The organism is Vibrio olivae, assembly GCF_042428525.1.
Lineage (GTDB): Bacteria > Pseudomonadota > Gammaproteobacteria > Enterobacterales > Vibrionaceae > Vibrio > Vibrio olivae.
The window spans coordinates 573520-1034892 of sequence record NZ_JBHMEP010000001.1 but is presented as its reverse complement, the minus strand read 5'-3'; the positions used below and the strand labels follow the sequence as shown (position 1 = coordinate 1034892).

General features: G+C 45.0%; 411 protein-coding genes, 6 tRNA genes, 1 pseudogene, 1 riboswitch and 1 other annotated feature (2 of these 420 cut by a window edge). Of the genes and pseudogenes, 214 read left to right on the top strand and 204 right to left on the bottom strand.

What is annotated here, in order from left to right; genetic code table 11:
- The 3 genes from ACFFUV_RS04790 to btuD all read left to right on the top strand — a co-directional run.
- On the top strand, window positions 1-1173 hold the 3' portion of the coding sequence (locus ACFFUV_RS04790; RefSeq protein ID WP_390190120.1) for a pectate lyase family protein. The gene continues 357 nt to the left of window position 1, outside the view; 1173 of the gene's 1530 nt are visible here — the last part of the coding sequence; the start codon falls outside the window, past its left edge; its stop codon occupies window positions 1171-1173.
- A 451-nt stretch (window positions 1174-1624) separates the two neighbouring features.
- Window positions 1625-3169 (top strand): pectate lyase family protein, encoded by a 1545-nt coding sequence (locus tag ACFFUV_RS04785; RefSeq protein ID WP_390190118.1) that lies wholly within the window; start codon window positions 1625-1627, stop codon window positions 3167-3169.
- Window positions 3170-3297: 128 nt separating this feature from the next.
- Window positions 3298-4053, top strand: coding sequence for a vitamin B12 ABC transporter ATP-binding protein BtuD (btuD, locus tag ACFFUV_RS04780; protein WP_390190116.1), 756 nt, complete (start codon window positions 3298-3300; stop codon window positions 4051-4053).
- A gap of 271 nt (window positions 4054-4324) precedes the next feature.
- Here btuD and ACFFUV_RS04775 read toward each other — a convergent pair whose 3' ends face one another.
- From ACFFUV_RS04775 to ACFFUV_RS04765, 3 genes are all read right to left on the bottom strand, one after another.
- A complete protein-coding gene (locus ACFFUV_RS04775) occupies window positions 4325-4900 on the bottom strand; it encodes a nucleoside triphosphate pyrophosphohydrolase family protein (protein ID WP_390190115.1) in 576 nt (191 codons plus the stop codon).
- 125 nt (window positions 4901-5025) lie between these two features.
- Window positions 5026-5610, bottom strand: coding sequence for a DUF1415 domain-containing protein (locus tag ACFFUV_RS04770; protein ID WP_390190113.1), 585 nt, complete (start codon window positions 5608-5610; stop codon window positions 5026-5028).
- A gap of 58 nt (window positions 5611-5668) precedes the next feature.
- Entirely contained in the window at window positions 5669-6877 is a 1209-nt protein-coding gene (locus ACFFUV_RS04765) for an MFS transporter (protein WP_390190111.1), read from the bottom strand.
- Between the two features lie 124 nt (window positions 6878-7001).
- Between ACFFUV_RS04765 and ACFFUV_RS04760 the strand changes: the two genes are divergently transcribed.
- On the top strand, window positions 7002-7871 hold the full coding sequence (locus ACFFUV_RS04760; RefSeq protein WP_390190110.1) for a LysR family transcriptional regulator: 870 nt from the start codon (window positions 7002-7004) through the stop codon (window positions 7869-7871).
- A gap of 5 nt (window positions 7872-7876) precedes the next feature.
- Here the strand turns inward: ACFFUV_RS04760 and ACFFUV_RS04755 are convergent, their stop codons facing one another.
- From ACFFUV_RS04755 to ACFFUV_RS04740, 4 genes are all read right to left on the bottom strand, one after another.
- The gene (locus ACFFUV_RS04755; protein WP_390190108.1) at window positions 7877-8113 is read right to left on the bottom strand and encodes a glutaredoxin family protein; all 237 of its coding nucleotides are present in this window, start codon (window positions 8111-8113) and stop codon (window positions 7877-7879) included.
- 122 nt (window positions 8114-8235) lie between these two features.
- Window positions 8236-9264 (bottom strand): phage integrase, encoded by a 1029-nt coding sequence (locus ACFFUV_RS04750; RefSeq protein WP_390190107.1) that lies wholly within the window; start codon window positions 9262-9264, stop codon window positions 8236-8238.
- 431 nt (window positions 9265-9695) lie between these two features.
- Complete coding sequence (locus ACFFUV_RS04745; RefSeq protein ID WP_390190106.1) at window positions 9696-10388, bottom strand: glycosyltransferase family 25 protein; 693 nt, start codon at window positions 10386-10388, stop codon at window positions 9696-9698.
- A gap of 444 nt (window positions 10389-10832) precedes the next feature.
- Window positions 10833-11495 carry a helix-turn-helix domain-containing protein gene (locus ACFFUV_RS04740; protein WP_390190105.1) on the bottom strand — a complete coding sequence of 221 codons (663 nt, stop codon included), beginning with the start codon at window positions 11493-11495 and terminating at the stop codon, window positions 10833-10835.
- Between the two features lie 153 nt (window positions 11496-11648).
- Here ACFFUV_RS04740 and ACFFUV_RS04735 point away from each other — a divergent pair, with 153 nt between their 5' ends.
- From ACFFUV_RS04735 to ACFFUV_RS04705, 7 genes are all read left to right on the top strand, one after another.
- Window positions 11649-11861 carry a hypothetical protein gene (locus ACFFUV_RS04735; RefSeq protein ID WP_390190103.1) on the top strand — a complete coding sequence of 71 codons (213 nt, stop codon included), beginning with the start codon at window positions 11649-11651 and terminating at the stop codon, window positions 11859-11861.
- Window positions 11862-11972: 111 nt separating this feature from the next.
- Complete coding sequence (locus tag ACFFUV_RS04730) at window positions 11973-12512, top strand: phage regulatory CII family protein (protein ID WP_390190100.1); 540 nt, start codon at window positions 11973-11975, stop codon at window positions 12510-12512.
- A gap of 9 nt (window positions 12513-12521) precedes the next feature.
- Window positions 12522-12851, top strand: coding sequence for a hypothetical protein (locus tag ACFFUV_RS04725; protein WP_390190098.1), 330 nt, complete (start codon window positions 12522-12524; stop codon window positions 12849-12851).
- A gap of 63 nt (window positions 12852-12914) precedes the next feature.
- Window positions 12915-13199: a hypothetical protein gene (locus tag ACFFUV_RS04720; protein ID WP_390190097.1), complete on the top strand. Its 285-nt coding sequence runs from the start codon at window positions 12915-12917 to the stop codon at window positions 13197-13199.
- A complete protein-coding gene (locus tag ACFFUV_RS04715; protein ID WP_390191848.1) occupies window positions 13199-13435 on the top strand; it encodes a hypothetical protein in 237 nt (78 codons plus the stop codon). Before ACFFUV_RS04720 ends, ACFFUV_RS04715 begins: the two co-directional genes overlap by 1 nt.
- Window positions 13432-16011 (top strand): replication endonuclease, encoded by a 2580-nt coding sequence (locus ACFFUV_RS04710; RefSeq protein WP_390190095.1) that lies wholly within the window; start codon window positions 13432-13434, stop codon window positions 16009-16011. Before ACFFUV_RS04715 ends, ACFFUV_RS04710 begins: the two co-directional genes overlap by 4 nt.
- 120 nt (window positions 16012-16131) lie before the next feature.
- The gene (locus ACFFUV_RS04705; RefSeq protein WP_390190094.1) at window positions 16132-16350 is read left to right on the top strand and encodes a hypothetical protein; all 219 of its coding nucleotides are present in this window, start codon (window positions 16132-16134) and stop codon (window positions 16348-16350) included.
- On the opposite strand, the gene ACFFUV_RS04700 is transcribed toward ACFFUV_RS04705, so the two are convergent.
- Window positions 16345-16596 carry an Ogr/Delta-like zinc finger protein gene (locus ACFFUV_RS04700; protein WP_390190093.1) on the bottom strand — a complete coding sequence of 84 codons (252 nt, stop codon included), beginning with the start codon at window positions 16594-16596 and terminating at the stop codon, window positions 16345-16347. The two genes, ACFFUV_RS04705 and ACFFUV_RS04700, sit on opposite strands and share 6 nt — an antisense overlap.
- Before the next feature lie 116 nt (window positions 16597-16712).
- On the opposite strand from ACFFUV_RS04700, the gene ACFFUV_RS04695 reads away from it, so the two are divergent.
- Genes ACFFUV_RS04695 through ACFFUV_RS04685 form a run of 3 tightly spaced genes read left to right on the top strand, consistent with a single transcriptional unit; the run spans window position 16713 to window position 17981 of the window.
- Window positions 16713-17111: a hypothetical protein gene (locus ACFFUV_RS04695; RefSeq protein ID WP_390190091.1), complete on the top strand. Its 399-nt coding sequence runs from the start codon at window positions 16713-16715 to the stop codon at window positions 17109-17111.
- A complete protein-coding gene (locus ACFFUV_RS04690) occupies window positions 17098-17535 on the top strand; it encodes a hypothetical protein (RefSeq protein WP_390190090.1) in 438 nt (145 codons plus the stop codon). Before ACFFUV_RS04695 ends, ACFFUV_RS04690 begins: the two co-directional genes overlap by 14 nt.
- A 56-nt stretch (window positions 17536-17591) precedes the next feature.
- A complete protein-coding gene (locus ACFFUV_RS04685) occupies window positions 17592-17981 on the top strand; it encodes a hypothetical protein (RefSeq protein ID WP_390190088.1) in 390 nt (129 codons plus the stop codon).
- Between the two features lie 30 nt (window positions 17982-18011).
- Here the strand turns inward: ACFFUV_RS04685 and ACFFUV_RS04680 are convergent, their stop codons facing one another.
- Both ACFFUV_RS04680 and ACFFUV_RS04675 read right to left on the bottom strand, forming a co-directional pair.
- Window positions 18012-19040: a phage portal protein gene (locus ACFFUV_RS04680; protein WP_390190086.1), complete on the bottom strand. Its 1029-nt coding sequence runs from the start codon at window positions 19038-19040 to the stop codon at window positions 18012-18014.
- Window positions 19037-20824 (bottom strand): terminase large subunit domain-containing protein, encoded by a 1788-nt coding sequence (locus ACFFUV_RS04675; protein WP_390190084.1) that lies wholly within the window; start codon window positions 20822-20824, stop codon window positions 19037-19039. The genes ACFFUV_RS04680 and ACFFUV_RS04675 overlap by 4 nt, the downstream gene beginning before the upstream one ends.
- A 176-nt stretch (window positions 20825-21000) precedes the next feature.
- Here ACFFUV_RS04675 and ACFFUV_RS04670 point away from each other — a divergent pair, with 176 nt between their 5' ends.
- The 37 genes from ACFFUV_RS04670 (at window position 21001) to rlmF (ending at window position 47091) form a co-directional block, all read left to right on the top strand.
- The gene (locus ACFFUV_RS04670; RefSeq protein WP_390190082.1) at window positions 21001-21876 is read left to right on the top strand and encodes a GPO family capsid scaffolding protein; all 876 of its coding nucleotides are present in this window, start codon (window positions 21001-21003) and stop codon (window positions 21874-21876) included.
- Complete coding sequence (locus ACFFUV_RS04665; RefSeq protein ID WP_390190080.1) at window positions 21877-22890, top strand: phage major capsid protein, P2 family; 1014 nt, start codon at window positions 21877-21879, stop codon at window positions 22888-22890.
- Window positions 22891-22900: 10 nt separating this feature from the next.
- Window positions 22901-23617: a phage terminase small subunit gene (gpM, locus tag ACFFUV_RS04660; RefSeq protein ID WP_390190078.1), complete on the top strand. Its 717-nt coding sequence runs from the start codon at window positions 22901-22903 to the stop codon at window positions 23615-23617.
- A 114-nt stretch (window positions 23618-23731) separates the two neighbouring features.
- Window positions 23732-24196, top strand: a complete 465-nt coding sequence (locus ACFFUV_RS04655; protein WP_390190076.1) for a head completion/stabilization protein — start codon at window positions 23732-23734, stop codon at window positions 24194-24196.
- Complete coding sequence (locus tag ACFFUV_RS04650; RefSeq protein ID WP_390190075.1) at window positions 24193-24681, top strand: phage tail protein; 489 nt, start codon at window positions 24193-24195, stop codon at window positions 24679-24681. The genes ACFFUV_RS04655 and ACFFUV_RS04650 overlap by 4 nt, the downstream gene beginning before the upstream one ends.
- Entirely contained in the window at window positions 24674-25333 is a 660-nt protein-coding gene (locus tag ACFFUV_RS04645; RefSeq protein ID WP_390190073.1) for a phage virion morphogenesis protein, read from the top strand. The genes ACFFUV_RS04650 and ACFFUV_RS04645 overlap by 8 nt, the downstream gene beginning before the upstream one ends.
- 2 nt (window positions 25334-25335) lie before the next feature.
- Window positions 25336-26451 carry a DUF2586 domain-containing protein gene (locus ACFFUV_RS04640; protein ID WP_390190072.1) on the top strand — a complete coding sequence of 372 codons (1116 nt, stop codon included), beginning with the start codon at window positions 25336-25338 and terminating at the stop codon, window positions 26449-26451.
- Window positions 26452-26466: 15 nt separating this feature from the next.
- Window positions 26467-26919, top strand: a complete 453-nt coding sequence (locus ACFFUV_RS04635; protein WP_390190070.1) for a phage protein — start codon at window positions 26467-26469, stop codon at window positions 26917-26919.
- Between the two features lie 26 nt (window positions 26920-26945).
- A complete protein-coding gene (locus ACFFUV_RS04630) occupies window positions 26946-27152 on the top strand; it encodes a TraR/DksA C4-type zinc finger protein (protein ID WP_390190069.1) in 207 nt (68 codons plus the stop codon).
- Between the two features lie 4 nt (window positions 27153-27156).
- A complete protein-coding gene (locus ACFFUV_RS04625; protein ID WP_390190068.1) occupies window positions 27157-27366 on the top strand; it encodes an HP1 family phage holin in 210 nt (69 codons plus the stop codon).
- Window positions 27353-27934 carry a lysozyme gene (locus ACFFUV_RS04620; protein ID WP_390190067.1) on the top strand — a complete coding sequence of 194 codons (582 nt, stop codon included), beginning with the start codon at window positions 27353-27355 and terminating at the stop codon, window positions 27932-27934. The genes ACFFUV_RS04625 and ACFFUV_RS04620 overlap by 14 nt, the downstream gene beginning before the upstream one ends.
- The gene (locus ACFFUV_RS04615; RefSeq protein ID WP_390190066.1) at window positions 27912-28277 is read left to right on the top strand and encodes a DUF2570 family protein; all 366 of its coding nucleotides are present in this window, start codon (window positions 27912-27914) and stop codon (window positions 28275-28277) included. Before ACFFUV_RS04620 ends, ACFFUV_RS04615 begins: the two co-directional genes overlap by 23 nt.
- Window positions 28264-28482, top strand: coding sequence for an Rz1-like lysis system protein LysC (gene lysC, locus ACFFUV_RS04610; protein WP_390190064.1), 219 nt, complete (start codon window positions 28264-28266; stop codon window positions 28480-28482). The genes ACFFUV_RS04615 and lysC overlap by 14 nt, the downstream gene beginning before the upstream one ends.
- Window positions 28475-28756 carry a putative phage tail assembly chaperone gene (locus ACFFUV_RS04605; protein ID WP_390190063.1) on the top strand — a complete coding sequence of 94 codons (282 nt, stop codon included), beginning with the start codon at window positions 28475-28477 and terminating at the stop codon, window positions 28754-28756. Before lysC ends, ACFFUV_RS04605 begins: the two co-directional genes overlap by 8 nt.
- On the top strand, window positions 28753-28941 hold the full coding sequence (locus ACFFUV_RS04600) for a DUF6890 family protein (RefSeq protein WP_390191846.1): 189 nt from the start codon (window positions 28753-28755) through the stop codon (window positions 28939-28941). Before ACFFUV_RS04605 ends, ACFFUV_RS04600 begins: the two co-directional genes overlap by 4 nt.
- A 7-nt stretch (window positions 28942-28948) precedes the next feature.
- Window positions 28949-30763 carry a phage tail tape measure protein gene (locus ACFFUV_RS04595; protein WP_390190062.1) on the top strand — a complete coding sequence of 605 codons (1815 nt, stop codon included), beginning with the start codon at window positions 28949-28951 and terminating at the stop codon, window positions 30761-30763.
- Window positions 30753-31076, top strand: a complete 324-nt coding sequence (locus ACFFUV_RS04590) for a DUF2590 family protein (RefSeq protein WP_390191844.1) — start codon at window positions 30753-30755, stop codon at window positions 31074-31076. The genes ACFFUV_RS04595 and ACFFUV_RS04590 overlap by 11 nt, the downstream gene beginning before the upstream one ends.
- Window positions 31077-31086: 10 nt before the next feature.
- Entirely contained in the window at window positions 31087-32292 is a 1206-nt protein-coding gene (locus ACFFUV_RS04585) for a baseplate J/gp47 family protein (protein ID WP_390190061.1), read from the top strand.
- Window positions 32285-32926 carry a phage tail protein gene (locus ACFFUV_RS04580; protein WP_390190060.1) on the top strand — a complete coding sequence of 214 codons (642 nt, stop codon included), beginning with the start codon at window positions 32285-32287 and terminating at the stop codon, window positions 32924-32926. The genes ACFFUV_RS04585 and ACFFUV_RS04580 overlap by 8 nt, the downstream gene beginning before the upstream one ends.
- An 18-nt stretch (window positions 32927-32944) precedes the next feature.
- Complete coding sequence (locus ACFFUV_RS04575) at window positions 32945-34492, top strand: phage tail-collar fiber domain-containing protein (protein ID WP_390190058.1); 1548 nt, start codon at window positions 32945-32947, stop codon at window positions 34490-34492.
- On the top strand, window positions 34489-35037 hold the full coding sequence (locus tag ACFFUV_RS04570; RefSeq protein WP_390190056.1) for a hypothetical protein: 549 nt from the start codon (window positions 34489-34491) through the stop codon (window positions 35035-35037). Before ACFFUV_RS04575 ends, ACFFUV_RS04570 begins: the two co-directional genes overlap by 4 nt.
- A 1-nt stretch (window position 35038) precedes the next feature.
- Window positions 35039-35929 carry a hypothetical protein gene (locus tag ACFFUV_RS04565; protein WP_390190054.1) on the top strand — a complete coding sequence of 297 codons (891 nt, stop codon included), beginning with the start codon at window positions 35039-35041 and terminating at the stop codon, window positions 35927-35929.
- A gap of 2 nt (window positions 35930-35931) precedes the next feature.
- Complete coding sequence (locus ACFFUV_RS04560) at window positions 35932-36405, top strand: baseplate complex protein (RefSeq protein ID WP_390190053.1); 474 nt, start codon at window positions 35932-35934, stop codon at window positions 36403-36405.
- Window positions 36402-38042 (top strand): hypothetical protein, encoded by a 1641-nt coding sequence (locus tag ACFFUV_RS04555; protein ID WP_390190051.1) that lies wholly within the window; start codon window positions 36402-36404, stop codon window positions 38040-38042. The genes ACFFUV_RS04560 and ACFFUV_RS04555 overlap by 4 nt, the downstream gene beginning before the upstream one ends.
- A 291-nt stretch (window positions 38043-38333) precedes the next feature.
- Window positions 38334-39533, top strand: coding sequence for a hypothetical protein (locus ACFFUV_RS04550; RefSeq protein ID WP_390190049.1), 1200 nt, complete (start codon window positions 38334-38336; stop codon window positions 39531-39533).
- A gap of 141 nt (window positions 39534-39674) precedes the next feature.
- A complete protein-coding gene (locus tag ACFFUV_RS04545) occupies window positions 39675-40019 on the top strand; it encodes a hypothetical protein (RefSeq protein WP_390190047.1) in 345 nt (114 codons plus the stop codon).
- 107 nt (window positions 40020-40126) lie between these two features.
- A complete protein-coding gene (locus ACFFUV_RS04540) occupies window positions 40127-40534 on the top strand; it encodes a hypothetical protein (protein WP_053340390.1) in 408 nt (135 codons plus the stop codon).
- The gene (locus ACFFUV_RS04535) at window positions 40534-40767 is read left to right on the top strand and encodes a hypothetical protein (protein ID WP_016784599.1); all 234 of its coding nucleotides are present in this window, start codon (window positions 40534-40536) and stop codon (window positions 40765-40767) included. The genes ACFFUV_RS04540 and ACFFUV_RS04535 overlap by 1 nt, the downstream gene beginning before the upstream one ends.
- Before the next feature lie 152 nt (window positions 40768-40919).
- Entirely contained in the window at window positions 40920-41360 is a 441-nt protein-coding gene (locus ACFFUV_RS04530) for a hypothetical protein (RefSeq protein ID WP_390190045.1), read from the top strand.
- 137 nt (window positions 41361-41497) lie between these two features.
- Window positions 41498-42709, top strand: a complete 1212-nt coding sequence (locus ACFFUV_RS04525) for a hypothetical protein (RefSeq protein WP_390190043.1) — start codon at window positions 41498-41500, stop codon at window positions 42707-42709.
- A 176-nt stretch (window positions 42710-42885) separates the two neighbouring features.
- Entirely contained in the window at window positions 42886-43068 is a 183-nt protein-coding gene (locus ACFFUV_RS04520) for a YodC family protein (protein WP_390190042.1), read from the top strand.
- A 7-nt stretch (window positions 43069-43075) separates the two neighbouring features.
- Window positions 43076-43342 carry a DUF6953 family protein gene (locus ACFFUV_RS04515; RefSeq protein ID WP_390190040.1) on the top strand — a complete coding sequence of 89 codons (267 nt, stop codon included), beginning with the start codon at window positions 43076-43078 and terminating at the stop codon, window positions 43340-43342.
- A 145-nt stretch (window positions 43343-43487) separates the two neighbouring features.
- A complete protein-coding gene (locus ACFFUV_RS04510; protein ID WP_390190039.1) occupies window positions 43488-43784 on the top strand; it encodes a hypothetical protein in 297 nt (98 codons plus the stop codon).
- Between the two features lie 200 nt (window positions 43785-43984).
- Window positions 43985-44398 (top strand): DUF1090 domain-containing protein, encoded by a 414-nt coding sequence (locus ACFFUV_RS04505; RefSeq protein WP_390190038.1) that lies wholly within the window; start codon window positions 43985-43987, stop codon window positions 44396-44398.
- Between the two features lie 702 nt (window positions 44399-45100).
- Complete coding sequence (locus ACFFUV_RS04500; protein WP_390190037.1) at window positions 45101-45346, top strand: hypothetical protein; 246 nt, start codon at window positions 45101-45103, stop codon at window positions 45344-45346.
- Window positions 45347-45562: 216 nt separating this feature from the next.
- Window positions 45563-46069, top strand: coding sequence for a M48 metallopeptidase family protein (locus ACFFUV_RS04495; RefSeq protein WP_390190036.1), 507 nt, complete (start codon window positions 45563-45565; stop codon window positions 46067-46069).
- Window positions 46066-47091 (top strand): 23S rRNA (adenine(1618)-N(6))-methyltransferase RlmF, encoded by a 1026-nt coding sequence (rlmF, locus tag ACFFUV_RS04490; RefSeq protein ID WP_390190035.1) that lies wholly within the window; start codon window positions 46066-46068, stop codon window positions 47089-47091. Before ACFFUV_RS04495 ends, rlmF begins: the two co-directional genes overlap by 4 nt.
- Window positions 47092-47234: 143 nt before the next feature.
- On the opposite strand, the gene pilW is transcribed toward rlmF, so the two are convergent.
- On the bottom strand, window positions 47235-47954 hold the full coding sequence (gene pilW, locus ACFFUV_RS04485) for a type IV pilus biogenesis/stability protein PilW (protein WP_390190034.1): 720 nt from the start codon (window positions 47952-47954) through the stop codon (window positions 47235-47237).
- A gap of 159 nt (window positions 47955-48113) precedes the next feature.
- Entirely contained in the window at window positions 48114-49055 is a 942-nt protein-coding gene (gene metA, locus ACFFUV_RS04480) for a homoserine O-acetyltransferase MetA (protein WP_390190033.1), read from the bottom strand.
- A 126-nt stretch (window positions 49056-49181) separates the two neighbouring features.
- Here metA and ACFFUV_RS04475 point away from each other — a divergent pair, with 126 nt between their 5' ends.
- Together ACFFUV_RS04475 and ACFFUV_RS04470 are read left to right on the top strand one after the other, a co-directional pair.
- The gene (locus ACFFUV_RS04475) at window positions 49182-49577 is read left to right on the top strand and encodes an AAA family ATPase (protein WP_390190032.1); all 396 of its coding nucleotides are present in this window, start codon (window positions 49182-49184) and stop codon (window positions 49575-49577) included.
- A complete protein-coding gene (locus ACFFUV_RS04470) occupies window positions 49553-49975 on the top strand; it encodes a DUF3859 domain-containing protein (protein WP_390190030.1) in 423 nt (140 codons plus the stop codon). Before ACFFUV_RS04475 ends, ACFFUV_RS04470 begins: the two co-directional genes overlap by 25 nt.
- 13 nt (window positions 49976-49988) lie before the next feature.
- Here the strand turns inward: ACFFUV_RS04470 and ACFFUV_RS04465 are convergent, their stop codons facing one another.
- The 5 genes from ACFFUV_RS04465 to ACFFUV_RS04445 all read right to left on the bottom strand — a co-directional run bounded on the left by ACFFUV_RS04465 (window position 49989) and on the right by ACFFUV_RS04445 (window position 56318).
- The gene (locus ACFFUV_RS04465) at window positions 49989-51518 is read right to left on the bottom strand and encodes an EAL domain-containing protein (RefSeq protein ID WP_390190028.1); all 1530 of its coding nucleotides are present in this window, start codon (window positions 51516-51518) and stop codon (window positions 49989-49991) included.
- Window positions 51519-51638: 120 nt separating this feature from the next.
- Window positions 51639-52775, bottom strand: coding sequence for an ABC transporter permease (locus ACFFUV_RS04460; protein WP_390190026.1), 1137 nt, complete (start codon window positions 52773-52775; stop codon window positions 51639-51641).
- The gene (locus tag ACFFUV_RS04455) at window positions 52772-53917 is read right to left on the bottom strand and encodes an ABC transporter permease (protein WP_390190024.1); all 1146 of its coding nucleotides are present in this window, start codon (window positions 53915-53917) and stop codon (window positions 52772-52774) included. Before ACFFUV_RS04455 ends, ACFFUV_RS04460 begins: the two co-directional genes overlap by 4 nt.
- 1 nt (window position 53918) lies before the next feature.
- A complete protein-coding gene (locus tag ACFFUV_RS04450) occupies window positions 53919-54893 on the bottom strand; it encodes an HlyD family secretion protein (protein ID WP_390190022.1) in 975 nt (324 codons plus the stop codon).
- Window positions 54894-54902: 9 nt separating this feature from the next.
- The gene (locus ACFFUV_RS04445) at window positions 54903-56318 is read right to left on the bottom strand and encodes a TolC family protein (protein WP_390190020.1); all 1416 of its coding nucleotides are present in this window, start codon (window positions 56316-56318) and stop codon (window positions 54903-54905) included.
- A gap of 434 nt (window positions 56319-56752) precedes the next feature.
- Here ACFFUV_RS04445 and ACFFUV_RS04440 point away from each other — a divergent pair, with 434 nt between their 5' ends.
- The 7 genes from ACFFUV_RS04440 to ACFFUV_RS04410 all read left to right on the top strand — a co-directional run bounded on the left by ACFFUV_RS04440 (window position 56753) and on the right by ACFFUV_RS04410 (window position 65084).
- Complete coding sequence (locus tag ACFFUV_RS04440; protein WP_390190019.1) at window positions 56753-57448, top strand: GntR family transcriptional regulator; 696 nt, start codon at window positions 56753-56755, stop codon at window positions 57446-57448.
- Window positions 57449-57486: 38 nt separating this feature from the next.
- Window positions 57487-58377, top strand: coding sequence for a methylisocitrate lyase (gene prpB, locus ACFFUV_RS04435; protein ID WP_390190017.1), 891 nt, complete (start codon window positions 57487-57489; stop codon window positions 58375-58377).
- A gap of 116 nt (window positions 58378-58493) precedes the next feature.
- On the top strand, window positions 58494-59621 hold the full coding sequence (prpC, locus tag ACFFUV_RS04430) for a bifunctional 2-methylcitrate synthase/citrate synthase (RefSeq protein ID WP_390190015.1): 1128 nt from the start codon (window positions 58494-58496) through the stop codon (window positions 59619-59621).
- A 36-nt stretch (window positions 59622-59657) separates the two neighbouring features.
- A complete protein-coding gene (locus ACFFUV_RS04425) occupies window positions 59658-61109 on the top strand; it encodes a bifunctional 2-methylcitrate dehydratase/aconitate hydratase (RefSeq protein ID WP_390190013.1) in 1452 nt (483 codons plus the stop codon).
- 59 nt (window positions 61110-61168) lie between these two features.
- Window positions 61169-63049, top strand: a complete 1881-nt coding sequence (locus ACFFUV_RS04420; RefSeq protein WP_390190011.1) for a propionyl-CoA synthetase — start codon at window positions 61169-61171, stop codon at window positions 63047-63049.
- A 95-nt stretch (window positions 63050-63144) separates the two neighbouring features.
- Window positions 63145-63621 (top strand): GNAT family N-acetyltransferase, encoded by a 477-nt coding sequence (locus ACFFUV_RS04415; RefSeq protein ID WP_390190009.1) that lies wholly within the window; start codon window positions 63145-63147, stop codon window positions 63619-63621.
- 29 nt (window positions 63622-63650) lie between these two features.
- Window positions 63651-65084, top strand: a complete 1434-nt coding sequence (locus tag ACFFUV_RS04410; RefSeq protein WP_390190008.1) for a bifunctional NUDIX hydrolase/phosphatase PAP2 family protein — start codon at window positions 63651-63653, stop codon at window positions 65082-65084.
- A 44-nt stretch (window positions 65085-65128) separates the two neighbouring features.
- On the opposite strand, the gene ACFFUV_RS04405 is transcribed toward ACFFUV_RS04410, so the two are convergent.
- Window positions 65129-65941 (bottom strand): Cof-type HAD-IIB family hydrolase, encoded by an 813-nt coding sequence (locus ACFFUV_RS04405; RefSeq protein ID WP_390190006.1) that lies wholly within the window; start codon window positions 65939-65941, stop codon window positions 65129-65131.
- Window positions 65942-66103: 162 nt separating this feature from the next.
- Between ACFFUV_RS04405 and queE the strand changes: the two genes are divergently transcribed.
- Window positions 66104-66754: a 7-carboxy-7-deazaguanine synthase QueE gene (queE, locus tag ACFFUV_RS04400; protein WP_390190004.1), complete on the top strand. Its 651-nt coding sequence runs from the start codon at window positions 66104-66106 to the stop codon at window positions 66752-66754.
- Between the two features lie 12 nt (window positions 66755-66766).
- Window positions 66767-67444: a 7-cyano-7-deazaguanine synthase QueC gene (queC, locus tag ACFFUV_RS04395; RefSeq protein WP_390190002.1), complete on the top strand. Its 678-nt coding sequence runs from the start codon at window positions 66767-66769 to the stop codon at window positions 67442-67444.
- Between the two features lie 74 nt (window positions 67445-67518).
- Here the strand turns inward: queC and ACFFUV_RS04390 are convergent, their stop codons facing one another.
- Window positions 67519-67872: a DUF2750 domain-containing protein gene (locus tag ACFFUV_RS04390; protein WP_390190000.1), complete on the bottom strand. Its 354-nt coding sequence runs from the start codon at window positions 67870-67872 to the stop codon at window positions 67519-67521.
- A 40-nt stretch (window positions 67873-67912) separates the two neighbouring features.
- Window positions 67913-69106 carry a class I SAM-dependent methyltransferase gene (locus ACFFUV_RS04385; RefSeq protein ID WP_390189998.1) on the bottom strand — a complete coding sequence of 398 codons (1194 nt, stop codon included), beginning with the start codon at window positions 69104-69106 and terminating at the stop codon, window positions 67913-67915.
- 157 nt (window positions 69107-69263) lie between these two features.
- On the opposite strand from ACFFUV_RS04385, the gene yccX reads away from it, so the two are divergent.
- Window positions 69264-69536 (top strand): acylphosphatase, encoded by a 273-nt coding sequence (yccX, locus tag ACFFUV_RS04380; protein ID WP_390189997.1) that lies wholly within the window; start codon window positions 69264-69266, stop codon window positions 69534-69536.
- Between the two features lie 9 nt (window positions 69537-69545).
- Here yccX and ACFFUV_RS04375 read toward each other — a convergent pair whose 3' ends face one another.
- The 6 genes from ACFFUV_RS04375 to ACFFUV_RS04350 form a co-directional block, all read right to left on the bottom strand.
- Window positions 69546-69875 carry a TusE/DsrC/DsvC family sulfur relay protein gene (locus tag ACFFUV_RS04375; protein WP_390189995.1) on the bottom strand — a complete coding sequence of 110 codons (330 nt, stop codon included), beginning with the start codon at window positions 69873-69875 and terminating at the stop codon, window positions 69546-69548.
- A 145-nt stretch (window positions 69876-70020) separates the two neighbouring features.
- Complete coding sequence (locus tag ACFFUV_RS04370) at window positions 70021-70683, bottom strand: Bax inhibitor-1/YccA family protein (protein WP_390189993.1); 663 nt, start codon at window positions 70681-70683, stop codon at window positions 70021-70023.
- A gap of 199 nt (window positions 70684-70882) precedes the next feature.
- Complete coding sequence (locus ACFFUV_RS04365; protein ID WP_390189991.1) at window positions 70883-71632, bottom strand: amino acid ABC transporter ATP-binding protein; 750 nt, start codon at window positions 71630-71632, stop codon at window positions 70883-70885.
- A gap of 23 nt (window positions 71633-71655) precedes the next feature.
- Window positions 71656-72750: an amino acid ABC transporter permease gene (locus tag ACFFUV_RS04360; RefSeq protein WP_390189989.1), complete on the bottom strand. Its 1095-nt coding sequence runs from the start codon at window positions 72748-72750 to the stop codon at window positions 71656-71658.
- Window position 72751: 1 nt separating this feature from the next.
- The gene (locus ACFFUV_RS04355) at window positions 72752-73963 is read right to left on the bottom strand and encodes an amino acid ABC transporter permease (RefSeq protein ID WP_390189987.1); all 1212 of its coding nucleotides are present in this window, start codon (window positions 73961-73963) and stop codon (window positions 72752-72754) included.
- 86 nt (window positions 73964-74049) lie between these two features.
- Window positions 74050-75078 carry an amino acid ABC transporter substrate-binding protein gene (locus tag ACFFUV_RS04350; RefSeq protein WP_390189985.1) on the bottom strand — a complete coding sequence of 343 codons (1029 nt, stop codon included), beginning with the start codon at window positions 75076-75078 and terminating at the stop codon, window positions 74050-74052.
- 464 nt (window positions 75079-75542) lie between these two features.
- Here ACFFUV_RS04350 and ACFFUV_RS04345 point away from each other — a divergent pair, with 464 nt between their 5' ends.
- On the top strand, window positions 75543-76478 hold the full coding sequence (locus ACFFUV_RS04345; RefSeq protein ID WP_390189984.1) for a precorrin-2 dehydrogenase/sirohydrochlorin ferrochelatase family protein: 936 nt from the start codon (window positions 75543-75545) through the stop codon (window positions 76476-76478).
- A 33-nt stretch (window positions 76479-76511) separates the two neighbouring features.
- Here ACFFUV_RS04345 and ACFFUV_RS04340 read toward each other — a convergent pair whose 3' ends face one another.
- Both ACFFUV_RS04340 and ACFFUV_RS04335 read right to left on the bottom strand, forming a co-directional pair.
- Window positions 76512-76997 (bottom strand): YajQ family cyclic di-GMP-binding protein, encoded by a 486-nt coding sequence (locus ACFFUV_RS04340; protein ID WP_390189983.1) that lies wholly within the window; start codon window positions 76995-76997, stop codon window positions 76512-76514.
- Window positions 76998-77006: 9 nt separating this feature from the next.
- Window positions 77007-78068, bottom strand: coding sequence for a 3-deoxy-7-phosphoheptulonate synthase (locus ACFFUV_RS04335; protein WP_390189981.1), 1062 nt, complete (start codon window positions 78066-78068; stop codon window positions 77007-77009).
- A 209-nt stretch (window positions 78069-78277) separates the two neighbouring features.
- On the opposite strand from ACFFUV_RS04335, the gene ACFFUV_RS04330 reads away from it, so the two are divergent.
- A complete protein-coding gene (locus ACFFUV_RS04330) occupies window positions 78278-79165 on the top strand; it encodes a putative PEP-binding protein (RefSeq protein ID WP_390189979.1) in 888 nt (295 codons plus the stop codon).
- A 98-nt stretch (window positions 79166-79263) separates the two neighbouring features.
- Window positions 79264-79752 (top strand): DUF4442 domain-containing protein, encoded by a 489-nt coding sequence (locus ACFFUV_RS04325; RefSeq protein ID WP_390189977.1) that lies wholly within the window; start codon window positions 79264-79266, stop codon window positions 79750-79752.
- On the opposite strand, the gene ACFFUV_RS04320 is transcribed toward ACFFUV_RS04325, so the two are convergent.
- Window positions 79712-81103, bottom strand: coding sequence for a hypothetical protein (locus ACFFUV_RS04320; RefSeq protein ID WP_390189974.1), 1392 nt, complete (start codon window positions 81101-81103; stop codon window positions 79712-79714). The genes ACFFUV_RS04325 and ACFFUV_RS04320 overlap by 41 nt on opposite strands.
- Before the next feature lie 93 nt (window positions 81104-81196).
- Between ACFFUV_RS04320 and ACFFUV_RS04315 the strand changes: the two genes are divergently transcribed.
- The gene (locus tag ACFFUV_RS04315; protein WP_390189971.1) at window positions 81197-82048 is read left to right on the top strand and encodes a CvfB family protein; all 852 of its coding nucleotides are present in this window, start codon (window positions 81197-81199) and stop codon (window positions 82046-82048) included.
- Between the two features lie 187 nt (window positions 82049-82235).
- Here the strand turns inward: ACFFUV_RS04315 and rsmF are convergent, their stop codons facing one another.
- The 4 genes from rsmF to ACFFUV_RS04295 all read right to left on the bottom strand — a co-directional run bounded on the left by rsmF (window position 82236) and on the right by ACFFUV_RS04295 (window position 89450).
- Window positions 82236-83660: a 16S rRNA (cytosine(1407)-C(5))-methyltransferase RsmF gene (gene rsmF / locus ACFFUV_RS04310; RefSeq protein WP_390189969.1), complete on the bottom strand. Its 1425-nt coding sequence runs from the start codon at window positions 83658-83660 to the stop codon at window positions 82236-82238.
- Window positions 83661-83742: 82 nt separating this feature from the next.
- The gene (locus ACFFUV_RS04305) at window positions 83743-86379 is read right to left on the bottom strand and encodes a PqiB family protein (RefSeq protein ID WP_390189967.1); all 2637 of its coding nucleotides are present in this window, start codon (window positions 86377-86379) and stop codon (window positions 83743-83745) included.
- Window positions 86372-87679, bottom strand: coding sequence for a PqiA/YebS family transporter subunit (locus ACFFUV_RS04300; RefSeq protein ID WP_390189965.1), 1308 nt, complete (start codon window positions 87677-87679; stop codon window positions 86372-86374). Before ACFFUV_RS04300 ends, ACFFUV_RS04305 begins: the two co-directional genes overlap by 8 nt.
- Window positions 87654-89450, bottom strand: coding sequence for an ABC transporter ATP-binding protein (locus ACFFUV_RS04295; RefSeq protein ID WP_390189963.1), 1797 nt, complete (start codon window positions 89448-89450; stop codon window positions 87654-87656). The genes ACFFUV_RS04300 and ACFFUV_RS04295 overlap by 26 nt, the downstream gene beginning before the upstream one ends.
- A 92-nt stretch (window positions 89451-89542) precedes the next feature.
- Here ACFFUV_RS04295 and msrC point away from each other — a divergent pair, with 92 nt between their 5' ends.
- From msrC to rmf, 14 genes are all read left to right on the top strand, one after another.
- Complete coding sequence (msrC, locus tag ACFFUV_RS04290) at window positions 89543-90016, top strand: free L-methionine (R)-S-oxide reductase MsrC (RefSeq protein ID WP_390189961.1); 474 nt, start codon at window positions 89543-89545, stop codon at window positions 90014-90016.
- Window positions 90017-90115: 99 nt separating this feature from the next.
- On the top strand, window positions 90116-90742 hold the full coding sequence (gene proQ, locus ACFFUV_RS04285) for an RNA chaperone ProQ (protein WP_390189960.1): 627 nt from the start codon (window positions 90116-90118) through the stop codon (window positions 90740-90742).
- A gap of 17 nt (window positions 90743-90759) precedes the next feature.
- Entirely contained in the window at window positions 90760-92775 is a 2016-nt protein-coding gene (gene prc, locus ACFFUV_RS04280; protein ID WP_390189959.1) for a carboxy terminal-processing peptidase, read from the top strand.
- Window positions 92776-92908: 133 nt separating this feature from the next.
- Window positions 92909-93571, top strand: a complete 663-nt coding sequence (locus ACFFUV_RS04275) for a hypothetical protein (protein ID WP_390189958.1) — start codon at window positions 92909-92911, stop codon at window positions 93569-93571.
- Window positions 93572-93720: 149 nt separating this feature from the next.
- On the top strand, window positions 93721-96327 hold the full coding sequence (gene pepN / locus ACFFUV_RS04270) for an aminopeptidase N (protein WP_390189957.1): 2607 nt from the start codon (window positions 93721-93723) through the stop codon (window positions 96325-96327).
- Between the two features lie 50 nt (window positions 96328-96377).
- Entirely contained in the window at window positions 96378-96596 is a 219-nt protein-coding gene (locus ACFFUV_RS04265) for a DUF2835 domain-containing protein (RefSeq protein ID WP_390189956.1), read from the top strand.
- Window positions 96597-96783: 187 nt separating this feature from the next.
- Window positions 96784-101619: an NAD-glutamate dehydrogenase gene (locus ACFFUV_RS04260; protein WP_390189955.1), complete on the top strand. Its 4836-nt coding sequence runs from the start codon at window positions 96784-96786 to the stop codon at window positions 101617-101619.
- A 45-nt stretch (window positions 101620-101664) separates the two neighbouring features.
- Window positions 101665-102675 carry a quinone-dependent dihydroorotate dehydrogenase gene (gene pyrD / locus ACFFUV_RS04255; protein ID WP_390189954.1) on the top strand — a complete coding sequence of 337 codons (1011 nt, stop codon included), beginning with the start codon at window positions 101665-101667 and terminating at the stop codon, window positions 102673-102675.
- A 180-nt stretch (window positions 102676-102855) separates the two neighbouring features.
- The gene (locus tag ACFFUV_RS04250) at window positions 102856-103401 is read left to right on the top strand and encodes a cell division protein ZapC (protein WP_390189953.1); all 546 of its coding nucleotides are present in this window, start codon (window positions 102856-102858) and stop codon (window positions 103399-103401) included.
- Between the two features lie 553 nt (window positions 103402-103954).
- On the top strand, window positions 103955-106090 hold the full coding sequence (gene rlmKL / locus ACFFUV_RS04245) for a bifunctional 23S rRNA (guanine(2069)-N(7))-methyltransferase RlmK/23S rRNA (guanine(2445)-N(2))-methyltransferase RlmL (protein WP_390189952.1): 2136 nt from the start codon (window positions 103955-103957) through the stop codon (window positions 106088-106090).
- Window positions 106087-106329, top strand: coding sequence for a glutaredoxin family protein (locus ACFFUV_RS04240; protein WP_390189951.1), 243 nt, complete (start codon window positions 106087-106089; stop codon window positions 106327-106329). Before rlmKL ends, ACFFUV_RS04240 begins: the two co-directional genes overlap by 4 nt.
- Window positions 106307-108226, top strand: a complete 1920-nt coding sequence (locus tag ACFFUV_RS04235) for an ABC transporter ATP-binding protein (protein WP_390189950.1) — start codon at window positions 106307-106309, stop codon at window positions 108224-108226. The genes ACFFUV_RS04240 and ACFFUV_RS04235 overlap by 23 nt, the downstream gene beginning before the upstream one ends.
- Window positions 108227-108237: 11 nt before the next feature.
- A complete protein-coding gene (locus ACFFUV_RS04230) occupies window positions 108238-109845 on the top strand; it encodes a DUF3466 family protein (RefSeq protein ID WP_390189949.1) in 1608 nt (535 codons plus the stop codon).
- A gap of 166 nt (window positions 109846-110011) precedes the next feature.
- Window positions 110012-110185: a ribosome modulation factor gene (gene rmf, locus ACFFUV_RS04225; protein ID WP_390191843.1), complete on the top strand. Its 174-nt coding sequence runs from the start codon at window positions 110012-110014 to the stop codon at window positions 110183-110185.
- Between the two features lie 125 nt (window positions 110186-110310).
- Here rmf and fabA read toward each other — a convergent pair whose 3' ends face one another.
- Both fabA and ACFFUV_RS04215 read right to left on the bottom strand, forming a co-directional pair.
- Window positions 110311-110829, bottom strand: a complete 519-nt coding sequence (gene fabA, locus ACFFUV_RS04220) for a bifunctional 3-hydroxydecanoyl-ACP dehydratase/trans-2-decenoyl-ACP isomerase (RefSeq protein WP_390189948.1) — start codon at window positions 110827-110829, stop codon at window positions 110311-110313.
- A 64-nt stretch (window positions 110830-110893) separates the two neighbouring features.
- Window positions 110894-112543, bottom strand: coding sequence for a S16 family serine protease (locus ACFFUV_RS04215; RefSeq protein WP_390189947.1), 1650 nt, complete (start codon window positions 112541-112543; stop codon window positions 110894-110896).
- Between the two features lie 155 nt (window positions 112544-112698).
- Here ACFFUV_RS04215 and matP point away from each other — a divergent pair, with 155 nt between their 5' ends.
- Window positions 112699-113148, top strand: coding sequence for a macrodomain Ter protein MatP (matP, locus tag ACFFUV_RS04210; RefSeq protein WP_390189946.1), 450 nt, complete (start codon window positions 112699-112701; stop codon window positions 113146-113148).
- 20 nt (window positions 113149-113168) lie between these two features.
- Window positions 113169-113483, top strand: coding sequence for a DUF3634 family protein (locus tag ACFFUV_RS04205; RefSeq protein ID WP_390189944.1), 315 nt, complete (start codon window positions 113169-113171; stop codon window positions 113481-113483).
- Window positions 113484-113786: 303 nt separating this feature from the next.
- Here the strand turns inward: ACFFUV_RS04205 and ACFFUV_RS04200 are convergent, their stop codons facing one another.
- The gene (locus tag ACFFUV_RS04200; RefSeq protein WP_390189943.1) at window positions 113787-114158 is read right to left on the bottom strand and encodes a hypothetical protein; all 372 of its coding nucleotides are present in this window, start codon (window positions 114156-114158) and stop codon (window positions 113787-113789) included.
- Between the two features lie 259 nt (window positions 114159-114417).
- Here ACFFUV_RS04200 and ccoN point away from each other — a divergent pair, with 259 nt between their 5' ends.
- The 11 genes from ccoN to ttcA all read left to right on the top strand — a co-directional run bounded on the left by ccoN (window position 114418) and on the right by ttcA (window position 124425).
- Window positions 114418-115845: a cytochrome-c oxidase, cbb3-type subunit I gene (gene ccoN / locus ACFFUV_RS04195; protein WP_390189941.1), complete on the top strand. Its 1428-nt coding sequence runs from the start codon at window positions 114418-114420 to the stop codon at window positions 115843-115845.
- Between the two features lie 14 nt (window positions 115846-115859).
- Entirely contained in the window at window positions 115860-116480 is a 621-nt protein-coding gene (gene ccoO, locus ACFFUV_RS04190) for a cytochrome-c oxidase, cbb3-type subunit II (RefSeq protein ID WP_390189939.1), read from the top strand.
- 9 nt (window positions 116481-116489) lie between these two features.
- Window positions 116490-116663, top strand: coding sequence for a cbb3-type cytochrome oxidase subunit 3 (locus ACFFUV_RS04185; protein ID WP_390189935.1), 174 nt, complete (start codon window positions 116490-116492; stop codon window positions 116661-116663).
- Window positions 116663-117649: a cytochrome-c oxidase, cbb3-type subunit III gene (gene ccoP, locus ACFFUV_RS04180; RefSeq protein ID WP_390189934.1), complete on the top strand. Its 987-nt coding sequence runs from the start codon at window positions 116663-116665 to the stop codon at window positions 117647-117649. Before ACFFUV_RS04185 ends, ccoP begins: the two co-directional genes overlap by 1 nt.
- Window positions 117650-117717: 68 nt before the next feature.
- Window positions 117718-118197 carry a FixH family protein gene (locus ACFFUV_RS04175; RefSeq protein ID WP_390189932.1) on the top strand — a complete coding sequence of 160 codons (480 nt, stop codon included), beginning with the start codon at window positions 117718-117720 and terminating at the stop codon, window positions 118195-118197.
- A gap of 6 nt (window positions 118198-118203) precedes the next feature.
- Window positions 118204-120579, top strand: coding sequence for a heavy metal translocating P-type ATPase (locus ACFFUV_RS04170; RefSeq protein ID WP_390189931.1), 2376 nt, complete (start codon window positions 118204-118206; stop codon window positions 120577-120579).
- A complete protein-coding gene (gene ccoS / locus ACFFUV_RS04165) occupies window positions 120579-120743 on the top strand; it encodes a cbb3-type cytochrome oxidase assembly protein CcoS (protein WP_390189930.1) in 165 nt (54 codons plus the stop codon). The genes ACFFUV_RS04170 and ccoS overlap by 1 nt, the downstream gene beginning before the upstream one ends.
- Window positions 120743-121408 (top strand): sulfite exporter TauE/SafE family protein, encoded by a 666-nt coding sequence (locus tag ACFFUV_RS04160; RefSeq protein ID WP_390191840.1) that lies wholly within the window; start codon window positions 120743-120745, stop codon window positions 121406-121408. The genes ccoS and ACFFUV_RS04160 overlap by 1 nt, the downstream gene beginning before the upstream one ends.
- A 98-nt stretch (window positions 121409-121506) precedes the next feature.
- Window positions 121507-122256, top strand: a complete 750-nt coding sequence (fnr, locus tag ACFFUV_RS04155; protein WP_390189929.1) for a fumarate/nitrate reduction transcriptional regulator Fnr — start codon at window positions 121507-121509, stop codon at window positions 122254-122256.
- Window positions 122257-122388: 132 nt separating this feature from the next.
- Window positions 122389-123336, top strand: coding sequence for a universal stress protein UspE (gene uspE, locus ACFFUV_RS04150; RefSeq protein WP_390189927.1), 948 nt, complete (start codon window positions 122389-122391; stop codon window positions 123334-123336).
- A gap of 156 nt (window positions 123337-123492) precedes the next feature.
- Window positions 123493-124425 carry a tRNA 2-thiocytidine(32) synthetase TtcA gene (ttcA, locus tag ACFFUV_RS04145; protein ID WP_390189926.1) on the top strand — a complete coding sequence of 311 codons (933 nt, stop codon included), beginning with the start codon at window positions 123493-123495 and terminating at the stop codon, window positions 124423-124425.
- Window positions 124426-124494: 69 nt separating this feature from the next.
- Here ttcA and ACFFUV_RS04140 read toward each other — a convergent pair whose 3' ends face one another.
- From ACFFUV_RS04140 to ACFFUV_RS04130, 3 genes are read right to left on the bottom strand one after another with little or no spacing between them, the layout of a single operon-like run.
- Window positions 124495-125151: a DUF2987 domain-containing protein gene (locus ACFFUV_RS04140; RefSeq protein WP_390189925.1), complete on the bottom strand. Its 657-nt coding sequence runs from the start codon at window positions 125149-125151 to the stop codon at window positions 124495-124497.
- Window positions 125152-125162: 11 nt separating this feature from the next.
- A complete protein-coding gene (locus ACFFUV_RS04135) occupies window positions 125163-125978 on the bottom strand; it encodes a glucosaminidase domain-containing protein (protein WP_390189924.1) in 816 nt (271 codons plus the stop codon).
- The gene (locus ACFFUV_RS04130) at window positions 125971-126780 is read right to left on the bottom strand and encodes a DUF2189 domain-containing protein (protein WP_390189922.1); all 810 of its coding nucleotides are present in this window, start codon (window positions 126778-126780) and stop codon (window positions 125971-125973) included. Before ACFFUV_RS04130 ends, ACFFUV_RS04135 begins: the two co-directional genes overlap by 8 nt.
- A gap of 317 nt (window positions 126781-127097) precedes the next feature.
- Here ACFFUV_RS04130 and potA point away from each other — a divergent pair, with 317 nt between their 5' ends.
- The 4 genes from potA to ACFFUV_RS04110 all read left to right on the top strand — a co-directional run bounded on the left by potA (window position 127098) and on the right by ACFFUV_RS04110 (window position 131130).
- The gene (gene potA / locus ACFFUV_RS04125) at window positions 127098-128231 is read left to right on the top strand and encodes a spermidine/putrescine ABC transporter ATP-binding protein PotA (protein ID WP_390191839.1); all 1134 of its coding nucleotides are present in this window, start codon (window positions 127098-127100) and stop codon (window positions 128229-128231) included.
- The gene (gene potB / locus ACFFUV_RS04120; protein ID WP_390189921.1) at window positions 128215-129072 is read left to right on the top strand and encodes a spermidine/putrescine ABC transporter permease PotB; all 858 of its coding nucleotides are present in this window, start codon (window positions 128215-128217) and stop codon (window positions 129070-129072) included. The genes potA and potB overlap by 17 nt, the downstream gene beginning before the upstream one ends.
- Complete coding sequence (gene potC / locus ACFFUV_RS04115; protein ID WP_390189919.1) at window positions 129072-129848, top strand: spermidine/putrescine ABC transporter permease PotC; 777 nt, start codon at window positions 129072-129074, stop codon at window positions 129846-129848. Before potB ends, potC begins: the two co-directional genes overlap by 1 nt.
- Window positions 129849-130092: 244 nt before the next feature.
- Window positions 130093-131130: an extracellular solute-binding protein gene (locus ACFFUV_RS04110; RefSeq protein ID WP_390189917.1), complete on the top strand. Its 1038-nt coding sequence runs from the start codon at window positions 130093-130095 to the stop codon at window positions 131128-131130.
- Between the two features lie 65 nt (window positions 131131-131195).
- Here ACFFUV_RS04110 and cobB read toward each other — a convergent pair whose 3' ends face one another.
- Entirely contained in the window at window positions 131196-131912 is a 717-nt protein-coding gene (cobB, locus tag ACFFUV_RS04105) for a Sir2 family NAD+-dependent deacetylase (protein ID WP_390189914.1), read from the bottom strand.
- Between the two features lie 111 nt (window positions 131913-132023).
- The gene (locus ACFFUV_RS04100; protein WP_390189911.1) at window positions 132024-132419 is read right to left on the bottom strand and encodes a DUF3305 domain-containing protein; all 396 of its coding nucleotides are present in this window, start codon (window positions 132417-132419) and stop codon (window positions 132024-132026) included.
- Between the two features lie 345 nt (window positions 132420-132764).
- Here ACFFUV_RS04100 and ACFFUV_RS04095 point away from each other — a divergent pair, with 345 nt between their 5' ends.
- From ACFFUV_RS04095 to ACFFUV_RS04075, 5 genes are all read left to right on the top strand, one after another.
- Window positions 132765-135107, top strand: coding sequence for an ATP-binding protein (locus ACFFUV_RS04095; RefSeq protein WP_390191834.1), 2343 nt, complete (start codon window positions 132765-132767; stop codon window positions 135105-135107).
- 2 nt (window positions 135108-135109) lie between these two features.
- Window positions 135110-136000: a mechanosensitive ion channel family protein gene (locus ACFFUV_RS04090; RefSeq protein ID WP_390189908.1), complete on the top strand. Its 891-nt coding sequence runs from the start codon at window positions 135110-135112 to the stop codon at window positions 135998-136000.
- A 105-nt stretch (window positions 136001-136105) separates the two neighbouring features.
- Window positions 136106-136696 (top strand): molybdenum cofactor guanylyltransferase MobA, encoded by a 591-nt coding sequence (gene mobA / locus ACFFUV_RS04085; RefSeq protein WP_390189905.1) that lies wholly within the window; start codon window positions 136106-136108, stop codon window positions 136694-136696.
- Window positions 136689-138449: a bifunctional molybdopterin-guanine dinucleotide biosynthesis adaptor protein MobB/molybdopterin molybdotransferase MoeA gene (locus ACFFUV_RS04080; protein ID WP_390189903.1), complete on the top strand. Its 1761-nt coding sequence runs from the start codon at window positions 136689-136691 to the stop codon at window positions 138447-138449. Before mobA ends, ACFFUV_RS04080 begins: the two co-directional genes overlap by 8 nt.
- A gap of 52 nt (window positions 138450-138501) precedes the next feature.
- A complete protein-coding gene (locus tag ACFFUV_RS04075) occupies window positions 138502-138768 on the top strand; it encodes a DUF2960 domain-containing protein (protein WP_390189900.1) in 267 nt (88 codons plus the stop codon).
- A 66-nt stretch (window positions 138769-138834) separates the two neighbouring features.
- Here ACFFUV_RS04075 and nagK read toward each other — a convergent pair whose 3' ends face one another.
- Both nagK and ACFFUV_RS04065 read right to left on the bottom strand, forming a co-directional pair.
- Window positions 138835-139755, bottom strand: coding sequence for an N-acetylglucosamine kinase (gene nagK / locus ACFFUV_RS04070; RefSeq protein ID WP_390189898.1), 921 nt, complete (start codon window positions 139753-139755; stop codon window positions 138835-138837).
- Between the two features lie 174 nt (window positions 139756-139929).
- Entirely contained in the window at window positions 139930-140667 is a 738-nt protein-coding gene (locus ACFFUV_RS04065; protein WP_390189897.1) for a tRNA-uridine aminocarboxypropyltransferase, read from the bottom strand.
- A 109-nt stretch (window positions 140668-140776) separates the two neighbouring features.
- On the opposite strand from ACFFUV_RS04065, the gene ACFFUV_RS04060 reads away from it, so the two are divergent.
- A complete protein-coding gene (locus tag ACFFUV_RS04060; protein WP_390191831.1) occupies window positions 140777-141541 on the top strand; it encodes a sterol desaturase family protein in 765 nt (254 codons plus the stop codon).
- Window positions 141542-141543: 2 nt separating this feature from the next.
- Here ACFFUV_RS04060 and ACFFUV_RS04055 read toward each other — a convergent pair whose 3' ends face one another.
- Window positions 141544-143577, bottom strand: coding sequence for a methyl-accepting chemotaxis protein (locus ACFFUV_RS04055; RefSeq protein ID WP_390189895.1), 2034 nt, complete (start codon window positions 143575-143577; stop codon window positions 141544-141546).
- Window positions 143578-143640: 63 nt separating this feature from the next.
- Here ACFFUV_RS04055 and ACFFUV_RS04050 point away from each other — a divergent pair, with 63 nt between their 5' ends.
- Entirely contained in the window at window positions 143641-144186 is a 546-nt protein-coding gene (locus ACFFUV_RS04050; RefSeq protein ID WP_390191828.1) for an NlpC/P60 family protein, read from the top strand.
- 4 nt (window positions 144187-144190) lie between these two features.
- Here the strand turns inward: ACFFUV_RS04050 and ACFFUV_RS04045 are convergent, their stop codons facing one another.
- Window positions 144191-144535 carry a DUF3802 family protein gene (locus ACFFUV_RS04045; protein WP_390189893.1) on the bottom strand — a complete coding sequence of 115 codons (345 nt, stop codon included), beginning with the start codon at window positions 144533-144535 and terminating at the stop codon, window positions 144191-144193.
- A 294-nt stretch (window positions 144536-144829) separates the two neighbouring features.
- Between ACFFUV_RS04045 and ACFFUV_RS04040 the strand changes: the two genes are divergently transcribed.
- Both ACFFUV_RS04040 and ACFFUV_RS04035 read left to right on the top strand, forming a co-directional pair.
- Window positions 144830-145696: a fructosamine kinase family protein gene (locus tag ACFFUV_RS04040; RefSeq protein WP_390189890.1), complete on the top strand. Its 867-nt coding sequence runs from the start codon at window positions 144830-144832 to the stop codon at window positions 145694-145696.
- 112 nt (window positions 145697-145808) lie between these two features.
- Complete coding sequence (locus tag ACFFUV_RS04035) at window positions 145809-146012, top strand: CPXCG motif-containing cysteine-rich protein (protein ID WP_390189888.1); 204 nt, start codon at window positions 145809-145811, stop codon at window positions 146010-146012.
- Between the two features lie 11 nt (window positions 146013-146023).
- On the opposite strand, the gene ACFFUV_RS04030 is transcribed toward ACFFUV_RS04035, so the two are convergent.
- Window positions 146024-146635 (bottom strand): riboflavin synthase subunit alpha, encoded by a 612-nt coding sequence (locus ACFFUV_RS04030; protein WP_390189887.1) that lies wholly within the window; start codon window positions 146633-146635, stop codon window positions 146024-146026.
- Between the two features lie 121 nt (window positions 146636-146756).
- Between ACFFUV_RS04030 and ACFFUV_RS04025 the strand changes: the two genes are divergently transcribed.
- Together ACFFUV_RS04025 and ACFFUV_RS04020 are read left to right on the top strand one after the other, a co-directional pair.
- Window positions 146757-148127: an MATE family efflux transporter gene (locus ACFFUV_RS04025; RefSeq protein WP_390189885.1), complete on the top strand. Its 1371-nt coding sequence runs from the start codon at window positions 146757-146759 to the stop codon at window positions 148125-148127.
- Window positions 148128-148235: 108 nt separating this feature from the next.
- Window positions 148236-149195 (top strand): DUF3080 family protein, encoded by a 960-nt coding sequence (locus ACFFUV_RS04020; protein WP_390189883.1) that lies wholly within the window; start codon window positions 148236-148238, stop codon window positions 149193-149195.
- A gap of 4 nt (window positions 149196-149199) precedes the next feature.
- On the opposite strand, the gene ACFFUV_RS04015 is transcribed toward ACFFUV_RS04020, so the two are convergent.
- Window positions 149200-150045 (bottom strand): DNA ligase, encoded by an 846-nt coding sequence (locus tag ACFFUV_RS04015; protein ID WP_446697911.1) that lies wholly within the window; start codon window positions 150043-150045, stop codon window positions 149200-149202.
- A 605-nt stretch (window positions 150046-150650) separates the two neighbouring features.
- Here ACFFUV_RS04015 and ACFFUV_RS04010 point away from each other — a divergent pair.
- Window positions 150651-152297, top strand: a complete 1647-nt coding sequence (locus ACFFUV_RS04010; protein WP_390189880.1) for a pectate lyase family protein — start codon at window positions 150651-150653, stop codon at window positions 152295-152297.
- A 191-nt stretch (window positions 152298-152488) separates the two neighbouring features.
- Window positions 152489-154999, top strand: a complete 2511-nt coding sequence (locus tag ACFFUV_RS04005) for a pectinesterase family protein (RefSeq protein WP_390189878.1) — start codon at window positions 152489-152491, stop codon at window positions 154997-154999.
- Window positions 155000-155050: 51 nt separating this feature from the next.
- On the opposite strand, the gene ACFFUV_RS04000 is transcribed toward ACFFUV_RS04005, so the two are convergent.
- From ACFFUV_RS04000 to ACFFUV_RS03990, 3 genes are all read right to left on the bottom strand, one after another.
- On the bottom strand, window positions 155051-157078 hold the full coding sequence (locus tag ACFFUV_RS04000; protein WP_390189876.1) for a PhoX family protein: 2028 nt from the start codon (window positions 157076-157078) through the stop codon (window positions 155051-155053).
- A 182-nt stretch (window positions 157079-157260) separates the two neighbouring features.
- A complete protein-coding gene (cbiB, locus tag ACFFUV_RS03995; protein ID WP_390189874.1) occupies window positions 157261-158208 on the bottom strand; it encodes an adenosylcobinamide-phosphate synthase CbiB in 948 nt (315 codons plus the stop codon).
- A complete protein-coding gene (locus ACFFUV_RS03990) occupies window positions 158205-159566 on the bottom strand; it encodes a cobyrinic acid a,c-diamide synthase CobB (protein ID WP_390189871.1) in 1362 nt (453 codons plus the stop codon). Before ACFFUV_RS03990 ends, cbiB begins: the two co-directional genes overlap by 4 nt.
- A 326-nt stretch (window positions 159567-159892) precedes the next feature.
- Between ACFFUV_RS03990 and cobD the strand changes: the two genes are divergently transcribed.
- Window positions 159893-160966: a threonine-phosphate decarboxylase CobD gene (gene cobD, locus ACFFUV_RS03985; protein WP_390189868.1), complete on the top strand. Its 1074-nt coding sequence runs from the start codon at window positions 159893-159895 to the stop codon at window positions 160964-160966.
- Window positions 160959-161819 carry a GHMP family kinase ATP-binding protein gene (locus ACFFUV_RS03980; RefSeq protein WP_390189866.1) on the top strand — a complete coding sequence of 287 codons (861 nt, stop codon included), beginning with the start codon at window positions 160959-160961 and terminating at the stop codon, window positions 161817-161819. Before cobD ends, ACFFUV_RS03980 begins: the two co-directional genes overlap by 8 nt.
- A gap of 5 nt (window positions 161820-161824) precedes the next feature.
- On the opposite strand, the gene ACFFUV_RS03975 is transcribed toward ACFFUV_RS03980, so the two are convergent.
- Together ACFFUV_RS03975 and cobU are read right to left on the bottom strand one after the other, a co-directional pair.
- Window positions 161825-162436, bottom strand: a complete 612-nt coding sequence (locus tag ACFFUV_RS03975; protein ID WP_390189864.1) for a histidine phosphatase family protein — start codon at window positions 162434-162436, stop codon at window positions 161825-161827.
- Window positions 162433-162984, bottom strand: a complete 552-nt coding sequence (gene cobU, locus ACFFUV_RS03970; RefSeq protein WP_390189862.1) for a bifunctional adenosylcobinamide kinase/adenosylcobinamide-phosphate guanylyltransferase — start codon at window positions 162982-162984, stop codon at window positions 162433-162435. Before cobU ends, ACFFUV_RS03975 begins: the two co-directional genes overlap by 4 nt.
- A 290-nt stretch (window positions 162985-163274) precedes the next feature.
- On the opposite strand from cobU, the gene ACFFUV_RS03965 reads away from it, so the two are divergent.
- The 8 genes from ACFFUV_RS03965 (at window position 163275) to ACFFUV_RS03930 (ending at window position 173592) form a co-directional block, all read left to right on the top strand.
- Window positions 163275-165089 carry a sensor domain-containing diguanylate cyclase gene (locus ACFFUV_RS03965; RefSeq protein WP_390189861.1) on the top strand — a complete coding sequence of 605 codons (1815 nt, stop codon included), beginning with the start codon at window positions 163275-163277 and terminating at the stop codon, window positions 165087-165089.
- Between the two features lie 156 nt (window positions 165090-165245).
- A complete protein-coding gene (gene solA / locus ACFFUV_RS03960) occupies window positions 165246-166370 on the top strand; it encodes an N-methyl-L-tryptophan oxidase (protein ID WP_390189860.1) in 1125 nt (374 codons plus the stop codon).
- Window positions 166371-166718: 348 nt separating this feature from the next.
- On the top strand, window positions 166719-168251 hold the full coding sequence (gene pelA, locus ACFFUV_RS03955; protein WP_390189859.1) for a pectate lyase: 1533 nt from the start codon (window positions 166719-166721) through the stop codon (window positions 168249-168251).
- A gap of 408 nt (window positions 168252-168659) precedes the next feature.
- Window positions 168660-171077, top strand: coding sequence for a DMSO/selenate family reductase complex A subunit (locus tag ACFFUV_RS03950; protein WP_390189858.1), 2418 nt, complete (start codon window positions 168660-168662; stop codon window positions 171075-171077).
- Between the two features lie 4 nt (window positions 171078-171081).
- On the top strand, window positions 171082-171708 hold the full coding sequence (locus ACFFUV_RS03945) for a DMSO/selenate family reductase complex B subunit (protein WP_390189857.1): 627 nt from the start codon (window positions 171082-171084) through the stop codon (window positions 171706-171708).
- Window positions 171701-172477: a dimethyl sulfoxide reductase anchor subunit family protein gene (locus tag ACFFUV_RS03940; RefSeq protein WP_390189856.1), complete on the top strand. Its 777-nt coding sequence runs from the start codon at window positions 171701-171703 to the stop codon at window positions 172475-172477. Before ACFFUV_RS03945 ends, ACFFUV_RS03940 begins: the two co-directional genes overlap by 8 nt.
- A 41-nt stretch (window positions 172478-172518) precedes the next feature.
- Window positions 172519-173109 (top strand): molecular chaperone TorD family protein, encoded by a 591-nt coding sequence (locus tag ACFFUV_RS03935; RefSeq protein ID WP_390189855.1) that lies wholly within the window; start codon window positions 172519-172521, stop codon window positions 173107-173109.
- A 3-nt stretch (window positions 173110-173112) separates the two neighbouring features.
- On the top strand, window positions 173113-173592 hold the full coding sequence (locus tag ACFFUV_RS03930; protein WP_390189854.1) for a 4Fe-4S binding protein: 480 nt from the start codon (window positions 173113-173115) through the stop codon (window positions 173590-173592).
- Between the two features lie 127 nt (window positions 173593-173719).
- Here ACFFUV_RS03930 and ACFFUV_RS03925 read toward each other — a convergent pair whose 3' ends face one another.
- The 9 genes from ACFFUV_RS03925 to ACFFUV_RS03885 all read right to left on the bottom strand — a co-directional run bounded on the left by ACFFUV_RS03925 (window position 173720) and on the right by ACFFUV_RS03885 (window position 183641).
- Window positions 173720-174412: a hypothetical protein gene (locus ACFFUV_RS03925; protein ID WP_390189853.1), complete on the bottom strand. Its 693-nt coding sequence runs from the start codon at window positions 174410-174412 to the stop codon at window positions 173720-173722.
- A gap of 176 nt (window positions 174413-174588) precedes the next feature.
- Complete coding sequence (locus ACFFUV_RS03920) at window positions 174589-175092, bottom strand: hypothetical protein (RefSeq protein ID WP_390189852.1); 504 nt, start codon at window positions 175090-175092, stop codon at window positions 174589-174591.
- A complete protein-coding gene (locus ACFFUV_RS03915; RefSeq protein ID WP_390189851.1) occupies window positions 175079-177286 on the bottom strand; it encodes a glycoside hydrolase family 19 protein in 2208 nt (735 codons plus the stop codon). The genes ACFFUV_RS03920 and ACFFUV_RS03915 overlap by 14 nt, the downstream gene beginning before the upstream one ends.
- A gap of 11 nt (window positions 177287-177297) precedes the next feature.
- Entirely contained in the window at window positions 177298-178755 is a 1458-nt protein-coding gene (locus tag ACFFUV_RS03910) for a DUF4150 domain-containing protein (RefSeq protein ID WP_390189849.1), read from the bottom strand.
- Between the two features lie 165 nt (window positions 178756-178920).
- Window positions 178921-179712 carry a type IVB secretion system protein IcmH/DotU gene (gene icmH, locus ACFFUV_RS03905; RefSeq protein WP_390189848.1) on the bottom strand — a complete coding sequence of 264 codons (792 nt, stop codon included), beginning with the start codon at window positions 179710-179712 and terminating at the stop codon, window positions 178921-178923.
- Complete coding sequence (gene tssK, locus ACFFUV_RS03900; protein WP_390189847.1) at window positions 179709-181034, bottom strand: type VI secretion system baseplate subunit TssK; 1326 nt, start codon at window positions 181032-181034, stop codon at window positions 179709-179711. Before tssK ends, icmH begins: the two co-directional genes overlap by 4 nt.
- Before the next feature lie 11 nt (window positions 181035-181045).
- Window positions 181046-181546, bottom strand: a complete 501-nt coding sequence (tssJ, locus tag ACFFUV_RS03895) for a type VI secretion system lipoprotein TssJ (RefSeq protein ID WP_390191827.1) — start codon at window positions 181544-181546, stop codon at window positions 181046-181048.
- Complete coding sequence (gene tagH / locus ACFFUV_RS03890) at window positions 181539-183029, bottom strand: type VI secretion system-associated FHA domain protein TagH (RefSeq protein ID WP_390189845.1); 1491 nt, start codon at window positions 183027-183029, stop codon at window positions 181539-181541. Before tagH ends, tssJ begins: the two co-directional genes overlap by 8 nt.
- 9 nt (window positions 183030-183038) lie before the next feature.
- Complete coding sequence (locus ACFFUV_RS03885) at window positions 183039-183641, bottom strand: hypothetical protein (RefSeq protein ID WP_390189843.1); 603 nt, start codon at window positions 183639-183641, stop codon at window positions 183039-183041.
- A gap of 639 nt (window positions 183642-184280) precedes the next feature.
- Between ACFFUV_RS03885 and ACFFUV_RS03880 the strand changes: the two genes are divergently transcribed.
- From ACFFUV_RS03880 to ACFFUV_RS03870, 3 genes are read left to right on the top strand one after another with little or no spacing between them, the layout of a single operon-like run.
- Window positions 184281-185567 carry a type VI secretion system ImpA family N-terminal domain-containing protein gene (locus ACFFUV_RS03880; RefSeq protein ID WP_390189841.1) on the top strand — a complete coding sequence of 429 codons (1287 nt, stop codon included), beginning with the start codon at window positions 184281-184283 and terminating at the stop codon, window positions 185565-185567.
- A gap of 25 nt (window positions 185568-185592) precedes the next feature.
- Window positions 185593-188991 (top strand): type VI secretion system membrane subunit TssM, encoded by a 3399-nt coding sequence (tssM, locus tag ACFFUV_RS03875; protein WP_390189839.1) that lies wholly within the window; start codon window positions 185593-185595, stop codon window positions 188989-188991.
- A 35-nt stretch (window positions 188992-189026) separates the two neighbouring features.
- Complete coding sequence (locus ACFFUV_RS03870) at window positions 189027-189479, top strand: Lrp/AsnC family transcriptional regulator (RefSeq protein WP_390189836.1); 453 nt, start codon at window positions 189027-189029, stop codon at window positions 189477-189479.
- A 74-nt stretch (window positions 189480-189553) separates the two neighbouring features.
- Here the strand turns inward: ACFFUV_RS03870 and tssG are convergent, their stop codons facing one another.
- The 13 genes from tssG to ACFFUV_RS03805 form a co-directional block, all read right to left on the bottom strand.
- Entirely contained in the window at window positions 189554-190552 is a 999-nt protein-coding gene (tssG, locus tag ACFFUV_RS03865) for a type VI secretion system baseplate subunit TssG (protein ID WP_390191825.1), read from the bottom strand.
- A complete protein-coding gene (gene tssF, locus ACFFUV_RS03860; RefSeq protein WP_390189833.1) occupies window positions 190549-192297 on the bottom strand; it encodes a type VI secretion system baseplate subunit TssF in 1749 nt (582 codons plus the stop codon). The genes tssG and tssF overlap by 4 nt, the downstream gene beginning before the upstream one ends.
- Window positions 192298-192308: 11 nt before the next feature.
- On the bottom strand, window positions 192309-192719 hold the full coding sequence (gene tssE / locus ACFFUV_RS03855) for a type VI secretion system baseplate subunit TssE (RefSeq protein WP_390189832.1): 411 nt from the start codon (window positions 192717-192719) through the stop codon (window positions 192309-192311).
- Between the two features lie 93 nt (window positions 192720-192812).
- A complete protein-coding gene (gene tssC / locus ACFFUV_RS03850; protein WP_390189830.1) occupies window positions 192813-194291 on the bottom strand; it encodes a type VI secretion system contractile sheath large subunit in 1479 nt (492 codons plus the stop codon).
- An 8-nt stretch (window positions 194292-194299) separates the two neighbouring features.
- The gene (tssB, locus tag ACFFUV_RS03845) at window positions 194300-194806 is read right to left on the bottom strand and encodes a type VI secretion system contractile sheath small subunit (protein WP_390189828.1); all 507 of its coding nucleotides are present in this window, start codon (window positions 194804-194806) and stop codon (window positions 194300-194302) included.
- Window positions 194807-194832: 26 nt separating this feature from the next.
- The gene (gene tssA / locus ACFFUV_RS03840; protein ID WP_390189826.1) at window positions 194833-196374 is read right to left on the bottom strand and encodes a type VI secretion system protein TssA; all 1542 of its coding nucleotides are present in this window, start codon (window positions 196372-196374) and stop codon (window positions 194833-194835) included.
- A 3-nt stretch (window positions 196375-196377) separates the two neighbouring features.
- The gene (locus ACFFUV_RS03835) at window positions 196378-198369 is read right to left on the bottom strand and encodes a serine/threonine protein kinase (RefSeq protein ID WP_390189824.1); all 1992 of its coding nucleotides are present in this window, start codon (window positions 198367-198369) and stop codon (window positions 196378-196380) included.
- A gap of 225 nt (window positions 198370-198594) precedes the next feature.
- Window positions 198595-199542 (bottom strand): hypothetical protein, encoded by a 948-nt coding sequence (locus tag ACFFUV_RS03830; protein WP_390189823.1) that lies wholly within the window; start codon window positions 199540-199542, stop codon window positions 198595-198597.
- Window positions 199543-199553: 11 nt separating this feature from the next.
- On the bottom strand, window positions 199554-200528 hold the full coding sequence (locus ACFFUV_RS03825; RefSeq protein WP_390189821.1) for a DUF2169 family type VI secretion system accessory protein: 975 nt from the start codon (window positions 200526-200528) through the stop codon (window positions 199554-199556).
- The gene (locus ACFFUV_RS03820) at window positions 200509-201828 is read right to left on the bottom strand and encodes a hypothetical protein (RefSeq protein ID WP_390189819.1); all 1320 of its coding nucleotides are present in this window, start codon (window positions 201826-201828) and stop codon (window positions 200509-200511) included. The genes ACFFUV_RS03825 and ACFFUV_RS03820 overlap by 20 nt, the downstream gene beginning before the upstream one ends.
- 25 nt (window positions 201829-201853) lie before the next feature.
- Window positions 201854-202339 (bottom strand): hypothetical protein, encoded by a 486-nt coding sequence (locus tag ACFFUV_RS03815; protein WP_390189818.1) that lies wholly within the window; start codon window positions 202337-202339, stop codon window positions 201854-201856.
- Between the two features lie 2 nt (window positions 202340-202341).
- Window positions 202342-204420, bottom strand: coding sequence for a type VI secretion system tip protein TssI/VgrG (locus tag ACFFUV_RS03810; RefSeq protein WP_390189816.1), 2079 nt, complete (start codon window positions 204418-204420; stop codon window positions 202342-202344).
- Window positions 204421-204490: 70 nt separating this feature from the next.
- Window positions 204491-205009 carry an Hcp family type VI secretion system effector gene (locus ACFFUV_RS03805; RefSeq protein ID WP_390189815.1) on the bottom strand — a complete coding sequence of 173 codons (519 nt, stop codon included), beginning with the start codon at window positions 205007-205009 and terminating at the stop codon, window positions 204491-204493.
- Window positions 205010-205481: 472 nt separating this feature from the next.
- On the opposite strand from ACFFUV_RS03805, the gene tssH reads away from it, so the two are divergent.
- The gene (gene tssH / locus ACFFUV_RS03800) at window positions 205482-208142 is read left to right on the top strand and encodes a type VI secretion system ATPase TssH (RefSeq protein WP_390189814.1); all 2661 of its coding nucleotides are present in this window, start codon (window positions 205482-205484) and stop codon (window positions 208140-208142) included.
- A complete protein-coding gene (locus ACFFUV_RS03795) occupies window positions 208129-209784 on the top strand; it encodes a sigma-54-dependent Fis family transcriptional regulator (RefSeq protein ID WP_390189812.1) in 1656 nt (551 codons plus the stop codon). Before tssH ends, ACFFUV_RS03795 begins: the two co-directional genes overlap by 14 nt.
- Window positions 209785-209848: 64 nt before the next feature.
- Here the strand turns inward: ACFFUV_RS03795 and ACFFUV_RS03790 are convergent, their stop codons facing one another.
- From ACFFUV_RS03790 to ACFFUV_RS03775, 4 genes are all read right to left on the bottom strand, one after another.
- Window positions 209849-214357: an OmpA family protein gene (locus ACFFUV_RS03790; protein WP_390189810.1), complete on the bottom strand. Its 4509-nt coding sequence runs from the start codon at window positions 214355-214357 to the stop codon at window positions 209849-209851.
- Window positions 214358-214637: 280 nt separating this feature from the next.
- Window positions 214638-215891 carry a hypothetical protein gene (locus tag ACFFUV_RS03785; protein WP_390189808.1) on the bottom strand — a complete coding sequence of 418 codons (1254 nt, stop codon included), beginning with the start codon at window positions 215889-215891 and terminating at the stop codon, window positions 214638-214640.
- A gap of 21 nt (window positions 215892-215912) precedes the next feature.
- Window positions 215913-217568 carry a hypothetical protein gene (locus tag ACFFUV_RS03780; protein ID WP_390189806.1) on the bottom strand — a complete coding sequence of 552 codons (1656 nt, stop codon included), beginning with the start codon at window positions 217566-217568 and terminating at the stop codon, window positions 215913-215915.
- Window positions 217569-218156: 588 nt separating this feature from the next.
- Window positions 218157-229352: a tandem large repeat gene (locus tag ACFFUV_RS03775; protein WP_390189804.1), complete on the bottom strand. Its 11196-nt coding sequence runs from the start codon at window positions 229350-229352 to the stop codon at window positions 218157-218159.
- A 266-nt stretch (window positions 229353-229618) separates the two neighbouring features.
- Between ACFFUV_RS03775 and ACFFUV_RS03770 the strand changes: the two genes are divergently transcribed.
- On the top strand, window positions 229619-230554 hold the full coding sequence (locus ACFFUV_RS03770; protein WP_390189802.1) for a peptidoglycan DD-metalloendopeptidase family protein: 936 nt from the start codon (window positions 229619-229621) through the stop codon (window positions 230552-230554).
- Between the two features lie 51 nt (window positions 230555-230605).
- Here the strand turns inward: ACFFUV_RS03770 and ACFFUV_RS03765 are convergent, their stop codons facing one another.
- Both ACFFUV_RS03765 and ACFFUV_RS03760 read right to left on the bottom strand, forming a co-directional pair.
- Window positions 230606-231055, bottom strand: coding sequence for a hypothetical protein (locus tag ACFFUV_RS03765; RefSeq protein WP_390189800.1), 450 nt, complete (start codon window positions 231053-231055; stop codon window positions 230606-230608).
- 10 nt (window positions 231056-231065) lie between these two features.
- Complete coding sequence (locus ACFFUV_RS03760) at window positions 231066-233030, bottom strand: alkyl/aryl-sulfatase (protein WP_390189799.1); 1965 nt, start codon at window positions 233028-233030, stop codon at window positions 231066-231068.
- Between the two features lie 832 nt (window positions 233031-233862).
- Between ACFFUV_RS03760 and mqo the strand changes: the two genes are divergently transcribed.
- Complete coding sequence (gene mqo, locus ACFFUV_RS03755; protein ID WP_390189797.1) at window positions 233863-235461, top strand: malate dehydrogenase (quinone); 1599 nt, start codon at window positions 233863-233865, stop codon at window positions 235459-235461.
- A gap of 357 nt (window positions 235462-235818) precedes the next feature.
- On the opposite strand, the gene ACFFUV_RS03750 is transcribed toward mqo, so the two are convergent.
- Together ACFFUV_RS03750 and ACFFUV_RS03745 are read right to left on the bottom strand one after the other, a co-directional pair.
- A tRNA-Val gene (locus ACFFUV_RS03750) sits at window positions 235819-235895 on the bottom strand.
- A 38-nt stretch (window positions 235896-235933) separates the two neighbouring features.
- Window positions 235934-236010, bottom strand: a tRNA-Val gene (locus ACFFUV_RS03745).
- Window positions 236011-236368: 358 nt separating this feature from the next.
- Here ACFFUV_RS03745 and ACFFUV_RS03740 point away from each other — a divergent pair.
- Window positions 236369-237418 (top strand): GGDEF domain-containing protein, encoded by a 1050-nt coding sequence (locus ACFFUV_RS03740; RefSeq protein WP_390189796.1) that lies wholly within the window; start codon window positions 236369-236371, stop codon window positions 237416-237418.
- A 16-nt stretch (window positions 237419-237434) separates the two neighbouring features.
- Here the strand turns inward: ACFFUV_RS03740 and ACFFUV_RS03735 are convergent, their stop codons facing one another.
- Window positions 237435-238100 (bottom strand): DUF2726 domain-containing protein, encoded by a 666-nt coding sequence (locus tag ACFFUV_RS03735; RefSeq protein WP_390189794.1) that lies wholly within the window; start codon window positions 238098-238100, stop codon window positions 237435-237437.
- A gap of 182 nt (window positions 238101-238282) precedes the next feature.
- Window positions 238283-239260 carry a chemotaxis protein gene (locus ACFFUV_RS03730; RefSeq protein WP_390189793.1) on the bottom strand — a complete coding sequence of 326 codons (978 nt, stop codon included), beginning with the start codon at window positions 239258-239260 and terminating at the stop codon, window positions 238283-238285.
- A gap of 425 nt (window positions 239261-239685) precedes the next feature.
- Here ACFFUV_RS03730 and ACFFUV_RS03725 point away from each other — a divergent pair, with 425 nt between their 5' ends.
- Window positions 239686-239907 (top strand): hypothetical protein, encoded by a 222-nt coding sequence (locus ACFFUV_RS03725; protein ID WP_390189792.1) that lies wholly within the window; start codon window positions 239686-239688, stop codon window positions 239905-239907.
- Window positions 239908-240180: 273 nt separating this feature from the next.
- Window positions 240181-240738, top strand: a complete 558-nt coding sequence (locus ACFFUV_RS03720) for an outer membrane beta-barrel protein (RefSeq protein WP_390189790.1) — start codon at window positions 240181-240183, stop codon at window positions 240736-240738.
- A 71-nt stretch (window positions 240739-240809) separates the two neighbouring features.
- On the opposite strand, the gene ACFFUV_RS03715 is transcribed toward ACFFUV_RS03720, so the two are convergent.
- The 11 genes from ACFFUV_RS03715 to nirB form a co-directional block, all read right to left on the bottom strand.
- Window positions 240810-241991, bottom strand: a complete 1182-nt coding sequence (locus tag ACFFUV_RS03715; RefSeq protein ID WP_390189789.1) for a tetratricopeptide repeat protein — start codon at window positions 241989-241991, stop codon at window positions 240810-240812.
- Window positions 241988-242608, bottom strand: a complete 621-nt coding sequence (locus tag ACFFUV_RS03710) for an energy transducer TonB (RefSeq protein WP_390189787.1) — start codon at window positions 242606-242608, stop codon at window positions 241988-241990. Before ACFFUV_RS03710 ends, ACFFUV_RS03715 begins: the two co-directional genes overlap by 4 nt.
- Complete coding sequence (locus tag ACFFUV_RS03705) at window positions 242608-243012, bottom strand: ExbD/TolR family protein (protein WP_390189785.1); 405 nt, start codon at window positions 243010-243012, stop codon at window positions 242608-242610. The genes ACFFUV_RS03710 and ACFFUV_RS03705 overlap by 1 nt, the downstream gene beginning before the upstream one ends.
- Window positions 243009-243512 carry a MotA/TolQ/ExbB proton channel family protein gene (locus tag ACFFUV_RS03700; RefSeq protein WP_390191824.1) on the bottom strand — a complete coding sequence of 168 codons (504 nt, stop codon included), beginning with the start codon at window positions 243510-243512 and terminating at the stop codon, window positions 243009-243011. The genes ACFFUV_RS03705 and ACFFUV_RS03700 overlap by 4 nt, the downstream gene beginning before the upstream one ends.
- Window positions 243513-243571: 59 nt before the next feature.
- Window positions 243572-244933 carry a MotA/TolQ/ExbB proton channel family protein gene (locus ACFFUV_RS03695; protein WP_390189784.1) on the bottom strand — a complete coding sequence of 454 codons (1362 nt, stop codon included), beginning with the start codon at window positions 244931-244933 and terminating at the stop codon, window positions 243572-243574.
- Between the two features lies 1 nt (window position 244934).
- A complete protein-coding gene (locus ACFFUV_RS03690) occupies window positions 244935-245717 on the bottom strand; it encodes a DUF3450 domain-containing protein (protein ID WP_390189782.1) in 783 nt (260 codons plus the stop codon).
- Between the two features lie 160 nt (window positions 245718-245877).
- Window positions 245878-246624: a siderophore ferric iron reductase gene (locus ACFFUV_RS03685; RefSeq protein ID WP_390189781.1), complete on the bottom strand. Its 747-nt coding sequence runs from the start codon at window positions 246622-246624 to the stop codon at window positions 245878-245880.
- A gap of 91 nt (window positions 246625-246715) precedes the next feature.
- On the bottom strand, window positions 246716-247474 hold the full coding sequence (gene cobA, locus ACFFUV_RS03680) for a uroporphyrinogen-III C-methyltransferase (RefSeq protein WP_390189779.1): 759 nt from the start codon (window positions 247472-247474) through the stop codon (window positions 246716-246718).
- Window positions 247475-247610: 136 nt separating this feature from the next.
- Window positions 247611-248459 (bottom strand): formate/nitrite transporter family protein, encoded by an 849-nt coding sequence (locus ACFFUV_RS03675; RefSeq protein WP_390189776.1) that lies wholly within the window; start codon window positions 248457-248459, stop codon window positions 247611-247613.
- Window positions 248460-248584: 125 nt separating this feature from the next.
- Window positions 248585-248908 carry a nitrite reductase small subunit NirD gene (nirD, locus tag ACFFUV_RS03670; RefSeq protein ID WP_390189774.1) on the bottom strand — a complete coding sequence of 108 codons (324 nt, stop codon included), beginning with the start codon at window positions 248906-248908 and terminating at the stop codon, window positions 248585-248587.
- 13 nt (window positions 248909-248921) lie between these two features.
- Window positions 248922-251483: a nitrite reductase large subunit NirB gene (nirB, locus tag ACFFUV_RS03665; protein WP_390189772.1), complete on the bottom strand. Its 2562-nt coding sequence runs from the start codon at window positions 251481-251483 to the stop codon at window positions 248922-248924.
- Window positions 251484-251746: 263 nt separating this feature from the next.
- Here nirB and ACFFUV_RS03660 point away from each other — a divergent pair, with 263 nt between their 5' ends.
- From ACFFUV_RS03660 to ACFFUV_RS03645, 4 genes are all read left to right on the top strand, one after another.
- Window positions 251747-252283 carry a lipocalin family protein gene (locus ACFFUV_RS03660; RefSeq protein WP_390189771.1) on the top strand — a complete coding sequence of 179 codons (537 nt, stop codon included), beginning with the start codon at window positions 251747-251749 and terminating at the stop codon, window positions 252281-252283.
- Between the two features lie 211 nt (window positions 252284-252494).
- On the top strand, window positions 252495-254321 hold the full coding sequence (locus ACFFUV_RS03655) for an ABC transporter ATP-binding protein (RefSeq protein WP_390189769.1): 1827 nt from the start codon (window positions 252495-252497) through the stop codon (window positions 254319-254321).
- 306 nt (window positions 254322-254627) lie between these two features.
- On the top strand, window positions 254628-255803 hold the full coding sequence (locus tag ACFFUV_RS03650) for a dienelactone hydrolase family protein (RefSeq protein WP_390189768.1): 1176 nt from the start codon (window positions 254628-254630) through the stop codon (window positions 255801-255803).
- A gap of 173 nt (window positions 255804-255976) precedes the next feature.
- Complete coding sequence (locus ACFFUV_RS03645; protein ID WP_390189767.1) at window positions 255977-257560, top strand: methyl-accepting chemotaxis protein; 1584 nt, start codon at window positions 255977-255979, stop codon at window positions 257558-257560.
- 460 nt (window positions 257561-258020) lie between these two features.
- Here the strand turns inward: ACFFUV_RS03645 and ACFFUV_RS03640 are convergent, their stop codons facing one another.
- The 9 genes from ACFFUV_RS03640 to ACFFUV_RS03600 all read right to left on the bottom strand — a co-directional run bounded on the left by ACFFUV_RS03640 (window position 258021) and on the right by ACFFUV_RS03600 (window position 268823).
- Window positions 258021-258581: a hypothetical protein gene (locus ACFFUV_RS03640; protein WP_390189766.1), complete on the bottom strand. Its 561-nt coding sequence runs from the start codon at window positions 258579-258581 to the stop codon at window positions 258021-258023.
- Window positions 258582-259310: 729 nt separating this feature from the next.
- On the bottom strand, window positions 259311-260363 hold the full coding sequence (locus tag ACFFUV_RS03635; RefSeq protein WP_390189764.1) for a GGDEF domain-containing protein: 1053 nt from the start codon (window positions 260361-260363) through the stop codon (window positions 259311-259313).
- 271 nt (window positions 260364-260634) lie between these two features.
- On the bottom strand, window positions 260635-261402 hold the full coding sequence (fecE, locus tag ACFFUV_RS03630) for a Fe(3+) dicitrate ABC transporter ATP-binding protein FecE (RefSeq protein WP_390189763.1): 768 nt from the start codon (window positions 261400-261402) through the stop codon (window positions 260635-260637).
- Window positions 261403-261405: 3 nt separating this feature from the next.
- The gene (fecD, locus tag ACFFUV_RS03625) at window positions 261406-262368 is read right to left on the bottom strand and encodes a Fe(3+) dicitrate ABC transporter permease subunit FecD (RefSeq protein ID WP_390189761.1); all 963 of its coding nucleotides are present in this window, start codon (window positions 262366-262368) and stop codon (window positions 261406-261408) included.
- Window positions 262365-263366: an iron chelate uptake ABC transporter family permease subunit gene (locus ACFFUV_RS03620; RefSeq protein WP_390189759.1), complete on the bottom strand. Its 1002-nt coding sequence runs from the start codon at window positions 263364-263366 to the stop codon at window positions 262365-262367. The genes fecD and ACFFUV_RS03620 overlap by 4 nt, the downstream gene beginning before the upstream one ends.
- Window positions 263366-264262, bottom strand: coding sequence for a Fe(3+) dicitrate ABC transporter substrate-binding protein (locus ACFFUV_RS03615; protein WP_390189757.1), 897 nt, complete (start codon window positions 264260-264262; stop codon window positions 263366-263368). The genes ACFFUV_RS03620 and ACFFUV_RS03615 overlap by 1 nt, the downstream gene beginning before the upstream one ends.
- 177 nt (window positions 264263-264439) lie before the next feature.
- Window positions 264440-266575: a TonB-dependent siderophore receptor gene (locus ACFFUV_RS03610; RefSeq protein ID WP_390189756.1), complete on the bottom strand. Its 2136-nt coding sequence runs from the start codon at window positions 266573-266575 to the stop codon at window positions 264440-264442.
- 217 nt (window positions 266576-266792) lie between these two features.
- Window positions 266793-267746: a lactate/malate family dehydrogenase gene (locus ACFFUV_RS03605; protein WP_390189754.1), complete on the bottom strand. Its 954-nt coding sequence runs from the start codon at window positions 267744-267746 to the stop codon at window positions 266793-266795.
- Window positions 267747-267947: 201 nt separating this feature from the next.
- On the bottom strand, window positions 267948-268823 hold the full coding sequence (locus ACFFUV_RS03600) for a DMT family transporter (RefSeq protein ID WP_390191822.1): 876 nt from the start codon (window positions 268821-268823) through the stop codon (window positions 267948-267950).
- 330 nt (window positions 268824-269153) lie between these two features.
- On the opposite strand from ACFFUV_RS03600, the gene ugpB reads away from it, so the two are divergent.
- The 6 genes from ugpB to ACFFUV_RS03570 all read left to right on the top strand — a co-directional run bounded on the left by ugpB (window position 269154) and on the right by ACFFUV_RS03570 (window position 274929).
- Window positions 269154-270446 (top strand): sn-glycerol-3-phosphate ABC transporter substrate-binding protein UgpB, encoded by a 1293-nt coding sequence (gene ugpB / locus ACFFUV_RS03595; RefSeq protein WP_390189752.1) that lies wholly within the window; start codon window positions 269154-269156, stop codon window positions 270444-270446.
- A 57-nt stretch (window positions 270447-270503) separates the two neighbouring features.
- Window positions 270504-271385 (top strand): ABC transporter permease subunit, encoded by an 882-nt coding sequence (locus ACFFUV_RS03590; protein ID WP_390189751.1) that lies wholly within the window; start codon window positions 270504-270506, stop codon window positions 271383-271385.
- A 40-nt stretch (window positions 271386-271425) separates the two neighbouring features.
- Entirely contained in the window at window positions 271426-272268 is an 843-nt protein-coding gene (gene ugpE, locus ACFFUV_RS03585) for a sn-glycerol-3-phosphate ABC transporter permease UgpE (RefSeq protein WP_390189750.1), read from the top strand.
- 67 nt (window positions 272269-272335) lie between these two features.
- A complete protein-coding gene (gene ugpC / locus ACFFUV_RS03580; RefSeq protein WP_390189748.1) occupies window positions 272336-273433 on the top strand; it encodes a sn-glycerol-3-phosphate ABC transporter ATP-binding protein UgpC in 1098 nt (365 codons plus the stop codon).
- A 9-nt stretch (window positions 273434-273442) separates the two neighbouring features.
- On the top strand, window positions 273443-274222 hold the full coding sequence (locus ACFFUV_RS03575) for a DeoR/GlpR family DNA-binding transcription regulator (protein ID WP_390189746.1): 780 nt from the start codon (window positions 273443-273445) through the stop codon (window positions 274220-274222).
- Complete coding sequence (locus tag ACFFUV_RS03570) at window positions 274219-274929, top strand: glycerophosphodiester phosphodiesterase family protein (RefSeq protein WP_390189744.1); 711 nt, start codon at window positions 274219-274221, stop codon at window positions 274927-274929. The genes ACFFUV_RS03575 and ACFFUV_RS03570 overlap by 4 nt, the downstream gene beginning before the upstream one ends.
- Window position 274930: 1 nt before the next feature.
- Here ACFFUV_RS03570 and ACFFUV_RS03565 read toward each other — a convergent pair whose 3' ends face one another.
- Window positions 274931-275899: an ABC transporter substrate-binding protein gene (locus ACFFUV_RS03565; protein WP_390189743.1), complete on the bottom strand. Its 969-nt coding sequence runs from the start codon at window positions 275897-275899 to the stop codon at window positions 274931-274933.
- Window positions 275900-276047: 148 nt separating this feature from the next.
- On the opposite strand from ACFFUV_RS03565, the gene ACFFUV_RS03560 reads away from it, so the two are divergent.
- Window positions 276048-277988 (top strand): PAS domain-containing sensor histidine kinase, encoded by a 1941-nt coding sequence (locus tag ACFFUV_RS03560; RefSeq protein WP_390189742.1) that lies wholly within the window; start codon window positions 276048-276050, stop codon window positions 277986-277988.
- 60 nt (window positions 277989-278048) lie between these two features.
- Here ACFFUV_RS03560 and ACFFUV_RS03555 read toward each other — a convergent pair whose 3' ends face one another.
- The 5 genes from ACFFUV_RS03555 to hppD all read right to left on the bottom strand — a co-directional run bounded on the left by ACFFUV_RS03555 (window position 278049) and on the right by hppD (window position 283563).
- On the bottom strand, window positions 278049-279596 hold the full coding sequence (locus ACFFUV_RS03555; RefSeq protein WP_390189740.1) for a DUF3369 domain-containing protein: 1548 nt from the start codon (window positions 279594-279596) through the stop codon (window positions 278049-278051).
- Window positions 279597-279701: 105 nt separating this feature from the next.
- Complete coding sequence (maiA, locus tag ACFFUV_RS03550) at window positions 279702-280343, bottom strand: maleylacetoacetate isomerase (RefSeq protein WP_390189739.1); 642 nt, start codon at window positions 280341-280343, stop codon at window positions 279702-279704.
- Window positions 280336-281352: a fumarylacetoacetate hydrolase family protein gene (locus ACFFUV_RS03545; protein WP_390189738.1), complete on the bottom strand. Its 1017-nt coding sequence runs from the start codon at window positions 281350-281352 to the stop codon at window positions 280336-280338. The genes maiA and ACFFUV_RS03545 overlap by 8 nt, the downstream gene beginning before the upstream one ends.
- Window positions 281353-281375: 23 nt before the next feature.
- Window positions 281376-282497 (bottom strand): homogentisate 1,2-dioxygenase, encoded by a 1122-nt coding sequence (locus ACFFUV_RS03540; RefSeq protein WP_390191820.1) that lies wholly within the window; start codon window positions 282495-282497, stop codon window positions 281376-281378.
- A complete protein-coding gene (gene hppD / locus ACFFUV_RS03535; protein ID WP_390189737.1) occupies window positions 282490-283563 on the bottom strand; it encodes a 4-hydroxyphenylpyruvate dioxygenase in 1074 nt (357 codons plus the stop codon). The genes ACFFUV_RS03540 and hppD overlap by 8 nt, the downstream gene beginning before the upstream one ends.
- A gap of 443 nt (window positions 283564-284006) precedes the next feature.
- Here hppD and ACFFUV_RS03530 point away from each other — a divergent pair, with 443 nt between their 5' ends.
- Together ACFFUV_RS03530 and ACFFUV_RS03525 are read left to right on the top strand one after the other, a co-directional pair.
- Window positions 284007-285197: a type III PLP-dependent enzyme gene (locus tag ACFFUV_RS03530; RefSeq protein WP_390189736.1), complete on the top strand. Its 1191-nt coding sequence runs from the start codon at window positions 284007-284009 to the stop codon at window positions 285195-285197.
- Between the two features lie 203 nt (window positions 285198-285400).
- Window positions 285401-285958: an isochorismatase family protein gene (locus tag ACFFUV_RS03525; protein ID WP_390189734.1), complete on the top strand. Its 558-nt coding sequence runs from the start codon at window positions 285401-285403 to the stop codon at window positions 285956-285958.
- A gap of 25 nt (window positions 285959-285983) precedes the next feature.
- Here ACFFUV_RS03525 and ACFFUV_RS03520 read toward each other — a convergent pair whose 3' ends face one another.
- The 3 genes from ACFFUV_RS03520 to ACFFUV_RS03510 all read right to left on the bottom strand — a co-directional run bounded on the left by ACFFUV_RS03520 (window position 285984) and on the right by ACFFUV_RS03510 (window position 288840).
- Complete coding sequence (locus tag ACFFUV_RS03520) at window positions 285984-287759, bottom strand: putative bifunctional diguanylate cyclase/phosphodiesterase (RefSeq protein ID WP_390189731.1); 1776 nt, start codon at window positions 287757-287759, stop codon at window positions 285984-285986.
- Window positions 287760-287926: 167 nt separating this feature from the next.
- Window positions 287927-288664: a chromosome partitioning protein ParA gene (locus ACFFUV_RS03515; protein ID WP_390189730.1), complete on the bottom strand. Its 738-nt coding sequence runs from the start codon at window positions 288662-288664 to the stop codon at window positions 287927-287929.
- Window positions 288665-288681: 17 nt separating this feature from the next.
- Window positions 288682-288840: a hypothetical protein gene (locus ACFFUV_RS03510; RefSeq protein WP_390189728.1), complete on the bottom strand. Its 159-nt coding sequence runs from the start codon at window positions 288838-288840 to the stop codon at window positions 288682-288684.
- Window positions 288841-289202: 362 nt separating this feature from the next.
- Window positions 289203-289297: riboswitch (glycine riboswitch) on the top strand.
- A 121-nt stretch (window positions 289298-289418) separates the two neighbouring features.
- Here ACFFUV_RS03510 and ACFFUV_RS03505 point away from each other — a divergent pair.
- Entirely contained in the window at window positions 289419-290792 is a 1374-nt protein-coding gene (locus tag ACFFUV_RS03505; RefSeq protein ID WP_390189725.1) for an alanine/glycine:cation symporter family protein, read from the top strand.
- A 97-nt stretch (window positions 290793-290889) separates the two neighbouring features.
- Here the strand turns inward: ACFFUV_RS03505 and ACFFUV_RS03500 are convergent, their stop codons facing one another.
- Together ACFFUV_RS03500 and ACFFUV_RS03495 are read right to left on the bottom strand one after the other, a co-directional pair.
- A complete protein-coding gene (locus tag ACFFUV_RS03500; protein WP_390189723.1) occupies window positions 290890-291066 on the bottom strand; it encodes a hypothetical protein in 177 nt (58 codons plus the stop codon).
- A 282-nt stretch (window positions 291067-291348) separates the two neighbouring features.
- Entirely contained in the window at window positions 291349-291978 is a 630-nt protein-coding gene (locus tag ACFFUV_RS03495) for a LysE family translocator (RefSeq protein WP_390189722.1), read from the bottom strand.
- A 161-nt stretch (window positions 291979-292139) separates the two neighbouring features.
- Here ACFFUV_RS03495 and ACFFUV_RS03490 point away from each other — a divergent pair, with 161 nt between their 5' ends.
- Entirely contained in the window at window positions 292140-293621 is a 1482-nt protein-coding gene (locus tag ACFFUV_RS03490) for a carboxypeptidase M32 (RefSeq protein WP_390189720.1), read from the top strand.
- A gap of 69 nt (window positions 293622-293690) precedes the next feature.
- Here ACFFUV_RS03490 and yghU read toward each other — a convergent pair whose 3' ends face one another.
- Window positions 293691-294530 (bottom strand): glutathione-dependent disulfide-bond oxidoreductase, encoded by an 840-nt coding sequence (yghU, locus tag ACFFUV_RS03485; RefSeq protein WP_390189718.1) that lies wholly within the window; start codon window positions 294528-294530, stop codon window positions 293691-293693.
- A 259-nt stretch (window positions 294531-294789) separates the two neighbouring features.
- Between yghU and ACFFUV_RS03480 the strand changes: the two genes are divergently transcribed.
- On the top strand, window positions 294790-295497 hold the full coding sequence (locus tag ACFFUV_RS03480) for a glutamine amidotransferase (RefSeq protein ID WP_390189715.1): 708 nt from the start codon (window positions 294790-294792) through the stop codon (window positions 295495-295497).
- A 70-nt stretch (window positions 295498-295567) separates the two neighbouring features.
- On the opposite strand, the gene ACFFUV_RS03475 is transcribed toward ACFFUV_RS03480, so the two are convergent.
- The 6 genes from ACFFUV_RS03475 to ACFFUV_RS03450 all read right to left on the bottom strand — a co-directional run bounded on the left by ACFFUV_RS03475 (window position 295568) and on the right by ACFFUV_RS03450 (window position 301897).
- On the bottom strand, window positions 295568-296611 hold the full coding sequence (locus ACFFUV_RS03475; protein ID WP_390189712.1) for a methyl-accepting chemotaxis protein: 1044 nt from the start codon (window positions 296609-296611) through the stop codon (window positions 295568-295570).
- 349 nt (window positions 296612-296960) lie between these two features.
- A complete protein-coding gene (locus ACFFUV_RS03470) occupies window positions 296961-297542 on the bottom strand; it encodes a DUF938 domain-containing protein (RefSeq protein WP_390189710.1) in 582 nt (193 codons plus the stop codon).
- A gap of 12 nt (window positions 297543-297554) precedes the next feature.
- Window positions 297555-298175: a suppressor of fused domain protein gene (locus ACFFUV_RS03465; RefSeq protein WP_390189707.1), complete on the bottom strand. Its 621-nt coding sequence runs from the start codon at window positions 298173-298175 to the stop codon at window positions 297555-297557.
- Between the two features lie 157 nt (window positions 298176-298332).
- A complete protein-coding gene (locus ACFFUV_RS03460; RefSeq protein ID WP_390189706.1) occupies window positions 298333-299715 on the bottom strand; it encodes a c-type cytochrome in 1383 nt (460 codons plus the stop codon).
- Window positions 299716-299726: 11 nt separating this feature from the next.
- Window positions 299727-301316 (bottom strand): GMC family oxidoreductase, encoded by a 1590-nt coding sequence (locus tag ACFFUV_RS03455; protein ID WP_390189705.1) that lies wholly within the window; start codon window positions 301314-301316, stop codon window positions 299727-299729.
- A gap of 26 nt (window positions 301317-301342) precedes the next feature.
- Window positions 301343-301897, bottom strand: a complete 555-nt coding sequence (locus tag ACFFUV_RS03450) for a sugar dehydrogenase complex small subunit (RefSeq protein WP_390189704.1) — start codon at window positions 301895-301897, stop codon at window positions 301343-301345.
- Between the two features lie 1042 nt (window positions 301898-302939).
- On the opposite strand from ACFFUV_RS03450, the gene ACFFUV_RS03445 reads away from it, so the two are divergent.
- Window positions 302940-303704 carry a DNA/RNA non-specific endonuclease gene (locus ACFFUV_RS03445; protein WP_390189702.1) on the top strand — a complete coding sequence of 255 codons (765 nt, stop codon included), beginning with the start codon at window positions 302940-302942 and terminating at the stop codon, window positions 303702-303704.
- A gap of 55 nt (window positions 303705-303759) precedes the next feature.
- Here ACFFUV_RS03445 and ACFFUV_RS03440 read toward each other — a convergent pair whose 3' ends face one another.
- Entirely contained in the window at window positions 303760-304407 is a 648-nt protein-coding gene (locus ACFFUV_RS03440; RefSeq protein WP_390189700.1) for a glutathione S-transferase family protein, read from the bottom strand.
- A gap of 185 nt (window positions 304408-304592) precedes the next feature.
- Here ACFFUV_RS03440 and ACFFUV_RS03435 point away from each other — a divergent pair, with 185 nt between their 5' ends.
- The 4 genes from ACFFUV_RS03435 to ACFFUV_RS03420 all read left to right on the top strand — a co-directional run bounded on the left by ACFFUV_RS03435 (window position 304593) and on the right by ACFFUV_RS03420 (window position 308429).
- The gene (locus tag ACFFUV_RS03435; RefSeq protein ID WP_390191819.1) at window positions 304593-305438 is read left to right on the top strand and encodes a LysR family transcriptional regulator; all 846 of its coding nucleotides are present in this window, start codon (window positions 304593-304595) and stop codon (window positions 305436-305438) included.
- 21 nt (window positions 305439-305459) lie between these two features.
- The gene (locus ACFFUV_RS03430; protein WP_390189698.1) at window positions 305460-306335 is read left to right on the top strand and encodes a DMT family transporter; all 876 of its coding nucleotides are present in this window, start codon (window positions 305460-305462) and stop codon (window positions 306333-306335) included.
- A gap of 149 nt (window positions 306336-306484) precedes the next feature.
- Window positions 306485-307420 carry a bile acid:sodium symporter family protein gene (locus ACFFUV_RS03425; RefSeq protein WP_390189695.1) on the top strand — a complete coding sequence of 312 codons (936 nt, stop codon included), beginning with the start codon at window positions 306485-306487 and terminating at the stop codon, window positions 307418-307420.
- A gap of 205 nt (window positions 307421-307625) precedes the next feature.
- Window positions 307626-308429 carry a Cof-type HAD-IIB family hydrolase gene (locus ACFFUV_RS03420; protein WP_390189692.1) on the top strand — a complete coding sequence of 268 codons (804 nt, stop codon included), beginning with the start codon at window positions 307626-307628 and terminating at the stop codon, window positions 308427-308429.
- A gap of 121 nt (window positions 308430-308550) precedes the next feature.
- Here ACFFUV_RS03420 and ACFFUV_RS03415 read toward each other — a convergent pair whose 3' ends face one another.
- Both ACFFUV_RS03415 and ACFFUV_RS03410 read right to left on the bottom strand, forming a co-directional pair.
- The gene (locus ACFFUV_RS03415) at window positions 308551-308976 is read right to left on the bottom strand and encodes a P-loop nucleotide/nucleoside kinase family protein (protein ID WP_390189690.1); all 426 of its coding nucleotides are present in this window, start codon (window positions 308974-308976) and stop codon (window positions 308551-308553) included.
- A 21-nt stretch (window positions 308977-308997) separates the two neighbouring features.
- A complete protein-coding gene (locus ACFFUV_RS03410; protein ID WP_390189689.1) occupies window positions 308998-309444 on the bottom strand; it encodes an HPP family protein in 447 nt (148 codons plus the stop codon).
- Window positions 309445-309539: 95 nt separating this feature from the next.
- Between ACFFUV_RS03410 and ACFFUV_RS03405 the strand changes: the two genes are divergently transcribed.
- On the top strand, window positions 309540-310094 hold the full coding sequence (locus ACFFUV_RS03405) for a TetR/AcrR family transcriptional regulator (protein ID WP_390189687.1): 555 nt from the start codon (window positions 309540-309542) through the stop codon (window positions 310092-310094).
- 47 nt (window positions 310095-310141) lie between these two features.
- Here ACFFUV_RS03405 and ACFFUV_RS03400 read toward each other — a convergent pair whose 3' ends face one another.
- Both ACFFUV_RS03400 and ACFFUV_RS03395 read right to left on the bottom strand, forming a co-directional pair.
- Window positions 310142-310435: a putative quinol monooxygenase gene (locus tag ACFFUV_RS03400; RefSeq protein ID WP_390189685.1), complete on the bottom strand. Its 294-nt coding sequence runs from the start codon at window positions 310433-310435 to the stop codon at window positions 310142-310144.
- Window positions 310436-310558: 123 nt separating this feature from the next.
- Window positions 310559-311416, bottom strand: a complete 858-nt coding sequence (locus tag ACFFUV_RS03395; RefSeq protein ID WP_390189683.1) for a patatin-like phospholipase family protein — start codon at window positions 311414-311416, stop codon at window positions 310559-310561.
- A 125-nt stretch (window positions 311417-311541) separates the two neighbouring features.
- Between ACFFUV_RS03395 and ACFFUV_RS03390 the strand changes: the two genes are divergently transcribed.
- Window positions 311542-312018 carry a hypothetical protein gene (locus ACFFUV_RS03390; protein WP_390189681.1) on the top strand — a complete coding sequence of 159 codons (477 nt, stop codon included), beginning with the start codon at window positions 311542-311544 and terminating at the stop codon, window positions 312016-312018.
- Window positions 312019-312156: 138 nt separating this feature from the next.
- Window positions 312157-313080 (top strand): fructokinase, encoded by a 924-nt coding sequence (cscK, locus tag ACFFUV_RS03385; RefSeq protein ID WP_390189678.1) that lies wholly within the window; start codon window positions 312157-312159, stop codon window positions 313078-313080.
- A gap of 56 nt (window positions 313081-313136) precedes the next feature.
- On the opposite strand, the gene ACFFUV_RS03380 is transcribed toward cscK, so the two are convergent.
- The 3 genes from ACFFUV_RS03380 to ACFFUV_RS03370 all read right to left on the bottom strand — a co-directional run bounded on the left by ACFFUV_RS03380 (window position 313137) and on the right by ACFFUV_RS03370 (window position 317702).
- Window positions 313137-314768 (bottom strand): glycoside hydrolase family 32 protein, encoded by a 1632-nt coding sequence (locus tag ACFFUV_RS03380; RefSeq protein WP_390189676.1) that lies wholly within the window; start codon window positions 314766-314768, stop codon window positions 313137-313139.
- Window positions 314769-315031: 263 nt separating this feature from the next.
- Window positions 315032-316375, bottom strand: coding sequence for a carbohydrate porin (locus ACFFUV_RS03375; protein ID WP_390191818.1), 1344 nt, complete (start codon window positions 316373-316375; stop codon window positions 315032-315034).
- A gap of 337 nt (window positions 316376-316712) precedes the next feature.
- Window positions 316713-317702 carry a LacI family DNA-binding transcriptional regulator gene (locus ACFFUV_RS03370; RefSeq protein ID WP_390189674.1) on the bottom strand — a complete coding sequence of 330 codons (990 nt, stop codon included), beginning with the start codon at window positions 317700-317702 and terminating at the stop codon, window positions 316713-316715.
- A gap of 235 nt (window positions 317703-317937) precedes the next feature.
- Between ACFFUV_RS03370 and ACFFUV_RS03365 the strand changes: the two genes are divergently transcribed.
- Entirely contained in the window at window positions 317938-319380 is a 1443-nt protein-coding gene (locus ACFFUV_RS03365; RefSeq protein WP_390189673.1) for a sucrose-specific PTS transporter subunit IIBC, read from the top strand.
- 339 nt (window positions 319381-319719) lie between these two features.
- Here the strand turns inward: ACFFUV_RS03365 and ACFFUV_RS03360 are convergent, their stop codons facing one another.
- Window positions 319720-320115, bottom strand: coding sequence for a nitrous oxide-stimulated promoter family protein (locus ACFFUV_RS03360; protein WP_390189671.1), 396 nt, complete (start codon window positions 320113-320115; stop codon window positions 319720-319722).
- 74 nt (window positions 320116-320189) lie between these two features.
- The gene (locus tag ACFFUV_RS03355; protein WP_390189670.1) at window positions 320190-321392 is read right to left on the bottom strand and encodes an NnrS family protein; all 1203 of its coding nucleotides are present in this window, start codon (window positions 321390-321392) and stop codon (window positions 320190-320192) included.
- Between the two features lie 161 nt (window positions 321393-321553).
- On the opposite strand from ACFFUV_RS03355, the gene norR reads away from it, so the two are divergent.
- From norR to ACFFUV_RS03340, 3 genes are all read left to right on the top strand, one after another.
- A complete protein-coding gene (gene norR / locus ACFFUV_RS03350) occupies window positions 321554-323134 on the top strand; it encodes a nitric oxide reductase transcriptional regulator NorR (RefSeq protein ID WP_390189668.1) in 1581 nt (526 codons plus the stop codon).
- Between the two features lie 199 nt (window positions 323135-323333).
- On the top strand, window positions 323334-325007 hold the full coding sequence (gene hcp / locus ACFFUV_RS03345; RefSeq protein WP_390189667.1) for a hydroxylamine reductase: 1674 nt from the start codon (window positions 323334-323336) through the stop codon (window positions 325005-325007).
- A 56-nt stretch (window positions 325008-325063) separates the two neighbouring features.
- Window positions 325064-326119, top strand: coding sequence for an FAD-binding oxidoreductase (locus tag ACFFUV_RS03340; RefSeq protein ID WP_390189665.1), 1056 nt, complete (start codon window positions 325064-325066; stop codon window positions 326117-326119).
- A 215-nt stretch (window positions 326120-326334) separates the two neighbouring features.
- Here ACFFUV_RS03340 and ACFFUV_RS03335 read toward each other — a convergent pair whose 3' ends face one another.
- Window positions 326335-327237: a LysR family transcriptional regulator gene (locus tag ACFFUV_RS03335; RefSeq protein ID WP_390189663.1), complete on the bottom strand. Its 903-nt coding sequence runs from the start codon at window positions 327235-327237 to the stop codon at window positions 326335-326337.
- Between the two features lie 146 nt (window positions 327238-327383).
- Here ACFFUV_RS03335 and ACFFUV_RS03330 point away from each other — a divergent pair, with 146 nt between their 5' ends.
- The 4 genes from ACFFUV_RS03330 to ACFFUV_RS03315 all read left to right on the top strand — a co-directional run bounded on the left by ACFFUV_RS03330 (window position 327384) and on the right by ACFFUV_RS03315 (window position 330609).
- Complete coding sequence (locus ACFFUV_RS03330; RefSeq protein WP_390189662.1) at window positions 327384-328256, top strand: MBL fold metallo-hydrolase; 873 nt, start codon at window positions 327384-327386, stop codon at window positions 328254-328256.
- 66 nt (window positions 328257-328322) lie between these two features.
- Window positions 328323-328652: a MoaF-related domain-containing protein gene (locus ACFFUV_RS03325; RefSeq protein WP_390189660.1), complete on the top strand. Its 330-nt coding sequence runs from the start codon at window positions 328323-328325 to the stop codon at window positions 328650-328652.
- A gap of 24 nt (window positions 328653-328676) precedes the next feature.
- Entirely contained in the window at window positions 328677-329294 is a 618-nt protein-coding gene (locus tag ACFFUV_RS03320; RefSeq protein ID WP_390189659.1) for a GNAT family N-acetyltransferase, read from the top strand.
- 82 nt (window positions 329295-329376) lie between these two features.
- Entirely contained in the window at window positions 329377-330609 is a 1233-nt protein-coding gene (locus ACFFUV_RS03315; RefSeq protein ID WP_390189657.1) for a multidrug effflux MFS transporter, read from the top strand.
- 391 nt (window positions 330610-331000) lie between these two features.
- On the opposite strand, the gene ACFFUV_RS03310 is transcribed toward ACFFUV_RS03315, so the two are convergent.
- From ACFFUV_RS03310 to ACFFUV_RS03300, 3 genes are read right to left on the bottom strand one after another with little or no spacing between them, the layout of a single operon-like run.
- Window positions 331001-331192 (bottom strand): DUF1289 domain-containing protein, encoded by a 192-nt coding sequence (locus ACFFUV_RS03310; protein WP_390189656.1) that lies wholly within the window; start codon window positions 331190-331192, stop codon window positions 331001-331003.
- 38 nt (window positions 331193-331230) lie between these two features.
- Window positions 331231-331668 carry a hypothetical protein gene (locus tag ACFFUV_RS03305; RefSeq protein ID WP_390189654.1) on the bottom strand — a complete coding sequence of 146 codons (438 nt, stop codon included), beginning with the start codon at window positions 331666-331668 and terminating at the stop codon, window positions 331231-331233.
- 4 nt (window positions 331669-331672) lie between these two features.
- Window positions 331673-332665 carry a FecCD family ABC transporter permease gene (locus tag ACFFUV_RS03300; RefSeq protein WP_390189652.1) on the bottom strand — a complete coding sequence of 331 codons (993 nt, stop codon included), beginning with the start codon at window positions 332663-332665 and terminating at the stop codon, window positions 331673-331675.
- Window positions 332666-332684: 19 nt separating this feature from the next.
- Here ACFFUV_RS03300 and ACFFUV_RS03295 point away from each other — a divergent pair, with 19 nt between their 5' ends.
- Window positions 332685-334331 carry a BCCT family transporter gene (locus ACFFUV_RS03295; protein WP_390189651.1) on the top strand — a complete coding sequence of 549 codons (1647 nt, stop codon included), beginning with the start codon at window positions 332685-332687 and terminating at the stop codon, window positions 334329-334331.
- A gap of 666 nt (window positions 334332-334997) precedes the next feature.
- Here the strand turns inward: ACFFUV_RS03295 and ACFFUV_RS03290 are convergent.
- Window positions 334998-335456 carry a GNAT family N-acetyltransferase gene (locus ACFFUV_RS03290; protein WP_390189650.1) on the bottom strand — a complete coding sequence of 153 codons (459 nt, stop codon included), beginning with the start codon at window positions 335454-335456 and terminating at the stop codon, window positions 334998-335000.
- A gap of 387 nt (window positions 335457-335843) precedes the next feature.
- On the opposite strand from ACFFUV_RS03290, the gene ACFFUV_RS03285 reads away from it, so the two are divergent.
- The gene (locus tag ACFFUV_RS03285) at window positions 335844-336746 is read left to right on the top strand and encodes a LysR substrate-binding domain-containing protein (protein WP_390189648.1); all 903 of its coding nucleotides are present in this window, start codon (window positions 335844-335846) and stop codon (window positions 336744-336746) included.
- Window positions 336747-336996: 250 nt separating this feature from the next.
- On the opposite strand, the gene ACFFUV_RS03280 is transcribed toward ACFFUV_RS03285, so the two are convergent.
- Window positions 336997-337314, bottom strand: a complete 318-nt coding sequence (locus tag ACFFUV_RS03280) for a Fis family transcriptional regulator (protein ID WP_390189645.1) — start codon at window positions 337312-337314, stop codon at window positions 336997-336999.
- A gap of 247 nt (window positions 337315-337561) precedes the next feature.
- Window positions 337562-338005 carry a GNAT family N-acetyltransferase gene (locus ACFFUV_RS03275; RefSeq protein ID WP_390189644.1) on the bottom strand — a complete coding sequence of 148 codons (444 nt, stop codon included), beginning with the start codon at window positions 338003-338005 and terminating at the stop codon, window positions 337562-337564.
- A 214-nt stretch (window positions 338006-338219) separates the two neighbouring features.
- Between ACFFUV_RS03275 and ACFFUV_RS03270 the strand changes: the two genes are divergently transcribed.
- The gene (locus tag ACFFUV_RS03270; protein WP_390189642.1) at window positions 338220-338558 is read left to right on the top strand and encodes a cytosolic protein; all 339 of its coding nucleotides are present in this window, start codon (window positions 338220-338222) and stop codon (window positions 338556-338558) included.
- 135 nt (window positions 338559-338693) lie between these two features.
- Here ACFFUV_RS03270 and ACFFUV_RS03265 read toward each other — a convergent pair whose 3' ends face one another.
- The 3 genes from ACFFUV_RS03265 to pheS all read right to left on the bottom strand — a co-directional run bounded on the left by ACFFUV_RS03265 (window position 338694) and on the right by pheS (window position 342443).
- On the bottom strand, window positions 338694-338939 hold the full coding sequence (locus ACFFUV_RS03265) for a hypothetical protein (RefSeq protein ID WP_390189641.1): 246 nt from the start codon (window positions 338937-338939) through the stop codon (window positions 338694-338696).
- A 114-nt stretch (window positions 338940-339053) separates the two neighbouring features.
- A complete protein-coding gene (gene pheT, locus ACFFUV_RS03260; RefSeq protein ID WP_390189640.1) occupies window positions 339054-341441 on the bottom strand; it encodes a phenylalanine--tRNA ligase subunit beta in 2388 nt (795 codons plus the stop codon).
- Window positions 341442-341459: 18 nt separating this feature from the next.
- Complete coding sequence (gene pheS, locus ACFFUV_RS03255; RefSeq protein WP_390189638.1) at window positions 341460-342443, bottom strand: phenylalanine--tRNA ligase subunit alpha; 984 nt, start codon at window positions 342441-342443, stop codon at window positions 341460-341462.
- A 312-nt stretch (window positions 342444-342755) separates the two neighbouring features.
- Between pheS and ACFFUV_RS03250 the strand changes: the two genes are divergently transcribed.
- Both ACFFUV_RS03250 and ACFFUV_RS03245 read left to right on the top strand, forming a co-directional pair.
- Window positions 342756-343247: a GNAT family N-acetyltransferase gene (locus ACFFUV_RS03250; protein ID WP_390189637.1), complete on the top strand. Its 492-nt coding sequence runs from the start codon at window positions 342756-342758 to the stop codon at window positions 343245-343247.
- 95 nt (window positions 343248-343342) lie between these two features.
- Entirely contained in the window at window positions 343343-344413 is a 1071-nt protein-coding gene (locus ACFFUV_RS03245) for a PQQ-dependent sugar dehydrogenase (RefSeq protein WP_390189636.1), read from the top strand.
- Here ACFFUV_RS03245 and ACFFUV_RS03240 read toward each other — a convergent pair.
- The 8 genes from ACFFUV_RS03240 to uvrY all read right to left on the bottom strand — a co-directional run bounded on the left by ACFFUV_RS03240 (window position 344403) and on the right by uvrY (window position 350237).
- Entirely contained in the window at window positions 344403-345731 is a 1329-nt protein-coding gene (locus ACFFUV_RS03240) for a sensor domain-containing diguanylate cyclase (RefSeq protein WP_390189635.1), read from the bottom strand. The two genes, ACFFUV_RS03245 and ACFFUV_RS03240, sit on opposite strands and share 11 nt — an antisense overlap.
- Before the next feature lie 671 nt (window positions 345732-346402).
- Window positions 346403-346478: transfer RNA gene (locus ACFFUV_RS03235), tRNA-Gly, on the bottom strand.
- Window positions 346479-346505: 27 nt separating this feature from the next.
- A tRNA-Leu gene (locus ACFFUV_RS03230) sits at window positions 346506-346592 on the bottom strand.
- Window positions 346593-346685: 93 nt separating this feature from the next.
- Window positions 346686-346761 (bottom strand) — tRNA-Gly (locus tag ACFFUV_RS03225).
- A 20-nt stretch (window positions 346762-346781) separates the two neighbouring features.
- Window positions 346782-346855 (bottom strand) — tRNA-Cys (locus tag ACFFUV_RS03220).
- Window positions 346856-347125: 270 nt separating this feature from the next.
- Complete coding sequence (gene pgsA / locus ACFFUV_RS03215; protein WP_390189634.1) at window positions 347126-347683, bottom strand: CDP-diacylglycerol--glycerol-3-phosphate 3-phosphatidyltransferase; 558 nt, start codon at window positions 347681-347683, stop codon at window positions 347126-347128.
- Window positions 347684-347760: 77 nt separating this feature from the next.
- Window positions 347761-349593 (bottom strand): excinuclease ABC subunit UvrC, encoded by a 1833-nt coding sequence (gene uvrC, locus ACFFUV_RS03210; RefSeq protein WP_390189633.1) that lies wholly within the window; start codon window positions 349591-349593, stop codon window positions 347761-347763.
- Window positions 349593-350237 carry a UvrY/SirA/GacA family response regulator transcription factor gene (uvrY, locus tag ACFFUV_RS03205; protein WP_390189632.1) on the bottom strand — a complete coding sequence of 215 codons (645 nt, stop codon included), beginning with the start codon at window positions 350235-350237 and terminating at the stop codon, window positions 349593-349595. The genes uvrC and uvrY overlap by 1 nt, the downstream gene beginning before the upstream one ends.
- Before the next feature lie 358 nt (window positions 350238-350595).
- Between uvrY and ACFFUV_RS03200 the strand changes: the two genes are divergently transcribed.
- The 3 genes from ACFFUV_RS03200 to ACFFUV_RS03190 all read left to right on the top strand — a co-directional run bounded on the left by ACFFUV_RS03200 (window position 350596) and on the right by ACFFUV_RS03190 (window position 355486).
- On the top strand, window positions 350596-351078 hold the full coding sequence (locus tag ACFFUV_RS03200; protein WP_390189631.1) for a DUF3015 domain-containing protein: 483 nt from the start codon (window positions 350596-350598) through the stop codon (window positions 351076-351078).
- Window positions 351079-351190: 112 nt separating this feature from the next.
- Entirely contained in the window at window positions 351191-353041 is a 1851-nt protein-coding gene (locus ACFFUV_RS03195; RefSeq protein ID WP_390189630.1) for an Lnb N-terminal periplasmic domain-containing protein, read from the top strand.
- Between the two features lie 63 nt (window positions 353042-353104).
- Window positions 353105-355486 (top strand): DNA polymerase II, encoded by a 2382-nt coding sequence (locus ACFFUV_RS03190; RefSeq protein WP_390189628.1) that lies wholly within the window; start codon window positions 353105-353107, stop codon window positions 355484-355486.
- Here the strand turns inward: ACFFUV_RS03190 and ACFFUV_RS03185 are convergent.
- Window positions 355483-356253: a nucleotidyltransferase domain-containing protein gene (locus ACFFUV_RS03185; protein ID WP_390189626.1), complete on the bottom strand. Its 771-nt coding sequence runs from the start codon at window positions 356251-356253 to the stop codon at window positions 355483-355485. The two genes, ACFFUV_RS03190 and ACFFUV_RS03185, sit on opposite strands and share 4 nt — an antisense overlap.
- A 136-nt stretch (window positions 356254-356389) precedes the next feature.
- On the opposite strand from ACFFUV_RS03185, the gene yeiP reads away from it, so the two are divergent.
- Window positions 356390-356956, top strand: a complete 567-nt coding sequence (yeiP, locus tag ACFFUV_RS03180; RefSeq protein ID WP_390189625.1) for an elongation factor P-like protein YeiP — start codon at window positions 356390-356392, stop codon at window positions 356954-356956.
- Window positions 356957-356958: 2 nt separating this feature from the next.
- Window positions 356959-357279: an HI1450 family dsDNA-mimic protein gene (locus tag ACFFUV_RS03175; RefSeq protein WP_390189623.1), complete on the top strand. Its 321-nt coding sequence runs from the start codon at window positions 356959-356961 to the stop codon at window positions 357277-357279.
- An 83-nt stretch (window positions 357280-357362) separates the two neighbouring features.
- Here ACFFUV_RS03175 and ihfA read toward each other — a convergent pair whose 3' ends face one another.
- From ihfA to ACFFUV_RS03150, 5 genes are all read right to left on the bottom strand, one after another.
- Window positions 357363-357659, bottom strand: a complete 297-nt coding sequence (gene ihfA, locus ACFFUV_RS03170; protein ID WP_093272440.1) for an integration host factor subunit alpha — start codon at window positions 357657-357659, stop codon at window positions 357363-357365.
- Window positions 357660-358125: 466 nt separating this feature from the next.
- Window positions 358126-358626: an outer membrane beta-barrel protein gene (locus tag ACFFUV_RS03165; protein ID WP_390189621.1), complete on the bottom strand. Its 501-nt coding sequence runs from the start codon at window positions 358624-358626 to the stop codon at window positions 358126-358128.
- Window positions 358627-358727: 101 nt separating this feature from the next.
- Complete coding sequence (gene hrpA, locus ACFFUV_RS03160; protein WP_390189620.1) at window positions 358728-362651, bottom strand: ATP-dependent RNA helicase HrpA; 3924 nt, start codon at window positions 362649-362651, stop codon at window positions 358728-358730.
- A 250-nt stretch (window positions 362652-362901) separates the two neighbouring features.
- On the bottom strand, window positions 362902-363519 hold the full coding sequence (locus tag ACFFUV_RS03155; RefSeq protein WP_390189618.1) for a molecular chaperone TorD family protein: 618 nt from the start codon (window positions 363517-363519) through the stop codon (window positions 362902-362904).
- Window positions 363520-363728: 209 nt separating this feature from the next.
- Window positions 363729-363986 (bottom strand): DmsC/YnfH family molybdoenzyme membrane anchor subunit, encoded by a 258-nt coding sequence (locus ACFFUV_RS03150; protein ID WP_390189616.1) that lies wholly within the window; start codon window positions 363984-363986, stop codon window positions 363729-363731.
- A 431-nt stretch (window positions 363987-364417) separates the two neighbouring features.
- On the opposite strand from ACFFUV_RS03150, the gene ACFFUV_RS03145 reads away from it, so the two are divergent.
- Complete coding sequence (locus ACFFUV_RS03145) at window positions 364418-364792, top strand: VC1380 family protein (RefSeq protein WP_390189614.1); 375 nt, start codon at window positions 364418-364420, stop codon at window positions 364790-364792.
- Between the two features lie 116 nt (window positions 364793-364908).
- Window positions 364909-365358 carry a tellurite resistance TerB family protein gene (locus ACFFUV_RS03140; RefSeq protein WP_390189612.1) on the top strand — a complete coding sequence of 150 codons (450 nt, stop codon included), beginning with the start codon at window positions 364909-364911 and terminating at the stop codon, window positions 365356-365358.
- Between the two features lie 4 nt (window positions 365359-365362).
- On the opposite strand, the gene ACFFUV_RS03135 is transcribed toward ACFFUV_RS03140, so the two are convergent.
- Window positions 365363-365893 carry a 3'-5' exonuclease gene (locus ACFFUV_RS03135; protein ID WP_390189611.1) on the bottom strand — a complete coding sequence of 177 codons (531 nt, stop codon included), beginning with the start codon at window positions 365891-365893 and terminating at the stop codon, window positions 365363-365365.
- Window positions 365894-366141: 248 nt separating this feature from the next.
- Between ACFFUV_RS03135 and ACFFUV_RS03130 the strand changes: the two genes are divergently transcribed.
- Genes ACFFUV_RS03130 through ACFFUV_RS03115 form a run of 4 tightly spaced genes read left to right on the top strand, consistent with a single transcriptional unit; the run spans window position 366142 to window position 372259 of the window.
- Window positions 366142-366774, top strand: a complete 633-nt coding sequence (locus ACFFUV_RS03130; RefSeq protein ID WP_390189610.1) for a DUF2760 domain-containing protein — start codon at window positions 366142-366144, stop codon at window positions 366772-366774.
- A gap of 11 nt (window positions 366775-366785) precedes the next feature.
- Window positions 366786-368690, top strand: coding sequence for an Hsp70 family protein (locus tag ACFFUV_RS03125; protein WP_390189608.1), 1905 nt, complete (start codon window positions 366786-366788; stop codon window positions 368688-368690).
- Between the two features lie 58 nt (window positions 368691-368748).
- Window positions 368749-371547, top strand: coding sequence for an Hsp70 family protein (locus ACFFUV_RS03120; protein WP_390189606.1), 2799 nt, complete (start codon window positions 368749-368751; stop codon window positions 371545-371547).
- A 25-nt stretch (window positions 371548-371572) separates the two neighbouring features.
- Entirely contained in the window at window positions 371573-372259 is a 687-nt protein-coding gene (locus tag ACFFUV_RS03115; protein WP_390189604.1) for a DNA-3-methyladenine glycosylase I, read from the top strand.
- Here ACFFUV_RS03115 and ACFFUV_RS03110 read toward each other — a convergent pair whose 3' ends face one another.
- From ACFFUV_RS03110 to ACFFUV_RS03090, 5 genes are all read right to left on the bottom strand, one after another.
- The gene (locus ACFFUV_RS03110) at window positions 372260-373576 is read right to left on the bottom strand and encodes a diguanylate cyclase domain-containing protein (protein ID WP_390189602.1); all 1317 of its coding nucleotides are present in this window, start codon (window positions 373574-373576) and stop codon (window positions 372260-372262) included.
- Window positions 373573-374577: an ABC transporter substrate-binding protein gene (locus tag ACFFUV_RS03105; RefSeq protein WP_390189600.1), complete on the bottom strand. Its 1005-nt coding sequence runs from the start codon at window positions 374575-374577 to the stop codon at window positions 373573-373575. Before ACFFUV_RS03105 ends, ACFFUV_RS03110 begins: the two co-directional genes overlap by 4 nt.
- 229 nt (window positions 374578-374806) lie before the next feature.
- A complete protein-coding gene (locus ACFFUV_RS03100; RefSeq protein ID WP_390189599.1) occupies window positions 374807-375028 on the bottom strand; it encodes a hypothetical protein in 222 nt (73 codons plus the stop codon).
- A 97-nt stretch (window positions 375029-375125) separates the two neighbouring features.
- The gene (locus ACFFUV_RS03095) at window positions 375126-375602 is read right to left on the bottom strand and encodes a Dps family protein (protein WP_390189597.1); all 477 of its coding nucleotides are present in this window, start codon (window positions 375600-375602) and stop codon (window positions 375126-375128) included.
- A gap of 216 nt (window positions 375603-375818) precedes the next feature.
- Complete coding sequence (locus tag ACFFUV_RS03090; RefSeq protein WP_390189596.1) at window positions 375819-376955, bottom strand: HD domain-containing phosphohydrolase; 1137 nt, start codon at window positions 376953-376955, stop codon at window positions 375819-375821.
- A 220-nt stretch (window positions 376956-377175) separates the two neighbouring features.
- On the opposite strand from ACFFUV_RS03090, the gene ACFFUV_RS03085 reads away from it, so the two are divergent.
- Window positions 377176-378042 (top strand): patatin-like phospholipase family protein, encoded by an 867-nt coding sequence (locus ACFFUV_RS03085; RefSeq protein ID WP_390189595.1) that lies wholly within the window; start codon window positions 377176-377178, stop codon window positions 378040-378042.
- Between the two features lie 39 nt (window positions 378043-378081).
- Here the strand turns inward: ACFFUV_RS03085 and ACFFUV_RS03080 are convergent, their stop codons facing one another.
- From ACFFUV_RS03080 to ACFFUV_RS03045, 8 genes are all read right to left on the bottom strand, one after another.
- Window positions 378082-378702, bottom strand: coding sequence for a 2OG-Fe(II) oxygenase (locus tag ACFFUV_RS03080; RefSeq protein ID WP_390189593.1), 621 nt, complete (start codon window positions 378700-378702; stop codon window positions 378082-378084).
- Window positions 378703-378805: 103 nt separating this feature from the next.
- A complete protein-coding gene (locus ACFFUV_RS03075; protein ID WP_390189591.1) occupies window positions 378806-379144 on the bottom strand; it encodes a DOPA 4,5-dioxygenase family protein in 339 nt (112 codons plus the stop codon).
- Window positions 379145-379154: 10 nt separating this feature from the next.
- Complete coding sequence (locus tag ACFFUV_RS03070; protein WP_390189589.1) at window positions 379155-379793, bottom strand: response regulator; 639 nt, start codon at window positions 379791-379793, stop codon at window positions 379155-379157.
- Window positions 379759-381141: a cache domain-containing protein gene (locus ACFFUV_RS03065; protein WP_390189587.1), complete on the bottom strand. Its 1383-nt coding sequence runs from the start codon at window positions 381139-381141 to the stop codon at window positions 379759-379761. The genes ACFFUV_RS03070 and ACFFUV_RS03065 overlap by 35 nt, the downstream gene beginning before the upstream one ends.
- An 83-nt stretch (window positions 381142-381224) precedes the next feature.
- Window positions 381225-382508, bottom strand: a complete 1284-nt coding sequence (locus ACFFUV_RS03060; protein WP_390189585.1) for a TRAP transporter large permease — start codon at window positions 382506-382508, stop codon at window positions 381225-381227.
- A gap of 12 nt (window positions 382509-382520) precedes the next feature.
- Entirely contained in the window at window positions 382521-383057 is a 537-nt protein-coding gene (locus ACFFUV_RS03055; RefSeq protein ID WP_390189583.1) for a TRAP transporter small permease subunit, read from the bottom strand.
- Between the two features lie 68 nt (window positions 383058-383125).
- Window positions 383126-384214, bottom strand: coding sequence for a TRAP transporter substrate-binding protein (locus ACFFUV_RS03050; RefSeq protein WP_390189582.1), 1089 nt, complete (start codon window positions 384212-384214; stop codon window positions 383126-383128).
- 372 nt (window positions 384215-384586) lie between these two features.
- Window positions 384587-384967: a MarR family transcriptional regulator gene (locus ACFFUV_RS03045; protein ID WP_390189581.1), complete on the bottom strand. Its 381-nt coding sequence runs from the start codon at window positions 384965-384967 to the stop codon at window positions 384587-384589.
- Between the two features lie 239 nt (window positions 384968-385206).
- On the opposite strand from ACFFUV_RS03045, the gene ACFFUV_RS03040 reads away from it, so the two are divergent.
- The gene (locus tag ACFFUV_RS03040) at window positions 385207-385881 is read left to right on the top strand and encodes a DUF2982 domain-containing protein (protein WP_390189580.1); all 675 of its coding nucleotides are present in this window, start codon (window positions 385207-385209) and stop codon (window positions 385879-385881) included.
- On the opposite strand, the gene ACFFUV_RS03035 is transcribed toward ACFFUV_RS03040, so the two are convergent.
- The 17 genes from ACFFUV_RS03035 to ACFFUV_RS02955 all read right to left on the bottom strand — a co-directional run bounded on the left by ACFFUV_RS03035 (window position 385878) and on the right by ACFFUV_RS02955 (window position 403102).
- Entirely contained in the window at window positions 385878-386534 is a 657-nt protein-coding gene (locus ACFFUV_RS03035) for an MBL fold metallo-hydrolase (protein WP_390189578.1), read from the bottom strand. The two genes, ACFFUV_RS03040 and ACFFUV_RS03035, sit on opposite strands and share 4 nt — an antisense overlap.
- Window positions 386535-386597: 63 nt before the next feature.
- Window positions 386598-387137, bottom strand: coding sequence for a peptidoglycan L,D-endopeptidase MepK (gene mepK, locus ACFFUV_RS03030; RefSeq protein WP_390189577.1), 540 nt, complete (start codon window positions 387135-387137; stop codon window positions 386598-386600).
- Window positions 387138-387320: 183 nt separating this feature from the next.
- The gene (locus tag ACFFUV_RS03025; protein WP_390189575.1) at window positions 387321-388877 is read right to left on the bottom strand and encodes a L,D-transpeptidase family protein; all 1557 of its coding nucleotides are present in this window, start codon (window positions 388875-388877) and stop codon (window positions 387321-387323) included.
- A gap of 77 nt (window positions 388878-388954) precedes the next feature.
- Window positions 388955-390043: a DUF1513 domain-containing protein gene (locus tag ACFFUV_RS03020; RefSeq protein ID WP_390189573.1), complete on the bottom strand. Its 1089-nt coding sequence runs from the start codon at window positions 390041-390043 to the stop codon at window positions 388955-388957.
- Window positions 390024-391061, bottom strand: coding sequence for an imelysin family protein (locus tag ACFFUV_RS03015; RefSeq protein WP_390189571.1), 1038 nt, complete (start codon window positions 391059-391061; stop codon window positions 390024-390026). The genes ACFFUV_RS03020 and ACFFUV_RS03015 overlap by 20 nt, the downstream gene beginning before the upstream one ends.
- 9 nt (window positions 391062-391070) lie before the next feature.
- The gene (locus tag ACFFUV_RS03010; protein ID WP_390189569.1) at window positions 391071-392462 is read right to left on the bottom strand and encodes a di-heme oxidoreductase family protein; all 1392 of its coding nucleotides are present in this window, start codon (window positions 392460-392462) and stop codon (window positions 391071-391073) included.
- Window positions 392463-392557: 95 nt separating this feature from the next.
- Window positions 392558-393820 (bottom strand): imelysin family protein, encoded by a 1263-nt coding sequence (locus tag ACFFUV_RS03005; protein WP_390189567.1) that lies wholly within the window; start codon window positions 393818-393820, stop codon window positions 392558-392560.
- Between the two features lie 155 nt (window positions 393821-393975).
- The gene (locus tag ACFFUV_RS03000) at window positions 393976-394572 is read right to left on the bottom strand and encodes a GTP cyclohydrolase II (RefSeq protein ID WP_390189565.1); all 597 of its coding nucleotides are present in this window, start codon (window positions 394570-394572) and stop codon (window positions 393976-393978) included.
- A gap of 230 nt (window positions 394573-394802) precedes the next feature.
- Entirely contained in the window at window positions 394803-394985 is a 183-nt protein-coding gene (locus tag ACFFUV_RS02995) for a hypothetical protein (RefSeq protein ID WP_390189564.1), read from the bottom strand.
- A gap of 417 nt (window positions 394986-395402) precedes the next feature.
- Window positions 395403-395876: a DUF2947 domain-containing protein gene (locus ACFFUV_RS02990; RefSeq protein WP_390189562.1), complete on the bottom strand. Its 474-nt coding sequence runs from the start codon at window positions 395874-395876 to the stop codon at window positions 395403-395405.
- Between the two features lie 9 nt (window positions 395877-395885).
- Window positions 395886-396476 (bottom strand): HD domain-containing protein, encoded by a 591-nt coding sequence (locus ACFFUV_RS02985; protein WP_390189559.1) that lies wholly within the window; start codon window positions 396474-396476, stop codon window positions 395886-395888.
- Between the two features lie 2 nt (window positions 396477-396478).
- Window positions 396479-397060 carry a ribosomal protein S5-alanine N-acetyltransferase gene (rimJ, locus tag ACFFUV_RS02980; RefSeq protein ID WP_390189557.1) on the bottom strand — a complete coding sequence of 194 codons (582 nt, stop codon included), beginning with the start codon at window positions 397058-397060 and terminating at the stop codon, window positions 396479-396481.
- On the bottom strand, window positions 397060-398604 hold the full coding sequence (gene tyrR / locus ACFFUV_RS02975) for a transcriptional regulator TyrR (RefSeq protein WP_390189556.1): 1545 nt from the start codon (window positions 398602-398604) through the stop codon (window positions 397060-397062). The genes rimJ and tyrR overlap by 1 nt, the downstream gene beginning before the upstream one ends.
- A 102-nt stretch (window positions 398605-398706) precedes the next feature.
- Window positions 398707-399735: a YcjF family protein gene (locus ACFFUV_RS02970; RefSeq protein WP_390189554.1), complete on the bottom strand. Its 1029-nt coding sequence runs from the start codon at window positions 399733-399735 to the stop codon at window positions 398707-398709.
- Entirely contained in the window at window positions 399732-401105 is a 1374-nt protein-coding gene (locus ACFFUV_RS02965) for a YcjX family GTP-binding protein (protein WP_390189553.1), read from the bottom strand. Before ACFFUV_RS02965 ends, ACFFUV_RS02970 begins: the two co-directional genes overlap by 4 nt.
- 154 nt (window positions 401106-401259) lie before the next feature.
- On the bottom strand, window positions 401260-401445 hold the full coding sequence (locus tag ACFFUV_RS02960) for a hypothetical protein (protein WP_390189552.1): 186 nt from the start codon (window positions 401443-401445) through the stop codon (window positions 401260-401262).
- Window positions 401446-401584: 139 nt separating this feature from the next.
- On the bottom strand, window positions 401585-403102 hold the full coding sequence (locus ACFFUV_RS02955; RefSeq protein WP_390189551.1) for a fumarate hydratase: 1518 nt from the start codon (window positions 403100-403102) through the stop codon (window positions 401585-401587).
- 180 nt (window positions 403103-403282) lie between these two features.
- Here ACFFUV_RS02955 and pabB point away from each other — a divergent pair, with 180 nt between their 5' ends.
- From pabB to ACFFUV_RS02930, 5 genes are all read left to right on the top strand, one after another.
- A complete protein-coding gene (gene pabB, locus ACFFUV_RS02950) occupies window positions 403283-404659 on the top strand; it encodes an aminodeoxychorismate synthase component 1 (protein ID WP_390189550.1) in 1377 nt (458 codons plus the stop codon).
- A 191-nt stretch (window positions 404660-404850) separates the two neighbouring features.
- Entirely contained in the window at window positions 404851-405438 is a 588-nt protein-coding gene (locus tag ACFFUV_RS02945; RefSeq protein WP_390189549.1) for a CoA pyrophosphatase, read from the top strand.
- Between the two features lie 258 nt (window positions 405439-405696).
- Entirely contained in the window at window positions 405697-406860 is a 1164-nt protein-coding gene (locus ACFFUV_RS02940; RefSeq protein WP_390189548.1) for an efflux RND transporter periplasmic adaptor subunit, read from the top strand.
- Window positions 406861-406863: 3 nt separating this feature from the next.
- Entirely contained in the window at window positions 406864-408819 is a 1956-nt protein-coding gene (locus ACFFUV_RS02935) for a MacB family efflux pump subunit (protein WP_390189547.1), read from the top strand.
- Window positions 408820-408836: 17 nt separating this feature from the next.
- Window positions 408837-410228 (top strand): efflux transporter outer membrane subunit, encoded by a 1392-nt coding sequence (locus ACFFUV_RS02930; RefSeq protein ID WP_390189546.1) that lies wholly within the window; start codon window positions 408837-408839, stop codon window positions 410226-410228.
- Between the two features lie 44 nt (window positions 410229-410272).
- Here ACFFUV_RS02930 and queD read toward each other — a convergent pair whose 3' ends face one another.
- The gene (queD, locus tag ACFFUV_RS02925) at window positions 410273-410635 is read right to left on the bottom strand and encodes a 6-carboxytetrahydropterin synthase QueD (protein WP_390189545.1); all 363 of its coding nucleotides are present in this window, start codon (window positions 410633-410635) and stop codon (window positions 410273-410275) included.
- Between the two features lie 373 nt (window positions 410636-411008).
- On the opposite strand from queD, the gene asnS reads away from it, so the two are divergent.
- Together asnS and ACFFUV_RS02915 are read left to right on the top strand one after the other, a co-directional pair.
- Window positions 411009-412409: an asparagine--tRNA ligase gene (gene asnS, locus ACFFUV_RS02920; protein WP_390189544.1), complete on the top strand. Its 1401-nt coding sequence runs from the start codon at window positions 411009-411011 to the stop codon at window positions 412407-412409.
- A 372-nt stretch (window positions 412410-412781) separates the two neighbouring features.
- Window positions 412782-413972, top strand: coding sequence for an amino acid aminotransferase (locus tag ACFFUV_RS02915; RefSeq protein ID WP_390189543.1), 1191 nt, complete (start codon window positions 412782-412784; stop codon window positions 413970-413972).
- Window positions 413973-414051: 79 nt separating this feature from the next.
- On the opposite strand, the gene ACFFUV_RS02910 is transcribed toward ACFFUV_RS02915, so the two are convergent.
- The 3 genes from ACFFUV_RS02910 to ACFFUV_RS02900 all read right to left on the bottom strand — a co-directional run bounded on the left by ACFFUV_RS02910 (window position 414052) and on the right by ACFFUV_RS02900 (window position 417730).
- Window positions 414052-414687: an outer membrane beta-barrel protein gene (locus ACFFUV_RS02910; protein WP_390189542.1), complete on the bottom strand. Its 636-nt coding sequence runs from the start codon at window positions 414685-414687 to the stop codon at window positions 414052-414054.
- A gap of 118 nt (window positions 414688-414805) precedes the next feature.
- The gene (locus ACFFUV_RS02905) at window positions 414806-415183 is read right to left on the bottom strand and encodes a transporter (protein WP_390189540.1); all 378 of its coding nucleotides are present in this window, start codon (window positions 415181-415183) and stop codon (window positions 414806-414808) included.
- A 201-nt stretch (window positions 415184-415384) separates the two neighbouring features.
- A complete protein-coding gene (locus ACFFUV_RS02900) occupies window positions 415385-417730 on the bottom strand; it encodes a helicase-related protein (protein WP_390189539.1) in 2346 nt (781 codons plus the stop codon).
- Window positions 417731-417876: 146 nt separating this feature from the next.
- Between ACFFUV_RS02900 and ACFFUV_RS02895 the strand changes: the two genes are divergently transcribed.
- The 4 genes from ACFFUV_RS02895 (at window position 417877) to ACFFUV_RS02880 (ending at window position 421656) form a co-directional block, all read left to right on the top strand.
- On the top strand, window positions 417877-419565 hold the full coding sequence (locus ACFFUV_RS02895; protein ID WP_390189538.1) for an NAD-dependent malic enzyme: 1689 nt from the start codon (window positions 417877-417879) through the stop codon (window positions 419563-419565).
- 56 nt (window positions 419566-419621) lie between these two features.
- A complete protein-coding gene (locus ACFFUV_RS02890) occupies window positions 419622-419945 on the top strand; it encodes a DUF3392 domain-containing protein (protein WP_390189537.1) in 324 nt (107 codons plus the stop codon).
- On the top strand, window positions 419918-420706 hold the full coding sequence (locus ACFFUV_RS02885) for a SanA/YdcF family protein (protein ID WP_390189536.1): 789 nt from the start codon (window positions 419918-419920) through the stop codon (window positions 420704-420706). The genes ACFFUV_RS02890 and ACFFUV_RS02885 overlap by 28 nt, the downstream gene beginning before the upstream one ends.
- A 119-nt stretch (window positions 420707-420825) precedes the next feature.
- Window positions 420826-421656 (top strand): DUF2797 domain-containing protein, encoded by an 831-nt coding sequence (locus tag ACFFUV_RS02880; protein ID WP_390189535.1) that lies wholly within the window; start codon window positions 420826-420828, stop codon window positions 421654-421656.
- 52 nt (window positions 421657-421708) lie between these two features.
- On the opposite strand, the gene ACFFUV_RS02875 is transcribed toward ACFFUV_RS02880, so the two are convergent.
- The 3 genes from ACFFUV_RS02875 to ACFFUV_RS02865 all read right to left on the bottom strand — a co-directional run bounded on the left by ACFFUV_RS02875 (window position 421709) and on the right by ACFFUV_RS02865 (window position 425597).
- Window positions 421709-423475: a SulP family inorganic anion transporter gene (locus ACFFUV_RS02875; RefSeq protein ID WP_390189534.1), complete on the bottom strand. Its 1767-nt coding sequence runs from the start codon at window positions 423473-423475 to the stop codon at window positions 421709-421711.
- Window positions 423476-423724: 249 nt separating this feature from the next.
- Entirely contained in the window at window positions 423725-424957 is a 1233-nt protein-coding gene (locus ACFFUV_RS02870; protein ID WP_390189533.1) for a cysteine desulfurase-like protein, read from the bottom strand.
- On the bottom strand, window positions 424941-425597 hold the full coding sequence (locus tag ACFFUV_RS02865; RefSeq protein WP_390189531.1) for a 2OG-Fe dioxygenase family protein: 657 nt from the start codon (window positions 425595-425597) through the stop codon (window positions 424941-424943). Before ACFFUV_RS02865 ends, ACFFUV_RS02870 begins: the two co-directional genes overlap by 17 nt.
- A 400-nt stretch (window positions 425598-425997) precedes the next feature.
- On the opposite strand from ACFFUV_RS02865, the gene trxB reads away from it, so the two are divergent.
- The 3 genes from trxB to cydC all read left to right on the top strand — a co-directional run bounded on the left by trxB (window position 425998) and on the right by cydC (window position 430570).
- Window positions 425998-426957, top strand: a complete 960-nt coding sequence (gene trxB, locus ACFFUV_RS02860; protein WP_390189530.1) for a thioredoxin-disulfide reductase — start codon at window positions 425998-426000, stop codon at window positions 426955-426957.
- 114 nt (window positions 426958-427071) lie between these two features.
- A complete protein-coding gene (gene cydD / locus ACFFUV_RS02855; protein WP_390189529.1) occupies window positions 427072-428853 on the top strand; it encodes a heme ABC transporter permease/ATP-binding protein CydD in 1782 nt (593 codons plus the stop codon).
- Entirely contained in the window at window positions 428846-430570 is a 1725-nt protein-coding gene (gene cydC / locus ACFFUV_RS02850) for a heme ABC transporter ATP-binding protein/permease CydC (protein ID WP_390189527.1), read from the top strand. Before cydD ends, cydC begins: the two co-directional genes overlap by 8 nt.
- A gap of 49 nt (window positions 430571-430619) precedes the next feature.
- Here cydC and rluB read toward each other — a convergent pair whose 3' ends face one another.
- The 3 genes from rluB to rnm all read right to left on the bottom strand — a co-directional run bounded on the left by rluB (window position 430620) and on the right by rnm (window position 433157).
- Window positions 430620-431513, bottom strand: a complete 894-nt coding sequence (gene rluB, locus ACFFUV_RS02845) for a 23S rRNA pseudouridine(2605) synthase RluB (RefSeq protein ID WP_390189526.1) — start codon at window positions 431511-431513, stop codon at window positions 430620-430622.
- Between the two features lie 130 nt (window positions 431514-431643).
- Window positions 431644-432264, bottom strand: a complete 621-nt coding sequence (locus ACFFUV_RS02840) for an L-threonylcarbamoyladenylate synthase (RefSeq protein ID WP_390189525.1) — start codon at window positions 432262-432264, stop codon at window positions 431644-431646.
- A gap of 35 nt (window positions 432265-432299) precedes the next feature.
- On the bottom strand, window positions 432300-433157 hold the full coding sequence (gene rnm, locus ACFFUV_RS02835; RefSeq protein ID WP_390189524.1) for an RNase RNM: 858 nt from the start codon (window positions 433155-433157) through the stop codon (window positions 432300-432302).
- A gap of 85 nt (window positions 433158-433242) precedes the next feature.
- On the opposite strand from rnm, the gene trpL2 reads away from it, so the two are divergent.
- The 15 genes from trpL2 (at window position 433243) to ACFFUV_RS02760 (ending at window position 447972) form a co-directional block, all read left to right on the top strand.
- Window positions 433243-433353, top strand: a complete 111-nt coding sequence (gene trpL2, locus ACFFUV_RS02830) for a tryptophan operon leader peptide (RefSeq protein WP_390189523.1) — start codon at window positions 433243-433245, stop codon at window positions 433351-433353.
- Window positions 433300-433402 (top strand) — a sequence feature (Trp leader region). It overlaps the preceding gene by 54 nt.
- A gap of 105 nt (window positions 433403-433507) precedes the next feature.
- Window positions 433508-435073: an anthranilate synthase component 1 gene (locus tag ACFFUV_RS02825; protein WP_390189521.1), complete on the top strand. Its 1566-nt coding sequence runs from the start codon at window positions 433508-433510 to the stop codon at window positions 435071-435073.
- An 11-nt stretch (window positions 435074-435084) separates the two neighbouring features.
- Entirely contained in the window at window positions 435085-435675 is a 591-nt protein-coding gene (locus ACFFUV_RS02820) for an aminodeoxychorismate/anthranilate synthase component II (protein WP_390189520.1), read from the top strand.
- A 23-nt stretch (window positions 435676-435698) separates the two neighbouring features.
- The gene (gene trpD, locus ACFFUV_RS02815) at window positions 435699-436697 is read left to right on the top strand and encodes an anthranilate phosphoribosyltransferase (RefSeq protein WP_390189518.1); all 999 of its coding nucleotides are present in this window, start codon (window positions 435699-435701) and stop codon (window positions 436695-436697) included.
- A 3-nt stretch (window positions 436698-436700) separates the two neighbouring features.
- Window positions 436701-438116, top strand: coding sequence for a bifunctional indole-3-glycerol-phosphate synthase TrpC/phosphoribosylanthranilate isomerase TrpF (gene trpCF / locus ACFFUV_RS02810; RefSeq protein ID WP_390189517.1), 1416 nt, complete (start codon window positions 436701-436703; stop codon window positions 438114-438116).
- 46 nt (window positions 438117-438162) lie between these two features.
- The gene (trpB, locus tag ACFFUV_RS02805) at window positions 438163-439353 is read left to right on the top strand and encodes a tryptophan synthase subunit beta (protein ID WP_390189516.1); all 1191 of its coding nucleotides are present in this window, start codon (window positions 438163-438165) and stop codon (window positions 439351-439353) included.
- Window positions 439353-440159 carry a tryptophan synthase subunit alpha gene (gene trpA, locus ACFFUV_RS02800; RefSeq protein ID WP_390189515.1) on the top strand — a complete coding sequence of 269 codons (807 nt, stop codon included), beginning with the start codon at window positions 439353-439355 and terminating at the stop codon, window positions 440157-440159. The genes trpB and trpA overlap by 1 nt, the downstream gene beginning before the upstream one ends.
- A 295-nt stretch (window positions 440160-440454) precedes the next feature.
- Complete coding sequence (locus tag ACFFUV_RS02795; protein WP_390189514.1) at window positions 440455-441768, top strand: dicarboxylate/amino acid:cation symporter; 1314 nt, start codon at window positions 440455-440457, stop codon at window positions 441766-441768.
- Window positions 441769-441948: 180 nt separating this feature from the next.
- The gene (locus ACFFUV_RS02790) at window positions 441949-443154 is read left to right on the top strand and encodes an acyl-homoserine-lactone synthase (protein WP_390189513.1); all 1206 of its coding nucleotides are present in this window, start codon (window positions 441949-441951) and stop codon (window positions 443152-443154) included.
- Window positions 443147-445690, top strand: a complete 2544-nt coding sequence (locus ACFFUV_RS02785; RefSeq protein ID WP_390189511.1) for a response regulator — start codon at window positions 443147-443149, stop codon at window positions 445688-445690. The genes ACFFUV_RS02790 and ACFFUV_RS02785 overlap by 8 nt, the downstream gene beginning before the upstream one ends.
- A 143-nt stretch (window positions 445691-445833) precedes the next feature.
- The gene (locus tag ACFFUV_RS02780; protein ID WP_390191815.1) at window positions 445834-446040 is read left to right on the top strand and encodes a hypothetical protein; all 207 of its coding nucleotides are present in this window, start codon (window positions 445834-445836) and stop codon (window positions 446038-446040) included.
- A gap of 95 nt (window positions 446041-446135) precedes the next feature.
- A complete protein-coding gene (locus ACFFUV_RS02775) occupies window positions 446136-446675 on the top strand; it encodes a septation protein A (protein ID WP_390189509.1) in 540 nt (179 codons plus the stop codon).
- A gap of 87 nt (window positions 446676-446762) precedes the next feature.
- Window positions 446763-447164, top strand: a complete 402-nt coding sequence (yciA, locus tag ACFFUV_RS02770) for an acyl-CoA thioester hydrolase YciA (protein ID WP_390189508.1) — start codon at window positions 446763-446765, stop codon at window positions 447162-447164.
- 105 nt (window positions 447165-447269) lie between these two features.
- The gene (locus tag ACFFUV_RS02765) at window positions 447270-447566 is read left to right on the top strand and encodes a YciI family protein (protein ID WP_390189507.1); all 297 of its coding nucleotides are present in this window, start codon (window positions 447270-447272) and stop codon (window positions 447564-447566) included.
- Window position 447567: 1 nt separating this feature from the next.
- Window positions 447568-447972, top strand: a complete 405-nt coding sequence (locus tag ACFFUV_RS02760; RefSeq protein WP_390189505.1) for a GspS/AspS pilotin family protein — start codon at window positions 447568-447570, stop codon at window positions 447970-447972.
- Window positions 447973-448009: 37 nt separating this feature from the next.
- Here the strand turns inward: ACFFUV_RS02760 and metE are convergent, their stop codons facing one another.
- A complete protein-coding gene (gene metE / locus ACFFUV_RS02755) occupies window positions 448010-450295 on the bottom strand; it encodes a 5-methyltetrahydropteroyltriglutamate--homocysteine S-methyltransferase (RefSeq protein ID WP_390189504.1) in 2286 nt (761 codons plus the stop codon).
- A 265-nt stretch (window positions 450296-450560) separates the two neighbouring features.
- Here metE and metR point away from each other — a divergent pair, with 265 nt between their 5' ends.
- The gene (gene metR, locus ACFFUV_RS02750) at window positions 450561-451472 is read left to right on the top strand and encodes an HTH-type transcriptional regulator MetR (RefSeq protein ID WP_390189502.1); all 912 of its coding nucleotides are present in this window, start codon (window positions 450561-450563) and stop codon (window positions 451470-451472) included.
- A gap of 27 nt (window positions 451473-451499) precedes the next feature.
- Here the strand turns inward: metR and ACFFUV_RS02745 are convergent, their stop codons facing one another.
- Together ACFFUV_RS02745 and ACFFUV_RS02740 are read right to left on the bottom strand one after the other, a co-directional pair.
- Window positions 451500-451700, bottom strand: coding sequence for a DUF4250 domain-containing protein (locus tag ACFFUV_RS02745; protein ID WP_390189501.1), 201 nt, complete (start codon window positions 451698-451700; stop codon window positions 451500-451502).
- Between the two features lie 71 nt (window positions 451701-451771).
- Window positions 451772-452452, bottom strand: coding sequence for an HI_1241 family integral membrane domain (locus tag ACFFUV_RS02740; RefSeq protein ID WP_390189499.1), 681 nt, complete (start codon window positions 452450-452452; stop codon window positions 451772-451774).
- A 199-nt stretch (window positions 452453-452651) separates the two neighbouring features.
- On the opposite strand from ACFFUV_RS02740, the pseudogene ACFFUV_RS02735 reads away from it, so the two are divergent.
- A pseudogene (locus tag ACFFUV_RS02735) lies at window positions 452652-454880 on the top strand (YgiQ family radical SAM protein); the annotation flags it as partial.
- Between the two features lie 69 nt (window positions 454881-454949).
- Here ACFFUV_RS02735 and ACFFUV_RS02730 read toward each other — a convergent pair.
- From ACFFUV_RS02730 to ACFFUV_RS02720, 3 genes are all read right to left on the bottom strand, one after another.
- Window positions 454950-456023 carry an ABC transporter substrate-binding protein gene (locus ACFFUV_RS02730; protein WP_390191813.1) on the bottom strand — a complete coding sequence of 358 codons (1074 nt, stop codon included), beginning with the start codon at window positions 456021-456023 and terminating at the stop codon, window positions 454950-454952.
- 158 nt (window positions 456024-456181) lie between these two features.
- On the bottom strand, window positions 456182-457276 hold the full coding sequence (gene serC, locus ACFFUV_RS02725) for a 3-phosphoserine/phosphohydroxythreonine transaminase (protein ID WP_390189497.1): 1095 nt from the start codon (window positions 457274-457276) through the stop codon (window positions 456182-456184).
- A 127-nt stretch (window positions 457277-457403) separates the two neighbouring features.
- Window positions 457404-458669: a DUF945 family protein gene (locus ACFFUV_RS02720; RefSeq protein ID WP_390189495.1), complete on the bottom strand. Its 1266-nt coding sequence runs from the start codon at window positions 458667-458669 to the stop codon at window positions 457404-457406.
- Between the two features lie 541 nt (window positions 458670-459210).
- Between ACFFUV_RS02720 and ACFFUV_RS02715 the strand changes: the two genes are divergently transcribed.
- Window positions 459211-459753, top strand: coding sequence for a hypothetical protein (locus tag ACFFUV_RS02715; RefSeq protein WP_390189494.1), 543 nt, complete (start codon window positions 459211-459213; stop codon window positions 459751-459753).
- Window positions 459754-459821: 68 nt separating this feature from the next.
- Here ACFFUV_RS02715 and ACFFUV_RS02710 read toward each other — a convergent pair whose 3' ends face one another.
- Window positions 459822-460409 carry a TfoX/Sxy family DNA transformation protein gene (locus tag ACFFUV_RS02710; RefSeq protein WP_390189493.1) on the bottom strand — a complete coding sequence of 196 codons (588 nt, stop codon included), beginning with the start codon at window positions 460407-460409 and terminating at the stop codon, window positions 459822-459824.
- 363 nt (window positions 460410-460772) lie between these two features.
- On the opposite strand from ACFFUV_RS02710, the gene ACFFUV_RS02705 reads away from it, so the two are divergent.
- On the top strand, window positions 460773-461373 hold the 5' portion of the coding sequence (locus ACFFUV_RS02705) for an HDOD domain-containing protein (RefSeq protein WP_390189491.1). 320 nt of this gene lie beyond the right edge of the window; only the first 601 of its 921 coding nucleotides appear in the window; its start codon is at window positions 460773-460775; its stop codon lies off the right edge, out of view.

The window sequence follows — 461373 nt, the reverse complement described above, 5'->3', positions numbered from 1 at the left end:
CGTTCATCATCAAACATTATTATTCAAAACGTTCATGTCCGTAACGTGAAGAAGTCAGGTTCGCCGACTTCAAACGGGGGGGATGCGATTGGTTTAGAAAGTGATGTGTACAATGTGTGGGTTGACCACGTTACTCTTGAAGCAAGTGGCGGTGAATCAGATGGTTATGATGCGCTGTTTGACATGAAAAATGATTCAAAGTACGTCACACTTTCTTATAGTATCTTGCGTAATTCTGGACGTGGCGGCCTAGTTGGTTCTAGTGACAGCGATGATAACAATGGCCCAGTAACATTCCATCACAACTATTATGAAAACATCAATTCGCGTACGCCATTGCTCCGTCACGCGACCGCACATGCTTATAACAACTACTACAATGGATTGATTTCCTCTGGGATGAACCCGCGTATTGGTGGGCAGATTAAAGCGGAAAACAACTACTTTAAAAACTCCCAAGATCCTATTGGTACATTCTATACCAACGACATGGGCTACTGGGATGTTAGCGGTAATACGTTTGACAACGTTGATTGGTCAAGCGAACAGTCCAAACGTCATCCCGCGGGGCCTGATCCGATTTCAACAACATCAATCAGCATTCCATATGATTATGCATTAGATGATGCTTCGTGTGTTCCAGACATCATTCTAGCGACTGCTGGTGCGAATACAGGATTGGCCGTTTCTGATGGTTCATGTGAGGTGTCTGCGCCTGAGCAGCCGACACCAACGGATCCAACGGATCCAACTGATGGCAACGACGGTAGCGACAATGATGGCAATGATGGCAATACAGGCGATCTTGGCAGTAACCTTGCTCTCAGTGCTGATGCTGATGGCAGCGACAAGTACAGTGGCACGAGCTACGGAAAAGTGATCGATGCAGATACATCGACATACTGGTCTCCGAAGCAGACCACCGGCACCATCAATATTAAAAAGCTGAATAGTGTTTACAATACGGTGCGAATTATTGAGCTTGCAGGTACAGAGGGAACCGTGACGTCTTGGTCATTGGTTAATCACGATACTGGTGTGACGCTAGCACAAGGTACGACAATTCCATCAGTGATTAGCTTTGATGCTGTCCGCGCATCTAAGCTGAGTTTTGTTATCCACTCAGCAAGTGACAGACCTCAAATTTCTGAGTTCGAAATTTACAATCAATAATTATTCACTGATTGGTTGAATATTTACAATGAAAGTCATTAGTATTTTTACACTAATGACTTTTTATTTTTCCAGAAAGCCTTTAATTATAAGGAAATAATTAAATTTGGTGATGAAAATAAATGTTCGATTCACTTCATTCCATGTATGGATGCTGTGGTTGTTTATATTAATAAAAGACAACTGATGTGATCTGTCTCTCTCTATAAGTTGATTAGGAAATTTATTGTTGATTTGGATTGAATTATGTTTACTTCACATATTTAAGAAAACCGATTTAATTGGGATTGATCAAAATAAAACCACGGTTCATATTGTTAGGTATTGAGTTTTATATGTAATTCTGTGCTGAAAATAAAGGAGGGCTAGGTCACACAGTTATTTTATAAACGCTCCATTAAACACGAAAAGTGGAGTGAACTCGATAATCCAATATACGATGGAATAAAACATGATTATTACAAAAGCAAAGAAGCACTTAACTCTGTCTACGTTATCCGTGTGTATCGCTCTTGCTGCACAACCTGTTATCGCTAGTGGGTTTGATACCCAAAACGGCGGCACAACGGGTGGTGAAGGAGGGCAAGTTGTTTATGCGACCACAGGTACTGAAATTCATCAAGCTCTGTGTAATCGAGCAAGCAGCGACACGCCGATTATTATTCACGTCGAGGGCACGATTAATCACGGCAATACAAGCAAAGTATCAGGCGATAGCTGTAACACCGCTGAAGATAAAATTGAAATTAAGGAAGTGAGTAATATCTCTCTGATTGGTGTGGGCAACGGTGCTCTTTTTGATGAACTGGGTATTCATCTGCGCTCTGCGTCAAACATCATCATTCAGAACGTTCACGTACGGAATGTGAAAAAATCGGGCTCGCCAACCTCAAACGGAGGTGATGCGATCGGAATGGAAAGCAACGTCTCGAACGTCTGGGTTGACCATGTCACTTTGGAAGCCAGTGGTGGTGAGAGCGAAGGCTATGACGCACTATTTGATATGAAGGCCAACACAAAATATGTGACGCTTTCCTACAGCATTCTACGTAATTCGGGGCGTGGCGGGCTTGTCGGCTCAAGTGACAGTGATAACAACAACGGCCCTGTGACCTTCCACCACAACTATTATGAAAATATTAACTCGCGCACACCGTTATTACGTCATGCCACGGCGCACGCTTACAACAATTACTACAACGGTTTGATTTCCTCTGGGATGAACCCACGTATTGGTGGCCAAATGCGGGCAGAAAATAACTACTTCAAAGACTCCAAAGACCCTCTAGGCACTTTCTATACTGACGACATGGGATTTTGGCAAGTTAGCGGTAATATTTGGGATAATATTGATTGGTCAGAAGACGCCTCTAAACTCCATCCTGCAGGGCCAGATCCAGTATCGACCACGAGTATTGCTATCCCTTATAGCTATCAGTTGGATGATGCGACCTGCGTACCAAGTATTGTTCTTGCTTCGGCAGGTGCGAACACAGGTCTGGCTGTCTCTGACGGCAGTTGTAGTACCACTGAACCAGGTGATGGTGGTGATACCGGAAGTGGTGGAGACGGCGGTGATACAGGTGGCGGTGACACCGGTGGCGGCGATACTGGCGGCACGGGGGAACTCGGGACGAATTTAGCGTTGTCAGGTGATGCCGATGGTAGCTCTAAAGCCAGTGGCACCAGTTATGGCAATGTTATTGACGGTGATACTTCGACTTACTGGTCACCAAGTGGCACAACAGGAACCGTGAGTGTCAAACGCTTAACTTCAACATTTAACACAGTTCGAATCATTGAGCTCAGCGGAACAGAAGGCACAGTGACGTCTTGGACTCTGGTGAATCATGATTCAGGTGCAACCCTAACGTCGGGCAGCAGTCTCAATGACGTGATTACGGTCGGCGATATTAATCCAGCGAAGATCAGTCTGGTGATTAATTCCGCGAGTGATGTGCCGAAAATTGCCGAATTTGAAGTTTACAACCAATAACCGTTTTATGGTTTATTGTACTAAGCCCACTCCTTGTGGGCTTTTTTCGTTAATACGACGTGTTAGCGTTTTCTCCGTATCGCGAATCGGGTAAGGTTAGGGCAGTTAACTGTTTGCGCGATATCTTTATGCTCACTATCCAAAGTCTTTGTGTTAATACCCGTTTATTGCCTCTATCAATTGAGGCGCAGCGTGGCGACGTAATTCATATCCTGGGTCCCAATGGTAGCGGAAAAAGCACGTTTTTATCGGCGGTCGCCGGTGTAATTGATTTTGAAGGAGACGTCTGGCTTGATGAAGAGCATCTCAATGCGTTGTCGATTGAAGCATTAGCGGGCAGACGAGCCTATTTGACACAAAGTGGTAAACCGCCGTTTGACATCGGTGTGGCGCAATATCTATCGCTGTCGATGCCTGCGGGGGTAAACGCGCAAGATAAACACGTTGCAGAGATTGTGGCTGAACTGTGTTCTCTACTCGAATTGGATGACAAATTGCATCGTTCGATTGCACAGCTGTCGGGTGGAGAGTGGCAACGCGTGCGATTAGCGGGTATCTGTCTCCAAGTTTGGCCCTCACTCAACCCTTACGCCAAAATGCTTTTACTTGATGAACCTGCGGCGCCTCTCGATATCGGTCAAGAATCCTTACTTTATCAATTAATCCAGCGTATGGCGGATATGGGGCTGGTGATTCTGATGGCCAATCATGATTTAAATCGATCTTTGCGTTATGCCGATAAAGTTGTGCTTATTCGTGAGGGCGTCATGTTGGAATTTGGTGAAACGAAAACGGTTATGACATCAGAAAAGTTATCGACGCTGTTTGCTACTGATGTGCAACGTGTTGAGTTTAATGGGAAAAATGTCTTAGTGTTTGATTAATTCGGTGCACGATGCACTGTAATGGATCGCTGATTTTTTACGGCTTTTTAGGTGAAAATGCCAAACCCTTAAAAATCAGTAAGTTAAGTTTTTTAAAAAGTTGGCATGAGGTTAGCATTATAGAAAGTGATACATTCTCGTTCTTGTTAGGCTTTATGTCATTTCTTGACTATGACATTTACGCGCCACCCCGGTCTCCCTGAGGTGGCGCTTTTTTTATGCTTTTTCAATAGGTTACTATTTTGTTTTACGATGGGTTCCACTCAAATTGTTATTGAGTTAAAGCCACTAAATCAGCAGGGCGATAGTAAACCGATTTTAGCACTTTGCCTTGACGGATTGTTTTCCCCTCAGCGACAAAATCTTGTGCACATTTCGCAATAATGTAATCGCCTTTTTGTACCGCCATCAGAGTGATGCCTTGTTGAGCGTAAAAGGCTTCTGTTTCCGCATACTCTTGTTCGCTGCGGCATACTTTACTCATATTACTTGAGTGTACTTCATCCCAGCATGGCACGAAGTCGATCCCGCGGTTGACTGCAACGTTGAGCAACAGATCAATCAGGTAACTGATCGCAAGATTATCTTCAACCTGACTTTGGCCCAAATGGACTAAACGACCCATTAGGACATACACGGTATCGACAATCGCATCAGCCTGCTCAACCTTAGAATCGGCCTCAGCTAATTCAGTTAACTCTTCGATAGCGAGCGAGGTATGCAACGTATCGCCTTTTTGATCGAGCGTACTTGGCGCTGCGACAGGGAGGTCAAAGGTAGAGCGAAACTCCGTGATGTCTTGATACAGATGGTCGTATAGTTCTTGAGTCAATTTTGATAGGTGCATTCGCTTAAATCCGAATTAGTAACAATGATCGCGTCATACTAGCAAAGCCAGCAAGCAGGCGCTATTCATCGACAGCAATTTCTGCGCTGTCAACCAGCAAGCTATTCCTCTCGCACTATTGATGGCTATGATTTGAATAGATAGGGGAACAGCGCTTTACGCTGGGCTTCGCTCAGTGACGACACACGTTCAATATTATTTTCGGGTATGGCTTCTGGGTCTGGGTAATGGCTCAACACTTTTTCCATACTGGCTTCGCGAATCAAATGGAAAATAGGATACGGCGAGCGGTTAGTCAGACTCTCGGGGTCATCGGGTTGGCATCCTGCAAAACAGTAATCTGGATGAAAAGTCGCGACTTGATAAGTCCCTTCCCAGCCTTGCTGACGAATAATCGCTTCTACCCAGTCAATAAAAAGATTGTACTCGTAAAAATCGCTCAGCATATTTGGAACCACAACCAATGTGGTATCCAGCTTATCACTGGGTATGTTATCGAGGTCAATGAACTGGGTGAGGATGTCTTCTAGCAGGCCTTCATCTGTGGCCGCGTCGCTAACGAAGATACGAATCTGCTGGTTACGTTGCGGCTTAGCCGCAAATGGGCATAAATTTAGGCCAATCACCACGTCTTCAAGCCAAGTATTTACCTTATCGGCGATGTTTTGATTTGAAGCACAATGCGTAACAGGTTGTTGATGCTGAGTCATAAATAAGCAGTTTTTAATGGATAGTTATAAAATGGTGACTGGCGTGCAGCATACCAAATTAAACCGTCTCTAGCTTGGCTTTTGTGCGCTGTTTACTTTCCATACTTTTAAGTCGTAAGCAAAATGTAAACACTAAGGCGTACAGTACTAAACCTCCGCCGATCACACCGGACCAGCGCTGAACTTGCCAGCAGTAGATAAGAAAGAAACCGCCTAAGCTTCCACCGATGTAATAATGAACCAAATACAGTGCAGTGGCGGTGGCTTTAGCGTGCGTTGCCTTTTGGCTGACCCAAGCGTAAGCCAAGGTGTGAGTAAAAAAAGCGCCAAAGCTAATGAGCATGAGTCCAAGTAACATAGTCGGCAGACACTCAAAATAAGCGATAAGCATACCACTAAGGCTGATACAAGCCCCAAGTAACATACCATTGAGCTGCGAATGACGCAGGCTCCAGCGCCCCGATAATTTTGAGCTCACTGTCCCACCCAAATAACATAAGAAAATTAAAGACGCTAAGCCGACGGGTAAATTATGGGGTTCCGCTACCAAGCGAAATCCCATCACAGAGTAGAGATTAACGAAGAGCGCGAAGTTGGCACCACCGATTAACATTGCCACCACGATCACCGGATTTTTCATGTGAGTGATCAGTGATCGATTGTGCGAACGCAGCATACCACGCTGAGGCGTGAAGTGACGCTGCGCAGGTAGAAGCCAAAACACCACAAGAATACCGACTAACGTAATCCCCATCATCATCATCACAGCAAAGTGCCAACCGAATGCATCGGTTAAGTTACCTCCCATGATTCGCCCGGTGATGCCGCCTAATGAGTTAGCTGCAATATAATTACCAATTGCTTGGCTAAAAGCTTTTGGTTCTAACTCTTCAGCCATATAAGCCACGGCAACAGAAGCAAAAGCGGCGATCGCAATCCCCATTAATGCGCGGCAAACCACGATGATCCAGAATTGATTGGTAAGCAGCATTAACCCGCCAATCATTGGCATCGCAAAAAGCCCAATCAGCATGACTCTTCTGCGCCCGAAGGATTCAGAGCTCACCGCCCAAGGCACTAAGCTGACTGAGAGCGCCAACGTGGCCGCTGCGAATACCCAGTTAACCTGAGTTTCTGATAACGAAAAATGTGCCGCCATCGTCGGCAGCATCGGCTGAAAAAGGTAGAGGTTACAGAACACGAGAAATGAGCCGAGCGCTAAACTTAAGGTCACTTTGTGATATTCGCTACTGCCTAATGAAATCATACGGAGTCTCGGGGAAATAGGGGTTAAATTGTCTTTCTGTGAGCAAACTATCAATGTTCTCTGGATATATAAAATATATTAAAATTATTAGTTCGATATATTTTATATATAAGGTGTAAATTCATTGGAAAGTCGTCAACTTCGTCACTTTGTCGCGGTGGCAGAACATGGCAGCTTTACTGCCGCTGCAAAAGCACTACATATTGCTCAGCCGGCATTGAGCATTTCGATTAAAAAGTTCGAACAGCAGTTGGAGGTTGAACTGTTTCGTCGAGAGGAGCGTCAAATTGCGTTGACCAATGAAGGGGTGACCTTATTTGAACATGCTAAACGAATTCTGCAGCAGTTAGACGATGCGCAACTTGCGGTGGACGAGCTTAAAGGACTGGAAAAAGGAGAGGTTAAATTAGGTGCACCCAGTATGATGGGATCTTATTTTTTTCCCGAAGTTCTGATGGCATTTAAGAGCCATTACCCAAACCTCAAGTTGACGCTCATTGATGCGGGAACACGTTCTATTCGGCAAATGCTGCTCGATGGTGAGCTTGATCTCGGGGTCATCGTCAGTGAAGATGTGATCGATGAACTTGAAACCGACCATCTACTCGAGGCCGAAATGGTGGCGGTAGTTGGGAAGCAGCACTCCCTTGCGGAGAAAAGCGTGATGGATTTTCAAACCTTTTTCGAACAAGAACTTGTTATGTTTAAGCCTGGCTATTTTCACCGTGAGTTCATTGAATCAAAAGCGAAAAAACACGGCTATAAAATGGATTTCTCATTTGAAACCAACTTGTTACCTATGATTCTAAGCATTGTTAAGCACGAATTTGCGATTACCTCGTTATTAACCTTGGTCACCGATAACGAACCGGAAGTGAAAGGCATCTCATTTGAACAACCCGTCACGTTCAATTTGGTATTAGCGTGGCGCAAAGATGGTTACTTATCAAAGGCAGACCAGACGTTTATCGAGTTTGTAAAACGCTATGTTTAAGATGTCTATTTTCCTCGATAAAGCTTATCGAAACTGGCAGGATTCCACCCAATCATAATTCGGTCACCGACTTTTAACACTGGCAGCGATCGTGCGCCAATCGCATCGAGCTCTTTACGACCACGCTGCATTTTGGCGTTACATAAACGATACTGAATCCCTTTACTGTCGAGATAGCGCTGCGCATCTTTACAATGAGCACACTTGTCTTTGATGTATAAAACCACGCGTTTCTTCTGCATTACGTTTAATTTTTCCTATATTATTGATTTATATTGATTTTATGGTTTCTTGCTTTTAGTCTAATACCGTTTAAAACCGACTAAAACCGAGGGTTTCTGATGAGTGTCGCCACTTTGTCGCCTCAATTTTCAAGAGGATTTAGCTCTATAGCCTGGACTAAATGTTCGGGGGCGAAGTGGGCATAAGTCATGGTTTGTTCAATGTTTTGGTGGCCAAGAATTCGCTGCAGAACCAATATGTCTCCACCATTCATCATAAAATGGCTTGCGAACGTATGGCGAAGTATGTGGGTCGCTTGTCCACTGGGTATCGACTTTGGTAACGCCCGTTTCACACATTCCCACGCTGTATAGTATCGAACATTAAATACGATATGCTCAGAGACTGCGTTTTCGATAATCTCACGATGTAGATTCTTCGATATCGGTATACTGCGGTTCTTTTTACCTTTGGTATCGGTAAAGGTCAATTTACAATTTGATATTTGGCTGTGCTTAAGTGCCAAAGCTTCACCAATACGTGCCCCCGTTGCTAAGCAAATCTTGCAGGCTATCAAAATCTGAGCTGATTTTGGACTAATATCGGTTCGAACAGCATCTAAGAACGGTGGTATAGCCTCTTTGCGCAAAAAGGCCATTTCTCGCTCTGATGTTTTTATCAACTCAATATCTTTGACAGGGTTTTCTTGTTTCCATTCACCAATTTTGATCAACCTGTTGAACAGGGACTTAAAAGTTTTAAGTTCAATATTATGAGTCGTCGCTGAGACTGCGATATCTTGTCTCGTTGGTTGAAGGCGAACGCGATTAGCGCGGTAGTTCAAATAATCTGAAGCAGTCAGTTGGCTAGCGATAGGGTTTCCAAGCATCTGGATGGTTTTGTTAAGTACACGGTAACTTCGATGCCCAGTTTTCACAGTTTTCCCGTGCATGAGCCACCAAGTGTCAAGGAGGTCGCTTAAACGGCGATGATCGGTTTTTTCACCAAGCCAAGGTTTATCGTGAACCTCTCGCATGATGAATTGCTCATATGCCGTCGCTTCACCTTTGGTCGCAAAGCGTTTACGAACGCGTTTACCTCTTCGGCCCTGAGGGTAACACTCACAAAGCCATGGCTTTTTACTGCTGTCTTTAAGATTGCGGATACTCATAAATACGCATGAATACTGTTTTTATATACAGTATTTGTGTGGGAGAGATTTTGCAATGTTTAAATCTGTTGCAAACGAACAAAGATGATTGCGGCTTTCTTTTGACAAATAGAAGAGCATCGTTTCGGTAAGCCCCAAGACTCTCTTTTTTGGAGAGGAGATACTACATTATAAATAGCAGGACACCTTCTCCAGATGATGTTTGTTTGGATGGAGCGAAGCAGAAGATATTCTACAAACGTACTGAGCGGCTTTCGCTTAAAGAGGCACTTGCCATTTATAAGCAGAGATATTGTATAGCTGAGATATTATGATTGGTGTGATGTGTGGAGAAGGCCGAACGCCTTCATCGGTTAGCGGAAGGCGATTAGGCGGCAATTCACTTTTCAACTATTTTTTAAGTTTATTTAAAAATTTCAGGTAACAACAAACTAGTACTTATATTTAATTTTATTTATCCTCCGGTAAAGCAAGTTCAAAGGATTAAATGAGGTTTTTCCTCGCTTTACATTTGCGATACTTTGTACTCCATTTCGTCTAACGGCAATACCTAAATCACTTAAAAAGCCAGATACTCCAGATAACTTATAAATTGAAATCCACTTATCCACTGGCTGAACCATACCGGATACTCTTAAGTTGTTTAGTAAAGTATTGGCCGTTTCAGGTGTAATCCCATAGCAACGAATTGGAAATGCCTTATTTGCTTTAAGTTCATTGAATAAAACTGGCTTGTTAATAGATTTGCCTAACTCTTTTTCATAATTAGTAAATGAAATCAATCCACTGCTAACGATTTGGTTGTAAACGTCCTCGCTTAAAAGTATTGATGGGTCTTCTACAAAGTCAGCACTATCTTCAATAACAATACTTATTTCTTTAGATTTGGATATGCGCTCCCAAGCTCTAGAATGAGTACTAAAGGCACCAAACTCCCCAAGCATCAATGCCTTTTTTCTAAATCTTAAAGAGTCTTTCGAAAATTTATCTTCAAGCTCTTTGAGTTCATCTACACCTAAAGAATCGATGAACTCAAACTCGATATCATTAAGAAGGGACTCCAAATGCTGGACTCGTTCTTCATTACGAGTTGTAAGCACATATACCTTGACTTTCTTTTCCATAAAAACATTACTTAATAATAATAAAAAACAGCACATCATAGATTTAGACGTGCTAGCAATATTGTGAGTTATTCCTAATTATAGGGACTGTTTAGTCTTCGAAATACAAAGAACCTGACATAAATATTATAAGCTTGCCAAGGCTTGATGTTAAGAAAAGATATGAATTTATTCACACAATAATGCCGTGGTTTATGTCTATGTCACTAAAAAGGTGAATATTTTCAAAGTCTTAGGTTAGAGTTGGTTAGCTCCTACTAAAGCTTTCGCATGGTTGATTTCGCTCAGTTACTTTTATTCATGATACAAATTATTTTCGCCGAAATCATTGAAGCGCATGAAAAGTAAATTTTTCAGATGCTAAATCGTACGCGAAATATATCGCTTAAGTTAATTTTAATATTTTTTGGGTTTTACTTTACTTACATTATAATTGATATGAATTTATTGTTTACTCAAAATTACAGCTACTCGACCAATCACTTTTATATCCTCATCCAGAACTTCGACTGTTGAACTTCCGAAAACTACTGCAAGTTTTTTTGGCAATCGTTGAACGTAATTTATGGATAAACGTCCATTCATATCAATCAAATATTCACCACTCATTGCATCATTGAATCGTTTATCTATCAGAAAGCGTCCTTCGTTTGTTTCTATTTCAACAGTTTTATTCGCTTCCAGTTCCCATGATTTAAACATGCGCTGTGCATATGGCATTTCCCCTGTTGGTAAAAGCTGGCCATTCGTCAAGCAAAAACTCTTAATCGCTACAATGGCTAACTGCGGATTCTCTTTCTCAGGGGCTGCTGGAGCATTATCTACCCTAGATGTTTGCTTATCACTCCAAAAAGAATGATGTAATTCGGCTTCTGGATAGTCGCTAGGGAGAATTAGCTCTTTAACTGGTATGCCTGTACGTAAATGAGTTCGAACAACTAGTTCGTGAGAGTTCCTGTTGTGTGAGTTCCAAGTACTAAACGTCGTTTTAGGCACGCCATAGATTTGTGCTAGATCGCCAAGAGAGTTTACTCCGTTGATCTCTTTTAGTTTATCAGTGAATGCCTCGCCTTTGATGTAATCAAAAATAGCCAATTTTGCACTCATAATCGTTCACCATAATGTGATTGATTTCAATTTTGTACGAAAATACGTTGACCGTACGAAAAATCGGATCAATACTAAACTTGTTTTCGGATGTTACGCCGACCAAAGCAATAGACAGCCGATGAAGATAGATATAAATGCAAGGATATCACCATGTTAACTTACAAGATACCACCTCTAAGTCCCTATGTGACCTACGAAGAATACTCACGCCTTACTGGCCTACCGATGGGCACCATCAAACAGTACGTTACTGAAGGTCGCGTCATCATCAAACCTAAAGACAAGCGTCGAGATAAGCCATTGATAAACATGGTTGCGATGCACGAACTAGCGGCACGTGAAGCTATCGCTGTCTTGGGGTAGTTCATGTGTTTTGTTTCTCTCATACCGACTAAAACTTACTGCCCACTTTGGCTTCATGTATTTGCCTGGGCAGTCATTTGCGTTCCTCCGTTGCTTTAAGGATTCTCAAACATGGATGAAAACAATGCCATGTACAGTTTACGTGAGCTCAAACAAAACGCGTTTGACGAAGCTTGCTGTGCATTTGCAACTAATCACAACATGTCTGAAGTCGCTCGAAAGATGGAAATGGGCGAGGCGATGCTACGTAACAAACTAAACCCAGCTCAGCCGCACAAGTTGTATGCCATTGAGCTGGCATGGCTTTGTTATCACTCTGGTGACTACTCGATTCACAACGTTCTTTATAAGGACTTAGGAACGGTCACCGTTGCGCTACCGGAAAGCTCAGAAGAGAAGAACTTTATAGAGCGCACGTTAATGAACAGCGCGCTCGGTGGTGAGCTCTCTGGCGATGCAATGCAAATGTGCAGCGCAGAACGCTTACCTCGTTCAGTCAAAAATAAAACGTTAGCCAAGGCCCATGCCGCTCTGGGCAACCTCGTTTTAATGATTTCCGACCTTGAAAACCGCACCACCGGCGTGACCCCCATGCTTTCTATGGGAATGGACTTTGTCGTCAATGGTGCGCCGATGCCTGGCTTAGCTTAAGGAGTCACCATGAATAATCTAGTCACAGTTCAACCAGAAACCTTGCCGACAGCTCAAGAAAGCATTGCGGCTTGTAAATCGCTTTTCAATGGACGACATACTCGCGCCACGTTGAAGGGGATGTGGAACAAAATGCCACCACGTTTTCGCGGAATGATTCTAATCGCTGGCGACCTTAAAGCGGCGGAACACGTTCGAGAGTTTGATAGCTTCACCGACTTAGAGCTCACCAAAATTCGTCGTGGTATGCAGCTAATAAAGGAAATGTCCGTCGAGTTTGATAGCAAGCTGGGCGACGTTCGCCGCCTCAAGCATTACCAATTCAGTAATACCCATTAAACCTTGCCAACCTTTGCCCCTGTAACCGGGGGCTTTTTTTCGCCTTGATGTAGGAGTCTAAAAGTGAATAACACGATTACTGATATCGCATACAAAAGAGCGATCCTTGCCACACTGAGTAGCCTGACCGCGTTGGCTTTCGATAGCGCTGATATTGTGACCATTCGAATTGAGTACTCGTCAAGCCTGCACTTAGTCAATGTGATCGTTTTCTCTCAGTTCACAACACATCGAATCAACCATGCCGTCATGCTCGAAGCAGACAAAGCCCTAGAGGATTTGCTGAAAATAGAAGATGACCTAATCGACCTCATTGCTCAATACCGTGATCAAAAGGAGGAAGCGTGATGCAATACGCCGCGATAACCCTTTGTCCCGATGGCGGAATCGTTCGTCATGAAGAAACACAAGAAGTCGCCAATGTCCTTATTGGTGAATTCGATTCGCTGCAAGACGCCGTCAATCAAGCCTGTATTGTTCTGAATTGCAGTGTCCTAAATCCAGCTGACCGCGGGATCATCAGTAAAGGTCGCGGTAAAGGCGGGTTTATGTTGATGACTACGCAAGAACTTATATCAGCATGATCCCCAGAGCTGAATCGACCGAAATCGAACTCTTTGACTTCCCATGGCAAGCCCCTTTAACACCTGTTGAAGCGGGCTGCTTGGCGTCTCGGTTTTCCTCTTACCAACCCGAGCCCGAAGACCTTTCTGTCATCGAACGCCAAATGTTCGAAGTAAACCCCCGTGATCATGAATGGCGCAAAAAGTTCTTTCAGGATGTGCCGATGTACTTAGCCAAGTATTTTGCCAAACGGTACATTGAGCTCTGTAAAAAGGCCGGCGCGAAAGTCGCAAATACATTTCTACGTCAAAAAATGGCACCGGCGACTGAGCGTGTCCGTTTAGTCATGCAGAAATACAAAGCACTACCAACGACACACAAAGTGGCTTTATTGTCTAAAGAGCACGGTGAGGACGTAGACTCATTTCACCCCGTGTTTTTTACAGAGTATGGCCATCCTGAAGATATTGAGCGCAAGCAAACTTCATTTGATTTTGAGCAAGCCGAAAAGAACCATAAGAGTGTAAGAAACCGGGTCCTTGCGGAGCTTGAGCAAGATGAACTGCGAGAAATGGCGTTCAAAATCTCAGAGATAATGAACTCTCGCTTTCAAGTAATCAGTCGAAAAATTTCAAAGCTAGACGTTGAAGCCATCAACAAAACCTTGCCAATCCGTGAACACTATATACCGGAGGTCGACGGGTATGAGCAACTGGCTCAATTTGTCGAAGAATTCGGCATTAAAGCGCCTCGCAAATACAAAAAGCAAAATGAACTCTCAGCGCTGAATGATATTTCACGCATGATCAGCGACAAATGGTGGTTCGATAGGCTCGTGAAATCTCGCAAAATTATGCGCGAGCATCTCGCCATTGCAATGGGCCAAGTATCTTCAAAAGCCTCACCGTATGCTTCTTGGGACTGCGTTCGTGAGCACCAGGATCAACAAAAGCGCAACTGGGCTTATATCAAGCAGCGTGAGCTCTTTGATGAAGAGACCGGTGAGCAAGCTGATCTTGCTGAGATGGTGCTAAAGAGCGTATCGAATCCCGCTATCCGCCGGCACGAACTCATGGTGCGTTGCCGTGGTTGTGAGGACATTGGTAACGAACTGGGTCTGCAAGGTTTGTTTCTCACTCTCACTACGCCGTCCAAATATCACAATTCCTACAAAAAGGGTGGATTCATTGACCACTGGAGCGGAGCCAGCCCACGTGACGCTCAGTTATACCTCAATAAGGTTTGGCAGCGTATCCGTGCCAAGTTAGGTCGTGACGAAATCCGTTGGTTTGGTGTTCGTGTCGCAGAGCCTCATCATGATGGTACGCCACATTGGCACCTGTTGATTTGGGTTAAGCCGCAAGAGGTTACCCGAGTGCGTGACATCTTCATTTCCTACGCCACGCTCGAAGACCGCCACGAACTCCATCCAGAGCTTGAAAAAGAAAAGAAAAAGCCATTTCGAAAAGGGGCATACGTTGGCCCAATGGATTATCGACCACGTTGCGACTTTGGCTTGATTGACCCAGAGAAAGGCACAGCCACAGGCTACATCGCCAAATACATTTCTAAGAATATTGACGGTTTCGCGATGGATGACGACGTTTCGGACGAGACCGGCAAATCAGTCAAAGACATGGCGAAAAACGTCAGTGCCTGGAAAAGTCGCTGGCGCATTCGCCAATTTCAATTCTTTGGTGGGGCGCCAGTGACAACCTATCGAGAGCTGCGCCGTTTTGCCAACCACAACAAAAAAGCCTTTATGGACTACCTCTTTATGCAAGAGCGCGTCGACTTACTCACGCTGTATTCGATGCTGCAACGTGAATTGGTGGGACCCATCAAGCCAAGTCGTTTAATTAGTAATAGAGAGCTGATTGAGGTGATTGGCCATCGCTATCAGGCTCGAGTTAAAAGCGGTGATGCCAGCGTAATCGACACGCTAAAAGCGGCCGATGAGGGCAACTGGCAAGGCTACATCATGGGGCAGGGCGGACCATTCGTAAAACGCGATGATTTACTGATCGTGAACTCGTATGAAGTGTTGCCATTTGCCTCTCCTCACGGTGAAGAGGTCCGCAAAATTGAAGGGTTCAAAACACCAGAAACCACCATTAAAACTCGCCTTAAAGTCTGGACGATTCAAAAGAAAGATGAAGCTGAAGCGTTTTCCAAAGGGAGCGAAGCGACCGCAATTGGCGGCTCTGCCGCCTCTCGGAGTTCTGTCAATAACTGTACGGAGCACCGCGAAGGTCAAGTCTGCGATCAGCTTAATCGGTTACTCAGTCCAAACCAAAAACTGGGTAAATCTCCACCTGTTTATGATGAGCCGGCTATTTCTGCGTTACTCAAAGGCAGCAGTTTAAAAATCGATGAAGAGAAAAGTATTCAAATCCGCCCAGTGGAGGTAGATGAGTACGGTAATCGAAGACCCGCTCAGTTAGTCGAAGTTCGGAGAGAGGTTACCGATAGCCAAAATTGGACACACTTTGAAGGGTGGGATAAGGCTTTAGAAAATGTCGAAAGGAGTGAATACAGGCAGCCGAACTTATCCATATTTCCAGAGTTAGACACTGATTGGCCAATGACGGAGTAACGTATTTACCCACATCATTTTTATATCGCCATTTTCTAATGTAAAAGGACTAATTAATTCATGGTAGAAACCTGTATATATATACAGTATATTACTGATGAGGTTGGTAAGGATATTGATATGTCAGACAAAAATGAATTATTCAAACAAGCACTAGAACTGGTGATCGATGGCGTTGCGTTAAGTGAAAGTGGTGCAGGAAGGTACATTGCAGGGCGCTATATACTCACTTTATTGATAGCTGATAACCCTGGACTCGTTGACGCAGAAAAAATAAAAGCCATTCAATCGATAATTGCAATGGCTGATGAGCAGGAAAGTCCAGCGTTTAAACTATAGCATCGATAGCTGGTGTTGAAGCTCTTTGCGTTGTTCTGGGGGTAAGGCTTGAACCATATTAAAGGCAAGTTGTGATGTCGTTTTCGCACTTGGGCTTAAAGTGTGACTATAAGTTAGGTTCATAACAAAGCTATGACCACATTCAGGTTCGCTACAAGAACAATATAAATCGGTATATTTAGAACTGATTCGGTTCGACTTTTGAATGCAACTTTTCGCGCCACACTCAGGGCAAAATACTCTCATTGGGCTACCTAATGCTTGCTGATTGACTGTTTGATATTACGTCATTTAACTGTGTTTTTGTACAGTTTTCTGAGACAAAAAACGTCATTTTACCTACAATATCAGTGATTTTTTAAATGAAACCTAGTGTATATTTTATGGTTTGTTTTTATACAATAATGGACAAATTCATGGCTTCACTAGGTTATTGCGATATCAGTAATTTTAAGTTGACTCCAAAAAGCAAACACGCGGTGGCAGAAATACAAGGTATCATGGATGCTGGTAACCTCATGGCTGGCGTGTTAGCGGCGACGCCGTTTTATTATATTTTTGGTTCGCCGGGCATCACGAATAGCCCTTTTGAAAAAATGATAACAATCAGAGAGTATGACTGGGAGCAACTTGGTCAATCTATGGCTTCTGTACCCAAGATTGTTAAAGGTCGTATTTATAAGGTTGCCGAGCCTATGACTTGGTCAACTAACGGACAAGAACGTAAGTTTTGGGAGTGTGTTTCAAATGCGTCATTATAAAGTACTTATCCTTCTAGCTTTATTAACGGGCTGCAGTAGCGAAGTGGATACTGAAAAACGCATCACCAATTGGGTCCAGAAAAGTGATCAGTGTGTCGCGGATGCTCGAGCGAGTGAATTCAGTTTTCCTAGTGATGAATGGTTTGATGCGCTTCCTTTAGAGCAAAAACGTAATGTTGTTGTTTATATTTACCAAGAAAGATTAACTAATTGTTTTGGGCCGGAAGCTCAGTCTTTGAAAACGGCGCTTGAGAAACATGACAACCAAACCTTGCTGGAGTTTTTCGATGGTTACGGAGCGTTTGAGGAGCCCGATGAAAGCCGTTTAGAAGGGGTGAACAAAGAAAAAGTAGCGATTTTTTCTAAGAACATTCCACTCTTTAACTTGGGGAAAGTAGGTCAGGAAATTCCTCTCCATGATTGATATAGAGGCGGTTAATAAATAGAAGATACTGATATAAATTAGACGGATAAATTCGAATGAATAAATTCATTTACTTCTTTATGTTTTTTTTATCATTTAAAGCATGGGCCTATCCTATGCAAGAACTATATGAAAAACTAGATATTACATCATTTAATAGTTCTTTAATGCCCATGATAGATTCTAAGTATGAATATAAAAATTTTAAAGATATCAATCAATTAGCTACTTCCATAACGGAAGATGAGATAATTATCGATAGTGAGTATTGGAAGTACTCTTTAAAAGTGATCAAGGTTAAAGGTTCTGATTTTTATGTTTGCTTCTCTGACAAAGCAAAAATGGGTTCCTATGATGCTCAATCACCTATGGTGCTCCGTAAATATAACGATATCTATATGGCTACGGCACGTAGAACAGCAGTTTGTGAAGAGTATGCTCGGTAAAAATATCACCGTGACTGGTAAAAGAGGCGGTTATTCCGCCTCTTTTGTTATTGTATCAAATTGAAGCTGCAGTGGTGGGTTACGCATGATTTCGGGGTCGCTGTTTACCTCATCCATAATGAGCTGGCACACCGGAATGATTTCATCTTTTGCGTACTCACTACCAATTTTCGTCGGGTCACCTAAGCTGGTTGTCCCTTGTGGAATAATGCCGGCTTTACCCACAGGGAAGCGGTGGCCCACTAAAATATCCTGGGCGGTAATGTTCTTAATTCGCTCAAACTCATCTTTCGTGGCGATGTCGCCAACGGGGATTAACTGAATGCCTTTTTCTCCGCCGTTTGGAATATTCACAAACATACTACGAAAATTCCCCACGCCTTTTGAACTCGCAATCTTCTCTTTGAGCATTTGCTCGTCGTCATCGCTGAGGTTGGGGTCCGTGGCGTAAAAGATAAAGCCCATGTGCGCGCCGTTCTTGTAGTAGCGGCGACGAAATAGCGTGGCGTCTTTGTTCAGTAAGCTGCTTTGCAAACTGCCTAAGTAATCAGGCAAGCCATAAATCTGCTGCTGCAAATCTTCTTGAGGTAAGAAAATGATGTCTTTGGCTTTATAGGTGCGCTGAGTAAAGTCACGTTCTAAAAGCGCAAAATCCCCATTTTTGCGGCGGCGTAGGTACATACTCGGCAGCGGGAACAGGCGAACCACACGGCCAAACCCATCACGAATCTTAAGAAACGCCGCATCCCCAAAGGTAAAGTAGTTATTACAAAAGGCTTGCACGTGCCGGCGCTTGGCGCCGCCTTTCACAAAACGCGCTGCGACGTAATTGGCGCGCGCCTTTAATAGCGAACCATGATAGGCATTCGCGCGCGAGGTTTCGGCGAGGCCTAGGCGAGAAATCGGTGGCTCCCAATAATCCTCGCCTTCGTTGTAATAGAGCTCAGAGTACGAGGTCATCCAACTGTTGGCGTCGACGGCTTCCGATGACGAATCGATATGATAAGCCGACGTTGAGGCGTCGCTAGGTTGGTATTGCGTAGTCAGTGTGTCGGTCATGCTGCAGTGGCCCAGGTTGATTTTGTTGGTTTGGCGTGGTCTAACGGCTCATTAATGATCGCGTGGGAAATCGCCCAGAACGCGTCGGCGTGCCCGGTGGTTTCGCTGCGCTCGGCTTTAAAGGTCATGGCGTTGCCACTTTGGGTCGGTACCCGTTTGATGGCCATGAACGCCATTGCGATGTCTTTGTGCTCGGCATCGAATTGCAGACGCTTGGCCTCAACAATGTCGATCATCTTCATCACCAAACGGTTTTTGTTTTCGTTGCTGTAGTGAATAGCGTGCGCTTCACGGGGATGGCGTTTACTGATGAGATCCCACACGCCGCCGCCAATGCCGGTGGTATCGATGCCGATGTACGAGACTTTGTAGCGCTCAAACACTTTATCGATTTCCGCGACGTGGTATTGAAAGTTGAGTCCTTTCCAATAATGCTTTTCGAGAACTCTGAACTTTTCGCCCGGTACCACGGGCGGTGCTATCACCACCAGACACGCGTTGTCTCGAGTGCGGCTGGGGTCGTAACCCAGCCATACTTCGCGCCGCGCAAAGGGCGATTTGGTTTTGGGTTTAAAGTCCTGCCATTGGGCCGAATCCACCATGCCTTTTTCCAGGTCGGAGAAACGGAAGACGGAGAGGGCGCCATCGACAAAAATACACATAAAGAGGTTATCGAAATCGTCTTTACTGTATTCGTCCTGCAGCTCTTCAATATCAAATAAATCACAGCCGCCGGCTGCCGCATCCTCGATAGTGACGACGTAACGCCACTGTTTGTCGGGGCAGAGCACGCCGCCTTTTCGGTATTCATCAAAAGTCGGAAATTCAATGTTGGCGCGCGAGTCTTTGCCTTTTCGCCATTGGTCACCGGTCCAAAACGGATACGCCTGGTGCATTTTCGATGACGGCGTTGAGAAATAAGTTTTGCGCCATTTCTTGTGAGTGGCCATCGCCGAGGCCAGTTTGTTCAACTCATCAAATTTTGGGATCCAAAAGTACTCATCGACGTAGACGTGGCCATGATAACTTTGCGCGGTTTTGCTGTTGGTCGATAGAAAGCGCAGCTCGGCGCCATTGGATAGAATAATCGGGTTCCCACTGAGTTCGATGTCTAAGAACTCTTTGGCGATGGCGATGATGTAGCTGCGAAACACTTCGGCCTGGGCGCGCGAGGCGGATAAGAATATCTGGTTATCGCCGGTTAAAATCGCATCTTCTAACGCTTCACCACTGAAGTAATAGGTGGCGCCAATTTGGCGTGACTTGAGAATATTGCGAATTCGCTGCGTAATGTTGTCGCGCATGATGTGTTGATATTCAAACAGCGAATCATGCCAGGTCGCAAAGTCTTCGATCGCCAGCTCACTAATGTCATTTTTCTTGCGCGCCTTTTTCTTCTTATTTGTATCTGTTTCGCTCTTTTGACGAGGGCGTTGGCGTTCTTGATGCTTTCGATGTTGCTCTTTGCTTTGACGCGACGGCTCATCTTGCTGCTTTTCAAGGGCGCGCTGTTTTTTCAGTGCGGCGTGATGTTTGATCAGCCGATCTAACATATCAAGCTGGTTCTTGCTCGGCTCGGGCAGCTCGAGCAACGTCTGAATGCGATTGGAAATCGCCTCATCGATGGTTTGTTCACGCAGCATATCGCGCCAACCAAATTTATCGGCCCAGTAATAGAGAATGCGCTCATTACCCAGCTTTAATTCGGTGGCGATTTCGCGTGGCGTCCAAGCTTTTAAGTAAAGCGCTCGGGCGGCTTGTCGTACTTCGGGAGAATAGGCCATACGCGCATCATACGCTGTGAAATGTGCCAAATGACGGACTCAAATTCGGCGTGCTTCGGATACGGCTTGTATCCGAATTGACCCGAACACAATCGGCTGAAAGCCGGCATTCAAAGGCGTATTGTTGGCCGTATTCGATAGGCATTTGACGCAATTGAGCTAGGCAAATTACGACAATGAGCAAAACCAGTGATTGGAAAATTGTTGCCACTGAGGGCGCGACCGTCGATGGTCGCCAAATCAGCGCAGCGCAAATTAAAGAGATGGGCGAGTCCTACTCGCAAGATGTGTATCCCGCTTTAATTTGGCCAGAGCATTCGCGCTCACATTGGAATGTGTTTGCTGGCAATAACTGGGGGGAAGTGCCCGAAGTCAAAGCCGAAAAGCGCGGCGGCAAAATGCGCCTGCTCGCCAAAATTACCCCAAACGACTATCTACTCTCGGCCAATAAGAAAGGTCAAAAGCTTTACTCATCGATTGAATTGCATCCCGATTTTCAAGGCACCGGGCGCGCGTACCTCGTCGGTCTTGCTGTGACTGACTCTCCTGCATCCACGGGGACGACGCGCCTGACCTTCTCACGCCAAGAAGGCGAAACGCATGAAATTGAAACCGACTCGCTCGAGGTGATTGAGCTCAGTGAATTTTACACCTCAAGCCGTTTAGCGGCCGCGTTCGCCACACTTGCAAGCCACTTCCAATCTGGCGGTGAGCTGCCCGCGCTGACTCCCGCCGAGCCTGAACCAGAGGACACCACCGTGACCGAAGAAGAACTTAAGGCCGCACTGAAAGAGAACTTTAGTGCGTTCAAACAAGAGCTGAAAGACGAACTCAAGCAAGAATTCGCGCAGCCAAGCCCAGAGCCTGAGCCTGAACCGTCTAATGATATGGCGGCGCAGTTCGCGGCCACGCTGGATGACAAACTCAATCCACTGCTTGAAAAAGTCGAGGGATTGGAAAACAAATTCGCCGAGCTTGCCAATGAAGTGCCTGGGCAAGAGCCACAGGGTACCGGCGTTGATGACAAGTTCTCTACCGCGGAGATTTTCTAAATGTTGAATGCGATTTCGACCAAATACCTTCAAGAATACACCGCGGCGACGCTGTCGGCCGCCGGCGCTGATGCCGGCGTTGGCATGTTTAATCTCACGCCGCCAATGGAAACCAAACTGCGCCAGGCGATTATGCTCTCGGACGCGTTCCTTGGCATGATTTCGTTGCTGCCCGTGCAGCAAATCAAAGGCCAAGTGGTCGATGTTGGTAACGACGGTCTCTCAACTGGTCGCGGTGATGGCGAGCGTTTTAGTGTCGAAGTGGGCCAAAGTGGCAACACCTACGAGCTGGTGAAAACCGATTCCGGTGCCCACATTCTATGGGAAACCATGACCCAATGGGCGAACTCGGGCTCGAAAGGTCAATGGCTTAAGATGATGCAAAGCGCGATTGCTCGCCGCTTCGCGCTCGATATGCTGCGCATCGGGTTTAACGGCACCTCGGTGGCCGCGGTCACCAAGCCCAAAGACAACCCACTCGGTGAAGACGTCAACAAAGGTTGGCTGACCATCGTCAAAGAGAAAAAGGGGACGCAGGTCCTTGCGAAAGCCAATCTCGATGCGACGGGAAAATCCGCGGATTCTTATAAGAACTTGGACTCTCTGGTGCAAGACTTGATCAATACCACGATTGCCCCTGAGCATCGCCAAGACCCGGATTTGGTGGTGTTAGTGGGCTCCGAATTGGTCGCCGCGGAGCAGCACCGCTTACTGGAATCGGCCGAAACACCGACCGAGCACAAAGCGGCGCAGAGCCTCGCCAAGACCATCGCAGGCAAAACCGCCTACACGCCGCCGTTCTTCAAGCCTACCAGTATTTGGGTGACCAACGTGAAGAACCTGCAAATCCTAACCCAAGAAGGCACGCAGTGGCGCCGCCAGAAAAACGACGAAGACACGCTTCGCTATAAGCAAAACCATATTCGCATGGAAGGCTACGCCGTGGGCAACTTGAATAAGTTTGCTGCGATTGAAAACGTCACGGTCGTCGAGCCAGCAGAAGCGGCCGCTTAAGGGGAAAACCATGGTTAGCCCATTAGCCCGTCAACGTCGTCAGCTTCTTGATTCGCACGCTAACCAGGTGGCATCGGAGCGCGTCTCCGCTGCCAATACCCAAAGCCTGCACATTAAGCTCATCGACTTTGAAGAAGATCGCAAGTACCTGCGCCGGCTCAATGCCATTGCCCAGCGTGTTGAGCACAAACGCAGCGTCCTGGTCCCGAAATACAAAGCGTATGTCGAAAATTATCTCGCCAGTGGTGAGGTGTTTGAAAACCCGATTTTCACCAACATGGTGATTTGGCTGTTTGATGTCGCCGACATTGAGACCGCCATCGATTGGTGCTTAAAAGCGATTGAACTGGATTTACCCACGCCTGAGAACTTTCGCCGCGACTGGCCAACGGTGTGCGCCGATGAAGTCTTAGCCTGGGCGGAAAAAGAATCCGAGCGTGGTCACTCGATTGAGCCGTACTTTACCACCGTGTTTGAGAAGATTCAGCACGATTGGCAGCTTCACGAAGAAGTCGAGGCCAAGTGGTACCGCTTTGCTGGCTTGCACCTGATCCGAAACGAAGACGGGCAGCCGCAAGCCACCAGTATTGGCCGGATTGAAACGCTTGAAAAAGCGCGTGACTTGTTAGAGCTGGCCCACGACAAGTACGACAAAATCGGGGTGAAAACCCAAATCAAGAAAATTGAGCAGCGCCTACGTGCGCTCAAAGAAAATACGAATCTTTAAGACTCCTACGCCGCCGCGCTCGGCTGGCGAGGTACGAGTAGCAACAGCTCACTCAATGCCGTCGACCCAGTGGCTAGAGCGCCTTTATTAATTCATTAGCGAAAAGGCTTTGTGATGTTTGCAGGTTCAACCGGCGCCAATTATCAAGACACCACCATCACCAACGATGGGTTTTGGCCCGACATTAACGCTGGTGCTTTTGAGCAGCGCCGCGGCATTCCCGCCGCGCAAGATGGCCAGCGCATTGCGATTGCGTTGGTCAATGCGATGGCGGAAGTGAACCAACAAGTTGCCTCTTTGAAGCAGAGCTATTTGAACAAGGGATATGAGAGTGCGGCCAAGGTGCCGGCGTTTCCCAAATTAAATGACAAAAACCGCGTGGAATACCAGTACGAGTCGGCGGTGTTTGCCAGGGCCAAAGCCGATTTACTGCCCGACATTGCCACGGTGCACACCAAAGACAAGGGTGACCATTTAGCGGAGCGTAGCGAACAAACACGAAGCGAGTTACTTGCGGAAAGCCAGCGCATCATTCGCAATATGAAAGGGCTCAATCGCTCTTCGGTGGATTTGTTATGAGCACACAATATCAAGCCGGTTATAAGCTGCGCGACCTCAAAGCGTTCTTGGCTTCCGTGGTGGGTGAGAAAATCGCCAAGCGCATGGAGTGTGAAATGGGCCGGGTCGAACTCAAGCTGCAAAGCAAGAACATGGGCCACGGGTTTGATCTGTTGTATCAGCGTTACGAGGCGGATTTCTATTTCGATAAGTTTCCGTTTACCCACTATGACCCCGCGGTGCTGTTCGCCAACGTTGGCGCCTGGCTAATCGATAACGACGCGTCGCGCTTTGACCATGATGACTTAGACGACCCCGAAGTTGATGTGGTGATGGAAGATGACAAGAGCGCCGAGGTGCTGATTTCGGTGACGTTTGAAGAGCCGGTGAAAGTCATTCAAGACGACAACGGTCCCATCACTTGGCGAGGCCAGAGCTGGCGCATTGAAGAGTATGACATTTGGCAGGCCGAGCGGGTGACCGATGTGGTGAGCCGCCGTGCTTGAGGTTCGCGCCGATAAGCGCAGCTTTCTGCGAATGAAGGAGCAGCTCGCGCTTTTAAGGCTCGATAAAAAGGCGCGAACTCGGGTGCTTAAAACGCTGGGTAAATACATTACCAAAACCACCAAAAAGAACATTCGTGCCCAGCGCGACCCTGAGGGGAACTCGTGGCCCAAACGCAAGCGGGGACGGCGCAAAATGCTGAGTGGCTTTACCAAAAAGCTCAAGCATTTTCAAAAGAGTGACCATCGCGTGTTGGTGGTCGGTTGGCCCTCAAGGCGCGGCACCATTGCATTGGCTCACCATAGTGGCGAAGCGCAAAAAAGCGGACTACAGCAGCGTTTTAACCAGGCAAAGAAAGCCAACGAGCCCAAGAAAACCGACCCCGCGACACGTGAGCAAGCCAAAGCGCTACGTGACTTAGATTTTAGGTTGCCAGCAACAGGCCGCCAGAACCGGGGCAAGAAACCGACGCTCAAGTTCATCATGCAAAACATGACGGTGGCAGAGGCCGCCAAAGTCATCAGTGATTTAGAGAACAAACACCCCGCTCGCAAGTGGGACATCGACCGCCCCGAGCGCCGCTTAATTGGCATCAGCGCCAGACGCGCCGCGATGGTCATCAAGCGGGAATTAAACCGAAACAGGAGTAATTAGACATGGCATGGCCTACCGTCATTATCAAAATTTTAAACCTGATGAACGGCCCCATTGCCGGGGTGGAGCATCACTTTCTCTTTGTCGGGTTCGGCGCGGTTCAAGGCGCTGAGCGAAACCTCATCATGGTCGACGCCACAACCGATTTGGATGACGCGTTAGCTCAGGCGAATGCCTCGCTATTGGCCACCGTGACCGCCGCGCAGCTCAATGGCAAAAGCGAGTGGACCGCAGGCGTGATGATCATCGATGAAAAAGACAACTGGCAAGACGCGGTGTTTAAAGCCAATGAGACCTCAAGCTTTGAAGCGTTTGTGCTCGACTTTCCCGCGGCCGATAAAGCGCTGCTTGAAAGCGCGGTGGCACTGCGCACCGAGCTCAAAAGCAAGCTTGCCCGTGAAACCTTTGCGATTTGCTGTTTGCCCGAGATTGACCGCAGTGAAGACGGGCAATCGTGGGCGCAGTGGTTAGCGAAAATCGTCGCCATTCCCAAAGATATCGCCAGCGAATACATCACCGTGGTGCCGCGCGTTCACGCCGATGGCTCAACACTCGGTAAATATTGCGGCCGCCTCGCCAACCAAGAAGTGTCGATTGCTGATTCACCGGCGCGGGTGAAAACCGGCAGCGTGCTCGGCAGCACCGATTTACTGACGGATAAAGACGATAAAGCGCTTGAGCTTTCTGTGCTTCGCACACTCGAAGAAAATCGCATTGCGGTGCCAATGTGGTACCCCGATTATCCAGGGCAATATTGGACGACAGGCCGAACCCTCGATGCGCCTGGTGGTGACTATCAAGACATTCGCCATATCCGCGTGGCCATGAAAGCCGCGCGCAAAGTCCGTGTTCGCGCCATCGCACGCATTGCCGATCGTGAATTCAACTCCACGCCAGCGAGCGAAGCGAGCGCCAAACTCTATTTCACCCAAGATTTACGCCAAATGGCGGTGGTCACCAAAATTGGCGATTACGAGTTTCCAGGCGAAATCAAACCGCCAGAAGACGGAGACATCACCATTACCTGGGCAAGCAACGAAGAAGTGGAAATCTTGCTTGCGGTTCAGCCTTATGAGTGCCCCGTGAAAATCACGATTGGCATCATGATCAAGCAATAATCAGGAGCCTAATCGATGAATGCTCGTTATACCGGTCGAAGCTTCGACGTCAATATTCTCGGTGTGTTGGTGCACGTCGAGTCGGCCTCGGCCACCATTAATGATGAATCCGCCGTGGACAAAGAGCGCGGTATTCCGACCGGCTTTACCCATGGCGCGGTGAGCTGTGAAGTCGAGTATGAGCTCGACCTCAACAACTTTCGCAAGCTGCAGCAAAAAGCGCGTGAAGCAGGGAGTTGGCGCGCCGTGCCGGCTCATGACTGCATGTTCTATGCGAACACGGGGGATGAGGAAGACAAAATTGAGCTGTTTGGCGTCAAGCTGCAAATCTCAGATTTGCTGAGTGTGGACCCCAACAGCAGCGACAAAAGCAAACGCAAGCTCACCGGCTTTGTCACCAGTCCCCATTTTGTGCGCATCAATGGGATTTCCTACCTGAGTGCGGATGATACCCGCGGCTTGATGTAAGCCATTACCAAAGAGAGAGCGTTTCAATGCCGGATTTTATCGATCATGCCAGTACCCAGGAAACGAAATTCACCGAGATGGCGATTGCCCATCAACTCAAACAGCGCGTGCAAACCACGGCGCAGGAAAGCGCGAAACAATGCGTGGAATGCGGCGATGACATTCCCGAAGGGCGCCGAGTGGCAATCATGGGCTGCCGCTATTGCGCGACCTGCCAAGCCGAATTGGAGTAACGCCATGAGAGATTGGTACGACAAAGTCACCACCGGAACGGCTTATTTGATGTCACTGCTTGGCATGACGTTCAGCAAACTGACGTTCGAGCAGTGGTATTTCATCCTGTCGTTGGTGATCGGTCTTGCCGCTTTGGGGCTTAATTACTGGCACAAACGCGCAATGCAACGCATCGCCCGAGAAAAGGGGATTGCGCTTAATGAAGCTGACTAAACGCCTTATTTGCTCGGTGGCCGCGGTGATCGGGTTGGTCACCGGTGGCGTCGCCTTGAACAATACCGCACATCCGGTGGGCGCCGTCACCATAGAAGGCATAGAACTAGGCACCTTAAGGATCAGTGCGGTGGGACTGGCGTTGATTGGTAATGCCGAAGGGTGTCGACAAGATCCTTATACGTGTCCGTCGGGATTGGTGACGAATGGCATTGGCAATACGCACGATGTTAGCGGCGAGACGGTTTCGCTCGAGCAAATCGCGGCCGATTGGGTGGCGAACTTAAGCGATGCCGAGCGCTGTATTACCCAGGCCGAAGCCCTATCGGGCGAGAGGATGTCACAAGGTGAGTTTGATGCCTTTACCTCGTTCAGTTTTAACACCGGGTGCGAGCGGTTCAAACGTAACCGAGACGGCAGTGAAACCGAGATTTATCGGCGCATTAAACAAGGCCAATTTGCGAAAGCGTGTGATGAACTTCAGCGCTGGGTGTATGGCGGTGGGGTCAAGCTCAAAGGTTTAATCAACCGACGGGAGCAGGAATATGCTCGCTGCATTGCCATTTAAACGCCTTAAGTGGGCCAAGTGGTTTGGGTTGGTTGTGGCTGGAGTGATCATGGTGTCGATGTGGTTAATGTTAAAAGCCAGTCGCGCGGAGCAGATGGCCTTAAGGGCGCGGCTCGAGACGGCGCTGGCGACTAACCAAGTGAGTCAAACGACGATTGAGGCGCTCACAAAACAAAGCGAAGCGGCCAATCGGCTCTTGGTTGAGCGGGCCAGAGCGCAAAACGAGAAAGAGGCAAAGCTCAATGATGATATTCAAGAACTCCGTGACAGGCTCAACGATGAGCCCTGTTATCAAAAGCTTTGGCCTCGCGATGTTACTGAGCGGCTGCGTGAGCCGTACTGAGGTCGTGATGCGCCCGATGTTGCCGCCGGCCGGGCTTATCGTGCCTTGCACTAAACCGATACTCAAAGCCACGACGCCAAGTGTCACCGCGAGTGACGATGTCCCGAGATTAAAAGCGGCGCTGAGCCAATGCGCTCAGCAAGCTGAAGATTATTTGAACTGGCGCAAGCAGCGCGAAAAGACAAAGAGGAACACCCATGACTAAACCTGCTTTTACCTCCAAACCGGTGATTGTGTCTGTTGGCCCAACGGATTTTGAATTCACGCCCACAGTGCAAGATGCCAACAACTACACCAATGACATGATGCCCAACAACAAGGTCGCGCCGGCTTATGCGTATTTAACGCGCACGGTAAAACCCGAGCAAAAAGACGAGTTAACGGGGCTGCTAGACAGTGTGCCTGGGCTGACCATTGAGCTTTACGCGACGGTGAGCAGCGCGTCGAAAGGCGGGATTGAAATCTCGCTAAAAAAATAACCGAAAGGGCAAAGCGCATTGAGGATAACCCCATCGAACAAGCCTTTGCCCTGCGCCGTCATTTTCTGCCAAGTGAGCCCGATGACGAGCAGAGTTTAAGCCGAGCGATTTGGCTTGATAAACACCAGTTCGAGCGAGAAGAGCGAGCCGTCATGAGCGCCATTAGCCGTTTGTTCAAAAAGTAAGGTGAATATGGACAAGCTATTAATGCACGTGGCCCTGGTCGACCAAGTGACCAAGCCACTGCAAGGCATTACCAAACAAGTGCAGTCTTCCATGAATGTGGGTCGCCAAGGTCTGCAAAACATGGCGTCCGGCGGCGCGGGTTTGGTGGCGACCGGCTTTGCGATTCAAAACGCGCTGATGCCGGCGATTGAAATGGACCGCAAACTGGGCGAGGTGAAATCACTGGGCGTGGCCGATGATGCGTTAAAGCAGCTTCAAGCCACGGCGCTCAATTTCTCGGCCGACTATGGCAAATCGGCGACCGATTTCGTCGCGGCTTCTTATGATATTCAGTCAGCCATTTCGGGCTTAAATGGCGATGAGTTGTCGCAGTTTACTCGCGCCTCGGGTGTGTTGGCCGCGGCGACCAAAGCGGATACCGCCACCATCACCAGTTACATGGGCACCATGTACGGGATATTTAAAAACCAAGCGGCCGAGATGGGTAAAGCCGAATGGGTGGATGACGTCGCCGGTAAAACTGCCATGGCCGTGCAAATGTTCAAAACCACCGGCTCAGAAATGAGCCGCGCGTTCACCAGTGTCGGCGCCAATGCGACCTCGGCAGGCGTGGCGATGTCTGAGCAAATGGCGATTTTGGGGACCTTGCAAGCGACCATGAGTGGCAGCGAAGCGGGGACCAAGTATCGAACGTTCTTAGCCGGTGTCGCTAATGCCCAGGACCGATTGAATCTGTCGTTTACCGACAGCCAGGGCCAAATTCTGCCCATGCTCGATATCCTCGACAAACTCAAAGGCAAGTATGGTGATACGTTAAGCGTAGCCGAGTCGGCCGACCTGAAAAAGGCGTTTGGCTCGGAAGAAGCGGTCAGCATGATTAAGCTGTTGATGGCTGACACCGATGGCTTGGCAAGCAGCATTGAGCAACTTGGTAACGTGCAAGGGATGTCCAAAGCTGAACAGATGGCCGGTGCGATGACCGACCAATGGGAGCGATTGGAATCGGCCTGGTTTGCGGTGCGCGCGGCGGTGTTTGGCGCGATTCTGCCGTCAATTAATAGCCTGGTTGGCTCGATAGCGGATGGTTTGACCGTCGTGACCGGCTGGACGGATGAATTCCCGTTTTTGACCCAACTCTTTGCATACGCGGCGGTTGGCGCTTTGGCCCTTGGCGGCGTAGTCGCGTCACTGTCTCTCATCATGGGGATTGGCCAAATGATGTCCGGTGGATGGGCGGTGACCATGGGCGCGCTCAATGGGGTGATGAAGCTGTTTCGCATTAGCACCATTGCGACCACGGCCGCCGCTTGGCTGTTCAATGCAGCGCTTTGGGCCAACCCTATTACTTGGGTGGTTGCCGGCATCGCGCTTTTGATTGCGGGCGTAGGCGCGGTGATTTATTGGTGGGACGACTTAACCGCCGCGTTTAAAGACACCGCGTGGTTTAAAGTCATTTCTGGCGCGATTGAAGGGATTGTCGATTTACTCAACTTGATCCCCGGTGTGGACATTGAATTTGGCAGTGATGTCGATACGCCAGAAGTGAGTACGGCGGTTGAAGCCGAGCGTAACGCGCCAAAAGCGATTGAGCCGGTGGCCTTTGAGGCGCCCGAGATGCCAAGCTCGATGACAGGCAGCATTGCCGATTATAAGCAGCCCAATACTACGCCGACGCTGCCGCCCAGCATGGTCCAAAACGTCACCACAACCACACAAAAGCAGGGCGCCAAAACCACCTCGTATGGCGATGTGTATATCACCGCGCCCAACGGCATCACGCCCGACCAACTCGCAGAATGGGACGAACTCAATGCCGGATAAACGTTACATCGATATCAAAGTCATTGATGGGGGATGGCAAATGGACGCAGGCCAACAACCGACTGAGTGCAGCGATTTGTACTGCATCGCCCAGGACATCAAACACGCCATCATGGAATCGGGGCTGGCCCGTTTGCTGGTTGCCGAGCGAAACCCAGCCCTGCGCGCTGACGTTCTGGTGCAAGTCGAACAACTCGCGGAGCTGGACACCAGATTAATCCCTGGCACCGCGACGGCTACGGAATCCGCGGTTGGCCACATTGATTTAACCGCCACCGCCTATGACTACGGCGACCTGACCATTTCAGTCTAAGAGAGGGGCTATGAGTAAACGACCAACGGCCGACTTTATCGATATCCTGAGTGAATCCGGCGTGCCGGTGACCGAAGCGGACTTTGAACAAACACTGAAAAACGATGTGGTGAGCGCCGGCAGCAAAGTCTCCAACGACTCGGAAATGTCGCCGTTCTGGCGCTGGGTTCGCGCCGCCGTGGTGACGCCGAGTGTGTGGCTGATCCGCACCTTATTGGCGGGGCACATTATGCCCAATATGTACGTCGGGACCGCTGAGCGTTGGGCGCTCAAACTCAAAGCCTGGGAGCATAACATTGAGCCTAAAGAGGCTGAGAAAACCCAAGGCTACATCACCTTAACCAAGGCGAGCGCTACGGATGCGGTGACGGTCGAAGCCGGTAAACTAATCCAAACCCTGCCCATTGAGGGCGCGGTGTACCAAGTGGAAATTCTGGAAAACACCGTCATTGAAGCGGGGCAGTTGACCGGAAAAGTTCTAACTTGCGCCATTGAGCCCGGCTCGGCTTACAACCTACCTGCTGGCTATTTCAATATCATCCCCGAAGAGTTACCCGGCATTGTTGATGCGGTGAATGAATCGGATTGGATAACCCAGCTTGGCGCCGAAGAAGAGAGCGATGAAGAGCTCGCGCTTCGCATCCAAAATGCGTTCACCAGTTCGGGCGAATGGCACATCGATGATGTTTATCGCTCGATTATTGCCAGTGTCGCCGGTATTCGTAGCGACAATATCTATTTCAATAACACGGGCCATATTACGCCAGGCAGCGCCGAGGCATTGATTTTGATGGAAGTGGGCGCGACGCCGAAGCCGGTACTTGACCAACTGAATCAATACATCATGGAACAAGGCCACCATGGCCATGGCGATGTGCTGACCTGTAAAGCCATTCCCGACACCCCTCAAACCATGGTGGCAGAGGTGGTGTTCGCGGCCAACTTAACCGATTTACAAATCGTCAACGAGCTTGAAGAAGTGGAAGGGCGCATTCGCGCGGCGTTTCGTGAAACGGCGGCCTACCCAGAGATGACGCGCGCCAAGCCACTGAGCCGCTTTAGTTTGTCGCGGCTGGGCAGTGAAATTCACACTCACATGGCTTTGGTGAGCTCAGTAAGGTTCACCGTAGGCGGAAAAATCCAAGAAGACATCGTGAGCGGTCTTGAGCAGCCCCGTCTGCAATCGCTGATTGTAAGAGAGCTTGAAGATGGCTGAGCACAACGCGCCCAAACTGCCGAAAACCATCATTCCTTGGTGGCAAGATGGCAGCACGACCAGTGACGAGCTGAAAGAGCCTTACTTTTTATCCAAAGGTGTATTTGGTTACTTCCAAAGGATTCGTGCTTGGTTGCTGTTTCCGCTCAATCAAATGGACGCCCTGACCTGCAGTGAGCGCACGCTCAAACTCATCGCTTGGGACAGAGACATTACGCGCTTTGAAGGTGAGCCGCTTGGCCTGTTTCGAAAGCGCGTGAAATACGCGGCGATTAACGCCAAAGATGCGGGCAGCGTGAGCGGCTTTAAACGCATTTTTGAGCGGCTCGGCATTGGTATCGTGGCGTTTAAAGAGCGCGAAGACCCAGAGCAGTGGGACGTGTGCACGATTGAACTGAGCGATGGGGATATCTCAAGCAATGCCCGGTTGGCTCAGACGCTCATTGAGCAGTATGGCCGCACGTGTCGCCGCTACCGTTTTGAGGTCATGTTTAATGTGTCGGTTTCCATGGGCAGCGCTGCGCTGTCTCACTCTCGTCATGTGTATGTGGCCAAAGAAACCCACGGCCTAAACATCGAGTTCAAACCGCAGCCTATTCAAAACCGTCAACAGGGCTTTATCGCCCGTTTATGACAAAAGGAAATTCATGGTATGAGTCAAACCGTCATTCCACTTCAATTTGAGCAGTATTTGCAAAACCAAATCAGTGCGGGTAAAGCGCCGGACATGAATGAAATGGTGTTTGCGTATATTCCAGGGCTCGACCCGAGCGCGCCCATTGACCGCGCGAACGGTCTGCCGGACAAAAGCCTATGGGTTCACTCTCAGCGTATAGACCAAGTGGGCAAAATGGGCGAGAACGCGCTCGCGTATTCGGTGGTTATTCCCAGCAATCAACCGCAGTTTATTTTTAACGCGATTTACCTTCACGATAATAAAGTGGCCAACTCGTGCGGCATGGTGGTGCACAAGGCTGATGAGACCAAAGAGCTTGGCATGGCCATCACCAAATCGCTGGTTCAAGCCTATGATGGGGCCGCTAAGGTCGCAGGCATCGATGTTGATGCGGCGACTTGGCAGATTGATTACCAGGCGCGGCTCTTTGGTATCGAGGAAGAAATGCGCCTGACCAACCTTGATACCTATGGCCACACGGCGTTTGTTGGTGGGTTTGAGGTCGCGCAAACCGAGGATGATTCCCAATATACAGTTTCTGCTGGTGATGTGTATGTCGGCGGTCTGCGCGCCATCTTAGATGAAACCCTAACACAACTCGTGGACACCAAGCCGTGCACGTTTTATGTCGATGTCGTTCGCCAGGGCTCGGAGCTCTCGGTGTGGAAAAACGTGCCGACGATTTTAGTCTCTGAAGATAACTTAACGGATTATGTGGACACCCAAGGCCACGCCCATTATCTGGCGAAACTGGCGAGCATTGATGCCAATGGCTCAGTGACCGACCTGCGCGTCAAAGGCGGCCTCGCCAAGCATGAGCAAGAAGACAACCCGCACAAGCAATATCCGCTGATGACCGAAACGCAGTGTTTGGAATTTAACCCTGAGCGCGCATACCGATTAGGTGAGCTGTGCTTTACAAAGGACCCAAACACTGGCGCAGTGCGTTATTGGCAGTGGTATTCCAATGTTGAATCGCTGGCCGGAATTGACCCCACAAACTCAGACAACCGCCGCCCTGGGTGGGAAGACAGTACCAAGCCGTGGTACTGGAATCCGTATGTGCCGAAACTCCCTGGTGAAACGATCGGTTGGGACTCCGATGATATTCCCGAAACCATGGTGCTGGCCATTGGCCAGCAATTACCGGTTGCTGTGTATCACCGTTTGGCTAAGGCCAAACCGCATTGGATTGATGACACCGATAATAGCCTGATTAACGTGCCCGACCGCCAAGGGCGCTTTACCCGCGCCGCGAATGGTTCAAGTTGGCTCGTTGGTGATACGCACGATCATGCGATGCAGGTGATCAAAGGCAGCTTTGGTTATTTGTGTGCAACGCGCGGCGATGCTACCGCGTTTGGTAGTGGGCCGTTTAGCCGAGGCTCGTCGGCTGGTTCGGGGCGAGGTACGGGGGATAGCACTGCGTTTCGCATCGAGTTCGATACCTCAAGGTCAACCGCCAACACCGGCGATGAAACGCAGCCGCTTGGATACATTGAATGGGTAGGGTACGCATTATGAAAATGAAGTTTTGGACCTTTGATGAAGACACGCTGGAAGTTAACCCAGTGGCGGTCGAGCTCATTCGTCAATCGAAAATGGATGAATACCCCAAACGCGCTTTACTCACTGAGCCGCTACCAAAGGTTGAAGGTAAAGCGGTGATTGTCAGCAAATTTGAGCATGGGCGCCCGACAACAACAAAATACGTCACCGACCTACGGGGTGAAACATTGTATTCCATCGAAGACTGCAGCGTGACCCAAACCATGGAAACGCTTGGCGACGTGCCAAAAGGGTGGACGGCTGAGGAACCGAGCTCGCAATACTGTACGTGGCAGGATGGCCAATGGACTGTGGATACCAGTGCGAAGCACATTGCCGAGTTTAACCAGGTGGATGAGGCTCGCCGCGACCACTACGCCCAAATGGTAGACCCACTGATTGCCGAAGCGGTGATTAAACGCTTGCAAGGCGATGAAGATGGCGCCAAAGCGCTCGAGCAACAAGCGCTCGGTGCACGCGCCAAAATCCAAGCGGAAAACCCATGGCCGGAGGCGCTTTAGTATGTGGCATGAATCAAAACTCAGCTGGCCAAGCCGCGCACAGGCGATTCAAACACAAGCGGAGTCGGTCACAGACCAAGTGGGTAGCACCATGAATGAGGCGCTCGGCCGGCTATCCAGTCTTCAAAGTGACGCCCAGTTTGGGCGTCATGCTTTAAGTAGTGACGCCGAGGCGTTGCTTGGTTTACGTGCTGAGCTAGAGGCTTTGTTATCGACCGGAACGGTGCTCACCGTCTCGCCGTATCAATTCAATGTTGGGACAAAACTTGAATCGGGAAGCTACCTCAACCCGCAAACCGCGGTGAAGGTGTTATCGGCAAAATTACGGGATTTCGCGGATAAATATCGGCCCACTGGAAACGTCCACTGCATAGCGGTGATGGTCACGGCCTCTCAGCTTAATCCGTTCGCAAGTAAATTGACTCAACTGACGCAAGTGCTCCCTTTGCCGGATTGGTGCCAGGTCGCCCGACAAGCCCAGGCGCTCACCACCAATGAGGTGGATAAATTTCATCAACCGGCAGGCATTCGTCAGCCACGCTTTAAGCCGGCGGCATATCTTAACGCCAATCCGCTTCGTAGCGTGCTCGCAGTGCAAGGCGCGCAACTCGCGATACTCGAGTCATTGGCTGATGATGCCACCGATGTAATTGGTAAATTGCAGGCGTTAGCCGCTAAGCGCGAAACAAAATTGAGCGTCATCAAAGCGCAAATCGACGCGCTTAAAAATGTCCAGGGCAGCGTGTATTCGTTCTCGATGTCGGGCAATGCCGAAAGCTTAGCCACGCAACTGAGCCAATCTGGCGCCCCGAATAACCATTCTTTGACGGTGGCGAGCCTGTTACTCAGCGCTGAGCCGATGCCGTTTTTTGACGCGCTGCTAGGAGGATAACGATGTTAGCACTTGATGGGATGCCGGTGAATTTGGACTCGATGAAAGTTGAAATGTCGATGGAGCTTAAAGACCAGGACATGAGTGGCCAATCGTCTGGGACCGAAACGGCCGAGCAGGGTGACAAAGGCAAAAAGCTCACCTTTAGTGGGCGGGTATCATTTGTGAATGTGGGTACCTTAACCCAGCTTTATACACTCGCATCAGCCAAGAACGACGCAAACGAGCGCAAGGTGTATCGCATTGGTAACGATATTGCGCTGGCGCTCAAAATTCGCAACGTTAAATTCACAGGCCGGATTAACGCCAGCGAGCACGATACGCTGCAAGCCTGGAATGTGTCGTTTGAGCTGCGTGAATTTAACAGCGTGGCGGAGCAGAAAGAGCAGCGAGCGAAAGCCCAAAGCCAGCCTGAGCAGCGCGACAATACCCGCCTAAAACAAGCGCTCATTAACGCGGAGGAAGCAACGCAATGAAGCTAGACAAACGCCTGTTTATTGATAATGAAGAAGTGACTTTGGCCTGTCATATGGTGAGCTTAAAGCTCTCGCTTGGCAGCGTGGCCATCTTCAAAATCAAAGCTGAAAGCGCGCCTAAGCGCCTTGATCTGGTTCGCTTTGATATTGGCTATGAAAACAAACTTGCGCCTTGGTTCGAAGGATTTATCGAGAAAGTGCACAGCGCTGAAAATGGGTACTACAAAGTCACGGTCAAAGAGCTTGCTGGCATTTTAGGTAAGCGCTGGCCGATGAGTATCGAGCACCCGACAGCCCAAGAAATAATTGAAAAACTCTCCACCCTCACAGGGCTTGAGTTTAATCTACCCGAGGCCGATTACATGACGACGCGCATTCCCAATTTTGTGTGTCATGGCTCGGGATATCAATGTTTAGAACAAGTGTCTCGGGCGTTTTCGGTGCCGGATTGCATTTGGTATCAAGATACTGACCAGATGATTTATTTTGGTTCGTACGAACACAGCCATTTTGCAAACAAACCGATGCCACTGCCCAAAGAGTTTACGAGCCGGCAAAGCGGGAACAGTGTCACCTTTGTGCCGTTTCCGATGTTGCGGCCGGGTCGGGTGATGAATGACAAACGTGTCACGCGTTTGGATTTGATAGACGATGAAATGACGGCCTATTGGAAAGACAGTCAAATCGATTTCTTGGCCAAAAAACGCGAAACTCTGCAGCAGTTCCCCGAGCTCGCGGCTGGGCACCACTTACCTAAGTTTGGCCGAGTGGAAGCGGTGCGCGATGTGGCAAAATCCGGTCAACTCTCAGACCCATTTCGCCCACGTTATGCCGTCGATGTTCAGTTGCTCGATGAACACCTGCATCCTGATTTGAGTGTGCCGGTCTATCACTCCATTCCTCTGCCGGTCCACATGAGTGGCCACGAATCAGGATTGCTGTCGTACCCACTCGAAGGGAGTGTCGTTGACATCGCGTTTGCGTATGGCCGTAATGATAGGCCAATCATACGTGGCATTTATGGGCGTGATTATGCGCTGCCATCGATTGAGCCTGGCGAACAACTTCAGCAACTACGAGATGAAGTCAGCACCCGAATCGATGCGGCAGGCAATACCATTAACCAAACAGACCAAACTCAAACCTCAATCGCTTTTGAGAAAATCGACCAAGCCGACCGCTTCCAGGGAAAGTATGGCCAGCACCATATTGACGTTGGCGAGCACAGCACCGAAGAGGTGACAGGCAAGAAGCTGATTGAAGCGCTCGGTGCGATTAACTTGCTTGCGGGTGACGATATTGTTTTGGGCAGTTTAGGGAACATGCAAACCGCCACGGCAGGGGACTTGGTGGAAATTATTGGACAAGTTCGTCGAAGCATTGCGGTAGAGCATCAATGGCTTCAAGCGCCTAAGACATGGATAGGCTCTAAAGAGGAAAACGTTTTAGTGCTCTTATCAGAGTTCATGCAAGTCGTGAAAGAACTCGCCGACACCTTAGCCACTCATACCCACAATGGTATTGTGCCAGGAAACGCAATGACACAGCCACCCATTCAAGCAAGCGCTATAACCAATCACGGTACCCAAAGTTCCGAGCTTAAGACCCGCCTAGATCCCATTTCTCAATCGAACTAACTATGCGATGCAGTCAATTGGCTGCATTTGTCTTACCGATCACTGACGTTAGCACTAAAGTTATGCATTCTGGTTCTTATTGTTCTGGGTGGAGTCGTTAATCTTCTCGATGTATACAGAAAATACACACCTACGAATTAAGTTACTTTATGCAATCTAATATCCTTCAAAGAGATACAACTCGTTGATTACGCTTAATGATGGGTTTTGAAAGGTTGCGCTGCCATGGAACAAAAAAGTGACTAAGTGCTGTCTAATTAGCGTTATATTTTATTGTTAAGTTGGGTGCATATGAAACATTATTTCTTTAGTGATATCGTAGATATAAAAAATAAAATTAATAAGCTATCGTTAAATCCGAATGATATTGAGACTTTGACGGAAATACAGCGAGACTTGTTGGACTGGCATTTTTGGCTTGAAGAGACTACCAGATTTAGGAAAAAGCGTTTAAAGAATTTAAAGAGACTTAAGCGTCTCAGACATAACTCAAAAGAAAAATCGAGAACAATTAAAAGCTCCATAAATATAGTAGAAAATCAATTACTAAAATTAAAGGAACTAAAATTATGGGCAAGACATATTGGCAACTCAATACCTCATATTTACTATGACAAGAATGACCTTCGTGCATACGCTTACTCAACGGATAAAGTTGAACTCAAAGAGTTATCAGGGGATATTCACGGTAAAGAAGGACAAGATTTAGAGAATCAATCTTTTGAACATGCATCTTCACTGGGAATAAAAGTTCTTCTTAACGATCTCACTAGTATTATGAGGCATGGAGATATTACTCTTATGAATTCCCCAACTCCATTCTTAATGGAACTGAAGCAAAGTGAAGCTTGTGCTAAAAAAGCTGAGAAGCAGTTGCAAAGCATGACTGCTATTCAAAAATATCTCCTTACTGATGAGAGCCAATCAATAAGAGGTGGTAAGTACATATCAAAGAGAGTCTCGTCAACTAGTGAAGAAAAGAACTGGATAAACGAACTCAATGATAACCTTGAAGTATGTTTAGAAAAAGGCTGTAATATTTCAAAAATTGATGAATATGTATATTGTTATAGTTCTTTGAGCGGAAGGTTACCTGAGGCAAGTGAGTTATCATTTATAGAAACATTAAAGAAGCCAATGTTTGTGTCAGTGAACAAGTTAAAAAATGATATGGACTTATCTTTGTTTTATCCTTTTTCACTTTCTATTAAAGACTCGAATGCATTTAGTTTATTTGTTTGTGGCTATCTTTCTATATACCTCATTATTGATTGGGGTGCTCTTACTGATATCGCTATAACCCACGATATAACTATGGAACTTATTAGTGAAGACTACTGCCTAGAACTTAAAAGTAAAGACGGTCCTGCCGCATTGTCTTACACTCTAACAAAAGCCCTTATCGAGTTTACATCTTTGAATTGGGCAATCGAACAAGCATGTAAACTACATCAAGAGGCAATGGTAATGTACGAAAATTTAGATAAATAAAATATAACAAACGCTTTAAGACGGATTCGCAACGTTCGGCGGTTTTGGTTTGATTTGGCTTTAGTGTTTACGGCGTAATAGTTAAGTATTGTGGTAGCGTTGCTCACCACTTAAGCGGGCGTTATAAACGAGGAGAAATAAGTGATCCACCCTGACGAAGAAGAGCATTTAGCAGAAGCTTACTTTACATATGTAAACGATGTGATTGGACTATTTGCAATCGCTTTAGCCGCTACATCATTACAATTTGAACAACCAGCCCCATTTGCAAGATTGTTTTTGATAATAATTACATTACACATTGTGTCAAAGCAAAAAATGTTCAGGATATACGCAGCTCGTTACTTCTCTAGGCACAAGGGATTCTGGGGCAGTCTTTACCTAATGTGGAAGCAAAAAATTTATGTATTTGGTTTCGTCAGCTTAGCATTAATTGCGTTAGGAGAAATAACAAAGCACGACATATACCGCTGGCTAAGTTTATAACAAAGCGTTTAAGAGCGATTCCGCAACGCGTGCCAGTTTCGCTTCGCTCACAGTATGGCACGCATTACGTCACGTCTTAACGCGGCGTGATGTTTATCGGAGGAAAAATGCCTGAGTATGCGTTACTAAATAATGTTATCGACTATATGGAAGAGCACGGTCGCACCTACAAATCCGTTAATCTCGATATAGATGAACAACTGGTACAAGAGATTAATGTGGCGAACAAAACCACTTTTACTCTTGAGCAACTCGAAAAAGCAGCAGACAAGTGTTTAGCACATGAGTGGCTCAATCATGCGTATTTGGGAGGTGGCAATTACAAAGGATTGCAAATAACTCCTAAAGGAATTGGCGTTGCTCGTTCAAAAAAACGTTCAGATGAGCTAAAAGCAAACAGAACGTTTCTGAAAAAAACTTCTGATTACATTGAGGAGCACAAGGGGCTTTTTCTTGTTTTAGGTTTTCTTTTAGCCCTAGCAACACTTGGTCTGAAACTTACGGGGTATTATTAATGGAAGATGGCAACTTTACTGTAGAGCTTAAATGTTTGTTTTGTGATTGTCCTTTAGAGGGAGAGCCTGATCAGGAGTTTTCCTCTGGGGACTTGATAAAATGCCAAAATTGTAATGAATTAAATGATTACGATTCGTTGTTAGACGTTGCGGCTGAAGAGGGGCTAACAATAGTTCAAGCTCACCTAGACGATCATTTAAAAAAGACGTTCGGTAAGCTCTTCAAAAAATAAACATAACAAACTGTTTAAGAGTGATTCGCAACGCGTGGCAGTTTTGGTTTGCAGTGAGTTTTGTGTTTGAGGCGCAATGCGGTAGCTTTTGTATTGCGTTGCTCACTACTTAATTGGGCGTTATATGCTTTTGTCGTTCAAAGTAGAGGAAAATGATGGCAAGTGAAATTATTGAACTAGCTAAGAAAGTTCGGTCTATCTATGAAAAAGGCTCACAAGACCGTTTTTCACTATTTATGGGGTCGTCTCAGTTTCCTAAAAATAGCTGTGAGGGAGCCTCAAGAGTTTTTGCTCATATAGTGAAGAGCACTTATCCAAAGTGCGAAGTACAAGTCGTAGAAGGCTACGATTACCCAAACGATGAAAGGCATTATTGGACAGTAGTCGATGGATTGATTTACGATTTAACAAGTGATCAGTTTGATGGTTTTTTTGCTCCTCTTTTGGGTGTTAGCCATACGCCTCTTTCTGAGAAATTTAGTGATTTAGAGTTCTTTGGCAATGAGCAAATTTTTCAGAACTGGTTCCCTGGTGGTAGGTATGACAAGCTTCAAACTTTAGATTACGTAGAGCACCATTTAGCACGCATATAACAAACTGTTCAAGAGGGATTCGCAACGCATGGTCGTTTTGGTTTGTAGTGAGTATTGTGTTTAAGGCGCAATGAGGTGGCTTTTGTGTTGCGTTGCTCACTACTTAATTGGACGTTATGTATATTGGAAGGATGATAATGGAACGTGGTTGGAACGATTTTATAAGTCTTTACGGAAATATTGAAGGTGCTAGATCGGCATTTGAAAAAGTATGTGGCTCATTGCTACGAGCAGAATATCCATCTCAAGCTTTTGAAGTAAAGGCATATCGAGGAGATGATGGTATTGACATATTTGTTGGGAGTGATATTAAAAGTGAAAGTTTGGAGGTATTTCAGTGTAAGTTTTTCGTTAATGATTTCTCTTATTCGCAACATAGTCAGATAAATAAGTCTTTTGATAAGATTATGAGCAATGAATCCTATAATTGTAGAAAATGGCACCTACTCTTGCCTAGAACATTAACAACAGATGAACATAAATGGTATTCTGATTGGAAAGCTAAAAAAATAAAACAATATAAATTAGATCCTGAAAATGTTGTTCTTTGGGATGGCGATAAAATTATTGATCACCTAAAAAATTGTGAGTTATATAATCGTTGGTTTAAGATTGAAGACTCCCTGAAAATAGAGGCGATTCATAGTGCGATTATGGGTGATAGCGGAGGACTAGATGTTCCAGGGGAAAAAGAAATAAGAGAACTAGATAATTATCTTTATAAAACTTCAAGTTTTATTCCATCAGAAATGAGGATGGATTTTGCAAAAATATTAGCAGAACTAGCTCAAAATGCACATCAACACGGTGATTCACAGTCTGTTTCAGTTTGCTCAAATGGAAGTGTTGTGAAATTTAAGTATGATGGCCGAGAGTTTAATCCATTGGAGTTTGACGTTAAGCCTTATCATGGTATGGGTATTAGAAGTACTAAGGGGTTTCTTGATATCTATTCTGATTCTGTGAGTTGTAAATATTCATTGGACGAATATGGAGTTAATATTGTTTCATTTGTATTTTCAAGTGGACTTAATCCTCACCAGACTGAGAACCCTTGCTATATATTTGCATCTCATTCAATTTCTTCTTCATCGTTGTATCCCGATATCAATCGAGCAATAGATTTTAACTGCAATATCGTAGAAATAGACCTTGTACGTACAATTATGCATTTTAGCAACTTAAGCATTCTGATTAATGAATGCGTAAAGAGAACACGAGCATATGGTACAAAGTTTAAATTTATAGTTTCTGGGAGCAGTTTGACAAAAAGGATGATTTCTAGCTTGCATATGCGACAGGCTTTTTCGCAAGAGGATCTGGAGCGAATTGAATGGGAGTATAAATAATATACATAACAAACTGTTCAAGAGGGATTCGCAACGCGTGGCATTTTTACTATGCGTTGGTTTTAGTGTTTAAGATGGTATGCGGCGACTTTGGTATGGCGTTTGGCAACTACTTGAAAAATATAATTTCAATACCATATATAGTATGCAGTCAATTGTAATAAAAGGAGATGATTATGCCTAATGAATCGTTATACAAAATTGGTGAAATAGTAAAGTTAAAGTCTGGTGGTCCAGATATGACAATCAAGCAAGTTTACACTAGTGATCAGGATTATCGCTGCCAATGGTTTGCAGGTAAAAAACTTGATAATGGTATTTTCCCACATGATTCATTAATAAAAGTTGAGCAAGAGTGAGAAGCGTATGAACGCTCAGCAAGCCGCTGATTGGATGCAGTCAGAACTTGAAGGTCAAGGATGCTTGTACCAAGATGATGCTGTCGATTTTCTTGTGAAGTCTGGTGCAGAGGACTTATTGAGGGAAAATGCAGATGGAAATCTTGTTCTTGGTCGCTCGATATTGGCTGCTTTTAAAAAATTAAATGCGTCTACGGTGGTTTGGGTAAAACCAGGTAAGTACTGGAGATTTCGTGTTGCGGAAGACGAAGATGGTCGTGACGCAAGAGGTTGAATTTGCCTAACAAACTGTTTAAGAATGATTCGCAACGCGTGGCATTTTTGCTATGCGTTGCGTTTATTGTTTAAGGTGGTTTGCGGTAGCTTAGGTAATGCGTTGCTCATACCTTAATAGGGCGTTATAGCCCTCTCAGGTAAGTATGATGATGGATAAGATATTAGCGATACCAGTTATGGCTTTTGTTATTGTATTAGCTAGCGCTGTTTTATACGGAGCTGCTCCACTTATCTCAACGATAGGTGGTATTGCAGGAGCGATCTACTGTATGGAGTATGCGAAAGGAAAACTGGCATATCCCACATTTTTTCTATTCCCATTACTAGTTATCGCATTTGGTTTCTTAATTATGGTTGTATTATGTATTCCAGCTGCTCTTATTTGGGGTGAGCCGATTATGGGGTATCACTTCCCAAATCTAAAAGATGCAATCAATTAAAGTGTATAGTTCAGAGGTGTCGCACTTCCTACTTGAATCCAAGAGCTATAACAAACCAATTCAACAGCGATTCGCAACTCTTGGCGCTTTCACTTCGGGTTGAATTTAGTGTTTACGGCGCAGCGCTTAAGTTCAGTGTTTGCGCTGCTCACACGTTAATTGGGCGTTAGCTTCATACATCAAACAACAGGATATACAGCATGAAAAATGTATTTACTAGAATATCTTTGGTACTGTCAGGTTTTCTAGCTGGAAGTATACAACTAGCTGCTGCATCTACACTTGAATGTGGGAAATATGTCGGTTGTGAAAGGAAGTTCTGCGAAATAGAACAGCAAATTGTTATTGCTGACAATAAAGGTAACCAAGCTAAAGTGGAAGGGCTTAAAATCGCTTTGAATCAGTCGAAGTTAACCTGTACGAATGAATTACTTATTGAAGACTTAACTTCTGAAATGTCCGAAATTAAAGATGAAATAAGTGAATATGAATCTGATTTACTTAAGGCTAAAAACGATAATAAGCCAGATAAAGTTAAGAAGTATGTAGATAAGATCGCGGAAGAAAAGCGAAAACTTAGTCAGCTAACAGAAGAGCTGAACACGTTAAAATAAAGCATACAAGAAACTCAAGAATGGTTTGGCCGGATTGATGAGGTCAATATGATGAAAAGAATTGTAGTCATAGGTTCTGACGGTTCAGGGAAATCTATATTTTCGACGTTATTATGCAAAGAGTTGATTTTACCTGTCCATCGTCTCGATCAACTTCACTCTTAGTTATAGTCTCTTTCGTTATTTCGGTCTGTCGCACCATGCCATGGAATGACATGCCAACGTCACGAAATTCGCACTCACCTCACCCGCCTGCGAGGTTTTTCGATCACTTTTTTTTCAGTTTTGTTGTTACGAAAAATCTGTCTATTTGTATAGCGCTCTTAATCCGCTAAGAGCCCTATATTACAGGGCTGTAGAGTAGGGGCCCCATCTCAATTTACCCTCTAGATAGCGTTATACAAAATTTCAATCATTTCAGTTTTTTTCAGTAAATTGAAAAAATGAAGATCTCTAAAGATCTGCTTTTCTTTTCTAACTATATGAAAAGTAAGAGTTACGTAATTTTTCGTGGGTTTTTGAACGATCTTTAAGGTAGTGTGAACGATCTCGATGAGGTGATGAGAGCCTTGTAACGGCAAGGGATGAAGAAGAGTTTGAGTCCAAAATCATTTTTTCAAAACGTTTCTCATGATAAATCATCGAAAAGTGGTCTAGGATAGAAAACCAAGAGGCGCGAAAAATGGGATTTTGTGTGTTTAGATGAAAACTAGTAAGCCAATACAAGCCGAAATCGTCGAGTTTAAATGTGAAGAGTGCAATCAAGGTGTTTATCGAGTCGATAACTCTATGGACCCACTACCAAACCGTTGGGGACATAAATGCACTAACTGTGGACAACAAGGGTATTTCCCTTTTGCATACCCTTACATCAAATATAAGAACCAACAGTTCGTGCTAGAGAAGCACATTGTAAAAGTGAATCCTAAGCCGCCATATTTTATCTAATTTATATCTGTCGCCATTTTATCGCCATTATTATTTAATATTAATGTAACGTAATGATTTTATTGAGTTTAATTGTCGACCGATAAATCCACGCGTTTCATTTTAATCCTCAGGAATTTTGAAGAGTCAGAGTCTATCCGAAAGGCGATGAATGGCAAGTGAGAATAAGGTACACTTGGCGCCGTTTTTTGTGGTGAACCTGTTTAGGCGAACGTTATGCACCCATCCTTAAAGTATATTCAAGGCTATCCCCCAACAATTATCGAGCAGGTTAGTCGTTTAATTGAAAGTGACCAACTGAGTGTCTGGTTTGAGCGTAAATATCCAGAGACACACCAAATTCAAAGTGAAAAAGCGTTATTTGAATACACTATGGCGATTAAAAATCGTTACATGAGAAAGAGCTCGCCGCTTAGTAAAGCGATTTATGATAGTAAAATTCACTTAATTCATAATGCGCTAGGGCTACATACCTATGCGACGAAAGTACACGGCAATAAAATTAAAACTAAGAATGAAATCCGTATTGCGAGTGTATTTAAAAAAGCACCTGAACCGTTATTGCGGATGCTGGTGGTCCATGAACTAGCCCATATTAAAGAGAAACAGCACGATAAAGCCTTTTATCAACTGTGTTGCCATATGCTGCCTGACTATCATCAGCTTGAGCTTGATGCTCGGTTATTTTTGATTTGTCAGGAATTGAATGAGGAAAGATCATGACTCAACGTTCACCGCAAGCTACTTCTCAAAGCGCTTCCGCGCCGCTGAAATGGACGGTGATCAAGTCAAAGCCGGGCCTTCATGCACGTAATCTTCATCAAGGGCGCTATGACTTCTCCGTTTTGGTCAAAGAGCTTCCTGAACTTAAAGCACACATCGTCACCACACCGAAAGGGGAGTCAAGTATTGATTTTGCAAATCCCCAATCGGTAATTTTGCTGAATAATGCACTACTCAAACATTATTATGGTGTTACAGAGTGGCAAATTCCTTCAGGTTTTTTGTGTCCGCCTATCCCTGGGCGCGCCGATTATATTCACCGACTGGCTGACGTTTTAACTTCGGAGTGTAAAGGGCTCAAGCACGGTTTAATTAACGCGTTGGATATTGGTGTTGGTGCTAATTGTATCTATCCCATCGTTGGTGTTCGTGCTTATGGTTGGCGCTATGTGGGCAGCGATATTGACCCTATATCGGTCGAAAACGCGCAGCGAATCGTTGAGCGAAACTCACGGCTTAAGGGACAGATTGAATGCCGGTTGCAAAGTGACCGCACTTCGATGTTTGCCAATGTTATTCGCCCTGGGGAGTTTTATGATGTTACGACCTGTAACCCTCCTTTTCACCGCTCAGAACAGGAAGCGGCACAAGGCAGTGAACGTAAACAACGTAATTTGGCGGCGAATAAAGTCAAACGGCGAGGAACATCTGCAACAGAGGCAAAAAATACGACTCTGAATTTCGGAGGCCAAAAAGCAGAGCTATGGTGTCCGGGCGGAGAAACCTCTTTTGTTAAGCAGATGGCGACAGAGAGCCGATTGTACGCTCAGCAAGTCGCATGGTTTTCAACACTTCTATCAAAAAAGGAGAACGTTCGCTGGTTGAAAAAACAGTTACAATCGGTAGGGGCTGTTGAAGCGAAAGTCGTTGAAATGCAACAGGGGCAAAAAGTCAGTCGCTTCGTGGCATGGACGTTTAAAACGCCTGAGCAGCGTCATCAATGGTTCAAGTATAAGTGCTAAACTTATTGATGATATTTAGTTCCATTGAGGAGGGCGTATGGAATTTGAAATCTATATGCCTTGTGAGCCCGATTGGATCTGCTCAAGCTTTCTATGGTTGTTCGCTGGGTTATTCATACTAGGCTTATTTGCCTTCATACGAATTATATTTTTAGAGTATCGCTCGATCCAACGTCGACATCGTGTTCGTCGTCGGCGACAAACTCATTATTCAAAGCGGCGTTAACCAAGAGCATCATCGCTGTGTAGTGTTTATCGGCGCCATGATACGTAAGATATGTTTTGAGTTGCTGCTCGGCCTGCGAAATGCGTTGATGTTGAATCAGTAAAGCAATCCAGTGTTGCCAAGCGCGAATGTGCCTTGGATCATGTTTCACGCTTTGCGCGAAGTAGGTCATGGCATTTGTGTCGTGATGTGCTTTTAATGCACAAAGCCCCATATTTTCATAACTGGTCGCAACGGATACGTAGTCACGCTGCTTGATCGCTTTTAACAACCAGCGCTCTGCGTGTTGATAATCCTTTTTGTGACATAAAAACGTACCATAGTTATTCATCACATCACCGTTATTTGGGTGATCCTTGAGCGTCTGTAAATAAAGGCTTTCTGCACGTTCTAATTCATTGACTTGGGTATAATAATGAGCAAGAGCTAACTGAGTATGTAGGTAGCGAGGAGCATGATTTTGGGCGACAAGTAAATTTTGCCAAGCTTTGGTGTGATCGCCCTGTTTTAAATAGGCAAGTCCTAGTGCGATACGCGCGTTTGCTTTGTTTTCTCGCTCTGCGTTTTCAGCGCTCGACACATTTGCGCAGCCAGTATTCAGCAGCATAGTCATGATAAACAGCCCTATGTGGCGCATAGACACTCCTCATTTCAAACCGCTTTATCTTAACTGGTGCTTAGCTGCTCACGATCAGCAATATGCATTTTTGCGAGTCAACGTGACGGTATACTCTGCAAAATAAAAGGCCGCAGTTTGCGACCTTTGGAGTGACAACACAGTTTTATCTCAAACTTCTTAATCGTCTTTTGTGAAATTCGATTCGCTGAAATGTTCGAGATCGTATGGCGTTTGCTGATAAACGCAGTAGTTAAGCCAGTTGGCAAATAGCAAATGCCCATGGCTACGCCAAGTCGCACTTGGTGGGTTATCCGGGTTGTCATTTTGGTAGTAATTGACCGGAATGTTTGGCTCCATGCCTTCACCAAGATCGCGAACATATTCGTTATGCAGTGTATTGGCATCATATTCTGGATGGCCTGTCACAAACACATTACGTTTATCTTTGGTTGCGGCTAGGTATACGCCAGCGACATCTGAGGTAGCAAGAATATCTAAGTCCGTATTCTCCGCCAGAAACTCAGGTGAGAAATCCGCGTAGCGCGAGTGTGGGGCTAAAAAGGTGTCGTCAAAGCCGCGCAAAATAGGATGAAATTGATGCTGGATTTGATGATGATATACACCAGATAACTTTTCTTTTAGTGTGCGTTTGGGCAAGTTATACAGGAGCTTTAAGCCTGCTTGAGCAGCCCAACAAACATACAGCGTCGAGGTGACGTGGTCTTTCGCCCAATTCATAATGGTTTTGAGGTGATCCCAATAGAGGACGTCTTCAAATTGAACTAAGCCAAGCGGTGCTCCCGTAATGATCAAGCCATCGAAATTGCGATGCTCGATAGTTTGAAACTGGCGGTAGAAGGTGTTGAGGTGCTCTTCGGGCGTATTTTTACTTGGACGATCATCGATTCGTAACAACTCGATATCCAGTTGAAGTGGCGAGTTCGACAATAAGCGTAAAAACTGCGTTTCCGTCTCAATTTTCTTTGGCATTAGATTCAAGATCAAAATCTTCAAAGGACGGATGCCCTGAGTCAAAGCGCGAGACTCTGACATCACAAAGATATTTTCTTGGCGCAGCACATCGGTGGCTGGCAATTGATCAGGAATTTTAATCGGCACAACTTGCTCCCTAAGTAGTCTAGACGTCTATACCTCCAAACTTAGCGTAAAGTTCAAAGGATGTCGATAGCTTATCGCGGTCTTTTTACGTTATTATGCACGTCCTTAAAGCAATATAAGTGCGCTATGAGATTAACGCTAACATTGATTCGCGGCTTGCCGGGCTCGGGTAAAAGTACATTAGCTCGCTCTATGGGTATCCCACACTATGAAGCGGATATGTACTTTATTGATAACCAAGGGTGTTATCATTTTCGCCCAGATAAGCTTGAGCAAGCACATCATTGGTGCCGACAGCAAACTCAGCAAAGCCTGGCGCGTGGAGAAAGTGTCGTGGTCGCTAATACGTTTGTGCGTCGCTGGGAAATCGCACCCTATGCCAAACTCGCTAAGCGTTTCGGTGCACAATTAGACGTTATCGAATGCCATGAACAGTACCCTAATATTCATGGCGTTAGTGACAAAACCATTCAATCAATGAAAAAACGGTGGCAATCATGGCCAAACGCTCGCCAGTCATAGAAATGACGTCATATGGTATTTACACCCAATGGGACTCGAATTCAAAACATCTTCCGAAAATTCAAGATTTTACGACCGATGTGACGGCTGATATCGACATCGAGTTTGGCTTCGTGGTGAACATAAAAAAAGCCAAGGGTGTTGTGATTGAATACTGCATTGAACATCCCGGTATTTTGAGCAAGCGCGGGGAGTTGCTCGAACCATTTACCGGTGAGATTCATGTTGGAAGTAACGATTGGGATTTCTATCTTGGTGATACCATCTGGGAACCGATTGAGGATAAACTTGGGAAGTGGCGCATGTCGTTGACCATGAACGGACGCGTGATTGCAGAAAAAGTCTTCCATGTTTGCGCGCGCGACGAAAGCCAATTTTGGAAACGCCGCGGGTTTTAGCCAACATGGCTGCCTAGGCGGGATTCGGCTCTACGCTTAACAAGTGTTTTAACGTCGAAATATCAATGGGGTGGCTAAACAGATACCCTTGTAACAGTGGGACGTTTACCTGTTTCAAATACTCAGCTTGCAGGTTTTGTTCAACACCTTCAGCGATGATTTTTACTCCTAAACGGTGGCCCAAATCGACAATGGTATTGAGAACCGGTGTGTTGACGGTGTCTAGGCCGATGCTATCAATAAAGCATTTATCAATTTTCAAATAATCAAACTGGGTTTGTTGAATCACGGAGAGTGAGGTATGCCCAGTCCCAAAATCATCAATGGCTATTGCTACGCCATGATTTCGCAACACTTTAAGGGTTTCTCTGCCCGTATGGTCGAGTACTTGACGCTCTGTAATCTCAACCGTCAGGGTAAAGCCCAAGGTTTCAAAAGCGTTGGCGTACTCAACCAATTTATCGATGTTATTTGGGTGGTGAAGATATTGTGGCGCGACATTGACCCCAAGGTGCAACGCAGGCTGCGCACTCAATGCTGTGCGGTCAATTTGTTTTAAGTTCTGTAAACTCTCTTCAAGTACAAGATCGGTAATTTTATTTACTAAGTTTTGCTGCTCTGCCAGAGGGACAAAAATATCCGGACGGACCAAGTTCATATCCGGGTGCTTCCATCTCACTAAGGCTTCGATTCCTTCAATCTCGTTGTTGTCACTGTTCACGATGGGTTGATACATGACAAACAACTCACGGCGTTGAATACCTTTACGTAAGTCATAAGCCAAACTGTGACGTTGATGATAGCGATGGTTAGCGATGAGCAAAGCAAACGAAATCATCAGCGAAACGAGAATGCAAAAGAAGGCGGCGTATGAGGCGCGGCGAAATACATAGTTACTGTTGGCGTTGAGCAGCACCGAGTAGTTGTAGCGCTCAGAGTGTTCTAGTTGCGAAAATGTCGCCTCATGATATGGATTTTCCTTCGGAAAGGTTTTGTCACCCAGTTTAAAAGTGACGTAACTCACTTGATCGCTAGCGATGGGGCCGAGGCGGTCAATCAGATAGTTTTTGTCTACCACGGCAAGTGCGCCAGTCCCTTTAGGGCTGTGGTCCATGACGACCAAGGTTCTTTGGTGTGGGTCGTCATTATTATCATAGAAAAATATGGATGATTGAGCTTGAGCTTGCTGGTCGAGAATAGGGCTGATATTGGAAATGACCATACCGCGTTTCGAGGAGCATACCGCCATATCATCGCTTAGTAAGATAAGTTCTCGTAGTGGGCTCGCATCTAACATGCTTTCTCGAATTGTCATGCAGTCGTCGTTATTTTCAATCGCTTGCTGGTTTTCTTCATGCAATTGAGTAATAACGTCATCCATACGGTTTAGGTAGGTCTGCGCTTTCGATTGAAGGTTATGAGTGACACTATCATAAGTTATGTATAGAGATGCAGGCATCACAATGACTAGAGGTATCAATAAAAAAGCCAAAAGTGACTTGGTACCCGTGCCAAGCGATGCAAACAGAGATTGAGAAACCATTGTTTTCGCTCGTTGCCTATGTATACAAAACGGAACACATATTTGTGAGCGATAGATGTTAACGAAAACTGACGATAAATGAATGGATGTCAGAAGGTTATGACAAAAATTTAACCGCAATCAGTGCACAGAGCGAAATTGCCGCTTTAGTCGTAAATATGCCAATATTCCCCAAAAAATCACCAAAGTCCAAAGAATGATATAAGGTAATGCAATTTGTCTCCACTCTGATCCCATTTGATTGAGGCGCAGTAATCCAGTAATCGCCGAGGTACTAGGGAAAAATTGGGAAGCGATCACGATAAAGTTAGGGATGGATTCAACAGGCCAAATAAATCCTGCGCTAAAAATTAATGGCATCGAACTCACTAATACAACCACCGTAACCAACTCACGCCTTGGTGTGAGTGCCCCCAACCAAATACCTATAAAGCTTGATGCGAGAAAAAATGGAAAAATGAAGGTAATAAGTTCGGAAATACTAGCCAGCCGATTAACGTCAAGCGCTGCAAAGCGTGACCCAAAATAAAACATCGCCAGCACATAATAAATACACACGAAGACGAAGCTGCGAACTGCCATCAACCTGATGGGAGAGGTGTTTCGCCAGTAACCATCATTATTTCGTTGTGTGCCCACCATCAGCCCGGTCGCCATCACTAAAGTCTGCTGTAAAATCAGAACAAAAACCGCAGGAACAACATAGTCTAAGTACCCCATTTGTGGATTAAAGGTTGGCTTTAAGTTTAGCGTTGTCGGGGTGTACTGCTGACTGGCCCTTTCAAGCGGGACTCCATCATTCAGTAGGCGAGTGACTTTAGCCTGAGCCGCTAGTGTCCCGCCTGCTTTGGCTAATCCTTCAACCACGGTTCCATAGACTAAAAAGTACGACGCATCACCAGCATAAGATAGGGTTGGGCTACTCCCTAGCATCAAGTGTTTATAAAAGTCTTTGGGAATAACAAGTAAGCCACTGATCTCCCCATCTAAGAATGATTGCTTTGCACGCGCAATCGAGTGCATTCGTTTGATAACCTGCACTTGTGGCGTGGCATCAACCATACGCTCAAGACGATAGCTCGTCGCGGTTTGATCCAAATTGACGATCGCTATTTTTTGTTGTTGAGGCGTTTGCTGCTGATAGGGCAGAGGATAGAGCAAAGAGTAAAACACAACACCGCCGAACACGGTTAATACCACGACAGGGTTTGCAAATATCGCTTTGAATTCCAACTTAATTAATGTCCAGAAGCTCATCGTGCTTTTTCCTGCTTAGTCCGTTGCCAAGTAATCAGTAGTGATATCAATAATAACGGGAGGCTATACCCCAGCATGGGAATCAACGTGTGCAAAGTCGATATTAAATCTGCGCCATAACTGCTTTGCGCGACCTGCACCTGAATATAATGACTGACGGGTAACAAGCTTCGCCAAAATTGAGCAAGTGGCCCCATGTCGGTAACGGGAAATGTGATACCCATAAATGCAAAACTGGGCGCAGTAAAAGCACCAGCAAAACTCATGGCTCTCGCGGTATCAAGCGTTAAAAAGTAGAAAAAAGCCCCCATGATCATACACGCTATGGCTGTGAACCACTGCGCCAAAATGACCAAAGCGAATTGGCCATGAAATGGCCAATGTTCAACACCGTAAAACCAAGCCAGAAATAATGCGCCATGTAACGCATATATAGGGAAGTAGGGCGCTAGAGTTGTGACAACGTGACGCAATGGTTTTGGCCCCAACCATCGTTCTAGTGATTGATGTTGATGGTTGGCCGCCAGAATCATAATGGTCACCACCACCACCATGATCTGCCACAGTGCTGGTACGATGGCAGTGACCAAAAACTGCGCATAGTTGGAATTGAGGTTAAACAGAGGGGTAATTTGAGTCTGAATGGGTACCGCGTGTGCCATGGCACCTGATAGAGTTTGGCTTCCTTGTGATAGGCCACTCAATGTTTCAATTTGTGCGTTAAAGGTCGCATGCGCTTGCGTGAGGGCCGAGTTTATCAGTTTTCCCACCAATACATATTGACTGTTGTAAAACGCAGACACTTGCGGAGATAGGCCTTTTACCGTGTCTTTTTCAAAATCGACAGGAATAACCAGATAGGCATAAATATCACCTTCGATAAGCGCTTGTTTGGCAGACGAAACATCATTCGGCATCTGAGTAACGTTCATCGTAGGACTGGCATTCACGTTGCGCACCAATTGTTGAGATAGGCGACTGTGATTTAAGTCAACGACCCCAACTGGCAAATTACGTGCAATGCCCGCACTGAATATTGCCCAGATTGATAGAGACAACATCACTGGTAACCAAGTTAAGCAGGCCAATAGCCATTTATCGTGGCGGACAATGTGCCACTGCCGAGTGAAACTTGCAGTCATGTTACAGTTCAACCGCCACGCTCATACCCATACGCAAAGCTTGTTGATCCTGGGTTGGACGCGCTTCGACTTCGAATGTGCGTAAATCAAAGCCTTGGGACGAATCGGTAGAGCGCCAAGTGGCAAAATCGCCCATTGGCGCAATATGCGTCACTTTGAATTCAATGTTTTTGTCAAGTGCAGGAACAAACGCTTGAAAAGTATGGCCTTTTTTAAACTGCATTAAATGATCTTCACGGACATTGAATACTGCCCATGAATCCTCACGATCAACAACGGTGACCACAGGAAAACCTTGCGGCGCTAATTCTCCACTTTGTAACAGCACCTGAGAAACCTCGCCATCAAACCAACTCTCGATTTGTGTATCTTGTGCATACGCTTCGACTTCCGCAACGGCACCCGCTGCCATGCGTTCTTTTTCTGAAGCGGCTTGTTTCTCTTCATCACGTGTCCCTTCTTGCGCCATTTGATACATTTGGTAAGCCGCGCTTTCCGTGTACTTTGCCGCTTCCCACTGGGTTTTCGCTTCATCGCGCTTTTGTTCTGCCACGACCCCATCCTGATAAAGGTTGTTCACCCGCAGGTAGGTTTTCTCTCTAAGGTCGGTGGCCGCTTTCGCTTTAAGCCATTGATCTTTTGCTGCTTGAACTTGTTGCTGGCGGGCTCCTTGTTGTGCTTCTTGAGCGAGCGCCCCAGCGGCGGCTTTATTCGCTTGAGCTTGTTGGAGTTTTGCTTCAATTTCAGGGCTGTGAAGAGTGAAAATGAGTTGTCCCGTTTGGACTTGATCGCCTTTACGTACAAAGACTTTATCAATACGTCCAGCCACTTTTGACGAGATGCTGTATTGCTGGGACTCAATTTGCCCTTGAATTTTTATAGGCTGCGGTTGATAAGCTTGGTAGAAACTCCATCCAATCCAAGCAACCAAGATAAGGCTAAATACACTAAGTAAGGTGACTTTAAGCGATTTCATTGTAATTCCTTAATGTGTAGATGTTGGCTGATAGGCGGTTGAACGGATTTGATATTGAGCGAAGTCGTTCATATTGTTCGAAAGAGCGAGTAATCGTGAAAGTGCCGTCACGTAATGAAACTTTGCGGTTGCTTGCTGTGTTTTGACGCTTGCTAGATTGAGTTCTGCATCAACCACATCGGTGGACGTCGATAACCCTTGCGAAAATGCTTTTTGACGTAACCGTAGGTTCTCTTTGGCTAAGCGCAGGCTAGAGGTGAGACCACTCACTTCTTCTTGTGCTTGTTGTGCTTGGTAGTAGGTTTTTTGTACCAATACGTTGAGGTCTTGTTTCGCTTGAGCACGTTTATGTCGAACTTGAAGTACCGCGCTGTGCGCGGCGGCAAGGTTATCTCCCCGCCCGGAATTATCAATTAGCGGGATACTAACACCGATGCCCACTAGCCAATCTGGCTTAAGTTGACTGGCTAGGGAGTCATCTTCGTACAAGCTGTAATCCCCATACAGGTAGACATTTGGGTAATACTTACCTTTCTCGGCTTTTATAAGACTTTGTGCTTGTTTTTCTTTTGCATCGAGCAAAGCCAGCCCAGGATAGGTGTTTAAAGTTTGGGTCACAAAGGTGTCCATTGCCGGAAGGTGATCATTGGTAAAAAGTGAGTCACCGGGTTCAACCATCACATTTTGATTTAATATTTGAGTGAGCGCATTCTGGGCGATTTTTAGATTATTCCGGGCTTTCTTTTGTTCAATGGTCGCTCGGTCGAGGGCGGATTCAGCTTGCAAGCGTTCAACTCGAGCGATTTGTCCTTGCTGTTCAAGCTTTAATGCATTCTCATAGTGGCGGTTTAAGCCTTTTACCACTAAGTTACGTGTCTGAAGGACATCTTGTGCAAGTAACACACTGAAATAGTATTTGCTCAAATCTTCAAATCGCGCTTGTGTTTCCATCGCCAGTTGGCTTTGTGCTTCTTGCGTTTGACCTGTTGCTGCCGATTGCGCAGCACTAATTCGACCGCCAGTGAAAATTGGCCACATGGCGCGTATTGACGAGCTGAAAATATCCCGCTCTGTGATGGTTGATGTGAGATCGCCAAGCCCGCTGATTACCGCGCCTAAATCGGATGCTGCAACACTCGGTGGCAAGGTGATGTTTGCGCCCGTACTGTTGACAATCTGACGCCCCGACAACGTCACATCCTGATCCAAATAGGTGTAATTGGCGCCCACCGTTATTGATGGCCAGTTACGTGCAGAACTGGCCTCTTGCAGATGTTGATAGCGATCAACGTTAGCGCGTTCAGCAGCTAAGGAGTTATTGTCTTGTTGAACGATTTCCCAAGCTTGGGGAAAGCTAATGGTTGCCGCATTTATGCTAGGCGCTATCGCACCAAAACAACCGATAAGAACCAAAAGTTGTCGCATTAACCTACCTAATGGCTGAAAATTATTAGAGTATATGCTCTAAAAAATACTACCGCAATAGAAGAGCTTAATAGAGTATAGGCATGAAAATAGTCATGAGTTCAAGCGGACTTATTGATTATATTGATGATTTAACAGTTCTGTGACTTGTTAACCTAAGTCGGTAAGCAATAGTCATCATTCACGTGCGTTTAATGGGTACATAATCAGTGATGTTATGTGACTAAAGTCCAATAGCACAACGATGTCCTCCGCCCCTTGTCCTAATACTGCTCTTCCTTTCATCACTAAATCAAAAACCTAGGTAAATCAGCCTGCCATGTCGGCTAAGACATTAGTCTAAATTGTCGACAATATTCTTTTATATTGCCATTTTGTTGGTTATTTTTGGGGTGTTATCTATTTATTGTCGACACATTTTTGAGGCGTTACGAATGAACTCTGTTACATCCATAGACATGACAGCCAAGGAGCTAACGAAGTCGGCTAACCTAACCGAATACCTGATTGAGAGTATTGTTAATGGCAGTGTCCCTAGTGGCGCTAAGATCTCTGAACCTGAATTAGCTAAGCGCTTGCAGGTGAGTCGCGGGCCACTACGGGAAGCGATAATGCGTGTTGAGGGGCTAGGGCTGATTGAACGCATTCCTCATGTCGGCGCTCGGGTCACCACGTTGACGCTAACTAAGCTTGTTGAACTGTACGCAGTGCGTGAAGCGCTCGAGGGGATGGCGGCCCGTCTAGCTGCTCGCCATATTCACCCCAAGGAACTGCAAGCACTAAAAACGGTGTTGGCGGCGCACTCTGAACATATTGAGCAAGTTGAAGGGGCTTCCTATTTTCATCAACAAGGTGACTTTGACTTCCACTATCAAATTATCAAAGCCAGCCGTAATCAGCAATTGACCACATTGTTGTGTGATGAGCTTTACCACTTACTTCGCATGTATCGCTTCCAATCCCCCCGTTCTCACTCTAGGCCAACAGAGGCGCTGCAGGAGCATAAATTTATCCTACAGGCGATTGAACAGGGCGATGAAGAGTTAGCTGAGCTGCTAATGAGACGTCACATTTCTCGCAGTAGAGATTTAATAGAGCAGCAAATTCGGCTGGACGAACACAGCACATAACCACGATTTCATTAGAATTCATTAATAGGAGAGTCACGATGAGCATTTCACCAGGGCGTCATTTTCGACAAGCGTTAGAGCGGAATAAACCGCTGCAAATCGTCGGTACGATTAATCCGTATTGCGCGCTGATGGCCAAGCAAATAGGGCATCAAGCGATTTATCTATCTGGCGGTGGCATCGCTAATGCATCGTACGGGTTACCAGACTTAGGCATCACCACATTGAACGATGTGCTGGTTGATGTAGAGCGTATCACAAATGCAAGTGATTTACCCCTGCTTGTCGATATTGATACGGGGTTTGGCGGCGCGTTTAATATCACGCGAACCATTAAAGCGATGGAGAAAGCGGGAGCTGCGGCGGTGCACATGGAAGACCAAGTGGCACAAAAGCGTTGTGGACACCGGCCGAATAAGGCGATTGTTTCGACTCAGGAAATGGTTGACCGCGTTAAATCAGCGGTAGATGCCCGTTGTGATGAACAATTCGTCATCATGGCAAGAACCGATGCGCTGGCTGTAGAAGGCATGGACAGTGCAATCGAGCGCGCTATTGCTTATGTTGAATCTGGCGCTGATATGATTTTTCCTGAAGCCATGACCGAGCTCAATCAATATCTTCAGTTTTCCAATGCATTGCAGCAAGCAACAGGTAAAAAAGTTCCGATACTTGCCAATATTACGGAGTTTGGTCAGACCCCTCTATATAGCTGTGACCAACTCGCTGAGGTCAGCGTTGACATGGTTCTATACCCATTGAGTGCATTTCGTGCCATGAACCAAGCCGCTGAACGCGTGTATCGACACTTGCTGGCAGAAGGAAATCAGAGCGCGCTACTTGAGCAAATGCAAACACGCAGTGAGCTTTATGATTACCTGAATTACCACGACTACGAGCAAAAATTAGACAGACTATTTTCCCAGTGAGGCGCGGTTACTACACCGATATCTACATCAACCTAATCCAATAACGTGAAACCGGGCTGATTGACTAAAAATTGCTCCAAAGAGAGCCATGCAATCGGTCTGAAAAGGAGTTCAACATGCCACAAAAAGAGTTAGGCGGCGCAGGGCTGCGCGGTCAAAGTGCGGGCACAACATCGTTGTGTACTGTCGGTAAAACAGGGACGGGCTTAACCTACCGAGGTTATGACATCACCGACCTTGCCAATCATGCCCAATTTGAAGAAGTGGCTCATTTACTATTGGTCGGACATTTACCCAACCAACAAGAGCTTGACCAGTATAAGACGAAATTAATTGCCTTGCGTGGTTTGCCTCAAGCGCTCAAGACGGCATTAGAACTGATTCCAGCCGATGCTCACCCAATGGATGTGATGCGCACTGGCTGTTCAATGCTTGGTAACCTTGAGCAAGAGCAAGACTTTAGCCAGCAACTCGCGGCGACTGAACGTATGCTTGCCACCTTTCCTGCCATCATTTGTTATTGGTATCGTTTCAGTCATCACGGTGTGCGCATTGACACCGACGATCAGAGTGAAGATTCAATCGGTGGCTACTTTCTAAAAATGTTAACGGGTAAAACGCCAAGCGAACTGCATAAGCAAGTCATGCATTGTTCATTGATTCTTTATGCTGAGCATGAATTCAATGCATCAACGTTCGCCGCTCGGGTCTGCGCATCGACGTTATCGGATATCCATTCATGTGCTACCGCCGCGATCGGCACATTACGTGGGCCGCTACATGGCGGTGCCAATGAAGCGGCAATGGCGATGATAAAAGATTGGCGAACGCCGGAAGAAGCCGAGCAGCGAATCCTCGAGATGCTCAAAAATAAAGAAAAAATCATGGGATTTGGCCATGCGATTTACCGTGAAAGTGACCCGCGTAACGCACTGATCAAACAGTGGTCTCAAGCCTTGTCGTTTGGCGCGCAAGATGACCATCTTTATGCTGTTTCCGAGCGAGTTGAAGCGGTGATGAAGCGTGAAAAAGACTTATTCTGTAACGCGGATTTTTTCCATGCTTCTGCCTATCACTTTATGGATATTCCAACGCCTTTGTTTACCCCAATTTTCGTGATGAGCAGATTGACCGGTTGGGCTGCTCATGTGTTTGAACAGCGTGAGAACAATCGAATCATTCGCCCGAGCGCCGATTATCAAGGTCCAGAGCATCAAGCATGGCTACCGATTGAACAGCGTTAATCAAAGAAGATTAAAACTTTAAGACAAGGAAAGAACATGAGCCACAATGTAGAACTCAATGAACGCCCTCAACCAGATGAGTTATTAGTTAAGATTGCCAATTACGTCAATGAAACTGAGATTACATCAAGCGAAGCCTATGACACCGCACGTAACTGTTTAATGGACACATTAGGCTGCGGGCTACTTGCGCTGCGCTTTCCCGAGTGCACCAAACACATGGGGCCTCTGGTGCCTGGAACGTCGGTACAAAATGGCGCGCGCGTGCCAGGCACTTCCCATGAACTTGACCCAGTCACTGCCGCATTTAACATCGGGTGCATGATACGCTGGCTGGACTTTAACGACACGTGGTTGGCCGCAGAATGGGGGCACCCCTCTGACAACTTAGGTGGGATCTTGGCGACCGCTGATTACCTAAGTCGAGTTGCCGTGGCGCAAGGAAAGCCGCCGTTAACCATGAAAGATGTGTTAACCGCGATGATCAAAGCGCATGAAATCCAAGGCGTTTTGGCGCTAGAAAACAGCTATAACCGAGTAGGTCTTGACCATGTACTGTTGGTCAGAGTGGCTTCAACAGCGGTGGTGACGAAAATGCTAGGAGGCTCGCTAGAACAGATTATTAATGCCGTGTCTCATGCTTGGGTGGATGGCTGCTCACTAAGGACTTACCGTCATGCTCCAAACGCAGGCTCGCGTAAGTCTTGGGCCGCCGGTGATGCAACTTCACGAGCGGTTAGGCTGGCTTTAATCGCGATGAAAGGTGAAATGGGTATTCCAACGGTACTCAGTGCGCCTAAATGGGGCTATTACGATGTGCTGTTTAACGGTGACTCTTTCAAGGTCAACCAGCCGTTCGCCAGCTATGTAATGGAAAATGTGTTATTTAAAATCTCATTCCCGGCTGAGTTTCATTCACAAACCGCCGTAGAATGTGCAGTTACCCTTCACGACCAAGTTAAACATCGCTTAGATGATATCGAGCGCATTGAAGTGACGACCCACGAGTCGGCGATTCGCATCATTTCCAAGCAAGGCGAGTTGGCCAACCCAGCCGACCGTGACCACTGCTTACAGTACATGATTGCTGTACCGCTCATTTATGGTGATTTAGTTGCCGAGCATTATGAAGATGCGTTTCACCGTTCTGATGAACGAATTGATGCGCTGCGCAACAAAATGGTCATTATTGAAGATAAGCGTTATACCCAAGAATACTTGGAGGCAGACAAACGTTCGATAGCCAATGCGATTCAAATTTTTTATCGCGATGGGTCCCATAGTGACAAAGTCGAAGTCGAATACCCGATTGGTCATCGCCGTCGCCGAGAAGAGGGCATTCCTGTTCTTGAGAATAAGTTTGTCCGCAATTTACAAACGCGTTTCCCTCAAGGTCGCTGTGAGCAGATTTTTGCTTTGTGTAAAGACCAAAAGCAGCTGGAGCAAACGCCTGTTCATGAATTTATGAATCTTTTGGTGATCAACTAGCGACCATGCATGGAGCGCAGCGCGATTTGCGGCGCTCCTTGAATGAAGGAGGAACCTTTATGTCGGCTTACGAGAATGAGTATCGCATGGCGCAATCGTCGCCAGAACAGTATTGGCTGGAACAAGCCAAGCAAATTGATTGGTTTAGCGCTCCGACGCAAGGCATTCGCCTTGATGAAAATGGTATCGAACGCTGGTTTCCTGATGGTGAAATGAACACGGCTTGGCTGGCCCTTGACTATCATTGTCAACAAGGACGGGGAGCCCATCAAGCGCTGATATACGACTCTCCGGTAACGGGTCAAAAGCATGTTTACACGTACCAGCAATTAAAAGATGAAGTAGCCCTCGTCGCGGGTATGTTGACGGATTTAGGCGTTGAAAAGGGTGATCGTGTTGTCATCTATATGCCGATGATTCCTCAGGCGGTAATGGCTATGTTGGCCTGTGCAAGGATAGGTGCCATTCACTCTGTGGTCTTTGGCGGTTTTGCCCCCAATGAGCTTTCGGTTCGCATCGAGGATGCCGAACCGAAAGTATTATTGACGGCGTCTTGCGGTATAGAAATTAATAAAGTGTTGCCTTATAAACCGCTGGTCGACAAAGCCGTGATGGACAGTCGCTGGAAACCAGAGCAAGTGGTGGTATTTCAGCGACCTCAATGCCCCGCTGAACTCGACCAACCGCGTGATGTCGATTGGCAGCAGTTGGTGGCGAAAGCATCCCCGCAAGATTGTGTGCCACTCAACGCTACCGACCCGCTATACATTCTTTATACATCGGGCACTACAGGCAAACCTAAGGGCGTCGTGCGTGATAATGGTGGCCATGCCGTTGCGATGAAGTATTCGATGTCGACTATCTACAATATGCCTCAAAATGGCGTATTTTGGGCAGCGTCAGATGTGGGATGGGTGGTTGGGCACTCCTATATCGTGTATGCGCCATTAATTCATGGTTGTACATCCATATTATTTGAAGGGAAACCCGTGAAAACGCCGGATCCTGGCGCTTTTTGGCGTGTGTGTGAGGAATACAAAGTGAACGTCTTGTTTTCTGCGCCTACCGCTTTTCGTGCGATAAAAAAAGAAGACCCACAAGGATTATGCTTGGATGTGTACGATCTTAGTACGCTCGAAACGATTTTTATGGCGGGTGAACGTCTCGATCCACCGACACTTGAATGGGTACAATCGAATACTCACAAACCGGTCATTGATCACTGGTGGCAGACTGAAACAGGTTGGGCGATTTCTGCCAACCCAATCGGACTTGAGACGTTACCGGTTAAAGCGGGTTCCTCGACCAAACCCGTACCGGGGTACCAGGTTGAAATTTTAACCGAAGCAGGAGAAGTCGCTGCACCTAACCAGCAAGGATTTGTTGCGATAAAGCGCCCGCTACCGCCAAGTTGTTTACCAACCGTGTGGCGTAATCATGACCGCTTCCAAAGTGGATACCTTAGCCAGTTCCCGGGTTATTATGTCTCAGGTGATGGCGGTTATTTGGACCAAGACGGGTACTTATTCATCATGGGCCGAATTGACGATGTCATAAACGTCGCGGGTCACCGGCTATCAACCGGAGAAATGGAAGAGGTGGTTGGCGCGCACCCTGCTGTGGCGGAATGCGCGGTGATTGGTATCCATGATGAACTCAAAGGTCAACTGCCGTTAGGATTGGTGGTGCTCAAAGATGGCGTTGATGTGGAAGCGTTGCAGCTTGAAGGGGAACTGGTCGGTAAGGTTAGGGAAGAAATCGGCGCTGTTGCATGCTTCAAACATGCACTGGTGGTTGACAGGTTACCTAAAACACGCTCAGGAAAAATCCTGCGGCGAGTGATTCGTCAAATTGCCGATGGCGAAGAATATGTCGTTCCCTCGACCATTGATGACCCTAGTAGCTTATCGGAAATTGAAAAAGCACTGCATTCATCCTAACTAATGAATGAAGTTGTAAGAAAAGCCTCAGAATGTGAGGCTTTTTTTATGCAAGTTATATAGAATATCAGTTTATTATATTGGAATTAATAACCATGCCGACTCTCGGTGTTTCTTCTGCTCAAACTGCCGATCTTGAACAGCTCAACGACCTCATGTTTTCGTTGCATGACGAGCATCATCAGCAGTGCCCAGACCACTTTAAAACTGCAGAAGAAATCGAACAGGAAAAAAGCATTAGTCGCTATATTGATGACCCCGAATGTCTCATTTTTGTGGTTAAGCAACAGCGTAAAATACTCGGTTTTGTGACTGGGCATTTTTGTGAGCTGATCTCTACGGTCAGTAAACCCGTCACTATGGGGAGCATTGATGAGCTTTATGTCCTGCCAGAGTATCGTCATCAAGGTGTGGCGAGGTTATTAATGGCCACAATCGAACAACGTCTAGCGGAATATGGCGCCAAGCAGATTTTTGTCGAAGTGTGGCAATTTAATCAAACTGCGGTCAACTTGTACCAGAAGTTGGGTTTTGAGCATCATATTCATTGGTTAAGAAAACCTGTTGAATAAACATTAAATAACTAGAGCAAAAATTAAGAATGCGCGTATTTTTTTCCTGTCTGCTGTTTTTATTGGGAATATTGTCTATTGCGTTGCCTTCATATGCTGATGAGGCTTCGATTACCTCACAGCCTGAAGGGGCGTTATGTATCGTTCGAGCCGATGAAAAGATTGTATTAATTCATGAGTCTCTTACCGACAAAATGTCACTGCCTGGGGGGACAATTTCGGCCGACGAAACACCGGAAGTGACAGCACAACGAGAAACTTGGGAAGAGACCGGTCTCGTAGTGAAAGTAAAACAGTTGTTGGGGCAAACAGAGCAAGCCTATTTCTATGAGTGCGCGTCTGAATCGGATGTCATTGCTTATGAGCTCAACAACATTCTTGATGGTCATGAAATACCTGTCTGGTTTGCGCCCCATTATGGCGTCGAAGTGTCCTCTGCGATGCTGATTGAACCTTCTTCGCTGGATTCAGGGCTCTATCGCTATCCGAAACAGTGGGATACCGTGAAAGCCTTGTTTAACCAAGCAGAAGGTCAGAATGTGACCTATGTGGGTAACTTAATTGCTGCCGCTCCCGTTATTAACCAAGTTGAACTGAATTGGATCCTTGGATTTCAACATGCAATAAAATCACTACCGAATGGTATGGGTTGGCTGTGGGACAGTGCGGTGCTAATGCTTAACCAACTGACTAATCCACTGCTATTCCTTTTGATATTTCCATTACTCTATTGGCAATTTGGTCTTCATTTTGCCTACCGAGTCTTTTATTTGGTTGCTATCACGTCACTATTGTGTTTTGTCGCACGGCAGACGTTCGCTCTGCCAAGGCCGCATGTCTATATTCCGGCTATCGAACTTTCTCATAGTGATGGTTTCAGCATGCCAAGTCTTGCATTAGCGTTATGGTGCAGTGTGGGAATTTTGGTACTCAACGCGTTTGAGCGTTTTTCTCTGAACCGCTATTTCGGGGCTTTTATCTTCTTGCTCATCGCGATCATGACAGCTAAGTTTTATAGCGGCGCTGCGTTTATCGTCGATATGTTGGTGGGAAGTATATTCGGCATTTTGACGGCGTGGCATATCATTCGATTGGAAGATAAACCGGGATTTGATCTTGAAAAGTTGATTTGCTCGCGTACTTCTTGGGCTCTGCTCGCCGCGGTTGCGGCTGTTTTGGCACTTATCTTTCAAATGCCATCATTTACGGTGTTATTGGCAACGTTGTTGACCGCATGCGGCATCATTTGGACAGGTAAAGAGAGTGGGGATTTCATCAGTTTCCGAGAAATGGTGTTTATGGTGCTGCTATTGGTCTTGGTGAATGAAATTATTTCGTTCTCCGCGACGTTGGTATCGTCTAGCAGTCTGCTGTCTCTGGTTGCTGAAATATTACGATTCCCCTTATTACTGTTGGTATTTAATATCAGCGCGCTGCGCAGTCATAAAAGCGAACCGTTGTAACCCGCAAAAAGCCCCAAAGTTGGGGCTTTTTCGTAGCACAGCGGTTAAGCTGGGTTAAGAATATAGTTTTCAATGACTTTTGCGACCCCGTCATCGTCGTTGCTGTCAGTAATTAGGTCAGCAATCTTTTTCGTTTCTTCCATCGCATTCGCCATGGCAACCCCAAGCCCTGCGTATTCCAGCATATGATGATCATTTTCAGCATCGCCCATACAAATGACTTCAGATGCTTCGATGCCAAGTCGTTTAGCAATCGCTTCAATACCCGCACCTTTATTGCTCACTGGGTTTAGGAACTCAAGAAAGAAAGGGGCACTTTGCAAAATGGTAAATTCGTCGTAAAACGCTTGCGGTATTTTGGCTATCCCCGCAGTGAGCGCATCGGGTTCACCAATGATCATGGCTTTAATTATCGGGTGGTCATCGCTGAGTGTATCGAAATCGACAATACTGTAAGACATGTTATTGATGTGCGCTTCATGCTCGGTATAACGGCTGGCTCTCGGTGCGATTAACCCCAGTTCTTCACTGAAGGCGTGACAATCGAGGCCCAGTTGCTCTGCAAGTTTTGCGACACGCTTAGTGGCGGCACCATCGATGATACCACGATGAACGACTTTGTTATCATCGAGCTCACGGATGATTGAGCCATTAAAGCACGCCACAAACTCATTTTTTCCACGGATTTCGAGTTCATCGAGTTTCTCGACGATGCCCTCTAATGGTCTTCCAGAGGCAAGTACGACAGTGACACCTTTGGCGCGCGCATCGGCAATCGCTTTTTTGGTTCGTGGTGAAATAGACTTGTCTGTGGTCAGCAACGTGCCATCCATATCCAGCGCAATTAGTTTGTACATCTCTTACCTTAATTTTGACTATAAAAGAGCAGATTAGATTAGCAGAGATATTTTATCAATTGATGAATAGGTTGATATTATTTCGTCTCTCCATTAAGGTCACGTTCCTGAAATTTTGAGAAGACCAATTTGGCTAAGCTGACGTTGTATAAAGTTAACGAAATGTTTGAGACAATCCAAGGTGAGGGGACGTTTACCGGTGTTCCTTCGGTGTTTGTACGTTTGCAAGTGTGCCCTGTGGGATGCGCATGGTGTGATACCAAACAGACTTGGACTGCCGAGCCAGAAGATGAGCGCAGTTTTGAACAGATCATCGTGAAAACGCAAGACTCGCCAACATGGTGCTCAAGCAGTGCCGAGCAAATTGTTGAGCAATACCAGAAACAGGGCTATACGGCTCGACACATCGTTATTACTGGCGGTGAGCCATGTATTTATGACTTAAGACCATTAACTGCTGCATTTGAAGCCATTGGCTGCCAATGCCAAATTGAAACCAGCGGTACCAGTGATGTGCTGGCGTCTGAGCAGACATGGGTGACAGTGTCACCCAAAGTGGCGATGAAGGGTAAGCTCCCAGTCCTCAGCAACGCACTACGACGAGCCAATGAGATCAAACATCCGGTGGCGACCTTAAAAGATATTGATCAACTGGATGCGTTATTGTTGAACGCGAATATTCCTACCAGTACGATTATCGCACTGCAACCCATTAGCCAGAAGCCGAGAGCGACTCAACTGTGCATCGACACCTGTATTGAACGTAACTGGCGTTTATCGATTCAAACTCACAAATATCTCAGCATCGCTTAGTAAGGAAGACAAATGAAAAAAGCTGTTGTCGTGTTTAGTGGCGGGCAGGACTCAACCACCTGTCTTGTTCAAGCACTTAAAGATTATGATGAAGTCCACGCGATTACCTTTGATTATGGACAGCGTCACAAGCTGGAAATTGAAGTCGCTCAGAAACTGGCAAGCGATCTCGGCGTGAAAGCGCACAAGGTAATGGATGTAGGGCTGCTGAATGAGTTAGCGATCAGCTCACTGACGCGTGACGATATTCCGGTCTCCCATGAGCTTCAAGACAATGGTCTTCCGAATTCTTTTGTTCCTGGACGTAACATCTTATTTTTGACGTTGGCGGGGATTTACGCCTATCAAATTGGAGCGCAAACGGTGATTACCGGTGTCTGTGAAACCGATTTTTCAGGCTACCCAGATTGCCGAAATGACTTTGTTAAAGCGATGAATAATGCGTTAGTTCAAGGTATGGACCGTGATTTAGAGCTCAAAACACCACTAATGTGGCTAAACAAAGCGGAAACCTGGGCGTTAGCTGACCAATATCAAGCATTGGACTTGGTAAGAGAGCAAACTTTAACGTGTTATAACGGTATTATTGGCGATGGGTGTGGTGATTGTCCATCATGTGAACTGCGTAAAGCGGGGCTGGATGAATATCTCAATAATCGTCAAGCTGTGACACAGGCACTTCTTAGATAAGTAGGGTTGTGGTAGTAGCTAACACGAATAAAAAGGGGGCTCACACAGTGTGTGAGCCCCTTTTTTAACCAAGATTAGTCAAGGTACATTTTTGCTAATTCTGAAGGCTCAAGCTCTTTGCCTTGCAGTTCATTATTCCAGTTGGTACCAATCAACACCCCATCTTCATCCAGGGTGATTAACCAATCTTCTGCAAAAATATCGAGAGGAATTTCCACGACTTCAAAATCTGCCCACTCTTCCACATTGTGTAAGGTCGCTTCCTCTTTTGACGACCAAAATGGCATGACTTCGCTATTTTCAAACTCTACAGAGTCGCAGCATAGCCAACCTTCCTCGTTGCGCATTCCCCAAACCAAATTGGTTTCTTTGGTTTGTTTAATAAATAACTCAAGGTTTGCTTGAAGATCGGCAGTTAATTTACTCATCAAAATGATCTCTTTTGTATTAATTAATTAGATTATCACCCTATAAGACTTTACACGCAAAACCTTTTAGATAAAAACCTTCAGGGTAGGCGCTGTCGGTTGGATGATCCGCCGCTTGCTCGAAGCGTTCAATAAATTTCACGCTGCGCTGAGCATCGACTGCCGCATCGGCAATGATTTTTTGAAACAAAACTTGGTCCATTAGCCCAGAGCAAGAGTAAGTCAGCAGCGTACCCCCGGGCTTAAGGATTTGCATCGCAAGCATATTAATGTCTTTGTAGCCTCGACATGCCCCGTTGAGCTGATTTTTAGATTCAGCGAACTTAGGCGGATCCATAATGACAACGTCAAACTTGGTTCCCTGATCGCGGTATTCCCGCAGCAGTTTAAAGACATCTGCGTTTAAGAATACGGCACGCTTTTTCGCGATATCAAATTCATTTAATTGAGCGTTGTATTTGGCAGTGTCTAACGCTGGCTGAGATACGTCCGCGTTAATCACGCGTTTTGCGCCGCCTTTAAGTGCATATAAACCAAAGCCACCCGTGTACGAAAAGCAGTTGAGGACTTCTTTTTGGTTAACGTATTTCATTGACTGCAGGCGGCTATCGCGTTGATCGAGATAGAACCCAGTTTTGTGTCCGCCAACGATATCAACACTGATTTTTACGTCATTTTCTTCAATGACTACAGAAGAGGGAGGCATTTCACCATGAAGAACGCCCACACGCTCTTCAAGACCTTCTTTTTTACGAACCGCAACGTCAGAGCGCTCGTAGATATGGCAATCAGGAAATTGAGACTGTAGCGCTTGGACCAACACGTCTTTCTGATATTCAGCACCTGCACTCAATAATTGGCAGACAAGGAAATTTTGATACTTGTCGATAGTGATACCGGGTAAGCCATCAGATTCGGCAGCAACGAGACGGAAACCAGTGAGCCCGTCACGGGCAATGATATCCTGACGAAGCAATAAGGCTTGAGCGAGACGTTTTTCAAAGAACGTTTGATCAATCGTTTCTTGTTCAAAACTCCAAACACGAGCTCGAATCTGTGAATGGGGAGAATAGGCGGCTTTTGCTAACCATTGACCATTGTGAGCGAACACATCAATCGTTTCACCGAGTTGGGGATCACCTTCAGTACGTTGAATACCGCGAGAGAAAATCCAAGGGTGTTTTCGACGTAAAGACTTTTCACGTCCTTTGACTAAATAAATTGCAGGCGTCATGGCATTGTTTGGTCGATTTTAAAGGAGATGTATTGTCGAGTAATGACTTAGGAAAAGCAAATAAATTAGCGGTGAGTCCTTTAAACTCGAGGCACTTTATCGATATGCTACTGTCTGACTACATAAGAGATTATTGATCACGATAAAGGAGCGAGATATGGATTTGAAAAGTGAAAAGTTCCTCGTTAAAGGGATGGTTCAAGGCGTTGGGTTTCGCTACCAAACTTGTCATCAAGGTCTAAAGTTTGGTTTAACGGGTTACGCGAGAAATCTCAATAACGGCGATGTTGAGGTTGTGGTCAGTGGCGATAAACCGGATGTCGAAAAATTTGCTGAATGGTTAAAAGAGGGGCCAAGAACTGCCTGGGTAGAGCAGGTTAGCCGAGAGTCTCTTGAGCCGACCTCTTTTCAAGGATTTGAAATTCGTTGATGAATGGTCTTAAAGGCATTTTGCGGGTTTAGGTAACCCAGCAAGTTTGGTTGCTTGCTTAGCGGGCCCCTGACGGAAAAGCTTGAACAAGTATTTGCTGTTGCCTTTTTCCGGCCCGTGCGCTTTTTCCATTGCTTTCACAAGCATGCGAATAGCGGGGGATGTATTGAATTCTTCGTAAAAATCTCGAACAAAATGAATAACCTCGAGATGTGCAGGGGTCAGTTCGATGCCTTCTTGTTCAGCCAAAGGCGCAATCATGCCTTCTTCCCATTCGGTATAGTCAAGTAAGTAACCCTGACTATCGGTTTCAATTTGCTTACCGTTGTATTCAAACATAGTGGTGTAAGAGTCATGCCAGTTGTTGAAAGGTCTATAGGGTAGCGAAGTCGGCGCTAGGGTCAATAAATTTTTGTTTGACTCAATAACAAAAAAAGCCCGCAGAGAATGCGGGCTTTTTTTATTTTATGTTGTCAGACTGAGTTTAGTCGTCGTTCATTACGCCAAGAATACTCAGTAAGCTGATGAACAAGTTGTAGATAGAGACATACAACGTGATCGTCGCAGAAATGTAGTTGGTTTCACCGCCACGCACAATTTGCTGCGTTGTTAGCAAAATAGCACCGACAGAGAACAGGATAAAGAGCCCACTCATTGCAAGGTACAGCATTGGCATTTGAAGGAAAATATTCGCAACCATACCGATAAGCAGAACAACAAACCCCGCCATCAAAACGCCACCTAAGAAAGACAGATCACGTTTTGTGGTGAGTGCGTAAGCGGATGCGCCCATAAAGGCGAGGGCGGTACCACCAAGCGCAGTGACAATTACGTCTCCCATTCCGGCACCAACGTACATGTTAAGAATTGGGCCTAGCGTGTAACCAAGGAAACCTGTGAATAGGAAGGTGAAAACCAAGCCTAATCCATTGTTACGGTTTTTCTCGGTCAGGAACAGCAAACCGTAGAAACCCACTAAGGTAATGATCAAACCTGGGTGTGGCAGGTTCAATGCCATAGAAACGCCAGCCACTACCGCTGACCAAACCAAGGTCATAGACAGCAATGCGTAGGTATTGCGGAGTACCTTGTTTGTTTGTAGAGCACTATCTTGTGTCGAAGTGCGGCTATACATAGGACTGTTCATAATCTTCCTCATCGGAGTGTTTTACTTATATGTACATTTATGGGCATGAAAGTTCAAAATTTCAAGCCTAGCAATGTATGAAACTAACGAAAATAATAATAGAAATAAAAACTTAAGTATTGAATAAGATGTAACACAATATAACAAACAAAAAGGGACGTTGAACGTCCCTTTCAAGATTATTTGTACCAAGTTGTCATTAGTGGTGCAGAATTTGTGCAAGGAAGTTTTGCGTACGGTCCGATTGAGGGTTTTCAAAGAAATCTCGAGGATTGTTTTCTTCAATGATTTCACCCGCATCCATGAAAATAACTCGGTCTGCGACCTCTTTCGCAAAGCCCATTTCATGCGTAACACATAGCATTGTCATCCCTTCTTCCGCGAGTTCCACCATCACATCCAGCACTTCTCGAACCATTTCAGGGTCGAGTGCTGAAGTGGGTTCATCAAATAACATCACTTGTGGGTTCATACATAATGAACGAGCAATCGCAACACGCTGTTGTTGCCCACCTGAAAGCTGACCAGGGAATTTATCTGCTTGATCGGGAATCTTTACTCGTTCAAGGTATTTCATTGCCAACGCTTCTGCCTCTTCTTTGGGCATTTTTTTCACCCAAATAGGAGCGAGCGTACAATTTTGCAGAACTGTCAGGTGAGGGAACAGGTTAAAGTGCTGAAAACACATTCCCACTTCTTTACGCACGGCTTCGATGTTTTTCAAATCTTCAGTTAGCTCTGTCCCCGAAACGAGGATTTGCCCTTTTTGATGTTCTTCTAGGCGGTTAATGCAGCGAATCATTGTTGACTTACCTGAGCCTGATGGGCCACAGATAACAATTTTTTCGCCTTTCCTAACGTTCAAGTTAATGTTTTTTAATACGTGGAACTCACCGTACCACTTATTCATATCTTTAATTTCGATCATTGTCTCTTGATGCTGAGTCATAATTACGTCCTTGATCTTTAAAATTATCGTTTGTGACCGGTGTGGAGTTTGTTTTCAAGCCAGATGGAGTATCTCGACATCCCAAAACAGAACACCCAAAACACCAACGCGACAAATACATAACTTTCGATGGCGAAACCGAGCCAATCTGGGTCTGTGTTTGCAGATTGTCCTATACCCAGCACATCAAACATACCGATGATAAGAACTAGACTGGTATCTTTAAATAGGCCGATAAAGGTATTCACGATAGAAGGAATGGTGATTTTCAGTGCCTGAGGCAAAATAATCAGCCCGACTTTCTTCCAGTAGCTAAGACCCAGAGCATCAGCCGCTTCATATTGTCCTTTCGGAATCGCTTGTAACCCACCACGAATGACCTCTGCCATATAGGCTGATGAAAACATGATGACACCAATTAATGCACGAATCAGTTTGTTCGTTTCTGAACCTTCAGAAAGAAACAACGGTAACATCACTGATGCCATGAAGAGTACGGTGATCAACGGAACGCCGCGCCATACCTCGATATACACCGTACATAGGCTACGAATGATCGGCATATCTGAACGACGTCCAAGCGCAAGTACGATACCAATCGGTAGTGACGCAACGATGCCCACTAAGGCGATGATTAATGTGACGAGTAATCCACCCCAGCGGTGAGTTTCGACCACTTCAAGTCCCGCTACGTCTCCGTAGAGTAGGCCAGCCATCAAAAATGGATAGACGACAATTGCGAATAAACCAATCCAGAGGCGTTTTGGTGTTTTTTCATAAGCAAGCAAGGCGATAAGAATAGCCAGCGTTGCATAGAATAAACGGGGACGCCACAGTTCGGCTTCTGGGTAAAAACCATACATGAACTGTTCCCAGCGCACGCTAATAAATACCCAACAGGCACCTTCGCGGCTACAAGCGTCGCGGGTTGTACCGACCCAATCCGCATTAATCAATGCCCAGTTAACGATGCCCCAAATTGCTGAAATCGCCAAGTATGCCAACACTATGGTAATGACGGAGTTAATCAGGCCGTTAAATAGGTTTTTTCGAAGCCACCCTACGAAACCGACGGTATTGGCTGGTGGTGGCAGATCTGGTTGAAATTCATGTTTCATATTATCTCTCCACCAACGCAACTTTACGGTTATAAATATTCATCAATAACGAAGTGAGTAAGCTTAACGTGAGGTAAACGCCCATTGTCATTGCAATAATTTCGATGGCTTGACCGGTTTGGTTGAGGGTCGTTCCTGCAAACACAGAAACCAAATCCGGATAACCAATGGCCATGGCTAACGAGGAGTTTTTAGTTAAGTTAAGGTACTGACTAGTCAGTGGCGGAATGATGATACGCATTGCTTGAGGGATAACCACAAGCTTCAGTGTTTTATTTCTGGGTAAGCCCAATGACATTGCCGCTTCGGTTTGACCGTGACTAACCGCATTGATCCCAGAACGCACGATTTCTGCGATAAATGATGCCGTGTACACACTTAGTGCAAGTAATAATGCCGCTAGTTCAGGAATAATGCTGACGCCACCACGGAAGTTAAAACCTTTTAGCTCTGGGTAATTGGCACTGATTGGACTGCCAGCTAAAAAGTAAACTACCAATGGTAGGACAACGCATAATCCGAGGCCTATACGTCCCATTGGGGTTTGTTGCCCGGTCAGCTTTTGTTTGTTCTTGGCCCAAATGTTGATAACAATTGTTGCGATAACCCCAAGAAGAAACGCGCCGATGACCACACCACTACCAGGCTCAAAATTTGGCGCTGGCAAATAGAGACCGCGAACGTTAAGGAAAATGGCTTCACCTAAACTCATACTCTGACGTGGTGAAGGCAGTGCCTGTAGGACTGCGAAATACCAAAATAGAATCTGCAGTAAGAGAGGAATGTTACGGAATATCTCAATGTAGACGGCTGCTAGGCGACTCACCAACCAGTTGGAGGATAGTCGAGCAATACCGATAAAGAAGCCTAGAATCGTGGCAAAGATAATGCCGAGAAAAGAAACTAGGGCCGTATTTAGGAGACCAACAACGAACGTTCGCCCATAGGAGTATGTTTCGTCGTAATCAATCAGTGTTAGGCCAATCCCAAAGCCTGCCGTTTTATCAAGAAAGCCAAATCCTGTGGCAATGCCTCGTGCATCTAGGTTAGTAAAAGCATTGTTGATAATGGTGTAAAAGAAAAACACCAACGCCGCGACTGTAATAATTTGAAATGCGACGGAACGAAAGGTGGGATTATATAAAAGGCTGGTTTTGGTAGTCCGTGACTTAGCATCAGCGCCTTCTGATGCCGCAGTATTTGTGGGTTTCATACAGCGAATAACCTCAAATCCATTTTATATATAAGGGCGGTGTTACCACACCGCCCATTTTTACTTGTTGTGTATGAATGCGCTGATTAGCGGATTGGTGGCGCGTACATGAAGCCGCCAGCATTCCATAGTGCATTAACACCACGTGAGATTTGAAGAGGAGAACCTTTACCGACGGTACGCTCAAAGCTCTCACCGTAGTTACCAACTTGTTTAATTACTTGGTAACCCCAGTCGTCACGAATGCCTAAACCTTGACCTTTAGGTCCATCAACACCAAGAATACGGCCGATGTTAGGATCTTTCGATTTTAGCATTTCGTCTGCATTTTCTGATGTGATGCCGTATTCTTCAGCGTTAACCATTGCAAACAGAGTCCATTTAGCAATGTTAAACCACTGGTCATCACCTTGGCGTACGACAGGGCCTAGCGGCTCTTTAGAAATGATTTCTGGAAGTACCATTGCTGAATCTGGATCCGCTAGGTTCAGACGAAGCGCATACAGACCAGATTGGTCAGTGGTGAGCACGTCACAACGACCTGCATCAAAGCCTTTTGAGGTTTGCGCTGAAGTATCAAATACAACAGGCTTATATGACATACCGTTATTACGGAAGTAGTCAGCAAGGTTCAGTTCAGTTGTTGTACCTGATTGAACACAAACTGAGGCGCCATCAAGTTCTTTAGCGCTGGTCAAGCCAAGGTCTTTTTTCACCATAAAACCTTGACCGTCATAGTAGTTCACGCCTACAAAGTTAAGACCTAGCGCTGTATCACGATGCAGTGTCCAGGTTGTGTTGCGTGATAGAACGTCGATTTCACCCGATTGAAGCGCAGTAAAGCGCTCTTTTGCAGTGAGAGGAACGTATTTTACTTTTGTCTTATCACCAAGTACTGCTGCTGCAACCGCTTGACAGTACTCAACGTCAATGCCTTCCCATTCACCTTTTGAGTTTGGGTTTGAGAAGCCGGGTAGGCCAGTACTCACGCCGCAACTTAAAAATCCTTGTTTCGTCACTTTGTCTAATGTACTGTCTGCTGCAGATGCCGTGTTTGCAACGAAAGCAGTAGATGCAGCTATGACTGAAGCAATAAGTGTTAGTTTATTTGCCATGTGTATCCTTCCTGTATGATCCATGTTTAAACCAAGTTGAGCTTGGAATTTTGTACTTATTGATGTTGTGTTTTGTTGTTTTTGAGTTGTTTATTTATAGCACTCATCCTGTCTATAAAAATCAACTGTTTATAAGTCTAGATAAGCATTGCCGTTTTCTCAAATGCATCATTTGAAAAGATTTTTCTATTTCGGTGCAACGCCTTTACTGACAAGAATGACGAAATGTAAGGTGAATGTAAATAGTGCAAAAGCTCTCAATATTGGTGCAACAGGATGAATTTAAAAAGTTTATTCAAATAAGCAGCAATTACGATCGATAGTGAAATCTAACTCCGATATAAAATTCTGGATATAGCTAAAAATTCGGTAGTAAATTATAGCTGCATAGGGATTTTATCGTTGTTTTGCACTACTTTTGTTCATTAAATTTTGCTGGTCAATTAACATAATCAAGGAATGAAATGCAGTATTTTCCTCTCTTTCTCGACTTATCTAATAAACCTGTTCTCGTTGTCGGTGGCGGGGAAGTGGCGTGCCGCAAAATCGATAGTTTATTAAGGGCGGGCGCAAAGGTAACTATCTTGTCTCCTAAAATTGAATCATCGTTGCAACAGCTTGTTGATCAAGAGAAGTGCGTATGGATTCAAAACTTCTATTCCGGCGAGCATTTATCTCCTGACTATGTGCAAGTCTGGGCAACGACCAATAACCCAGAGCTGAATCACCAAGTTCATGCAGATGCAAAGAACGCACGAGTATTGGTGAATGTCGTCGATGATCAACCATATTGTGATTTCATTACGCCGTCACTGGTCAACCGTGGAAAAATTCAATTGGCCATTTCAAGTGGTGGTGCTTCACCGGTTTTAGTGCGTAACATACGTCAGCAGCTTGAGTCTTTATTCTCTCAGCGCCTCGGCGATCAGGCTGATTTCGCCGCATCAAAGCGAAGAGACATTAAACGCATCCTGCCTTCTGTTGACGAACGACGTAAGTTCTGGGAGCGATTTTTTGATCATCCCGAGCTTGAACTTTGCAAAAATCGACACGACTTCGAGCAATTGTATCAAGCGCTACTCTATGCAGAAGTAGAGGATAGGGCGTCTATCACTTGGATAGAATATGGCGAGGATGCTGAGCTTTTGCCTTTAAAAGCATTACGTTTGATGCAAAAAGCAGAGATGGTCTTTTTCCACCACTATTGTCCTTTTGATTTTGTGGATTTAGTTCGTCGTGATGCCGAGCGTACAAAATTTGCCAATGACATTGAGTTAGCGAGCCATCTAGAAGAAATCCGTAAACATAATATTCGGACCTGTGTATTTGTTCCTCCAGGCGCTAGCAAATACCACTTGTTACGCGGTGACGATATGCTAATTGAATTGGGGAAAGTATAAAAAATCCCGCTTGTTAAGCGGGATTTAAAACCATCAATCTCGGAAGTTATTGAACTGAAAGGGTTGGCCCAGCTCCGCTTGCCGGATTGAAGCAATCGCCGCTTGTAAATCGTCGCGTTTCTTTCCTGTGACTCGGACCTTATCACCTTGAATTGATGCTTGAACTTTGAGTTTGGCATCTTTTAGGTGCTTGACGATTTTTTTCGCCATAGTGGTCTCTATTCCTTGTTTGAACTGGATGATTTGGTGCCAGTTTTTACCACTCGCTTCAGGATCTCGTGATTCCATTGCATCGGCGTCAACGTTTCGTTTTGCCATATGACCACGCAAAATATCACGCAGCTGTTTTAGCTGAAACTCACCTTCAGCACTAAGTTTCACCGACTCATCTTTTTGCATTTCTATGGCCGCTTCTACGTTGCGAAAATCAAATCTTGTGGTGAGTTCTCGCGCTGAGTTTTCTACTGCATTACGCAGTTCAACGGCATCAATTTCAGAAACAATATCAAATGAAGGCATCATCTTTCCTTAACAGTTTTCGTTGCGTTGTTTTACGGCAGCCGCCAGCATTTCCAACATGGTTTCAGTGTCATCCCAGCTTAAACATGGGTCGGTAATCGATTTTCCATACTCAAGGTTAGTGAGGTCTGCCATAGATTGGTTTCCTTCCTTGATAAAGCTCTCCGCCATGATACCTGCCACCTGGTTTTTACCGCTAATAATTTGCTCACAAATAGTTTTGGCAACATCAAGTTGTTTGCGGTGCTGCTTTTCACAGTTTGCATGACTAAAGTCGACCACTAAACGCTGAGGTAGGTTAAATTCTGCCAATTGTTGGCATGCTTGCTCAACAGATTGTGCATCATAGTTGGGGCCGTTCGAGCCACCACGCAAAATAACATGACCATAAGGATTGCCACTGGTACGGTAAACCGTCATGCGTCCATTTTTATCTGGCGAATAAAAATAGTGTGATGCTTGAGCAGCACGAATTGCATCAATCGCGATTTTGACATTACCATTGGTACCATTTTTAAAGCCCACAGGGCAGGAAAGCGCAGATGCCATTTCACGGTGAATTTGCGATTCTGTAGTACGAGCACCGATTGCGCCCCAAGTGATCAAATCCGCGATGTACTGGCCTGTAATCATGTCCAAAAATTCGGTCGCGGTGGCCAAACCTAGTTTATTGACATCGAGTAGTAATTTACGCGCCTTACTCAGGCCGTTTTCTAGTGCGTATGAGCCATCAAGATTAGGGTCGGTGATTAAACCTTTCCAACCGACAACGGTTCTCGGTTTTTCAAAATAAGTACGCATAACGATGAACAATTCGTCTTTATAACGTGTTTGCAAATTCGCTAATCGTTGTGCGTAGTCTAATGCGGCATCGGTATCGTGCACGGAGCAAGGGCCAACAATGACTAACAAGCGGTTATTGTTGCCAGTCAGTATTTCTTCAACCTGTTGACGAGAGTGAGCAATACGTTCTGCGACATCATCAGTAATCGGATGTGAATTTCCCAGTTCAGCGGGAGTGGGCATAGGCCCAAGGGCTTGGGTTCTGAGTTCATCGGTTTTTTGTGGCATACCAGCGCCTATTAACGTTTTGCGAAGCGCTAAAGATAGCCGAAACCGCGGAGGGAATAAACCACTTATGCTCGTTGTGGTGACAGTTCACCAAATGGTTGACGCCAGCCAAGACGATTTTTTGTTATGAAACCGACTTTTGACCTTGTTTTCAACGCTGGCTGTCGGTATGTTCACACTATCGATTATTATAAATATATGGAGCAACAATGAGTACGGAGAATGCTAACACACTTCCTCCTTCGTTAACTGTGGGCGACGCTCTGCCATCACATAGCCAGAACCCAGATGCGAAGCATCTTTATATCTCCCTTGCCGATATGATTTCTGAGCATATTTTCTACCATCCAGGGTATGAAAATGCAGAAGTTCAATTGACTGAAATGGAGCAAAGCTCAATCGATGCGATCATTGGCGCTCAACCTCTTGCCGAACACTTTGTCTCGACAATGGTCGAAAAGATTACTGAAGCGATACACGCGCAGCACCAAGTCGTTAGGGTGTCGCTGAGCGATTCCGACAGCTATATGTTCCGCTCTTTGCTGGGTGGCAAGTTTGAACCGGAAGAAGTCAATCCGGCTTTAGGGTTACGTGGTGTGTCACGTTTTGCCACTGAAGCTTATTCGCCTGTGTTTGCTTTAGAATGCCAGGTGGTGAAAAGCCTACGCGCTGCAGGAGTTGAAGTGGAGGTGGTCGTACCTTACGTTCGCACCTTATCGGACGCGGCAAAAATCATCGATTTGTTGGCAGAACAAGGGCTTTCACGTGGGCAAAACGGTTTGAAAGTTGCGTATTGTGTTGATGTGCCGTCATCTGCATTACTGGCCGACAAGCTTCTACCTTATTTCGATGGCGTTGTACTTGATATCGAAAACTTAGCTCAAACCACTCTGGGCATCGATCGATATAACAGTACTCTCGAATATCTATTTGATGCCGAAAATGATGCTGTACTCATGTTGGTTAAATCGACGATTAAAGCCGCTGATGAGAGTGGGAAAGCTGCGCTAGTGATGAGCTCAGGCTTAAGAGGTTATCCTAAGCTCCTTGATTTATTAACCGATCATACCAATGTTGATGTTGTTGTAACCGCGTAATGCTTAGTGACTCACTCAACACATTTGTTAATGATTTGTTGCGACAACTAACCCGTTGAGGTTTACTGGCCTGACTTGTTTACTAGTCAGGCTTTTTTATGTTTTCTGCGTTGTACAAAGCCAATCTTTATCTTAATTGGTTTGGCTTTTTTAAAGTTCCTCTCATTTGGAGTTGTCGGCCCAAACTTTTGGCATTAACCGACCAACATGTCGAAATAAAAATTCCACTTAAACATAAAACTAAGAATCATCTAAACAGTATGTATTTCGGTGCGCTGGCTATCGGTGCGGATTTAGCCGGTGGCTTCTTAGCAATGCATAAGGCAAAGTCGAAAGGCGTGCGTGTCTCGTTAGCGTTTAAAGCGGTAGAGGCTCAGTTTCTTAAACGGCCAGAGGCTGATGTCCATTTTGTTTGCGATGAAGGGGATACGATAGAAAAGATGCTGGACGATACGATAAATACTGGCCAGCGAGTGAACAGAGCCGTGAAAATTATCGCCACATGCCCATCGCTGCATGGCGATGAACCTATGGCGGAATTTTCACTTACTCTGTCTTTAAAGTGTCATCCGTCGCCAAATCATTAAGTTGAATTTGTTCAATGGCCACGATTTTGCTGCGATTTAGAATGACTTTCCAGCGATAATAACGGGCGCCGTTTTCTTTATTGTGCTCTTTGATGATCAAGTTGAGCAAGTGGCGCTTTTCAACCGACTCGCGTGTGACCTGGTTACTGCTATTTAGCGTATAGACTTTATTTGAGCCTTTATCCATCAGGCGGGTGATGGCCCGCATATTGATATTAATCGTTTCGCGAGTTTCCTCATAACCACTGAGGAACTTTGAGGTCGACATTTCCGTTTCTGAACGATAGTGCAAAATTTGTTCTTCACGTTGCACAACCCGTTTTTTTCGAATCTTCTGAATGCGATCTGGCAATTTACTGAGTGAGGTATAGTCGAGCCATTCATGCTTTTGGCCAACAGCCTTGTTGGTGGTCGGATCGATATAAATCTTACGCCACTTAGGCTTTCCTTTACGAAATAGGCGCCACAAAATATCACGTAAGTCGTCTTTAAAAATTTCGCGTAGCGCGTAAATAAACGACATAGCGATGATAAAAGAGGCGGTAATTTCTCCCCAATAATCGCGGGCTAGAACGGCGGTTAATGTGACAAATACCATCACCAAGCCCGTCGCAATACCTTTCACCGCGCGCTTCATATTTTTGCCCAGTGACGTATTTTTCTCTTTGAGCACAATAGGGTGCTCGATCAACCTACGTAATAGGCGCATCTTATTGCTCATCCGCGTGACATCGTCACGAACATGTTGTGAGTTATAGTCATTCAGCTTGCGATGGGCTTTTTCTCGTTCTATGAGAGTGATAAGTCGTTCTTTGATGGTGCGATAATCGCCTTCTCGCGGCAAGTGAGATACCAAGGAGAGAAAACGTTGCTCAGTGTACCAAGAGAGGTAGTTATCGATATTGGCGTAGTAACGTTTTAACCCTTCCTCATAAGGAATGCTTCGGCGTAAACGTTTCAAAATATCGAGAGCAAGCTCGATGACTTCATCGACCTCATCAGCAGTGACTTCAGCACGTTTATCATGTTTATTAAGTTGGCTGACTGCTTTGTCGAGAGCAATGACGTATTGATAGGCAAACAGGCTCAAACTGACGCGATATTGCGTTGAAGACAAGCGACCTCGTTTCGCCAAACGGCTGTGCACGAGAGGCAGCAATGTTTTGTCACTGAAATAAGTGCGCTTTTGAGTAATCGAACTGTAGTAAAAGTCACTTTCTTGGGCGATGTCTGGTGTTAAACCAAGTTCGCCAGGAACGAATAGAAATATATCGAGATGAGACTTCTTATTTGAGGCCGTTGAGTGAGATATCTTTAAATTAATGCCGTCTTGTTTATCAACGGTAATCAAGTATTTGCTCCTATGAAAAATAGTTGAAATAGCTAGCGAAAGCATAACAGACTTTAGGTATAATCTCCGCAAATTTAACACGAGATAGCTGAAATGATTAAAGTTGGCCAAATAAACTGCTTGGAAGTCACAAATAAAGCAGAATTCGGAATATTTTTAGATGCCGGAGAGTATGGAACGACTTTGTTACCATACAAGTTTGCGCCACAAGAGGTTGAAGTAGGGCAAAGCATTGATGTATTCCTCTATTTTGATTCAGACAGACAACTCGTTGCGACCACAGAGAAGCCGATTGCCCAAGTTGGTGAATGGGGGTTAATGAAAGTGGAGGGTGTCAATAGCACCGGAGCATTCGTCAACTGGGGAATCAAAGATAAAGATCTTCTTGTACCATTTAGTGAGCAGCGTGGCCGTTTGCGTGAAGGGCAGACAATTCTGGTTTATGTGTACACGGATAAAGCATCAGGGCGCATTGTTGGAACCACTAAATTCAATAAATGGCTCGATAACACCCCAGCCAATTACAAAACCAATCAATCTGTTGATCTCCTTATCGCTGAACGCAGTGAACTCGGGTATAAAGCGATCATTAACGGTCAACATTGGGGAATGATTTTCCCATCTGATATTTTCGGGAAGTTGTTTATCGGAAAAACGTTAAAAGGTTACATCAAGCAAATACGCAGTGACGGCAAGATTGATCTCTCGTTGCAAAAAGTTGGTGTAGCAAAGATGGATGATTTAAGTGCCAAAGTTCTTGAGTTGCTTGAGAAAAAGGGTGGTTTTTTGCCATTGAACGATAAATCTACGCCCGAGGCGATTTTTGCTGCGTTTCGTACCAGCAAGGGGACGTTTAAAAAGACAATTGGCGGTTTATTTAAACAAGGTAAAATTAAAATTGAAAAAGACGGGATCTATCTCGTTGATGACTCTGATATTAAGTAAGCACTGGCGGTGTTTAAGCAGGGTGTTTCGATTTTCATGACCTAAAAAGAGGCCCAAAACTGATCCTGTTTCGGGCCTAGGGGAAGGGCTCTTAAGGAGCCTGCGCTAATTTAATGACTAATTAAATTGTAGTGTATTAGTCTCAGTTAGCGAGGCTCTTTTAGAATTTCATTCTATAGTTTGCCGATTAAAATAAATTTTTATCTCTGACTAATTCCCTAGGCAATCCATTCTTAATTCGATTTCCGACCCATTTTCCTAAGCCAATCACTTGGTTATTAAAGGTGACGAATACTTCGCCTTTCCCGCTTTGGTTGTCAGGGCGTATATCTCGCCCCATGTACCATTCTCTGGCGTCCTCAATACAAAGTTCAACGCAACATGGTTCGTCACCGGTTGCCAACGTCGTCGCAACTTGATGCTGCCAGCGATAACCTTTCTTATGAGTTTGGGCGATTTTGATCCCCATTCGAGAGAAGCGTAGTTCGCCTAGCATTGGCTCCAATGCGTTCGGGAACAACCAAACATCGTCGTCACGTAGCCAAATTTGACAATCGTTAGGCAGTGATATGTGTAATTGTTGCTGCAGTTGCGCTTCAATATCTTGCACTTGTCTTTTAGAGGCTTTGGAAAAAGGAAATTTGCCCAGGCGTTTTTTAACCTCAGGCGCGGCGACGGATCCAGTCTTCTTTAACCGTGCAACAAAAAAGCCTTCACTGTCATAAATTTGTGGAAATACGTGTAGAAAACCTTCTTCGGTTAAGGCTTTCTCTGCATCCGGAAATAATGATCCTAAGCTATCAAACTCGATGTTCTCACCAAATGTTTCTTTTAAGTGGTGACACACTTGCTGATTTTCTTCGACGCTGAGTGTACACGTTGAATAGACCAAATACCCGCCTGGTTTAAGTGCGTGAAAGGCACTTTCAATCAAATCTTTTTGCGTTTCAGCAATGGCTAATGTTGATGCTTTACTCCAGTTTTTCATGGCATCAGCGTCTTTTCGAACCGTACCTTCTCCTGAACAGGGGGCATCGAGCAAAATGGCATCGAACTGTTCAGGTAGCCATCCGCCAAACACTCTGGCATCAAAATTACTTAATGCGCAATTGCGGACTCCACAGCGCTCAATGTTGGCATGAAGTACTTTGACCCGACTTGACGAAAACTCATTAGCCACCAGCACACCACCGTTGTCCATCATTGCAGCGATTTGTGTGGTTTTCGAACCGGGAGCGGCAGCCATGTCCAATACCGATAGAAACGGGGTTTCTTGGTTTGGAAATAACGCAGTCACCGGTAGCATCGATGAAGCTTCTTGAATGTAAAATACACCACACATGTGTTCGGCGGTGTTACCCAGAGGTACCTCCGATTCATCTGCATCAATCCAAAACCCTGTTTCGCACCACGGGATCTGCGTCAACTGCCATCCTTTGCTATTGGCCAGCCGTTTAAACTGGTCGACACTCATTTTCAGGGTATTAACGCGAATGCTTTTGCGTAATGGTTGTTGACACGATTCAATGAAATCAGCCATTGAAAGGTGCGCAGGTAAAATAGCCGACATTTCGTGAAGAAATTCATCAGGAAGATAGACGTTGCTGTGCAAAATATATTACCGATAGTCAATTTGCGGGTAATTATACTCAAATTGAGATTAAACGCAGCGAATCGCTGCGTTTAATTGTTGATTAGGGCTTAGGAATTGCAGTACGCCAACTTTTCCACTCTGGTTTGGCTTCTGGATAAAGGAGAAACGAGGCTCCGGGGTTTGCGGCGGGAAGTAAGGTTTTCTCCTCGGGCGTTGCAAAGGTGATGCCCCCGCGAACAATGCTATCGAGTGTTCCTGCTTTGATATCTGCACCGGATAGCCCGATTGAAATATCGACCCCAGAGGTATTCCAAAATACGGTATTACGACGAATCAGATAGGTGTATTTAGGCTCGATTGAAATAGTGGTATTCACGCGGTCGGCGAAGTCACCCAATTCAACATCAGTGACATGTCCCACTTCGATATCTCGATAGTATATCGGTGTCCCTTTGGTGACGGAGCCGCGACGTTCGCTTTGCAATGTATACGAAACGCCTTGTTGTTTGAAGGCGGAATCGCCTAATGCAAAATCTTGTTGTGCTTGGCCGTCACCGGGCTCAACATGAATCGCTTGGGCAAAAATACCCGAAAGGTTTTTTACCCCTCCACTGAGAGAGACTTGAGGCGGTTGCTGCCAAAAATACGATCCCTTACGAGCGATGGTCTTGGCGTAGTCAGGAAGTATATGCGCTTCAAACAACACCTGGTCATGTTCAAAATCAGGAGTCACTTGTGTCACTTCACCCACTTTGACGCCATTGTATTTAATCGGAGTCCCATTACTGATGTTGGTTTCACCTTGCGCAGTTAACGTTATTTTTTGTCCGAATCGACGCGCGGATTTAAGGTCTGAGTAGAGCTTCCAATATTCACCTTGCTTATTTTCTGTACCAGGCATGCTATCAAAGGCGATTCCACCGCGAATTAAAGTCTTTAGTGGTGACGCTGTCACACTAATGCCACTTAGTGAAGCATCAATTTCGACGCCAGAGCGATTCCAAAATACCGTCTGTGGAGTGATGAGGTGCTGATACTGATTTTCAATGGTTGCAGTAATCAATACACCTTGATTGACCAAACGAAAGTCATCAATCTTTCCGACTTGCAAGTTATGGTAGAGCAGAGGGCTGCCTTTTGAGACGGGGGGAAGCTCTCGTGCAAAAAGGGCGAGCTTATACGACCCCGTTCGGTTGTATTTTGCAAGTTCTGCTAATGATTGATTAGCGTAGAGTGTGTATTCTCGTTTTGTGCTGGGTTCTCCTTCACTGGTGAAACTGATTGAACCTGTGAGAAGTTGTTTTGCTGGTGGCACCGTAACGTTTAGCCCGGATTCGGTTAATTCTGCGCTGGCACTGCCTGTGACAAAGTAGCGATTCTGCGTACGAATTAAGTGGGCATATTTGCTGTCAACCAACACATCAAAGCGTACGCGATCATTGTCTAGTTCAACATGGCTGACAGAGCCAACGGTAATCCCACGATAAAGAACATTAGCACCCGCGTCCAATCCATAGGAATTGTCGGCGGTTAGCTGAACGACGATAGAACGAGCTAGCTGACGGTCGATTTCATTTTTGCGATACGCGGTGAAATAGCGCGAGCGGTCTCCTTTACCCGGTACTAATGTCAGGTAGTTACCGGTGACTAAATTGCTGATGTTTTCTACGCCAGATAATGATACTTTAGCTTCTTGAAGTATAAAGCGGGTACCGCTTGTCAGCATGTCGCTGAATGCCGGCTGTATCGCGGCGGAAGCAATGATATCTTTGCGTGAATCAGAAAGCTGTAAATCTGTAATTTGGCCTATTTCAATTCCCCGATACATCAGCGGCGCGCCAGAACGGCTAATGCCACTGTCATCAGGCAACGTAATTTTGATGGGAATACCGCGCCCAGCCGTTTTTAAATCCGGATACAGTTTGAAGATTGCGTTGTCGCCAACTTGTTCACCACCGTCCGGAGAATCGACGGCAATTGCTCCGCCAATGAGCGAGCTTAAACTATCGACTTTCACATCTACGCCCTGAAAGCCGAGGCTCGCACCTACGCCACTGACATTCCAAAATCGGCTTTCATCGGTGATGAGTCGGCTGTATTCCTGCTGGATGGTAGCCTGGATTAAGACGGCTTTTGCATCACTGTCGAGCTGATAGTTAAAGACTTCGCCGATCGGAATTTTTTTATACACGATTTGAGATCCGATGGTGACACCGCCTAAGTCAGAAGACTTCAGTGTAATATTGAGTCCTTGCTTGGGCATGATATCAGAAGGAGCGCGTTCTAGAGCGGTGAAGACGGTTTCTGGTTCTTCCTCTTTTGCACTCGGCTGGATGGCAATGTAGTTGCCCGTAACCAAGGCATCAAGTCCGGAAATACCGGACAAGCTGGCCTTTGGCTTAACTAACCAAAATCGTGTGCCTTTGGATAATAACTGCGTGGCTTCAGGGTATACATCGGCATCGACGTAAATACTGTCTAAGTCTTCGGATAGGTTAATATCTCGGACCATACCGACCTCCAACCCTTGGTAGCGGATAGGCGTACGTCCTGCGACTAACCCTTGGGCTTCGCGAAAGTGGATTTGAATACTTTGCCCGGCATCATGGATGGCTTTAAATACTAACCAGCCTGCAAGCATCAAGGTCAATATGGGCAGCAGCCACAGAGGGGAAATTCCGCGACTACGCTTGATGTCAGGTGAGTATGACGTTTGAGTGGCTTTATCTTTATTCATTCAATGACTCTTCTTTCGAAGCGGATGAGTAATTATCCCAAATTAGGCGAGGATCTAAGCTTTCCGCCGCTAACATGGTAAACACAACCACCATACCAAATGCAACGGCACCATAACCTGGCGTAAAATCGAGGATCTGACCTCTGTCGACTAAGGTCATCATGATGGAAATAACAAACAGATCCATCATCGACCATTTTCCAATCCATTTAACAACAAAGTAAATCCACATTCTTTGACGATGGAAAACTTGGCGTTTAAATCGTATTGCCAGCAATATATACGAGAGCCCAACAATTTTGGCTATCGGGACCACAATACTGGCCACGAAAATAATGGCCGCAATCCCAGTCATACCGCTACTGACTAAACTTGCGACGCCTGAAAAGATGGTATCTTCCAGCCGTTGACCGTTGGTCATAAGAATAGAAATCGGAATTAAATTGGCAGGGATGATGGCAATCGTAGCGGCAAACAGTAGTGCCCATGTTTTTTGTTCGGATTGCGGAGTGCGGTAATGCAAGGGATGTGCACAGCGCAGACAGCGCTTATTTTCAGGCTGTGAGAGGTGACAGTTATGACAGTGTATCTTTTTGCTGTGGAACAAGTAATGACTCTCGTCGTCCCACTCTTCCCAATAACGGCGAATGCTGACGCGAGTTAACAGTAAAACAGTAAACAACTGTAATAGAACAAGGCCATACAGCGCAGGGCCAATAAATATGTCAGAGTAGTCCTGCAGCTTAAAACAAGAGATTGCAACGCTGATAAGAAACACGTCAATCATTGCCCAATGTTTTAGTTTTTGAAATACGTCTAGGCACAGCTTAAACGGTTTAAAGGCTTTGTAGTGTAAAGCCGCATGCGCGCCAACGACAGATAAACAGACTAAAAAGGGGGCAATACAACTGCAAAACAGCACTAGCACGGACAGGAAATAGAACCCTTCTTCGAACAGGGAAAACATACCTGAAGGGAGTGAGGCGGGAATGTTTACACCGACCAATCGAATGCTGATGAAATTAAAGAAGTACGCAGGAATAAACAAAATCACGCAGGTTAGGGCGATCGACAGATTGCCAGAGAGAGAAGGACTGCCCCCGCGATACAATTGTGTGCCACAGCGAGGACAGTAAGCGTTCTTACCGCGAGGCAAAGAGACGGCATCAACAACCAGTTCGCATCCCTGACAGATGCGAACGCCAGTCACTTGGCTCAAATGTCCCTCAAGGCGCTGAAAGCGTCGAGGTGGATTTTTAGTGACATTGTCACTTTTATCCGTGTTTCTGTATCGCTCCATATAAGGTTTGATATAACCCTTCTTCGTTGACAAGCTCACCGTGGGTACCTGTTTGTGTCACTGTACCTTCTTCAAGGACATAAATCAGGTCTGCTTGTTTCACCGCCGATAGTCGGTGTGCGACGATCAGCGTCGTTCTGTTATTAAGAAATTCAGTTAATGCTTTGTGCAGCGCGGCCTCGGTTGAGGTATCAAGGGCAGAGGTCGCTTCATCCAGAATAACAAACTTAGGGTCGCTTAAAATCATACGCGCGATGGCTAAGCGTTGTCGTTGCCCTCCGGATAGACGAATACCGTTACGACCTACCTGGGTTTCAAGACCATCGTTGAGTTGATTAATGACGTCCTGCATCTGCGCAATTTCCAGTGCTCGCCATAAAGATAAATCATCATAATCAGAACCAAGAGTGAGATTCTGTCTTAGAGTATCGTTAAAAAGTATAGGTTGTTGAAGCACAACCGCTATGTGATTTCGGATAATATCAAAAGTGATATCGCTGGCTGATTCGCCATTAAAGGTAATGTCGCCTGCAGTGGGTTGATAGACTCCGATCAGCAATTGTATTAACGTTGATTTCCCGCCACCACTGGCGCCTACTAACGCAACTTTTTTACCCGCTGGGATGGTTAAACTTAGGTTGCTTAACACTTGGTTTTCATCGTTATAAGCGAAGCTCACATTTTTGACCTGAACTTCCACATCCTGTCCATTGGTGAAGGGATTAACCTTACTTTCTGGGCGATGTTCTTCTTCCACGCCGAGTAGGGCATTAATCCGCCCTAGAGCTGCCTTGGCGCTATACCAAGAAAACTGAATGCCTAACAGTTCTTGAACAGGTGACAGCATAAACCACAAGTAACCAAATACCGCGAATATCTGGCCAATACTTAGGTCGCTAAAAATTACCATAAGCATGGCGATAGCGCGGAACAGTTCAAAACCGATTAAAAACAGTAAAAATGAGAGTCGCCCAGCCGCTTCTGATTGCCAAGCGTAGGTATCGGCGTCTTGGCGAATTTGATTGGCTTGGTGCTTTAACTGGCTAAGAAACTCTCGCTCTTTATTTGCTGCACGTAGTTGATAGATACCATCAAGGGTTTCAACTAGGCGATTTTGGAAACGTTCAAAAGATTGATTTTCCTTTTGCTTTAGATACTTGACCTTGCTCCCAAGTTTTCGAGAAAAATAAATGACCAGCGGATTAACCAGTAGAATAAACAGTCCTAAGCGCCAGTCGAGCCAAAGAAGAACAATGGCGGTACCTATAACAGTTAAAATGCCAATCAGGAACTTGCTGAGTGTCGTGCCGATGAACTGATCAATGGTTTCGATGTCAGTAATTAGGTGAGCGTTAATACCACCGCTGCCACGGGTTTCGTATTGACGTATGCTGATACGGCCCAGTTTATCAATCATCTTACTTCGCATCTGGAAAGTAATGGTTTTGGAAACGAGAGTAAATTGGCGGCTTTGAACAATATTGAGTAATTGACTGATCGTGCGCATTAAAATGACAGCAAACAGGGTACAAAAAATATAACCCGTCGGCGTTTGCCAATTGCTGGGTAGCAGCATATCCATAAACTGGATGCCTTTACCCGGTTGGTCGAGGAGAACTTCATCAACCATTAAAGGCATTAATAAAGGTATGGGTACACTGAACAATGTTGCAGCAATCGCAACAATATTAGCCAACAATAACTTAGACTTATGTTTTTTTACTTGAGTTATCAACCAAGAACGGCTAATAGTGTTGATATTGTGTGTCATTTTATTAATGAGAATGAATGCTATTTATGTTGTGATGCAAAATTGTACGCACAAATGAAATAGAAGTCTCTTATTTTCAGATGGAAGTAGTTATGAAAATAGAACATTATCAGCGCTTGACCAAACAAGCCGTTGCCCTTATTGAATCCGAAACCGATCTTATCGCTAATCTTTCTAATATCAGTGCCTTAATAAATATGGAACTTGACCGCCTTAATTGGGTAGGGTTCTACTTAATGAAAGACGACGAGTTAGTTCTTGGTCCTTTTCAAGGCAACCCAGCTTGTGTGCGTATTCCGGTTGGACGTGGTGTGTGTGGTACTGCTGTCGCAGAAAACAAAGTGCAACGTATTTACGATGTTCATCAATTTGAAGGACACATTGCTTGCGATGCAGCAAGTAACTCTGAAATTGTAATTCCGTTTGAAATTAATGGGAAAGTAGCGGGCGTTCTAGACATTGATAGTCCAGAAATTGGTCGTTTTAGTGAGGTAGATGAGCAGGGTTTAACAATTTTGATGCAAGAAGTCGAAAAGCTGCTTAATTCACACGCTATCGAGGGATAAATTGAGTCGATGGAGTGGTTTTTCCTTTTCAGGTCTCTATAATACCTGAAATATTTATCTTAATGCTCGCGGAAAACCCCGTTATAACCAGGAATCCTCATGGAAAACACTGAAAAGTTAAAAAACAGCAAAGAAGTCATTGCATACGTTGCTGAATGTTTCCCTAAATGCTTTACTCTTGAGGGTGAGGCAAAACCGTTAAAAATTGGTATATTTCAAGACCTTGCGGAGCGTCTAGCGGACGATCCGAAAGTAAGTAAAACTCAGCTTCGTGCGGCGTTAAGACAATACACATCATCATGGCGTTACCTTCACGGTGTTAAGCCGGGCGCTGTACGTGTTGATCTCGATGGTAACGAATGTGGTGAGCTAGAAGCAGAACACGTTGAACATGCACAGACAGCCTTGGCAGAGAGTAAAGCTCGTGTTCAAGCTCGTCGTAAAGAGCAGGCTCAAAAAGCACGTGAAGAAGCGAAGGCAAAACCAGCCGGTAAGAAAAAGCCGCAACAACCTCGTCGTCCACAAGTGAAAAAGCAGAAATCTGAAGCTCCTGTTGAAACACGAGCACTGAATGCTGACGAAGTAACCGTCGGTAATCAAGTGAACGTCAACATGGGCAAAGGAAACATGGCTGCAACAATCGTTGAAATTAATAAGGAAGATGTGCGAGTTCAACTTTCTAATGGCCTACAAATGGTTGTGAAAGCGGAGCATCTGCGCGCTTAAAGGAGATACTCCTAAGCATGAAATGCCGTTCAAAAATCACTCTAATTGCTGCTAGCCTTTGGTTAGCAGCCTCTTCAGTCAATGCTGTAGAACCCACGACCAGTCTTAGTGACCTCACGGATGTTTTGTCCAAGTTAAAGCCCGAAGAGCAACATGCGATTGCCAGTAAAAGGGTGACTTCTCGTCTGACTCGGTCCCACTACAAACATTTCAATCTCAATGATGACTTCTCAAAACATATCTTTGACCGTTATGTGGAGATGCTCGATTACAACAAAAACATCTTTACCCAAGCCGATATCGATAGCTTTGAAAGTAAAGGCTGGACCGTCGCTCTTGATGACCAGTTGAAAGCAGGGAAGAACGCCATTGCCTTTGATGTTTACAAGTTATCGATGCAGCGTCGTTACGAGCGCTTTGATTATGCGCTGTCTTTACTTGATAAAGAGATGAAGTTCGATGCGGATGAGTCGATCGAACTGGACCGTAGTGAAGAAGCGTGGCCGAAAGATGAGGCAGAGTTAAATGAACTTTGGCGTAAACGAGTTAAATATGATGAGTTGAATCTTAAGTTGACTGGGAAAGAGTGGCCTGAAATTCAGGAAACATTGACCAAGCGATACAACAATGCCATCAAGCGTTTAAGCCAAACGCACAGTGAAGATATTTTCCAACTGTATATCAACGCATTTGCGCGTTCTATTGACCCGCATACCAGTTACCTATCACCACGCAGTGCTGACCAGTTCCAAACTGAGATGAATCTGTCGCTTGAGGGAATTGGCGCGGTGTTGCAAATGACCGATGATTATACGGTGATTCGTTCTTTGGTTGCTGGTGGACCGGCATCGAAAAGTAAGCAGTTAGCCGAAGGTGACCGTATTATTGGCGTTGGCCAAGACGGTGAAGCCATTGTTGATGTGATTGGTTGGCGTCTTGACGACGTGGTGCAACTTATCAAAGGTCCGAAAGGCAGCAAAGTCAAACTGCAAGTTTTGCCAGAAGGCAAAGAGGCAAAATCGCAAATCATCACGTTGGTCCGTGATAAAATTCGCCTCGAAGATCGCGCGGTTAAGTCAGAATTGATTGAGAAAGAAGGCAAGAAAATTGGCGTGCTCGAAGTGCCAAGTTTCTACGTCGGCCTCTCTAAAGATACTGATAAACTGATTAGCGATCTTAAGCAGCAAGGTGTGGACGGCATTATTGTCGATCTTCGCAACAATGGTGGTGGCGCATTAACTGAAGCAACCGCTTTGTCAGGGCTATTTATCACTAGTGGGCCAGTAGTCCAAGTTCGCGATAGCTATGGTCGTGTTAATGTCAACAATGATACGGATGGCAAGATTAGTTATGACGGTCCAATGACGGTTCTGATTAATCGTTACAGTGCATCGGCATCAGAGATTTTTGCTGCAGCCATGCAAGATTATGGACGTGCCATTATTTTGGGTGAGAACTCTTATGGTAAGGGTACTGTACAGCAGCACCGTTCTTTAAATCATATCTACGACTTGTTTGATAATGAGTTGGGTTATGTTCAGTACACGATTCAAAAGTTCTATCGTATTAATGGTGGCAGTACACAAAACCGTGGAGTAGCCCCGGATATTGCTTATCCTACGCCAATTTTGCCACAAGATACGGGTGAAAGTGTCGAAGACAATGCGTTGCCTTGGGATAGTATTGATAAAGCGAAGTATCAAGTGTTACAGCGTAATAAAAGCCTAGTGACTAAGCTTGAACAAGAACATCAAGCTCGTGTTGCCAAGGACTTAGAGTTCCGCTTTATTGCTGAAGATATCGATCAGTACAATCAGGAAAAAGATGATAATACACTGTCTTTGAATGAAAAAGTACGTAAAGAGCAAAGTGAAGAAGCGGATGAGCGTAAGTTATCTCGTATCAATGAACGTCAAAAACAACGCGGTGAAGCGCAGTATAAATCGCTCGATGACGTACCTAAAGATTACGAAGAGCCTGATGCTTATTTAGACGAATCGGTGTCTGTCATGGTTGACATGATAAACGGTTGATTATCAAAGCCTATTGAAAAAGCGAGCGTGTTGCTCGCTTTTTTATGCGCCCAATTAATGTGATTTAACTCAAATATTTTCGCTTTTTGTGATCTTCACACCTACGCTTAAAGAAAAGAGCGAGGTAAGTTCCATGCGATGGATATTCATACTCATTGCTTGTTTTAGCGGCCTAGCAAATGCGAGCAGTACCAAAGACAATAGTGATCTCACCCAATTTGACCAGCCGTTTCTATTGGGTGACTGGTATCTAGTGAATCCGAATATGGAAAATCCTCAGGAGGATTTTCGTGCGGTTAAACTGAGCCTCGACTCTTCCTACAACTTTTCTATCGACATTCAGAAACTCGATTACAGCGTGGATCATTGGGAGGGACTGTACACGGCCAATGAAGATACGATTATTTTAGGCGTCAATAGTCAAGACCCACAAGTTTACGAATATAAGAGTAATCATAATTTATTGACTCTTAACGGAATAACTTTCACTAAAGCGCTGCCCAATGCGTTGGCAGGGATTTGGTCGAGTGCTCATTTATCGGGAGAGGATGTCCTTGACAGTCAACTCGATAGCGTTGATTTAATTCTTCAGCCTGATTTTGTATTTATGTTTCGAGCCAGTAATAGTGAAGGCAGCGAAGCTGTGCATCGCGGCGTGTACTATACCGAAGGTGACCATCTTGTTTTACTGTATGAAGGAGGCGAGCATGACACTCGGTACACACTTAACCGAGATACGCTGACTCTCGAGCTTGAAGAAGGCGATGTGTACGCCGTTTTGAATCGAATTAGGTAAACTAGAATATGGGTATTATTTAGTCAGAGTGTTCGAATTCTTGATGATTACTAGCAAAATAACGAGGTATAAGGAGATTATGCCTCGTTTTTTTTTTGCGACAGAGGTAAGCTTACTGTTCAAACCTAAATAGTCAGAAGGATTTAGACATGGCTCAATCTCCTCAAGCCAAATACCGCAAAGATTACCAATCTCCCTCACATACCATTACTGATATCGATTTGACGTTCGATCTTTTCGATTCCGCGACTACAGTAACCGCCATCTCTCAAGTAAAGCAGTTGCTGGATAGCACGACATTGTTTTTAGATGGGGAAGATTTGGTTCTCAAAGCGATTAACGTCGACGGTGAAGCGTGGTCCCAGTACCAAGAAGTCGAAGGTGGTTTAGAGATCCATGGTTTACCACAGCAATTTGAATTAACCGTGGTAACGCAAATTAATCCTGAGGCGAACACGGCCTTAGAAGGTTTATATAAATCGGGCGGCGCATTTTGTACTCAATGTGAAGCCGAAGGTTTCCGCCGCATTACCTATTATCAAGACCGCCCAGACGTGCTGGCAAAATACACCACAACGGTGATTGCCGATAAAGAAAATAACCCATATTTGCTGAGTAATGGTAACCGAATTGATCAAGGCGAACTTGAAGGCGGACGTCATTGGGTTAAATGGCAAGACCCACATCCAAAACCGTCGTATTTGTTTGCTCTTGTTGCTGGAGATTTCGACGTACTGCGCGATAATTTTGTTACTCAATCTGGCCGTGATGTTGCTTTAGAGATTTTCGTCGACAAAGGAAATCTTGATCGCGCAACCCACGCGATGACGTCTCTGATCAATTCGATGAAATGGGATGAGACACGGTTTGGTCTAGAGTACGATCTTGATATCTATATGATCGTTGCGGTTGATTTCTTCAACATGGGCGCCATGGAAAACAAAGGGTTAAATATTTTTAACTCGAAGTACGTTCTCGCAAATGAAAATACGGCAACCGATACTGACTATCTCGGTATTGAAGCGGTAATTGGCCATGAATATTTCCATAACTGGACGGGTAACCGTGTCACTTGTCGCGACTGGTTCCAACTTAGCCTGAAAGAAGGATTAACGGTTTTCCGTGATCAAGAGTTCTCATCGGATCTTGGTTCACGAGCCGTAAATCGAATTAATAACGTTCGCATTATTCGCGGCCCGCAGTTCGCGGAAGACGCAAGTCCAATGTCACATCCGATTCGCCCGGATAAAGTGATTGAAATGAATAACTTCTATACCTTAACGGTTTACGAAAAAGGCAGTGAAGTTATTCGAATGATGCACACATTATTGGGTGAAGAGGGCTTCCAAAAAGGAATGAAGCTTTACTTTGAACGCCATGACGGCACGGCGGCGACTTGCGAAGATTTTGTCGCAGCGATGGAAGACGCATCAGGTGTTGACCTGACTCAATTCCGTTTATGGTACAGCCAGTCTGGTACCCCAAAAGTAACGGTGAGCAGTGAATATAATGCTTCACAAAAAACCTATGCGTTGACGATTGAGCAAGTCACTGAACCGACTAACAATCAAACCGACAAGCAGCCATTGCATATTCCGTTTGATATCGAACTCTACGATAGCAAAGGCGAGGTTATTGATTTGGTGATGGATGGCCAAGCCGTTCACCATGTGCTTGATGTTAAAGCGGCTAAGCAAACTTATGTCTTTGAAAATGTGGCTGAAAAGCCAATTCCATCGCTATTGCGAGAGTTTTCTGCGCCAGTTATTTTGGAATATGACTACCAAGATGAAGAACTGATCTTTTTGATGGTTCATGCTCGTAATGAGTTCGCTTGTTGGGACGCGGGACAAATGCTACTGGCAAAATACATTCGCAGCAACGTTCAAGCAGTACAAAATGGTGACACCGTCACGCTTCCATCTTCTGTGATTGATGCCTTCCGTGGTGTTCTGTTAAGCGAAGAGCTTGAGCCAGCTTTCATTGCTGAAATGCTGGCTCTTCCTTCACATAATGAGGTTTCTGGTTGGTATGCGAGTGTCGATGTTGACGCGATTGCCAACGTGCTTAAGTCACTCAAAGTTCAATTAGCTCAAGAGCTGAATGATGAGTTAAGTGCTATCTATCATAGCCTGAAACAAAAAGAGTACAGCATCGATCACGCTGCTATTGGTAAACGCTCATTACGCAATGCGTGTTTGTCTTATTTGGCGCACACTGAGCAAGGGAACAGTTTGGTGCAATCTCAGTATCAGTCTGCGAACAACATGACAGATACGATGGCTGCAATGAGTGCTGCTAACCAGGCACAGCTTCCATGTCGCGAAACTCTCATGGCTGACTACAGTGAAAAATGGAAACACGATGGTCTAGTGATGGATAAGTGGTTTATGTTGCAAGGGACAAACCCTGCAGATAACGCGCTCGACGTGATTCGTGAAACCATGAATCATGAAGCGTTTAGCTTGAAGAATCCTAACCGAACTCGCAGCTTAATTGGCGCATTCCTGAGTAACAACCCGGTTGGTTTTCACGCGAAAACAGGTGAAGGCTATCAGTTTGCGGGAGAGATACTTCGTGAGTTGAACAGCAGTAATCCGCAAGTTGCTTCACGTTTAATTGATCCATTGTTAAAATTCCGTAAATACGATGTTGAGCGCCAAGCGCTTATCAAACAGCAACTTGAAGCATTGAAATCGATGGACAACCTAGCCAAAGATCTCTATGAAAAAGTGACAACCGCGCTCGATGCGTAAGTAAAAATAGGCCGGTAACGCTTTCGCTTTACCGGCTAGTTGACTTTGTAATGAACCACTACCACTTTAATCTTAATATTTCTTACCAGGTTTTTCTCGCCCATTATTCTGGGGCCGCTAGTGCCGTTGTCGTTACTACAGATCAAGGGCTTAGATTGCAAATTCCCGCTTCTCGACTGCGACCATTCTTGACTCAACTCGGTGTTAAAGGTCGGTTTAGGCTTACGACTAACCAACAAAATAAATTTTTAAAGTTAGAAATGCTATAAAGCGATTTTGCTCTAGCGTTTTAATTAGAACCTCAATCACATTCTCGAACATTTCACCTTAGACTTATCTAAAATCGATAACGATTTATCAATAAAGCTTTTACAATAAATCTGCATTACCGATGTAAAGCACTATGCTTACAATATCCCTAATAAAAACAGATAATTCTAATCTTGGAGTGTGATTATGACCGCTCGTGAAACACTGATGCCGGTACTGCTCGAAAAAGTCTATCACTTGATTGAAGATAAAATCGAGCCAGCTCAACAATCCCTAGTAACTCAACTTGCTCAGCACCTTTTCAGTAATATTGCCCACGACGACCTCATCCAAAGGAATGAATCCGATTTGTACGGCGCCATTTTAAGTTTATGGCACCAAATCAAAGATAAGGAATCGCAAGAAATTTTAGTGCGTGTTTTCAACCCTGCGGTGAGCCGACAAGGGTGGCAATCGACGCATACCATTGTTGAAATTGCATTGCCTGACAGTCCATTTCTCGTAGATTCAATCAAAATGGCGCTCAGTCGTTTGGATTTAGCGTGTCATTTTATGTTGCATGGACCCACGCAAATTAAACGCAGTCGTGAAGGTAACATTGAAGCGATCAATAGCGGTGAAGGTGAACTGCAATCGCTATTTCATATCGAGGTCGATCGCCTAAGTGATGATGCGGCGATGGCATCTTTAAAACAAGAATTACTCAGTATTTTGTCTGACACTCGTTTGGTCGTAAATGACTGGCAAAGTATGTCGGAAAAACTTCAACAGGTAACGAACGAAGTTGAAGCGATGAAAGACAAAATTGAAATCGAAGGAGAGCGAGCCCATGAAACCATTCAGTTTCTTCGTTGGCTCGGCGATCACAACTTCACCTTTATGGGTTATAAAGAGTATGACTTAGTAAATAAAGACGATGATGCCGAATTACGACCAACCAAAGAGCCAGGTCTCGGGTTGTTTTCGGATGTGTCTCGCGTAAAAACCGTCAAATTATCAGAGTTCTCCGAATCGGCGAGATTAGAAGCACGTAAACGTTTTTATCTGATTTTAACTAAGGGAAATTATCAATCACGGATTCATCGCCCTGCTTATACTGACTATATAGGGATTAAGAAGTTTGACAGCAAGGGTAAAGTGGTTGGTGAGCATCGGTTTACAGGTTTATATACATCCGCAGTTTATAACCAGAGTGTTGAAGGCATTCCACTGATTAGGGAAAAAGTGGAACGAATTTTAAATGCGAGTGGTTACCGTCACGGTTCATACTCGTATAAAGCACTGCATAATATTTTAGAAAATTATCCGCGCGACGAATTGCTGCAAGCTCGTGAAGAAGAATTACTTGAAGTCGGGATGGGGGTCGTGCAAATGCAAGACCGCGACCTGATTCGTGTATTTGTTCGTAAAGACCCATTCGGACGCTTCTTTAGTTGCATGGTCTATGTCACTAAAGACAGATACAACACCGAGTTACGCCGTCACACTCAAAGAATTTTGAAGCAAGCATTCGGTTGTGAGCAAGAAGTGGAGTTCACGACGTATTTTTCTGAGAGTCCGTTGGCTCGAACGCATTACATTGTGCGTGTTGAGAACAACAATATTCCTTTCAATGTCAAAACCATAGAGCAAAATTTAATGGAAGCATCGGTAACTTGGGACGACCGTTTGTCGGAAGCAATCATTGCTAATATTGGTGAAAGCAAAGGATTGTCGTTATCGAAAGAATACATGCGAGCGTTTCCAAGATCGTACAAAGAAGATGTCATGCCAGGTTCTGCCGTTGCAGATATCGAACGTTTGGAAGCGTTGAGCGATGACCATAAATTGGGAATGTTATTTTATCGACCTCAAGAATTGGGCAGTGACTCGAAAGCGGTACGTTTCAAGCTTTATCACCGAGACGAACCAATCCATCTTTCTGATGTGATGCCAATGCTCGAAAACTTAGGCTTACGTGTGATCGGTGAATCGCCTTATGAAGTCCGTAAAGCCAATGGACAAGTGTATTGGATCCTCGAGTTTTCCATGTTGCATAAGAGCGATAAAAACGTCGATCTTCGTGAAGCTCGCGATCGCTTCCAGCAAGCCTTCGCCGCCATTTGGAATGGTGAATTAGAGAGTGATGGATTCAACCGTTTGGTATTGGGAGCATCCTTGACTGGGCGAGAGATTTCTATTCTCCGTACCTATGCCAGATATATGCGACAGGTTGGCTTTCCATTTAGTCAGCAATATATAGAGGAAACGCTCAATCATTACCCTGATCTTGCTCGTGGTTTGGTTGATCTATTTAGCGCACGTTTTGATCCAAAATCCAAAGGTCATAAATTAGAAAAACAGATCGTGACTCTTATTACGGAGCAATTAGATCGTGTGGAAAGCCTAGATGACGATCGTATTGTTCGCCGTTACATGGAAATGATCTTAGCGACATTGCGAACTAACTATTATCAAGTTGATGAGCACGGAGAAGCGAAACCTTGGCTATCGATTAAGATGCAACCAAGTGCTATTCCTGAAATTCCGCAGCCTGTCCCTGCGTTTGAAATTTTTGTTTACGCCGCTGACTTCGAAGGTGTTCACCTAAGAGGCGGCAAGGTGGCTCGGGGAGGCTTGCGTTGGTCTGATCGCCAAGAAGATTTCAGGACAGAGATTCTTGGTCTAGTAAAGGCACAACAAGTTAAAAACACCGTTATTGTTCCTGTGGGAGCCAAAGGTGGGTTTGTATGTAAGCGTCAGCCAAGTCTTTCCAATCGAGATGAGATTTTCGCTGAAGGCCAGCGTTGTTATAAGCGTTTTATTCGCGCTTTGCTTGATGTCTCTGACAATATTGTTGAGGGCAGTGTTGTTGCTCCGCAAAATGTGGTTCGTCATGATGAAGATGATCCTTACTTAGTGGTGGCGGCTGATAAAGGCACGGCGACGTTCTCTGACTTGGCTAACTCGGTATCCGCGGAATATAACTTCTGGTTAGGTGACGCATTTGCGTCTGGCGGTTCAAATGGGTATGACCACAAAGCCATGGGGATTACCGCCAAAGGTGGTTGGGAATCTGTAAAACGCCACTTTAGAGAAATGAATATTGACTGCCAAACAACCGATTTTACAGTAGTTGGTATTGGAGATATGGCCGGAGATGTATTCGGTAATGGTATGTTGCTTTCCAAACACATTCGTTTGCAAGCGGCCTTTAACCATATGCATATTTTCCTTGACCCTAACCCAGATGCGGCGACCAGTTGGAAAGAACGCGATCGGCTATTCAAACTGCCTCGTTCAAGTTGGGAAGATTATAACGCTAAACTCATTTCCAAAGGAGGCGGTGTTTTTTCACGTAAAGCAAAATCAATTGTTTTGACGCCAGAAATACAAAAAATGCTGGGGACGAAAAAGGCCGCATTGGCACCAAATGACCTGATCAAGATGATCTTAAAAATGCCAGTGGATCTGCTTTGGAATGGTGGCATTGGCACTTACGTGAAATCTTCAAAAGAAAGTCATACCGATGTGGGTGACCGCGCGAATGATGTATTGCGAGTGGATGGTCGTGAGTTACGCGCCAAAGTTGTTGGTGAAGGCGGTAACTTGGGCATGACTCAGCTTAGCCGTATTGAATTTGCCCTTAATGGTGGGCGTGTTAATACTGACTTTGTCGATAATGTTGGCGGTGTCGACTGTTCGGACAATGAAGTGAACATTAAGATATTTCTTAACGGCTTGGTCGCGAATGGTGATATGACAGTCAAACATCGCAATACCATCTTAAACTCGATGGAAGTCGAAGTCGGGGAGATCGTACTTGAGGATGCTTACCTGCAATCGGAATCTATTTCCGTGACAGAACAACAAGGTGTTTCTCTAGTTAAAGAACAAATTCGTTTTATCCATACTATGGAGAAAAGTGGTCATCTTGATCGTGTACTCGAATACATACCGGATGATGAAACGTTACTAGAACGAGAAAAACTGGGGCAAGGATTAACCCGTCCAGAACTTTCCGTATTAGTGGCTTATGGCAAGATGGTATTGAAAGAACAGTTAGTGGATGACGAGATTGCTAATGACGAATATCACTGCCAGCAACTTGGTCATTATTTCCCAACCGAGTTACGGCGTAACTATTTACAGGGGATGGAGAACCATCCGTTGCGAGCAGAGATTATCGCGACTGCGTTAGCCAATCAGATGGTGAACGAAATGGGCTGTAATTTTGTCACCCGCCTCCAAGAAGAAACCGGAGCGTCAGTGGTTGAAGTCGCAAATGCGTATGCGGCTGCGCGCGAGATCTTTGGATTGGATAAAGTCCTCAATGCAGTGCGTAAACTCGATAACGTGGCGACAGCCTTTGCTCAATACGACGTGATTTATTACGTTCGCCGTACACTGCGCCGTTTATCGCGTTGGTTACTCAGAAATGCGCGTTCCAGCAAACAGAGTGTTCAGCAATTGGTCGAAATGTATCAACCCGATGTGCTTGAAGTTACTGATAAGCTCGATCATATGTTAGTGCCGAGTGAAGTTGAAGAGCACAAACAAATGGCCGAAGGCTGGATAAAGCAGGGGATCGATAAGCAAACCGCCGATTATGTGTCTCGTTTGTCGAGCTTACAGTCTGTACTGGATATATCTACAGTATCCCATGAAAAAGGTAAAACGATAGAGCAAAGCGCAAAACTTTATTTTAATTTGGGTGATCGCCTGTCACTGCATTGGTTCTTAAAACAAATCAACAACCAGGTTGTTGACAATAACTGGCAAGCATTGGCTAGAGCCGCATTTAGAGAGGATCTAGATTGGCAGCAACGCCAATTGACCGCTCAAGTACTCACATGTCATAGCAATGAGAATGATGTACTGGCGGCGTTAGATTCATGGGTTGATAATAATGAGGTTGCATTAAAGCGTTGGGAGAACATCCTAAACGAGTTTAAAGTCGGCTCGGTTCATGAATTTGCTAAATTCTCGGTGGCTCTGCGAGAATTAATGCTTTTAAATTTGAATTGTTCCGCAAATCAGTAAATAATAAGGCCCCGTTTATACGGGGTTTTTTCTTTCGGAGGCACAATGCTTTACCGTTTAGCCAGAGCTGGCTTTTTTCAATTGGATGCCGAAAAGGCACACGATCTTGCCATTCAAAATTTCAAACGTTTTACCGGCACACCACTGGATCTTTTCTATCGTCAACAGCTTCCACATCGCCCTGTCGAATGTATGGGAATCACGTTTCGTAACCCAGTCGGTCTCGCCGCTGGCTTAGACAAAAATGGAGAGTGTATTGAGGCATTTGATGCCATGGGTTTCGGCTTTGTAGAAGTCGGGACTGTGACACCAAGACCTCAACCAGGTAATGAACAGCCTCGCTTATTCCGCTTAGTTGAAGCCGAGGGGATCATCAACCGAATGGGGTTCAATAACCTCGGCGTTGATCATTTGGTTGATAACGTCAAAAAGGCCAAATTCAGTTGTGTACTTGGGATCAATATTGGTAAAAATAAAGACACGCCAATTGAAAAGGGCGCTGAGGATTATCTCATTTGCATGGATAAAGTTTATGAACATGCAGGTTATATCGCGATAAATATCTCATCGCCCAATACGCCAGGGTTAAGAACACTGCAGTATGGTGCAGCGCTTGATGAATTATTGGTCGCTTTAAAAGAAAAGCAGGCACAACTTGCTGAAAAATATAACAAGTATGTACCGCTTGCTTTGAAGATCGCGCCAGATCTTGAGGATCAAGAACTTGAGCAAATCTGTCAATCGTTAATCAAGCATAAGATTGACGGCGTAATCGCAACCAATACCACGTTGGATCGCTCCATTGTTGGCGGCATGAAACACGCCAACGAAGCCGGTGGCCTTAGTGGTCGTCCTCTCCAATCAAGAAGCACACAAGTAATTCGTCAATTGCATGAATTGCTTGATGGTCATTTGCCAATTATCGGGGTAGGCGGTATCGATGATTTCGTCTCCGCGAAAGAAAAGCTGATGGCAGGCTCAACGCTTGTGCAGGTTTATTCTGGTTTTATTTATAAAGGACCTGGGCTTGTCGCTGATATCGTGAAAAATATCTAAAGGGTGACACCGTCACACGCTAATTTCTTTAAATAATTGATTTGACGAAGAGGAGATGAGAAATCATTTCCTCTTTTTTTTCCTTTAAGCGCTTATAAAATTATCAGCACGTTCGGAAAGGTAATTAAGCGTTTTACCTAGCTAGTTTTAAATCAATCACATTTAGAGAGAATTGGAACAATGCTAAAGCCCAATGATAAATGGACTTGGTACTATGATGATGGGGAAGGCTACTTAATGCTGGACCTAGGTCAAGACATGGTATTTAAGACCAACCTTTCTCGAAAACTGATTGTAGATTGTGCCGAAGGCGTCAATGAGTTTTCTGTCGATGATGCATCAGCCTTTCAAACATATAAAGAACAGGTCTCTATGCTGCCTTTAACGCAACCAAGGCAAGCGGAGCTAGTGCTGTATTGCGTTGCGGCCAAGCGTTTCCATAAACCTGTTCAGCCAAAGAGCTGGTTTTTCGATAGTCAAAGTGATGGCAGTTATGTGCCTGAAGAAGGAGACTTAGTCTCGTTGACCAATAGCTATGGCGATAGCCACTTTATCGTTCTAGATGTCGGCGAGAATGCCAGCCTCTGTGCGTCAATAAATTTGGACGAATGTGCGTTAAATGGCAGCAAAACGCTTAAATTTGGAGAAGCGATAAAAGTCATGCATGACCGTATGTTGTGTATTAATCACCAATTTCTTGTTCAACCGATCGCTATGGTTGGTTAATCCCTTTCGTTCCTTTTGTTTCATTTCTCTATCGGCCAAATGGCCGATTTTTTTTACCTTAAATCTGCTGCTCTGGAACCTACGTTCCCATAATCTTTCAAGCAAATGGTCTTGGTTAGTCCTATTTGTCGATTCAATGAATCAAATTTAATAGAGGTAAAAGCTGCTCAAAGACAGGCTTAAATGTGAGATAGGTTAAAAAATTTGTTGATTTATTGAGCTCAATTTTCACTGTTTTACCCTCCAACGTATTCAATGTGCCCCTAATAATTCCTCTATTTTGGCTATTCTGTAACTAAATTACAGTCATTTTGGTAGTTTGGTATAGACCAAAATAACCGTGAATAAGTATTCACTTCGCTTTGAGTCCTGATAGGCTCGTCATCTCGCCGAAAGGATAAAAAGGTGACGTAGGACTGAGTCTTAACTCGAGATAAATGGTGATTAATTGAGCGAACAGCGTGTTAAAGCCAATAAAAGCTAGATAAGGTTTATGTTCTTGGTAAGGAATTGTTTATAATCATGGGTCATTTTCAGAGTTATAAAGAGCACTATGCACCACTATCTCGCGGTTACTTCCAATGGCTTGGAGAATCTACTGGCTGATGAGCTAAAGCAGTTGGGGATCGACAATCCAAAGCCCGTTCAAGCTGGCGTCAAATTTAAAGCGACTAACGAACAGATTTATCGTTGCTGCTTGTGGAGTCGGCTTGCATCTCGCTTTGTTCGAGTGCTATCTGAGTTTAATTGCCAAGACGATATGGACTTGTATCTCTCTGCGTCAGCGATCAATTGGGTGAATCAATTTCATAGCTCAAAGAAGTTTGTTGTTGATTTTAATGGGACCAACCGTGAGATACGTAACAGCCAATACGGTGCAATGAAAGTGAAAGATGCAGTCGTCGATGCTTTCAACAAGCGTAATCTACCAAGACCGACGATCGACAAAGATCAACCCGATCTTCGAATCCACGTTCGACTTCATCGTGATCAGGCATTGCTTGGTATTGATATGGTTGGTGTTGGCTTGCATCAGCGCGGCTATAGACCGGCGTCTGGTAAGGCTCCTTTGCGAGAAACCTTAGCAGTCGCCATCATTTTACGTAGTGGGTGGGAGGCATCTAAAGACCTCTTGGACCCGATGTGTGGCTCTGGTACTTTGCTTATTGAAGCGGCAATGATTGCAGCGAATATGGCACCGGGTGTGAATCGTAAATACTGGTGCTTTGAAGCGTTAGAAGATTTTGACCGTGAGTTGTGGACGCAAATTAAATCTGAAGCGAATGTGCAAGCTAGGCGTGGTGTCAAAAAATATGACGCTAAAATGTTTGGTTTTGACAACGATGAGCAGGTCATAAAAATTGCGCGAGAAAACGCGAAGCGTGCTGGCGTTGACAGCTTAATTGAATTTCATGTCGGTGATGCGGCAAAACTGACGAAACCACAAGAATTCCGTCAAGGGGTTGTCGTGTGTAACCCCCCTTATGGTGAGCGTTTAGGTACTCATCCAGGGCTTATCGCGCTGTATACAGCCTTTGGTGAGCAATTGAAGCAGCATTTTGGAGGCTGTCAGGCATCCATTTTCTCTAGCTCTGATGAATTATTAAGTTGTCTGCGAATGCGAGCAGAAAAACAGTTTAAGTTAAACAATGGTGCGTTACCTTGTCACCAAAAAAACTACTCAATTTCTGAACGTAAAGCGAATGACGATGGCAATAACAGCCAATCATCGCCGATCATCGCCCCAGATTTTACTAATCGATTGAAAAAGAATTTAACCAAGCTTCGTAAATGGGCACGTAAAGAGCAGCTTGATTGTTACCGTATTTATGATGCGGATTTACCGGAATATAACGTTGCGATTGACGTGTATTTAGATCATCTGGTCATTCAAGAGTATTCTGCACCTAAAAATATTCCCGAAGAGACGGCCAAACGCCGTTTAACCGACATCATCCGTGCCGCGATTAATGTGACTGAGGCGGATGCTAATAATGTGATCCTAAAGGTCCGCGAACGCCAAAAGGGCCGCTCGCAGTATCAAAAACTGGCTCAACAATCGCAAACTTTTGACGTTAATGAGTACGGTGTGAAGTTACGCGTTAATCTGTTTGATTACCTTGATACCGGGTTGTTCCTCGACCACAAACTGACTCGTAAGATGCTCGGTGAGATGTCCAGCGGTAAAGATTTTCTTAACCTATTTGCCTATACCGGTTCTGCAACCGTCCATGCAGCAAAAGGCGGAGCTCGTTCGACGACTACGGTTGATATGTCTAAAACCTATTTAGATTGGGCGAAAGACAACATGAAACTCAATGGATTGGTCGGGCGTCAGCATCAGTTTATTCAAGCGGACTGTTTACAGTGGCTTGAAAAATCCAATGAACAATATGATTTGATTTTTATTGATCCACCCACTTTCTCGAATTCAAAACGCATGGAACAATCATTTGATATACAGCGTGATCATGTGCAGTTAATGCGCCATCTTAAGCGATTATTGCGTGCTGAAGGGACAATAGTGTTCTCAAACAATAAGCGGCACTTTAAGATGGATGAGTCGGCATTGAGTGAGTTGGGGCTCAAAGCAAAGAATATTTCTTCGCAGACACTGCCACTGGATTTTTCGCGTAATAAGCACATTCACAACTGTTGGATTGTCACGCATCGTGATGACGAGCAATGATTATCTTATATAGCACCGAAGGATGCCATCTCTGTGAGATGGCATCTGATCTATTCAAGCAACTGAATTTATTGGATGATGTCTCTATCGTTGATATTGCATTTGATGATGCTCTATTTTCTCGTTACGGGGTCACCATTCCAGTGGTCAATATTAGCGGCAATGAACTCAATTGGCCGTTTACTTTGGAACAATTAAAAGAGTGGTTAAATAAAAATGGCGTTACTTACCATTCATAACGGGTTGCTCGCATTTGGCGATCACCCTTTATTAGACAATGCTGATTTCGCATTACAAGAGAATGAACGAGTTTGTCTTGTTGGCCGCAATGGTGCGGGCAAATCGACCCTAATGAAAGTATTGGCAAAAGAGATTCAACTGGATGATGGCAAACTGCAAGTCACGCAAGATGTTGTTGTTTCTCGCTTAGAGCAAGACCCACCACGCAATGAACAGGGAACCGTATTTGATTACGTTTCGGGTGGGTTGGCCGAAGTGGGTGAAAAGCTCAAGATCTATCAGGATCAGTTAGATCTCATAGCCCATGATCCGTCAGAAGCCAATATCAATAAGCTGGCGCGTATCCAGGAGCAATTAGAGCACTCTGGCGCTTGGCGTTTTGAAGATCGCATTAAAAACGTATTGTCAGCGCTAGAACTCGATGCGCAGACCAAGCTGACCGATTTATCGGGAGGGTGGCAGCGTAAAGCGGCGTTAGCGCGTGCGCTAGTTTCAGATCCGGATGTTCTATTGCTTGATGAACCGACGAACCACCTAGATGTGACCACCATTGAGTGGCTTGAGGGATTTTTAAAAGACTTCCGTGGTTCCATCATCTTTATTTCCCATGACCGAGCGTTTATCAAGTCAATGGCGACACGCATCGTCGATTTGGATCGCGGTAAACTTAACTCTTTCCCTGGTGATTACGATAATTATCTGACCGATAAAGAAGAGATGCTACGCGTTGAAGAGATGCAAAACGCCGAGTTTGATAAAAAGCTAGCGCAAGAAGAAGTGTGGATTCGTCAGGGAATCAAAGCGCGAAGAACGCGTAATGAAGGGCGAGTTCGCGCATTGAAAAAGCTTCGCGAAGAGCGTCAAAGCCGCCGTGAAGTACAAGGTAAAGCCAACATTCAAATTGATGATGGAACGCGTTCAGGCAAGATTGTGTTTGAAGCTGAGCATCTGAGTTATCAAATTGATGATAAAACCATTGTCAACGACTTCACTTTCAATATTATGCGAGGCGACCGTATAGCCTTAATTGGTCCCAACGGTTGTGGTAAGAGTACCTTGCTAAAGCTGTTATTGGGTTCACTAACGCCAGATAGCGGTAAGTTACACTGCGGAACCAAGCTGGAAGTGGCGTATTTTGACCAGTATCGAGAGGTTTTGGATCCAGAAAAATCGGTGATCGATAACTTAGCCGATGGTAAACAAGAAGTGATGGTCGGTGGACGTCAACGTCATGCTTTGAGCTATCTACAAGACTTTCTGTTTGCACCGAAACGAGCTCGCACACCAGTGAAAGCATTGTCTGGTGGTGAAAAGAACCGCTTATTGCTGGCTCGAATTTTCCTCAAACCAAATAATTTGTTGGTTCTTGATGAACCCACCAACGATTTGGATATCGAAACTTTGGAACTTTTGGAAGATTTGCTTGCCAATTATCAGGGTACATTGCTTTTGGTCAGTCACGATCGTCAATTTGTCGATAATACAGTGACCACGAGTTGGATTTTTGAGGGCAATGGTGAAATCGAAGAGTTTGTTGGCGGCTATCATGATGCACAGCAGCAACGTGCTCAAGCACAACAAGCGCGTCAAACTTTCGCCCCTTCATCCAAGGCAGAAGCAGACAACACGAAAACCAGTCAAAGTGAAAAAGAGAGTAAACCGAAGGCGAAAAAGCTCTCTTATAAGTTACAGCGTGAACTTGAAGAGTTGCCTGCACGCTTAGAACAACTGGAAAGCGATATTGAGGCACTGCAAGAGCAGGTGAATGACCCTAACTTCTTTGGTCAGGATGTCAGTGCCACACAGCCGGTTTTGGATAAGCTTTCAAAAGCTGAGCAAGATTTAGAAATTGCCTTTGAGCGTTGGGAAGAGCTCGAAGCAATGCAACAGGAATAGTTAATATTAAAATGAGTAGTAAAACATTTAAATTATCAGCCATCGCAGCCACCGTGTTCACGGCATTAAGTGCAAATGCGGCTATTTATAATGTGACACAATATGCACCGGAAGGCACCAACGTTGACACTTATGGCGTGGCCATTCAGCAGTCTGCATCCGGCGAGTCATGTTGGGATAGTGGATCTACATGTCCTACCTCTGATGTTATTGCAGAAACGCAAAAGAACCCACAAGGTTTCAATTACCGTGATGAAGCGCCGTTTTTCTTACGTTATGGGTTTGATTATCTTGATGATGGCCAAGATGGTTTTGAAACCTATTGTTATCGCTTCCTCGGTTACACTGATTCAATTTGTGATGATTGGGCAAGTGAGCAGTGGCAAGGCTATACCTATGAGCGCGCAGGGAATTATGACAACGTGATTGCCTATTCGCAACCGATTGATCCGTCCAATCCATTATTTATCGAAAATACGGCTGTAAACGCCTATAACCAAGACGGTACGATTATCGGTAATGTGCGAGATGGCAGCACAAGTCGTAATCGTGCATTTGTTGGCGGTAGTTTGCTAAATGATGATGTCCACACAGACAGTGATTTTGAAGCTTCTCATGCTTGGGCGCAAGTTTCCGATGGAAGCAAGACTTATACCGTCGGTAGCGTGTCGCGTAATAACAGTACACGTTCAAACACAACGTCATCAAAAGCGACAATTTGGGTGAATAATACGGCGAATGAAATCAATTGGGTGAGTGCTGAAGCCGATGGTTGGGTTATTCCACAAGGCAGCGCGCGCGATATTGTGGTTGATGGCTCTACGATTTATGCGGTGGGTTATAACTCCAACGATGAAGAGCGCCTGATTGCTAGCGTATTTACGTCAACCGACAGTGGCAGTACGTGGTCAAACCGGTTCGTGAGTAACTTCCGCTATGATGTTGAAGATGACTATGCAAACTCAGTTTTAACCTCTGTCAATGAAAATAATGTTGCTATTGGCACTGCAAAAATGAACGAAGCACGCAATGGTGCTTACGCGAACACGTTGTTTTATGTGCCTAACGTCGCTTCACCGCGTTATACCGAATTCTCTGGCAGTATCTTTTTCTCTGGAGCAAATGGCAAAGCGGGGGCTATCAACAATTTTAATGAAGTTGTCGGTACCATTGATTATGAGACTCACCGAGAAATTAACGGTAACCCTCGTGCTCAACGCGGCTTTATTGCACCACTGTCTATCTCAGGAAGTGCAAACAGCCCACGAGACGTCTTTAGTAATACTGCATACTATCTCGATGATCTGACCAATGATGGTTCGGCTTCTTCATCTAATAACCAATATCGCATTTTCGAAGCATCTGATATTAACGATGCTGGCATTATTTCCGGAACTGCTTATTACTGTGCTGGAGGCTACGATACCACCGCGATTGACTCACCTTGTAGTGGCCAAACTGAATCTGTTGTTGCCGTTCAGCTTACACCGATTGCTGATGCAACTAATGCTGATATACAAACCCGCCCTCAAACAGAGGTGACCGTGTCACGTAAGGGTGGTTCACTGAACTGGATGTTATTGACCATCTTAGGGTTTATTCGGTTCCGTAAAAAATAGGTTAAATTTTCATCTAGAGCACAGGTTCACAAAATTGAATCTGTGCTTTTTTTCGCCTTGAGAAAGGGCGAAAATTGATCGATCCTTAATAGTGGAGCCATAAAAGCTCCATGAAGTCGTAACACTATTTTTGTAAGTACAAACCACAGTGTATGAGGATGGTATGATGAAGAGACAGAAGCGTGACCGCCTTGAAAGAGCTCAATCTCAAGGTTATAAAGCTGGCCTCAATGGTCGTTCAGTAGAAGCGTGTCCGTACTCTCAAATGGATGCACGATCATATTGGTTAGGAGGTTGGCGAGACGCTCGAGAGGATAAACAGACAGGCCTCTATAAATAGGTTTCTCCCCATACAATTTTGCCCCTATATTTAGGGGCTTTTAATTACCCCACTAATGCACTATAACTAAATGTCTTGACATTAAAAAAGCGACTCAAGCGAGCCGCTAATAAATTCGCATCCAATTAAAACGCAGAAGTGTCTTGGAACAAACCAACTTTTAAATCTTTAGCAACGTAAATTTCTTTACCATCAACTAAAACACGGCCATCAGCTAGGCCCATAACCAATTTCCGGTTAACGACACGCTTCATATGAATTTCATAAGTCACTTTTTTCGCTGTAGGCAAAATTTGACCGGTAAACTTCACTTCGCCAACACCCAGTGCACGGCCTTTACCTTTACCGCCAACCCAGCCAAGGAAGAAACCAACCAATTGCCACATAGCGTCCAATCCAAGACAGCCAGGCATTACTGGATCGCCAGGGAAGTGGCAGTCAAAGAACCACAAATCAGGCTTAATATCTAACTCTGCTAAAATCAGACCTTTACCAAAATCACCTTCGGTTTCAGACATTTTACTAATGCGATCCATCATCAGCATGTTAGGTGCTGGTAGTTGTGGATAGCCTTCGCCAAAAAGTTCGCCTTGGCTTGAGGCTAGTAGATCGTCACGATTGTATGATTCACGTCTGTTTTGCATTATCACTTACTCCAAGTTTTGATAGCAGCATGTTAGTGAACACGTGTAAGCTAAACAACTCCGATCAGTGTTTAACGAACAAGTTTTTGATACGCTCCACAATAGTAGGCGGATGTTCGTGCTTTTCATAGTTTTCAATGCGTTCTGCTATCTTACTAATGACGCTTGATTCATCTTCGTCTCGAAATGGTTTTCCCATAATTAACGGAATCGCTTCATCAACATTCGACACTGACCAAATATGAAAGTCGCCACTTTTAATACTATTGATCACTTCTTTGTCGAGTGCTAAATGCTTCAAGTTAGCACTCGGTAATATTACACCTTGATGTCCAGTAAACCCTTGGTGTTGGCAAACACGGAAAAAGCCTTCAATTTTTTCATTGAGTCCGCCCACCGCTTGTACACGACCAAATTGGTCCACCGCGCCTGTTACCGCAATCTGCTGATTGATGGGGTACTCAGAAAGGGCACTTACAAAGCTGCATAGCTCCGCTAGTGACGCGCTGTCGCCATCGACTTCGCAGTACGATTGCTCAAATACGACTGAAGCCGAGTAGGGTAAAGGTTCATCGAGCTTTAATGCGCTACTGACGAACGCTTGCATGATCATCATGCCTTTGGCATGTAGGTTGCCGCCAAGCTCAGCTTTGCGTTCAACATCTGAAATATCACCATCGCCGAAGTGGATAACGCAAGAGATACGGGCGGGTTCGCCATAAGACAAAGGATGCCCAGGTACATCAATAACCGTTAAACCGTTCACTTGGCCAACACGTTCACCTTTTGTTTCAATGATGACTTGGCCATCTAGAATGTCGGATAATGCCCGTTCTGGTAGATAATTTTCGCGCTGGCGTTGGTGTTCAAGAGCAAGCTCAATCGATTGTGCGTTAATGCGTGATTGATCAACAAATTCAGCGGCTTGAGAAAGTAGGGTGCGAGTCCATAAAACATCCAAAGGCATATAACCTTGATCTTCAGTATATCTGGCGCCCGCAGCCATCAGTTGATGAAGCCCATCGTGAGTCAACAATGGCAATTGATATTGGTTAATGAGCCAACGAACAAATTCTAAATAAGAGAGAATCGATTGGCTATTCAATGCTATCTCTGTTTCCAACTCTCCAAACATACCGAGGCCGGTCAATAGCTCTGGTTCGATATAGTCAATATCTGCAAGTTGGTTTCGATCGCCGACAACCACGATAGTACACGCACAGTTTTCTATAATCGGTTCTGCTATCAGTGTTTTACCTGAAACATTAAGCGGACTTAATTCTTGTTGCATTAATGCCGCTTTAATAAGACACCAATTGTCACTATTTTTGAGTATCAACGTGGCGGGAATAACCACAATGCCATCTTTTGCTTGTTTCAATAAGCCCGGTTGGTAACGAACCAATTCCCCCGATTGTGAGGTGACATAGCTACCAAGTAACGTTTTAAGATCACAAGATTCAGTCGTAAGTGCCGGTTTATCGCTGATAGCGCGAAGCTTTTCTGCAATAAGGGTGCGATACAACGGGTTATCAGGGGCGTTGACTAAACAAACCTGAGACGCATTGTGCGAACTGGCAAACACCTTTAATGATTGCGCTAATCGTTTTTGGCTGGACCAAAAACTGAATGATGCTAACTCATTAAAGTTATTAATATTTGTGTCATAAATGTCGTAATTAGGTACAAGAGAATGCCAGGTTTCTTGGTTCATTTAAGGTAACTGATTGCTTTATAAGGGGGCAAATTATATAGAAAAAGGGAGATAGGGCATAGAGCTAATGATCTCCATCTTGTTTTATTCAAAAATAATTGTAGTTGACAACGGCTTGGGTTACGCTGTCACTCAAAGGATCAAGGAATACGCTCATGAAATACCAACAGCTCGAAAACCTAGAATGTGGTTGGAAGTGGAACTACCTGATAAAGAAATGGAAAGAAGGCGAAAACATTACTCGTCACATCGATTCCAGTGAAGCTGAAACTGCCATTAAAGCACTGCAAAGCGTTGAGCATGAGCCAACAAAAGTCCTTGAGTGGATCGATAACCACATGTCTTCAGAGCTTGATAATAAATTAAAACAAGCGATTAGAGCCAAACGAAAACGCCACTTTAATGCTGAACAAGTTCACACAAAAAAGAAATCGATTGATTTAGACTACCGAGTTTGGGAGAAACTGTCCCAAAGAGCCAGCGAGCTGGGTTGTACACTTTCAGATGCAATTGAATACTTGTTGTCTGAAGCTTCTCGCAGTGAAAAAGCAAGCAGAACGGTCACCAGCTTAAAAGAAGATCTGAGCAAATTGCTTTCTGAATAATTTACTCTTAAGGAGTTGTTATGTTGTACGTCATTTTGGTGGCTGCTGCCGTCATTTTTTGGTTAGTGGTGATTGATAGACCAATCTTAAAAGTTCGTTTTAAAGACGGGCATATTGTCGGCAACAAAGGTCACTTTCCACCGAAGTTTAAACATAACGTGACAGAGATCGGCGAAACAACACCATTTGATGGTGAGCTAAAAGTCTACCAGCAACGTAGCGGCTTCAAATTGACATTTTCCAACCAAGTCCCAAAGAAGGTTCAGCAGCGAATCCGAAATGTGTTTCCTCACCAAGGATTCAAAAGCACCAGTCACAAAGCCAAGCGTGGTTAGTGCCGCTCAATATGTTTGTCTGGCTCAAAGCCCAATAATGCTCAAATTTTAAAATCTATGGACAATGAGCCTCAAATGTTTCCAGATTTTACGTAGCGTCACCATTATTTCTAATAATTTAACAGTGCGCATTATGTATCTTATGTTAAATTGGTTTTGAGCTAAATTATGTCACTTCCTTTCTTCTATATACTCTCTTCTGATTAGTGGCTTATTTGCGTTAAACATAACTATTTACCATAAAATACCTAATAATCAGTTTGTTAATCTTCGAATCTCATCCTGATTATTAGGTGCTGTGCCTTAGTCTAATGAAATTGTAACTAGGTAATTCGAATTGTTTGAGTTAGTTAGCGTTAAAATAACGTCACTTTGTTGTGGTTGCAGTAATACTTCCCAGTAGTTTACGCGATTCATAACGCTGTTTTTTGCGGAACTCAGGGTCCAATCCATTTCTGGCTTGGCGATTTTAAGGCTATTTTGTCGCGTCTTTTGCACTTCAATTTGCTCTTCACTGATATCAAGCATGCAGCGCCCAGCGCTTATCTGACATTGGATGTCTGTTTCCTGTTTAGGCTCATGAGTAAATGTTCTCCAGAAAAAAGCCACAACTAAAATGGTTAACATGACGATTATTTGTGCGAGCCGCCCCGGTGTCAGTTTTTGTGCTGGCATTGTTTTAAGTTCTCCATGCAACAAAGTTCAAAGTTTTGACATAAAAGCCCATACCCTGAACGTTTGTAAGGGTTACCACCCTGTCATTAAATTGTTAAATGAATTATAGTTATCGCCTGAAAATGCTGCTTTTTTAAAAATCTTTTCAGGAAAATTAAATCGCTGAATAAACGCAACTTTCTGAACGGTTTGGGTGGCATTACGACATGAGTCGTGTTGGAAGTAAAGTGTAGTTAATTAGAAAATTGGAAGCATGCAAATGAGCCAAGAACAGCAGCTTGAACAAAACTACAACTATACGGTCGTTCGCCAATTTACCCTTGTGACTATTTTATGGGGAATTGTCGGTATGGGCGTTGGTGTTTTGATTGCCGCTCAACTAGTTTGGCCACAGCTAAACTTTGATACGCCGTGGTTGACGTACAGTCGTCTTAGACCGCTGCATACGAATGCGGTAATTTTTGCCTTCGGTACAAGTGCCCTGTTTGCAACATCTTATTATGTTGTTCAGAGAACTTGTCAAACTCGTTTATTTGGTGGGCCTTTAGCCGCCTTTACGTTCTGGGGATGGCAAGCCGTCATTCTTTCCGCGGCAATATCTTTGCCATTAGGATACACAACAAGCAAAGAATACGCAGAGCTTGAATGGCCTATCGATATTGCCATTGCAATCGTTTGGGTGGCTTATGCTGTTGTTTTCTTCGGCACAATTGTAAAACGTAAGACCTCACATATATACGTCGCAAACTGGTTCTTTGGCGCGTTCATTATCACAGTTGCCGTTTTACACATCGTCAACAGTATGGCGATTCCTCTGTCGATGATGAAGTCCTATAGTATCTATTCCGGTGCTGTCGATGCCATGGTGCAATGGTGGTATGGGCACAATGCCGTTGGTTTCCTATTAACCGCTGGCTTCCTTGGAATGATGTATTACTTCGTCCCTAAGCAAGCTGAACGTCCTGTTTATTCTTACCGTTTGTCTATCGTTCACTTTTGGGCTTTGATCTCTCTTTATATCTGGGCTGGCCCTCACCACCTACACTACACCGCACTACCTGACTGGACTCAGTCTCTGGGTATGGTTATGTCTTTGGTATTATTTGCGCCATCTTGGGGTGGAATGATCAACGGCATTATGACCTTATCAGGTGCATGGCATAAGTTACGTTATGACCCAATTCTTCGATTTTTGATTGTTTCTCTGTCGTTTTACGGCATGTCGACCTTTGAAGGTCCAATGATGTCAATTAAAACCGTTAATGCCCTATCCCACTATACCGACTGGACGATAGGTCACGTGCACTCTGGTGCTCTAGGTTGGGTTGCGATGGTGTCTATCGGCTCCGTTTATCATTTGATTCCACGTCTGTTTGGCCAGCAACGCATGTACTCCGTCGGCCTGGTTAACGCTCATTTCTGGTTAGCAACAATTGGTACTGTTTTGTATATCGTGGCAATGTGGATCTCTGGTGTCATGCAGGGGTTGATGTGGCGTGCAGTGAATTCAGATGGCACCTTGACGTACAGCTTTGTTGAGTCAGTTCAAGCGTCGTATCCGTTCTATACTGTCCGCTTTATCGGTGGTTTTATTTTCTTAAGTGGCATGTTCTTAATGGCTTACAACACGTATAAGACGATAGCGGCACCAAAAGATAGCCTCAAAGCGATTTCGCAGCCAGCATAAGGAGATGGACAAACATGAGTAGTAATTCGAATAACCGCCATGAGGTCATCGAACGCAATGTTGGTCTATTAGCCATCTGCATTGTGTTTGCGATTAGCTTAGGCGCGCTTGTGGAAATCACGCCGTTGATTTTCCAAAAACAAACCACTGAGCCAGTAGAAAACTTAAAACCCTATACGGCATTGCAGCTGGAAGGTCGTGATATTTATATCCGCGAAGGTTGTAATGTTTGTCACAGCCAAATGATTCGTCCTTTCCGCTCTGAAACAGAACGTTATGGTCATTATTCAGTCGCTGGCGAAAGTGTTTGGGAGCATCCATTCTTGTGGGGCTCTAAACGCACAGGGCCTGATCTTGCGCGAGTGGGTGGACGTTACTCTGATGAGTGGCATCGCGTACACTTGATGGATCCGCGTGAGTTGGTACCAGAGTCAAATATGCCGGGCTTTCCGTGGTTAGCAGAAAATATGCTTGATGGTAAATATACCAAACAAAAAATGGCGTTATTCCGTAATCAGTTTGGAGTGCCATATACGGATGAACAAATTGAAAACGCACCAAAAGAAATCGAAGGTAAATCAGAGATCGATGCTCTAATTGCTTATCTTCAATCTCTTGGTCATGCAATGAAATAAGGGGCGATTATGGATATCGGTACGATACACAGTATTTGGACCATTGTTCTGTTCGTTAGTTTTATTGGCGTCGTATGGTGGGCATTTGGTAAAAGCCGTAAAGCTCGCTTTGAGGAGGACGCGAATATGATTTTTGCTGATGAGCAAGAACGCCCTTCACATGAACAAGGAGTGACTAAGTAATGACGACGTTTTGGAGTCTTTGGATTATCATCATCACCGTTGGTACGTTGCTTGGCTGTGCTGCGCTTTTGTATTGGTGCCTGAAGGATAAAATGGGCGTTGAAGAAGGCAAAGACATGGGCCACGAGTATGATGGTATTCGTGAAATTAACAACCCATTGCCTAAATGGTGGACGTATCTATTTGTTGGTACTTTCATTATTGCTGCGACTTATCTTGCTCTCTATCCTGGTCTGGGTAACTTTAAAGGTTTACTTGGCTGGCAAAGCTCAGATCAAACTGTGCGTTCTTTAGAAGAGTCAAAAGCTTCGATTCAAAATGCACAACAAGAAAAACGTTTGGTCCAATACGCGAAAGAGTTGGATGATGCGGACGCATATTTTGGAGAAGCATTTAGAAAGCTGGCTCATGTTGAAGGTTCTTCCGAGCTCAGGCCTGTACCAGAAATCGCTGCAGATCCGGAAGCGGTCAAAGTAGGACAGCGTTTGTTTTTACAAAACTGCTCTCAGTGTCATGGTTCTGATGCCCGTGGACAAAAGGGTTTTCCTAATTTAACAGATGATGCCTGGCTGTACGGTGGTGAGCCGCAAGCGATCGTAACAACTCTGATGCATGGTCGTGTGGGGCAAATGCCATCATGGAAAGATGCCCTTGGTGAGCAAGGTGTTCAGGAAGTGGTCAGTTATACGCTGAGCTTATCCGGCCGTAAAGTGAATGCACGTGAGGCTGAAGCTGGTCAAAAACGCTTCGTGGTTTGTGCAGCTTGCCATGGCACAGATGGTAAAGGTAACCCTGCAGTTGGCGCTCCGGACTTAACTGACCGAGATTGGCTATTTGGTGGTACTCGAGCTGATGTTACGGAAACCGTGATGAATGGCCGTTCTGGTGTAATGCCTGCGTGGAAGGACATTCTCGGCGAAGACAAAATTCAGCTTGTCGCATCTTATGTTTGGAGCTTAAGTAACTCGGACTCACAAGAGCAATAATTGAAAGCTGTACCGGCTTCATCATGAGGCCGGTCATATTCCCCCCTATTCATGTTGAGATCTTTTTTATGGTAAAGCCTTGGTATAAGCAGTTTTGGCCCTGGTTTCTCATTATTCTACCGTCCATCGTTGTTATCTGGACGATAATTACGGTCATTGTCTTTTCTCAGAATTCTGTCTCTTTGGTCACCGAGGATTACTATAAAAAAGGCAAAGGTATTAATATCGATTTATCGAAAATTGATGCTGCTAAATCTCAGGAGCTGTCAGCGACTATCGCCTCTACGGGGCAACAGATCGTTGTTCACTTTGATAAAGGTCAGCTAACGCATTACCCCGCACTTAACGTTATGTTTGCGCATCGGACTTTACCCGATCGCGACTTTTCTCGAATGCTCAGTGCGGACGCCAATGGGAACTACCGGCTTGATTTGGACAGTGAACTTCAAGGCCCATGGTTTATCGAAGTCACACCTCATGATCAGTCATGGTTAATTCAAGGTCGAGTTCAATTCCCTAGCCCTTCACCTGTTCCTCTTATTAATTGAGGTCGTATGAGCAAAACGTGTTACCACTGTGGTGAAGATGTACCAGTCGGCACGGACTATAGTGTAGAAATATTAAACAAGCCACGCACCATGTGTTGTCCTGGCTGTCAATCTGTCGCACAAACCATCGTTGATAGTGGTTTAGTCTCTTACTACCAGTATCGAACTCAAACGGCCGATAAAGCGGATTTAATTCCAGAGCAGCTCAGTCAACTCGCCTATTATGACAACGAAGATGTCCAATTAGATTTTGTTCACGACATCGATAACGCCAAACAGGTGACACTGTCACTAGAGGGGGTATCTTGCGCGGCTTGTGCATGGCTTATAGAAAAGCAATTGATGCGTCAGTCAGGCGTCATCGAGATTCGCGTCAATACCACAACCCACCGAGCGCACTTAAAATGGTCTCCAGAGCAAACAAGTTTAAGCGAAATTTTAACGGCTATTCAAAAGCTGGGCTATAAAGCCGCGCCGTTTGAGGCTGACGAGCAAGAACGAATCTATCATCAGTCGATGAAACAATATTTATATCGATTAGGCGTAGCGGGTTTGGCCACTATGCAAGTGATGATGCTTGCCGTGGCACTGTATTTTGAAGTATTTGGGGACCTAGACACTTCGTTTCGTAATTACTTTCGCTGGGTAAGTTTCATCTTCGCAACCCCTGTCTTACTTTATTCTGCTTCGCCGTTTTATGTCAGTGCTTGGCGAAGTATCAAAGGACGTACCTTAGGAATGGACGTACCTGTGTCCATTGCTCTACTTTTTGCTTATATAGCCAGCTTTATTGCGACAGTCACAGAGCAAGGTGAGGTCTTTTTCGAATCCATTTCGATGTTCACATTCTTTTTGCTGGTTGGCCGCTTTCTTGAAATGCGCGCAAGGCGCAAAGCTGCGGCAGCCAGTGGCAATTTATTGAAGCTGATTCCCGCCATGGCAACGACTTTAGATGGTGAGACGATTGCTGTACGCTCGCTTAAATCGGGCGATAAAATCCGAGTGCTACCGGGTGAGCATATTCCAGCAGACGGTACGATTATTAGCGGCCAAGTACATATCGATGAATCGATGTTAACGGGTGAATCTGAACAGGTTGCTAAACACGTTGGTGATAAGGTTTATGCAGGCACCTTAAATGGTGCAGAAGCGTTTGAGCTATTGGTTACTGCATCGAAAGCACAATCTCGAATAGCCAGTATCATTCGTCTGCAAGATGAAGCACAGCTTTCCAAGCCTAGAATTGCTGAATTAGCGGATATTGTCGCACGCTATTTTGTTGGAGGGCTGTTATTGACGGCCGCTGCAACCTGGTTCTATTGGCAGCAACATCGCCCAGAAGACGCGTTTTGGATTATGCTGTCGGTCCTTGTGGCGACCTGCCCGTGCGCACTCTCTTTAGCAACTCCAACCGCGATCACCTGCGCTGCATCACGCATGGGTGAGCTTGGTATTATTCTAAGAAAAGCGCATGTCTTTGAAACCTTATGCAAAGTCAACCATCTGATCGTTGATAAAACAGGGACATTAACTCAAGGCGATATTCAACTTCATCATGTTGAAGTCTTCGAAGATTGGCAGCGACAAGATGCGCTAAAGCTTGCTGCTGCGTTAGAGTCTTTCGCTAACCACCCTATCGCCCGCGCTTTTCAGCCATACAAAGATGCGAGTATCGAACTTGATCAAGTAGAAAATAAAATTGGTTTAGGCGTTCAAGCGATTTATAACGGAAATACCATTCGAATCGGTAAAGCCAGTTTCGCGCTAGATTCTGAGTTTACGTCAAACGAAACGGCAATTTATTTATCTCAGAATGCTCAGCTTATCGCCAAGTTTTATTACCACGACCCACTTCGCTCAGATGCAAAAGCATTGATTGATTCGTTTAAAGCGAGTGATATTCAAATCACCTTATTAACGGGCGATAACGCCTCAAATGCACACAATATTGCACAACAAGTTGGTATTGATAACGTTATTTCAGATTCAAGCCCTGAAGATAAATTGGCTTATCTAAATACCCTAAAAAGTGACAGTGTCACCATGATGATCGGTGACGGCATTAACGACGCTCCAACGCTTTCTGGTGCTCATCTTTCCGTTGCTATGGGCGGCGGAACCGACATAGCAAAAGCCTCTGCAGATATGGTTCTGCTTGGGGATAACCTTGGGCAAGTCATGAAAGCTCGAGAACTTGCTCGTTTTACTCGGCGGATCATTCGCCAAAATCTTGCTTGGGCGCTGGGTTATAATGCGCTGATTTTGCCACTTGCCGTAGCCGGTTTTATTGCGCCCTATTTTGCTGTGGTTGGTATGTCTGCGAGCTCAATTATTGTAGTATCTAACTCATTGCGTCTTTTAAAAGAAGCGAGCTCAAAATAATGGAAAGCCTTTATATCCTTATCCCTATCGCGATTTTGTTGGTTTGTTTAGCGGTAGGCATATTTGTGTGGGCCGTAAAAAGTGAACAATTCGAAGATCTCGAACGTCAAGGACACAACATTTTATTTGATGACGATGAAAAATCGGATCGCGACAACCCATGATAAATACTGATTGGTTTGCTGCTTTTTTGATTGGTTTTGTCGGAGCCGGCCATTGTATGGGAATGTGTGGCGGGATAGCGTCACTGTTAAGCTTAGGCCAACCTCACCAATCTAAGTGGACTCCTTTGCTTTATAACTTCGGACGAATTGCAAGTTATATGCTGTTTGGTGCGTTAATCGGCGGCGCATTTGCGACTATAGCGAGTCTCAGTTCGCTTAATCAGGGGTTAGTGTGGCTTAGAATTGTTGCTGCACTGTTTATGATCATGCTGGCTTTATATATTGGTCAATGGTGGCAAGGATTACTGAAAATCGAAGCTCTAGGACAGGCTCTTTGGCGCCAAATCTCTCCATTTGGTCAATCCCTTCTTCCTCTAAAATCTCCGTTACACGCAGTGCCTTTTGGATTTATTTGGGGTTGGCTGCCGTGTGGTCTTGTTTATTCCACATTAACCTGGGCCGCGGTGTCAGGTAGCGCGCTCAACGGATTGATGATCATGCTGTGTTTTGGGCTCGGCACTCTGCCAGCTATGCTATTGGTTGGCTATGGCGCTCCACATTTTAAACAATGGCAGCAGGCTAAATGGTTTCGCTCCCTTGCTGCGACTTTACTATTGATTTACGCTGCCTTCCTACTCATAGAAAGTATCAATATGCTCAACTAAAATTGTTAGTTGATTGAATTTATAGGTATTTTTTAGCTATCCTTTACTTTTAATGGATGCTAAAATGTTGATGTATATCAAATTAGTGCAAGGTTATTATGATTTCAGAGAAACCAGCAACAAAGCGCGTTCAATCTGGTGGCTGTGCAATTCACTGCCAAGACTGCAGTATCAGCCAACTTTGTATTCCTTTTACTCTCAATGAAACCGAGCTGGATCAGCTTGACGAAATTATTGAGCGTAAAAAACCTATTCAGAAAGGACAAGAGCTCTTCAAAGCTGGAGACGAGTTGAAATCCTTGTATGCTATCCGTTCTGGTACCATTAAGAGCTATACCATAACAGAACAAGGTGACGAGCAGATTACAGCCTTTCACCTCGCGGGCGATTTGGTTGGTTTTGATGCGATTACGGAAGACTCTCACCCAAGCTTTGCTCAAGCGTTAGAAACCTCTATGGTTTGTGAGATTCCTTATGAAATTTTGGACGATCTCTCAGGTAAAATGCCAAAGTTACGTCAGCAAATCATGCGTTTGATGAGTAATGAGATCAAAGGCGACCAAGAAATGATTCTGTTGTTATCGAAGAAAAACGCAGAAGAGCGTTTAGCGGCATTCTTGTATAACCTATCCACTCGTTTCTCACAACGTGGCTTTAGCCCTCGTGAATTTCGTTTGACCATGACTCGTGGTGATATCGGTAATTATCTTGGCTTGACGGTGGAAACCATCAGTCGCCTATTGGGGCGTTTCCAAAAATCGGAAATCCTCAGTGTAAAAGGTAAATATATCACCATTCTTAATCATGATGCGTTGATGGAATTGGCTGGCGTATCTAAAGATTCTTAATAAACTTCAATGACGTAGCTCAAAGCTGAGCTGCGTCATACTTCTTCAATCCACTTCTAATTTTTCCTCATCATCTCTGCCAAAACTAAGCTAAAGTAATCATAAGGGTCTCCTCGTTATTAAGGAGTAAATATGAGTATTTACAGTAAGATTTTAGTAGTCGCTGATATCAATCACGATGAACAACCTGCCCTAATTCGTGCTATTCAACTTGCGGAAAAGAGCCGTTCAAGAAGCCGAATTACTTTCTTCCTGTCCATATACGATTTCTCGTATGACATGACATCCATGCTATCGTCTGATGAGCGAGATGCAATGCGGCGAGGAGTTATCCAGCAACGTGAACAGTGGATGAGAACGGTCGCTGAGCCCTACTTAACGGACAACTTTGATTTCGACATTAAGGTAGTGTGGCATAATCGACCTTACGAAGCCATCATTGCAGAAGTATTTTCAGGTCAACACGATATTGTGATAAAAGGAACACGAAAACATGATGTTCTTGAGTCGGTGATTTTTACGCCGACGGATTGGCACTTACTTCGTAAATGTCCATCCCCTGTACTCTTAGTGAAAAATGCCCATTGGCCGAAAGACGCCAGTATCTTGGCCTCGGTTCACGTGGGTTCTGAGATGGAGTCGCACATTGACCTCAATGACAAAATGGTCGAACAACTGCAAAGCCTCTCAGAGCGTTTGGACGCCAAGCCTTATCTGGTGAATGCCTATCCTATCACTCCCGCCAATATTACGATTGAATTGCCAGAGTTTGATCCGACAACCTACACTGATGCAGTGAGAGGTCATCACCTAACCGCAATGAAATCATTACGACAAAAACATGGGTTTGATGAGGAGCAAACGGTCGTAGAACAAGGGTTACCAGAGGAAATTATTCCTCAAACCGCTGAGAAATTAAACGCAGCGATGGTTATTATTGGCACGACAGGACGTACCGGGCTTTCTGCCGTATTCATCGGTAATACAGCAGAACACGTTATTGATAAAATTGATTGCGATATTATGGCGTTGAAACCAACGGGATACGTAAGTCCACTCGATCCCAAAGAGGCGGTTTAACCCTTTTCGGCTTATATGCAATAACAGTGTCTCAGAAATCCTCGCTTTCATCGCGAGGATTTTTTTTGCTTGAGTTCGCATTTATTGTGGAATCTGTAATAGATATCCGTATCATACCCACTCATTTCGTTTTGAAGATTAATGAAGCAGAAATTAATGACTGAACAAAAGCAAGAGCCAAGTAAAGCGCAGCAATACAACTTTAATAAGTTGCAAAAACGTATTCGACGCAACACTGGACAAGCGATCCAAGACTTCAACATGATTGAAGATGGCGATCGTATTATGGTTTGCCTTTCTGGTGGTAAAGACAGTTTCACCATGCTAGACATGCTGATGAGTTTGCAAAAAAGTGCGCCTATTTCATTTTCATTAATTGCTGTTAATTTAGACCAAAAACAACCCGGTTTCCCTGAACATATTCTTCCTGAATACTTAGACAGCCTTGGTGTCGAGTATAAGATTGTTGAAGAAGACACCTACTCTATCGTTCAAGATAAAATTCCGGAAGGTAAAACCACCTGTTCTTTGTGTTCTCGTTTACGTCGAGGTATCTTGTATCGTACAGCGAAAGAATTGGGCGCGACTAAGATAGCGCTTGGTCACCATCGCGACGATATTCTTGAAACGTTGTTTTTGAATATGTTCCATGGCGGAAAAATGAAGGGGATGCCACCTAAGTTAGTATCAGATAATGGTGAACATGTCGTGATTCGTCCCCTTGCCTACTGCCGTGAGAAAGACATCATAAAATATTCTGATATGAAGTCTTATCCTATTATTCCTTGTAACTTATGTGGTTCGCAACCGAATTTGCAACGTCAAGCGATTAAGCAGATGCTCAATGATTGGGATAAACGTTATCCTGGCCGAATCGAGACCATGTTCCGAGCGATGCAAAATGTTGTCCCAAGCCATCTTGCCGATTTTGAACTGTTCGATTTCAAATCGATTGATAAAGATTCAGGGGTGATTAACGGCGGTGATATCGGTTTTGATAAAGAAGATATGCCAGCGTCACCTACTGTTGAAGATGAGTTGGTGAATGAATTTGACCCTAGCCTTCAGCTTGATGTAACCAATATTTAATGCCATTACTATCATTGATAGAAAAAGAGGCGACTTAATGTCGCCTCTTTTTTTCAGCAAAATGGTATGTTAATCGGCATCAGGAAGATAAGGCAATACTCGAGATGTTTCGGCTGGCAACGTTAAATATCCACCTTGAAGCTGACTTAATAGGACTTGTGCCTTGCCGTTGGTTATTGGCACAGAATGCCCTTCAGACAAAACCACTTCACCGCTGCTTATATCTGTAAACTCAAAGGTTAATCCTTTTACTTCTGGAGTAAACCAACTGGCAAACATTCCGCCTAAATCTTCAAGTAAGGTTTGCATTTGTGGAAGGATTCGCGCCATTTCGTTGGCTGTTACACGGCCTTGGAGTGATTGTTTCGTCATTACCACCATAGAAAAGTCACACCGTAACTCTTGAGGCGTATCCACAAAGACTAAAGGGTTTGCCTGGCGTAGGTTACTATCAATCGGTACCAAAAGTTCATGATTTTCAGATACTTTTAGGCGTTCATAGTGTTGTTCTTTCTCCATCCATGCTTTGTTTATTGGGCACAAATTCTTGTTCTGCGCATTCACGAAGAAGAAAGCGATTTTCACGTCATCGTGGCCTTCTGACGCATTAGATTTCATCTGCGAGTACAACTTTGAATAGGTAAACATATACTCATGGGCGGACAGATGAAAAGAGGCGCAGACGGATGCTGCGCCAATGAATAGTGTGCTAAGCGTTTTATGCATATTACGGCTGATTACTCTTGTTCATGTTGCCAGAAGTGCTCATTATGCCGAATCATCGCTTTAAGATCGTTGACGTAGTCGTCACCTCTTTCAGAATATTTCAGCAAACCATCCGCCAGAGCCATAGCCGCATTAACCGAGTGTAACTCTTTTCCCTGCTTTTGACGCTGACGGCGTATTTCACGTAAATCTTCATAAGCACGATTTCGGTTTACGTTCATAAAATAACGATGAATCGACTGTTGAACTGACTTAAACTTCGCCACTTCGTGACTTTTGCCATCGGAACGCTGCATCGGCACCAAGCCACATCCGGAGGAATAACACCATTGCCCAAAAAAGTTGTTACCCTGTTTGGCAAAACGTGACGTTCCCCAAGCAGACTCATTCGCCGCTTGTACCAAGACTAATCCCTCAGGAATGATATTTACGCGCTTGAGAAGACGGTCAAACAACACATTATCAATCCCTTCTTCAACTAACTTGACGTTGTAACGAGCTGCGATCTCTTTGATAAAACGCATATTCTTCGCGTTTAAGGTCATATTCTGAAAGCGTTCGCGCACGTGCTCTAGTTGCACTCGTTCTTCAAGGATGCGTTTATTTTCCCAAGCAATCCCAGGGCGAAGGTAGTCAAAGAAGGTTTGCTTCTTTGTATCCACATCGCGAATTGCGCTGAAGTCGGGTGGCGTGGAGACTTTTTTCGGGATGATCGGCCAGTCGTGAGAGACCGTAAATTGGAGCTGCTGCTTATGTTGGTATGAGATAAAACTATAAGTGGCAACCAAAACAGTTGCCACAAGTGCGAAGAATTCGGATTTACGCATTAAATACCTGTGAGTTGTTATTGTCGTCATCACCACCGCTGCCTTTGTGGGTACCAGTGGAAACTATTTTCAGGCGAATCCCAAACATATTGCGATAAATCACCCCCTTCGCATGGAAGAAAAACGGAAGGACGAAAATTAAACCTATGCCGTAAAACATCGCGGCGATAACAAACATGACTAAAATGACGAAATATACACCAGCCAAAGTCAGCAACTTTTTGTTTGCCGCCCGCAGTGACAACAGCAAAGCTTGCATTGGTGGAATATTCTTCTCGCATATCAACAGAATGGTATTACTGAACGCAAGTGAAAAATACAAGGAAAGGAACGGAAGTAACATACCAGCAAGGATCTGGATCACTAGTCCGATCAGTGTGACGATAATGACAGGTACCGTAAATTGCAGCCCTTTACTGATGTGCTTGAGCTGAGTTTTAAGGCCTGCAGCATGGCTCATCGCCATCAAGCAAATACCAGCATAAATAGGCGCACTGACGACTTCATAACTGAAGTTGGCCATCACAATGGCTTGCACCACATTTTGGTTAAAAGCTTCCGGATCAGAAAGCGAGTCAACAATAATCCCTAAGTCACCAAGTTGCAGTTTCAACGCAATATAAAAAATCAGCGCTTGAAGCACCAAAAGCACAATGATAGCTGGGGAAAAAGAGACAAAATGTTTGATGGTTTGCTGCCAAGCTTCTTTTAATACACTACCGACTTTCAACTCATATTGACCAGAAAGTGCAGTCTCGATCGTACCACCTAAGTTGAAATCAGTTTTTATATCTTTATTCATTACGGATAATCCATAACTCCGTGAAGTCATCTAAAGGAGCTAAGTAGTTGATAAAATATTAGCTTTATTATACCTAAAGCGCGCTTTTACGAAAATCATAACCTCGCTTAAGTCACTTGCTTTATGGTCTGTATGGATAATAATTGACCCGGCTGCACAGTGGAAATAAGTAAAGTAAAAATTCGTTACTTTACGAGTAAAAACTTTTTCTTTTGAGCCCTCATAAATTGCTTTAATTTCACTATATTGAGGATTATCATGCGCGCCTAATTTCGTCGAAAATTTGGGCGTAATATCACATCGCTTTCCCTGACAGAATAGGAGAAAAACAGGCATTGAATGAGCAAACGCAAATGACCCCACCCGTGGTGCGGCTGACTAACGTCTCAAAAAGCTTTGATGATAAGGAAATCATCCGTCAACTTAATCTTGACGTAAACCACGGTGAGTTTCTTACCATTCTCGGCCCTTCTGGCTGCGGAAAAACGACAGTACTTCGCATGATCGCTGGATTTGAATCCGTCGATAACGGAAGCATTGTTTTAGATGGGCAAGATGTTACTCAAATCTCTGCTGAGCATAGACACGTTAATACGGTATTTCAAAGTTATGCCCTATTCCCACATATGACGGTTTATGACAATGTCGCGTTTGGTTTGCGAATGCAAAAAGTGCCTAAATCTGAAATCGAACCGCGAGTGATGGACGTATTGAAAATGGTTCGCCTAGAAACCATGGCTCAGCGTAAACCTCATCAATTGTCTGGTGGCCAACAACAACGAATTGCTATTGCACGTGCCGTGGTCAACAAACCGAAAGTATTGTTGCTGGATGAATCTTTATCGGCATTAGACTACAAGTTACGTAAGCAGATGCAAATTGAGCTCAAGCAGCTTCAACGTCAGCTCGGTATCACTTTTATTTTCGTTACTCACGATCAGGAAGAAGCGTTGTCCATGTCGGATCGCATTATAGTGATGCGTGAAGGCGTAATAGAACAAGACGGCACGCCACGAGAAATTTATGAAGAGCCTAAAAATCTATTCGTAGCGCGTTTTATCGGCGAGATAAATGTGTTTAATGCTGAGATGATAGAACGCCTTGATGAGAAGCGCATCCGTGCCCAAATTGAGGGCGTTGAGTCTGTCGTTTATTACCAACATAACGCCCAAGCCGGTGATAAACTTCAAGTCTTACTGCGTCCTGAAGATTTGCGAATTGAAGAAATTAAAGAAAGCGAACAAAAAGGGATCGTCGGCCATGTGGTCGAACGTACTTACAAGGGGATGACGCTCGATTCCGTTGTCGAACTCGAGTCAGGGGACCGAGTGATGGTCAGCGAGTTCTTTAATGAAGATGATCCTGATGTGGATCACTCACTTGGCCAAAAAGTGGCCATTACTTGGGTTGAAAGCTGGGAAGTGGTACTCAAAGATGACTCGCAAATTTAATCTTCAAACCGCCATTATTACCTTAGTTGTTGGGTGGCTAGGGCTATTTGTACTGCTACCCAATGTGATGATTATCGCCACTAGCTTTTTAACTCGTGACGAAGCGAATCTAATTGACCTGACGTTCACCGTCGACAACTATGCGCGCCTTGCGGATCCTTTATACGCCAAAGTGCTTATGCATTCGTTTTATATGGCGGGTGTTGCTACGGTATTATGCCTAATCATTGGTTATCCGTTTGCTTATATCGTGGCTAAAATGCCAGAGCGCTGGCGCCCTTTTATGCTGTTTTTAGTCATCGTGCCTTTTTGGACCAATTCGTTAATTAGAACTTACGGATTAAAAATTGTATTGGGCACGCAAGGCATTCTCAATAAGTCTTTACTTTATTTGGATATTATCGATAAACCTTTGCGTCTAATGTATACCGAGGTGGCCGTGATGATTGGCTTAGTCTACATCTTGCTACCGTTCATGATTTTACCGTTATATTCTGCCATTGAAAAACTCGACAACACGTACATCGAAGCCGCGAGAGATCTTGGCGCGAACAAACTTCAAACGCTACTCAAAGTCGTTTTACCTTTGACCATGCCGGGAATCGTTGGAGGGTGCCTGCTGGTGATGTTACCCGCACTTGGTATGTTCTATATTTCTGATCTTCTTGGCGGGGCTAAAAATCTGTTGATTGGTAACGTAATTAAGAGTCAGGTACTTAACGCGCGCGACTGGCCTTTTGGGGCCGCAACGAGTATCGCTCTAACCATTGCAATGGCAATCATGCTTTATGCCTACTATCGCGCCGGTAAGCTGCTGAACAAAAAAGTGGAGTTGAACTAATGGGACGCACTATTCGCTTTAGCTTTATGGGGTTGGTTTATGCGTTTCTTTATCTCCCTATCATCGTGCTTATTGCTAACTCATTTAACAGCAACAAGTTTGGCATGCGTTGGGATGGTTTCACTCTGAAGTGGTACGAAACGTTAGTCAACAACGATAGCTTGATGCAAGCCGCGTGGCACTCTATTAACGTCGCGGTATTTTCGGCCACAGCAGCAACGATAATCGGAAGCTTAACGGCAGTAGCTCTATTTCGCTATCAATTTAAAGGTAAAGCTGCCGTAAATGGACTGCTGTTTGTGGTAATGATGTCCCCAGACATCGTGATGGCTATCTCTTTGCTGGCTCTGTTTTTGGTTCTTGGTGCCCATTTGGGGTTCTTTACATTATTGATTGCTCATATCACCTTTTGTCTTCCGTTTGTGGTGGTCACCGTGTACAGCCGACTGAATGGCTTTGACGTTAAAATGCTTGAAGCTGCCAAAGATTTAGGAGCGAGTGAATGGGTCATTTTAAAGCAAATATTGTTGCCATTGGCAAAACCAGCCGTGGCTGCAGGATGGCTACTGAGTTTCACTTTGTCACTTGATGATGTGATTATTAGTTCTTTTGTTACAGGCCCAACCTATGAAATATTGCCTTTGAAAATCTATTCAATGGTGAAAGTGGGTATATCTCCTGAGGTCAATGCACTAGCAACCGTGATGCTGGTAGTCTCTTTGATTCTAGTCATCATTTCTCAGCTGATAGCACGCGAAAAGCACGACTTAAAATAAAATCACAAGCAGCAGATACCCTTTTCTGCTGCTTTTTTGTATCACTTCCAAGATCGCCGAATCATTTGTAAACCCATGACGGTAAAGTTGGCTAATTCCTAAGCTGACGACAGTAAACTTCTTGTTCTAGACTCCCTATTTTGCTTTTCGCTGATATACTTACCCTGTTTGTCACTTTTATCGTCACGATAAATTCATTTTCACCCAGACTACGGCAAGCGTAGCCAAATAAAACGGAACTGAAATGAAACGTAAATTCTTTGCGGGCGCACTTTGCGCGGCGAGTCTCTTCACCTCATCTGCTATGGCCGACGATCAGGAATTGTATTTTTACAACTGGTCTGAGTATATCCCTAATGAAGTGCTAGAGGATTTTACAAAGGAAACGGGTATTAAAGTTATCTATTCGACTTACGAGTCGAATGAAAGTATGTATGCCAAATTGAAGACGCAAGGCTCTGGTTATGATCTTGTTGTCCCTTCCACGTATTTTGTCTCCAAAATGCGTAAAGAAGGCATGCTTCAGAAGATTGATAAGTCCAAACTTAACCACTTTAAAGATTTAGATGCCAACTTTTTAAACAAGCCGTTTGATCCAGATAACAGCTATTCGATACCTTATATTTGGGGAGCGACCGGTATCGGCATTAACTCGGATATGCTTGATAAATCAAGCGTCACTAAGTGGGACGACTTTTGGGACAGTAAATGGGAAGGTCAGCTGATGTTGATGGATGACTCACGTGAAGTTTTCCATATCGCATTAACTAAGCTGGGTTACTCTCCAAATACGACTAACCCTGATGAAATTAAAGCAGCTTATGAAGAGTTAAAGAAATTGATGCCTAATGTTTTGGTTTTCAATTCTGATTTCCCAGCGAACCCTTACCTTGCTGGTGAAGTCTCGCTCGGTATGTTGTGGAACGGCTCAGCGTACATGGCACGCCAAGAAGGCGCATCCATCGATATCGTTTGGCCTGAAAAAGGGGCTATCTTTTGGATGGACAGCCTTGCCATTCCAACAGGCGCTAAAAATATCGATGCGGCTCATAAGATGATCGATTTCTTGCTGCGACCTGAAAACGCTGCCAAAATTGCCCTAGAAATAGGCTATCCAACACCAGTTCAAACCGCCTATGAGCTCCTACCGAGTGATTTTGTGAATGACACTAACGTCTTTCCTCCACAAAATGTGATGGACTCAGGGGTATGGCAAGACGAAGTGGGTGAAGCAAGCGTACTTTATGATGAATACTTCCAAAAACTTAAAGTTGGCAACTAAGTTTCGATGGATAATATAAAAAAGCGGCGTAGAGCCGCTTTTTTATTGGAACAAGATGACAGTAGCTACTGCATTGCTAGCAACTCATCCACCAGCTTAGGTACCTCCTCGCTGGCTTTACCATAACGCTTTTCTTCAAACTCGGTTTCGACGGCGCTTGGCTCTAAGTTGATTTCAATGGTATGGGCACCATGCATTCTCGCATCATGAACAAAGCCGGCAGCCGGATAGACAACACCAGAAGTACCAATTGATACAAACAAATCAGCTTGCTCGATGGCGTGGTAAATTTCGCCCATACGCAGTGGCATCTCGCCAAACCAAACAATGTGTGGACGCATTTGAGCTGGAATTTGGCAACAATGACACAACTCGCCCATATGGATATCGTCATTGTGCTCAATCACTTGGTTCGACTCACTACATCGTGCCTTCAATAATTCACCGTGCATATGAATGATGTTGGTTGTCCCGCCTCGTTCATGCAAATTATCGATGTTTTGAGTAACCACCGTGACCTGCCCTTCAAGCTCCCGCTCTAGGCGACCAAGCGCAATGTGCGCAGGGTTAGGCTGTATTGCCGGATCTTGCAGCTTACGGCGGCGCTGGTTATAAAAATCTTGAACTAATTCAGGGTCGCGAGCAAATCCTTCAGGCGTCGCAACGTCTTCAATACGGTGGTTTTCCCAGAGACCGTCTTGAGCACGAAAGGTTTGAATGCCCGATTCTGCGGAAATGCCCGCGCCCGTTAAGACCACAATATTTCGATAAGGAAATTTCATACGGCTTCCTTGCTAAATCTCAGTTAACAACAGCTTAGCACTCTAGCCTAATGAACAATAGCCTTGAAAAATAAGACCATGGTCGACTATTGAGGCATTTCACACCTAACCTTAATGTTTGCTGCACACAAAGTCGGCCAACCAAGCTTGTACTGGTCCAGGCATTTCGTTGGTTAAAACGAGGTATTCGCTATTCATGTATTCGTTAGCGACCGATTTAGAAGCCGTCAATTGAGTGATCAGAGGAGTAGAAAGATCACTGGATGCCTCGATAATAAGATACAGTTTCGGGGTCAGTGAAAACAAATTGTTTCGATAATCGAATTCTTGTTCACGGGATAAAGCCAAAGTCGCTGTGTGTGAATCAATTTGCTGAGCTTCTAAGTCAAATCCCGTTAGTTGCCACTGTGTCAGCACGCCAACACCCGTCGTTATCTGATGCTCTTTTAGATTGCAGCCCATTAACCAACTACATTGCGTTTTTATTGCTTTCGTTGTACTCACCATGACCTACCTTTACAGTATGATGTATTTATTTAATGACACTTTAGTTTATTTCTCTTAGCCACCAATGAGCATAGGTTTAAAAATTGATCGCGTTCTCCTTTGTTGAGAAAAACTGCAATAAGTGAATCATTTTCAATACATTATTCATCTTCCTCACTGAGTTACGGGGTGAGATTCATTGACTAGGGAAATCTTTTGTTTGGCTACCATCGCGTTTGCCCGTTTCATTGAATGTGACAATCTCAATGATGACACCAAATGTCATTTCCTATTGATTGTTGCGGGTCCAAAATACGCCACCACCTATTCTTAAAAATATAAATCAAAGAGTTATCAGTGGTTCCAATGCGTATGTTGATTCGTCTCATTTTAATTATTTTTCTGCTCCCTTGCGTGTGTTTCGCGAGTTGGCAATCTGAGTTGCAACCGGAGCCTAACATCACTTCTGAGTCTCTAGAAATACAAAGTAAAGTGGCGGCGCTTCCTGATTCCTTGTTCATTGATACTGAAGCTCAACAACATATAAGGCCGCTTTTGATCGCGACACTTAACCAGCAAGTTGAGCAGCATGCCCACTTTCAAGCCAACCTTAATCGTTATCGACATGCCCGCAGTGATAAAAATTGGCGCGCCGCGCAAGCCAATTATCTAACGCTTAATAGCCTAGGGGCGAGCAAAGAACGGTTAATTGAATTGGCTGATACTCATACGCGAGGGAGGCTCACTGGGTTTGGGCCCTATGGCGTCACTCAGTTTAAGCTTGAATGGAATCTCACACTGCTGAATGCGGAGTATCTCCTCTATTTTCAGTTGCGCAGCTTTCAAGCTCTGGTGCGTGATTTGATGATTTCTCCGATACCCGTCATTTGGGCTGGCATAAAGGTGCTACTGATTTACTGTGTCTTGATCTGGTGGCTAACGAACAGCAAACGTTTGATCACGCTTTTTCATCGCACCTATATTGAAAATAAAACACAACCCGCGTTTTGGGTTCGGTGCATTTGGTATTTAAGCCAAGCCAACCGTGCCATTGCTTGGCTCATCGCCATCACTTTGTCACTGCGGGTCCTTTCTACCATTCCAAGCCTCCAACATCTTATTTATTTGGAAATATTAACGTGGTGGGTACTGGGTGGTTCTATCGCCATCAGCTTCCTTCTTGAGTTTGCAGCTCGTAATAGCCGGTCGTCACAGAAAGAAACCTTGGTGCTGCGCCTTAAAACCATTCGGCGTTATGTCTGGAGCATCATTTTTGCTGGGGTTATTTTACAAATATCCATGCGCACCCTTGGTAAAACCACAATTTATTATTGGATCACGAGTGCTCTCTATTTCTGGTTTATTGTCGTCACCATCAGCGCTTTGAATCTATGGCGTAAAAAAACCTTTTGTGAAGTCGAATCTATTAGTGACCGACCTGCCTGGGTTAACTGGGCGGTTCGACACCAAAATACATGGGTTATACGTATTCTCGCTACGGCAATCGCCATTGTATGGTTAATAACACACCGGCTAAAACTACGAGTCATGACGCAATTGTCTAATTATCAGTTCTTTAGCCAGGCATTAGCGTATCTGTTTCGTATCGAAGTCTCCAAAAGTTCTGGAGACAATCATACAGAAAACCACCTCACAGCAATCAAAGGCGATGCAGCCTACGATTATGTCTTACCCGGCAGCGATAGCAGTGAACTTATCGATTACGCGACCCAAGAGATCGAACAACTTGGGCGATATTTGCTATCTGATAGCCCGTCAATGTGTGTGGTTTCAGGGGAAAGAGGTATAGGCTCAACCACGGTAATTAATCAATTACAAAGCCGAGTTAAGAATGCAACCGCAATTTATGTAAACTGCCCATATGATGGCTATTCAGCATTACTCAGATCGCTAAACCAAGCTTTTGGGCTCGCTGACGACACCAGTGAAGTTCAACTTCTCACTCATCTTCGCCAGTCTGAAAATAGTTATTTTATCGCCATTGATAATGCGCAGCGCTTAGTAAAGCCGATGGTGGGTGGGTTAAAACATCTGATCCATCTCACTAACTTACTTCGCCGAACACATGGACATCATCGTGTGCTATTCGCTATTGAAAAAGCCAGTTGGAACTTTATCGACCGCGCGCGTGGTGAGCGACTGTTATTTGATTTCGTTGCTTTTCTTCCGCGGTGGAATGAGAAGCAAATGGCGGAGTTACTGTCTACGCGAATCAATCACCAGGGGCAAAAATCACTGTCGTTTGATGGCTTGACTGTTCCTAAACAATGGGATCAAGACGACATCTCAGAGGAAGAGCGAGCAATGCAGGGCTTTTTTCGGATTCTTTGGCATTACTCCGATGGTAACCCAACGATAGCACTTCGTTTTTTCCGATTATCTCTGCGTATCGATAAGCATCATGAGCAAGCTTATGTGCGGCTATTTAATGCGCCCCAATCTCAGGAACTGGAAAAAATGCCCAAACCGATGTTGGCCGTACTAAGATCCGTCGTCCAACTCGAAGTCTCTTCCCCGGAAGAGGTTTCGCAATGTACTCAACTTAGTATTGCAGAAGTTCTAGGTACCTTACGCTACTTTCAAAGCCGTGGATTTATTGAGTGGAGCGAAGAAAAAGCGCGCATTTCCGACCATTGGTTTCGACACATTACAAATGTATTAGACCGTCAACATTTGCTGGTGAAGTAATTATGTTTCGATTGATTGTTTTGATTTTTTTTACATCTATTTCTTGCAGCGTTGTGGCGGAAGATGATCTCGCTAGCGTGACAAACCTTCAACAAATTGCCAGTTTGATACGTTGGAGCGGCGTGCTGTTTTCGATGTTAATCGTCGCTGGCACCTGGTTACTGCTTAAATTCATTGCTTCTCTTGTCGACAACATCGGCAGTCAATTTGTTCAATACCGAATGTTGCTACAGAAGCTGCAATCGTTTTTGCAGTTTTTTATCTATATGTCAGCCGGGATTCTGGTCTTTATGCTGAGCTTTCGAATTAATGATCAAATACTGGCATTGATTGGCGGTACCCTTGCGGTGTCGGTAGGCTTTGCATTGAAAGATTTAGCAGCCTCATTTATTGCAGGGATGACGGTGATGGTTGACCGCCCTTTTCAGGTTGGTGACCGCGTCACCTTTGAAGGCAACTACGGCGATATTACGGCGATTGGTTTGCGATCGGTGCGCATGCGGACGTTAACTGACGATATTATTACTATTCCAAACAACAAGTTTCTAAATGAAGTTACCGTCAGTGGTAATTATGGCGCCTTGGACATGCAAGTTGTCATTCCGTTTTTCGTCGGTCTTGATGAAGACATCACATTAGCGCGAGACTTAATTCAAGAAGCGGCTTCATCAAGTCGTTACGTGCACCTTCCTAAGCCTGTCACCGTGCTGGTCAAACAAACAATGGCAGATAACTATCTGGCGATACAATTAACGTGTAAAGCATACGTTGTGGATACGGTGTATGAGAAACTGTTTGAAACCGATATAACACTGCGTGTAATGAGTGAGTTTCGAAAACATGACATCAAGCCACCTCGAATTGCGCTCTATCAACAAGGCTCGATTGAGTAAACCTTAGTCAATCGCTCGAAAAAAAGGGGTCAGCGCAAACTCAATTCGCGATTCTCATGATAGTCTGAACAATCATGAGCCATGATAATGCGGTGAGAGCGATAAATGATTGATACACAAACTACGTCTTGGGTCATTTTGGCGGGCGGGCAAGCGACTCGCATGGGTGGACAAGACAAGGGGCTTATAGAGTTTAACGGTAAACCGCTTATCGAGCATGTTATGACACGCCTGTCGTTACAGCATCACGATATCTACATCAATGCCAACCGCCACCAAGAACACTATCAGCATTATGCGCCGGTATTTTGTGATTCACTGGCGAACTATCCAGGTCCTTTAGGGGGGATTCACGCAGCATTGACTCAGCTTAGCAAACAATGGATTGGCTTTGTTCCGTGTGATAGCCCATATCTACCAGAAGATCTTGTGTCTCGATTATGTGCCCGTGTAACAGCGGCTACCGATCTAGTAGCGGCGCACGACGGCCAATATCCACAACCTGTCTTTACACTCATTCATCGCCGTACCTTACCAACCTTAGAGGCATTTTTAGCCAGTGGCGAAAGAAAAATGCAACACTTCCATCAACAAGTAAACACTGAGTACGTCGACTTTAGTGATTCTCCCAATGCGTTTATCAATTTGAATACACCGCAACAATTGACCGAATTAGGACAAAACAAAAATGAATAATTACCCTATCCCCGTATTGGGTTTCGCTGCGTATTCTGGAACGGGTAAAACAACATTGCTCGAAGCGCTGATTCCGTTGTTGACACAACACGGTTTACGGCTTGGTGTACTAAAGCATGCTCACCATGAGTTTGACGTCGACAAACCGGGCAAAGACAGTTACCGACTGCGTAAAGCTGGCGCAACTCAGATGCTCGTTGCATCACATCAGCGCCATGTGATGATGACTGAAACACCAGAGCGCGAAGCGGACTTTGACGATTTACTGAGCCGATTTGATCACCATCAACTCGACCTAATCTTGGTGGAAGGGTGTAAAAATATCGCTTTTGATAAAATTGAACTGCATCGCGACGCCGTCGGCAAACCTTGGCTTCATCCTTATGATGACAATATCATTGCCATCGCCTGCGATCAGAAACCTATTTCAACCACACTTCCGATTCTTGATATTAATGATTTGTCTTCAATCGCACAGTATGTGTTGCGATATGTGAATCAGCTTAATTCCACGCGTAACGCGCAAGAACCAGCCATACAAGGGCTTTCCGTTATCCAAGGGGTAAACACCATTCTTGAGCGCATAACAACAATGAAAGCCACTGAAGTCAGCCAGCTTCATGAAATCGATAATCGAATAATCTCTCGTAATATTAGCTCTCCCATAGCCAGCCCCCACTATACTCAAGCCGCGATTGATGGCTATGCGATTAGTTATCAGAGCGCAGAAAACTCTCAGTTTCGAGTTTTTGAACATCTGTTCGCGGGAAATAAAATGGAACGTACTTTACAGCTTGGTGAAGCGGTTAAAATAATGACCGGTGCACCGATGCCAGATGGCGCGGATTGTGTGATTGCTCTAGAGGACGTGCAAAGCACAGGTGACAGCGTCACAATTAATCTCGACGCTGTTACACCTGGGCAAAACATCCGTTATCGTGGAGAAGAGCTACAATGTGGCCAACTGGTGTATGAATCGGGACAACGGCTAACCTCAACGCACATCGGGCTTCTTGCTTCTTTAGGGATCACAGAGTGTGAAGTCTATCGCTCGCTTCGAGTTGGCGTATTTTCTACAGGTGATGAAGTTCAGTCACCCGGTTTGCCCCTGCGCTCCGCCGCCATTTATGACGCCAATCGCTATGTACTGTTAGACAATTTGCAACGTTTGGGCTGTTTGGTTGATGATTTAGGTGTTTTACCTGACGACCCTACAGAAATTGGAGAGGCATTAACCAGCGCTGCTGTGCAATGCGATGTTCTACTTGGTTCTGGTGGCGTTTCATTCGGTGAAGCCGATTACGTTAAAAGTGCACTGGAGCAGTTAGAAGTCGGCCATATTGATTTTTGGCGAATCAACATGCATCCAGGCCGGCCAATGGCTTTTGGCCATATTGGCGCTCGTCCCTTCTTTGGTCTTCCAGGTAACCCTGTTGCTGCTACTGTTGCTTTTCTCCAATTCGTTGAACCTGCGATTCGAAAGATGCAGGGGGAAGTGGATTGGATACCACTGAAAACCCGTGCATTTACTCTGCAGCGACTTAAATCAAAACTCGGTGTCACTGAATTTGTAGGCGCGGTATATCGGCTAACAAATAACGGCGAACTCGAGATTGAACAGGTGTTATCACAAGACACTCGAGCGCTGTATGCCTTAAGCCAAGCTAACTGCCTGATTGAAATACCAGAGCATATAGAGCAAATCAATCGCGGAGAACACGTGACAATCATCCCTCTACAAGGCAGAATCTAGCCAAATTTTAGTTCGGCGATTTTTATCCGCCTTTTAAACGTAGAGAATAGCCATGGCGCGTACGATTATTTATGAGTACAAAGGTGAAGAAAAAACATTAACCTTCTCATATCAGCAATTTCACTCAATCCATGAAGCGGTGGCTGACGCCGAAGGAATTGATATTTCAAACTATTTGAAGATGGAGCAGCAAATCGAAGCGGTATCTGACACCAAAGCAGTACGGAATTATCGTGACAACCACTTTGCTAAGCTCGGTTTTGGAAAAATCACGCTAAAACCCAAAGACAATATTGGTGTTGGACAAAAGAAGCCGTAACTAACATCGAAAAGGCTCGCATCTAGCGAGCCTTTTCCTTTCTGCATTACGGTAAAATACAGCGGATTAGCCTTGGTGGATATTCAAAAATGCCGCGCCGCGTACACCACCTGAATCGCCATGTTTTGCTTTGACGAATTTTGGTGCTTTCGCAACGGATAATAGGTACTTAGGCAACCTCTTTGGTAGCTCTTCATAAATTAAATCAAAGTTAGACAGCCCACCACCAAGCACAACAACATGTGGGTCGATCGCCGTCAGCATACTGCCCAAACACGTCGCGAGAAGCTCCATGAATTTATCGACAAACTCGATCGCATTATTTTCACCTTGTTGGTAGTCAGCGATGATATCGATGGCTTTTCTGGGTGTTTGATAATAGTGTTGATAAAGCTGTTCAAACCCCCTTCCCGATAAGTAATTATCTAAACACCCCTGTTTATCACAGCCACATGAAAACAAAGGCGCTTGTCCGCTATCCCCCAACAAGAACCAAGCATCAATAGGTAAACGTTGGTGACCTAATTCACCCGCGACGTTGTTACGTCCAGAAAATACTTCACCGCCGATCACCAACCCGCCACCGAAGCCAGTTCCTAGAATCAATCCCAGTACCGATGGTGACGATTGCAGACTTTCATCCCAGGCTTCGGAAAGCGCAAAACAGTTGGCATCATTTTCAATTTTGACGGGGCGATCAATCAAAGCTTCAAGATCAGATTTTAAAGGTTTTCCTTTTGCTGCTGGGACATTTACCGTAAGAACTTTGCCGGTATCTGCATCCTCCATACCGGGTAGACCCAGACCAACGGTGCCTTTTGTCGCAAACTGCTGATCGTATTTTTTTACCAGTTCAGATAAGGTCGTCACTAACTTTTCATAATCTTCGGTTGGCGTAGGAACTCGTTCGGTTGCAACACGCTCTAATTGCGCGTTAAATGCACCAAATTCGATTTTTGTGCCACCTACATCAAAGCCGTAATACATGCATGCTCTCCCAGAAAATCATGTTTCAATAAAAGTAAAAATCAACAAATTGAACGCATTATCTACTAGAGCTACGCCTACATACCGTGACCAAAAGCGAATTTATTTCCTAGTTGATGAGGTTATAAACAGCAATAGGTAACCAATTATGATTTGTTCGACTCATTTCTCGTTTTAGCCTTGCATTTTTACATGCTTTTTATAGCTATCTAAGCAACTATCACGCAGCTCAATATTACTTTTGATTCGAGTTTTACTGAGCATATAGGACTCACGAAATACATCAAACCACAAAGACAGGGTTTTCGACGTAAAATCATCACCTAATTCGCGGATAACAATAGAAGCCACCTCAGCAGTCGACAAATGATTGTCTTTACTTGCTTTGCGCATTAAATACTGAGAGACCACTGTCGGCTCAACAGAAATGACCGGTAAGGAATGTAAATACTCAGAGCGGCGGAAAATGCGCTTCGCTTCGCGCCAACTGCCATCGATAAAAATAAGCAGTGGGGTTTTATTGCTTTTTGTATAGTTTGTCAGAGACAAAAGCCGTTCTGGCTGATCAACGTATTCTTCGGGAAAGACTACCATCGGCTCAAAACGTGGGTCCTCAAGGAGTGCTAACATTTGCGAATTTGGTTCGGTGCGATGCCATTGAAACGCGTAAGTTTCAGAAACAGTATCAGCAATCAGTCGCCCGGTGTTGCTCGGTTTTAGAATTTCGTTATCAGATAAAATCAGCAGTACCGCAAAGTCAGTTTCAATGTCGGGCTGCCATTGACAAATACAGTGTTGCTGTACGATTTGGCAGGCAGAGCAACGCATGACCTTGCCCCCTCGTGCGTTAAAGGGTTTCGTTGATTGAGACAGACGCTGTTGATACAAGCGGTGGAAGTTATGGGTTCTCATCACATTGGCGAATTAGTGGAAATCGCGGACGATTGTACTTACAGTTGGCATAGTTGCAACTGAGGGTTAGGAATAAAGCGTGGCCGAATCAAGTGTTTTGCGGTTGTTCATGTTTGTCGGTGTCTTCATCGTCTGTGCGATGTGGGAGTTTTATGCTCCGCGGCGAGCGCTTTCACTGACGCGCTGGTTACGTTGGACGAATAACTTAGGATTGGTTGGGTTCAATACGCTGAGCGTCATGCTGTTTATGCCTTTGGTTGCCGTGGATGTTGCTATGTTGATTGAGCAATCTAATCTTGGTCTCATGCATTGGCTGGGCTTACCGCTGTGGTTGAATATATTTATTGCTGTGGTGATACTCGACCTCGCGATATATGGACAGCACGTTCTATTTCACTTTGTGCCCTGGTTATGGCGTCTACATCGCGTTCATCATGCCGATCAAGATATCGACGTCACGACTGGCGTACGTTTTCATGTATTGGAAATTGTACTGTCACTTTTTTATAAAATAACCCTCGTGGCAGTATTAGGCGTTTCGGTTTGGGGAGTGATCGTATTTGAAATCCTACTCAATGCCAGCGCGATGTTTAACCACAGTAATGGGCGCTTATCGAATTCATGGGACGCTGCGCTGCGCAGGTATATTGTCACCCCAGATATGCATCGTGTTCATCACTCCACACGACCTCAGGAAACTCACTCTAATTTCGGCTTTTGCTTGTCGATTTGGGATAGGTTTTTTCACACCTATGTCGCCCAGCCAAAATGTGGCCATCAGGATATGCAAATTGGCCTTCCGATATTTCGTGTTCCACGCGAGCAGCGGGTTGATTACATGTTAACGCAACCATTTAGACGTCCAAAAGGATAACATTAACCCAAGCGATACTTATTCAGCATGCTCTGCTGATGGCCAGCGCTACTCGCTACCTGCTGCGCACTTTCTACCATTGCATCAAGTTGCAATTTAGTGTTATCGCTTTGCTCTGATATATGAGTGATAGAACCGCTGACGTCTGCCGTCGCTCTCTCTTGCTGCTCTGTGGCAACAGTAATTTGTTCGACTCGAGCACGAATTTGCTCAACGGATGATCGGATTTGCTCAAACGCCTGTTGCATCGACTCACTGGACTGCTGGACGTAACGCATCTCTTCGCGAGAGCTTTGCACTGATGAGCGTGAACGATGGGCTGAGGCAATCAATTCATTCATACGGGTTCGAATACTATTGGTTTGCTGTGATGTGTCTTGTGCTAATTTTCTCACTTCATCGGCAACGACGGCAAATCCTCGTCCTTGCTCTCCCGCCCTAGCCGCTTCAATGGCGGCGTTTAACGCGAGCAAATTGGTATTTTCGGCAATACCGGAAATCATATCGACCATACCACCAATTTGTTTTACGCGCTCATCCAACTCTGTCATGGCGTGTTCATTGCTATTCATAGACAGTTCTAAGTCACACATGCGTTGGTGGCTATCTTGAACCGCTTGCGCCCCTGATTGGGTGTGACTGACTGCCTGCTGAGCAACGTGATGACAATCATTGGTCACCGATGAGATCTCGCGAATAGACGCTTCTAATTCGGTGACCGTTGATACCATGTTCGCCAGCGATTGATTTTGATTGTCTAATGCGAGGTTGCTACGTTCAGCAGCTTGATGACTGACTTCGGCACTTTGATAAAGACGATTAGAATGGGTAGTAACAATACGTAAAGAGTCGGCGATAGAACGTCCGAGATCGCCCAGTTGCTGAGTAATTAATCGCAACTCTTTTGGCCCAGCGTAATGCGGTTGATGCGTAAAATCATCGCCAACCAAGCTTTGCAGGTAGTCGCGAATGGAGGCCAGTCCATGATTAATCCAGCGGCGTAATAATAACCAAGCGGCGACAATTAAGACAACCAAAACGCCGCCACTTATCATCAGCACACTGCGAATAGTGAGCATGGTGTTTTCAACCACATTTTGGCTTGTCACAATCATTTGGTTCGCTGTGCTTGAAATCTCGCTGAGCGTTTCTATGGTTTGATTGGCAAGTTTAACCGCTTGTTCAAGTTCCGATTTTTGCTGTTGAACTAGAGTTAACTTGGTCATTATCTGCTTTAAGACACCATTTTCAGAAAACCCCGACATTACCATTTCATAGGGCGCCGTTAAGCTAGCGAAATCATTGATATCCGTATGAAGTTGCGCGTAATCATCATACGCCAACTCAATGCCAGACAGACGTGTTTTAAGCTCTTTGTATTGTTGCTCAGCCTTTGCGATATCTGTTTGCATCAACATCATTAAGAAAGTGCTTTCCATCGATGTCGCCCCCGCTGAAAAACGGTTGGCAGCATCGATAGACTGAGGGTCCTCATTGGACAAAAAGGAACTAATACGTGTCATTTCAGGTCCAATCGAACTGATACCGTAGCGAAAACTCTGAACTTGCTCATCGATTGTCGTTTGCATATCCAGCAATCGACTTTGGGCTGACAAAATTGAGTCGGTAATGTTAAAAAGCTGCTGAATCCTGGTTTTTAAAGCTTGTTGCTGCTCATCGGTCACTGTGCCTTGATGAGCGTCTGAGATCTCAAAAACCTGCTGGCTTTGGGCATCAATTCTTTGTTGAAGGTCATCGACACTGGTTTGAATGGATTTCAGTTGCTGCTCGGATGCCACTTGGGAGCCGTAATTTAGCTGCTTAACCAGCTGCAAAACAGTTTGTGTTAAATCAGCATTACGCAGTGCTAGAGGCAAAGCGTTTTTCGATAAAAATGAGAACTCGCCTTCAATACGGCTAACGCTCTTAACGCTCGTTACTGACAACAACGCGACAAATATGGTAATGGTGATAAATAACACACTGATGGTTTGCAGTAGTGATAAATTCCATTTGGTGTGGTTTTTCAAACTCATAACAACAAAAGCTCAATCCAAAGTTTATTGGTTATGAGTTTATGGAGAAACTATTTCAGTAATATGTCATTTCATCGATTGATAAAAGCTGCCGTTTTACCGTTTGTTGGTTTGGCTTTACTGAGCGGATGTGCCAGCCAACCTGAAGTCAGCGACTTTAAACCTGCAGTAAAACAACCTACACGTCCATCAACAACGGAGTCTGCAAGCCAAGGACAGCGTGAACAAATTCTCAACTCATTTCTGCATGTTTTTAATCGCTGGGAAGGGGCGCCGTATCAGTTTGGTGGTACGACAAAAAGTGGCGTCGATTGCTCAGCATTTGTTCAAATCGCGTTTCGTGATGCGACACAAACTCAGTTACCAAGAACCACCTATTCTCAAGTTCAGGTAGGTAAGCAGCTAGGCTTTAGTCAGGCGCAGCCCGGAGATTTGGTCTTTTTTAAACCGTCGAGAAGTTCACGCCACGTTGGCGTGTATCTAGGAAATAAACAGTTTATGCACGCCTCGCAGTCTAAAGGCGTTATTATCTCTCGCCTCGACAACCCCTATTGGGCTTCTACGTTTTGGCAATTTCGACGAGTATTAACACCGCCGAGCACGCATTAAACTGTTAGTCGTAGGTTGCTACTGCAGAATCGAATAAGTTTTTTACTAAGGCGATGTATTCATCAAGAAATAAAATTTGCCCATTTGTTGCAGGTTTACCCCACACGCCAGCTAGGACTTCGCCTAAATCCTCAACAACCATATCTGCTTCTTTCAATAGCTGAAAACGAACACTAGAGTGCAACTCAGGATTTTGTTCAAAAATTGCCATGATGTTACTAGCCACCATGTCGGTTACTACATCTTCTACGCTCTCTTTACCAATATCGCCATCATCAGAAGCAAATATCTCTAAGTTGAACGCTAAGTGTTCGATTAATGCAAGATAACCATCGGTCTCTACAACCACACTTTCTCTCCATCTATTGATAAGGTCGTTTATAATCCTGTTCTAATACTAATTGATTAAAAATAAATTTCATAACATTCGGTGGCTTCTAAGCAATATTTTCTACATTGCCCTCAATTCACCCTGCCAGATAACCTGCGGTAAAATAGTTTCCACTGATGACAGCATAGCGTCTCTCGCATCGAGTTTAACTGAGTTTTTACTAGAAGTTTGAACGGCACTAAACTCTAAACGGTAATTGTTGATAAACTGTTCTACACTCTAACCCAGAAGATATTCTTCGCAGGAGTAACTATGTGGCAAGCGATTTCGCAGCAACTCTCTGAGACACTGCTTTTTGATTATCAAATTATCGAAAAACAGAAAATTCATGGTGGCGATATCAGCGAGTGTTACATGATCAGTGATACTCGTCAGCGCTATTTTATCAAAGTAAACAGCCGAGACTGCCTGCACAACTTTGAACTCGAAGCCGATAACATCGCGCTACTTCGCCAAACCAACACGGTATTTGTCCCTGAACTTGTTCATTTGGGGCACACTAAAGATCACGCCTTTTTAGTGCTTAACTACCTTCCCACAACGCCTTTAGATGATGCCGCTAATAGCTATAAGTTTGGCGAACAATTGGCGAAACTTCATACATGGGGCGATCAAAAAGAGTATGGCCTGGATGACGACAACTATATTGGTGAGATGCTCCAGCCCAATAAGTGGGATAAAAAGTGGTCACGATTCTTTGCCGAACAACGCATCGGTTGGCAGTTGCAGCTCATGCGCGAAAAAGGCATCGAGTTAGTCAATATCGCAGAGTTTACTCAATTAATACAAGATTTACTGAGTAACCACACACCGCGCCCTGCTCTGCTTCATGGTGATTTGTGGCATGGGAATAGTGCCGTATGTGCTGTGGGTCCGATGTGTTATGACCCAGCCTGTTACTGGGGCGATCGCGAGTGTGATATCGCAATGACTGAGCTGTTTGGTGGCTTTCAGCCTGAGTTTTATCAAGGTTATGAAAGTATTGCTCCCCTGCCCAATGATTACCCTCAACGTAAAGACATTTATAACCTTTATCATATTCTCAATCATTACAATCATTTCGGTGGGCATTACTTGGAACAGTGCCAGAAGATGATTGATGACATTCTGGCATATTAAGTGCTTAGCGATCACCTTGTTTGATAAGCATCGATGTCAATTTATGCTCGTCAGTCTCGAATTCGATATACACTAGAAGTGAGCGTTTTGATTGACTAGGAGCCGTAACCACATGGATGATTTAACGGAAAAGTTAGTGAAATGCCCGCATTGTGGGCAATCTATAGCCATCACATTGGATGCCTCGAATGGCAGTCAAGAATATTACGATGACTGCCCGGCATGCTGTAACCCAATTCACTTTCACTTAATGATCAATGAACAACGCGACAGCTTCGATCTGTTCATTGACGCAGACGACGAACAGATTTTTTAGGCTCAACGTGCTTACATCTCTCGAGCTGCGAGCACGCGCTCTACCGTGTTAACAATCGCTTGAGTTTGTGGATCAAATTCAACGTTCACTTTATCGGTGACTTGTTTAGACCCAAATAAAGTACGCTGCATGGTCTCAGGAATCAAATGGACACAGAAACGGTTGTCAGAGACTTGTCCAATCGTCAAAGAGCACCCATCGAGCCCAATATACCCCTTATCTAAAACGTATTTCATTTGCTCGACAGGAAGTTCAAACCAGATAGTTCGATTGTTTGGCGTATCGATAATCTCTACGATCTCTGCGGTTTGAGCAATATGCCCAGACATACTGTGGCCACCAATCTCGTCGCCAAATTTCGCTGCGCGTTCAATATTAACGTCATCACCTGCTTTCAATAATCCCAGATTAGTCGTTGCAAGAGTCGCTTGCATTAAGTCAAAAGAGACTCTGTTCTCATTCACTTGCGTCACGGTTAGACAGCATCCGTTGTGTGCCACTGATGCCCCTATTTCTAAGCCTTCAACCATCGGCTCAGTCATCTCTAAGACATGAGTTTGAAACGATTCTTTTTTGTCGATGGCGATCACTTTCGCCATTCCCATAACGATTCCAGTAAACACAGTGAAATTCTCCAAATTTTACGTAGAGCTTAGGGTTATATTTCTTTATTATGCGTGTCAATGGTAACAGAGATTACCTATCACGTCGCCAATCGGCCGGCGTCTATTTTGGAGTGTATCAGTGCAACTGTATAAAGAAGAAACCTCAACGCTGGTGAAGTTGGCGACACCAGTATTGATCGCGTCCATAGCCCAAACGGGGATGGGATTTGTCGATACTGTCATGGCCGGCGGTGTAAGCGCAACCGACATGGCCGCCGTTTCGGTTGCGAGCAGCGTATGGCTTCCAACCATCTTGTTTGGCATGGGACTGCTGATGGCCTTAGTCCCCATTATTGCCCAACTCAATGGTTCCGGGCGTCAAGGCAAAATCTCATTTGAAATTCAGCAAGGCATTTGGCTTTCAGCCATCGTCACTGTGCCGACGGTATTGATTCTGATGCAAACCCAGACTTTTTTGCGATGGATGGATATCGAAACCTTAATGGCAGATAAAACCATCGGTTATATGCATGCCATGTTGTTTGCAGTTCCTGCTTTTTTACTCTTTCAAACACTGCGCAGTTTCACCGACGGTATGTCTTTAACTAAGCCAGCAATGATCATCGGGTTTGCAGGGCTGTTATTAAACATCCCACTGAACTGGATTTTCGTGTATGGCAAATTTGGGGTACCTGCACTTGGAGGCGTTGGCTGTGGTGTGGCAACGATGATTGTCTATTGGTCAATGTTTCTGATGTTGCTGTTTTACGTTTTAAGCTCTAAGCGTATCGCCCATATTGCGTTGTTTAGCCAATTCCACAAACCCGACGGCAGAGCGTTATTCCGGTTATTTAAACTTGGTTTTCCCGTAGCCGCAGCATTATTTTTTGAAGTCACCTTGTTTGCGGTGATTGCACTGATGATTGCCCCGCTTGGTCCAACGACGGTGGCAGCACATCAAATTGCGATTAACTTCTCGTCATTGATCTTTATGTTACCAATGAGCATCGGCGCCGCAGTGAGTATTCGTGTTGGTCATCGGCTCGGAGAAAACAATACGCATGGTGCGATGGTTTCAACGCACGTCGCGATGGGATTAGGGATTAGTACTGCGGTTGTGACTGCTATTTTTACTGCGGTATTCAGAGAACCCGTTTCACTTATTTACACTGAAAATCGCTCAGTGATTGATCTGGCCATGCAGCTGCTTTTATTATCGGCTATTTATCAGGTCACCGATTCGATTCAAGTAATTGCTGCAGGTGCATTACGCGGCTATAAAGACATGTCCGCGATATTCACACGTACTTTCTTTGCCTATTGGATTCTTGGCGTTCCTTGCGGCTATATTCTGGGTATGACTGATTGGGTCGTCGAACCAATGGGCGCCGTTGGTTTTTGGGTTGGTATTATCGTGGGTCTCTCTTCTGCCGCGCTATTTCTTGGTTTGAGGTTACATTGGCTGCATCGCCAAAGCCATGAAACCTTGTTAACTTTCGCAGCTCGATAAACTCCACTAAAGACCAGCATTCGCTGGTCTTTTTTGTTATGTTTTCGTATAGGTGCTAGTGGTCTCAATTGGGTAACGATAGTGGTGATGCGAATATTGAGCTTAATATTGTTGAGCGCAGCTCTACTTGGCTGTTTCGACTCAACACCTCAACCAGAGCAACAATTTGATCATTACTTAGCAAGGATAGCCAATGTCCAAGAAAGTGCTCAGTTGGCCAGCCCTGAGCGTAGCTATCCAAGTTTACCGAGTAAACGTGAGTTAAAAATCGATATCCCTTCAATCACTTTGGGACTCTTAGAAAGTTATGAGCTTCGACACTGTCAATTGTTCGAGCTCATTGCACAACGCAATTCCTCACTAGGTAAAGTGCAAGATCAATTTCGCAACTACCAGTACCAAAATCAGCTCATTCGCGGGTTGAACCGTTGTCTCGCCCACCCAGAAATTTCGCCATCACTCAAAACCAAACTCAGTGATATTTTGGCTCAAAAGCGGCAGCAACACGTTCTGCATTTAAGTAACCTGTTGTTTATCAGTGACACCATGCGTTCACAACTGGTCAGTTATCAATGGATTGATCAAGGTATGTATGACCATGCTAATCAGGTGATCCAGGCGCTTTCTGTCATTAGTTCAACAGTTACGGGTTCAAACTCAAATGAGCGTTCTATTGTCACGACTCAACAAACGTTAGAAACCGTGCCGTTACTAGGGCGCTTGAGCTATTCGTTAATCAATGCGAGCCAGTGGCTGAAAGTGATTAATCAACAGCTTTATAGTAACGATACGAAAATAACGTGTGGCGCCCAACGCGACACCACCAAGTTAACGTATCTGCGTAATGTATTCGATAAATTCTATGTACGTCAGATTCAGCCTTACCTTGCGCAATTAGACCAGCTCTACTTTAGACTGCAACCCAGTATCCAGATTTTGTCGACGACCCACCCTAACTATCAATATCCGTTAGCACAACAACATCAGCGCTTTCATCGTCAGAGCGAACGGCATGCTAACTATTGGCAACAATTGTTTAAACGTTGCGGGATTCGAATTGGCCAATAGCCCGTTATTCAGCGCGCTCACGAATAAAACGAGCAAACTTGGGGATGCCATTTTGCGTATAGCCATTATAGCGAAATGTCACGCTTTGCCCTAACTGAGGTGGCTGGCGGCGAAGTCGGTCTGAAAACCCACTCCCTAAATAAAACTGAATGCCATTAGGAAGTCGAACTAACAAAGACCCCATCATTCCTTCGTATTTACCTTGACCCGGTTTGTATCCGACGACGATGGCTTCCGTGTCTTGATGCTTTTTTAACTTAATCAAAGTATCGCTGCGTCCGCTTTGATATAGCCTATCGAACCGGCGTAGCATCAACCCTTCTCCATTTTGACTAGCAATACTGTCGAGCTCAGCCATCAGTTGTGACTCTGAACTTATCGATCGCTGCTCAACAGCCTCCAAAAATGAAGAAGAAGTATGACTGACCAGTTGAGTGAGTGCTTTATAGCGTTGCTCAAAGGGTTGTTGTAACTCTGGCAAATCAAACGCCATAAACCGTATTTGTTGCCAAGCGGAGTCCACCGGTTTGGCATCCAACACGGTTTGCTGAACGAGATGAAATTGACCACGACCAGCCCAGAGCTCGCCATCAACTACGGTGTGAGGTAACGATTTTATAAACCATTTAGGAGGATTGAGCGTGCGTCCGCTTCGTGTCCTTAACTGTTGTCCATCCCATAGTACACGAATACCATCGAGTTTTTCACTGAGCCAATATGCACTGATGTCGAGTTCGTTGTGAAATTCACTTGCCTGCATCAACTCTGGGCTACGGTTTAACTCAATATTTTGAGCATGAGCGTCGATACTAACCAGTAACAACGCAACACTAAGAGCGCTTAATTTCAAAATCATTGCTTACCTCAATACTGTCTGTGATAAACAAATAGTGAAAGCAAAAATCAGAGCCGCAAGTTTTACCCAGTGGTTTCTTAATCAATTTTCGTTAATTTAGTAACTAACTCGCTTATCAATTTCACAAAAACCTCGGTTTCATCGATATCGTTAACCGTCATAAAGTTAAAAAATAAATCTAAAATATAAAAACAAGCATATTTTATTTAATTGGTCTCTTTAGGATTTATTTAGAGCATGAAAAATAAAACCCTGCCATTAATTTATAAATAACTTTTTATTGAATTTAATAGAAATACGACATAATTACATTTAATCTAACAGAATAAAATATTGACTCAATGTCACAAAACGATTTTATGTAACTAGATATCAATCGTACCTACAGCACATTTTTAAAATTTAAAAATCGACAAATTCATTCATCACTTCAAATAAACCAAATAATAATCAAAAAGTTTAGATAATAATCTTTGGTGATTAGAAATTTACATAGGTTGTTGTTATTTATATTTATTAGATCAATAACACAGTTTGAAACGTAACCCACAATTAATATGAAACCGCGTTTTAAATACAAACCAGGAAGGTTAAAAACCATGAAAAAAACTTACCTAGCATTACTATTACCTTTATTAATTGTTGGGTGTAATACGACTGATTCTGACGATAATACCGCCAATAATGGCAATGCTAATAATCAGGTAGCGGTGATTCAATCTGCCGATGGATGGGCTGCTGCAAATGGTGTTGTTACTGGAGGAGAAGGCGCAAGCGAGTCTCATATTTACACAGTCACAACACGCGATGAACTGATTGAAGCGCTTTATGGCGATGCTAATGCGTCACTTTCTGATCTGCCGAGCAATGAGCCAAAGATTATTTATATTAGTGGCACAATCGACCTAACTGCTGATGCAAGTGGCGCCTCACGCAGTGAGGAGAGTTTCATGGCTGAATGTGAAACCACGTTTGACGATTACGATACGTTTTACACCGCCTATCAAAATGAATACGACCCCAATGTTTGGAATAATCAAACTCTTGAAAATGGCGATCCACCGGATCCTTATGGTGAACTTGAAGAGCAACGTGACTGTTTCCAACATGCGCAAGCCGATTATATTAAGTTTAGAGTCGGCTCAAATACCTCAATTATTGGCTTAGGTGATGATGCCGAGATTAAATTCGGTACTTTATCACTGGGTCAATCAGGTGGTGAAGCCGTGCAGAACATTATAATTCGTAATATCGCGTTCAACGATGCGTTTGATATGTTCCCCGCTTGGGATCCCGGTGATTCATTTAGTATTGATGATGACGAATTAGGCGTTGGAAATTGTAGTGCCGAATACATTAGTGACGAGCAAAATCCTAATGCCTGCCCTTCTCGTGAAGGTGGCGGCCGCTGGAATTCAGAATACGATCTCATCAGTGTGGATAATGCCCAGCAAGTATGGATAGACCATAACTACTTTAGTGATGGTGAACGTACCGATGATCAATACCCACCGGTCTTCGATGCGCCTTACAACGCAAAAGAGCAGAAAGTTCAACATCATGACGGGTTAATTGATGTTACGAATGGTGCGACACAAGTTACGATCACTTATAACGTGTTTGAAAATCACGATAAAACCAATTTACTCGGTGGTAGTGATAATACCAACGCCGATCGTAACTATGGCCCGGGGTCAATTGACGTTACCTTCCACCATAACTATTGGCATAATACCGGCCAACGTATGCCACGCGTTCGATTTGGTCGGGTGCACGTATACAACAACTATTACAGCTTAAACAATAGCGATGTTCACGCGGAACCTTATTACCCAATGGGTGAAGCGGTTATTTTAGGTGCAGCGGCAAAAATCTTTGCGGAAAATAACGTGTTTGAAATAGCCACAGAGGATACGGAATCCGCTTCCGCTAAAATTGTCTCATATAAATCGAAACAATCGAAAAAAGAGCGCTGTCTTGAATATGGATTTACTGAGCAAGAGTGTTCTACCTATTTCTATTCCAGTGGAAATACGCTAGACGGAAATAACATAGATTTAACACCTATTGCTCAAGAACACGCCGAGTCAAGCAGCAGCAATGCCGAGCTATACATTATCGACCCAGACGCGACAGATAATTATTGGACACCTCAAATGGTTTATGATTATCAATTACAAAGTACAAGCAGTGTGAAACAGTTTGTGATTGATAATGCCGGTACAGGAAAAATAGATATTCAATAATAAAAATATAAATAGGGTTTAATAACATTAAGCCCTATTTAATTTAATCATATTCATTAATTAAAAAATAATTTCTATTTTATCGAGTCCAAATAATTAAATTCATCAATCGGGTATTAGTTCTTATTAATACCGAGTAGCTATTTATGTTTAAAACCCTACAGACCAATATAATGAATGAGGAATAGATAATGAGAACCAAGCTAGGAATTCTGCCGCTAGCCATTATTATCGCACTTGCCGGATGCGATGATGAAACGACGGGAACGACCGACCCACAAACGCCCCCAACCGACTCTTCAAGTGGCACCGTTAGCGAAAATTGTGACGACATGACCAATCTCTATTTTTGCGACGACTTTGATTCTCAAGATTTGTCGACCAATTGGCAGGTGCTTGCAGAAAGCGGCGGCGATCCTGACGGCGTTTTTGATGTCCCCGAAGGGCGTAGTTATCTACGATATACCGCAGGGAGTTCTGGTGGCGAACTGTTGTTAGCACAAAACTCAGTCCTTGATAATCTTCCTAGTGATGGCAATTATTTTGTCGAAGCACGGATTCGACCTCGTCAAAACAGCACAACAGCGAATAAACAGCTGTTTTTAATGGGACGCTGGCAAAGCGAAGGTAATTGGTATGCAGGCGGTCTCAATGTCCAAAACTCGACATCCAGCACCAAAGTCGAAGTCGCCACCAGCATTGAGGGCTCGATAACTCGCCCTGTACAAAGCAGCAAACCAATTGAATTAGGGACTGCAGGGGGGGAAGATGATGGAACTTGGTACACCACCCGCTTTGAAATGATCGATGATAACTTGTCCGTCTATTTAGATGGCGAACCTCTTGGAACAACCCAAGATTCACTGTTTGTCGATCCTGGAAATTTTGGCGTATTCACCAACAACCGATCATTTGAAATAGATTACATTAAAGTCGGCGACCCAAGCATTAAGCCTGTACAGCTGACGCTCGATTATGCGTCATCGGCATGGACCAGTGCGGTTGCGGGCGAGGATCCATTGGTTATCAACGTAACCGCACTGCAGAGTGACGGTGTGACTGAAGATACCTTTAGTGTCGAGTCCAGTGACGAAAATGTGGTCACGGTAGATGTTCAGGGTAGCATTGTGACATTGTCACCAATAGATCAAGGAACCGCTGTTGTCACTTTCTATTCAGGCTCAAACCCAAGTTTAGTAAAAACACTTGATGTCAGTGTTGATCCTCGGTTCATCATGCCAACCGCTGACTATGGCGATATTTCCTCAGCAGTCACCCCCACGGTGAATAGCACGGAGCAGTTTATTGATACAACGCTAAGCATTTCATTTGATAATGAAATTGCCGCAGGTAGCAGTGGTCAAGTACGTGTTTATCGCAGTAGTGACGACACTTTGGTTGATACGCTCAAAATGTCAGAAGAGACAGACTCGATGGGCTATCGAGATCAAGCTAACAAGCGTACCGTCTATTATCGCCCACTCGACTTTACTGGTAATACGCTAAGCATCAAGTTACACAGCGATGTTTTGGACTATGGCGAAACTTACTATGTTGTGATCGGCGATGGTGTGGTCAATGGTGCCGAGCTTAACGGCAATGCCTTTGTTGGCCTTGGCCAAAACAGTAACTGGTCATTTACCACCAAAGCAGCAATGCCAAGTGGCAATAATTTTAGTGTCGGTCATTCCTCTGGTGCAGACTTTGCCACGCTCCAAGGTGTGTTTAATCACATCATGCAATACAACGACAGCAACGACCCTATCACCATCGATATTGAGGATGGTACGTATAACGAACTTCTGTTCCTACGCGATCATAACAACGTGACCATTCGTGGGGCAAGTCGAGAAGGCACGGTACTTCAATACGATAACTTTGAAACCTTTAACTCTGGTACTGGTAAAAGTGAGCCTGTCGGTGGCACACCCTCGGGTGGCAGAGCGGTATTTTTAGCGGAAAATGTCGATTTACTGACCCTTGAAAATTTGACATTGAAAAATACCCATCAACGAGACAATCAATACTCAAATCAAGCAGAAACCCTTTACTTTAATAGTGAAGGTCGTTTCATCGCCAAAGACGCAGACTTTATCAGTGAGCAAGATACGTTGCTGCTTAAGGGGTATAACTGGTTCTATAACACGCTGATTGCAGGGAATGTTGACTTCATTTGGGGGTACAACACCGCCACCGTGTTTGAAAACAGTGAAATTCGCACCCTTGGTGACTCGAAAGCAGGTGTGGGTGTGACCACCAGTGGTGGCTATGTTCTTCAAGCGAGAACCAATACCCTCGACTCCCCAGGATTTGTCTTCATTGGTTGTCAATTCACGAATGGAGAAGGCCCTGTTGGCAATACAGTGGAGACTGGTAGTACCTATTTTGCTCGAAGTGGCGGCAATGCGAACTACTTTGACAATGTTGTCTTAGTTAATAGCCAAGTTGATGACCACATTGCTGACATCGGTTGGGCGGTTGAAGGTATCAATGGTCAACCTGCCCCCAATCCAAGTCAACCGACAGCCACATCAGGCTGGCGTGAATACAACACGATGGATATGAGTGGCACACCAGCCGACACTTCGCAGCGTCAAGGTGTGTATATTCTCAGTGAAGAAGAAGCTGAGCCGTATTCAACTCGTGAGAACGTATTTGCGGGTTATAACGATGGACAAGGTTGGACACCAACTGTCAACTAGTGTACTTAGCGAAGTAAAAAGGCCTGCTTACGCAGGCCTTTTTTGATTGTGCTATACGCCAATTTCCCCACCATCTTCTCGGCGAATTACCACCGTTGCCGCGCGTGGTCGAACGCTCACTCCTTGTGGTGTTTGCTGTGTGGCATCCTCACTGTATGGCCAGTTACCAGGATGCTGAATGTTGACAAATAGCGACGTATAATCAGGACTGATCGTAAACCCGGTGACTTCACAGCCATTTGGGCCAACAAAAAAGCGCCGCAGGTCCGCTTGATTGTTTGCGTTCACCGTCTCTGCGTTACCATCGCTATCGGCCATGGTGGAAGGGACCACTGCCAGCATTTGATCATTGGTATATTGCGTAACTTCATCAGCACCATTATCAGTTTGGATCCATAAAATGCCTCGCTTATCGAAGCTTAGTCCATCTGGGCTGGCAAACTGATTAAGCTCGGTTAGCCCTGAAATATTCACGTTTTGTTCTTCATCAGCCGCAGAACCAAACACAAAAATATCCCAACTGAATTCACTCACTGAATCTCCCTCATCCCAGCGAATGACATGCCCAAACTTGTTATTTAAACGTGGGTTCGCTGCATTGGTGTCTGTTGTGCGTTGAGTATTATTGGTCAAGGTTAAGTAAGCGGTGCCAGTAAACGGGTCAACGCTACACCACTCAGGGCGATCCATCGGCGTTGCTCCCAGTAAATCAGCCGCGCCAGCAGTATTTAAAATAATGTCAGCAAGCGAGGCAAATGTATCCGCCAAAACGCCCCCCTCTATCGTTTGGCTATCTAACGTTAATGGCAACCAGGTTCCGCTATTATCATCGTTAAAACGCGCCACATACAATGTGCCGTTATCTAAATACTTGTCTCCGATAGATAAACGATTCGATGGCTTCTCATCTGCAGCGTCCCAAGGCTGCGCCGAAACAAACTTATATAAATACTCAAAACGCGAGTCATGACCAGAGTAGAAAACCACTGGCTGCCCTTCCACCAAACGGCCAAACGTGCAGCCCTCATGGCGAAAACGTCCCATGGCGGTTCTTTTTACCGCTCGAGAATTTGCCGTATAGGGATCAATTTCTACGATATAGCCAAAACCATTGGCTTCATTACGATAATCTTGGGTCGCGGATGATCCGCTTGGTGTTAGATTAAAGCGCGAAAATTCATCAACCTGTTCTTGTGCACTGCCGGCAAGTGTTTCCCATAGATAACGAGTGGTGGATGTTGAAATGCCGATACGCTGCTGGTCTTCAGTGAGCGTATCCGTATTGACAAAATAGCCAGGCCAATTCTCTTCACAGGTGAGATAGGTCCCCCAAGGCGTATAACCATTCCCGCAGTTATTTAGTGTGCCACGCGTTTGGCTACCATCGGGAGAAAACGGCGTGACTAAGCTCTGCGAATACGCCATTGGCCCTGAAATATCCATCACTGTGCCAGCGGTATAACGGCGATTCAGTGGATCATTATCGACGATGGCCCAAGTCTCCCCCACCAATTGAATACGCACCACAGAGACACCATGTGCGTTGATTTCTTTTCTGACTTCATCGACATCGGTACGCACGCCACCAGAGACCGAAGGACCATTGGGATGCAATGCGTTGGGATCAATATATTCATGGTTGATACACAGCAAGCCATCCGTTGAGCTGTCGTTTATCGGAAAAAAATGCATCCCGTCATGGTGCATACCAAGAGCATTGCGCTGATCGTCACTGGTATTACTGCCATCCTCTTGCCAAGGTGTACCAAGCGCATTGAGCGGCGTTCCCCACGGGACCAAAACTTGAGCGACATACCCTTCAGGGATACTCACCGCGTCCGTCAGTGATCCGGGAATGGAATTAAAGTTGAGAGTCGCCGGCGTAGCCTCACTGCCTGTACCACTGTTTGACCCATCGTTACAGCCTACCAGTCCAAACGCTCCGAACGCCGTCATCGCGCCGACGCCGACCCCACCTTTTAAAATTGAGCGACGTGATAGATTTGCCTCTAGTACTTGTTCAAATGGCGTATTTTTACTGCGGTTAAAACGTCGTGAATCAAAAGTTTCCTTGCTCATTAATTTCGCTTCCTAATGTCATCTGAGTGAATTAAACGCGACTCATACTGACGTTCACTTGTGACAGAAAAAGTGACTTTATGTTAAAATTAGGTTTAACGAGCGTTATTAAAACGATGGTTTACATGAATTTATAATTTTGCCCCGATCTATGGTTTTCATATAGAAATTCAATGGCTTGTTTATATTAGAATCCATAGTGAACAGAATCCAACACTGAGTATGCTGGACACCAACATTAGACGACATGCCAGCGCGATATCGTGTATTTCAATGTCACGCCGCTTGTCACCAATCCATGGTTTATCAACCCACTCACCAAAATATTGGCTTGGTCCACCAAGTTTAACCCCTAACGCACCGGCCACCGCCGCTTCAGACCAAGCACTGTTCGGGCTTTTATGGTTATAACGATCACGCCAGCCAACCTTTAACGCGGCGCGCGCATCTAAGCGAAGAACCACAGCAGACAAGGCCAGCATTAGCCAACCTATGCGAGCAGGAAGAAAATTGGCAATGTCATCCATTTTCGCCGAGACAAAACCCATCTCACGAAAGCGTTCATTTTTATATCCCACCATCGAATCTAAGGTATTAACGGCCTTGTAGGCGACAGCCCAAGGGACGCCTCCCAAAAATAAAAACAACATAGGAGCAATAACGCCATCAATGGTGTTTTCAGCAACCGTTTCCACTGTTGCTCGTGTGATTTGTTGATGGTCGAGCTTTGAAGTATCTCGACCAACGATGTACGAAAGCATCTGACGCGCGTGGGCGATATCGCCAGATTTGAGTGGTATTAACACCGCATAAGCACTCTGTTTTAAACATTTCCCTGCGAGCGTTGTAAAACCAAGCCAAATTTCTATGATCACGCGTAGCATGGGATGAATAGATTCTAATTGCTCCAAGAGCCACCAGCAGCCAACACCACTGATGCCAACCACCACTATCCACAGTAATCCCCCGGCAACATAGCGCGCAAAACCCTGCATTGCGTGACGGCGTAACCTAGTTTCTAACCATGAGATGAGGCAGCCCATCCAGCGTACCGGATGAGGCCAACGAGGAGGATCGCCGAGTAGCCAGTCAAGAATAAACGCGGCCAAGCCGATGAGCAGCGTATTCACAGTTGGCGCGCTCGCTTAAACCAATTAAGTAAAAACTGTGGATTTTGCGCGAAGTGAACATGCAGATAACTCGCCAACGTATTATCGAGTTGGTAGCCACCTTGCCATTTCGACAATATTTCACCATCACGCTCTTTATACAACGAAAAAGCAGGTTCAAGTGCGGTAGTGAATTCAGAATAGTGAAATTCGTGTCCACGAATGATCGAGTCAACATCGCACAACAACGTGTTCTGGGTGGCTTTGGCATAGCAATAACCAAAACGTTTAAGACTTTTGGTCATTTGGCTGGTACCGGGTAACAGTCCGACCATTGAGTGTTGGTGATTATCTTGATCAATCAATCCTTCCCCCAAATACATCAAACCGCCACATTCCGCATAGATAGGAATACGACGTTCATGAGCGCGCTTTAAAGAGGCCAACATTGAGCGGTTTAACGCCAATTGATGCGCATGAAGCTCAGGAAACCCTCCCCCTAAGTAAACCATATCGCAATCTGGAAGTTGCTCATCATTCATTGGGCTAAAGTAGGTAATGCTCGCGCCGCAGCGTTGGAGAAGATCAAGGTTATCTTGGTAATAGAAATTAAACGCTTGATCATAGGCAACAGCCACTGTTAGCCCCTGCCCTGACTGCGCAAATTCAGCAGGCTCCTTCGCGATTACAGGTGTGGTTAATTGCGCGACCTCAAGTAACTTATCGAGGTCAATATGCGCTTCGACGACCTCCGCAAGTCGATCCCAACTGCTATCAAACTGGGTCGATTCTTGTGCTGTTGTTAAGCCAAGATGACGTGATGGCAGTTCGATATCAGGCATTTTAGGCAAACGTCCCAGAACAGGCACACCACAGTAGGTCTCGATAGCGGTTTTTAATAGATCAAAATGACCTTCACTGCTCACATGATTGACGATGACACCAGCGATATTCACTTTGTCAGAGAAGGCTTGGAATCCCATCACAGTGGCTGCCGCCGACGTAGATACCGCTTTTCCATCTACAATCAATATTACGGGGCAATCTAATGTTGCGGCAAGACCTGCACTGCTGCAATAGTAAGGATCATTACCATAGCCATCATACATGCCCATGACCCCCTCGATGATAGAGATATCAGCTTGCTGGGCTTGCTGCGCAAAGGCGTTGAGTAAGGCGTCATCGCCGAGCATAAAACCGTCTAAGTTTCTCGACGTCACGCCAGCAACTTTAGTGTGCCACGCCGTATCAATATAGTCTGGCCCCGCTTTAAACGGTTGAACGTTAAGCTTTCGATTAGCTAAGGCACGCAATAGACCAAGCGTGATGGTGGTTTTTCCGCAGCCACTATTGGTACCTGCGATCACTAATGCTTTCATAATTTTTCACCGCGCGTCCATTACGCTGCGCCCTTCTAGTATCTGACATTGGTGGTTCATAGTGCGGTGCTTACGCCATCACCGCTGCAATTTCCTATCTGTGCTGAACGTTGCCAGCATTTAGCAAAAACATCAATCAATTCATAGGAATAATTATTATTTCACCGTTATACAGGGCACATATTGAATAGAATGTGACCAAGATTTAGAGAAATCTTGCCAACTGCCACTTGTTCGCTTGAATTTCTCAGTAGATAGGGGCAAATTTAGGCGCTTGAATGACGCTGCAAACATTCAGCAATGTCTATCACAATGAGTAGCTTACTATGGCAATTAGTGGACAGCATGGCGGTAACGTGTTGCAGATGGCAGCACAATTTCATGTCGACCCCCAAATGGTGCTCGACTTTAGTGCAAACATCAATCCGATGGGACTTCCGGACTCACTACAAACTGCGATCATCGAACATTTAACCGATGCAGAGCAGTACCCTGATATTGAGTACACCGAGTTACATCAGGCCATCGCCTCTCACATCGGTTGCGATGCCAATTTTGTATTAGCAGGAAATGGCGCCACTGAGTTGATCTTCCTTTGGGTCCACTATTTTCGACCTCGTCGTGCGATGATTATCGAACCAACGTTTGCTGAATATCGCCGCGCACTTGAGCGTTATGAATGTGATATCGAGAGTTACCCTTTACTCGAGCAAGACAACTATCAATTGACAGAAGCCTTCCTCAATAGTTTGAATGCAGGGTTGGATTGTTTGTTTCTCTGTACACCAAATAATCCCACGGGATTGATGCCAGAACCGGCGTTGCTTGAAAAAATTATCATCAAGTGCCAAGCATTGAATATTGCTCTATTTGTTGATGAATCATTTATTGATTTTCTGCCGCATGCGACTAACTGTAGCTCCTTGCTCAGTCAATACTCTCATCTCTATGTACTGCGTTCACTCACTAAGTTTTATGCGATGCCAGGGCTGCGCTTGGGTTACTTACTTTCATCGGATATCTCTCTATTAAATAAAATCAGAGATCAGCGGGAGCCATGGACCATTAACACATTTGCAGCGCTATCTGCCGATATCGTGTTAAATGATGATGATTACAATCAAGCCACCTACACCTGGTTAGCGCAAGAGCAGCGCTACCTCTTTGATGCATTGAATCAATTTCCATCATTGTCCGTTTTAAAGCCCTCAGCAAACTATATTTTCTTTACGGTTGCGGGTGACATCGATTTACAATCTAAACTCATGGGTCATCAGATTCTGATTCGCAGTTGCGCTAATTATCCGCAGTTGAATCAACAGCACTATCGAATCGCAATCAAATCTCACCAAGATAATATGCGGCTTATTGAGGCATTAAACGAGGTGTTCAATGACTGAAGCACGCTGTCCTGCATCGTGCGGTGAGTTGGTTCAAGGTTGGATACAAGGCAGTGAAAAGCTGGTGTCGATGCCGATCAATTGGTTTTCAACCGTGTTTGTCACTTTTGGTCAACCCCAATATCACCAAGAACGGCCAATGATGCGCAAGGCTTTGCAACTTACGCTACAATATTTTCGCGCAGATCCTCAATTAACTCATGGTTTAAAGATTGAGTTTGATTCAACCATTCCGGTCGCTAAAGGCTTTGCAAGCAGCACCGCTGATATAGCCGCCACCATTATGGCGACGGCACGCTGTTTGGAGCAAACAATTGAAGAGCAAGACATTGTCCAGCTGTGCGCGCACCTTGAACCGACGGACAGTACCGCCATACAGCCACTGGCTCTGTTTGATCATCAACAAGGTAAGATCTGTGAACGCCTCCCTGCCGCGATGGACATCGACATTCTTATTTTGGAAAGTCCGATTCATCTAGAAACCTCGCTCTACCACCTCATGAACCGACGACAAACATTGCTCGAGTCCTCAGAGCAAATGACTCGCGCCTATCGCACCTTGCGTTCTGGGCTTTACAATCCATCCCCACAAGCCATTGGTGAAGCGGCGGTAATGAGCGCGATTGAAAATCAGCATATTCTGCGTAAACCCCATTTTCGCTGCTTACTGGATATCGTGGAACATCATCAATTATTTGGTTTAAATGTAGCCCACAGCGGCAGTGCTGTGGGTATGCTGTTTGATGGTCATGCGCATGATATAGAACGGGTTATTAACGATATTCAAGGCATCAGTGCCAATCACTACCCGGATTTTCATTTAACCCAGTTGATTGCAGGTGGTGTTCGTTAAGGTTATTAGGGCAGTGTTACGCCTACCGACTTTACTTGAAAGAACACTTGCTGTTGATGACGCGTCATTTGAATGTGCGTAACACTCTGGTTACCAATACTCAGCGTCGAATACCAGCGCGGATTGCGCCAATCGACTCCGAGAACATCGGCCAAAATAAAACGAATAGTCCCCCCGTGCGCGATGATAAGCGTATCTTTCTCCATACTATGGACAATATGTTGCCAAGCGGTGGCCACCCGAGCAAATCCAAGGTCTAGCGGCTCTGCGCCCGGGAGCGTATTTTGTGCAGGCGCTTTCCAAAATGCTTCGAGCTTTGGCCAATCATCACCGAGAGAATCATAAGCAACGCCATCATAGTGCCCAAAATCAAGCTCTCGCAATGCGTCAATTTCACTGAGCGTTAAATGAGGGTCACGCTCTACCAGCAAATCAGCTAAGGCTTTGCAGCGCGTCAACGGTGAGGTTAACACGTGTTGAAACTGATACGTTGCCATCACGCTATCACGCATCGCATATTGGATTGGAGTGGCAACGCTAACGTCTGTTTTCCCATTCAGTGCCGCAGGCCCAAGCGTTTGCCCGTGGCGAAGCAAGTAGATGTTGATCGGATTCATTGTGCGTCTTGACCTTTTAAACACATAGGCAAGCCTGCTGCCATGAAGGTGACTTGCCGTGCTATCTTCGCTACCGCTTGGTTCATCCAACCTGCATGGTCAACAAACAGCCTTGACACTTCTCCCATAGGAACAATACCTAGCCCGACCTCATTCGAAACACATAAGATGGTAGCCTTGCTCGAATCAAGTGCAGAGACGAGCTCAGTCACTTGCGCGGTGATTTGCGCTTCGGTAATGGGCTCGCCTTGATTGTAAATGACGTTATTTATCCACAATGTCAAACAGTCGACTAACACAATATCGTGTCGATCAAATGTCGCTAATTGATTGGCTAAGCGCAATGGTGTTTCATGATTTTGCCATTCGCTACCACGCCTGTTTTGATGGTGGATGATACGTTGTCTCATTTCATCATCAAAGGGGGTGGCCGTTGCAATATAATGCAGCTGGCAAGCTGAAGATTGTTTTAAATAATGTAACGCGCGCTGCTCTGCAAATGAGGATTTGCCACTACGCGCTCCGCCAAGAAAAAGTTCGACTGCCATAACGTCCTTGAAATCTAACTGGATACATAACATGCACTGAACAAATCAAACATGCCATCGCTGAGTACGCAGTGTACCTAATTGTCTCGCGACTTCTAAGCGAAAGTTTTTGTACAAAAACTCCCCTCTGTACAGTATAAAAGACGGATTAATGAGATCTTAGTTACGCCACCGGCTTTTCTTCATTCATCAGATATCGTCAATATTTCAAATGCTTCCTATACTAACTTTTGAGTGAGTTGACGTACGTTAAAACGTAAACTTATGGAAAAGAACGAAGAGGATAATGAATGGAATGCTACAACATCTTATATTCGAGTGAACTCGATTTACTCCCTTATCGAGATAAGGTGCAAAGCTATCCTTCTGATCAGGTTCTTATTCAAGTATTTACTGGAACAAAAAATCGACATTTGTTGCAAAAAACCATCGACACAATTAATGCGCTGATACCTGATGCCTCAATCATTGGAGCCTCGACTGAGGGTGAAATCTTCGCAAGTGAAATAACAGATCAAAAAATCGTCGTCAGTATTTCACTGTTTGATTCAACGAAAGTCACCGTATTTTGTGTGCATGATGCCGAGGTTCCCAGCGGAATCGAACTTGGAAAACTCATTGCCAGTCACCAGCCAACACTTGCCATTTTGTTTACCACTGGCATTGTTGATGGCAATTTACGTAATAGCGTCGATTATTTGCAGGACATTTCCGAGCAAGCTCCGGGCGTCATGATCGCAGGTGGGCAAGCAGGCATTGGCGAGGCTTTTACTCAAACCTTTGTGTTTGACCGCGAGCAGGTTTTAACCCATGGCACCGCAGTGGCTTTACTCACAGGGCCCGATCTCAATGTCTCTACCTATCGCCGTGACGGATGGACACCCATTGGACGTTATATGACGGTGACCAAATGCAAAGGCAATCGAGTGTATACCATCGATAACCGCAGCGTGCGGGATGTTTATAGTCATTACCTCGGTGTTGACTTTGACTTTTCTCAGTTACATAACCCGACATTAGAATTTCCTCTGACGTATTACATTGACGGTATTATGATGAAAAACGTGCCGATCAAAGAGTATGACGATGGATCTTTTGAATTTTTGAAACCTTTTCGAGCAAACGAAAGTGTCCGTTTCAGTTTTTGTGATATTTCGTTGCTTGAAATGGAAGCCCTCTCGATACAGCGTCAACTGCAAGAAATCGAACCTCAAGCTATCTATATCTACTCATGTGCCTCACGCAAAGAGATATTTGGTAATGAAATCATCATCGATAGCCAAGAACTCAATCAGATTGCCAGTTGCTCTGGATTTTTTACGTCGAGTGAGTTTTATACCTCAGCGAAGGATAACCCTCAGTGCCTAATTCAAAACATGACCTTGCTCGCCTTGTCCGAGAAGCAATCTACCTATGAGCAACCTGATTACGAGCATCACCAAGAGGTTGAAGAATTTGAACTTACGCGTACATTTCGAGTGCTCAAAATACTGACAAACCTCATTACGGTAACCTCAAGAGAGCTCGAAGAGTCCCATCAAAAGTTGGCGAAAATTGTCAATCAAGACAGCATGACTAAGCTCTTTACACGCCGCTATTTTGACACCACCTTCTCACAGTCACTTAAAATCCATAGTAGAGCGTCAACACCGATTTCACTGCTCTTGCTCGATATTGATTTTTTCAAACAATTTAACGATTGCTATGGGCATGTTGCTGGCGACGAGTGTCTTGCGGCTATTGGTAAGGTATTGAAATTAACGCTTAAGCGACCGTCAGATATCGCGTTTCGCTATGGCGGTGAAGAAATGGGATGCTTACTCCCGGCTACCAGCATCGATGGTGCCATGGAAATCGCAGAGCACGTTCGAGAAGCGATAGAATCGCTACATATTGAGCATCAATCTTCAAAGGTTTCCCGTTACGTGACCGCCAGTGTCGGTGTGATTAGCTTGCGGTTTACTGAACATGAATCACTTCCCCCTCATAACAAGCGTGTGATTGATGCGTGTGATGAAATGCTTTATCAAGCCAAAGCACAAGGTCGAAATACCATTTGCGGTCGAGAAGTTCTGTTAGATGACTTACTCACCGATGAGGAGTAAACAATACCTAGCGTGTTTGAAGGCGAACGTTGTCGAAGTCATCAACTCTACCTGAAACGCTGCTTTTATATCATAACGTTCAAATAGATAAGCGCTTTGACAACTGGAATAATGTGTTAGGATTTCGCCCTATTCATTGTATTTAAGGGAGTTATCATGCAGTTTGATGTCGCGATTATTGGTGCCGGTTCAATGGGAATGGCCAGCGGGTACTTTCTCGCCAAACAAGGAAAAAGAGTCTTATTGCTGGATGCTTTTGACCCTCCCCACTCTCACGCAAGCCATCATGGTGAAACACGCATCATTCGCCATGCTTATGGTGAAGGCAAAGAATATGTTCCGCTTGCTTTAGGCGCACAAAAACATTGGGAAGATCTTGAACGATTGTCTGAAAAATCACTGTTTTTGAAAACCGGCGTCTTGAACGTGGGTGAAAAGAGTTCACCATTTATCACTATGCTCATCGCTAGCGCCGAGAAATATCAGTTACCCATCGACATCCTATCTGCTGAGGAAGCCAACCAACGCTTTGAAGGGCTGAACTTACCTGCCGAATACATTGCATGCTTTGAATCGACGTCGGGCGTCTTACGCTGTGAAGAATGTATCCAAGCCTACCGCGATTTGGCGATATCCCATGGAGCGACGCTGCTATCTCACCATAAGGTGACCGATATCGATATTAAGCAGCAAGGGGTTGTGATCACGGCCAATGACCAATCTTTCCAAGCCGATAAAGTCATCGTCTCGGTTGGCGCTTGGTCTAATGATTTACTTAAGATGCTTCAACTTGATTTACCTATTCGCCCTATTCGCAAAACATTCGCTTGGTTTGATGCTCCCGAAACCTTATATAGTGAAGGACATTTCCCCGCATTTTCTTTTGATACCCAAAACGGTATCTATTACGGGTTCCCAAGTATTGATGGCGCAGGGCTAAAAATTGGCCGTCATGACTTAGGCGATGACCAAAATCCAAATCAAGCATTAGCACCTTTTGATGAGCAACAAGATGCCCATGATTTACAGCAGCTTTTAAACAAACATATGCCAAGCGTCGGTGACTTAAAGTTTGGGAAAACCTGCATGTACACCATGACGCCAGATGAGCACTTTGTGATTGATACTCACCCTGAGCACCGTCACGTCGTGATCGCCTGTGGATTTTCCGGTCATGGATTCAAATTTAGCAGTGTGATTGGCGAAGTTGTTGCTGATCTTGCACTCGGTAAAACGCCCAAATATGACTTAAATCTTTTTGCATTGGATCGTTTTCAATAGCGTCACTCGGCAGTTAGGTGCAGCATCCTATTTCTCAATGCTGCACCTAACAAAATGTGACGAATATGTTTTATTCTCGCTCAACCACCAATAACTAACCTTTTAATCAAAATCAGTGATTATGTGTCGAAAATCTCAGATTTTGTGGCTTTCATCGACAATAACTAAGAGCTAGATAACGTTTTACGTTGTCTAATCGCTTGTGACGTGATTTAACTCTTATCTCGCTAAATTGAGACTACTTGTCTTGCTCCGGATGTGTAATATTTCCATTAATTCAAAAAATTGCCAGCTTGAATTTAAATAATAAAACAACAGTTCAGTTTATACACTCCCCGGAGACGTGAAATGAAAATACTAAGAAAAACCTACCTTGCTGCCGCGCTAACCAGTATTTGCTTTGCTGGTACTGTCCACGCTCAAGATGTAACTTGGGAAAATGGAGAAATCCATACAGCCTCTCTCATGATGAGTGAGCCAATGATGAAAGTAGACGGTGGCTATCACGAACTGCTTGACTCCTATTACCTAAAACCGATGATGACCGAAGATAAAGTCGTGATGGCGCCGCTTGACGATATTATCGATGAGCTTAATGGCGACTTTAGTTTTGATGGTGAAAAAGTCACTATTGGTATGAATGGCAAAACAGTCTCTATGACGGCAGGTTCGGCAACAGCGCTAGTCAACGGTAAAGAAACAATTGCTCCTGCAGCAGCAACGCTCGTTGAAGGGGCTTTGTACGTTCCATTTAAGTTTGTCTTTGAAGAGCTTGGTGGTAAATACTCTTGGGATTCAAAACGTAAGCTTGCCAAAGTGACTTTACTTCGTCCTGAAGGCAGTATCTTCAAAGCGAAGAAAGGCAAAATTTCTCTGAAGACCATCGAAAAACAATCTGATGATTGGTACGGCAGCGAAGAAGCAAAAGCTGTCGCTGATGCGATGCTGAAAAACCAAAACCCTGATGGTGGCTGGTTTAAAGTGGGAAGTTCCAATGATCTGTCCCAAGTTTACGATCGTGATACGTTCCCAACCTATCGCCAAAAATCAACCATCGATAACGATGCAACGTATATTCAAATCATGACGTTAGCCAAAGTCTACGAAAAGACCAACAACGAAGCGTACAAAGAAAGCGCGATTCGTGGTATCGAGTACCTACTCGAAGGTCAATATGATAATGGTGGTTGGCGGCAATTCTTCCCGAATTCAGAAGGTTATCATCGTCACATCACGTTTAACGACAACGCCATCGCGAATACACTTAACGTGATGCGTGACGTAGCCAGCCAAAAAGGTGAATTTGCCTTTGTTTCTGATGATCTCGCCTCGCGAGCAAAAGCATCAATGGATAAAGGACTCCGTTTTGTACTTGATAACCAGGTTGTGGTTGACGGTAAGAAAACTGGATGGTGTGCGCAATACAATGTCGACACCCTCGCTTGTGAACGTGGACGTTCATATGAATTAGCGTCTATCAGTGGTGATGAAAGTGTTAAAGTCATCAAATTCTTAATGAGCATCGAGAATCCATCTGCTGAAGTCGTTGAGTCAATCAACAGCGCTGTTGCTTTCTTGAAAGCTGAAGAGATACCAGGTAAGAAGATGATCAAAACGCCGGACGACACCATGGAATTTGGTGTGAACCGTGTGGTCATCGATAAAGAAGGCAGCAGTGTCTGGCCACGCTTTATCAACCTAGAGAATCTAGAACCACTGTACTCAAACCGTCAGGGTGACAAACTCGATAAATTCGAAGATGTGAGTTACGAGCGCCGAGTAAAATACAGCTGGCTCGTCACTTCTCCGGGTAAACTATTTAAAAATGATTATCCTAAGTGGCAAGCACAGTACTCCTCTGATGTAAATGCTCTAAATTAATCAATTTTAGACATTTAAGATAAATAAAAGCGCTGAACACAGCGCTTTTATTTTATACGCAATTCAATGACGAAATACATATTCATATCCCTTCCTAACACTCCCTAAAGATAATAGTTATCAATTAGATTGAACTCCTTGAAATAACAACTAAATACAATTAAATCAAAACCTTACATAGAAACACTTTATTTTTAATTGGCATAAGTCAATATCAGCATTGTTTAACGGTTATTGGAATATATATTCCCATAACGCTGAAAAATTAATCCAACCAAAATAAAAAATTATCGAAATCATTATATTTAATTTCAATAAGTTTAGCCTGAAAGAACACTGTGAAAGATAACACTTCTTTTATTTTCCCAAAATAAAATCATAAAAATTCACGCACTGGAGACAGTCGATATGAGCAAATCTTCCTTGCTTAATGCACAAATAACCAGACGCAAGCTGCTAGAATACACTGGCGAAGTTGGTGTTACCTCAGCGCTGCTCACGACCCTTTCAACGGTCCCCTTTTCCAAAAAAGCTCAAGCGCAAACTCTCCCACAAGGACAAGCCGAATTTAAACACAGCGCTTGCTTAGTCAACTGCGGAAGTCGATGCGCTTTAAAAGTTAAAGTTGAAAATGACCGTATTATTCAAATTGAGCCAGAGCCTGCGGTTAATGAAGCGGAGTTTGGCCAACACCAAATTCGCCCATGCTTACGCGGACGCTCAAACAAATATCGGGTTTACAATCCTGACCGCCTTAAATACCCAATGAAGCGAATTGGTAAACGTGGTGAGGGTAAGTTTGAACGTATCAGCTGGGAAGAAGCGACCCAAATGATCGCAAATGAAATGACTCGTATTCGCCAAGAACACGGGAATGAAGCCGTCTATTATCAATACGGAACCGGCGCCTACTATCATACACAGGGTAGCCCAGCTTGGCATCGTTTGTTAAACCTCACCGGCGGCTATTTAAACTACTTTAACACCTATTCAACTGGGCAGATAAATAAAGCCACACCTTATACTTATGGTAACTATTCCGGTTCCCATTTCACTGAGGTAGAAGACTCAGACCTCGTCGTCTTGTTTGGTCTTAATGTCTCTGAGACTCGGATGTCTGGCGGTGGACAGGTTGAAGAGTTGCGTCGCGCGCTTGAAAAATCTAATGCGCAAGTGGTGATACTGGACCCTCGCTATACCGATTCGGTTATTGCTGAAAATGCGGAATGGCTTCCTATTCGTCCGACCTCTGATGCTGCAGTGGTTGCAGCTCTTGTCCATACAATGATCACCGAGGATCTTATTGATGAAGATAACATCAATAAGTACGCGGTTGGTTTTAGCCGAGAAACCCTACCAGCCTCAGCTCCAGAAAATAGTAGCTACAAAGACTACGTGATGGGCACTGGTGAAGATGGTATCGTCAAAACAGCGCAATGGGCGTCCGATATTTCAGGTATTCCTGCCAAACGCATGCAACAACTTGCCCGTCAAATTGCTAACGCTAAATCGTGCTTTATCTGCCAAGGTTGGGGACCACAACGTCACCACAATGGTGAACAAACCGTACGTTCCATTTTGAACCTGCCGATCATTGCCAATCAGTTTGGCCGCCCAGGAACGAACTCGGGCTTATGGCCTTACGGCAATAAATATGGTGTGCCAAAACTTCCTGCAGGCGAGAATCCGGTGAAAGTGTCAATTCCTGTTTATACATGGACCGACGCCATCGCGCGTCCAGAAACCATCACCTCAAAAACGCACGCATTAAAAGGCGCAGATAAGCTTAATGTCGGTATTAAGATGATTATCAGCCAAGCAAGTAACGTACTTGCCAACCAGCACGGCAATCTCAATGCCACTCGTGAAATTCTACAAGACGAAAGCTTATGTGAGACCATCGTTGTCGTCGACAACCATATGACCGCAACCGCAAAATTTGCGGATATTTTACTTCCAGAAACCACTTATCTAGAAGCGGACGATTTGGTCGACAACTCTTATGCTTCAGGTTCAAACTGCTACATGATTTCCATGGAGAAAACCATCACGCCATTGTGGGAAGTCCGCAGTACCTACGACGTCTGCCGTGATATCGCCAAGCATCTTGGTGTCGAGCAACAATTCTCACAAGGTCGTACTCAGCAACAGTGGATAGAAAAACACTACCAAGATATTCGTAGCCAGCGCACCTATCTGCCTGAGTTCTCTCAAATCAAAGGCAGCGGGATTATTGATCAACACCGCACTCCGAAAAAAGACAGTGTCGCTTATCAAGATTTCTATCAGGATCCTAACGCGCACCCGCTTTCAACCCCATCGGGTAAAATTGAAATCTATTCGGAGCAATTGGTGAACGAGACCTCGGATTGGATCTTACCCGCAGGCGATAAAATTCCGGCTGTTGGGCAATATCTTGAAGTTCCTGATTCACAATCTGATAAAGAAACCCAGAAGAAATTCCCTATTCAGTTAACCGGATTTCATACCAAAGGTCATGCTCACTCAACCTATGCCAGTGTTGGTGTTGTTAAAGAAGCCGTTCCCAACGAAATTTGGATCAATTTCTTAGATGCCGAAAGCAGAGGTATCGCCAATGGCGATATGGTTCGTGTATTTAATGACCGCGGAAGTGTACTCGCAGCAGCTAAGGTGACACACCGAATTCTTCCCGAAGTTGCCGCCCTACCTGAAGGGGTTTGGTCTGTAGTGAAAAACGGCGTCGATATTGGTGGCTGTATCAACTCGCTCACCAGTCACCGTCTATCACCATGGGCAAAAGGTAATCCACAACACACCAACTTGGTCGAGATTGAAAAGGCATAGTTAAATGACACAGTACGGATTTTATATTGATTCTTCTCGCTGCTCTGGCTGTAAAACCTGCCAAGTAAGCTGCAAAGATAAAAACAATATCGATGTAGGTCGCAAGTTTCGCCGCGTTTATGAATACGGCGGCGGTAGCTGGCAAAAAGTGGATAACGCATGGCAACACAACACCATTGCCTACTACGTTTCCATCTCATGTAACCATTGTGATAACCCGGCTTGTGTTGCTGGCTGCCCAACAGGCGCTATGCACAAGCGTGAAGAGGACGGATTGGTATTAGTTGACCAGGATGTATGTATCGGTTGTCGCTACTGTGAAATGCGTTGCCCTTATGGCGCACCACAATATGACCACGAAAAGAAAGTCATGTCGAAGTGTGATGGTTGCCTAGATAGACTTCAACTAGGGCTGAACCCTGTTTGTATGGACTCTTGTCCTCAACGTGCTATCGAGTTTGGTCCCATTGATGAGCTACGAGAAAAATATGGCCGCGACTGCGATATTGCACCACTGCCATCTTCTGAACTGACTCATCCTAACCTCATCATCAAACCGCATGGCAATGCGATTTCCAACCAAGACAGTATGGGCCAATTACAAAACCCTAAGGAAGTGAAACATGCATGAGTTACCTCTGGTCTTTTTTACGGTATTGGCTCAAGCATCTGCAGGGCTATTTATCTTAATGACGTTAAATAAGCTCATCATCAAACAACCAGATGACAAAGCGATGTTTGTTTCCGGTGTGATCAGTTTGGTTATTGTCGGCGTTGCTGGGTTTAGCGCCATACTTCACCTTGGGCAACCATTTCGTGCCATTAATGCCTTATTCGGTACCGGTCGCTCACCAATGAGTAATGAGATCGTTTCTTGTTCTATATATGGCGGGCTGTTGTTTGCTCACTTAGCTGTCAGCTACTTGCGCCCTCAGATGACCAACGCAATTAAAGCAAGTCGAATTGCTACCGCGATCGCTGGCATAGCCTTACTCGTGCTGATCCCGAAAGTGTATACCATTGAAACGATCCCTCAATGGAACACCTCTTACACCATGATCCAAATGTTGCTTGCTGCATTTACGGCGGGTGGCGCATTGGCGATGATTTTGCAGCCAAATCGTATCAACCTCGCCGTGACTGTATTAAGCGTGATGCTCAGTGTGTTTATCCTGCCAAGCTACTTAGCATTTTTAAGCCAAACTGCGCCACATATGCTCGAGCTTGGTATGAGTTTCTGGAACGCTAAATTTGCACTTTATGTTGTTGCGGTTGCACTAGCAGTACTGGCTTATCGCAAAAATTGGATGCCTCTAGCGATTGGCTCTAGCGCTGTACTGATCATCGCCGAACTCTCAGGGCGTATCGCATTTTATGACTTGTGGTCAATTAATATGTAGTCGTTAAGGCGGGTTCGCCCGCCTTACTTTTAAGGAGTTTTATGTCTCAGATCTCTATATTACCGCGCCTTTTGGGTAACCTAATGTTTGAATACCCGAGCAGCGAACGTAATCAAGCCATCCTTAACCAATTAGGTCATATTCCGGTTTTATTTCCATGGGATAACCCTGAACAAATAGCCGCACTCATTTCGACATTAGAAGACACCAAAAACAACCTAAACGACTATGCGTTTTCTGTATTGTTTGAAGGGCAAGGCAAACTCATCGCACCGCCCTGGGGCTCGGTCTATCAACACCGTGAAAATGAAGTTATGGGCGACAGCACCGAAGCGTTTCGTCTATTTCTTGAACACATCGGTATGAATATCGAGATTGGTAGTCAGCCCTGTGATCACTTCGCCATAATGCTTTGGGCGATTGCCTACACACTAGAAAATGAACAGGACGAGGCGTTAGTTGAGCTACTAGAAATTCATTTATTACCTTGGTCAAATCGCTATTTGTCACTACTAAAAAGCAATCAAGACTCAGCGTTTTACGCAGCGGTCTCCGAACTATGTGAACTGTTTTTGAGCCAACTTCAACATCAGCTTCAAGTGACACCACAAGCCAAACAATTATATTGGTGATTTATGCCAGCGTTTAATCCTCAGCGTCGTGCCTTATTTCAAAGGTTAGCCTCTCCAGCTCAATTCGCTCACCAAACCACATTGAGCTTCCCTCGCCCGCCGGGAGCGGTTGAAGAGACGATATTTTTGCAGCGTTGCACACAATGTAAAAGCTGCATAGAGGCTTGCCCAAGTAATGCCATTACGTTAGAACAAGGATACCCAACGCTGCAATCAGCGAATCACTGCACAGGTTGTCATGCCTGTGTGTTAAGTTGCGATACCGGTGCCCTTGAACGTAATGACTTGCTCCTCACCGTGGACCACAACTGTGACCCTGCCGTCGCTGCATACTGCCAAAGCTGTGTAGAAACTTGCCCGCAGCAAGCGATCATGATTAACAGCGGTCAACAACCAACAATAGATACCCAGTTGTGTAACCGCTGTGGGCTATGTGAGAAAGCTTGTGACTTTCAAGCTATTCACTGGCAGCGAACGCAATAACCCATAAATTTAGGCGCGGCTAAGCAATACAATAATGCGATCGGTTGTCCGTTGGAGATTACAAGAAAAAAAGAGAGCAGTTGGATACTGAGTTGAGCTGGCGATGCTTTTACACCGCCACTTTAATCTACTTAATATCAATTTTTTCTTTTATAGTATTATCAGAATCTATAACAAAAGTACTTTTAAGATTATACCCATCTTCAAGTTTATAGTAGACAAAATAAAAATTATTAAACTCTCTAGAAATATTTGATTTTAAGTTTTTGATTAATACGCTAGAAGAACCATCTATATAGTCGTATATTCCATCATACTTGATATACAATTCAAAATTTTTATTTTTATACTTTAAGATTTTTAGTTCGTCAAAAGGTATGACTGAACCATCACTATCTCTCTCTAGTTCATAGTTATATTCAATCTGACTAACACTATCTATAATAGCACTAGATTCATCTATCGCATTAGTGATAGGGATCTCTAATCCACAGACAGCATTTCTATTAACAACACCATTACTTATAATTCGGCTACTATTATAAATACAGGTAATTTTGTCATGTTGATATTTATCGAAAACGAAATACCTTTCAAAACCATTAGTCGAACTATAGAAAAGCGCTTCGCTACCAAAAGCTTTGGTAAGAGAGAAACTAGTGTTAGCGCCTTGATTTAATACATTACTATATATATCACCATCTATAATAATATTATTACCATTTATTTCATATAGATTAAACGCTAAAGTTTTAAACGATATAAAAATCACAATATAATGTAATTTTTTAAAAACAGATTTATTTAATATGTTTATCATAAAAATTTTAAATAATAACCATCAAACAGATATACTTAAAACTTCCGAATTAAGGTATTTACACATTATTGTTAGCTTAGACTTAAAAAACTTTAGGCATAAAACAAGATTTTTAATTCAAAACATATAAAAAGTCAACTCCGTTTGACTTTTTATATAAACAGTAGATTAAATATTTATTCATAATATTGGAAGATATCAACATTCGAGTAAGTTAAATTATCATTGCATTGTGAATAAAAAATTTCGTTACCATTTTTATCCACAGCTAGCCAGCTTTTAGCATCAAATACTTCACTATTACCAACTATATATTTGTAGTTACCTAACGAAAAGTGAACTCTTGTACTATAATATTTATTCTCATCTTCTGTTGCCTCCTGCCTAATCGATTTATATCCAAAGTTAGAATGATTCGCATCATTTGGATAATTTAATTCAATATTGCTTTCGGTACCATACCTATAAACTAAACCTATACTATTTATATTTTTTTCGCTTACTTTTTTTTCATTATTTTTGCTGCATAGAGAAACTATTTTTTTATTATCTAACTGACAACTAAATTGAACATATTCATCTACACTACATAAATTTTTTTTATCGCCCTCCTCCGAATACGTACTAAAAGCGAAAAAATAAGCCATAGAAAATAAAAACAAATTTTTAATTGAAAACATGAATTCTCCATAAATTAGAAAAGTTCTTTCGCCTAGCATCATAAGAACTCGTATGATAGTTAACAACTTCAGTTATCTTATTAACAGTATTTAAATCATGATCGTCTGCGATATCATATAAATACTCACCATCTGAATTTTTCTTGTTTAACCAGAAGAATATCGCAGAGCGTACTGACAATTCGGGATTAGTAGTAATTTCATCTGGATCATTCATAATATTATAATTATTATCCGGCCATTTCTCATCAAGCCAATTTTTAAACTCCTGATAATTAGAACGACCAGTAAGCTGTTTCATTCCTCTACCACGATAATTGTAACCATCGTTAGAATCATAATTACCATTACCGATACGGCCATAGTAATAGCAGTTCATTACGATTTTCCTATCTTCTAATGTGTATAAACTTCCATCAGATTTAATGAACCTTCCCTGAGAATCTTTCCCATTTTGAGCATGTTTATCTATGTAAAGGGTACCATCCTCATATTTTTTTCTCCTAGCACTAATAAAATCTTTAGATGTTTTTAATAGAGTTCGACTATAAGTGGTATACTCGTCTAGTCTCAAATTACTGCCAGTCTCTTGCATGACTTGGGCAAAAAAGTGAGTTCTTCGTTCAGGAGTATCCAGTTTATACATTTTAATATTTTCATTTAAGTCGTCTATTATACCTTGGACAAACTCACGCTTACTATCTACCGTGGTGACACTCCAAACTTGTTGCATCATACTAAGTGTAAACTTAAAGCTATTACTAAATAAAAGAGGCCAGAAATAATAAGGTTTTGGTACAACAGTGATGATATCACTGGCATCTTCCATCCAAGTCAACAGCTTCGCGCGTTCTTGTTGTTGGCTGAAGAACTCTTCATAGATGCTTTCAAGTTTATTGTGCCATTGTGAGTCTTGGTATTCCTGCTTTGAAACAAAGCTGCTTTGCAGTATTTCATCCAATGATTTTTTACCGACGACTTTTATCATATCAAGCAAACTTTCAGCGGACTCATTAAACCACTCACTCTGGTGTTGAACAATGAGGTTCTCAAGTTTATCACGCTTACCGTTCAGCCGAGTAATTAAGTCTTTCGTCGTGGTTGGCGCTTCACTGGTGTCACCTTCTTCCGAAGTGAGTGTGACTAATTGTTCAAATAGCGCATTACCTGGTTGAATAGCTCCGTCACTGCTGGTTCCATCAATGGGTGTGGTATTGATATTTTCAAACTGTTCTAAAAAATAGGCTGGTGGAGTATCAAGCGAGAACATTTCGATATGCACAACATCCTCAACTTGTTTGGTTCCATTAGGATCTTGACTGAATTCATTCAGCGACAAAAATCCTAAAGCCTCACCCGCTTGTACTGAAATGCGAGTATCGACTTGTGGTGAATCAGGCTTTTTCTCAGCCACCACCACACCTCCACGTTGAATAGTTTCGGCCAACATCCATTCAGGCTCAGTTTGTGGTACCGGTTGGATATAACCCGCTTTATCTAAGAATTCAAAACGCGTGCCTTCTTCAAGCCCCGCCCCCGAAGCTATCCATACTTCCTTTCCGACTAAACTTTCATTGCCGCTGGGTACAGACAATACTTTACACCGGATCATCGCATGAGGTACCGAACCTATCGTAAAGCTCTGGTAAGTATCATTATCAACATCCAAGTATTCAAATTCAGTGCCGCTGGGCAGAGCCATTTTTGTTTCTAGTTGGTCGGCATGAGGTTCACCACTACTTGTACGAAACGTTCGAACATTAATGCCGGTAGGCTCTTCCATTTTAAAACGTGAAGGTTTGGCATTCGCACCTATCGCACTGGGTGGCGCTAAATGCATATATAGGGTATAGAACGTAAAGCTCGCAGTGGAACCTTCCGTTGGGTCAGAAAATTCATGTTCAAGCAAAACAAAGTTATTGCTGAGCTTGAACTCTTTTCCTAAATAACTTGTGACAACGTAATCGTCGCTAATTCTGTAAGCAGCAACCTTTCCGGGCAACATTGCTTGCACAGCGCGCAAGTTTTTCCCCCAAGGGAAAGATTGAGAGTTGATATGCACACCGCCGTGCCAACCATGCCCAGCACTTAGCAGATAACGTCCTGAAGTACTCTTATTAAGATCTTGTTTGAACTCGGTAAGTGAAGCATAGTCCGAGCCATCGCGTTTTAAGATTGGAAATACTGCATTCATAAAACGCCCTCTTAATCAGAAAATAGATCTTTGAAAATCACAAATGGTGGTCGATTTGGATTATGCGCCTTGGTATAAACAATGGTGCTAAATTCTCCAGAGTTGGTCGCAAATCCTGATTCCCCCGTACGATTAACAATCGCGCCTTCCGCCATGCTGGCAATATCGGCTAAATTAGACGCAATCTGCTCAAAGATCTGGCCGAAAATATCAGGTAAGAGGTTACCCAATGTTTTTGTGGCATCACGATAGGTTGCGAGTCCCGTTTCGAGAACACTTAAACCACGCGTTTGAGCTTGCATCTGCATATATTCAAGGCGAATATCAAGGTCAGCAATGAGGTCGCTAATAAAACCACAAAGGGTATTATTTACCTCTTCCCAATCGAGATTTTGAATATAGTTAAGTGTGTTTCCGGTACCGAGCAAACGCAGTTTGGCTAATAACTCTGCAGGCGGTTCTGCGCTATCGGCTTGGGCAAGTAAACGAATAATATTGCCTTGAGGGTGCGCCTGCTCAAACAGTTGCTCAAGCAAAGGCTGATATTTTTCCAACGTTTCAGTGTCATCTAACGAATGATTTAATGCCGACACAAACGCAAAAGCGAAATCTTTTGACTGATTACGACTCACAACAAATGGCGCCGTAATTCGGCTTTGTTCATAAACAATATCGCGGAAATCATCATCAGTAAGCTGAGGAGAAATCAAAATCCCCCAATCATTGCTAGCCGCCACACTGATGTCCCAAAAAGGGGTGCGATACCCCGAGACGTAAGTGCAGAATGTTTGGCTATCTTCATAGGTTTCGGTCGGTTGATTGATAGGAAGCGAAGCATTTGCAACGTAGTCATCGCTCGATTCACTGAGCACCAAAATACACTCTGCGGGGGAAAGCCCGCTCACCGAACCTTGGCCGTTGGCATCAAGGGTTCCACTGCCAATCACGCCACCGCTTGCATCGCGCAGTTCAAAAGGTGCATTGGCATAACCAGCGCCATTTGGATAACGACAAATCAGATCAATGGTATAAGTGCCTTCTTGCTCCTCGGTAACCGATACCGATGGATTCTGCACCCCACCTAAACACATCGTATTGGCTTTATTCATGGTCATTTGATCGGATAAGCGGCATACGCCTACCCCTTCAAATTTAACCGTGGCAGAGGCTGAAATAAATTCCGCTTCGGCTTCAATAGTGCCCGACGATTGCCCCATTTTATCGCCTGCTGCGTCACCAGTACTTTTCGCAAACTTGCTACCTTTAATCGCAACACTGTTGCCGCCATCCATTGTAATACTGGTAGTGCCATCAGCGAGATCGGCCGATTTCGCGTTGTTGCCATAGGGGATCGGGACAACAGGTGGCCCACATTGTGTTTTACACACATCCGGTAAAGTTGCATTGGCTTCGCCGCCGGAGCCTTGATGCACGACACTTAAGCCGTTGGCATTCACTGTTACACCCATCGCTGATCCACTTAAAGTTGAGATGATAAAAATAGTAAAAGAGATTGCCGAAACAATCCCTCTTAATCGCTAGTCATAATAACTATTCAGCCTGTCGTTTTATCTAACCTGTTCAAAATTGAGTCAGCCTCAAGAATTTCTGAACCGTTATTGATAAAAGATTAACTACTGGTACGCATTGAGTAAGTCTTGAAATTTCAAATCAATCACCACATACGTTACCGCATACATCGCCGCAAAAATTAACGCGGTTACCCCCAAAGTGAACTTGGGGGAAATCACTTTCTTAAGCGGTTTCTTTAAATACTTGGCTTTAAGATTAACAAGCGACACTTTTTCCTGTTCTGCTAAACGATCATCGCGAACTAATCGATAAATTGTGTTACCGATGTCGGCCAGCTTTTCATTTCCTCGTTCTTCCCGCCCATATTTACCTTGGAAACCGAGTTGTAACAACAGGTACAAAAATTCAATCACATAACGATATTTGCGCGGATCCGCTTTAAGCCGTTCAAGAATAATAAAGAATTTGTCACCACCCGATGTTTCATTGTGAAACTCCGACAATAGACTGTTTTGACTCCAGTTACTGTTCGCCCCCCACTCTTGGCGCAAAACTGACTCATCAATCGCAGCGCATAAGCAGTAACGGATAACCAAAATCGAGGCGCGATCAAGTTCCATTTCGTTCAGTTTGCGCTCACCCTTACGGATTTCATGAGCAACCTGTTCACGAAATGGCATTGGATCATCAAGCCAAGGAATAGAGGACATACAAGACAGGCTAGCGATTAACCAGGTGAATTGGTCAACAAGTGGGTTAACCCCCATTTTGTCGATTTCTAAATCACGGACCGAGATATTACGGGATAAATCAGGCGCCGGCATGACCTCCATCGGTTTGCCGGGCTCAGGTTGGAATAAGACGACAGTGACATCGTTATCGGCGTAACTCATAAGCGTACAGCCCACAACTGTAGTGATAGATTCGCAAAATCACCGGCCACATGAACAGCAATCGCGGCACTATCTTTAAGCGCTGCCCACTCATCACTTGCCTTATCCAATTCAAAGTACGTGTAACCGGCATGATATGGCAAAGCACGTGGTACCACTGGCATCGGTTTAATTTCAATACCTGGCAGCTGCAAGTTAATAAGGTCACGAATGTTATCGATCGAACCAATCTTGGTTTGACTCACAAATTGAGTATGCAGAACATCCAGCGTAACGTCTGCCTTAACAGCAAGGATAAACGTCGTGGACTCCACAACCTTACGGTCAGGAATTGCGGCGGTGCGAATGCCGTAATTTTGATCTTTCAGCGTTAGCGGGATCGCTCGTTGTTCAGACATCACACTCAAGGTCATTTTCGCGCTTTCAAGTGTAGTGGTTAAACAACTTGTAAGGTCACCATGGTTATATTTAGTAAACTCTGTCGGCCTGCGGGACGCGGAACACAGTGTTGATAGTTCGCCCTCGGCTTGCAGCAAAATACGATAGAAAGACTCAGGGTGAACCCCCTCTACGCTCGCAAAATGCCAAAACAAAGGTTCATAACGGTTTAGTGCTTGCAGCAGCATGAAATCAGAAACAGAAGACACACCTTGCTGGTCAACCACCCCTAAACGCTGAACAATCGACTCAGCTCGGTGCTTGAGCATAGAAGCAAATTCAGTGGTGTACTTACTTAGCACGCTTGAAGCATGGATATCTAGACAAGTGGGAATAAAGCTATCATCGAGAATCACGCTACCATCAGGTTTGACTTCCGATATTTTCAAAATAGGAATCGAGGTATACGCACTTTTATCTTCATGATCATAGAGCAGACAAAAATTAAGCTTACCCACTGAAATACTGGCAATGTCTTCACTGTCATAGCAGGAGTCGACAGCTTCTTGCGCTTCAATTTTATAACGTGCACCATCCTTCTGGCTGCCAAATAGCTCAGCGCGTTCAGAGGGAAGCGGACAACATAAATACACCACTTTATCCGTGATAGACGGGTCAACATCGCGAACTTCTGGAAGCTCCGCCAATAAAGGCAACTCAAATGGGGTGCGATCTTGAAGGACACCTTCAGCGCGAGTAATACCAATTTTGCCTAAGGCCAATAATTCTGCGTTGATTTCAATACGCTTAAGTCCCCAATGCAGAGGGGAACTGTTTGCGTTGAGCATGCCCGCCATTTTACCTTGAGAGCGGTCGAGTTGCTGGAAGTGCTGCGGCTTCATGAACATGCCGTCTTGCCAAACAACTGGGTTGTATAAAGACATGTGGTGATCCCTTAAAAATACGTCTGTTCTATGCCGCGACTTTTATCGGAAGATAACTCGCTGCCTTCAACAATTAATCTCAAAAAATATTCGGTTTTTTCATCAACCAGTTCAACTTTGCGCCATGACGAGCCATTAATCTCACGAAACGCCACCGAAAATCCGACGGCACGAGTATCAGGAGATAACTCAATTGTCTGTTCAATGGTATCGCCTGGCTTGAGCTGGAATTCATAACGTTTGATGTACTCATCGCCAAGTGCCGCTTTGTCGTTATCAAACAGAGCAAAGAAATCGAGGCTTCGAAAAAGAACGGGCGATGTTAATTCATGAATGCGTAAAATGACGGGAGAGGATTCCCCGCCCTCACGAACGTTGAGAACATCAGAAGCCTCGATCACTAATTCAATCGAAGATGTTTCAGGCGTGATTCCCGTAGATTCTTTCATTTGATCCCACACTGCGCATCCGCTGAGCGAGGAAACCATTAATGCGATAAGCGCACTACGCATGTTTTTCTTGAACAATTTTTTCATAGTTTTCTTTGATCAATTTCTTTACAGAATGGTCGTTAAATTTAAGGCGGTTTTGATCATAATGAGCGGTATAAGCGCTCCAAAGTTTTGATTTAGATGCAAACTTTTTATTGTTGCTAAAATCATGTTCAAATTTTTTCGGCTCACAGGCATTAATCTGTTCAACCAAGAAATCGCTAATCGCGCGTTCATATAACACGCGGTGATCAGAAAGTTCATCGAGCATCTGCTCAATCAGTTCATGAGGTGCAAGGAGTTTTTGACTGCTTAGAGTTAACATCAGCTCTGTCAAATTGGCTGTCGTGTTTTGGCTTTCGCCATCTTGCTTCAATGTCTCTACGTCATTGAGCTCTTTTTGTAAGCTGTCCATACAGAGACGCAAACACATTCCCATGTGTTTAAAAAACTGCTCATCTTGCTGCACAAGTTCGGGCGCTGAGATTCCTAATCCTTGAAAAAACGCCTCGCTCATACCTAAAGGGCCTGAAGTAGGCGGTGTCTCGGTATGAATCGTTGTCGGCTCGACGTTTACTGATGGCGTAACGCTCGCTTCTGATGACTCCGCTTGATGCTTAGGTTCAAATGGCAAAGTGACTTCTTCCCAGCTCTGAGTTGGGGCTCCAGTTTGAACGGTTTGTTGCGCCGCCGCCTTTACGGTATGTGCGGCCTGGTGAGCCTCAGCGTTAAATGATTGCGCATTGGGCTGTTTTTCTGCATGAGGCGCAGGCTCAACAAACACCTTCTCTTGCGGCGGGTGATTGTCAGTGCGGGGAGGCGCAGACGCTGTTTTCTCGGCACCTAACCAATCTTCAGGAATCAGGTTCGGGATATCAAATTCGGAATCGATACTAAAGCTATCATCAACGATTTGACGACGATTATCGATTGGTTCTGCAGGCTGAGGCTTACGATGCTCTTCATCTTGAATCAAGAAATCATCATCGCGCTGCATGGAAAAATTGAGGTGTGTGATAGGGTCTTGCCCATCAATTTCATCAGGTTTTGTTTCCATAAACAGATCTTCTAGAGACCCGACTTGCTGCTCCTCTTCAACAACAGGCTCGCCTAGATTCACTAACGGGTCACTTGAATCACGTTCAGGGGCAATATCTGCGGCTATATCTTGAGCCAGCGCGATTTGCTCAAACACAACGTGCATTTCATATTGTCCAAGGGTAACAGCATCCCCTTCATAAAGTGACACAGGTTGATTGCGTAGGACTTTATTGCCATTAATTAGAATGCCGTTAGTGCTGACATCACTAATGTAATATGTATCCCCATAGACGCTAATCAAGCAGTGCGTACCCGAAATAAACCGGTTATGGTCAGCAAGTGTTAATGTACAGCTTGGATTGCGCCCAATCGAGCCTCCTTCTTCTGGCATCTCAATATGCTTAGAGCCGGTATACTCTTCCGGACATTTGGCGATGGTTAAAACAAGCTGATTTAATCTCATTGTTGACCTCTAGAATACCAACGAAACAGACAGTTCGACGCCACCCAACCCATCGTTGAACACGGGTGCGATGTAAGAAGCTTGAGGAATAAGTTGAACATGTGCGTTCGGATTACTGCCCAGTTTAATCACCATTCCGGCAGTCACAACCGCACCCACTTCAAACTGAGAAACGTCTTCCAATTGGTCACCATATTTGTAGCCGTCTTGGTCAACAACCCAGCGGTTAGAATATTGAGAATACGCAAGGGATACACCTGCACCGATATAAGGCGTAAACAGTGTCCATGTCCCAATCGCATACTGGGGAACGACACGCAGTTCATAGTTTGTGACTTCCTGATATAAACCATTCATTGGTGCGTCTACTTCACCATTGAGATAATTTAAGCCAAACCACCAACGCCAGCGATTATTGTTTTCGTCTAATGGACGAGTATGAACGAGGCCAAAACGCGTCATATCTTGTTCGCCACTTTCGCCTTCGTCATATTCAATGCTTTCGACACTGAAAAGATTATAAGAAATACCGTATCGTTCGCCTTTCGCGAAACTAACTGTAGAAAAAAGACACATAAGTGATAGCGCGCCAATTTGGCTTGGTTTGAGCATCGTTTCCCTCGAAGAAAAGTCTATTCCGAATAATAAAACGCGAAAGATACCAAGCTATTGGACATTTTCAACATGCTGTAAAGCACATCGAGCAAATACTGCAAAAAGACTACTTAAGACGTGAATATAACTATAACTTTAGTTATATAGCGATAAAACAAACTAATGATAAGAAAGACAATAACAAACGCCGACCTAGTTACACAAATGTAAATAGAACCGATGTTTTATTAACACAACACAAACTATCGCTCTATTTTTTATCCTTTTTAATCTGCCAGAAAACCAGCTTAAAACGCTCATTATTTAAACAAAATAAGCCATTACAGCATTACATCCTTCAGAGAGACCATTTTATGCAAAATATTTAAATAAAAACATAAAAAATGGAATAAACATCAAACTTAACTACCTTTTTAGATAATACCATTCGGTATGTAATGTGATGCATATCACACTTAGTTAAAATACAACAAACGAGGGCAATTTTTTTGTTCAAATTAAACTTTTTAACTATAAAATCCTTCGCAAAATAAATATAAAAGCTAAAACCTTAAATTATAAAACTATAAATTAAGCCTAAAGGTTTAGGCATGCATATCAACCATTACATTGTAACTTTAGTTGGATCTATTCAATATGTTCTTTACTGATTTTGCTAGAAGGCCTATTAGCGATACTAGCCCTTCTGGTGATAACCCTAATAATTTGGAAGAGTTTGACGAAATCAAACGTCAAATAAATAACCTGAGTAAAGTTACCGGGTCTGTCTCTTGGAAAAAAGTTCAAACTCTTTCAAAGAAAATTCTTGTCAGCGACAGTAAAGATTTTCGATGCAGCTGTTATTACACCGTCGCAGCTATGCACAACGATGGTTTAAAAGGTTTTGTCGAAGGCTTACACTCTCTGCTTGATCTGTGTGTCGTATATTGGCACTCCGCCTACCCCGATCCAAGCAAACCCAATGCTCGTATCGGTGCGATGGAGTGGCTAATAGAGCATGCTGATAAGCGGCTGAAAAAAATCAATATTTCAGAAGATCACCTTCCCCTCCTTGAGGCTGGCCACCGTGTCTGCCTAAGTCTGGAGGAAGAGCTTCGTCTCCATTACGGAATTAAGGCGCCTTCATTCGGGGGGATTCGTCGTGAGCTGATGCAACACATCGAGAACCTGAAAGACAAGCAAGCAGAAAAAGAACGTCAGGCGAAGAACAAAGCGGTCAAAGTCGAAATTATGAAGCCGGCAACACCTCAACCTGCGACCCCACCTAAAACAGCCACACCAACAAAAAAAGAACATGAGAGCCGTTCCGCTATTATCACTATATCAGCGATGGTTATTGCGTTATTTGTTATTGTGAGTTCTTATTTTATTTACCAAAACCACCAACTTAAATCACTAAAGACAAATATCGAATCTGGCTCTATACATCAAATCGAAGTAATAACAGATAAGTTATCCGTCGAATACAAAGATTTTAAAGACGATATTAAGCCACTGCTTATTTCTCGTCTTAATAGCTTAATGAATGGTTGGCAACGTTCGCCTTTAAAAGTGACACAAATGGACAGCCTAGGAAATATTCTTGATAACGTAGTAGCGTTATATCCAGACTCGTCTAGTGCGTTAAAACTTAATCAAGAATTTTACCAGCAGCGTCGTAACATCGAAGTGCAATATTCTAATTTGCACAAACAATTTACAAACGCTCGTACGGTATTTGCCAATGTCATTGCAAATAGTGCGGATAATGAAGCTAAAAAAGCCTATCAATATAGCAACACCCTTTTTCCTTTGTTGGGGCGAATTGAGTATTCAGAAAAATCACAAAACCTTGAAGAGCTAAATCGTTCTCTTGAACTATTGAATATTTATCTGCACAAGATAAATCAAGTTCAGCATGCTCTCGAAACTACAAAACAATAATTAGACAAATAAACGCAACAGGCTTATGTTAAAAAATAAACTCTTCCGCAATCCAGTGTTTTTATCAACACTGGTAGCCATTATCTTTGCGTCGATTTTAGCAGCAATATTTATATTTTGGCTGACTGATCTAGACAAACTGTATCTTTGGGCCGGTCTCGGTGTCATTGCTTTATTCTATGTCGTTTTCCAGGTAACTCTGTGGGTTAAAAAACGCAAAGGCAATAAAGCGCTAAAACTTGAGACCGAAGAAGAAGCGCTTTCTATGGTGATAAGCCCCCTGTTAAGTAAGTCTGGGAAAAAACCGATTTATCTACTTTTAGGGAACAAAGGCGCCGGAAAAGTTCAGTTTCTGACTAACTCCAACGCCATCAAACCAATGGACAAAAGCCGTACCGCAAAAAACGACTTCTTTGAATGGTATGAGTCAGATACGGCAATTTACCTTAAGCCTGATCAGCGTCTCGTATATCAAGAAGTATCAAGTGCCGATGCGGCACTTTGGGATACATTGGTTAAAGAGGTGATTCGACACCGCCCAAGAAAACCGTTTGCTGGCAGCTTGTTCTTTATCGACTTTGAGTTTTTGATCGTCAACGAAAATGAACAAGTCGAATACACGCTCACTGCCCTGCTTGACCGTCTTGAATCGATAGGCAAAGAGACTTCTTCCGCTCTGCCTATTTATCTGATCATGTCTAAGTTGGATAAATTGGAAGGGTTTAAAGAGTACGTTCAATTCAGCCCATTAAAAACAAGCATTGAGTTTCTTTCTATCCCACTGAAAGAAGCCAAAGGTGCGGTGACTGACTATTACGAAGACAGCTATCAAAACTTGGTTAGAGTCATGGAAACCAACGCCCTAGACTCTTCGACCAACACAACCAACGTTGATGAAAAACAAGCTATTTTGGCATTTCCAAAGCAATTTGAACTGTGTAAATCGGAAATCGGCTCTTTAGTGGAACGTATCTCGTCAATCAATCGTGGTCACTATTATTTTGATATTCGTGAAGTGTTTTTCTGCTCGAGTATTCAAGGCGGACGCAAATATAATTTGCTCGCGAAAAGCTGCAGCAATTACTTCAATTTGCCAATCATTGCTTCGGAGCATACTCATTTATCAGAAACGCCGTTCTTCACACGTTTTCTGGTCGATTCGCAAATTCTTCCTGAAGCGGATTTTGCAGGCGAAAACAAAGCTTACCTTCGTAAGTTACAGCGTAAGAGCCGTGCAACCATTGTCTTTGCCGCGATGTTTATTGCAGGAAGCGCGTATTTCTTTGTCGATACTCTCGGCAGTAATATACGTGTAATTAACACCTTAGTCGGTGTCGACACGGTTGATAGCGGTGATAGCGCGACCAAATCCTTTAATGAAGAGCTGGAAAGTGCGTCTGTCTCTGTGCAATCGGCTTACGAGGGCTGGCTAAGCGGTAATACCGCATTGGACAACGAAGTTGTCTCTTTAAAAGTCAGTCGATTAGAAGACAGTACGAAAATTGCCTATCGCGCGCTTATCGACCAGTTGTCAAACAAGCTGATGCCTTTGATTGAAAAGGGTTATCGCATCGAATTGGCAAACAACCAAGATAACCTAAGCCGCTCTTTGCCGCTGCTCAAAGGTTACTTGATGCTCAAGGAATCTAAGAAACGTGACGTTAAGTTTTTGCGCAAGCAAACGCTGCAAGTCCTTAACGCCTTGAGCTCAAACCCAGAAACCGTCACCAAAGTGATGGACTACTTGGATGCCTATCTACGCACGTCATTTGATTCGGTTGAAATCAATATGGACATCGTGCGTGCAACACGTCGTTCTCTGCTTGCACATTCGAATGTTGATTTGGTTTACGCACACCTACTTCAACAAGCCAGTGACATCGATTTAGGCACGTTAGATATGCAGCGCGTCGTCGGCTTTGACTTCTTCAATATTTTTGATGACCAAGTCGATAATAACCGCTTAGAAGTCAGTAAAGTGTATACCGCTACCGGATTCAGTACCTTCTATCGTCCTCGAGTTGACCTCATGTCGGAACAAGTGATTGCCGACAACTGGGTTTTGGGCCTATCCAACAATGTGGTACCGACACCGGAAGAGCAAGAAGCGTTTAAGCAGCAAGTTCGTAAAAAATACACCGACGACTACATCACCTATTGGCGTAATGCGCTGAGCGAGTTGAAAGTCAAAAAATACGATACTGTGGGTGATATTACCAATGCGATTGACCTGATTTCAGGCCCATCTTCACCAATGACCACGGTTCTTAAGCAAGTGTTCAGCAACACCCACTTTACACGTGATGAAAGCCAGGACGCCCTGCTTGCGAAGGTCAAACCAAGCTTAACGGATGCCATTGAAGAAGTGACAGACCAAGCTGAAGAAGTGGTTCAACCTGACTACGTGTTAATGCAGCGAGTTGAAAAGGCTTTCCATAACCTCAACCAACTGCAGGTCAGTGAAACATCGGATACCACATCACCTTGGGAAGAAACCGTTACTGCACTGAGCCAAGTCCGAAACTACATGAAAGATATTGCGGACTCGCCAGATCCTCAAATGACGGCGCTCACCGTTGCCCGCCAACGTATTAGCAGCACGGATGCCGACCCATTGATTCGCTTAAAGCAAATAGCCGATCGCTCACCAGAACCGGTTCGTAGCTGGCTGCTTGCTGTCGTCAATCAAAGCTGGTCTGTGATCATCAAAGAGTCTTCTCGCGGCATTCAGACTCAGTGGTACAGCCAAGTCTACAGTAAGTTTAAAGAACTTGGCCTTGGTAAATATCCCTTTGATCTGAAAGCAGAAAAAGAAATTTCTCTAGAAGACTTTGAGTTGCTGTTCGCCTCTGGTGGTATTTTGGATAACTTCATTAAAGAGAACTTTGCTCCGTTCTATGACACCAACCTATGGCGTCCAAAACGTCTAGATGGCGAAACGATGGGACTGTCTCAGGAAGTCTTGGTCCAACTGCGCAACTACAACGTAATTCGTGATGCTCTGATCAATAAGAGCACCAATAAAGTATATATCCCGTTCAGTGCTGAAGTGATGGATATGGACTCAAGTGCAATGCGTGCCAATATTCAAATAGCAGACGCAAGCTTCAATTATTTCCATGGCCCAAGCCGTATTCAAGAACTGCAATGGCCACCCAAAGACGGCAACTTCAAGATCAGTATGACCATTCAGGACGTCACTGATGAAGGTACACAGCATGTCTTAGATAAGAATGGACAATGGGCGATTTACCGCTTGTTTGGTGACTCAACACTCACCAATACGCATAACGGCAGCTTTACCAGTGATATTCGTATTTCTGGCCGAGATTTGCGTTTACGTATTACCCCGCATGCGCAAACCAACCCATTTACATTGGAAGAGTTATATAACTTCACTCTTCCAGAAAAAATCGAACAATAACAACACTATACTAAAAATAACGCAAAGGCAGGACTATGATGTCAAATATGAATCTTCAAGGTTTAGATAAATTGGATCGCAAGATACTTTCTAACTTGCTTTCTAATGGCCGTGAATCTATCGCCAATTTATCTCGTAACATTGGTTTGTCACGAACGGCAGTGGCTGAACGCATCAACAGGCTAGAAAAAACCGGTGTAATCAAAGGTTACACCGCTCAAATCCGAGTCGAAAATGAAGGGCGCAAAGCCGCCAGCTATTTGCTGATCTCTTGTGAGAAAGGCAAAAAAAACGAAGTGAGCAATGCGCTGAAGGAACTGCCTGAAGTGCGTCTTACCAGTATTGTTGGGGGTAACTACGACATTATTTCGTTAATCGAAGCGCCAGATCTTCAATCGATTCACCGCTTATGTAACGAGATTGAATCGTTTAACGGCATCAAATCGATTAATACCACGGTGGTTTTGCATCAACCGATCAATCGTTAACCATTGTTTCGACACGCAAAAAAGCCGCTTCTCCCAGCGGCTTTTTTTATTAATTTTATTCCGCCCTCAAGGCGCTAGATACTACCAATCACTTTGATCTTCGCATCACCCTCTTTGGCTTGTCCTAGCCATAACGTTTGCCCCAGTTTATTGCCCTTGCCCTGTCCTAACTGATTGTGGGGAATCGTATCGAGGTTAACGGTCAGCTTGAGATCCCAAGACATCGGGTCACGCAAAATAAACTGCATCAACCCAGTTAATGTTCGGTGTCCGTCACCTCCGTTTGAAAAGGTCACGAACGTATCGAAATCAATATTATCGATACACACATTAAACTTACCGTTTAAGTCCGCAATACTCTGTCCTAAGTGCAAATTTTGCCCCAAAACGCAGTTGGCACGATTTAGACGATTACGCTGACGCTCATCAATATTAACACGGCGATACACCCACTCTTCGATACGGACACTTGGTAGCGAGAAATAGTGCGCAACGATACCAGAAATCAGCTTAGGAGAGCGTGTTCGCGTCGAGAGCTGACCAACGTAGGATAAAATTTTCGCCCGATCGAGTTCAGAGGCAGACGTTTCCTGAATCACTTCAGACAAGCCCGCTAGGTGGAGAATACGCCCTGAAAAACGATCATTTGCCCCGCTTTGATATTGAATATGATAGCGGTATTTTTTCCACACTCGATACAACAAAGAGATATGTCGATTATGGAAAAAATCGAAGAAGTCTTTTACCGGGTTATCGTCTTCATCACGCCCTGCGAGTTTCTCCGTGTACGACGCCGGTAGTGGTGAACTTGAGCCGTGAAGCCCCAAGAAGTTGGTTTCAACCCGAGTATAACTGCGACCATCGCGTTCCATATGAACGATATAATCCATATCGCTTTTAGGAAACGATAAATTTGGCGACACGCTAAATTCAATGAACTCATGGTGAAAGTATTTATTCTCACCCACGGCGACAAACTGATTATCGGGTTCATACTGGTAGTGCTTCTCCAGCAAGTGCACTGCTTGGAAGAAACTAAACTCATGGGTTTTAGAAGTTAATGCACCAATCATAATACTGTCTGCTGCCCAGTTAAGCTTTCCCACTGGTAAACTTCACCACTGGCTTCATCAAACACTTCTAGCTCAGTAAACGAGTTCACACTCGAGTACAAGCGGATAAACTCATTGAGAACGTTACACATTAAGAACATGTCACCTTCATTGACGAAATAGGTCGAATTGGTGGTGAGCTTGAACTGGTTGCCGCGAATCGAAACCCCGCGAAATACGCGATCAATGGGACTCATTTGCGAATCTCTTATGCCATCTAAGCGATGAATCGATGCTCGGTGCGCTTGACGGTCAACGCGAGAATGAAAATCGTAAGTGGAGAGTAAGACTTTCAATACGTCGATGTTCGCGAGCGATAAATAGTTCAGTGACATATTGGCAATGAGCTGCCATTGCAGTTCACCATTCACTTGAGGGCTCACAGATTGAGTCGGCTTAGTGATATTACTGAAGGTCGCATAGGTCGGGGATTTATGTGTCGTGTACACAATATCACCCACGGATAGGCGCTCAGCAAGGTCAGCGTTGCTGCATTTGAGCTTCATCAATACCGTTTCAGTCCCAAGCTCGGCAACATCGCCATTATGAGTGTGGAAAGAGATATAGCGCTCTAACCCTCGCCCACTGATACGCTCAGCCACTTTGGATTTATAAAACTCACGCTTATCACGTTGGTTAATTTGGTGTTCAAACGACTCAAATTCAATCAATGCTTTTCGGCGCCGCTCATCTTTACTCCAGCTTTCCACTGCATCGATGGAGTACACTTCATAGTGTTCTTGGTTGGTACTTTGTGGGCGGACCTTATATTCATTGCGGCGATGCTCCAAACGGATTGGGTCACCGTCTTTCTCAAATAAGTTCACCGCAGGCGTACAATTAAGACGAAGATGCTTATCTTTGAGCACCACTTCAGAAGGCAAAGCACGATTAAAGCAAAAGGTCATTTTCAAGGTCGAACGTTGCGGAATGCCTTTTAACCACTCAAGCCCTGTGACATCAAAGAACATGAATTTGTCGGGTAATGAGAAAAACTCTTGCAGCAAGCGGTACCCTGAAAACGAATTGGCGCCGTAAGGAAGAATCGCTTCTTTTTCCCCAAAGCCCACCGCTTTCACTGCATCCGGTCTGAGTTGATGAACATAACCGCCACCAACGTCCAACTTAATGTGATCAAGATACTTAAACAGCCACAAATACAGCGAGCGTGTAATATGCAGTTCACCGTGGAGGTGAAAGCGTAAAGAGTCCATACCGATTCGACTAAGCTCAAGGCCGTTTTCCGTCGACAAGGTAACATCGACACTGGAACTTGTCCGACTATTGCTCTGATCGATTTGGTTAATTTGCAGAGGGTAGAGGCTGACATCATAACAGGTTTGGAATAGACACTGTGTGCCTTCGACCTGCTCACTGGCCATCTCTGCCCCGCGTTTAATGACGGTTTTTTCAGTCACACTGCCGGAGTGCGGTTTGAGTTCACTGATGCACATCGACGGGATGGAACGCATGTAGTGAGGCCACAACAGAGTCATCAATGATTGCGTGAGCTCAGGTAGCTCATCGTCTATTTTTTCGCGAATTCGCCCGGTGAGAAAGGCAAACCCTTCAAGCAGACGTTCCACATCCGGATCAAACGTGCCGTCAGACAGGAAATGCGTTAGTTTAGGGTGATATTTAGCAAATTCAGCGCCCGACTCACGAAGATAAGTCAGCTCATCTTGGAAATACTTACTGTTACTCAAACCGTTACCTACTAGACGTTAAATTGACCATCGACACCCATATAGATATCAATCGACATCGAGACCTTGCCCCCGTTATGGAATACTTCAGCCAAAATGCCGAATCCGAGTTGCAACGGGTTATGGTGATCTTCGCGATAATGAACGTCGATATTACGTAATCTCGGCTCATAGCGTTCGATGGTGGTGCGTATATTTTGCTGAATATTTCGCACTAAGTTGGTGTTGTTAGACAACACATCGTTAAAATCAGGTAAGCCGTAATCGCCATCAATCATGGCGTTTCCGGCGTGGGTATTAAGAAGATCGGCGAGATGAATATGAATGGATTCTATGAGATGTTTGTGTGACACCACTTTGTCATAACTGTTTTTGGGTTCACCCAATTCAATACGTTCTAATAGACGATAACCTTTTTCCATACTCGGCTCTTACTCTATGCGATTGCCACCGCAACTTAACCCGAAAAAGCGACCAACTTCGAAAAGACTGGCCGCCTATGTTTTTACTTTGAATTACTGATCCAGTTTACCAACTAGAGACAGATCAAAGCTTGCACCCATGTATTTGAAGTGCGGACGAACAGACATTGATACTTTGTACCAACCTGGATCGCCTTCAACGTCAGACACTTCCACTTTCGCTGCGCGAAGCGGACGACGACCACGAACTTCCGCTGGCGGGTTCTCTTGGTCAGACACGTATTGACGGATCCATTTGTTCAATTCGCTTTCTAGGTCAGAACGCTCTTTCCAAGAACCGATTTGTTCGCGTTGTAGCACTTTAATGTAGTGAGCAAGGCGGTTAATGATGAACATGTAAGGAAGCTGAGTACCCAACTTGTAGTTCATTTCCGCTTGCTTACCTTCAGGCGTATTAGCGAAGACTTTTGGTTTTTGTACTGAGTTTGCAGAGAAGAACGCCGCATTGTCAGAACCTTTACGCATCGTTAGCGCAATGAAACCTTCTTCAGCCAATTCGTACTCACGGCGGTCAGAGACCAAAATCTCTGTTGGGATCTTAGTTTCGATTTGACCCATAGATTCAAAGTTGTAAACCGGAAGGTCAAATACTGCGCCACCACTTTGCGGACCAATGATGTTTGGACACCAGCGATATTTAGCAAATGATTCACTGATTTTTGATGCCATCGCGTACGCCGAGTTACCCCAAAGGTAGTTATCGTGGCTGTCTGTTACCATCTCATCGTAGTCAAACGCTTTGATTGGGTTATCTTCCACAGAGTACGGAGTACGTAGCATAAAGCGTGACGTACACAGACCAACGTAACGTGCATCTTCGTGTTCACGGAAACCACGCCATTTTGTATACTGAGGGCCTTCAAACACTGACTTGAGATCTTTCAAGTTTGGTAAATCTTCGTAGCTGTCTAGGCCAAAGAACTTAGAACCCGCAGATGTAATAAATGGTGCGTGTGACATTGCGCCAACGTTCGCCATGTATTCCATCAATTTAATGTCTGGTGTGGTTGCCGCAAGTTGGTAGTCACAGATAACGGCGCCTACAGGTTTACCACCGAACTGACCGTATTCACGCGTATAGATTTGCTTGTAAAGACCAGATTTCACGACTTCAGGCGCATCTTCAAAGTCATCAAGCACTTCATCTTTTTTCGCTGAGATCAATTCAATCTGAATGTTCTCGCGGAAATCGGTATGGTCAACAAGGTATTTCAGACCACGCCACGTTGACTCAACCGCTTGGACATCTTCGTTATGAAGAATCGCATCAACTTGCTTAGACAGTTTTTGGTCGATTTCAGAAATCATCAGATCAACCAGAGATTGATCAACTTTGCTGTCTGAGCTTGAATTGCTTAGTAGTTCACCAATGAAAGCTTCAACACCACGTTTGGCAACGTCGAAACCTTCATCACTTGGTTTTAAACGGGTTTCATTCAGAATACTATCAAGAAGTGAGCCTGATTCCGCCAGGGCTGCTTCTTGTTCTGCCGCTTGAGCTTCTGCCGACATACTATCCCTTACTCTTCTTTCGCTTCTTGGTCTGCACCAAGGCTTAGTTCATCCAATAATTTCTTACGTGCTTCTTCATCTTGAAGCACTGAAGCAATCTTTTTACGGAACGCAGGTACGTTCCCAAGAGGACCTTTCAACGCAACTAAAGCTTCGCGCAGTTCAAGCAGGCTGTTAAGCTCAGGAACGCTGCGAGCGATAGATTCAGGGCTGAAGTCTTTCATGTTTTTAAACGTTAGATCGACGCCCATTTGTGCGCCTTCTTCGTCTGTAAGACGGTTTTCAACGTTTACTTTTACGTTTGGCGCATAACCTTCAAGTACTTCGTTGAAGTTATCTTTATCGATGTTGATTGGCGTACGCTCTTCAATCGGGGTTTCATCTGCACGCGCAGTGAAATCACCGACAACCATCATACTCAGCGGCAGTTCTACGTCTTCTTGCGCATCACCTGTTGCTGGAACATAACGGATATTAATTCGCTCTTTAGGAGCTACCGAGCCATCACGTGACATAACGAGTTCCTTATCTAATATTGTTACTAGTCATTAATTGTTGTCCAATCTTGATACTTTTCAGGTAGTTGCTCTTTATTGGGGTATAACTCGTTAAGAGTTTTTTGAGTAAGAACATCTAATTGCAAAGACAAGTGTGGTTCCCAGCTAGCGAGATTAATTTCTTCACGTACAAGCCAAATTTTTTCAAGATAAGGAAGACATAAAGTGCATAATCCGACGCTGTGGTAGGCTTTTACTAATTGTAAATACAGCAAAAACTGCCCTCGACCCGAGCGGTCCTGCTCTAGGCGCTGGGCAACATCTGCTGAAAAATCCCCTAAATTCTCAAGGGTCACCTCTTCCACTGGCGGCAATGATTGATCTTCAGCAAACACCACATTGTGCATCGTGGTGGTTCCTGAAGCCTGCGCAACACCAGACGACAACCAATTGAGTGTCGCTTCATCGGCAAATGGAACAGAATTTTTGAACGTGAGTTTTTCAATACCTGAAAACTCATTTACAAAGGACAAGACCTCATCTTTTACAGCCGTCGCTGCGTTATCGAGCCCTAAGTTAGTTAGCATGGAGAAAACGTAATAATGGCCAGTGAGCCAAAACGGCGCATCAGTTAGTGTTCTCTCTAAACGTTTAATTGTATCGACGTCACTCTCTTGTTGAGCTTTGTCTCTATATTCCGTTTGCTGATCTTGCGAAACGGCGAGAATAAGTGGCGTTTGCCCCTCTTGGTTATCTGGTAAGCCATCTACATCATCCCACGTTAAATGGCGGAACAAACGGTAAGCAAGCGGGGCTGCTGGGTTTGCATGCAGCATGGTTTCCGCGACTTTTTTCAACGTCCGCTTTGATGCCGTTGGCGTAGAAAAGTCGGTATCAATATCGACTTCTTTCTGTTTCGGTTTGCTCTTGGTATCAGGCGCTGGCGCTGTTTCAACTTGCGGCTTAGGCGTGGGTGTTGGTACAACACTTTCAGCTTGAATATCAGGCTGAGCCGGTTCTGGCTCAGCAGCAGGTTGCGGCTCAGAGGGCGCCGGTTGCGCACTTGCACGCTGCATTAAGCCGTTAAGCTGAGTACGAATTTCAAACAAATCAGCTTCAGAGTCTTCGTACACTTCATCAAATTTGCCCTGCAGTTTTTCAGTCACTTGCAGGCATTGTGATACCGCTTCCCAACTTGCTTCTTCATACTTTGGTAACGTGAGTTTTAACTGATGGTTCAACCATTCAATTGCGCCATCTCGTCCACGTTTGCGCCTAGGATGCAAATCAGCGCCAAAACGGTCTAAAGCTTGATAAACCAGTTCTAAGCCCTGCTCCACACCGTTTAAACGATCGTCTTCAGCCAATGCGCGCGTCAAATAACAACATGCTTTAAGATCTTTACTGTGCGTGGATAATACTTCTTCAGCCTGAGCTTTCACGACAGCCCAATCCACCGTTTCACCAAACAAAGAGCCAAATTTTTTAACTTCAGCTTCCATCAACTCGTAGCTAAATTCGTATTTCGCATCTTCACCCGTTGGCGCAGTGTCGCTTATCGGCGCTAATAACGTTTCGAGATCCACGGCTTAGCTCCTCGTTGACGTGTTGTAGTCAATCAACGCACGCTGTACAAGCAGTGCACCTTGCGCTGGTCGTGATTTTTGGTGGCTGTTTTGAATCGAATCTGTCGCCATTTGACCAAGCAGTTCAGTGACTTCCGAGAACTTTTTCGGCGCGTTGCGCTCAAGGTCGGCGAGCGAAACATTTAATTTCTGCTTATCGAAAATAAACTGACCCGTTACCGTACTAAACAGCACGTATTCACTGCGGGCCACTTTCAGCTCGCGCATTTTGGTTTGCAGTGCAGCAGTTCGACCAAAGAAGGTCATTGCTGCTTCAATTTCGTCAATGGCTTGCGTGTAATAATGCTTTTGCGCATGCGTTTCGACCGATTGATAAACACTCGCCAACACTTGCTTAGGCAGGACTTTGCTGTAGAAGTAGCCTTGTGACTGGTTCAACAACCAAGCTGATTTCAAGTACTCATCGGCTTGCTTCGATTTCCCATTTAGGATCAGTTTTACTAACTGGTCACGCTGATTGCCTGTCACATCCGTTAATTTGATGGCATTAACCGACGCTTTGTTTAAATGCGACATAGCAAGATCAAGTTGCTGCTCAGTTTTAGGAAACAGCGCACCATCATCACTCAGTTGTTGACGGAGAGTGACTAATTCACTGCGCACTGAATTCAGTGTTCCCGGCAGTCCTGATGACGCATTCTGGTACGCGGAGAGATCCGATTGGTATTGGTTGTACAGGTTATCGAGTTTGACCTGCTGCACTTGATAAGCTTCACGATATGGCGCTGTCGAGACAACATTCGCCTCCATGTCATTCAAGGCGTCTTCAATATCCCATGGTGACTGAGCCAAAAAGGATGCAGTTTGCGCAGGTTTAATTGCCGAAACGACATCGTTATTTTGCTGTTCAGACTTCACAATATTGCGCCATTCTGGCTGGCTCGCATCATAAAGGTAAGCCCCCGTAATCACGACGACACTCGCGACTAGGCTGGCCTCAAGATAGCGAAAACGCTGACTGGGTAAACGGTCAAAGGCTTTACGCGGAGTCAATACTAAATCGGCATTTCGTAAGTTGTTAAAAATTGGAGCGCTGGCATTGGCGTCAAGGTTGTTAACATCAATGCAAGCTAGGCGCTGGGCAAAAGAAATCGGCGTATAACCGTGCTTACGCGGCTTTAGAATGACATCGCGAATCAAGCTCCAGACATGGCCAGGAATCAGTTGTGGGCGCTTACGGTTAGTCAATTGAGTTTGCCAAGCATCACCAAACACATATCCCAAGAATAAGTGTCCAGTTAGAAGCGCCAGTGAATATACATCATCTTGCGGGTATGCAGTTCCGGCTTCTAGATAATCTGGAGACGCGTATTTTAAGCTTGCTTCAGCGTACTGCTCTGCTTCGCCGACATAGCGTGACGCGCCAAAATCAATCAATTTGACGTTGTCATTTTCGCTCACAATGACATTGGAAGGCTTGATATCAAGGTGACAGACACCACGCGTGTGCATGTATTCCAAAGCACCCGCAAGCTGATAGATCAACCACGCAATGTGGTCATGACGAAACCCTTTGCTGGAATAACGCTCCATCTTATCAGCGACAGATTCACCCTGAATCCACTCATACATGAAGTATGGGCGTTCAAACTCGTTACCAAATTTAATAAATTCAGCGACGCTTGGGTGCTGAGAGATTTCTAAACGACTCGCTTCACTTTGCAGTATTTTACGTGCGGCTTCACTTGCATCTTCGTTGACAACCTTGCAACACAACTGCTTTTCGGGAGCGTCTTTCTTAGCTAAGTGATAAATCGTCGTTGTGCCGTTTTTTGAAGGAATCGTTTCAAGCACATCAAATTGAGAAAACAGCACGTATTCCAGCTTTGGCTTATTTTTATTCGCCATATTTTGCTGTTGCTGTTTTTTCTTTTCAATTGCCTTCACAACCAGCTTATCGATATAGCTGTTGGCTATCCCTTTGTTCTCTGACACGATTGACTCTTTAAATGAAGGAAGTGTTATTACGCGCAGATAATAATTAGTCTCCCCCTCCTAATTCAACCGTTTGAATTAAAAAGAACGCTATCCCTACAACTTTAGTTAAAGTAACTGGTTAAGTAGCCAATTTTACTTGTGGTTTCACTAAATAATTTTGTCACTTTTTGAGACTAACTTTGTAATAAAGATCACTGCGTGATGTATTATTATCAGACAGGACTAAAATTGATTATCCAACTGTAAAATGGCACGGTCACCGGTTATTGAAAACATGAGAAGTGAAGACGGTTCACTACTTCGGTTTTCTTGAATTGCGGTTGCAATTAACGCCATCGGAGAGCAATTACCCAACGTTCCCCACAATTCATTAATAAGAAAAGGTTGCTGTGGATTCAGAAAGTACTCAGCACGAGCCCCCAACGCAAAACCATAATCTTCAGTATCATTTCGGGTGTTAGTCATATCACTAAAAACCCAGCCAAATGATTGAATTTTCTTACTTAAACGCTGGACAATGCGCATCATTCCACGCCTGTCACTTACGCCATATTCAGCGTCAAAATGACCGAAACGGGCGACAGGTTGCAGTTTTAAGGTGTCGATAATGTTTTTCCTCGCCAAAACCATACCTGCGCCACCTTCACTAGGAATGATGCCCCACGGGTTATTTGAACCCAGCACTTGGTTACTGGCAATTAAATCTTCAATGCGCTCAACTAAAGAATCAATAGAAATACTGATCAGAGCATCATGGCTATCCAACTTATTAATCGTTTTCTCAATATATTGAGGGCCACTAGAATGTTGGATATCGATATTAGAAATAGCCCGTGAATAATCTTTTTCATCAAACCAACGTTGTAATTCCTCACTGAATATCGGCGATGGAATCGAGATCATCAATGGCACAGGCTTTAAAGAAGTCGGAATTTTATCTAATAGTGAATCTAATAGGATGGAGAGTGTATTGGTGACGCGAGAAAATAAACTTTCTCCACTGATAAAATCAATTTTTGCAAAGTTGTATTTATCGATGCCGTTATCAGCGGGCTTTTGCTCAAACCGTGCGAGATCCGCTTTTGCTATCGCAAGCGATAATTCCAAATTCATGCCCATCGGAGAAACAAGTTCTGTCGCCAACACGTAACGACCGTGGCTATTATTCATTGGTGTTCCTATCAGATTGTCTGAATTTCGGTGTTTTTAAGTAGGTGCTCTTTGTCTTGGCACGCAAATGAGGTGGTGTAAGTCAAAGACAACGTTTGCTGCTCAGTATCGACAAATACGGTATAAAGCTCGAGAGGTTGTTGTAACACCTCGTCATTAAAATGCGCCGAGGCCAAATAACGCTGCTTGGGAAATCGAAAAGAGAGAATATCATCATGATTAAAGCCGCTTAGCATCAAGCGTTCTCCCCCTTGCAGATACCCTTTACACTGTTGATCTTCCGGTGCGCACTGATAATAACGACGATCAAAATCCAACGGTAACAAAGGACGACGGCTCTCCTGCCACTGCTCATCAAAGGTCCCTGCCCATTGATATCGTTGCTGGAAGAAAGGCGGTAGTGGACCAAAACCTGCGACGCGAACCTTTTTGGTATCCGCGCTCCAATCCTCTTTGGGATAAAACACACTCGGAACCGATTGGTTTAGTAAGTCGCGATTGTTACTGGCAACGCCGCCACCAAGGCGGTTACGTGCTTCATCGCCGCCCAACGCAAAGCGGTAATCCATCTCTTGAGTGACAAAATCCTTTGCAAGTGACACCGTCACACTACCTGCATGCTCAATCCAATCTCTGGGTCCATGCACCACTAAGGTTTTGTCAATGTGACCATCCAGTAACACGCGACATTCCATCGATGTTACTGGTCGTTTGGCATAAGTGCGTGCTTTACCCGACACAATCACATCGGTATTTTGGCGATAAATTGGAAACTCATGGTCATGCACCAAGGCAGAAAAACCGGGCTCCCCCGCATAAAGAGGGTCATCGTAGATCTCAATGTCATCAGCCGCAAGCCACTGCTGCTGAGTAAAACTCCACACACGCTTAACACTGACAACCCAAACCTCATGGCCATTTTCATCACGTTGAAAACGCCCCTTAATCGCGAGTGTTGGGTGCTGTTCAATATCCCATAACTGCATGATCATTCCTCAGATTAAAGCGGTCCATCGCAGGCTTGTTCTGCTTTAACTTGTCTAATATCTGTTGCTGCTGTCGAGTCGGCATTGACATGTCCCATGGCACGTAGACTCGAGCACCGAGGCAAATCTGACGCCAAATCCAATCTCGAAAATCAGCACTGATTGCACTATCCGACATCGCCCGTAGCGAAGATTCAAAGCCAAAGGCAAAGCCCAAACGGCTAGGCAGTGAAAGTTGCTCATCCCCGGTTTCGAGCCAAGTTTGTAAATTGGCAACGGCCTCTTCCCACTGATAGTCGATACCAAGTTGCAAATGGTTGAGTGGAAGACGCTCACCGTAAACGACATACAGAGCCTGCAACCAGGTTTCGCCGTCACTTTCATCTACCGTGGCTAAATGCTCAATCACGGATTTTGTCCACTGGGTGTCACCGACTAAGGCATAGTGATAGGCCGCATGTTCACTTTGAATATCAAACCATTCAAACTCTTTCAGCTCGAGAAGTTTGGCATAGGTTGCCACCATCGCAGAGGGTAAAGCCGCTGGTTCAATTCCGAAGTACTGGCGAAACCAAGTGTTTCTGTCCTGCTTAACAAGCAAACGTTCATACAACATTTGCTCGCCACTGGCATGTTCATCGAGCCACTCTATCGCATCGCGATCATTCAATTGAGCCAACGTGGTATTGAGCGCTCGTTCGTCAATACGCTCAAATTTGAGCCAGCGTTTACACAAAGAAGTGGATAAGGTTTGACGCAGTTTAAGCCACTGAAAGCACGGCTCAGCATAAGGAGCCTCCCCTTCTATCAAGCTCACCAGATCCCTATCCAGCGCATCAAGCGAAGATTGCACAACCAGTATATTGGCTTGTATGGGGGTCAATTGACTCAGGTTTTCTAAACCAACCACACGATGCTGCTGAGATTGGCCAAATTCCGGTTGCAGCATCAACCAAACGAAAATCTGCGGTTCACTGTTCTTGAGCTGATAAATCAATCCAGGCGCGAGACGAAACATTGCTACATAGACATCTTTTAACGCACGGTTTTGACGTTCTATTAAGCGCAGGTAGTCAAGTTCATGGCTTGGGAAGCCTCGTTGATGAAGACGTAACCACTGATTGAGAATGAAATTCAGAGACTCGTTGGCGAGCCCTAATTTTTCTTGGCAAAAAGCCAACCAGATAGGATCCAGTTGGCTCAATTGGTTTATCTCCAGTTCAATGCCATCAAGGTAAGATTGTCGAACCTCTGCACTCAATGGCTCTTCAATATGTTCAACACTAATTCTTTGCCGCATTTAACCTTCTCTGCCCATTTCACTGTTAGTTGATAGCAACGGTGCCACCTTGTATTTTCTGGGCTTTTTCTGCTTGTGAAGTGACGTATTTGGCCTTGGTGGTGACTCGATTATCACGCCCACTATAGCGAGTCTCTGTATCACCACTGCGTACCATCACCTCTTGTTCACCTTCGATAACAATTCGTTTCGCTTTGAGGACGAGTTCGTCAGAATCATCCAAAATCGAAAACAAAATATCAGTGACCATCGGTAAACTGATGTCATCATTAATAAACTCAATACGACATTGGAAGCGATTGTCGATCGCCAATTGGAGCTCAGCCTTTTTAAAATTGCGCCCTAGCCTTGCAGAAATAGGTTGCCCAAATGGGTTTCCTTCAAAATCTACTCGAACGCTGTCTAATGATTCATTAATGCCAATAATGGTGCCAAAACGCGAACAGCAAGGAACACGTGGTTCTTGCTGTTCGAAGAGTTGGATTTCATTTAATTCCAAATCTTTTTGCATAATTAGTTAATCGCTACGTTGCCGCCTTTCACCACGACTTTGTCGCTACCTTCAATGGTGATTGCTGAACCGCTTAATTTGATCGTGCCATCACTGCTCATAACCAATGATGACCCACCGGTTTTAAGAACGATTTTGTCGCCGCTGATCACCTGAGTTGCCCCATCTGCTTTATAAGACGTATTGCCTTTGACTGAGACAGTTAGGTTGCCCCCCACGGTTTGGTTATCATCGGCACCGATGTCGGCACTTCGTGATGCGCCGACCGTTAGGTTACTGTTTTCACCCACATCTAGATCGTCATTTTTACCGATGTTGGTGGTGCGGTTATCACCAATTTCTAAGGTGCTGTCGTTTTTAACATTTTGAATTTCGTTGGCGTTATAAGTCACCGTGACGTCTTGCTCGACGGTTTCGGTAAAGGTGCTATTAACCTGTGTGGTTTTGTGCCCTTCAATCGTTTCTTTATGGTCGCCTTTGACTTCATTGGTTTGGTGGCGAGCCACTTTCAAGAACTCGTCTTGACCGATATCGCGATAACGGTTATTCAGCACCTTGGTTGACATGTCTTTTTGGGCGTGAATATAGATTTCTTCTTGGTTGGCTTCGTCTTCAAAACTCAGTTCGTTGTAGCCAGTGCCTTTGTGAGTTTGAGTACGGAATGTAGTCCGCGTTTTGTTTTCTGGCAACGAGTACGGAGGGAAATGCAGCCCGTTATACACAGCGCCAGTGACCAGTGGACGGTCAGGATCCCCTTCTAGGAAGGTCACTACGACTTCATGGCCGATACGTGGTAAATACACGGCGCCCCATGTTGGCGCCGCCATAGACTGGCTGACACGAATCCAACAGCTTGAATGCTCATCTTGGGCGCCGTAACGATCCCAGTGGAATTGAACTTTAATTCGGCCAAGGTTATCGGTGTAAATTTCTTCCCCCGCAGGGCCAACAACAACCGCTGTTTGCGGGCCATCAACCATAGGGGCAGGCAATTTTGGCGCTTTGTATTCGACATCACGTGGAATACACACAAATTGGTTATGGTACGTGGTAGGTAAGCCGCTGGCTTCATCTTCGTGTACTTGCGGATTATGGCCACTGTGGGTCACAGAAATCATCAAGTAATCACGGTTGATTTCCGCACGCGGATGGTCGCCGATATTGAAGCTATAACCGGTCGCCAAGCGCATCACATCACTCGATGCTTCTACTTGTCGGTTTTCCACCACGTGATCAGCCATCCATTCGCCAGAGCGAACTTGCCCATCGGCGGGATCGACATAACGGCCAGGGAAATCAAACAGTGCTAAGTCTTGATCAAGCTCGCCATTAGCGCTCATTTCCTGTGGAATTTTGGGCTGTTCGTAGTTGTAATCGGTGTAGGTAACCATGCCGGTCTTGACGCGGTTTACGAGCTCAAGGTCGGTGATATGTTCACGATCAGCAACGCCGCCTGCATCAGAATGGTAGACAATCGGGCCAAGATAAGAGCCGTTCAAAGGCGTACTGACTAAATCTGCAATCGTATCGTTACTGTCAACGATGACCATGGTGTGCGTGGTGTCATTGTGTTCAAAGTAATACCACATCCCGTGCTCAGCCAACATGCGCTGGACAAAATGGCTATCAGTCTCGCGATATTGCAATACGTATTCTTTGGAAGTGTAGTTACCAGAGAGCTCTAAACGGTAATCAGTAACTGATGCACCATCGAGAACTTCAGAGATGATTTCCGGTGCCGTTTTTTGCTGAAAAATACGCAAGTCTTGACGTTGAGTCAGGAACCAAAGTTGCGGCACAAGGGTAATTTGATAGCGCGAAAAACGACGCCCCGTTCCTAAATAACGGACTTCATTGATCACACCACTAAAATGTCTTGCGGTTCCTACCCCTTGGCCAAATAGCATTAGATGAGCTGGTTTGCGAATCAGCTCATCAAAGGTGATATCAGCATCAAGTGAAAGTAATGATAAACTAACTCGAAATGGTTTTGAGAGTTCTTCTGTTACCTGAAAACTTTCTACTTTGAATTCATGCCCTGAATCAGGAACTTGAAATTTAAATTCTACATCATTAACCATATCTTTTACCTGATACTAATAAAGGAATAAGGGCCAACAAGCATTGGCCCTCATAAATAATGCGTAGCGATTATGCTTCGCGTGGCGCACGCCAGTCGTCGTTACCAGCAGTACCACAAGTTTCGTGAGTCACTTCGATTGCACGGTAAGTGAACTTAAGAACTTCTTCAGTTACGCGGTCAGACGTTGCTGCATCTTGGCAGTGGTTCATGCGAGTTTGCATGTCAACCAATAGCGCATCGATCAATTTGATTGAGTAGTAATGCTCTTGCTTACCTTGTACAGAAGTACGGTAGAAACGGATAACACACTCAGGAAGTTTTTCACCAGAAACAAGTGCGTTAAATAGTAGTGGAGAGCTACGGTCTTGAACTTTAGTCACAACAACAGGTTTGTGAACACGTTGACCAGTAGGTTGACCACTTTGAGGGTCACGTGGAATAGTAAGAACGTGGTCTAGTTCTTGAACTAGGAATTCGTCAACGTGAGCTTCTTGCCATGAGTTACCGACTGAATCTGCAGAGTAAGTGTCTTTAGTGATATCACCTTGAGTTTCACCAGAGATAGACATATATGCTGGAGTTGGCATTGTTATTTCCTTCTTTATTTAAAATCGAAATTTAATTTACTTGAGTTCACCAAATCGCTTATCACCGCGACCTGAAATCATTAAAGCAATCAGCATGCCAACTTTTAATTACCATATTTTTCAACAACTTAATTAAATATGGTCATTATAAACATAATTATCATTTCCAATATTTTGGAAAATTTCACAAGAAATGGTTTCAGCTTCCTAATTTATTGTTATCGACTCACAAAGGCAAAGTAACGGGGTTCCAAAATGTAAAATAAGTTAGATTAACTATAAACAAAGTTACTTTAACTAATAAAAAAAACGTTTCGAAAGAATTCGATTCTATATAGAGATAAATAAAGAAAACAACCTAGATTAAAATACCTAAAATGGCCTAGTAAAAACCACGGCTTAAAAAAAAGCTTTTCTATTGTTTAGTATAATTGCGCTTATTTCATTCACTCACGAACTTACTAAAATAAGCATGATAAATATTAATCTTTCTTCACTGATACAACGTCTTCACCCTATTGCTAAGGTTGCGCTCGAAGATGCAGCGGCGCTGGCAGTATCAGAAATGGCCAATGAAGTTCAAATTGAACACTATCTTTTAAGCTTGCTCGAGCGCCCCAATAGCGATTTCGATGTCCTGCTTGCCCATTTTGACTGTTCAGAAAACCTACTGCGTCAGTCAGTTCGTTCGTCATTAGATGGCACTTCGACAGGTAACGGCGGTAAACCCGTTTTCTCTTCTTTATTGATTGAGTGGCTTCAAGAAAGTTGGATGATGTCCTCACTCGATTTATCACAAACCCATATTCGCACCGGTGCCCTACTGCTGACATTAGTCAGTAACCCTCTACGCTATGGGCAACAAAGCTACTCAACGATTCTTGAAAGCGTCAACCCAGATAGCCTAAAACGTAACTTTGCTGAACTCACGAGCCAATCCATTGAAGCGCAAGTGGCGACATCGGAAAAAACCCAAGCACGTGAAGACGGTTCAGCGCTGAGCAAATTCACCACCGACTTCACAGGCAAGGCGCGCAAAGGCGAGATTGACCCTGTCTTTTGCCGTGACCAAGAGATTCGCCAAATCGTTGATATTCTCGCGCGTCGCCGTAAAAACAACCCGATTGCCGTCGGTGAACCGGGCGTTGGTAAAACTGCCGTGGTTGAGGGCTTAGCGCTGAAAATTGTCCAAGGTGAAGTGCCTGATAACCTCAAAGGTGTTGAACTTTACGGCTTGGATATGGGGCTTTTACAAGCAGGTGCTAGCGTTAAAGGTGAATTTGAAAAACGCCTTAATGCCGTATTGGACGAAGTGAAAAACTCACCAACCCCGATCATTTTATTCATCGATGAAGCGCATACCCTGGTTGGTGGTGGAAACCAAGCCGGTGGCAGCGATGCAGCTAACCTGCTAAAACCGGCCCTTGCGCGCGGCGAAGTCAAAACCATCGCGGCCACCACCTGGTCGGAATACAAGAAATATTTTGAAAAAGATCCAGCCCTTGCCCGCCGTTTCCAACTGGTGAAATTAGATGAGCCATCACCTGATCAAGCCGCGCTGATTATTCGCGGCCTGCGACCAGCGTATGAAAAATCACACAATGTCTATGTTCGCGATGATGCGATTACCGCTGCCGCCGCGTTGTCTGCACGTTATATTTCAGGGCGCCAACTGCCGGACAAAGCGATTGATGTGCTGGATACCGCCTGTGCGCGCGTCAACATCAGCCTTAATGCAGTGCCTTCATCGGTCGAAGCGCTGCAACAAAAATTGGCAGCGCAAAGCCGTGAGCTTGAAGCATTAGAACGCGATGCCCTGCAACAAACTGGTGATAAGCACAGCTTAGCCGGTATTCCGGATCTCAAAGCAGATATGCAAGCAACCCAAGCTGAATTGGACGTCCAAGAGGCGCAGTGGAAACAAGAAAAAGATCAGATCGATCAAATGATCGCTCTACGTCAGCGTCTTAATCAGTTGGTTTCGGGAGAATCCCAACCGGAACCAGAAGACGATGAACAAGAGGTTTCACCATACGCCGAGCTTAACGAGCAACAAGTGCGCGCCGAAATCGCTGCATGCCAAGAGCAGCTTGATGCCATTCGCCAAGGAAATCCACTGGTTCATTTTGAAGTCGGCCCAGATGAAGTCAGCCACGTCATCTCTGACTGGACAGGCATTCCAATGGGCAAAATGCTTGAAGATGAAGCGCAAACCACGCTGAACTTAAAAGATAACCTTATCGCCGCCATCAAAGGCCAAGAATACGCGATTGATGCCCTTGCACAAGGCATTCAAACGGCGAAAACTGGCTTAGGCAACCCAGAAGCGCCGACGGGCGTATTCTTATTAGTGGGTCCAAGTGGTGTTGGTAAAACTGAAACGGCACGTGCCATTGCTGACCAATTGTTTGGCGGTGAGCGCTTTATGACCACCATCAACATGTCGGAGTTTCAAGAGAAGCACACGGTGTCACGTTTAATTGGCTCACCTCCGGGTTACGTTGGTTACGGTGAAGGCGGTATGCTGACTGAAGCGGTTCGCCAGCGCCCTTATTCCGTTGTGTTACTTGATGAAGTTGAAAAAGCCGATCCGGAAGTGATGAACCTTTTCTATCAAGTATTTGATAAAGGTACGCTAAATGACGGTGAAGGCCGCACCATTGATTTCAAAAACACCTTGATTTTGATGACCAGTAATCTCGCCACTCACGAAATTGAATCTTTGGTTCAACAATCAAAAGACATCGAAGCCAGCGTGATTGCCGAAGCGATTCGCCCAACGCTGAATCAATACTTCAAACCTGCGCTCCTTGCACGTATGAATGTATTGCCATATGTCCCGCTTTCTGATGATGCAATGACCAACATTATTCACCACAAGCTTGGTAAAGTGTCTGAGCGTTTGAAAAGCCACCACAAACTTGAGCTTAGCTATGACGATAATTTGGTCGAGTTTGTACTGGGTAACTGCCGCTTAGCGGAGACGGGCGCACGTAACATCGACGCAGTCATTAACCGACAGTTACTGCCTCAGCTATCCACTCAATTGTTGATGAACGATAAAGATGATTCACACACACAAATCACGGTGTCTGTGGATGAGCAAGGAACGCTAGCCTATGCGTTCAGCTAATCAGAATGATCTGAGTAGCGCTCTGCTCGCGATCAGCCAGTCTTTGGCTGATCGCACTCAGCTTGCGCAAACGCTCGATGCGGTGCTCACCGCTGCGCGGCAAATGACGCTGTCTAAACATGGGATAATTTATGTGCTTGACCAAACGGGGCAAGCACTGATTCCCAGCATTGTTCATCACAACGAAAAACCTATGGTTTCACATCCGTGGAAGCCTCTGTCGCTTGATCTAGCAAGCGAAACCGACCCATTTAGCTACGCGATTCATAATGGTGAAGTGGTGCTGATTAACGACTTATATCAGTACAACGGCTACGATTGTGACGCGATTTATCAGATAGAGCTGAACATGAGGCTACGCAGCCAAAACTTGCTGGCGTGGCCACTGGTCGATGACGATCGCAAAACCATTGGCTTGCTGGCGCTGTTTGATCTTAACGTGATTGACAACGAAGACGCCCTCACCTCATTTTGCCATATGGCCGCAAACAGTATTCGCCAAGCCGCTTGGCTTGAGCAATACGGTCAAATGATCAAAAGCCTCAGTGAGGACAATGCCGCCCTCGCCCGAGAGAATCAGCAGCTTAAAAAACGCAAACAAAGCCATTACGATGGCCCGATAGCGGAAAGCGAACAGATGCTCGAAGTCCTGCGCCGTTTAGACAAAGTGCTAGCGCTGCCTGTCGATGTTCTGCTACGTGGTGAAACTGGCGCGGGTAAAGAAGTAATTGCTAAGTACATTCATGAAAATTCTAACCGCTCAAAAGCGCCGCTGATTGTGCAAAACTGCGCGGCTATTCCTGAGCAGTTGTTAGAGTCTGAATTATTTGGTCATAAGAAAGGCTCATTTACGGGCGCAGACAAAGACAAAGTTGGCCTATTTGAAGCCGCTGATGGCGGTACGCTGTTTCTCGATGAAATCGGCGATATGCCACTGTTACTGCAAGCGAAACTGCTGCGAGTACTGCAAGAACGTAAAGTTCGCCCAGTCGGAGCGAGCAAAGAGATTGAAGTTGATGTGCGCGTGGTTGCCGCCACCCACTGCCATTTGATGGAAAAAATCAAAGCCGGAGAGTTTCGTGCGGACTTATTCTATCGTTTGAATGTGTTCCCAATTACCCTGCCGCCACTTCGTGATCGTGATACCGATATTTTGCCTTTAGCGGAACACTTTGTGCAGCAAAGTGCGAAGTCATTAGGGTTACCACAAGCGCCGGGGCTGAGCGCCAACGTACGTAAGCAACTGCTTGAGTACAGCTACCCAGGTAATGTGCGTGAACTGAAAAATATCGTTGAACGCGCCGTTCTGCTCTCCGATTTTGAAACCATTACCCAAGTCGAAATTGGCGAAGGGTTTGAAACGCCAGAGCAAGCTGTCAGTGTGGTCGCGCCACCTGAGCCAGTGCAAGCGCAGATTGACGAGCAAGATGAAGAGTTAGTAAGCACGCGACAAGAAGAAGCCCTGCTCGACGAAGCTACGGTGAGTCTTAAAGAAGCCGTCGGCGAATACGAAAAGACCGTAATTCTTGACTGCCTCAATGCGTGTAATTGGCACACCAAAAAGGCTGCAGAACAACTCTCGCTGCCGCTGAGTACCTTAAACCACAAAATGAAAAAGTACGATATCTCAGCCGCCAGTTAATTCCCTAACCCTGTTAGGGTTTAATACGTCAGTCAATAAAAAACCGCCCGAAGGCGGTTTTTTATTAGAAGTCATTCAACAACCACTTAGATAATAACGCCTTTCTTTCATCCGAAAGCGGCGTATTTATCGCTTGTTGATAATCAGTAAACTTGGGCGCTGCATTCATCCATATCGACAATTTCGTTTCATTATGGGCCTTATACTTGACATCCCTAACCACATTATCATCAAAATTATCACTACGAATGCTGTGGTAGGATTTTACATTCTCAAACTTACCTTTATCCATCGCATACCATTCGTCTGCATAGTTGATTGTTCTAGCATCTAAAAAACTTGCTTCTGTGACGTCAATGGGTGATAGCGTGATTCGATTGGATTTTTCCTCAATTAACTGAGAGCCATCTTTTCCCGTTACCTCCACTCGGATCTGCGGTCGTTGGTTCTGAGCATGTAAGAAAGGTCTAACCCCAAGCACTTTCTTTCCAGTGACATTGAGATAATCGAGGGAAAGCTCAACTGCATATAAATCAGTATCTTCAGGTTCACCATTAAAAATATCGCCGCTAAAGAAAGAATGATCTTTAACAGCGAAATCACTCCATAGTGTCTTCAAATTTGACTTTAGCTTATTGCTAAAGTCAATCAGTTCAACTTGATCGGTAGGTAGAGCCTTTTCTGAAAAACTGACAGTGTGCGTGTCTTTATCAAACGTCATTCTACCTAACGGGATTAGGCTATTCGCCTTGTTTAACTTTATCCGGTACTGCTTACCACGTGCGTTTGCCGTTAGATACATGTCGACAGGAATAGAGTTAGGATCGAATCCCCCGTCATTTAGGACTTTAGCAACGTCACTGTGGGCTTTTGAACTTACAATAACCAACAACCGCGTTTCATTATTCCATACATCGTACATCGGTGTATCTTTAGTCCATCCAAGGGCATTAAGCGCATCAGAATATTCATCTCCGGGAATTAAAGCTTGTGCGTTAGCGTCCTTCACATAAATATTTACCTTAGGTTCAGAGAAAATTGCAGGGTAAGTGATTGCTTTTTTCCCTTTGCGAGCCAAAAAGCTCTTTTCATACAAATAACCATGCTCCTTCTCCCGCATAGATAACTCGAAAATAGATGAGTTATCGACATTGAAAGCTTGCTTAGGATCGTCGGTGAAATTGTATGTCCGCGTATAAGTAACAGTTTTCTCTGTGCTACTGGCTCCAGCTACCGCTACTTCAAGTTTATAGCGCATACGGTATTCATAAGACTCATTATCTTTGGGTTTACCATAAAGCGCTAGCCATTCATTGCTATCGAAATCATCATCGATCGGTTTAATGCCAGTAATTATACTTCTGCCGAAATAGTATGTTGGTGTAACAACCGCACCATATAACGTTGTACTCTTATCAGTTAGATATTTATTGTCTTTAAGCCACGACTGCTCATTATCCGTCAATGACTCCGTGTCTAATTGGCGTACATACTCGGTTGTATAACTACCAAGATCGTCAAAGAAGCGATTAATACGTACTGGACGCACACTAATAGGCACCAGCTTCAAGAGATCTGGCTCTATCTTTTGAAGATTTTGATGAGACATATCTAACAGCGTTAACACTCGAACCTCATCGGTTGGAGTGATGTAGCCATCATCAGCTAAGACTTTATCTAACGATTGCCATGTTTTAGAGCCATTTTTACGTACAGATATATAGAAGTCTTTATAAATATTGCTGTCCAAAGATCGTATATCTGGCGCTTTAACCATATCTCTCAATGACTTTAATGACTTATCAGATAATGTATGTACAGGGCAGTATTTTTGATATTTTTGCGCCTGATCGACAACGCTCTCATTTTCATCTGACTGCTTAATAGCGTAAGAAATATAGTTGGCCATCGCGTAGTAACTTTTTAGGGATTCGCTCCCACCATGCTCCGATAACCCTTTGGTTTCTAACCAAACTTCATCCAAGTGGAAAGAAGTGAACCAACGATTTCCAACCTCCCAGTCATCACTTAATAGAAAAGTATTGATATATCCTTCAATATCCAAATCTATTTTGTTTGAGGATGAACCAAATGAGGTAATGGTATGATCCGACCCATTATGGGTATCAACACTTGGAGCCTTCTCCATATAGTTTTCTTGCAACAGGAGACGCATTAGCCCATTCAATGCAAGAGAGCGTTTAAGATAAGCGCGCCCTAATACACTCAGCTCTTCAAAGGCATCGCTCTCTTTTAATATCAACGACTGCGCAATAACATCAAATTCAGAAAATTTATCCAGTTGCTTATTTAGCTCAGCTGACTGGCCTTCTAGCCATAGTTGTGCGGCTTGATAGACCGAATAAACCGTGTTGCCAAGCCAATAAACAGCGTAGCAAAGTGCAAGTTCTGGCCCCAACGCCGTTGCTGCGATACCTAGGGCAAGGTCAAACGATTGGCCAGCAAACTCTTGCAGCGCATTATCTTTGTCTAAGGCGCTGATAACCGAAGCTTGACGACGCTTTTCAAGCCCAAGCATCCAACTACGACACACCGGATATTCGAGTGCAGAATGTAAAAAGAATTCAACTTCCGCCCGTCGATTCAGACTTCTCTTATCTTGACTTATAGGGTCTTGTTCACCCATACCTACAGTGATAATACGATGCTGCCAGCGTATCTGTTGCTCAACGCTGAGTTCCTTAACGATTGCCTGTTTCAACGTCTTGGCACGGCGAGAAGATAGGTCAAGATTATATTTAGTCGAACCTAAATCACAGGTATAACCTCGAATCCGAAGCTCCATCTCTGCTTGAGTATTTTCCAAATAACCCGAAATCTTACTTATCAGCTCCAAATCTTCTGGTGCCAGTGCATTACTGGCACTGTCAAAATTGAAGAATAATCTTAAGATGATCGGTTTTCCTGGTTCAGAAGATGAACCCTGAATGATCACTTTACCTTCAGGTTGCTTTTGGAATTTGTCGATAAGTTCTTGCTTATAGTTTGTTTCTTGCTCGACTAGATCTTTTTTGGCGTCCTCACTTTCTAAAGTAAGGAATTGTTTTAATCCTGACTGTGTTTTTACTGCGTAGTCCTGAGATTTCTCAAGATAAGAATTGAAGCTATTATTGGATGCTTCAAATTTCTCACCAACGCCTAATCCAGTCGAAATAAGTTGAGCGTAACCAAACGGCTTATCAAGTGAATACTCGATAGCTTTGGCCATGGGTTTAAGTGGTGATATCACTTTTGAGTCGACGTTATGCCAAAATTGCTGAAGTTCCTTTGGAATATAAGTGACCGACTTATCCGCTATCGTTGCAACCTTGTCGCTCCACTTAAAAATGTCCGCCAATTTGTTAAACGTTTTAATATTATCTTGGCTTAGCTCAGGTAGTTTATTGGTAAAATCAATAAATCCGCCTGCAGCCCCATTAAGGTTAATCGCCGCTTGCATAGTTTTTAACGCATTTTGCTCTATCGGCCTACCACCATCGTTTATTCCTGCACTCAATCCGGCGCTAAACGCTTTTAGCATGGTGGTCATACTGGGTCCGTTTAATACCCCAGAGGTGCTGACCTCAATCACACTTTTATAGGTCCCTAGCGTATTAAGTAGATTTACACTCGGCACATTGCCGGACTGCGGCTGATTGTCTTTGGTATAAGGTTGATTTTTTGCCCAATCAACCAAGTGTTTAAAGCGCTGCGGTGCGTGTTGAAATAGCGCCTCTTCCACGGTTATCGGGTCACCAGAAACAAGAACACTACGCCCAGCAATCGATTGGATTGGTAAATGAAGTACTTGTTCTGATAGTGAATAACAGTTTTCTGGTATATTAAGATTTGCTAAACATTCATCGACATAAGCAACATCATTACCTACATCACTGGCAAATTTACTTGCCGTATTTAAATCAATATCAAAACGACAAAGCTGTTCTAACTGTTCTTTAGTATCTAGTTCTCCCCCAACAATCCAAAATGTGGCAATATACTGCTGCAGTTTATCCTTTGTTTTCGAAGAAGAATCAGAATAGTCGTAATAGTCCACTTTACGGACATAGCTGGTGGGTAAACTCGCGCCCTTATCTCCATCGCCTTGAATTTTAAGCGCTTCGGGATAGCCAGATATGGTCACTTTAGCGCCAGCAAAATAATCGGCAGAGAACACTAAGTTAATGGTCCACACTTGTGGAACGCGTAGATAATAAAAATCATGGTCAAACTGACCACTGTAAATCCGCTTATATAACTCTTTATACGCGTCTTGATTTCCACCAAGTGAAACCTCCGCATTTTGCGCTGCTTGAGTGAAAATCTCAGCATTTTCCGGTGACATAAAAAACGACTTATCTTCTAAATCAGCACGAATATCTTCAGATAGAATATTTTGAACAGTCAAAATTTGATTGTTATCTTCAGGAAGCTTTGTCGTTATTTTTTTAGCAATAGAATGTATGTCGCGCGCCCACGACGTTTTACCGCTCATCACTGCAAGTGGTAACAAATGTTCAGGAATAAATACCGTTTGAACTTCAACTTTTTTGCCCGCTGCAATATTCAACACTAAGGGAGATGACGTTAGTTGAGCATCAGGCTTGGCGAGGGAATCCGAATTTTCTAACTGACTATTTACCCCCTGTAAGCGCCCACTTGAATCACTGATATAAATCGGCGCTTGATTTTGGCTACTGCTTAAATCTTTTTGTGCTTCACTCTGATTATTCGGCAAAGACAGCATATAGCCAGGTAATGGGTGCAACCCATTACCTGCTATCGCCTCACCAGAAGGCCCGGTAAGTTGCCCCATCAAATAGAGATTAATCGCCTTAATCGTTTTAGAGCTATTAGTAGTCATAACCCTGCTCCTTTAAACGTGCTTTGGCTTTATTTAAATCTTCATAACTAACCGGAGGATATAAATACTGGCTCCAGTTATTATCGTCTATATGTTCAATGACATAACGACTAAAAGATAAACCCATATCTTTGATAATCTCCCATTCCCCATTTTTAAAGTAGCGATAGTTGTATCCCATTTTAACTACAGGGCTAGTTTTCGTGGCATTAGGGGTATAACGAGCAAGGCTGGAAAAAGCAGTTGAAAGAAACCAAGACTCTTTAGGATTATAATGAACAAGTACAGGATTTAGAGTGACTGATGCATTTCCTACGTGCTTCGCGGGAATTCCTGGAATATAAATATCAGAACCGCAATTAAATGCATCACCCATCCAACTACCATTAGGCCGACATTGATATTCATCTGGTATATAATCGCCGTAATCAACGATTTTCAAACTGTCTAAGTCAATAACCAGAGTGTTACCACACGTTTTGATATCCGGCTCAAAGTTATCGACAACATAGCTGCCTCGGCAAGAAAACCATCCTCCTCCATTACGTTCTAACTGGACATACAGTCGGTTATCTTTTCGGCTTAGAACTTTATTTGTCCAATCCCCCTCTAACGCCATACCCGCAATATCGCCATATGTATCGTCTAGGGTGGTGACTTGTTTACTTGGTAACATCACTTTAATTAAAGAGTCAGAATGTGAGATAACAACTTGTGAACTATCCGGATGCCAAAGTACGCGTGTAGCAGACTGAGACACTCCTTTAATAAAGGTCTTTTCTTTAGTCTTTAAATCATAAAGCACCAAGCCCCCTTTTTGTGGCACTAGTACATAGCGTCCGTTAGGCGAGCGTGATATAAAACGCGAATAATCCGCAGACGTCCCAAACGTAACGTGGGGCGTTAAACCCACTTCTCCTTCGGGGATCAGTAGTTCAAGACCTGTACCATCAATACCTGCAGCCCAAATACTAATTTTTGATTTGTCGTCATTGGGCACGGTAAATAAAATTTGTGGCACTTTTAAATCTTCATTATGCCAATCTCCCACAACTGGGGTTGAGGGCAGATCAAACTTATAAGTGTGACTCCACGTATCCGACTGACCACGTAAAATACGTAATTGATTTGCAATTTGGTCAATACGACTTTGCTCTTTTATATACGAATAGCCTAAGTAACTACCAATAGAAACCAATGCAGCAGCGACGACGCTTAAGCCTAACTTTGTTGTTTTTTTCATAATCAATCCAATATCGAGGCGCTATAGCGCCCAATCTGTAAAAATAGTTTGGAAGTTTTGATATTCTTTCTCAGGGATAGCTTTTACATACGACTCTTCCAACGCCACTGGCTCTGGAGCCTCCTCAAATTCCGGTGTTGTAAACAGCTGCTGATAAGTCACTTGGCTAAAGATCACTTGCCGGCTATCCGGGTCTAAATCATTCACCAACGAAAAGGTAAACTCGCCATCAGCAGGCAAACCGCTAATCAAGGTTTGTTGCCAGTCGTGTTCAAGCCCCGATACATGCTCTAATTCAAACGCTTCACTGTAGTCGCTGTTACTATCGATAACATACAGCGTATTTCTGGCGGTTAATTTTGATGTACCCACATCGAGCTTAAAGAAAAGCCCGCTATTTTTCCCATCAACATACGCCACTACGGTGTTACTGTTATCAAAGCTGCGCACCACGGTTTGCTGGGCGCTTAGCCACGGCATATCGTCTTCGGTAACGGCGTGAACGATCGCGCTGACCACATCTGAGGTATGTTCTTGAGCAGAAAAGATTTGCGAATCACTGTAAATGGACAGCTCATCAAGTGGTGTACTGGCAGCAGCGAGTTTATCAGTATCTGATTCCAGCGCCTCAATTTGACTAAAGCGCTTTTGTTTGGGTGAGAACATCAGCTTTAAGCCAGTCTCTTGCTGTTGCACTTCTCCGGCGATTTTGTAAGGCATCCAAATATGTGGCATGGCAAATCCGTCTGCCACTCGTGGAATATTTCGTGGCTGCTCTTTTTGCTGCTCTTCTGCTTCAAGTTGACGGTAATACTCAACGTCAATGTCTTGGTAATAGCCTTTTTCGGTAATTTCCAATTCACGCCAAAGTTTGTTGTTCCAAAATACGTATAAGTAGCCGCCTTGAAGCTCAGAGGCCTTGGCTTTATCCAAACTGCTGTCGAGGTAGGCAAGCGGCCTAACCGGCACCAGCACGTTATCCCACTCATCCATTTTGGTGTCTTTATCGACGGGGGTTAAATCTTCTGCCAGTTTAAGCAAAATGGGGGTTGGCTGGCCTGGGCATGGAATGCGGATGTAGAGCGTTTTTGGTTCGTTCTCTAGGTCTTTAAATGTCGCCAAGCTGCGGTGTTTATGATCATGGTCAACTCGACTGACCGTGACTTTTTCTTTTTGCGCTTCTGTTTTACCGAGCATTAAGCACGCCGCGTTGCTTGGCCACTGACCAGCAAATTCCACCACAATTTTGTGATCAGGCGATGGCGTCACTGGCGTGTACGTCATGACGCGTGGCAACGGCACATCATCCGTCACCATTTGATAAGCGGCTTTATGCACTTGGCCGGTTTGTGAACCGGAAACACTTTCGATTAAAGCTGCGAATTTGGGCGTGGCTTTGAGCTGAGCTTGTGAGATCGGCGCTTTTCGATTAAGCGGCGATGTTGCCACCCACTGAGCACTGCTAAGTTGGTTATTAATGGCAATAAAAAGGCTGTGAAGGTCTTTTTTTGCAGAGGGCGCCAACTGTTCGGAAAGAGATTTAGGAAGCTGACTTAATACGTCTGATAATTTTCGCATACGCGAAAGCTGCCCTATACACTCATCAGGTGTAAGGACAAATTGGAGCTCATTTTCCGTTAACTTAGAGCCCGGTATAAATTTGCAAACTAAATGCATGTAACGTCTCCACAACCAATATTGGTAAATTTATGGCTGCGGTGATTTTAAGCTGATAAGGCTTAGATATTCGATTTGGTAAAATGGATTCTACTGGCAAAAATTAATTGCATCAACCAAAGAATGATGTCTTTATGGATAGTGAATATACCTAGCTATATACGGTATATAAATAATAGAAGTGAGCTTGAAAAGAAAAAGAAGTGGGAGTTTTCACTCCCACTCAATGTAACTAAATACGTTCTCGTCTTCGAATCAATTCGGTTCAGTAATCATATAGTTACCAAAGGGTTAGGTAACATGCCGTTACCCAAGCAGGACGTCACCCCGTACTGGAGCGAGTGGGTGCACTATATATTAATCGATTGGAATCGCAATCTGACATATACCCAGGTAGAAACAGGCTTTATAACACTATTCATGCCCCATAATATTAAGTTAGTCGGAGCAGTTAGTGATTCGCACTATTAAACTAATCATTTGCTCTATCACTAAAGAAATAGCACCGATATTAAATATTAAAAAATGATACATTGATCCCAAAATTTATTTTAAACACAAAAAAGGCGAGCTATTGCTCGCCTTTTCCTATGCTGCTAACTGCCAGTCTCTATGTTTATTTTTATCTCGATCTGTGTTTATTTCAAAAGTTGAATTCATGGTTATCACCTCTCCACTCGAGTTTTTATTAAAGCTCTGGGAATCTTGAGCACTTAAGCCCGATTGGTTCACACCATCAACGCTGATGTCAATTGTATCGTCAGCCAGTTCGCTCAAATCTAAAGAGACACTCCAAGTTCCATCATTTTGAATTTGTGCCTCGCCAGACACCTCCGCGTTATTCACATCTGTCGCGACTACGTTAACAGTGATACCTTCGTCAAAATGAAGGCTAGTACCACTTATTTCAACCGCACTTGCATCATCGGTTATATCGCTTGGCGCGTTAATCGTAATGCTCGGCGTCGGCGTGATTAACAAGGTTTTCGTCGACGTCACATCTTCACCTTGATTACCAAACGCATCACTATAGCCTGAAATTTGTAAATTTAACTCGTCACTTTGACTATCGAGATTTGAAACCGTAATTGTACCTTGCCACTGAGAGCTTTCTCCGCCAAGGTTTTGCCATGCAATGGTTTCACTGCCTAACATTGAACCTGTCGGGGCACTCACTGCTTCACTGAAGGTTACGTTGACGGTCACTATTTCACCTTCACTAGCACTTTGCGGTGAAATAGTGGTACTTGCGTCATTCAGTGTCGGCTTAGTTTGTTTTAGTTCAAAACTACCAGTGACGCTTTCTGCAGTTGCTTCAACGTGGTTACTACCGCTTACGGTGATGGTCACTGTGCCATCACTAAAGTTTTCTACATGGGCAACGACCGCCCAACTGCCGTTATCTTCCACGTTGGCAGTGAAGTCTTCGCTTTGGCTGCCATTGCTGACTTTGACATTTAACGTATCACCTTGGCTAAAGCGGGTGCTAGTACCGGAAATGGTCACTGCGCCGGCATTGCTGCTGTTTACATCACTGACGTCATTCAACGTAATCGTTGGTGTGATCAGTAGCTTTTGCGACGCGACTGTCGATGCACCACTGTTGCCTGCTTCATCGCTAAAGCCTGCAATGATGAGTTCAAGCTCCTGAACATCGCCGTTCAAACTCGGCACAATGTAGCTGCCCGTCCATGTGGCACTTTCGCCACTTTGGCTCGTCCAGCTAATGCTGTTACCACCAAGGGTTGATGCACTTGGCTCGCTCACTGCTTTGTCAAAGTTTGCAGTGATGGTGACTTCATCACCTTCACTGGCCATTGCCGGTGACATAGACGCGCTGCTTAGTTCTGGGCTGGTTTGTTCCAAGGTAAAGCTGCCTGTTGCGCTCTCTGCTATCGCGCCAGCTTGGTTCGTACCACTCACCGTAACGTTTACAGTGCCATCGCTAAAGCTTTCGACATTAACATTGGTCGCCCAACTGCCGCTGGCATCCACACTGACGGATTCCGTAATCTCTTGACTGCCATCACTGACTTTAACGCTTAACCTCTCGCCTTCGATAAAGCGGCTACTGGTACCGGAAATGGTCACTGCACCGGCATTGCTGCTGTTCACATCACTGACGTCATTTAACGTAATCGTTGGTGTGATCAGCAGCTTTTGCGACGCGACTGTCGATGCACCACTGTTGCCTGCTTCATCGCTAAAGCCTGCAATGATGAGTTCAAGATCCTGAACATCGCTATTCAGGCTCGGCACAATATAGCTGCCCGTCCATGTGGCGCTTTCACCGCTTTGGCTTGTCCAGCTAATGTTATTGCCACCAAGGGTTGATGTACTTGGCTCGCTCACCGCTTTATCAAAGTTTGCAGTGATGGTGACTTCCTCACCTTCACTGACCATCGCCGGCGACATAGACGTACTGCTTAGCGCTGGGCCGGTTTGTTCCAAGGTAAAGCTGCCTATTGCACTCTCTGCTGTCGCGCCAGCTTTGTTCGTACCACTCACCGTAACGTTTACAGTACCATCGCTAAAGCTTTCGACATTGACACTGGTCGCCCAACTGCCGCTGGCATCCACACTGACGGGTTCCTCAATCTCTTGACTGCCATCACTGACTTTAACACTTAACGCCTCGCCTTCGATAAAGCGGCTACTGGTACCGGAAATGATCACCGCCCCGGCATTGCTGCTGTTTACATCACTGACGTCATTCAACGTAATCGTTGGTGTGATCAGTAGCTTTTGCGACGCGACTGTCGATGCACCACTGTTGCCTGCTTCATCGCTAAAGCCTGCAATGATGAGTTCAAGCTCCTGAACATCGCCGTTCAAACTCGGCACAATGTAGCTGCCCGTCCATGTGGCACTTTCGCCACTTTGGCTCGTCCAGCTAATGCTGTTACCACCAAGGGTTGATGCACTTGGCTCGCTCACTGCTTTGTCAAAGTTTGCAGTGATGGTGACTTCATCACCTTCACTGGCCATTGCCGGTGACATAGACGCGCTGCTTAGTTCTGGGCTGGTTTGTTCCAAGGTAAAGCTGCCTGTTGCGCTCTCTGCTATCGCGCCAGCTTGGTTCGTACCACTCACCGTAACGTTTACAGTGCCATCGCTAAAGCTTTCGACATTAACATTGGTCGCCCAACTGCCGCTGGCATCCACACTGACGGATTCCGTAATCTCTTGACTGCCATCACTGACTTTAACGCTTAACCTCTCGCCTTCGATAAAGCGGCTACTGGTACCGGAAATGGTCACTGCACCGGCATTGCTGCTGTTCACATCACTGACGTCATTTAACGTAATCGTTGGTGTGATCAGCAGCTTTTGCGACGCGACTGTCGATGCACCACTGTTGCCTGCTTCATCGCTAAAGCCTGCAATGATGAGTTCAAGATCCTGAACATCGCTACCCAAGCTCGGTACAATATAGCTGCCCGTCCATGTGGCGCTTTCACCGCTTTGGCTCGTCCAGCTAATACTGTTACCACCAAGGGTTGATGTACTTGGCTCGCTCACCGCTTTATCAAAGTTTGCAGTAATGGTGACTTCATCACCTTCACTGGCCATCGCCAGTGACATAGACGCACTGCTTAGCTCTGGTCGCGTTTGTTCTAACTCAAGGCTCGAGGCGACTTCATCCGCGACCGCTCCAAGTGCATTGATACCATTGACGGTCACAGTGATCGTGCCATCTTTCAAGCCTGATAAGTCAGCTTGCGTTGACCAATTGCCGCCGTCGCTTACCGTTGCTTGAGCGGTAACTTGGTCGTTTCCATCAGAGAACACAAGGTCTAGGCTGTCATTAGCATTAAAACGCGTCGATGTTCCTGACACACTCACCGCTGAGACATTTTGTGAATTCACATCAGGCAATGAATTTAAGCCAATACTAGGCGTGATCGCTAGGCTGTATTGGGTATTCTCCGCTCCCACATTGCCCACATCATCACGAAAATTACTGACTGAGACTTGTAGCTGGTTGCTGCTGGTACTTGGCACGCGAACTTGACCTGTCCATTGGGTTCTGTCGCCATTTGACGTCAGCGAATTGATGCTGGTATCCCCAAGGCTAACCTCTGGCGACGCCACCGCTTTATTAAACGTCAATTGCAGCGTTACGTTCTCACCAATTTTTTGGTAACTCGGCGTAAACGTTAACCCATCGAGAGTTGGCAAAATGCCATCTACATTAAGCGTTAAGCTATCCCCCTCACCTTCAATGGTGTTGATGCTTTGATAGCTTCCGGCTGCAACGGAAATTTGAACATCTTGCTCGATATCTTGAGGCGCTTGATACGTGACCGTAAAACGGGTGTTATCGGCGGTATTCCAGGTTGCCGATAGTAAAGAGCCGACTTTACTGATATCACTTGCACTCAAATGCACATCAGAAATATCGAAACCTTCTACTTGTTCAGAGAACACAAACGACAACTCCACTTCTTCGCCCGCCGATAATGTCCCTGATTGACTAGTGGTGATATTCAGTGTCGGCACCGATGATTCGGCAACCTCGACTGATGATGAAGCCGATGCGGTTTTGTTTGCCGCATCCGTTGCCAAAATGCTGGCGGTGTAAGACCCTGCCTCCACGAGGTAGTGATACACATACAACTGGCTTTCACCATCTTGCGGCAATTCTGCTTGCTGAACGGAGAATGTTTCACCGCGACTATTGGTCAGCGTTGGCGTGACATTGCTCAGGTTAGCATCGCTGACTGTCGCAGAAACCGTGACTTCATATTTGCCATCTTGTGGCACAGCTGATGCTTGAACCGCCGCGACATTCGAGACTGTTGGTTGACTGAAATCGACGATCGCGCTTAAGCCACGGCTATCAACCTCGTCGCCACTGTAAAGATAACCTTGAGTCTCACGGCCGATTGAGTCTGTTACCGTGATTTTGAGATGATAAATCGCTTGGCTGTCCGTGTTTAAAGGGAAAGAACCGTTCGCGGAGGTTCCCCCATTAAAACTGCCAGACTCAACGATGTTACTCATTTCATCCGATTCTAAACTCACCGTATAGGTTTGTGCTTCAATGGCGACTGAATTGTTGGCACTTAGAATAAAGTTCTGAATTGAATCAGAGAACAGCAGCGCACTGTTGACCATTGATACATCGCTATCCAGCGTTAGCGTAATTTGAGGGCGAGACGTATCCACGACGATGGTTTTTGTGGTGGATAATCCCGCTAAGTCGGTTGCTGTGATATTGACACGTAAGCTATCCATCCCTTCAAGCTGTTCGGCATCCAGTTCAATGTAGCTTGCGGTGTTATTGACATCCTGCTGTTTATTGAACGTAAACTCCGGACTGAATGAGCTATAACTGACCGTTTCAATACCGCTGCCACTGTCGTCGATATCAAAACGGAAACGTACCTTGCCTTGATTTTCTGAAGAAGTCGAAACCGTTACGTCGTCACCAATGGTTGGCGCGGTGTTGTCAATTTGCAGGTTGATTGAATCAGTAGCGGTTTTGCCCCAAACGCCTTGCGCGGTAACACGGACTCGTACAGATGTGCCATCAAGCTCTTCGGATAAATCATTGCTAAAGGTAAAGCAGTTGTAATCCGGATCATCATCACAGCGCTCAGCCGTACTGAACAGATTCGAGTTTTGTGATTGAGAGTAATCGGTATTACCGACGCGCACCGTAATATCATCAATACGTGAGTTTTCGTACACTTTCACTCTAAACGCTAAGTTCAAGCGCAAGCCAACATTGTCACTGTCACTAATGATGCTTCCTGTTGCTGGATCCGTAATGTCCACATCTAGGCTGCCCGTTGGAATCACCAACTCAATATTCTGCGTTTCAGCCGTATTACCTGCAATATCACGCAGGTTACTGATTTGGAAGTTTTGCTGGGTACTCAAGCCATCAATCAATGAATCGTACAATTGCGTATACGTACAGGTTGTCACCGAACTGTTGGTTGGCGTCGTACAAGTTTCCGGTGTGAACGCCACATTGCCGTTAACTTTAGTCAGTGTTGGCACGGTATTGTTTTCGTCGGTGTAAACACCGGAGAGTACATCACTAAACGCAAGACCAAAGCTCAACATTTTTTGGCCGTCGCTGTTCTTATAGATGTTTTCGCCAGTAAAACTGTACGCACTGCCATCATCCACCACCGGCGCATCGATATCCATCATATTGAAGTTAAACAAGCTGGTAGATTCTTTACCATTGGTCCCTGTTACACGAGCCACCAGGGTGACGTTGTCACTCATATTGCGATCGGTCGTCACATCACACCCATAAGGTGGCTGCGAAACGTGAATCACCCCGGAGTACGCATACGAGTTGTCCGCTGGTACGTCTCCCGCGGTGTGATTTTCACGAACCCAACATTCGATCGTCGATGGCGCGACTTCGCCTTCCACATTGAACACCACACTTAAATTATTATTGGCAATATAGCTTTGGAAGTTGCTCGGGCTAGCGATAGAGAGCTCAACACCTTGACGCTGGACACTAATGGTCGCGTTCTGCACGCCGGGCTGACGAGCACTGGCGTCGGTATAACGAGTCTGGTTATACACGCGGATTTCAATGTTATAGCTACCATCAAGCTCCAGCTTCGAAGCAGAAAGACGCGCTTGCCAGCTACCATCTTGTTGCTCGACAAAATTAAAGCTACTGGCTTCTGAAGAAACTTCACCAAGGTAACGATAGGTTGCTTCAATCGAATCCACACCACTGACGTCATCAATATCCATGGTAATCAAAATGTCGTCATCACGCGTGATCGCCTGACCAATATCGGATTCATCGGCGTACGTCATTTTATAGCCACTGATGGTCGGGCGAGCGTTATTCACGTTAACCGAGAACTCTTGCTGTTTGGAATTACCCCGATTATCGGTCGCCTCAATTCTCAACGTGTGCTGTCCATTGGTTAGCCCAGTTAAGCTTATGACTTTGTCTTCGCCGATATTAATACCCGCGACACCATCTAATGGCGGCGTATCGGTGTACATCCAATACTGCATGTTGTCTTGCACCCCTTGGGTGGAAGAGATGGCTGACGAGCCGCCCGTTTCAAACAAGTCACGTGCAATCACGTCAAAATCGTAAGAGCTTAGATAGTAATCTTGATCACTAAAGCCATTGAGTGAAATGGTTGGGCCATCTCGATCAATCATGACCTCACGAGAGTTTGACTCAGAAACAAAGCCGTAGATGTCGGTCGCTTTAACCACTAGGTCGGTTCGTAAATTACCCTCTTCAAGCTGAATTTTGTCGGTATCGGAGCTGGTCAATGACATTGAAAATGGGTTACTGGCATCCGTTGGGCGAATCACCTTAAGCGGCGTATCATAACCCACTTGATAAAGCGCAACTTGCTCGACGCCAGAGTCGTCCAAGGTAGACGCTAAGTTGACAGAAAATGCACGGCCTAACAGATAACTTTCACCAGAAACGGAATCTTTGGCCCAAGGAGAATCAAAGGCAATGGTTGGTCCTTGGTTATCAACTTTAAAGCTAAAGGTACCTGTGCCACTTTCATTGGCCGGGTAAGCACTATCTTTTGCCGTCACTGAGAAGATGTTAGTCGCATCATAATCAAATGCGTCCGCGACCAATTGCACCGCTACATCCGGCTGATCGCCAACTAAATAAGGCTGATCACAAACCTCAGATTCAGGGTCACACTTCGTTAACTCAACGGTTTGCCCTGAGCCTCGACGCAGGCTTATTTTGACTTCACTGCCGGGAGCGAGATTGCCCCACTCAATATCCGGCGTCCAGCGTTCATTACCGCCCAAACGGGTTTCAATCGCTTGGCCATTCACCACTGGTGGCTCAGAATCAATATGAATATTAAAACGCGGCGCATTACTGGTAACCTGAGAGACCGAGTTACCTAGGTTATCTTCCGCGCTGACGACGACGAGCCAATCACCATCACCAGGGTTAATAGACTGCTCGCCGTTCTCACACGCACTCTCGTTACACAACCGTACTTTAAAGGTGGTTTCACCATTGCTTGAGAACTTCTCATAGGTGTATGAAGCGCGTTCACCGGTCGGTTTGTAGAACACCAACCCACGAGACTCGAGTTTATCCCCGACTTCATCTTGAATATTAAACGTCAGTTCATGGACGTTATTGGTATTAAGATAGGTGTCCTCTGACAACGTGTCGCCATCGATGTTAAGTGGGGGTTGGTATGTCGCGACTGGGTAGTCATTATCAACATAAAACGACTGAACATAAGCAAACTCACCGTTGTAGCCGTATGACTCGCCGTTGTTATCCATTGCACTGATGTTTAACGCAAATTCGACAATATCAGGCAAGGCAGCCGATTGAGAATCAAGGGTAAAGTTATACACCTTTTTATAATTGGTACTGCTGCTTGCGTCTTGATTGATCGATACATTTGCTAAACGTTTTTCATTGATCGAATCATACCAATATGGCACGAGATCAGGCGCATATTCACCGCTGGCAACAATGCCCGATGGATCTTCAATCGCCACTTGAGCGTTAATACTGCCTGCAATATAAATTCGATTATTTACCGTTTCGTAAGTTCGACCAGATGCAATCGTCACCGTTAGTTCTGGTGGAGTTTTATCAATACTTTCACCTTCATAGTCAAACACACCGCTCCCATTGAGCATTGGATTCGCCTTAGAAATATCATCGGCGTATAACTGAGCTAGGTAAGAGGCAACATCGTAATCAAAAGTCACTTTATCGAAATAAATTTGCGCCAAATCAGTGCGATAGGTATCTGCGCTAAGTTGGTAGCCATCAAGCGATAAATTTACACCATCAATACCGATGCCATTGGCTTTGCCGTCGTAACTGAAATCACTGTAGAAAGAGGTTGCAAAATTGGCTGAGGTATTTCGCGGCGTGTCTTCTGCCATGGTCGCAATCGATTCAGCAAGAAAACGGTGTTGGTATTCGTCGCCAGGATTCGACGGAATTGACTGTTCTCGTAATAATTGATTGGTGGCGTAAGGCGTGCTTGCTGGATCAAAGCTAAAAAAGGCACTGCTGTTAGTACCGAACACGGCGGAATTGACTTTATTCAGTGTATCCACCGCTTTCGCGTTGGTTTTGTCGCCACTTCCGACTTGATCCCACAAGTAATCAAACAATCCGGTTTGATACACTGAAAGTTCAGTAATGTAGAAAGTTTGTGAGCCATCAAGTTCAAAATAAGCGCCAAAATTAGCGTTGCTTAAATCCACATTTGCACGGTTGCTGTCATTATCTTGCCATTGATAGTAGTAAGTATTGCTGTTGTCCGTGCTGATTAAGCGAACCCGCATAAAGTCATAGTTGACTACATCGGTCGTGAGGTCACACGACGCGACGTCATAAGCCAAAACACCAATAGACTCGTTTTGTTGCACTGTGCTACAACTCGCGAGAGAGGTAAATGAACCATTGGCACTGAGCCCTTCAAGTTGAGCACGGGCATTGATAAATGGGGTAACAACGGTAATCGTTGGTAAATCAAAGGTACTTCTAAAATACACGTTTTCATGAGGGCTTTCGTTGCCAGATTCATCTTCGGTATAGATAACCAAACGTTGACTGCTGTCTTCCGATACCGATGTAAAGTCGGGACCAAAGATATCGCGGCTGTAAGGAATATAATAAATCACGCGATTTACTGAGCCATCGTCATCTCGCTCTATGGTCTCATGCGGAATTTTACTCACCACCTCATCGGTTGATGCCACAGTTGAAGTTGAATTTTTAAGCGTATAGTCACCGTCATTATTTTCACTGACATAGTAATCGACGACTATTTTGAGGTCCTCGGCAGAGGAACCAATGACTGACTCACCGCTCGGGTCACTCACCACCACGCGAAGGTAAGGAATGTTATTTTGATTAAGCAAATTGACGTTAAAGTTCGCCATATCGACATCATCAATCGTCGAAGCAATTCCATTGGCACCATAGCTGTAATCGATTTTTAAGTATCGGTCTGCGCCAATTACCGTGTCTGCACTATAAGTGGACTCGTTATATTCACCTTGAATTTCTGAGCGATTCTCACCGTCTGATGCATCGATAAAAGGAAACGTAGTGTTTTGTGGAAAAGTGATGGTTTGGGTAGGCGCGGTATCATCGCGGCTGACGCTATGAGTATACGTCCCAACGTTACCTTCACTGTCAGTCGCTTTAATCGTAAACAGCGTATTCGATGTAAAATCTTCTGTTGGATAGGGTTTACTGAATTCACAGGTACTGCCGATTTGTGATATCACAGGTGTGCAATCAGCGGCGTCATCAGTACCACCTTTAAATGACACGGTCACAGAAGTAATGTCTTCTGCCGCTTCTTTTACGGTTGCGCGCAGCACATACTCAGTGAGTGTATTGTTGATGGTGCTGGCCGAAGTAACATCAATAACTGGTGCTTGGTTATCCCAGCTAAATGGAATTTCGATGCCTTGATCTTCATACACGGTTAACGCATTGCCCAGTACGTCACTGGTATAAAGGACGACTCGCGCCGCGGTAACGTTCGTTAAATCATCCTCATCAAGAGACACATGATCCACTTGGGTGGTATCAATGATCACATGAACCTGGGTTTCGCGAACGCCACGCTCAAAATCCGTTAAATCTAATCCGCAGTAACCAACAGGCGCTGCATCCGTCAACTCACACGGTTCAAGTTCAGACCACACACCATCCAATTGATACTGAAGGTAGGCTTCAACGTCATCGACACCGATGTCATCACTAATCGTGACATCCATTTGATCAATATCGGCCAAGGTATCAGAATCGGTGCGAGTGGCGGTAGGAGGCACTTCATCAATCGTGACTTCATCACGAGCAGGAATAACGCCATCATCCCCTTCTCCACCTAATGCATTGATTTTCTTGCTGAACGTCTCGTAATCTGATGCTACCGTACCGGAAATATTCAATGCCGGGTCGTTGACCACGATCAGCACGTGCTGCGCAAGCGTATTGGTGTATAAGTCACTGCTGACGCGAACTTGCCCATAAGAAAGCGCCATTGGTAAACCGTTTGCAGCATTGATGGCTTCACCATCTAGCAAACCATCGGCAATGATATCTTGGTGCTGAAGGTAAGCTAAGTTTGCCGACGTATACACATTTTCGGTATCGCCATGGGTATCAATAAGATCCTTGGCAAGCGAAGAGTATGCAAGCAACAGTGCGCCATACTGGTGGCCGCTCGTCGCATAACTGCTTTGACCACCGCGGGTAATATCAATCGGCGTGGTGCCATTCACGTCAAAACCATACATCGTATTGACCGTTTCCAGCGCGTCGCTGACCGCTTTACTATCGTCCACCCCTTGGGCGATTTGATATTCTGCTAATCCCGCAGCAAGGTAACTAAGCGGAGTAACCATCAGGCTTTCATCATCACCTTCTGAATAGTTAATCACACTATCAAAACGCAGGGTATTACCATCGCTTTCTGCTACTGTTGCGCCGGTTATCGGGTCTTGATACGCACCGCCCTGAGCGGTGATCAATAACGGACGTGAGGAAGAATCAATAGATACGGAGTATTCACCAAAGGCATTGGTTTTGGTTCGCGCTAATAGTGACCCTAGGTTACCGTTGTCGTATTCCCATACACTCACTTCTGCACCAGATATCGGTGCATCATAAACGTAACCAGAAATACTTCCGGTAGCACGAGATGGCGGAGAGCTATCGCCTCCGCCGCCTCCACCACAAGACGTTAATATAAATAAACTAGCCAGAGCGGAATAGAAAGATGATTTATTGTATTTTATGGGCATGATGATGACGTAAAAAAAACTTTTCGCCGATTATATGCTCGAAAATAAAAATCTCAATCTGGCAAAAAAACGACTATTTTACGCATAAAGAAACCCCAAACAGTCATAATGCCTATTGGGAGTTTAGGTGGGATAGTTTAATTAAACATTAATCTAGTTAAACTATGACTTTGATATTAACTGGGATGTACAATATTTTAAAAAATAATAGAATAAAACATCCCAAGCACAATGAATTCTAATATTAATCGTCAGTTATATATATCATGCCAAAGTCAGTATTTTTGTCAGCATTGTGTCTATTCGTGCTGGTAACCTCTTCAATTACAAGTGCAAGTTACTTTTGGTCGTCATCAGAACCTCAAGTAAGCGAGTCTTTATCTGAGCCAAAAACCGTCAAAAAAATTCCGACTGTTTTTACAGGCACCGTTGAATACTCTTTTGTCAGCTCTGTGTTAGATACAGGAGTCACACCGACAGAAGTAAAGTCTCTATTAGATCTAACGACCGATCACTTCAATGTATTAAATCAAGCTTCAAAAGGCGGTCAATTCGCGTTTAAAACGGATATGGATAAAAAAAAGGAGCGCTTTGTTCGTGCCTTCTATTATAAAAACAGCGATAAAGAGTTTTATGCATACCGCGGCAACGATAATCAAATCTATGATCAAGATGGATTTCAGTTTAATAGTTTAAGTCGCCTGCAAATGCCCTTTAAACGTCATTACCGAATTAGCTCTTCGTTTAGCTTGAATCGCCGTCACCCAGTCACGAACCGAATTACCCCTCACTATGGTACCGATTACGCCACACCTGTCGGCACGCCAGTATTGGCAGTAGCGCCCGGTAAAGTATTAGTATCAAGACACGACCATTACGCTGGCAATTACATTACGATTAAACACGGCAATGGTGTCTTATCTCGCTATATGCATTTGAAGAAAAGTAAGGTGAAACGCGGGGATTATGTGGCTGCTGGCGACATCATCGCTCTTTCAGGCAATACTGGGCGAACAACCGGACCACACCTGCATGTGGAATTAATCGAGAAAGGCATACCGATTGATTATGCGAAAACCATGCGTGACTTTAACCGCCGCGAATCATGGGCAAACCGCTCACGTTCAATGCAAGCGGTCAATATGTTCCATACGCTCAAGGGCGACTTAAACCAACAAACCATTGCGTTGGCGACACCATAGACCACTCTTGTCTTAAGCTAAAAACGTACAAGCTCAAATTTGCCTTTAGGCTCACGTGCGTAAAATCAAACCAATATCCAAGGCATGTTCAAAGGTTAGAGTTTCTGAGATCAGGCTGTGAAGCGTTGTTTCCGTGAGTTGAACAACCGTAACGCCTCCTTTAGGGGGAGCAACGTGAACAGCAATTGCCTTCCCTTGTTTGTATTGCGCCCAAAGTTGGCTATCCACTAAGTAGATATAACTGTTACTTGGAATCGGCGGTGAAGAATCGCCCCATACTTTCAGCCACCAAGTCACGCGTCTCAAGCCATTGGTTCCAGTTAAAACTTTCGTGGGCATGATGACGTCATTTTTCACCGCTTGTTGCGTTGCAATTGCGACATCTAATGCCCCTGGATAACTCTCAGCAAATGGATTGCTGAACTGACCATCGTAAGAGCAAGCCCAACTCGCTGGGCTCGCAATCAGGAGGCTCAGTAACATACTGAGTTTATAAGACATAGTCACCTACCTATGGCGTCACAATGTTAAACCAGAAGTTAAAGCTATCGAGCATGCCGACAAAGTCTTTAAATACCTCTTTATCTCCACTTAAATCGATATCACCATCAGCGATGGCTTTTTCCAGTGTCACATTACCTAGCTGTACCTCATCTAAAATGCCTTTTGTTAAGGTTAGCGAGACATCAGGGTCATCGGTTTGCTTGCGAGTATGATTCAATACTGAGTGTTCAAGGTAGAGCGTGTATTTTTCATCAAGGTCCGTGAAATTTAAGTTGATAGCAAATGCTTTGCCAGCTGCTTTTTCCGGTAAAATCCGCACGGCAAGGTAATCAAACAGCATCTCAGGTGGCATGTTTTTGATAATATCTGGTGAAGCTGTGTTGGTCCCACCGGCGGAAGGTGTCCCGTTTCTCAGTTCATACGCACCTTGAAGGTATACCGAACGCCAAGGTCCCGACTCCGCTTGATATCCAAGTTGTTCATAGGTGTCAGCCAAAAGCTGTTTCCCTTGCTGACTCTCGGGGTTGGCAAACACCACATGTTTCAGTACTTCTGCTACCCAACGATAATGACCAGTCTCGAAATCCGCTTTGGCTTTTTCTATCGCCGCTTTCTCTCCACCCATGTATTCGACGTATTTTTTTGCGGCGCTTTCCGGTGGCAGATTGTTCAAATCAGAAGGATTGCCATCGTACCAGCCCATATAGCGCTGATACACCGCGCGGCTGTTATGACGTAAGGTTCCGTAATAACCTCGTGAACTCCAGCTATTTTCAATTTCGTCAGGGAAATGAATCATCTCTGATATTTCCGAACCAATATAACCTTGATTCATGAGACGAACGGTTTGATCGTGCGTATACTTATACATATCGCGCTGTGTTTTGAAATAGTCGACAATGTCTTGATTGCCCCACTTAGGCCAGTGGTGGCTTTGAAATTTAACTTGAACTTGATCGCCCCACATCTCAATGGTTTGTTGTAAATAGCTCGCCCATTTCAAAGCATCTCGGACTTGTGCACCGCGCAATGTAAGAATGTTATGCATTGTATTGGTGGTATTTTCTGCCATCCACAATGCCTTTTTATCGGGAAACCAAGTGTTGATCTCTGTCGGCGCCTCAGTACCAGGTGTGTATTGGAATACCATTTTTACACCGTCGATAGTTCGTTCATCTCCGGTTTTCTCAATGGTATCGGTTGGTTTGATTAGCGTAGCTAACCCAGTCGATGTAGTTTGCCCTAGCCCACCATTAACGCCACCGTACTGGTTACGCGGTAACAACGCACCATACATATAAATGGCTCTGCGCCCCATCGCATTTCCTGCAATGACGTTTTCAGATACCGCATGCTCCGTGAAACCGTGCGATGCGATAATTTTTACTTTTCCGGACTTCACATCTTCTTCATCGACAATACCCCGTACGCCACCAAAGTGGTCAATATGGCTATGACTGTAAACTACCGCAACAACTGGCCGCTCACCAAGTTGTTCATTTATAAAGTCCAAGGCCGCTTTTGCCGTTTCTTGAGAGATTAATGGGTCAAAAACAATCCATCCCGTGTCGCCTTGAATAAAAGTGATATTACTAAGATCGTAACCCCGTACTTGATATATACCCTCCGTTACTTCAAACAAGCCATTCATCATATTCAGTTGAGCGTTACGCCATAAGCTCGGGTTCACGGTATCCGGTGCCGCTTTAGTGACATCGATATATTGTTTGTAGGCTTCTAAGTCCCACACAATGTCACCTTGTTCATTTTTGATGGTTACTGTATCTTGCTCAGCAATCAACCCCCTCTGTGCTTCCTCGAAATCCTTCTTATCACTAAAGGGTAATGTCTGTTTGACTTGATTATTGATCTCAACCGTTGTCTTTGATGCGGGCTTTGGGTCCGCAGCCACGGAGCGATACGGAGACAATATTGTCACTCCCACTGCCAATGCGACGAGTGCTGGTTTCATTGAATTAATCCCTATTCTGTATTTGATCTCCTCAAGCGTAGAAAAATATTCAGTAAACTGTGCTCCACCCCAGGCCAGCATCAAGCAACTATATGAATTGTAGATAATTTCCAGAATAAAAATAAACAAAAACCAACTAAATGCTTAGAGTGAAAACTACAAAACTGACCGCTGTTAGGCATAATCTATTATGTAAAAAACATGATCTTTGCATTTATTTATCATTAATAAATGTAGGGTTTAAATCATAATTTTCCTGAAGTTATTGATAGGCAAGCTTTAACGTCACACCATGTTATTAACCAATAAGTTTACGATGAGACCTCATAGGCTGGTACCGAAGACTGTGATTATAATCGGGATGCAAGTCAGAGAGGAAAACCCATCAAATATCTTGGCGTAATACTGTAGTTAATTTTCATAATTTAAGAACCAAATAGGAACGATGCACCTGACAACCCGACCCAATCACACAAGCGAAAACACGCAACCTTTGACGTTTAAATTACGAGTTAAATGGCATAGTGAGCAGAAAATAAAAATACGTTTCAAAAAATAGCGATACACATATCACACCTTATCGAGAATAGTCAGCGCCCTGACTTGCCCATCCAATCACTTTTAAGACAAACAAAAATGTGTAATTTTTGTTTCATTTTGGTAGTTTTATTACTGATAGAACTACTCTATCCTTGTTCGCGATGTAAAAGCTAATCCGGCCTACGGACATAACAAGCGATAAAAATAGAGTTCGGTCACACAGGAACAGTGACGAATATAACGCGAACAAAATACTTAAAACTGCTTATAGATTAAGAGAGATTTCAGTCCCATGAAAAAGGTATCTGGTCAAAATGGATTCAACCAGCCTAACGAAAAACGAGAAAGTGAACTGGTTGATGTTGTACTAATCGGCGGAGGTATAATGAGCGCCACGCTCGGCACCTTCATTCAGCAATTAGAGCCGAGTTGGCGCATCGAAATGTTTGAGCGTCTCGACGACGTCGCACAAGAAAGCTCAAACGGCTGGAATAATGCTGGAACAGGACACTCATCACTTGCAGAATCCAATTACACGCCAGAAACGGCTGATGGCGAAGTAAAGTTTGGTAAAGCTGTTGATATATATGAGCAATTTCAGCTTTCTCGTCAGTTTTGGGCCTACCTCGTAGACAGCGGATTAATCCAAGATCCAAGTACGTTTATCAATAGCGTTCCACACATGAGTTTTGTAGCCGGCGAAAAGAACGTTAATTTTTTACGTAAACGGTTTGAATTATTGAATTCAAAACCACTTTTTAAAGGTATGGTGTATTCGGAAGATAGAGAACAGCTCAAGTCTTGGGCGCCACTACTTATGGAAGGGCGCGATCCAAAGCAGCCTGTAGCAGCGACACGTTCGCGCTTTGGTACGGACGTTAATTTCGGTGCCCTTACCCGCCAATTAATCAATATTCTCAGTTCTAACCGCTACTTTTCTCTTCATTTGCAACATGAGGTTCGGTCATTAAAACAACGCTCCGACGGCACATGGCAAATGACGGTGACTGATCTTACTCGCCATACTGAGCGTAACGTAGTCGCTAAATATGTGTTTATTGGGGCTGGCGGCGCCTCCTTAACGTTACTTCAAAAATCCGGTATTCCAGAAGCAAAAAGCTATGGCGGGTTTCCTGTAGGTGGGCAATTCTTGGTCACAGAGAACCCTAATATCGTAAAAGCTCACCAAGCCAAAGTGTATGGTAAAGCCCCTGTCGGCGCCCCTCCCATGTCAGTGCCCCATATGGACACTCGGATTATCGACGGCAAGGAAGTATTGTTATTTGGCCCCTTCGCGAGTTTCTCAAGTAAATTTTTAAAACAAGGGTCTTTGCTTGATCTTTTTGCGTCGGTCTCTCCGTCTAACTTCCTGCCAATGACTCAAGTCGGATTGAAAAGCTTTGATCTTATCAAATACTTAGTTGGTCAACTGCTGCAGTCCAATGATGATCGCATGAAGGCATTACGCGAGTTTTACCCTCAAGCGAACCCAGATGATTGGACACTTCTTCAAGCCGGCCAGCGCGTACAAATCATTAAAAACATCCCTGAGCGTGGTGGAGAGTTACATCTAGGTTCTGAATTAGTTCACGCCAGTGATGGCAGTTTGTCCGCTTTGCTAGGAGCCTCCCCTGGAGCATCGGTATCAGCATCTATTATGTTGAACCTTCTTGAGCGTTGCTTTACCGAACAGATGGCATCAGTCCAATGGCAGCAAAAAATTAAGCAGATGATTCCATCGTATGGCAAATCATTAGATGAGAACCCAGATTTAAACCTAGAAATTTTGTTGGCGACCAGTCGCACACTGCAATTATCGCAAGATTTGGTTGAAGTACGTCGCTCTGAAATTCCTCCGGCTGAGGAAATCACCGTCGTTGGTGCCAATTAAGAATCTAGCATCCTCTGATTAACCCAAAGCCTCTCGATGAGGCTTTGGGATTTCTACAACGTGTACCGTTTAGGTGCTGTCTACTGGCTACTTATACGGTCAATGGAAGATGGACGTTCTTAACGACAGCGCGAATGGATTTTGGCTCCAGAGATCAACCGAGCGTACACTTAAGGGCGCGGTTTTCTATTCCTATAAACCAAACGTTTCGCCGATAGGCCTACGCGTTGACCGATGTTTACATCAAATAAACTCCGAAAGTTGAAAATTGAGTTCATCAGTCAACGAGAGTACGAAATAATTTTGAAAGACTAAACACAAAAAAGCCCGCTTAAAAGCGGGCTTTTTTGTTTAATTTGGTGGGTCCGGGCGAACTCGAATCGCCGACCCCTACCATGTCAAGGTAGTACTCTAACCAACTGAGCTACGGACCCAAATTTTGTGTTCAACTGAATCATCATTCAAGCAAGAATGGTGCGTCCGAGTGAACTCGAATCACCGACCCCCACCATGTCAAGGTGGTGCTCTAACCAACTGAGCTACGGACGCATTCTCTTGGAACGGGGAGGATATTACCCAGTGTTGTTTTTCGGTGCAAGTGGAAATTTGGCTTTTTAATGCTGTTTGATGCACTTATCACCTGTTTGACTATTTTTTATTCCCAATATCTGTAAAATGACCCGCTTACACCTTGCTGTTGATAAGTTTAAAAGTTATAACCGGATAGTGAGCACTAAAAAAACCGTGATCTAGATCCGTGACAGTGACCATGTTTACAACAATACAGCATACGCCAACGCGACATTCGTTCAAAATATGATTGATCGCTAGCACTAAAGTATTATTATGAATTTTCACATATTCACTATTTAGCATATCAACTTAGCATCGAAAGGATTCGATAAACATGGACATCGACTTGTTTAATCCCTCTAAACAGATCAGGACTCTGATTTTGTTTAGACTCAGTGTGTTACTCGCACTGGTTTCTTTGCTGTTGGCCAGTTTTAACTTCTCTTACGGATACTACTTCCCCGCCACTGTTGACCTTATTTTTTGCCTTTTATCCGTTTGGGTTTATGTCCGAATTCGTAATTCTCGTTATAGCTTTATCGTGGCTAACCTCTATACCTATGCCATCATCACGTTAGTGATCGTTGGTACATTAACCACTCCGTTGAGTGATGGCTTCTTTATATGGAGCTGCTTATTTCCCGTGATGTTCTATTTGGTTCTTGGTAAAAGTTATGGCGTGATTTCAACGGCAATAGCCCTCGTGGTCGAAAGCATCACCATTACTTATAAACTTCACCACCTGGTGAACTTTGAAGGCGGCGCATTTCTGGTGAACTTCTACCTGTGCTTCGCGTGTATTTGGGCGGTTGTCCATATTTTGGAAGAAAAACGCGACTATTCAGAAAATTCATTGGGAGAACTGGCATCAAGAGATGCGCTTACGGGGGTTTATAATCGTCATGCGCTAATACATAACTTCGAAACCTATCGTACTCAGGTTGACCAGCAACCAATGGCACTTTTGATTTTAGACTTGGACTTTTTTAAATCCATTAATGATCGCTTTGGCCATCCGACAGGCGACAAAGTCTTGGTGCAAACAGCCAGTCTGATTGATGGGTTATCCGGTGAGAACTTGGTATATCGTATTGGTGGAGAGGAGTTTTGCGTCGCGCTTCCCAATGTCAGCACCAACAAAGCCAAACAAAAGGCAGAGCACCTGCGCTCTGCCATAGAAGCGTTTGAATTTAACGATAAGGAAACGCCCATTAAATTAACCGCCAGTATTGGAGTGTACCAATGTAATCGGCTAATTTCCCTCGAAGACGTTTTAAAGAAAGCAGATAACGAGTTATACCGGGCAAAACAAAACGGTCGAAACCAAGTGATGGTGTCCTGTTTCGAGGATCATCAACAAGAGCAAATTATTCGTTTCGGTTAACCCTCTACCTTTTTAGCTATAGTTCATCGTCCAGATCGTCAAACACCACGTTATAGTTTTCGGTGTAAGTACAATGCGGTTGGCGGCTACATGTAAAGAATTTCCTTCCTTTAAAATCCCCTTGTGATGCCACTTTAATGATCATTGGGCTACCACAACGCTTACAAAAACGGACTTCTTTATCAGGTTCTATCAGTTCGATGTGAGTGGCGAGCAAACGACGTAAACGCCCAACTTGATAACTGTATTTCATATGAGTGCCGATCAGCGGTAGATTTGCGCTTTTACACACATGTATCACTAACTTTTGGCGCTCGATTTTGCCTTTATCCAACTCTTTGCCGTTATCTAACTCAATCACGACTCGAGGTTCGAAAGTTCGTGGATCACAGATAACGTAATCGAAATAGCTGCGAGCGATGCGATTGTTGGCGATAAACCACTGCTTTTTGTCCGTGGCTTTCGGGCCAATAATTTGCGTCATCAAAACTTTGGGCATAACAACTCCGTTATTACCCACCGCGGAGACTAAAGCATTGTAGAATACGCTTTCGTTGCTATTTAACGTTGCCCCTTTTACTTTGTATTGGCTCTCTTTCAGCGGACTCTGTTTAGCGACACGTTTCTGGACAATAAAGAAAAACATCACCAGAACGACGACAACAATAAAAACGCTTTCCATTCACCTTTCCGCTTTATCTAACAACTGTTAACCATTGATTATTCGGGTTTCCTTTTCAGGAGCAAGAAACTTTTCTATTTTATGGCTCAAATTGGCGAGTTTCCCACATCTTCAAGGCTCGCCAAAAATGAAAAAGCCCGAGCAATCGCCGGGCTTTATGTATCAAACAATAGAAATGGACGTTAAGCGCCAAATACATATTTATCCATCATCGCAACCATCTTGCCGATTTCCGGTTTAGTGATAGTATCGTTCGCTCCCAAAGAAAGCGCCTTCTGTCGGTTATCATCACTCATCAGCGATGAGAACATGACAATCGGCGTATCATTGTATGCATCGGTATCGCGCAGGCGTTTCACCAAGTGCATGCCATCCATACGAGGCATTTCAACATCACTGACCACAGCATTAATCAACTCTGACACGTTCATTTTTTCGTTCTTCGCCACTTCGGCGATTTCCATCAGTTTATCATGTGCTTCGCCACCATCTTTACAGGCAATGATATTGTAGCCAGCAGAGCTTAAGGTGTCCTGAATCAGGCTTCGAATAAACGCGGAATCATCAACGACCATCACGGTCTTCGCATTGCGTTTACCCACCATTTTTTGGTTAAGATCGACGCTTTTATCGACCTTCACATCGTATTTTTCCATACTCAGTTCTGGGTTGATATCCGCGATGATTTTTTCAAAGTCCAAAATCATGATTAAGTTGCCATCTTTACGCACAACAGCCACAACGCAGTCTTGTTCGCCGGCTTCAAGAAACTGGCTCGGAGACTCGACATCGTTCCAAGAAATACGGTGTATACGGCTGATGCTGTCGATAAGAAAACCATTGGTCATGCGGTTGAAGTCAGTGACGATGACAAATTTTTTATCGATGTCACCACGGGTAGGAACACCGAGCCAACCGGCTAAGTCAACCAGTGGAGTTAAGACTTCTCGTGAAGAAAAAACGCCAATCATATGCGGCTGTGCGTTAGGATAATCCGTGGTTTCGGGGACTTGAATAACCTCACGCACTTTCGCGACGTTAATACCATAGTAACAAGTTTTGGTACCGCCATCAGGCAAGCGCTTTTCTAGATGAAATTCAATGATCTCTAACTCGTTGGTGCCGCTTTCGGTCAGGATGGTACTGCTGGAAACACTCATAATCGACTCTTACTCATCACAGGTAACTAAATCTTGGCAAACTCTGCGCCTATCACGTCAAAATGACATTACGCTGGTTACAACTTTACATTTATACTACTGATAAACTTTATATTTATAAACAGTTATCTCTATGTATCGTAGGAAACCAGAAAAACTTCAGAAATTTTTATTATTGTGCTAGTTCAGTCTAAAAATTGGCTTACGCCAGCTAAACTTTAGATACAAATCTTAATATCGTCCACATTCTGTCGCGGGCAAACGTTTATAGCACACAGACATCAAGCTGCGAGCTAAGTCATAAACAAGACGGTGAGCGCTCAAGTTTTATTGTGCAAAGTCTGCAAGCCTTTTCTACAATTTAGACAGAATAAGTTGGTTCGCCTGAAAAATGGATGGCAATGGTTAAGGTTTGAGGAACAAACATGAAACGGGACGCTTTTGGCATTTGTATCTCCCCTGCACTTCTCTCGCGTAATTTATCCAGTACTTTTACCCATATTCGAGGGTATGAAACTCGAGAGCAGCAAGACACCACGGTTAAGCTTGCTTTTCAACAACTGTCTGGGGAACAACTCCTGAATACCGTCGAAAGTAATACTGAGCTTTTATGGCGTGCTGAGTACTGCTGTACACTTGATAAGTAAATCACACTCCGTTTAGAGCGCATTTTTTCACCGGTATATAGTGATTACCTGACAATTCGCTCGCCAACACTCATGCCAACTCCGCTGAATATCTCTATTTCCTTAATATTAATCAGGTTTCTTCTCACTAAACATACAGTAAAGCATACGCAAAAATTAGACATTCTCCTGAGCCTTTGTTTGCTAACACTATTCTGACAGTTGCATATTGGCTGCGTCCTATTTTATTGCCACGAGCTGTCAGGCTCTTGCAAATAAATAAGGACACTTAAAATGAAAAAAACTACGTTGGCGTTAGGCTTAGCAATGGCTTCTGTATCTGCTTTCTCTCAAGCAGCGGTAATGCTAGAACAAGGCACTCAAGAAGTGTCAGTACAAGGTAACTTAAACTTGGACTACTCTGATGACTACTTATTGGTTCTAGACTCTTCTTACGGTTACTTCATCACTGACGATTGGGAAATCGGTGGTGGCCTTGGCATTAATATGTCAGAGCACAACAAACGCTTCGAATTCGGCGCGTTTACTGAGTATAACTTCACTAACTCTACCGACTTCGTCCCTTATGTTGGCGCAGCTGCGCAATTCGCAACATTGGACTACAAGAGCGGCCACGGCTTTGATGGCGATTGGGGCTCTGAAAAAGATGACGGTACCAACAACGCACTTAACTTCAAAATGGCACTGGGTCTAAAATACTTCGTAAACCCAAATGTTGCCTTAAGTGCAGAAGTTAACTACAACATCGCAACCGACGACGTTAACGTAACTAAAGATGGTCTTGAAGACAGCTTTACTAACATCGTATTCGGTACTCGCTTCTACTTCTAAGGCAGCGCGTTAAGAAACAAAAAAGGATGCCAATTGGCATCCTTTTTTATGTTGAGTCGGTGGATTGAAGTCTAGCTCTCAACACCTTGCTTGGTTTTTCTCAAGTTCGTGAGGAATTTGATCCAGCTTTCAGATTCTTTCGAATGCTCAATGTTATGCGCTTCTTTTGCTTCAACTAACGCTTTATCTAACTCATTAAGCTTGTAGTAAGCTCGGGCTTTCGCTAATAAGACTCTACGCTGCTTATCACGTTGCTCGACTTTTTCAAGCGCGACGATCGCACGGTCATAGTAGCCTTGCTGAAGCAGAACTTGTGCTAAGTTCCATTGATACTTGCTATCTTGGCGAGATGCAAGCTCCCACTGTTCAATTGCGTTATCCCACTCTTTGGCTTGTTGCCAATAGACAGCTTGCTGAGTGATAAGCTTCAACTCACTCTGCGAACCCGCAAGCTCAGAAAGCGTTATAGCGGCACGCTCTGGGATGCCTCGCTGCGCATAAAGTTGAGCAAGTAGACGCAAGTCTTGCTCGGAAAGCGCGAGCTTGTTCAGCTTCGCTAATGCCAGTGTATCAAGCGCTTTACCATACTGCTTAGTTTGCACTTGAAGACCAACCAACTGGCGCCACCAAGAGAGCTTATTTGGCTCCAGGCTGACCAATTTTTCCAACGTTGGAATGGCTGACTTCCAGCGTTCAAGGGCTAATTGCGCTCCCAACTTTAACGACAAAGTGGGAACTTCATTAATGGCTTTAAACTTCTTGTATTGCCCCAGAGAACTTAAAACCGGCGCCCATTGCTCAACTTGGTATTGCGCTTGCGCCAATCTAAACCATATCTCTTCAGCTTTTTGATTTTGAGACACATTCTTAGTCAATGCCTGGTAGTGACTAATCGCTTGCGTATATTGCTGATTAGTCATTAACAAATCAGCAAGCATGCGTTGTGTTGTCCAACCTTGCTCATCTTCAAGCTGGTGACTCTCAACCGCCTTTTTTAGGTGGGTAATGGCTTGCTGGCTATTTCCAGCCTGCCAATAGAAAACACCGAGCATGCGCTCCACATAAGCGCGATCATAGTCACGAGAGGTATCTATCGAATTGAGCGCCTCAATGGCTGGTTTGTATTCCTCTTTTAACGCAAGTTCATTGGCTTTTTGAACACGTATCGCCGTATATTGACTCAGTTGCGGCGCGGCAAAACTCGCCATAGAAAGCGTTAGCAAAGGGACTGAGCATAAAATTCGTCTGATCATTTTGCTAATTTAAACTCCACTTTAACTGTTTGGTTCGGCTGCTCAACAGCTTTCCCATCAATAATTTGCGGCTGATACTTCCATTTACTCAACGCTCTAACCGCTTCCCTGTCAAAAATTCGTTTCGGCTCGGAATCCGTGACTTGGATATCCGTTGGACGACCACTTTTGTCGATAGTGAACGACAGCGACACATAGCCTTCAATTTTGCGTTTCTGCGCACGTAGCGGATACCGAGGATCAACACGGTTGATCGGCACTGCCTGTTGATTGACCCCAAAATCACCAAATGTTGGGGCGTTAATCGCGACCCCATGAATACTGGTGTCAAGCCCTAACGCTGGCGCGGCCTGAATGTCCGTCATTGGTGTCACATCTGCCTGCGCTTGACTGACTGGCGCTTGCTCTGGTACTTGAGGCATTTCAGGTTTATCTGGCACCGAACGCTGGCGGCGCTGAACATCTTGTTCGTTTTCCACCATCACCATATTAAAGCTCAGGGCCGGCTTGGATTCGGGCACTTTACGCCCTCCGTTATCAATCATCCACGCCATAAACGAGAACACAGCAAAAGCCATAACTAAGGCAACTGGTGCAGCGAGGAGAATACGTTTCACTACTGATTCTCCGCCGCTAACGCGATGTTTTTCACCCCAGCCCCCTTAGCAGCATCCATCACTTTAACGACGGTGCCGTTATAGGCGTGTTCATCCGCCTGAATAACTAATGACGCATCAGGCTTATCCAGTATTAAATGTTCCAGCGTCGCTTGAACGCGCTCAGCATCTACCATACGTTTATCGATAAAAATATCGTTGGCTGACGTGATGGCGACAAAAATACCTGCATCTTTTTGGCTTACCGCGTGTGACGCCTGAGGACGATTGACTTCCACACCTGACTCACGCACAAAAGAGCTGGTGACAATAAAGAAAATCAACATGATGAAGACGATATCTAACATCGAGGTTAAATCGATTTGTGCTTCTTCTGCTTTTGATTGACGTCTACCGAGTCTCACTTCTGACTCCTCAAAGATTTTTCTAATTTAACTTCTCGAATTTGACACGCTTTTACCAATCGAGCGTGGACAAACATACCCACTAATGCGGCCACCATGCCTGCCATAGTGGGCAGCGTCGCAAGCGAGATGCCTGCGGCCATCAATTTCGGATTACTACTGCCTTGGTTGGCCATCACATCAAACACAGAAATCATCCCCGTTACGGTTCCCAGCAAACCGAGCATCGGACAAATGGCAACCAATACTTTGATAAAATTAAGGTTTTGCGTTAGATCGCTTTGCGCTTTTCCAAGCCAGCCCTCACGAATCGAACGAGCATACCAAGATGTTTGATCTTTACGTTGCTGCCATTTTTCAATCCACTCTGCACGCTGCTTAGGAAAGTAGAAAGACAGGTACAAAGCACGCTCAGCAACCAGCAGCCAATACACCAAAACCACCACGGCTAGCCACCAAAGTACTTGTCCACCTTGCTGCATAAACTGATGCAATGTCATCACCCAATTGGTATTGATCAGAGCATCTGGCAACCAAGCAAATAAGCTAAAGCTTTCCATTACGCTGCATTCCCTACCGCAGAGTTCATAGAAGGTTTAAGCTCTTTTTCAGCCTGTTCGGCGACAAGGCCAATACCTTGCTTTTCAAGAATATTGCGAATGTGCTCAGCCTGTGAACTCAAGAAGTTATGGGCCAGCAATAACGGCATCGCCGCCACCAAACCAAGAACGGTGGTAATAAGAGCCATCGAAATGCCACCTGCCATCACTTTAGGATCGCCGTTACCAAATTGAGTGATCACCTGGAACGTTTCGATCATTCCGGTTACGGTACCCAGTAGCCCCAACATCGGCGCCAATGCAGCAAGAAGTTTCAACATCGACAACCCTTTTTCTAGGCTCGATTGTTCATCAACCACCGCTTCAAGCAGACGCAATTCTAATGCCTCCACTGTTTGATTTTGCTCTTTGTTGTATACCCCTAGAACACGCCCAAGCGGGTTATCACCCGGCTGCTGAGGATTTTTAAGCTGCGCACCAATTTTCTGACGCGCGATAGCTAAGCTCGAACCACGGACGACCGCAATAATCAAACCAATCAGCAATAGACCAAGAATAATTTTACCGACAACACCACCGGCTTGCAGACGCTCAGTCAGGCTTGGCGTAAGCGACAGTTGGTCAATCATCACACCTCGTGATGGGTCTACCACCATATTAACAATGCCGTCATCATCCAGAGCAGAAAGCGATGATAGGGTTGGACCATCCTCTGGTTGCTTCGCAAAACGCTGAGCCTCATCTTTCTCGCCTTTCCAATCGACATAACCTTGGTCGGTAATGAGGCCAAAGCTACCGATACGCTCAGCGGGCACCTGAGAAATCTGCCCTTGGCCATCAACAAATTTAATCTCTGTACGAGAAAACTCACCGCTGGCTGAAATTTGCTCTTCAAATGCCTTCCAAAGACCGGTCAGTTGCTTCATCGACGGCAGCGACTTCGCGTCGACGATATCATCAACAGTCGATGCATGTTGCTGGTTATCGATTTTCGTTACGGATTGGTGGATTTCACTTTGCAGCTCTTTCGCGTTTTGACGTACTACGCCAAATACTTCACCTAGGCTGCCGCTTTCAAGTCGCAACTGCTCTTCTAAGCGTGCTAGGTTGTCTTCATTTTGGCTAAACTGCTCAGTCAATTCATCCGTTTGCGTTTGCAGTTGCTCGCGCTCTGCTTGCAACTTGTTTTTTAACGTTTGCAACTCTTGCTGAGTCTGCTTAAAACCAGCTTCACGCTGAGCGTTATGTTGCGCCTGTTGGCGTTGTTCGGTTTGTGCGGAGCCGACGAGAGAGTCAGCCGCAAACACATGAAGTGACATTGTCACTGAAAGCATCGCAATAGAGAGTGTTCTCAATTTCATCTTAGTTTGCCTCTCCTTTTGCTAAAGACACTGGCAAGATCAAAAGGCCTGGAGCACTTTGCTGCATTGCCACACTGAATGCTTTATTGATTTCAGGTTGCAAGCTGGCGTCAACACTTTGCCAAGTCTGCGTTTTCTGGTTCCATGCCCAGTATTCACTCTGGTCGAAATTGCGTGCAACGAGCGAAATGCGCCCAAGGTGTAAAATATCCGCTTGACGAGTTTGGCCATCAATATCGACTTCGCCTTGATACGCATCTAATTTGGTGCCGTAATCCATCTCTATTTGGTACGCCTCCAAAATACGGCGGTATTTCTCTGCATCACTGACATCTGCACGCGTCATTAAAGACTCGAGCTTTTCGATACGCTGCTGACGTTGAGCCAATTTTATGGGTTTGTCATTGCTGACAATCGACTTTAATCCATCCAACATTGAATACATCAGCGGCACAATGCCTTGACGTGTATCTTTAATCTCTTCAATTTGCACCGCGAGACTGTCAGCTTCACCTTCTTGGCTTTTCACTAATGCGGACAAGTGGTCGCGGTACACTTTCATATTTTTTACTTCTTCTTGAAGTCGTTCGATATCGCCACGTAACTCCAAAGATTGCTCTGCACTTTTATCAATGTTTTTTTGGCTCGACGCCGAAGCCGCATTGGTTCTGCTCTGCACTGATTGAGCTTGATTTAACGACTCCTGCGCCCACAAAGACGCAGAAAAAGAAGAGGAATACACTGCCGCTAGTAAAAGGGCTAATTTGGATCTGGTTAGTTTCATATCAATAATCAATGACTTTAAGAAAAGTTACATGGCCGAGTTGATAAGCAATCTCATTATCACCTAGATTCCATAGTAACGATTTTTGATGTTAATTCCAATGACCAAAAACAAAGAACCTGAGAGTAACTCGGTCTCTACTGATTTTTTTATCATTCGCCTAACGCGCTAACAATTCTTTGTTTTCAGGCAAACGTGGGCAGTTAGCACAGAGCCCGCGTCCATCGCATTTATAAATTAAACAGCAGCTTTTTCGTACTTGAACCAACTGTTCTGAAGGCAGTTTCTCAAGCAACGTGTCTGTTAACGATAACGGCAACCGACAGGCGTTAAGCCATAGTCGTGCGTGTTCAAAAACCTGCTCTCGAGACACCTGCTGGGCATAAAAACATTGCAATAAACACGCAATGATTGCATCGCCAAAAATATGGTCAGCAAACCCAGGGCGAATGCGTGTCCAGTTCGCCATATCTTCTCGATATTCATCAAACAGTCGCCGGAGTTGCTCGCCTGCTTTAACGATGACCTGATCTAGCTCACCTTGCTCGACGGTCAGTTCATCAAATTGGTAACCGGTTACAAAGCAGTCAGTTTTATATTGAATAAGTTGGGTTAACGTCGGCACGCGCTGAAAACCATAAACTGAAATAAAAGCAAGATAGGTGGGCTGCCAACACAGCAATGACCAAGTTCGAGTGAGCCAATATGCACTGCCCGCCTCAGGGTTGCGTTGTTCAATCTGCGAATACAATTCCTGGACGACTTGAGCATTGGATTGCTGCGGTCGAATGGCTTTCAGTTCAACCTCGCCCTCATAGCCACACAAATAGGGGGTTATTTCAGACGATTTGACGTACAACTGGGAAAAGAATGAAGATGCAGACATAAATACTTGAACAAATGACACGTCGATGTCGCAAGAATATAAGCTGCAGAAAATAAATGCAATTAGTTATCATTAACTGACATTAACTAATCTCATTATCAGCACAGCATACTCAAGGTTGGAACCAGTGTAGCTTTTGGTGCAATTCAGCCACCTGGCCAACCACAATCAGCGCTGGGCTTTCGGCTTGCTGCGCCAAATGCGGTAGTTGCAGCAAGCACCCCGTTAACACACGTTGGCGAGCCGTGGTGCCTCGTTCAATAACTGCACACGGCATATCGCCACTTACCCCCGCTTGAAGCAGGTTATCAGTGATATGTCCGCTTTGCTTCAGCCCCATATAAAACACTAAGGTTTGGTTACTTTGTGCAAGGCAGTGCCAATTGATTGGAGCTCCGTTTTTTTGAAGATGACCAGTAATGAACTGGACACTTTGCGCGTAATCTCGATGAGTGAGTGGAATACCCGCGTAAGCCGTTGCACCAGCGGCAGCAGTGATACCAGGCACAACTTCGTAACGAATTTGGTGCTGCGCGAGCACTTCAAGCTCTTCGCCTCCTCGGCCAAAAATAAACGAGTCTCCGCCTTTCAAACGCACAACACGTTTTCCTTGCTGCGCCTTGTCGACCAAGATCTGGTTAATTTGAGATTGAGGAACACAATGAAAATCGAGCTGCTTACCGACGTAAATACGCTCAGCGTCGGTCGGGGCTAAGTCAAGAATCGCTTGAGAAACCAAACGATCGTAGACCACAACTTGGGCTTGCTGAATAACACGCAGCGCTTTCACAGTCAGCAGCTCTGGGTCGCCTGGCCCTGCGCCTACTAAGGATACAAAGCCTAAATCGGCGAAGGAATGATTTGTCATCATTACGCAAGTCCTCATAAAAAGGAGAAGTACAGGAGTTTAAGGATAAAAAGTCACATTCACCGTTTTCAGAACATGACTTGTTATCCTCATACAGAGGAATACATGGGCTTCACTTGAGGCAAAGCCCATCATTCCCTTACTTCGAATGAAATACCGCCTGAGTGGTACCTTGTGACTGAGAACCTAACGCAGGCGCGGTTTTCGCATGAGTTAGATACAGAGGAATTGCCGTAAATAGCAACCCACCGACAATGTTCCCCAAAATAGTGGGAACCAAATTGAAGTTAAGCCAAGTGGCAACGCCAAAGTCAGCGCCAAGCATCATGCCAAGTGGGAACAAAAACATATTCACAACCGCGTGCTCAAATACCAACGCAAAAAAGATAAAGATAGGCAACCACATGGCAGCAATTTTTCCAGCCACTGAACGCGCAGTCATATTACCAATGACCCCAAGACACACCATTAGGTTACATAAAATCCCACGCACGAAACAGGTAATCCAACCGTCTGCGCCCAATTGCTCAAAACCAACGGTGCGCGCAGTAGACACTTTAATAAACGTCTGCCCTACTGCATTGGGCTCCATGCTAAAGTTCATGGTTAGCGATAACGCAATCAAACCCGCAACAATCAACGAGCCAAGCAAATTACCAAACCCGACGAGCGCCCAACAGCGCACAACACGACCCCAAGTGACACCTGAGCGGTTATCAAGTTTAGCCAATGGCGCTAAACCAAAGACTCCGGTGACTAAGTCATACCCCATCAAGCTCAAAATACAAAACCCAACAGGGAAGACCAACGCGCCCACCACGCCAATTCCAGTTTGAGTAATGGCGGTGATGGCCACCACTACCGCTAACGACAAGATGATCCCTGCCATTGCACCGCGTAAAATTAAATCACGCGTGCTCGTTTTGATTTTGGCTTCGCCAACATCGATCATGGTTTGGACAAATTCTACAGGTTTTAATGCAGACATAATTGTATCCCTATCAAAAGTGAAAATTAAAAGGTTTAGGATTGAATAGGCAAAGGGACTTCTCAAAGATCTTTGGCTATTCCATCAGTTGGATTTGCCCTCCCACAAAAGAGAGGGCGCTGCCACTATGCGGCGATTTCAACCTCACCATTGATGACACGAGCTTGGTATGGCTTGACGCTAAACTTTGCATCCTCCAAACACTCACCTGTCGCAAGATTAAAGCGTTGCTTTTTCAATGGGCTCGCAACCCAAAGCGCTTCCTGATGCTCACAAATAAGGCCACGTGATAATACGTTGGCTTCAAAAAATGGGTCAGTATTACTGATAGCGAAAACTTGTTCGTCGAGTGTCGGACGAAAAACCGCGACTTGCTCACCATTGACTAGCGCGCAAACGCCCGTCCCCGGAATGATATCGTCAATAAGACAGACTTTTTCAAATGGCATAATGAGGCTCCTCTTAGGCTTCACTGGCAGCGACATGTAGAATATCGCCTTTACGCTGTGGGTGCTTTTCACTCAGCGTCGCAGGGCGGTGTTGCTGACGTTCATCAACAAACACAACGTTATCATCACGTTGTTCTGAGTTAACGAAATGGGCAAAACGCTTGAGTTTTGATTCGTCAGCGAGCGCTTCCGTCCATTCGCAGTGATAGGCCTCGACCAACTTCGCAACGTCCGCTTCTAGCTGTTGGTTGATGCCCAACTTGTCATCAATAATCACTTCACGCAGGTAATCAATGCCGCCTTCGAGATTTTCAAACCAGACGGAAGTTCGTTGAAGCGGGGCCGCTGTGCGAATGTAGAACATCATGAAGCGGTCGATATATTTGATCAGTGTTGCTTTATCGAGATCACTCGCCAACAAGTCGGCATGACGGGGTTTCATCCCACCGTTACCGCAAACGTACATATTCCAGCCAGCATCCGTCGCGATGATGCCAAGATCTTTACCTTGCGCTTCTGCACATTCACGCGTACAGCCAGAGACACCAAACTTCATTTTATGTGGGGTGCGAATGCCTTTGTAACGGTTCTCGATGTACGAGCCCAAGCCAACAGAATCCTGAACACCATAACGACACCAGGTTGAGCCAACGCAGGTTTTCGCCATCCGCAGCGCCTTGGCGTACGCTTGGCCTGTTTCGAATCCAGCGCTGATCAGCTGTGACCAAATGGCTGGCAGGTCATCTTTTTGAGCGCCAAATAAACCGATACGCTGAGCGCCAGTCACCTTCGTGTACAACTTGTATTGCTCCGCGACTTGCGCCAATACACCAAGAGCCTGAGGCGTCACTTCACCGCCAGCCATCCGTGGAATCACAGAATAGGTGCCATCTTTTTGAATATTGCCAAGGAAGTTGTCATTGGTGTCATGCAGTTTGACAAGCTGTGGCTTAAGAATATGCTCACCCCAGCAAGAGGCCAAAATGGATCCGACGAGAGGTTTACATACCTCACAACCATAACCGTGACCGTGCTTCTCAAGCAGTTCATCAAACGTTTTAATCTCTTCGATACGCACTAAATGAAACAGCTCTTGACGCGAATAAGCAAAGTGAGCGCAAACGTCATTTTTTACTTCAATACCTGACTTCGCCAATTCGGCATTCAGCACTGAAGTGACGAGCGGCACGCAGCCGCCACATCCCGAGCCTGCACCTGTAGCGGCTTTGACATCAGCCAGCGTATGACAACCATCGGCTACCGCTTGAGCGATTTTGCCTTTGGTGACATCAAAACAAGAGCAAATAACCGCGCTTTCAGGAAGTGCATCCGCACCCAGTGCCGGTTTTTCTGCGCCCGCGTGTGCCGGTAAAATTAAGCTATCGGGATGCTGAGGCAGTTCGATTTCATTGAGCATTAATTGCAACAAATCACCGTAGTCTGACGTATCGCCAACCAACACGGCGCCAAGCAGTTTTTTACCATCCTCAGAGACGATAATTCGCTTATAAACGTCTAGCTCTTCATTTTGATAAACATAACTTTTGCAATTTGGCGTTCTCCCATTGGCATCGCCAATCGAACCCACTTTCACTCCCAACAGCTTGAGCTTAGCGCTCATATCAGCACCTTCAAACCGACTGCTGTGGCCAAGTAAATGGTCGACCGCGACCGTTGCCATTTTGTAGCCGGGCGCGACTAACCCGTAGAACTTTTCATTCCACGATGCGCATTCGCCAATCGCGTAGATATCGCTGTCTGATGTTTGGCATTTGTCATTGATTGCGACGCCGCCGCGCGGCGCGATATCTAGCCCCATTTGACAAGCTAGCTTATCTTGTGGGCGAATACCTGCCGAAAACACGATAAAGTCCGTTTCTAACGCCGAACCATCAGCAAATTGCATGGTATTACGAGCCTGTTCACCACCCGCAACGATCTCCAAGGTATTCTTACTGGTATGGACTTGAACGCCCATGCGTTCAATTTTATTGCGTAGCTGCAACCCACCTTGCGCGTCGAGTTGCTCTGCCATCAGTACAGGCGCGAATTCAACCACATGCGTCGTCACGCCCAAAGCTTTCAATGCCCCCGCGGCTTCAAGCCCTAACAAGCCGCCACCAACGACAACACCACTTTTGCTGTGCTTAGCACACGCTTCTATCGCTTTTAGGTCTTCTATGGTGCGGTAAACAAAACAGTCTTTGTTCTCATTGCCTTTAATCGGTGGTACGAATGGATATGAGCCCGTAGCAAGAACCAGCTTGTCATAACCAATTTCTCGGCCTGAGCTTGAATAGACGGTTTTATTGTCGCGGTTAATATTGATGGCGCGCTCGCCCACCAATACCTGAATACCGTGCTTGTCAAAAAATCCTTCTTTCACAAGAGAAAGTTCATCAGCAGTATGGTGAGAGAAGTAGGATGAGAGATGCACACGGTCATAAGCAACACGAGGCTCTTCACAAAATACCGTCACTTCGAATTGAGAGACGTCAGCTTTCTCAACCAGGTCTTCTAAAAATCGGTGGCCAACCATCCCATTACCGATGACCACAAGTTTCAACTTGCCCATAAGAATTCCTAAGTGTTAATTATTTCACTGAGTGAATTTTTAAATGCGCAGCCAAAACGTTAGATGATATAAATCAATTCACCGTCCAAACTACCCTAAAGGGGTAGGTAAAACGCTCAAATTCGAAGTAAAAACTTCTCTCACCAACGAGCCTCATCCTAAATTCTTTTTCTTGCGTATAACAATTGGCGGTTGAATTGCTATCATGATGTTGATTTTACAGCTATCTTTACTTCGCATCTCATCAATAAGGACTGACAACTATGGCTTGGATAAAACGTGCTTTTATCACCCTATTTACCGCAATATCGCTCGCAGCTTGTACGGGGATTCCTGATGACATTCAACCTGTAGATAACTTTGATGTGCAGACTTATATGGGAAAATGGTATGAAATCGCCAGGCTCGATCACCCATTTGAACGGGGCTTATCCAATATATCAGCGACCTACACATTGCAAGAAGACGGCAGCGTTGAAGTCATTAATAAAGGGTGGAACCAAGAAGACAATGAGTGGAGCGAGGCAGTTGGCAAAGCCAAATTTGCTGGCGACAATGACGAAGGCCACCTCAAAGTGTCATTTTTCGGGCCGTTCTACAGCAGTTATATCGTCTACTTCTTAGAACCGGATTACTCTGTCGCCTTAGTCAGTGGCTATAATCGCGATTATATGTGGATTTTATCGCGCACACCGACTCTCACTGACGCTCAGCTCGACAAATATCAGACCATTGCAAAAAAAGCAGGCTTTGATACCTCCGCACTTATCTACCCGGAGCAACAAACCCAACCTGAGTAATGCTTGCTTTAAACCAGCAGACGGATAACCGTTTGCTGGTTTTTCTTTCCCCCACCCGTTCTGTTAACTGATGAATCAAGTTGTTCATATTTGAGTCTTGCGTCAATTACGCTTATCATGAGCGCGCATTTCTTTGATCGTTAACAGAGTTTCTACAAATTCCGGTCAATAAATACACATTTCTTTTTCATTGCGTTAGGTCTATTTATTCATGTTTCAATGGTTCGAAAGCCTTACCACTCCTTTTCCCCAAGAGGAGCCACAAAAGCCACCTAAAAACCTATTAGGTTTTTGCCGACATTACACGCGTGGTTATGAAATACCGCTTATTTTAATGTCGATCCTCAGCGCATGTGTCGCCATTGCAGAGGTGACTTTGCTTCGCTACATGGGCGAACTGGTGGATATTCTTGGCAGCCAAGAGCGCTCAACATTTTGGCAAAACCAAAGTGATACCTTGTGGTCGATGGGCCTGCTCGTGGTGGTTGTCATGCCGATTTTGGCGTTCACACACTCGATGATCATGCATCAAACATTGCTGGGTAACTATCCGATGTCTATCCGCTGGTTAGTGCATCGTTATCTGCTAAAGCAAAGCGTTGGCTTTTTTCAACGGGATTTCGCCGGACGTGTCGCCACGAAAGTAATGCAAAGCGCTTTAGCGATTCGTGAAACGGTGATGAAGTTGGTCGATGTGATGGTCTACATCAGTGTCTATTTTGCCTCGATGGTGTGGATGATGGGTGAAGCAGATCTGGTGATGATGTTGCCTATCCTTATCTGGCTTATCCTCTATATCGTCATCCAGTTTTATTTTATCCCGCGCATGAAAGCCATTGCGACAGACCAAGCCGATGCGCGTTCGCAGATGACAGGACGCATTGTCGATAGCTATACCAACATCACGACCGTCAAGCTGTTTTCACATTCGGAACGTGAAATGAAGTATGCAGAAAGCAGTATGAAGTCATTTCTGCAAACCGTATATCGCCAAATGAGAATGGCTACTTGCCTGCTGTTAAGTGTCGACATTCTTAACTATTTATTGCTGTTTTCAATTGCAGCGCTTTCTATCATGTTGTGGATGGACGCTTCGGTGACGGTTGGCGTTATCGCTGTCGCGATCAGTATTGCTTTGCGCGTACAGGGAATGTCGAAATGGATCATGTGGGAACTGAGCGGGCTGTTCGAAAATATCGGCACCGTGGTTGATGGCATGAATACCATCTCTACCGATGTTGAGATCAAAGATGTCCCTAACGCCAAACCCCTTAAGGTAAACCAAGGTAAAATTGAGTTTGACCACGTCAACTTCAATTACAGCGACGAAGTTTCGGTGTTTAATCAATTGAAACTCACACTTAAGCCGGGTGAGAAAGTGGGGATTGTCGGGCGTTCTGGAGCGGGTAAATCCAGCTTAGTTAACTTGCTGCTGCGCTTTTACGACATCAACTCTGGAACCATTCGTATTGATGACCAAGATATTTCACAGGTATCTCAGGAGTCACTGCGTCATCAAATAGGCATGATTACTCAAGACACCTCATTATTGCACCGCTCCATTCGCGATAACATTCTTTACGGTGCGCCTGATGCCAGTGAAGAAGCATTAATTGAAGCGGCCAAACAAGCGCATGCGCATGAGTTCATCACCACGCTGCGTGATGAACAGGGACGCAGTGGCTATGATGTTGAAGTCGGTGAACGGGGCGTGAAATTATCGGGTGGTCAACGTCAACGTATTGCCATTGCTCGCGTCTTACTCAAAAACGCGCCTATTTTGATTATGGACGAAGCGACCTCAGCATTGGATTCTGAAGTGGAAGTTGCAATTCAGGAAAACCTTGATGCTTTGATGGAAGGCAAAACGGTGATTGCCATTGCTCACCGCTTATCGACCATTGCCGCGATGGATCGGTTAATTGTGATGGAACAAGGGCAAATTGTTGAACAAGGCTCCCATCAAGAGCTGATTGAAAAGAAAGGTATTTACGCCCAACTTTGGGCCCATCAGACTGGCGGGTTCATCGGAGAATAAAGACCATACTTTAGTGATAAATATCTGAACCTTGATTTTAAATTCTAAGCGGCACACAGGTGTCGCTTTTTTTTCTTCGCAATCACATGAAGCACACGGACGCCACGCTTCAATGTACTAACCACATTTAGAACAGCATAACACTCACCCACAAATAAACGTGACAACCTACCAATAAATAATAAAACACCTTTTTAAAAACTCGATCGGCAATCCTAAATTGCCAGTATAATCACGACAATTGATTTCACGTTCTTATAATTTCTCAAGTGATGATAATACCATCTCACAAGGACGAAAATACCAATGAAAAAGAACGTTATTACCCTACTCGCGACTGCCTGTGTCACCTGCTTTACCTCAACGGCATTTTCTGCTGCCAGCGGCCCAGAGTATCAAACGCAAGCGTTTGATTCTCCTGATCGCACTTTTCCGCTGTTTTATGAGCAGCTCAAAGAACGAATGCCATTTGCCTTAGCTTGGAACGATGACATTAAGAACCCTAAGCAGTGGCGCAAACGTGGTCTTGAAAAAGCCCGTGACGTGATCTTCCCCTACCAAGACAACACGCCTTTTATGCCAATGGTTATCGATGAAATTGATCGTGGCGATTATATTGCTCAGAAAATTGTGTTTAATATCAGTGCGGAGTCTCGCGTTATGGCCTTAAAGCTGATCCCTAAAGGCCGAGGCCCATTCCCCGCCGCGCTGTTTTTACACGACCACGGCAGCAAGTTCGATATCGGCAAGGAAAAATTTGTTGAAACCTGGAATAACGATGCGCGCCTAGCGTCATCGCAAGATTGGGCACAACGCTACTTCTCCGGTCGCTATCCTGGTGACGAACTGGCGAAACGTGGCTATGTCGTCCTCTCTATTGATGCATTGGGATGGGGTGACCGCTCAGTTGAAGGATTTAAAACCGACTCGCAACAAGCCCTAGCCTCTAACCTCTTTAATCTCGGTTCGTCATTTGCTGGCATCATCGCTTTAGAAGATGCTCGCGCCGCCCAATTTCTTGCCCACCAACCCGAAGTCGACCGCAAGCGTGTGGCGGCGGTCGGTTTTTCAATGGGGGCTTTTCGCGCCTGGCAAGTCACCGCTCTTTCTGATGACATTACTGCGGGCGTCGTCGATTGCTGGATGGGCACCATGAAAGGTTTGATGGTGCCTGGGAACAACCAGCTTAAAGGACAGTCTGCCTTCAGCATGCTTCATCCTACCATCAGTAAGTATCTTGACTATCCTGACATCGCCGCACTCAGTGCACCAAAGCCAATGCTGGTATTCGCAGGCGGCCAAGATACGCTTTTTCCTATCGACTCAGTTGAAACGGCTTTCAACAAAATGCATTCAGTGTGGGATGCCAATCAAGCCGACGACAAACTTACAACGAAAATTTGGCCAAACAAAGGCCACACCTTTACCGAAGACATGCAAGAGGAGGCATTTGACTGGTTAGACAGTCAATTTGTTCGTTAGTCACGTTCGACCACATTCAAAATAAAAAGAGAAAACAGCATTGGACGGGTTGGGTCGTCCAATGCTGCATAACACAACCATGATAATTCAAATAATACCTAACACCCATTTAAGCAGTGCGCCGCGGCGCATTTGATTGACACTTTATTGATGTTCAAAGAAATGAGGCCCCCATGAAACTTTCGAAACAACTGGCCAGTTTAATTGCAGTCATGGCGATTGCACTTTTACTTAATGGCACCCTCGCATTAAAACTACTCAATAATCAATTAATTGAAGGGAGAAAACATGAAATCGAAACGATTTTGAATTTAACCCTCAACCAAGTAAATCGCTGGGTAGAAATGGAACAATCTGGGCAAATTACCCGAGAACAAGCGGAAGAGCGTGTCGTCGATATTTTATCTGGCATTCGCTACGGTAGCTCCTACATTTGGGCGAATGACAACAATGGCATCGCTCGAGTACACGTCCGAGATGGCGTTGTCGGCACCTATCAAAAGTCATACCCAGAAGCGATAGCTCAACTGCGTGGCAAAACGCTTGATTTCAAGGTGTCCAATAACAGCAAACCTGGCACCGATGAAATGATCGTCAAAATTAATGGTATGGCCAAAATACCTAATTGGAATTGGGTAATGGGCATTGGCGCCTATATGGATGATATCAACGAAGCTTATTGGCAAGTAGTCATCTCGTTTCTTGCCTTGTCAGTATTAGTACTGGCGGTCATTATTGCTATCGCCCTTTACATCGCTCGAAATATTCTTGGCAAAATCGGCGGCGAACCGAGTTACGCCATGGCTATTACCCAACATATAGCCCAAGGTAATCTCGATGAGAAAATTCAAGGTAAGTTCAGCGATAACAGCTTGCTGGGCTCCATATCCAAAATGCAACAATCACTTCGCGATGCGGTGCAAAGTATTCGCTCCGGTTCAAAACAACTGACCACATCTACTGCGCAATTAAAAACCCAGATGGAGAATATCTCCGCGGCTTCTACCGCCTCCTCTGACGCCTCCCACTCGACAGCCGCTTCAATACAAGAGCTTTCAACTTGCATTGAAGAGATCGCCCGTCACGCGACACAAACTGAGGACAACTCAGTACGCTCAAATACCATGTGCAGCGAGGGGGAAACGGTAGTTTTGGCTTCATCAGACCATATTCAGGCAATTTCCAAACAGCTTGAAGAATCGGTAGGAAACATCGATAAACTGCAACAGCGTTCATCGCAAATTGGTGAAGTCGTCAATGTCATTAACGATATCGCAGAACAAACAAACCTGCTTGCGCTTAACGCTGCGATAGAAGCAGCGCGTGCAGGAGAACAAGGCCGTGGGTTTGCAGTCGTCGCTGATGAAGTGCGAACCCTTGCTTCTCGCACAGCTAAAGCCACCTCTGAAATCACAGATACGATTGGTGTAGTACAGACGGAAACGGATCAAGTGGCCAACCTTGTAAAATCAATCTTGCCGACGGTAGAGAACAGTGTGACCACCTCGGCTCAGGTGGCAACCATGCTTGAAGACATTAAAAACAGTTCGCTTGATACCCTGACGATGGTTAAAGATGTCTCAAATGCAACTTCGGAGCAAACCATCGTCGCAGATGAACTCGCGAAGCACTTCGAAAAAATCTCACAGATGATCAACGAATCAAATAATGCGGTGATGGCTTGCAACACCAATGTTGACGATCTCGATACCCTCGCTCGTGATCTTGATGACGCAATTCGGATTTTTAAAGTGTAACCGATAAAAAGTCAGCACTTCGTGTGTTGACTCTTTACATCCCCAAACGACAGCCAACCATCGATGTAAAAAAGCTCACTAACACCAAAGATAACTAATTGAAAATATTACATTTTTAATTACGAAATTTTAAGAAGACCGACTTCTAACCATAAATTAATTTAAATGTTATATAAAAAACAAACCATCGTTTTTTATTTTATAAATAACCTTGGGTATATTGCTTTACCTCGCATTATTAGAGTAAATATTTTAATAAAATTGCGAGTAAACGGGCAGCTCACGATCCAAACGAAAGAATATGTAATTTAATCTTGATAAAAAATAGAAATGGTTTAAATTTAAATCTCTTCTATCTGATAAACTCAAATCGCTTATTTTTAGCGCCACCTTTTCGGTGGCTTTTTTATTTTCAATAACAACTAAACTAAATGATAATAATTATCAAAATACAAAACAATCAATAATCATCCCCTTCTAGCATTTCTAGAGCATCAATTAACGCTACGTATTGCACTTCAAATTCATCATTCAACGCTGTTAGATTGGCAACACTCTGCTGTTTGTCAGTATTAAGTTTAATATCCATCCAACAGTTACGCAGATTCAGAGCCAAAGCAGTCCATGAAAAACGATGATTGTTCACCAGCATATCAAGTTGATATAGCTCATCTTCAAGTGTATTAAATGCGCCTTCTAGCCGCTCCTCCTGAAGAAAAACATCATCATCGTGCCCGTGTTTTTGACTTAACGCCTTAGCAATGGCCCACTGCTTTTTATAGGCGTTAATATTTCTTACGTCACGCAGTGCATAGCGTGCCAAGTGATGTATCATTTCCGTTTTACGTTTATTACGAAATGTATAAATAATCGCAATCAGTGAAAACAAAATAATGCCACTACCTAGAATTAATACCGCGAAGTTAACTATGTCGTACTCCTTAAATGTATTCGGTGACGAGCAGTCATAAATAACACAAACATCAATAAACCAGTGACCCGAGAATCTTTCGTCGTACACATAGGGTTTGGCAACCAGAACGCACGACCTCAATAACAAGACGAAAGAGGTAGATTTCGATTTTATTTAATTACTACATGTTATTCTATTAAATCTACTTATAATTAACCTAAGTTTCAATTTCAACACTCAAAAATAATAATTATGATCAATAGCATGTCTTAACAAAGGTATAACTCCACTAACATTAAGGATATTTAGATTACCCTTACTCTTAGTGAAAGATTAATTGGAAAATGAATAATAAACGTCTCCGCTTATTTTTGAATAATTACTCCAAATAAGGCGTTGATTATCAATAATTAAAGGAAAGTATCACTATAACAATAATGCATTTATAAAATTAATAGTTAACGCGATAAGAGACGTGAATGTTACCGAAAGAAAAGAGCCCAGCAATATATATTCCGTTAAGTGACGGTTCCTACTCTAACTCAATTATCCAAAATGAAAAATGGACTTGGCCGTCAAAATAAAGCCAATCACAGCATGTTCATGCTGAAGGCAAAAGGTCAATATGAGTACTCGTTCTAGGTAACCTATCAGCTCACCACCAGCTTTAAGCTCGTCTTGTTCATCTTGTGGGCTTAATGTATAGCGGCTTAGTCTCCGTTAAATGAGACGCGAACACGGTTTCAGTGTCGCTCCATAACCAAGCAGTAATCACCCATGTTGTACCGCTTAAGCTTACAAAATCAAATGTAACCATGATGAGTTACTTAAAAGTCATCAATACTCGCTCAACAAAGAGGCCGTTCGGATTTGATTTTTGCCGTTGGCTTTGGCGCGATAAAGCGCCTTATCGACAGAGCGAATTGATTGTTCGATATTTTCTTGGTGAAACCGCCCCCAACCAACACTAATGGAAACCGATTGAGAAATCGCCATTGGGTAATGACAAATTGCCAGCCGCGCATGCTCAAGGTATTCAGCCACTTTTTTGGGATCTTGCTCGGTAATAAGGATGATAAACTCTTCACCTCCCCAACGCCCGACAACACCAACCCTTTGAAAAATATGCTCAAGAATATGAGCAATCGACTGCAATACGCCATCACCTGCCGAGTGACCATGGTGGTCATTAACCTGCTTAAAATTGTCGACATCAATCAAAGCAATAGAATGAATGAAAGGAGGCTCAATGAGGCGCTTTTCAATAAAACGGCGGTTATGGACACCCGTTAATGAGTCTGTTGTCGCCAATCGCTCAAGCTGGTCTTTGGCTTCATATACCTTACGATTCGCCTGCAGTCGGCTGGTATCGATATACCAAAATAGCACCGTGACCGTCAGCCAAACCGAGAGCTGGTTAGTGTAACTCGCCCAGCCAAGTGTTTGTTGCTCCTTCACCCCAATATGAACCAGAAGTAGATAGTTGAATACCATAAATTGCATTAGCAAAATGCACTTGAGGTAGCTTCGTGGTAATAACGTAATCGCAATCACCGGATTGAGTACACCATAGATGAGTGCATACTCTGAGCTTTGGACATCAAACATATAGAAGTGCGTCATCGCGAACACTATCGACACCAATATGTAGCTCGAGACGGATACATTACGCTTAATCAGTAACCAGTAAACGCTGGTGATATCCAATATTAGTGTCAGTGCCATCGCCCAAATTAAAGCGGGGTAATAATCAATAAACAAATTATAAGTGAGAAAAAATAGACCGTTAACGGCAATAAGTAACGCACTGACAAAGTTGAGGTATGCCCAGCGATATTGGCGATCATCGCTAGTAAGAGAAAGGTAGTGAACGAATAATTTAGCAATCATGATAACGACCGTCCTTCGAAATAAAAATCGTTCGATAGTTACCATGGCCATGAGCAATCAGACTAACAAACAATTTAGTGGATATGCATCGCTCATCATCGGCGAAGCGGCCGATGGCATCGAAGACATCTCAATATACTGATTGTCTAAATCATACCGCTATGATTCGCATAACTGATAGTCCTAACAGTTATAAGAGCTAACCACACAATACGCTATATCTATAAGAAAATGTTACCGATTTTATGCATGTAATTCGCATTAAAGTGATTTAACGTACGACACACATCGGCGTTTGTGCAATAGGATCTCGGTGAATTTCCGCTTCCAACGCGAACACCTGTTTGAGTAACGGCCGAGTAAGAACCTGTTCAGGCTCTCCTTCAACCACGACTTCACCCTCTTTCATTACAATTAAATGATCACTGTAACGGCACGCTTGATTAATATCATGCAACACACAAACAACCGTTTTTCCTTGTCGCTGTAGAGTTCTTAGCAGATTCATCAACTCAACTTGATGACTTAAATCTAAGTAGGTTGTCGGTTCATCCAGCAGAATATAATCCGTATCTTGTGCGAGCGTCATCGCTAACCAGACTCTTTGTCGTTGACCACCAGAAAGATCGCTCACCGCGCGCTCGGCATAAAGATCAACGCCTGTCGCTCTCATCGCCTGTGTAACCATGTGTTGGTCATGCTCGGACAGTTGTCCCCAAAAACCGGTATAAGGGCTTCGTCCATAAGCGACGGCTTCTCTCACCGTGACGCCCTCAGGGGTTTCTTGAGCTTGAGGAAGCAAAGCCAAGTGGCGAGCCAGTTGCTTTGAATCGGTTTGTTGAATCGGTTGATCATTCCAATAAACAACGCCTTGCTGCGCGGGCAAAATGCGTGACAGCGCTTTAAGCAGCGTTGATTTACCGCAGCCATTTGGACCAAGCAATGCCGTGATTTTACCTTCAGGAACGGTAATATTGACGCCTTTAACAATGGGAGTACGTCCATAACCAACCATCAAATTCTCTGTGTGTAGCTGCATTGTTTATCTCAATTTAAATAGCAAATATAGAAAGTACGGTGCGCCAATAATCGCGGTTAAAATCCCGGCAGGCAACTCGATGGGAGGGTCGATGGTACGCGCTATAAAATCAGCCAGTAACAGTAAAACGGCGCCCACCAACATCGCAGTAGGCAGTAATATTTGATGGCGACCACCGACTAGCTGTCTCGCAAGATGCGGGGCAACTAGGCCTAAAAAGCTAATTGGACCACATACCGCGACGGCAGCCGCCGTCCATACGACAGCAAGCAAAAGCGCACCGACACGAGTCCATTGGACATGAATTCCCAAGCTGGTGGCCCTTTCATCGCCGAGGGTCAGTAGGTTTAACGCTTGGCTAAGCCACAAAACTACCGGCGTTAAAAGCAGCCATGGCGCAAGCATACTCAATTGGTCCCAACTTCTCCCCCATAAACTGCCCGTTAGCCACAACAGCGCATTGTTGATTTCCAGTGGTTGAATTAGAATCAAGAAGTCTATGGCGCTGCCGTATAGCGCCGCCAGCGCAACGCCGGTGATCGCCAAACGTACTGGGCTGACATCCCCCCCTACCACTAGGGCTAAAATGAGTGCCGCAGCGATCCCGCCACAAAGCGCGGCCGCAGGTAACCAATACACAGAAACAGCAGGAAATAACGTCATCAAAATGACCGCCGCCAACCCAGCACCATGACTGACCCCCAGAATATCTGGAGAGGCTAAAGGGTTTCTTATCACTCCCTGAATCAGCACACCTGCGCTGGCCAGCATGGCCCCGACGACGATGGCAAGGATAGTGCGCGGTAAGCGATATTCATGCACGGTAAAATAAAACTCACTGTGATGACGAAACCCGTCCATCACCTGTTCTAAGGTTAAATTCACCGCACCAAAGCATAAGCTCGCGGCGACAGCGAGCAAGCATAGCATGCTGAAGAGCAGTAACGCTCGAAGCGAAGTGTTCACTGTTTATTCCTCACCAGATATAAAAAGCAAGGTGCACCAATTAATGCCAGCACGGCGCCTGCTGGAGTTTCCGTCGGAAAACTGACGGCGCGACTTAGTATATCGGCGCTAATGGTCAATAAAGCCCCAACCAACATCGCAACAGGTAAAATCCGGCGATAGTCAAACCCCACCAGCATTCGCGCCATATGCGGTACAATCAGACCAACAAATGCGATGGCTCCAACGGCGCTCACACTGATGCTCACTAAAATCAACACGATCAGTGCAATCAGTATTCTCAAACGTGTCAAATTGACACCAAGGCTTTTAACTCGTTCGTCCCCCATCGCTAGCAAATTGATTTTGGGTGTGATCAATAATGCCGCCAGCGAAGTTGGCGCTAACAGCAGACAACTGGTTTTTAATGTCGGCCAATCAACATGTGCAAACGACCCAGCAAGCCAACTCATCACCGCGATGGCTTGATCTTCCGCCAAAATAACACTGGCTTTGGTTAATGCACTGCACAAAGCGGAGATCGCGATACCCGCTAAAATAAGTTGCCCACGTTCTGAGCCCATCTTCCATGCGCCGCCAAGTGTCATGACTAATGTCCATGCACCAAAACCACCCACCATCGCTGCGAGTGAACTGCTGATCATCGACTGAGAAATAAAAAGCGTTGTCACTAATGCCATGCCAAGCGCTGCGCCAGCATTAACCCCAAATAAACTTGGAGAGGCCAAAGGATTTCGCGTCAATGCTTGCATTAAGCAGCCCGCGCCCGCCAGAGAGCTGCCCACCACAGCCGCTTCAAGCACACGAGGTAATCGCAGCTCACGAACGACGACATGCGCCATCTGCTGAGGATCAAACGAGAAGATAGCCCCCACCGCTTCGCCTGCTGACACAGGAACGGCCGAGTAACTAAATAGCGCGATCCACATCATTAGCGTCAGAAACAAGGCGAGCGTGAAAATCACGCCCGTAAAAGAAAGAGGTAACGCTCGATGCATTAAGATTGAACCAATTTCAGTAAATCATTGGCCATATATTCGGCGGCTAATATCCCGCGACAGCGTGCCCACATATTCCCATCGACGTGATAAACATGTTGATTCGAAACGGCTTTTAGCACTGACCACAATGGCTGTTTTTGCCATTTTTTGACCACACTGTTCTCTGTGTAATCACCGACAATCAGATAATCAGGGTTGAGACCAAGTAGCTGCTCCAAACTAATTTGGCGTGAGGCTTTTTCATTGTCGAGTACCTGAGGAGAGCTCAAACCAAGGGCACTGATCACTCCACCTGCGTAAGACTGAGAAGAATGCGCATAAAAATCATTTTCCCGCGCGACACCAAATTGGATCTGATTGCCATTCAATACCGCCAGTTTTTTAGCGTAGCTCAGCATTGTTTGATGGTGCTTGGCTAAACGTGACTGCATCTGCTTATTTTTACCAACGATCTTACCGATAATCGCCGCCGACTTGAGGTTATCTTGATACGTTTCTCGACGTGACGGTAGTAATATGGTCGGCGCAATCTTAGATAAATCGTTAAATACCGCAGAATGGCGGTCAACATCCGCGATGATCAGGTCGGGCTTAAGTGAAGCGATAACCTCTAAACTGGGCTGCGAACGAGTACCGACCGAAGTCCAATCACCTAATTTCTCACTCACGGCAGGAAGTAAACGACTTGGATCGTTATCATCCGCGATGCCAACAGGGCTCACATCTACTGCGGCGAGAGCGTCAACAAACGAAAACTCCAGTGCCACAATTCGCTGTGGTTGATAATCAAGACTAAATTCACCACGACTATCGGTCACTGTCACCGCCGCCGCGATGGTGCTCCACAAACAAAACAGCGCCACCGCGCCTCGCACAACCCAAGAAAAAGACATATTAATCCAATACCTTACATTACTTTGCTACAAAAAACGACGTTGACGATTGTACGCCGAAACCATAAAAAGAAAACAATAAATCAATTGATAATTATTCATATTCGAAATACAAATAATCAACGCCCATCACTTCAGCCAGATAAAACTAAGGCCTGAGTAACTCAGGCCCTAGGATTAAAACTGGTAATTAGCGGTGAGGTAAACGCGACGTCGCTCACCTGGGAAGTGTCCGGTTTTATTGCTAAATCCGCTAACTGCGTACTCTTTATCAAACAAGTTTTTGACATTCAGTTGGAACTGCCACTGCTGCCAACGTGTTTGCCACGATGTATCGTAAACTACATAGGACTTCACGATTTGCCCGCTACGGTTATATTGCTCACTCACATAATCGGCACCAAAACCGAGAGACGAATTCAGGGCGCTTACGTCATAGCGTGTCCACATACCCAGTTGATTATGGGGTGCATTCGAAAAACGTTTGCCAATCGCGTTGGTAATACCATCGTACGCTTTTTTAACGACCGTATCGTTATAGGCGTAGCTCAAATTCGCCGTCCAGTTTTCAGTTAGGTCGGCCAACATATCCACTTCAATACCTTGGCTACGCACTTCTCCAAATGCCACTAAGCGATCAGAGTCTTCAGGGTCAGATTGAAGGATATTCTCCTTAATGGTTCGGTAAGCCGCTAGGTTGACATTGAGGGCATTATCAAACCAGTAGCTACGTATACCCGCTTCATACATCAAACTTTCTTCGGGATCGAAAGGTCCACCATTCGACGCAGCTTGGTCTGATGCATCTTGTGGCACAAAGCCACTCGCAACCACCGCATAAGGATGCAGTTGCTCACTGATTTTATAGGTTGTTCCTAAACGGTAAGAAACGCCGGAGCCGTTATAAGAGCTCGTTTCATCGCCCACTAAATCATGGACTTCATCATCAAATAGATCGGCGCGAATCCCTGCGAGTAGATTCCACTGCTTGTTGACGGCCCATTGGTCTTGCAAATAAACACCAAAACGATCCGAACGTGAGGTCGTTTGCTTAGCCAACTTAAGCGTATAATCCGAGGCGTCATCACTGTAGTCTGGGTTTTGTAGACTAACACCAGAAACGCCATCCGCTGTTTTAGCACGATAGTAAACGTAATCTTGATCCACACGATAGTAATCACTGCCCGCCAACAAGGTATGTTGACCAAGCTCTGCAATGAGGTTAGCACTCAATGCACCTGCTTGGTTAGAGCGAACTTGGTCACGATATTGACGCGCGCTCCAGTCGACCTCTCCATCGCCATCCGTATCACTGAACCCCACGGGTTCATGGTATTTTTGTGTTTCTTGATTTTCATAGTAACGGGCCGTGACATTACCGCTTAACCAAGCGTTAAAATCATGATCGACACGCAGTTGATAAACTTGAGCTTCAAGATCTTGGTAGTCCGATGCCGAATTTGCATTCCAGTCAATGTCGGTTAAAAAGTTTCCGGCATCATCGGTTGGAATGCCACGAACACGAGCACCGCCGAAATGTTGAATAATGTCGGTAAACTGGGCTGTCACCGTCGTCGTATCGCCAAAGTCCCACGCGTAACCTAAATCGATAATCCGATTACGTACGTCAGTATTGTCACGCGCGGGATTTTCGTGATCTTGATAAATACCGATGCGGTAACGCTGAGTGGACTCATCATTCGCGGCCCCTGACAGCTCAAGGCTACCGCTGACAAAATCTTGATTACCCGCCGTGACGGACAGCTTTCGCTGCGTATCATACGTCGGTTTTTTAGTGGTGTAGTTGATCACCCCACCCGGTTCGCCACTGCCTGAAATGGCGGCCGAGGGCCCTTTCAGTACTTCAACTTGCTCAATGTTAAAAAGTTGTGGAATGGCAAAACCATTAAATGGGTCACCGCGCATGCCATCATAAAGAATCTCATCTTGGCGGAAACCGCGAAATGTCACTCCCGAATAGGAATACTGACTCACCCCACTGATAGAACGATAAAGGTCGGTAACTTGCCGCGCACCTTGGTCTTCAATCAGTTGCTGTGGCAGCACTTGAATCGATTGAGGCGTATCGTCAATATCGGTCGCAGTTTTTGTGGCTAAACTGGCTTGCTGCGCACGGTAGACTGACAGAGCTCGTCCATAAACCGTCACTGTATCTTGTGAATCGTCAGCGCTATTGCTCGTTTGAGATGTAGAATTGTTGGTTGACGTCAACGCGTCGTTTGCATGTGCCTGCGCACTCAGCCCCGCCAATACGGCAAGAAACAAAGGATGAAACTTAGTAAAACCCGCCATTATTATTCATTGTGTGATGAGAATAGGGCTGCAAAATCTAACTGAGTTTAATTCTCATTACAATTTATTTTATTGATATACTCCGCACTTATCATTTGGATGATGAATAAACCGTCATACCTACGCCACTGGTTTAATACTCAGCATGGAAACAACAATGCCCAGCAATATCATCAATATCACCGGGCACACTCCCCATTCACTGAGTTTGTGAACGTTAGGCGTTTAATCCTGTGCTCTTGGCAACTTGAGCGACCACTGACTTTAAGCTGGAAGCGATATCTTGCAGGGTTTGCTGCTCTTCATCGCTAAATGGGTGTTGTAAAATAGATTCCGCACCGTTAGAACCAACGATGGTAGGTAGACTGAGCACCACATCATTCAGCCCGTAATCCCCTTGCATCATACTGCCAACGGGAAGCACTGAGCGTTCGTTAATCATAATTGCTTGAATAATTCGAAAGACGCTCGCAGCAATACCATGTGTGGTATTTTGTTTGCGTTTAAAAATCTCAAACCCGGCCTGCTTCACTGACTCCAGCAGTTTATCGGCATCAATGCGTGGTAGGCGATGTGTATCACAGTAGTAATCCGCTGGTTGGCCAGCAATTGAGATAAGGCTTTTTGGGGTAAAACAGTGACTACCGTGCTCGCCCAAAACATACCCAAACACATTTTTAGGGTCTAGGTTTATGCGGCTTGCAACGATTGACATTAACCTTGCGGTATCAATCACACAGCCAGCGCTGATCACTTGCTGCGCTTTATATTGTGTATTTTTAACAATAAAGTGCGCGACGATATCACATGGGTTGGTGACGATGATCAGCTTCGCACCTGGAGCCACTCGCTCGATTTTTTTAGCAATATCCACTCCGATTTGGCTATTGATTTCCGCCAAGTCAGTCCGCGATTGGCCATCTTTAATCTGGGATCCTGCAGTGATCACCACAATATCGCAGCCAATTAACGTCAGATAATCATCTGTCGGCACGATGTGTGTGTTCTTAGAAAACGTTAATGCGGCAGTGTGGCGGAAGTCGAACACCTCTCCTTCGGCTCGCTCCAAATTCTGATCAAGCAGTACTAATTCACTGACACTGCCCATAGTTAACAGGTAGTTACATACGCCTACGCCAACCGCGCCCGCACCAATAACACCAATTTTCATGTTTCTCTCCCTGAGATGACTTCATGTATATCAATGTTAATTATACCTATTAAACACGTTTTCACTTCAACTAAATTTCTTAAAATAAGATTAAATCAGCCATAAATATTGCAAATAACAACAAAAGCAATACGTAACACTTTTTAACCTGCACTAAAATACATCAATAATCACCAAAACAGAGCAATCGTCTGCTTACGTTTAGCGATAAGCACGTAATCTCAGCCGACCATCCGTTCGATAAATAATCAACGCGAGCAAAATCAATACACAGCCAATCAGTTTTGAGTGGGAAAGCTGCTCGGCGTACCATAAAACGCTCAGAACCACCGTCCATACCGGCTCTAAAATCATAATCAGCGCGGCATTTCCCGGATTGATGTGTTTTTGACCTAAGGTTTGCATCACATAACGAAGCGCGGTGGCAAGAACGGCGCTCAACGCGAACCATCCCCAAATACTCGGTTCAATGGATTGAGGCATGGTTTCAAACATCGCGCTCGCTATCATGGCGATCACCCCGGTGACAAACAGTTGAATGCAGGTTAGCAGCAGGACAGGAAGTGTTTGCGAATATTTGCTGTTGATATTGAAATGCAGCGCCAGCATGCTCGCGTTGACCAAAAACCACAGTTGGCTGCTGGAAGCCTGCCACCCATCAGCCAGTGAGAGAAAGCCAAGGCCAATCACGGCGATAGGGAGGGATACCCAAAAAATACGTTTTGGTTTTTGTTTGAACAACAGCCATGCAATCAGCGGAACGATCAACATCGACAAGCTAACGATAAACGCCCCTTCCCCCAAAGTTTCACTGATGGAAATGGCATGAATCCAACTAAGGAGAGCGCCACTAAGCAAGACACCAACCATCGCAGCTTGTGCAATTGCTTGACGATTGGCGTTAATTAGCGCGCGGTAACACAGTGGCAAAATGCACAAAGACGCGACCAGAAACCGCAACCCAACAAAGGCAAATGGCGGCAGCCCAGCAATGGTCTCTTTGGAAAAGATCCAACCAAAGGCGGCAAACAAGGTTGTCACCACTAAAATGAGGCTCGCTTTACGTTCTGAATTCACAGGCATGACTACTCATAACAAACAAAGATACGGGAGCAAAACTGAGAACCAGATTCACTCAGACTGCCTCATCATGCCAAACCTAAATTCAACAAGCGATCAAAATATCACTCACGATGATGTTTCGTTTATACAAAGCTCAATAACTTAATGAAACATTCAAAATTTACCTGCCAATACATTGATAACTCAAGGCTTTGCCATCGTTTCGTCAACAAAGCTTCATTGAGCTGACACATTAGGCTCACCAATCTGCAATATAAATTTCGCACCATAGCCTGCAAGCGAAACACACTTAGTCTCGTTCGAAACCTTACAAGGAAATGGATAATGAATAAGCTATGGCTAGCAGGCGTGCTGTCTGCAACGATTTCAGGAACGACGTTTGCAGCAACCGATATCACTTGGTGGCACGCTATGGGCGGACAACTTGGCGATACCGTCAACCACATTGCCGATGAGTTTAACGCTTCACAAGACAAGTACAAAATTACACCGGTGTTCAAAGGCAGTTACACAGAAACGCTCACTGCCGGAATTGCGGCTTTTCGCGCTGGTGAAGCGCCCAATATTCTCCAAGTTTTCGATGCTGGTGCTGCCACCATCATGAACGCACCAGGCGTCGCAAAACCCGTGGCCGATATTATGGTCGAGTCGGGTTACCCTTTTCACTCCGAAGATTACTTAGCAGGGGTTCGCAACTTTTATGCTGACAACAGTGGAAAGATGGTCGGCATGCCATTTAATAGTTCCACTCCCGTACTTTACTACAACAAAGATTTGCTTAGTCAGGCCGGCGTTGACGTTCCTAAAACCTATGAAGACATCGAAAAAGCCGCAGAGAAACTCAAGAAAGCGGGCCACATTGCCTTTTCACAATCACACACACCGTGGATTATGTTTGAGAACTTCAAATCACGCCACAACCTGCCGCTTGCGGATGAACACAATGGCTACGACGGCCTCGCAACCAAACTGACGTTTAATAGCGATGACATGAAAATGCATTTCAATAAGCTCAAAGAGTGGTCCGATAAGGGCTACTACAAATATTATGGAAGCGATTGGGATGCCAACCAAACTCCGTTTGAACGACAAGAAGTCGCCATGTGGATTGGTTCATCGGGCTCATTTGGTGGCTTGCGTGACCGCGTAAAATTTGAGTTGGGCACAACCTATTTGCCCTACTGGTCTTCTCTGAGTAATCACCCGGTTCATACCTTTATCGGAGGCGGTGCGCTGTTTGCGCTCAGTGGGCACGACCAAGAACAAGATAAAGGCGTTGCGGCTTTTTTTGCTTATCTTACCCAACCAGAAACCCAAATGTACTGGCATAAAACAACGGGGTACGTGCCAGTCACCAATGCGGCTTATGAGCTCACTAAAGCCTCTGGCTACTACCAAAAAAATCCAAATGCTGAAGTGGGCGTGAAGCAGCTCAGTCTCCCCGATGGCGAGTGGGCAAAAGGCTACCGATTAGGGTTCTATCCACAAATCCGTGAAGTCATGAACCGTGAATTCGATAATATTTTTGCTGGAAGCTCCAGTGTCGAACAAAGCTTGGACAAAGTAGAAACCGAGAGTTCGCAATTACTCAAACGTTTCGCCCGCACCGTTCAATAACCCCACACCGCCTTCTCTTGTGATAAGGGAAGGCGTTTCTATTATCAGGAGTGCGAAATGCCACGTCGCCAACAATTTATTCACTCTCCACTGCCCTATCTCTTCTTGGCACCGCAAATCGTTATTATCGGTATCTTCTTTATTTATCCAGCCGTCAAGGCGGTGTACCTCTCGTTCATGCTTGAAGATCCATGGGGAATGTCTTCCACGTTTGTGTGGTTTGAAAACTATCAAATGCTATTTGGCTCTGACGAGTACTTAAAATCGGTCGGCTTTACGTTGTGTTTTGCGTTTATCGTTTCGTTCTTTTCACTCTCTTTCGCACTGCTGCTCGCGGTCAAAGCCGACAACATTATTCATGGTCAAAGTACATATAAAGTGACGCTCACTTGGGTTTATGCTGTTGCGCCAGCAATTGCCGGCGTCATCGGCAGCTTTATGTTTAACCCACACATTGGCGTATTAACCGATTTTTTTGCGGCTATAGGCTGGGATTTTAGTTTTCAAACCGATCCATTTGACGCCACGTTTGCACTGGTGTTGATGTCAGTTTGGAAGCAAGTCGCAGTGAACTTTATCTACTTCCTCGCTGGCTTACAGTCCATTTCCGGAGCGGTCAAAGAAGCAGCCACGCTAGACTGCGTGAGTGACAGCAAGCGATTTTGGACGATTACGTTTCCTCTGCTCGCGCCCACCGGGTTCTTTTTATTGGTGATTAATTTGACCTACGCCTTTTTCGATACGTTTGGCGTCATTGACACCATGACGAATGGCGGCCCCGGCGGCAGTACCACATCACTGGTATACAAAGTTTACCGTGACGGCTTTGTTGGGGCTGACCTCGGAGGCAGCTCAGCGCAATCGGTGGTGCTATTACTCTTGGTTCTCTCGCTAACGTTTATTCAATTTCGCTTGGTGGAAAAACGGGTCCACTACTAACCGTAATAGCGCGGCTTCAAACCATCATTAGGAGATGTTTATGACTATCAAAACCTTCTCTGATCACGCCATTCTCATTATCGGAGCTCTATTTCTTTTAGTGCCGATTTGGCTGATTTTTGCAAGCTCAACCCATGATCCGAACACCATAATGACCGAAGGGTTACAATGGCTACCCGGTGAGCATTTCTTTGATGTTTACCAAGAGGCATGGAGCAAAACGACTGGCTTTGCCGGCGAGGTGACCACCCAGAGTATGGTGATGAACTCGATCATCATGGGACTGGGCTTTGCCATCGGAAAAATCATTATTTCACTGATGGCGGCTTACGCGCTGGTTTACTTTCGTTTGCCGTTCGCCACGTTGTGGTTTTGGCTCATCTTTGTCACTTTGCTGCTGCCACTAGAAGTGCGAATTATTCCTTCGTATGAAGTCGTCTCCAGCTTAGGAATGCTCAACAGCTATTCAGGGTTGGTCCTGCCATTGATTGCCAGCGCAACGGCCACTTTTTTCTTTCGTCAATTTTTTAAAACCGTACCCGATGAGCTGTTGGAAGCGGCGCAATTAGATAACGCCGGGCCATTACGATTTTTCATTGATATTTTGCTGCCGCTGTCGAAAACCATGATAGCTGCGATTTTCATCATTATGTTTGTCGTGGGTTGGAATCAGTATCTATGGCCAATCATGATGACGACCGATGAGAGTTACAACACTATCGTGATGGGCATTAAACAACTCCTCAATAATATTCGAGAAACACGGACACCACGCTACGACTTTGCGTTTGCGATGGTTATCTTCGCGATGTTGCCACCGATTTTAGTCGTGGTGGTCTTTCAGCGTTGGTTTGTAAAAGGACTGGTTGAAAGTGAAAAATAACCCGATTCAACGCGTGATAACACGCCATCCAAACTCACTTGCCCGACTTTCCAAGGATGTCACTGCTATGTTATCAATTCGAAATTTAGTCAAAACTTACGACAATGGTCACCAGGCCGTTAAAGGCATCAATTTAGAGATCCAACGCGGAGAATTTATTGTTCTTGTCGGCCCCTCGGGTTGCGGCAAATCTTCCGTATTACGCTCCATTGCTGGCTTAGAAACGCTCTCGAGCGGTGAAATTCATCTCGACAGCCGGCGGGTAGACACTGAAAAGCCTGCATTGAGGGACATTGCGATGGTGTTTCAAAACTATGCGCTGTATCCACATATGTCGGTATACAACAACCTTGCGTATGGGTTAAAAAACCGAGGCGTGAGTAAAGAGCAGATCGATATTAAGATCCAAAAAGTCGCTAAGACTCTAAAAATTGAAGAATATTTAGAGCGAAAACCGGCCAAGCTGTCTGGAGGACAACGCCAACGCGTGGCGATGGGCCGAGCCATCGTTCGCGACCCGCAGTTGTTTCTATTTGATGAACCACTCTCCAACCTCGATGCGGCGCTGCGTGCACATATGCGCCTAGAAATAAAGAAATTGCAACGCGAACTGGGCGTGACCAGTGTCTACGTTACCCACGACCAAATTGAAGCCATGACGTTAGCGGATCGTATCGTTGTGCTCAACCAAGGCCAGATAGAACAGATAGGCACTCCTGCGCAAGTCTACCATCAACCAGCAAGTCAATTTGTTGCGAGTTTTATCGGTAGTCCTGCAATGAACTTTATGCCAGCATCAGTGGAGCATGGTCACTTAAAACTTGGGGATCATAGCCTTTATTTGCCCCACTACGCGTCGTTATGCCAATCACATCTCACCGTAGGTATTCGTCCTGAACATGCTGAGCAGCAAGCATCAACGCAAAGCTTAACCCTCGATCTCACCGTCCACGTTGTCGAACCACTTGGTCCTAATCAATTAGTACATGGGTATTTAGGCAAACAGCCTTTTGTTGCTGTGACGCCTGAAATGGCGTTGGAGCCCCAGTTAACCTTGCACGTTGATATCCATAAACTGCATCTGTTTGATGAGCACGGACAACGAATCGTCCCGACTGCGAGCCACAAAGCCGATGTCCAAGGCCCATCACAGGCAATCGCTTAAAGAGGTCACGTGAGTTTATCGTCAAGACAAAAAGAGATCCTTGCATACTTGCAGCGCACTCATGGCGTACTATCAAGCTCTCTGCTCTCAGAGCGATTCAGCGTATCAGTGCAAACCATTCGTAAAGACATGAATGAACTGAGTGATAAAGGGATCGTCAAACGCGTACATGGTGGCATCATGTTACCCAGTGCCAATGATAACCTCTCGTTCACTAACCGTGAATTACTCAATCATGCCGCGAAACAAGCGATCGCTCGTCATGTCGTGAGTGAATTGAGCGAAGGCACCAGTTTGTTTCTAGGAATAGGAACCACGCCCAAACATCTGGCTCATGCGCTGCTCGATCACCCCGGTCTCACAGTCGTGACCAACAACATTAATGCGGCGTTGACGTTAAGTCGCAACCCCAATTTATCGATTCACTTGGCGGGCGGCGCGGTACGCTCTTCCGATGAAGATACCGTTGGCGAAGCGACAACCGAATTTTATCGGCGCTTTAATATCAAGATTGGCGTTTTTGGTGTGGGTGGACTCAATGAAAAAGGACAACTTCTTGATTTCACGCCAGAAGAGTCATGTTTAACCCGCGCCATTATTGCGCAAAGCCAACAATGCTGGGTGATGGCAGACCACACAAAATTAGGTCGATACGCGCCAGTTGTCAGTGGTAGACTGAGCGAAATTGATCGCCTGTTTGTCGACCAAACGTCGGCGCAAATTCAACACTTATGCCACACCCATGACACACAATTGGTGGTGGCTTCTCGCAGTGAGAATGAACTATGAAACAAGTTATTGTTGGCCACCGCGGCGTTGCGGGTCATTGCCCTGAAAACACCAAAGTCAGTGTTCAAAACGCGATAGACATGGGGCTCAAATGGGTCGAAGTCGATGTTCAGCCAACCAAAGATGAGATTCTGGTTGTATGCCATGATCACACGATTGACCGCTGCAGCAATGGACAAGGACGCGTCGATGATTATACCTTAGAACAGTTGCAACAACTGGACTTTGGAAGTTGGTTTGATGCGACGTTCAAAGGCGAGCCAATCATGACATTAGCCTCACTCCTTGAACTTGCTCACCAACACCAATTATCACTCAATATTGAAGTAAAAATAGACCGCCAGAATGTCGCGCACGTCGCTCAAAACCTGAAAACGCAACTCGATAACGCTCAACTTCCACCCAGTTCAATACTGCTCTCAAGCTTTAGTCACGGTATCATTCGAGAGCTTCATCAACACTGCCCTGGCTATGCACTCGGCGTATTAAGTGAGCGTCTCTCTAAAGCAGACTGGCAATTATTAGAAGAGGTTAGTGCGTTTAGCTGTAACTTAAATTATCGCTGGGTTTCAGAGAAGCATATCAATGCTTTGCATGATAAAGGCTACCAAGTTTGGTGCTACACCGTAAATCAACCGGAAAAATTTAAACATTTAGCCATCGTCGATGGGGTATTCAGCGATTTTCCCGAACGGTTTCTTGGCTAGTTTATTCGAGTGCTTGCCATTGCAACGGCGGTTTTAATTGCCAACGAGTCATCTCGCTACGGCTGTAAATCGCCCTGCCTTGAGTGCCTATCTTAATCGGAATTAAGCCCGCATCTTCGCCATTGAGTATTCGGTTGACTAATTGTGCGACCGTGCGCCCTTGGCTTTCTCCAAACAGCACGACTCCACCTGCGGTTTTTCCTTTACCAACGGCATAGTCCCAAAATCCGAATAGTGGCACTGAAGCGTGTTGATTTGTCCACTTCATGATGGTGCTTGCGGCAACATTGTGACCTTGATCATCGATAATCGTATGATATAAACCAACGAAAATCGCATCGACACCCTGAGATTGAGCTTGGTTAACCTGAGCCTGCCATTCGCGGAAAGTGGCAATATTATGCACCGACACATCAATACCCAACCCAGCTTTTATCTGCTCAAATTGGGTCACGATGTACTCACCTGCAATTTTAGACGTCACCCCTGAGTCAAACATCACTTTAATGCGCAGGTCTGTTCTACCCAATACACGACTTATTTCACTCAAGTTACGGACAAACAGTGGCCTCTCCAAAATTCCCGTCACTTTCGCTTGGCCCGAGAACTCGGAAAGTAGATGACGCGGGTTGTCATTGATACCCAAAAATACAATAGAAATTGGTTGATCATAGAGTTTGGGTAACATCAGCCTCAGCGCATTATCATCGCCTAAAACCACGACTTTGGGCTGATGCTGGCGATAAGCATGCCAGGCCGCTTCGGCAGCATCATCAAATTGATTCATGGGAATGCGCTTGGTGTCCATCTCGAACGTCGCTAATTCAATACTCGGGTTGAGCTCTTCGTGGATACCAAATAAGTAGCTTTTATCCCATTCAAATTGAGAGCGATAGCTTTCAATGACTAATACATCGGCCGCCGCCAGTTGAAAGCTCAATAACCAACCCATGCTAAACCCACTACGCATAAGGTTCTCCAATTTGGTGTCATGCTTATAGTCTAGCCAGTGAAATGACCTTTATATCAAAATTTTCTTTGCCAGAAACTTTACGCTTACGAGCAAACCAACAAAGCCTATCTATACTCATAATAATTAAAATAAAAAGTTGATAGCCATGAACCGATCCCAGCAGTTTGAAGACAGTATTCATAACCCCTACTTTAGTGTTATTGGTCGACGAATCATTCTGATCATGATTGTACTGAGTGGTATCGTCACTCTGCTAATGACTTTTGTTCAGCTTTATTGGGATTACGACAAAGAGTTCAATGCTGTAAACGCGCGTCATCAAGAAATAAAAACCGTGCATGCAGATACACTGGCCGCATCGCTGTGGGCGTTTGACTTGACCTTGCTGCAAGAGCGTTTAGAAGGGTTAGTCAATTTACCCGGCATTGACTACATTCAGGTGACATCGGGGCGCTATCAATTTACGGCGGGGAAAAAAGTGGAAAAAGGGCCGATAATCAGCAATTACGCTCTGACTTACCACACGATGCAGCCCGACACTTACGAAACCATCGGTACGATTCAAGTCGAGTCTGACCCACACCAGATATACAATTACTTACTTAAACAGTTCTTTATTACCTTAGGGATGAACGCATTTAAAACGCTGATCGTTTGCTACTTTGTGTTGCTGGTTTTTCATCACAGCGTCAACCGAAGAGTATTCGCCATTGCTCAATATTTACGTAAATACAATCCTCGCCATCCCGCTAAAACGCTTACCTTAGAGCATAATAAGTGGATCATGAATGAAGAGGATGAGTTAGATTGGCTCGCCGAAGAATCCAACAAAATTACCGATAACGTCACAACCTTGTATCGCACCATCAAATTTGAACAAGAACGCCTCAGTGACTTTACGCATGTCTCATCCGATTGGTTATGGGAGACCGATGAGCACAATACGTTAACCTACTGTTCCGAAATGATGCTGCGCTCTTTGCATTTGGAGTTCAATCAGCACCCCGATATCACCAGCATCGATTTATTAAGCCAGTGTAAAACCCTACTTAACATGCTCAAACAACGCCAAGATTTCGCTAAATGCGAAGAGTGTATTGTGGTTAATGACCAGCCCAACTATTTCATCTTTCAAGCCATCGCTCGCTTCGATCAAGACAAATTTCTTGGTTTTCGTGGTACGGCAATAAACATTACCGATTTAAAACTGGCTCAGCTTGAAGTTGAAAGTTGGAATCAAAAACTTGAACTCATTGTCGCAAAGCGGACTCGCGCACTAGAGCAAAGCATGGAGAGGCTGCAAGAAACACAAGAACAACTGGTGGAGTCCGAAAAATTGGCCGCTTTGGGCGGGTTAGTTGCAGGGGTTGCTCATGAGGTCAATACGCCACTTGGCATCGCGGTCACCGCGACATCCGTCATTAAAGAAAGTACGGGCAGCTTAAAAACCGCATTTGATAATCAAACCCTAACAAGTACTCAATTTTCGGAATTAATCAGTCGGCTTACACAAAGCAGCGATATGCTGGAGAACAATTTAAATCGAGCGGCAAAATTGATTCGTGATTTTAAACAAACCGCTGTCGATCAAGTCTCAGAAAGCCGGAGTGAATTTGCAATCAAGCAAGTACTCGACGCGCTGATTGCCAGTTTGCACCCTGAAACTCGTAAGGTTCCCGTTTCTCCTGAATTGGAAGGCGACGACACACTCACCATGAACAGCCTACCTGGCGTGCTGACTCAAATCTTATCGAATCTCATCATGAACAGTATTAATCATGCATTCACTCACCAGCAAACACCTCAGATACACGTAGAGTTTTCTCAGCAAGATGACAACATTGTTATACACTATCGCGATAATGGTGAAGGCATTGAAAAATCTCTGCATCAACGTATTTTTGAGCCGTTCTACACCACTAAACGCGGCAAAGGTGGCTCTGGTCTTGGTCTAAACTTAGTGTTTAACCTCGTGAAACAAAAGCTGAAAGGCGACTTGGAGTTTGAATCGGAACCGGGTCAAGGCGTGCACTTTACGCTGATTTTACCAAAATCATTACCACAAGATGTCAACCCCACCCCATAAACTCGATAGAACATAAAAGCCACCTAAGTTAGGTGGCTTTCCTCCTTAAGGCGAACTGAGTTAATCTGGCAAAGAATTGCGGATATCGATAAACGCTTGCCAGTTTTCAGTCATTAAATCGACAAGTTGCGGATCAAAGTGTTTACCGCGCTGCGCGACTAACTCTTCTAAAATGGCTTCATTGCTCCAAGGTTCTTTGTAACTCCGCTTTGCTCCAAGGGCATCAAATACATCCGCTAAAGCGGCAATCCGCCCAGCAATCGGTATATCTTCTCCTTTAAGCTGATTGGGATAACCCGTTCCATCCCATTTTTCATGATGCGTACCGGCGATTTCACGCGCGACAGCAAATAGACGTCGCTTCGAGTTGTTCAGAATGTTGACGCCATATTCGACATGACGCTGCATTTCACTCCACTCTTCGCTATCAAGCTTACCGGGCTTATGTAGAATCCGATCAGGAATCGCGACTTTACCGACATCATGCAGTGGCGAAGCATGTTTAATCATACTGACATCGTGATCATTTAGCCCGACTAATTGGGCCAGTTTTTCACAAATTAGCGACACTCGCTGCACGTGAGCCCCAGTCTCTTTACTCCTCGCTTCAACCGCATTGGCTAGGTTATAGACCAACTCTTTTGACGTTTCACGTACATCCGTCATTAAAGTAAGATTTTCAAACGTCAAACCGATATTTTGCATATAAATTTCAAGTAATTGTTTATCAAGTTCAGACAGCTCTTTTTGTATGTTGACGTAAAGAAGCCGATCCACGCCCTGGTCGTCATTCGCATAAAGTAGATATGCGTCGTCATAACACGTCGTCTGGCCTTTTTCGAGAACCTGACTACAGCGCTCCGCAACATGACTTGGCAAGCGTTCAAAAGCACATTCGCTGTAGCAATCAAAGTATTCGCCGGTTGCTGCAAGAGTAAGCGCACGTGATTCTTCACCATTAGTTCTGGGATGTACTAAACAGTAAAACGCCGATTTTTGTAATTTAAGTAGTGAGGTCAACTGCTCTAACACTGACGTGGCATAGGTTTGGAGTGTCGTCGTATTTTGAACCAGCGCCGACGCTTGAATCACTTTACTTAACCCTTGTTTCTGCTCTTCAATTAAACACAAATCGCGATAAGCTCTAAGCATCGAGTACAATAAGGTTTTAAGCTTTTGGGTTGTCAGCTCGGTTTTTTCTTTGTAGTCATCAATATTATACTCACGAATTACCGTATCTTCTGGCGCTTGCCCTGCTTGCCCGGTTCGCAATACTAAGCGGACTAATCGGTTGTCCTGCTCTTCACGAATAAATTTTACTAATTCTAGACCTGCATGTTCTGATTCCATCACAACATCAATCAGCGCTAATGCAATATCATCGTGCTGCCGAAAAATATCACGAGCGGCAACGCCAGACAGCGCCGAGATCAGCTCTAATTTCCGGCCCTCAAACTCAAAATCCATGAGTGCGATTTTGGTAATTTGATGAACTTGCTCATCATCATCCACCAATACAATCTTCCATGGCACATTAACCTCGTTTCCCGAATGAGAGACTACAGGTGACTCCCTGGGCTGAGGTTTAAAATCGGCAAAGAAATCCATTTTTATTTTTACTCTACAAAGTCGATTCTCTATTTAAGGTTTAGCACAGCCTTTAACTTTTTGATTAACAAAATAGAGCATATATCGATTTTTAGCGGAAAAATGTCACTCTGCATCCGGTTGTCGCTTCGGTTTTGCAGCTTGGAATGCCTCAAACGTCAAAAGATGTTGATAAATCGCGACTATTTTAGGATATGGGGTCAAGTCACAATCAAAGCGCTGTGCATTATAAATTTGTGGCACTAAACAGGCATCCGCCATTGTGACAGCGTCACCGTGGCAATATTTCCCCTCACTTTGTGCAAGGCGGGTTTCCAGTGCTTGCAAACTGGTTGCGACCCAATGTTGATACCAGGCGGTTTTCGTCGTTTCATTGTGTCCTAACGTCTTTTGTAAATAGTTGAGCACTCGTAAATTATTCAGCGGGTGGGTATCAGCGGCAATATCTAAAGCAAGCGCTCTAACGATCGCTCGGTCTGGTGCCGATTTTGGTAGCAAGGGTGGACTAGGAAAACGTTCATCTAAATATTCGATAATCGCCAGAGATTGATGCAAAGTATTATCTTGATGGCGAAGAATGGGCACGGCATGGCTCGGATTCATGGCTTTAAACCATGGGCTAAACTGCTCTCCGCCTCCCTTGGTTAAGTGCACTGGGTAAATGCGATACTCCAGACGCTTCCAGTTTAGAGCAATACGCACTCGATAGGCGGCTGATGAACGCCAATAGCTGTACAATTCAATCATAAGATGCCACAACTTCTTGTTCTATTTTTCCAAAGATAGAACACTGATTTTCATCTTTCATTTCGATGCTCACCGTGTCACCAACGCGCATAAACGCCGTTGTTGGTTGTCCATTTCGCAACGTTTCAATCATGCGTAGCTCGGCAATACAGGAATAGCCAACGCCCCCTTCGCTCACCGAAGTGCCGTACTCCGTTCCTTGTTTGTTTGACACTGTACCAGAGCCGATAATGGTTCCTGCGATTAAATGTCTGGTTTTGGCGGCGTGGGCAATCAACTGTGGGAAGTCAAACGTCATATCTATCCCGGCATTTGGATAACCAAATAAGCTATGATTGTAGTGTGTACACAAAGCCAGCTTGAGTTTATGGCCATCCCAATGATGACCCAACTCATCTGGTGTCACTGCAACCGGGGAAAATGCGCTTGAAGGCTTGGATTGAAAAAAGCCAAACCCCTTAGCGAGTTCAGAAGGAATGAGGTTTCTCAGTGACACATCATTGACCAGCATAAACAGTTGGATGTATTGCGCTGACTCGGATGGTTTCACCCCCATTGGGACATCACTCGTCACCACGGCAACCTCCGCTTCGAAATCAAGTCCCCAAGACGCATCGTCAAGAACAATATCATCACAGGGCCCAAGAAAGCTGTCGCTTCCACCTTGGTACATCAATGGGTCTTGCCAAAAACTCGCTGGCATTTCTGCTCCGCGTGCTTTCCGTACTAACTCGACATGATTGACATAAGCTGAACCATCCGCCCACTGATAACTTCTGGGTAACGGCGCCATACATAGTTCACTGTCAAAAGGCATTTCGTTGATCAATTCACCATGATTTAGTGCTCGATAAACCTCTTCCAGTGGCTGCTTGCAAGCCTGCCAATGATCGAGTGCATATTGAAGACTGGCCGCAATATCCGGCACCGCAACACAGCGGCTTAAAGCGCGATTAACCACAACCAAGATGCCGTCGCGGCTTTCACTTCTTAGCGTCGCTAACTTCATCACTTCTCCTTGAGTTATTCAGTTTACTGCCAACTTGAAATATAGTCTGTATTCTCAACGCTCGATGCCTGCTCATCCACTATTAAGGCATGGCGCGTATCAATCATGACCGCCACTTCATCAGTAGACGTTTTTGCGTGACGTTGTCCGGATTCGAACGCTTTAGGGTGCGGGCCATGGGTAAAGCCAGCGGGATGAAACGTCATCATTCCCGGCTCTATGTTATCGCGACTAAAAAAATCCCCACTGTGGTAAAAAAGAACTTCGTCATAATCATCATTATTGTGAAAAAACGGCACTTTCAACGCCCCCGGATCACTTTCTATTGGACGAGGAACAAAGGTGCACACCACAAAATCACCCGCAACAAACGTCGTATGCGCCGATGGCGGTAAATGGTAACGATGAGAGGACAGCGGTCGAATGTCTCGCCAGTTAAGTTTCGCGACGGCTAAATCGCCGTGCCAACCAATGGCATCCAGCGGGTTGAACGGAAAAGTAATGACGTTCATTTTATCGTGGCGCTTAACATAAACTTGCGTCGTATGCTCACTGTATTGCGCTTGGAATGCGTGGTTAATTTTCGGAATTTCAAGCACAGCAGGATCAAAGATCGCATGCTGGCCAAGCAATCCTTTGTCAGGCAATTGATAATGGCTGTCGGTACACTCAATCATCAATATAAACATTGCTTGTGAAGGTTCAATTCGCCACATCGTCGAGCGTGGTATCAGTAGATAATCACCGGGCTTTAACGTGATATGACCATAATCACAATACACATCGCCCTGACCTTGGTGGATAAACAGCAATTCATCCCCATCGGCGTTCCGTACTAAATGTGTCATCGGTTGATTTAGACGCCAAGTACGGATTTTACATTGTTGGTTGTGCAAAAGTGCCGCCGCCCCCCAAGGCACATCTCGTTCACTATCGAGGTGATTTAAGTTGAAGCAGCGAGGCCTGAGTTCGCCTTGCCAATCGCACCATGCTGTCGGCGGGTGTTGATGATGAAAATGGGTCGCGGGACCATAAAACCCTTCTTGCCCAACTTCACGTTCATAGATTGCGTCTTTGGGTAAATCCGCATGTGCTTGCCGTGAGCAAACCCCTTCGCGGTGAGGATAAGTCATCGGTTTACGCATCATTCAATACTCCACGACGTATTTGGTCTTCTTCAATCGATTCAAACAGCGCTTTAAAGTTACCCTCACCAAAACCTTGGTTACCTTTGCGTTGAATGATTTCAAAGAATATTGGCCCAATCACGGTTTGGGTGAAGATCTGCAGTAAAATGCCGTCTTTTTCTGGAGCGCCATCAATCAAAATATTGAGCGCTTGTAACTGGCTGAGATCTTCACTGTGGCCAGCGACACGGCTGTCAACTTGCTCATAATAGGTGTCTGGCGTGGACATAAACTGCACTCCGCGCTGTCTGAGAACCTCAACCGTTGCGTAAATGTCCTCGGTCGATAAAGCAATGTGCTGAATGCCTTCACCGTTGTATTCGCGAATAAACTCCTCAATTTGTGATTTGTCATCGCGAGATTCGTTAATTGGAATTCGAATTTTCCCACATGGTGAGGTCATCGCTCGACTCACAAGCCCGGTGAGTTTGCCTTCGATATCAAAGTAGCGAATTTCTCGAAATTGGCCAATGCGCTCGTAAAAACCAGCCCATGTATCCATTTCTCCCTGGCGAACATTATGCGTCAGGTGGTCAATCGTGTTGAGACCAACCGCGATAGTCTCTTGCTTAAGCTCTGCATCAGGGTAAAACTTGAAATCCACATCGTAGATGGTGTTATCGCCATAGCGATCCACAAAATAAATAAGACTACCGCCAATACCACAGATAGCCGGAATACTCAGTTCCATCGGGCCGATTTCTGTTTCATAAGGCTGAGCCCCTTTGGCGATGGCATGACTGTGCGCATGTGCTGCATCTTGAACACGAAATGCCATGCCACAAACTGAGGGACCATGAACATCGGCAAACGTCTGTGCTTGGCTTCTTGGTTGAGCATTAATGATGAAATTAATGCCACCTTGACGATACAGCCAGGCTTGTTTGGAACGGTGCTGGGCGATTTCTGCAAAACCTAATGAGAAAAAAAGTAACTTGAGTTGCTCGATGCCCTCGGCGTCTGCGGCCGTGTACTCAACAAACTCAAAACCATCCGTTCCGAGTGGGTTGTATTGATTGTTCATATTCCACCTTCCCGTTCAAACACAGAGATTTACTCTGCCTATGGTTATAAAGGTGGAATAATGCGTTTAAAATGCCAATTTCTTATTGATATCTGTCATCAACCTTGGGCTGTAAAAATGTAAATTTAACATTACATTAACAATAAAAATTACCGATTTATTATTGCTAGAGACTCAGAAAAACCCATAATAAACTATTTAATTTCAATGAATTAAAATTATTTTCAATTCTAGACAAAAAAAGAGTTGCGCAAATAAAAATCCGATTTTATTATCGCGCTGCTTCTTGATGATAGCCAATCCGAGTACATCACAGGTTGTTTGTGGCAAGGCGATAGAGCAACTATCCAAGAGTGACTTTGACGGCGTGTTTACACGTTTTTATTGACGCTCAGCTTTCCCGCGTAACGGGAAAGTTTGCCCACTGTTTCGGAGGCTACCCCATGGCACAATCAGCGTTGGATCTTTTCCCTATCTTACCTGCCGTTCTTAGCACTGAAGATGCTCAATTAATTGAAGCTTCAGTTGCTCAATTTGGCGCACCACTTTTATTGCTTGATTGCGATTCCGTTCGCCAGCAATATCGTGCATTATCAAACGCACTTCCTAACGTGACTTTGCACTTTGCTCTAAAACCGCTACCTCACCCTGCAGTCGTCGATACGTTGCTTGAAGAAGGTGCGAGCTTTGATTTGGCAACAACAGGGGAAGTGGAATTGGTTGCAAGCCGTGGCGTGCCTGCACACAGAACAATTCACTCACATCCCATTAAACGAGATGCTGATATCCGTGCAGCGCTTGAGTATGGATGTAATGTGTTCGTCGTCGACAATCTTAACGAGCTAGAAAAGTTCATCCCCTACAAAAACGAAGTCGAAATATTGGTTCGCCTAAGTTTTCGTAACGCAGAGGTGTTCGCCGATTTATCGAAAAAATTTGGTTGCTCTGCACAAGATGCAATCGAGATCATCGACAGAGCGCAAGCCATTGGCGTTCGCATAAAAGGTTTGTCGTTCCATGTCGGCTCTCAAACCTTGAACCCACAGAAATATGTGGATGCAATACTGGCGTGTAAAGCAGTGATGGAGCGTGTGGTTGAGCTTGGACTACCTGCGCTGAGTACTTTGGATATTGGTGGCGGCTTTCCCGTCACTTACACTCAGCCCGTTATGCCGATTGAGGAGTTTTGTAAACCCATCAACCAAGCTCTGAGTTCACTGCCTGAAACCGTGCAAGTACTGGCGGAGCCTGGGCGCTTTATTGTCGCGGCTTGCATGACTTCTGTTGCATCCGTCATGGGCCAAGCACAACGTGAAGGGCAAACTTGGTATTATCTTGATGACGGCGTGTATGGCTCGTTCAGTGGTATCATTTTTGACCATGGTCAGTATCCGCTGTATACCACCAAACAAAGTAATGACATGCACTCAAGCGTGTTAGCAGGCCCGACATGCGACAGCATTGATGTCATTTCAGACCACATCATGTTGCCAAAATTGAATAACGGTGACTTGATTGTTGGCCGCATGATGGGCGCTTACACCAGTGCGACTGCAACCGACTTTAACTTCTTCAAGCGTGCACAAACCATCGTCCTTAATGACGTTATGGCCGACAACCGCATGATTGGCTAATCACTCGCTTTTAAAGCTCTCTTGGTTTTGGATTAAGGGAGCTTTATGTGTTTAAGCGGCCACTCCCCCTGCTCTAACATCAAATAATTCAAACAACTCTTTCAAATTCCTATGATTTAAATCCAGCGGCGACTGATGCTAAGGTGACGGATAGTGGTGCCATGTGTGCACCGTTTTTATTATCAACAGATAAGGATTCCATCATGGCAATTACTCAACTTGATCCTAAAACAGCCCTCATTGTTATTGACCTACAAAAAGGGATCATCGCTTTGCCTACTGTGCATCCTGCTCAGCCCGTGATTGATAACAGTGCCACTTTGGCAAACGCATTTCGTGAAAAAGGCTTGCCCGTCGTCATCGTGAACGTGGTCGATAGCGCTCCGGGTCGCACAGACCAAAGCGTAGACAGTGACGAACAACCACCCGCAGACTGGGCCGAGTTGACACCAGAATTAAACGTTCAAGAGAGCGATATTAAAATTTCGAAAACAACGTGGGGTGCGTTTAATAAAACAGACCTCGACCAGCAGTTACAGGCTCTAGGAGTGACTCAAGTGGTGGTTGTGGGAATCGCGACATCCATTGGTGTGGAATCAACAGCACGTCAAGCCTATGAGCTGGGTTACAATGTCACAATTGCAACAGACAGCATGACCGATCTCAATCTAGACACGCACAATAACAGCGTTAACCTCGTATTCCCTCGCCTAGCGGAGACTGGGACAAAGGATGAAGTGTTGGCAGCGTTAAATAAATAATCGACCCCTTGGGCTAACGATACAGTTAGCCCAGTTTTACTGAACGGTTAAGCAATTGAGTAAAGCTTCGCGACTCGATAGGCTTGCAATAAAAATAACCCTGATACTCATCACAACCTTCGAGCGCCAGTAACTCTAACTGCTCTTGGTTTTCTACCCCTTCGGCAACCACTCTTTTGCCTAAGTTACGTCCAATCTGAATGATGGTTCTCACCAGCATATGATCGGTATGTTCGACAACACAGTCATCAACAAACGCTTTATCTATTTTAAGGACATCAACCGGTAGTTGCTTAAGGTAATTCAGTGATGAATATTCAACCCCAAAGTCATCCACGGCCACTGACACCCCCATTTCGCGTATGCGCGTACACCCAGATACTACAAAGTCAGAACACTGCATTAATGCGGTTTCGGTGATTTCGATTTGCAGTAGGTGAGGCGGTAAACGAGTTTCATCAAGCACTCGCTCGATGTATTGATCTACCTCATCGTGGGCAAATTGGATTGTTGACACGTTGACTGAGACACAAACCGGATGATTCATGTCGTACCAAACTTTGGCTTGCAAACAGGCTTGACGAATCACCCAACGACCAATCGGCACTATCTGCGACGTCTTTTCAGCGATATTAATAAAGTCATTGGGAGGAATCATGCCTAAAAAAGGATGCTGCCAGCGGATTAAAGCTTCCGCGCCAACAACGGTATTTTGTTTAATATCGACTTTAGGCTGATACACTAAAAAAAACTGTTCGGAATCAATAGCTCCCGCGAGCTCGATTTCAATTTGATGCTGACGAACTGACTCTTCAAGCAGTTCATCGTCATACCATTGCACCTGATTTGTACCGCGGACTCGCGCTTTATACAGCGCGGTAGACGCATTTTTCTCCCACAACCGTGGGTCGCCAAGCGCATCATTATACAACGCAACACCAACGCTGTATGAAAGCCGATGTGAGGTATTGCCAATAAGAAACACTTGCTGGGTGCTTTGCGCCAGATGCTCAAGGGTGGAACGAATGGTGTTTTCGACTTTCTGTTGGGCGCTAAATAACACAATAAATTCATCCCCCCCTAAACGGTACACTTTGCCATGCCCCCCGACTAAGGTCAGCAAATGATCACCAAACTTAATCAATAAGTTATCGCCATTGGTGTAGCCCAAGCTATCGTTGACCGATTTAAAGTCATTCAGTCCAATGATCGCCATACCATGCTCTAAACGTGCCGAAAGTTGCTTTACCTCTTCGAGATAGGCTTTACGGTTTGGAAGCTGAGTTAAAAAGTCGGTCAAACTGTCTTTTTGATACGTGTCGACTAAATGGCGATATTTTTGCTGAAAGCGGACCATCATTGAAGAAATAGCGGTAATCACGGCGAGTTCAATGATGTCCTCAAAAAACTCGCCATAATCACTTTGTGGTAAGTAACGTAGATAACAGATGATCAAGACTGGCACAATGGCATTTGGCCACAGCGAGCCAGGAAACATGACGATGTAACACAGTGGAAGCAGTATGAAGACTTCTTCTACATATTCTGGATTTAATGGCTCAAGCCAGCCGCCATAAACCACTAGCCCCAGTGACAGTATCGCACTCCAGCGCTTTACGTTGGGATGAGAATGAAAATGACCGACTGCCATCAGCACAGGATAAAGTAGAAACCACCAGCCCAACTCTTGATGCTGGGAAACAAGCGTGTAGGTTATCAAGATCACAGCGAGATAAAACCCGAGGTGGACGGCAAGTTTCACTCGTAAAACTTGTGCGTCAACGCGTTTCAACCTTTCCATTTAGACCTCGACTCAATCCTTGTTCGTCTTTTTTGAAAGACTGTCATACAAAATGAGTATAAAGGTAAAAATTCAATTAATTGATCTGTTTTTATAAACCGTACGGCTCAATGAGATATGTTGCACAAAAAAGCCTCGTCAAGACGAGGCTTTAACCACATAAAATACTATAACCCCAAATCTTCACTAAGTGCTTGGATCTGTTTTAAATCCATTTGGTGAACTTGAATCATTTGTTCCACTTGGCTTAAACGTGACTGGGCTTCGTCTTGTTTATCACACGAATCCGATTTTGCGTCCCATGACGCGCCTTCTAAGTATGCGTCACACTCCGTTTTTAACGATTTGATCGTTGATTGAAGTTCTTTTTTCTCTTTTTGCAGCTCAGCAAGTTCTTGCTTGGTTTGCTCTTCCTTTTTGAACAACTCTCGAGCCCGCTCAAACATCGTCGCCTGCATATCCGTTTGCTGGTTGAGACGATAATTCTTCTTCGTCGCGCTTTCCAACTGTTGCTCTTGTTGGTTCAAGTCTTGGCTCAACTCGGTATTTTGCTCCTTAAGTTCGCCAAGCTCCTTTTCCAACTCAGAGATTTTGTCCTCATATTGCTTTTTTTGCTCTTCCACTGCTTGGCTAAACTTACTCTCTACCTCTTGGTCGACACTGGCTAATTTTTTATCTACCTGAGCAACTAACTGCAGTTTATCGTCTTCCAAAGCCTGATATTTTGACTCCAACTGCTGGTAGGTCGCTTGCCAATCATTAGCAGTGACAGATGCCCCTACTAGCCCGCCAAGGGCTAAACCCAATACACCGGCTATCACAACATACAGATAAGTTCGCTTATCGCGCTGTTCAATAACAACAACGTTTTCGTCTGACTCATCAACATCATGGTGCTTATTCACTGCTCGCTCCTTGTTCGCTAGCGTATCAACTCACTGATCACAAGAGTGCTGGTATAAAGAACCAGACCAGAGATAACAGTAATCACAACCCATTTTTGAAGTTTTTCACTGGTTCGGTAGCGAATCAATAAAAACGCCAACACGACAAACACCGCAATAGCAATTAAGCGAGTCATAATTACTCCTTAGCTTAGGGAAGAAAGAGATTCCTCTTCTTACCAACACTCTAATAATCCTATTAGTTTACATGACTTAGCCGAAATTTGGTCAGCTTCCGGTAGATTCTATTCATTCGATTCCGCTTTATTCATCACTCCATTGATTTTTTGCATGACATCACACTTTTTTTTTCGTAATATCTGCTTCGCAAATTACCACCTAGGTAATTGTTCCGATGAAGACTACAGGAGAGTGGTTTATAACCAATTATTAACAATTGGTTAGATAAACCCGCCGAAGAAGTAAATCTTTCAGGTGCTTTATTCTGATAAATCAGAATGCGCTAAGGGCGTCCCCTTAGCAAGTGAGGACTGTAGTTGGAGGAACCTCTGGAGAGAACCGTTGAATCGGTCGCCGAAGGAGCAAGTCCCATCATGGGGTGAAACTCTCAGGCAAAAGGACAGAGGAGTGGAAAGAATCGACCGCGCTATATGACGAAATCAACGTCGTTTTGTGCGTTTGATCTGTGTTATGTTCGACCAAACTGCCCTTTCCCTCTTCTCCTTAGTAACGCATTATCCATTAAGGGGAATTCATGAATAATATAGAAGCACTTCTCAATACCATTGACAGTTTTGTGTGGGGCCCCCCACTACTGATTCTGCTCGTCGGTACCGGTATTTACTTTACTTTTCGCTTAGGTTTACTGCAATTTCGCCATTTACCGACCGCACTAAAACTCGTCTTTAGCCGTGATAAAAACAAGGCCGAAGGTGATGTTTCAAGTTTTGCTGCGCTATGTACTGCATTATCAGCAACCATAGGTACTGGGAATATTGTCGGCGTGGCAACCGCGATAAAGCTCGGCGGGCCAGGCGCACTATTTTGGATGTGGCTAGCCGCGCTGTTTGGCATGGCAACGAAATATACCGAATGTTTACTGGCGGTAAAATACCGCAAAGTTGACGAAAATGGGCAAATGGTCGGCGGGCCTATGTATTACCTGCAGTACGGCGTCGGGTCTAAATTGCTCGCAACTTTATTTGCCGTGTTTGCCTTGGGTGTGGCCTGTTTTGGTATCGGGACGTTTCCTCAAGTGAACGCGATAATTGATGCCAGCGAAATTTCTTTTGGTCTATCACGGGAAGTTTCAATCGTGATTCTTACTGTGCTGGTCGCCTGTGTCACCTTAGGTGGTATTCAATCTATTTCTAAAGTCGCCGGTAAAGTCGTGCCGACAATGGCGGTATTTTATGTGCTGGCTTGTTTAAGTGTCATTGTCTTAAACGCTGATAAACTGATTGACGCTGTAACTCTCGTATTAACCTCGGCCTTCTCTTCGACAGCGGCGACGGGCGGATTTACTGGCGCAACCATCATGATTGCCATTCAATCAGGGATTGCGCGCGGGGTTTTTTCCAATGAGTCTGGATTAGGGAGCGCGCCAATGGCGGCAGCGGCGGCAAAAACCGACTCTTGCGTACGCCAAGGTCTGATTTCTATGACCGGCACCTTCTTTGACACCATTATTATCTGCACCATGACGGGCCTTGCTCTCATACTCACTGGCGCATGGCAAAGTGATTACGCTGGCGCAGCCATGACCACCCATGCGTTTGCTCAAGGCTTGAATGCGGGCACCCTGGGACCCATGCTGGTTTCTATCGGACTCATGTTCTTTGCCTTTACCACTATTTTGGGTTGGAACTACTATGGTGAGCGCTGTGTGGTTTACCTATTTGGTACTAAGGCTGTGGTGGCGTATAAAATCGTCTTCTTGGTCTTAGTCGCGTCAGGCGCGTTTTTACATCTTGATATGATTTGGGTGATTGCGGATATCGTTAACGGTTTAATGGCGATTCCGAACTTAATTGGGCTGTTGGCACTTCGTAACGTGGTAGTCACTGAAACTCAACATTATTTTCAAGCCATTGCGCTAAACAAAGCAAAGCTGCAAACCGATAGCTAAAGCTCTGTTAAATCCCTCATTAAAAAAGCGCCTTTCAGGCGCTTTTTTATGCGATGCACCATACATTGAATTCACTCGGTATTGTTTGAAAATCCAGCTACTTTTTTACCACTTTGTTATTGATAACGTCTTTACATTGATAAGGGACCAACACTTCTTTTCCCTCATGTTTTTCAACGACATTACAGATAGGCTCAGCGGTCATTTTGTTCCAACCCCACATGATAACGCCCACCATCAATCCAACGGTTAATGGATCTGCTTTTACTTTCATTGATTGTGCTCCCCCTAGGTTGACTAAGTTTAGGTACAGCTTTGTAAGCATAGACAATAGCTAAACTTTCGACACAACAAATTAGGGCGTCACAGGATCACACATACTTAAGTATGAGACAGGTAACAACATCGATAAGTAGTCATTTTTGCGGGGAATAACACATTTAAGGTCAATTCCCCGCGATAATAGTTAGGTTGCGATTGACTATCGCATCACTGCAATACTGAGGTTAGATTAGAAGAGAGGGATTAGCCGCCAGATTGAGGATACCTATCACGCTTATTGCTTTTCAAGCATCAGTTTTACGCCGAGTGCAACCAATACCATGCCCGTTGTTGCCTCCATCCAGCGCATAAAGCGTCCATTTTTAAGCAAGTTTTTCGCTTTATTCAAAGCCCCTGCGACGCTACATTGCCAAACCATAGCGATAACAAAATGAATCGCTGCCATCAGCATTGATTGGACTAAAGGCGAATACTCAGGATTAATAAACTGAGGCAAAAACGCGAGATAAAACACGGCGGTTTTTGGGTTGAGGACATTTGAAAGAAATCCTTCTTTGAGCGACCGTTTGAGAATAAAACGATGTTGGTGACCTTGCTGGACATGAAGCGTACCCGCCCCTTGAAACGTTGATTTAAGGCTGGTCACGCCCAGATAAACTAAGTAAGCTGCACCGACCAATTTCACGGCTTGGAATAATTCCGCAGATTGCGATAAAACCGCAGAAATTCCGATGGCGGAAAGGAGCGCGTGAACGAAGAGCCCACTGCAAATCCCCAAACTGGTCATGCTGCCATCGACAAATCCGCCGCGCGAGGTATTACGAATCACCAGAGCCGTATCAAGGCCTGGGGTAAGCGTAAGAATAGTAATAGCCACAATGAAGGCTTCAAAATTTTGAATCATGGCGCTTAACGTCCTGTTGTCAATCAATAACTCCTCGGGTCAAAGTACCGCGAAAACGTCCAAAGCGCTAGCCACTTTTTTAGTAACGCTATTCTTGCCTTGGGGACACTGTAAAAAGTTGATAACATTTACTTTCTTCTCTAAGCCAATTAGGACGATTTATGAGTGCTTTCGACCAGTTAGTTCAACATTCCAAAAAGGTTTCCAACTTTAAACATCTTGCGGCGATCAGCGGTTGGGATCAGGCAACGGTCATGCCCAGTGGCGGCAATCAGGCGCGCTCTGAAGCGATGGCTGAACTTTCTGTCCACATTCATCAGTTAATGACGGCCCCTCAGTTAGGCGAGTGGTTCGATAAAGCACAGCAAGAAGAGTTATCGAATGAACAACAAGCCGCTTTGCGCGAACTCAAACGCGAATGGCAGCAAGCGACCGTGCTTCCAGAAGATCTGGTGCAAGCCAAATCGCTTGCGGGTTCAAAATGCGAACACGCTTGGCGTAAGCAGCGAGTCGACAATGACTGGCAAGGATTCGAAGCTAACTGGTCAGAAGTGGTCAATCTTTCCCAGCAAGAAGCCCAAATCCGCGCCGAAGCCAATGGGCTGACCCGTTACGATGCGATGCTTGATTTGTATGAACCAGGAACAAACTCAGCATCGCTTGACGTGTTATTCGCCGATGTCAAAACTTGGCTTCCCTCACTGATTGACCAAGTCATCGACCAACAGTCGAGTCTAGAGCTTGTTTCCCCAACCGGACAGTTTCATCGCGCGACGCAAAAACAACTCGGTATGGAGGTCATGCAGCTGCTGCAATTCGATTTTGAGCATGGGCGACTTGACGAAAGCGTGCACCCTTTTTGTGGCGGCGTACCAACGGATGTCCGTATCACAACGCGTTACGATGAGAGCGAATTCGTGCAATCTCTGATGGGCATTGTTCACGAAACTGGCCACGCGCGCTACGAACAAGGGCTACCGAAAGCGTGGGCTGGTACACCAGCGGGTGAAGCTCGTTCGATGGGGATTCATGAATCTCAGTCCCTATTTTTTGAAATGCAAGTCGCCCGCAGTGAGGCGTTTATTGGTCACCTCGCTCGTCTAGCACAAAAGCACTTTGCAGAGCATGACCCGAGCTTAATGTCACGCACAAACCTGCAACGTCTTTATACTCAAGTGAAAAAAGATTTTATTCGTGTTGATGCCGATGAGTTAACTTATCCAGCACATGTCATTTTGCGCTATGAGATTGAAAAGGCGTTAATTAATGGCGAGATAAAACACACTGATGTTCCTGAGCTTTGGGATAACAAAATGCAGGCGTATTTGGGGCTATCAACAAAAGATAATTACCGAAACGGTTGCATGCAAGACATTCATTGGACAGATGGCGCTTTTGGGTATTTCCCAAGCTACACACTGGGCGCGATGTATGCCGCTCAGTTTATGGCGGCGATGAAGAAAACTGTGGATGTCGATGGTGCGATTGAAAGTGGAGAGCTGTCACCTATTTTTAATTGGCTGTCGAGCAATATTTGGCAAAAAGGTAGCTTACTCAATACCGATAATTTGGTCGAACAAGCGACCGGAGAAAAACTTAACGCCAGCTTTTTTAAACAGCATTTAATGTCTCGCTATTTATAGATGTACAACCAGAATGAAAAAGGGTTAGGCATTATGCCTAACCCTTTTTGGTATCCATAGATTCAGCGTTTAGCCAACCACTTTATCAATATCTGCAGCGCTATGGCGCTCTTCAACAAAACCTTCACCCGTACGATTGACAATGCGTCCACGCTTCACTGCTTGGCGCTCATCGATTGCTTTCGCCCAGCGTTGTACGTGCTTGTAGCTTTCTACATCTAGGAATTCAGCGGCATCATATGCTCGGCCTAACACCAAGTTGCCATACCAAGGCCAGGTTGCAATATCAGCGATACTATACTCTTCACCGCCAAGGAAGGTGTTGTTAGCAAGGCGCTTATCAAGGACATCCAGCTGGCGTTTGGCTTCCATTGCAAAACGGTTGATGGGGTATTCAAACTTCTCTGGTGCATAAGCGTAGAAATGACCAAAACCACCACCTAAGTATGGCGCCGAACCCTGTAGCCAAAACAACCAGTTCATGACTTCTGTGCGAGCTTTTGCCTCTTTCGGTAACAGGTATCCAAATTTCTCTGCTAGATAAAACAGAATATTGCCAGACTCAAAGACGTTGATGGCGTCGCTGCCCGAGCGATCAACAAGTGCTGGAATTTTAGAATTTGGATTCACCGCCACAAAGCCAGAAGAAAACTGATCGCCTTCGCCAATTTTAATAATATGGGCGTCATACTCTGCTTCACTCACACCCAGTGCCAGCAACTCTTCTAGCATAATCGTGACTTTTTGACCGTTCGGCGTCCCCATCGAATAAAGCTGCAGTGGATGTTCTCCGACTGGCAGTTCTTGTTCATGGCGAGCACCTGAATCTGGGCGGTTGATACTCGCCCACTGGCCACCATTTTCGTTGTCCATGGTCCAAACTTTAGGCGGAACATATTGGTCTGTCATTGTGCTTCCTTTTGGTTTGAGGTTGACTGTAACAATGATATTGGGATAGAAGCAGAGGTTTACCACCCTTTAAGCCTAAACTCTTCATATTATTTAGTTATTGTATGTGCAGTTTGGCTATTAACCGGTTTCTATCAAAGACAAACAAGTGACGACTAACCAGGTGAGTTCGATTGTTCAACGGATAAATCTTCATTGCAGTTGGGCCAGCATTTCTCTAGATTAAGCAGACACAGACGTACAATGAACAAGGAAGATAATGAACGCGTTATTGATTGTGAATGTTGGACATGCGCCAGCGAGTCAATTGCAACGATTTGGTGATTTTGAACAGTGGGCGAAAACAGCGATTGGTCCCCTAGAAATCCCCATTCAATTTCACGACGGTGTCGCACACCCTATTCCGGATCAACCATTTGCAGGTGTGATTATCATGGGTTCGCTCTCTATGGTGACCGAACAGGCACCTTGGATGCAGCGTCTGTCGCAACAAATTGTCGAATTACACGACAAGCAGATTCCCCTACTGGGTATCTGCTTTGGCCATCAATTGATCGCTTGTGCACTTGGGGGACGAGCAGACTTTAATCCTCAAGGGTTGGAAATCGGCACAGTGGATATCCAGCGGCGCCCAGAGAGTAACGACGACCCTCTATTTTCAACGCTACCGACCCGCTTTAAAGCCCAAGCTGTACATTTTCAGTCTGTACTCGCGCTGCCTGATGGCGCGACATGTTTAGCAAGCAGTGAGATGGATGATCACCACGCTTTTCGCGTTGGGAATACAACTTGGGGCGTTCAGTTTCATCCTGAGTTCACCACTGACATCATTTTGGATTCACTGCAAAACCAAAAACAGCATGTGGCAGAGGCGTATCAGAATTTAGTGGCGCAGGTGTGTGGCACACCAAATGCGCAACAAGTTCTTATACATTTTGCGCAGCGCTGCGTGGCAACGCATAACTAACAGGTGTTCCCAAGCATTTGATACAAAAAAGACACCTTTAGGCGTCTTTTATCTTGGCATGAATCGCAGTTTAGTACGCTTTGGCCGCATCCACGTCACGCTTAGCAATATCAAGTAGCGATTTTTGTTCATCAACAACAGCGACAAGTTGCGAAATTTTATCGCTTAACTGCGCGAGACGCTCATAGATGCTATGCACCGACTCTTTTTCTGCATTATTGAAAATGACCGCCTGATCCACATGCGAGCTAATACGCTCAATACCAACACTGCATTCTTGAGCTTCACGAGCCACCGATTCAATGCTTTGTTCAATTTTGGCACTTGAAGAGCGAGCTCGAGCAGCAAGATTACGGACTTCATCAGCCACCACAGCGAATCCACGCCCTTGCTCTCCGGCACGCGCGGCTTCAATCGAGGCATTAAGTGCCAGCAAGTTGGTTTGGTCTGAAATATCGTTAATCTCTAAGGCCAACTCATTGATTGTGGTGACACTCACGCCAAGCTGGGCAATTTGACCTTTAAATCCATTAATATAATCCGCGTCTTCTTTTGTTGCCGCGGCAGAGGCTGCAACGTTCTTGGCACTGCCTTCAACATCCGTGGCTGAATTTGCCGCACCTTGAGCACAGTGAGCAATCTCTTCTGCCAAATGTTCAACAACCCCATAAAGTTGTTCCAGAGAGCGCGCTGCACTATCAATACGATCTTGCCAAACACCTTGTTGACGTTGCCCTTGAGCTTGAAGTTCACTCACTTGTTGCTGATAAGTCTGGTTGTTATCACTCAGCGTCGCCACTTGTTGCTCATAACTATTGCAATCATCAAGCAAGATCTGAATACCCGATTTAATATGATCAAGCGCGTGCCCTTGCTTACGAATTCGACGATTATTATTAAGCTGTGAGAAAAGTTGCTGCTCTAATTCGGTAATTTGTGTCGATAAATAACGATAAATCACCACAAAATTAATCAAACCGAGGGCAAAAACACCCGCCAAGTAAACTGACCAATCTAATCGGTCATCAACCAAAAAATAATGAGCCAAAGCGGCAAACACGACAACAATATCGACAATCGCCAACTTGCGTGACACTGACAATTTAAAAAGCATGTGAGTCCTTATTTTTTCTGAGAGATTGGCATTCTCTGTCCATTATTAAACGAATTGCATATTGTTATATTATTCATGCTTCGTTTGCGTACGACGGTTAATCATTTTTTACTTTGAACAGCAAAAATAATTAACTTTCGATTATAAAACGACTCATACTGAAAATGAATTAAATTTACAGTGATTACTCTAATATAATTAATCCGTACACCTTTCCAAGCCTTATATAACCTGCAAGTCTCATAGTTGCATAAAATAGAAGATCGTGAATATTGATGCCGGATTAATTCATTTTGACGAGGTATTCAGGTCAATTAATATTTGCGTAAACCAAATGGATAACGCGCAGTTATTTTTTCCACACTAATAAAAAGTTATTGGCAGGCATTGATATAACATGCTCTAAGCGCAGTCCGTTCGCCCATTCAACCAATTGCTCTAAATCCCGGATACCCCCAAAACCTTGAGCACGAATTTGTCGATCAAACTCGCGGTCGCTATCCCCCGAAAATTCGCCTTTTATTTTCATTGGGCCATATTGGCAAAACACACCATCGACAGGTAACGCGGCTTGCACTGATTCCATCATTAGTTTCGCTTCTTCTGGCTGCATGATATGAGTGGTATTCGCGGTAAACACCGCATCTACGTCACCCAGTGGCCAAGCATCAATACCTACGGTAAATTCAATCGGTTCAACCAAATTTGTTAATGCTTTCTCCCGTACATAAGTGCGGATACTGAGGTGATTATTTGGCATATCGCTGGTATGCCAAACAAGATGAGGAAGATGAGTCGCGAAATGCGCCGCATGCTGGCCTGTTCCTGAGCCAATTTCTAACACTCTACGAGCGGTACGAAAATGAGATTTTAAGTGCGTAAGGATAGGATATTTATTGCGTTCACAAGCTTCTGAAAATTGTTTGGACATAACTTGGTCTTTCTAGTTTGGCTTTATGGGGGCAAGGTAACACAACCGCTGACGATTAAGCACTAGCGGATGTTGATTTTGTTGAAATAAGTGAAAAATGGGCGCGAGTCCTTGCTGCTGTTTTAAAGCCGATTCGGCCTCAGTAACAGGGACGACCCACAACGGTTCAACCGGATATGGCGCCGCATCAAAATTCTCCAATAGCTTATTATCCATCTCAATGGCTGGCGACATCAGTAAACAAGTGGATAAACCGCTACCTTCATACATGTTTTCTGGCAGTTCAATGCTATCTCCATACCCAAGCAATATTTGGTTACTGTATGGCAACGTGGCAAGCCAAAGCATCCAATGGATGTCTCGCTCGGTCACCGCTTCAAGATAGATCAGTAATTCCGTCGACCATTTTTCATCATGATAATCGGCAGGGAAACATTGCGGAACTTGGCTCATACCCAGAGTGACCAACACATCATGCGCCCGTCCGCTTTCCGCTTTACGATACAACGCAACCCAGATATCAGGTAAACCGCTCGTCTGATTTTTCCACCAGCGGCTGCCAAACACCACCGACGCCGTGCATGCAAAATGCTGATCATAGTATGCAAGTTGTTTGTTTAAATAATGATTCATTATCCCCGCTCACTTTGGATTACCTATCATGTCACCGTTATTAATAGGCGGCGGAACACGCTCAGTTAGTTAACGAAACCTTTGTGGATCGTATTGTCATTCCCTCCACAACAACCGATAAAAAAAGCGCCCAGTTTTAGGCGCTTTTTAATCCCGATTATTTGCGTCGACGGTAGACAACGACAACGCCAATAACAATGAGTACAAGCACCAATGCCGATACCAGCAGTGTCGATGCGTAACGAATCACAAATGGCGCTTCTTGACCATGACGAATGGCAGCAACGTCTTGTGATGAAAGATCACTTTTCACTTGACCAAAGCGCTGGCGAACATAGTTCGTCACGCTAGCAATTTGCTGATTCGACAGATCACGTTTAAACGCAGGCATCAATACATCATATTGGTTGCCTTGACGCGCAACGCCATCACTGATCGCCATAATGAGATTATTTGCTTTGGCTGCCGTCACGGTACGATTCTCAACGAGAGATGGATAAAAGTGATCATCGGTTCCTGCGCCATCACGTCCGTGGCAACTTGCACAAGCATTCTGATACAAACGACCACCGTCTTGCTCACTCGTATCGGCAAGTGATGCCTGATCACCTTGACCCGTTATCTGTTGATGTACACTCGAGGTCACCGGTTTAGTCAATGTCTTAGCGACTGGCGTTTGGATTGCTGGCACTTGTTTAATATATTTAGCAATCGCGTTCAGGTCACCATCATTCAAATGACGAAAGCTATGCTCAATGGCTTCCGCCATCGGCCCACCGGCTTGCGCCTTGCCAGGGACGTCCCCCGTTTTCAAATATTGAGCGATATCCTGATATGACCAGTTACCAATACCAGATTCCGCATCTGAGGTAATATTTGGCGCGTACCACCCATCAAGCTCAGCGCCCGCCAGATATTGACTTTGATCTTCGGCCATCAAGCTATTTCGTGGTGTATGGCAGGTAGAACAATGCCCCAAAACATCAGACAAATATTGGCCGCGAGACAGCTCGGCAGACTGCGTATCATCGGGCGTATAAGGCTGATCATTGGCATAGAGCAGATTCCACCCAAACATCAGTGCGCGAATATTAAATGGAAAGTCTAATTCGGTTTGTTTTGCTGGCTCGTCAATCGGTTCCACACCATGCATAAAGTAGTAATAAAGGGCATGTACGTCTTCATCCGTCATTCCTGAATAGGCGGTATAAGGCATTGCTGGATAGAGATGATGACCATCGGCTGCGATGCCTTTTCTCAGCGCATCAGAAAATTGCTGCTCGGTGTAGTTGCCGATACCAAATTCAGCGGAGGGCGTAATATTGCTGGCGATAATGTCACCCATTGGTGAATGAATCGCGTAATTGCCGGCATAGGGCTTCTCTTGTGAATTCGGCTGTGTGTGGCACGCGGTGCAGTCAGCCGCAGTAGCAAGGTAACGACCTTTATCCAGCAATGAGGTATCGATATTATCGGCAAGCACATTAAAGGATGTGCAGAAAAGGCACATATTGATAACCCACAAGGTGGCGTTTTTCATATCTTGGGCTCCTATATTTCACGCTCAATGATGTCGGCAGCACGAATACTTAATGCCACGCCCGTCAACGTTGGATTAATGACCCCAGAAGCAGGAATCACGCCCGTAGTCGCTAGAAATAAGTTTTTATGATCCCAAGTTCGACATTCATGATTAACGACTGAATCTGCGGGGTCATCACCCATAATCACCGTTCCCATGATGTGGTCACGGTTCTGCCACCCAGTATCATCTTCAATCACCGTGCCACCCATCAGTTCGACAAACTTGGCAAAATCTTGCATTGCATAAGGCTTAGCCGCGGCGACATAGTCATCAACATCATAATTCACTTTGAGCATCGGAATTCCGAGTGCGTCTTTACGATCAGGGTTGGGCTGAACTCGATTATTGGCGTGCGGTAGCATTTCAAACACCGTTGAGACTTCCACCCAGTGGGCCGCTTGATGGCGAATTTTTTCATCGAGCTTCTTACCGAAAACACCCTGCTCGATAAGCCTTCTTGCGACTTTCATATTGGGTACACCATTACTGATCGCATGCTTAACGGCTGCGTAATCTTGACGAAACTCGCCATCTCGGCGATTAAAAATACCACCTTGTTGTACTGCGCCTCGTCCCATCCAAACTGGCTCATCAGCCAAAAAGGTCAACCCGACTCCGGTGTGATCCATTAAGTTTCGTCCTACTTGGTCAGAGGAGTTAGCCACATCAGACATCAGCAGCAGTTTTGGTGTTTCCAATCCATGAGCAGCAACAATAAAGTATTTAGCGGTGAGTCGAACATCTTCTCCAGTAGAACGTCGATAATGCACAGCAACGATATCCCCGTTACTGCCTTTCTCCAATTTATAAGCCGTCGCGTCGGTAATCAGTTTGGCGCCATTGTCTTCAGCGTGTTGAGCATGGACATGACCACTGTACATCGCGCCAATTGGACACACGGGCATGCAATTATTATTACCACTACAAGCTGGACGGCTGTCATAGGGCTTGGTTGCCCGAGCATTAGGCTCATGGATAAAATGAAATCCCTGTGAACCAATTCGGTCTTTAAGGCGTTGAAATAAATACGTTTCCGCTTCAGGTTCCATGGGATATGGTGCAGAGCGTGGTGGCCAAGGCCGCTGAGCTTGACCACTTTGATCATCGCTGTTTGACCCACAGACACCGAGGTTCAATTCGGCTTTGACATAATAGGGTTCAAGCTCTGAGTACTCCATCGGCCAATCACGACCAACACCATACAAGCTTTTGATTTTCATATCATTTGGAATGTAGCGCCAAGCCGCAGCCGCCCAATGCCAAGTGGTGCCTCCGACTAATTTAAGCATGCCCGGACGAAAATCAAACGAACCGGTATTTTCGATATAGGCATCATCGTAAGAGTGATGGGCCCAAGGTTGATTGGGATACGGCGAATTGTAATTTTCTTTTTTTGAGGAATTGCGAAAGTTTTCTACAATTTTCCAACGAGGAATTTTTTCCCCAGCCTCCAAAATAATGACAGACTTGCCTTTTTGGGCGAGAGTGTGCGCGGCATTGCTGCCAAGCGCACCCGAGCCGATGACAATAACATCAGCATCATAGTGCTTACTCATAATGAACCTTCCTTAATTGATACTGATTAATCGTTGTCGATTGAAGCTGGTGGATTGACCCAATAATTGGTTCGTGCTCGCGAGTAGCTTGGTATGACAGTGGCATCCAACGTGGGTTGGTACATTAAGGCATCGGTATAAGTAACAAAGCGGGTATTATCTTTGGCTCTTTGACTGATGGGCGTCCCGGTGTAGCCCAAATAGAAAGCACTGACTACCCGTTTTACGGTCTGTGCAAAGGCATCATCCTGCATCAATGAATGCTCATTGAGTTCATCGACTGACGTGAGATTTGCTTGCTGAATTTTCTGCCAAGCCATTGCTGAATGGGAAAGGAATGCGGAGTCTTGCGCGGTCAACGCCTCGAAGCCACGCTGAATCACGACATCACTCAGGGCTGACTGCCCAGTCAAAAAGTGGGCTAATTGACTAAATTGACGTTGCTCTTTGGAAAGAAGCGCCGAATCTGCCCAAGCGATACTCGGAGTGAAGGCTGCCGCCACCATCAGAGCAGCAGACGATGAAAGAAAGTGTCTTCGAGCGGAAAATGTGGCCTCTTGTTGCTGTTTTTTATTGCTCATTAAGTTGATACCTATCCTTTAGACTGTTAATTAGTTATTGATTTGTATCTATTTGCTCAATAAAAAATACTCAGATCACAGAAAGAACTCAATGCAGCAACTTTTTTACAACATCCTCCTACATAAAAACAAACACTGCTCTGACAAACATTAAAATAAACTTTTTAAACAATAACTTAAGAATAAAAACCTTTATTCTTCCATCAAGACAAATGAGAATTTTTATTATTTATCAAGCATTTCTAATTATAAAGTTATTAAATTTTGCTTTAATTTATTTTTAAATAGTAAGTTTTCAAAAATGCAATGTTATACACAAATCCAACGAAATGAGTAAATGAGCATGTATCAAACTGCATTTTATTATTATTGACCATTTCTTTGTTTCTTCTTTGGATAGGTTCATTATCATCGAATTATATGCTCAATAACACGTTCAGGGACGGACAAAAAATAAAGTCCATTTATATCCAATAGTAATAGTAACAAGACGCGCAATTAAAAAAGGCAAGCAAGTTTTATTAACAACTTAGTTGATAAAAAGTTTGCAGAATGAAATAAGGTAATTTAAACCACTCACCTAGCTAGTGATAAGAGTCACGATAAAAACCACCAAAACTGATAACATCAGCAGCTTCGTGTAAAGTTCATAGAAAGTAAGCTTGCCCCCACCTCATTCAATGGTTTAATTGAGTGGTCAAATAACTCAATCATTAGAATGAGTTTAGGTAAGCATACCAATATCAAATTATAAACAAGTTAGGTAATCATCCAAAAAATTACATCACGCCTTTTAAACGATCAACTAAAGCCTTACTGTATATTTATAGTAGAAAAATCTCCTATAAATTATATTTCAAAATAAACCACGCATTTAGTGTACGTCGATTAAAATTGAAAAATACACAATTTTAATGACCAATAACAATATTGCCTCGCCGTAACAGACCGTCTCAGAAATAAGCTTAACAATACATTCATCGCTACTTAACCTTAATTTGGCTTTATGGAATCTCCCTATAAACCAACAAGGAAAGTCACGATGAAATTAAAAGTTTTATGTTTTACAGCAGCCAGTTTATGGAGTTCATTCTCACTGGCGGCAAACTGCGTTTATAATTGCCCAACCGGGATAAGCGGACAAACCATTGAGCGTTCAATTTACACTCTGAATAACAACAGCAGCACCAAATTTGCAAACTGGGTCGCCTACCATGTTACGCCAGCGACCATTAACGGACCAAGTCGCAGTCGTAATTGGCGATCAGACCCGTCGATTAGCAGTAGTGCGACCCTCGAGCCTTCTGATTATCAAGATGCCCACGCAACCATAGGTACCGACCGTGGTCACCAAGTTCCTTTGGCGTCATTCAGTAATACGTCGGATTGGGCGATGCTAAACTACCTTTCAAATATCACTCCTCAAGCATCAAACCTCAACCAAGGCCCATGGGCACGTCTAGAATCGGCCGTTCGCAGCTATGTATCGACAGGCCAAGACGTGTATGTGGTTTCAGGTCCACTCTACGAGTGGTACTTTGCTTCGTTGCCGCAAGCGGATGAGAGCCATACCATTCCAAGTGGCTATTTCAAAGTCGTTATTACTGATGTGAACGGATGGGTTGAAGCTTCTGCCTTTATCATGGAGCAAGATACTTCACGTAGTAGCAGCTATTGTTCATTTGAAGTCACGGTTGATGAAGTCGAATCTCGGTCTGGTTTAAATATTATGCCGAGCCTAGAATCCTATAAAGAGGGAGCGGTAGAAGGTCAGTTAGGCGGCTTGTCTTCTCCACTGGGCTGTTAAAAACGCCTGTTTTATCCAAATCAAAGAGGCCACCATAGGGTGGCCTCGCAACTGGTTAAATCGGTTCGCCGGCTTCATCTTCTTCAACAATATCGGTTTCCGCGCTGGCTTGTTGAAGCCAGAACTTTATTGCCGGGCTGGTCAGCACTTTATGTTTATATTGCTGAGCTAGGGGCGAGAGTGGAATTTGATAGGTTTCAAATCGTAAAGCGAGTGGCGCGTACATCGCATCGGCAATCGACCACTCTCCAAATAACCACCCTTCTGGGAAAGTTCGCATTTGCTCACTCCACATCTCGTCTACTCGAGCGATTTCTTGCTTAGCTTGCTCGCTGAGTGTGACTTGACGTTTCGCTCTGCAATTCATTGGTAGCTCATTACGAATGGCGAAAAAACCCGAGTGCATTTCACTGGCTAACGCTCTGGCTTTCGCTCTCTCATTCATGGCGCCAGGCCACGCTTGATGGCTCAACTTCGCTTCATTAATGTATTCAAGAATCGCTAACGAGTCCCAAACCGCTACGTCACCATCAATAAGCGCAGGCACTTTTGCCGCCGGAGTTTTGCCAGCAAGTGTGTCGTAAAATTGCGCACTAAATAGCGTAAGCTTTTCAACATCGACCTCCAACTCATAGTGAGCAAAAATCAGCCAAGCCCGTAAAGACCAACTCGAATAGTTTTGGTTACCTATATATAGCTTCATTTCAATCATCCTTTTGTACGTTAACCTTGATTTAAGGTTATCCTTCACCCTGTTTGACCACTAGCGCATAGTTTTGATGGCTGCTATTCAAAATAATGATGGGTTCAAATAGCGATAAAAGCTTGTTTTCTTTGAACCTAAGAGATAGCTTTGAGCTATTCTTTCGCCTGCCAAATCGTCAATATATGGATATCGAAGCATTACGCAGTTTTCTTGCGTTTGTTGAAACGGGAAGTTTCACCCGCGCCGCTAAGCAGATTCATCGTACTCAGTCCGCGTTCAGTGCCCAAATGCGTAAACTGGAAGATGAAATTGGAGCGGCCTTATTTGAAAAGGAAGGGCGAAATTTAATTCTGACACCGGCGGGGCTGCGCTTAAGTTCGCACGCTAAACACTTGGTCACCAGCCATGATTCTGCGTTGGGCCAACTCAAGAAGTTTCAGTCAAAGACGCCATTACGTCTAGGGTGCCCTGAAGATTATAACGACGCGGTATTGCCTCATGTGGTCGCCGCACTAAAACGCAAAGAACCGACCTGCTCAATACAGATTTACAGCGAACCCAGTGTTTCGCTGCGTCAAGGTCTCGATGATGGCAGGCTCGATGCAGCCATTTTGACCCGCTCACCAGAAAGTGAAGAAGGATATTGGCTGACCAGTGACCAAGGGGTTTGGATCGCGGCTGCTCATTATCACCTCGACATCACACAACCTTTAACGCTAGCCCTGTTTCAAATTGACTGTAAATATCATGCCGCCGCGATTGATAGCCTGACGAAACGTGGCATTGACTACCAATTATTAGCCAGCTGTAATACGGCTTCAGCACAGCGTGCCATCGTTCGTTCAGGGCTCGCCATTGGGGCAATGGGACGACTGAGCCTCGGTGAAGGACTTAGCATTCTAGAAACAATGCCACCACTTCCCGCGGTTGATGTGGTGTTAGCGGTCAGCGCAAAATCTCACCCTTTGCTAACTCAAGCGTTTTTACAGCAGTTAAGTGACGAGTGTAATCACATAATTAGTCATTAAAAATGAATGTCGGAAGGTGAAATGACCTGGATTATTTTTACATGCTTTGCTGCATTTTGTCAGGCTTGGCGCAACGCGTTACAGAGCAAATTAAGTGGTGAACTCAACGTGGTAGGGACCACATTGGCGCGCTTTCTATGGGCAAGCCCACTCGCTCTCATCTATTTAGTGACACTGTATCAAGTACAGCCAGTTGAACTGCCCACATTGACGCTCACCTCAAGCGCGTTTGTTATCGCGGCCGCGGTCATGCAGATTGTCGCAACAGGTCTGATGGTGCTGCTATTTAAACAAAAGAACTTTGCCATCGGGGCCGGCCTCGCCAAATGTGAGGCGCCAGTCGCCGCCCTACTCGGCACCCTCTTTTTTGGCACAACACTCACTTACTGGGGCTGGCTTGGTGTGTTTGCGGGTGGTGTTGCCGTGATCATACTCAGTTCACCAGAGCGAATTAAACACATTTCGCTAAAAACCGTGATTATCGGTTTGGCCTGCAGTAGCGCGTTTGCACTTACATCGCTGTGGGTCAGAGAAGCCAGTTTAAGTCTCCACCTGCCTTTCCCTCATAGTGCGGCATGGATTTTGTTTTCCGTGATTACTCTGCAAACGCTTATTCTGGTTAGCTATTTGCTGATGCGAGATCGTATGACTCTTGGCAAAATGTTCGCCCTGCGCCGCCCCGTGATGTTGACCAGTTTAATGAGCTTTTTAGGATCGCTTGGCTGGTTCAGTGCGATGTCACTGCAAAGCGTGCCGTATGTCAAAACCTTAGGTCAAATCGAGATCTTTTTTATGATGCTGATTTCTGCTTTTTGGCTCAAAGAACGAGCGCGCCGCAAAGACTTTTTTGCACTTTGTCTTGTCGCGGTCGCCGCCGTATTGGTGATGTTTCATTAACACTGCGAGAGATGGAAGCTAAACAGAGGAAAAGTGGCCATCAATTCGTGTGTCGGCACCTTCAGCAGTATTTAGCAAACAATATCAGTGCATTTTTATTCATTTGTTAATAGTATGTGAGCTGCAAATACAATAACAGGTACACGAGAATGATAAATAGAATAACTCAACTATTTCCGCTATGGGCAGTGGCTTTATCTGCCATCGCTTTCTTCCAACCCAACCTATTTACCGGGTTTAAGACCGAAATAGTTCCACTGCTCACCATTATTATGCTAGCAATGGGCTTAACCCTTCAGCCAAAAGACTTTGCCAATGTTCTAACCAACATTAAAGCGGTGTCCACTGGCGTCGTTTTACAATTTAGCGTGATGCCGCTGGTTGCTTTGCTGATCGCCACTTTACTTAACTTCGATGCTAACTTAACCGTAGGATTGGTCTTGGTTGGGTGTGTGGCAGGAGGAACCAGCAGTAATGTAATGTGCTTTTTAGCCAAAGGTGATGTCGCTTTATCAATCACCATGACGGCCATCAGCACGTTACTGAGTGTTCTTTTTACCCCACTTCTGGTCGAATTACTGGCAGGACAAGCGGTGGATATTCCCGTGGCTGGCATGATCATGAGTTTGGTAAAAGTCGTTCTCGCGCCGGTGCTGATAGGCGTGGTTATCAATAGCTTGTTACATAAGCCTATTCAGCGCATTAGCCCTATCCTTCCTTTGGTATCGATGTTCGCGATTATTGCTATCATTGCCATTGTCGTGGCTCTGAATGCCGGTAAGTTAGTGGAGGTCGGTCCTTTGGTCGCCGTTGCGGTTGTCTTGCACAATGCGATTGGCTTAGGCGCAGGTTACCTCATCAGTAAAAAACTGGGGTTTGAAGAAAAAGTATGTCGCACCATTGCATTTGAAGTTGGCCTACAAAATTCAGGTTTAGCCACCGCACTGGCGATGAAATTTTTTGCCCCAACCGCCGCGATTGCCGGGACACTGTTTTCGGTATGGCACAATATCAGCGGTTCGCTGCTCGCCGGTTTTTGGTCAAAACGCCAACTTTCTCAGCAGCAAGCCGCTGCAAACGCATAATTTACTGACCAATATGCCTATCCAGCCAATCGCATTTGTGATTGGCTGAATGGATTGTGTCCTCTTTTCCCAACGAAGGTTCAGATTCAACCTAAACCATCAAGCACGTATCATAAACACTTGCATCTCCTCCCCTTGCAATTGCATACTCACAGGTTCTCGTTAGCTTTTTAAGCTGTTTTGTTTTTCATCATGAGTAGCGCAAATGTCAGATAACCAAGTTAAATTTATAGCAGCCGATATGGATGGCACCCTGCTTAACGAACACGGCCAATTGGATCCCGAATTCTTTGACGTTTTTTCGAAACTTGAACAAAAAGGGATTATTTTTGCTGCCGCTTCTGGCCGCCAGTACTATAGCCTTCTCGACACCTTTGACGCGATAAAAGATCGGATGATGTTTGTTGCCGAAAACGGAACATTTGTCATTCATAAAGGTGAAGAGCTTTACAGCAACCCGATAGATAAACCTTCGGTTATCGCGATCATCAAAGAAGCACGAAAAATTCCCAATGCCCATATTGTATTATGTGGTAAGCGCTCTGCGTATATTGAAACTCAAGATCAAAAAGCCAATACAGAAGTACAAAACTACTATCATCGGTGTGAGTTGGTCGATGACTTACTGAACGTGGATGATGAATTTATCAAGATTGCTTTATGTCATTTTGAAGGGACGGAAGAACACGTGTTCCCAGCGATTAACCAGCAATTTGGTGAAACGCACAAAGTTGTTGTTAGTGCTAAAATTTGGCTTGATGTGATGGATGCCAGTGCTTCAAAAGGCGCTGCCATCAAAGAACTCCAAAAACGCTTAGGGTTCAGCTATGAGCAAACCATGAGTTTTGGTGATTACTTTAATGATGTTGAGATGCTAGAGCAGAGCTACCACTCATACGCAGTGGAAAATGCGCACCCAGGGGTTAAACAATATGCCCGATTCCGTGCGCCAAGTAACAAAGAAAGCGGAGTTATTCAGGTCCTCAAGCAACTGATCGATGCCTCATAAGCAGGCATCCATAGAGATAACCAAAAGGCTGACAATGATACCAACATGTCAGCCTTTTTTGGTTTAACAGCAACGGTTATTGATGACGCGCATGGTTGTCAACTCCTCACCCACCGGCGGTTCAAACCAAGACCAAAACATACTCAGGGTTCATCTCATACGCGGTGTGTAATTGACGCGTTTTATTTCTTGCTAGGGCTCGCTTACAGCAAGTATCAAAATCAGTATTTAAATACACAAACCCATACTCGATTTGATGCTCTAAAGCCCAACGCCTGAATTCTGCTCGGTCTCTACGCGTCCAAAAGCCGAAATCCAACACGACGGAGACATCAAGCGCTAGCAACTCTAGGGAAGAACGTTTAAATAGCTCCTTCAAAGTCGCTAAGTGGCCATCAAATACTTCTCTTTCCATGTGTTCTCCAAACAGCGGTATCATCCACTCGTCGATGGTAAATCGAAATGCGGGCGTTTGCTTGGCAAGCTGATGAGCGACATGAGTCTTACCGCTGCCTATAAATCCACATATGAAAAAGATCTTTGCCATTTTGTTGTTTTGCCTCGAGTTTTATCCCCATTGACGTTGCAACTTTCTCATAGTTTTTCCAATGAGCACGATAACTACCGCGCCAAACAAGACGGGGGTCAATAAAAAGCCCCAACTTTGCCCAGTTAACATGATCAATAGTGGGTTGGCTCCCGCCGGTGGATGGGTTGTTTTGGTTAACAACATTGCACTCACAGCAAGCCCTGTCGCCGCAGCTAAACTCCACGGTGTCGTACCAACGTATTGACTGAAGATCACACCGATTAATGCCGTCAACATATGCCCAACAATGACGTTTTTGGGCTGAGCTAATGGACTGTCTGGGACGCCAAACACCAAGACCGTTGTCGCGCCAAAAGGCGCCATCAATAAAGCGATATCCGTAAGTTCAACTTGAGATAGCGCCAATACGGCAATCGCTGTTGCTGCACCTAGCCCAGCAAATAGTGGAAACATAACTCGGTTCATTATCCTCTCCCTCAAAGTAGACCAACTTGTCTCCCCATTAAAGTAGACAAGTCTGTCCCCTTCTGTCAATATAAAAATTCACAAGGAGATTTCAGATGAAGAGTAAACGTGAACAACTTATCGATACGGCACTCGACCTGTTTTACCAACATGGCGTAAACTCCATCGGGATTAATGAGGTGCTTAAAGTATCAGGTATCGCGAAGAAGACGCTGTATAACCACTTTCAGAGTAAAGATGCGCTGATTTTAGCGGCACTAGAACAGCGAGATAAACGCTTCCTCTCTTGGCTTGAGTCTTGTCTCGCGACGGCAAATTCGGATAAGGCGTTAGTGACGAGCTTGTTTACTGCGTTAGAGCAGTGGTTTGAGAACTGCAGTCCTCTAGGGGATTTTCGCGGTTGCTTTTTTGCCAATACATCCGCTGAGATAGCCGATCCTGAAAGTGATATTTTCAAGTATTGCCAAGCTCATAAAGACAAGGTGCGACACTTGATCAGCACAAGGCTTCACCATGCAAAACCTGATCTGATTGAAGCGATCTGTCTCGTCAAAGAAGGGGCGATCAGCCGCGCTTACGTCAATGGAGAAACGCACAGCGCCGCTATCTGCATTCGTCTGATTGAGCCGATGCTCATACAGCACCAATAATTAGTAAGCATCCATTAACCTAGACCAGCGGCGTTGAACTGCAGAGTTTACGCAATAACCGAGAGTTGGTTAATGGACAAACTGACACACACATCTTCGATAGCCGCGGAGAAGGCTTGCATATGAATAGAGGCAAGATGGGCTTCGAGATAAAACTTGGTTTCCCACCGCTCGATGAACATGAACAGATGAGGATTATCGTTATCTTGGTGAAGAACGTATTCTAAACAACCAGGCTCTATTCGAGTTAATTCAATAAGTTGCTCAGCTTGTTCTTTGACAAATTCAACATGCCCTACTTTCACTTCAAGCCTAGCAACAACAACCAATGGGTTTGACATAATAGTTCCTCAACGAAATGAAAATAAACTGGTTCTAATTCAGTATTATACGCACAAATTTTCACTCAGCTGGAGCCTATCGTTGAGAATTCACCATAATTTTGCATGATGCCTAACTAAAACTTACTTGAATACCACTTGGCGGTTCCATGTCTCTATTGCCTGCTCCCCCATTTCAACACCGAGTTGATATGCCCTTTTCAACGGCTCACTATCACGGCTTAAACGCTTAAGTTTAAAATCCTCTGGAGGGCAAAACTGCATGATATTGATGCCCTGTGGTGGATGAGCGATCAATGAAAGCGCTTGGTTATAGCGTACATCACGCGTTAACATTGGCTCAACCAAACCAGGAGTCTCTCTGAGCAAACGGCGAGTTAAGCCGCGCCATTTGGCTTTAGGTTTACGATAAGAAGCTGGTCGGCTACGAAGTACCATAATATTCTTCGCTCCCTGTTCGATGGCAGCCTGAATTGGCAGTGCATCTGCAACACCACCATCGACATATCTAACACCATCCAGTTCCACGCCATTACGATATAAAATAGGCAAGGCACTACTGGCTTTCATCACTTGTGCTATGTCTTTTGGGTCCGGAGTTAGATACTGAGCTTGACCATCACTTTGGCGGGTCACGGTAATAAAAAGAGGCCTTTTCTCCTCACTGAGCACGTCAAGATCAAGGCCTAACTCTCTTAACGAGATCTCCCACATCCAATCCAAATCCATAAGATCACCGCCACGGACGAAGCGGCTAGGCTTGATAAATTGTTTACGACAGCTGTAATCCAGGTAAACCTTAAGATTCCTCTCTGGCATGTTTGCAAGATAGGCAACCAAATTATTTGCACCTGCTGATACGCCCCAAAAACTATCAAAAGGGGAAAACTGCTTGGCGAGAAAGCTATCTAATATGCCACATGAAACGATGCTTCTCATCGCTCCACCTTCAACAACCAGTGCGTTGGGTCCTACAGACACAGTTATCTCCTTGAGCATCATTGGATTTGATACTTTACCGCATAGATTACCTGTCACCAAACACGTTTAATCAACTTTGGCTATGGTATACTCGCCGAAACTTATTGACTTCAACATAGAAGACGATGACTGGCCAAGATATAGAACTTCAACACATCTATTTAGAAGTAAAAGCTGAGCGCTGGCAGTGCATTGAACGTTTTTTACTTCCCTATTTTTGCTTTCGCCACCAATACATCACCCAGCAAGGAAAAGCCGATTGGCAGAAAATGCGCGATAAGGTTGCCTCCTCGGATCAAGTGGATGATAGAAAGCAGGCCAAATTGATCCCTGCCATTCCGCACCAAACTCTGATTGGAAAAATCAAAACCCTTGCTCATCATCAAGATTTTTCTCTCACCTCACTTGAACAACTGCTCGCCAACTACTTATCGTTTGTGTTGATTTCAAACGCTGAATACCAGACGTTAAAATCGCTCAAGTTAATCGATAAAATGCCAGTAGAATGGTATCGTTCCCGTCATCAAGCACCAATGGCTAGATTCACACACGCTGATATTCAATTTTCAACATATCATACTGATTTAATTAAAGTTTCATAAGGTGGACAAAAAGAATGTAACGCCTCACAATAGCATGTTTTAGATCACATTCTTTCGCGCTGTAACCTGCTTTTCATTGCGAGACTAAATCGGTTCAGCGATCATAGTAAATTCCAGAATCACATAATGATGATATCCATGACCAATCGTGTATGGGTCACCGGCGATGCTGTCGTTGACTTAATTCCAGACCAGAAAAATACCTATTTAAAATGCCCAGGGGGCGCGCCTGCCAATGTTGCGGTTGGTGTCTCTCGGCTCAACGGCGATGCAGCTTTTTTTGGCCGAGTCGGTGATGATCCGTTTGGACACTTCATGAAAGAGACGTTGAGTCAAGAGCACGTGAATACGGATTACCTGTTTCTTGATATTGCTCATCGCACGTCAACCGTTGTTGTCGAACTTGATGAAAGTGGAGAGCGAAGCTTTACATTTATGGTCAAACCCAGTGCTGACCAATTCCTGCAACCCTCTGACATCCCTCTTTTTAAACCACATGAGTGGCTCCACGTATGCTCAATCGCCTTGGCGAATGAACCAAGTAGAAGCTCAACGCTCTCAGCCATGAATGCAATCAAAAAGGCCGGTGGTTACGTCAGCTTCGACCCTAATTTACGTGAAGAGGTATGGGCTTCACCCAGTGAGATGATTCCTGTTGTACGCCAAGCGATTGCGTTGGCGGATGTGGTTAAGTTCTCTGATGACGAGTTGCTACTGCTCACTGGTAAATCATCACTACAGGCGGGTATCAAGGCACTGGAGGAATTCAACAACACATTAACTCTTATTACGCAAGGCGAAAAAGGCAGCATTGTTGTGTTTGAAGGTCAACAAACGTTAATCTGTGGCGAAGCAATAACTCCTGTTGATACAACGGGTGCAGGCGATGCGTTTGTTGGCGGATTGCTGGCTAAACTTGCAAAAACCAATATTTGGGCAAGCCAAGAAACGATCTTTAACGCGGTGCATATTGCGAATGCCTGCGGCGCTCTGGCCACGACGAAGAAAGGCGCAATGACGGCACTGCCGACTCAAACTACGCTCCTCTCCTACCTAAAATAATCAGAGATAAAAAAGCCCTCGAGAATCAACATCGAGGTCTTTTTGTTATCTGATAATTAACCACTAAATGGTGGCATACTCGGTTCGACAGTGTGAACCTCGGCAACTTCTTGACCACCAAGCAATGAGACACAGGTAGACATTGGGGAAGCAAAAACACGTGACGTCATCACGTATTCTCCCTGATTAATAAAAAGCTCGAGCGATGAAGTATCAACAAAAGCACTGATCTCAATCTCCTGACACGCCAAAGGAAGTTGGCGAATGGTATCCGCAGAGCGATTAAGCGTATTAGTGCGATCTAAAACTAAACAGCGTGTTTGGCTACAGGCTTTTAACTGCACTCGATAGCCATCGCCTTCAAATAGGTTCAACGTTTGTCCCCATTTAAGCATCATACGAAGGACAAAACTTTGCGTACCAAGGTCGCACAATGACTCATTCAATGACAGTGTTCGCTGCTCACAAAGCAAAGCGTCTAACTCGCGAACTGGTCTCTGATATATACGCCCTTCGCGATACTCTAGCTCACGCAAGCACGTCAATTGATGAAGCCACCCTTCATCAACACTGGGGTGGTCGACATCATCAGGTAGCCCCATCCACGCACATAATACTCGACGTCCGTCGGGTGTTTGCATGGTCTGTGGCGCATAGAAATCAAACCCATGGTCAAGGGTTTGGAAATCACGAAGCGTCAGGTTGAACGGCTCGGATTGTAATGTCAGCTTAGCGATTCCATTGTGATGCTCTACGCTGTGGCATGCGTTAGGTGAGTCGATGCCTTGCGGACAAAACATCGCAAATTGCTGGCCATTGAGTTCAAATAGATCTGGGCATTCCCACATGTAGCCCAACTCCCCCAACTCCTCACCAAACAGACCAGAAAATTGCCAATTCAAGCGGTCACTTGAGTGATAAACGGCCAGACGCCCTTTAAGTTCGGTAGTCTGAGCCCCAAGAATCATCCACCATCGCCCGGCATATTCGATGACTTTTGGGTCACGAATATGCTCCGTTACGCCTTCTGGGAGTTCATGAATCACTGGGCCCAGTTTTTCAAATGCTCCCCCCTGTTTACTCACAGCAACGCATTGCGTTGTTTGGCGCACACGCTCGGCCCCTACCCGAGTATTGCCGGTATAGTAGGCATACAAGGTATCACCGTCACTGACAGCATGGCCAGAAAACACACCATGACTGTCAAACCAAGCGGAAGGTGTCAAAGCCACTGACTGCCATTGCCAGTCAATAAGGTTGTCACTGGTCAGTTGCACCCAGTGCTTATCTTTATGTTCACAACCATACGGGTACCACTGATAAAAAAGGTGATATTGGCCATTATGGTAAATAAATCCGTTGGGGTCATTGAGCAGCCCTTGTGGCGGGGAGACATGCCATGCAGGACGAAATACACTCGCTACTGGATTGCTCATCGTATTTGCGTCTTTCTTTTGGCGCTCCGCCAAACACTGACTGATCGCCATCGCTTGAGATGAAGTCATGTCATCAGTTCGCGCAAATACCCACTGACATTCACCGCCCACATTTTGGGATTGAATAAATAGCGGATGATTGGGCTCCGCTTGCGGATTGCTCAACGCCAAAATTAACTGCTCATCCGTAAAGAGCAGCCGCGTGACATTGCCAAAACCACCACAGAAAACAAAGAGATCGTGAATAGACATTGACTACAAACCTAAAACCGGGAACGATTGCAAAGATAACCAATTCCCTCAAACTCGACAAGACAAATCCTCAAAGAGAATGCTCGACTTGTCATAAATAATACAAAAATACCCTTAAACAACGGCTGGATATCAACGCCAAGGCGAAAGTATGGCGGTGCCATTACCCTATCACGCTTAACAAGTTTAAAGGCGGCTAAGTAAAACCGTTATTGAGATAGAGTGCACCGTAACGCGCCAGCGCTCGGTGCACGTTCGTTCGATTAGAACCAAGTCTCCATTTGCAGAGCAAACAATGCTTCCCCGCCGTTACCCATCGTTGATGCATCGGACGCTAGGCTCACAGAGTAGTTATCAAGTGCTTCACTCCAATCCACGTAACTTACCGCAAAGCGCAGCTCTGGACGGTCAAAAAATCCGCCTACGGTGGACAGCTTGAGTGTCGGTGCGAGCGTGACTTTGTAAAATGAGCCTTTCGCTTGATCAGCCGTATTATCGAGATTCATGTATTGATACGAACCTTCGTAGACTATTTCAAAATTGGGATTAAATACCTGCGCAAGGCGAACGTTAGCAGAAACCCATTTAAACTGGTCGTTCTCTTTTACCCTATCTTCACTGACTTCAGCCATTAACGATGGTGCAATACGCCAGTTATCAGCAAAATTGGTGGCACCGTAGGTAAAGAAGCGTACTGCTTTTGCATCGTCATTGAGGTTGCCATTTGAGCCTATGCCTTTAAGCTCGCTGCCAAGCCCCACTCCAGATAAAACCCCTGTTTTTGAAAAGCCATCACTTAGGCCATAGAAGTTATCACCATGGTAGGCCAGCAGGGCATGTACCCCTTTTTCTGCACGTTGCGTTGGCGATGCGCTATCGGTAGTGCGATTGTCATTATCGACAGAATGCATACCGCTCAACATCAGTTGCCAAGCACCAAAACGATTATTGATGGTCGCAATATAGTTTTCAACATCCGTACTCGCGCTGTCGATAGTCCCAAAGTCTCGCCCGTAGATAGAGACATTGGCTTTCCAATTCTCACTCAGTTGAATATCGTAGATCCCGGCTCCGGTACCTGCTAAGAAAACAATATCTGAGTCAACAAAATGGATATCGAAATTGTCTCGGTCAAACCGTTTTCCAGCCCAAATACTGGCATGCTCAAATGCACCACTAAACCAGGTTAAATCTGAGAGCTCGGTATACAACTGACGTACATTAAGATCACTGTCATCTGGCGCCCAGTCATTATTCGTTTCAACACCGTCTGCGAGCATGATTTTAAAATAAGCTTTTGAACCGTTATCTGTGACGCGATTGTGGACTAGGTTTGCTTCCACATAATGATCATCTTCTAAACCTAAGCGCCCTACCGATGCACCTAGTGCCCCTGCCGCGCTCATGTACGCACCAGTGCCGGTGGCACCAGAAAACTCATCATTACTGAGTAGTCCTGAGCGAGCATAGCCATGAAACTCAAAATTTGCCGCTTGCTGCTGCGCAGCATCGGCTTGTTGTTCAGTTTCAGCCAAGCGTGATTCAAGTTGATTAATTCGCGCTTCCAAGTCAGCCATATTGGTATCCGCTAACGCACCACCAGACATAGCTAACACTAAGCTACACGCTAAATACATATTGCTTTTTTTCATTTTATTTCTCCACATTCATGTCGTTCATTGATTTCGGATTTGGGCAAACGGTCCCGAAATCGCATCAACGTGGATGCACTGGCATCACAGCCAATGTTGTTCTTGTCCACCAGCATGTACTTAGTGGCAACTGCGGCGACTATAAAACACATTTCGGGAACGTTACCAAAAAATCATCAAAGAATGGTAAGTGGCTCACGAATCACTCATGATTTGTGATAGTTAGAATTAAACGAGGTGCATAAAAAAGCCGCGAGTAATCGCGGCTAAACTAGAATGGCATGTGGGGTTGTTAGCACGTTTGCCGATCAACATTTTGAAAGTTGAGTACGACTTTGCTCATGACCTGATGTTCACCCTCGATAAGGCTCAAGAGAAGTTTTGCGCTACTTTCTCCTGCTTTATCAAAAGCATAACTAAATGTTGATAAACTCGGGGAAATGACAATACTCAATTCATCATTCCCCACGCCAAGCACTTTCACCTGGCTTCCCACCTCAACATTCAACTCTTTGAGAGCCTTGATAACCCCGATTGCGATCCTATCTGTGGCGCAGAAAATCCCATCAGTATGTGGATACTGTTGATACAGGCTCTTCATCTGCTGATAACCGGATTCAATGGAGAATTGCCCGTGGCTATGAAACACCAACGGTTCGAGCCCCTGAGCCTCGAGGTATTGACTCATGCCCTGAGAGCGCAATTTATCAACGGCAAGATCCGATTCATCCACACCAATAAAGCCAATCTGCTTACAGCCCTTCTCAGTCAATCTTCGCCCGGCTTCGTACCCAACACGAACATCATCATGCACCACACTTGGAATATTAAATAACGAACCATCTTGACCAACTAGCACCACAGGCACTTGGGAACGTTGGATTGCTTCCACCAATGCTTTATCGATATGCGTCGCATAAAAAATAATGCCTTCGACGCGTTTTTGATTAAAAAGCTGGATGAATTCAATCTCTTTGTGGCTATTCTGCTGAGTATTGGCCAGCAATACGTGCTTACCCGCTTTTTCAAAAACGGCCGTCAGCCCGTCGACGCCCAAAGCAGTGGCATAAGAAGAGACCCGAGGGACAATCACCCCCACCAAATTGGTTTTTCGTGATTTCAAATCCTTAGCAACTTGATTAACCACGTAACCACACTCTTCAACCGCTTGCATCACCTTTATCTTGGTGGCTTCTTTTACGCCATATTCATTGTTAATGACGCGAGAAACGGTGGATTTTGATACGCCAGCCAATCGAGCGACGTCATGCAGACTTGCCATGAACCCAACTTCCATTCTGTATTACGGGAAACGATCGCTAAACGCTATCAAACTGATGAAGAAAAGCTACTGTTTGATCAGATATTTATCAAATTCTCACTGATCAAGTTCACAGAAACTATGAATCTATTTTGACCTCAAGATGCAATTGAATAAAAATCCGCATTGCAAACGTTCCCGAAAATAAGCTCAACAGTCAATAACAACAATAACGCGAACACCTACGGGGTATGGAATGAATTATCCAATCATTGCAAAAGAACTGCTGGCGCTTATTGGCGGAAAAGAAAACCTCCAAGCTTTAGCGCACTGTGCCACTCGGCTTCGTCTTGCCTTAAAAGACGACAATCTTGTTGACCAACAAGCGATAGAAAACTTGGACGGAGTGAAAGGCCAATTTCAAGTCGCGGGACAATATCAAATTATTTTTGGCTCGAGCGTCGTCAATAAAGTTTATGCGGAAATGGTCAAATTGACCGGCATGGGTGAGATGTCGACAAACGATGTCGCACTTGCTGGCGCTGATAAACAGAATATCGTCCAAAAAGCGGTAAAAGGTTTATCAGACATTTTTGTTCCAATCATTCCAGCGATCGTTGCTGGAGGCTTACTGATGGGGCTATTCAACGTCTTGACCGCCAAAGGTCTGTTCATTGATGGTCAATCCCTCATTGAAGCGAATCCCGGTTTGGCGGATCTCGCCAGTATGATCAATACCTTTGCTAACGCTCCTTTTGTCTATCTGCCGGTATTATTGGCTTTCTCGGCCAGCAAAAAGTTTGGTGGCAACCCATTTTTAGGCGCTGCACTTGGTATGTTAATGGTTCATCCCGACCTGCTTAACGGCTGGGGCTTTGGCAGTGCCAGCGTAACGGGAACCGTACCAACTTGGAACATCTTTGGTTTTGAGATTGAAAAAGTCGGCTATCAAGGCTCGGTACTTCCTGTTCTTGTTAGCGCCTTCATTCTTGCTAAAGTCGAAAATGGGCTGCGTAAAATTGTTCCTGCGGTATTGGATAATCTACTGACCCCGATGCTCGCTATCTTTATTACCGGTTTTCTCACCTTTACTCTTGTGGGGCCCGCCACACGTGATGTTGGCTTCTTACTTGGAGACGGACTGAACTGGCTTTATGATTCTGCAGGCTTTGTTGGCGGCGCGATTTTTGGCTTTATGTATGCGCCGTTTGTTATCACCGGCATGCACCATAGTTTTATCGCCATTGAAACTCAACTTCTCGCGGATATTGCAACCACAGGTGGCACCTTTATTTTCCCAATTGCTGCGATGTCTAACGTTGCACAGGGGGCGGCTTCACTCGCCGTGGCCTTCACGACCAAAGATGTGAAATTAAAAGGTATCGCCCTCCCCTCTGGCATCACCGCATTACTTGGCATTACGGAGCCTGCCATGTTTGGTGTGAACTTAAAGCTTCGCTACCCATTTATTGCTGCGATCATTGGCGCGGCGATCGCCAGTGCGTTTATTACGTTATTCAACGTTAAAGCACAAGCGCTTGGTGCTGCTGGCCTACCCGGTATTATCTCAATTGCACCGAACAAAATTAGCTACTACGTCATCGGTATGCTTATCGCGTTCGTCGTCTCATTTGTGGTGACACTTGGCTTAAGCATGCGTAATCGCGGGATTAAAATCGCCAAACAAGCAACCGCGTAACCGCTTCCCCCTCACATCAAAACCGCTGTCTGATTTTGATGTTTAGCGCCCCATCGGGGCGCTTTTTTGTTCTCTGAATGTAGCCACTTTAATTGAATTACCTGCTAACTCGCTTTTGGATAATTCTAAGTTAGAGTTTCTATTAAATTAGCAAATTACGAATAAATTCAAGTATGGAAAGTTCACTGTACTTGATGTGAAAAATTAGCGGTACAAATTGCTTTGATCCGTACCGCTAGACACTAATCGATAATGAAATGAATATTAGAATTTCATAAAGTTAGTTAAATTCTTTTTTAAGCAGGTGGGAGTTACCCATGCCAGTATCTATCAAGCCGCTTACAAAATGCGTTTGGCATCGCTTTTACTCAGCCGTTTATGCCGATTTGAGTTTTTCGGAACAAGCTTGTCTGGGACTGATTTCCTTTCATTTATGAGATGTCGCACTGCCAGTATGGGGTGAGTGAATAACATCCAAGGGCCAGAGTAACGCATAACTAACCGCATCTGCACTTTTTCAGCGTTCTTATAACAATGTATCGGACACTTATTACAGGTTGGTTTACTCTCTCCATATGGGCAGCGATCCAATCGCATTTCAGCGTATTCTTTTAAGCTTTGACAAGTGTCACAGGCCTTATTCGTATTGTGATGGGCAGCACAATAAAGATCTATCATTTTAGAGACCATCTTGAACTCAGTGGCTAAGGCACCAACTAACAATTTTGAAGACATACGGTATACCTAAAAGTCATTTTGAAATCCTCATAGCCTATATCTCAATTAAAGTTTTCAATCTATGAATTTAGTTATCCGGGGTGGCCGTCTGCTCTTGGCTTTAAAAGCATGGTTCCGAATTTCAGGACAAATAAGCTAAATGCGAGTACCCAGAGGCCTCCGGCAATGTTTACCATCATCATAATATGCTGTGGCCAGAAGCTCACCCCAAAGCCCCGCACGATCGCTGCGAACACAATGGCAATAAAGGCAAGCCACATACTCGGACCTTGATAGATCATGCGACCAGTATGACCCATTGTCACACGACTAATCATCGATAAAATAAGCCCGCCTATCGTACCTATTGCAATGATATGCAGCATATTGTGCGATACATACAAACCATTAGAAATGAGATTTAATCCGACTAATCCTTTTATCGACAGCCCCACAGGAATACAAACATAAGTTAAATGCAGCGACCAGACTAGCGGTTCCTTTACCGTTTTCCATGGCTGCCAGCGCAACCAGCGAACCATTTGTGTAACCGCGGCGAATAACATAATCACAGGACTCATCTGTAGATTTGTTAGCGGAAAGAAGCTTAAAACAAACAATAAGGCTAACGGTACGTTGGCAATCGTGTCTAACCACAATAGCGGCGTTGGTTTTTCAAAGTTAAAACGACGAGCAGTAAAGAAAGGTATGACACGTCCCCCCATGATCGAAATAAGTAATACAAACCACCACAACATCGCTTGCCACACAGCATTAGATGGAAACGGAGGCATGCCTTTAATCGTCGCGTAACTCGCAAAGTTTGCTACGATAGCTAATACAAAAAATGGTAAAAAGATGAGATTACGATACCCCTTCGTTTTCATCACACGAAAAGAAATCTCATAGGCAACTAGCGCCAAAAATAGCGATTCAACGGAAGAAGTGATCCACAGAGGGGTATCAGTCCAAAATAACACTCTTGGCAATGTCCACAGCGTTACAATAACAGCCAACCATTTGTCTTTTGTGCCATTCACACCGGTCCAGTTTTGCACTGCTGTCAATAAGAATCCCGCCACAATAGCCATGGCGAAACCAAAGAACATTTCATGCACATGCCACCACAAGGCAGGGACTTTCAGTTGCGAAGGCTGACCATACTGAAACGCATAGACCCATATCCCTATCGCTATAATTGAATAAAAACCGCCAAACAAGAAAAATGGTCTGAACCCTAACCGTAAAATAGGCGTAATTCTTTCTTCCACAGATTTATCGGTGATATTGAGCATATTTAATCGAATCCTAATACTTCCAAATAACAACGCACTCGTTAAAGCACGAATCAAGCCAAATTTATATTATTGATTTTTAAACACTTTAAATTTATGCGCTTGACATCAATGTTGTATTAAATACATCATTCGACATTATCGTCGCTCAGGCTCAAAAAATGTTCTCTACAACTGTCAAACCTTCTATTGAACAATTGCTGCTCAATATCGCTCTGGAAATCAATATGGGCGAGCCATCAACGTTACATTATCAAAAGCTGATAGATGCGTTACCACAGTTATTACCTTGTGATGCGAGTGCTTTGTTTACCTTAGATAATGAACAACACTTAGTGCCCATCGCCATTAATGGATTATCTTCGGAAGTACTCGGTCGTCGATTCTTACCTGGTGAACACCCAAGGCTTGCAATGATTTTAGCCAATCGTAAACCTGTTCGATTTCCTGATAATTCTAGTTTGCCTGATCCGTTTGACGGGCTGTTAAGCGACGACCCTCACCACAATATTGATGTGCATTCTTGTATGGGCTGTAGCCTGTATGTGGGAGAAACATTAGTGGGAGCGCTAACGCTCGATGCAGCCCAGACAGGAGCGTTTGATAATATTCCGGACAAAACGATCGAAACCTTCGCCGCACTTGCGGCTGGGATTATTAGAAATATCAGTCTGTTTGAAGCGTTAAACAAAGCCAATCGACAACAACATTCGGTAAACCAGCTACTCATTGATGAAGCACGAAGTAAAGGAGGAAAACTCGTAGGAATTAGCCCTCAAATGAAAAAGCTCACCGCCAACATTGAAATGGTCGCGCACTCCAACTTTGCGGTGTTAATCAGTGGAGAGACAGGTACGGGTAAGGAAGTGGTTGCCCATCAAGTTCATGCTCAAAGCCTACGAAGTGACAAGCCTATGGTCTATGTCAATTGCGCTGCCCTGCCGGAATCCATTGCAGAAAGTGAACTATTTGGTCACGTAAAAGGCGCATTTACCGGTGCAAATACGGCGCGCGCAGGTAAATTCGAACTGGCCGACAGGGGGACTATTTTTCTTGACGAAATAGGTGAGTTACCCTTGCTGTTGCAAGCGAAATTGTTGCGAGTCATTCAGCAAGGCGAAGTGCAACGAGTAGGTGCTGATAAGAATCATCTTGTTGATGTGCGGATTATTGCAGCAACCAATAGAGATCTAAATGAAGAAGTCACTGAAGGCCGCTTTCGTGCAGACTTGTTTCACCGTTTAAACGTGTTTCCTATCCATGTCCCGCCACTTCGTACCCGAGAAGGGGATATTCCTATTTTGGTCGGCTACATTCTCGATAATATTCGCCATCAATTCCACCTCAAAACGTTACATATACACGCTTCTGCCCTCCAGTTGTTAGAAACACAACCGTGGCTAGGTAATGTCCGTGAACTAGAACATGTGTTAATGCGTGCCGGTTTACACGCTATGAAAACACATTCAGAGTTGATTGAGCCAGTGCACTTTATGAATGACTTTGATTTGTCCGAATATTCAAAAAATCAACAGGAACAAAGCCGTAACCCAAGCCTGTTACCTAACACTTCCGTTCCAATGCGCGATGCAGTCGAAATGTTTCAGAAACAATTAATTGAGCATGCATTGCACCTTAACAACGGAGTGTGGGCGCAAGCTGCGGCATTCCTGCAAATGGACAGAGGCAACCTATTTAAAATGGGTAAAAAACTAGGTGTGAAAGTAAACGAGGTTCGCTGACAAAATTGGCCGATGTAAATAACACATCACCTCGTGTGATTTTGACAACGCAACAGAGGAGTAAAATACAAACAAATCATTTTAAATCAATAAGATAAAAACTGGCACGCTATCTGCTATCTCAGTGATGAATGTTAAAGGTCACCAGGCTGCTAACTAGCCTGGTTAACTTATTTTTTAATTATCACTGGAGCCCTATATGTTCTGTATTCAATGCGAACAAACAATTCAAACCCCAATAGCCAAAGGTTGCGCGTATACTCAAGGTATGTGTGGCAAAACAAGTGATGTCTCTGATCTACAGGACATTTTGGTATATACGCTACAGGGGGTTTCATTTTGGGCAGAACTGGCTCGCAACTATCAAATCATTGATACTGAAATTGACGAGTGGGCACCTAAAGCCTTCTTCGCGACTTTAACCAACGTGAATTTCGACGAAAACCGTATCATAGAGTTCGCTGACCAGGCTTATCAGTATAAACAACGTCTAGAATCACAAGTCCGCACCGCGGCTACATTAGCAAATGACACAATCCCTGCACTTTCACCGGCAGCTCAATTTGAACTTCCTACAGGACGTGAGGAGCTATTAAAGTTTGCACCACTGGCCGCTGTTAACCGTGGACATGAGACGGTTGATCCCGATGTCATGGGCTTACGCTTACTTTGCTTATACGGTCTTAAGGGCGCAGCGGCTTATCTGGAGCACGCTAGAGTACTGGGTCAAAGTGACGTTGAAGTACATTCTGAATACCATCAAATAATGGCCTGGCTGGGTACAGAGCCACAAGATCTCAATGAACTGCTCAACTGCTCTATGCAAATTGGTCTGATGAACTACAAAATTATGGCCATGCTGGATAAAGGTGAAACAGACACATTTGGTCATCCTTCTCCGACTCAGGTCAATGTAAAAACCAAAAAAGGTAAGTGTATTCTCGTTTCGGGCCATGACCTCCATGATTTAGAAAAAATATTGCAGCAAACACAAGGTACTGGCATTAACGTCTATACCAACGGAGAAATGTTACCAGCTCACGGTTATCCGGAACTCAACAAGTACCCGCACCTGGCCGGTAATTACGGCAGCGCCTGGCAAAATCAGCAAAAAGAATTTGCTAACTTCCCTGGTGCAATTGTGATGACGTCTAACTGTCTGCTCAACCCTGAAGTCGGTCAATATTCTGACCGTATTTTCACTCGTAGTATTGTAGGGTGGCCTGGAGTCACCCATTTGGAAGGTGATGATTTTTCTGACGTTATTGATTGTGCACTAGCTCAGGATGGGTTCCAGTATGATGAAATTGAACAGATGATCACTGTTGGCTTCGGGCGTAATGCTTTGATGGAAGCAGCCCCAGCCGTGATTGAGCAAATTAAACAAGGCAATATCAGCCACTTCTTCTTAGTGGGCGGTTGTGATGGTGACAAGGCTGAACGCAACTACTACAACGAGTTTACCAAACAAACACCAGAAGATAGTCTGATCTTAACCCTAGCCTGTGGCAAATTCCGCTTTAACAAAGAACAACACGGAGAGATCAACGGTATTCCGCGCTTACTCGATGTGGGTCAATGTAACGATTCTTACTCCGCGATTCAGTTGGCTTTAGCGCTTGCTGATGAGTTTGATTGTGGCGTCAATGATTTACCGTTAACTCTCGTTTTATCTTGGTTTGAACAAAAAGCGATTGTTATTTTACTGACGCTATTAGCGTTAGGCGTAAAAGGCATTTACACCGGACCAACTCAGCCAGCTTTCCTTACTGACAACTTAATGGCGATTATACAGGATAAATTTGACCTACGTTCCATTTCAACTGTCGAACAAGACCTCAAACAAATTCTAGACGAAAAATCAGCAGCTTAAATTAACTCAAATTTGGTGGGGTTTCCGCCCCACCCGCGATTCGAAACGAGAATATAATGAAACAATTTCAATGGCCTGAAAGCGGCTCAGTACGTTTGCGCTGCAACAACATATGGCAGGAAACACCGGATTGCATAAGCTTCACTTTGACCAGCAAAGATCAAGCGAGCACCTTTCAGTTTATTCCGGGGCAGTTCGTTACTTTAGGTGTAGAAATCGATGGTAGTTTGGTGCACCGTGCATACTCGTTAAGCTCCCTACCCAATCAAACTGAAATGCAGTTCACCGTGAAAAGAGTGACTGATGGGCTGGTCTCGAATTACCTCAATCATCATTTACAAATTGGGCAAGAAGTAGAAGTTCTTCAACCAGCAGGTCAATTCCATATAGAACAACCTCATAATAACAAAGTATTATTGCTCAGTGCTGGCTGCGGTATCACCCCTGTCATGTCGATGGCGCGAACGCTATTAGCTGACAAACGGGATCAAACCGATATTCATTTTATCCATGCGGCTACCTGCGCGGAACAAATAATTTATCACTCTGAACTGCTGGATATGAAAAAACAACACCAGCGCTTTAAGCTTGATATCATGCTGGAAGATGCAACCGATACGGAATATATGGAAGGTCGTTTAACTCAGGCTACCCTGGAAAACTACTGTCCTGATATACGTCAGCGAAGCGCTTTCCTATGCGGCCCCGTAGCATTTATGCAATCCATGAAAGAGTATCTAGACGCACTTGGTATGGATATGACTCAGTTTTACCAGGAAAGCTTTACACCATCAGAGCCGCCTCAACCCGATAACGCATATTCAGCGTCGAAAGCAGATGCATTGGCTCAAGCGACCGTATTTGTGCCTTCTTTTGGTACTCAAACCCAAATCTCAACGGGAAGCTTACTGATTGATGCTCTGGAAAGTGCCAAAGTTCCAGTCATTGCAGCTTGCCGAAGTGGAATTTGTGGTTCTTGTAAATGTAAAGTTACCAAAGGAGAAATAACACGAACCAGTACAGAGGCCTTAACAGAACAAGAAATCGCAGATGGATTCGTACTCGCATGCTCGTGCCAGATCCATTCAGATATAGAAGTCTCACTCTCCTAAATGTAGCCTGCTTTCTGCTACAACAGCGCTTCTCCTTGTTCTAAACAAGGAGAAGAAGCCACTTTCTTCTTTAAAACTTACACAGCGTTATAAAATGGATACTATAAATGTGCCCATTTTTTCTACGTCCCGTCAGCAAACCTCTGGACATAACCGTGTTACCTGTCTTGCTAAATTAGCGGGTAATGGATTAGTGAAAGAATGGAAAACCTTTACTAAATAGACGACCAATCAGGTGATGCCGCCATCTCTTCAGCCAGAAAATCAATAAAGCCTCGTTGAAGCGGTGTCACTTGTTTACGATTGGCATACACCACATATACTCCTAAGGCCTTCGGCTCCCATTCGGTTAGCAGCTCAACCAGCTGACCACTTTCTATCAGAGGTTTAGCTGCAGCGACTGGCTGTAAACTGATTCCATGTCCCTTTGTTGTCGCTGCCAACAATACTTCAGATAAGTTCGAACTAACATTGCCTGATATTGCGACGGATTCAGGACCGTTCGGACCATCAAAAACCCATGCTGCTTTTCCATAGTAGGCAAAAGATAAACAGTTAAAGTAAGCCAGTGATTGGACATCGGCAGGCTTACCTCTTCTCTTGATATAGTCAGGTGCCGCACAAACAACCGAACGGCATTCTCCAATACGCTTTGCTACGACATTTGGCTCTAGGTCATTAGTAATACGAATTGCCAGATCAATTCGCGACTCAACCAAATTGACAGGGTCGTCAGTGGTAAGAATATCAATAGAAGCCTGAGGCCAGTTCTCTATAAACTTACCAACTGCATCAATAAGAAAACTTTCCACAAGAGACAAACTGGTTGTCAGCCTTAGTTGACCTTTTAACTCCGTAGAATTCTGACTACGAATATGTTCAAGAGATTCTGTCATTCCTAAAAGCTGATGAGCAACATTTAAAGTTTGCTCTCCAGCGGAGGTCAGGCTCAGGCGCCGGGTTGTTCGGTGTAAAAGCCGCGTATCCATCCAGGTTTCGAGTTCAGCAAGGTAACGAGATACTTTCGCCCGGGAAATGTCTAATTTGTCAGCTGCCCCGCTTAAACTTCCCTGCTCAACAATCGTTGAAAATACACTGAGGGCGGTAAGCCTATCCATATCCACTACCTTATTAGACCGAAAAGTGAAACAGTAATAATCAAATTATAGGGTATTTGCGTTAATTATAAACCAATATAATCGTCTCCATTGAACAAACACGCGCATTACGTGCTTTCGTTAAACAACACAAGTAAAGGTCACCTATGAAAAAACTAACAACAACTCTTACTGCCGGCGCACTACTTCTATCCGGGCAGGCTCTGGCGTCAGATCTAACGTTGCAACAATACAAACCAGGCGAAGACGCGATCTTCCCAGTCACATCTACATTGGTAAGCGGCCAGAAAGATGCGATTTTATTTGATGCTCAATTTAGCCTTAGCGACGGCCAGGCTCTGGTTAATATGATTAAAGAAAGTCACAAAGAACTAACCATGATTTACATCACGGCTGGTGACCCAGACTACTACTTCGGCCTGCAACCACTATTAAAAGCATTCCCGGATGTTAAAGTGGTTTCAAGCCCTTCAATTGTTGAACACATTAAGGACACCAAAGACGCGAAACTAGAACACTGGGGATCAATCCTCGGTGACGATGTCCCGACAGAACTGTTCGTTCCTCAGCCATCTGAGCAAACAACATTCTCACTTGAAGGCCACGATATCGAAGTTAAAGAAATGGGCACATACCAGGCTTATATGTGGATTCCATCACTAAAAACTGTCTTTGGTGGTGTGTCACTAACCTCTGGCATGCATGTTTGGACTGCAGATACACAAACAGTACAGGCTCGTGGTGCCTGGGTTCAGTCACTGGAGAACATGAAATCGCTTAACCCTGAACTGGTTATTCCTGCTCACTACTTAGGTGATGCACCTGAGAAAGATGAAGCGATTGATTTTACAATCGAGTACCTGAAAACATTCGAAGCTGCATTATCTGAAGCGGACCAACTTGAAAGCAAAAAATCAGAAAAAGTCATTTCTATTATGAAAGAGGCTTACCCAGAGCTACCAGGTGAAAGCGACTTAGAACTTGGCAGCCAGGTAAACACTGGCGAAATGGAATGGTAATTAGCCATTAATTAGCACTTAAGAGTCAGTCAAAAACTGGCTGGTTCTCTTAAGGAGAGATGTACTATGAATCCCCAATTAACTCAATTATCAGGGCTGAGATTCCAAATCGACTACCCTCACTTTTCATTTGAAAACCAATATCTGGATGAAAAGACGATTGTATGGAAATTGTTCAACGGTCCATCAATGACAGGTATAGCCGCCGGAGAAGAAGTGACCGAGCAGGCAACAGTTATAAACTTAGCCGTGAATCAATTCCTTGTCAGTTGGGTAGAAGAGAGTGGTTTAGGTGTCACGCAACATCTTAACTTCAGCTCAGGTCAAATCCATTCTCTGATCCGTGATGATAAAAACATCATCGCCGAAACAGGCAAGTTAACCATTCTGAATTGAACCAAACAACAAAGCAGGTTAAAAATGACGCATATCCACTACCGTAAGGCCGTTCAGCAAGACTTCGAGACGATTGCCGGTATATTCGCCGCCAATATGGACCTTAGTGTATTCACTTCAGTAAGAGACGCAGACGCTCTTCAACACCTGGCAACCATTTTTGTTGCCGGTGATTTTATGCGCAGTACTTTTATTGAAATAGCAGAACACGACGGAAAAATATGCGGCGTCATCTTAGGTTCAACCAGATTGACTCGAGAGAAGGCGGTAGAATTTGACTACAAAGGGGTTGTCAAACAAGCTAAAGCGGCATTACAAACAACGGCTGACGGCCAACAAGTGCTTAGAGAACTGAAGCAACAACAAAAATCGTTTGGTCAGATGCCGGAACATGATTGTGACAGTGAGCTATTGTTTTTCTGTGTCGACAACAATTATCGTCGTCACCAAATTGGGACCACCTTAGTCAATGCATTTGAGCATTATTTATCAAACATGAATTCGAAAGGCTACTCATTGCACACGGACAATAAATGCAGCTATCAATACTACGAAAAAAATGGATATCAACGTATTGATAACCGCACTAACAGTTATGATCCTCAGGTGGAACACTACACCTACATCAAAACTCTCGTTTAGAACCTGCAACCGGATATGGACGAAATCAAGAACATAACCCTGGTTATTTATCTGTATCCAAAACAAATCAGGAATTTATTATATGACAAGTAAAACTCACTCATCCCACCCCGTGAGTATATTGCTGGTTACACTGTTGGCTTTACTAACAGCGTTAGATGCTATGGCTATTGATCTGTATTTACCCGCAATGCCAACTATTGCAGAAGCGCTACAAGTGTCGCCAGGTGAAGTCCAGCAGACACTGGCTGTCTTTTTAGCCGGTTTGGCGATTGGACAAGGTATCTATGGGCCTTTGCTCGACAGATTCGGCCGTAGAAGCCCATTGTTGATTGGTGTCGGCATTTTTGTTGCTGGTTCTGTTATCGCAGCTCTTTCACCATCGATAGAATGGCTTCTAGTTGCCCGCTTTGTTCAAGCACTAGGTGCAGCGGCAGGCCTGGTCGCACCGAGAGCGATTATTGATGATCTATATGAGTTAGAAGATTCGGCACGTATGCAATCCATTCTAATGCAAGTAATGATGGTTGCGCCTATCGCAGCCCCAATTCTCGGTGGGGTACTACTTCTTCACTGGCAATGGAGTAGTATTTTCTGGGTAATGGCAATACTTGGGTTGCTTGGTTTAGTATGGGGAGCTAAAACGGTACCAAACTCTCAACCGGTAGAAGAACGAGTATCACTGAGTATAAAAGCAATAATCCATGGCTATGGCGGGTTACTTCTACAACCACGATTTGTCCTTTATACAATCGCAAGTGGTTTAGTACTTGGATCCTTTTTCTCTTATATCAGTGGCTCTTCTTTTGTCTTCATTGAATACTTTAAATTAAGTGCAACGCAGTACAGTCAAATATTTGCCGCCAACTCTGTTGGGCTTGTTATCGGTGGTGCAATCAGCAATCAACTGATCAAGCGTGGTTTATCAACCCACAAAATTATGATACTTGGTACTCTCGGTTATACACTGTTCGCTGACGTATTGCTGGTTGTCGTTGAGTTTTCTCTCTCTTCACTGCTCAGTTATGCTGCGTTACTCAGTTTAACTATTGCGTGTTTAGGTCTTGTATTCGGCAACTTAGTCGCCTTAACCATGAATGCTTCAACATCACCGGCTGGTGTGACGTCTGCGATGATGGGTATGGCACAATACCTTCTATCTGCCGTTATCGGATTTATGGTTAGCCTGACACCAACCAGTATTGTTCAGCTTCCAGCGACAATTGCAATTTGTGGAGCGATAACCATCCTACTTTGTATCATTGCATCAAACCTCAGACCACAACCTTCCAATTTAAGAACAATACAGGGTTGAATTTAAATAAAGTTAGATACTTTCAAATCAAGTAAGGCGAGGGTCAACTCGCCTTATATTGAGCATTAGATAAATTTAGTCAAATAATGTTTGACCCCGTTCTAGAGAAACAGCCATAAACACGGAATGGGGCACTTTTGAGTTACGAAGTGCCAACTGTAAAGGTTCTGGACAAATGTGAGTTACGCGTAATCTGGAAAGTAACTAATATCAGATGAGTAAGACTATCTTAAAACCCTGAACGCCTTTATGTCCATGATCGGGTTTGAATATTCTTACCGCTAATTAGGTAGTAATGGTTAAACCACACGAGTCAAACTACCACGCGAATAGATAATTCTGTATTAAAGCCTATTAAATGAACTGAGTTTTGGGAAAAACGAAGACGTTATTATTTTTTACTCTCATCCAAATTTATTTGTGACATCCTTTTGCGAAGGTCTTTATTTAGATTATTCAGCGCATAGGGCTTCATTGTTTTCCACTTCTGGCATTCTTCTCGAGTTCTACCACACCCTGTGCACCACCCTTTCGGACCAGAGAAATCACACACATCGATACATGGACTTTTTGGTTTTTTCATCGCTTTTTCTCAACGTTATTGGCTAACAAAACACGCATTCACAACTCAAGCAAAAGCTTGTCGATGCTTGATTCAAGTGCGCGCAGGCGATTGAGCTCCTCGTATAAACGCTGCTCTAAGTTTTTAAAATTGAGCGGCAAAGTCCGCTGGCATATGCCATAACTGCTATCCAACATTTTATACCCTTTCCAGCCATTGATACGCTCAGATTCTAAGCTCAGCAACTGGCGAATAAATTGTGCTTGCTCGGGGCAATCTTCTTCGGCATGGACGCACACAGGGAAAGAGTTGCTTTTAATCTGGGGGGCTTCAATAAATGTTTCAAAATGAACGCCCCCTTGATTGTGATTAAACCAATTGTGCTTATAAAGCTGAAGGTAGTTGCCTCGATTATAGATTTCCCAGTCGTCATCAAACCAACTCGCTTGTTTGAGCATTTTCTCTAGGTTACGGAACACACCTTTTACATCTTTCATGACACTAACTTTTCTTCCAAACTAAATACAAAACAAACACACCGCCTACCGCTGCAGTAATAATTCCTACCGGCAGTTCTTGCGGCGCAAGCAATGTGCGGCTGAGCACATCACCTAGGCTCATCATCACCGCGCCCCATAACGCCACGAGAGGCAGCGAGCGCTTGTGGGTCATACCTGAAAACGGCCTTATCAAGTGAGGGACCATTAAACCAATGAATCCCACTACGCCCGTAATTGCAACGATCGCCGCAGTACAAAACGCGCAACAGATAAATATTTCACTGCGCAGGCGATGAACATTCATTCCCAGCGAATGGATAGTCTGATCACCCACCAGCAGCGTATCGAGCGCGCGATACCGTTTTATTGACAGCACGACAACAACCGCAACGCCTAACAGAGCAAAAAACAGATTATCCCAACGAGCCAGCCCTAATCCTCCCATGGTCCAGAAAAGAATGGAGCTGGCAGCGCGCTGGTCGCCCGAATAAATAAGAAAGCTCGTCAACGCACCAAACAAAAAAGAGATGGCGAGCCCACATAACACTAAGTTGTCGTTACCACGCTTTTTTTGCATCGAGAACAGCATAATCACCGCAGCAGCAGAGACAACACCGCCACTAAACGCAGCAATGGGTAGCGACCAAATACCGAGCGCATCCCCCAAGCGAGTTATAACTAACACGGCGCCAGCAGACGCCCCGGAAGACAGGCCAAATAGAAATGGATCAGCCAAATCATTGCGCGTGGCGGTTTGTAGTAACGCTCCCACCATCGCAAGCCCAGTACCCGCAATAATCGCAAGCAGCGCTCTCGGCACGCGCAGATCCAGTAAAATTCGGCTCGTCATCGACATATCTTGCGAACCAAAGTCTGCTATTGCATTTAAAACCTGATGAACAGACAAGGTCATCGAACCGTACATTAAGCTCAATAGAAGTGTCGTGGCTAACAGGATGCAGCCCAACCACCACATCCATAAATAGCTGCTCATTTTCATCACTTAATAGGCCGTGTTCCATTATGCAAATCCGCCAGTAGGTGATCCCTCTACCATTGAGGCGGCTCGCCATGCTATGACGCAAACTTTTTTCCATTGGGGAGTTCATGCTTGGGGTGTGTACGCTATTGTTGCGTTAGCTCTCGGTTACTTCAGTTTCCGTCAAGGTCTGCCATTACGCATCAGTTCAGCACTATATCCTATCATCGGTAAACGCATTTATGGCCCTATCGGCTACGCGGTCGATATCCTCGCCGTATTTGGTACCATGTTTGGTATTGCAACATCTTTAGGCCTTGGTGTTTTACAAATTAACTCAGGCCTCAATTATTTATTTGGCGTCCCGATTAGCACCGTAACTCAACTTATCTTAATCGCAGTTGTTACTACTATGGCAACCATTTCAGTCGTAACAGGTTTAGATAGTGGTATCCGTCGCCTATCCGAATTGAACTTAAACCTTGCTGTCGTGTTATTGGTTTTCGTCGCCATCGTTGGTCCTACTCTGTTTATCTTTCAGTCACTTGCTCAAAACGTTGGGAGTTATGTCGCATCTATTGTGGATATGACGTTTAATAATTTTGCCTATATCAATAGTGAAAAGACTAACTCGTTTTTGGGAGGATGGACTCTTTTTTATTGGGCATGGTTTATTGCGTGGTCTCCATTTGTTGGCATGTTTGTCGCTCGAATTTCTCGCGGACGCACCATCAAAGAATTTGTGCTCGGTGTTCTCTTTGTCCCTGTAGGCGTCACCATTATTTGGTTGACAGTATTCGGTGATACGGCCTTGCACGGTATCATGACGGGGAGTATGCCGAACTTGATCGATCAAGTATTTTCGGATACACCAACATCACTATTTCGCTTCTTAGATACCTTACCACTGGCAAGTATCTCTTCTGTCGTAGCAACACTACTGATCTTTACGTTTTTTGTGACATCTTCAGACTCAGGCTCTTTGGTTATCGATACACTGACGGCGAAAGACGGCGACGAAACACCAGTAAAACAACGAATCTTCTGGTCTGTTTCTGAAGGGCTAGTTGCGTCGGCGCTCATTATCGCCGGGGGTAAAAATGTGCTTTCCGCATTGCAAGCAGCATCATTAGCTTCAGCGTTGCCTTTCGCGCCAGTTTTATTGATGGTCGGATATGGACTGTTTAAATCACTAAGGAGTGAGATGATAAAAATTGACAGTGCCAATCACTTAAATCAGACCACACCAAGCACGTTAGCACGTATTCAGGAAACGGGCTGGGAACAACATCTAGGACAAATGTTAAGCGTTCCTTTGGACAGAAATGTTGAACACTTCTTACAAAATGATGTCGTAGACGCTCTGGTTGAAGTGGCTAATGTGTTCGAAGATAAAGGACTACAAGCAAAAGTTACTACAGACTATGACTACTGTTCATTAGTTGTAGACCATGGCAATGAGCGTAACTTCGTCTATGGTGCCTGGCTAAGACAAACAATTATCCCTTCATTCATCGGTGAGCGTAGTAAGAATAAACCACAGTCACAACTCTATATCGAAGTTTATTTAAATGAAGGGTCGCAGCAGTACAATATTTGCGGCTACAACCGAAATCAACTGATTGCAGATATCATTGATCAATATGAGAAGCACCTTTACTTCCTTCATCAAGTTCGGTAAATGTTACGAATAATCCATAAGATTAAGGCCCGCTTGACTGCGGGCTTTCTTCTTAAAAAAATCATAGCTTTTGAACTGCGCTATCGTATTCATCGTTGACTCCCGACTCATTCCGAGGAGGAATCATGCTTTGTTAAAAGCACGACGGAACTTGTCAATATCAGCCTCACTTGATAAAGCATGTTTGAATAGCCACCGATTTGATAGATACTCTTAAAATTTAAGCCCAATCAGCACCTGTATAGCAAAACCCACTTTAAACTGACTGTATTCCCTTATCATCGTATGGATTTTTAGATGCAGTATCATTCCAAGCTTCTTTTAGATCGGTTAGGTCATGCTCTCCATTGTTCCAAAGAGCCCCCTTCCAGAACTTCCATGAATCGGTCTACTCGTTCGTCGTAATATTTCGCATTGGATAGTTCACTGTTTTTAAGTGCTATAAACTGACTGATTGTCAACGTGTTATCGCTATTCATACTTTTACTTCCCTGACTAGACTATATGTACATTGACTTGTATTAGTGGCATTCGCTTTATTAAGTCAAAATGTGATACCTAGATCAGTTGATCTGACACGTTTTGGAGCACTTTTGAGTTAATTACGCAACATGCGAAATGCAAGTTGCATAATGACAATTTCTTGAAATATGGGACATTTATGGGTTAACCAAGCTCTCTTGTCATAAAGCGACTATGGGGATCTTCTTTATAATCGGCAAAAGGTCGACAATAACGAAACCCAAACTTTTCGTATAGATTTCTAGCTGGTTTGAAAAACTCCTGCGACCCCGTCTCCAAACTCACGGTCCTGTACCCATTTTCTCTCGCAATACTAATAACATGCGTAAGTAAATGACTAGCAACACCAGACTTCCTAGCCACATTAGAAGTTCTCATAGATTTTAGCTCTATGTGTTCAGATGTAAGTTGCTTAATAGCTAAACAACCTTGTAGCTCATCGCCAACCCAACAACTAAAAAATGTAATTTCAGGAGACTTAAGGCTATCCACATCAAGCGCATGAACACTTTCAGGGGGGGAATTAGCGTACATATCATATAGGTGCTCTTCGAGCAATTTGATGACTTTACCACTGGATAAGTCATCAATAATAACTTCCATATTTAGCTTATCTCCACTTATAAATTGTATTGGTCAGTAACAAGCCCGTAGTCAACGATTAGACTTAACGATGCCATCTGAATATTCACTAAACTACCAATTAGCTCATGTTATAAAAACCTTGAATAATGCCGATTATCCCCCTCTTCAGGACATAGGCCAACATCTTTTCTAAGATGAGTATTCATAGCAATAACCTTATTGCATCTCTTATCAAAAAATATAATAAATACCTTTAATTTTAGAATGTTAAAAATAGATCTTTTCTTATTAAGAATAGTTAACAGCATCGTCTTATTCTTGATTACTGATTAGATGCAGTTATTATCAAGGGAAACAACTTCCGTTACGAACAACGATTAATTACAGGAACTATAATTACAGCTTATGGACAATCGACTACATTATCTTTCAGCACTTCGTTTTTTCGAATCTGCTTCTCGACATAAAAGCTATAGTAAAGCTGCCGAAGAATTGTATGTCACACAAGCAGCCATAAGCCAAAAACTACGGCAACTTGAAGACCGTTTGGGATGTAAATTATTCATCCGTCGCGGACGTGAAATGCACCTGACAGATAAGGGACAAATACTCCAAAGTCATGTCAATGACGGTTTTAAAAACATCATCACTGGACTAAATCGAATTCAAAATGAACCACTCGAAGGAGTACTGAACGTCAGTGCCCCTCGTTCATTCTCCACGCGTTGGTTAATGCCTAGATTGTGGAAATTTACGATGGAATTCCCACACGTACCGATTCGCGTACAAACGGTTAAGGAAATCGATATTCGACACACTGAAACTGATGTATTGATCTGGCAAGGAGATGAAAATGTAGAGCATCTAGATTTAGATCAAGAGACACTATTTGAAGAAAACATTTATCCTTATTGCTCTCCTCAGCTAGCAGAATCTATGAAGTTCGATAGTCCTGAGCAACTCATCAACTGCTGGTTGATTGATTTCCACTCTGCATCTTTCAGTTGGGAGCAATGGTTTGTTTATGCAAACGTAAGTGCGAAAAGAGAAGGTATTCAATGGATGGAAGTCAGTACCTTTGATATGGCAATCAACGCTGTAGTTGCTGGACATGGAGCATGTCTAGCAACTGAAAGTATTTCGGCAGACTTTGTTGAACGAGGTCTATTAGTCAAGCCATTCAATATAGGGCTAAAACCCGGAATTCGCTATTCTGTAATTAGTGACCCTTCTTCTTCACGAGTTCTAAGAATTAATGCGTTTAAATCTTGGTTACTAAAAGAATTAAGCTTCCAATCGCGAGATTGACCACCGATTCAGTAGCCACTTCGTAACATTACTTTAATTTGGTCAAACTACTGTCAAATAAAATGAGAGCAAACAACACCGCAAAAAGGAATGGGGCAAAGATGAGTTTGTGAAAGAAAATCAGGCATAGCTCTGGATCTAAGTGAGCATGAATTAGTCATCCTGTCTAAGAAGGTAGGTGGTTTATATCAAAACTCGTAGATTAAAGTCTTCGATGCTCACTACAACACTACTTTGTACTAATTCACTTTCATTGATGACTGCACGCACGCTTTTGCTGTGTTTCGTAACTGATTTTTTTACTTACGTTCTTTAGTTGCACCCCTACCTCATTAAACGCCTTTTGGACAGTTGTTGAGACGTGCTGGCGGCCTTCCCCCGCTAAAAAGTTTGCTCTATCTTGATTCGTTTCAAATACGCAGACTATTTCTAAGCTTTGTGGAAAAGAAGAGAATTTGACCGTATGAGTCACCCAAAGGAAACCCTCGTAGCCTTTTAACGTATCTTCACAAACTTCGGTCAACACCTCTCTAATTAGATTCTCAATCTTTTTATCTGTTTTGCGCATAAAGCAAACTTCCTACTTAACACCTTTAAAAAAGGCTTCATTCTACATTGTCTTAAACGATATTGAGCAGTGGAATTTAGGCAACAGCCTTTTAACCAAATTATTCTTATAAAGGTGTACTGTGTTCTAAACACATTTAGGGGCGCATTCGAGTGAGAAAGTACCACGATTACAAATTCACAACGCGTAAAAGTTCAGCGCATAAAGGCTATGGATATCACCGCTATAGCGCGATTGCTGTGGTTGGTTATAGCTGCCATTCATATCTTAGTTTTTGACGAGAGCCATTTTTATAAGAGGGGTCATTTTCTGGGACTGTTACCTCATTAATGAATTTGGCATTTAATTTTTTAATTGTTTTTATCGAAGGCTTATTGTCTGGGTTACAAGTCAATATAATTGTATTAAAAAACTCTTGGATAAATGGTTTTATTGCCTCACATGCAAAATATGAATATGAATTGCCTCTAAATTGAGGAAGAATTTCATAACCAATATGACCAGCATATTGTTTTATATGAACAGTTTCTCCTAGTTTAAAATTTATATGACCAACCGTATCGCCTTTCAGGTTGTGAATTTTAAATCTATAAACAGGAACTAACCCCTCATCAGGTTTAGCATCAATATACTTTTCAAATACGATTTCAACTCGATCTGACTTCATGCTTATTGGTGGCATTTTCTTCATTTCATTTTCCGTATATTGTGCCAATTGTTATGAGGCTAACACAAAAATTCGAGCGGTAGATACGTGTGAGTACACCGCTAAACGAAAGCATGGTTTATGGGGGATTGTGAACACTTGGAAATGGCAAAGAATTACCGTTTTTAACCCCTAAACCTCTACAACACGTCCCCCTGATAGTGGTAACATCTGCGCATCAGAATTATCGAGAAACTCTATGTTCATCCATCAAGTTAACGACATCGACTGGCTGGTGATTACCGCGTTTGAAGAACTCAAAACTCTATTCATTGAAGAAGCCGGTGCGATCCCCTCTTACTTCTCTGTCGCCAGCGAATTGAGCTTGATCGATCAAGCCAGGCTCTCCTATGGATATTTGCCTAAACTCAATGGCGTCATCACCGATACTGGCACATTTCAAAGCCAAGAGAACGAAGAAGATTTAAACCCACAGCTTGCCTGTCTAGTCGAGGGACGAGGCCGGGTGTTTATCTATCACGGTGATTTTGTCGCGTTTGTCGATGACGAGCAAACCTTTATTACTCGTATGGACTGAGCATGATTCAGTCGGTTGAAATCGGCGAATGAAACACAGCCGGATGCTAGCTTTAACAAGAAATACCATTCTGCGGTGAACTCGTAAGCGGCATTTCTAGTAAGAAGTGGCCCATAGATAAGTAAAGCCGTTTGCTTATTCCTTGGGTAAGTGCCCCGTCTTCTTCGCAAGCTTTTGCATTGCCTCGGCAAACGTTGTGCTACCACCTTTAGCTTGAACCTGTAGTACCTTATACCCCATACTTTCCAGTGCTTGACGCTCTTCCAAAACCGCTTCGTCGTCTGGTTGACTGCCCTGTACCGGCTGATGAATGTAAGCCCCTTCTAATTGACCATCTTCGACCAGTTGGTGGTGTTTCAGTGCATTAATATCAAAATTCATAATCAGTCTTTTTGTTTAAAATGGAGATGTCGGTGGCAAGGCCGCGATCTGCGCACTCAAATTACATCCAAAAAAGCCTCGCAGATGCGAGGCTTTCATCGTTAGTAAAAAGCATTAATCACGAAGCGTAGCGCCAAACTGCTCAGAAACCTGAGCAACAATTGCCTCTACTGCGCCAGCAATATCCGCTTCTTCAAGCGTACGCTCTGCAGATTGTAGAGTAAGCGCAATTGCCAAACTCTTCTTACCGTCTTCAACGCCTTTGCCAACGTAGACATCAAACAGTTTGGCATCTTTCAAGAACTCACCACCCGCGTTTAAGCACGCATCGACAATCTCGCCAGATTCAACACTGTCATCTACCACAACCGCGATATCACGACGGTTAGCCGGGAATTTAGACACCGCAACCGCTTCAGGGATAACACGAGTGTTGATCGCATTCCATTCGATCTCAAATACGATAGTACGACCATTTAGACCAAACTTGCGCTCAAGCTCTGGGTGAACCGTACCAATGATACCAATCGGTTGATCATCAACCACGATCGCTGCACATTGACCTGGATGCAATGCTGGATGCTCAGCAGCAACAAAGCCATAAGCTTTATCATTCGCTGTCAGTTCAAGTACCGCTTCTAAATCCCCTTTAAGGTCAAAGAAGTCAACGCTGTTGGTCTCGATATCCCAATGTTCTTCACTGCGTGCTCCGGCAATGACACCCGCCAACATAGGCTCTTGGCGCATTCCGTTTTCCGCATCTTGATCAGGAATAAAACGCAATCCGTATTCAAACAGACGAACTCGTGGCTGTTGACGTTTTTGGTTATGAACAACCGTATTAAGCAAGCCTTGAATCAAGCTCAAACGCATCGCTGACATATCTGCAGAGATTGGGTTTGGCAGCATGAGCGGGTCAATTTCTGGCACGATTAATTTTTGCTGTTCAGGTTCGACAAAGCTGTAAGTAATTGCTTCATGGTAACCACGATCAACCAGCAAGTCGCGAGCACGCTTTAAAGGTAGCTTCGCTTCTTGATGATGGTTCATACGCAGCGCAGCTGTTGGCGACTGATTTGGAATGTTGTCGTAGCCGTAAATACGACCAACTTCTTCAATCAAATCTTGCTCAATGGCGATGTCAAAACGCCAAGTCGGTGCTGTCGCTTTCCAACCTTGCTCTGTGGTTGAGACCGAAAGGCCTAAACGCTCTAGAATCTCGACCACATCTTGAGATGGGATTTCATGACCAAGCAAGTTATCTAACTTAGTTCGGCGAAGTTCAACGGTATTCGGCGTTGGCAGATCGTCTTGTGACTCGACAGTCACCACAGGAGCCACTTCACCACCACAAATGTCAACGAGAAGCTGAGTTGCTCGTTCCATGGCGCTGGCTTGCAGTGCGTAATCGACACCACGCTCATAACGCATTGAAGAGTCTGTATGTAAACCGTAACTGCGAGCACGACCACGAATGTAATCTGGTGCGAAAAACGCACATTCAAGCAGTACATCTTGTGTTTCGTCAGTCACGCCTGAGCCTTCACCACCAAAAATACCGGCGATAGCCAGTGCTTTATTGTGGTCTGCTACCACCAAGGTATCGTCGTTAAGCTCCGCTTCATTTCCATCGAGCAGTGTTAGCTTCTCGCCTTGTTCAGCCATACGAACCACAATGCCGCCTTCAACTTTGTTTAAGTCAAATGCGTGCATCGGTTGACCTTGTTCAAGAAGCACATAGTTGGTCACGTCAACCACAGGGTCGATAGAACGAATGCCACAGCGACGCAGTTTTTCTTGCATCCACAATGGCGTTTGCGCTTTAACGTTCACGTTTTTAACAATACGCCCCAAGTAGCGAGGACACGCTGCTGGTGCTTTTACCTCGATAGAGGCCAAAGCATCGATACTTGGCTCAATCGCTTCAACCACGGGTGCGTTGACATCAAGACGGTTCAATACCCCCACTTCACGTGCCATACCACGAATACTAAAGCAGTCAGCGCGGTTTGAGGTCAGATCGACATCGACAGTGACGTCGTCTAAGCCAAGAAACTCGCGAAAGTCGGTGCCGATAACCGCATCTTGAGGCAGCTCCATGATGCCATCAGACTCGACATCAATACCTAGCTCTGTAAACGAGCACAACATACCGTGAGACGGTTGACCACGCAGTTTCGCTTTCTTAATTTTGAAGTCGCCAGGCAGTACAGCGCCGACTGTTGCAACCGCTACTTTCAAGCCTTGGCGACAGTTCGGTGCGCCACAAACAATATCCAGTAATTCTTCTTCACCGACGTCAATTTTAGTGACGCGCAGTTTGTCTGCATCTGGATGTTGACCACATTCCACAACGTGGCCGACTTTTACGCCATTAAACGCACCAGCAACGGGAAGGACATCGTCAACTTCCAAACCTGCCATCGTAATTTGGTGTGTCAGTTCGTCAGTGGTAACCGAAGCGTTAACCCACTCACGAAGCCATGATTCGCTAAATTTCATAGTGATTAAACCTCTGGATTACTTGAACTGTTTTAGGAAACGAAGATCGTTTTCAAAGAAGGAGCGCAGATCGTTAACACCGTAACGAAGCATCGCCAAACGCTCGATACCAATACCAAACGCAAAACCAGAGTATTTCTCAGGATCAATCCCGACACTGCGAAGCACATTTGGATGCACCATGCCACAGCCTAGAATTTCTAGCCACTTACCATCTTTACGTTTCACATCGACTTCTGCTGAAGGCTCAGTGAATGGGAAATAAGAAGGACGGAAACGAACTTCAAGCTCTTCTTCAAAGAAGTTAGTTAGGAAGTCGTAAAGAACCCCTTTAAGCTGCGCAAAGTTAACGTTCTCATCGACCAGCATACCTTCCACTTGGTGGAACATTGGTGTATGCGTTTGGTCGTAGTCGTTACGATATACGCGGCCCGGTGCGATAAAGCGGAATGGCGGTTTGCCATTTTCCATAGTACGAATCTGTACACCTGAGGTATGGGTACGCAACATCAAATCAGGATTAAAGAAGAAAGTATCGTGATCAGTACGCGCTGGGTGATCGTCGGCGATATTCAGCGCATCAAAGTTGTGAAACGCATCTTCAATTTCAGGGCCAGACTCCACGGTAAAACCCAATTCACCAAAAAAGCTCTCAATACGTTCAACAGTACGAGTAACCGGATGCAGACCGCCATTTTCAATACGACGACCAGGCAAAGTGACGTCGATGGTCTCTTGAGCCAGTTTCGCTTCCAGCTCAGCACGTTGCAGTGCATCTTTGCGAGCAGCGATAGCTTGCTGAACGGCACCTTTTGCTTTGTTGATTTCTTGGCCTGCTGTGCGGCGCTCTTCAGGTGGGAGTTTACCTAGGCTTTGCAATTGGCTGGTTAATTCGCCTTTTTTACCTAGGTACTGAACACGCACTTCATCAAGCGCGACTAGCGACTCTGCAGCGTTAATGGCTGCGGTCGCATTAGCAATGATCTCTTCTAGATGTTGCATCGTTTCCTCATCTACCTACTGGTAGTGTCCATAAGGTTCCCTAGCATTACTGCGGACACGTTTCATCGAGAATGACTTATCGCCAATCCGCACAATACTCAAATGGGATTTAGGGTATTTTCAAGTAGCTATACATAGTAACGAAAGCAGCATTCAAAGCCAAATTGAAATGTGGTTTGCGCGAGTATTAACCGCACAATCGTTGGCAAATTAGACAATTTTCCTATTTAGGCACACCTGCGGCGGCGAACAGGTGACTTTTAAATAGCAATATGGCACGTTTCCATTCATCGCCACTTTGGAGAGTAACCGATGCAATTAGAAATTCGCCCGATAACGGCACAAGATGACTCAGCAATAAAGCAGATCATTGAACAAGTCGGCAAGGAATATGGCGCCATTGGCGACGGATTTGGGCCATCAGATGCTGAAGTTGAGCAGATGAGTCGACATTATGCGCCGCAGTATAAAAGCCAATACTGGGTCGCGTTACTTGATGGTAAGGTCGTCGGCGGCAGCGGGATTGCACAATTTGAAAATGATCCGAAGACTTGCGAGCTGAGAAAGCTGTTTTTATTACCAGAAACCAGAGGTTATGGCATTGGTAAAAAATTAACTCAGACCTGTTTAGACTTTGCCACACAGCAGGGCTATCACCAATGCTACTTGGACACCCTTTCGTCCATGGAAGGCGCCATTAAGCTCTATCTTTCTGAAGGTTTTTCTCGGCTAAATAAACCACTCGATGGCACGTTACATAACGGTTGTGACGTTTGGATGCTAAAATCCCTCATAGAAAACTAAGCCGATAAACGCAGTTACATTTTAAGCCATGCCGATTGGGCACTATCCCGCTACACTTTGATAATGACTTTGTGTTTTGAAACAAGGATATGCCCATGAAACCGCTGCACATAACACTGCTTTTTACGCTGTTGGTTCCCCTTCCCTCCTACGCGTTGAAAGCGGAAAAAGTATTTTCTGGGTTAACCTTACCTTGGGGCTTTGAATTTATTGACGATCATCGGCTTATTCTTAATGAGAAGTATGGTGATATCAGCTTGGTTGATTTGAGTAACCAAACCAAAACCCAACTGTTTCATGTCCCTCAGCTATTTAGCGACGGTCAGGGAGGGTTAATGGATGTCAAAGCGTCCCCTTTTGAGTATGACACCTTTTACTTCACCTATAGCCAGCGAGTCGGTGGCTCAGGGCAAACCGCACTTGCCCGCGCGCGTATCGAAGACGATAAATTCCATGCCTGGAAAACATTACTGGTGACAGAATCAGGGTCTGATACTTCACGCCACTTCGGCAGTCGCCTCACTTTTGACAAACAGTCAATCTACATGACAGTAGGAGAGCGCGGCATTCGAGATAACGCTCAAAACTTATCAACGCATGCTGGAAGCGTGTTAAGACTGACACCACAAGGTCAAGCCTTTGCCGATAACCCCTTCCTAACTCAACCCGATACACAACCTGAGATCTGGAGCTATGGACACCGCAATCCCCAAGGAATCGTTTATGACTCGGCCACATCCCGCCTATGGGAAATCGAACATGGCCCACGCGGTGGCGATGAAATAAATCTAGTGAAGAAAGGGGCTAATTATGGCTGGCCGCTCACCTCTCATGGAAAAGAGTATTGGGGGCCAGTTTCAGTCGGAGACAGTAAGGAGAAAGAAGGCATCGAGTCACCAAAGCATGTATTCACGCCTTCGATCGCGCCAGGGAGTATGGTGCTTTATAAAGGTGACAAATATCCAGAGCTAACAGGTAAGCTATTGGTCGGAGCGTTAAAGCTTACCCATATCAATGTTCTTTCAATCGAAGCCGACCAAAGTGTCGTAGAACGTATGCGACTATTTGAGGACCTCAACGAACGTATTCGTCAAATAGCCGTAAACCCACAAGGCATGATTTTCTTTAGCACTGATAATGGTAACTTATACCGCATTATTGAATAGACTGGTTACTCAGAATAAAGCAATTACGCCCTTGTCGTTTACTTTGATACAGGGCTTTATCTGCATCCTCAAACAGAAGCGTGAGTACTTTTTCTGGGTTTAATTCATCTAGGGACATACGTTTTAAACAAGCATATGCTCCCCCTACCGACATAGTCACGACCTGATCGTCGCCGCGCGCAAGATGGGTGATATTGAGTTGCTCAATGTGCTGGCGTAGGGTTTCTCCAGCATAGCGCAGGCCATCTTTATTTGGCCTTGCCAAGAGGACTAAAAATTCTTCGCCTCCGAAACGGAACACCTGATCCCCTGGCGATAACACCTTTTCGATGCCTCTTGCCACCGCGACAAGCGCTTTATCACCTTCCATATGGCCATAAAAGTCGTTGTATAATTTGAAGTGGTCAATGTCACACACAAACATACCCACACATTTTTCTTGCCCCAGACTGCGTTTAATAAACTCTTCGGCCATCCTAGAGTATTTATGCCTAGAACCAATTCCAGTCAGTGTATCGGTATCATTTTGAGCTTGTAGTAACCGTAACTGTTCATGGTTTTTGCTGAGGAGATTGTGATATGCCTGAGCCAATTGACCAATCTCATCTTGCCGAGTTAATTCAGGAAATGACTCTAAACTCGCGAACTCCGCTTGCTTCATATTACGGGCTAGTTCTTTAATTGGGCTGACAATTCGCCTTGTGACATAAAGAGCAACGAGCATCGAGAGAAAAATCGCTGCTGCGGCTTCCAGCACCAAACTCTTCACCAAGTCCTGACGAAAAGCAACAAGCTGGCTCGCATCAAACACAGCCCACATACGACCATGATCTGGGTTAGACAATGCGAGCAATAAGTGCAAGCGACGATATTCAGGCTCAAAAATATATTCTTGTTGACCTGAAGGCTGCTTCGTTACCCAAGGAACCGGAGAATGAGGCTCTTTATGATTTGCGCCAACCTCGGCCAGCGCTGCTTCAGCGCGGTTGAAACGAATATGTACTGGCGATGAGGCTCGACTTGGACTGCCCAAAATATCGAGAAACTGTAAGTTCTCAGTCCGTTGTAAATGCTCAAGAATAGACGGTGCCGTTAATCTTTTTACGTCTCTTTTCTCTACCAGCTTCGAAATGTCATCAAGGTGAGGGGTAAATTGCTTTTTTGAAGAATTAACGAAATAAGTCAATTGCTGCTGCCATGAGTTCACATAGCTGCTATAGCTCATGACAGACACCAATGAAATGACCAACAGTAGGTGTGACAAAAGCAACACTCGGTGCACTGTCAAATGCCGACACGGAAAACTAAATAACGGCATAATGAACCTCCTTGAGGCGACGGACGTTGCGCACTAGAGGTAAGTTAACGAACCAAGAATTGCGATCCTGATTCCATTGATCATGTAGACGTCTTGAGACTCTCGGCAATAATAAGCCAAAATAAAAGTACACTTGAATCCAAGCGTATAAACCAGAAAAAAACGGATTTTTTTCAGTGCCTGACATGCACAAAAAGAAACGATTAACCATAGCCATCAATTATTTTTATTTATAAATTGACGTTATTCTATTTGATAAGCGTCTGTTTTTATATGCTTATTAGTGAAATTATTATCAATAGCGTGTAAAAAAATGATCACTTCGGCGCTAAGCGTTCATATTGCTCGTCTTCAAATTCATATCCCATTTCACAATCTTGTATACCTCTGAATGTTAAGCAATCCATCCAAATTAGTGGGTATACATCCGATAAAAAAGCAGATGAAAAAAAGCCTCGACATCACGCCGAGGCTTTCTATTTGGAGCGACACACGAGGTTCCCTTCTTCATGAACAGGCGTGACCTCAACCTTAGCAAGGTCGCGATCTCCCTATAACCACAATCTTGTGTGCTGCTAGAGCGGTCTACAAATTGATGCAAACTTGTGGATATGGTTCGATGCAAAAAGCAGATGTAAAAAAGCCCCGACATTACGTCGAGGCTTTCTATTTGGAGCGACACACGAGGTTCGAACTCGTGACCTCAACCTTGGCAAGGTTGCGCTCTACCAACTGAGCTAGTGTCGCATAATGCTGAAAAGCATTTTTATGAGATGGTGCCCCGGGCCGGACTTGAACCGGCACAGCGCGAACGCCGAGGGATTTTAAATCCCTTGTGTCTACCAATTCCACCACCAGGGCACGCAAAATTTTTGCGATGGAGACACCATCTTCGATATCATTGATATCGGCAATCTGTATGAAGCTAGATAATATATCTCTAACTTCGAAATTTGGAGCGACACACGAGGTTCGAACTCGTGACCTCAACCTTGGCAAGGTTGCGCTCTACCAACTGAGCTAGTGTCGCAATTATTCTCTATAAGAGAATGGAGGCGCCTCCCGGAGTCGAACCGAGGTCCACGGATTTGCAATCCGCTGCATAGCCACTCTGCCAAGGCGCCTTATCGTCACAGGAGAAGTTTTGATGACTCCCCTTGGGTACGGAAAAGCATTCTACGGATTCGACCCAATGAGTCAACACTAATTTTAATTTTTTAAATCGTTTGTCTAATTTCCGCGCAAAAACCCGTAAACTGGTTATTTTCTAGCAACTTTTCTGCACTTTTCAGCGAGATAAACCTGATACTTTCACATTGAGCATGAGGACAGACAAACAACGAAAACAATTTTTATCCGTTAAATACTAAAAAAGTGGGCTAACGCCCACTTTTTCATTGATTCTCTTCACTCAGCAAATCGCCTTTAGCGGCTCGTAAATACTGCGCCATGGACCAGTAGGTCAATATAGTCGCAATATACAATGCAATATAGCCGAGCCAAATCATCCAATCATCGTAGCGCCAAATCAGCACCCATAACGCAAACATTTGAGTTAACGTTTTAACTTTCCCGACCCAAGAAACGGCCACACTTGCACGCTTACCAATTTCAGCCATCCATTCTCGCAGTGCTGAGATGATAATCTCTCTGGCGATCATCGTCGCCGCTGGAATCGTAATCCAAATAGAATGGAAATGTTCAGTAATCAAAATGAGCGCAGTGGCGACCAGCACTTTATCAGCAACAGGGTCAATAAAAGCCCCGAAGCGAGACGTTTGCCCTAACTTTCGGGCTAACATGCCATCTAACCAGTCGGTAAATCCCGCCACCCAAAATACCATTGCGGCGGCAAATGGTGCCCAAGAATATGGCAAGTAAAACACCACAACAAACACCGGGATTAGAAAGAGTCTTATTAAAGACAAAATATTAGGAATGTTAAAACGCATATTTTTCATGCTCTTATTGTTGCGTATACGACCTGCTTACCGCTTGCAAACAGTCGCTATATGGTGCGGTATTTTTGTTATTGTTTCAATGCTTGATGAATGTTTTCTGCCAATGCTTTGCTAATTCCCGGAACTTTAGCAATTTCATCAACGGTCGCACGCCGAAGTTCCTGCAACCCTCCCATGTATTTGAGCAAGGATTGGCGGCGTTTAGGACCGATGCCTTCAATACCTTCTAGCGAACTAGTACGGCGGGTTTTACCGCGCTTTGCTCGGTGTCCGGATATTGCATGATTGTGGCTTTCATCGCGAATATGCTGCATTAAGTGCAAAGCAGGATCATCACTTGGTAAGTTAAACTCTTCACCGTCTGTGGTAATTAACGTTTCAAGACCAGGCTTACGAGTGACTCCTTTAGCAATACCCAATATACGCGGCTTTTTAGGCCAATCACCCCAATATTGACTAATAATCTCATACGCGCGGTTGAGCTGACCTTTACCACCATCAATAAAAATTACATCAGGAATTTTGTCGACATCAATTTGTTTAGAATAACGACGTTCTAATACCTGGCCCATTGCCGCGTAATCATCGCCTCCGGTGATCCCGGTAATGTTGTAACGTCGATATTCCTGTTTGATTGGCCCTTCAATGCCAAACACCACACACGAAGCAATTGTACTCTCCCCCATGGTATGAGAAATATCGAAACACTCCATACGCGCAATGTTTTCGACATTGAGTACATCACACAACGCTTTGAAGCGCTGAGAAATGGTCATCTTATGGTTGATTTTGGCGGTAATCGCCGATAACGCATTGGTGTTTGAAAGCTTAAGGTAACGACCTCGAGTTCCAGTTGGGTTGAGGTTAAATTGTACTTTCCGACCCGCCAGTTGACTGATTGCTTCTTGTAACGCTTGGCTGTCTGCCAATAAATCACTGTTAAGAATGATACGAGCAGGAATGGTCCGTGCTTCATTATGGCCCAAATAGTATTGGCTAAAGAAACTGGTAAACACTTCTTCTCGCGTAGTCTTGGCGGGAATTTTCGGAAAATGGCTGCGACTGCCCAACACTTTGCCTTGGCGAATCATTAAGGTGTGAATGCAAGCAACACCGGATTCTTGAGCAAAGCCCAACACATCCATATCTTCCATGCTATCTTCCGAGACAAACTGTTGCTCTTGAACTCGTCTTATCGCATGAATTTGGTCACGATATTTTGCGGCATCTTCAAATTTTAATGCTTGGCTCGCCTGCTCCATTTTATCAACCAGCTGTTGCAGCACCTGTTGATCTTTGCCTTGTAGAAACAGACGTACCATACCAACCAGCTCATCGTACTCTTGATCTGAGACGGTGTTTTTAACACAAGGCGCGGCGCAGCGACCAATTTGGTACATCAAACAAGGGCGTGTCCGGTTGCGATAAACACTGTCCTCACACTGACGTACAGGAAAGATTTTCTGCATCAAGTGCAATGTTTCTCGAACCGCTCCGGAATCCGGATAGGGCCCAAAATATTCACCTTTGCGTTTTTTTGCACCACGGTGCATGGATAGCCGAGGATGCCGATGCGCACTGATAAAGATATACGGGTAGGATTTGTCATCACGCAGCAACACATTGTACTTGGGTAAATACTGCTTAATGTAGTTGTGTTCCAAAATCAACGCTTCGGTTTCGGTATGCGTTACCGTGACATCGATTTTAGCAATATGCGTGACAAGTGCGCGCGTTTTCTCGCTATCAATTTTTTTACGAAAGTAGCTCGATAAGCGCTTTTTTAAATCTTTCGCTTTTCCAACGTATATAACATCATCCCCGGCGTTGTACATTCTGTACACGCCAGGTTGATTGGTTACGGTCTTTAGGAAAGAGGCGGAATCAAATTGAGAAGTCACTATAACGTCTCGGTATCGAGCATCCCGTGGCGAATCGCCAAATGGGTTAGCTCAACGTCTCCGTTGATATCGAGTTTAGCAAACAAGCGATAACGGTAGCTGTTGACCGTTTTCGGGCTTAAATTCAATTGTTCAGAAATATCCGTCACTTTTTGCCCTTTGGTGATCATTAACATGATCTGCAGTTCACGCTCCGATAAATCCGCAAATGGATTTTCTGAGGCGGGAGAAAATTGGCTTAATGCCATCTGCTGCGCAATTTCAGGCGAAATATAACGCTGGCCACTATTCACGATACGAATCGCGTTGACCATTTCGTCAGGTCCCGCGCCTTTGGTTAAGTAACCAGACGCACCCGCTTGCATCACTTTCGTCGGGAAAGGATTTTCGGTATGAACCGTTAATACGATGATTTTTACATCGGGGTTATGCCTAAGGATTTTTTTGGTCGCTTCAAGGCCACCAATACCAGGCATATTCATATCCATCAAAATAACATCGACATGATTGCTACGACACCATTTTAATGCCTCTTCACCACTGTCAGCTTCCCCTGCTACGTTCATTCCACGGACGTCTTCAATAATACGTCGTATCCCTGTGCGAACCAGCTCGTGATCATCTACAAGGAAAACACTAATCAAACTTGTATCTCCACACTAATCAATTGGCTCTGCACCCACCAGGTGATGGATAACAGCATGGTCAGCCATTCTAACTCAAAAATGCAAATATGCTTAGAGTGAATATGTGCTGAATCGCAAACTTTGGCAAGAAGTAATTTTTCGAACTAACGTCAAACTCCTTAGTGATGAATTTGTCATTAAGCATTTACGCCATTTGAACAATGTTCTCACTATGGTGAATAATCCTGAGAATTGACCATTCTCCGGTTGAAAGAGCCAGGTAAATCATCTACCAATAATATGTCGGCGATGAAAACCATTACTGACAAGTATGTATCCCCAAGAATTGGGCACGAATAATTAATAAGGAACTTCTATGAAAAAGCTTCTAGCAGTGGCTGCTCTTGCTACTATCGGTTTATCAAACGTTGCAATGGCAGATGACGACATCGGTTGTGGTCTAGGTACTATGGTTTTCGACGGTAAAGAAGGCAAAGTATTTAAAGTGTTGGCAGCAACAACAAACGGCACATCAGGTAACCAAACTTTCGGTATCACTTTCGGTACACTTGGTTGTGACGGTACTGGTACTATCGATTCTGCTGAAAAACTAGCAATGTTCATCGACGGTAACCTAGACAACCTTGCTCGCGACATGGCGAAAGGTGAAGGTGAAACTCTAGCAACGCTTTCTGAAGTTTGGGGTATCCAAGGCGAAGATCAAGCGAACTTCGCAAAACTTGCTCAAGGCAACTTCTCTGACGTATTCAAATCAGAAAACGTAACTTCTAAAGAAGTATTTGCAAATCTTAACGACCTAGTCGCTAAAGATGCAACTCTTTCTGGTTACGCTATCTAATCAGATTTATTAAGAGTGCCCACTTTGGGCACTCTTACTTTATCCACTCACCGCTTTACTTTAGCTTTACACTCTTCTTCTCGCTTTCGCTACTTCACTAGAATGGACATCAATGAAGCTGTCAAAAACTTTTCAAGTGCTTTTACTCGTTTCTGGAGTCAGTTTTTCATCACTCGCTTTTTCAGCACAAACTCTAGACGCCAATAAACTCGCCTATCAGCCATATTGGCTTAAACTTGGTCACTATCTTCCTGCGTTTCGTACCGATTTCAAAAGTACCGTTGATTCCAGTGAATTTTTTTTAGCCGCTAACGGTAAAACGGACCCAAAAGCCGAATTAAGAGCCACGATCAAAGCATTATACAATTCAGACCGAGATACGGTTAAAGAGATGCGCTGCCGCTTTCCAGCCCGTTATACATGGCTAGAGTCCCAATTAGGTCGAGAAGCCAATTTACGTTGTGAAGGCATAGAACAGTGGAAGCAGGTCCTTGATCCTGCTGGGATGACTCTCGTTTTCCCTACCGCCTTTATGAATAACCCCTCTTCAATGTTTGGTCATACCTTATTGCGTATTGATGCCAAAGACCAAACGCGTAACAAAGAACTTGTGGCATTTGCGATTAACTTTGCTGCGGATCCGGACACACAAGATAACGCAGCCATGTACGCGCTCAAAGGCATTGTCGGGAGCTACCCCGGGCATTTCACTGTAATGCCATACTATCGCAAAGTGCGTGAATACAACGACATGGAATCGCGCGACATCTGGGAATACAAACTCAATTTAAGCGAACAAGAAGTCAATCGCATACTGCTCCATTTGTGGGAAATGCAGCAGGCTGAATTTGATTATTTCTTCTTCGATGAAAACTGCTCATATCAATTGTTAGCACTTTTAGAATTAGCGCGAGACGATCTATCTTTAGTCGATGAGTTTCCACTTCAGGCTATTCCATCCGATACGGTTGCGGTACTGGCTGAAAATGGCTTAGCGGAAGCTCCGAACTATCGCCCTGCATTTGGCACCCGTTTGCTTCACCAAGTCGAAGAGCTTGATCCCGCAATGTATGAAGCCGCTAAACAAGCGAAAAAAGGTTTTTATCCAAGTGAAACAGAATTCAGCCCACAAGAACGAGCGGCTATTTTAGAGTTTGCTTATGAGTGGCTCAATTATGAGTTTTACGATGAAGCTCTAAAGCGTGACCCAACGGCCAAGCAACTGACCGAGCTTCTTAAACAGCGAAGTCAAATTAAAGCGCAGTCTCCGTTTACACCAGTACCAGTACCAGAGATCTCGCCTGAACAAGGGCATGGTTCGGCTCGTCTCGGGCTTGGTTATCAGCTTAACAAAGAGCAAGACAACCAAACGGTATTTGAATGGCGCGCCGCTTATCATGACCTTCTTGATTCACAACAAGGCTTTATCCCTGGGGCAAAAATCAGCTTTTTGGATACGCGAATCGCGCTCAGCGATGGTCACGCAAAGTTGGATCATCTCTATATTGTTGATGCTATGGCATTAGCGCCCAGCAACAAAGTCTTCGATAGTTGGGCGTGGAACATTCGTGCAGGCTACGATCGCCTGCCCTCAGAACAAGGGATGGAAGGTCGAGGTTTTGCTCAAGGCGGATACGGGAAAGCTTGGGGCAACGCCAAAAAGTTGCATACCTATACCCTATTCGGCGCAGAGTTTAGCCGCGGTGAATTAACCGACCGCGATGTTGCGATTGGGTTAGGAATGGAAGCAGGTGCCCTGCTTCAAGTCGGTGACCAAAACCGTCTCGGACTTCAAGGACAATACTTCGAACAATTTAATACCGATGCAGACCGTCACATTAGCGTAAAAGCAAACTGGCAATGGTCAGTCACTCGAAATTTCGCCCTTCGCTCAGAAGTCGGTTACCAGTATTGGGATGATCATGAGTTGTCAGCAAACCTTATGAGCTATTTCTATTACTAACGTAATCATTATCAGACAATGTTAAGATAAAGGCTGCCAATGCAGCCTTTAATCGTTTTATAAATGAATTCACACCACCAGCCCAAACTCGACCACGGTTTTTTACTCACTCGCCAAGCACGTGATGTGTCTGGAAGCACCCAAATTGAACTTTGGGTAACAAACGAGCAGGGTCCTTGCCAGTTGCTGATCTATGGCGAGCGGCCTGTCTTTTTTATTGATAAGCAAACCGAGCAAGATGTCAGTGCTTGCGCTCGCAAGTTGCAAATTGGTGTCGAGATTAAAAACGTAGCGCTAAAAAGCTTTGAGCAAATCCCCTTGTGTGCCTGCTATTGCCATACGATTCGCGATGCTCAACGCTTAGCAAACGCGCTTAAAGAGCAAGAGGTTTTGGTGCTTGAAGATGATATTCGTCTCGCCGACCGATATTTAATGGAACGGTTTATTCGTGGTGGGATTGAATTTACAGGCACAGAGCAAGCCAGTTCTGGCTATCAAAAGGTCACACAGGCCAAATGTCGCACAGGTCATTACACTCCGAAACTGAACGTTGTCTCACTTGATATCGAGTGCTCAGAAAAAGGCCTTCTCTACTCTATTGGCCTAGATAGCCCGATGGATAGCCGAGTCATCATGGTCGGGCCGCCGGAGCCTAGTGAAACGCCTGTTCAATGGGTCAATAACGAACGCGACTTGCTTGCAGCATTAGTCGCTTGGTTTGAACAGTATGACCCTGATGTTATTGTCGGCTGGAATGTCATTGATTTTGACTTTCGTCTGCTTGATAAACGCGCTCAATGGCATCAAATCAAGCTCAAACTCGGTCGCGCTCAGCAGCCGATGTTTTTTCGCTCTTCATCGCAAACCCAGCAAGGATTCATCACCCTTCCTGGCCGAGTCGTGATGGACGGTATCGATACACTAAAGACGGCGACCTACCATTTTCGGTCTTGGTCACTTGAATCGGTATCGCAGGAGCTTTTGGGCGAAGGCAAGCAAATTCATAACGTACATGACCGAATGGCAGAAATTAATGAAATGTATCGCAATGACAAACCTTCACTGGCGAAATACAACCTGCAAGATTGTGTGTTAGTTAATAAGATTTTCTCCAAAACACACTTACTGGAATTTGCGATAGAGCGTTCGCGGCTTACTGGCGTTGAGTTAGACCGCGTTGGAGGCTCGGTGGCTTCCTTTACCAACTTATACCTTCCACAGTTACACCGCGCTGGATACGCTGCGCCTAATCTGCATTCTGAAAATTGGTTAGCGAGCCCTGGTGGCTATGTAATGGATTCAATCCCGAACCTCTACGATTCGGTGCTGGTTCTCGATTTTAAAAGCCTGTATCCATCCATCATTCGCTCGTTTTTAATTGACCCAATGGGGTTAATTGAAGGATTAAAGCTCGAGATAGGTAAACAGTCAAACCAAGCGGTTCCCGGTTTTCGTGGCGGGCAATTTCATCGCACTCAGCACTTTCTCCCTAAGATGATCGAAGAGCTGTGGGCCGCTCGCGATATTGCCAAAAAAAATAATGAACAGGCGTTTTCGCAAGCGATAAAAATCATTATGAACTCTTTTTATGGCGTGTTAGGTTCTTCAGGCTGTCGATTTTTTGATACTCGCCTTGCTTCAAGTATCACGATGCGTGGCCATGAGATCATGAAGAAAACCAAAGAACTGATCGAGAATAAGGGGTTTCAAGTCATCTATGGTGATACTGACTCAACGTTCGTGTCACTCAATGGGCAATACTCCGATCAGCAGGCGGATAAGGTCGGACAGGAACTTGTTCAATACATCAACCATTGGTGGCAATCGCATTTAGAACAAGAGTATCAACTCACCTCAATGTTAGAAATTGAGTACGAGACCCACTATCAAAAATTCCTAATGCCAACCATTCGCGGAGCGGAAGTCGGGTCGAAAAAACGCTATGCGGGCTTAGTGACCAAAGGCGGAGATGAGCGCATTGTGTTTAAAGGGCTTGAAAGTGCAAGAACCGACTGGACACCACTGGCCCAGCGCTTTCAGCAACAACTTTATAGCTTGGTGTTTCATGGCGAAGACCCTAGCCACTATATTCGTGAAATCGTAGAACAGACACAGGCTGGGGAATTGGATGAGGAACTCACCTACCAAAAACGTCTACGTCGCCGCTTAGATGAATACCAAAAAAACGTGCCGCCTCAGGTTCGAGCTGCCCGAATGGCTGATGAAATAAACGCCCAGCTAGGACGTCCTCTTCAATACCAGAATCGCGGGCGTATTGAATACGTGATCACGCTAAACGGGCCTGAACCCAAAGAGTATTTACGCAGTCCGATTGACTATCAACACTATATCGATAAACAGCTTAAACCGGTTGCCGATGCCATATTGCCGTTTATTCATTTGGAGTTTAAACAGCTGAGCGAACCACAGTTAGGACTTTTCTAACCGATTTTAAACTCAGTGCGTTTATATTGTTGAACTAACCACTCGCCGTAACTATCCAATAATCCGACCACCGAGCGTTTTGGTACTGCTTTTTCAAGGCGTAACAATAAACCAAGGCGTTCGATTTCCGTTAGCTTTTCAGGGTGGTAACGTAAGAAATGTTTGCCACAATCGATAGGGTCGTCATACCAATTTTTATCTTGTGGAATCACTAATGAGTAGCTTGCTCGCAGTAACTTTTTAGCAATCGCCTTTTGTGCTTGAATTTGGGCTTCGGGCTTATCTGAGCGTCCTATGCGGTGGCGGTATACCGCCAGCCAATCTTCCACATCCATATTCCAATGTTTAGCGATTTCCCAACTTGGTTCATAGTCTCCAAAGCACTCAGACAAATCATCCCCATACACACAGACCGCGCAGTGGCGAAGCAAAAAGCCCCAAGAGAACAGGCTATCTAAACTCGCCACCGTTTCCACCAACGCGGTTTTAAATGAAAGCTGCGTGATAAAAGGATACGCTTTTTGAAAACGCCACCTAATGGTATTCACTAACCCTGCTCTCTGCTCTTCAAAGCCACGATGAGTAACCACAACAATGTCTAAACCAGATTGACCAGGAACGGCAGTTTTACGCGCGACACTGCCATATACATAGATGCTGTGCAGGTTCTCGCCAAGCCCACTTTTCATAAAATGGATCAATTCCCGAAGCGCGGCGGCGTATTTAGGCTGAAACGGCTGTTTAGGGTCAAGGCTTGAGAGGATCATGTCTAGCAAACTGTTTGTTTTTATTGGAGGTGTTCTAATATTCTCTCAGAGCGAAATATGAATCAAGAAGAGATTCCTTATCCAGCGCGAATTGCTATAATGCGCGCCAACATTGACATTCACAAAGGAAACCGTCATGCCAAAGGCTAGCGAATTAAAGAAAGGTTTTGCGATTGATTCAAACGGCAAAACGTTGCTAATTAAAGATATCGAAATCACCACCCCTGGTGGACGTGGCGGCGCTAAAATTTACAAACTGCGTTGCACTGACGTGGCAACTGGCGCACGTTCGGACGAGCGATTTAAGTCTGATGATGTTGTAGAAACTGTCGAAATGAACAAACGTAATGTGTCTTTCTCTTACGTTGACGGCGATGAATACATCTTTATGGATAATGAAGACTTCTCTCAATTCACTTTCAAACAAGATGAAATTGCGGATGATTTACTGTTCATTACTGAAGAGATTCAAGGCCTACAGGTCGTTCTGATTAATGGCTCTGCGGTTGGCCTAGAGTTGCCCGCATCAGTCGAAATGGTGATTGAAGAGACGGATCCATCCATCAAAGGGGCTTCAGCATCGGCCCGCACGAAACCCGCACGCTTTAGCACAGGCCTCACCGTTCAAGTTCCAGAATACATTGCAACGGGTGATCGAATTGTGATAAACACAACTGAACGCAAATACATGAACCGAGCTTAATCATGCCAGATTTAATTTCTTACGACGATGTCATCGAAGCTGCTTACGATATTTTTCTGGAGATGGCGCCAGATAACCTAGAGCCCGCTGATGTCATTCTATTCACGGCCCAATTTGACGACCGCGGTGCTGCTGAAATCGTCGAAACTGGGGACGACTGGGTATCTCATGTCGGATTTGATGTAGACAAAGACATCTACGCTGAAGTCCGCATCGGCCTAGTCAATGAAGAAAATGATGAACTGGATGATGTATTCGCAAGGATGCTGATCAGCCGCGATCCAGAACACAAGTTTTGCCATATGCTCTGGAAACGTGATTAAAAAGACGAAGGTCTAGCATTCGCTAGACCTTCTCTACATTTAAGCAGCACACTTTTATCGGGTGTGTGAGCGGCAACAGGTTATTATTTATCGACCTTGATATTCTCTACACGGGCTTTCAATTTCTGTCCCGGTCGGAAGGTGACCACGCGTCGAGCTGAAATCGGAATATCTTCACCTGTTTTTGGGTTTCGACCCGGGCGCTCATTTTTATCGCGCAAATCAAAATTACCAAAACCAGACAGTTTTACCTGCTCGCCACTTTCAAGCGCTTTACGAACTTCTTCAAAAAACGCTTCAACCGTTTCCTTGGCATCCCGTTTACTGTATCCGAGCTTTTCAAACAGGTTCTCAGCCAATTCGGCCTTTGTGAGCGCCATAAAACTTCCCTCAAAGCTGTGTTAAACATAGCTGCCATACGACAGCGCCAAAGCATTTCGCCCAGCCAATCAACAACATATCGGCTTTTACATGGAAAGTGTATGCCAAGCTTATGATTTTCGCCAACTTTTTTAATGTTCAATTGGACATTAATCTGTAAAAACAACAACATAGGTAGTGGCAAAACTGGAATAACACGATAATTTTAGTTAACACCACCACGAAAAGCAGTCAAAAACACCAAACGTAAAAACCAATGCAGAATAAAAACCTAAACTTCAGAGTTTTGTAAATTTATCGTAGCGCGTCAAATGTAATAAAATCATACGTTTATATCGCACGCTTCCACAGTAAATCATTCCAAATAACGACATCCGTGGTCCAAGTCTACTGATAACTGACCAAAAAATAAGGCCAGCTTTCGCTGACCTTATTTCGATACAACCAATTCTGCGTCTTAACGCCTTATAAAAAGTGGAAAGTCGCGTTTAGAGAAAAGTTCTCGGCCTCGTCTTTGTCAAACGAGTAAACGTTGTATGAGGCACCAAAAGAAACAGGCCCCATCATAAAATATTCAGCGCCAATACCATACATCACATCAATATCATCATCTTTAAAACCATCGCTGTGCTGCGATTTCAGCTCATAACGATGCAAACCCGCTTTGGCGTATACATGCAGTGGACCGAAATCAATGCTCGGCTTCGCCGCAACATAATATGAGCTGCCCTTAAGATCACGTACCACACCACCGTAATTCACACCGTCGAATTCACCGTAGTTTTGTAAACCAGCTTCCAAACCAATAAATGGCAAAATACCCGTGCCAACGTGAATATTGTAGGATGTTGATGATTCACCATCCATTGTCGCTTGACCAACGCTGGCACTACCGTAAATCCATGAATCTGCAAACGCGGAAGTGGAAGCCCCTATAAGCGCAAGTGCGAGTAGTGTCTTTTTCATAATTACCTTCTCTAGTGTTTGACGCTAACGGCAACCGGTTGCCAGTTTCCCGTCATTAAATACAAGTCTCGTTGCATCAAAGCAAAATGCATACCGTAAACTTAGCATGCATCAATGGCATTTTTGACTCGCTTATCAGAAACTGGGTACGGTGTCCCAAGTTGCTGAGCAAAGTAACTGACGCGCAACTCTTCAATCATCCAACGTATCTCTTTCACCGAGTCGGGCGGCGTAACTCCTTTTGGAATTTTGCCAAGTAACGCTTTGTAATCTTGCCAAACCGCTTCAATCTTCAGCATATGTAAGCGATCTTTATTTGGGTCGATAGGAAGCTTTTCCATACGACGCTCTATCGCCTTCATATAGCGTAGAATATCTGGCAAACGTTTCCACCCACATTCGGTCGCAAACCCTTTAAAAATAAGCCCTTCTATCTGTGCTTTAATGTCAGAAAGCGCAAACGCCATTGTGAAGTCAACTTTACCTTTCAGTTTCTTATTAATGTTGAATGCGGTGGTTAAAATCGTTTCTACTTGCTGAGCAATATCAACAACCGTGTCACCAAGTTCTCCGCGAATTTGTTCTTTCAACTGCTCGAATTGCTCGGGTTCCCAAACCAAACCACCGTGCTGCTCAATCAATTTATCAACGCCACAGGCGATACAGTCATCGATCAGATCCATCACTTTACCGTAAGGATTGAAATAAAGCCCCAGCTTAGATTTATTGGGCAAATTCGCGTGCAAGTACTTAATAGGAGATGGGACATTCAGCAAGACTAAGCGGCGTTGCCCTTCCCTCATCACCGCTTGCTGTTCTTCTTCAGTCTCAAACAGTTTAATCTCGACACTGTCTTTATTGTCGACTAAAGCAGGAAACGCTTTGACTTCATAGCCACCACGTTTTTGCTGGTAGACTTTCGGTAACTCGCCGAAGCTCCAAGTGTGAAGCTCTTTCTGTTCTATGTCGTCGTCTGCCACTTTTGAAAGTGTCTCTTGGACTTGTTCTTTCAAGCTCTCTTTGAGCTCAAACAAATCTTTATTTTCTTTCAGTTTGCGGTTGCGGTGGTCAACAGCGCGGAAGGTCACTTTCAAGTGTTCTGGCACTTGTTCCATATTCCAGTTTTCGCGCATTATCTCCACGCCAGTCATACGGCGTAACTCTTTTTCAAGCGCATCAAGCAAAGGCATTTCCATCGGCGTAATTCGCCCAAGAAACGCATCCGCATAGTTGGGCGCTGGCACAAAGTTCTTGCGCAACGTTTTAGGTAGCGACTTAATCAGACTCACGACTAGCTCATGACGAAGCCCTGGAATTTGCCAGTCAAAGCCTGCTGGTTCTACTTGGTTTAGAATAGGTAACGGCAAGTGAACCGTGACGCCGTCACTATTATCACCGGGTTCAAACTGATAGCTCAACTTGAGTTTCAATCCGTTCTGATGCCAGAAGTTCGGATAATCAAGCTCAGTAATATGGCTCGCGTCACCTTTAAACAACATCTCTTTTTCAAAGTTCAGCAACTCTGGTTGCTGTTTTGATGTTGTATTCCACCACGTATCAAAATGGCGACCAGAAACCACTTCCGTCCCCACACGCTGATCATAAAAATCAAACAATTCATCATCATCAATCAAAATATCGCGGCGACGAGATTTGTGCTCGAGCTCTTCGACTTCTTGGAGTAGACGGCGGTTTTGTTTAAAGAACGCGTGTTTGGTCTCCCACTCGCCTTCCACTAAAGCGCTACGAATAAAAATCTCTCGGCTGACAACGGGATCAATATTGCCATAGTTGACTAAACGCTGGGCGACAATTGGCACGCCATAAAGCGTGACTTTTTCGTAGGCCATCACCGCTGCACGTTTTTTAGACCAATGCGGCTCACTATAGCTGCGCTTAATCAAATGTTTGGCGATAGGTTCAATCCACTCAGGCTGGATTTTGGCGATAATACGCCCCCAAAGTTTCGACGTTTCCACCAGCTCAGCGGACATGATCCACTTCGGCTGTTTCTTGAATTGTCCAGAAGCCGGAAAAATATGAAAACGCGCGTTACGAGCACCTTGATATTCGCTCTTCTCTTGGTCTTTAACACCAATGTGTGACAGCAAACCAACCAAAATAGCACTGTGTACACTTTGGTAGTTTGCAGGTTCTTGGTTGATTTTGAACTCCATGTCACGCATCGATTGATGAAGCTGGAAGTACACGTCTTGCCACTCTCGCAAACGTAAAAAGTTTAAATACTCTTGCTTACATTGACGGCGGAATTGATTACTTGATAACGCTTTTTGCTGCTCTTGAATGTATTGCCATAGATTCACAAACGTTAAAAAGTCAGAGTCTTCATGTGCAAAACGGCGATGTTTATCATCCGATGATTGTTGCTTATCACTCGGACGTTCGCGCGGATCTTGAATTGACAGCGCCGAGGCAATAATCATCACCTCTTTTAGGCAACCCAGTTTCGCGGCCTCAAGAACCATTCTCGCCAAGCGAGGATCAATCGGCAGACGAGCCAACTGACGTCCGGTTGCCGTCAGACGTTTCTTCGGATTGCTGGCTTTATCATTGATGGCACCAAGCTCTTCTAATAGACGCACACCATCTTGGATATTGCGTTTGTCTGGGGCTTCAACAAATGGAAAAGCTTGAATATCGCCCAGTCCAAGTGCCGTCATTTGCAAAATAACAGACGCTAAGTTGGTCCGTAAAATTTCTGGATCCGTAAACTCTGGCCGAGATAAAAAGTCCTCTTCCGAATAGAGGCGAATGCAAATCCCCTCTTCAACACGCCCACATCGGCCTTTACGCTGATTAGCGCTCGCTTGAGAAATCGGCTCGATCGGCAAACGCTGAACTTTGGTACGGTAACTGTAACGGCTTATTCGCGCCGTTCCGGGATCAATAACATATTTGATACTAGGCACCGTCAGTGACGTTTCCGCTACGTTTGTCGCTAATACGATTCGTCGTCCGCTATGGGACTGGAAAATCTTATTTTGTTCACCTGCAGACAAGCGTGCGTACAGCGGCACAATCTCCGTCGATTTTAGATTTCGTTTTGACAAAGCATCCGCGGTATCGCGAATCTCCCGCTCACCATTCATAAAGATCAAAATATCACCAAGACCTTCATCACACAGCTCATCAACGGCTTCAAATATTCCTTCCAATTGGTCACGGTCACTTTCGTCTTCGCCACCTAAAGGACGATAACGTGTTTCAACTGGGTAAGTACGGCCTGACACTTCGATGATCGGCGCATTATTGAAGTGTTTTGAGAATCGCTCGGGATCAATGGTCGCTGAGGTAATAATAACTTTGAGATCTGGACGTTTAGGTAACAGCTCTTTGAGATACCCCAAGATAAAATCAATATTTAGGCTACGCTCATGGGCTTCATCAATAATGATGGTATCGTACTGATTTAAAAAGCGATCATGCTGAATTTCAGCCAGTAGAATACCGTCGGTCATCAACTTGATTTGAGTGTTATCTGAAATCTGATCGTTAAATCGGACTTTGTAACCAACGAACTCGCCAAGTGACGTTTCCATCTCTTCAGCAATCCGATTAGCCACAGAACGCGCCGCCAAGCGTCGCGGTTGAGTATGGCCGATAAGACCAAATTTACCTCGACCAAGCTCAGTACAAATCTTAGGAATCTGTGTGGTTTTACCTGATCCTGTTTCACCGGCAATGATCACCACTTGATGCTCAGCTATCGCAGCAGCAATATCGTCTTTTTTCTGACTAACTGGCAGGATTTCTGGATAATTAATTTTCGGCTGAGCAATTTGCCGCTGTTCGGCATATGCCATCGATTTAGCGATATCAAGGGCAATTTCATCAAATACGGCGTTGCGTGCGTCTGGATTCTTGATTTTGTTGGCGCCAGAAATGCGTTTACTAAGACGAAAACGGTCTCGAATCATGCATTCACTAAGCGCTTTTCGAAGTGCTGCCGCACTGTTTGCGCTGGCAGACACTTGAGATGCTGTGTTCGGCTGTGACGAAGTCAAAGCGTATCCTATTCAATTCTTAACTAAAAACTAGGCGAATTGTATCACAGCCATTTAGTGATGTGATCGCTTTACTAAGTTATTCAAGCCCTCTAAAGGGCTCAGGTGGCCTCATTAACGAGCATTGAATCACATGTGTAAAGCATTGCTAAACACAAGCTCAGCCGCGCTAGTCATACGGACACGCGTTATCTCAACTTTTGTCTCACTTAAGATAGAAAATCATCGGCTAGTCAACAAAGCAATGCGTTTATCCCGCCACGTGCCAATAATCTCGCCGAGGTTCGGGGTTCGCTTTAAACCGCTCTGAAAGGTCACTGAGCAACAGTTCACTTACTGACGCTAACTTCGAAAACGCCCGTGATTTTGTCGCTATCTGAAAACGTTGTAAAAAGAAGTCACTCCAAGTCAATAAGTGCTGCTCGAGTAACTCTTTAGACAGTGCAGATTGACGATTCTCTAGCAGCAAACTCAACACCATCATCATCAAACCAAAGTGGTCTTCAGGCTCTTTTTGATTGGGTTGAAATGCCACGCCGCAGCGTTGCAAAAAATCTCGGTATGTCACGGTCGAATCACCAAACAATATCGCTTCTTTATCTAAATAGGCTGAGCCCCAAGGCGGCGCTTTCATCTGTTCAACACCACAAAATAGGCGGTCGTATTCCAGCCCTAATTGCTCACCATCCGCTTGACGAAAGGCATCAATCATTTCAGCGACAGGCGTGACGGTCACCGCTGTTTCTTGATGGAAAATATCGGATAAGTGAGAATCTTGATAATCGTCTGGATGGTAATAAAACAGTGCACCACATAATTTCAATAACACTTCGGTATCTTGGTCTGTCAATTGGGAAAAATTCATCATCACTCCAAAAGCCACGGCGCCCATGAGACATCCCGCAACTAGGTCATTAGTACAAACCAGACGTAAAGCGTATTCCGTAGAAAATATTACGCCCCAATAGCCCATCATAAGCTAAGCGACTAACGCCATTGTAAGGAACGTTTGTCGCATCTTCGCGTTTAGTCAATCAACACCGCTAACCAATCATTAATCGCAGCCACTTTTGCAAATCATAAAAGCGTGCGTCGCTCATAAGGCGAATCAGATAACGTTATCAGATAACAACTCACATCACTCCGAGCGTCAGATCCGTAAAATACAAACTCGTTTACGGTGTCGAGCGAATTCCACGCAGGTACAGTGTCAATATAGTAGACGTTCACCATCGCAAACTTGAAAACCACACCAATAATCAAAGATATGACATGGCTTAATTTCCGTATTAACTCTGAACCAAGCTCGGTGACACAGTCGTTGCCGACAACCATTCGCGTCGCGATACAGTTTAATAATCCAATTCGGGTGAGTGAGAGGTCGTTTTAATCTCTTGACGTCGCGGGCTCAAGCCTATCCATTCATTGATGATTATTTTTGATTAGAATCAACGATGAGCGCCAGAGCGTAAAAAGCCGACAGCAAGTTTTAAATCTGAAACACAGTAAAATCATAACTGTTATCAAACAGTAAAAATAAAGCCCAGATTTATAGTTTTTAATGATGCGTTTCACTGTTTTTATCGGCGATAAAAACACAGGCTTTGGTGCGCTGTCTTAAATAAAACGTGAAATTTCCCGATGCACAACCATAACGTTTTGAAAAATAAGTCGCGCTATTTGTTCAAAAATACCGCGTTCAAATTTATGTTTTCGTACAAAACGCCGTTACAATAAGTAGATATGTAAACAATGTGCGAACCATAGTGAAAGCATCCGAGTTAAAAAACCTGTTATACGCAATACCCAATGACCCAGACATTGTAACCGGCGATGAGTGGCTTCCAGAACAACTGGTTGAAGCCCGCATCGAAGGTGACTTGTTGTTTTTCAAATTTGATAATGCTCCTGAAGAGTCACAAGGTGAAGAAGAAGGGCGTGGTTTCGTCGAACATGAAGTTAAGATGATTCGTCAGCGTTTAGCTCAGCTGCTTGAAGAGCCTTCTAATACTGAGACAAAAACGGATGCCCTTCTCGCTCTTGTTCTCATGGCGCATGAGCTTTCGAGTTCTGAGGTCATTGAAATACTTGAACAGCCAACCATTCCCGCCTACGTTTCGCGTGGCGATTCGTCGTCCTAAATGACCTCACCGTTCAAAGTTTGACCTGTTACTGTTGTATTACGTATATAAAGGTTGTGAAACATATTCACCATCTCCATGTCTAACTGTAAGTGGAACGTAAAAAGGGGAGCGCTATGTTTAGTTCAATTACATCGGTATTTAAACAATTTTTAGAAGGCAATGACCTCAATCAAACGGTGCAAGCGGATCCTCAACTGGCCATCGCTAGCCTGTTATATGAAGTGTCTAATGCGGATAAAGACGTCGACGACGGAGAACAAAAAGCTCAGATCCATCTTTTACAAGGGTTATTAGAAACCGACGAAACTCATGCACAAGAACTGCTCTCTAAGGCGAAAGCCAAGGTGGCAGAATCAGCTTCTTTGTATGATTTTACGTCACAATTAAGAGCGTTGGAGCAAGAGAAACGTTACCAGTTGATTGAAGCCATGTGGCAAGTGGCTTATGCCGATCAGGAACTCGATCCATTGGAAGAAGCGGTCATTCGCAAAACCGCAGAGTTACTGTATGTCGATCACAGCGAGTTTATTCGAGCCAAACTCTCCGTCACCGGGGAAAAGTAATCGACTATAGAATTCTGAGTGCTAGCTTTGCAAGGTTGTAAGCGTCAACATAACCTGAATGTTGGCGCCCTTCCCACTCAATATCCAGTGCTTGCTGAGCATCACGATGACCAATACGCTTGTCTTTCATACGGTACTTCATTCGATATAATGTCGCTAAGTTAAGGAATTCACGGAAAGGCATATCAATGCCCTTTTCTTGGCATTCTCTGGCTAAAATTTGGTCATCGCGCCCCCATGACGCATAGATTTTATTCGCACCACCAAAGTTTTTGATCATCGATTGGATTACGCTTGATAAAGGGCGGCCTTGTTTTTGAATTTTGCGCGGCGTAATGCCTGTTAACTCAACACAAAACAGAGACACTTCATCATGTTCCGGGCGAACATAGTACTGGGCTCGTTTGACAATTTCGCCACGCACTAAATCAATCTCTGCAAGTCCGATCTCAATAATTTCCCCGGTGGTTCCGACGCCGTTTTCATTCCAACAACACATTTCAAGATCGAAACACACGATACGGTTATGATTCATTGCTTGCCTTTCGTTGATTTAGTCAAAGCGCAGTATTCTACCTGAGTGATATTAAAAAAACGAGAATCAAGCGTTGTACCCTCTTTTTTGTTCAAAAACAGACCAAACAACGCCTGAGACTCAAGTTTACAACGCATTTCTTGAAGCCAATAAACTTGAATATGCTAACATTCGTCCATATTTATCCGAACACGTGGCGATAAGCGCCGAAGCGAGCATTAACTCGCTTATTCAACTGAGAACACATCATGAATTTTGATTTACAAATGATCCCTCAAACTTTCGATATGCTGCATGCAGGTCTAGCCGCAACGACGGTTCTGTTTTTACTCATCGCAATAACCAAAAAATCGAAAGTGATTGAGAAAACCGTAGAGAAACCCGTCGAAAAAATCGTCGAAGTTGAAAAACCAGTTGAAAAGATTGTTGAGGTCGAGAAAGTCGTTGAAGTCGAAAAAGTGGTTGAGAAAGTGGTTGAGGTTGAATCCAAGCTAGCAACCGCATCCACTGATTCAGCGATGCAATTGCTGTCTCTCATGCAGCAAGATGCGCGCCTGATTGATTTTCTTCAAGAAGATCTCACTGCATTTTCTGACGAAGAGGTGGGTGCGGCCGCTCGTGTGATTCACACAGGTGGTCAAAAAGTATTGAGCGACTATGTGAGCCTAGAGCCAATTCGCAGCGAAGACGAAGAGACTCGAATTACTATTGAAGATGGTTTCAACCCTCAGCAAATTCGTTTGGTCGGAAATGTCACGGGGCAAGCACCATTTACTGGAACCTTAGTTCACAAAGGTTGGAAAGCGACAGCGATGAACTTACCTAAATTGGCAGAAAACTACGATGCGTCAATCATCGCCCCAGCAGAGGTAGAATTATAATGGAAGCCACAATGCCAACGACCAATGCGCCAAGATACAGCGTCGGTATTGACCTTGGAACAACGCACTGTGTGCTGTCATTTATTGATACTCACAACGAAGATGCTCACGTTGAGGTGATGTCTATTCCTCAACTAACGGCGCCAGGTAATGTTGAAAGCCTCCCTCAACTCGGCTCATTTTTGTATCAGCCACACGAGCATGAAATGAATGCCTCAGCTCGAGTGTTACCTTGGACAACCGAACCGAGCGCCTTAGTCGGCGCGATTGCACGTAATTTAGGTTCCAAAACACCAATTCGCTTGATTGCGAGCGCTAAGTCTTGGCTTTGCCATAGTGGTGTTAATCGCCGTGATGCATTTTTACCCGCTGGCAGTCCTGAGGAGGTCGACAAAGTCTCGCCTCTGCAAGCAACGCAATGCTATTTGGAACATTTAAAGCAGGCGTGGAACCACACCCATCCTGATTTTCCACTGCAAGCTCAGGATGTCACCATCACTGTCCCAGCCTCCTTTGATCCAGCGGCGCGTGATCTTACGGCTGAAGCCGCTAGAAACGTGGGCTTTGAGCATTTAACCTTACTGGAAGAGCCGCAAGCTGCACTGTACAACTGGATCGATAATAGCGGTGACGCTTGGCGTGACCAAGTCAGCGTCGGTGATATTGTATTGGTGGTGGACATAGGCGGGGGCACGACTGATTTATCTTTGGTTAAAGTGACCGAACAAGACGGAAATTTAACACTGGAACGTATTGCCGTTGGCGAACATATTCTGCTTGGCGGTGACAACATGGACTTAGCCTTAGCTTATCGTTTGAAAGTCAAGCTGGCGCAAGAAGGGAAAGAACTTCAGCCTTGGCAAGTTCAAGCAATGACACACGCCTGCCGTGACGCCAAAGAAGCACTGCTTAACGATGCAACGCTACAGTCAGTACCTATTGTTGTACCTAGCCGTGGCTCTAAACTGCTTGGCGCGACGCTCAAAACTGAACTCACTCAGCAAGAAGTACAACAAACTCTTGTGGATGGTTTCTTCCCACAAGTTACGGTTGATGAGCACCCGGTTCAACGCACACGAGGCGCATTAACTCAAATGGGCCTACCCTATGCGCAAGATGCAGGGATTACACGCCACATTGCTGCATTTTTGGCTAAGCAAGCCGGCGCTGCTAGTGATGCGAATAATGCTCAACAAGGGTTTGATCCCTTTGCCAATATGCCCGGTATGCCTTCGCAGCCAGCCAGTACCGATTTCATTAAGCCAACGGCAGTGCTCTTTAACGGTGGCGTGCTGAAATCAACGTTGCTCGCTGATCGGCTCACCTCAACCATTAATGGGTGGTTGATTGAAGCGAACGAAGAAGATGCTAAGCCATTAACAGGTGTTGACCTTGATCTGGCGGTTGCCAGTGGCGCTTCCTATTATGGCGCCGTGCGTCGTGGTCAAGGGGTACGAATTCGAGGTGGCCTCGCCTCTTCTTATTATGTCGGTATTGAGAGTGCGATGCCGGCGATTCCCGGTATGGCAGCACCGATGGAAGCATTATGCGTTGCGCCTTTTGGCATGGAAGAAGGCTCCAGTTTGGATGTCCCTAGCCAAGAGTTTGGATTAGTTATTGGCCAACCGGTCCATTTCCAATTCTTTGGCTCAACCACTCGCCGTGACGATCAGGTTGGTACCCATATTGATTACTGGACGCCAGAGGATCTCACAGAACTACCAGAGATCCGAGTCACGCTGCCTGTTTCTGAAGGGCGCACTGAAGGTGAAGTTGTCCCCGTCCGACTAGCTTCGCGTGTCACTGAGCTTGGCACCTTATACCTAGAAGCTATCGCGAGTGATAACGGGCAAAAATGGCATGTGGAGTTTGACGTGCGTGAAGACGCCGCCCAACAAACTGACCTCGCCTCTTAATTAGCATTAACGGCATCCTCAAGGGTGCCGTTTTTCATCAAATCAAAGGTTATATTTTATGACTGCGCCTCGTTTTCTTGTCGGCATTGATTTAGGAACGACCAATACCGTCGTTGCGTTCTGTGAGATCGAAGATGACCTCCAACATGCTCCTGTCTCGTTATTTGATATCGACCAATTGATTAGCCCCGGAGAAGTTGTCCGTAAACCACTGCTGCCATCGTTTCGCTATCATCCGGCTCAAAGCCAGATTGCAGCATCAGATTTAATGTTACCTTGGGAAAATCAACCCGTTGAAGGTGATATCAAGCATGTCATCATTGGCGAATGGGCTCGAGAACTCGGCGCAAAAGTTGAAGGCCGCCAAGTATCCAGTGCCAAAAGCTGGCTTTCGCATCCAAACGCAGATCGTCACGCGGATATTCTTCCGTGGGCAGGCGCTCAAGATGTGGATAAAGTCTCGCCGGTGCTTGCCAGTGCAAGCTATCTCAATCATATCCGTCAATCATGGAACTATCGACACCCAAGTCACCGCCTCGAAGATCAAGAAGTTGTGGTGACGGTTCCAGCCTCGTTTGATGAGACCGCGCGTAAGTTAACTCTAGAATCCGCAGAGCTTGCCGGACTGTCAAATATCGTATTATTGGAAGAGCCACAAGCGGTTTGCTATGACTGGTATGCGCGCCATCAAGACAGCGCGTCAGCATCGCTAAAATCATTGCCGCTAATGTTAGTGTGTGACGTTGGTGGTGGTACCACGGACTTAAGTTTGATTGAAGCGAAATTTGAAGGCGACGAATTAAGCCTCAACCGGATCGGTGTTGGCGAGCATTTAATGTTAGGGGGGGATAACCTCGATTTGGCACTCGCTCATATGGCAGAGCAGCGTTTTAATCAAAACAAAAAGCTCAATGCGGCGAATCTCAGTAAACTCATTCAGCAAACTCGAAAAGCCAAAGAAACACTGCTTTCACACAATGCACCCGATGAAATCAAAATCACTATGTTGGGCAGCGGTTCAAAACTGCTGGGGGGAACCAAAAGCATTGCTTTGACACAGCAAGAGGTTCATCAAATTGCGTTAGAAGGTTTTTTTCCACTGAGTGATTTTACTCAATTGCCTGATAAACGTCGTAGTGCAGTGGTTGAATTTGGCCTGCCTTACGTCGCAGACCCCGCCGTAAGTAAACATATTGCAGAGTTCTTAACACAGCACCAAACCGTTGCTAAAGCAGCATTAGCGCATGAACAGGATTCTCCTGCCATTCCTGTTGGGTTGTTGCTCAATGGAGGGGTATTTAATAGTGAATTAGTTACCGAGCGGGTAACCTCTTTGCTTGAAAACTGGCGTGGGTCTGACGTTACTGTCATGAATAACCCCCATCCCGATTGGTCAGTTGCCTTAGGTGCAGTCGCCTTTGCAAAAGCTCGTCGTGGTGCTCAACTTCGCATCGGAGGGGGCTCAGCACGTTCTTATTTTCTTCATTTACAGGAGAAAAATAAACTTGGCCGAGCGCTATGCTTATTAGCCAAAGGCACAGAGGAAGGACAAGAAATTCGACTTAGTGGCCGGCGATTCTCTTTAACGCTGGGTGAGCCGGTAAGATTTAATTTGCTCACCTCAACACACGATCTCTTTAACACAGACACTCAGGTTCAAAACGGACTGGTCGTCGACATTGATCCGGATCTGTTTATGCCTTTACCTCCTTATATCGCGACACTGGACGGCGAAGGGAAAACGCTGGAAGCCAACCAAAAAGAGCGGGTTGAAGTTCAACTGGCTTGCCAACTGACCGAAGTCGGTACGCTTAAAATGGAATGTGTAAGTGTTGAAGATGATAGTAAACGCTGGGCATTAGAATTTGAAGTTCGTAACCAGCAAGCAGACGATAACGAACCGCCGATGCTTTCTCCTCGCTTAGAGCAAGCTAAAACACACATTGGTAAACTATACAGTGGCAATAAAAAAAGCGCGCAAAACAATGAAATTAAAACGCTAACCAAAGACCTAGAAAAGTTATTAGGAAAACGCGATGAGTGGGACTTTAGCACGCTTCGCCATTTATTTGATAGCTTTGCACTGGGGCGCAAGCGCCGCAGACGTTCTGAACAACACGAGAAAAACTGGTTTCGTTTAGCTGGGTTTTCAATGCGTCCCGGTTTTGGGGCGGCCACTGATGCATGGCGTATGGAGCAAGTATGGGCGCTGTATCCGCAAGGCTTGCAGTTTCATAGCCATCAAGCGTGGAGTGATTGGTGGGTGTTTTGGCGTAGAGTCGGTGGTGGATTAAACCAGGAGCAACAAGAGGCTATCCTTGCAGACATCGCAAAATATCTGCACCCAGGGGCGATGAAGAATCCACAAAGTGCCAAGACGGCTCACGAGATGGGTTATGAAGCCATGGTCCGTCTTGCCGCCTCTCTTGAGCATCTTGATGTCGAAGATAAAGCGTTATTAGCCAGTTGGTTTATCAGTAAAGCCATCAATCATCCCCAGTTTGTTCAAGCGCATTGGTGGGCCGTAGGCCGATTAGCCTCGCGAACGCCATTTTACGGTAGCCAACACAACGTTATTTCTCGTGAACAAGTTGAACAATGGTTACCTAAGTTGCTGGACCAAGATTGGCAAAAAGAGCCAATGATTGCGTTTGCCGCCGTGATGATGTGTCGAAAAACCGGAGACCGACAATTCGATATTCACGATGAATTTCGAGCCCAGGTTTTATCGAAACTCAAACAAAGCCGCGTCCCTAGCTCATGGGTAGAATTGGTTGACCAGATCAAAACATTATCGGAAAGTGAGTCAAAACGCGTATTTGGCGATGCCCTACCCAATGGGTTAACGTTGCTTTAAATCCTTAATATAAAGTGAATAATTTATGAGCTTAGAAAAGTTTTCTGCAATCTATCAACGTGCAGCGGAGCGAAAAGGTGGAGAACAAGCGCTTGAAGCATTGCTGAGCCAGCCTTTATCTCGCGCTAAAATCGAAGCGATTCCCGAAGATCGGTGGCTATCAGCTTTTAGCATGAAAGTCTTTCAAAGCGGAATTTCTTGGCGCGTGGTTAGAAATAAATGGCCAAACTTCGAACAAGCCTTTTTTCAGTTCAGAATAGAACCGCTGCTGATGCTTTCAGATGAGCAATGGGAGCAAAAAGCTCAAGATCCCGCCATAATTCGGCATTTGACTAAAGTCATGTCGATACCCGTTAACGCTCAAATGATTTACCAATGCCGTCAGACTCACGGCTCGTTTTCCAAGATGGTCGCGCAATGGCCACAAGAGAACATCATAGACTTGTGGGTCTATCTGAAAAAACATGGCAATCGCTTAGGAGGTAATACGGGCCCTTATACGCTGAGGCAAATGGGAGTAGATACTTTTTTACTGACCGGTGACGTTGAAGCCTATTTAAGAAATATTGGAGTCATAGAGGGCGGAAGAGATACCAAGCGAGCCTTAACCGCGACCAACAAAGCTCTCATGACGTGGCAGCAAGAGTCAGGGCGCTCCCTAAGTGAAATCAGCCAGATTATTGCCTACAGCTCTGGGGATAACCGTGTCTAACTACCCACCGACTTCACGATAACCACTGCCTTCCCCAGTCTTTGCTCGGTACATCGCTTGGTCTGCGGCGTTAATCAAACCTTTCGGATTGTCAGCATGTTGCGGGAAATAACTCACCCCAATGCTGACATCCACTTCGAGTTTTTGTTCTTTATAGATGATTGGCTGACTTAAACTCGCAATCAAATTTTCGATTTTCGCTGGCACCGCGTCGAAGCTTTCAAGTAAATCCAGACATACGACAAATTCATCGCCGCCCAAACGCCCTACGAAATCAGAGCTACGCACCGATTTCTTCAATCGTGAAGCGATCGATGATAATACATAATCCCCTGCATCGTGCCCTTTATTGTCATTCACCTCTTTGAATTTATCCAGGTCAATAAACAATACCGCCAACACGCCCGAGCGATTCGCTTTTATCACAGCGTTATCTAACGCTTTTTCAAACGCGAGTCGATTTTTTAGTCCGGTTAGAGGGTCATGCTCAGAGATAAATTGTAATTTTTGTTTTTTTCGCTCGAGTTGCGCTGTTTTTATTTTAACTTGCTGTTCCAGCTCTTCTCGCGTAACGAGAGAGTCACGCAATGATTGAGTCATACGATTAAAAAAACGGGCCAAACGAGCAAACTCTCTATCCATGGCATCTTCGCGCATTTGATAACTCATCTCTCCTTCACTGAGCTTTTCGATTCCCGTTTTAAGCGCTTTCGACCCCGCATTAAAACGTTTAAGAATTCGCCACGCAATACCACAAGTGATAATAGCAATGATCAAATTAACGGCAGCGGTGGCTAACAAGTTAGTTAATTGTAATTTGGCACTGGCTTTGAGCAGTGTTTGGTGAATATAAAAGACCTCTTCCGTCATATTCTGCATGATCATGTTGTACCTAGAATGAAGTAAGGTTTGAGGCTTGATCGAAAGTGAACGAACATTCGGCTTCGCTTCTAGTGAGGATTCTTGCGCCAAGAGCAACTGCCTTTCGTGTTCCAACAGACCGAGTAAGCTTTGGTTCATCTGCTTGACGTTAGCTAGGTATCGACTATCACCGATGAAGTTATTCAGGCTGTTATCCAAATTTCGTTGAGCCTGATAAATATGCTTAAATGCCGCTTCATCCTGATGCTGGAGAAAAACCCATAATTGGCTGCGCATTAAGTCAATATCTAGCTCAATTTTCATTAAGCTATTAAGCTCATTGTGGATCCGACCTTGCTCTTTATAGGTCACCCCAATAGACAATAAGATGGTGACTACCAATAAAATACTGGCGGTAAATAACAGTACAAGCTTGTTGCCTATCGAATTGATCATCGTGTCTTCACCTTGATGTCCAGCGCGTCCTCAAACGGTTTAGAAGCAAAAATCGAGCGATAGTCTGGCTGTTGATTTGGTACTAACTGTTTTTCAATGGCCCAACGTGCTTGTAATTGCAGGTTGGTCAGCAAAGCGTTCCCAAGCGATAAACGAAAAACATAGTCATCCCAAGACCATTTTAATTGGTTTGCCGGAACATCAAGTTGGCGAGCGATTATTGCTCTTGCCTCCTCGGGGTGAGCCTGAATCCAAGAAATAGCCTCGTCTAATGCACTCAGTACTTTATGCGTTTCATCACCAAGCTCAGCGATAAGTTGTTGTCGTGAAATAAGATTAAATGACAACTGGTAAATACCTTGTAACCCTAAATTTGTTACATCAGACGCCGAGGAAATCGTCGTTTTATAGCCATAAGGCTCCCAAATAGAGATGGCATCCAACTGGTAGGAAAGCAGAGAGTTCATTAATTCCTGCGGAGGTAAGTACACTTTTGTATATGCCATGTCAGTAACATTGTTAGCGATTAAAATAGAATCCAAATAAAATTCACTGGCACTGGCTTTGATAACACCAACTCTTTTTCCATATAAGTCTTGAATAGAATGAATATTTTGATTTTTTAGTGCCAAAAGCTTTAAGTCATTATCCGATTCAACAAAACTGGCGATAAGACGGATATCATCATGTTTAAAGCTCTGAAACATCACCACCGATTCCGACGCTGTAGCAAAATCTACTTGCCCATCAAACAGAGATTTGGCACAAGCGACTCCGCCAAAGCAGGGAATCAAACTGACATCAATCCCCTGCTTTTGAAACAGTTTATTATTTTGAGCAATCAGAAACGGTGCGGACAGTGGGGTTTGAGAGACGGCAATTTTAACGGATCGCCGAGCACGATCAGATTCCTGATTCAAAAACGTCCCAACCATAACGAAGCCAGCAATGATGACAAACGCCAACCCACCCCAAAAAGCAATTTTCTGAGACTTCCCCATTTCACCTACTCGTTTAAACCACACTCATGAACTCTTGATAGTAGTTTAGTTGCACAATGTCATCTGTGCGAATAAACGCGCAGAACTCTCAATATTCTTTATCTTAGACAACCAAACAAACATTTACGGACACGACACCTTAGTCAATAACATTAAGCGTCAATGGGTATAAAACTAAAAAGGGTGACCACCTAAGTGATCACCCTGATTCAAACAAACTAAAACTCATTTAATGCTGGACACCTGTTGGGTTATGTCCAAAGTCGGTTTGTTCATAAATATCGGCCAATGTTTTTGGTTTCGTCTGCTTACGAGCTTTACTCGACGAACTCCCCTTTTTTTGCTGACTGATTAATGCTTTTTCATGTTGTTTTGCCGAACGCCTAAAGTCAGGGTCTGACATGGCTTGTTGGCGTAGTCGGTTCACTCTTTCTATTGTGTCAGATAACATAGCTCACCTCCGTTACATGGTTTTATATACAGTATAGTCACAACTTCAAAAGACGCAAGGAAATACTGTATATTTAGCCAGCAATCTTCATTAGGCCTTATTGTAGATAAGCGTTCAACATCCACATAAGTTTTTCTTGCTCACGAATGTAGTCACCCATTAACGCATTGGTACCCTCATCTCCAGCATCCGCTGAGCTATCAAGAATCGAGCGTTGCTTCTCAAGCAAAGTAGTAAAGCCATCCACAAGCCCTTTCACACATGCAGCGCCATCGGTGACCTGGGTATCTTCTTTAATCGAACTCGCTTCTAAATAGGTCGTAAAGCTGTGATCAGGCATAAAGCCTAGTGTTAAGATGCGTTCTGCGATCTCATCAATTTTGGTCTGAAGATCGGTATAAATCTCTTCAAATTTAGTATGCAATTCAAAGAATTGTGGCCCTTTTACATTCCAATGGTAACCACGAGTGTTCATATAAAAGACTTGATAATGAGCCAGTAGTTGATTGAGCTCACGAGCAACACTTTGTGATTGTTCTTGGTTAAGACCAATGAAGTTTTTTTCTGTAGTCATAAAATTCTCTCCTGACGATGTGTCTTTATAAATTCAAAACATTTCATCTTGTTACGAGTTCAGTCTATGACTTAGCGCCAGTTTTTAGAAATTGTTTGTAGTTATCGTCTTGATAGATATTGACTATCAATAAGACCAGAAATGAGAAAAATTTAACTAAAGGAGGAGAGTGGCGCGGTTATGGCCGCCGAGAATAGCGACGACCATAATAAATCGTTAAAAGTCTTTAGGATCGTATTCTGGGTATTTATCCCGCTCAACACTGATGTCGTACTGATGTTCTCGAAGCGCATTCACGCACTGGCGATCCAATTTTCCTTGATTCACCATTTTTTCGAGCTCAAGCATCGCATGAGGTATCGACCAAGCCTGACGATAAGGACGATGCGCTGTTAGGGCATCAAATACATTTGCTGTGGTGACAATTCTCGCTGAAATCGGAATTTGCTCCCCACTGAGTCCTTTCGGATAGCCGCTGCCATCCAAATATTCTTGGTGATAAGCCATGATTTCGGTAAGCAACATAATACTCGGGTGTTGTGGAAAACCAAAACTATCGAGAATGTCGTCAACAATATCCATTCCATGTTGAATGTAATCTCGCATTTGTGCGCGCTCAACTTCATCCAACTGACAGTGCTGGCAGATAAGCTGCTCCGGCAGACGAACCTTACCGATGTCATGAAATTGAGCGAACAGCGATAAGTGCTCAACGGTTTCATCATCAAATCCATAATCATCGGCGATATAGGATGCAATGAGCTTTGTGTAATAACCGATACGCTCTTTATGGGCTTGCGAGTCCTTTAAGCCAAGGTTTGCCTCATCAAACAATTGCCTTGCCGTTGACGCAATGAGATGGACGATGTCGTTTTCCGAAACCACACTGAACTTGATCATATTAATGTAGGGCATCAACAGCTCAATCGAGTGTTCCGAAAAAACATTGACTGTCCGCGAATTCAGAAAGATAAATCCTTTAAAACAATCCTTTTCATAGCAAGGTATCGCCGCAGACGATCGATAACCGTATGAAAGCAGCATCTCGACATGTTTTGAGGAAGGCAGAGAAGCGAGATCATCAATGATTCTATTCTCTTTCTGCAGCGCACAATGCATCAACGCAGGCAACTCATTCATCGGAGCCTCGTAATGGGCTTGGCGGAGTGACCAGAACGCGCTATCTGCGTAAGTTTTCAACACTTTGTGCTGCTGATCAAAGAGCGCAAAAGACACGCGATCAAGCTCCGGCAAATGAGCTTGCATGCGACTTTTAAGCCTTTGTAACTGCGTATTAAGCGAATCAGCCATCTGATAGTATGAAAGTTCGCTCGGCAAATATTGAGTATTCATCAGTGTTGCCCCCAAACAACAAGGCGTTTATTGTCTTTCTAAGTGTAGATAACTTTCTGTGTCTACGCGGTCAAAATGACGACAAATTCAACGGATATTCCTCAGCATTATGAGTAGTTCATAGGTATGACCTATTTGAATAATCAGCTTTTCCAACTTTTCTGTTTATGAATCAACCGATATGCTGTTATTAATGAATGTGATAGGAGGGATGAAGGTTATGAAGGCTCTAGTGGTTGAAGGCGGTGCAATGCGTGGCATTTTTGCGAGCGGCGTTTTGGATGGTTTTATGGAATATAATTATCGCCCCTATGATCTGGCCATTGGAGTGTCTGCTGGCTCTTCTAACTTAATTGGCTATCTCTCAGATCAACCAAGACGTAGTGTTCAAGTCATCACCCAAATCGCTACTGATAAACGCTTTTTTAATCCTGGTCGATTTCTCAGAGGTGGCGATCTCATTGACGTAAAGTGGCTAATTGAAGAATCTAACCGCTGTTTTCCAGTGGATACCGATACGCTGTTTTCGTCGACACCAATGTTAGCGGCCGCGACCAATATCGCGACCGGAGAAGCAGACTACTATCGGCTCAGCCCGGACAATATTAATCAGGTGGTTGAAGCGTCATGTGCGTTACCCATTGCTTATAAGTCAACCCCGTGTTTCTCCGGTGGATGTTACACCGACGGCGGCGTTGCCGATTCCATTCCAGTAAGAGAAGCCTATCGCCGCGGTGCAAGAGAAATCACAGTGATCCTTTCCCATCCAATGAGTTACGTGATGCCCAGAACGCGAAGCCCGTGGATCATGAAACGGTTGTTTGCTCGCTATCCGCAGGTGGCTGATGCACTCGTGAAACGCGCGGATAACTACAATGCATCGCTTGATTTCATTCGTAATCCCCCTGAAGGAACAACCATTAATGTGATCGCGCCACCTGAAGATTTTGCGGTAAAACGGCTCACCATGAAACGGCCGATTTTAGAGCAAGGATATCAAATGGGGTTATCGGCGGGTCGTGAACATGTAACCCAATATCAGACTATCGTTGAGCCTGGCGTACTTACTCAACAAGCCTGTTTATAGTGCTTAAGGCACTGTATTTCAGTGCCTTTGTTAACCTGTTTAACGACTAATATCTAATTGGTTCTCGGTCACACCGTTGACACGAAACCAACCCGCAATACTGTAACGCTCTCTTTTCGCGACATTGACTTGATGAGCAAATTTCTCAGAAAGAAACACCACCAAGCGCCCGGATTTTGGCAAGAGCGTTTCAAGGGTGTCTGTCGATTGCTCTAAAGATGGGGCTGACTGGTAAATCACCAACTCACCTCCGTCGGTTAACTGCCAATCTTGGTTCAAATACAAAACGGTGGTTAAACGTCGGTTAGTTGCGCCGTGGAAACTATCAAAATGCTTTTGATAGCAGTCACCGATGGCATACTTTGCAAAGTGGGCTTCATACTCAAATAAACCGAGATAAAGGTGGCGATTTACCGCCAGCCTTATGGTTTCCATTAAAGTTAAATACGCTTGAACTCCTTTGCCCATCTCAGCACTTAACCACTGAATATTATCACTACGCACGCTGGTTTTCGTCGTCAAGTCATCATGGCGTCCAATGCGAGCGGCTTGCCAGGCTTCTGGCATATCTAGGTTCAAGCTGTCTACTTGATCTGGTGCTAAAAAGTCATCCCAAACATAGTAACCTTGAGTAAAAAGAGCATCGATCAGCGCGTCCATTAAACGTCTCAATTGGTAAAATTAAGCGCTTTATAGTGAATACGCCCCGCCGGAACAACTTACATCCTTAATGGTAACGATAAAATATTTTAAAATCGGTCAGTTAACTCATCTTTAGATTGAGTTTTTGCTCGTCGCCCAACCAATAGGCATGCTCAGTATGATCTTGATAGAAATCACCGGTATTACCATGAACCAAGATAGATAACCCCTGACGGTGGCGTTCTAACCAAGGAATGAGTTGGTCAAACTGGTCACGCGTAAAAGCGATTTGAAAACTCCATTTGGTGTGAGGTCCCACCAACTTTTGATGGAAGCGACCAAGTTGATACTCGGGGAGAGATTGGAGCTGGGAGTATAAGAACTCCCCTTTGTCTAAGCTTTGCTCATCAAAATACACATGAGCGTGATAGCGCTGGTAAATATTTTGTGGGAAACGCATTTAACCTCATTTAGTCAACTAAGCCATTTTCCACAGCGTATTTTGCTAATTGTGCCGTACTGTGAAGGTCGAGCTTATGTTTAATATTCTGACGATGAGTTTCAACGGTTCGGTAACTGATATCAAGCAATGATGCGATTTTTTTGCTGCTGTGCCCAATTGCGACCAATTTCAGAATAGATTCTTCCCTTCGACTTAGGGGATTCGCTGGATGGTGAGCAACCGGTATGGGTTGAGTAAATAAGGTTTGCGTCACTGACTCACAAAAATAGGTGGCGCCCTGAAACACGGTTTTGATCGCTTGAACCATGTTCTCAGCCGAAATCTCTTTGAGCATATAACCGACTGCGCCAGCTTGCATCACTTGAATAATGTATTCACGGTTATCGTGCATGGTTAACATAATCACTTTCACATTCGGAAAGTTGGACTTGATCACTCGTGTTGCATCAATCCCGTTCATAATCGGCATACTGACATCCATGAGGACAACGTCAGGATGCCAACGCCCGACGGCTTCAATGGCATCGACACCATTGCTGGCCGTTCCCACAACGTGTATTTGTGGTTCAAGTTCCAATCTGGCGAGAAAGCCATCCAATACCACTTGGTGGTCATCGACGAGCAAAACGTTCACTGGTTCTTCCATATACCATTCCATCCAAATTAAGCAGCACCGTTATTTCCGTGCCAAAGCCAAGCTCACTCGAGAGCTCAAATTCCCCACCGATAAACTCAACCCGTTCACGCATGTTACGTAACCCAATACCATTGCGATGACCGATATGAGGTCTCTCAAAGCCTACACCATCATCACTGATCATAAGTTGCAGCATATTCCCCATCTGTTGTAAAACCACTCTCACTCGGTTTGCATTGGCATGCTTTTCGATGTTGGTTAATGATTCTTGAGCCACTCGATAAAGCGTGGTTGCCACCTCTGATTTGAGTTTTCCCGGCTGAGTATCAAGCAGCACTTCCAATTCAATGCCTGAATGGGAACGAAAATCTTGCAGCAATGTGTTAAGCGCCGCTTCAATGCCAATGTCATCAAGTGCGCTAGGACGCAACTGGTGAGAAATATGACGAACTTCATTAATTGCAGTGGTCAAAGATTGCCGAGATTTATCTAAGTGCGCTCGAAGCTTTTCATCACCGAGTTGGTCGTCAAGCAGTTCCAGATGGCATTTACTGGACACCAATAGCTGATTTATTCCATCGTGTAATTCACGAGCAAGGTGCTTTTTTTCGTCCTCTTGAAACAGAATAGTCTTATGCGCTAACTCTTTTAAACTGAGATCCGCCAACTTGTGTTCATGTAAATTCACCGCCAGAGTAATCACCACCACAACTGCGACAGTAACAACGATGATCATCGTTAATGAGAAAAAGGTGGTGGCGATATTGTCGTTAATCGCGGTTTGCATCGCGGCTACTTCTTGAGTGACATCTTCAATGTACAACCCTGTACCAACCATCCAGCCCCACTTATCCAACCAGGCGGCATAGCTTAATTTGGGCACCACGTCACCGGTTGATGGCTTACGCCATAAGTACTGATGAAAGCCTCCTCCTGACTGAGCCTCATGCAGTAACTCTTCAATGACTAAGTCACCATTTTCATCTTGCAAATGAATCAAATTTTGTCCAATCAGATCAGGCTGAACTGGATGGACCAAGTTACGCCCACTTTGGTCATAAGCAAAAAAGTAGCCATCAATGCCATAGCGCAGTGAACTCAGTATCGTTTTGACTTGTGCCTTGGCATCATACTCGCTGAGCTGTAGATCGCTGTATACGTGATCTATCGCGTCAAAAGCCAAATCAACACTGTCTTTTAGCGCTAACTCCTTTGATTCAATTAGAGAGCGGCGAAATGTTTCGACTTCACTCTGTCCTAAGCTTTTAGCTTGGTAGATAGCAATCCAACTGATCGCCGCTGTAACCAACAAAAAAGGCACTAAACTCAATAAAATCAGTTTGGTTCTAAGCGTCATGGCTCCCTCAACGCGAAACAGCCTACCGTTCGGTTAGGCTGTTTTACTTTAACAACTTTATTAATAAGGTTGTAACTTGTTGATCACATTCCATACAACTGAGGAAACACGAGCAATGAGGTCAATACAAGGATTTGAATTAGAATAAAGGGCATCACGCCACGATAAATATCGGTCGTGGTAATGCCTTTTGGCGCAACTCCTTTAAGGTAGAACAAGCTAAATCCAAATGGTGGTGTTAAGAAAGAGGTTTGTAAGTTCATCGCAACCAATATCGCAAACCATGTCATATTGATCCCTAACAGTTCAGCGACTGGCGATAAAATCGGCACAATGATGAAACAGATTTCAACAAAGTCGATGAAAAAGCCTAAAACTAAAATCACCAACATGGTAATGATTAAGAAGCCCCACTTCTCTCCTGGTACGGCGAGCATCCACTCTTCAACTAATAAATCACCGCCAGTATAGGTAAATGCCATAGAAAACGCGGTTGCTCCCAGCAAAATAGTAAAAACCATCGCCGTCACTTTAACAGTCTCTTTGGCCGCGTCATAAAGCATAACAACACTGAATTGGCGATAGATTAACGCGAGCACTATCGCTCCGGCCCCGCCAAGTGCTGCCGATTCAGTCGGTGTCGCAACGCCGGCAAAAATGGAACCTAAAACCACCACAATTAAAGTCAGTGGAGGGATCACCGCTTTCAAGGCTTGAATGACCTCTTGACGACGAGTGATGGCGTCATCTCGTTTTATGGGCTGCGCCGCTTGTGGGTTCAATTTGGCATAAATCAGAATATAGGTAATGTATGCCCCCACCAGCACCAATCCCGGTATTAATGCCGCCTGAAATAAGTCACCAACCGGTACCCCAAGTACATCACCAAGTAAAATCAGGACAATTGAGGGTGGAATAATCTGGCCCAACGTACCAGAAGCACAAATGGTGCCGCAGGCTAGCCCCTTGTCGTAACGATATTTAAGCATCACAGGCAGCGAAATAAGCCCCATCGCGACAACCGAGGCCCCTACTACACCGGTTGATGCGGCGAGAAGTGCTCCCACTAATACCGTTGATATGGCAATCCCCCCCTGAACGCCACCAAATAGGCGTCCCATGGACTCCAAAAGCTGCTCAGCCAATTTGGTTTTTTGCAATACCAAACCCATAAAGACAAAAAGTGGCACTGCCATCAATACCGTATTTTCCATTATCGACTGAATGCGGTATGGCATAAACGCAAACATCTCAGGCCCTTCAGCCCAAACGCCAAAAATTAATGCGATACCACCAAAAGTAAAAGCGACAGGAAAGCCGAGTAACAGGGCAAATAAGGCCACAAAAAACATCACGATACCAATCATCGCAGCACCTCTTTAACGGGAGTTAGAATGATCAGACATCAAATGAGGATGAATGATTTTATTCAAGGAATGAAGAATGAGCCCAATGCCACTAAGGGCCATTAAGGCAAAAGAAATTGGGATTAGGGCTTTAATGATCCAGCGATACGGTAAGCCACCAGGGTCACCAGACGTTTCGCCGAGACTGTAACTCTCTTTTGCAAAATCAATCCCATACCAGGCAACGAGAACGCAAAAAGGAATCAGTAGAGTCAACGTACCAAGTAGATCAATCACCGATTGCGTTCTGTACGAAAGGCGTTCATAAAAAATATCGACGCGGACGTGTCCACTCGCTTTGATGGCATAAGGGACACCCAATAGAAATACCGCAGAAAATAAATGCCATTCAAGCTCTTGGAATGCGATGGAAACATCATTGAAAACGTATCGCATGACCACGTCATAAACGACGTTCACCACCAGCAAAAGAAATAGCACGCTTGAAATGACACCTAAACCGTCACCCAACCGATTGAACAGGCGCTCGATGTAAATCAAACGACGCATGAGCTGCTCCTTTTAAATCATTAACAGGCCATCGAGCAAAACGAGTTTGCTCGATGGCTAGGTTAGCTTTATTTCGCTTGACTGTTTAAGTACGCGCGGTGAGAGATATCTGTCCATGAACGAACTTGCTGCAAGTATTGTGCTTGAGATTGCTGAATTTCTTTGGCTAGAGGGTCTTGAGCGGCGTGCTCAGCCAACAATTTGGCATTAGCATCTCGCATCGCTTGCATCACTTGGGGTGGAAAGTCCTTAACCTGAACATCCGGATACTCAGACTTTATTGATGACCAATTTTTACCGCTTTCATGGGTTGCTTGGGTATACATATCGTAGGCAGCGGTGCGCATGGCGACACGAAGAATTTCACGTAAATCTTCCGGTAAACGCTGCCATACTCGCTTATTGACTAAGAACTGAAGCTCAGATCCTGGCTCGTGCCATCCGGTATAGTAATAAGGCGCGATTTTATGAAAACCCATCCGTAAATCAAGTGATGGCCCCACCCACTCAAGTGCATCAATCGTTCTACGCTCAAGCGCGGTATACAACTCCCCTGGCGCAATGTTGGTAGGCTTTGCTCCCAGTTCGGCCAATACTTCACCAGCAAATCCTGGAATCCGCATCTTCAAACCTTGAAGGTCCTCGACACTGTTGATCTCTTTTTGAAACCATCCCCCCATCTGAATATCGGTGTTGCCCCCTGGGAAAGACAGTAAATTATGTGGCGAATAGACTTTTTCCATCAGCGCCATACCGCCGCCATGATAGAACCATGCGTATTGCTCAGCAGGCGTCATACCGAAAGGCATTGAGGTAAAATACAGAGTGTTTGGCACTTTTCCTTTCCAATAGTACGATCCTGAATGACCGAGGTCGTACTGACCGGATTTCACCATATCAAAAACTCCTAGCGGAGCTTTGTGTTTATTGGCCGAATCAATGCGAATTTGCAAGCGTCCGTTAGACATTTTTTCCGCCATCGCGGCCATATTTTTGGTCGCATCACCAAAGACAGGAAAGTTCGGGCCCCACGTTTCAGCTAACTTTAAACGGTATACTTTTTCCGCCGCGGTAACCGATGTTGCCATCACAGAGAGTACGGCAACCAGTGCGGTACTTTTGAGTACTCTTTTAAAACTGGATTGTATCAAGTTCATGTTCGTCATCCTTAAGTGTTGTTATCTCGTTCAATAACAGAAATGTCACTTAAACATGAACCATTTACACGCCAACGCCCATCGTTAAGAACACGCATAAGCCGTAACACGCTAATGCGCCAAACGCTAAAGCGAGTACGTACTAATACGTAGGTAATAGACTATTTTTTAAAATCACTCTTGAAAATAAAGGGGGGAAAGTGAAGCTCATTACCGAACATGGGACGCGATACGTACGTAGTGACACCCTGAACTTATCCATGAGTTTGTAAATAAATTGTGATGAACAGCAGGTTCTGCTGTTGGAAAGGCAAAGAAAAAGCCTTAACGTTGTTCGCTAAGGCTTTTTCTCGAAGGGCTTGATCGCTGTGATTATTTCGCTTTATAAATAACCTTGTTACCCGCGATTTGCTCTTTAACGACAAGATTGTCTTCAAGCAGTTTTTTCAGTGCACCTGTTGCCCATGCAGCCGCTTTGCCGTCTTCTTGGCCTGCAGCTAAGCCGATACCTTTCGGGTTGATACCTTCAGGATTCGCAACCACGATATCCAAAACTTGTTGCTGTTTCGGTGTCAGTTCTGGATTTGCAGCCGCTTTAGGCGCTGCTACTTTTTCAGCCGCGGGAGCTTTAGGGGCTACTTTCTTTTCAACAACCGGCTTAGGAGCCTTGTTGGATGCTACAAGGTTGGCGACTGTCGCTTTAACTTGTTTTTTCAGCTTCAGCTGCACGTTACGCTTATGAGCAAGTCTCATCGAGTATTTCTCCATCTCACTGTCATTGGTACAGTGTTGAAAATTTGAAGCGCGTTTTATACCAAAAAAATGCGCCCTTTTGTAGGGTAATTAAAGAATAGTGAGGCAAAAATACGCTCAACACCCAGCAACGATTATAATTTATTCAGTCGATACTGTGATCGAGCCTATAAATATTCAACATATAACTGAGTGGTCTCCTAGTTATCACCCTACGCTGACAAAATAGGTTTACTCGCATGCAAACCATCCACATCGTTAACCAACCATTCCAATTAGACAGTCCAATTAAAAAGTGGATACTTGTCCTTATTGCGACCGGATTCCTCTCTTTGATAATGTTTGCGCCCGGTTTTAAACTTGCGCTACTGATCGCTGGCGCGATTGCTCTAGGTTGTGGCTGCACCTATCTACTGTTACTTAAAGCAACCGTGAAGTACACCTTGACTGCCACTCATTTTCAGCAGCATCTATTCCACGGTGGATGGGTAGTGAAATGGAGCGATATCATCGACATAGGTGTGTGCCAGTATCAACACCAAGGCTGGCATCACCCCTTGCCTTGGATAGGCATCAAACTTAAACGCTATTCGCCCTATCTTGATAGCATTTGTCCGCGTATCGCATCACAAATTCTGCTCGATCAACGTTCGCTACTGTTTCTTGGCTTACGACAGCACAACCAACATAAATTTTTTGAGGACCGAGTTCTCGATACCGAAGTGTTCATCGCTGATAACGGCCGTCAATATAAGGGATTATTGGCTATGCTTGCCAATAGAATGGGCTACCAGCGAAATAACTACGGCTACGATGTGTTTATTTCAGCCAGTGATTTAGATAGACCCATAGACGAGTTCGTTGGCCTGCTGCGCCGATACCTCGCAGCAGCAGACCAAGAGAGGAATGGTTAGTAAAGTGGCATTTCGTCGGCAACAAACGGATTACTGGCTCGCTCACGACCAAATGTGGATTCTGGCCCATGTCCTGGAACAAACCGTACATCATTGCCAAGAGGCCAAAGCTTGTTCTTAATTGACGCAATCAAGGTATTGAAGTCACCTTGAGGGAAGTCAGTGCGTCCTATGCTACCGTTAAATAAGACATCCCCCACAAAAGCAAGTTTCGCCGATTCACTGTACAAGATAACGTGTCCAGGCGTGTGACCCGGCGTATGAAAAACATCAAGCACTTGATGACCAAATTCAATTTTGTCCCCTTCCTCAAGCCATTGTGTCGGCTCAAATGCCGTAGTCAGAGGAAAGCCAAACATCTGGCTTTGTCCTTCCAGCCCTTCTAACCAGAAACTGTCATCTTTATGCGGGCCAATAATATCAATATCACCGAGTTGTTGCGCCAAAGGCTCAGTGCCTCCAACATGATCAAGATGACCATGAGTTAACACCAGTTTATCGACGTTGACACCCAGTTCACTGATCAATGCCGCTAACTGCTTCACGTCACCACCCGGATCAATCACAATGCCCTGCATCGTTTCGTCACACCAGACGATAGAGCAGTTTTGAGAAAAAGACGTCACCGGAACAACTTGATATTGCAAAGACATGTTTCAAACCTTGTTAAGTTCATCATCGTAAAACTATGACATTGTCATCGCGGTTTGACAACATTAGCTCCAATAACGCACAGGGCCTGTATCTATGTGTACAAAGTTACTTTTCGGATAATACCCGACACCACCGGCTTTAAGACTTCGAGCAGCATCGCGCACGCGCCTTAAACTGACACCATGTAAACGAAAGTCAATCGCTTGCCCCGTCATATGATAGCTTTTCTTGGCCACACCTGAAGATCGATTGCGCAATTGCTCATTGGTCGCTGGAGAACGGTACCCGGAGATAATTTGTACTTCCGCATCCGTTCCCAGAACTTTTTGAATCCGTGCGATGTGGTCGAAAAGGCGCTTATCCATTGAAAAAACTTCATTTCTTCTAAAATCACGGCACAAATGATTCAGTTTATGTAATTCATCACGCACGTATTTTTGCCCATCAAAATAGCAAGTTTCTAAGCTTTCTCCAGTATGGAGATTGTTTAATGCTAAAGTTCTAGGTTTTGTCGCTGGAGAGGCGATAGCAAGGGATGGACAAGTAGATAAAATCGCTCCTGCACCAGCAAACTTGAGAAAGTTCCTACGAGATAACTTCACAATATCTTACCTTCATAACAATAATTGAATCAAAGCGTCAAAAAAGACACTGCCTAACTTAGTTATGAAGTACAAATGCATATTTCATGCTAACTGGCGATAAAAAAAATAATCCCCAAGCTTAATGTTTGATTCGCTTGGGGATTAATTTGAATTTCTCTTAATCAAAAAGTTTGTAAAAATTTAACCTTTGCCGTATTTCGTTCTATCAAAGCGGTAAATATCATCCCGGTAGTGGACAAGCCCTGCCTCGTACCATGCCGTTTGATAAATAATATGAACCGGAATCCGCTGCTTAAGAGGAATCGATTGATTGGATGCGCCCTTATGATCCACCACACTACTCGACGCATTCATGCCTTGGTTCTGAAGTAATAGCGAAGCAAACTGATCGGCATTTTCAACCCGAATACAACCCGAACTGTAAGCCCGGCTTTGACGATTAAACAAATATTTACTAGGCGTGTCGTGGAGGTATATTGCACGTCTATTCGGTGTATTGAACTTATACAAGCCCAGTGCGTTACCATAACCAGAGCGTTGACGTAATTTGTATGGGAACGTTTTCGGCGTCATTGCGCTCCAATCAATGGTATTTGGGTCGATGGTTTCTTTAGCTCCCCAAGACGGAATAATTTCAATATTATGATTGGTCAGATAATTGACGTCTTGCTTCACCTTAGGAAGAATATCCTTAACCATAATCGTCCACGGCACATTCCACGTAGGGTTAAGGATCAATGAGTCGAGTTTAATCGACATGACTGGTGTTTGCCGGGTTGCTCGCCCAACCACGACTTTGGATTCAAATTGTTCTTTACCTAAATACCAATATTTTAAGTCGTAGCTTGGAACGTTAACCAGAATGAGAGCATCACGCTGCGATGGCCACATCCTGACACGTTCCGCGTTAATCGCCAACATATCCAAACGCTGTTCAGCACTCATGTTCAGCCATTTAAGCGTTGCTGGACCAATAACGCCATCTGGCGTCAGCCCATGCATACGTTGAAATTGCATCACGGCAGGTGTCAACGATGAATCATACCAACCGATCCCCTGACGAACTCGGCTGATATCAATATCAAGCATCGCAAGACGTTCAATCAATCGCTGACGCTGTTCCAAACGGTCCCCCACTCGTCTCGAACCTTTTTGTCGATAACGAGGGAGTTGGCTATTTGCGTATTTCACAAGGTGCAGATAGGTATTCACCAGTTGGTCATACTCTTGCGAATCTGGTGTATACATTTCAATTAACGCGGCAAGATGTTGTTGCTCGATGGCGGTTTGAACAAACTCGATGGTTTTTGCGGTTGGCAACGGAAGCTTATCGGTAAGCTTTTTATCGAAATACCAATCTTGCCCGAGCTTTGGCGCATTTTCAGCGTAGCTTAAATAGGACAACAGCGCATCCGTCGCCAAGAGATCATATTCATACCAACGATTGTTACTGCGATAATAACGCAAGTAACGTAGCTGATTAGAAAACAAAGCGCTAAATCCAGCACGATCGAGGATTTCCAACTGAAATTCGAGTTTACTGCTCTGCTGTAAATCGAACCAAATCAACTGTTCATCATTGCGCTGATAGATATTTTCTAGAAGGTACGGGTATTGAATCAGCTCGTTGATTTTAGAGTCTGGGGCCGTCCACCCGAGCTGTTCAAAATAGGGAGTTGCCCATGTCTTGACTGGCAAGCAAAGTACGAACAACAACAAACACTTAACGCTACGCATTACTCACTCCAATAATCCGAACTCTGTAAAGTATGGCAAACATTTATGGATAGAGTAAAACTTGTTTTTAAGACTATTCAATGAATTGCAGACCAATGATTATCCCAAGGTATATTTGAGTTAATTTGCCGCTTGCCGCCCGGTTGTGACTGGAAGATCACCTTGCCAGAACCGGAACTGACTCGAAACTCTCGTCCGTTTGTCACTACACCAGACGCATCGGGTAGCGGCAAAAGCTCAACTAACTCACCACTGTGTTTCGACCAAATCCCGTAGCAATTACCGCGAGGAGATGTCGCTAAAATCCAATCATTGGTAGCAGCAATACTGGCAATGTAATGGTTAAAGCGAGCCCATTGCTCAGGCTCGGCGTGAAGTGGAATCATAGGTTGCCCACGCTGGTGCATGGCAAGTAATGAAGGATAAGCCTCTGGTTTTCCTCGGTATTGCTGACCACATAACACTGTTTTATTGCCATCATGCGCTAAATGACGGATGCTCAGATGATGATCTGCTAAACCAACTTGGTCAAGTAACTCTCCCTCTGGACTAAGATAAGTTAGACTTGGCTCCATGGTTGATAAATTTAATGGTGTACGTCCATCTGTATGTACACCGCCAACGCCAACCACCAATGTCCCATCTTGCATGATAATCACTTCATGGGGACCAATCCCAAACCCAGTCAATTCATCGACTTTCTGATACTGGTTTCGTGCATCATAAACACCAATAATGCCGCGACTTGTTGCTCTTTCTCCTTCGGTCGCATACAACCAATGCCCATCATTGGAATACACGCCGTGGCCATAAAAATGACGGCGGTTAGAGGCTTTAATGGTCTGTACTAAAGTGCCTTTGGTGTAGTCAAACACCATCAAGAATTCTCCAGGGCGGCGAGCAAACGCGGCGGCATGTCCTAATTGAGGAGCGATCGCAACACCATGGCCTCGAGCCGGCAGAGGTAAACGATAAATTGGCTGGCCAAATTCATCAGCGATTGTTACTTGAAAATCATCTCGCCCGTGGATTGAACAACCAATCAACCCAGGTTCGCGCAGCGCTCTGTTCGAGGCACACCCAAACGGAAGCACTGGCGCCGCCATTCCTAATAAGGCGGCTTTGAGCAAATTACGTCGAGTTTTATCAGTCACCATCAGTTGCATTAAATCCTATAACCACTTCCAGTTCGACAGCCACTTCTTGATGAATAAGATACTTCAGCTGCTCCAGTTTATTGTATTGAGCGAGAACTTGCTGATAACCCTGCTTAGTGGCTAATAGATCAAACAGACTCTCCTGCGTTGGCCAAGTTTCTATCGTCGCGCGGAGTTGGTTTTTTACTCTATCAGCAAGGTCACTACGTCCTCTCTCCCGAAGTAAACTATCCAAACCACCACGTTGCGCTAAATAAAGTTGCTCAATAGCCTGCAAATTTGCTTTTAAGTTCAACATCGAACTTTTTGAGCGCCAAGATTCGGCAAAGTAAGGTCTTGGATGACCAATATTGCCAAGTGGCCGAGTCAATTTACTCATACTGAATTCGAGTTGGTTAGAGAGCAGTGCGATATATTCCGCATACCAAGACGCTTTATCCAGCGTTATCCAGGGGTTTTTCTGCCAAGCACTGGCTATGATCTGCGCTTTATTTAGTAAATTCTGAGCAACTGCCTCACCGAGTTGGCAAGCTTGCGGATCACTATGAAGTTGCACTTGCGGCTCATAAAGCAGCCATTCAAGTGCCCCCAATCCTTGCACCGTCACACTTTGAGTGGCAAGTTGATTAACAGTTGGCACCGTTGACTGCTTGAGTAACGCTGACATTTTAAGGCCAGTGGTGTTCTTTTTATCTGGCCAAAATTGAATATTCCAGCTTTGCTCTAATGCGTTTAAAGGCCCACGCTCCTGTCCTTGAAGCGCCATCCAACTTGCCATCGTCATTTGCCATTGCGTTTTGAGGTGTTGGGCTCCTTGCTCACTCGGTGACTGACAATAGAGTTCAAACTGCTGATTTAACTGTTCAGCTTGTTGATAAAGTGAACGGGCAAATTCAAATTCCACTTCATAGACCGCTTGGCTTAAATGCGATGTTGTTTGCATTTCAAATGGCGATTGCTGTGGTGAAGACTGACATCCCAACACACCCATCACCAATAAACTCACGGTAAATTTCAACCTTGACATAGTGCTTCCCTATAAAGAATTTAAAAACGCGATAAGAGCTTCACGCTGTTGAGCATTAAAATGGAGTACCGCTTGTTGTGCCTCACGAGCTTCTCCTCCATGCCAAACAATCGCTTCCATTAGATTACGCGCTCGACCATCATGAAGAAAGTAGCTGTGGCCATTGACTTCATTGGTGTAACCTAATCCCCATAATGGTGGCGTACGCCACTCTCGTCCTGAGGCTAAAAACTCACTTCGATGATCGGCAAGTCCATCTCCCATATCATGAAGTAATAAATCACTGTAAGGACTGATTGTCTGTTGCGACAAACTGGGTAAATCATCGCGAATGCCGGTTTGAACTGATGGCTTATGGCAGCCATCACATCCGGCTGTCGAAAATAGCTTTTGCCCCTGCTGAACCAGAGGTTGGTTAGAATTCCGTCGAGCTGGTACCCCTAAGTGCTGGCTATAAAACTCAACAAATTTGAGGATTTTGTCACTGACTTCAGGTACTCCCCCATTCGGCATTTGCTGGCAAACCGTCTGAACTGGCATGCAATTCTCTGATGGGAAAAGACGGCTGGTTAAACCGATATCGCCATTAAACGCCGCCGCATTCTGCTGCATGAGACTCGGTTGTCCCGCTTTCCAACCAAAGCGTCCAATGACCGTCGCTTGCTTTTCAATATCCCAAACACGGTTAACACGACCTGATATTCCATCGCCATCAATGTCATCAGGGTCCTGCCATTTAAGGAGTGTTTGATTAGGAATACTCTCTAATAAACCAAGACCTATCATGGGAGGGGCAATCCGCGCAGAAAGTTGAACATTATCCGCCATTGGACCATATCCCAACGCTTTTATTGACACTTCAGGCTTTCGTAATTCAATGACACTTCCATCAGCAAAGCGTCGATGCTCATATTGATACGTGATGGCTATCTGCCCTTCAGGCTTGCGATCAGCAAGCGCAAAATCCTGCAATTGATCGCCGTAGGTTGGCTCAGGGATGACGCCATAGCGAATTAAATCACGTTGTTGCTGAGCACTCATTGCGGGTACACTCAGCCGAACTAACATAGAGACAGCGTTGTTATCTGATGTCTCCGGAGGATGACCGCGCCCGTCTTTAATATGGCAGTTTTGACAACCGTTGGTATTGAATAATGGCCCTAAGCCATCTCGAGCATCGGTTGTTGAAGGTGCTTTGACCCAAGGGTTTCGAAAAAAACTATTACCAACGCTAAAATCAAGCTGCTTCATCATTGGCAGGTTATTCGCGGGAAGCGAAAAGGCATTCCCACCGGTTTGAGCAACCGTCGTATCGCCGCCCGATTTGACTTGATATGCCGATGCATCAACACTAGAAAAAAAAGAGGTGCCCAACATAATGGACACGACAAACGCTCGCATGACTATTTACTCACAACATCGCGAATTGCGACTTCAGTAAAGGACAAAAAGGGCTCAATGAGCCCTTCTTTTCATTGGTTTCAATCGCCGTTCACTTAGAATTCGTGATCCGCGGAATCTGGGTTCAAGCTGGTAATCCCAACTAAATTCGCCACTTTTTCAATACTGCCCGTTTGAGCGACGAGCGACATAATCGTGTCATTCACCAATGCATTGCCTTGGGGATTATTTGCCGCGATTAATTGGTCAAAATGCTGGTTATTCTCCTCAGCCGACTCAACAAGCTTATGCACCTGAGCTCGAGTGATATCAAATTGTTTCTGAACGTTCTCGGCCGCTTGAGCGTCTTTTTGAGCGGCCAGGTCATAGAGACTTGGACCAGAAATTAAACTGCCGTCTGTGCGCTTGTACAGCCCCGTAAATACGTTATAGATCCCTTGTTCGTTATAGTAGTGGGAATTATGGGTGTTATCAGAGAAACAATCATGCTCGTCTTCTGTCGAGTTCGCCTCTAGAGCAACCTTCATGCGTTCACCCGCTAACTCCCCCAGAGACAATGATCCCATACCAAACAACATTTTTCGCAGGCCATTTTGCGCTGAATCGGCCAATAGCTCTTGACGGTAATTCCCTGTGACTTGCGGAGACCACTGCTTTTCCATCCACTCAAGATCTTGCACCAAAAGATCGGCAGTTGCTTGTAGGTAGGCCGCGCGGCGATCACAATGCCCATTGGTACAATTTTCACCTTGAGCATAATCCGTATAAGGGCGTTCGCCTGCGCCAGGGTTCACCCCGTTTAAATCTTGTCCCCATAACAAAAACTCAATGGCATGGTAACCTGACGCAACGTTTGCTTCAGAACCGCCAAGTTCGTTCAAATCAGCGATAAGTTGGGGAGTAATATTCTCAACATCGACTGTTGACGCCCCGATCGTTAGCTGGGTCTTGGCCACAATATTGGCTTTGGCACCCTCATTACCTAACTCGTACTGATAGTCATCAGCAACGTAGTCAATCAAGCCTTCGTCCAGCGGCCATGCATTTAATTGCCCTTCCCAATCGTCGACAACTCCGTTACCGAAGCGAAACACTTCCGATTGTTGATAAGGTACGCGAGCGGCTATCCACGCTTGCTTGACTTCAGTCAGTTTGGCTTGTGATGGAGAAGCAATGAAAGATTGGATCTTGCTGTCTAATGTTTTTGCTGTGGTCAATGCATCTGCGTAAACGGCATGAGCGACATCAGCATAATGCGTGACAACTTGTTGAGGCGTAACATTCGCAGCCACTGCGCTGCCAGCCATCAGTGGCAGAGAAGCAGCCACAACTTGAGCAAGAAGGGATTGAGTCTTCATGAAAGGTCTTCCTTGTTGAAACTGAGTTTATTAGTATGATAGTGAAAATTATTATCATTTGAGTTTAGGCGAATAATACAAATTCGCTACTCTTTTTCAACAAAGGAAAGCAAAAAGCCCCATAAAATGAGGCTTCTATCAACAATACTGTTAATTTATAGCTTTAAGGTGTGTTTTCCGTGAGAAATTTTTGCTTTTAGATAGTTTTCATTACCATCTTTGAGATGAGCAGCCGTATTGACGACATCAACAATCTCAATACCGTTCTCTTGCAAATCTTTCACTTTCTTAGGGTTATTGGTCACTAAGCGAATTTTTTTGACGTTCAAAGCTTGTAGCATTTGCGCCGCTTCAGTGAACTCTCTTAAGTCATCACCAAAACCGAGGTGATTATTGGCTTGATAGGTATCCATTCCTTGGCTTTGCAGCTCATACGCATCAATTTTATTGTATAGCCCGATGCCACGACCTTCTTGACGCAAATAAAGAATGATTCCGCCAAGTTCGCCCATACGCTCGATGGTTTCCTCTAACTGCTCACCACAGTCACAGCGAGATGAATGAAACACATCCCCTGTTAAGCATTCTGAATGCATGCGCACTAATGGCACGTCTATCGTCGAATCTGCATGTTTAAAAATGATGGCTACATGTTCTTTGTCGGTTTTAAGGCCATTAAATGAGAGAATTTCCGCCTCAATGTTGCTTTTCGCTCCGACTTTAAAGTCAACTCTGGCTCTTACTTCCGCCATATTTACACTCACTTGAAATCTATAGGTAATTGTTGTTCTTGTTATCTAACTGAACGCCCTGTAACTATGGGGATCAATACTCCGAAAATCAATATCTCGATCACATTGTTATAATATAACAATTTATTCTTTAGGCAATAAAAAAACCCCGATACGTTTGAGATATCGAGGTTTTCCCAGTAACTACTGGTGTGAAACTTAGTGACTCAAGCAGCAAAAAATTTTTCGTTTCAATGCGACTGCTTTTTCTTCCACATACACAATTCCACCCAAATGTGTTCAAGTTCACGGATTTCTTCTTCCGTGAGCACCGATAACGTTGGTTGTGAATGCGGCAACGTGTAGGCTTGCAATGAACTTATTTGCGCATAAAAGTCTTTTTTTAGCTGTGTCACTATCGATTCCACTGACATACCCTAAGTCAACCGTTACAATGAGTAATTAATATTATTTATTACAAATAATACTAGATTACATTTTTGATGTTTGACAAATAATATTTTATGGAATGTTTATCACATTAAATATTTACTGCTCTTTGCCTACTTAATCAACATATAAAGTCTGTCGCCGTGTTTGTTAATCCTAACATCAACAACGGGTGTGATCTTAATTCATCAACGTTCAATCTCCCGTCTATATCCGATTAAAATATACTCAGGATAAACTCACGACCTGCCGAGAGAGTATTCACAACCCCTTCTAAAAATTTACTGATTGTCAACATAGGCACTCAGTTTAACACTATTAAAAGGATCAAATGGAATAGTATGTTGCTTTAGGTGGATCTTTAGAAAATAAAAAAGCAGCCTTAGCTGCCTTTATTTTAATTATTCGCGAAAACCAATTTTTACCTGACCGTGAGAATCAAACCATAATGCTTCTTTCCGGCGTCGTCCGATCAATATTGGACCGTCATCATAGAAGAGGAAATTCTTCCAATATTTTTTAAATATCGACCATTTTGTCTCAATCACATTATATTTCTCATAACAGAAATAAACAGTCACATCGTCTTGCCATTGAATCGCATCCATCACTGCTTGAGGTAAGCTTGGCTCATCGGATTCCCACTCACTCATCCAGTCGACACTGAGTGGCCAATTACGCTCTTTGGCTGGCCAGTCTGATGAACTTAGTCTTTCTGAATCAGGGCTTTGTGCACTAATTTGTTCTTTCCAGAGCTGCGCACTACGTGCTTGATCCATCGGCTTTATCAATACCCAGTCTTGCTCAGGAACTGGCATTGACGGGTGAGTAAAAATCCATTTTCTTTGGTATTGTTCCAAAGGTAAATAAGACATTCAGTCTCCTTAATTTGCTCTTAACCAGCCGTTTTCTACCGCTTGGTCAATCATCTTCTTCGCATATTGCCATAGGGCTTCAGAGCCCAATTCAATCTTGTTATTCATCGTCATTACTTGATGACGAGAAATACCATGCTCTTGCCAACTCTGCCCTTGATTATTGAAATTCAGTAACATCGGGATCAATCGATCCAACGCTTTGGCAAATTGTGCATCAGCGCTTTGTGCCTGTTCAAATTCAAACCACAACGCTTTCAATTCACGAGCTTGATCATCGGGCAATAAGCCAAACAATCGCTCGGCAGCAAGAGACTCTTTCTCAGATTGCTGCTCGGTCGCCACCGTGTCATATAAAAACGTATCGCCAGCATCGATTTCTACTACATCGTGAATCAAGAGCATTTTGACTACACGGCTAATCTCTACTGGCTCATTAGCGTGCTCTTCAAGCAATAAGGCCATTACGGCAACATGCCAACTATGTTCGGCACTATTTTCCGCACGGCCTTGTGCCTCTTTTACTCGCGTACGACGCAAAATCGACTTTAATTTATCGAGCTCTAAAACCAGTTGTATCTGCTTGCTCAAGCGCTCCATTATTACTTTTCTTTAATCCATTCAGGGTTCGTCAACGAAGTTAATATATGATCTTCCCATTGATCATCGATCAACAAATAGTTTTTGGCGATTCCCTCTTTTTGAAAACCATTGCGTTCGAGCACTGCCGCACTTTTCGCATTCTTTGGCATATAGGCTGCCATTAAGCGATGCATATTTTGCACTTTGAACATATAGTTAACAGCCATCGACAACGCCTGTGTCATAATTCCTCGGCCTTGGGCTTTTTCACCTAGTGAATAACCCACATTACATGCATAAAATGGAAAGCGACTTAGGTTACTAAAAGAGATGGTTCCGAGCATTTTTCGAGTTTGCTTTTCCTGAATAATTAAATAATACCCTAAGCCCATTTTATGCAGTTCACTCAGCTTAATTAAACGCTGCGTCCAACCATCCACACGATAAAAAGCGGGTTCTCTTTTCGGTTCCCACGGTTTTAAAAAATCTCGATTTTCATTGAAATAATCAACAATCATAGCCGCATCAGTAACCTCTGCTGTGCGTACAATGATCTGTTCATTGTGTTCGTAGACTTGAGTAGGTGTACTTAATCTTTGCATTATTTTTTTCTTATTCCATATTCACGCAATTTATTGGCTATCGAGGTATGAGAAACATTCAGTCTCTTGGCCAATTTTCGGCTCGAAGGAAAAGATTGATATAAGCGCTCAAGTACTTGAGATTCATATTCCTTCATTATCTCATCCAATGGACCTTCAAGATTGAGGTTCGCTCCAATTCCGCTACCACTATCCACTTGAGGCAGGTGGAACAGATCAGCACTCAACACATTCCCTTCTAATTCCGTCAACGCACGCAATACCATGTTATCTAATTGGCGCATATTGCCAGGCCAACTGTAACTGCTCAATTGGTCAAGCAAGTTATCATCCAATACTGGTTTTTGAATTCCTAGCTGTTTCATATACTTACCGATAAACAGCTCAAGCAATGGACCAATATCGTTCAGGCGCTCACGCAGTGGAGGAATGCTCAAAGTCAACACATTGAGACGATAAAATAGATCCTCTCTAAATGACTTGGTTTCCGCGAGCTCAGCGAGGTTATGCCGTGTGGAGGCAATCACTCGCACATCAACATGGATTTCGTGCTCTTCCCCAACTCGGCGAAAAGTCCCATCTTGTAAAAAGCGCAGCAATTTGATCTGCAAATGAGGACTCATTTCACCGATTTCATCGAGAAATACCGTACCACCATCCGCTTGTTCAAAGATGCCTTTTTTACCCTGTTGATTGTTAAACGCACCAGGTGCGTGTCCGAACAATTCTGTCTCTGCGACATCGTCTGGCATTGAGGCGCAACTCAACACCAAAAAAGGATGCGAGCCGCGTACCGAACGATTATGGCAGGCGCGGGCCATCATTTCTTTGCCAGTGCCAGTTTCACCTTGTATCAATAATGGCTGATCAAGGAAGGATAGCTTTTTAGCTTGGCTAATCAGAAGTTTATGACGATTTGATACGCCAACAAAATGTTCGAATCCAAGCGCATTATGCAGAGGTAAAGCATCATCAAAGATATTTTTTTGTTCTGCGGCGCGAATGATCATCACGGTGCTGGCGAGAATGGATTCGGCACTTTCACTCGAGATGTACACAGGCATACACTCAGCAACATAATCCAAACCGTTGATGACGATGTTTTCTCTCTGGCGGGTTATCGGCCCTTCAACCCATTTCGCGAAATTGAACATCGGGATTAGGCTACTAATTTGTTGGCCAAGAACTTCGCTTTCCTCGAGACTCAATAAACTCAGGGCGGCATGGTTTGCCATATCCACCAGCCCTTTGAGGTCAATCGCCAATACAGGGTCGGGAAGATTATTGAGTAGCGAAATCAACTCGGTGTTATGACGCTCCATCGGCATAAAAGGAATACGACGGACATCCTTTACGCCATCAATTCGTCGAATTTCTGCCATGAGCGCACTAAAGGTATCAAAGTCAATATCAGGGCAGTTGAGGTAAATGATGCCAACCACATCAATTTCAATCCCTCGTAAGTCGATATTTTTCGACGCTAGAATATCCAGCAGCTCGCGAGTCAAGCCTAGCCGGTCTTCACAAATCACTTCTAGACGCACAAATAGGTTCCTAGGTTAGGTGTCAGGAAAAGTTGACAGTAGTTTCTATCAAGCGCCAGTAAGCGTCAAGCGAGAGTAAGCGAAGCTGTGTTGTTAAAGTCACTATTTCACGGTAACTGATGTTATTTTCGACACGATTTGTTTACGAATCGCGCTGAGCTTCACTGCCCTTTCCGGTTTCCAAGGAATTGGGCGAAGCAGCCCCATGGCTTTTAACCCTAACCGAGCGGTTAAAATGCCGACCCCGACACCTTGCCCTGCTCGTGCCGATACTTTCCCGGCGAGATCCATCGACATCAAATCCATTCCCGCATCCACCGCTGCTTCACTCACGCCGGCAAACGCCATATTAGCTAACACGTTTTTAAACAGCTTTAACCGCGACCAATAACCCAGTTCGATGCCATACTCTTTGGCTAACTGGTTGATCATCGCCAAGTTACGCCAAGCAACCAATAGCATGTCTGCCAAGGCTAACGGGCTTACGGCAACCAGTAACGCAGATTCGGTCGCATGCTTAGTGACAATGTCACGGGCGCGTTTGTCTTGTTCACTGACAACCATCGCATCATACATATCCACCACTTCACCATCACTATGCGTGGCGCTAATTGTGTTTATCCAGCGATCATAAGCGGGAGATTCAGGCAGCACACCGCCCTCTTTTGCTAACTGCTGGCAAAAGCTTTTCCCTTTTCCGATGCCATCACTCTGCAATAGCTCTTCGCTTTGTTGCTGGATATCAAAATGATGGCGTAAGGTGTGCAGTTTCCAAAGCTCTTTACCCAACGCACCAACACCAAGAGAAGCCACTGCGGTGATTAACCCTGTCCAACCCAAAGAAAGCCAATCTTGTTGCTGCCATGCTTGGTAGACCGAGGCTACAGCCTGCCAACCGAGTAACCCGGTAAACGCAGTCAGTAATACCGTGCCGATGCGATTTTTATTTTTACTCGGGCGTATGACTTGTTCAATTTGAACGCCATCCTGGTCTAAGGACGGATCTTGAATATCGACAGGTACAAAGCTCGTTTCAGATTCAAATCGCTGCTGGGCCGTTAATTCAACTTCGGGTTCAGACTGGCTTTGTAGCTCTTGCTGATAAACGCGTTTTTTCTTTAAATCACTCATCGCAATTTATCTCCTATCAAATACTCCAGCGCCTTATCTAAACGGATATGGCGCAGTGGATGATCCGCTTCTACGGGCATAGGACGAAAAGACGTATATTCAAATCCATTATTCTGCCAATAGTCTGCCGCAGGCAGTTTTTCTGGGACATCGCCAGGAAACAGCGTTATTGATTCACCTTGTTCACTCACCCCTTGAATCGCTGGGTGAGACTCACCTTGCTGATTAATAAACCCCGCCTGCGTCGCCTGAATCGATGCAATGCTCATACAACTCATATCAATATTTTCATAGGCAGCGGTTTGCCATGCTGGATGAACCATTTGCTTAAGTAGCGAGGTTAAGTGCCCGTGTTGATCAGGCGTCACATGATCTGCCTTAGTCGCAGCAAACAAAATTTTGTCAATTCGCGGTGCAAACAGGCGACGTAACAAACTGCTTTTCCCATACTCGAAGCTGTGCATGATTTGCTCTAAAGCGCCGCGCATATCGGCAAAAGATTCGTGCCCCTCGTTAAGTGGAGTAAGGCAATCAACCAGCACGATTTGGCGATCAAACGTCGAAAAGTGGTGTTTATAAAACGCCTTTACGACTTTTTGTTGATACTGCTTGAATCGCGCCTTTAACATTGCATAGTGGCTATTTTTGGTCGCGTCTTTCCCTTGAAATTGGCAAGGAAAAAATTGCAGCACAGGCGCACCATCAAGTTCACCAGGTAACACAAAGCGCCCTGGTTGAACCCAGTGCAGACCGGCTTGTTTACAGGCATGCAAGTAGTCCGTATATAAACGGGCAATCGAAGCCAACTGCTTTTCATCCGCTTCCGCATTAAGGTCTAATTGAGCAAGCGCTTCCAGCCATGGTTTGGCAAGAGTTTCACGCGTTCCAGACAAAGCTTCAAACTGCGTGTTCGACCAAGTATCGAAATCCATATCAAGTAAAGGCAAGTCCAATAACCATTCGCCCGGGTAGTCAATAATGTCAATATTCAACGTTGACGTTGCACCCAATAAACGCTTCGTTTTGCGTTTTGGTCGATACTTGATCGACAAGCGAATTTCGCTTACGTCACGTGTTGGTTCAGGCCACATTGGCGGCTGCATTTCAAGCTGAGCCATCGCTTGATCATAGCTAAATCGTGGCACCATCATGTTCAGTTGAGGGACGCGCTTAGCGCCCACTAAACGCTTATCACGAGCAGCAGTTAATAAGGGCAAGTTATCATGGGTTGATGTGTGCAACAGTTGATTAACCAAAGAACTGATAAACGCCGTTTTACCAGCTCTTGATAAGCCAGTGACCGCGATTCGTACATGCGAATCTAGTGTGCGGTTGATAAAGTCATTCACTTCTTGGGTAAGATTGACCATGTCGAATTCGATTTCCTCGCAGGTTAAGAATCTAAGGCAATGGACAATGAAATCGCTGATTTCATCCTAAACCGGCAGTTTAGCCATCACAACCTTAATCAAAGATGAATAAAAAAGCCTCTGAAAATCAGAGGCTTTGATTAAGATAATCGAGTTAATCGTCTTCTATCAACTTATAGATCACAAACAAAGTGATTTCTAAGAATATCCATAATATACAAGTCATGGTCACGTATTTGTTATCAAAGACACTGATCCCATGAAGAATTAAGTCATAGCCAACGAATGCCCCTACGACGACCGCAAATATGATCTGCAAAATTTGAATAAAGCGAGGCATGACCTTCTCCTGCAACTGAATTTAATGAGATATAAAACCAAACTAATACCTAAGTATATAGACAAAAAGTGCCGCTTGCGCGGCACTTTTGTCAAAATTTGAGCAATAAAATCAGCACTTTGATGCAATCTTAAATATGTTACGCATCCATTTCAGCAATTTTTACTTTCCAAGTATCCGGACCAATTTGATGAGCATTGGTACCGCGAGCATCCACCGCAACTGTCACCGGCATATCTTCGACTTCAAATTCGTATATCGCTTCCATACCTAGGTCTTCAAATGCCACAACACGCGCTTTTTTGATCGCTTTTGCCACCAAATAGGCTGCGCCACCAACCGCCATCAAGTAAACCGCTTTGTGATTTTTGATGGATTCAACGGTTGCTGGGCCGCGCTCCGCTTTGCCAATCATGCCTAAAATGCCGGTCTTATCAAGCATCATATCGGTAAATTTATCCATACGAGTCGACGTCGTTGGACCTGCAGGGCCAACCACTTCATCGCCGACCGCATCCACAGGGCCAACGTAGTAAATAAACTTACCTTTTAAATCCACACCCTCAGGTAAGCCTTCACCACTATCGAGCATGCTTTGAATACGCTTATGCGCCGCATCACGTCCTGTCAAAATCTTACCTGACAGCAGCACGGTTTCACCCGTTTTCCACTCTTGGACCTCTTCCTTAGTCACACTATCAAGGTTAACACGACGTGTGTTAGCCCCCGCTTCCCAAGTGATGTCTGGCCAATCTTCTAGTTTTGGTGGCGTTAACTCAGCAGGGCCTGTGCCATCCAATGTAAAGTGAATATGGCGCGTCGCAGCGCAGTTGGGAATCAAACACACCGGTTTTGATGCTGCGTGAGTTGGCGCAGTTTTAATTTTGACGTCGACAACCGTGGTTAACCCACCTAAGCCTTGTGCGCCAATACCCAATTTATTCACGCGATTAAAGATATCCAAACGCAGTTCCTCTTCTGCGTTACTCGCGCCTTTTTCAATAAGGTCTTGAATATCGATATCTTCCATCAAGGATTCTTTAGCCAAAACCGCTGCTTTTTCGGCTGTACCGCCAATACCAATCCCAAGCATTCCTGGCGGACACCAACCAGCGCCCATGGTCGGCAAGGTTTTTTCCACCCACTCGGCGATATCATCCGATGGATTGAGCATCACCATTTTACTCTTGTTTTCACTACCACCACCTTTGGCAGCGATTTGAATATCGACTTTGTCTCCCGGCACCATATTGATATGAACCACCGCAGGCGTATTGTCTTTAGTGTTGATTCGCTTGCCTGCTGGGTCCATCAAAATGGAGGCACGTAGCGGGTTGTCTGGATTGGTGTACGCTTGACGTACGCCTTCATCAACCATCTGCTGTACCGTCATATCCGTTGCATCCCACTGCACCCCCATTCCGATATTGACAAAACACGTGACGATACCCGTATCTTGGCAAATTGGTCGATGGCCTTCCGCTGACATTCGAGAGTTGATCAGGATTTGAGCGATAGAGTCTTTCGCCGCTTGGCTTTGCTCGCGATGGTACGCTTTTTCTAGGGCTTGGACGAAATCTAAAGGATGGTAGTAAGAAATGTACTGCAACGCATCAGCAACACTGCTGATGACATCTTGCTTGCGAATAACCGTCATTGCTTGCCTCGTTATTGTTATGCTTCCATTGGTCGGCACATTCTGCAGGCATAATGAAATTTAACAATAATCAACAATGACACTGCCGGGCAGAAGTAGCCGCTTTTATTCTGGTTATGATACTCTTGCTTTCCCAAACACGCCAATGGGCGAACGATTTCTTTGTCACAAATTAAACAAATGAATAACAATAGCCAAAAACCGATTCAAATCAAATCGCTCCAATATCAACGCGATCTTGCTGTCACCACGTTTTCAACCATAGAACACCTCAACTGGGCAATGCTATTACGCTCCGCTTCAAGTGCTCACATCGACAGCCGATTTGATATTTTGGTGGCCAATCCGCTCGCAACACTGGTGACATTTGGTCAGCAAACCACCCTCACCCAAGACGGTCAAACCACAACGTCAACAGAGGACCCGTTCACGCTACTTCAACAAACGCAGGATGCGCTGCTCGGCGATATTGAATTTCATCAATTAGACCTGCCGTTTGTCGGTGGCGCTGTTGGATATTTCGCGTACGATCTGGGGCGCCGAGTGGAGTCGATTCCCGAAATCGCAAGCCACGATATCAACGCCCCCGAGATGGCCATCGGCTTGTATAATTGGGCGCTGATTGTCGACCATCAAGCCTGTACGGCGTATATCGTAGGGCAAGACGTTGAGCAACATGCGCATTGGTTATTCGAACAAGTAGCCACGCCTTGCGCTGAGTTTAAACTCAACTCTGATTGGCAATCGAATATGTCGCCTTGCGCCTACGCCGATAAATTTAACTCAGTACAGCAGTATCTGCATGCCGGAGATTGCTACCAAATCAACCTCGCTCAACGTTTTCGCGCTGAATATCAAGGCAGTGAATGGCAAGCGTATCAAGCACTTGAAGCCCACAATCTCGCTCCCTTTTCAGCGTTTATTCGTTTGGAGGACACCGCAATCATCAGTGTTTCTCCAGAACGTTTCATTCAGTTAAATCAAGACACGATTGAAACTAAACCCATCAAAGGCACACGTCCTCGGTCCACCGATCCTGTGGCAGATAAAGCCAACGCCGACGAACTGGCCAACGCACCCAAAGATCAGGCAGAGAATTTGATGATTGTCGATTTACTGCGTAACGACATTGGGCGTGTGGCAACACCTAGTAGCGTTCAGGTGCCAAAGCTGTTTGATATTGAAAGCTTCCCTGCCGTGCATCACTTGGTCAGTACCATCCGCGCTCAATTAGATACGGGCTATCGCCCAGCGGATCTGCTGCGTGCAGCATTTCCTGGAGGATCCATTACAGGGGCACCTAAAGTGCGCGCGATGGCGATCATTGAAGAATTAGAGCCACATCGGCGCAGCGCTTATTGTGGCAGCATCGGTTACATTAGCCGTCACGGCCACATGGACACCAGTATTACCATTCGAACCTTAGTGGCTCATCAAAATCATCTGTATGCTTGGGCAGGAGGCGGTGTCGTTGCCGACAGCCAATGTGACAGTGAGTATCAGGAAACGCTCGATAAACTGAGCCGTATCTTACCGATTCTTGATCAATATCGATAACTTATGTGAACTCCGCTTGGAGCATTAGCCTCGGTTTTTCGGTAACCCATTCAGTGTTCAAGAATTCATGATTGGCTACCGAATTCACCCCCTGCGCGGCACAGTTTGTCTATGCTTATTAGAAAGTTACTCTATCATGATGATAATTTGTGGCATGATAACCGAATAAGGAGCACATTTTGGAGAGCACCATGACTCGCAGTGATCTGTTACAACAGTTTCAACTTCATCCACCGGTTGCCTATCACCACCATGCAATTGCTCGAGTCTCTCATATCAAACCGCAAGAATTAAGAAAAGCGGCGGTTTTGATAGGGTTTGTTGAGCGAGATAATGGGCTAAATGTCATTTTTACCAAACGCGCTGCACACCTTAAACATCATCCCGGCCAAGTCAGCTTTCCCGGCGGAAAATATGAACCTTATGATGACGATTTATCAAGTACTGCCCTGCGAGAAACACAAGAAGAGTTAGGTATTGGTCACCATCAGGTAACGATATTTGGTCAGTTGCCGGAACTGGCGACGATTAGCCGCTTTACTGTTACCCCCTTTCTGGCCTTTGTCCGTTCAGATTACCAGCCTCATATTGACCACAATGAAGTCGAGCAATTGTTTGAGGTGCCTGCGGATGTCGTGCTCGACCCAGAGCAACTGCATAGCCATCACTTTCGTATTCGCGGTCAACACCATACGGTTTTTGGCTTTAATCATGACCAACATTTTATTTGGGGCATGACGGCGCAAATCATCCAAGCGCTGCAAAAACAGTTCGCCTAGCCATTTGCTATCGCTCGTAGACAAGTCGTCTCGGTAAACGGCAGGTCATTGCAACTAAAGTGATTTTCTTTGGTCAAACTTTCTGCGAACGCGAGGCTAACCCGTGAGTCATTCCTCCGTTTTACGTTACTTTACCTATATTTACACTCAGTTCTCTTTGTCTTGTTCGCCCTACGTTGTATAAACAATACATCAATGATGTGCGCTGTTACGGCGACATCTCGACTTCAGATTACAGACATCATTAAAAAGTAGATTATGAATAAAAAACTTGTGGTGATTACCGTGGCTTGCCTGATTGTGGCAGCAGGAGCCAGTTATTATTTTTTTAAGCCTTCCGAGGTAAAAACCAGTTACGCTTCTGAACCTGTTCATCGTGGGGATATTGAAAATACCGTTCTCGCCAATGGTATGCTTCAAGCGTCTAAATTAGTCAGCGTTGGTGCGCAGGTCTCTGGGCAGATTGACGAGCTTGCCGTGCGGTTAGGTGATGACATTGAGCAAGGCGACCTCGTTGCGCAGATTGACAGCCTAACTCAGCAAAATAGCCTCAAAAACGCACAGGCTTCTCTTGGCAGTTTGCAAGCTCAATATCAAGCAAAACAAGCGCAAATCAAGCAAGCGACCTACGAATACCAGCGTCAAAAAAATATGTTGTCAGCCAAAGCCAGCTCACGCAGTGATTACGAAACGGCAGAAGCTAACTTAGCCATTTATAAGGCGGAGTTAAAACAACTGGATGCTGAAATTGATCAAGCTATTATCAACGTTGATAATGCCAAGCTTGATCTCGGTTACACCACCATTACTGCGCCTATCTCCGGTACCGTGGTTTACACCGCAGTAGCCGAAGGCCAAACGGTTAACTCAAATCAAACCACCCCGACCATCATCGAGATGGCCAATCTGGACGTCATGACGGTAAAAGCGCAAATATCAGAAGCCGACGTTATACATGTTCAGCCGGGGCAAAAAGTGTATTTCACGATTCTTGGTCAACCAAACAAACGTTATGAAGGGACACTCAAAGCGATTGAACCTGGTCCTACTCTGATGGATGGCGACGATAACGACCTTGAAATCAGCGACAGTGATGCCGTGTACTATTACGGGCTGTTTGATGTGCAAAACCCAGATCGGGTTCTTCGAATTGGCATGACCGCGCAAGTATCGATCATTTTAAATCAATCGAAAAACGCACTTTTGGTGCCCGCGCAAATCCTCAAATCCACGCCTAACGGCTATCAAGTTCCGGTGCTCAGCCAAGGCCAAGTTAAATATCGTGACGTCAAAGTTGGGATCAATAACAAGATCCAAGCTGAAATACTCTCTGGGTTGAAAGAAGGTGAGCAGGTTGTGCTTGGAGAAACCACGCCAGGCGGTGGCGGTTCAGGACGCCGCGGCCCAGGTATGAGGTTCTAATCCATGAGTAATGCGTTACTTTCGATTCACAATATTACTCGTACCTTTCCTGCCGGGGACGAAACGTTAACGGTACTCAATAACGTTAGCCTCGACATTCAGCGCGGTGAGATGGTCGCTATTGTCGGGGCGTCTGGCTCAGGTAAATCGACGTTAATGAACATTCTTGGCTGTCTCGACCAGGCCTCGTCAGGCAGTTATTGGATAAACGGTCGGGATACTTCCACCATGAGCGCTTCACAGCTCGCCGAGCTGCGCCGTGAATATTTCGGGTTCATATTTCAACGTTACCACTTACTAGGAGACTTAACCGCGCAGCAAAATGTTGAAGTGCCCGCGGTTTATGCTGGTGAAGAAAAAGGCAAACGTTCACAGCGAGCCCAAGAATTACTCAGCCGACTTGGCCTTGATGAGCGATTGGACCATAAACCCAACCAATTAAGTGGTGGTCAGCAACAACGCGTATCTGTTGCTCGAGCACTCATCAATGGCGGAGATGTGATTCTCGCCGATGAGCCCACTGGCGCACTGGATAGTAAAAGTGGCGAAGAAATGATGACGCTGTTGCAAGAACTGCATCAGCTTGGTCACACCATTATTTTGGTCACTCACGACCTTAAAGTCGCCGAGCATGCCCAGCGAATCATCGAAATTAAAGATGGTGAAATTCTCAGCGACACCATCAACGACAAGCAAGTCACACTCGGCAGTCAAACTCGCCTTGAACACCGCACGCCCAAGCAGACTGGCAAAATTCGCCAAGCGTGGGATAGCTTTGCCGAAGCGTTGAAAATGGCGATGCTGGCGATGTCTAACCATAGGTTGCGAACGTTTTTAACCATGTTGGGCATTATTATTGGTATCGCTTCGGTGGTTTCCGTGGTGGCATTGGGGAATGGCTCACAGCAAGCGATCCTTGCCAGTATCTCGTCAATGGGTACCAACACTATCGACATTATGCCCGGTAAAGGGTTTGGCGACCGCCGCTCAGGCAGAATACGGACCTTGACAGCCAATGATGCTGAAGCGCTGAAAACCCTGCCTTTTGTTGACAGTGTGACACCGTCCGTCAGTACTAGCGCCACGCTGCGAATTTCAAATCAGGCCGTGACTGCCTCAGTAGGTGGTGTGGGACCGGAGTACTTTCGAGTTCGAGGCTATGAACTGGCGCAAGGTCAATATTGGGATAGTGCCAGCGTGGACACACTCGCCCAAGAAGCGGTGATTGACGATAACACTCGCAAGGAGTTGTTTCCCGAAAGTTCTCCGATTGGCAAAGTGATTTTTGCCGGTAAATTGCCCGTGCGTATTATCGGGGTCACCAAGCCAAAGGAAAGCGCATTTGGCAACAGCGATTCTTTGAACTTATGGCTTCCTTACACCACGGTCAGTGGACGTATGGTGGGCCAAAGTTACCTCGATAGGATTTCAGTTCGGGTGAACAACCTAGCACCAAGCGATGCAGCCGAACAGGCGATCATTCGTTTGCTCACCATGCGTCATGGCACTCAGGATTTCTTTACGATCAATACCGATACCATCCAGCAAAATATTAAGAAAACTACGTCAACGATGACCTTACTCGTGTCGATGATTGCTGTTATATCCCTCATTGTTGGCGGGATTGGTGTCATGAATATTATGCTGGTCTCCGTCACTGAGCGCACACGTGAAATTGGCGTTCGCATGGCGGTCGGCGCTCGAAAATCCGATATTCTGCGCCAGTTTTTAATCGAAGCCGTTTTAGTGTGCTTATGTGGCGGTGTCATTGGTATCGGGCTGTCTTATGCCATTGGTGCCATTTTCGCCAGCACTGGCGGAAGCTTTAATATGATTTACTCAACAACATCAATATTGTCGGCTTTCATCTGTTCGACCTTAATTGGCATTGTGTTCGGGTTTATTCCGGCGCGCAATGCTGCGCAGTTAAACCCTGTTGATGCCCTAGCCAGAGAATAAGACGACACGTGATGACCATGAAAAAAACACATATCGCGACGTTACTTGTCGCCACTGTATTGACGACAGGCTGCGTTATGCGCTCAGAATATCAAGCGCCAGAGCTTGATATGCCCGATACCTGGAATCAATCCACCAGCACTCATTCTGTATCGATTGACCAGTGGTGGACTCAATTTAACGATCCGGTACTGAATCAAATTATTCAGCAAGTTCTGGCCAAGAATAATGATTTAGCGATAGCCACCCTCACGCTTCGCCAAGCCAGGTTACAAGCAGATTTAGGCCGAGATGATTTTTACCCAGACACCAGCTTGAGTGGTTCGGGAACGCGCTCAAAATCCTTAGACAGCGGACAATCATCCACCAGCTATAATGCAAGTTTAGGCGTCAGCTACGAGCTGGATTTGTGGGGCAGAGTATCGGCGTATGCTGACCAAACAAAATGGACAGCAATGGCCACGGAACAAGACCGAGAAGCAACCGCACAAAGCTTGGTCGCCACCACCGCGACACTTTATTGGCAAATCGGCTATTTGCACGACCGGCTCGCTCTGGGCGAAGAGAACATTCGCGCCGCACAAGAAACACTCAACATGAGTGAAAACCAATATCAAAACGGCGCAGTATCAAAAGTTAATGTTCTTCAGGCCAAGCAAAGCCTGGCGGCTCTGCAAACTCAGCAAAGCCAATATCAGCAGCAGTTAGTGGAGGCACAAAACGCATTTGCGATTTTATTCGACCAAGCCCCGCAGAGCGCTTCGTTGCTGATGAATCATCTTCCCAGTACGCCAATTCCGCAAGTAGCGGTTGGGATTCCATCAGACTTGTTGGCGCGCAGACCCGATGTCAAAGCCAAACTGTATGAATTGAAAGCGGCTTTAGCCAGTAAAGACCAAACTGCGGCCGCCTATATGCCATCGTTGACACTCACTGGCTCTTTGGGTGGCTCATCAAGCGCTCTGCATAACTTGTTGACCGATCCCATAGGCACGCTGGGCGCAAATCTCGCTCTGCCGTTTATTCAGTGGGATGAAATGGACCTAAACAAGCAAATTGCTGATGCTCAGTATCAATCTACTATCATCGATTATCGACAAACACTGTACGCAGCATTTCAGGATGTAGATAACGCGCTATCCTCAAAGCAACAACTCGCCTATCAGTCAGAGCGGTTGCGTGAGCAGTACCAAAGCGCAGAAGAAGTCGCGCGTATCTATGATAATCAATATCAAAATGGCGCGATTGAATTTCGTGATTTGTTAGATGCACAAACCGACGAGCGCAATGCCAAAGCCAGCGTATTGCAAAATCGCTATAACCAATATGTTGCCATGGCGACGCTGTATCAGGCACTGGGCGGACAAGACGTCATGCCAGAAACAAAAGAAGGTGAAGCCTTTGATTAGCTTCACCTTCTTCGGTGATGAATCGTGTTTATTAAGGCGAGTGATTACTGGCCTTGATAAACACAACCTGCGGTGCAAGTTTCTTTAATCTCTACTTTACTCAGCAGTGATAGGCTTGGTTTTAGCTGCTGCCAAATCCATTTCGCTAACACTTCACTGGTCGGATTCTCCAATCCTTCGATGTCGTTCAGGTAATAATGATCAAGACGGTCATAAATAGGCTTAAATGCGGATTTAATTTCTGAGAAATCAATTACCCAACCGGTATGGGGATCCACTTCCCCTTCCACGTAAAGACGAACAAGAAAAGAGTGTCCATGCAGGCGCCCACACTTGTGTCCCTCTGGAACGTGCGGCAAGTGATGCGCAGCTTCAAACATAAACTCTTTATACAATTCGGTTCTCATTGTTGCTCTCGGGCTCGGAAAAAAGAGACGCAATAGTAAGGAATTCCCTTATTCGGTACAAGGGGAGATAAACCATTCAAGCGCCAAACCAACACCTAACATAAAAAGCAACAAAAGCTTATTCCAAGGTAGCCAAGTGAGAGCATCAAATTCAAGACTGGGAATAAAGCGAAGATAAATCGAAAATTTCATCAAATGCACAGAAATTTGCTACTCAAAACGTGATTAAAGGTTGAAGCTCCCAAATTGACAGGTAATATGTGGCGTTGATTATAAAACCTTTATGCAACTCAATGTTTCGACTGTTTTTTGTTCGAAATGGAAATACTTGAATCTTGAGTGCAATTTTTACTTCAACGGAGAATATATCTCAATGACTTACGCGCCTGTAAAAGACGTTCTGAGCGGTAAGCTAGCAGTCGACAGTGAAGTCACTGTTCGCGGCTGGATTCGTTCGCGTCGTGATTCCAAAGCTGGAATCTCTTTCCTTGCCATCTACGACGGCTCTTGTTTCGACCCGATTCAGGCCGTGGTCCCAAATAATTTGAATAATTACGACGAAGAAGTTCTCAAATTAACAACAGGTTGCTCTGTTGAAGTAACAGGTACTGTGGTTGAGTCTCCGGCGAAAGGTCAAGATTTCGAACTGGCTGCAACCGCAGTGAAAGTGGTTGGTTGGGTTGAAGATGCTGACACTTACCCAATGGCGAAAACACGCCACTCGATTGAATACTTGCGCGAAGTTGCGCACCTTCGTCCGCGTACCAATGTCATTGGTGCTGTGGCCCGTGTTCGCAACTGTCTATCTCAAGCGATTCACCGTTTCTATCATGAGCAAGGTTACTTCTGGGTTTCAGCACCGCTGATTACCGCGTCTGATGCTGAAGGTGCTGGTGAAATGTTCCGCGTATCAACGCTTGATATGGAGAACTTACCACGTACTGATGCTGGCCAAGTTGACTACAACGAAGACTTTTTTGGCAAAGAGACGTTCCTAACGGTTTCCGGTCAGCTCAACGCTGAAGCGTATGCGTGTGCGATCAGCAAAGTGTACACTTTCGGCCCAACGTTCCGCGCTGAAAACTCAAACACCAGTCGCCACCTAGCTGAATTCTGGATGGTTGAGCCTGAGGTCGCGTTTGCTGATCTAGATGACGTTGCGAAATTGTCCGAAGACATGCTTAAATACGTATTTAAAGCGGTACTTGAAGAGCGTCGTGACGATCTTGAGTTCTTCGCTCAGCGTATCGATAAAGAGGCAATTACACGTCTTGAACAGTTTGTCGCTTCTGACTTTGCGCAGGTCGACTACACCGATGCCATTCAGATCCTACTCGACTCAGGTCGTGAGTTTGAATTCCCTGTTGAATGGGGCATTGATATGTCTTCTGAGCATGAACGTTACCTTGCAGAAGAGCACTTCAAAGCACCGGTTATCGTCAAAAACTACCCGAAAGACATCAAAGCCTTCTACATGCGTCTCAACGATGACGGCAAAACCGTTGCGGCAATGGATGTGCTTGCGCCAGGAATTGGTGAAATCATCGGTGGTTCTCAGCGTGAAGAGCGTTTGGATGTTCTTGATGCACGTATGCAAGAGATCGGTATTGATCCGGAGCACATGAGTTGGTACCGCGATCTACGCCGTTACGGTACTGTGCCTCATGCCGGTTTCGGTCTCGGTTTTGAGCGTTTGGTGTCTTACGTGACTGGTATGGGTAACGTACGTGATGTGATTCCATTCCCTCGCACACCGCGCAGCGCGAACTTCTAAACGCCTGTTTGGTTGCAACAGAATTTAACGCTAAGCCCTCGTCATACGAGGGCTTTTTTATAGCCCAACTTTCTATTCTCAAACTCGCTCATTGCGCTTCAAGGTCTGTCTTTCGTGAATATGGCCAAACACATAACCATTAATTTCATAATTTTCAGTACATTACCTATCAAACACAACAAGGGAAATACATATTCACCCTTAATGATTGTGGCGTGAAATATCAAAAAACACTGGCTTGGGAAGTATGTTCATCGAGATTCCGTTATTTTTTACGGTTATCACCGAAATGCGGTTGTCACTCCTGACTCATAACGGTATAAAGAGAGACTGAAACACCCATTCTCTTTTCGACTTACATGGACGACGATTATGTTTGAAAAAGTTGTAGCAGCTCCTGCCGACCCTATCCTTGGACTTACTGAAGAATTTAAAAAAGATTCACGCGCTGAGAAAATCAATCTTGGTGTGGGTATTTATAAGAATGAACAAGGCGAGACGCCAGTGCTTGCCACAGTAAAGAAAGCGGAAGCAGCTCTAGTTGAAACGGAGAAAACCAAATCTTACCTCACCATTGAAGGGACTGCCGAGTACGGCCTTGCTGTACAAAAACTTCTGTTTGGTGATGATTCTGCCATTGTCACTCAAAAACGCGCAAAAACAGCTCAGGCCCCGGGCGGAACTGGCGCACTGCGTGTTGCGGGTGAATTTATCAAACGCCACTTAGGTGACGTAAAAATCTGGATCAGTAATCCAACTTGGGCAAACCATAACGGCGTATTTAAAGCCGCTGGCTTGGAGATTGCGCAATACAGTTACTACAACCCAGAAACGCACGATAAAGATTTCGATGCAATGGTTGCCGATCTTCAACAAGCAAACAAAGGTGATATCGTCCTGCTTCACGGCTGCTGCCACAATCCAACGGGCATCGACCCAACAGAACAAGAGTGGGAAGTGCTGGCAAAACTAGTGGCAGAAAAAGGTCTGGTTCCTCTGTTTGACTTTGCTTATCAAGGTTTTGCAAAAGGCGTTGAAGACGACGCGGCTGGCCTTCGTACTTTTGCTAAGTACAATGATGAAATTTTGGTGGCGAGTTCGTTCTCCAAAAACTTCGGTTTATACAACGAGCGTGTTGGTGCCTTTACACTGGTTGCGAAATCTGAAGAGGTTGCAACGACCGCATTCTCACAAGTCAAAGCAATCATCCGCTCAATCTACTCTAACCCACCAGCACACGGAAGTTCCGTCGTGACTTTCATTCTCTCTAACTCAGAACTTCGAGCGCAATGGGAACTTGAAGTAAAAGAGATGCGTGATCGTATTCAAGACATGCGTGAGCTGTTTGTGGAAACGCTGAAAGCTGAAGGCGTAAGCGCTGACTTTAGCTTTATTGAACGCCAAAACGGCATGTTCTCTTTCTCAGGCTTGAGCAAAGAGCAAGTGGCGCAGCTTAAAGATCAGTTCGGCATCTATATTGTTGGTTCTGGCCGTATCAGCGTAGCCGGTATGACGCGTGATAACATGGGGCCACTATGTAAAGCGATCGCCAAGGTTTTATAATTATCCTGAGTGCGTCAATAGTAAAAGCCAGCTTCAGAGCTGGCTTTTTTGAACTGCGCATTCACACATTGAACTAAGACTAATAATACACACGAGCCGATAGCCCGCCGGCATTCTCTGAATTATGCCCATAATCGGTGTAGGTATAAAAGCCACCAAGCCCAAACAATTTATTAAACCGATAATCGATTTTTAACTGAAAAATATCCTCATCCACTCTATCGCTGCGATTCAGCTTAACCGTACCACCGAGTTGTAATTGATCGGTCAGCGCATAACGCAAATACACCCCGCCACCGAGCATCCAGTCTGTGCTGCTATCGAGGTTATCGTCAGTATCATCATCACTAAGCACATAGCGAATCCCTCCGACCTTTGCATCCATCACTAAATCAAGTCGCTCCCCGAGTGGAAAATAGGCACCAACTCCTGGCAGAAGGATATAATTTTCCGCGGTGGTTCCTTCAAGATGAACAAATCGAGCTCGGTAATCACCAGTTAGAATCCAACGTTCACTCAGCGGATAAAAACCACCTACAGCTAACTCTGTGACATCACTGTTATCCCCTAACGATCCATCTTGTGAGCCCGAAGCGGCATCAAAATACACGTAGTCATAACTTAAAGGGTCGAGAGAAGAAATTTCGTCGGCAAAGGCCGTGTGTAATAGCAGTCCACAAAGCAGCGCCGTACTTTGGGCAAAGGTATGATTCATCAACAACTCCATTTTCGCAATCATTGCCAATCGTTTGACTCAACTGCACTAAGAGTAGTTCACGTCATGATCTTAACAGTGCGAACAAACCGCAAAGCGTGTAAGTTTGACGAATAATTTACAACTGAATAATCAGGTGGTCGTTGTCATCCTGAGTGATATGCTCTAGCCCTTCACTGCGCAATAACTCTAACTGTTCGGGCTCAAGTGAATACGGCATCACCAATCTTAATTCCTCAATCCCTTGCTCTTTGGCAATGGCAATCAAGACCGCTAAGTTGGACTCGTCACTGTGACTGGGAGACAGTGCTTGCATGGCTTTTTCCCAAAGACGGTCTTCGGGTGTTTGAGGCTCCTGAATCGTGTCTTTCCACGCGACACTGAATACGGGCGCTACTGAACTCATCGCTTCTAAGAACGTCCATTTCTTTTTACAAGAAGCACCAAGAAAAGAGGTGTAATCAAACAAGACTGAGGGTGAGCTTAACTGTTCCATATCGCCTTCTTTGTACTTTAAGCACTGGGGATATAGCCAATATTGACGACTCTACCCCATATAGCAATAGGATATAAAACAATCATCTTTTATACCCTTAAAACCAAAAGAAAAGGCATATAAAAACCCAATTAATAACAGAGTTAAAACAAACTGATTAAAATATGCACTTGAATGCGCAATAAATGAAGACGTCGCCAGTTAACGAATATCCACCACTCGACTGGCTTTCTTGTATTGAATACGCCAACCATTCCAACGTGGTAACTCCCACCGTTTTGGATCGCCTTTACGTAACCCGCCTTGATGAATTACATGAACCAATTTGCGAGTCGCAAAATATTCCACCCGTAACGTGAGATCAGCAAGCTGGAGTTCGAATGGATATTGCTGTGCAAAGTCCTGATACTCCCACTCGGGCACCCCATCAAAGCTGAAATCCTCTGGTTCAAACAGCATGAGATCTTCCATTGCACTTACCTCAAGCGTCTCAAGTTGTTGGCTAATCCAAGCGTCAAAGTTGAGCGTTTTTGACGGTTTTGATAACAGGTCATCGAGGGTTTGATACAGCTTCCACAACTCAATCTCTCGTTCACGCTGCTTTGCAAACCCCGGCCATAACTGGTCACTTTTCAGCGCCTCAATAATGGCCGCCACAGCATATTGCCCGGTTGGCGCTTGATATCGGCGTTCAATGACTCGGCCTGCGTATATCAACTCAACCGGCACTTGATACCCATTCTCGGTTTGCTGTGCGTCTCGTTGTTGCCACTCTCCAAGATCTAAATCAACCAATTGGTCAAGCGTCAGCGGCATGGTGACGGTAGCAAGATTTAAGGTATTTTTTACGCCGCGCCCGGGGACACTGTGCGTATCCAGAACCAGTGCGGCTTCATAGTGAGAAAGTAAGCGACTCTCGCGGCCAAGGGTAACTTCCATCTTGCCATTCCCCATTGATTCGCGACGCTTTTCTCGGCGAATAAAAACCAGTTCAGGATGTAATTTGCCAATTGCCGATGACAAATCGCTAAGCGAAAAACGAGAAGCCACCGACAGCTGCGGTAATTCAAATACCGCGCGCATTTGCTCAGCCAATGCTATTGCCTCTTGCCGAGCTTCTTCATCGACTGTTATCCCATCATAATATTGGCCACGGACCAAACCAATGATCAACGCACCATCGCATCCCATCGGCTCTTGTTGCTGTAGTAACTCAATCTGTTCTTGATGATTGGCCAGCCGAAACAATTTAGCGGGCACACACAGCGCTGCGGTCAAATCCACCATCGCCTCTTGGAGGGGGCGTGATGGCATACGAGTCACCAAATCAGCGTACAACGCATCGATAGGAAGTGGATACAGCTTGTTACCATGAGGCGTCGCCATGCCCTGTTCGGTGAGCGCGCCCATACTCACAAGAAGTTGTTTTGCCGCCTGAAAAGATTTTTCAGGCAGTACTTCAAGAAAAGTCAGTCGGTCTAAAGGCACGCCACAACAGGCCGCCGCCAGCATAGGTTCAGTTAGAGATTCTCGATGTAACTGCGGAGGCGTGACATCACTTAGCGCTGCATGCTGTCCATACAAGCGGACACACCTTCCCGCCATGACTCGCCCGGCTCGCCCTGCCCGTTGCTGAGCGCTGGCTTTAGACACCGCTTTTAACGCCAGCGCAGTTCGACCATTTCGTTGCTCGTTACGACGCTCTAACCCACTATCAATCACCAAGGTAATGTTAGGAATCGTCAGAGAGGTTTCGGCAACATTGGTTGCCAGTACGACTTTTTGTTGAGGCTGACGCGTTAATGCCTGCTGTTTTTGTGGCTCAGAGACTGAGGAATGTAGGGGGACGACCAATAAATCAGGCTGATTTGCCAACGCTTGCTGACAGGCGACGATTTCCTTTTTCCCCGGTAAAAACACCAAAATATCACCATCCGTTTGGCCCACGTGATGCGTCACTTGAGCACTGACTCGCTGAGCTATATCGCGGCTATCAGGCAGCTGATGTGACTCGCGACTCACATGTTGGATCTCAACCTCAAATCGCCGCCCTTGTGCCTGCAGACGCTTACCGTCGATATATTGGGCCAATTTAGTTCCTTCAATGGTTGCCGACGTAACGACCAATCGGTGGCTGTTCTTCTCTCGAAGTAATGCAACCAATAAGTCGGTGTCCCAGCGCCGTTCATGAAACTCATCCACCAACACATAATCAAACGATTTAAGCCCCTCTTCCGCCAGCCAACGCAATGCAACACCGGGAGTAACAAACACCACTTGAGTGTGTGGCTGATATTGAATATCGAGCTTAATGGCATAACCTACTGACTCGCCAAGCTGCTCACCTCGACTCTGCGCCAAAAACTGCGCCAATGAAGTACATGCGATTCGTCTGGGTTCAATGACCAGCACTCGTCCATGTTCGGCTAACCAAAGTGGTAAGCGAGTTGATTTGCCGGAGCCAGTCTCTGCCTCAACCACCAGATGGTGTTCTTTAACCTCAGCAAGAAATTCGGATTTTAGGCGATCAATGGGGAGTAATGTCATAACAAAAAGAATGAGATAGTGACTTTTAGTCAATTGTACCTGAATTTTTAATGTTAAGCGCTTTCTATAAAACGATTAATTCGTTTACAATACAGTCACTAATACCTATCATTTTGTCGTCCTTGCTACCCTTCAAAAGGCAAATTATGAATAACGATAAGCGCCCTTTATATATTCCTTATGCTGGTCCTGCTCTGCTCAGCACCCCTTTGCTCAACAAAGGCAGCGGCTTTACGGCTGCAGAACGTGTCTCTTTCAACTTAGAAGGTTTGCTTCCCGAAGCCACTGAAACCATTCAAGAACAAGTTGAACGCGCCTACTTACAATATTGCAACTTTGAAAGCGATATGGATAAGCATATCTACCTACGCAATATTCAAGATACTAACGAGACACTCTTCTACCGTTTGGTTCAAAACCATATTACCGAGATGATGCCCATCATCTATACGCCAACGGTTGGCGCAGCCTGTGAAAACTTCTCCAATATCTATCGTCGTGGACGTGGGCTGTTTGTGTCTTACGCGAACCGCGACCGTATCGATGACTTACTTAATAATGCCGCAAACCACAACGTAAAAGTGATCGTGGTGACCGATGGCGAACGTATTCTTGGTTTGGGTGACCAAGGCATTGGTGGCATGGGCATCCCAATTGGTAAACTCTCTTTGTACACGGCTTGTGGCGGCATTAGTCCAGCCTATACCTTACCGATTGTGCTTGATGTTGGTACGAACAACCCGCAGCGCTTAGCAGACCCAATGTATATGGGCTGGCGTCATCCACGTATCACTGGTGCGGAATACGATGCGTTTGTCGAAGAATTTATCCAGGCCGTTCAGCGTCGCTGGCCTGACGCCTTAGTGCAATTCGAAGATTTTGCACAAAAAAATGCCATGCCATTGCTTGAACGTTACAAAAATCGTATTTGTTGCTTTAACGACGATATACAAGGCACGGCGGCGATTACCGTGGGTTCTTTGCTTGCAGCTTGTCAAGCAGCGGGCAGCAAACTCTCAGAGCAACGTATTACCTTCTTAGGCGCGGGCTCAGCGGGTTGCGGTATTGCCGAAGCTATCATCGCACAAATGGTTTCAGAAGGTATTTCAGATCAACAAGCACGCTCTCAAGTGTATATGGTTGATCGCTGGGGTCTATTGCAAGAAGGCATGACTAACTTGCTTGATTTCCAGCAACGTCTAGTCCAGAAAGAGCAAAATACTCAAGATTGGCAAAGCGAAACTCCAGGGTTCTCATTACTTGATGTTATGCGTAACGCAAAACCGACCGTACTGATCGGCGTCTCTGGCGCTCCGGGTCTGTTTAGTCAAGAAGTCATCGAAGAAATGCATAAGCATTGTGATCGCCCTATAGTGTTCCCGTTATCAAACCCAACAAGCCGAGTGGAAGCCACACCGAGTGACATTATCCGTTGGACTAACGGCGCAGCACTCGTGGCAACGGGGAGTCCATTTGATCCCGTCGTGCATGAGGGTAAAACCTACCCTATCGCTCAGTGTAACAACAGTTATATCTTCCCGGGTATTGGTCTCGGCGTTCTAGCTGGCGGTGCGAAACGCGTCACTGACGAGATGCTGATGGAATCGAGCCGTGCGCTGGCAACCTGTTCTCCTCTTGCAATTAATGGCCGCGGAGCACTGCTTCCGCCTCTTGAAGAAATTCACTCGGTATCGAAGAAAATCGCTATCGCTGTGGGTAAAAAGGCCATCGAACAAGGTGTCGCACCTGCCGTTTCGGACGAGGCATTAGAACTGGCTATCGATCAGCACTTCTGGCAACCCGTCTATCGCCGATACAAGCGTACGGCATTCTAAACCGCGAAAGCCCCTTCTTGGGGCTTTATTCTTTCTGATAGAGATATCACATTATTATGCTTAGTTTTTTTGCACCTGCGGGGCAGTTATTGCTACCGTACTTAAGTGAAATTTCCATGTCACTGATCGCGTGTCTTCTTGTGATGGGCGGGGGTGAGATCAACACTTTGGTTCGACGTTTAATGCGCAACCAAATGTTCATTGTGCGAACCATTGTTTTTGTGTTGATTAACGCGTTCGGTTACGGCTTAATCATAGTAAAGGTGACACCTTACCTCACTCGGACATTGCACAAACTCGAGCCAGGTATGATGTTTGTCGTTGTTATTATTAGTTTTATTGTCATTGGTTCATGGGCTCAAAGAAACCGTCACATCTAGTGCGACGTCTTAAGCGCACGTCTTTTGTTTGGCCGCTAAAAGTACTCAAAGGTGCGATTATCGCGCTGGCGATTTGCTTATTTTGTGTGGGTCTCATCGACAGATGGGTCAGTTACCAAACTCGAGATCAACTCTATTTTAATGTCGAAGAGATTCCTCACTTCGACGTCGCTGTCGTGCTGGGGACGAGTAAGTATTTAGGTCGAACACTCAATGACTATTATATTCATCGTATTAACGCCGCCATCGACTTATATCAGCAGGGTAAAATCAACCGCTTTCTTTTAAGTGGCGACAACGCACACCGTTCCTATAATGAACCTTGGACCATGAAGCGCGATTTGCTGCGAGCCGATGTCCCTAACCAACGTATTTTTCTTGATTATGCGGGTTTTCGCACTTTAGATTCGGTGGTGCGTGCCAAAGAGATCTTCGACACCGATGACTTTTTGATCATTTCTCAGAAGTTTCATTGTGAACGCGCTTTATACATCGCAAATTACCACCAGATCAACGCACGTTGCCTTGCAGTACCTGGCCCGGAGCATTCAAATATTCAGATTCGTCTGCGTGAAATTTTTGCTCGTGCTAAAGCGTTTTTAGATTTGTATATTATTGATACCAAGCCGCGCTTTTTAGGTCCCAAAGAGCCGATTCCGACACTGGAAGAGAGTGAACTAAGCGCAGGCCCAATGACTGACATGTCACTGCAAGATATCGAATTACCTCCCAGCGCAGCATCCAGCGTACTCTCTTATTAAATCGCTCAAATCGACTGATTTAGAGTCACCTCAACGGGTGCCTCTAGCCGTGAAGTTTGCTACACTTCGGCGCAAATTATCGACCCGCTGAAGTGGGCAAATTTATAGAGAGCAATGTCATGTCTTTACTTGCAACTGGTACGCTTAGCAAAATGAAAGCGTCCCTGGAAGGTACCGTTCATTATCGCCTACCTGTGGGGGAGCAACTGATCGATCTTAATCCATTTATTGGTCACACCCTCACCCTAACTCACACGGGCAATATCTTTTGCAGTTCATGTGGAAAGAAAACAAAGAAGAGTTATTCTCAAGGGCACTGTTTTGTCTGCATGAAAAAGCTCGCAAGCTGCGACATGTGCATCATGAAACCAGAAACATGCCATTATGATCAGGGCACCTGCCGCGAGCCTCAATGGGGTGAAGAGAACTGCATGGTCGATCACTACGTGTATCTGTCTAACACCTCCAGTCTCAAAGTCGGCATCACTCGACATACGCAAATTCCAACCCGTTGGATTGATCAAGGCGCCACGCAAGGCATGCCGATTTTTAAAGTCAAAACGCGCTATATTTCTGGCCTGCTGGAAGTGGAATTAGCCAAACACATTGCCGATAAAACTAACTGGCGTACGTTGTTAAAAGGCGATGGAGAACCTCTGCCATTGGAAGATCAGTTCGCGCAATTATTGCCGTTGGTGGAAGACACCATTCAGGATTTAAAAACGCGATTTGGTGAAGATGCGGTCGAAGTACTGTCCAGTGATATTACCGCGATTGCTTACCCCGTTGAGCAACATCCAGTTAAAATCAGCTCGCATAACTTTGATAAAAATCCCGAGGTAACGGGTACACTCCAAGGGATTAAAGGTCAATATTTGATCTTTGATACTGGGGTGATTAACGTGCGTAAATTTACGTCTTACGAAGTGGAAGTCAGTACGACGGCATAACGACGTTTCAAAGCCATACCTTATTCAAGCGTATGGCTTTTCTAAACACTGACTAAGCGATATCCGTAACCCCTTTAGTGCCCTCCCGTTCATCATCTTGCTTTTTCACCTCAGGAACTTGCCCTTCCTCAACGGCTTGCTGATAAACACCACTCAATTTAATCGCCAGATACAGATCGGCACGTAGCACCACCCCGCCATCGCCAACGGCGACACCGCCTAATTCACACCATTGGCGTAAACTGCGTTTGCGGCCTGCCAAAATGAGGCGAATACCTCTTTTTTTAAGCACAGTTTGAATATCAGCCAAGGTTGCCATCACACTGAGATCAAGATGGGTAAAACTGGCGACGGCATCGATAATAATGCAATCAATGTGTTGATCGGTTATTTCGCTGTTATCGAGCACTCGACGTTTAAAATATGGCGCATTGAAATAGGTAAGCGGAGAATTGAAGCGATAAATCAATAACCCAGGGATAGGCTTCGATTTGCCACTGCCATCGAGAGTACGAATCGTCCCTTTATCATCTAATCCCAAAATTTGTTCACTCGGGCGCATCACCACGCGCAAGAATTGGAATAACCCCAACAATACCGCGAGTGTAATCCCAGGAATAACGCCGATGACGAGTACCGCCACCAGCGTGATTGTCGCTAAATAGAACGCGTCTTTGTCCCGTTTTCGTAACGCCCATACTCCTTTAAGGTCGAGCAATGAAATCGAGGCAACAATTAATACCACGCCCAACGCCGCAGTCGGAATATATTGCAGCGGTTCATAAATAAATATCGCAATTAGCGCAATGATCAGCGCAGCCAAAATAGATACCAACTGCGACTTTCCACCATTCGCATCATTAACTGCGGTACGAGAATCTGCACCACTGATTGCAAAGCCCTGAGAAAAGGCGGATGCAATGTTTGCCACGCCTAACGCGCGAAACTCTTTATCCGCATCGATATCATAGCCATTTTTTGCCGCAAAGCTGCGTGCGGTCAACATCATACTGACAAAACTCACGACGGCTAAGTTAAGGGCTGGCATAACAAGTTCTCGCGCATCGCCCAAATTAAACGCTGGCGTTTGAAATACTGGTAACCCACCTTGAATCACACCGACTACTCGAACATCGTATTGCTCTAAGTTCAACGCCCAGACGAACCCACCGGCAACAATAATTGCGATCATTGCCGAAGGCAGAGCGGGTCGATAGCGTTTGATGCCTAAATACGTCGCAGCCGTCATTAGGCTAATCAGTAATGTCTGCCAATGGATATCGAGTAATAAACGCGGCGCCTCATAAAGACGTTCGAGTAAGTCTTGATTTTCGAATTTAAGCCCGAGTACTTTTGCAAACTGCCCAACAACAATCGTCAGCGCAACACCATTCAGTAAACCAAGTAAAATCGGCCGGGAGAGAAAATCAGCAAATACGCCTAACTTAAAGCGACTTGCCAGTATGCACCATCCGCCTGTCATCGCCGTCATGGTCATGACCAACTGCCAATGTTTTGCTGGATCTCCCGCCGCCAAGGGAGACACGACTGCAGCAATCACCGCACACGTCGCGGCATCGGGGCCCACAATCAACTGCCGAGATGTGCCAAACACGGCATACACTATCATCGGTAACACACAAGAATACAGGCCGACAATTGCAGAAACCCCTGTAAGCTGGGCGTAAGCAATCGCAACAGGTAAGGCGACGGCGACGACTGAAAGCGCTGCTCGTGCATCATCCACAAGCCACTCACGCTGATAGTGCTTTAATTGATAAAGCCCGGGCAACCAAGATGTGATAGAGATAGATTTCAATATCGTGTCCTTCGAAAACAAACTCAGTCATCAGCCTATGGCACCACATTCAGGCTAATTGGCTGATTTAAAATAAATAAAGTGCTTGCTGTAACTATAAAACACATTTTTAAGCTCAGAGGGAGAAACTTATCATTGAGGCTGAGACAATGGTCCAATCTACAAAAAATCCCTTGATTTTTATCAAGGGATTCAATGCTTAGGTTCATGGATTCACGTTATATATCGACATGACGTAAACAAGGGAAATCACCGTAATCGCGCACGCAGTAAACCGATTAATGCATCAATCTCTTGCTGGGTGTTGTAGTGCATGAAACCAATGCGCAGCACCCCCCCTCGCGTCTCAAGGCCAAGTTGTCTGACCAAACCTAGTGCGTAAAAATGCCCATTCCAAACACAGATATTATGCTCGCCCAGCCATTTCGCTACGTCTTGTGGTTCATGCTGATCAAACCGAAGGGCAAAGGTCGGTGTGCGTAGGCTGCCATCTGCCGTGTCTCTTCCGTAAAGCGTCACGCTAGGCAATAAGCGCAGCTGCGTTAAGAAATATTCGCTCAATGCCTGTTCATGACGATGCGTCTGAGCGTAACTGTGTACAAGGCGTTGACGCAAGCTGTCTTTAGGGTCTCCCCATTGAGCAAGATAGTCGATGGCCGCAACCACTCCCGCAAGCGCTTCAAAATTTTGCGTCCCGGTTTCAAAGCGGCCAGGACCGACCTCGGGCGCTGGCTCAACTTTATAAGGTTCAAGCGTGTTTAGCCATTGTGGAGCGATATATGCGATACCAAGATGAGGGCCGAAAAATTTATAGGCAGAACACACCAGAAAGTCACAACCTAGTGTTTGAACATCAATAATATTGTGCGGCGCAAAATGCACCGCATCCACATACACTTTGGCGCCGACTGCATGCGCCGCTTCGACCACTTGTTGAATATCAACCACCGATCCAGTGGTATTTGACGCCATTGTCACAGCGACAAGTTTGGTATTGGCATTAATTAAAGAACGTAGATGCTCCATATCCAGCGAACAATCGTCGCTGTCGAGTCGCGCTTGATGAACCACAGCCCCTTTATCCTGAGCAGCCTGTTGCCAGCTTGAAACATTTGCATAGTGATCAAGGTTAGTGACGACGATCTCGTCACCGAATTGCCAATCACGACTGATCGCTCGGCTAAGCTGAAACGTCAGCGACGTCATATTGGCGCCAAACACGATGTTGTCGCGGCTTGGTGCATTAACGAGAGCTTGGGCTGACGCTCGCGCACGTTGCATGAGTTCTGTCGTAATTTGACTTGAGAAATAATGCCCGCCTAGGTTTGCATTATAACGTCCTAAATATGCCGTCATCGCCTCTAATACTTGGCTGGGAACTTGCGAACCACCAGGGCCATCAAAAAAAATGACCGGCTGATCATTATGAGTTTGAGAAAGCGCTGAGAATTGTGCTCTTACTCGTTCAGGAGTGAAACTCATTCTCTTGATCCTTTGCGGTTAAAACAAACAAATCCATGTGCCCTTCTTGATTCTGATGAATAGAACGTATCGGACAGGCGTTGTGCCATAGTTTGGTATCAGCCACCATCGCCACTTCTCCGTTATTGAGCACTTTGCGATAAAACGGCGCTTGGTGATCATCTTCGTATAGCATGATTTCGCCGCCGACAATATTTTGTCTGTCGATACCAATCAATGCGATATGATCAAAGCCGTCTTGGTGAACACCTTCAGGGGCAACCTGAGTTTCATCGTAGATTGCGGTGATTCGAATTTGATGAATCTCAATCTCTTGCCCATCCGGTAATTCGTTGGCTTCCATAAATAAAGCGCACATTTCGCGCATACCGTCACTCTGTAGCGTTGAAGAGAGTATCGGTTCAAAATGACGAATAACATTACCTTGAAAATGATTGATATCATCAGTCTGCACAAAATCATGCTTGTTTTCCTCAATCACTTTTCCTTGCTCATAACGTACAACGGAGTAGCGTCGTAAACGGTACTTGCCATCAGCATGTTCAGTATGAGGCAAATTGGCAAAGGACGGAGAAAGTTGCTGCAATGCTTGTTGACTAAGCTGCGTAATGTGTAGGGTATTTTCATGTGTATGGAACATCATCGACTCCTTAATGATCATACAACTGACTTATTTTTAGTTAACATTTTATTTACATTTAAGATTACGCATTTATCTCGTTAATTCAAATTTCACAGTTCACAAAATGGCAAAAACAAACAAATAAGGATGATTAAACTTAATATAAACCAATTAGCAGATTAAACAGCCAAATAGAAACTTACTAACATTTTAAAACCAGTATGCTGTGCTACAAACACCCTTTATTTGTCTCTAAAACAGCAAATTAGGTACTTATTTCGCCAACTAAAATTTATGTTCTAATCTATAACATTTTGTTCCTCTGTTCGTGAGCACAAGGCTTTTACTGGCTACCCTCTTCCTTTACAATCGGCTCAGAGAAAGATAATGACTAACGCACCACGCGAATGGAGCACGAATGAGCGACGTAAAACACTGTAACTTACTAATTCTTGGTTCAGGCCCTGCTGGCTATACAGCAGCGGTTTACGCAGCACGCGCAAACTTAAACCCTGTACTAGTAACGGGTATGCAGCAAGGCGGCCAGTTGACCACCACAACTGAAGTTGAGAACTGGCCTGGCGATCCTGAAGGGTTAACAGGGCCCGGCCTGATGGAGCGTATGAAAGAGCACGCAGAACGCTTTGAAACCGAAATTGTGTTTGATCATATCAATGAAGTGAATCTCTCTGAGCGCCCATTTCGTCTTAAAGGCGACAGTGCTGAATACACTTGTGATGCACTCATCATCTCGACTGGCGCGTCGGCAAAATATCTTGGTTTAGAGTCTGAAGAGTCATTCAAAGGACGCGGCGTATCAGCGTGTGCGACCTGTGACGGATTTTTCTATCGTAACCAAAAAGTGGCCGTTGTTGGCGGTGGTAATACTGCCGTGGAAGAAGCACTTTATCTTTCAAACATCGCTTCTGAAGTCCACCTGATTCACCGTCGTGACACTTTCCGCGCAGAAAAAATCCTTATCGATCGCCTCATGGATAAAGTGCAAAATGGTAATATTATTTTGCATACTGACCGTACTCTTGAAGAAGTGGTTGGCGATGAGATGGGTGTGACGGGTGTCAAAGTCAAAGATGTGAACTCTGGCGCGATTGAAGAGTTCGACGTTATGGGGACATTTATTGCCATCGGTCATCAACCAAATACCGGCATTTTTGAAGGCCAATTGGATATGAAAGATGGCTACATCCTTGTCAACTCAGGCTTAAATGGCAATGCAACCCAAACCAGCATCGAAGGTGTATTTGCTGCAGGTGACGTTATGGACCACAACTATCGTCAAGCAATTACCTCTGCAGGAACAGGTTGTATGGCGGCGCTTGATGCTGAACGTTACCTCGATGGTTTAGCGTCAAAATAATCCTTGTTCGCCAAGCATCATCAAAACGATCTAGCCCAGCGGGTATTCCCGCTGGGCTTTCTTTTGTATAATGCCTCGCTCATCAGCCATAACAATTATCAATAAGCCTTCAAAATGGATAAGAAAAAACGCAAAAGCTTGAATCTGTGGCTTAAGCAGCAGAGTAAGCTAGCAAAGCGCTGGCTCATGCTCGCTATTGGCTTAGGGGTTCTATCAAGCTTGTTTTTGCTTGGTCAAGCCGCGCTACTAGCTTCAATTCTTCATCAAGTAATCATCGAACAAGTCGACAAGTACCAGTTACTTCCTCAATTTTTTGGTTTAATCGCCATCATTCTCGCTCGTGCCTTATGCTCATGGGGACGTGAAATCGCCGGCTTCCATTGCGGAAAAGAAATTCGCCTATATATTCGCGAACAGATTCTTCATAAACTGCGCGAGCTTGGCCCAGCCTATATCAAAGGCAAACCCGCCGGTGCTTGGGCAACACTGCTATTAGAGCAGGTTGAAGAAATGCACGACTTTTTCGCGAAATATCTACCGCAAATGTCGTTATCCGTGCTGATTCCATTCGTCATTCTCGTGGTTGTTTTTCCTGTAAACTGGGCGGCTGGATTGATCTTTTTATTCACGGCCCCACTCGTGCCACTGTTTATGGCTTTTGTCGGAATGAAAGCGGCTGACGCGAATAAAAAGAACTTTAAAGCTTTGCAGCGTTTATCGGGACACTTTTACGATCGCCTACAATCGATGACCACCATTCGTCTGTTTGACCAAACGCAAGCGGAAACCGATGTGATGAAAAGCGCATCTGAAGTTTTCCGTAGCCGAACAATGGACGTGTTACGTATTGCGTTTCTATCCTCCGCTGTTCTTGAGTTTTTCACCTCAATTTCTATCGCGATTACGGCCGTTTATTTTGGTTTTAGCTTTATTGGAGAGCTCGACTTCGGCTATTACGGAGCCGGTGTGACGTTATTTGCCGGGCTGTTTATTTTAATTCTGGCACCAGAGTTCTACCAACCACTGCGTGACTTAGGTACTTATTATCATGCAAAACAACAGGCTATCGGTTCAGCCGAAAGCATCGTTGAATTCCTAAATCAGGATGTCAGTAAAGTACGCTCAGGCACTGAACAAGTGAAGGGAGATACGGTCACCATTGAAGCCAAGGATTTGGAAGTGTTTAGCGCTGAAGGGGATAAACTTGCTGGACCACTATCCTTTGTTATCCATGCCGCCCAAACCACCGCGCTAGTCGGCCCGAGCGGTGCCGGAAAAACCAGCTTGATTAATGCCCTTCTCGGTTTCCTTCCCTATCAAGGTAGCCTGAAAATTAACGGCATTGAACGCTCTCAACTCGACTTAACTCAATGGCGACAGCATATTAGCTGGGTAGGACAAAATCCGCTGCTGCTTCACGGCAGTATTCGTGACAATATCACCATGGGTAAGCAAAATATCAGTGATGAACACATCGCTAAAGTGTTGAAAGATGCGTATGCAGATGAATTCGTTGATAATCATGGCCTTGACTACGCGGTTTCTGATCGTTCCGGCGGTCTTTCTGTTGGCCAAGCCCAGCGTCTCGCTCTTGCCCGTGCAATGCTGCAGAACGGCGCATTTTGGCTATTAGATGAACCGACAGCCAGTTTAGATGCTCGAAGTGAGCGGCTAGTCATGGCCGGACTCACCGAGCAAATTCAAGGACGCACCACTTTAATGGTGACTCACCAACTGAGCCCGCTTAAAGATGTCGAGCAAATTTTGGTCATGAGCCAAGGTGCCATCGTGCAGCAAGGTGGATTTGAAACGCTTTCTAAACAGTCGGGCTTATTCCAAGACATGCTGCATTCAAGTCACCGTCAGCAAACAGACAAGGGGAACCTCGATGCGTGATTTACTCCCTTATTTAAAACTCTATAAAAAACATTGGTTTGGTTTGACGCTTGGCATGGTATTGGCCTTATTGACTCTATTTGCATCGATTGGCCTACTTACGCTTTCAGGTTGGTTCTTATCAGCTGCGGCAGTGGCTGCATTAAGCGTCGCTCGTGAAACCTTCAACTATATGTTGCCGGGTGCGTTCGTTCGTGGGTTTGCTATGGGCAGAACGGCAGGTCGCTGGGGAGAACGCGTGGTAAGCCACAATGCGACCTTTAAACTATTGACCGACCTGCGTATTTTCTTTTTTCAAAAATTGGCGCCGTTAATTCCAGGGCGAGTGTCTGGCATTCGTGATGCGGATCTTCTCAATCGCCTCATTGCAGATATTGATGCAATGGATCATGTCTATTTACGACTGATAAGCCCAATTATCGTCGGCACCTTAGGCATTATCGGGTTAACTGGGTTTGTCGCTTGGTTTGATCTTAAGTTAGGGCTAACCTTAGGTGGTATCTTGTTGTTTATGCTCTTAACTTGGCCGGTGCTGTTTTACAAACTCGGTAAGAATAACGGTCGAGAGCTCACACAAAACCGCGCCCATTTTCGAATTACCGCACTCGATTGGTTGCAAGGCCATACCGAACTTACGCTGTTTGGCGCAGAGCCCAAGTATCGTCAAGCCATTGATGATGCACAGGAGAAGCTGCTAAAGAATCAGTATATCAATGCGCATTTCGGTGGTTTAGCCCAAGGTTTACTGATGTTGGTTAACGGCTGGACATTAGTTCTGGTGATGTGGTTAGCGGCTGATGGCGTTGGCGGCCAACAGCCCGATCCGTTTGTCGCGATGATGGCCTTCGCCACCATGGCAAGTTTTGAACTCTTGATGCCCATTGCAGGCGCTTTCCAGTACTTAGGGCAAACCCTCACATCTGCGCGACGCCTAAATGAGGTGATTCTGTCAGAACCTGAGGTTCAGTTCCCAACAGAGCCTGTTGCACACAGTGGTGAATACAGCATTGAATTTAGTGATGTAAGCTTTCGCTACGACACGCAACAACCCGCCGTCCTTGACCATATCGATCTCACCATTGCTGCGCAGCAAAAAGTCGCAATTCTTGGTCAAACAGGCTCAGGAAAATCCACCTTAATGCAGTTGCTGACACGCTACTGGGATCCACAACATGGCGAAATCCGTCTTGCCGGTAAACCTCTGACTCAATGGAGCGAAAGCCAATTACGTCAGGCCATCAGTGTTGTCAGCCAACGCGTTGATATTCTCAATGGTACACTGCGAGACAACCTATTAATGGCCAAGCCACAAGCAAATGATGCCGAACTAACGTCTATATTGACACAAGTCGGGTTAGAAAAACTGCTTGAACAACCTGGGTTAGATGCTTGGTTGGGTGACGGTGGCAGACAGTTATCGGGTGGTGAAAAGCGCCGTATTGGGATCGCACGAGCACTGTTACATAATGCACCAATTTTGCTGCTTGATGAGCCTACTGAGGGTCTGGATAAGCAGACAGAGCAGCAGATAATGACGTTATTTGAGCAGCACTTTGTGGGTAAAACCGTGCTGTTTATTACCCATCGTTTAGTCAACCTTGAGCAGATGGATTCAATTTGCTTAATTGAACAAGGTGAAATCGTTGAGTTTGGCAGTCATCAAACATTGACTGAGCAGCAAGGGCGATACTATCAGCTCACTCAAACACTGGCATAACAGCAAAAAGCCCGCATTAAGCGGGCTTTTTTATTAAACATGAATCATCTTAACGGCGACGTTTCGTGTTGGCTCGGCCTTTAGGAGGATTGGTAATTCGCTCCTCGTGACGCTTGACGGCGCGGCGAATTTTTTGGCTCTTAGAGCGCTCACGTTTACGTGAAGTATTGGCCTTATTGGTATCCAAAAGCGTCTCTTTCTCAGGACGCAACTCAACCAAATCACGCAGGTAGTTGACGTCTTTGAGACTCAGCTCCATCCATCCACCACGTGGTAATTTCTTATCGAGGAAAATATCCCCGTAACGAACACGTTTTAGACGGCTTACGGTACAATCTTGCGATTCCCATAAGCGACGAACTTCACGGTTACGACCTTCATTAATGACTACGTAGAAGGTGTGGTTCATCCCCTCACCGCCCGCGTAAACAACATCTTCAAAGCGCGCTAAACCGTCTTCCAATTCAACGCCGCGAACCAGATTACGAACTTTTTGTTCATTCACTTCACCAAATACTCGAACCAAATATTCGCGTTCGACTTGGCGGCTTGGGTGCATAAGGCGGTTAGCTAATTCACCATCGGTGGTAAACAGCAAAAGACCGGATGTGTTCGCATCTAAGCGACCCACAGAGATCCAGCGAGAGCCTTTAATTTTAGGTAGGCGGTCAAAAACAGTGCGACGACCTTCTGGGTCGTGACGGGTACAAAGCTCGCCCTCAGGTTTGTAGTACGCGAGGACACGGCAGATCACTTCTTCTTGCGCTTTGACAGACACAGTATGACCGTCAATACGAACGATCGCGCTATCATCTTCTAAGCGTTCGCCCAATTTAGCGACCACACCATTGACGCTCACGCGTCCGGCTTTGATAAGCGCTTCCAGTTCACGGCGAGAGCCATGACCAGCACGTGCTAATACCTTCTGTAACTTTTCGTTCATTGATTTACTATTTACCTATATGTCGTCTTCTCAGACGTCGTTGCATGCCGAAAAATGGCGTTAATTGGCGACTGCAATTTCGCAGCCGAGTAGTATGCCAAATTTTGGGCGCAAAAGCACCACCTTTCCGCTATTCAAATACGCTTGGATCACCAGCACCAAGACGCGCAATCACGGGCTCACCATCACTGAAATCCACCACTGTGGTTGGCTGTTCACCTAGGTATCCGCCGTTCAAGATCACATCAACCGCGTGTTCCAATTTATCACGAATATCCTCAGGATCAGACTCAGTGACATCACTCCCCGGCAAAATGAGTGAGGTTGACATCAGCGGCTCGCCAAGCGCTTCTAACAAGTCCAAGGCAATACGATTATCAGGCACACGAATACCTATCGTTTTACGTTTTGCATTCATCAAACGTCTCGGCACTTCTTTCGTTCCTTTAAAGATAAAGGTATAAGCGCCAGGCGTATGGTTTTTCAGTAAACGAAATGCCGTATTGTCAACCCGAGCATAAAGAGAAAGCTCAGACAAATCACGGCACAACAGCGTGAAGTTGTGTTTTTCGTCTAAACGACGAATCTGACAAATACGCTCTAGCGCGTGTTTGTTTTCAAGCTGACATCCAAGTGCATAACCGGAGTCAGTCGGATAAACAACAACACCGCCGTTTCGAATGATCGCAACCGCTTGGTTGATCAAGCGAGCCTGAGGGTTCTCTGGGTGAACATAAAAAAACTGGCTCATGGTAGTTCCTCATTATTGAGTCTCACGACTCTACATTAATCCAATTGCGCGCTAGGGTGTGGGAAAGACCAATCTTTCCAAACTGGTTCCACCCCCGCAGGCAGCCATAAATTCCGCCCCAGCTCCATCCATGGTGAGGGATAATGAAAGTCGCTGCCTTGCGACGCTAATAGTTTGTATTGTATAGCATAATCAGCAAGGTTGCGCCTTTCTTGTTGAGCTTGTTGTGGTTGAGCAACTTCCATCGCATCCCCACCCGCTTCCACAAATGCAGCGAGCAGCCTTTTTAACCATTTTGCAGTCAAGTTATAACGTCCTGGATGCGCGAGCACCGCTTGCCCTCCCGCTTGATGAATGGCCTCGATGGCTTCTTGCATTGAACACCAGTTAGGTGGCACATAGCCTGGATTATTGCGCGTTAAGTATTTCTTAAATACCTGCTGCATGGTTTTTGCGTATTCATTTTCCACTAACCACTTAGCAAAGTGGGCACGGGTAATCGGCGCCTCGCCAGCGATGGCCTGAACTTCCTCAAAAACGCCCTCGCGCGTCACTTTTTGCAATCGGTGCGCAATCAATTCTGCACGTTCTTGACGATAGCGTTTTTGCGCTTCAATACGCTGTTGAAGCGCCTCACTATTGGGGTCAATATTTAGCCCAACGATATGAATGTCCTTATTTTGCCATACGGTCGACATTTCAATACCGTTAATCAGTTGGATAGGCAGGAGATTGGCATCAATATACGCCTTAGCAGGCGCAAGTGCATCCGTATTATCGTGGTCGGTGATCGCCAGTACTTCGATGTCAAAACTTAATGCTCGATCGATGAGCTGTGGCGGCGTTAGCCGACCGTCTGAAGCGGTGGTGTGACTGTGTAAATCTATTCTCATGATATTTTTAATTTAAGGCTTGACTTCGGCGTCATGAACTAGTTAACTAGTACACAAATACGATTCATCGAAACTAGGGTTCACCATGTTACAAGAATTTAACCACAATCAGAAAGCGAAACCGCTAAATTCGTCTTCAGAACTGAATTGGTGGCGCACTTGGACACAGTCTTGGTGGGCTACCGTGTACTTCTAAGTAACACCTCGTTTCTACGAAGCCCGCTCACTCTAGCGGGCTTTTTTGTTTCTCCACAGCCACATGACAATCATAAACCTGACGGTATGCTGATTGGGATCCTTCCCATATTATGCAACTATGTGGTCAACGAATTTAAATTAAGGAGGTCTTTGTGAATAAGGCCATTGAAATCAAACACCGTGACACGATTGAACTGCTGCATTCGACCGTCCCTTACGCCCCCGATCCAACCCATCTGTTCCATTCGCTGTGTGAGAACAAAACCGATTGCTTACTGCTTGAGTCGGCAGAAATCGAATCGAAACAGAATTTGAAAAGCTTGATGATCATTGACTCGGCAGTTCGTATAGTCTGTTATGGTAATGTTGTCACCCTCACCGCGTTGACTGATAACGGCCGCCAACTGCTGGACACCATCAAACACAACGTCACACAGGTCGTAAGTGTTGAACACACCACCTCATCGCTGACACTGACCTTTCCTGCTCCTGATCGTCACGTAGACGAAGACAGTCGCTTGCGCGAGGCTTCGGCGTTTGACGCGCTTCGTTTAGTTCAGCACAGCTTTGATTTAACCGGGCTAGACGAATACGCCGTCTTTTTAGGGGGTCTATTTGCTTACGATATGGTCGCAAACTTCGAACCTCTTGGTGATGCAAACAGTGACACCGCCTGCCCAGACTATGTGTTTTATGTTGCTGAAACCTTGTTAATTGTTGATCACCAGACCGAACGCTGCGAACTGCAAGCCACGCTTTTTGCTCACAGTGATGAAACCAAAGCTCAGTTAGCGACACGTCTAACGGATATTGAGCATGTTTGCTCGGCGCCCACAGATGTACCAGAAGCCCAAAAGCTCGCCAACGTTGAACTGCAAACCAACATCTCCGACGCTGATTTTTGCGATATCGTCACTGACTTGAAAGACTATGTGGTTAAAGGCGATATTTTCCAAGTGGTGCCGTCTCGCCGTTTCACACTGCCATGTCCTTCACCACTGGTGGCTTATCAAAAGCTAAAACAGAGTAACCCAAGCCCGTACATGTTTTATCTTCAAGATGAGTTCTTTACCTTGTTTGGTGCGTCTCCAGAAAGCGCACTGAAATACGAAAAAACCAGTAATCAAATAGAAATTTATCCCATTGCTGGCACTCGCGGACGTGGTAAGTTAGCCGACGGTAACATTGACTTTGACCTCGACAGCCGTATTGAACTCGAGCTGCGTTGCGACAAAAAAGAAAATGCCGAGCACATGATGCTGGTCGACCTTGCGCGTAATGATGTAGCCCGCATTGCAGAGCCCGGCTCTCGACACGTTGCCGACCTACTTAAAGTCGACCGCTATAGCCACGTGATGCATTTAGTGTCGCGCGTGGTCGGTCAACTGCGAGGTGACCTTGATTGTCTCCATGCATATCAGGCGTGCATGAATATGGGCACACTCACTGGCGCACCAAAAATTCGTGCCATGCAATTGATTCGCGATGTCGAAAAAACACGCCGTGGCAGTTATGGTGGCGCGGTTGGTTATTTAACCGGTGAAGGCAGCTTAGATACCTGTATCGTTATTCGCTCCGCCTATGTTGAACAAGGCGTTGCTCATGTTCAAGCTGGCGCTGGTGTTGTCTTTGACTCAGACCCTCAAGCCGAAGCCGATGAAACACGCGGCAAAGCTCAAGCGGTGATTTCCGCCATTTTATCAGCGCATCAAGCTTAGGAGAGTAGATCATGGCTGACATCGTATTTATCGACAACTTTGACTCATTTACTTATAACTTGGTTGACCAATTCCGTTCATTAGGCCATCAGGTTAAAATTTATCGAAATAGCCTTGAAAGCGGCGTGATTGAGCAGGCGATTGCTGAACTCGAAAATCCGGTACTGGTTCTCTCGCCCGGGCCTGGGGAGCCAGCTCACGCAGGCTGTATGCCACAGCTGTTAACCAATATGAAAGGTAAAGTGCCGATTATCGGTATCTGCCTCGGCCACCAAGCGATTGTCGAGGCCTATGGCGGTAAAGTGGCTGGTGCCGGAGATATCGTTCATGGCAAAGTGTCGATGATGGCACATCAAGGTCATCCGGTTTATCAGACGCTTCCTTCTCCGATGGCGATTGCGCGTTACCACTCGTTGGTTGCAGTGGAAGTACCGTCAACATTGACCGTGACTGCCGAAGTCGACGGATTGGTCATGTCGGTTGTTAATGAGCAAGATAAAGTGTGCGGTTTTCAGTTTCACCCAGAGTCGATCATGACCACTTATGGCGCGAAGTTACTGACCAACGCCATCGACTGGGCGCTTGAAGCACAGACAGTTTAAACGGAATTTAAGAGGATACTGCAATGGAAAACATCATCAATAAGCTGTACGCACAACAAGCGCTGAATGAACAAGAAAGTCATCAACTGTTTGACGAGATCATTCGTGGCGATCTTGACCCGATTTTAATGTCTGCGGCCCTCACTGCTCTTAAAATTAAAGGCGAGACACCCGATGAAATCGCCGGAGCGGTTGGCGCACTCGTCAAAAATGCCAGTCCATTTCCTCGTCCAGATTATGATTTTGCCGATATCGTCGGCACTGGCGGTGATGGCCACGATACCATCAACATTTCAACGACAGCAGCCTTTGTTGCTGCCGCGTGTGGGCTAAAAATCGCCAAACACGGGAACCGTAGTGTCTCCAGTAAATCAGGGTCGTCGGATTTATTGGACTCCTTTGGGATTAACCTCGCCATGAGCCCAGAAGATACTCGCAAAGCAATCGATGATTTAGGTGTCGCTTTCTTATTTGCGCCTCAGTATCACGGTGGGTTTCGTCATGCTATGCCCGTACGTCAAACATTAAAAACTCGCACTATCTTCAATATTCTTGGCCCTTTGATTAATCCCGCCCGGCCCAATATCGAGCTAATGGGTGTCTACGCGCCAGAGCTAATTAAGCCGATCGCGGAAACCATGCTCAAGTTGGGTATGAAACGTGCTGCGGTGGTTCACGGCAGTGGCTTAGACGAAGTTGCCATTCATGGTGAAACACACGTTGCGGAAATTCGAGATGGCGTTATTGTAGAGTACACGCTAACTCCGGAAGACTTTGGTTTAGACAGCTATGCGCTAGAAGCAATTAAAGGCGGAACACCAGCACAAAACCGCGAGATCACCCAAGCGATTTTGACCGGCACGGGAACCCCCGCACAGGTCAGCGCGGTGGCAGCCAACGTTGCGCTATTAATGCGTCTATTTGGTCATGAAGATCTCAAAGCCAATACAACCAAAGCCGTTAACGTAATGAACTCAGGCAAAGCGTTTGAGCTTGTCAAACAATTAGCAGATAGAGGTTAAGACATGACGCAATTATCCGAACACGTGTCATTAAAAGAGAGCCAAATGGCTGAGGTACTCGCAAAAATTGTTCGAGATAAGCACCTCTGGTTAGAGCAACGCAAACAAGCTCAGCCGTTAGAATCGTTTCAATGTGAACTGACCCTGTCCAATCGCAGCTTTTATGATGCCTTATCGACACCACAAACCGCATTTATTCTTGAATGCAAAAAGGCATCGCCTTCTAAGGGCCTGATTCGTGACGATTTTGATCTCGACTATATCGCTTCAGTTTACAATAACCACGCGAGTGCCATTTCAGTACTCACTGACGAAAAGTACTTTCAAGGCAATCTTGAATTTTTGCCTCAAATACGTCACCAAGTTACCCAGCCGATTCTGTGTAAAGACTTTATGGTCGACGAATACCAAGTTTTTTTGGCACGTTATTATCAAGCCGATGCAATCTTACTGATGCTGTCTGTCCTTGATGATGCCCAATACAAAGCGCTTGCCGAAGTCGCACACTCTCTCAATATGGGCGTGTTAACCGAGGTCAGCAACGAGGAAGAACTTGAGCGAGCGGTCGAGCTAGGCGCAAGAGTCATTGGTATCAACAACCGTGATTTACGTGATCTGAGCACCGATCTCAATCGAACGAAAGTGTTTGCTCCTAAACTACGCGCCAGATTGCCGCACGTGACACTGATTTCTGAATCTGGCATCTATACACACCAGCAAGTACGTGATCTTAGCCAGTATGCAAATGGCTTCTTGATTGGTAGCTCATTGATGTCAGAGGATAACCTCGAACTTGCCGTACGCCACGTTCTGCTGGGTGAAAACAAAGTCTGTGGCTTAACCAGCCCTGAAAACGCAGCACGTGCGTATCAAGCAGGCAGCGTATTTGGTGGGCTGATTTTTGTTGAGAAATCCCCTCGCTATGTCGATGTACAAACGGCACGTACGACCATGAGTGGTGCGCCTCTCAAATACGTTGGTGTGTTCAAAGATCATTCCGTGGAGGACGTTGCCACCATCGCTACCGCGCTTAACCTTTATGCGGTGCAGCTGCATGGCAATGAAGACCAACAATACGTTAACCAGCTTAAAACCGCTCTGGGTGAAGAGATTGAGATCTGGAAAGCCTATGGTGTGAATGACACACTTCCAACGCTGCTTGAAAACAACATTAACCGCCACCTGCTTGATAGCAAAGTCGGTAACCAATGCGGCGGGACTGGTCAGCAATTTGATTGGCAATTGGTGACGGATACTCACGGCATTATGCTCGCGGGCGGTATTTCCCCAGAGAATGCCAAACAAGCCGCGGCGCTTGGCTGCTTAGGGCTAGACCTTAACTCCGGAGTGGAAACTTCACCGGGTGAAAAAAGCAGTCTAAAACTTCGCCAAGCTTTTGAAGCGATTCGAGATTACTGATTTTATTTAAGTGGTGCAGCCACTTAACGCAATTTAAGGAAAGAACATGGCTAAGCTTAACGCCTATTTTGGCGAATACGGCGGACAATATGTCCCACAAATTTTGGTACCTGCGCTAGACCAGCTTGAGCAAGCGTTTATCGATGCTCAGCAAGATGATGAATTCCAAAGCGAGTTCATGGGTCTACTTCAAGAGTATGCAGGCCGACCTACCGCGCTCACCCTAACCCGTAACCTGACTAAAGGTACCAAGACTAAACTTTATCTTAAGCGTGAAGACTTACTGCACGGTGGGGCGCACAAAACCAACCAAGTGCTTGGTCAAGCGCTGCTGGCTAAACGTATGGGCAAAACGGAAATCATTGCGGAAACGGGAGCGGGTCAACATGGGGTTGCAACGGCGCTCGCTTGCGCGCTCCTAGATTTGAAATGTCGTGTGTATATGGGTGCCAAAGACGTTGAACGTCAAAGTCCAAATGTCTTTCGTATGCGTTTGATGGGTGCAGAGGTAATTCCTGTGCATTCTGGCTCCGCAACATTGAAAGATGCGTGTAACGAAGCGCTTCGTGACTGGTCTGGTAGCTATGAGAATGCGCACTATCTCCTTGGTACAGCCGCAGGCCCTCACCCATTTCCAACCATCGTTCGTGAGTTCCAACGTATGATAGGTGAAGAAACCAAGAATCAAATTTTAGCGCGTGAAGGTCGCTTGCCTGATGCCGTGATTGCCTGTGTTGGCGGTGGCTCTAATGCGATTGGCATGTTCGCTGACTTCATTGAAGAGAGTGACGTGCGTTTGATCGGCGTGGAACCAGCTGGCCTTGGCATTGATACCGACCAACACGGTGCACCACTTCGCCATGGTAAGCCCGGAATCTATTTCGGTATGAAGTCCCCCATGATGCAAGATGAACATGGACAAATTGAAGAATCTTACTCCGTTTCTGCTGGATTGGACTTTCCTTCTGTTGGTCCTCAACATGCGCACCTTAACGCTATTGGCCGCGCGGAATATGAGAACATTACAGACGATGAAGCCATTGACGCTTTTCAAGAGCTCGCTCGTCATGAAGGGATTATTCCTGCACTGGAGTCTTCGCATGCACTTGCTCATGCTCTAAAGATGGCCAAACAAAATCCAGATAAAGAACAACTGCTGATCGTGAACTTATCAGGTCGTGGTGATAAAGACATCTTTACTGTCGACAAAATTCTACAAGAGAAAGGAGTGCTGTAATGGATCGTTATCAAGCGATGTTTGAGCGTCTAGAGTCAAAAAACCAAGGCGCATTTGTTCCGTTTGTCACCATGGGCGATCCAAACCCAGCCTTGTCGTTACAAATCATGGAAACCTTAGTTGAAAATGGCGCCGATGCGTTAGAACTGGGTATGCCATTTTCTGATCCACTGGCAGACGGCCCAACAATTCAGGGCGCAAACCTACGTTCTCTTGAAGCCGGAACAACACCTGACACTTGCTTTGAATTGATTGCCCGATTACGCAGCAAGTACCCAGAGACCCCAATTGGTTTGTTAATGTATGCCAACTTAGTGTTTTCAAATGGCATCGAAGCGTTTTATGAGCGCTGCGCCAAGGCGGGTGTCGACTCGGTATTGGTTGCTGATGTGCCGACCAGTGAAAGCGATGAGTTCGTCGCTGCGGCGAAAAAATTTGGTATCCACCCGATTTTCATCGCGCCGCCAACGGCCAGTGACGAAACGTTGCAAGATGTCGCCAATAAAGCCAGTGGCTACACTTACTTGCTATCGCGGGCGGGAGTCACTGGTACAGAAACCAAGGCGAATATGCCTGTCGATACGCTGCTGTCACGGTTAAATCAATATGATGCACCACCAGCGCTGTTGGGATTTGGTATTTCCGAGCCTGAGCAAGTTCAGCAAGCACTGCAAGCGGGCGCGGCCGGTGCTATCTCTGGCTCTGCGGTAGTAAGAATCATCGAAGAGAATCAGCAGCAACCAGAAGTCATGCTGAGCCGTCTTGCTGATTTCGTTTCTTCCATGAAGCAAGCAACTCAGCGCTAAACCAACCAGCCTACAACAACACGATCGATTTTTGGGTACGCAACCTGAAAATCGATCTTATTATTAACAATCCTTCTCTTTTCTAACCTCACCTTTTCATGGTTTGGCTTAAAAGCCACTTCACGAACCTTATCACCACAAATTAAAGCAAACGTTTGCCTTGTGATTAAAAAACAAGCACAAACTATCAATTTTGCCGCTCTAGGCGAAGTTATGACCTGATCGTCATTGATCATTGACCAATATACGTGTAAAACACCTGCGGAATATTTATCCACTAATATTTTTCTGCCTAGTGGTAAATTCTAGGATATTAAACGTACATAGCACAGAGGTTAAGGAAGTGTTAAAAAATAAGAGTTTGCTAAGCAATATCGGCGTACAAGTCGTCATTGCAATGATCATCGGTACTGCTGTTGGTGCGTTAATGGGACAAGACGCTGCCCTATTTGCACCACTTGGAACTATCTTTATTAATCTAATTAAGATGTTGGTCATTCCACTGGTTGCTGTTGCACTTATCTCCGGCGCTGCGGGCTTAGGTAACAGCCAATCTGCCGGTAAAGTCGGAATGATCACGTTAGGTTATTTCGCGTTAACCTCTGCTTTGGCTGTTGCTTTGGCCCTCATTATGGGCGAAGTATTCCAGCCAGGTATGGGCATCGATGTATCTGGTGTTGAAGGTATGTTCTCATCAGAATATGCATCAAAAGGTGAACTACCCACGTTTTGGGCAACCATTACGGGTATGATCCCGACCAACGTTTTCCAATCATTGAACGACGCCAATATTTTACAAATTCTTGTTTTCTGTCTGTTCTTTGGTATCGCCATTTCTAAACAAGAAAAATCGCGCCGCGAGCCTATTATGAACGGTGTGAACTGCATTGTTGATGCCATGGTATGGATGATCAATAAAGTGATGATCATTGCTCCTATTGGTGTTTTTGGTCTTATGGCCGAAGCGGTAGGCACATTTGGTTTTGGCGCGTTAATGGTCGTCTTTAAACTGTTCTTGGTCTACGTTGCTGCGATCCTTATCTTTGGTTTCGTTGCCTACCCACTGATGATTCAGTTGTTCACCAAAACATCCGCTAAGAAATTCCTAAGTGTGATGAAAAAGCCACAAGCGGTGGCGCTATCAACGGCATCGTCAATGGCAACCCTGCCTGTGACAATGGACACCTGTGAAAACGAGCTGGGTGTTAAAAATTCAACAGCGTCGTTTGTCCTACCGCTAGGCGCGACCATCAATATGTCCGGTAACGCAATTTACTACGGTCTGGTTGCTGTATTCTTTGCACAGCTATTCCATATTGATCTTTCGATGGGTGCGTACATCGCGATCATCGTTACCTCAACCTTGGGTGCCGTTGGCCAAGCAGGTGTACCTGGGCCATCGTTCCTAGTGGTTGCGGTTCTTTTGGCAGCCGGTATTCCAATTGAAGGGCTACCATTGCTGTTCGCTCTTGACCGTATTTTCGATATGATTCGTACTGCGCTCAATATTACGGGTGATGCCGCGTGTGCGGTTATTGTCGACGCATTAATTGAAGACGAAGTTAACGAACAACAAAAACAAACTGAATTAGAAAAGCAACAAGCGTAATATTCGTTTAGTTTTATAAGTATCAATATTTAATCAACCGCCCTTCGGGGCGGTTTTTTTATCCTACAAGATCACAGTTTCATATATTTTCCCCGTAACATAGGCTCGTTGATATTCAACTAAGGTGATATCATCCAAAAAAAATAGCTATAAAAATACTACGTCAGATTGGATGAAAAAATGGAACTTTATAACCTCTATGAGCGCTATCTACGTGATAGAAAGCTCGACATTTCGCGGGAAGAAATTTTCCTTGCGATTGAATCAACGCCCTCACCCAGGTTAAGGGCATGCTTTGAACATATACTTAGCACACGGCTTCAACAAATCACTTATCAATCACCAAGTTGTAAATACTTAAATATTGCTGGCCAACTTCACTCAGCGATTTATCTTGAACAAATTTGCCAGAATTCTAATGGGCTTAGCCCGTTTGAATATCAGTTAGAACAATTGGCATTAGCCTATTTCGATAGCATTGCCGACTTGTGGTGCGAATATGAAATCAATCACATAAAAAATAAATATCAAAAACAGTTAAATCATTTTAGTGAGCCAATCTTTAATAATAATTACGATGAAAGTGCCTATTCTTCTCAATTGATTGATAATGTAGAAAGCGACTTAAATCATTATTACACCCTGTATTTCTCTGCACCTCTTTCTCTTTCCGATGCGATTCTTCTCTCCAATTTATGCACATTTATTAAGCAGCATAAATGGTATGAAATGTTATTTTCTCTTTCGCTTTCGACGCAAGGTACGCATTTCATTTTGACGACGAATAGCGCCAGTGGTATTCCGTTACTGGTATCTAGCGCCCGGATTCAATATTGGCAACATCGCGATGAGTGGCTTTATTTATCACCTTTCTTCCAATCGCGTGCTTGGACACCATCTATTGCGCCGCACTTTCAGCAAACGTTAGAAGCGCAACACATTTTGCGACCTCACAGCCACATCGACCCAAGCAGTATCAGTGCTTTAGACAGCAGTCTCACCGAGTCGATCATCGATAAACAGGCGATATGCGAAATTCTCCGTTTAACCGCAAGCGGCAATACCCTACAATGTTCGTTTATTCTCTATCTCGCCCAAAAGCATATGATGGCGTTACTCTACGAGCGAGCATTTGCACTTGGATTTGTGGTGATAGAGCAACCCTTGATGATGCGTTACTACGACAGCCTGTCTGATAACGAATATCTCTACACAGCAGAATGTAATTTACAAGACACTGGCAATTCCACATATAAAGGATTATGGATAATTGACAAGCTCAATCAGCAACTTAAAACGACCAGTTATAAAGAGTATAAGCGTCGTGTCTTTCTCCAACGTAAGCAATCAAGTGCGGCTAGGTTAGAAGGGAATCGCCATGGTTAACTTGTATCAAAACTTATTTATCTACCCTAAAGCGATGGTGCTTACGTTTACTTCGCTTATTGTCATTACCTGGGTCGGCTACTTCTATTTGAGCCTAAAAGAACGTAACGTCGATCTTTCCAAAAGCCATTATAAGTACTACCTCAGCTACTCTAGCGGGCTGTTCTTCTGGATTCTGAGTAACGCGTATTTTCACTCTGGTTATTTAGTGAGTCAGTCACAAAATGCCGCTATCTTTATGGCGATTTTTGCCAACTTGACGGCGTTCACAGCATTTGCTTCAGCGTTTTTGTTCTCCTGCAAACTCAAAGAGCATTATCTACAAAAGAAGACTCCTCGCTTGGTGTATACCTTGTTGACCGCGCTGACTGTGATGACCTTGGGAATCAACTTAATTCCTGAGCTCACGGTGCAATCGGTTGATATTACCGCCCCCAGCGTATTCGTGATTCACTTTGGTAATTATACGTCTTTGTTCTTCTTTACCCTGGTGAGCTTGGTTCTTTTCACTTTATTAAATCTTGTATCGCTGCGCGGCGTCAGCAACCGCTTGAGTAAAACACGAGTCAACTTTATGGTTGCAGGCATGATTATTTTCATGGTTTCAACTGGAATCATTCAGCTCGGATTTACTTTGTTTTGGGGCGACTTTTCGTTAACTTGGCTGCCACCCGCGCTCTCGATTAGCGAGATGATCATTACCGGCTATGCGCTCATTACTTCGCGTTTTTACAGCACTCGCTACATGAGTTATTTAACTCTGACGGCTATTGTTACGTGCGCCATCTATACTTTTCCGCTGTTCTTTTTGGTTCGCGACAACGGCATTCCCTATGACGTGGTCATTGCGTACAGCTTCGTATTAGGTGTGACGTGGCAATTTCTCTACAGCCGAGTGAAACAGTACACCAGCTTAATGGTCTACAACTCACCGCAAGCCCCAACGGAACGTATTTATAACTTAGTGAGTGAGTTTCAAAAATCGCCTCCCCAGGCGCTACAAAAACTCGCTGAGCTGCTTAACGTCCCTGCAAGTCAGATTCAACTGGTTAAGAAGAGCGCGGACGATGAACTGTTTGTTGATTACTTTAACAATAATCAAGATGCGCTGATCATTGAAGAGCTGCAAGATAAGTTAGACGGGCAAGCCAGCGAAGGTCGTTTAGGTGAACTGCATGACAAAATGCATGAGCAAGATGCGGCGATCATCATGCCAATGTTTGACAACAGCCATGTGATTTCTCATTTATTAATCGCTACGCACAAAAGTAATGGGCAAATGTTTTCCAATGAAGAACTTATTGCCCTGAAAAAAGTACTCGAGCAAGCGCAATATTACATAAATTCCGACCGCCGAGTGAAACAATCTCAAGCCCTTGCGAATTCTATTGCACACGAAATGCGCAATCCGTTGGCTCAGTTACAATTACATTTTGAAAAGCTGCAAATTCAACTGCAGACCGATGCGCCAGTTGATACGCTTCTCAACGAAGTCGAAAATGGAAAGTCAGCCATTCGACGTGGCAAGCAACTGATCGATATTATTTTACGCGAAGTCAGTAGCTCATCGCTTTCTCAAGAGCCGATGGCTGTATCCCCTATCAAACGCCTATTACTGCAAGCGATTAACCAATTTGGGTTCGAGAGCGAACAGATAAAGCGTCGCATTCACCTGCACACAGATGTGGATTTTTCGGCTCGAGTTAACGACACCCTATTTAACTTTGTGGTGTTTAATCTACTGCGCAACGCGATTTACTACTTCGATTCGTACCCAGACAGCCGCATTGATATCACCACCATCTCGCGCTTCCATGAAAATGTGGTTGTGTTTCGAGACTCAGGGCCAGGTATTCCACAAGCGATAAAAAATCAAATCTTCGATGATTTCTTTAGCCATAACAAGTCCGGAGGTAGTGGCTTGGGGCTAGGTTATTGCGCACGTGTCATGCAGTCATTTGGGGGCACCATTCAGTGCCACTCCGAATATGGGCAATACACTGAGTTTCATCTAATTTTTCCAGCGCTATCGCTCTCAGCACTCGAAGAAACCGAGCACCAAGACCAAGAACCGCAAGAGCTCGCTTCTCTGCCCATTGAGAGCCAGTATGATGATCTGTTGCTACCTTACAACCAATCACAAACGGGCATTCACTGCCACAAAACGGTGCTTGTGGTTGATGACAAAGAAGTTCAGCGAGCGATGGTCACGCTTTATCTTCAACAACTCGGTTATGATGTCATTCAAGCCAACAATGGCAAAGTCGCGGTGGAAATTTTTCAAAACAACCCCATCGACTTAGTAATGATGGATATTCAAATGCCCGTCATGAATGGCTTTGAAGCCGCTACCCGTATAAAACAGTTGAGTCCCAACACCCCGGTTATTGCGTTATCTGGAGAGTCCGGAGAGCGTGAATTGGATCTAATTACCAGCCTGATGGATGGTCGTTTAAGCAAACCGACCACCAAAGCGGACTTACGCGCTGTGATGTCTCACTGGATAGCAGATCACGAAATATCGTCAACAAGCTAACAAATTTAAAAGTTGGCACCAAATGTGCTTAATTACAGCCAGTAGTAAAATTCGTAGCGAGGAAATGACACCTCGCTACCCTAAAGAGGATATTGGTTGTGGATACTTACAGACCTACTTATTGCCGCCTAGTCCACCATGGAATGAAAAGTTTACTGGTTGACCGTATGGGTCAGTTTTCCGAGATGGCTTATCATGAATATCTCTATCTGATCACTGGTAAATCCAGTTGCTTGGCAATGACGGATGACGAACTCAAAAACACCGTATACGATCTGAAAAACGAAGGGTATTTGGAGGATCTTAAGCCACAAATCACTCATCTTCCCGTGTTCAGCGTCGCGGAATAAGCGCTTTATTTGTTTCGAGTTGTCACTGGCTATTCAGTCTAACGGCAAGTTCCGTTAGACTGTTGGCAACGCAGTCACTGGATAGCAAGCTCACAATGAAGCAAATTATTGATTTTATTCCCTTAATCGTATTTTTCGTCCTGTATAAGATGTACGACATCTATGTCGCTACAGGTGCACTGATTGTTGCATCTGCCCTCCAAATTGTTCTTCTCTACGTCTTATACAAAAAAGTTGAGAAAATGCAGTTAATTACGTTTGTCATGGTCGCCATTTTCGGTAGTATGACGCTGATTTTGCATGACGCCGACTTCATCAAATGGAAAGTCACTATCGTCTATGTCGTACTCGCACTCGCGTTGGCGATTAGCCACTTAATGGGAAAATCCGCCATAAAGAGTATGCTCGGTAAAGAGTTAGAGTTGCCAAACCAAGTTTGGAATAAAATCACCTGGGCATGGGTGGTGTTTTTTGCGCTTTGCGCAGCACTGAATGTTTACGTGGCTTTTCACCTTTCACAAGATATTTGGGTCAACTTCAAAGTCTTTGGATTGCTGGCAGCAACTTTACTTTTTACTCTGCTTACAGGCGTGTACATTTATAAGTATCTACCCAAAGATAACAAGGTGGAATAACCACCAACCAAACTTAACAGTTTGATTAAAATAATGATTTTCAGCGGCCTTCGGGTCGCTGTTTTATTGTAGTGGATGTCTATTTTTATGAACCCAGAAATGAACTCACCAAAAGGACAAATGATCCTTCGAACCCTGGCAATGCCCGCAGATACCAACGCGAATGGCGATATTTTCGGAGGATGGATCATGTCTCAGCTTGACCTTGCAGGCGGCATACTCGCCAAAGAGATATCAAGTGGAAGAATTGTAACGGTGTCGGTTTCGAGTATTACCTTCAAAAAGCCCGTTCGTGTGGGTGATGTTGTGTGCTGTTATGGCGAATGTACCCGAATTGGACGAACATCGATGGAAATGAATTTAGAAGTCTGGGTTAAACCAGTAAAAGAAGATGGCGTTGGCCACCGTTTCCAAGTCTGTGAAGCGACCTTTAACTATGTGGCAATCGATAGCCAAGGTCGTCCTCGCCCTATTGAGACAAACCGTTGATTTATCACTTTACTTCACCATTGGCTGTGAAAATCACCGCATATTGGGTAAAGTAAAGGCGATTGATGCAAACGCTCCTAAGCCGAGCTCACAAGGAATAATATAATGTGGTATGTAATTTTTTCACAAGACGTTGAAAACTCTTTAGAAAAGCGTATGAGCGTAAGAGAAAAACATCTCGCTCGCTTACAAGAGTTGCAAGATGAAGGCCGACTTTTAACCGCGGGACCAATGCCAGCCATCGATGCCGATAGCCCTGGTGAAGCTGGTTTTACTGGCTCAACTGTGATTGCAAATTTTGCCTCACTAGAACAGGCTCAGCAGTGGGCGGATGCCGACCCTTACGTTGCTGCTGGCGTGTATCAAAACGTCACCGTGAAACCTTATAAAAAAGTATTTTAATATGAAACGTACTTATCGCTTCGTCGCGCTTGCACTCGGTGTTTTAATCCTAAGTGGGTGTTCTGCAAACCGCGAGCAACAACGCCAATTAGAACTGATTGCCAATAGCCGTGCCAATATGCTCTCTTCTGAACTGCCTATGGATGTGGGCCCATTATCCATCTTACGAGCTAATGCGAATGGTTCGGTGATTGAAATCATGATGGTTTATAATGATGATGCCCAAAATGCCAAACCGATCCAGCAAGTGCTAAGAACCAGCATTAACACCTACTGCACCAATAAAGACATTAAAAATAATTTGGAAGTTGGCGTCAGTTATCGCATTAAAATGCGTAATAGTCGTGGTCAGTTGATGATTGACCAACTTATTACCGACGACACCTGTGATGCCGTCAATCCATAAATAACAAAGCCCCATCAGGGGCTTTGTTATTTTTATTTTACGCCGCTTTAGCGTATTTCTTACGCAGCAATTTGGCCGCCAGTACCAGATTGGTCAATGATGCTTCTGTCTCCTGCCAGTTTCGCGTTTTTAAACCGCAATCTGGGTTAACCCATAAACGCTCAAGTGGAATTAAGTCCGCCGCTTTTTCAAGCAGACTTTCAATCCACTCAACAGACGGAATGTTGGGTGAGTGAATATCATAAACGCCTGGGCCGATTTCATTAGGGTAATTAAAAGCTTCAAATGCACGAAGCAATTCCATGTTAGACCGAGAGGTTTCGATGGTAATTACATCGGCGTCCAACGCAGCCACAGAGTCAATAATTTCATTGAATTCACTGTAACACATATGGGTGTGGATTTGCGTTTGTGGCTCTGCGCTACCTGCAGCGATCCGAAATGCATTCACCGCCCAATCGAGATAGGCTTTGTGTTCCGCTTGTTTTAATGGCAAACCTTCACGAATCGCAGGCTCATCAATTTGAATAATGTGAATCCCTGCCTGCTGAAGATCGGCGACTTCATCACGTAAGGCGAGCGCCAGCTGCTCTGCAATGGCTTGACGAGAGATGTCCTCACGCGGAAACGTCCAGCACAGTATTGTGACCGGCCCAGTGAGCATACCTTTCATTTTCTTACTCGTGAGTGACTGGGCATAGCGTGTCCACTCGACCGTCATCGCTTGCTCTCGCTCAATATCGGCCACCACAATCGCAGGCTTCACGCAACGTGAACCGTAACTCTGAACCCAGCCAAATTGTGTGGTTTGAAAACCCGACAAGTGCTCGGCAAAGTACTCAACCATATCATTACGCTCAGCTTCCCCGTGTACCAACACGTCAAGATCGAGCGCTTCTTGGCGCTGCACGGCATCTTTAATATGCTGTTTGATCACTTCAACATACTCCACTTCTGGCAGCGTGCCTTTACGATAAGCGCTGCGCTGAAAACGAATATCCTGCGTTTGTGGAAATGAACCGATTGTCGTGGTTGGAAATAATGGTAAATCAAGCACTCGTGATTGATGCTTAGCGCGCTCAGCATAGGGAAGACTGCGCTTAGACAAGGCTTGGGTAATGCTATTGACTCGCTTTTGTACCTGAGGTTTATGCACGTGATCAGCCTTTTGACGCGCAATGATTGGTTGACTATATGCCTCACACTGCGCAATGGCGGACTCGTCTCCCTCTAAGCCACGTGCTAGCAGATTCACTTCTTGAACTTTCTGCTTAGCAAAGGCAAACCAACTGCGTGTCTCTTCGCTTAACTCAGTTTCCAATTCAAGGTTCACCGGACTATGAAGTAAAGAGCATGAACTCGCAATCCATAAGCGCTCACCGAGTTGCTGCTTCAATGGCGTCAACGTTACGAGTTTTTCCGCTAGGTTTGCGCGCCAAACGTTGCGCCCATTAATCGCACCGACAGAAAGCACCCAAGCTTCCGGAAGTTTTTCAACCACTAGCGGAAGTTGCTTATCAGCAGCGCACAAATCGATATGTAGGCCATCAACCGCGAGCACAGTAATGACATCAATGTTGGCTGCAATGGAATCAAAGTAGGTGGTTAACAATAACTTGGTACGGCCTTTCAAAGCTTGGTAAGCGGAGTCAAACGCTGCCAGCCACGCAGGCGGTAAGTCAAGCGCTAACACTGGCTCATCAATTTGTACCCACTCAACACCCAGTTCGGCTAGTTTGCTGAGAACTTGCTGATAAACCGTTAATAATTGAGGCAGCAGAGAAAGACGGTCAAAGCTCTCGTTGGTCTCTTTCCCCAAATACAGGTAACTAACGGGACCAAGCACGACAGGCTTCACGTGATGCCCAGCCTGCTGCGCTTCTGCCACTTCATCAAACAGCTGAGTCCAAGTCAGCTCAAAATGATCGTCCGCGCTAAATTCAGGCACCAAATAATGATAATTGGTATTAAACCATTTCGTCATATCCGAAGCAGCAGCGCCGCAACCACAGTCTGAGCGAGATTGCCCGCGAGCGATGCGAAACAGCGTATCTAAATCGATTGAATGGCCTTGATGGCGTTTGGGAATATGTCCAAGGAGTAACGAAGTATTTAACACATGATCGTACCAAGCAAAATCACCCACTGTGACAAAGCTTAGGTTAGCGTCCTTTTGTGTTAGCCAGTTTTGATGACGCAGCTCGCTGCCCGTCGCCAATAATTGCGATTGTTCAATTTCACCGCGCCAGTATTTTTCGAGTGCGAATTTGAGTTGACGTTGTTCACCAATGCGTGGGTATCCCAAAATATGTGTTGTAGTCATGGCTATTTTCCGTAATTGAATTTGATTATTTAAGAAGTCTGGACGTCTAAACTATCCAATTCACGGCCAAATAACTCAAGACGCTTTTATTCAACTTGTTTATGAACAAACTTCATACACCGCACAGCTTATTGCAGTGGATTAATTTAAATAGGGCAAAAGCCAATAACAAAAACAACAAACAGACGTCTAGACGTTTACAAAAGCCAACAAAGCGCGTAAGTTAATATTCATCATCTTGATATTATTACCATGAGAGGATTTCATGATTGAATTGAAGCATTTGAAAACCCTAGCTTCTTTGCGCGATACGGGGTCACTCACCGCCACCGCGACAGCACTGCACTTGACTCAATCGGCCCTCTCCCATCAAATCAAGGATCTCGAAGCACGTATCGGTGGGCAGTTATTTTTGCGTAAAACACGCCCGGTAAAGTTTACTTCGGAAGGTGAGATTTTATTACAACTTGCCAATGACATATTGCCACGCCTTGCAAAAGCCGAAAATGAACTGGCCAGTCTGAAAGAAGATGTCAATGGACGTCTTCACATGGCAATTGAGTGTCACTCTTGTTTTCAGTGGTTAATGCCCGCTTTGAAGGAGTACCAAATTGCCTGGCCAAGCGTGACCCTTGATTTTTCTTCGGGCTTTGGTTTCGAGCCCCTGCCTGCATTGATGAATGGCGAGTTGGACTTAGTGATTACCTCAGACATTCAGCCACGCTCTGAAGTCCATTACGAGCCACTGTTTGACTTTGAGATGCGCTTGGTCACCGCCACCAATCATCCGCTTGCACAGCTCGAGCGTATCGAACCAACAGATTTACGTGAGCAGACTATGCTCTCCTACCCTGTCCAAAAGCAGCGTTTGGATGTCGTGAAGCATTTTTTACAACCCGCTGGGGTAGAGCCGATGAAATGGAAACAAGCGGATAATACTCTGATGCTGGTACAAATGGTCTCGGCAGGACTCGGCGTAGCCGCATTACCAAACTGGGCAATCAGTGAGTTTTCTCGCCAAGGATTGATCACCAGCATACCGCTCGGTGATGGCTTATGGCGCCGCTTATTTGCAGCAGTGCGCAACAGCGATCGTAACAAGCGCTACCTACAAGCCTTTTTCTCTACCGCGCGCCAACAAAGCAAAAGCCACCTTGATGGTATCAAGATGGCTTAAAAATATTTTATGGTGGGAAGGTTAACGTTACCGCATCGCTGACTTAAATTGATTGGTCAACGGATCATATTGGTAGCCTAAACTATCTAATTTGACAGTGACGGTTTCTACATCCATATCGTAGACCGTCACCAACTCATCAAAACTATCACATTCTAGGCGCAGTTTTTCATTGACGATGCCGAGCAAAATGACGCTATCAAACTGGCTAATGTTACTTAAATCCATCACTACACTCCTTTCTACTTCGACTCATAGAAAAGGGTAGCGCGAATTCATTGTTTTTGCTGAGACGAAACCTAAAGAACGAATAATCCTTGATGAAATAAGCCAGAAGCCACCAACATCGCCAAGCTAATCAATAGCTGAACACGACCTATGGCTTTCTCAGTAAAAATGTGCCAGCACCACACGACGATGGCGGAAATCATCAAAGATAAGCCAAACAAAATTGATTGTGTCGCGCTATCAACTACTTGCGGAGCTAATCCATAGGCTTTTGCCAGTACGCTGAGAGCCGTGAACATCGCAGCCACCACACCACAAAACGGCAAAATACGATGAAACGCTTGCAGCCGTGTGCGAGCAATAACCAGCAATAAATGCGCAAACGCCGCCCCAAGTAGAACCACTTGCAACAATAGATGGATACTCGATGACGTATCGGGCTGCATAAAGACTTGAATACCAACAAACGCTAACGCCAAGCCATTCGCCAAATACAACGCCCACAAAGGCCCTTGGTTACGCGTTTTTTTAGTCTGAACCTGAGTATAAAAATAACCAATGGCAAAAGTGACCATGATCGCCTGCATTTTAAGCGATGCCACCGCAAGCCATAAAATCGCCAATGTTGGCATTAATTTATGAATGCGCCCTCGCTGACCAGGACAAATATCGCCTTTGACTAACACCAAAGTCAGAATAAGTTGAGCACCTAACAGCATTGGCGCGCACAGAAACAGAAGTTGTTGAACCATAATATCTATACATCGTTATCAATTGCAGCGGATGATAACAGACTGGGACAAGAACTCTAGCGTTGAAAATAAAATCCCATTGGTTCATAAATGAACCGTTTGCTTTTGTCTTGACCTTCTAAACTGTACGGAAATATAGCGCTAGATACTCGGTTAGCAAGTCGCTATAATTCGCGCTCGCGAAATCTGAGGTCAATTTATGCACAGTGATATCACACCGATTAACCAATATACCCCATACTGGGCCGCTTGCTATGGCTCATCTCCATTTTTGCCGACGACTCGTCAAGAGATGGATGCCCTAGGCTGGGATAGCTGTGACATCATCATTGTGACGGGCGATGCGTATGTCGATCACCCAAGTTTCGGTATGGCGATCATTGGACGTCTGCTCGAAGCGCAAGGATTTCGTGTTGGCATCCTTGCCCAACCTGAATGGCAAAATAAAGAAGCCTTCATGGGTTTGGGTAAACCCAACCTCTTTTTCGGTATTACAGCTGGTAATATGGATTCGATGATTAACCGCTACACCGCGGATAAAAAATTACGCCATGATGATGCCTATACCCCGAACAATGAAGGAGGGAAACGCCCTGACCGCGCGACATTGGTCTATTCACAGCGTTGTCGAGAAGCGTATAAAGAGGTGCCCATAGTCCTCGGTGGCATTGAGGCCAGTCTGCGCCGTCTCGCGCACTATGACTATTGGTCAGACAAGGTTCGTCGCTCAGTATTGTTTGATGCCAAAGCCGATATTTTGCTATTTGGTAATGCAGAACGAGCCTTAGTTGATGTCGCTCATCGCTTAGCCAATGGGGAATCCATTGCGACTATGACCGATATTCGCGGCACCGCTGTCAACCTTCCTGCAGCACCTGAGCACTACAAGATCATCGATTCATCACGCATTGAAAAACCGCGTAAAGAAGCGTTTGTACCGAAAAACCCTTACGAAGTTGAAACCCAATGTGATACGAAAGCGGACGATGCAAACCAAGCACAGCCAATCACCATTCGTCCTTCTCGCCATGATGCAGCAACCACCGCGGTGCGCATCCCAAGCTTTGAGAAACTGCGCAACGATCGCATTCTCTATGCGCACGCGAGCCGCATTATGCATTTGGAAACCAACCCTTATTCTGGTCGCGCTCTGATTCAAAGCCATGGCGATCGCGAATTATGGGTCAATCAGGCGCCCATTCCGTTAACCACGGAAGAGATGGATTACGTCTTTGACTTGCCTTACGCCCGCGTTCCTCACCCAGCCTACGGCAAAGCCAAAATCCCGGCTTATGACATGATTAAAACATCGGTTAACATCATGCGTGGCTGTTTTGGCGGCTGTTCATTCTGCTCGATTACTGAGCACGAAGGGCGTATTATTCAAAACCGTTCTCAAGAGTCGATTATTAACGAGCTTGAGGAGATTCGCGATAAAGTTCCTGGGTTTACAGGGACCATTTCCGACCTTGGCGGCCCAACGGCCAACATGTATCGCCTCGGCTGTAGCGACCCGAAAGCAGAAGCCAACTGTCGACGTCCATCGTGTGTCTTCCCTGGTATTTGTAGCAAACTCAATACCGACCATAAGCACACCATTGACCTGTATCGTGCTGCGCGAAATGTGGACGGGGTTAAAAAGGTCATGATCGCTTCTGGTGTGCGTTACGATTTAGCTATTGAGTCGCCTGAGTATGTCAAAGAGTTGGTTACACATCACGTTGGCGGCTATCTAAAAATTGCACCAGAGCACACCGAGAAAGGTCCACTGGATCTGATGATGAAGCCAGGCATGGGCACCTACGATCGCTTCAAAGAGATGTTTGAGAAATACAGCAAAGAAGCGGGTAAAAAGCAGTATTTGATCCCCTACTTCATCTCTGCCCATCCAGGGACCGAAGATGAAGATATGCTTAACTTAGCACTATGGCTGAAGAAGAATGATTTTGAATGTGACCAAGTACAGAACTTCTACCCGTCACCAATGTGCAACGCAACGGCAATGTATTACTCAGAAACCAATCCACTCAAACGCGTTAAGTATAAAAAACGCGAAGAAGTCCCTGTGGCCAAAGGCGAACGCCAGAGACGCTTACACAAAGCTCTGCTGCGTTACCACGATCCAAACAACTGGCCGTTGATTCGTGAAGCACTGGTTGCTATGGGTAAAAAACATCTGATTGGTGATAAAGAAAGCTGTTTGGTTCCCGCAGAAGATATTGATGCTAAAACGCCTGCGCAGCGCAGAAAGTCAGGGCGTCATGGCGCTAACCGCTTTGCCACCAAACACACCAAGAGTCAGCCAGGCTTTGCGCCATTGGCGGGTAAAAAAGGGAAACCACAAAATAGCTCGTCGTCACACAGTGGACAAAGTGCTAAGTCATCTGGTGCAGACAAAGGCCGCTCTAATAGCAATGGTAAAAATCGTCAAAAAAGTCGTCAACGTTAAACATAAAAAAACCGGGCCAAAAAGCCCGGTTTTTTTAATTATAATCGTTTACTGGTTTCTTAGTTTTTGCCAATACTTTTCATAAATCGCCAGCGCCTCTGGCCCAACATCGTTAATAAACTCTCCTTTCACCATATCGGCCTCTGATGGGAAAATCGTAACGTCATTACGAATAGCGTCATTGAGTAAGGCACGCCCACGAGTCGTCGCGGACGCGTAACCTAAGCTGTTGACGATCTCTGCTTGGCTTTCTGGCTGATACATAAAGTTAATAAACTGATGGGCCAGCGCTTTGTTTTCACTGCCCGATGGAATAACAAAGTTATCCATCCACAGTACGGCACCTTCTTGCGGCATCACAAACTTCAACTCTGGCATCTCTTGCTGACCTTGATAGGCGTTGCCGTTCCATTGCATTCCCACAGAAGCTTCACCCGAAACATAGGGCACATGCGGTGCATCTGAGTTGTACAGCAGCACATTAGCTTGTAGTGCTTTTAACGACTCATAAGCCTTTTCAATCTGTTGTGGGTTTTGACTGTTGATACTGTAACCATTTAGTTTAAGTGCCATGCCAAAAACGTCACGAATATCGTCAATCAGCATAACCTGCCCAGCGAATTCCGGCTTCCAGAGGTCGGCCCAGCGCGTCACTCCGTCAACCATCTCTGCATTATAGCTAAGGCCCGTCACACCCCAAATGTAGGGCAAAGAGTAACGGTTCTGTGGATCATGCGCCTGACCTAATAACGCCGGCATCGTATCCTTCATATTTGGAATCTGCTCGAGGTCAAGCTCAGCCAATAACCCTTCTCTGCCCATTTTTTCGATAAAATAAGCAGATGCAAACACCACATCATAACCGCCACCTTTGAGCAGCTTTAACTTGGTGTACATGGATTCATTGTTTTCAAAGGTGGAGTAATTTACGGTGACTCCTTGCTGCTTTTCAAATTGTCGAAGCGACGCTTCAGGTAAATAGCCTCCCCACGCATAAACATTTAATTGCTTGGCGTGTGCGGTTCCTAGCATCAACAAGGCTGAAAGCGCGATGCCCTTGACCAGATTGTTCATTAATTTTTGATTCCTTTTAAGCCGGCACCATGCCGATTGCGGCTCAATAATTAAGTGATTTTCTGGACAAATAAAGACAATAATATTTGTCGTAAAGAACAATATTTATTAAGGACAGCGGCAGGGGAAAGACAAGGAGCACAGTGAATAAGTTAAAAAAACCGCGCGGTTGAAACCGCGCGGCTCTCGTTATCAAAACGCAATCTTTAAGCGTATTGCGCTTCAAATTCTTGCATAAAGTCGACTAAGGCTTGAACACCTTCCAGCGGCATGGCGTTGTAAATGGATGCACGCATACCACCAACCGCTCGGTGACCTTTTAGAGCCACGAGACCACGCTGCTCCGCGAGCTCAAGGAACGTGCCATCAAGTTCTGGTTTAACCAATTGGAAAGGCACATTCATTCGTGAACGGTTCGCGGGATGAATATCGTTCTTATAAAATGGAGAATTGTCGATGTAATTGTACAGGGTATCGGCTTTCTTGCGATTGGTCTCTTCCATTGCTTTCAAACCGCCCTGCTCTTTTAGCCATTTGAAAACTAGACCCGACAAATACCATGCAAACGTTGGTGGCGTGTTATACATAGAATCTTTTTCTGCCAAGATTTTATAGTTAATAAAGCTCGGCAGCACATCACGCGCGAAATCAAGCAGATCATCACGCACAATTGCAATGCAGATACCAGCTGGACCAATGTTCTTCTGAGCGCCTGCGTAGATAACACCGAATTTAGACACATCAATATCACGCGATAGAATGTTTGATGACATGTCAGCGACGATCGGTTTATCGGTTTGAGGCAGATCATAAATCTCTACACCGTCAATCGTTTCATTTGGACAAAAGTGCACATAAGCCGCATCAGGGGCCACTTTCCATTCAGAAGCAGGTTTGACAGCAGTTTTGCCATCGATTTCGGTTTTGGCGTCAAAAGTATCTACTTGGCAATACTTGTTCGCTTCATCAATGGCACTGGCGGCCCAATAGCCGGCATCAATATACGTGGCCGTTGAGCGCTCACCCAACAAGTTTAGTGGTACTGCAGAAAATTGAGCTCGTGCCCCGCCCTGACAAAATAGAACTTTATAGTTGTCTGGGATTGAAAGTAAGTCACGCAAGTCTTGCTCGGCTTGCTGTGCAATTTCGATGAATGATTTACTGCGGTGGCTAATTTCCATAACCGAAGTACCGAGGCCATTCCAATCTACGAATTCGGCCTGAGCCTTTTCCATGACTGCTTTAGGAAGCGCAGCGGGACCCGCGCTGAAGTTATAGACATTGCCTGTAGAAGACGCCATGAGTTTCCTTGCTCCTGCTGTTAACAAACTAGTGTGATTAATACCACTTTTTTGCCTAGAGCAAAAGTAACAAAAGAGGTCTTAAGACCTCTTTTTATTGATTGATAAAGGTAATGCAACGAGCGAATTACAGCATCATCGGCAATATAAGCGCCATTAAAGGAATTTTCTGGCCATTTTTAAACACCAGATTGCTGTTTTCGAGCTGAGCCTCAATGCGATAACCAGATTGAGTTTGGTCAACAATATCCATCACAATCGCTTCATCAATCGCCTGCTTTATGGTCGGAAACGTCTCGACCATTTGTTCAGATACATAGCTTTCCATATCCCCGGTCAACTTCGGTAGCACCGACATCGGGTTTGCTGCAACATCTTTCGTCCCTTCTGGTACTTGAATATTCATCGCAGATCGAAATTCGCCATCACCGATCTTGGCACTAAAATCGTTTACCGAAACATAAAACCCTTGAGCGAATAAGGTTTCAATACTCTCGATTGCTGTTTGCAGTTGGGCGTTTGATAGCGAAGGGTTAGGATTATTTTGGTAAACATCCAACAACTGACCAAAAGCAACACTGTCAAGATCGCCAAAAGAAACATCCACATTAAAATTCGAGACTTGTCCTTGGTCGGTTTTCAAGTCATTCATTTCAAGCACATGTTGGCCTGAAACTCGGTTAGTCGTGGGAATTTCATTTGACGTAAAGTGATAACTCGCGTTCATCATCTCAAAGGAGGTGCCTTGATCAGGATTAACAATTTTGGCCTGTCCGATGGTTATCTGCTGATCTCCAATCCAAAATGCGTGAGTGCGTTTGCCTTGCCCCTGCGCTTTAATACTGGTAATCGACAATTTGTCGCCGGACGCAAAATCCAATTCCATCGACGGTACATCAAGTTGATACGACAGCTCGCCTAACACCGTGATGGTTCCCGTTAACGAGGATGGTGGAAGTGAAACCATTACGTTTTGATTATTTTTAGAGACGTAATGCCAGTTATCTAATTGAATATTAAAGTCGGTATTACCGTTTAGTTGAGTCGTTGAGTCCATAACTAAAGGAAGCTGCGCCGCTTCGTCCACAACAGAATGTGCAGACAGGCTCATCAAGCCATGGCTCACGTCACTGGTGACGGTAAATTCACTCGGCAGCCCATCAACTTTGAGTTGCTCAATCAGCTGAGGATCCGTCACATGATAGCGAGTGGTCACCACTGAGGATAAATAGCCACGATCATAAGCGACGATTTCCGCCTTCAGTACATCACTGTTTAAGTTACCGATCCCATCGGTGATGACGTTTTGTCCAATACTCCCTACCGCTAGAGGCCAGCACAACACCACAGCGATAGCGCCACCGACGGCGCCCCATTTTTTTATTTGTTGCATTTGATTCTTACTTTTATTGGCGATTTATTCAGTTTACACGAAAAAACCGTTTGGTTAATCAGACGATTGCACTAGATTGTAAGCCAACAATACACAGTGATTATGATGCGAAGAACAGGAATTAACCGCCATTCGTGACTTTCATACAGGTAAAAATATGACATCAACACTTTCGTTGAGCGTATTGTGTTGATAACAACGTCAAAAACATGACGAAGAAATGAGCTGTGTTCCACTTTTGATGTAGAAGCGCATAATTATGTGATTCATCACATTCTACTCTGTTAGACTCGTGGCTAACTACTGAGATAGAAAGACGTTTCCCAGCAACATACTGCGACTGATTAAATTGCGTACGGTTTGCTGCATAAGCACTCATTCGACTGGAATGAAACTTGCTTAGAATTCACTTAAACGACAAAACAGTGACATTTTATTGGTTAATTCAAACCAAGATGCATTATCATGTCGGCATTACATGTCATGACGGCCTTGTCGTCAAAGACCAAGGAAATTAACAAGATAAAGGTTTATCGTAGATATGCGTAAAACACTCTTAGCTGCAGCGCTGGTTTTGACTTCTGGTCAAACACTGGCAGAAGATCCAAACAGCCCGGCCATCATGAGCAACTTCAATTACGATTACATCGAAGCACGCATTGGCGCAAGCCCTGTCACCTTCGGTGCGGCATTTAGTAAATCGATTCACCCTAACGCGCATGCGATTGGTCGAATCGATTCTGAATTTGAAGGCGATTTTGACGCTGCGGCTGGTTTTGGTTTTCATGCTCCAATCAATAACTGGGCAGATTTAAAAGGTGAAATGCTGTTTCGCGTGGTTGATAACGACAAAGATAGCACCGAAACTGGTATGGAACTTAACCTAGGCATCCGCCAATGGCTTGGTCCACAGCTTGAAGTCGGTGGTCAAGCAGGTTACCTCTCTATTGATGATGATGACGATTGGATCGGTTCTGCGTACATTCGCTTCCATTCTACTGAGCTGTTCTCTATGGGCGCAGAAGCACGCTTCAATGACTTTTACGGCAACCAAGTGATGATGACGACTCGATTCAAATTCTAATCACTTACGCTAAAGCGTTAACCAATAAAAAACCGAGGATCCTTCCTCGGTTTTTTTATCCGCTACTTTTACTGGCAATCTGCCAATAATTGGCGTTTTCTCGGCTCTTGAATCAGCTTCCAATGAATACCATCAATGGCTCCTGCAAATTTCCATAATAATTTGAGATCGACGTCATTGCCGTATGTGCGTTTCACACGAGAAAAGACTTCTGGTGCGCCGAGTTCTAAGAAGCGGTCCACATTGTCCACCCCTGCCTTTTTCACCATGCGTTCTAGAGTCAGTTGCATGTTAGGCAAATCGCGAAGCCGTTTATTCTCAGGTGCTTGTTTGGACTTTCGCTGCGTAACGGAGCGAGCGATCGCCTGACTGACAATCGCATCAAGTTGTTGATGACGATTCACAAACAGATGGGTGATGTCATAGTAATTGACTGTTGCCGTCGACTGCTTTTTGACGTGACGGTATTTTTCACAGCCTAACTGGTGCAGCAATTCATCCAAGGTGCCTCCCCCACGAATAAAAACGCGCTGAGCACTAAGAAGTGCAAACATCGCCTCTTCGCGAAACAGTCCTAAGCCACCAAACATTGATCGCGTTTGGAAACGGCCAAATTGCTTAACATAATTGGTAAATTTTTGCTCTGTCATATCCATTGATCCTTAATCAAAAACCCCGATTAGTTCGATCACCAGATACAGCAGCTTATAAGCGAAAAAAAGTATTGAAGGTCTGACTTGATGAATTTATTAATATGAAAGTAAGTCTAGACTCCCTCAACCAAATGATAGTTAATGATGCGAAATAAGTCTGTGCATAGTTCACAGGCTTTACATCAGAAAATAAATTTATTGGAATCACAGTCACAAATTTAAATGTCGTTGACACTCTATCTCAAAAATACCTGTAGGTTAGAGTAAGTTTTTAGTTTTACGCACACAATTCAGTAACCTATAACGTTTGCCTAGCACAGGTAAGAGACGTTAATATTCGGTAGTTGCCCACATCTTTCAAGTTTTATGAACCATTTATCATTTTATTGGTTACCTGAGAATAACGAAGTACTAATAAAAGGAATAGAGACCGAGTTTGCACAATTAATCGAGCAGTCTATTAATACTGGGAAAATATCTCTCCCACCTATTCCAGACGTTGTATTGCAAATTCAAAAACTATCCTCTCAGGAAAACACAAGCGTATCCGATATTGCCGATTGCCTGATCGAAGATCCGAGCTTGGCGGCTATCGTTATTCGTGTTGCCAACTCGGTGATTTTTAATCGCCGTAGTATTATTTGCACCGATCTTGTCACTGCAGTGGCGCGCCTTGGTATTCATCGCGTTCGTGATATCGTTACTGCCCAATCTATTGAACAACTCAAACAATCCGTCAATCTGAGCAAAGAGTGTAACTACATTTTGATCAACAGTGCCGCCACCTCTCGTGAGCTTGCGGCCACGATGGTCATGGTGACCAAAGGGTTCCGAGATTCAGGTGACCCACGTTATGCTAATTTGGAAAATGATAAAGCCCTTTTAACAGGACTGTTAGCGGATATTGGTTTGTTTTGTATCGTCAATGAATATTACCTCTATCTTGAAAGAGGTAATTATTTAGACG

Bases quoted from the DNA above. Each gene is read 5' to 3' on its own strand.
- ACFFUV_RS04785 (WP_390190118.1), top strand. From the start codon at position 1,625: ATGATTATTACAAAAGCAAAGAAGCACTTAACTCTGTCTACGTTATCC.
- btuD (WP_390190116.1), top strand. From the start codon at position 3,298: ATGCTCACTATCCAAAGTCTTTGTGTTAATACCCGTTTATTGCCTCTA.
- ACFFUV_RS04775 (WP_390190115.1), bottom strand. From the start codon at position 4,900: ATGCACCTATCAAAATTGACTCAAGAACTATACGACCATCTGTATCAA.
- ACFFUV_RS04770 (WP_390190113.1), bottom strand. From the start codon at position 5,610: ATGACTCAGCATCAACAACCTGTTACGCATTGTGCTTCAAATCAAAAC.
- ACFFUV_RS04765 (WP_390190111.1), bottom strand. From the start codon at position 6,877: ATGATTTCATTAGGCAGTAGCGAATATCACAAAGTGACCTTAAGTTTA.
- ACFFUV_RS04755 (WP_390190108.1), bottom strand. From the start codon at position 8,113: ATGCAGAAGAAACGCGTGGTTTTATACATCAAAGACAAGTGTGCTCAT.
- ACFFUV_RS04750 (WP_390190107.1), bottom strand. From the start codon at position 9,264: ATGAGTATCCGCAATCTTAAAGACAGCAGTAAAAAGCCATGGCTTTGT.
- ACFFUV_RS04745 (WP_390190106.1), bottom strand. From the start codon at position 10,388: ATGGAAAAGAAAGTCAAGGTATATGTGCTTACAACTCGTAATGAAGAA.
- ACFFUV_RS04740 (WP_390190105.1), bottom strand. From the start codon at position 11,495: ATGAGTGCAAAATTGGCTATTTTTGATTACATCAAAGGCGAGGCATTC.
- ACFFUV_RS04735 (WP_390190103.1), top strand. From the start codon at position 11,649: ATGTTAACTTACAAGATACCACCTCTAAGTCCCTATGTGACCTACGAA.
- ACFFUV_RS04730 (WP_390190100.1), top strand. From the start codon at position 11,973: ATGGATGAAAACAATGCCATGTACAGTTTACGTGAGCTCAAACAAAAC.
- ACFFUV_RS04725 (WP_390190098.1), top strand. From the start codon at position 12,522: ATGAATAATCTAGTCACAGTTCAACCAGAAACCTTGCCGACAGCTCAA.
- ACFFUV_RS04715 (WP_390191848.1), top strand. From the start codon at position 13,199: ATGCAATACGCCGCGATAACCCTTTGTCCCGATGGCGGAATCGTTCGT.
- ACFFUV_RS04710 (WP_390190095.1), top strand. From the start codon at position 13,432: ATGATCCCCAGAGCTGAATCGACCGAAATCGAACTCTTTGACTTCCCA.
- ACFFUV_RS04705 (WP_390190094.1), top strand. From the start codon at position 16,132: ATGTCAGACAAAAATGAATTATTCAAACAAGCACTAGAACTGGTGATC.
- ACFFUV_RS04700 (WP_390190093.1), bottom strand. From the start codon at position 16,596: ATGAGAGTATTTTGCCCTGAGTGTGGCGCGAAAAGTTGCATTCAAAAG.
- ACFFUV_RS04695 (WP_390190091.1), top strand. From the start codon at position 16,713: ATGAAACCTAGTGTATATTTTATGGTTTGTTTTTATACAATAATGGAC.
- ACFFUV_RS04690 (WP_390190090.1), top strand. From the start codon at position 17,098: ATGCGTCATTATAAAGTACTTATCCTTCTAGCTTTATTAACGGGCTGC.
- ACFFUV_RS04685 (WP_390190088.1), top strand. From the start codon at position 17,592: ATGAATAAATTCATTTACTTCTTTATGTTTTTTTTATCATTTAAAGCA.
- ACFFUV_RS04680 (WP_390190086.1), bottom strand. From the start codon at position 19,040: ATGACCGACACACTGACTACGCAATACCAACCTAGCGACGCCTCAACG.
- ACFFUV_RS04675 (WP_390190084.1), bottom strand. From the start codon at position 20,824: ATGGCCTATTCTCCCGAAGTACGACAAGCCGCCCGAGCGCTTTACTTA.
- ACFFUV_RS04670 (WP_390190082.1), top strand. From the start codon at position 21,001: ATGAGCAAAACCAGTGATTGGAAAATTGTTGCCACTGAGGGCGCGACC.
- ACFFUV_RS04665 (WP_390190080.1), top strand. From the start codon at position 21,877: ATGTTGAATGCGATTTCGACCAAATACCTTCAAGAATACACCGCGGCG.
- gpM (WP_390190078.1), top strand. From the start codon at position 22,901: ATGGTTAGCCCATTAGCCCGTCAACGTCGTCAGCTTCTTGATTCGCAC.
- ACFFUV_RS04655 (WP_390190076.1), top strand. From the start codon at position 23,732: ATGTTTGCAGGTTCAACCGGCGCCAATTATCAAGACACCACCATCACC.
- ACFFUV_RS04650 (WP_390190075.1), top strand. From the start codon at position 24,193: ATGAGCACACAATATCAAGCCGGTTATAAGCTGCGCGACCTCAAAGCG.
- ACFFUV_RS04640 (WP_390190072.1), top strand. From the start codon at position 25,336: ATGGCATGGCCTACCGTCATTATCAAAATTTTAAACCTGATGAACGGC.
- ACFFUV_RS04635 (WP_390190070.1), top strand. From the start codon at position 26,467: ATGAATGCTCGTTATACCGGTCGAAGCTTCGACGTCAATATTCTCGGT.
- ACFFUV_RS04630 (WP_390190069.1), top strand. From the start codon at position 26,946: ATGCCGGATTTTATCGATCATGCCAGTACCCAGGAAACGAAATTCACC.
- ACFFUV_RS04625 (WP_390190068.1), top strand. From the start codon at position 27,157: ATGAGAGATTGGTACGACAAAGTCACCACCGGAACGGCTTATTTGATG.
- ACFFUV_RS04620 (WP_390190067.1), top strand. From the start codon at position 27,353: ATGAAGCTGACTAAACGCCTTATTTGCTCGGTGGCCGCGGTGATCGGG.
- ACFFUV_RS04615 (WP_390190066.1), top strand. From the start codon at position 27,912: ATGCTCGCTGCATTGCCATTTAAACGCCTTAAGTGGGCCAAGTGGTTT.
- ACFFUV_RS04605 (WP_390190063.1), top strand. From the start codon at position 28,475: ATGACTAAACCTGCTTTTACCTCCAAACCGGTGATTGTGTCTGTTGGC.
- ACFFUV_RS04595 (WP_390190062.1), top strand. From the start codon at position 28,949: ATGGACAAGCTATTAATGCACGTGGCCCTGGTCGACCAAGTGACCAAG.
- ACFFUV_RS04590 (WP_390191844.1), top strand. From the start codon at position 30,753: ATGCCGGATAAACGTTACATCGATATCAAAGTCATTGATGGGGGATGG.
- ACFFUV_RS04585 (WP_390190061.1), top strand. From the start codon at position 31,087: ATGAGTAAACGACCAACGGCCGACTTTATCGATATCCTGAGTGAATCC.
- ACFFUV_RS04580 (WP_390190060.1), top strand. From the start codon at position 32,285: ATGGCTGAGCACAACGCGCCCAAACTGCCGAAAACCATCATTCCTTGG.
- ACFFUV_RS04575 (WP_390190058.1), top strand. From the start codon at position 32,945: ATGAGTCAAACCGTCATTCCACTTCAATTTGAGCAGTATTTGCAAAAC.
- ACFFUV_RS04570 (WP_390190056.1), top strand. From the start codon at position 34,489: ATGAAAATGAAGTTTTGGACCTTTGATGAAGACACGCTGGAAGTTAAC.
- ACFFUV_RS04565 (WP_390190054.1), top strand. From the start codon at position 35,039: ATGTGGCATGAATCAAAACTCAGCTGGCCAAGCCGCGCACAGGCGATT.
- ACFFUV_RS04560 (WP_390190053.1), top strand. From the start codon at position 35,932: ATGTTAGCACTTGATGGGATGCCGGTGAATTTGGACTCGATGAAAGTT.
- ACFFUV_RS04555 (WP_390190051.1), top strand. From the start codon at position 36,402: ATGAAGCTAGACAAACGCCTGTTTATTGATAATGAAGAAGTGACTTTG.
- ACFFUV_RS04550 (WP_390190049.1), top strand. From the start codon at position 38,334: ATGAAACATTATTTCTTTAGTGATATCGTAGATATAAAAAATAAAATT.
- ACFFUV_RS04540 (WP_053340390.1), top strand. From the start codon at position 40,127: ATGCCTGAGTATGCGTTACTAAATAATGTTATCGACTATATGGAAGAG.
- ACFFUV_RS04535 (WP_016784599.1), top strand. From the start codon at position 40,534: ATGGAAGATGGCAACTTTACTGTAGAGCTTAAATGTTTGTTTTGTGAT.
- ACFFUV_RS04530 (WP_390190045.1), top strand. From the start codon at position 40,920: ATGATGGCAAGTGAAATTATTGAACTAGCTAAGAAAGTTCGGTCTATC.
- ACFFUV_RS04525 (WP_390190043.1), top strand. From the start codon at position 41,498: ATGGAACGTGGTTGGAACGATTTTATAAGTCTTTACGGAAATATTGAA.
- ACFFUV_RS04520 (WP_390190042.1), top strand. From the start codon at position 42,886: ATGCCTAATGAATCGTTATACAAAATTGGTGAAATAGTAAAGTTAAAG.
- ACFFUV_RS04515 (WP_390190040.1), top strand. From the start codon at position 43,076: ATGAACGCTCAGCAAGCCGCTGATTGGATGCAGTCAGAACTTGAAGGT.
- ACFFUV_RS04510 (WP_390190039.1), top strand. From the start codon at position 43,488: ATGATGATGGATAAGATATTAGCGATACCAGTTATGGCTTTTGTTATT.
- ACFFUV_RS04505 (WP_390190038.1), top strand. From the start codon at position 43,985: ATGAAAAATGTATTTACTAGAATATCTTTGGTACTGTCAGGTTTTCTA.
- ACFFUV_RS04500 (WP_390190037.1), top strand. From the start codon at position 45,101: ATGAAAACTAGTAAGCCAATACAAGCCGAAATCGTCGAGTTTAAATGT.
- ACFFUV_RS04495 (WP_390190036.1), top strand. From the start codon at position 45,563: ATGCACCCATCCTTAAAGTATATTCAAGGCTATCCCCCAACAATTATC.
- rlmF (WP_390190035.1), top strand. From the start codon at position 46,066: ATGACTCAACGTTCACCGCAAGCTACTTCTCAAAGCGCTTCCGCGCCG.
- pilW (WP_390190034.1), bottom strand. From the start codon at position 47,954: ATGCGCCACATAGGGCTGTTTATCATGACTATGCTGCTGAATACTGGC.
- ACFFUV_RS04475 (WP_390190032.1), top strand. From the start codon at position 49,182: ATGAGATTAACGCTAACATTGATTCGCGGCTTGCCGGGCTCGGGTAAA.
- ACFFUV_RS04470 (WP_390190030.1), top strand. From the start codon at position 49,553: ATGGCCAAACGCTCGCCAGTCATAGAAATGACGTCATATGGTATTTAC.
- ACFFUV_RS04465 (WP_390190028.1), bottom strand. From the start codon at position 51,518: ATGGTTTCTCAATCTCTGTTTGCATCGCTTGGCACGGGTACCAAGTCA.
- ACFFUV_RS04460 (WP_390190026.1), bottom strand. From the start codon at position 52,775: ATGAGCTTCTGGACATTAATTAAGTTGGAATTCAAAGCGATATTTGCA.
- ACFFUV_RS04455 (WP_390190024.1), bottom strand. From the start codon at position 53,917: ATGACTGCAAGTTTCACTCGGCAGTGGCACATTGTCCGCCACGATAAA.
- ACFFUV_RS04450 (WP_390190022.1), bottom strand. From the start codon at position 54,893: ATGAAATCGCTTAAAGTCACCTTACTTAGTGTATTTAGCCTTATCTTG.
- ACFFUV_RS04445 (WP_390190020.1), bottom strand. From the start codon at position 56,318: ATGCGACAACTTTTGGTTCTTATCGGTTGTTTTGGTGCGATAGCGCCT.
- ACFFUV_RS04440 (WP_390190019.1), top strand. From the start codon at position 56,753: ATGAACTCTGTTACATCCATAGACATGACAGCCAAGGAGCTAACGAAG.
- prpB (WP_390190017.1), top strand. From the start codon at position 57,487: ATGAGCATTTCACCAGGGCGTCATTTTCGACAAGCGTTAGAGCGGAAT.
- prpC (WP_390190015.1), top strand. From the start codon at position 58,494: ATGCCACAAAAAGAGTTAGGCGGCGCAGGGCTGCGCGGTCAAAGTGCG.
- ACFFUV_RS04425 (WP_390190013.1), top strand. From the start codon at position 59,658: ATGAGCCACAATGTAGAACTCAATGAACGCCCTCAACCAGATGAGTTA.
- ACFFUV_RS04420 (WP_390190011.1), top strand. From the start codon at position 61,169: ATGTCGGCTTACGAGAATGAGTATCGCATGGCGCAATCGTCGCCAGAA.
- ACFFUV_RS04415 (WP_390190009.1), top strand. From the start codon at position 63,145: ATGCCGACTCTCGGTGTTTCTTCTGCTCAAACTGCCGATCTTGAACAG.
- ACFFUV_RS04410 (WP_390190008.1), top strand. From the start codon at position 63,651: ATGCGCGTATTTTTTTCCTGTCTGCTGTTTTTATTGGGAATATTGTCT.
- ACFFUV_RS04405 (WP_390190006.1), bottom strand. From the start codon at position 65,941: ATGTACAAACTAATTGCGCTGGATATGGATGGCACGTTGCTGACCACA.
- queE (WP_390190004.1), top strand. From the start codon at position 66,104: ATGTTTGAGACAATCCAAGGTGAGGGGACGTTTACCGGTGTTCCTTCG.
- queC (WP_390190002.1), top strand. From the start codon at position 66,767: ATGAAAAAAGCTGTTGTCGTGTTTAGTGGCGGGCAGGACTCAACCACC.
- ACFFUV_RS04390 (WP_390190000.1), bottom strand. From the start codon at position 67,872: ATGAGTAAATTAACTGCCGATCTTCAAGCAAACCTTGAGTTATTTATT.
- ACFFUV_RS04385 (WP_390189998.1), bottom strand. From the start codon at position 69,106: ATGACGCCTGCAATTTATTTAGTCAAAGGACGTGAAAAGTCTTTACGT.
- yccX (WP_390189997.1), top strand. From the start codon at position 69,264: ATGGATTTGAAAAGTGAAAAGTTCCTCGTTAAAGGGATGGTTCAAGGC.
- ACFFUV_RS04375 (WP_390189995.1), bottom strand. From the start codon at position 69,875: ATGTTTGAATACAACGGTAAGCAAATTGAAACCGATAGTCAGGGTTAC.
- ACFFUV_RS04370 (WP_390189993.1), bottom strand. From the start codon at position 70,683: ATGAACAGTCCTATGTATAGCCGCACTTCGACACAAGATAGTGCTCTA.
- ACFFUV_RS04365 (WP_390189991.1), bottom strand. From the start codon at position 71,632: ATGACTCAGCATCAAGAGACAATGATCGAAATTAAAGATATGAATAAG.
- ACFFUV_RS04360 (WP_390189989.1), bottom strand. From the start codon at position 72,750: ATGAAACATGAATTTCAACCAGATCTGCCACCACCAGCCAATACCGTC.
- ACFFUV_RS04355 (WP_390189987.1), bottom strand. From the start codon at position 73,963: ATGAAACCCACAAATACTGCGGCATCAGAAGGCGCTGATGCTAAGTCA.
- ACFFUV_RS04350 (WP_390189985.1), bottom strand. From the start codon at position 75,078: ATGGCAAATAAACTAACACTTATTGCTTCAGTCATAGCTGCATCTACT.
- ACFFUV_RS04345 (WP_390189984.1), top strand. From the start codon at position 75,543: ATGCAGTATTTTCCTCTCTTTCTCGACTTATCTAATAAACCTGTTCTC.
- ACFFUV_RS04340 (WP_390189983.1), bottom strand. From the start codon at position 76,997: ATGCCTTCATTTGATATTGTTTCTGAAATTGATGCCGTTGAACTGCGT.
- ACFFUV_RS04335 (WP_390189981.1), bottom strand. From the start codon at position 78,068: ATGCCACAAAAAACCGATGAACTCAGAACCCAAGCCCTTGGGCCTATG.
- ACFFUV_RS04330 (WP_390189979.1), top strand. From the start codon at position 78,278: ATGAGTACGGAGAATGCTAACACACTTCCTCCTTCGTTAACTGTGGGC.
- ACFFUV_RS04325 (WP_390189977.1), top strand. From the start codon at position 79,264: ATGTTTTCTGCGTTGTACAAAGCCAATCTTTATCTTAATTGGTTTGGC.
- ACFFUV_RS04315 (WP_390189971.1), top strand. From the start codon at position 81,197: ATGATTAAAGTTGGCCAAATAAACTGCTTGGAAGTCACAAATAAAGCA.
- ACFFUV_RS04305 (WP_390189967.1), bottom strand. From the start codon at position 86,379: ATGAATAAAGATAAAGCCACTCAAACGTCATACTCACCTGACATCAAG.
- ACFFUV_RS04300 (WP_390189965.1), bottom strand. From the start codon at position 87,679: ATGGAGCGATACAGAAACACGGATAAAAGTGACAATGTCACTAAAAAT.
- ACFFUV_RS04295 (WP_390189963.1), bottom strand. From the start codon at position 89,450: ATGACACACAATATCAACACTATTAGCCGTTCTTGGTTGATAACTCAA.
- msrC (WP_390189961.1), top strand. From the start codon at position 89,543: ATGAAAATAGAACATTATCAGCGCTTGACCAAACAAGCCGTTGCCCTT.
- proQ (WP_390189960.1), top strand. From the start codon at position 90,116: ATGGAAAACACTGAAAAGTTAAAAAACAGCAAAGAAGTCATTGCATAC.
- prc (WP_390189959.1), top strand. From the start codon at position 90,760: ATGAAATGCCGTTCAAAAATCACTCTAATTGCTGCTAGCCTTTGGTTA.
- ACFFUV_RS04275 (WP_390189958.1), top strand. From the start codon at position 92,909: ATGCGATGGATATTCATACTCATTGCTTGTTTTAGCGGCCTAGCAAAT.
- pepN (WP_390189957.1), top strand. From the start codon at position 93,721: ATGGCTCAATCTCCTCAAGCCAAATACCGCAAAGATTACCAATCTCCC.
- ACFFUV_RS04265 (WP_390189956.1), top strand. From the start codon at position 96,378: ATGAACCACTACCACTTTAATCTTAATATTTCTTACCAGGTTTTTCTC.
- ACFFUV_RS04260 (WP_390189955.1), top strand. From the start codon at position 96,784: ATGACCGCTCGTGAAACACTGATGCCGGTACTGCTCGAAAAAGTCTAT.
- pyrD (WP_390189954.1), top strand. From the start codon at position 101,665: ATGCTTTACCGTTTAGCCAGAGCTGGCTTTTTTCAATTGGATGCCGAA.
- ACFFUV_RS04250 (WP_390189953.1), top strand. From the start codon at position 102,856: ATGCTAAAGCCCAATGATAAATGGACTTGGTACTATGATGATGGGGAA.
- rlmKL (WP_390189952.1), top strand. From the start codon at position 103,955: ATGCACCACTATCTCGCGGTTACTTCCAATGGCTTGGAGAATCTACTG.
- ACFFUV_RS04240 (WP_390189951.1), top strand. From the start codon at position 106,087: ATGATTATCTTATATAGCACCGAAGGATGCCATCTCTGTGAGATGGCA.
- ACFFUV_RS04235 (WP_390189950.1), top strand. From the start codon at position 106,307: ATGGCGTTACTTACCATTCATAACGGGTTGCTCGCATTTGGCGATCAC.
- ACFFUV_RS04230 (WP_390189949.1), top strand. From the start codon at position 108,238: ATGAGTAGTAAAACATTTAAATTATCAGCCATCGCAGCCACCGTGTTC.
- rmf (WP_390191843.1), top strand. From the start codon at position 110,012: ATGAAGAGACAGAAGCGTGACCGCCTTGAAAGAGCTCAATCTCAAGGT.
- fabA (WP_390189948.1), bottom strand. From the start codon at position 110,829: ATGCAAAACAGACGTGAATCATACAATCGTGACGATCTACTAGCCTCA.
- ACFFUV_RS04215 (WP_390189947.1), bottom strand. From the start codon at position 112,543: ATGAACCAAGAAACCTGGCATTCTCTTGTACCTAATTACGACATTTAT.
- matP (WP_390189946.1), top strand. From the start codon at position 112,699: ATGAAATACCAACAGCTCGAAAACCTAGAATGTGGTTGGAAGTGGAAC.
- ACFFUV_RS04205 (WP_390189944.1), top strand. From the start codon at position 113,169: ATGTTGTACGTCATTTTGGTGGCTGCTGCCGTCATTTTTTGGTTAGTG.
- ACFFUV_RS04200 (WP_390189943.1), bottom strand. From the start codon at position 114,158: ATGCCAGCACAAAAACTGACACCGGGGCGGCTCGCACAAATAATCGTC.
- ccoN (WP_390189941.1), top strand. From the start codon at position 114,418: ATGAGCCAAGAACAGCAGCTTGAACAAAACTACAACTATACGGTCGTT.
- ccoO (WP_390189939.1), top strand. From the start codon at position 115,860: ATGAGTAGTAATTCGAATAACCGCCATGAGGTCATCGAACGCAATGTT.
- ACFFUV_RS04185 (WP_390189935.1), top strand. From the start codon at position 116,490: ATGGATATCGGTACGATACACAGTATTTGGACCATTGTTCTGTTCGTT.
- ccoP (WP_390189934.1), top strand. From the start codon at position 116,663: ATGACGACGTTTTGGAGTCTTTGGATTATCATCATCACCGTTGGTACG.
- ACFFUV_RS04175 (WP_390189932.1), top strand. From the start codon at position 117,718: ATGGTAAAGCCTTGGTATAAGCAGTTTTGGCCCTGGTTTCTCATTATT.
- ACFFUV_RS04170 (WP_390189931.1), top strand. From the start codon at position 118,204: ATGAGCAAAACGTGTTACCACTGTGGTGAAGATGTACCAGTCGGCACG.
- ccoS (WP_390189930.1), top strand. From the start codon at position 120,579: ATGGAAAGCCTTTATATCCTTATCCCTATCGCGATTTTGTTGGTTTGT.
- fnr (WP_390189929.1), top strand. From the start codon at position 121,507: ATGATTTCAGAGAAACCAGCAACAAAGCGCGTTCAATCTGGTGGCTGT.
- uspE (WP_390189927.1), top strand. From the start codon at position 122,389: ATGAGTATTTACAGTAAGATTTTAGTAGTCGCTGATATCAATCACGAT.
- ttcA (WP_390189926.1), top strand. From the start codon at position 123,493: ATGACTGAACAAAAGCAAGAGCCAAGTAAAGCGCAGCAATACAACTTT.
- ACFFUV_RS04140 (WP_390189925.1), bottom strand. From the start codon at position 125,151: ATGCATAAAACGCTTAGCACACTATTCATTGGCGCAGCATCCGTCTGC.
- ACFFUV_RS04135 (WP_390189924.1), bottom strand. From the start codon at position 125,978: ATGCGTAAATCCGAATTCTTCGCACTTGTGGCAACTGTTTTGGTTGCC.
- ACFFUV_RS04130 (WP_390189922.1), bottom strand. From the start codon at position 126,780: ATGAATAAAGATATAAAAACTGATTTCAACTTAGGTGGTACGATCGAG.
- potB (WP_390189921.1), top strand. From the start codon at position 128,215: ATGACTCGCAAATTTAATCTTCAAACCGCCATTATTACCTTAGTTGTT.
- potC (WP_390189919.1), top strand. From the start codon at position 129,072: ATGGGACGCACTATTCGCTTTAGCTTTATGGGGTTGGTTTATGCGTTT.
- ACFFUV_RS04110 (WP_390189917.1), top strand. From the start codon at position 130,093: ATGAAACGTAAATTCTTTGCGGGCGCACTTTGCGCGGCGAGTCTCTTC.
- cobB (WP_390189914.1), bottom strand. From the start codon at position 131,912: ATGAAATTTCCTTATCGAAATATTGTGGTCTTAACGGGCGCGGGCATT.
- ACFFUV_RS04100 (WP_390189911.1), bottom strand. From the start codon at position 132,419: ATGGTGAGTACAACGAAAGCAATAAAAACGCAATGTAGTTGGTTAATG.
- ACFFUV_RS04095 (WP_390191834.1), top strand. From the start codon at position 132,765: ATGCGTATGTTGATTCGTCTCATTTTAATTATTTTTCTGCTCCCTTGC.
- ACFFUV_RS04090 (WP_390189908.1), top strand. From the start codon at position 135,110: ATGTTTCGATTGATTGTTTTGATTTTTTTTACATCTATTTCTTGCAGC.
- mobA (WP_390189905.1), top strand. From the start codon at position 136,106: ATGATTGATACACAAACTACGTCTTGGGTCATTTTGGCGGGCGGGCAA.
- ACFFUV_RS04080 (WP_390189903.1), top strand. From the start codon at position 136,689: ATGAATAATTACCCTATCCCCGTATTGGGTTTCGCTGCGTATTCTGGA.
- ACFFUV_RS04075 (WP_390189900.1), top strand. From the start codon at position 138,502: ATGGCGCGTACGATTATTTATGAGTACAAAGGTGAAGAAAAAACATTA.
- nagK (WP_390189898.1), bottom strand. From the start codon at position 139,755: ATGTATTACGGCTTTGATGTAGGTGGCACAAAAATCGAATTTGGTGCA.
- ACFFUV_RS04065 (WP_390189897.1), bottom strand. From the start codon at position 140,667: ATGAGAACCCATAACTTCCACCGCTTGTATCAACAGCGTCTGTCTCAA.
- ACFFUV_RS04060 (WP_390191831.1), top strand. From the start codon at position 140,777: ATGTTTGTCGGTGTCTTCATCGTCTGTGCGATGTGGGAGTTTTATGCT.
- ACFFUV_RS04055 (WP_390189895.1), bottom strand. From the start codon at position 143,577: ATGAGTTTGAAAAACCACACCAAATGGAATTTATCACTACTGCAAACC.
- ACFFUV_RS04050 (WP_390191828.1), top strand. From the start codon at position 143,641: ATGTCATTTCATCGATTGATAAAAGCTGCCGTTTTACCGTTTGTTGGT.
- ACFFUV_RS04040 (WP_390189890.1), top strand. From the start codon at position 144,830: ATGTGGCAAGCGATTTCGCAGCAACTCTCTGAGACACTGCTTTTTGAT.
- ACFFUV_RS04035 (WP_390189888.1), top strand. From the start codon at position 145,809: ATGGATGATTTAACGGAAAAGTTAGTGAAATGCCCGCATTGTGGGCAA.
- ACFFUV_RS04010 (WP_390189880.1), top strand. From the start codon at position 150,651: ATGAAAAAAACTTACCTAGCATTACTATTACCTTTATTAATTGTTGGG.
- ACFFUV_RS04005 (WP_390189878.1), top strand. From the start codon at position 152,489: ATGAGAACCAAGCTAGGAATTCTGCCGCTAGCCATTATTATCGCACTT.
- ACFFUV_RS04000 (WP_390189876.1), bottom strand. From the start codon at position 157,078: ATGAGCAAGGAAACTTTTGATTCACGACGTTTTAACCGCAGTAAAAAT.
- ACFFUV_RS03990 (WP_390189871.1), bottom strand. From the start codon at position 159,566: ATGAAAGCATTAGTGATCGCAGGTACCAATAGTGGCTGCGGAAAAACC.
- cobD (WP_390189868.1), top strand. From the start codon at position 159,893: ATGGCAATTAGTGGACAGCATGGCGGTAACGTGTTGCAGATGGCAGCA.
- ACFFUV_RS03980 (WP_390189866.1), top strand. From the start codon at position 160,959: ATGACTGAAGCACGCTGTCCTGCATCGTGCGGTGAGTTGGTTCAAGGT.
- ACFFUV_RS03975 (WP_390189864.1), bottom strand. From the start codon at position 162,436: ATGAATCCGATCAACATCTACTTGCTTCGCCACGGGCAAACGCTTGGG.
- cobU (WP_390189862.1), bottom strand. From the start codon at position 162,984: ATGGCAGTCGAACTTTTTCTTGGCGGAGCGCGTAGTGGCAAATCCTCA.
- ACFFUV_RS03965 (WP_390189861.1), top strand. From the start codon at position 163,275: ATGGAATGCTACAACATCTTATATTCGAGTGAACTCGATTTACTCCCT.
- solA (WP_390189860.1), top strand. From the start codon at position 165,246: ATGCAGTTTGATGTCGCGATTATTGGTGCCGGTTCAATGGGAATGGCC.
- pelA (WP_390189859.1), top strand. From the start codon at position 166,719: ATGAAAATACTAAGAAAAACCTACCTTGCTGCCGCGCTAACCAGTATT.
- ACFFUV_RS03950 (WP_390189858.1), top strand. From the start codon at position 168,660: ATGAGCAAATCTTCCTTGCTTAATGCACAAATAACCAGACGCAAGCTG.
- ACFFUV_RS03945 (WP_390189857.1), top strand. From the start codon at position 171,082: ATGACACAGTACGGATTTTATATTGATTCTTCTCGCTGCTCTGGCTGT.
- ACFFUV_RS03940 (WP_390189856.1), top strand. From the start codon at position 171,701: ATGCATGAGTTACCTCTGGTCTTTTTTACGGTATTGGCTCAAGCATCT.
- ACFFUV_RS03935 (WP_390189855.1), top strand. From the start codon at position 172,519: ATGTCTCAGATCTCTATATTACCGCGCCTTTTGGGTAACCTAATGTTT.
- ACFFUV_RS03930 (WP_390189854.1), top strand. From the start codon at position 173,113: ATGCCAGCGTTTAATCCTCAGCGTCGTGCCTTATTTCAAAGGTTAGCC.
- ACFFUV_RS03925 (WP_390189853.1), bottom strand. From the start codon at position 174,412: ATGATAAACATATTAAATAAATCTGTTTTTAAAAAATTACATTATATT.
- ACFFUV_RS03920 (WP_390189852.1), bottom strand. From the start codon at position 175,092: ATGTTTTCAATTAAAAATTTGTTTTTATTTTCTATGGCTTATTTTTTC.
- ACFFUV_RS03915 (WP_390189851.1), bottom strand. From the start codon at position 177,286: ATGAATGCAGTATTTCCAATCTTAAAACGCGATGGCTCGGACTATGCT.
- ACFFUV_RS03910 (WP_390189849.1), bottom strand. From the start codon at position 178,755: ATGGGTGTAACAGTGAATGCCAACGGCTTAAGTGTCGTGCATCAAGGC.
- icmH (WP_390189848.1), bottom strand. From the start codon at position 179,712: ATGAGTTACGCCGATAACGATGTCACTGTCGTCTTATTCCAACCTGAG.
- tssK (WP_390189847.1), bottom strand. From the start codon at position 181,034: ATGTCTTTATACAACCCAGTTGTTTGGCAAGACGGCATGTTCATGAAG.
- tssJ (WP_390191827.1), bottom strand. From the start codon at position 181,546: ATGCGTAGTGCGCTTATCGCATTAATGGTTTCCTCGCTCAGCGGATGC.
- tagH (WP_390189845.1), bottom strand. From the start codon at position 183,029: ATGAGATTAAATCAGCTTGTTTTAACCATCGCCAAATGTCCGGAAGAG.
- ACFFUV_RS03885 (WP_390189843.1), bottom strand. From the start codon at position 183,641: ATGCTCAAACCAAGCCAAATTGGCGCGCTATCACTTATGTGTCTTTTT.
- ACFFUV_RS03880 (WP_390189841.1), top strand. From the start codon at position 184,281: ATGTTCTTTACTGATTTTGCTAGAAGGCCTATTAGCGATACTAGCCCT.
- tssM (WP_390189839.1), top strand. From the start codon at position 185,593: ATGTTAAAAAATAAACTCTTCCGCAATCCAGTGTTTTTATCAACACTG.
- ACFFUV_RS03870 (WP_390189836.1), top strand. From the start codon at position 189,027: ATGATGTCAAATATGAATCTTCAAGGTTTAGATAAATTGGATCGCAAG.
- tssG (WP_390191825.1), bottom strand. From the start codon at position 190,552: ATGATTGGTGCATTAACTTCTAAAACCCATGAGTTTAGTTTCTTCCAA.
- tssE (WP_390189832.1), bottom strand. From the start codon at position 192,719: ATGGAAAAAGGTTATCGTCTATTAGAACGTATTGAATTGGGTGAACCC.
- tssC (WP_390189830.1), bottom strand. From the start codon at position 194,291: ATGTCGGCAGAAGCTCAAGCGGCAGAACAAGAAGCAGCCCTGGCGGAA.
- tssB (WP_390189828.1), bottom strand. From the start codon at position 194,806: ATGTCACGTGATGGCTCGGTAGCTCCTAAAGAGCGAATTAATATCCGT.
- ACFFUV_RS03830 (WP_390189823.1), bottom strand. From the start codon at position 199,542: ATGAATAATAGCCACGGTCGTTACGTGTTGGCGACAGAACTTGTTTCT.
- ACFFUV_RS03825 (WP_390189821.1), bottom strand. From the start codon at position 200,528: ATGCAGTTATGGGATATTGAACAGCACCCAACACTCGCGATTAAGGGG.
- ACFFUV_RS03820 (WP_390189819.1), bottom strand. From the start codon at position 201,828: ATGCGGCAAAGAATTAGTGTTGAACATATTGAAGAGCCATTGAGTGCA.
- ACFFUV_RS03815 (WP_390189818.1), bottom strand. From the start codon at position 202,339: ATGCAAAAAGATTTGGAATTAAATGAAATCCAACTCTTCGAACAGCAA.
- ACFFUV_RS03810 (WP_390189816.1), bottom strand. From the start codon at position 204,420: ATGGTTAATGATGTAGAATTTAAATTTCAAGTTCCTGATTCAGGGCAT.
- ACFFUV_RS03805 (WP_390189815.1), bottom strand. From the start codon at position 205,009: ATGCCAACTCCAGCATATATGTCTATCTCTGGTGAAACTCAAGGTGAT.
- tssH (WP_390189814.1), top strand. From the start codon at position 205,482: ATGATAAATATTAATCTTTCTTCACTGATACAACGTCTTCACCCTATT.
- ACFFUV_RS03795 (WP_390189812.1), top strand. From the start codon at position 208,129: ATGCGTTCAGCTAATCAGAATGATCTGAGTAGCGCTCTGCTCGCGATC.
- ACFFUV_RS03785 (WP_390189808.1), bottom strand. From the start codon at position 215,891: ATGAAAAAAACAACAAAGTTAGGCTTAAGCGTCGTCGCTGCTGCATTG.
- ACFFUV_RS03780 (WP_390189806.1), bottom strand. From the start codon at position 217,568: ATGCATTTAGTTTGCAAATTTATACCGGGCTCTAAGTTAACGGAAAAT.
- ACFFUV_RS03775 (WP_390189804.1), bottom strand. From the start codon at position 229,352: ATGCCCATAAAATACAATAAATCATCTTTCTATTCCGCTCTGGCTAGT.
- ACFFUV_RS03770 (WP_390189802.1), top strand. From the start codon at position 229,619: ATGCCAAAGTCAGTATTTTTGTCAGCATTGTGTCTATTCGTGCTGGTA.
- ACFFUV_RS03765 (WP_390189800.1), bottom strand. From the start codon at position 231,055: ATGTCTTATAAACTCAGTATGTTACTGAGCCTCCTGATTGCGAGCCCA.
- ACFFUV_RS03760 (WP_390189799.1), bottom strand. From the start codon at position 233,030: ATGAAACCAGCACTCGTCGCATTGGCAGTGGGAGTGACAATATTGTCT.
- mqo (WP_390189797.1), top strand. From the start codon at position 233,863: ATGAAAAAGGTATCTGGTCAAAATGGATTCAACCAGCCTAACGAAAAA.
- ACFFUV_RS03740 (WP_390189796.1), top strand. From the start codon at position 236,369: ATGGACATCGACTTGTTTAATCCCTCTAAACAGATCAGGACTCTGATT.
- ACFFUV_RS03735 (WP_390189794.1), bottom strand. From the start codon at position 238,100: ATGGAAAGCGTTTTTATTGTTGTCGTCGTTCTGGTGATGTTTTTCTTT.
- ACFFUV_RS03730 (WP_390189793.1), bottom strand. From the start codon at position 239,260: ATGAGTGTTTCCAGCAGTACCATCCTGACCGAAAGCGGCACCAACGAG.
- ACFFUV_RS03725 (WP_390189792.1), top strand. From the start codon at position 239,686: ATGAAACGGGACGCTTTTGGCATTTGTATCTCCCCTGCACTTCTCTCG.
- ACFFUV_RS03720 (WP_390189790.1), top strand. From the start codon at position 240,181: ATGAAAAAAACTACGTTGGCGTTAGGCTTAGCAATGGCTTCTGTATCT.
- ACFFUV_RS03715 (WP_390189789.1), bottom strand. From the start codon at position 241,991: ATGATCAGACGAATTTTATGCTCAGTCCCTTTGCTAACGCTTTCTATG.
- ACFFUV_RS03700 (WP_390191824.1), bottom strand. From the start codon at position 243,512: ATGACATTGCATCAGTTTATGCAGCAAGGTGGACAAGTACTTTGGTGG.
- ACFFUV_RS03695 (WP_390189784.1), bottom strand. From the start codon at position 244,933: ATGAAATTGAGAACACTCTCTATTGCGATGCTTTCAGTGACAATGTCA.
- ACFFUV_RS03690 (WP_390189782.1), bottom strand. From the start codon at position 245,717: ATGAAACTAACCAGATCCAAATTAGCCCTTTTACTAGCGGCAGTGTAT.
- cobA (WP_390189779.1), bottom strand. From the start codon at position 247,474: ATGATGACAAATCATTCCTTCGCCGATTTAGGCTTTGTATCCTTAGTA.
- ACFFUV_RS03675 (WP_390189776.1), bottom strand. From the start codon at position 248,459: ATGTCTGCATTAAAACCTGTAGAATTTGTCCAAACCATGATCGATGTT.
- nirD (WP_390189774.1), bottom strand. From the start codon at position 248,908: ATGCCATTTGAAAAAGTCTGTCTTATTGACGATATCATTCCGGGGACG.
- nirB (WP_390189772.1), bottom strand. From the start codon at position 251,483: ATGGGCAAGTTGAAACTTGTGGTCATCGGTAATGGGATGGTTGGCCAC.
- ACFFUV_RS03660 (WP_390189771.1), top strand. From the start codon at position 251,747: ATGGCTTGGATAAAACGTGCTTTTATCACCCTATTTACCGCAATATCG.
- ACFFUV_RS03655 (WP_390189769.1), top strand. From the start codon at position 252,495: ATGTTTCAATGGTTCGAAAGCCTTACCACTCCTTTTCCCCAAGAGGAG.
- ACFFUV_RS03650 (WP_390189768.1), top strand. From the start codon at position 254,628: ATGAAAAAGAACGTTATTACCCTACTCGCGACTGCCTGTGTCACCTGC.
- ACFFUV_RS03645 (WP_390189767.1), top strand. From the start codon at position 255,977: ATGAAACTTTCGAAACAACTGGCCAGTTTAATTGCAGTCATGGCGATT.
- ACFFUV_RS03635 (WP_390189764.1), bottom strand. From the start codon at position 260,363: ATGATTGCTAAATTATTCGTTCACTACCTTTCTCTTACTAGCGATGAT.
- fecE (WP_390189763.1), bottom strand. From the start codon at position 261,402: ATGCAGCTACACACAGAGAATTTGATGGTTGGTTATGGACGTACTCCC.
- ACFFUV_RS03620 (WP_390189759.1), bottom strand. From the start codon at position 263,366: ATGCATCGAGCGTTACCTCTTTCTTTTACGGGCGTGATTTTCACGCTC.
- ACFFUV_RS03615 (WP_390189757.1), bottom strand. From the start codon at position 264,262: ATGTCTTTTTCTTGGGTTGTGCGAGGCGCGGTGGCGCTGTTTTGTTTG.
- ACFFUV_RS03610 (WP_390189756.1), bottom strand. From the start codon at position 266,575: ATGGCGGGTTTTACTAAGTTTCATCCTTTGTTTCTTGCCGTATTGGCG.
- ACFFUV_RS03605 (WP_390189754.1), bottom strand. From the start codon at position 267,746: ATGAAAATTGGTGTTATTGGTGCGGGCGCGGTTGGCGTAGGCGTATGT.
- ugpB (WP_390189752.1), top strand. From the start codon at position 269,154: ATGAATAAGCTATGGCTAGCAGGCGTGCTGTCTGCAACGATTTCAGGA.
- ACFFUV_RS03590 (WP_390189751.1), top strand. From the start codon at position 270,504: ATGCCACGTCGCCAACAATTTATTCACTCTCCACTGCCCTATCTCTTC.
- ugpE (WP_390189750.1), top strand. From the start codon at position 271,426: ATGACTATCAAAACCTTCTCTGATCACGCCATTCTCATTATCGGAGCT.
- ugpC (WP_390189748.1), top strand. From the start codon at position 272,336: ATGTTATCAATTCGAAATTTAGTCAAAACTTACGACAATGGTCACCAG.
- ACFFUV_RS03570 (WP_390189744.1), top strand. From the start codon at position 274,219: ATGAAACAAGTTATTGTTGGCCACCGCGGCGTTGCGGGTCATTGCCCT.
- ACFFUV_RS03565 (WP_390189743.1), bottom strand. From the start codon at position 275,899: ATGCGTAGTGGGTTTAGCATGGGTTGGTTATTGAGCTTTCAACTGGCG.
- ACFFUV_RS03560 (WP_390189742.1), top strand. From the start codon at position 276,048: ATGAACCGATCCCAGCAGTTTGAAGACAGTATTCATAACCCCTACTTT.
- ACFFUV_RS03555 (WP_390189740.1), bottom strand. From the start codon at position 279,596: ATGGATTTCTTTGCCGATTTTAAACCTCAGCCCAGGGAGTCACCTGTA.
- maiA (WP_390189739.1), bottom strand. From the start codon at position 280,343: ATGATTGAATTGTACAGCTATTGGCGTTCATCAGCCGCCTATCGAGTG.
- ACFFUV_RS03545 (WP_390189738.1), bottom strand. From the start codon at position 281,352: ATGAAGTTAGCGACGCTAAGAAGTGAAAGCCGCGACGGCATCTTGGTT.
- ACFFUV_RS03540 (WP_390191820.1), bottom strand. From the start codon at position 282,497: ATGCGTAAACCGATGACTTATCCTCACCGCGAAGGGGTTTGCTCACGG.
- hppD (WP_390189737.1), bottom strand. From the start codon at position 283,563: ATGAACAATCAATACAACCCACTCGGAACGGATGGTTTTGAGTTTGTT.
- ACFFUV_RS03530 (WP_390189736.1), top strand. From the start codon at position 284,007: ATGGCACAATCAGCGTTGGATCTTTTCCCTATCTTACCTGCCGTTCTT.
- ACFFUV_RS03525 (WP_390189734.1), top strand. From the start codon at position 285,401: ATGGCAATTACTCAACTTGATCCTAAAACAGCCCTCATTGTTATTGAC.
- ACFFUV_RS03520 (WP_390189731.1), bottom strand. From the start codon at position 287,759: ATGGAAAGGTTGAAACGCGTTGACGCACAAGTTTTACGAGTGAAACTT.
- ACFFUV_RS03510 (WP_390189728.1), bottom strand. From the start codon at position 288,840: ATGACTCGCTTAATTGCTATTGCGGTGTTTGTCGTGTTGGCGTTTTTA.
- ACFFUV_RS03505 (WP_390189725.1), top strand. From the start codon at position 289,419: ATGAATAATATAGAAGCACTTCTCAATACCATTGACAGTTTTGTGTGG.
- ACFFUV_RS03500 (WP_390189723.1), bottom strand. From the start codon at position 291,066: ATGAAAGTAAAAGCAGATCCATTAACCGTTGGATTGATGGTGGGCGTT.
- ACFFUV_RS03495 (WP_390189722.1), bottom strand. From the start codon at position 291,978: ATGATTCAAAATTTTGAAGCCTTCATTGTGGCTATTACTATTCTTACG.
- ACFFUV_RS03490 (WP_390189720.1), top strand. From the start codon at position 292,140: ATGAGTGCTTTCGACCAGTTAGTTCAACATTCCAAAAAGGTTTCCAAC.
- yghU (WP_390189718.1), bottom strand. From the start codon at position 294,530: ATGACAGACCAATATGTTCCGCCTAAAGTTTGGACCATGGACAACGAA.
- ACFFUV_RS03480 (WP_390189715.1), top strand. From the start codon at position 294,790: ATGAACGCGTTATTGATTGTGAATGTTGGACATGCGCCAGCGAGTCAA.
- ACFFUV_RS03475 (WP_390189712.1), bottom strand. From the start codon at position 296,611: ATGCTTTTTAAATTGTCAGTGTCACGCAAGTTGGCGATTGTCGATATT.
- ACFFUV_RS03470 (WP_390189710.1), bottom strand. From the start codon at position 297,542: ATGTCCAAACAATTTTCAGAAGCTTGTGAACGCAATAAATATCCTATC.
- ACFFUV_RS03465 (WP_390189707.1), bottom strand. From the start codon at position 298,175: ATGAATCATTATTTAAACAAACAACTTGCATACTATGATCAGCATTTT.
- ACFFUV_RS03460 (WP_390189706.1), bottom strand. From the start codon at position 299,715: ATGAAAAACGCCACCTTGTGGGTTATCAATATGTGCCTTTTCTGCACA.
- ACFFUV_RS03455 (WP_390189705.1), bottom strand. From the start codon at position 301,316: ATGAGTAAGCACTATGATGCTGATGTTATTGTCATCGGCTCGGGTGCG.
- ACFFUV_RS03450 (WP_390189704.1), bottom strand. From the start codon at position 301,897: ATGAGCAATAAAAAACAGCAACAAGAGGCCACATTTTCCGCTCGAAGA.
- ACFFUV_RS03445 (WP_390189702.1), top strand. From the start codon at position 302,940: ATGAAATTAAAAGTTTTATGTTTTACAGCAGCCAGTTTATGGAGTTCA.
- ACFFUV_RS03440 (WP_390189700.1), bottom strand. From the start codon at position 304,407: ATGAAGCTATATATAGGTAACCAAAACTATTCGAGTTGGTCTTTACGG.
- ACFFUV_RS03435 (WP_390191819.1), top strand. From the start codon at position 304,593: ATGGATATCGAAGCATTACGCAGTTTTCTTGCGTTTGTTGAAACGGGA.
- ACFFUV_RS03430 (WP_390189698.1), top strand. From the start codon at position 305,460: ATGACCTGGATTATTTTTACATGCTTTGCTGCATTTTGTCAGGCTTGG.
- ACFFUV_RS03425 (WP_390189695.1), top strand. From the start codon at position 306,485: ATGATAAATAGAATAACTCAACTATTTCCGCTATGGGCAGTGGCTTTA.
- ACFFUV_RS03420 (WP_390189692.1), top strand. From the start codon at position 307,626: ATGTCAGATAACCAAGTTAAATTTATAGCAGCCGATATGGATGGCACC.
- ACFFUV_RS03415 (WP_390189690.1), bottom strand. From the start codon at position 308,976: ATGGCAAAGATCTTTTTCATATGTGGATTTATAGGCAGCGGTAAGACT.
- ACFFUV_RS03410 (WP_390189689.1), bottom strand. From the start codon at position 309,444: ATGAACCGAGTTATGTTTCCACTATTTGCTGGGCTAGGTGCAGCAACA.
- ACFFUV_RS03405 (WP_390189687.1), top strand. From the start codon at position 309,540: ATGAAGAGTAAACGTGAACAACTTATCGATACGGCACTCGACCTGTTT.
- ACFFUV_RS03400 (WP_390189685.1), bottom strand. From the start codon at position 310,435: ATGTCAAACCCATTGGTTGTTGTTGCTAGGCTTGAAGTGAAAGTAGGG.
- ACFFUV_RS03390 (WP_390189681.1), top strand. From the start codon at position 311,542: ATGACTGGCCAAGATATAGAACTTCAACACATCTATTTAGAAGTAAAA.
- cscK (WP_390189678.1), top strand. From the start codon at position 312,157: ATGACCAATCGTGTATGGGTCACCGGCGATGCTGTCGTTGACTTAATT.
- ACFFUV_RS03380 (WP_390189676.1), bottom strand. From the start codon at position 314,768: ATGTCTATTCACGATCTCTTTGTTTTCTGTGGTGGTTTTGGCAATGTC.
- ACFFUV_RS03375 (WP_390191818.1), bottom strand. From the start codon at position 316,375: ATGTCTGGTGGTGCGTTAGCGGATACCAATATGGCTGACTTGGAAGCG.
- ACFFUV_RS03370 (WP_390189674.1), bottom strand. From the start codon at position 317,702: ATGGCAAGTCTGCATGACGTCGCTCGATTGGCTGGCGTATCAAAATCC.
- ACFFUV_RS03365 (WP_390189673.1), top strand. From the start codon at position 317,938: ATGAATTATCCAATCATTGCAAAAGAACTGCTGGCGCTTATTGGCGGA.
- ACFFUV_RS03360 (WP_390189671.1), bottom strand. From the start codon at position 320,115: ATGTCTTCAAAATTGTTAGTTGGTGCCTTAGCCACTGAGTTCAAGATG.
- ACFFUV_RS03355 (WP_390189670.1), bottom strand. From the start codon at position 321,392: ATGCTCAATATCACCGATAAATCTGTGGAAGAAAGAATTACGCCTATT.
- norR (WP_390189668.1), top strand. From the start codon at position 321,554: ATGTTCTCTACAACTGTCAAACCTTCTATTGAACAATTGCTGCTCAAT.
- hcp (WP_390189667.1), top strand. From the start codon at position 323,334: ATGTTCTGTATTCAATGCGAACAAACAATTCAAACCCCAATAGCCAAA.
- ACFFUV_RS03340 (WP_390189665.1), top strand. From the start codon at position 325,064: ATGAAACAATTTCAATGGCCTGAAAGCGGCTCAGTACGTTTGCGCTGC.
- ACFFUV_RS03335 (WP_390189663.1), bottom strand. From the start codon at position 327,237: ATGGATAGGCTTACCGCCCTCAGTGTATTTTCAACGATTGTTGAGCAG.
- ACFFUV_RS03330 (WP_390189662.1), top strand. From the start codon at position 327,384: ATGAAAAAACTAACAACAACTCTTACTGCCGGCGCACTACTTCTATCC.
- ACFFUV_RS03325 (WP_390189660.1), top strand. From the start codon at position 328,323: ATGAATCCCCAATTAACTCAATTATCAGGGCTGAGATTCCAAATCGAC.
- ACFFUV_RS03320 (WP_390189659.1), top strand. From the start codon at position 328,677: ATGACGCATATCCACTACCGTAAGGCCGTTCAGCAAGACTTCGAGACG.
- ACFFUV_RS03315 (WP_390189657.1), top strand. From the start codon at position 329,377: ATGACAAGTAAAACTCACTCATCCCACCCCGTGAGTATATTGCTGGTT.
- ACFFUV_RS03310 (WP_390189656.1), bottom strand. From the start codon at position 331,192: ATGAAAAAACCAAAAAGTCCATGTATCGATGTGTGTGATTTCTCTGGT.
- ACFFUV_RS03305 (WP_390189654.1), bottom strand. From the start codon at position 331,668: ATGAAAGATGTAAAAGGTGTGTTCCGTAACCTAGAGAAAATGCTCAAA.
- ACFFUV_RS03300 (WP_390189652.1), bottom strand. From the start codon at position 332,665: ATGAGCAGCTATTTATGGATGTGGTGGTTGGGCTGCATCCTGTTAGCC.
- ACFFUV_RS03290 (WP_390189650.1), bottom strand. From the start codon at position 335,456: ATGGAAGTTATTATTGATGACTTATCCAGTGGTAAAGTCATCAAATTG.
- ACFFUV_RS03285 (WP_390189648.1), top strand. From the start codon at position 335,844: ATGGACAATCGACTACATTATCTTTCAGCACTTCGTTTTTTCGAATCT.
- ACFFUV_RS03280 (WP_390189645.1), bottom strand. From the start codon at position 337,314: ATGCGCAAAACAGATAAAAAGATTGAGAATCTAATTAGAGAGGTGTTG.
- ACFFUV_RS03275 (WP_390189644.1), bottom strand. From the start codon at position 338,005: ATGAAGAAAATGCCACCAATAAGCATGAAGTCAGATCGAGTTGAAATC.
- ACFFUV_RS03270 (WP_390189642.1), top strand. From the start codon at position 338,220: ATGTTCATCCATCAAGTTAACGACATCGACTGGCTGGTGATTACCGCG.
- ACFFUV_RS03265 (WP_390189641.1), bottom strand. From the start codon at position 338,939: ATGAATTTTGATATTAATGCACTGAAACACCACCAACTGGTCGAAGAT.
- pheT (WP_390189640.1), bottom strand. From the start codon at position 341,441: ATGAAATTTAGCGAATCATGGCTTCGTGAGTGGGTTAACGCTTCGGTT.
- pheS (WP_390189638.1), bottom strand. From the start codon at position 342,443: ATGCAACATCTAGAAGAGATCATTGCTAATGCGACCGCAGCCATTAAC.
- ACFFUV_RS03250 (WP_390189637.1), top strand. From the start codon at position 342,756: ATGCAATTAGAAATTCGCCCGATAACGGCACAAGATGACTCAGCAATA.
- ACFFUV_RS03245 (WP_390189636.1), top strand. From the start codon at position 343,343: ATGAAACCGCTGCACATAACACTGCTTTTTACGCTGTTGGTTCCCCTT.
- ACFFUV_RS03240 (WP_390189635.1), bottom strand. From the start codon at position 345,731: ATGCCGTTATTTAGTTTTCCGTGTCGGCATTTGACAGTGCACCGAGTG.
- pgsA (WP_390189634.1), bottom strand. From the start codon at position 347,683: ATGCGTTTTAACATTCCTAATATTTTGTCTTTAATAAGACTCTTTCTA.
- ACFFUV_RS03200 (WP_390189631.1), top strand. From the start codon at position 350,596: ATGAAAAAGCTTCTAGCAGTGGCTGCTCTTGCTACTATCGGTTTATCA.
- ACFFUV_RS03195 (WP_390189630.1), top strand. From the start codon at position 351,191: ATGAAGCTGTCAAAAACTTTTCAAGTGCTTTTACTCGTTTCTGGAGTC.
- ACFFUV_RS03190 (WP_390189628.1), top strand. From the start codon at position 353,105: ATGAATTCACACCACCAGCCCAAACTCGACCACGGTTTTTTACTCACT.
- ACFFUV_RS03185 (WP_390189626.1), bottom strand. From the start codon at position 356,253: ATGATCCTCTCAAGCCTTGACCCTAAACAGCCGTTTCAGCCTAAATAC.
- yeiP (WP_390189625.1), top strand. From the start codon at position 356,390: ATGCCAAAGGCTAGCGAATTAAAGAAAGGTTTTGCGATTGATTCAAAC.
- ACFFUV_RS03175 (WP_390189623.1), top strand. From the start codon at position 356,959: ATGCCAGATTTAATTTCTTACGACGATGTCATCGAAGCTGCTTACGAT.
- ihfA (WP_093272440.1), bottom strand. From the start codon at position 357,659: ATGGCGCTCACAAAGGCCGAATTGGCTGAGAACCTGTTTGAAAAGCTC.
- ACFFUV_RS03165 (WP_390189621.1), bottom strand. From the start codon at position 358,626: ATGAAAAAGACACTACTCGCACTTGCGCTTATAGGGGCTTCCACTTCC.
- ACFFUV_RS03155 (WP_390189618.1), bottom strand. From the start codon at position 363,519: ATGATGAATTTTTCCCAATTGACAGACCAAGATACCGAAGTGTTATTG.
- ACFFUV_RS03150 (WP_390189616.1), bottom strand. From the start codon at position 363,986: ATGGTTGTCGGCAACGACTGTGTCACCGAGCTTGGTTCAGAGTTAATA.
- ACFFUV_RS03140 (WP_390189612.1), top strand. From the start codon at position 364,909: ATGTTTAGTTCAATTACATCGGTATTTAAACAATTTTTAGAAGGCAAT.
- ACFFUV_RS03135 (WP_390189611.1), bottom strand. From the start codon at position 365,893: ATGAATCATAACCGTATCGTGTGTTTCGATCTTGAAATGTGTTGTTGG.
- ACFFUV_RS03130 (WP_390189610.1), top strand. From the start codon at position 366,142: ATGAATTTTGATTTACAAATGATCCCTCAAACTTTCGATATGCTGCAT.
- ACFFUV_RS03125 (WP_390189608.1), top strand. From the start codon at position 366,786: ATGCCAACGACCAATGCGCCAAGATACAGCGTCGGTATTGACCTTGGA.
- ACFFUV_RS03120 (WP_390189606.1), top strand. From the start codon at position 368,749: ATGACTGCGCCTCGTTTTCTTGTCGGCATTGATTTAGGAACGACCAAT.
- ACFFUV_RS03115 (WP_390189604.1), top strand. From the start codon at position 371,573: ATGAGCTTAGAAAAGTTTTCTGCAATCTATCAACGTGCAGCGGAGCGA.
- ACFFUV_RS03110 (WP_390189602.1), bottom strand. From the start codon at position 373,576: ATGATCAATTCGATAGGCAACAAGCTTGTACTGTTATTTACCGCCAGT.
- ACFFUV_RS03105 (WP_390189600.1), bottom strand. From the start codon at position 374,577: ATGGGGAAGTCTCAGAAAATTGCTTTTTGGGGTGGGTTGGCGTTTGTC.
- ACFFUV_RS03100 (WP_390189599.1), bottom strand. From the start codon at position 375,028: ATGTTATCTGACACAATAGAAAGAGTGAACCGACTACGCCAACAAGCC.
- ACFFUV_RS03095 (WP_390189597.1), bottom strand. From the start codon at position 375,602: ATGACTACAGAAAAAAACTTCATTGGTCTTAACCAAGAACAATCACAA.
- ACFFUV_RS03090 (WP_390189596.1), bottom strand. From the start codon at position 376,955: ATGAATACTCAATATTTGCCGAGCGAACTTTCATACTATCAGATGGCT.
- ACFFUV_RS03085 (WP_390189595.1), top strand. From the start codon at position 377,176: ATGAAGGCTCTAGTGGTTGAAGGCGGTGCAATGCGTGGCATTTTTGCG.
- ACFFUV_RS03080 (WP_390189593.1), bottom strand. From the start codon at position 378,702: ATGGACGCGCTGATCGATGCTCTTTTTACTCAAGGTTACTATGTTTGG.
- ACFFUV_RS03075 (WP_390189591.1), bottom strand. From the start codon at position 379,144: ATGCGTTTCCCACAAAATATTTACCAGCGCTATCACGCTCATGTGTAT.
- ACFFUV_RS03070 (WP_390189589.1), bottom strand. From the start codon at position 379,793: ATGGAAGAACCAGTGAACGTTTTGCTCGTCGATGACCACCAAGTGGTA.
- ACFFUV_RS03065 (WP_390189587.1), bottom strand. From the start codon at position 381,141: ATGACGCTTAGAACCAAACTGATTTTATTGAGTTTAGTGCCTTTTTTG.
- ACFFUV_RS03060 (WP_390189585.1), bottom strand. From the start codon at position 382,508: ATGATTGGTATCGTGATGTTTTTTGTGGCCTTATTTGCCCTGTTACTC.
- ACFFUV_RS03055 (WP_390189583.1), bottom strand. From the start codon at position 383,057: ATGCGTCGTTTGATTTACATCGAGCGCCTGTTCAATCGGTTGGGTGAC.
- ACFFUV_RS03050 (WP_390189582.1), bottom strand. From the start codon at position 384,214: ATGAACTTGATACAATCCAGTTTTAAAAGAGTACTCAAAAGTACCGCA.
- ACFFUV_RS03045 (WP_390189581.1), bottom strand. From the start codon at position 384,967: ATGAGACTTGCTCATAAGCGTAACGTGCAGCTGAAGCTGAAAAAACAA.
- ACFFUV_RS03040 (WP_390189580.1), top strand. From the start codon at position 385,207: ATGCAAACCATCCACATCGTTAACCAACCATTCCAATTAGACAGTCCA.
- ACFFUV_RS03035 (WP_390189578.1), bottom strand. From the start codon at position 386,534: ATGTCTTTGCAATATCAAGTTGTTCCGGTGACGTCTTTTTCTCAAAAC.
- ACFFUV_RS03025 (WP_390189575.1), bottom strand. From the start codon at position 388,877: ATGCGTAGCGTTAAGTGTTTGTTGTTGTTCGTACTTTGCTTGCCAGTC.
- ACFFUV_RS03020 (WP_390189573.1), bottom strand. From the start codon at position 390,043: ATGCAACTGATGGTGACTGATAAAACTCGACGTAATTTGCTCAAAGCC.
- ACFFUV_RS03015 (WP_390189571.1), bottom strand. From the start codon at position 391,061: ATGTCAAGGTTGAAATTTACCGTGAGTTTATTGGTGATGGGTGTGTTG.
- ACFFUV_RS03010 (WP_390189569.1), bottom strand. From the start codon at position 392,462: ATGCGAGCGTTTGTCGTGTCCATTATGTTGGGCACCTCTTTTTTTTCT.
- ACFFUV_RS03005 (WP_390189567.1), bottom strand. From the start codon at position 393,820: ATGAAGACTCAATCCCTTCTTGCTCAAGTTGTGGCTGCTTCTCTGCCA.
- ACFFUV_RS03000 (WP_390189565.1), bottom strand. From the start codon at position 394,572: ATGGCGGAAGTAAGAGCCAGAGTTGACTTTAAAGTCGGAGCGAAAAGC.
- ACFFUV_RS02995 (WP_390189564.1), bottom strand. From the start codon at position 394,985: ATGTCAGTGGAATCGATAGTGACACAGCTAAAAAAAGACTTTTATGCG.
- ACFFUV_RS02990 (WP_390189562.1), bottom strand. From the start codon at position 395,876: ATGTCTTATTTACCTTTGGAACAATACCAAAGAAAATGGATTTTTACT.
- ACFFUV_RS02985 (WP_390189559.1), bottom strand. From the start codon at position 396,476: ATGGAGCGCTTGAGCAAGCAGATACAACTGGTTTTAGAGCTCGATAAA.
- rimJ (WP_390189557.1), bottom strand. From the start codon at position 397,060: ATGCAAAGATTAAGTACACCTACTCAAGTCTACGAACACAATGAACAG.
- ACFFUV_RS02970 (WP_390189554.1), bottom strand. From the start codon at position 399,735: ATGAGTGATTTAAAGAAAAAACGCGTTTATCAGCAAGAGCTACAAAGC.
- ACFFUV_RS02965 (WP_390189553.1), bottom strand. From the start codon at position 401,105: ATGGTCAATCTTACCCAAGAAGTGAATGACTTTATCAACCGCACACTA.
- ACFFUV_RS02960 (WP_390189552.1), bottom strand. From the start codon at position 401,445: ATGCCTCGCTTTATTCAAATTTTGCAGATCATATTTGCGGTCGTCGTA.
- ACFFUV_RS02955 (WP_390189551.1), bottom strand. From the start codon at position 403,102: ATGACGGTTATTCGCAAGCAAGATGTCATCAGCAGTGTTGCTGATGCG.
- pabB (WP_390189550.1), top strand. From the start codon at position 403,283: ATGAATAACAATAGCCAAAAACCGATTCAAATCAAATCGCTCCAATAT.
- ACFFUV_RS02945 (WP_390189549.1), top strand. From the start codon at position 404,851: ATGACTCGCAGTGATCTGTTACAACAGTTTCAACTTCATCCACCGGTT.
- ACFFUV_RS02940 (WP_390189548.1), top strand. From the start codon at position 405,697: ATGAATAAAAAACTTGTGGTGATTACCGTGGCTTGCCTGATTGTGGCA.
- ACFFUV_RS02935 (WP_390189547.1), top strand. From the start codon at position 406,864: ATGAGTAATGCGTTACTTTCGATTCACAATATTACTCGTACCTTTCCT.
- ACFFUV_RS02930 (WP_390189546.1), top strand. From the start codon at position 408,837: ATGAAAAAAACACATATCGCGACGTTACTTGTCGCCACTGTATTGACG.
- queD (WP_390189545.1), bottom strand. From the start codon at position 410,635: ATGAGAACCGAATTGTATAAAGAGTTTATGTTTGAAGCTGCGCATCAC.
- asnS (WP_390189544.1), top strand. From the start codon at position 411,009: ATGACTTACGCGCCTGTAAAAGACGTTCTGAGCGGTAAGCTAGCAGTC.
- ACFFUV_RS02915 (WP_390189543.1), top strand. From the start codon at position 412,782: ATGTTTGAAAAAGTTGTAGCAGCTCCTGCCGACCCTATCCTTGGACTT.
- ACFFUV_RS02910 (WP_390189542.1), bottom strand. From the start codon at position 414,687: ATGAATCATACCTTTGCCCAAAGTACGGCGCTGCTTTGTGGACTGCTA.
- ACFFUV_RS02905 (WP_390189540.1), bottom strand. From the start codon at position 415,183: ATGGAACAGTTAAGCTCACCCTCAGTCTTGTTTGATTACACCTCTTTT.
- ACFFUV_RS02900 (WP_390189539.1), bottom strand. From the start codon at position 417,730: ATGACATTACTCCCCATTGATCGCCTAAAATCCGAATTTCTTGCTGAG.
- ACFFUV_RS02895 (WP_390189538.1), top strand. From the start codon at position 417,877: ATGAATAACGATAAGCGCCCTTTATATATTCCTTATGCTGGTCCTGCT.
- ACFFUV_RS02890 (WP_390189537.1), top strand. From the start codon at position 419,622: ATGCTTAGTTTTTTTGCACCTGCGGGGCAGTTATTGCTACCGTACTTA.
- ACFFUV_RS02885 (WP_390189536.1), top strand. From the start codon at position 419,918: ATGGGCTCAAAGAAACCGTCACATCTAGTGCGACGTCTTAAGCGCACG.
- ACFFUV_RS02880 (WP_390189535.1), top strand. From the start codon at position 420,826: ATGTCTTTACTTGCAACTGGTACGCTTAGCAAAATGAAAGCGTCCCTG.
- ACFFUV_RS02870 (WP_390189533.1), bottom strand. From the start codon at position 424,957: ATGAGTTTCACTCCTGAACGAGTAAGAGCACAATTCTCAGCGCTTTCT.
- ACFFUV_RS02865 (WP_390189531.1), bottom strand. From the start codon at position 425,597: ATGTTCCATACACATGAAAATACCCTACACATTACGCAGCTTAGTCAA.
- trxB (WP_390189530.1), top strand. From the start codon at position 425,998: ATGAGCGACGTAAAACACTGTAACTTACTAATTCTTGGTTCAGGCCCT.
- cydD (WP_390189529.1), top strand. From the start codon at position 427,072: ATGGATAAGAAAAAACGCAAAAGCTTGAATCTGTGGCTTAAGCAGCAG.
- cydC (WP_390189527.1), top strand. From the start codon at position 428,846: ATGCGTGATTTACTCCCTTATTTAAAACTCTATAAAAAACATTGGTTT.
- rluB (WP_390189526.1), bottom strand. From the start codon at position 431,513: ATGAACGAAAAGTTACAGAAGGTATTAGCACGTGCTGGTCATGGCTCT.
- ACFFUV_RS02840 (WP_390189525.1), bottom strand. From the start codon at position 432,264: ATGAGCCAGTTTTTTTATGTTCACCCAGAGAACCCTCAGGCTCGCTTG.
- rnm (WP_390189524.1), bottom strand. From the start codon at position 433,157: ATGAGAATAGATTTACACAGTCACACCACCGCTTCAGACGGTCGGCTA.
- trpL2 (WP_390189523.1), top strand. From the start codon at position 433,243: ATGTTACAAGAATTTAACCACAATCAGAAAGCGAAACCGCTAAATTCG.
- ACFFUV_RS02820 (WP_390189520.1), top strand. From the start codon at position 435,085: ATGGCTGACATCGTATTTATCGACAACTTTGACTCATTTACTTATAAC.
- trpD (WP_390189518.1), top strand. From the start codon at position 435,699: ATGGAAAACATCATCAATAAGCTGTACGCACAACAAGCGCTGAATGAA.
- trpCF (WP_390189517.1), top strand. From the start codon at position 436,701: ATGACGCAATTATCCGAACACGTGTCATTAAAAGAGAGCCAAATGGCT.
- trpB (WP_390189516.1), top strand. From the start codon at position 438,163: ATGGCTAAGCTTAACGCCTATTTTGGCGAATACGGCGGACAATATGTC.
- trpA (WP_390189515.1), top strand. From the start codon at position 439,353: ATGGATCGTTATCAAGCGATGTTTGAGCGTCTAGAGTCAAAAAACCAA.
- ACFFUV_RS02790 (WP_390189513.1), top strand. From the start codon at position 441,949: ATGGAACTTTATAACCTCTATGAGCGCTATCTACGTGATAGAAAGCTC.
- ACFFUV_RS02785 (WP_390189511.1), top strand. From the start codon at position 443,147: ATGGTTAACTTGTATCAAAACTTATTTATCTACCCTAAAGCGATGGTG.
- ACFFUV_RS02780 (WP_390191815.1), top strand. From the start codon at position 445,834: ATGAAAAGTTTACTGGTTGACCGTATGGGTCAGTTTTCCGAGATGGCT.
- ACFFUV_RS02775 (WP_390189509.1), top strand. From the start codon at position 446,136: ATGAAGCAAATTATTGATTTTATTCCCTTAATCGTATTTTTCGTCCTG.
- yciA (WP_390189508.1), top strand. From the start codon at position 446,763: ATGAACCCAGAAATGAACTCACCAAAAGGACAAATGATCCTTCGAACC.
- ACFFUV_RS02765 (WP_390189507.1), top strand. From the start codon at position 447,270: ATGTGGTATGTAATTTTTTCACAAGACGTTGAAAACTCTTTAGAAAAG.
- ACFFUV_RS02760 (WP_390189505.1), top strand. From the start codon at position 447,568: ATGAAACGTACTTATCGCTTCGTCGCGCTTGCACTCGGTGTTTTAATC.
- metE (WP_390189504.1), bottom strand. From the start codon at position 450,295: ATGACTACAACACATATTTTGGGATACCCACGCATTGGTGAACAACGT.
- metR (WP_390189502.1), top strand. From the start codon at position 450,561: ATGATTGAATTGAAGCATTTGAAAACCCTAGCTTCTTTGCGCGATACG.
- ACFFUV_RS02745 (WP_390189501.1), bottom strand. From the start codon at position 451,700: ATGGATTTAAGTAACATTAGCCAGTTTGATAGCGTCATTTTGCTCGGC.
- ACFFUV_RS02740 (WP_390189499.1), bottom strand. From the start codon at position 452,452: ATGGTTCAACAACTTCTGTTTCTGTGCGCGCCAATGCTGTTAGGTGCT.
- serC (WP_390189497.1), bottom strand. From the start codon at position 457,276: ATGGCGTCTTCTACAGGCAATGTCTATAACTTCAGCGCGGGTCCCGCT.
- ACFFUV_RS02720 (WP_390189495.1), bottom strand. From the start codon at position 458,669: ATGCAACAAATAAAAAAATGGGGCGCCGTCGGTGGCGCTATCGCTGTG.
- ACFFUV_RS02715 (WP_390189494.1), top strand. From the start codon at position 459,211: ATGCGTAAAACACTCTTAGCTGCAGCGCTGGTTTTGACTTCTGGTCAA.
- ACFFUV_RS02710 (WP_390189493.1), bottom strand. From the start codon at position 460,409: ATGGATATGACAGAGCAAAAATTTACCAATTATGTTAAGCAATTTGGC.